This is a genomic window from Enterobacter asburiae, from assembly GCF_024599655.1.
Lineage (GTDB): Bacteria > Pseudomonadota > Gammaproteobacteria > Enterobacterales > Enterobacteriaceae > Enterobacter > Enterobacter asburiae_D.
On record NZ_CP102247.1, the window covers coordinates 2,235,110 to 2,691,456 of the forward strand.

Here is a 456,347-nt window from a genome sequence, read left to right on the forward strand (position 1 = left end):
CTTCAACGATATGCGCCTTGCGCTGACGCAGCTGATGCAAAGTTTTCACTACGGGCAGCGGACGCTGTTTCGCCGTTTATTCTCTCCGGTGATCGACAAACTGCTCTTTGCGGCCACGAAGGCCGATCACGTCACGGTCGACCAGCATGCCAATATGGTATCGCTGCTGCAGCAGCTGGTGCAGGACGCCTGGCAAAACGCCGCCTTCGAAGGGATCGGCATGGATTGCCTTGGCCTCGCGTCCGTGCAGGCGACGCAAAGCGGGCTGATTGACGTTAACGGCGAGAAAATACCGGCATTACGCGGGAACCGGCTCAGCGACGGTGAACCGCTTACCGTGTATCCGGGCGAAGTGCCCGCGCGGCTGCCGGGTCAGGCCTTCTGGCAGAACCAGGGCTTCCAGTTTGAAGCCTTCCGCCCGCAGGCAATGAGCGTCGATCGGCCATTACCGCACATCCGTCTGGATGCGGCGCTGGAGTTTTTGATTGGAGATAAATTGCGATGACGGAACCGTTAAAACCGCGCATAGACTTTACCGGAACGCTTGAGCAGGACCCTCAGGAGGCGTTCAAAACCGCGCAGACGTTCAGCGGCACGCAGGCTGATAACTTTGCCCCGGCCCTGACTGAGGAGCCGGGCGTCGAGGACGGTCCGGCGGAGGCGGTTGTGGAAGCCGCTCTGCGTCCAAAACGCAGCCTGTGGCGCAAGATGGTCACCGCCGGTCTGGCGCTGTTTGGCGTAAGCGTGGTTGGGCAGGGCGTGCAGTGGACGATGAATGCCTGGCATACTCAGGACTGGGTCGCGCTGGGCGGATGTGCCGCGGGCGCGCTGATTGTTGGGGCGGGTGTCGGGTCGGTTGCCACCGAGTGGCGGCGGCTCTGGCGATTGCGCCAGCGCGCGCACGAGCGTGATGAAGCGCGGGATCTGCTCCACAGCCACGGTACCGGGAAAGGTCGCGCATTCTGTGAAAAGCTGGCCAGCCAGGCCGGAATCGATCAGTCGCATCCGGCGCTTCAGCGCTGGTATGCCGCTATCCATGAAACCCAGAATGACCGGGAAGTGGTGACGCTCTACTCCCATATGGTTCAGCCGGTGCTGGATGCCCAGGCGCGACGGGAGATCGGCCGTTCTGCGGCGGAATCGACCCTGATGATTGCCGTCAGCCCACTGGCGCTGGTCGATATGGCCTTTATCGCCTGGCGCAACCTGCGCCTGATCAACCGTATTGCGAACCTTTACGGCATAGAGCTGGGTTATTACAGTCGGCTCAGATTGTTCAAACTGGTTCTGCTCAATATCGCGTTTGCCGGGGCGAGTGAACTGGTGCGCGAAGTGGGCATGGACTGGATGTCACAGGATCTGGCGGCGCGTCTTTCTGCTCGTGCCGCCCAGGGTATCGGCGCAGGATTATTGACGGCGCGTTTGGGGATTAAAGCGATGGAGGTCTGCCGTCCGCTGCCGTGGATTGATGGCGATAAGCCCCGTCTGGGGGATTTCAGGCGTGAACTGATCGGCCAGCTCAAAGAGACGCTCAATAAAAAACCTGCTCCGTGAGGTTTTGTTCACTAATCGTGCTGGCTGTCAATATTTGTTGACAGCCATCTTCCGGATCACCGTGTTCTGACATATCATTTTACTGTTATTGGCTTAAAACGGTGAATTTCCCATGCGTCTTGAAGTCTTCTGTGAAGACCGTCTCGGTCTGACCCGCGAATTACTCGATCTTCTTGTTTTACGTAGCATTGATTTACGTGGCATTGAGATCGATCCTGTCGGGCGAATTTACCTCAATTTTGCCGAAATTGAATTTAATACCTTCAGCAGCCTGATGGCGGAAATCCGCCGTATCGCTGGCGTTACGGATGTACGCACCATTCCCTGGATGCCCTCTGAGCGTGAGCATCTGGCGCTGAGCGCGCTGCTGGAAGCCATGCCGGAGCCGTTCCTCTCCCTGGATTTGAAAAGCAAAGTTGAGCGCGTTAACCACGCGAGCTGCCAGCTGTTCGCGCAGAGCCAGGAGAAGCTCAGCAATCATAACGCTGCGCAGCTGATCCCCGGCTTTAACTTCCAGCGCTGGCTGGACAGCAATCCGCAGAACACGCTTAGCGAGCATGTGGTGATCAACGGGCAGAATTTCCTGATGGAGATCACGCCTGTCTATCTGAAAGGGGAAGGGAATACCCGCGTGTTGACCGGGGCGGTGATCATGCTGCGCTCGACGTTACGCATGGGCCGTCAGCTGCAAAACCTCTCCAGCCAGGATGTCGGTGCGTTCAGCCAGATTATTGCCGTCAGCCCGAAAATGCGCCACGTGGTTGATCAGGCGCGCAAGCTCGCAAGCCTGACCGCGCCGCTGCTGATTACCGGAGATACCGGCACCGGGAAAGACCTGCTGGCTCACGCCGTGCATCTGGCGAGCCCGCGAGCGGCTAAGCCTTATCTGGCACTTAACTGCGCCTCTATTCCGGAAGATGCCGTTGAAAGCGAGCTGTTTGGTCACGCGCCGGAAGGCAAGAAAGGGTTCTTCGAGCAGGCTAACGGCGGCTCCGTGCTGCTGGACGAGATCGGCGAAATGTCGCCGCGTATGCAGGCTAAGCTGCTGCGTTTCCTGAACGACGGAACGTTCCGCCGAGTCGGTGAGGATCACGAGGTGCATGTGGACGTGCGCGTCATTTGCGCCACCCAGAAAAACCTGGTTGAGCTGGTGCAAAAGGGGATCTTCCGCGAAGATCTCTATTACCGCCTTAACGTCCTGACGCTGAATATTCCCCCGCTGCGCGATTGTCCTCAGGACATCATGCCCCTTACGGAGCTGTTCGTCGCCCGCTTTGCCGACGAGCAAGGGGTGCCGCGTCCGAAGCTGTCTGCCGATCTCGGCACGGTGCTCATGCGCTACGGCTGGCCGGGCAACATTCGCCAGCTCAAAAACGCCGTTTATCGTGCGCTGACCCAGCTTGAAGGCTACGAACTGCGTCCACAGGATATTCTGTTGCCTGATTACGACGCGGGGACGGTGTCTGTCGGCGAAGAGGCGATGGAGGGTTCGCTGGATGATATCACCAGCCGTTTTGAGCGCTCGGTGCTGACGCAGCTGTACCGCAGCTATCCCAGCACCCGCAAGCTGGCAAAACGGCTTGGCGTCTCGCACACCGCGATCGCCAACAAGCTGCGTGAGTACGGTTTGAATCATAAGAAAGGCGACGAATAAAAAAAAAGCCTCTGCAAAGAGGCTTTTTACGTTACGTTTATTCCTTCGCCATCGGCGTGTTAACGATTTCTGTTTTTGTCTCTCCCTGAATCGACGCAATCCTGCTTTCCACGTCTTTCACCTGCTGCGGGCTGTGCAGCAGGGTATAGGTCAGGTCAAACTGCGCGCTGGCACCGGGCTGCAGCTGCTTAACCCGCTTCTGCTCGCGTTCAATCGTAACCGGGTAGGCGTAGCTGGTGCCTGGCTCAATGCCCGTGACGTAGCCCTGCTTCAGCGTGTCGGTGTTCTTCCATAAGGTCAGCACGGGCAGCTGGCGGGTATCAAACTGGATTGACGCGCCTTTATCTCCGGCTTTATTGACCACCGCCGCGAGCGTTTCGTGGTTATTGTCCGCGAGCGGTTTAATATTAAAGACCATCTCATCAAAGTCTTTTGTCGGCCCGGCATAGGTTTGCCAGTCGTTAACGCCCGCTTTGGCGTAGTCATTGAATGGGCTCACGCTCACCGCAGGCGCCAGGAAACGGGCGCCTTCTTCGAGGATCGGCGTGCCGAAGTTGCTGTGATAGATGATTTGGTAATCATGAGGGTAATCTGCATGGTTTGTCAGAACATCATGCAGGCTGAACTGGTTGGTTCCGGGAACGTAGCGCAGTTCGGTCATGGTTTGCAGATCCGCTTTTTTAAACGTGCTCTCTTTGATCAAACCGCGAACGCGGATCTCATGCGGGGCGGCATCGGCGATTTCAACCTCGACCTGCGAAACAGGGGTATTACCGGCCCTGCCGTGCAGGGTATAAATTTGCCCGTCCGCGGTGACCGGGTGCCCGGTCCACTCATAGCCACAGCGCACCATCATCTCGTTGAAACCATCCAGCCAGCCAAGGCCGTTACGGCTTTCAAGATTGATATAAGCCGGATTAACGACCTCTTTGACGGGTGAATTCCACCCCAGTCGGGTGCCAAAGCCTTCTACGTGCAGAAGGTTCATCCCACGGGTCGGGCTCAGGGTAATGCTCAGGCCGTCTTTGCTGCTAATAATGATGACTTTGCTGCCTTCCTGTTTACCGCCGTGCAAGACTTTTTGCTCAATGCTGAACGTTTGGTCTTTAACTTTCAGCTCATCACTGGAAATCTTCCAGTTTCCTTTCTCTACGCTGCTTTCAGCGCTTGTCAGCACCCAGGTTTTGGCCGCTGCATGGCCAGAAATCAGTACCGCAAGGAGCGTAAAAGCGAATTTAATCTTCATATATTATCCTTTTTGCTGAAACGATTATTTTCTTTCGTAAGCAAATCTAATGTTTAGACAAAAAGGGAAATGTGATGCGCTTCACTGGGGATGAAAATAGGGGATTTTAACGATTATTATGCGTTATTGATCACGCTCATGTTACATATAGTCTAAGTTATTGCATGATTAATGTGACTTGTGCGTACTTTAGCTTTATCGATTCAGCTTTGGTGCAATAAAAAACCCCGCCGCGGCGAGGTTGAGAATAAGTTGTATAGAATGCTAAGTACTTATTATGCTTTCAGCACGTCCAGCGCGGCAGTGTAGTCCGGCTCGGTGGTGATTTCGTTAACCAGTTCGCTGAAGACGACGGTGTCGTTTTCATCAAGAACCAGTACAGCACGTGCTGCCAGACCTTTCAGCGGGCCTTCCGCGATGCTGACGCCGTATTTCTCGAGGAAATCTGCGCTGCGCAGGGTGGAGAGGGTAATCACGTTGCTCAGGCCTTCGGCACCGCAGAAACGGGACTGGGCAAACGGCAGGTCAGCGGAAATGCACAGCACAACGGTGTTGTCCATTTCAGTCGCCAGCTGGTTGAATTTACGCACGGATGCGGCACAAACGCCGGTATCAATGCTTGGGAAAATGTTCAGTACTTTGCGTTTACCCGCAAACTGAGCCAGTGTGACGTCAGACAGATCTTTAGCCACCAGAGTAAAAGCCTGTGCTTTGCTGCCAGCCTGCGGAATGGAACCTGCAACAGCAACCGGGTTGCCCTGGAAATGAACGAGTTGTGACATAGATATCTTCCTGTTTACATATAGTTAACGTCGTGGCTAGTGTATGCCATCAGCGGATAACACGGCAAACCAAATTTTTCGCCTTTCCGGGCCGCAAGGAGTCAGTGATGAGAAGCGTTAAGGTCTATGAAGAAGCCTGGCCATTGCATACCCCGTTTGTGATCTCCCGCGGCAGCCGAAGTGAAGCCAGCGTGGTCGTGGTTGAGATCGAAGAAGAGGGGGTTAAAGGCGTCGGGGAATGTACGCCTTACCCGCGCTACGGAGAGAGTCCTGCGTCGGTAATGGCGCAGATCATGACCCTGGTGCCTGACCTGCAAAAAGGGCTCACGCGCGAGGCGATACAGCAGCGTTTACCCGCCGGGGCAGCGCGCAACGCCGTCGACTGTGCGCTCTGGAGCCTTGAGGCCGCTAAGCAGCAACAATCGCTGACGACCCTGCTGGGCGTGGCGCTGCCGGAGTCCGTCGTGACGGCGCAAACGGTCGTGATTGGTGAGCCGGAGCAGATGGCCGCCAGCGCAAAAGCGCTCTATGACGCCGGGGCCACGCTGTTAAAAGTGAAGCTCGACGATCGCCTGATCAGCGAGCGGATGGTCGCCATTCGCTCGGCGGTGCCCTCGGCCACGCTGATTGTTGACGCCAACGAGTCGTGGCATCCCGAGGGGCTTGCCGCACGATGCCAGCTGCTGGCCGACCTGGGCGTGGCGATGCTGGAGCAGCCTCTGCCAGCGAAGGATGATGCGGCGCTGAAGAATTTTATCCATCCGCTGCCCGTCTGCGCGGACGAGAGTTGCCATACCCGCGAGAATTTGAGCGCGCTTAAGGGGAGCTATGAGATGGTCAATATCAAGCTCGACAAGACCGGCGGGCTGACAGAAGCGCTTGCCCTGGCGGCGGAAGCGCAGGCGCAGGGCTTTTCCCTGATGCTGGGATGCATGCTCTGTACATCCCGGGCGATCGGCGCGGCGCTGCCGCTGGTCAATCAGGTCCGTTTTGCCGATCTGGACGGCCCGACGTGGCTGGCGGTTGACGTTTCACCTGCGCTTAATTTTACCAGCGGCGTGCTTCACCTTTGAGGCTGCCAGCGCAGAAGCTCCATCATCGCTTTTAGGTAAATTTCGCTGGCTTCGTCGGAGGATATCGGCGGGAATTCAGCGGTGATGCAGGGCAGGCTTAAATCGGCGCACCAGCTTCCGAAGGACCCGGGGGTTTCATAGCCCACGCTGGTGACGAGCGGCAGGGCGAAAGCCTGCGCCAGCCACGCGCCCAGTTCGGAGTGACGCGGATCTTCAATACAGGCCAGCGGATCGTGGAAGGAGACAACCCATGCAGGGTGGATCTTATGGATAAGTTGGCACAGCGCCTGCGTTTCTGGCTCGGAACCAGGCTTGTCTCCCGTCAGCAGCACCACGTCCCGCTCCTCGGCGGAGCTGTTCCAGCGATAAACCGTTTCTCCGGCGCGCCAGTTTGCCGCCGGGAAATTACGGTTCAGGTCGACCCCCCTCGCATTCGCCCGTAATCCAAGCTGACAGCCATCCGGATTGACGGCAAGAATCACATGATGGCGTCGCAATGACGGCGTCAGCGTCCGCAGCGCGCAGGAAAGGGTGACGATGGACGAGTTCTCATCTCCGTGCGTGCCGGCAATGACCAAACCGCTGTTGCGATCGGCATCGGGCGCCGGGAACCAGATCAGCGATGCGCCTAAAAATGAGCGGCCATATTGCTCAGCGCCCGGCGGAAAGGCGCCGCGTTCGGCTCGTGGTCGGGTGATTGCCATACGAAATCCTGATAAAGAAGTCTCTACTGGCAGTGTTGTGCAAAACTCGCTGTTAATCAAATAGTTTCCGTGAAGGCTGAGAATTGCCTCAAATCACTATTCCGGACGAAGGTATTTGCATTTCTCTGTTTCGAAACAAATAATTACGCATCTGCTTGTTACCTGAATTCATTAAAGGGGATCTTATGAAGCATCCTGTTTCGCGTCTCTGTGCTGCACTGTACCTGTGCGGACTCTCTACACTCTCGTACGCTGCTGATGTGCCACAGGGCACGGTACTGGCGCAAAAACAGGAGCTGGTCAGGCATATTAAAGACGAACCGGCTTCGCTCGATCCGGCAAAAGCAGTGGGATTACCCGAGATTCAGGTGATTCGCGATCTTTTCGAAGGGCTGGTAAATCAGAACGAGAAAGGGGAACTGACCCCGGGCGTGGCGACGCGCTGGCAGAGCAACGATAACCGTATCTGGACCTTCACCCTGCGTAACAACGCGAAATGGTCTGACGGTACGCCCGTCACCGCGCAGGATTTTGTCTACAGCTGGCAGCGTCTGGTTGACCCGAAAACCACGTCTCCGTTTGCCTGGTTTGCGGCGCTGGCGGGAATCAACAACGCCCAGGCCATTATTGATGGTAAAGCTGCGCCTGACACCCTGGGCGTGACGGCGGTGGATGCCAGGACGTTACGCGTCCAGCTGGACAAACCCCTACCTTGGTTTAGCAACCTGACGGCAAACTTTGCCTTCTATCCGGTGCAAAAAGCGAACGTTGAAAGCGGCAAAGAGTGGACGCGTCCGGGCGCCCTGGTGGGCAATGGCGCATACGTCCTGAACGACCGCGTGGTGAATGAAAAACTGGTTGTCGTTCCGAATACGCACTACTGGGACAATGCGAAAACTGTCCTGAAAAAAGTGACCTTCATTCCGATCAATCAGGAATCATCCGCCACCAAACGCTATCTGGCGGGGGATATTGATATCACCGAATCGTTCCCGAAAAACATGTATCAGAAGCTCCTGAAGGACATTCCGGGACAGGTGTATACGCCGCCTCAGCTCGGAACCTATTACTATGCGTTTAACACGCAAAAGGGCCCGACGGCCGATGCCCGGGTTCGTCTTGCCCTGAGCATGACTATCGATCGCCGCATTATGGCAGAAAAGGTATTAGGTACAGGCGAGAAGCCGGCCTGGCATTTCACCCCTGACGTGACGGCGGGCTTCACCCCTGAGCCTTCACCGTTCGAGCAGATGTCCCAGCAGGAGCTGAATGCGCAGGCGAAAACCTTACTTCAGGCCGCAGGCTACGGTCCTCGGCGTTTGCTGAAGTTGACCCTGCTGTACAACACCTCGGAAAACCACCAGAAAATTGCCATTGCGGTGGCCTCCATGTGGAAGAAAAATCTCGGTGTGGATGTCAAACTGCAAAACCAGGAGTGGAAAACCTATATCGACAGCCGTAATACCGGCAATTTTGATGTGATCCGCGCGTCATGGGTAGGTGATTACAACGAGCCGTCGACCTTCCTGTCTCTGCTGACCTCAACCCACAGCGGCAATATCTCGCGTTTCAATGAACCGGCCTACGATAAAATTATCCACCAGGCAACGCTGGAAACCACGGCGAAAGCGCGTAATGCGGACTACAACATGGCGGAGAAAATCCTCATGGAGAAAGCCCCCATCGCGCCAATTTACCAGTACACCAATGGTCGCCTGATTAAGCCCTGGGTAAAAGGTTACCCCATCGAAAACCCGGAAGACGTGGCGTATAGCCGGACAATGTATATTGAGAAGCACTGACGTTTAACGAGAACTGGCGCACTCGCGCGCCAGTTCTGCAGTACGCGGTATCGCTTCATCCGTTCTGCATGGCCGATGCCGGGGCTCTGTTATTCTAACAATGCACTGAACTTCGCCAGCCACTGCGGATGCGCGGGCCAGGCGGGAGCCGTGACCAGGTTGCCGTCTACATGGGCCTGATCGATGCCGATAGTGGCGTAGTGCCCACCCGCGAGGCGTACCTCAGGCGCACAGGCCGGATAGGCGCTACAGGTTCGTCCCTTCAGGATACCCGCGGCAGCAAGCAGCTGCGGGCCATGGCACACTGCAGCAATCGGCTTACGCGCGGCGTCAAATGCCTGCACCAGCTTTAACACGTCCTCATTCAGCCGCAGATACTCGGGCGCTCTCCCTCCGGGAATGAGCAGCGCGTCGTAATCCTGTTCCTTGACGGTGGAAAAATCGGCGTTGAGGGTAAACCGGTGCCCCGGTTTTTCGCTATAGGTCTGGGCGCCGTCAAAGTCATGGATTGCCGTCATGATGTAGTCACCCTTCGGTTTGTCGGGGCAGACCGCATCTACCTGATGGCCAATCATCTGCAAAGCCTGAAAAGGCACCATGGTTTCGTAATCTTCGGCGTAATCGCCAACCAGCATCAGGATCTTCTTGCTCATCATTCCTCACCTTTTTCAATAAAGATGATTAAGATATAGCCTGGCATGGCTGAATTGCCGGAAATAAAAAAGCCCGTCAGAGCACGGGCAACATAAGCAAATGAATAAGTGATTCGTTATCAACATTGTTGGAGGATAACGCCGCGTATTTTACGCGGCAGTAAGGGAAGCAGATACCCGACATATTCGGTAGGTGAAACCAGCGATTAAACGTGCGTTACGGTACGTCGAAGGTTGGGTAAAGGCTATTTTCAAGAAATTCGACGAGATACCAGATCTCTCCGCTAAAAATAAACCATAAGCCAAATATAATAAGGAGTAAAATAATTAAGGTGAGTATTATTTCGGTTTTTCCCATTGCAGCTTTAACCCACCTGAAGCTAATTGATTCGAGGTGGGCATTGTAGCGGGGCTTTCCTGGATACTCCAGTTTCATGCAGCAAGGACTTTATTGCGTCCATTATTTTTAGCGCGATATAGCGCATCGTCCACACGCTTAAACAGCTCGTCAATACTCTCCCCCTGATCGTGCCGCGCCACGCCAATGCTGACGGTAAAGCGCGGTAAGCCCGGGATCGTAATACGGGCAACGGCTGCACGGACTGACTCGGCAATCTGCATCGCGGTGTCGAGAGAGGTGCGCGGCAGCAGGATGACGAACTCTTCGCCCCCCCAGCGGAACACCATATCACCCTCCCGACTACAGGCTTCCAGCGTTCGCGAGAGGGCGATAAGCACCTCATCGCCTTTCAGATGACCGAACAGATCGTTAATGTTTTTGAAATGGTCGGTATCCACCAGCAGCAGGCTAAATTGCTGCTGCGCAGGAAGTTTATTCAGGTTGCTTTGATCGGTAATCGCGTAGAACTGCCGCCGGTTGAGTAATCCCGTCATGGAGTCACGTAACGCCGCATGTTCCAGCTCCTGCTCCAGCCTTTTTTGCTCGGTGATGTCGTGGATGATGCACAGCATCAGCTTGTCACCGTAGATCTCAATGGGCCCGGCATACGTCTGAACGTGGCGGGTGGAGCCATCGGCAAGGCGGTGAACAAAATTGAGCGGCTTATGTCCGCCGGGCAGCGCGGCAATCGCAGTCATAATGGGCATCACATCACGCCCCAGGGTATTGATTTCCCAGGTATGTTTACTGCACATGTCATCATGTGAATAACCATAAAAATTGAGCGCGGCCAGATTCGCATCGACGATTTGACCATCGCGGGCAGGATCGATTAGCAGCATCGGGGCGCTGTTGGTCAGAAAAAAGCGCGCGTAAAAACCCTGTTTTTTCCGCTGGTAGTTGGCGGAACGGCTGGCCTTCAATCCTGAGAGTATTTGTTGGGAGATCCCCTCGAAAACAATCACATCTCCCCAGGGAGCGTAGTGGGCAAGCGAAAGACGACAGGTTAACGGCGTATTCTGTCCATCCCGGCTTAGCGTCCAGATTTCGACGATCTCCTGCTCTGTTTTCAGTTCCGGTACATACATCGACAGGAGGGTTTGCGCACTGGCAGAGTAGATCCCTTTGCGCAGGTCATCGATCGTTTTATCCCCCATGACCTGCGTTGCGGCCACATTCGCAAAAATGATCTGTTCCGACACGGGTGAAATGAGCCACACGGGTGTTTTAATTACATTCAACGCATCAAAACAAGGTTGCGACATAGGCATTTCCTGTTCATCGGCACGCTGGGGCCGACAGTCATGACAGAATTGACTCGCGTGTACTCCTTTGAAACATACTCTACAAAATCCCGTCAGGCATGGTTTTTTTGTGAAGCAAATACATGTTCCGAATGAATTTTACCAATTGGTATAATTTGCTTGTCGGAGTTTATTTGCAGAAGCAGCCATGGCACCTGTTCGGCAGGCAAGGGTCGGGAAAAAAGGTATCCCTGCAGGTAATCGCAGCCGAGACGGGTGAGGACCGCCTGCTGTTCTTCCGTTTCGATCCCTTCTGCCACCACATTCATCTCCATGGTCCGGGCGATACTGATGATGGTTTCAACCAGCTTGTAGCTTTTTTCATTTTCCAGCATTGAGGTTACAAAGCTTCTGTCGATCTTAAGCTCTTTAGCCGGAAGCACGCTAAGCATCAGCAGGTTGGAATAGCCCGTACCAAAATCATCAATCGAGACAACGATCCCCGCTTGATTAAACGCATTGAGCAACTCAATGCTGCGGTCGAGATTTTTAAGCGCGGTGCTCTCCGTTACCTCAAGGATCAGCCGCGACGGAGACAGGTTATATTTTTCCAGCATCGACGAGATGATAGGGAAAATGTCCGGCTGTTCGAACTGGACGGGGGATAGGTTGAGCGACAACGTCCACTGGCTGAACCCTTGTTCCGTCCAGAAATGAAGCTGTCGGCATGCCGCTTCAATGGCCCAGTTACCTACCGGAATAATTAAGCCTGTTTGTTCCAGCGAGGGGATAAAAAGATTAGGCAGTACAACGCCTTGCTCAGGATGTCGCCAGCGCAGAAGGGCTTCAAAACCGTGAATGGTTTTCTCTCCCGCATGCCAGGTTGGCTGGTACCACAGTTCAAACTGATCGCGTTCAAGCGCCTGAGAGAGCTCCTGCAGGAAACCGGGTTTCGCCGGGATCGCCGTTGACATCTCGGCCCGGTAAATCGCCCAGCCGTTGCGGCTATCTTCTTTGACATGATGTAAGGCTGCATCCGCCTTGAGCTTCAGCTCGTGCAGCGTTTCGCCATCTTGAGGATAGAGGCTGACGCCCGCGCTGATCGTCGTGCTCAACGTATGTCCGCAGATAGACAGGGGGCGTCGTACATCCCCCAGCAACGAGCTGAGCAGGGCGTTGAGCTTTTCGTCATCACATTCAGGCACCAGCAGGATAAAGGCATCTCCTCCCAGCCTTGCCAGGGTCATCTCTCGCGTGAGTCGGGCCGTGATGCGCTGCGCGACGGTGATCAATAGCTCATCACCGACGCCGTGGCCCCAGGTGTCGTTAACGCGCTTGAAGTGATCGACGTTCAGGAAAATAACGGCAAATGGCTTCTTGCTTAGCAGCGCGCTGCGCAGACAATCCTGCATGCGGAGATCCATCTGGTGGCGGTTTGCGAGCCCGGTAAGTGCGTCAAAACGCGCCTGTAGCTCAAGCTGGCGGTTGAGCTGCTGCAGATTATCCGTCAGCCGACTGGTGCGCCGGTGAGAATCGATAAGTGAAATGATTAACATCAGGCCGAGCAGGCAGAGCGTGGTGACTGAAACCCAGATGGACAACCCCAGCTCGCCAATCCCACCGGGGAGGGTGTGCGCCATTTCCTGAAACTGCGCGGCGCTCATGCCGGTATAGTGCATCGCGCAAATCGCGGCGCCCATGACGAAGGCCGCGAGAATGCGATCGATAAAGACGCCTTTGTGTTTATCCCGCAGGCGGAAAGCCAGCCACAGCGCGGTGCCGGAGGCAACAACGGCAATAATCACGGATACCGCCACAAGGCGGCGATCCCAGATGATGCTGCCATCCAGCATCAGGGCCGCCATACCGATGTAGTGCATACACACCACGCCAGCGCTCAGGATTGCCGTGGCGAGGATCAGTCGTAAGGGAGAACGTTTTTTGCCCGTGACGGCAATATTAAGGGCCGTGGCTGAAGCAACCACCGCGACGCCCAGTGACGCAAGAGTTAACCAGAGGTCATAGCTCATCATCATGGGCATTTGCATCGACAGCATGCCGATAAAGTGCATTGACCAAATGCCAATGCCCAGCGTAACCCCACCGGCAATGCGCCAGAACAGGGCAGCCTTGCGGCTGGAAAGGGGGATCTTTCCGGCGCTGTCCAGCGCCACAAAGGAGGCGATAAACGCCACCAGATAAGAGATAGCGATTAACACAGGGTCCCACGATATATTGAGCATTATGCAATCCCACGCCTGAGAGGGTTACCGATTTCGCCTGCCGGGTACATCTTTATTGGGCAACGAACATGCGCATTCAAACCATATTAGTTATTTATCGTGAACAATGACCAGTCATATTAAAACTCTAAAACTTATTAAGAATATAAAATATATTCTATTTGTTAATGTATTAAGCATTGCTAAACAAAAACGAATAACAGTAGCAAAGCTCCTTAAATATGAGGGCGATCGTATCGTCTCACCGCGGGCGATACTATCGCTTAAGATGGCGGGAGACCAGTATCACAGCATCCTGCGCAGAACATTTTTACTAATACGCTCTTTTTATCTGACTTAAGACAAATCCCAGGATGCTAACGGCGAAACCAAAAACAAGCGTCGTTTGCGATGAAAAACTTCTGAGCCAATGCTATAAGTCTTAATGCCGACCAAAATATAAAACGTGGGTATTATCATGCTAAAAAATATTAGTGTCAGGACCTTTATTATTGGGTTCCTTTTCTCTCTTTTTTTGGTGAATGCAGGTGTCGTCGTTCTATTTTCCAGCAATCCTTCTCTCTTTATTTCGCTTAATGTCATCAACTTCGTTGCGCTATTTTTGCTCTGGGTCTATATGACGAAGTATCTTGTGACGCCGATCAATACGGTGAAGAAAAGTATTGAAGAGGTGACAGCAGGTAACCTTGGCGTCTCTATCCCTGAGTTTGGCAATAACTGTGCGGGCCGACTCATCCCGGGGATCAATAGTCTTTCCGGCAACATTGCGACGCTGGTGCGTGAGATCAGGGCGTCATCGCAAACCGCTATGACCTTATCGGATCAGCTCTCGACACGGAGCGCTCAGCTTTCGGTGAAAACCGAACAGCAGTCTGCGTCTTTAGTACAAACCGCAGCCAGCATGGAGCAAATGGCCGCGAGCACCAGGAACAATGCCGATAACACCCGCCTGGCGAGCGAGCAGGCCACTGTGGCGACGTTACAGGCGCGAAAGGGCGGCGAGCTCATGGGGCAGGTCGCCAGCAATATGCAGTCCATTACCGAATGCGCACAGCAGATGACGGAGATTATTTCGCTGATTGACGGCATTGCGTTCCAGACGAATATTCTGGCGCTGAACGCGGCCGTTGAGGCGGCGAGGGCGGGCGATCATGGAAAAGGGTTTTCTGTCGTTGCCGAAGAGGTAAGACACCTGGCTCACCGCAGCGCAGAGGCCGCGAAGAATATCAAAACGCTGATAGACGTCACCAGCAGTAACGTCACCCAGGGGGCCAGCGTTGTGTCACAGGCAGAGAAAAATATGCATGAAATCGTGACCGGCTCGGGGAATGTCAGCCGGTTGATGGACGACATTTCCGCATCGACGTCAGAGCAGGAGAAAGGAATCTCTCAGATTACGCTGGCGCTATCGGAGCTGGAGCGGGTCACGCAAAGCAACGTGGCAATGGCAGAAGAACTCAACGGTTCCTCTGATGTACTGCGCAATCAGGTGATTGAGCTACAGGCCCGAACGCGTAATTTCAGGCTCGACCCGGGTTCCTCTTCCTTATCATCTACCGGCTCGTCATCCTTCCTTCAGCGGCCAGAGCACTCGCTCTGACAAACCCGCAATCATGTCGCCGCTTTTCTTGCCGGGTGGCGCTGCGCTTACCCGGCCTACACTCTGCAACAATATCAATACATTACCCCTTTCACAGTAGGCCCACGCAAGCGTAGCGCCGCCGGGCAAAACGCACAGCATGTACATTTCCTGAACGATATCAGCGCGATGGGATACATAGTTGTTGCTTAACCCCTGATGACAGCTAGACTGACACCGAAATAGTTAAAAAGGTGGAGGCGCGGTGGAAAGCATTAAAGGATCTGAACTTAACGTTCCAGACGCAGTTTTTGCGTGGGTGCTGGACGGTCGCGGCGGTGCGCGACCGCTGGAAGATAATGATGTGATCGACAGTGCGCATCCCTGCTGGCTACATCTGAACTACACCCATACGGACAGCGCTGACTGGCTGGCCTCGACTCCGCTTCTGCCTAACAACGTGCGCGATGCGCTGGCGGGTGAAAGCCTGCGGCCCCGCGTGAGCCGAATGGGGGACGGGACGCTGATCACCCTGCGCTGTATTAACGGCAGCACGGATGAACGTCCGGATCAGCTGGTTGCGATGCGTGTCTACATGGACGATGGGCTGATTGTCTCCACCCGGCAGCGTAAAGTTCTGGCGCTGGATGACATCGTCAACGATCTGAAAGAGGGCACCGGGCCGGTCGACTGCGGCAGCTGGCTGGTGGACGTATGCGACGCGCTTACCGATCATGCGAGCGAGTTTATTGAAGAGCTTCACGACAAAATCATCGACCTGGAAGATAACCTGCTCGATCAGCAGATCCCGCCGCGCGGTTTTCTGGCCCTGTTGCGTAAGCAGTTGATTGTGATGCGCCGCTATATGACGCCGCAGCGCGACGTGTACGCGCGTCTTGCCAGCGAAAGGCTCGCCTGGATGAATGACGATCAGCGACGCAGAATGCAGGATATTGCCGACAGGCTGGGGCGCGGGCTGGACGAGATTGATTCCTGTATTGCCAGAACGGCGGTGATGGCGGACGAGATCGCGCAGGTGATGCAGGAGTCGCTGGCGAGAAGAACCTATACGATGTCCCTGATGGCGATGGTGTTTTTACCCAGCACGTTTCTTACTGGGCTGTTTGGCGTAAACCTGGGAGGAATTCCGGGGGGCGCGTATCGCTACGGCTTTACCGCGTTTTGTGTCATGTTAGTTGTTTTGATTGGTGGTGTTGCATGGTGGTTGCATCGTAGTAAATGGCTGTAAATTTACGCTTTTTTGTTCTTTTGCCGGGATCAAAACGCTCTTTTAATTGAGCGAAGTCAATAAACATCTACCCCGTAAGGTGCAATATTACTCCCGCAGGTGAATGCAACGTCAAGCGATGGGCGTTGCGCTCCATATTGTCTTACTTCCTTTTTTGAATTACTGCATAGCACAATTGATTCGTACGACGCCGACTTCATAGTCGGCTTTTTTTTGCCTCCTGATTCTCAGCGTCTACCCTAAAAGGGACGACAGCAAATTCTGGAGGGAATGATGAGCATCCTGAACGCTCTGCTAGTGCAACAATCGCGTCAATCCGATCCTATCCCCAGCGATCCGGTGCCAATGCCCGATCCCATCCCGCGCCCACAGCCGATGCCCGACCCGCCGCCAGATGAAGAACCGATTAAATTGTCGCATCGGACCGCGAGATCTGCGAGGATACGCGCCATCTGACCGCAAAGATGACCACGAGAGACTATTGTGACCGCTTTTTCTACCCTGAATGTTCTGCCCGCCGCCCAACTCGATAACCTCAACGAGTTGGGATACCTCACGATGACGCCTGTTCAGGCGGCCGCGTTGCCTGCCATCCTCGAGGGCCGTGACGTGCGCGTGCAGGCGAAAACGGGCAGCGGGAAAACGGCGGCATTTGGCCTTGGCCTGTTGCAGCACATCGATGCGGCGCTTTTTCAGACCCAGTCACTGGTGCTGTGCCCGACCCGCGAACTGGCAGACCAGGTTGCGGGCGAACTGCGTCGCCTGGCGCGTTTCCTGCCTAACACCAAGATTTTAACCCTCTGTGGCGGACAGCCGTTCGGCGCGCAGCGTGATTCACTCCAGCATGCGCCGCACATTATTGTCGCCACGCCCGGCCGTCTGCTCGATCATCTGCAGAAGGGCACCGTCTCACTGGATGCGTTACAAACGCTGGTGATGGATGAGGCAGATCGCATGCTGGATATGGGCTTCAGCGATGCGATTGACGAGGTGATTCGATTCGCACCGGCCGATCGCCAGACGCTGCTGTTCTCTGCGACCTGGCCGGACGCTATCGCCGCCATCAGCGGGCGCGTGCAAAAAAATCCACTCACCATTGAAATCGACAGCGTAGAGGCGCTGCCCGCTATCGAGCAGCAGTTCTTTGAAACCTCGCAGCAGGGGAAAATCCCGCTCCTGCAGAAATTGCTGAGCCAGCATCAGCCTGCGTCCTGCGTGGTGTTCTGTAATACCAAAAAAGACTGTCAGTCGGTCTGTGATACCCTTAATGCCGCCGGGCAGAGCGCATTGTCGCTGCATGGCGATCTGGAACAGCGCGATCGCGATCAGACGCTGGTCCGTTTCGCGAACGGCAGCGCCCGTGTTCTTGTCGCAACCGACGTCGCTGCGCGCGGTCTGGACATTAAATCCCTTGAACTGGTGGTGAACTTTGAGCTGGCGTGGGATCCTGAAGTGCATGTGCACCGTATTGGCCGTACCGCACGAGCAGGGAACAGTGGTCTGGCGATCAGCCTCTGCGCACCCGAAGAGGCGCAGCGCGCCAACATTCTCTCTGAGATGCTGCAGATTAAGCTGAACTGGATGAATGCCCCTGCTGGCGTCAGTCTGGTGCCGCTGGAAGCCGAAATGGCGACGCTGTGCATTGATGGCGGTAAAAAAGCCAAGATGCGTCCAGGGGACGTATTAGGCGCGCTGACCGGGGATGTGGGTCTGGACGGTGCGGATATCGGTAAGATTGCGGTCCATCCGGCGCATGTCTACGTAGCGGTTCGCCAGGCGGTGGCCCATAAGGCATGGAAGCAGCTGCAGAACGGGAAAATTAAGGGTAAAACCTGTCGCGTACGTCTGCTGAAATAAAGAATGAAGCGTCTCAGAAGGTGTTTCTGAGACGCTAATCGCTTACTTCACTTCAAGCACGTTCAGACGCAACTCTTCGAACTGACTATCATCTTCTTCCGGCTGCCAGCCGGCAGGCTGCATGGGAATATCTTCCCGGTCAAACGCCAGATCGCCGCCATTCACCACGTCTGAGTCATGGTTGATGCCTTTGAAGTCGAACAGTTCAACATCCGCGAGATGGGAAGGGACAACGTTCTGCATCGCGCTGAACATGGTTTCGATACGACCCGGATAACGCTTATCCCAGTCGCGCAGCATGTCGCCAATCACCTGACGCTGCAGGTTCGGCTGAGAGCCGCAAAGGTTACATGGAATGATCGGGAATCCTTTAGCCTGAGAAAAACGCTCAATGTCTTTTTCACGACAGTAGGCCAGAGGGCGGATCACAATGTGTTTGCCATCATCGCTCATCAGTTTAGGCGGCATGCCTTTCATCTTGCCGCCGTAGAACATGTTGAGGAACAGCGTTTGCAGGATATCGTCGCGGTGATGGCCCAGCGCAATTTTGGTCGCGCCCAGCTCCGTCGCGGTACGATACAGAATGCCGCGGCGCAGGCGAGAGCAGAGTGAGCAGGTGGTTTTCCCTTCCGGGATTTTCTCTTTCACAATGCCGTAGGTATTTTCTTCGACGATTTTGTACTCAACGCCGAGATTTTCCAGGTATTCCGGCAGAATGTGCTCCGGGAAACCCGGCTGTTTCTGGTCAAGGTTGACCGCCACCAGCGAAAATTTCACCGGTGCACTTTGCTGAAGATTACGCAGGATCTCCAGCATGGTATAGCTGTCTTTACCCCCTGACAGGCAAACCATGATGCGATCGCCTTCTTCAATCATGTTGAAGTCTGCAATGGCTTCGCCCACGTTACGGCGCAGTCGCTTTTGCAGTTTGTTCAGGTTGTATTGCTCTTTTTTGTTAATCTCTTGATTCTCTTGCATTGAGTACTACCTTCGGAGCCAGCAGGGGCAAAAATTGTATGCCGCGTATGGTACGGATTCCGGCGGCGAATACCAGCACGTTTTACAGCGGCGTAGAATCTGGAACTGATACTCGATAAAGCGTAGTAGGCTTTCTGTTAGCCATTACGCATCCGGGGCATGAAAACAACTCACAGCTCTGATGCTCTCCTGTGTGCCAAAGCGGGGGTAACTAACATTGTGCTACGTTATTTTATCGGGACGAGTTCAACGAAGGTATTATCTTCATGTAAGAGGAATTAAAGATGAATAGGACGGCATTACGATACGGAATGCGTAGTGTATGAGCCTAATATAGGTAAGCCTGCTGAGGTAGCAGATACAACTCTGCCACGTTATCTCAGCTTACAGCACCTCTACCAATTCAAATTCTTCTGCGATCAGTTCCATCTCTTCAGAAAAATGGCCTTCCCGAAAGAAAAACCGCTGATGCTCTTTCTGCCAGTATTCAAGGCTCAAATCACCTTCACCCTCTTTGCGAGCGAACTCCTCATTAACATCGCAAAAACGCACCAGTCGCATTGAAACCAGTCGGATCACACAGACCGGGATATTCTGGCCATCAAGAATTATGCTGTAGCCGCCTATCCCTGGAGTAGACATATCCTGCGAGAAAGACGCAAAAGATCCGCATGAGGCCGTTTTAATCCCTTGTTTAATCAATCGCGCAAGCTCGGTTGCCAGTTCCGGGCTGTCACCCATTTGGCAGGCATCTGCGCCGGGATATCTCCTTTTAATTTCCTCTACCTCAGACATCGAAACCCCTTCTTGTACATCGATGAAAAAAACGTTATACCGGATTTAATCTGAACTGTCCCGACATGAATAGTGATGCTTTTCTTAGGAAGCTATGGGCCGCTCGGTGACAGCATCGTTATGTCCGAACCAATTCACTACAGGGTGGGGCATTCATTTGTATTAGAACGCCACATTCGCAGAGGGACGGAATAATGACTGATTCACTACATGATAAACCTGCTGCGTTGTCATTAAATATTGGCAATAAGATAAGACGCCTGCGGCAGTCCCGGGGGATTTCTTTAAACGATCTGTCTAAATTGTCAGGGGTTTCAAAGGGGGCATTATCCAAACTGGAGTCAGGGGCCTCAAGCCCTCGCGTTGATACGCTGGCAGCTATCGCCACCGCATTACGCTTACCGGTTGGCGATTTGCTGAGTGGCAGCAGCAGGATGTACCCTTGTTTTGAAAAATATCATTCCTCGCAAGACGAGTATTTGCAAATGATGAAATTCCGCATCGGCCCCGGAAATACCTCTGAAATTTGGTTACTACAAATGGATCCGCGGGTAACCATTCACAGTGCCGGACATTCTGACGGGGCACATGAACATATTCTTGTTCACAGCGGGATCTTACTATTGCGCTTTAGCCAGCATGAGGTGATCAGATTAGAACCTGGGGATTTTTATGCCTTCTCCGCGGAGGTTGCGCATGCATACATCTCAACGGAAACGGCAATTAGCGCAACGGTGGTGATGTCCCACCTCGAGCCAGGCTAACTCCGCCACGCCATCCTCTTGCAAGGAAACGCAAGATAAAACGCCGGAGTTCCGAGTATTTGTTCACTTAAAGAAACAAAAGCGATGTTCTGAAACGAGGTGGAGAATTTTTTAAAATATAAAAACAATTGAATTCAATACATTGATTGCACGTAGATAAATTTCTGTTTACGTAACCAGGAAACCCGTTGTCCTGCGTGCGCGCTGACTGTATTGTTATTTCGAACAGCCTCATCGCTACATCAATCTGTATTTTTGCCAGGCATTCGACCGGGGAGTGGGCCATCAGACGACCGATTATTCTATAGTCCACTGGAGTCTCTTTCTTGGTCCTGAATATCGTCCTAAAGAATGAGCGACATGCAGTCCGTTATCGGCGCTTTTTTATGACAAAACATATCCACTCAGACTAAACATATAAGACGGAGATGAAGAATGCGTAAAGTTAATTTGAAAGAAAGTTTTAATCTTTTCAGCGAACATTGGAGTCCCAAAATTGTCGGTGATATTAATAACGAGTATGTCAAACTGGCTAAATTCTCCGGAAAGTTTGACTGGCATCATCATGAACATGAGGACGAGCTCTTTCTGGTTGTCAGCGGTCGTTTACGAATGGGATTAAGAACGGGTGATATCATTATTGATGAGGGTGAGTTTATTATTGTACCGAAAGGAGTCGAGCATTGTCCGGAAGCATTAACAGAAGAGTGCTGCGTCGTTTTATTGGAGCCCAAATCGACTCTGAATACGGGCAATATCGTTAATGAACGAACCGTATATGAGCTGGATAACCTTTAATCGTGGATCCTGACGCCATTCAGTGTAGCGCATTTCGGAATTGCCTGGTCTATTTGGACCTTCTATTGTGCTGCCTCGATTAGTTCCGGCCCCTGATTCTTCACATTACCCACGGCGCGCGTCACAGAGTGCGCTGTGGTTTCAGGACCTCCTATAGCATCTTACTCGTACTGGTTTTCCATAATTGTTATATGACGGCAGGGAACTTATGTGGCATAAGAGCGTTAAACGAACATCAAAAAGGAATGACGTTATGCCGCTTTATGACCTCAAAACTGAAGCACTTGCAATACCCGAAACCTGGCACTCTCAAGTATTAGGCCGCATTGGAACTGCAAATCTCAAAGTTTTACGAATGGATAAACGCTCAGTGATTGAAGAGGTTCATGAATATGACGAGGGGTTACTGGTCATTGATGGACGTCTGGAGCTGAGCGTGAAGGGTAAAAACATCTCTGTAACGTCTGGACAGCTTTATGTAGCCAAAGCTGGCACTCCCCATACTGTAGAAACAGGCAGTTTTGGCACACTGGTTATCATTGATTTACCCGAAGCGGAAGTAGCCTCACTTTAAGCGGCTTGCGATGAGGTCACAGATTGTCAGGGTTGTTCGACGTGCTGATCCAAACTTTAATCAAACTCAACGTTATCAACCCCATCACGACGGCAACAGTGGTTACTACAATATAAGATGTCATAAAATAATCTTTTCTGGTAAGGGTCTTCATTTGACCCATTTCTTTTGCATTAGTTCCTGCAAAGAGCAAAACTTTAATGAAAAGAAGTGTCGAGTTTTAGTCTGTGTTGTGTAAATAAAATCGAGGCAGGGTATGATTATAGTTTTTAAAAAAAACGCCTGCATTTAGCAGGCTTTAATAGTTAGACCTTTTTATTATTTTAATTCAAAAGATAAATCCTAAAGGTGCTCTCTGAAAATACTGGCGATTTTACTGAGGTTTAGCCGGAAACGCATATCACAAATGGTTTCTTGCAGCATCAAGTATCTTCTGAGAGGTGAGTTCTCTATCAGAGGCAACGTAGACAAAGCTGCGATCGCCGGTTAAAGACGGGAAACCTGCAGACATAATCTGAAGGTATATTTCTTCTCCATCCGGATACTCCTGCCTTACGGACGTAACGCCTTGTTGCACCGTGACAACTTTACCTGGTTTCCCATCGAAAAAAACGATGACATTCTTCATAAACCATCCTGTGTTTTTGGGTACATTCGAAAATTAAAGCAAGCATTTTTTAGCTTTAACGTGTATTGTGGCAATCCGTAAAATCAGGAGATGCCTATGTCTGGACGTAAAAATACACAATCCCATCGAAATCATTTAGTCAAATGTTCATGCCCAAATTGTTCTAAAGATTCAGAGCATAGTTTTAATCGCGTGCAAAAGGGCGCTCAACTTGTCTGCCCGTACTGCCACGCTTTGTTTAAATCTACTCAACGATTCTAAACCAAAGTAGTTGACAAAATGAGTTAGCGTTGAGTTTTAGACCATTCATGCAGCAGTTCTGCACTTCATCACATTGTTTAGCGCACTCGTTAAGAAAATATGCTGACTGTTGATATCAATAACAGTCATATAATCCAGGGCCCGTTTACTCAGAAAACCTCATTGGTAATCACGGGCCATTGATAATATTATCTGTCCAGAAGAATGACATTTGCAGCAGCAGGGCCTTTATCGCCGCTTAGAATCGCAAATTCGACTTTCTGACCTTCAAATAGTGTATTAAAGCTTTCTCCCTGCAGGGCAGAGAAACGAACAAGAACATCTTTACTGCCATCAAGCGGGGAGATGTAGCCAAAGCCTTTATCTTCATTAAACCACTTAACCAGACCTTGAATTCTTGAAGACATACATACTCCTTTTAAAGACTCTTTAAATGATAAGAAATGACAAAACGTATGGACTCAAAAGGAGGGGATATCAGCGATAGCGCCTGGTTATGAGGACTGCCGGATAAAAAAGGGTATTCGGTATTGCATCGAACTAAATCATTAAGGCACGGACTGAATTGATAAGCAAATATTATTTTAGCCATCCGGGTGGCTGCCTGGGCGCGTTACAGTCACGTTGAATCTGATGTCAATTCTCGATAAAAAGTCGTCGGCTTGATGTTCGTCTTTGCGAATCCGGGGCCGGAAAAAGGGTTGCGCGCATTGACCTTGTGAATATATTTTGATTAGGCTATGTATGTTCGGCACCATGCTTTTTCTTAAAATTTTATCCCATTGGAAGGGTTTTACGTGTTCAAGCTTAATTCATCTCTACTGGCCTTTTTCCTGCTGTCAGGTTGTAACTCTGATCTGGTTCTCAGTCCACCTCAACAACCCGAATACAAGGCTATGCCAGAAATAACCCAGTCTGTGACGCCATCACAGCAGCGTGCAATCATGGCTGGCGAGAGGCCTGACTGGTCAGAAAGAACGCCCGTCAACGCTACAAAGCGCTATTAATAAAACGTATCAGCAGGGCTGCCATTCGGTGGCCTTTTTGTTACCCCTCGATTATGTCGTTTATTGCGCCATGGGCGCGGACCCAATACTCTGGTCTGAACGAAAATTTTCGACGCCTGACATGGTAATTATGAGGTTATCTACCATGATTAAGAAGATGACAAATCAATCACTTCAGCATCGTTGAAGCGGTTACTACACGCTAATCGAGAACCCTAAATGCGCCATGCATCTATCCCCGTAGCTGCAGCCACGGCAATATTTTTGCTGGGCGTTTTTATCATCAATTTACAGGTTTGGTATTCTGCACGGGCTGACAGCCTTGCAGGGGCGCACTATGTCGTGCGGAACATGAATGTCATTCTTAAAGAAGCCCGTCATGCAACTCAGTTGGCGAAGCAACTTGCTGATAATGAGTGTGATGCGGAAGGACAATATCGGCTAGGCACCGAGGCTGCATTACAGCCTCACCTCAGAACGATCGTTATTCTGAAAAATGAAGCGGTCTGGTGCTCTTCTTTACCAGGCAACCGCGTGTTGTTGGTCAACAGTTCAATACTGCCAGAATCATCATTGCTACTCGTCCCTGCGGGAAGTACCGTCAACGGCCTTCCTGTGCTTCTATACCAGACCAATCACGCCGGAAGCCGAATCATCGTTAGCATCAGCGACAGCCATATCCGGGATGCACTGGATATGCCATTAAATGGCGTTGAATATTCACTTCGAGTAGGCAATACCCTTTTGGGCATGACAGGCGATGTGGCGACGGCAGACCATTCGAAGAAAGAGGTATTGACGGTAAAAGCCTCTGGTTATCCTTTCGAGATACAGGTTAACTCTCCAGTCCTTTTCAGCCTTAAGAGATTGCTCAATCGAGCTGGCGGCGTGGTGCTATTCCTGCTGATAATATCGACTCTATCTGCTTATATACTTCAGCGATATCTCTCTAAAGATGTTTCACCAGAAGAATCACTGCGCACCGCCATTTACAGAAATGAAATAACCCCGTATTACCAACCGGTTGTTAGCGGCAGGGAGGGAACCTTGCGAGGTGTGGAAGTGCTGGCCAGATGGAAGCATCCGCAATCCGGGTTTATTTCTCCCGCTTCATTTATTCCCCTCGCGGAGAAATCTGGCTTAATTATTCCTTTAACCCAGAGCTTAATGCGTCAGGTTGCTGCGCATATGAATTCAATTTCAACCTTGTTGCCAGAAGGGTTTCATGTAGGGATTAACTTCAGCGCTTCTCATATCGTTTCGTCCACCTTTGTAGAAGAGTGTCTCCACTACAAACACAGTTTTATTCGACAGGATCTTAACCTTGTCATTGAGGTAACCGAGCGCGAACCGCTCCACATCGATGAACATCTCGTCAGGACGCTGAATGAGCTGCATAACAACGGATTTGCCATTGCGCTGGATGATTTTGGCACGGGATATTCCGGTCTATCCTACCTGCAAGAACTGCATATTGATTATATTAAAATCGACCAAAGTTTTGTTGCCAGGGTTAACGCCAATGAGGATTCAACCCTGATCCTGGATTCGGTACTGGAACTGGCAAAAAAACTTTCAATTAGTATTGTGGCGGAAGGGGTTGAGACACAAGATCAACTTGATTACCTGATCCGCAATAACATCCGTTTTTTACAGGGGTTCTTCTTCTACAAACCTCTACCTTACAAGGAGCTGGTCAAAGTCCTCTTATCGAAGCCTAAAGTTAAAGTGAGGGTGGAATGAGGTTTATCCAGCACCTGACGAAGATAGGGTATAATGCGTATCCCAAAACCGCTCAACAACCCAGTGACGCATTCAATGACCCTCAATCGCTTTTGTTACTTACTCCTGATATTCGCTGCGCTCGGCAGCCTTTTATCATCGAATCCTGTGGTCGTCTGGTTTCTGCTGATCAATGTGCTGACAATGGTCATATATGGTGCCGATAAAATGGCGGCGCGTAAGGGGATGCGCAGGGTTCCGGAAGCGACGTTGCTGGTATTTGGCCTGACCGGAGGCTGGCCTGGCGCCATTGTGGGGCAACAGCTCTTTCGCCATAAAACCCAAAAGCAGCCCTTTAAAACCTACTTTTTCTTAAGCATTGTCGTCAGCATCGCCGTGATGGCGGCGGTTTACCATTTCTCTCCTGTTTCTTCGTTATGAGCGTATTGACATCAAGTTAACTTGAGCTTTTAAGATGTCAGCACCACGTTGATAAAGGAGTAACATCTTAAAATGAAAGACATTGATGTAGGTTTCACTCATGTCGCGTTTATGGTCAGGGACCTGGAAAAGAGTATTGCCTTCTATCGTCGCTATGCCGGTATGGAGGTCATTCATTGGCGTGAACCCGACATGCCTGATGCAAGAAAAGTAGCATGGCTTAGCGACTATACCCGTCCTTTTGCACTGGTTCTGGTACAAGCCGATACCGTGACCGACACGCCGCTGGGTAACTTCGGGCATCTGGGTATTGCCTGCGCGACCCGCGAAGAAATTGACAGAAAAACCGAGATGGCCACCGCTGAAGGTGTGCTAAGGAAGGCGCCTGAGAATGTAGGCGATCCCGTCGGCTACTATGTCTTTTTTGCCGATCCCGATGGAAATACGTTAGAGCTGTCATTCGGACAGCGCGTCGGCCTGGAAGCGATCCGAATGGCCAGTCGGAATAAATAAAGTGAACATACGTTAGCAACAGGAGACAGACCGCATCGCGTATCGTTAATTAACCCTCCATCACTGCCAATAGTAGTAGGACTATTCTTAAGTTGTTGCTGTTTTTTGCACAATCTGAATAATACGTGCAACACCACGGACGATGACATCCCATGAAAATAGTATCTATTATGCTGGTAGTGCTGGCGCTTTTTTCTGCGCCTGCCTGGTCCGCTTTTCAGGAGCGGGAATATAATACCTGGTATATGAAAAATGCGGTGCTTTACGATATGACGCAGACCTCGGCAGGTTATCCCGTCATGGTGAGTGTATCCCAGCCCGGAAGGAAATCCGCTAATTTACTGGTGTCTTATATTACGGAAGGGCGCTGTGGTGAGAATAATCTGCCGCTAAATGTGAATGGTAAAGTGCTGCCCGCCAAATATAATTGTGTCCAGATAGGACAGAACAGAATTGAGCATTTTTCAGTGGTGGATGCGGAAAGCGTCAATAGCATGGTGACGCATTTAAAATCTGATTTCACTATTCTGTTGCAAAACGACATCAAGATTTGGGCTGCAAACATCAAAACCCCAAAATACGGTTTGACGCCGCGTTTTTAAAAATCCTGCTAAGCTTGTTGGTTGGACCAGGAGCATGAGCATGATGAACAAAGATGAACAAACCGGATTAGTGGGGCTGGCGATTGGGGCCGCCGTTATTGGGCTGGTTTCAGCGCAAAAGCCGATCCATCGCAACAGCATTGTCGATGAGCTGGTCAGGCTCGGCAGGCAAAAAGGCGATGGTGTAGAAGACGAGGTTTTCGTGAAAGCCGCCGAGCTGGTGAGAAAAGGGGTATAGCCCATGGCTGAAAGACGTAATGCGAAGTGCCATTGCGGCGCGGTGGCATTCACCGTTGAGCTTACCGATGGCCTGAACACCGCGCGGCGCTGCAGCTGTTCTTTTTGTCGAATGCGAGGCGCGGTGGTCGTCTCTGCGCCGCTGTCGGGGATTACGGTGACCAAAGGTGAGGATAAGCTCACCGAGTACCGCTTTAACACGGGAACGGCACGGCATTTCTTTTGCTCGGTGTGCGGAATTTACACGTTCCATCAGAGGCGTTCTAATCCTAATGAATACGGCGTGAACGTCGCCTGTTTTGAAAGCGTTTCTCCGTTTGATTTCCCTCAGGTAACCGTGATGGACGGTGTCAACCATCCCACGGATGGGGAAAGTGGAGTATTTGGCTATCTTACTTTTCGCGAGAAAGGGGAAGAGCAGGCATGATTGCCGCCTGGCCACTCTTTAATCAGCCTGGCTATAGTGGAGGGTGGTTATCTGAAACAGGAGAAACTATGCTCTGTGTTGAAAAAGACGATCCGCGTGAGGCCCCTGAGTCAGGGGATAAAAAGCCTCAGCCTGTGAAAAAATAACGCGACATGTGCGTTTACCCGCCACTGGCACTGCTGGTGGCTTTTTGTTTACAGGGAACGCGGTTAACTGCCATCCAGATGGTTTAACAGCGTGCCGAGATGCCCGACAATATCACCAAAATCAAAAATTAACGCCATCCACAGCATGGCTAAAAGGGTAAGTACGGCAAGGGATACACGACCAAACAACGCTGTTATCCTTAGTGACGAAAGGGCTATCACCTGAGTTTAACCAGCTTTCTTTCAACTTACCCTCAACCAATCCCTTTCTGAAACTGCCTTTTGTGACGGACTTCAAAAAACAAGCGAGCCCGCATGATTATGCGGGCTCTGACAATCAGAACTGGTAAACCAGACCTAACGCTACGACGTCATCGGTGCCGATGCCGTTGTTTTTGTAGAAGCTGTCATCTTCATCCAGCAGGTTGATTTTGTAATCAACGTAGGTGGACATGTTTTTGTTGAAGTAGTAGGTCGCGCCTACGTCAGCGTATTTAACCAGATCCTGATCGCCCTGACCGTTGCCCAGGTCCTTACCTTTAGACTGCAGGTAGGAAAGGGTTGGACGCAGGCCGAAGTCGAACTGGTACTGCGCGGTCACTTCGAAGTTCTGGGTTTTGTTCGCCACGGCGTCGGTATTATCACCATACGGGGTCATATTGCGGGTTTCAGAATACATTGCCGCCAGGTAGATGTTATTGGCGTCATACTTCAGACCCGCCGTCCATGCATCCGCTTTGTCACCACCCGCTGTGGTATTCATCACCTGCTCGTTGGTTCGGTCAGAAGAGGTATAGGCTGCACCCGCAGTAATTCCCATGCCGAAGTCATAGGTGGTAGAAATACCGAAGCCATCACCATTCTCGTGACGCGTGTCGCGACCGTTGTTGGTGCCTTCCTGATTGTTGCTGGCATCTTCATTCTTGCCCTGATACTGCAGCGCAAAGTTCAGACCCTGCACCAGACCATAGAAGTCGGTGTTGCGGTAGGTTGCCACGCCGTTGGCGCGGCCCGTCATGAAGTTGTCGGCTTTGGTGTAGGAGTCGCCGCCGAACTCTGGCAGCATATCAGTCCAGCCTTCCACGTCGTACAGCACGCCATAGTTACGACCGTAATCGAAGGAACCGTAGTCGCCCACCTTCACACCGGCGAAGGCCAGACGCGTCCAGGACTGGTTATCAGACCCTTCGGTGTTGTTGGCCTGAATGTTGTATTCCCACTGCGCGTAGCCGGTCATCATGTTGTTGATCTGGGTTTCACCTTTGAAGCCCAGACGCATATAGGTTTGATCCCCGTCAGCGCCTTTATCGTCGGAGAAATAGTGCAGGCCATCTACTTTTCCGTACAGATCTAATTTGTTACCGTCTTTATTATAAATTTCTGCTGCATGTGCAGAGCCAGCCATTAACAGAGCCGGAATCATCAGAGCCAGTACTTTTCTTTGCATTGTGATATTCCTTTGCAGTTGTTTTTATTTAATTACCTGTTGAACTTTCAGAATGAGAAAGTTGTCTCATGCTAAATCACTCCAGTGTAAGAGTAATAAAATATAATTGTTACGAACTAAGTAAAATCTAAACCGGATAAATCGGCGGAAATGATCATTGATTTGATGAATGGTTTAAAACCAAGCATATTAAATTGAAATTATTAATCAGGCGTTAATTAAGGTAATCTTGCTGGTGTTATATGCCTTTAAGATGATTCATCCATAATTAACATGAATGCTATTAAGGAAACTCAATAGATATTCATTGATTATCTGGATTCGCCCGGTGTGAATACGCCGGGCTTTTTTTATGGCAAAAAAATGCCCGGACAAGCCGGGCAGAGGAACTAGTCGCTGGTCGGTTTTTCGGCTTTACCCGCCATTTGCGCGAGGAAGTCATAACGTTTTTGCAGGTCAGCAGCAGCGTCTTTCCAGAGCTGTTCGGCCACTTCCGGCTGCTGCGCGTTAAGGCGACGGAAGCGCTGTTCCTGCATTAACGTCTCGGCCAGAGCATCTGACGGTGGACGCGAATCCAGCGCCAGCGGCAATTTACCCTCGTCAGCACGACGCGGGTCGAACCGGTACAGCGGCCAGAAGCCGGTCGCGGTCAGCTGACGCATCTGGTCGTGGCTGAGCGCCAGGTCGTAGCCATGCTCTTCGCAAGGGCTATAGGCAATGATCAGCGACGGGCCTGGATACGCTTCCGCTTCCTGGATGGCTTTTACCGTCTGGTTAAGCTGGGCACCCAGCGAGATTTGCGCGACGTAAACGTGGCCGTACATCATCATGCTCACACCGAGATCTTTGCGCGCCTTGCGTTTACCGTGCTCACCGAATTTCGTCACGGCGCCTAACGGCGTGGCTTTCGATGCCTGACCACCGGTATTGGAATAACACTGCGTATCCAGAACCAGGATGTTGACGTTTTCGGTCAGGCTCAACACGTGATCCAGTCCGCCAAAGCCGATATCGTAAGCCCAGCCGTCGCCGCCAATCAGCCAAATCGATTTTTCGACCAGGGCGTCAGCGTCGGTCAGCAGCTGTTCAGCTCCCTCCACACCCTGAAGCACGCGACGCAGCTCGGCAACCTGCTCACGACGTTCTTCTGGCGTCGCGTCCGCATGAAGCGCGTCATTGAGCTCAGCAGGGATCTCCCCGGCAAACTGCTCCAGCAGGCGCATCACGCGCGCGCGATGCTGGTCGACGGTCAGGCGGAAGCCCAGTCCGAATTCGGCGTTATCCTCGAATAACGAGTTTGCCCACGCCGGACCGCGACCATTCGCGTCGGTGGTGTACGGAGTGGAAGGCAGATTACCGCCATAAATTGAGGAACAGCCGGTTGCGTTGGCAATCAGCATCCGGTCACCGTACAGCTGGGTAAGCAGCTTGATATACGGTGTCTCACCGCAGCCGGAGCAGGCCCCGGAGTACTCAAACAGCGGCGTAATCAGCTGTGACGTACGAATATCAATACGTTCCAGTTTGCTGCGATCGATTTCCGGCAGATTCAGGAAGAAGTCATAGTTGACCTTCTCCTCTTCAACGTGCTCCAGACGCGACATCATATTGATGGCTTTGATCTTCGGATCCTGCCTGTCTTTCGCCGGACAGACCTCGACGCACAGGTTACAGCCGGTGCAATCTTCCGGCGCGACCTGCAGAACGTATTTCTGTCCGCGCATATCACGGGATTTCACATCCAGGGAATGCAGGCTGGCCGGCGCGGCTTCCATCTCTTCAGGTGACACCACTTTGGCGCGAATAGCAGAGTGCGGGCAGGCCGCCACGCAGTGGTTGCACTGGGTACACAACTCTTCTTTCCAGATGGGGATCGCTTCGGCAATGTTACGTTTTTCCCAGCGCGTGGTGCCCATCGGCCAGGTGCCATCCGGCGGTAGCGCAGAGACGGGCAGGGCATCGCCCAGACCGGCTAGCATCGCCGCCGTCACGGTCTTAACGAAATCAGGCGCCGCATCGGACACCACCGGAGGGCGATTCGGACTTGCGGCATTCACCGGCTGCAGCGGTACCTCAAACAGCGACTCGCGTGCCAGCGCCAGCGCCTGCCAGTTTCGTTCGACCAGCTCCTGGCCCTTGCTGCTGTAGCTTTTAGCAATCGCACCCTGCAGTTCCACCAGCGCGCTGTCGCCCGGCAGGATATTGGTCAGGTGAAAGAAGGCCATCTGCATTACGGTATTAATACGCGCAGCAAGGCCACATTCGCGGGCAATTTTAGCGGCGTTGACCACGTATAAACGGGCTTTTTTCTGGTTCAGCACCGCCTGAACTTCCTGCGGCAGACGCGCCCAGACTTCGTCCGCGCTGTAAGGCGTATTGAGGAGGAAAATACCGCCGGGCTTCAGGCGCTCGGCCATCTGGTATTTATCGATAAACTGCAGCTGGTGGCAGCCAACAAAGTCCGCCTGAGAAATAAGATACGCGGAGCGGATGGGCTGTTCGCTCACGCGCAGGTGGGAAACGGTCAGGCCGCCTGCTTTTTTGGAGTCGTAAACGAAGTAACCCTGGGCGTACCACGGCGTTGAGTTGCCGATGATTTTGATGTTGTTTTTAGTCGCGGAGACGCTGCCGTCGCTGCCCAGACCATAGAACAGCGCCTCAAGTTTGGCGGTCGAGGGCAGGGTATTTTCCGGCAACGACAGGGACAGGTTTGTCACATCATCATAAATGCCGACGGTAAAGCGCGGCTTGGGCTTCGCTTCGCTTAACTCGTTGAATACCGCCAGCACGCAGTCCGGCCCAAACTCCTTGGAGGACAAACCATAGCGACCCCCGATCACGCGCGGCAGCGTTTCACGTTCGCCCTGATTAAAGGCTTCTGCCAGGGCCGTCATCACATCCAGATACAGCGGTTCTGCCTGTGCGCCGGGCTCTTTGGTACGGTCGAGCACCGCCACAGAGCGGGCGCTTTCAGGCAGAGCCGAAAGCAGATGTTTAGCCGAGAACGGACGATAGAGACGCACTTTAAGCACGCCAACTTTTTCGCTGCGCGTCAGCAGCTCGTCAACCACTTCTTCACAGGTCCCAATGGCTGACCCCATCAGCACAATGACCCGTTCCGCCTGCGGATGGCCGTAGTATTCAAACGGCTTATATTCACGGCCGGTTGCGACAGCAAAATCATTCATTGCCTGTTCAACATGGTCGTAGACCGCGTTGTACCAGGGGTTCGTGGCCTCACGGGACTGGAAATAGGTATCCGGGTTCGCCGATGTCCCGCGAATAACCGGGTGTTCAGGATTCAGAGCCCGGGCGCGATGCGCGTCGATTTCCGCCTGCGGCAGCAGATTCAGGATTGTATCGTCAGCCAGCGGGACGATTTTGTTGATTTCGTGAGAGGTGCGGAAACCATCAAAAAAGTGAATAAACGGCACGCGGCTTTTGAGCGTGGCGATATGCGAAATTAAGGCAAAGTCCTGCGCTTCCTGAACGCTGCTGGCGCATAGCATCGCGCAGCCGGTCTGGCGCACGGCCATCACGTCAGAGTGATCGCCAAAGATAGAGAGCGCGTGGGTGGCAACGGTACGCGCGGCAACGTGCAAAACAAAGGGCGTCAGCTGACCGGCGAGTTTGTAAAGCGTAGGGATCATTAACAACAATCCCTGAGAAGAGGTAAACGACGTGGAAAGCGCGCCGGTCTGAAGCGCACCGTGTACCGTGGCAATCGCCCCGGCTTCAGACTGCATTTCAACCACTCTCGGGACATCGCCCCAGACGTTTTTTAACCCGTTTCCCGCCCAGGCATCCGCCTGCTCGGCCATGGTCGAACTTGGCGTAATCGGGTAGATGGCGATAACTTCACTGGTGCGAAACGCGACTGAGGCAACTGCACCATTACCGTCAATAGTTTGCATAGGACAACACCCTTACATTGCGCAAAAAATAGGGGTCTGTATAACGGTAACAAACCCTGAATATTATCAGTGTATTCTAGCAAATGCGGGATTTTACGATTTTCGCTTTTGTGTCCTTGGTATTCTCTCCATCAATGAGTAGATCAAACTTTTGGCGAAAAAATTGCGAGAAATTGTTTCTGGAGCGCATAAATACGCACTTCCGCTCTCGACGACACGGGATGTGATGCCTATTATGCATAGGTTTCGCATTATTCATGGGGGAGAGAGCATGCGCTCAGCATTTTGGGTAGGGTGTGCCGCATTATTGTTGTCGGCATGTAGCAGTGAACCAGTCCAGCAGGCAACGGCAGCCCACGTGGCACCGGGAATGAAAGCGGCGATGTCCAGTTCAGGCCAGGCCAACTGCGCAATGATTGGCGGTTCGCTGTCTGTCGCCCGCCAGCTTGATGGTTCTGCTATTGGGATGTGCGCCTTGCCAAACGGCAAACGCTGTAGTGAACAGTCGCTTGCCGTTGGAAGCTGCGGTAACTACTGATTATTCTGCACGCTTAAACATCAGCGTTTTATCGGCTGTCGCCAGGGTTAACTGGTCCTCAGTCAGGTCGACCTGCGCCCCTTTGCGCAGCATGTCGCCGATGGCCTGATCCAGCTCATTCAGCTGCGGTTCAGTACAGAGCTTGCGCGTCATGGCCAGCGTTTTAACCTTAAGCTCGCCTTCGGACAATTTCCCCTGTCCGTTGAAGCGGTTACACATCTGGCCAGAAACGCTGATGTTATTAACCAGGCTGATATCTGGCAGCGCGCTAAAACCAATCTCAGGTTGCGTTGTCGAGGTCTTCACGGCCTTACCGTTTACATTTTCCAGCACAAAGCGGTGGTTTTTAAGTTGCTCCGGCTGTACGGAGGCTTTACCCGGATTAACGCACCCGGTAAGGACAAGACTAATAACACTTAACGCAATGAGCTTTTTCATTTTTCTTCTCAAACTATAAATACCGTGAATCTTTTTCCAGTCTAACGATACTCTGCCGTGCGTTAATGGGGTTTATCTGAAAGTGCGGGGGGAAGTACCGGGCAACGCAGCGGTTGCCCGGAATGGCGTTAATGCGATTTAAACCCTGCCGCCGTCATCAGCATACGGAAGAGCATACTGACAGCAGCCAGCGCCAGTACGCTGCCGCCCCAGATAATGGCCAGCCACAGTAATCTTTTCCAGACCGGTTGTTGCATCAGTGATAACCCTCCCCATGCTGAACTTTGCCGCGAAACACGTAGTAGCTCCAGAAGGTGTAGACCAGAATAACGGGAATGATCAACAGCGCGCCCACCAGCATAAAGCCCTGGCTTTGCGTCGGGGCGGCGGCCTGCCACAGGGTGATCGACGGTGGAATAATATGCGGCCAAATGCTGATCCCAAGCCCGCTAAAACCGAGGAATATCAGCCCCAGTGTCAGGATAAACGGACGGCTATGGCTGTCGGGATTATTCAGGCAGCGCCACTGATACAGGCTAAAAATCACCACCAGGGCGGGGACAGGCAGCAGATAAAACAGATTCGGCAGCGTAAACCAGCGCGCAGCGATGGCCGGTTGCGCCAGCGGCGTCCAGAGGCTGATCGCCGCAATAAACGCCAGCAGCACGATTAACAGCGTTTTCGACACCTCACGCATCCGCTGCTGAAGCGCGTTTTCGCTTTTCATCACCAGCCAGGTAGAGCCTAACAGCGCATAAGCTACCACCAGCCCGGCCCCGCAAAACAGGTTAAACGCGGTAAACCAGTCAAAGGGGCCGCCGGCATAGGCCCGACCGGTGACGGTAAAGCCGTTAATGACGGCGCCTACCGTCACGCCCTGGGTAAACGTTGCCAGAATTGAACCGCCTATAAACGCCTTATCCCAGAAGGGGCGGTGGGCCGGCGTGGCTTTAAAGCGAAACTCAAATGCCACCCCGCGGAAAATAAGACCGATCAGCATTAACGTCAGCGGAATGGTGAGAGCATCAACGATAACCGCATACGCCAGCGGGAATGCGCCGAACAGTGCGGCACCGCCAAGCACCAGCCAGGTTTCATTTCCGTCCCAGACCGGCGCGACGCTGTTGACCATCACGTCGCGATCGTCGGCGTTCTGCGTTGCCGGGAAGAGAATACCGATCCCCAGATCAAAACCGTCCATCACGATATACATCAGCGTGGCAAAGACGATAATGACAAACCAGATAATGGAAAGATCGATACCCATTATGGCTGCTCCTTATGTTCAGTTGTGACGGCAGAAAGCGGGCGCGCCGGACGTCCGTCGGACTCGGTGGCGAATGATTCATGCGGCTGCGGGCCTTTTCGGATGAGGCGCACCATATAGCTGTAACCCACGCCGAATACCGAGGTATAGACGACGAAGAAGGCCAGCAGGCTCACGCTCATGTGCAGGTCACCATGGGCAGACACTGCATCCTTCGTTCGCTGGAGTCCGTAGACCACCCACGGCTGGCGGCCCACTTCGGTGGTGATCCACCCGGCCAGGATGGCAATCAGCCCGGTTGGCCCCATCAGCAGCGCAAACCACAGGAAAGGGCGTGACGAATACACGCGTTTTTTGTAGCGCAGCCAGAGTGCCGTTACCCCAAGCAGCAGCATCAGCATGCCCAGGCCTGCCATAATGCGGAATGACCAGAAGACGATGGTGGAATTCGGACGGTCTTCCTTCGGGAACTCTTTGAGGGCCGGAACCTGTTTATCCAGGCTGTGCGTCAGGATAAGACTCCCCAGCGCCGGGATCTCCAGCCCAAAGCGGGTCCGCTCCTGTTCCATATCCGGCCAGCCAAACAGCAGCAGCGGGGTAGGCTCACCCGGCGGATTTTCCCAGTGGCCTTCAATGGCGGCAATCTTGGCGGGCTGGTGCTTTAAGGTGTTCAACCCGTGCATATCGCCAACCATGGCCTGGATGGGGGCGACAATCAGCGTCATCCACAGCGCCATCGAAAACATCGCGCGGATAGCAGGGGTATTATTCCCGCGCAGCAGATGCCATGCCGCCGATGCGCCCACAAACAGGGCGCTGCTCAGGAATGCGGCTATCGACATATGCAGCAGGCGGTAAGGGAAGGAGGGGTTAAACACCACGGCGAACCAGTCCACCGGTACCACCTGTCCGTTGACGATCTCGTAGCCCTGCGGGGTTTGCATCCAGCTGTTCGACGAGAGGATCCAGAAGGTGGAGATAATGGTGCCCAGCGCCACCATACAGGTGGCGAAGAAGTGCAGACCCGGCCCGACCTTGTTCCAGCCAAACAGCATCACGCCGAGGAACCCGGCTTCGAGGAAGAAGGCGGTGAGCACTTCATAGGTCAGCAGCGGGCCGGTAATGCTGCCCGCAAACTGTGAAAATCCGCTCCAGTTGGTGCCAAACTGGTAGGCCATCACCAGCCCGGAGACCACGCCCATGCCAAAGTTGACGGCAAAAATCTTCGACCAGAAATGGTACAGCGAGCGCCAGACCGGATTTTTTGTTTTCAGCCACAGCCCTTCGAGTACGGCAAGGTAGCTTGCCAGGCCGATAGTGATGGCCGGGAAAATAATGTGAAAGGATACGGTAAACGCAAACTGTATCCGTGCAAGGTGAAAAGCATCTAAACCAAACATGCACAGCCTCAATGTCAAACGGTGTGCTGTTATGGTATAGGGGCGAAGTTCGGACTATCAGACGCAGAAAAGTGATTTTTAACCATAACAGTTGGCATAAATTTCATGCTTTAACCATCTGATATACTTCGCACTGAGGAATAAAAACTGTATTTTTATGATTTTTACGCATAAAACCGCTTGCCTTGTCGTCTGCGCCGTGCGTTAATGGTCTTCTGGTTTTGAGTCCAAATAAATATCTGACGTAGTTTTATAAAGCAGTTCTCATCACGTTGTGCCTCTCCGCAGCCTCTCTTGGGTCTTTATCTACTTTCCGATTCGTTTTGTTTAAAACCATTATTGCCCAATCGGCCCATTAGTAATTTACGTTTTACGTTTCAGGAGAATCCTATGACTTCTTATATCCATTTTCGCTGCCCATGCTGTCATGGCTCGCAGTACCGTACCTCAGTCTTTGATATGTCTGAGAAAAACCCACTCGGCGCGAAATGCATCTTTTGCAAATCGTCGATGATTACGCTCGATCACCTGGCCGCTGCGCGTCAGGCGCAAAGCCACGTTACCGAGTACCGTAAGTAATTCATTTCGCAAACTATAACAGTTAGCTAAATCTTCTCTTTTTCTCCTGCTGATATACACTGTCGGTCATAAGGAGAATCTGATGAAAAAATACCAGCGTCTGGCGCAACAAATTATCTCGCAGATTGAGCTTGGCGTATGGCTGCCGGGCGATAAGCTGCCTTCGCTGCGAGAGCAGGTGGCGAGCAGCGGTATGAGTTTTATGACCGTTGGCCACGCGTATCAGATGCTGGAAAGTCAGGGGCGCATTGTCGCCAGACCGCAGTCGGGCTATTACGTTGCCTCGCGCCCGACCGCACAACAGCCTGCTCCACCTGCCCAGGTGATGCGTGACGAAGTGGTGGATATTAACACCTACATCTTCGACGTCTTACAGGCCAGCCGCGACCCGTCCGTTGTTCCTTTTGCCTCCGCGTTTCCCGATCCCCGACTTTTTCCGCTGCAGCAGCTCAACCGCTCGCTGGCGAACGTCAGCAAAACCGCGACGGCGATGAGCGTGATTGAGAACCTGCCGCCGGGTAACGTCGATCTTCGCCACGCCATTGCCCGTCGCTACGCGCAGCAGGGAATGAACATCTCCCCGGAAGAGATCGTGATCACCGCAGGCGCACTTGAAGCGCTCAATCTCAGCCTGCAGGCGGTGACCGAGCCGGGCGATTGGGTGATAGTCGAAAACCCGTGTTTCTACGGCGCGCTGCAGGCGCTGGAGCGTCTGAAGCTCAAAGCGTTGTCAATTGCGACGGATGTCCGCGAGGGGATTGACCTGAATGCCCTTGAACAGGCGCTGAATGAGTACCCGGTTAAAGCCTGCTGGATCATGACCAACAGTCAGAACCCGCTTGGCTTCACGCTGAGCGCGGAGAAAAAAGCGCAGCTTGTGGCGCTGTTAACGCAGCACAATGTCCCCCTGATTGAAGACGATGTCTACAGCGAGCTCTATTTTGGCCGCGAAAAGCCGCTCCCGGCGAAAGCATGGGATCGTCAGGACATGACGCTGCACTGTTCGTCCTTTTCAAAATGTCTGGTGGCCGGTTTTCGCATCGGCTGGGTCGCGGCAGGAAAACACGCGCGACGCATTCAGCAGCTGCAGCTGATGAGCACGCTCTCAACCAGCTCTCCCGTGCAGCTGGCGCTGGTGGATTACCTGGCGACTAAACGTTACGACGCCCATCTTCGCCGCCTGCGGCGGACGCTCGCCGAGCGAAAGCAGCAGGCCTGGCAGTCACTTCTGCGCCATATGCCTGCCGGCGTCAAAATCCACCATAACGACAGCGGCTACTTTTTATGGCTGGAGCTTCCGGCGCAGCTCGATGCGGGGCTACTGAGTGAAAAAGCCTTAACGCACCACATCAGCATTGCCCCCGGAAAGATGTTTTCCACCTCTGACGCATGGACACCGTTCTTTCGTTTTAATACCTCCTGGGCCTGGGGAGAGCGAGAAGAACAGGCGGTCATTCAGTTAGGAAAATTAATTAGCGCGATGATGGAATAATCTTTTCTGCGTTATTTAAATAATCAATTCTTATCCTGATGACGGCACGGCGAATATTTCGCGGTGTCCTGTCATAGGAAATCTGCATACCGTCTCTCGCGGCTAACTCCTTGTCTATAATCCAGTTAACGGGGAATGCGCCCTCTGTCACACCTTGATGAAATTTCCTGAAGCCGTACGGTGCGGCGCATTTGCGCGGTCTACGTTTAATAAGGGAGATATTTTTACGGCACGGCTGCCGCTAAATTTCATTGCGACAGGAGTAACTCTTATGAGCAAAAATTTTGCCCGCAGCAGCCTGTGTGCGCTCGGCATGACTATCATGACAGCGCAAGCCGCAGAACCACCAAAGGCCATTGGCGACGGGGAAGGTCGGCTGGATATTATCGCCTGGCCGGGATACATCGAACGCGGACAGACGGATAAAAATTATGACTGGGTCACCCAGTTTGAAAAAGAGACCGGGTGTGCGGTCAACGTCAAGACGGCGGCCACGTCGGATGAAATGGTCAGCCTGATGGCGAAAGGGGGATATGACCTGGTCACCGCCTCGGGTGACGCCTCGCTGCGCCTGATCATGGGGAAACGCGTTCAGCCCATTAACCCCGACCTCATCCCCAACTGGAAAACTCTCGACGCGCGGATTGTGAAAGGGGAATGGTTTAACGTCGGCGGTAAAGTCTACGGCACGCCGTACCAGTGGGGGCCAAACCTGCTGATGTACAACACCAAAACCTTCCCGACGCCACCGGACAGCTGGAGCGTGGTCTTTACCAAACAGGATCTGCCGGACGGTAAAACCAATCAGGGACGCGTGCAGGCCTACGACGGCCCGATTTATATCGCCGATGCCGCGCTGTTCGTCAAAGCCACGCAGCCGCAGCTGGGTATCAAAGACCCGTACCAGCTCACCGAAAAACAGTATGCCGCCGTGCTCAAGGTGCTTCGCGACCAGCATGCGCTGATCCACCGCTACTGGCATGACACCACCGTCCAGATGAGCGACTTTAAAAATGAAGGCGTCGTGGCCTCCAGCGCCTGGCCGTATCAGGCGAATGCGCTCAAGGCTGAGAACCAGCCCGTTGCTACCGTCTTCCCGAAGGAGGGGGTGACCGGCTGGGCGGACACCACCATGCTGCACGCGCAGGCAAAACACCCGATGTGCGCCTACAAGTGGATGAACTGGTCGCTGACGCCGAAAGTGCAGGGCGATCTGGCGGCATGGTTTGGCTCCCTGCCCGTGGTTGCAGAAGGGTGTAAGGCCAGCACGCTGCTGGGTGATAAAGGCTGCGAAACAAACGGTTATAACGAGTTCGACAAAATCTTGTTCTGGAAAACCCCCATCGCAGAAGGCGGCAAATTTGTCCCTTACAGCCGCTGGACGCAGGATTACATCGCCATCATGGGCGGTCGTTAATTGCCCGGGAGCAGAACATGACGTACGCGGTAGAGTTTAACAACGTTTCCCGTCTGTACGGCGACGTACGGGCGGTGGATGGAGTCACCATTGCTATTCGTGACGGAGAATTTTTCTCCATGCTGGGGCCTTCGGGCTCCGGCAAAACCACCTGCCTGCGTCTGATTGCCGGCTTTGAGCAGCTGTCAGGCGGCACGATTTCTATCTTCGGCAAAGAGGCGAGCGAACTGCCTCCCTGGGAGCGGGATGTGAACACCGTCTTTCAAGACTACGCGCTGTTTCCGCATATGTCGATCCTCGACAATGTCGCCTACGGGCTGATGGTCAAAGGCATCGACAAGAAAAAACGCCATGCGCAGGCCCGTGATGCCCTGGAGAAAGTGGGCCTGAGCTTTGCCGTTACCCGCAAACCTTCGCAACTTTCCGGCGGCCAGCGGCAGCGTGTCGCCATCGCCCGCGCGCTGGTGAATGAACCGCGCGTCCTGCTGCTGGACGAACCCCTTGGTGCGCTCGATCTCAAACTGCGTGAACAGATGCAGTTCGAGCTGAAGAAGCTTCAGCAGGAACTCGGCATCACCTTTATTTTTGTCACCCACGATCAGGGCGAGGCCCTTTCCATGTCAGACCGGGTGGCGGTGTTCAATAACGGGCGCATCGAGCAGGTGGATACCCCGCGCGATCTCTACATGCGTCCGCGCACGCCGTTTGTCGCCGGTTTTGTCGGCACCTCTAACGTCTTCGATGCGAGCCTTGCGCAGAAAATATGCGGCATGGAGGGCAGCTATTCCCTGCGTCCGGAACATATTCGCCTTGATGAGGGCGGAGACGTTCAGGTTCAGGGTGTCGTGCAGGCCGTTCAGTATCAGGGGGCGGCCACGCGGCTGGAGCTGAAACTCGCCGACGGTGCCAGGCTGCTGGTGAGCCAGGCTAATCTCAGTGAAACCTCGCCGCTGAGCGGCATTGCGCCGGGGCAGGCCGTCACGGCGTCGTGGTCACGCGAGGCGATGATTCGCCTGCACGAGGAGAGGTGAAATGGATATGAGCGTTGCGCATCCTCCCGCCTCGCGCGGCCGCTTAAGCCGCATGACGGCGCTGTTCTGGCGTAAACCGTCGCTCGGCCTGTTCCTGCTTCTGCTCGCGCCGCTGATGTGGTTTGGCATCGTCTATTTAGGATCGCTTCTGACCCTGCTGTGGCAAGGGTTCTACACCTTTGACGATTTCACCATGGCCGTCACGCCGGATCTGACCCTGGCGAACATTCAGGCGCTTTTCAACCCGGCCAACTACGACATCATCCTGCGCACGCTAACGATGGCGATTGCGGTGACGATTGCCAGCGCCATCCTGGCATTCCCGATGGCGTGGTACATGGCGCGATACACCCGCGGCAAGTGGAAAGCGTTTTTCTATATCGCCGTGATGCTGCCGATGTGGGCGAGCTACATCGTCAAAGCCTACGCCTGGACGCTGCTGCTGGCGAAGGACGGGGTGGCGCAGTGGTTTCTCAACCATATGGGGCTGGAGCCGATCCTGACCTCACTCCTTACGCTCCCGGCGATTGGTGGCAACACCTTGTCCACCTCCGGGCTGGGGCGGTTTCTGGTCTTCGTCTACATCTGGCTGCCGTTTATGATCCTGCCGGTCCAGGCGGCGCTGGAACGCCTGCCTGCCTCGCTACTGCAGGCCTCAGCCGACCTTGGCGCGCTCCCTCGCCAGACCTTTCGCTACGTCGTTCTGCCGCTGGCGATCCCGGGTATTGCGGCTGGCTCAATATTCACCTTTTCCCTGACGCTGGGGGATTTCATCGTTCCGCAGCTGGTGGGGCCGCCGGGTTACTTCATCGGTAACATGGTCTACTCGCAGCAGGGTGCCATTGGCAATATGCCCATGGCCGCCGCGTTCACGCTGGTGCCCATCGTGCTGATTTCACTCTATCTGGCGTTCGTGAAACGTCTGGGAGCATTCGATGCACTCTGAACGCGCACCGCTGTTCCTGAAAGTGGCAGCCTGGGGAGGCGTTATCTTCCTGCACTTCCCGCTGCTGATTATCGCGACCTATGCCTTTAATACCGAAGACGCTGCCTTCAGCTTTCCGCCGCAGGGGCTGACGCTGAAGTGGTTTAGCGTGGCGGCGGAGCGCGGCGATATTATTGAATCCGTGACGTTGTCACTTCAGATTGCGTCGCTATCCACCGCAATTGCCCTTGTGCTTGGCACGCTTGCTGCAGCGGCGCTGTGGCGAAGCGAGTTTTTTGGCAAGAATGCGATCTCACTGTTGCTGCTGTTACCGATTGCGTTGCCGGGGATCATCACCGGCCTGGCGCTGCTGACAGCATTCAAAACGATCGACCTTGAGCCGGGGTTTTTCACCATCGTGGTCGGACACGCCACCTTTTGCGTGGTGGTGGTGTTTAACAACGTGATTGCCCGGTTCAGACGCACCTCCTGGAACCTGGTGGAAGCGTCGATGGATCTCGGGGCCGACGGATGGCAAACCTTCCGCTATGTGGTGCTGCCCAATCTGGGTTCCGCGCTGCTGGCCGGGGGAATGCTGGCGTTTGCCCTGTCGTTTGACGAGATAATCGTCACAACGTTTACGGCGGGACACGAACGCACGTTACCGCTGTGGTTGCTCAATCAGCTTGGCCGTCCGCGCGACGTGCCGGTCACCAACGTCGTAGCACTGCTGGTGATGCTGGTGACAACTATCCCCATTCTGGGAGCCTGGTGGCTAACCCGCGACGGCGAGAACATCGCCGGCAGCGGGAAATAACAGTGAATTCAACAGGAAAATGCTATGCAAACACAACTGCTGATAGAGGGAAAACTTGTAGCCGGAGAGGGAGAAAAACAGCCGGTCTATAACCCGGCCACTGGAGAACTCCTGCTGGAAATTGCCGAGGCGTCAGCGGCTCAGGTCGACGCGGCGGTTCAGGCGGCCGACCGTGCTTTTGTGGAGTGGGGACAAACCACACCGAAAACCCGCGCCGAGTGCCTGCTGAAGCTGGCGGATGCGATTGAAGCGCATGGGGAGGACTTTGCCCGGCTCGAATCCCTCAACTGCGGCAAGCCGCTGCACTGTGCTCTGGGTGATGAAATTCCGGCGGTGGTCGACGTTTTCCGTTTCTTTGCCGGGGCCGCCCGCTGTCTGAACGGGCTGGCCGCGGGCGAGTACCTTGACGGCCACACGTCGATGATCCGCCGCGATCCGGTGGGCGTGGTTGCCTCTATTGCCCCCTGGAACTATCCGCTGATGATGGCGGCATGGAAACTGGCGCCCGCGCTGGCGGCAGGGAACTGCGTGGTGATTAAGCCCTCCGAGATCACGCCGCTGACCGCGCTGAAGCTGGGAGAGCTGGCAAAAGATATCTTCCCGGCAGGCGTTCTGAACGTCCTGTTTGGCCGGGGAAAAACGGTCGGCGATCAGCTTACCGGGCATGAAAAAGTCCGCATGGTTTCGCTGACCGGTTCGATTGCTACCGGGGAACATATCATCGGCCATACGGCGTCCTCTATTAAACGCACCCACATGGAGCTGGGCGGTAAAGCGCCGGTTATCGTCTTTGATGATGCCGACCTGGATGCGGTTGTCGAAGGGGTGCGGACGTTTGGTTTCTACAATGCCGGGCAGGACTGTACGGCGGCCTGCCGTATTTATGCCCAGAAGGGCATCTATGCCGCGCTGGTGGAAAAGCTGGGCGCAGCGGTCGCCAGCCTTAAAATGGGAGCGCCGGAGGAGGGCTCAACCGAACTTGGGCCGCTCAGCTCGGCCGCCCATCTTTCACGCGTCTGTAAGGCCGTCGATGACGCGAAAGCGCTCGGCCATATCCGCGTCGTCACGGGCGGGAGCAAAAAAGAGGGGGCGGGCTACTACTTCCAGCCAACCCTGCTGGCGGGGGCAAAACAGGACGACGCCATCGTTCAGCGCGAGGTGTTTGGCCCGGTGGTGAGCGTCACCGAATTTGACGACGAGGCGCAGGTGCTGGCCTGGGCGAACGATTCGCAGTATGGACTGGCGTCATCGGTCTGGACCAAAGACGTGGGCCGCGCCCATCGCCTGAGCGCGCGCCTGCAGTACGGCTGCACCTGGGTGAATACCCATTTTATGCTGGTGAGTGAAATGCCGCACGGCGGCATGAAATTATCCGGCTATGGCAAAGATATGTCGGTCTACGGACTTGAGGATTATACGGTTGTCCGGCATGTGATGATCAAACACTAAGCCCGTCATGCCTGGTCGTATTCGCGGCCAGGCGTTCGCCACGCCCGCCATGAGTGTTATGCATGATACTCAATTGTTATTATCCATGAATTTTAAGTGGTTATTCTGTAACGAAAAAACTTGATCTGTATCAACATATGACGCATATTGCGTGCGGTTATTTTTTCGGCTCTGGTATACAGAATGACGTTGTATCAAAAGATGTTGGTTTTTTACGCAATCATGGCTTCCATCTGCGCATTAATTACCTGGTTCCTCTCCAAAGACCGCAAACGTATCCGCCTGCTCAGCGCTTTTCTGGTGGGGTCAACCTGGCCAATGAGCTTTCCCGTTGCGCTGCTGGTCTCGCTTTTCTGAAGCACGCTTCCATTTTTAAAAGATGAATATGGCATTCCAGATACGATAACTGTATAAATACACAGTGCATCGTAAAAGGAGTGCTTATGAACAGTTTTTACTCGCAGCAGGCCGGTTGTACCGTGCGCTGGCATGACCTGCCCGGCACCGGCGATCCCGTTGTGTTCATCCACGGGCTGGGCTGCGCCTCTTCCTATGAATATCCCCGTGTCGTTCATGACCCGCTGTTTGGCTCGCGCAGAGCGATTCTCATCGATTTGCCCGGCAGCGGCTACAGCGACAAGCCTGAGCACTACAGCTATAAAACTACCGACCAGGCGCACGTTGTGGCGGAGCTGATTGACCACCTTAAGCTGGATGCCTTCTGGTTATACGGCCACAGCATGGGCGGCAGCATTGCTATCGAAACGGCGGGGCTGCTGGCAACGCGCGTGAAGGGGCTGATGGTGTCAGAGCCCAATTTTCATGCGGGTGGCGGGATGTTCAGCCGGTCTATTGCAGCGCAAACCGAGCAGCAGTTTCTGAACCAGGGCTATGACGCCATGCTCAGCGCGGAAAAAACGGCGTGGGCGGGGTGTCTGCAGAGCAATGCGCCGTACGCCGTCTGGCGGGGCGCATCGAGCCTGGTGGCGGGCGTGGAGCCCGAATGGGAAGCGCAGTTCCTGTCACTCCCTTGCCCGGTAACGTTGATTTTCGGCGAGCTGTCTCTGCCGGATGACGATGTGGACAATCTGAAGCAAAAGGGCGTTGAGGTAAAAATCATCCCTGCGGCGGGGCATTCAATGTCGTGGGAAAACCCGTCTGCGCTGGCAGAGACGTTAGCCGGGTGTATGGCAGTGTGATTATCGTGCAATTTATCATCGTTGCGAAATGTAGGCCGGGTAAGCGCAGCGCCACCCGGCAAGAAATGCGGCTACATTGTTAATCAGCGTTTAGCGTAATAATGCGTGCAAGGCCTGACGAGCGTCATGCTGAACATCATGCGGGTGCTGGTAATCAATGTTCTCTATCGCGCGGCTATAGAGGGCGACCAGCCAGTCGTAAACGTACGCGGTGGCCGCATGCACAGGCTGTTCCCCCAGGCGCGTCAAGCGGGGCTCGGCGCTGCTGACCACCGGCGTAACGAAGATTGCCTGGCCCTTGCGGATGCGGCTTGCCGGACGTCCCGCCACGGGCGTCTGGTCGTAACCCAGCCAGCCAATGAAATTGCCCATCACGGCATGCAGCTGTGCAGCGCTGCTTTTATCCGCTTCGACGATACGCTGAAGCTGTTGAGGCAGTTCAAGCCGGTAGCTGGTGACCACCAGGACATCCGCGATTTGCTGTAACACCGCAGGTTCCAGCCCAAGACGGGCGGCCGCGGCCTCATTGCGGCTCCACTGGCGCAGATGATTTATCCAGACTCTATGCGCCAGCCGCGCTTTGTCTTTTGTCTGGAACAGGCCGTTGCTTTCCTGCGCATTCTCGGCAAACAGGTCAATGGTGTCCGTAAACAGCCCGTTCACCTGCTCCTCGCGAGGCTGCTGAACGGCGAGCAGTGTTTCAAAGGCTTTCAGCGGCGGCAGCAGGCCTTCAAGCAGTTCGCCGTGGCGGGCGGCGCTGTTTTGCAACGTGCGCACCATGTTTTCGGCCTGAACACGTCTTGTCCCCGGTTCCTCAACCAGCGGCGCAAGATAGCTTTGCATCAGCGATGAGAGCTCCTGTCGCAGCAGGCCTTTCAGCGTGCTGAGACGCTTGTGTCGCTGCGCGGGCAGCGTGGCCTGAGAGAGCCACTCGATGACGCGCTGCATGCTGTGGCTGTCCAGCGCCTGCAGCGTGCCCCAGCGTAAACCCGGTTTCCCGAGCAGATGCTGTACGGCTTCATCGAGATTCTGCCGGGTGGTAAAGCGAGCGTCGTGAGGGGTAATTGCCCACACCAGACCCGGAAGGGCAGACTCTTCAGCAGGCTGCGTCTCCTTCACCCAGTTCATCAACACTTTTGCTTTTTTGGCCGTCTGTTCGTGCTGCGCCGTCGCATTACAAATCACCAGCACATCAGGCTGAAGCTGCTGACGGTAATGCTCGAGCAGCCACTGGGACTTCGCCTGGCGTAGCGGGTCGGCACGGTTATCTTCAAAAACTGGAATATCAATAATATCGACGTTATCCAGCGCGCCGCTCTCAACCGGCAGCACCAGCTCGCGGGTCAGGAAGGCCAGAACATCGACGGGGATACTGATGGCGTTAAGCATTTCACCGCTATTTAGCGGATGAAGCAGCGTCTCCTGCGCGTCCTGAAGGTCTAACGTGCCGTCGTGCGTCAGGAACCCTTCACCCGGCAGCCCAAAGCTGTCCACCAGCAGGCTAAGCGGGGCAGCAAGCTCACCGGCATGGCTGGTCTGGTGCAGCACATGGGCCAGTTTTAACCACTGCTGGGTCAACTCCTGCTGCTCGCCCCACAGCAGCGACCAGACGCTGGCCCGCGTGCTGAGATCGAGCGAGGGCACCAGCTGGGCAAATTCATGCCACAGGGCATCGTCAATTTGCTGTTTCGCGGCGGGTACGGTGCTTTGCCAGAAGCGGGCAATCGCACCCACTTCCTGACCCGTGATGCCGGGCACGCCCTGCGGCTGGCGCAGCCCGCGCCATTTATCGAGACGTGTCTCAATGACCGCCTTATCCACCGCGCGCATCTGCGGATGCAGGGTCGTGCGGGCAATAAACAGCTGTACCAGCTCGGCCTCGGTGACCAGACGCAGACGCAGCGGGAACGCCTCATCGGCCAGCTCCGGGTTTTCCCGGGTGAAGCGGACGGCCATGTTGGTCAGGGCATGCCCCGGATTGATATGCGAAAAATAGTCAAAGGTGCGCTGGCCCGGCGTCACGTTCAGGCGTCCATTACCGCTGCCGCACAGAGACAACAGAAGGTGTGCTTTCGCGCTCTGCGAATGACCGTACACCCCAATGCTGCTCTGGCGGGTCATGGCGCGTTCAATGGCCTGCTCCCGCGCCTGCGCCGCGTTGATGCGAGCAAGCAGGGCGTCAGCATCGTTATCCAGCACAGGGGCGTTCAGGCGCGTCTCATTAATCCACCCGATTAAGGCCTGAGTGGTGGTCGTCGTCGCTGTCATTTCAGGTATACGCTCCCGCTGTCGATCCAGTAGTGGCTACCGCTGTGTCGGCGATCGGCCAAGGTATTCAGTTTGAAGGTTAATGCGTCAGGCGCAACCGGCGTGCCGTCCTGCAGCCAGGCATCGCTCAGCTCGAAGGCCTCCGGGCCTTCCTGCTTGCCGCCGCCGCAGAGTTTAAGCCGCACGTTCAGCACGCCGTCACCGGCAATGGCTTTCGCCAGTTCGGCCGAGTTAATGCTGAGCGTGTAGAGCGGCGTGGCGGGCCAGCGTGCGTTCGCCAGCTGGCGGAAGCCGAGGGTGACGTTACCGCGCAGCGGGAAGTGCAGACGTGCGTCGAGCTTCGCGCCGGGTTTATCAAGATCGATATCCTGATACCAGACGTTTTCCTCGCGCAGGGTATTGACGGTGTTATCCAGCACGCCGAGATACCGCACGGTTGAATACGCGCCAATGTCCGCGGCTTTAAAATTGAAGCGCGGCAGACGTAGGTCGAGCGCCAGGCTGCAGAGCATGGCTCCCACCGCGGCCGTCGATTTCGGGTTGCCAATGCGCCCCTGCTGGCTGAACGGATACCACTCGTGCACCTGGTATTTATCCAGCCAGACGATGCGATTGACCGGCACCGGCTGCAGATGACGAATGAGCGCCTGAACGCCAGGCAGGCAGCCGGGGCGTCCGGTGATCAGCAGAATATCGCAGCTGTAATGGGATATCGCCTCACACACCGCGTGGAGCGGTGAGGCCAGCGTAAACTGCCCGGCCAGCATCGCATCCTGCATTTCGCGGAAGTTCACGTGAAGCGGCACCGCGAACAGGTCAAACGCGTCTGAACCCGCCGGCAGGGCATGATCGATCGCCTGCTGCAGGTAATTCATTACGTTACGGGTCGGCTTCTGCGGCAGGAGATCGCCAAAGGTGGCATGCAGACCGGCCAGCGGATCGTCAACGTCGCTCGATTCCCACGCGGCAAGAATGGCGTGGCCAATCGGCATAAAGAGCTGAAGCGCCGTCTGCTGACGGAGTACCGCCTGGGTATCGATGCGCCCGGAGTCGCCGAATAGTGACGCCATCAGCAGCGAGGCGTCCGCGATACCGGATTTCTGCAGCTGCGTTTGCAGGGCAGGTAACACGTAGCGCTGAATCACGTCCAGAAGCGTATCGTCACCCGCGACCTTAAAGCCTTCACGGAACAGCAGCTGCGGGGTGATCTTGACGTTATTGCCGAAACCGTCATCCAGCTGATAATGGGTGATCGCCATATCCGTTGTGCCGCCGCCGATGTCGATAGACGCGACGCGCAGCGCGCGGCCCGGCTGGCTACCCGGCTCTGGCTCACGGTCCGGGCGGGCCAGGGAGGCGAAGAAGGCTTCGGTCTGACCGCCAAAGCGGGAGATCGCTTCGTTATACAGCCAGACCAGTTGACCACAGCTGGCTTCATCCCACTCCATCTGGATTTCAGGCACCGGCACCACGCTTTTATCCTGCTGCTTGCGGGTGACAAAATCCTCATCCTGCGGGTGCCATCCCATCGCTTTCCAGACGATGGCGATGGCTTCGAACATGCGGCGACGGAAAATCTCGCGCTCCTGCTTTGGCATGGCCGAGGGCAGGGTCAGGATCAGGGTGCGCAGCTGGCGCGGCGACGCCGGGAAGCCCAGACGCAGGCGCGTGGCGACGCTGTTGATCTGCCCCAGCGCCTGCGCCAGCAGCTCGCACAGCATGTGCGTCATCAGGGTGCTGCGGCTGTACTGCGGCGAGAAGACCGGCAGCCGCTCGTCCTGCGGCAGCGTGAAGAGCGGCTCTCCGTCATCGTTCATCAGGTTCATCAGCGGAAACGCGGTGGCAAGCGGTTCACGCTGGGTTTTGCTGTTCATCTGGCTAAAGCGCCAGTCCTGCACGACCGGCGTTTCATCCCACAGGTAGCGGCGCGGGCTGGAGATGCCGCTATTGCCTTCCGTTCCCAGACGCTGCATCGCCAGCTTGCGGGCTTCATCGCCGACGCGAACAATCGACGGCCAGACGAAGGCGTCTTCGCGACCGCTTTCAACCGAGAAGTGCTGCTTGCCAAAACGCGCTTCCGAAAACTCGAGACGGCTGGTGAACAGCGGCTCGTTCAGGAATTGCGGCTCGCTTAACGAGCGTACCTGCAGCTCGGCGGTCTGGCGCAGCCCATCGTTGGCGTCGCCGTGGTCTTCAATAATGACGCCGCAGGTGTGGGTATTGCCTACGTCGAGGATCAGGTCGACCGGAATGGCAGGGGTGCTGAGCGTATGGGTTACAAATTTCACTTCCGGCACGGTGAGCTGTTCACCGAGCATGGTCATCAGGTTGAGCCAGTGGGCCTGGTATTCAAAACCGCGCATCGCCTGCTGGAGATCGCGTTCTGAGCGGTTTTCAACGCCGTCGGCATACTGGGTAAATGCCTCGCGCAGCCAGCCGTCAATCCAGGTCTGGTCGAGGAAACTTTCAACCTCATTGTCTCGCCAGGCCAGCGCGAAACGGGTCCCGTTCAGAATATCGTTTTCAACCGGGGACAGGGCTGACGTGGCGTGTTCAGCAATCTGGCTGTCGAGGGCGAGGGTCACGCGGTGCGTATTGCCTGCCGTATCGGGTGTATCCAGCCTGCGCACCTGAACGCGTGCCCAGTTATCCGGCCCCTCAACAAAGGTTCGCGGTGGGTTGAAGCGCAGGAACGGAACCGGAAGCCAGACGCCGTCCAGCACCGTCAGAGACTGATGCAGCGGGATGGTGGTTTCCGGTTTGACCACTTCAGGCTGCCCGCCGTTCGTTCCCGGCACGGTATAACGTCCGTTGACCAGGTCGAAATCGAGTCGCAACAGCGGCCCGTTCGCGGTTTTACGTACGAAGCGCCCGTTGCTGGCGGTGTCCTGCGGCGTCAGACCGAAATCAAGGAACTGCACGCCGCTGTTGGCAATAAGCGTGACGCTTTGTTTATAGTCGCAAAGATTAACCAGCATAGGATCAGGCACCTGCTTTCTTGAACGTCAGTGGGACGACGGTATTGGCATCATAACGAGCGCGACATTCTGCGATATCGCTGGCGCCTGCTTTACAGGCAACCTCCGGCATCGGGTAGCGGGAGCCGTCGGTGCAGCGGGCAGTACCGCGACTTTTAATCATCAGCTCGCCGTTGCTGTGCAGCCCGGAGAAGACCTCCGCGCGGCAGACAACGTTATCGCCATGGACAACCCGGGCGAAACCTTTATTGTTCTGGATCTGATAGCGCATTGACGGCGGCTTGCCGGTGACCGGATCTTTCACGTCGAGAACCGCACGCCAGGTGCCGTTCAGGAAACGCGTCGATCCCGCTTTCACCTGATTCGCTTCCATTACCATGGCATCTTTCGGGATGGCGACAATCACCACCGGAGCGGGCTGTGGCGCAGGAACGGGAGCCGGTTCTTTTTCTTTGCTCGCCACGACTTCAGCCTGATGCAGCGGTAATTTCATTGCCAGCGGCTCAACCGCTTTGATCGGGTTAGGCGCAATCTCGACGGGCTGAGGTGCAGGCGCCGGGGCGGGCTCAGCGGAAGGGGACTGTTTTGGCCACAGCAGCGGTGCGGCAATGGCGGCAACGATTACGGCGGCAACCGGCAGCGTCCACAGGGGAACGCGGCGCTTTTTCGCGACGATCGGCACAGCCGGTTCCTGAACGGGTTGCGCAACGGCCGGGGCTGGCTCAGGCTCATACAGGTCTTCCGGCGTAATGCGCACCACCGTGGAAGGGGCGATCAGCGGCTCGTCGGCGTGTTCAAAGGCCACCAGCGGTTCTGGCTCGGGTTCTGGTTCAGGATCTTCAATGACAACGGGGGCAGGCTCAGGGACCAGCGATTCACGCAGGCAGTCGAGGACATCGTCGCGCGCATTCTCGTTCAGGTTTACAAACCCCCAGAAGCTGATGACCGGCTTTCCGTCTACCAGGAAGAGGAAGTTTTCACCCGGGAACTGAAACGCCTTCGACAGCAGAGAACCAAAAAGCTGCTGCGCGGTTTTGGGGGACTGGAGGCATTTCTTGCTTAACGACTCGATGCTGGCCAGCGTGTTTTCCAGATAGCGCAGGGCGCGATAGCGGTCATCTTCATCGGCCGCTTTCCAACTGGTTACGCTCCCTTCAACAGGGGAATACCAGTCCACGCGGTCACCGCTGTCGTTGACCTGAGGAATAGCCAGACAGTCGACGATGGCCTGTTGTTTGCGCAACCGGAGCGCTTCCCGGATTTGTAACGCTGATTCAAAAACGGCTTGTCCGCCGCCGCCAACGGCCTGAAAGTCATCCAGGTTACCGCTGCGTAAAAGAGTTTTTGCCACGATTTGATCCCATATACTTCTTCACACCGTTACTTTAACGAAACGAGGAAGCAACCAAACGGGGGAAGAGACGCTAAAAGGGCCGATTTCTTGCGGCATAGAAAGTGACGGTTGTGCTTGACGAATAATGGCCCTTAAGGCAAATCACGGTTTAGGGCGCTGGCGGTTAAAACAGCAAAAAACGCGGCTTTAGAATAACCTGATAGTGTTTCGTTATTTGCCAGGTCATACCGCCTGTGCTGTTATTACTGTCTTATATAATAAAACTGTCAGGGTTATAACCATGTCTACAGGGAAAACACTGCTCGCCCTTGCGCTGAGCGCTCTTCTACCAGCCGGTGCCGCATGGGCGGCAAATAACGACACGCTTATTTACTGTTCTGAAGCGTCCCCCGAGTCGTTCAACCCGCAAATCGCCAGCTCTGGCCCGTCATTTGTGGCCAGCTCTCAGGTGCTGTACAACCGCCTGATCAATTTCGACCCGGTGAAAAACACCCCGGTCCCGTCGCTGGCAGAGTCCTGGACGATTTCACCGGACGGCAAGACCTATACCTTTGCCCTGCGCAAAGGGGTGAAGTTCAACAGCAATAAATACTTCAAACCGACGCGCGACTTTAACGCCGATGACGTTATTTTCTCGGTCATGCGTCAGAAAGACCCTAAACACCCGTACCATAATGTGTCGCAGGGCAACTACGAATACTTTAACGATGTCGGGCTCGATAAGCTGATTCAGGACGTGAAAAAGGTCGATGATTACCACGTCCAGTTCACCCTCAGCGAACCCAACGCCGCGTTTCTGGCCGACTGGGGGATGGATTTCGCCTCCATTCTCTCCGCTGAATACGCCGACGCGATGCTGAAAAAAGGCACGCCTGAAAACGTAGACACCTGGCCGATTGGTACCGGGCCTTATGCGCTGCAGCAGTACAAGGTGGATTCGCTGATCCGCTACGTCGCGAACCCGAACTACTGGGAAGGCAACGTGCCGACGAAGCATCTCATCTTCTCCATTACGCCAAACGTGGAAACTCGCCTGGCGAAGCTGCAGACCAACGAGTGCCAGATCATTCCTGCGCCGTCCCCGGTTCAGTTTGACGCGATCAAGAACAACAAAGACCTGACGCTGCACTCGGTCGATGCGCTGAACGTCGGCTATCTGGCGTTTAACACCGAGAAAAAACCGTTTGATAACGTGCTGGTGCGTCAGGCGCTTAACTACGCGACCGACAAGAAGGCTATCGTCAATGCGGTCTTTATGGGTTCCGGTACGGTGGCAAAATCGCCGATCCCGCCAAACATGCTGGGCTTTAATAAAGACCTGAAGGACTACAGCTACGATCCTGAAAAAGCGAAAGCGCTGCTGAAGCAGGCCGGGCTGGAGAAGGGCGCGGAAGTCACGCTGTGGTCAATGCCGGTTCAGCGTCCGTACAACCCTAACTCACGCCGTATCGCGGAGATGATCCAGAGCGACTGGGCCAAAGTTGGCGTGAAGGCTAAAATCGTCTCCTACGAGTGGGGCGAATACCTCTCCGGAATGCGCAAAGGCGAACATGACTCCGCGCTGTTTGGCTGGATGTCCGATAACGGCGATCCGGACAACTTTGCCGACGTGCTGCTGGGCTGCAACAGCATTAAAACAGGCTCCAACGCCGCGCGCTGGTGCGATAAAGGTTATGATGCTCTGGTGCAAAAAGCGAAGCTGACCAGCAGCCCGGCCGAGCGTGCGAAACTCTACGGCCAGGCGCAGGAGATTTTCTATCAGCAGGCACCGTGGATCGCACTGGCAAACGGGAAAACGTTCTATGCAACCCGCAGCAACGTGACCGGCTATAGCGTGAGCCTGATGGGCAGCGATTTCTCCAAAGCGAAACTGAACTAAGCGTTTTATCGCCGGGTGGCGGCTACGCCTTACCCGGCCTACATTTGGACCCCGTAGGCCGGGTGGCGGCTACGCCTTACCCGGCCTACATTTGGACCCCGTAGGCCGGGTAAGGCGTAGCCGCCACCCGGCAATTAACAAGGAGTGACAATGTCACATTTAAACGACGTTACCGCCCGTGTGGATGCCGCCATCGAAGAGAGCGTGATTACCCACATGAATGAACTGCTGATTGAATTAAGCGATGACGCAGAGCTTAGCCGTGAAGATCGCTACACCCAGCAGCAGCGACTGCGTACCGCGATTTCACATCACGGTAAGCAGCATAAGGAAGAGATGGACGCGCGTGAGGAACAGCTGACCAAAGGCGGCACCATACTGTAACGATCAAAACTGGCGTCGCGCCACCAGCCAGGCCCCGACGACCAGCATCACCGCGCCGCACGCCGGGCCTATCAGGGCGCGCAGCGGAACGCCATTGCTTTTCAGCACGTCCATCACCAGCCCGCCAATCAGCTGGCTTGCCACCAGCACGGCGATAGTCGTCGCCGCGCCAACGTTCTGATACCCGCTAATGCTGGCAAAAACGAAAAATGACCCCAGCAGCCCCGGAATAAGCGTCCACCAGCGTACCGTTGCGGCCAGTTCGCTAAACCCGGCGAAGCCCTGTTTCAGCAGCAGAATGCTGACAAACAGCACAATGCCGACCAGGGAGTTCAGCAGCATCGCGATAAGAATGGTGGAGGAGGACTGGGTGATGCGCACCATTAAGGTGTTTTGCACCACCAGGCCGATCCCCGCCGCCACCAGAAACGCCAGCGTCAGTGACTGATTCATGGGATGGCGTCCGGATCGCTGCGCTCGTCCAGCTGAAGCTGCATAAATGTTAAGTCCAGCCAGCGGCCAAACTTGGTCCCCACCTGCGGCATCTGCCCCGTTGTCACAAAACCGAGCGTTTCATGGAGATGAATCGAGGCATGGTTTTGTGCTTCAATACCGGCCACCATCACGTGTTTACCAATGGTGCGGGCCTCGTTAATCAGCGCGTTCATCAGCGTGCGGCCAATGCCTTTGCCCTGATGAGCCGGGTGGACGTAGACAGAATGCTCAACCGTATGGCGGAAACCATCGAAGGCGCGCCAGTCGCCGAAAGAGGCGTAACCGGTGATAACGCCGTCTTCCTCACTCACCAGAACCGGGTAACCCGCGAGCGTGCGCGCCTCAAACCACGCGATTCGGTTATCGGTATCGACGGTTTTATCGTTCCAGATGGCGGCAGTATGCAGCACCGCGTGGTTGTAGATTTCTCCTATCGCGGCGCAGTCTTCTTTGCAGGCATGACGAACGATCATGATTAACCCTCTGTGTGTTGTTCACTATAGTATTACGTTATTCCTACGATATTACACAATGGCATTGCCCGAACGCTACGGCATAAGCCATATTTTTTTGTTATCAAAAGCCCATTGAAATGCCGTTCATACACTATAGTATGACGTCATGAACACCATAACAGACACGATGAATCAACGGATTAGCGCAAGAATTCGCCTTGAACGCGAGTCTCGCGGATGGTCCCTGAGCGAGCTTGCTGACCGGGCAGGGGTCTCGCGCGCGATGATCCACAAGATAGAACGCGGAGACAGCAGCCCGACGGCCACCTTGCTTGCCCGCCTGTCTGGCGCATTTGGCATCAGCATGTCCACGCTCATTGCCCGGGCCGAAATGCAGGAGGGCAAGCTGCTGCGCCTTGCAAACCAGCCCGTCTGGCGAGACCCGCAGACGCACTACCTCCGCCGCCATGTTTCTCCCCGTACCGATCTGCCCATCGACCTTGTGCAGGTTGAACTGCCTGCGGGCAGCGATGTTCCTATGCCTGCGTCTTCTTACGCGCTGGCACGTCAGCTTATCTGGCTCCAGTCCGGTGAGCTGGTGTTTCAGGAGGGCGACACGCGCCACGAAATGCACGCCGGAGACTGTCTCGAGCTGGGGCCGCCAAATGACTGCCGGTTCATCAACGAAACGAATGAAACCTGTATCTATCTGGTTGTAAGGCTTAACCAGTCTGCCTCGTAATGCTAATGCGATAACGCCGATCGTGAGCCAGGCTGTAATGACATGTGTACCAGAAGGAGATCCCGATGAATCAACCTGTTTCGCAAAATCGCCGCTGGGTACTGGCCTCTCGTCCACAGGGTGCGCCGGTCGCGGAAAATTTTCGTCTCGAAACGCAGCCTGTTCCCGCACCCGTTGAGGGGCAGCTTTTGCTGCGCACCGTCTGGCTGTCGCTGGACCCTTACATGCGGGGCCGCATGAGCGATGCGCCATCCTATTCACCGCCGGTTGAGCTGGGCGCGGTGATGGTGGGGGGAACGGTTAGCCGCGTTGAACAGTCAAATCATCCCGACTTCAAAGCCGGGGAGTGGGTGCTGGGCTACAGCGGCTGGCAGGAGTATGAACTCTCAGACGGCAGCGGCCTGGTGAAGCTGGGCGAAAATCCGTCACACCCTTCCTGGGCGCTGGGTATTCTGGGCATGCCGGGCTTTACCGCCTATATGGGGTTGCTGGATATCGGGCAGCCAAAAGCGGGTGAAACGCTGGTGGTCGCCGCGGCGACAGGCCCGGTTGGCGCGACCGTCGGGCAGATCGGCAAAATCAAAGGTTGCCGGGTGGTCGGCGTCGCCGGTGGTGCTGAAAAATGCCGCCATGCCGTTGAGGTTCTCGGGTTTGACCTGTGTCTGGATCATCACGCGGCCGATTTTGCCGAACAGCTGAAGCGCGCCTGTCCGAACGGGATTGATGTCTATTATGAAAACGTCGGCGGGAAAGTGTTTGACGCCGTGCTGCCATTACTGAATACCTCCGCGCGCGTGCCGGTGTGCGGCCTGGTGAGCGGCTACAATGCGACGGGCCTGCCCGAGGGGCCGGATCGTCTGCCGCTCCTGATGGCAACCATCCTGAAGAAACGCATTCGTATGCAGGGCTTTATCATCGGTCAGGACTACGGGCACCGCATTAAAGAGTTCCAGGAAGCGATGGGACGCTGGGTGCAGGAAGGCAAAATTCACTATCGTGAACAGGTCACGGACGGGCTGGAGAACGCGCCCGAGGCGCTGATTGGCCTGCTTGAAGGGCGTAACTTCGGCAAAGTCGTGATTCGCGTCGCGAGTGACAATAAATAAACAGCAATATGGCGGGGTTTCCCGCCATATTTATTTGTGAAGATACGATATATTGTCTTTAATTAATGGACATGGCATTTCGCGCCCGCATCCCGGATGGGCCCGAAACCAATAAAAAAACAAACTTTGCTTTTTTTGATGTTTTTACGTACTTCCCACCACCAGGCATGACGATACAGGATATATCGGACCAGCGTCGTTTTATTAAAACTGGCGTTTAAAAATAGCATTAAGTTTTAGCTACAGGAATTGAACATGCTTGATTTGGATCACTTAGAAAAAGCCCAAAGGATCAGTCTTACCATGCAAGTTGAACTCAGTTTGAAAGGCGCGTTAATTACGGGCTCCCTCAAACCTGGGGCACGACTGATTACGAAAGAGATTGCCGATAAATTAGGAACCAGTATTACCCCGGTTCGCGAGGCGCTTTTGCGTCTGGTGTCATCAGGGGCGTTACACGCCACGCCCGCGCAGGCATTTCTGGTTCCGGAGGTGACGCTGGAGCGTTATAACGAGATTAACGCCATCAGAAAACAGCTTGAGCCGATGGCGGTTGCCGCAGCCTGCCAGAATATGTCTGAACAAAAGCTGGAGACGTTGCGCAAAATGTCAGAAGCATTCCATGAGGCCATGCGCAACGGAAACGTTCAGCAGGCGCTTCATGCAAATCGCGTCTTCCGCTTTACGCTTTATCAGTATGCGGAAATGCCGACGCTTAATGCCTTAATTGAACAGCTCTGGGTGCGCATCGGGCCGTGCATTAACTATCTGCACCAGGAGCTTAATGACATTAAAGAAGCGACGTATCACTATGACGAGCTGCTTTCAGCCCTGGAACGCCGGGATGCCCACGCCAGCCAGAAGGCGATAGAAAAGTTGATTGATGAAGCGAATACGCTTTTACAGCGACAATACTTTAACTGAGAGATTATTTAACAGAGCGACTATATACCGCGATTAATTATTTATCTGGTGAATAACTCCTGATGGCATATTGCCATCAGGAGCGTTATTTTCTTTATAAAATAAACTTTACTTATTTTTTACTCGAATCGATAAGAGACCGACAGCCCGACCCCGTAGTTACGGCCTGGTGCTGGTTCGTAATAACGCCCGTTGGACTCGTTGACAATAACCGATCCCGCGTACTCTTTATCGAACAGGTTATCGACGCGGCCAAAGACGTCCATGCCCCAGTTGCCGTAGTTGAATTTATACCCGGTGTTCAGCCCGACCACCGTATACGATGGCGCTTTCGCCGTGTTCTCGTCGTCGGCCATGATATCGCTCATATAGCGGACGTCAGAGCCTGCGTACCAGCCTTCCTCCGGCTGCCAGCCAAACGAAGCGTAGCCCATGTTGCGGGCGATGCCCGGCATACGATTACCGTTACAGTCTGCGTCGCTGCAGACGTTGGTGCGGTAGGTCGCGTCCAGGTAGGTCCACGCCAGCTTCAGCTTCCAGTTCTCAGCAAACTGCTGGTCGAGGGAAACTTCCACACCCTGACGACGGGTTTTACCGGCATTTTTATAGCTGGTACGTCCGCCAGAGCTGGCATCCACCACGATCTCATCATCCGTATCGGTGCGGAACAGGGCGGCGGTCACCAGGCCATTGCCAATGCGGGTTTTGCTGCCCACTTCGTACGTGTTGTTGGTGGACGGCTTCAGGCCAATGTTCAGACCGCCCTGGTTATCGGCGCGGTAGGAGAGTTCGTTGATGGTTGGCGTCTCGAATCCACGCCCTGCGGCAGCGTAAAGGTTCCATGCGTCCGTTACCGCGTACTTCACGGAGCCCGCCGGGAGCCACTTGTGGTAGCTCGCGTCACCGCTGTCATCGCCGTTGCCCGGCGTAACGTAATGGTCGTTGGAATCAAACCAGACCGAGCTGTAGCGCACCCCCGCATCCACCGACAGTTTTTGCGTCAGCTGCCAGCTGCTTTGCAGGTAAGGATCGACGTTCCACATCAGGTTACGTTCGTTTCGACGCTTGTCACCCTTCACGCCATAGTCCGGCACGCCGTTGTTCATCACGAAGTTCTCGTATCCGCGACGATCTTCGCTCAGGTTTTCGTAGTTCAGGCCGGTAGTAAACGTCACCGGCACCAGCAGCTCGCCGCGGTGTGTCCAGCGGGTATCGATGCCCTGATAATGACGCTGCATATCAATCACCCCGCCGGAGTGGGAGGCTTTTAGCTGCGGCTGATAGGGAATCGACTGGTACTGCGTCATTTCACGCTCACCGGCGTACATCATCACGCTGAGGTCGTCCTGCGCGCTGAGCTGGCGATCGTAGCGCAGACCGGCCTGGGTCTGCTTGATGGTCTTGCGGGTGTTGTACTGATCGCCGCGCGGAGACTGACGCGGATTATTCTGCCACTCCTGATAGCTCAGCCCGCCCGGATCGTTGGCCTTCATGTCCACGCTGTTGAAAATCAGCGTCAGCTTGCTGACGTCATCAATCCGCACACCCAATTTGGCGTTGGCCAGGTTCTTCCGCGCGCCGCTGTGGTCACGGTAGCCTTTGGTGGTGAAGCGGGTGGTGGAAACGGTGTAATCCACATCGCCCGCGTGGGTGCCGTCACCCATCGCACCGGTGGCCTTCATGCCGTAGCGCCAGGTACCGTAGCTGCCGTAATAGCTGCTGGCTTCAATGGTCGGCGGCTGCTGCCCGGTCTGGGTGTTGATGTTAATCACCCCGCCAGAGGCGTTGCCGTACAGGGCAGAGAAGGGGCCGCGCAGCACTTCAACGCTCTCCACGCTGGAGAGATCGATATTGGAGGTCTGGCCCTGACCGTCCGGCATGGTGGCAGGGATACCGTCGACGTACATACGGATACCGCGCACGCCAAACGTTGAGCGTGCGCCGAATCCACGCATTGAAAGCTGGAGATCCTGAGCATAGTTCTGGCGGTTCTGAATTTGCAGTCCCGGGACGCTGCCGAGGGATTCAGACAGGTTGATGCGAGGCGCGGCGTGGCGCATGTCATCGCCGTTGACGACGCTGACCGCGGCCGGGGTATCCAGCTCCGATACGGTTTGCGGCGTGGCGCTGACGATCATGGTCTGTTCCTCCGCGCTCATTGCGGTTAGCGGCGCGAAAGTAACGGGAACCAGCAGCAGCGGGAGAGAAGCCTTACGGGCAGAAATGATTTTCATGAATAAAACCGGTTGTGGTGTATAAACGAACCAAATGGAACATGTCCATACATGTTAAAGGTTTTGTAAATGTTTTGAAAACTATAACCGCACATTGCGTTAATGAAAGGCGAGACGCGAAAGAAAAACTCCACATTCCTCTCATTAATGATTACTATTCTCATTATCAAAAGGCAATGCCATGACGTTGCCTGCCGGAAGTAATGTCAGCGGAAACCCCTCTTTTCAGAAAAGGAATTGTTATGTCTTTACGTCATCTGTGCTCGCCGCGTCTGAGCCTGTCACTGCTGTCTGCCACTTTACTGCTTGCCGGGACGTTCCAGGTGCATGCCGCCGAAGAGGTGCTGCGTAAAGCGGTGGGCAAAGGGGCGTATGAAATGGCCGTCAGCCAGCAGGAAAATGCGCTGTGGGTGGCGACGTCACAAAGCCGCAAAACCGATAAGGGCGGGGTTATCTATCGCCTTGATCCGGTCACGCTGGACGTGACGCAGGCGATTCATAGCGATCTCAAACCCTTTGGTGCCACTCTCGACGGCGCGACGCAAACCCTGTGGTTTGGCAATACCATCAACGGCGCGGTGACGGCCATCGATGCGAAAACGGGCGACGTGAAAGGGCGTCTTGTGCTCGATAATCGCCAGCGCAGTGAAACCGTCAAACCGCTGCAGCCGCGCCAGCTGGTGGCGGATGACGCGAGCAACACGATTTACATCACCGGTGTTGGCAAAGAGAGCGTGATTTGGGTAGTGGATGGCGCAACGCTGAAGCTGAAAGAGACCATTGCCAATACCGGGACCTACAGCACAGGCCTGGCGCTGGATGCGCAGGCGAAACGCCTCTATACCACGAATGCGGACGGCGAGCTGGTAACCATTGATACGGCCACGAACAAAATCCTGAGCCGTAAAAAAGTACAGGATGACGGTAAAGAGCACTTCTATCTGAACCTGAGCCTCGACACTGCCGGTCAGCGTGCCTTCCTGACCGATTCAAAACAGCCGGAAGTGCTGGTGGTGAGCCTGAAAGACGGCAGCGTGATCGAGAAAATCGCCGCGCCGGAGTCCCTGGCCGTCCTGTTTAACCCGGTCCGCAATGAAGCCTATGTGACGCACCGTGAAGCCGGTAAGGTGAGCGTGATTGACGCGAAAACCTACAAGGTGACCAAAACGTTCGATACGCCGGTTTACCCGAACAGCCTGGCACTCTCTGCCGATGGTAAAACGCTGTATGTGACGGTGAAACAGAAGTCGACTCGCCAGCAGGAAGCCACTCAGCCTGACGACGTCATTCGTATCGCGCTGTAAGATAAAAAAAGGGAAGGCATTTGCCTTCCCTTTTTAATGCTTTCCGGATGCTTAACGCGAGGTTTCTTCTACCAGCGGCGCGTCGTGTTTTTCATCATCGTGATGAACCGGCGCGGTGCTGTGGATCTCGTGAACGCGCTTACGCACGCCGAACCAGCCAGCAATCAGCAGTACCGCCAGCAGCGGAATGGTCGCGATGGTGTAGGTACCGTTCGGGTAGTCGAACGCCATCAGCACTAGCACGCTGAACAGGAACAGCAGGGTGAGCCAGGAGGTCACCGGTGCGCCCGGCATTTTGAAGCTCACATCAGCCGCTTTGCCTTCTTTGATCGCTTTGCGCAGACGCATCTGGCAGACCACAATAAAGGCCCAGGAGGCGATAATCCCCAGTGCAGCCACGTTCAGAACGATCTCAAAGACGCGGGACGGCACCAGATAGTTCAGGAACACGCCAAAGACGTAAACCACCAGCGTTGCCAGAATCCCCGCATAGGGAACCTGCTGCTTGCTCATCTTCGACATGAACTTCGGAGCGGAACCGCCCATCGACATTGAGCGCAGGATACGACCGGTAGAGTAAAGGCCGGAGTTCAGGCTGGAGAGCGCTGCCGTCAGAACCACGATGTTCATGATGCTGCCAACGTAAGGTACGCCCAGCTTAGAGAAGAAGGTCACAAATGGACTCTGACCCGCCTGATAGGCAGTCCATGGCAGCAGCAGAACCAGCAGCACCACGGAACCGACGTAGAACAGACCGATACGCCAGATCACGCTGTTGATGGCTTTTGGCACCATCGTCTGCGGATCTTTACATTCACCTGCTGCGGTGCCCACCAGTTCGATGGAGGCGAAGGCGAACACCACGCCCTGAACCAGCACCAGCGCAGGCAGCAGACCGTGCGGGAAGAAACCGCCGTTATCGGTTATCAGGTGGAAGCCGGTGGCATTGCCGTCCAGCGGCTTGCCGCTGCCGAGGAAGACGGTACCCACGACCAGGAAAATCACAATGGCCAGCACTTTAACCAGCGCAAACCAGAACTCCATCTCCGCGAACCACTTCACGCCGATCATGTTCATGGTGCCGACAATCGCCAGCGCGCCGAGCGCAAAGACCCACTGCGGCACATCGCCAAACGCGCCCCAGTAGTGCATGTACAGCGCAACGGCGGTGATGTCGACGATACCGGTCATCGCCCAGTTGACGAAGTACATCCAGCCCGCAACGTAGGCCGCTTTTTCACCGAGGAATTCACGGGCGTAAGAGACGAAGCTTCCGCTGGAAGGGCGATGCAGTACCAGTTCGCCCAGCGCGCGTAGAATGAAGAAAGAGAAGATCCCGCACACCAGATAGACCAGGGCGAGAGCCGGGCCAGCCATTTGCAGACGCGCACCCGCACCTAAAAACAGACCCGTTCCGATAGCGCCGCCGATGGCGATCATTTGAACCTGACGGTTGCCCATCGCTTTGTGGTAGCCCTCTTCGTGGGAGTTCAACCAGCGACGTTTAGCAGCATGATGATCGGCTGCGCTTTTATTGCTTGTTTTCATTGAGTTACCTGTTTGCCTGTCTGAACCATTATCGTGATAGTCCTGCCTGGCAGAGCGCAATACAAACGATTGCTTCTGCGCAAACACATGTCGCCTTCCCAGTCATTCTGCGTATGGATAAGGCGAAACATGGCGAGGCATCCTACCTGCAATTCATAAGCGACGCAAAATATAACCGTGCCGAAAGTGATGCACGTCGAAGGAAATCGTGTGGTCAGAGCAGACGGCGATCACAACACGCTGAATCGTGGTGAGTTTTTAGACAAAACAGTTGGCGGGTTGATTATTTAATCATCAGATTTTCTTAATTATTACCAGGTGGTCAAGATTTTGATTGCTGCAGAGCATCTAGCAGTAACCTGAAAGCGGTAGTGTGCTGGCGACGGCTCGGATAATAAAGGTGATACCCCTCGAAAGTAGGGCACCACGATTCAAGGACCCTGACCAGCCGTCCGTCACTCAGCGCCTCCAGAACCGACGCCTCCGGTACGTAGGCGAGTCCGAGTCCATTCTCAGCGGCGTCGATGCGCTGCGACAGGTTGCTCAGCGTAAGCTGCCCCTCAACCCGCACGCGAAGCTCGCGCCCGTCGCGTTCAAATTCCCAGTGATACAAGCCCCCGCGCGTGGGCAGGCGCATATTGATACAGCGGTGGTCAGCGAGCTGCTCCGGCGTCTGCGGAACGCCAAAGCGTGCCAGATAATTCGCGGAACCGACCACGGCCATGCACATATCCGGCGCGATCCGTACCGCAATCATATCTTTTGCCACCTGTTCACCCAGGCGAACTCCCGCGTCGAAACGGCCATCCACGATATCCGTCAAGCCGTTATCTACCGTCACTTCGACGTTAATCTCAGGATACTGCACCATAAACGCCTTCAGTACCGGCCAGAGCACGACGTCCATCGCATGCTCGCCAGCGACGATGCGAATAGAACCTGCGGGTTTGTTGCCCGCGCTACGAAGCGCCGTGAGCTCCTGCTCAATCTCCAGCAAATGCGGGCTTAGGCGCGCAAAGAGCTGCTCACCTGCCTGGGTGGGAACAACGCTGCGGGTTGTGCGGGTTAAAAGACGAACGTCGAGCCGCGCTTCAAGCTTGCGCATGGCATGACTCAGCGCCGATTGCGAGACGCCCAGTTGCGCCGCTGCGCGTGTAAAGCTGCGCTCGCGGGCGACTACCATAAAAGAGAGCAGGTCGTTGAAATTATCTTTTAGCATCGTGATTGCCTCTATTTATGAATTTCAATCATATTTCCTATCTGATTATGCACGCTAATGCTCCGGAGTGCTTTGCGCTACTGTTAACGCAACAGTAAACGAGGAGCAAAAGATGAAAATTATCCGCAGCGGGTCATTACCTTCAGCAAAGGGACCGGAAGCCTGGTTCACCGGCACCGTCCGCATTGACGCGCCATTTCAGGCGAGCGAACCTGCCAGCGTCGGCGGGGCAACCGTGACCTTTGAGCCGGGCGCGCGCACCGCGTGGCATACGCATCCCCTTGGGCAAACGCTGATTGTGACGCAGGGGCGCGGCTGGTTACAGGAGTGGGGCAAAGCGGCGGAAGTATTGAATCAGGGGGATATTGCCTGGATCCCACCCGGCGTAAAGCACTGGCACGGCGCAAGTGCGCAAACGGCGATGACGCATATTGCCATCGCCGAATCCGTTAACGGCAGCCCGGTAGCCTGGCTGGAAAAAGTCACCGACGAGCAGTACCCGAACGGCTAACCGCCAAAAACGGCAATCGCCTGCTGCAGGCGCGTCGTGCGCTGCGTCAGGTGATTCGCGGCGTGAGCGACGTTATCCACCATCCCCGTATTGTTGTGGGTCATTGCACCGATACGGGAGATGGATGCGTTGATGAGCGTCAGCGCCTGGGTTTGCTCCTGCGTGGCGTGGCCGATCTCCTTAATCAGGGAGGAGACCCGTAGCACGTTGTCGATCATAACCGTCAGCTGCGTTTCGGTCTGTTCCACTTTTTCCACGCCAGCGTTGACGCTGGCAACGTTTTTCTCAATCAGCGCTTTGATCTCTTTCGCCGCCGTCGCGGAGTGCTGCGCAAGATTGCGCACCTCAGCCGCCACCACGGCAAAGCCGCGCCCGGCTTCACCTGCGCGCGCCGCTTCCACGGCAGCATTCAGCGCAAGAATATTGGTCTGGAAGGCGATACGATCGATAACGCTGATAATATCGACGATCTGGCTGTTATCCTGCGACACGGATTGCATCATACCGATGGTCTCTTTCATCATCGCTTCGCCGCAGTGGGCGCTGTCGCGGGTGCGATCCGCCATCTCCGTGGCTTCTTTCGCGGTTTCTGCCGTCTGCTTCACCGCGCTGGCGATCTCTTCCACCGCCGACGCGGTTTGCTGCAGAAAGTCTGCGGTCTCCTCTGAACGCGTCTGCAGCGCCGCGCCTTCTTTCGCGACCTGCTGGCTGATGGTGCCAATCCCGCTGATTTGCGCCCCGACATCGTCAACCAGCGAATTCAGGTTCAAACCAGATTGATTGACCAGACGCATCATCAGCCCGATATCGTCGATCCTGTCAAAATGGTAATAGTCCGTTTTACGTCCTGAAACCACGCGCTGCATCTGCTGCACAATGGATTTTACCGGGCGGGCGATCTGCGCATGAAGATAATAGGCCAGGGCAATAAACAGCAGCGCCAGACTTCCCGACTGCACAAGTTTATCAGGGAATAAATACATCGCCAGGAAGGAGAGTAACGCCGTCGTCGCAATACCCAGATGGATGCGTTTACTGGTGCTGAGACATTTAAAAAGCGACATAAAGGAAAATAAACCGCGCCGAACCAGTAAGCCTTTATAAAAGCGATAATGTCTTAATTCGTTATTACGCACTTTTGCGTATAGTTTTTCACTGGCCGCGATCTCTTCCCGCGCGGGTATATTTCGCACGGAAATATAGCCCGTCAGGGATCCACCCTGCCAGACCGGCGTCACGTTAGCCCGCACCCAGTAATGATCGCCATTATGGCGACGGTTCTTCACCAGCCCCGTCCAGGTCTCACCTTGCTGCAGGGTATACCACATGTCGCCAAAGGCTTCGGCAGGCATATCGGGATGGCGGATGAGATTATGCGGCTCACCCAGAAGATGTTCTTCTTTATATCCGCTGGCTTCAATAAAAGCGGAATTAGCATAGGTAATATGACTTTTTGTATCGGTGGTCGACATTAACGTCGAACCATCGTTAAGCAAATACTCGTTTTGTGTAACGGGAGTGTTACGCCTCATGAGTAACTCCATGATGATGTGCAAGAATAAAAAAACTCCGGAAAATGCTCCAGAAAGATGAATGTGATTATTTTTTTATAACTGTCCGTTGCTTATTCTCTCTGAAATTCTGACTGCCTGAAATACCCGTTGTTCATTATTTTTAATCTGTTAACGCTAGCGAATGTAATAAAAATGAAAATATTTTCAGAGGTGTTTTTGGTGGGCGCTGCAAATAAACGACATAAGCCAAATTAAAAGGGGGAGATCGCCACTCCGATAAAATTGCCCGGCTGAAATAGCGTTTCGTTAACAGGATGAAAACGCTATCATTTGGTCAATTTTCGTTAACACAGTGAGGCTGAGGTGAAAATTAACGTCATCGGAACCAGCGGGAGCGGAAAAAGCACGCTGGCGAAGCAGATTGCGACCGAACTGGCTATTCCCTATATCGAGATGGACGGACTCTACTGGCGGCCCGACTGGCAGGGAACGCCGGACGATGTGTTTCAGGAAAAGCTGGAGCAGGCGCTACAGGCGTCGCCAGACTGGGTGCTTGACGGCAACTATAACCGCACGCGGCCCGTGAAATGGCGTAATGTCGACGTAGTGGTGTGGGTCGATTATGGCTTTACCCGCACCCTCTGGCAGGCCGTCAACAGGGCAATCAAACGGGCCTGGCATAAACACGAGCTTTGGCCCGAAACCGGGAACAAAGAGAGTTTCCGGCGCGCGTTCTTTAGTAAAGAGTCGATTCTCATCTGGACGATGAAAACCTGGCGTAACAACCGCACGCGTTATGAAGCCGATCTGCAAAACCCGCAATACGGGCATATTCGTTTTGTCCGTATTACCCGCCGCGGGCAGGCGGAAACGCTGATTGCCGCCTTAAAGTCTTACTCTTAGCATGGTTTTATATATCTGATTTCCGGCAAACTAAATGTAAATTAATTGTTTCTCAGTGGTGAAATGCGCCTTTAATAATGTCGACATGTTAAGTCAAACGAGAACGCAACATGTCATGGCGAATCAGCATTCTGGATAAAAGCCCCATCGCTGAAAACGAAACGGCTGCCGATGCACTGGCGCGTACGCTGGCGCTGGCGCAGCAGGCAGAAAATCTGGGTTATCACCGCTTCTGGATTGCCGAACACCACAACACTCCCCATCTTGCCAGCCCCTCACCGGAGCTGCTGATTGCCTGGATCCTCGGGCAGACAACGCGCATCCGCGTAGGATCCGGCGGCGTGATGCTCCAGCACTACAGCCCTTATAAAGTCGCCGAGAATTTCAACGTGCTGGCCGCGCTGGCGCCCGGTCGCGTGGATCTCGGCGTCGGGAAAGCCCCCGGCGGTTTACCGCTCTCAACGCGTGCGCTGCAGCAGGGCCTGAATCAAGAGGAAAAGGGCAGCTTCGCCGAACAACTGGCCCAGCTCGATCGCTGGATCCGTCCTGAACATCCGTCAACGGAGGATGCCGTCCGCGCCACGCCTCTGCCGCCGTCGCCTGCAGAACGTTTTCTGCTGGGCGCGAGTACCGATAGCGCGCTGCTGGCCGCCAGGCTCGGCTGGCACTTTGTTTTTGCCGCGCATCTGAACGGTGACCCGGAACTGCTGCGCGAGGTGGTATCGACCTGGCGTAAGAACAGCTCGCGGGACGTGATTGTGGCGGTACAGGCGATTGTCGCGCCGACGCAGGCCGAGGCAGAAACCCTGGCGCAAAAGGTCGAAGTGTGGGGCGTTGAGCTGGCAAACGGCCAGCGTGTCACCGTGGCCAGCGAAGAGCAGGCCTACGCCTTTGCGCGTCAGGCGGGCAGCGAGCCGGTGCGCATTGCACGCCGGGCGCAGTCGCTGCTGGCGGGTACGGCTGAGTCGGTCCTGGAACAGCTCAACGCGCTGCACCAGCAGTGGGGCATTGACGAATTTATCATCGACACGCCGGTAGCGGAGGGAGCAACACGCGTCGCGTCGCTGCGCCTGCTCGCCGAGGCGCGTCTTAACAAGGAGGTCACCGTATGAGCTTTGGCGAACAGCTGATTGCCTGGCGTCGCGAGCTGCACCAGAACCCGGAGCTTTCCGGCCAGGAAGTCGAGACCACGACGCGCCTGCGCCAGTGGCTGACGAATGCCGGGATTACCCCGCAGCCTTACGACCTGTCGACCGGACTGGTGGCGGAAATCGGCTCGGGCAACAAACTGATTGCGCTGCGGGCGGATATCGACGCTCTGCCGATTGAAGAGCGCAGCGGCGTGCCGTTTAGCTCCCAGCGTGCAGGCGTAATGCATGCCTGCGGGCACGATATCCACACCAGCGTGATCCTCGGCGCCGCGTTGAAGCTGAAAGAGCGGGAAGCGTCGCTTAACGGCCGGGTGCGGATCCTGTTTCAGCCTGCCGAAGAGAACTTTGGCGGTGCGAAGAGCATGGTGCGGGCCGGTGCCCTGCGCGACGTCAGCGCCATCTTCGGCATGCATAACGAGCCCGGCCTGCCGGTCGGTGAGTTCGCTACCCGCGGCGGGCCGTTTTATGCCAACGTCGATCGCTTCGTGATCCGCATTACCGGTAAGGGCGCGCACGCCGCACGTCCGCACGAAGGCAACGACGCGATTGTGCTGGCGAGCCAGCTGGTGACGGCGCTGCAAAGCGTCGCCAGCCGCAACGTCAATACGCTGGATTCGGTGGTGCTGAGCGTGACGCGCATTGCAGGCGGTAACACCTGGAACGTGCTGCCGGAAAGCGTCGAGCTGGAAGGCACGCTGCGCACCCATCGCACGGAAGTGCAGCAGAACGTGAAAGCCCGCGTGGGCGAAATCGCCGCCGGGTTTGCCAGCGCCTTTAGCGCGCAGATTGATATCACCTGGTATGCCGGGCCCACCGCGCTGGTGAATGACGAACGCTGGGCCGATTTCGCCACCTCGGTCGCCCGGGACGCCGGATACGAAACCCGACACGCCGAGCTGCATATGGGCGGGGAAGATTTCGCGGTCTATCTGCAGCAGATCCCGGGGGCGTTTGTCAGCATCGGCAGCAATAGCCCGTATGGTTTACATCATCCGGCCTTCAATCCGGATGAAGCCTTAATTGAGCCCGCTGCCCGCTATTTTGCAGAGCTTGCGGAAAAAGCCCTGCAACACGTTTAATTCTTAAGAGGTGAATATGTCTGCACATCGTCAACTGCGGCTGGGGACCATTTTGCATGGTGCATCCGGAAATATGTCCGCCTGGCGTCACCCTGAGGCCGTCGCCGATGCCAGTATCAATTTTGATTTCGTCAAAGCGACGGCGATAAAGGCGGAAGAGGGCAAACTCGATTTTTTATTCGTTGCCGACGGTCTTTATATCAACGAGAAATCGATCCCGCATTTTTTAAACCGCTTTGAACCGCTGACGGTGTTATCCGCTCTCGCCAGCATCACCTCGCGCCTGGGGCTGGTGGGAACCTTATCCACCTCCTACAGCGAGCCTTTCACCACGGCGCGCCAGTTCGCCAGCCTCGACCACCTCAGCAACGGACGCGCGGGCTGGAACGTGGTGACTTCGCCGCTGGAAGGGTCAGCAAAGAACTTTTCCCGTGAAAAACACCCCGAGCATGCGCTGCGCTATCGCATTGCGGATGAGTATCTCGACGTGGTGAAAGGGCTGTGGGATTCCTGGGAGGGCGACGCCTTTGTGCGTAATAAGGAGAGCGGTCAATTCTTTGATTCGGTCAAACTGCATACCCTCGACCACCACGGTGATTTTTTCCAGGTCGCCGGTCCGCTGAATATTGGTCGTACGCCACAAGGACGACCGATTGTCTTTCAGGCGGGCGCGTCGGACGACGGGAAAAAGCTGGCGGCGAAACATGCCGACGCCATTTTTACCCATCACGAAACGCTCGATGAGGCAAAAGCCTTTTACCGCGACGTGAAGCAGCAGTTGGAAACGAACGGACGCCGCGCGTCAGATTTACATATTTTCCAGGGCGTCAGCGTGATTGTGGGTAAAGACGCCGACGACGTGGAAAAGCAGTATCAAACCACGGCGGCGCTGGTGTCGATTAACGATGCCCTCAACTACCTCGGACGCTATTTTGAACATCACGATTTCAGCCGGTATCCGCTCGACGAGCCGTTCCCGGATATCGGCGACTTAGGCAAAAACAGCTTCCGCAGCACCACCGATGAAATCAAGCGCAATGCCCGCGAGCGCAGCTTAACCCTGCGTCAGGTTGCGCTGGAAGCCGCCTCGCCGCGCCCGCGCTTTTCCGGTACGCCGGAAGAGGTGGCAGACGGTCTGCAGGCCTGGTTTGAAGGTTATGCCGCAGACGGCTTCATCATCCAGGGCGGTACGCCGGACACCTTCCCGCGCTTTGTTGACCAGGTGGTGCCCGTTTTACAGGCCCGCGGTCTGTTCCGCACCGACTACCCGGGCACCACGCTGCGCGAAAGCCTCGGTTTAGACGAACCCAAAAACCAGTTCACACAACAATAAAAGAGAACACCGCTATGCAGAAAACATCGCTTATTCTGGCGCTCGCGCTGGCCTTTACTCCTGCCGTCTGGGCAGAGAATGTGAATATTAACGGCACCGGCGTGAGCATCGAGGCCAATAAAACGCCTGTTAATACCGCTAAAAACAACGATGCGGTGGCACAGCTGCCGAAAGACTATCGCTTTGCCGTCCCGGGGAAATTTACCGTGGCGGTGGCGGGCCTCAATCAACCGCCGCTGACGGTGTTTTCCGATGACAACAAAACGCTGCTGGGAAGTGAGGTGGACGTCGCCCGTCTGGTCGCTGACAGCCTGGGGCTGGAGCTGAACGTGGTGCCAACCTCCTGGGAAGACTGGCCGCTGGGCGTGGCATCCGGGAAATATGATGCCGCCATCAGCAACATCACCGTCACCAAAGAGCGTAAAGAGAAGTTTGACTTTGCCACCTACCGTAAAGATTCCCTCGGGTTCTACGTGAAATCAAGCAGCCCGATCAAGTCGCTTGAGAAGGCTGAGGACATCGCCGGGCTGCGGATTATCGTCGGCTCCGGCACCAACCAGGAGGCCATCCTGCTCGCATGGAACGCCGAAAACCTGAAGAAGGGGCTGAAGCCCTTTACCCCGATCTATACCAAAGACGATGCGGCACAAACGCTGGCGCTGCAGTCCGGACGCGCGGATGCGTACTTTGGTCCGAACGTGATCGGCGCGTGGAAAGCGGCGCTGAACGGGAAAACCAAACTAGTGGGTAGCGTCGACGGCGGCTGGCCGAAGGCGGCGCACATTGCCGTGACGCTGAAAAAAGGCAGCGGGCTGGTTGAGCCGGTGCAAACTGCGCTGAACGGCGTCATCAAAAACGGCGATTACGACAAAGTGCTGAACCGCTGGGGGGAAGGGGTTGAGCGCATTCCTCAGTCAGAAGTGAACCCGGCTGGCCTGGGTGATTAAGGAGGCGTGATGAGCGAACGATTTCGTGATGTTTCCCCGGAAGATGCCGAGCTTCAGCCCATTATCGAGGGGCTGTTCGGTGAATATGCGGCCCGCTACGGGGACTACTTCTCTAAAGACGCGGAAGTGGAGCTCACCGAGTGGTATCTGGCGCCGCAGGGGCTGTTTATCGTCCTGGAGCGAGACGGGAAGATTATTGCCACCGGCGCGTACAAACCGTTCGACGAACGCACCGCGGAAATCAAACGCATCTGGACGGACAAAACCCTGCGTCAGCAGGGGCTTGCCGGGCGCGTGGTGCAGGAGCTTGAGCGCAGGGCGGTGCTGGCAGGCTATAGCCAAATCTACCTGACAACCGGTTTTCGCCAGCCGGAAGCGGTCAGGCTCTATCTCAGCCAGGGCTATCAGCCGCAGTTCGATCTGAACCGGGATCCGGAAGAGTACAGCCAGCCGCCGTTTGACGGTCGGCTGCGCTTCACTAAAACGCTGGTACGCGAAGCGTTCAGTAAAACCGCATGAGGAACGACGATGAGCAACGTTGAAACCATTAAGGTGGTCCCGGCGCGTTATCCGCTGCGGACCGTCGGCGCCGCGGTGGCGCTGTTTGTCCTGGCGGTCGTGATTCAGTCCGTGGCCTTTAACCCGCGCTGGGAGTGGGCGGTGTTCGCCCGCTGGTTCTTTGACCCGGTGATCCTCGAAGGTGTAGGGCAGACCCTGCTGCTGACGTTGATCGGCACCGCGCTGAGCGTGGTGTTGGGCGGCATGCTGGCGCTGGCGAGACTGTCCTCGTCGTGGCTTCTGAGCAGCCTGGCGTGGGCCTACATCTGGCTGTTTCGATCGCTGCCGCTGATTGTGGTGCTGATCGTTCTGTACAACTTTTCCTATCTCTACGACACGCTCTCTCTCGGCGTGCCGTTCACCGGCATCACCTGGGGCAGCTTTGAAACCATCAACGTGCTGGGGCAGTTTTCTACCGCCGTAGTGGGGCTGACGCTGGTGCAGAGCGCCTATACCGCTGAGATCATTCGCGGCGGATTCCTCGGGGTCGATCACGGGCAGTACGAGGCCGCCGCCGCGCTCGGCCTGCCGGCCTGGCGCCGCACGGTGCGGATCATTTTGCCTCAGGCGCTGCGCACCATTCTGCCGTCGGGGTTCAATGAAATCATCAGCCTCGCCAAGGGCACGGCGATGGTGTACGTCCTGGCGATGCCGGAGCTGTTCTATACCATCCAGATGATCTACAACCGCACGCAGGAGGTGATCCCGCTGCTGATGGTCGGTGCCGCCTGGTACCTGGCGATCACCACCGTCCTGTCCGCTATCCAGTATGGCGTCGAGCGCGCGCTTGCCCGCAGCGAACGCCGCTCCGCCGTTAACCAGAACCGTGCCGCCCGTCGTACTCGTTCTGTTACTACCACGTCAGCACAGGAGCCCGTCCATGCAAGCCTCTCCTGAAGGACATATTTCGATTACCGGCGTCAGCAAGTTTTTTGGCCGCCATAAGGCGCTCGACAACGTTTCGCTTGAGATCCCGCCCGGGTCCGTGACGGTCATCCTCGGGCCGTCCGGCTCGGGTAAATCGACGCTGCTGCGCACCATTAATCACCTGGAGCGCGTCGACGAAGGCTTTATCCAGATCGACGGGGATTACATTGGCTATCGTCGTCAGGGCGATAAGCTCTATGAGCTAAAGGAGAAGGAGATCCTCAAACAGCGCGTCAACGTGGGCTATGTGTTCCAGAACTTCAATTTGTTTCCGCATCTCACGGTGCTGGAAAACCTGATAGAGGCGCCCATCGCGCATAAAAAGCTCAGCAAAAAAGAGGCGGTGGAAAGGGCGTATAGCCTGCTGGACGTGGTTGGGCTGCGGGATAAAGCCGATGCCTGGTCACGCCATCTTTCCGGCGGTCAGCAGCAGCGTATTGCCATTGCCCGCGCGCTGGCGCTGCGTCCCCGCGTGATGCTGTTTGATGAGCCCACCTCGGCGCTGGATCCGGAGCTGGTAGGGGAAGTGCTGGACGTGATCAAAAAGCTGGCCCGGTCTGGCACCACGCTGGTGGTGGTGACCCACGAGATCGGCTTTGCCCGGGAAGTGGCGGATCAGGTGGTGTTTATGGTCGACGGAAAAATCGTCGAGCAGGGAAGCAGTGACGAGGTATTAAACCGTCCGTCACATGCGCGAACGCGCCAGTTCCTCTCCAAAGTCTTGTAAGGAGTGCCAATGAAATATGGACTTCTGGCGGGGCTGGTCTTCACGACGGCGAGCCACGCCAGCATCGATCTGAAAGCCAACGAACAGCCGCTGCCGGTGACGGTGGATCGGCAGGCCGTGGCGAAAATCCCCGCCAATTACAAATTCGTGGAGCCGGGTACGCTAACGGTCGCCGTTTCGGCGCTGAATTCTCCGCCGCTGGCGCTGCTGGCCAGCGATAACCGTACGCGCATTGGCAGCGATCCGGATATCGCCCGCCTGCTGGCGGGCAGTCTGGGGCTAAAGCTGAAGCTGGTGCCGACGGCGTGGGAAGACTGGCCGCTGGGGATCGCCTCCGGGCGCTACGACGTGGCGCTGGTGAACATTGCGGTGACCGAACAGCGTAAAGAGAAGTTTGATTTTGCGACCTACCGCGTCGATTCGCTGGCGTTTTCGGTGAAATCCACCAGCGAGATCCAGTCAATCAAAAGCGCGGAAGATCTGGCAGGGAAAAAGGTGATTGTCGGCTCGGGTACCAATCAGGAGCGTATTCTGCTGGGCTGGAACGAAGAGAACAAAAAGGCGGGGCGGACGCCTGCGCTGCCGGTCTATCTCCACGACGATGCCTCGGGCAATCTCTATATTCAGTCCGGCAGGGCGGACGTGTTCTTTGGCCCTCAGTCGGTTTCAGCCTACAAAGCGGCGCTCACCGGCAAAACCCGCGTTGTCGGTTTAGGGCCGAAAAAAGCCTATGTCGCGACCACCACCAAAAAAGGCAATGAGCTGGTGTACGCGCTGCAGGCCGCGCTGGACGGCGCGATTAAGCGCGGAGATTACCAGAAGGTACTGGCGCGCTGGGGCGAGCAGGGCGAAGCGGTGACGCAATCGGAGGTCAACCCGCCTGGGATAACCTACTAATGGTGCTCTACACTTAGGATTTTCACTCCTGAGGGGGCAACATGATTAAACTCTATGGCGTACCCGGCTGGGGCTCGGCGATCGGTGAAGTGATGCTAACCCTGGCTGATATCCCTTATCAATTTATCAACGTGGACGGGTTTGACCAGCCCGGTCCGCAGCGTGAGCTGCTGCAAAAGCTCAACCCGCTGTGCCAGGTCCCCACGCTGGAGCTGGAAAATGGCGCCATCATGACCGAAACGGCGGCGATTGCCCTGATGGTGCTCGACAGATGTCCCGATCTCGCTCCGCCCGTGGGGCAGGCCGAACGCCAGCAGTTTCAGCGTCTGCTGATCTGGTTTGTGGCCAACGTCTATCCCACGTTTACGTATGCGGACTATCCCGAGCGCTGGGTGCCGGACGCGCCGGAACAACTGCAGAAAAACTGCATCGAATACCGGAAGTCCCTCTATTTGTGGTTTGAAACTCAGCTCAAGGCTGCCCCGTTTGCGCTGGGGGAACGGCTGACGCTGCTGGATGTGTATATCGCGGTGGCGCGCACCTGGGGGCCACGCCATGACTGGTTTACGACCAATACGCCGAAACTGACGGCCATCGCAGATACCGTATGCCAGCAGCCGGAACTGCACAAGGTGTTAAAGGCCAACGGTATTATCTGATAACGTGGAGCCATGACTCACAACTGGAAGCCTGCATATGCCACACGTAGATATCAAATGTTTTCCCCGCGATTTAAACGACGAACAAAAAACCGCCCTGGCCGAGGATATTGCTGAGGTCATTATTCGCCATTTCAACAGCAAAGACAGCTCGGTGTCCGTTGCGTTGAATCAGGTGAACCAGGAGGACTGGAAAGCGCAGGTCTGGGATACCGAAATAGGACCGAAGCTGGACGAGTTAATCAAAAAGCCTGGCTATTCAATGTAAGCGCAACTGCCGGGGGGATCGCTCCTCCCCGGTTTTTCCCCGCCTCGTCTTCCCGCTTTTTCGCAAAAATCGATAAAAATGCGTTTTATCTTATCCGCTACACTTACCGTTTCTGGCTGACATATTAATCCTTAGGAAAGATCTCCAACAGAATCAGTTAAGGACAGACACGTTAAAGGATAATTTTCTCATGACAAAATTACCCCGTTTTTCACTCGCCTTTCTTCATCCCCGTTACTGGCTAAGCTGGGCCGGCATTGCCGCCTTGTGGCTTATCATGCTGCTCCCTTATCCAATTCTGTTCAGAATCGGTCATGGACTGGGTCGACTGGCGATGCGCCTGCTTCCGCGCCGCGTCGAGATTGCCCGCCGCAACCTTGAGCTCTGTTTTCCGGAGATGAACAAGGATGAACGCGAGTCATTGCTGCAGCGTAATTTTGAATCGGTAGGAATGGGGGTGATCGAAACCGGAATGGCATGGTTCTGGCCTGCATGGCGGGTGCGGAAATGCTTTACCGTGACGGGTTATGAGCATATGGAAAAGGCCAGGGCGCAAGGAAAGGGCGTAGTGCTGGTGGGGATGCATTTTCTGACGCTTGAGCTGGGCGCGCGGATATTTGGCATGCTTAACCCCGGTATTGGGGTGTATCGTCCCAACAATAATGCGCTGCTGGACTGGCTTCAGACGCGCGGACGCCTGCGCTCAAATAAAACCATGCTCGATCGTCATGATTTAAAGGGGATGATCCGCTCGCTGAAGCAGAATGAGATTTTGTGGTACGCCCCGGACCATGACTACGGCAAAACCAATAGCGTCTTTGTGCCGTTTTTTGCGGTTCCGGATGCCGCCACGACCGCTGGGAGCTATATGCTGGTCAAAAGCGCTAAGCCTGCCGTCATTCCCTTTGTGCCGCGCCGCAGGGCGGACGGCACCGGCTACGAACTGATTATTCTGGAGGATATCAGCGAGGCGCTGCAGGGGGGAGATAAAGAATCTGTAGCGACGCAGATGAACAGGGCGATTGAGCAGGCGGTACGGATGGCGCCAGAACAGTATATGTGGCTGCACCGGCGCTTCAAAACGCGTCCTGAAGGTCAGCCTGACCGCTATGCCCGCCGCAAGAGCGTGGCACCACGGGCTGATATCCTGTCCGCCGCCGATCTTTCCGACCGGTCAGGCGTCCAGCACTAAGACAGCAATCCTGCCCTCACCGTGCAATGAGGGCAGGCGCGAGGCTTACAGCGCAGACCTGCGGTACGGCGCGTAGTCCGCCTGCCACCAGGTCTTCTCGATACGCGCCATCAACGTCTCATCATCTATCGCCGGAGCCATGCCCTGTGCAATCGCGGCCCGGGCGACGGCGACGGCAATCTGGCGTGAGACCGTTTCAATTTGATCTACCGGCGGCAGCAGTCCGCCTTTTTCCGTGGTGACCAGCGGAGACTGCGCGGCCAGGCTGCGGCTTGCTGCCATCAGCATCTCTTCCGTCACCCGGCGCGCGTTGCAGGCCAGCACGCCCAGCCCCAGACCCGGGAAAATATAGGCGTTATTACACTGGGCAATCTCGTAGTGTTCATTCTCCCAGAATACCGGGGCGAACGGGCTGCCGGTGGCCACCAGTGCGGCACCCTGAGTCCAGGCGATAAGATCCTGCGGCTGGGCTTCCGCCCGTGAGGTCGGGTTCGAGAGCGGCATGATGATTGGGCGCGGACAGTGGCGATGCATCTCTTTGACAATCTCTTCGCTGAACAGCCCCGGCTGGCCTGAAACGCCGATCATCACCGTGGGATGCGCGTTCTTCACCACGTCCAGCAGGGAAATATTTTGCGAGTCTACCTGCCAGCTGCAAACGGCGTCGCGCGCGGTAAGCAGGTTTTTCTGGAAATCGAGAAGATTCGTCATGTCGTCGGTCAGCAGGCCGAAGCGATCGACCATAAAGATTCGCCTGCGCGCTTCCGGCTCGGTCAGGCCGTCATCTACCATCAGCGCCACAATTTTTTCTGCTATCCCGCATCCGGCAGAACCGCTGCCCAGGAAGACCACGCGCTGGTCGCGAATGCGCGTGCCCGCCGCATGCGCCGCTGCCATCAGCGTTCCGGCGGTGACCGCTGCCGTGCCCTGGATATCATCATTGAAGCAGCACAGCTGGTCGCGGTAGCGCTGGAGAAGTCGGGTGGCGTTTTTCTGCGCGAAGTCCTCAAATTGCAGGAGCACATTGGGCCAGCGCGCTTTAACGGTGCTGACAAACATATCCATAAATTCAGCATACTGATCGTCGCTGATGCGCGGATGACGCCAACCCATGTACATCGGGTCGTCGAGGTGCTGCTGATTATTGGTGCCGACATCCAGCATAATCGGCAGGGTGGAGGCCGGATGGATCCCCCCGCAGGCGGTATACAGCGACAGCTTACCAATTGGGATGCCCATTCCGCCGATACCCTGATCGCCAAGCCCCAAAATACGTTCTCCGTCCGTCACCACAATCACGCGAACGTCGTTGCGCGAAAAGCTCTGCAGCATCTCATCAATACGATGGCGGTTAGGCCATGAAATAAACAGGCCGCGCGCGCGTCGATAAATCGTAGAGAAATGCTCGCAGGCTTCACCGACCGTCGGGGTATAGATAATCGGTAACGTCTCTTTGAGATGCGAACGCAAGAGGTTATAAAAAAGAGTTTCATTGGTGTCCTGAATATTTCGCAGGTATACATGACGCGAAATATCGCTTTTAAAATGGCAGAACTGCACCCAGGCGCGCTCGGTTTGTTCTTCAATAGTTTCAACGTTGTGCGGCAATAGTCCATGCAGATTAAAATTATCACGCTCTTCTTTAATAAATGCGAGCCCTTTATTTAGCAGCGGATTTTCCAGCAATACGGCCCCGTTATAGGGGGTGTAAAGAACTTCTTTCCTGGACATGGTTAACTCCTGGGTATTTAAGTGACAAAGATAAAAGGCGAGTAAAAACAGTGGCTTTACGGGTTGTAAAGACACGGTTTCTTGTGTGTTTGATTGGGGGTAATTTAGCGCTTAGCTAACGGAACAGGAGTGATAAAGTTCACATTCTTTCTGGTTTTATTAATTTCAAAAAGGAATGCATCGATCACCATGAATAACTTTAGTTACATAATGATGAATTAAATTATTTAAAAGGAAAGAGTTGTTGCGTTCACATTTCTCTGCGGGAGCACATGCTAATTTCACCCTGAGCCTGTTTTTAGAAAAGGCCGCATAAATCATTATTTATATTTAAGAACATTTTTTCGTATCAGGAATAGTTTCAGTTATTCCTTTCTCTGTATATCCGAACACAATTTCAGGTGATTATATGAAAGATAATCCTGTACCGACTTCTGAACTGTCTACCTCGCGTTTTGCCTTTGGGCTCAACAATACTGAGGTGGGCACGGTCCCGTTGATGCTGTTCGTCGGGATTGCCGCTATTGTGGCGACGTCCGCCTGGGCAGGGCTGCTGCCGAAAAATATGATAGGTGGTCTCGCGGTCATCATGACCCTTGGTTTCGCGTTTGCCAAAGTGGGGCGTCAAATTCCGGTGCTGAAGGATATCGGCGGCCCGGCGATCCTGTGCCTGATGGTGCCCTCCGTGCTGGTCTATTTTGGCGTATTCGGGAAACAAACCCTCGATACCGTGCATCTGCTGATGAAAGAGGCGAATCTGCTCTATTTCGTCATCGCCTGCCTGGTGGTCGGCAGTATTCTGGGAATGAACCGGGTGCTGCTGATCCAGGGGATGATGCGCATGTTTGTGCCGCTGGTGGCGGGAACTTGCATGGCGGTGCTGAGCGGCCTTATTGTGGGCTCACTGTTTGGCTATACGCCTTACCACACCTTCTTCTTCATCATTGTGCCCATCATCGGCGGCGGGATTGGCGAGGGGATTTTGCCGCTGTCCCTGGCCTATTCGGCAATACTGGGGCAGACGCCTGACGTCTACGTTGCGCAGCTGGCACCCGCTGCGGTCGTCGGGAATATCTTCGCCATCATTTGTGCGGGCTCGCTGGCGCGACTCGGCGCGAAACGTCCTGCGCTTTCGGGAAATGGCATGCTCACGCGGAGTAAAGACGACGCCAGCCTGTTTGCTGGGGCGCAAAGCACGCAGCAGACGGATTTTCATCTGATGGGGGGCGGATTACTGATGGTGTGCGCGTTTTTCATCGTCGGCGGATTGTTTGAAAAACTGGTACACATTCCCGGCCCGGTGCTGATGATCCTGATTGCCGTTCTGTGTAAATACTTCAGGGTGATCCCGGCCTCAATGGAGCAGGGCGCGCACAGTTGCTATAAATTCGTCTCGGCTGCGCTGGTCTGGCCGCTAATGATCGGCCTCGGGATGTTATACGTGCCGCTTGAGAGCGTGGTGTCGGTCTTCTCGGTGGGATACGTGGTGGTATGCGGTTCGGTTGTGATTGCGATGGCGCTGAGCGGCTACGTTATCGCGTCGCGTCTGAATATGTATCCTGTGGAAGCGGCCATTGTAACCTGCTGCCACAGCGGGCTGGGCGGAACGGGGGACGTGGCCATTTTGTCCGCGTCTAACCGGATGTCGCTCATGCCGTTCGCGCAGATCGCCACCCGCATCGGCGGCGCGTCGACGGTGATTTTCGCCACGCTGCTGATGGGCTGGATTATGGCGCACTGATCCGAAACGTCAGGATACTGAATCGCAACGACATTTTCAGGATGTCGCTGCGGTTCAGTCCTTTATAAATATCACCGTACTGTATAGAATTACCGCATCCACAGCGACGGGATACCACACGATGACCGCAAGAGTTGATTATCAAATTGAAAAATATCTCCTTACCGAAGCCGCCGAGCCGGAGCGTCTGACGCGCCAGTGGGCAGAGGTGATGGAGGAGTGTCGTGAGCAAAAGTCCGGTGCAGAGGAGCGGCTGCGCCTCGCGTTGCTTAATGTGGATTACGTCACCAGCTTCGAGCTGCCCTTCAGGCTGCTTCTTACCCGTGCGCCCCAGCTGATAGACGTTGTCAGAAAAGAGCTTCAGCTCAGTCAGAAAAATGTGCTGTTTAACGGCAAGCGCTTTGGCTGCGTCTATAGCCTGAAAAGGGATCTCGACGGAATACCTGACGAGTTTACCTATCAGCTTAAAACGCGGATCCAGCGCAGTGACGCGACGGGATGTAATGAATTACCTTACAGGCAAATAGCCCAGCAGGTTAAAGCCCCCCGCGAACGACTTAAGCTGGCGCTGGAAAATGGGTTAGCGGTAACGGCACTCGACGGGCTTTTCTGGTTTGGCATTCAGCGCATCGCGGCGGATGTACAGAGGTTAAGGAAAACGGGCGTGAGAATTGTGACGTCTGAGACCGAGGTCTTCGATACGCTTACAAAGACCAGCCGACGGATCCCTGTTTATAGCCTTGCTCGCCCGGAATGAGTATTCGCCGCTGACCGGTCGACGGCATTAAACATTACGGAAAATTGCGGCCAATTTTTTTACAGCGTCTTCTATTTCCTTCTCCGTGTAAGCGGCAAATCCCATTAAAAAACCGGTGGACGCGGGGGAGCCTGCATATAAATCGGTAAGCCCAAGTATATCAACACCCGCGCGGCGGGCGGCGGTGGCTATCTCTTTCTCGGATATTCCGTGCTTCAGGTGACAAGGCATTTGCATTCCCCCCGCTGGCGTTTCACAGGCAACATACTCAGAAAGATACGCGTCTATCATGCTTGCCAGCGTGTTGCGACGAGCAACGTAAATACTCCGCATCTTTCGAACATAGGCGCCAAAATGGCCTCCCTCCAGAAATTTAGCCAGCGTCAGCTGGGTTATTGAGGCGGTGTGACCATCCATTAACGTCCTCGCCATGGTAAAGGGCTCTATCAGTTCTGAGGGAACGATGGTGTAGGCAATACGCAGCCCGGGGAAAAGAGACTTGGTGAACGTGCCGATATAAATTGTCCGGTTGTACGTATCAAGCCCCTGAAGACTGGCCATAGGCTTACCTTCGTAGTGAAACTCGCTGTCATAGTCATCCTCAATGATCCAGGCTCCGTAACGGTTTGCCCATTTAACAACGGCCAGTCGTCGGTCAAGAGAGAGCGTCACCCCGGTAGGGTACTGATGAGACGGCGTAAGGTAGATCGCCCTGGCTGGCTCGGTAAGAGAATTAAGACCGTCAACAGAGATGCCTTTTTCATCAAGAGGAACCGGAATACAGCGAAGGCCTGCAGCGTTGAACGCTTTGTGCGCCCCTTGATAGGAGGGATCTTCAATGACAATGCCATCCCCGGCGTCCATCAGCACGTGGGAACAGAGCGCAAGCGCCTGTTGAGAACTTGTCAGAACGATGACCTGTTCTGCCCTCGCACGCGTTCCGCGCTCAAGGTTGACATATTCTGCAATGGCCCGTCGCAGGCGCTCTATACCCTGTGGTGGACTTTGCTCTAACGCCTGGTGCTGAAACTCCTTCATAACCTGTCGCTGAAGACGTTCCCAGATCGGAATGGGAAACATGCGGGTTTCAGGAATGCCGGGCGCAAGGGGGCGAGGGGCGGAAAACTCGCGGATCCCGCCGCTTTCATAAACGATCTTTCCCCGGTCGCTGAGTTTTGCTTTTCGTATCTCAGCGGTTGGATGAGGCTGTCGAGGACGGGGTTTTAAAAAACGCGCGCTGGAAGAGACGAAGCTCCCTCTGCCTGTTTGTCTCTCAATAAAACCTTCGGCATGCAGGCTGGAGTAGGCCGCTTCTATGGTATCCCGGGAAACGCTGAGAGAAGCCGCCAGCGCGCGTGAAGCAGGAAGGGCCTTACCGTGAGATAGTACCCCTTCCAGTATCAGCGTCCGTATTGCTCTCTGGATCCTTTCATGAAGCGGTAGCGATCCGTTAGCGGGGTCGATAATCCATGCCTTAACCGTTTCAAGCTGTGCATGCTTAAACATTATGTTGTCCACTTTCCCTCGTATTTCTTAATTCTAAAGGAATATTGCACGCAGCAGGATGAAAAATTGGTCTGCCTTGATGGCGAGAATTGGCGGGGCAAAACGTGCCATTCAGCGAATACACTTTTCCTGAAACGAATAAACGGGTGAGAGAAGAGGCACTATGAATAATACGAGCGTGACAATTGAGGCAGTTAAAGAACGTGATTTTGAAAGCTGGATGCCACTGTGGGGGAAATATCAGGCGTTTTACAACGTCGATCTGTCCGGGGCGATTACTGAACGAACCTGGCAACGATTTTTCAGCCCCGTTGAGCCGCTATACTGCGTGGTGGCACGATGTAATGGAGATATAGTGGGTTTTGCTCATTATCTCTTTCACCGTTCGACCTGGGCTGAGAGCGATTACTGCTACCTCGAAGATTTATACGTCTGCGAAACCGTCAGGGGCAAACACATTGGCAAACAGTTAATAGAATATGTTCAGAGAGAAGCCAGAAAACACCACGCCAGTCATCTTTACTGGCATACGCATGAAGCCAACTATCGCGGGCAACGATTGTACGACTGGATTGGCAAAAAAAGTGGAATGATTGAGTATCGTATGCACGTGAGGTAAATCCCTTAGCTGACGTGATGCCCCTTAAATCTATACGGGGCATTTCCCCACATGTTCTTATGATTTCGCCTGTAAAAGTATCGCCATCAGCCCCGGAAAACGGGCATCCAGATCCTCTCTTCGCAACGAAATCATGTTTTCTCGTCCCTGTGGACGCTGCCAGATCACGCCGCTGTCGCGCAGTACGCGCCAGTGATGGGTCATCGTCGATTTCACCACATCTTCCGGGCGCAGCGCGTTACAGCTGAGTTCGCTGCCATCGGCGAGCCGGCGAATGATCGACAGCCGGAGCGGGTTGCCGAGGGCAAACAGCACATTTTCCAGCAGTATTTGTTCAGTTTCAGGGTGGTTTGGGATCATCGTTTTCCTGCGTTTGGCGTCAGATTGAGCTATATCAACAATAGGTCAACCGTTAAAAAATAGTTCGATAATACTCGTACAATAGGACTATTATAGCAAACGAACGAATGCACGACCATCCTGGTCGTCACAGACAAGTCATAAGACTTAAGGAAATATCATGCCCCGACCCATCCCTCTCGAACGTTATCGCAACATCGGTATCTCCGCGCATATCGATGCCGGTAAAACCACCACCACTGAGCGCATCCTGTTTTATACCGGGATGAGCCACAAGCTGGGTGAAGTACACGATGGCGCGGCAACCACTGACTGGATGGCGCAGGAGCAAGAGCGCGGGATCACGATTACCTCCGCGGCAGTCAGCTGCTTTTGGCCGGGTATGGACAGAGGCTATGAGCCGCACCGGATCAACATCATCGACACCCCGGGGCACGTGGATTTCACCATTGAAGTGGAACGTTCTATGCGCGTACTCGACGGTGCCGTGATGGTGTATGACTCCGTGGGCGGCGTGCAGCCGCAGTCGGAAACCGTCTGGCGTCAAGCCAATAAATATCACGTTCCGCGACTGGCCTTCGTCAACAAAATGGACCGTCCGGGCGCTGATTTCTTCCGCGTCGTACGGATGATGCAGGAACGCCTGAAGGCCAATCCGGTACCGATTGTCATCCCGGTGGGTGCCGAAGATCATTTCACCGGCGTGGTGGACCTCATCAAGATGCGCACCATTCTGTGGGACGATGCGACGCAGGGTATGGTATTTACCTATGCGCCCGTGCCGGACGATTTGGTCAGCACTGCCCGGGAATGGCGGGAGAAAATGGTCTCTGCGGCGGCGGAAGCCAGCGACGATCTGATGGATAAATACCTGGAGACGGGCGATCTCGACGAAGCGGAAATCATCAGGGGTCTGCGTATTCGCACCATCTCGGGCGAAATCCAGCCGATGCTGTGCGGCAGCGCGTTCAAGAATAAAGGCGTACAGCGCATGCTCGATGCGGTGATTGAGCTCATGCCGTCGCCGCTGGACGTGCCGGCCATTGATGGCGTGGATGAAAAAGGCCAGCACGCGGAGCGTCATCCAAGCGATGATGAGCCGTTCTCCGCCCTGGCGTTCAAGCTGATGAGCGACCCGTACGTCGGTCAACTGACCTTTATCCGCGTGTACTCTGGCGTGCTGCGCAAAGGCGACGCGGTGTACAACCCGGTGAAAGGGAAGAAAGAGCGTATCGGGCGTATCGTGCTGATGCACGCCAACGATCGCCACGAGGTGGACGAACTGCGCGCCGGGGATATCGCGGCCTGCGTGGGGCTGAAAGATGTCACGACCGGCGACACGCTGACCGACCCTAATGCCGTCATCACGCTTGAACGCATGGAGTTCCCGGATCCGGTTATCTCGCTGGCGATCGAGCCGAAAACCAAGGCCGATCAGGAGAAAATGGGGATTGCCTTGCAGCGTCTGGCGGCGGAAGATCCGTCTTTCCGCCTGCATACTGACGAAGAGTCCGGTCAGACCATTATCTCCGGAATGGGGGAGCTACACCTCGAGATTATCGTTGATCGCATGAAACGTGAGTTTGGCGTCGAGGCGAACATCGGTCGCCCGCAGGTGACCTACCGTGAAACCCTGCGTAAAACGGTGAAGGATATCGAAGGCAAATTTGTCCGTCAGTCCGGCGGTAAAGGGCAGTACGGCCATGTGGTGCTGAGCCTGGAGCCGCTGGAGCCTGGAAGTGGTTTTAAATTTGAAGATGCCACCAAGGGCGGCGTGGTACCGCGGGAGTATATCCCGTCCGTTGAGAAAGGGCTGCGGGAAGCGATGAACAGCGGCGTGCTGGCGGGTTATCCGGTCGTCGATGTCAAAGCGACGCTGACGTTTGGCTCGTATCACGACGTTGACTCCTCGGAGATGGCGTTCCGCATGGCGGCGATCCTCGGCTTCAAAGAGGGCGCCCGCAGGGCGGAGCCGGTGATTCTTGAGCCGATCATGCACGTGGAGGTGGAAACACCGGAAGAGTACGCCGGTAACATTATGGGCGATCTCTCTTCCCGCCGCGGCATGGTGCAGGGGATGGCCGAGCAGTACGGAAGCCAGATTATTCGTGCTGACGTGCCGCTCGCAGAGATGTTTGGTTATGCCACGACATTGCGCTCGATGTCGCAGGGTCGCGCGACGTATACGATGGAGTTCCATCATTTTGCGGAAGCACCGCGGAATGTTGCGGATGAGATTATTGCGCGTCGTGCGAAGTAATACGGTCACCCTCTCCCAATAGGGGGAGGGTTTTCTCAATCCAACGCCTTCACCATCTTCCCGCTCGCCACAAACGTCCCGGCCCCAAGATGATGCAGGGTATTCAGCTTATCCTCGTCAAACTGCCAGCGTCCGGCGACAAACGTGCGTTCATCGGCTGCCGCTGAAACCACTTCCCCAAACAGCGTGTCGTATTTTTCTGCCGCGGAGGTGACGGGTAATAACCGACACTCCATCCATGCCAGACATTTTTCTTCAATCACCGGCAGGCCAAGTTCAGGACCGTTCACGACCGGGATCCCGTAGCAGTTGAATTTGTCTTCATCGCGCCCGCTGACGCTACCGACCGCGTATGTCCAGTTGGCCGCCGCCACACCGGGGATGACGATGCCAAATTTCCCGCTGCGTTCAATCAGCTCACGTGACCAGGTACTTTTATCTACTACTATTGCGATACGCGGCGGCTCAAACTCAACGGGCATTGACCAAGCGGCGGCCATCACGTTGCGTCTGTCGAGGCTTTCATCCCGACTGGTGATAAGCACAGTAGGGCCGTGGTTCAGCAGACGGCTGGCGTGACGTAATTCAACAGGGCGAAAGTGGCTCATAGGATCTCCTCATCTACACCGATGAGTATGACGAAAAAGCACGGAAATCAAAGTGAGTGCGTAAAATTAGTTTATAAACAGAACATCACAATCAAAGGAAACTGATTCATGTCCCCATTCCTGACCGCCTATTTCGCCCGCATCGGCTGGACGCAACCGACACGAGTGGATATCGACACCCTGTGCACGCTGCATTTACATCACAACTGTGCGATCCCTTTTGAGAATATTGATGTCGTTCTGCCGCGCGAAATCCAGCTTGACGATCGGTGTCTGGTCGACAAGCTGGTCACCGCACGTCGCGGAGGGTACTGCTTTGAGCAAAACGGCCTGTTCGAACGCGTATTGCGCGAGGTCGGGTTTACGGTGCGTAGCGTGCTGGGACGCGTGGTATTAGCGAGTCCGCCGCAAATGCCCCCGCGCACGCATCGCCTGCTGCTGGTGGAGCTTAACGGTGAGCGCTGGATAGCCGATGTCGGGTTTGGCGGCCAGACGCTGACGGCGCCGATTCGTCTGCTCGCTAATGAAGAACAAGAGACGCCGCACGGGCTGTATCGACTGCTGAGCGAGGGGAACGACTGGGTGTTGCAGTTCCGTCACCACGAGCACTGGCAGTCGATGTATCAGTTTGACCTCACAACGCAGTATTTCAGTGATTACGTGATGGGGAATTTCTGGTCGGCGCACTGGCCGCAGTCGCATTTCCGTCATCATCTGTTGATGTGTCGCCATCTGCCTGACGGCGGCAAGCTGACGCTGACTAACTTTAACTTTACCCACTGGCAGAATGGCCATGTGGAGGAGCAGATCCACCTTCCGGATGCAAAGGCGCTTTACCAGCTGATGCAGGAACGCTTTGGACTGGGTGTTGACGATGCAAAACACGGATTTTCACTGGCGGAGCTGACAGCGGTAATGGCGGGCTTTGATACACATCCTCAGGCCGGGAAATAATGCGCAAAGGGGCACAGGCCCCTTTAACATTCGAGGGTTATAGCTGAGTAAACTTGCCGATCCAGGGGCTGTTGTTTTCGCCAGACCAAAGTTGAACAAGCATCTCTCTGAATTTTTCCGCAGCCGGGCTGAGCGGCGTTTCGCGGCGCTGCACGAGGCCCAGCGTTCGTCGTATCACGGGTTCAATCAGCGGACGGCTGACAAGGACATGATGTTCGTCGGTCGGCATCGCCAGGCTGGGAACAACAGACACGCCAAGACCCGCTTCCACCATCCCCAGCGACGTTGACAGATGGCGCACTTCATAAAACCAGTTCGGTTTCCAGGCCATTTTCTCGAACGCCTGATCGATAAGCGATCGGTTCCCGCTGGAGCGCCTCACTCCAATCAGCTTCATGCCCGCCAGATCGTCCCATGTCACCAGCGGTTTTTTCGCCAACTCGTTGTCCCGTCGGCATGCCAGAACAAAGGGTTCATTCACCAGCGGGGCAAAATCGATATTAGGATGTGTGACGTTTATCATATTTATGCCGAAATCTGCGTCGCCATTTAACACCGCTTCGAGACAATCGCTGGCACTGTGCTCAAGTATGCGGATACGGATGTTTGGGTAGTCATTGTTATAATCTCGTATCACTGAAGGCAGAAAATAGAACGCGGCGGTAGGGATACAGGAAACGGTAATCACCCCTGCCTGATGCGTCGCCATCTCTTTAATACTCAGGATCGCGCTTTCATAAAAATCGATTAAATTCTTTGCCTTAGGTAAAAATTCCCTTCCCACGGTTGTGAGCTTGACGCTGCGCGTGGACCGTTCAAACAGTGTGGTCCCCAGGCTCTCTTCGAGCTTCTGAATTCTGCGTGTTAAAGCCGGTTGTGAAATATGAAGAAATTGCGACGATTTTGTAAAACATCCGATTTCTGCAATTTTTACAAACGCTTGTATTCCCTGTAATTCATGCTGCATATCCGCACCTGATTATTGTTTTCCTATAACCACGATAACGCAAGGGCTATTAATACGTAAAGCGTATTAATCCTGCTTTTTTTGACATTAGAGTTATCAACGGGAGTGTGAAAACCTTATTGCGTTCCTGATAAACGCGAAATGAGAAAAAGACATGTTAAAGATCCCTTGCGTATTAATGCGTGGCGGTACCTCAAAAGGCCCGGTCATTCTGGCCAGCGATCTGCCTGCGGAAACCGAAGCGCGTGACGCGGTTTTACTCAGCCTGATGGGCGCAGGCCACGAACTCGAAATTGACGGCATTGGCGGTGGAAGCCCGCAAACCAGTAAGGTGGCGATCGTCAGTGCTTCCGACAGCCCGGACGCGGATGTGGATTACTTATTCGCCCAGGTGATGGTGAACGAACGTCGCGTCGATACCACGCCAAACTGCGGCAATATGCTCTGTGCCGTCGGCCCCTTTGCCATTGAAAAAGGGCTGGTGAAGGCGCAAAGCCCGGTGACGACGGTGCGTATCCGCAATCTCAACACCGGAACGCTGGTCGACGCAGAAGTGCAAACGCCTGATTATCGCGTCGTGTATGAAGGCGATACCCAGATCGACGGTGTGCCGGGTACAGCAGCACCGATTGGCTTAACCTTCCTGAATTCTGCGGGGTCGAAAACCGGGAAACTGCTGCCAACGGACAGCGTGACAAACGTGTTCGACGGTATCGAAGTTACCTGTATTGATATGGCGATGCCGATGGTCCTGATTGACGCTTCGGCGCTGGGCAAAACAGGCGGAGAGTCACCGGCAGAATTAGATGGCGACAGGGCGTTTAAGGAAAGGCTGGAGAACCTGCGCCGTCAGGCTGGCGCGGCGATGGGGTTAGGGGACGTGTCCAACAAAGTGATCCCTAAACCGGTCCTTCTTAGCCGGGCGCGTAACGGCGGAACGCTACAGGTACGTTATTTCATGCCGCATACCTGCCATAAATCACTGGCGATTACCGGCTCGATTGGTATCTCAACCGCGACGCTTATTGAAGGCTCCGTCGCCGCTAAAATTGTTGCCGACCGTCCAAAGGAGCGCTTTACCAACATTATTGATATTGAACACCCCAGTGGAAAAATATCCGTATCGTTGCTGAGGGACGGAAATAATATCGAAAATACCCGGGCAGCGGTTATTCGCACGTCACGAAAATTATTTGAAGGCGTCGTTTGCGTGCCAGTAAAAATGCTCTCTGAAGTTGATTAAGTAAAGTCTTAACTAAAAAGCTATCCATCTCACAAAAATATATTCTGTACCTTAACTATAATACTGAGGTTATTATGGCGTTAACGCATGCTAACAATACCCTGAAAGCCCCCGATCCGGTCAAAGCCAGCGCGCATATTCGCGTGATTCTGGCCCTGGCATTATCCGGGCTTGCGGAACTAGCTTCGTTGTTTTTTATTCAGCCGCTGCTCCCGACGCTCGCTGTGGAATATAATGTTCCGGTCAGTCAGGTGAGTATTATCTTATCCGCAGAAACGGCGTTGCTGGCAATTGGGCTGCTGTTTACCGGGACGTTATCCGACCACTATGGCAGAAAGCGGTTAATTATCGTCTCCCTCCTGCTGGGCGGCATTCTGACGCTGCTCTGCCCGCTGGTGGAATCCTGGGCGATGCTGGTGGCGCTGCGTGCGGTGATTGGTCTGGCGCTGAGCGGCATCGCGGCGGCGGCAACCGCCTACATCAGTGAAGAGGTCGCCCCGGTGGCGGCAGGCATCGTAACGGGATATTTTGTCTTTGGTAACTCGATGGGCGGTATGTCCGGGCGTATTGTTGCCAGCCAGCTTATCGATCACGTTTCCATCAATGTCATCTTTTACGGGTTTGCGGTCAGCCTAATTGCGGTTGCCATTCTGGTGAAGTTCCTGCTGCCGGAATCGAAGAACTTCACGCCTACGCAGAGTCTGAACGTGATGCGCATGGTAAAAGGGGCGGCATCGCATTTCAAAAACAAAAATCTGGCGCTGGCGTTTGTTATCAGCTTCATTATTTTCGGCGCATTTACTTCACTTTATAACTATCTGGCTTTCTTCCTGAAAGGCGAGCCGTTCCATATTTCACCGGCAAACGCGGGTCTGCTCTCATTTAGCTTCGCCCTGAGTTTCTTTACCGCTCCGCAGGCAGGTCGCTTATCGGCGAAATTTGGCGCCATGAAAGTCCTGCGCGTGCTGTTCCTGATAATGGCCTTAGGGATGCTGCTGACGCTGACGTCAAATGTCGTCACCTTTATTGTTGGGGCTGTGATTTTTACCGGCTGTTTCTTCGGCTGCCACTCTATCGGTTTAAGCTGGGTCAGTAAAAACGCAACGCATGCAAGAGGCCAGGCCGTCGCACTCTATTTATTCTTCTACTACATGGGCGGTTCGGTTATTGGATTTATTAACGGTTTCGTCTTCCACTCAATGGGCTGGCAGGGAATGACCGGATTTATTCTGGCATTACTGGGCGTGGGCGTTGTGGTGGCAACGTATCTGGCATCCGGCAATAAACCGGTACTGGTTCCAGCGCAGTCAGCTGAATAAATAGCATGGCAATGTGTTCACGCCTCGGGGCGTGAACACAGAATGAGCACGTCTATCAAACGGGTATTATTATGAAATTAGCAAGTTATATTCATCAGGGCCGTAAAAGCTACGGGATTTATACACAGTCCGGCATTATCGATCTGGGTAATAAAATCGGCCATCACTATGCGACTTTAAAAGACCTTCTGCAATGGGATGCAGTTGACGTCGCCAGGCAATATGACAATTGCCCTGTGGATATGATGCCTGAAGACATTACCTTCCTGCCCGTGATTGAAGAGCCGGGAAAGATTTTCTGCGTTGGGATGAATTACGCTGAAAAAAGAAAAGAATTTGCCGAGACGAATAATGCCCCCACGCTGTTTATCCGCTTTCCTGATTCCCAAACCGGACATGCGCGGCCGGTTTTAAAACCGGTTCTCTCCAGCGAGTTTGATTACGAAGGCGAGCTGGCCGTGATCATCGGTAAACCCGGCACCCGAATTGACGTCGAAAACGCACTCAGCCACGTCGCGGGCTACAGCTGCTACATGGATGGTTCCGTCCGCGACTGGCAGCACGCCTGGTTCACCGCCGGTAAAAACTGGAAGCAAACCGGTGCCTTCGGCCCGTATATGACCTCGGCGGATGAGATCCCCGATCCTCACGCGTTGACCATCCACACCTGGCTGAACGGCATGCTGGTTCAGAATGACTCCACCGGCAGCATGATCCACAAAGTGGCGGATCTCATTGCCTATATCAGTACGTTCACCTCCCTTAGCGCAGGGGACGTCATCATTACCGGCTCGCCCGGCGGCGTCGGGAAAAAACGTAATCCGCCTCTGTTTATGCGCGATGGCGATCGCGTCGAAGTTGAAATCGAAAACATTGGCCGCCTGATGAACACCATCGTGGAAACGCAACCCCAGCAGCAAGAATTAACCGTCTAGACGCTCAGGAGAGAGACGATGTACACCGCCACCACGCCAGAATTTGAGGTGATTAAAGCCGGTAACGCGCAGGCCAGAGAGGAGGTCGCCCGCTTCCTGGCCCGCAACGGTTTAGGCATTGATAACGATATTGAGCAATTTATCGTTGCGCGCTATCAGCGTCAGCTTGTCGGCTGCACCGGCATTGCGGGTAACACACTGAAATGCATTGCGGTGGATGCCGGATGGCGGGGCACGTCGCTAAGCCTGACGTTAATTCACGAGGCCGAGCTGCTGGCGGCACAAAACGGCGAACATCAGCTCTTTCTTTTTACCTGTCCGGATAACGTAAAGTCATTTCGCGGATGCGGGTTTTATCCCCTGGTGACGATCGAGAACTGTGCGGCGTTAATGGAGAATACGCCGGTCGGTATTCATCGTTACTGCAGCCAGCTGCGCCGCCATCATTTCGTGCCGGGGCAAAACACTGGTGCGATTGTGATGAACGCGAATCCGTTCACCCTGGGCCATCAATATCTTATCGAGCATGCGGCCAGCCGGTGCGACTGGCTGCATGTTTTCGTTGTGCAGGAAGATGTCTCCGCATTTTCGTTTAAAGAACGGTTTGCGATGGTCAGAGACGGAGCGCGGCATCTGCAGAATGTCACTGTGCATCCGGGGTCGGCATATATTATTTCTCGCGGCACATTCCCGGGCTATTTCTTAAAAGATAAGCAGGTCATTGATAAAGCCTATGCCGCCATTGACCTGATGCTGTTCAGAAATTACATCGCCCCTGCGCTGAATATTAATCATCGTTTTGTCGGTACCGAACCGTTCTGCCCGTTAACCGCGGAATATAACCTGGCGATGCACCGCTGGCTGGAAGACGAAACGTGTTCGGCGCCGCGTATCAGCGTGCACGAAATAGAAAGAAGAACGGATGGCAATAATGTGCCGGTGTCGGCTTCAGCCGTTCGTCGTTTATTAAATGAAAACAAACTCTCTGCCGCCAGCCGCATGGTGCCGGCCACCACGCGCGCGTTTCTGAATAAAGAGGTGCAGCATCAGCCCTGTTTATCCGAACCGATGTCGGCAGCGGTTTAACCGCATTATCACAGGAAAAATGATATGAAAATTGTGCAAGCCGCAATGGCGGGAACGCTGGAGTCCAGCGACCTGATGGTCAAGGTCAGTCCTGTCGAGAGCGGGCTGGATGTGGTCATCCAGAGCGAAGTGTATAAGCAATTCGGCGACCGAATTACTGAGGTGGTCAATGAAACCCTGGCCGCGTTCAACATCGAGCAGGGGCTTGTCGTAATTGATGATAAAGGCGCGCTGGACTGCGTGATCCGCGCCCGCGTGCAGGCCGCTCTGCTCAGAGGAATGGCCCGGGAAGACATTGCATGGGAAACGTTATAATGAAAAAGTTACGCCGCAGTATGTTATTTATTCCCGGTTCAAGTGCCGCCATGCTTTCAACGGCATTTATCTATAAACCTGATTCCATAATGTTTGATCTGGAAGATGCCGTCGCGCTAAAAGAAAAAGACAGCGCCCGCCTCCTGGTATTCCACGCCCTGCAACATCCGATGTACAGCGATATTGAAACCGTTGTCAGAATTAATCCGCTGAATACACCTTTTGGATTAAAAGATCTGGAAGCCGCCGTCAGGGCGGGTGTCGATGTCATTCGTTTACCCAAAACCGATTCCCCGGAAGATATTCATCAGCTCGAACGTGAAATCGTCCGCATTGAAGAAACCTGCGGACGTCCCGTTGGCTCAACGAAATTAATGGCGGCGATAGAATCTGCGGTTGGCGTGATTAACGCTGTCGCTATAGCGAAATCCTCCGACCGCCTGATGGGGATTGCGCTGGCCGCCTTTGACTACGTGATGGATATGCAAACCGAGCGGGGCGACGGGACAGAGCTGTTCTATGCCCGCTGCGCCGTATTACATGCCGCGCGCGGAGCCGGTATTGACGCCTTCGACGTGGTGTACGCCGATGTGAACGACGAGGCCGGTTTCCTGAAAGAAGTGGATCTCATCCGCCGGATGGGCTTCAACGGTAAATCGCTGATTAACCCGCGACAAATTGAAATTCTTCATAACGCCTACGCGCCATCGCAGGAAGAGGTGGATTACGCAGAGCGCGTGCTTGCCGCCGCAGAGGAGGGTGAACGCAACGGACTGGGGGTGATTTCGCTGAACGGCAAAATGATCGATGCGCCAATCATCAACCATGCCCGCGTCGTGATCGAACGCAAAAATGCCTCCGGCATTCGTCAGTAACCCCCTTTACCGCAAGCGACAGGATGAAAAATGAAAAACCAAACTGAAACCCTGCACCACATTCCTGGCTCTCGCCGTGAGTACGTCGCCTTCAGCGGCGCTAACGCGACGACGCCTTATCTTGCTGACAGCCAGCAAAAGACTCAGCGCAAACTGTTTGCCAGCGTGGACGATGTGCTGGCCCGCTGCGATCTTCATGACGGCATGACCGTCTCTTTTCATCACGCCTTTCGCGAAGGGGATAAGGTCATCAATTACGTGATGGACAAGCTGGCCCAGCGCGGCCTGAAAGGCATCACGCTCGCCTCCAGTTCGTTAATGTCCTGCAATACGCCGCTTATAGATCACATTCGCAACGGCGTGATCGGCAAAATCTACACCTCAGGGATGCGCGGTGAACTGGCGGATGCGATTTCGCACGGGCTGATGGACGAGCCGGTGCAGATCCACTCCCACGGCGGGCGGGTGAATTTGATTCAGCAGGGCGAAATTGCTATTGATGTCGCGTTTCTGGCGGTCTCCTGCAGCGACGAATACGGCAATGCCAGCGGCAACGGCGGCGCATCGCAGTGCGGCTCGCTCGGCTATGCGATGGTCGACGCGAAGTATGCCAGAAAGGTGGTTTTGCTCACCGAAACCCTGAAGCCGTTCCCCAACCTGCCAGCCAGTATCGTTCAGGATCAGGTTGACTATGTCGTGCAGATTGAGAGCGTCGGCGACCCGGCAAAAATCAGCGTCGGTGCCGCCAGGGTGACCAGCAATCCGCGCGAGCTGATGATTGCCCGCTCTGCCGCCGACGTTATCGAACACTCCGGCTACTTCCGCAACGGCTTTTCCATTCAGACCGGTTCAGGGGCGGCGTCAACTGCCTGCACGCGGTTTATGGAAACCCGTATGCGCAAGCACAATATTGTCGCCCGCTTCGCGCTCGGCGGGATCACCGGCAGCATTGTCGATCTGCATCAGAAAGGGTTAATTGAAAAGATCCTCGATACGCAAAGCTTTGACGGTGCGGCTGCGGCCTCCATGGCGGTCAATCCCGACCACGTGGAGATCTCCACCAACGTGTATGCGAACCCGGCCGCAAAAGCCGCCTGCTGCGACAGGGTGGACGTGGTGATCCTCAGCGCGCTGGAGGTGGATACCCAGTTCAACGTTAATGTCCTGACCGGCTCCGACGGCGTGATGCGCGGCGCGTCGGGCGGACACTGTGACGTCGCCGCGGCGGCAAATCTCACCATCGTGGTTGCCCCGCTGATCCGCAGCCGCATTCCTACCGTCGTCAGGCAGGTCACCACTCTGGTGACGCCGGGCGAAAGTATTGACGTTTTGGTTACCGATCACGGTATTGCCGTTAACCCGGCACGCCCGGAAATTCGCGAACGCCTGATTAACGCCGGGCTGGCCGTTGTCGACATCGACGCGTTGTATCAAAAGGCGCTGCTCATCTCGGGTGAACCTGAGCCTGTTGAGTTCACTGACCGTATCGTCGGCGTGGTTCGCTACCGCGACGGCAGCGTGATTGACGTGGTTCGTCAGGTGAAGGAGTAATCGTCATGACGGATAAAGCCTCGAACGCGAAAGTCTCTCTGGAACAGGTGTTGAGCGCCAGAGAGCAGCGAGCCCGTCGCCAGCAGGCGTGGCTGTTTCAGTCGGAACATACGGTTGTATCCGTCACGCTGGTCTGGCCGGGGGAGGTGAAGGATACCGACCTGGCCAGGCGGGTGATGGCCGCCGCGAATCAGGCGCTCGGCGAGGTATTCCGCACCCATCAGTGGACGGTCTGCCGACATCAGATCCTGCAGCCGGCCACCGGCCCCGAAGCGCTCTGGTCGGTGTCGGCACCCGCGTGGATGATCAAACACGTCACGGCGCATCTGGAAGATAACCATCCTCTGGGGCGCCTGTGGGACATCGACGTGTTTTGTCCGAAAACGGGGCTGCTGAAAAGAAACGCCATCCAGCAGCCGATGCGCAGATGCTTTATCTGTCATGAACCGGCCCACGTTTGCTCTCGCGCGCGGCGTCATTCGCAGGCCGAACTCGCGCGCGTAATCGAGGAGTTAACCGATGACTACTTCGCTTGCCAGATGTAATGCGCCAGACGCTCAGCGCACCTTCGCTGAGCTGGCTGCCGAGGCCATGTATCGGGAAATTCGCTTAACCCCGAAGCCGGGTCTGGTGGATCGCGTAAACAGCGGGGCGCATAGGGACATGGATTTTGCGCTGTTCATGACCAGCATCGCGGCGATTGCGCCCTGGTTCTCAACGTTCTTTAACGTTGGCAGAGAGACGGCTCGTCTTGCTGGTCCGCAAACGCTGCGGGCCATAAGACCGACCGGCCTGGCCTGCGAGCAGGCGATGTTTAACGCCACCGGCGGGGTGAATACCCATAAAGGCGGGATCTTCTCGCTGGGGCTGCTGTGCGCCGCGGCGGGACGTCTGACGCAAAGGGATGAAGCGCTCACGCAGCGCAGTTTATGCCGTGAGACCCGCATTATCTGTACCGGCATCGTTGAAAAGGAGCTGAAAACCAACGGCATCGCCAGAACGAAGGGCGAGCAGCAGTTCCAGGCATACGGCTTTACCGGGGCGAGAGGGGAAGCGGCCAGCGGTTTTATGACCGTCCGCCTGGCGGGTCTCCCGCACCTGCACAACGCGTTAGGTCAGGGCGAATCCGAAGACGTGGCGCTCTTAAGGATGCTGCTGGGTTTGATGGCGGCGAATCCGGATACCAATCTGGTTTCCCGTGGGGGAATAGAAGGGCTGAACTACGCCAGACGCTATGCGAGGCGGTTATTAAAAATAAGACGTCTCCCGGCGGATAAATTGGTTAACGCGCTGCTCAGAATGGACGCGGAATTTATCAAACGCAATTTAAGCCCCGGCGGTAGCGCCGATCTTATTTCCGTTGGCTGGCTATTGTCGCAGTTTCCACCCGAATAATCGCGAATAGCGTAACAGGAAAACGTCATGATTGAACAACGCCTGCAGCAGCTCAGTAAGGTTTACACCCTTGTTCTGGTCCCGGGGCTCAGAGACAGCGATGAACATCACTGGCAAAGCTGCTGGGGGCGGCGTTTTCCCTTCTGGAAACGGATCCAGCAGAAAAACTGGTTAGAGCCCGATATCGAAAACTGGGTCTCGGCCATTACCCGCGAGCTGGCAGTGTGCCCGCTGCCCGCCATCCTCGTCGGCCACAGTTTTGGCGCGCTGGCGTCATGTCGGCTGCTGCAAACGCGGCGGGTAAACGTAGCCGGGGTGGTAATGGTCGCACCGGCAGAGCCTGCTTTTTTCGGACTTGAAGAGGCCATTCAGCCAACGCCATTACCCGTCCCCTGCATCATATTTGCCAGCCGAAACGATCCTCTGATGCCTTTTGCGCGCGCTCACTATTGGGCTACGCGCTGGCGCGGCCATCTCATCGATATCGGTGAGGCCGGACATATTAATTCTGAGTCCGGTTTTGGCGAATGGCCATACGGACTCGAACGATTAACAGAATTTTGCGAACAACTTTAGCTTTAACAGGAGAACCTATGTTAGATGATTATCATCAGCACCAGAAAGCGCGCGCTGAATCGGGTATTCCCGCGAAACCGTTAACGGCGGAACAAACCGAAGCACTTATTCATCGTTTAATAAATGATGCGTCCACACATCATCCACAATTATTGGCTTTATTAACCCACAGCGTTCCGCCGGGGGTAGATCCTGCGGCAAAGCTAAAAGCCGATTTTTTATTTAAGGTGGCGTTGCAGGAATACCGTGTTAACGGGCTTTCTTCCGACGCGGCTACAACGCTGCTGGGGTCCATGCAGGGCGGCTATAACGTCCAGCCGCTGATTGAGCTTCTTGACCATCCGAACCTCGCGCCGCTGGCCGCCGAGCAGCTTTCTTCTACCATCCTGATCTTTGAAAAATTCAGCCAGGTGGAAGCCAAAGCGAAGAGCGGCAACGTCCGGGCAAAAGAGGTGCTTCAGTCCTGGGCAAATGCCGAATGGTTCACGCGCCGTCCGGCCATGCCTGAAAAAATTACCCTGAAGGTGTTTAAGGTTCCCGGTGAGACCAATACCGACGATTTGTCTCCGGCACCGGAGGCGTGGTCACGTCCTGATATTCCGCTGCACGCGCTCTCAATGCTCAGTAACGTCAGGGAAGGGGTAACGCCTGATGAACCCGGCGCACGCGGCCCTTTGCGCCAGCTGGCAGAACTGAAAGCGTCGGGCTGGCCGCTGGCGTACGTCGGTGATGTCGTGGGGACCGGATCCTCACGTAAATCCGCCACCAACTCCATCCTGTGGCACATCGGGAACGATATTCCGTACGTGCCGAATAAACGTAACGGCGGGTTTGTGTTTGGCGGTAAAATCGCCCCCATTTTCTTCAACACCCTGGAAGATTCCGGCGCGCTGCCGGTAGAGATGGATGTCTCCGCGCTGACGACCGGGATGCTGATCGATCTTTACCCGTACAAGGGCGAAATTCGTGAGACAGAAAGCCAGCGGCTGGTGACGACCTTTACCCTTAAAACCGAAGTGCTGCTGGACGAAGTGCGCGCCGGCGGGCGGATCCCGTTGATTATCGGACGCAGCCTGACGGCGAAAGCGCGGGAATCGCTGAAGCTTGAGCCTTCAGCGGTATTCCGCACGCCCGCATCACCTGCGCCATCCGCAACCGGCTTTACGCTGGCGCAGAAAATGGTGGGTAAAGCCTGCGGCGTGGCGGGGATCCGCCCTGGGCAGTATTGCGAGCCGAAGATCGCTACCGTCGGCTCTCAGGACACCACCGGCGGGATGACGCGCGACGAGCTGACCGACCTTGCCTGCCTCACGTTTTCAGCCGACCTGGTGATGCAGTCTTTCTGCCACACCTCTGCGTACCCTAAGCCGGTAGATGTCCAGCTGCATGAAACCCTGCCGCAGTTTATCACCCGCCGCAATGGGGTGGCGCTTAAGCCGGGCGACGGCATCATCCACTCCTGGCTTAACCGCATGCTGCTGCCGGATACGGTAGGCACGGGTGCCGACTCCCATACCCGCTTTCCGCTGGGTATCTCCTTCCCGGGCGGCTCCGGGCTGGTGGCGTTTGCCGCCGCAACCGGCATCATGCCGCTGGATATGCCTGAATCGGTGCTGGTGCGCTTTACGGGCGAGATGCAGAAAGGGATCACCCTGCGCGACCTGGTGCATGCCATTCCGCTCTACGCCAAAAAGCAGGGGCTGCTGACGGTCGAGAAAAAGAATAAGCGCAACGTTTTCTCGGGCCGGATCCTCGAAATTGAAGGCCTGGAAGCATTAAGCGCAGAGCAGGCGTTTGAGCTGGCTGACGCCTCCGCCGAACGGTCCGCCGCCGCGTGCGTTATGCGCCTGGCGGAAGAGAATGTCGCGCAATATCTGCGCTCCAATGCGGCTCTTCTGCGTTGGATGGTTAAGCAGGGGTATCAGAACGCCGCCACGCTTGAACGACGCATTGCTGAAATCGAGGCGTGGCTGGCTAACCCGTCGCTGCTCCGCGCCGATCCTGACGCGGAATATGCGGCAGTGATTGAGATCGATCTCAATGAAATCACCGAGCCGGTGGTCTGTGCCCCGAACGATCCGGACGATGCCCGGCTACTTTCGGAGGTTGCCAGCACTCCTGTTGAAGAGGTGTTCATTGGCTCCTGCATGACAAACATCGGTCACTTCCGCGCTGCGGGTGAAATCATGGCCGGTGCCAGGGAGAACCAGGCGCGCCTGTGGCTCGCACCGCCGACAAAAATGGATGCCCAACAACTCTCCCGCGAGGGCTATTTTAATCAGTTTATTAAAGCAGGGGCGAGAATCGAGCCCGCGGGCTGCTCCCTGTGCATGGGGAACCAGGCGAGGGTCCGTGAAGGGAGCAGCGTGGTATCAACGTCCACCCGAAATTTCCCGCATCGTCTGGGAACGAATGCGAAAGTATTCCTTGCCTCAGCTGAATTAAGCACCGTCGCGGCCATGCTCGGGAAAATGCCAACCGTTGAAGAATATTTTAGCTATACGGATAAACTTCACGACGCGCATGAAAATATCTATCGCTATCTCAGTTTTGATACTCTGACCGAATATCAGTCCAGGGAAGGTGATAATATCAATATTGCTAGCGTGTCACTGTAAGTTATTTATTTGATAAATGCATTTAATCGGTGGAGGCTTCTCTCAGGAGCGGTCTCCGCTATTCAGGGACCCTTTTCTCATGGGTGAGATATGCTTAATTCCAATGTTTTAAAAACAATCTTACTTGCCGTAATAATATTATTATCAATATTTATTCCTCCGCCTGATGGATTAACCAAAGAGGCGTGGATACTGGCAGGCATATATCTTTCCGCTATTGTTGGGTTGGTCATTAAACCGTATCCCGAACCCGTCATCATGCTGGTCGCGGTGGCATTAACCTGTTTTACCGTAACAAAATTCCCGGATTCTCCTGTCAAATCAATGGATGTCCTGAGCGGATACGCCTCGGGCACGACCTGGCTGGTGTTTAGCGCCTTTACGCTGAGCGCGGCGTTTGTCACTACGGGGCTTGGGAAACGGCTTGCCTACTGGTTCATCCTCAAGTTTGGCAGCACGACGCTGAGGCTGGGGTATGTGACCGCCTTGCTGGATTTGGTGCTGGCACCCGCCACGCCCTCAAATACCGCGCGGGCAGGTGGCGTGGTTTTTCCTATTATTAACAGCATCGCGACGGTATTAGGTTCAACGCCAAAAGAGACGCCGTGCAGGGCAGGTCGTTATTTAATGGTCAATGTCTATATGGTGACTAAAACGACCAGCTATATGTTTTTAACGGGTTTTGCCGGAAACGCGTTAGCGCTACAGCTAATTTCCGACATCTTCCATATTCATATTAGCTGGATCGGCTGGATGCTGGCAGGGGCCCCGCTGGGGTTATTGATGCTGTGTATCATTCCCTATATTTGCTACCGGGTTGCTTCCCCGGAAATTAAACATATTGATAATATCGCCATTGCGACCAACGGCCTGCAAAGCCTCGGGGCAATGAGCATCAAAGAGAAGGGGCTGGTGGTAATTTTTATCGCCGCGTTATTAGGCTGGATCTTCTCTCGTCACCTTGGGCTTAATGAATCCGCCGTCGCCATTATCGCGATGGGGGCAGCGCTGCTGTTTAATATTATCGGCTGGAGCGACGTACAAAAAAACAAAGGTGGCTGGAATACCCTGATGTGGTACGGGGGTATCATCGGTCTGAGTGCCACGCTGAGCAAGGAGGGATTTTTCCGCTGGCTGGCTGATTTCCTGTCAGCGCACCTCGATTTTCTCAGCGCGGGGAATATGACCATTGTTATTATCGTGTTTCTCAGCGTGCTGGTTCGCTACTTCTTTGCCTCAGGCGGGGCATACGTCGCGGCGATGGTGCCGGTCTTTGCCACCGTGGGGCTGGTCACCGGAACGGCACCCGTTCTGCTTGCCCTCGCCATTCTGTTTTCCAACTCCTATGGGGGTTGCATCACGCACTATGGCGGCGCAGCGGGGCCGATTATCTTCGCCGCTGGGTATAACGACATCAGGTCATGGTGGACCATCGGCACGCTCGTGGCGCTGTGCACGTTTTTAATCCACATGTTCCTCGGCATTCCCTGGTGGGGTTTCCTGATGCAGCACGGCATGCTGCAGTCTTAACAGACCGGGAGTAGACAAAAGGTAGGCCGGGTAAGGCGTAGCCGCCACCCGGCAACATCACTACCTGGACGGGGTATTAAACAACTCGAGCGTGATTAATGTATCAAGATGATTGTTAAACGCGGCTTCGTCCATTTCGGGCATGTTTAAGATATACATTCCGTCAAGCCCGCACACCAGACCAATCAAGCGCCAGGCAATATTTTCCGCCCGATCGCCCGGCTTCAATTCTCCGGCCTCCGTTCCCGCTTTGATAAGCGCCACCGTTTCCTGGTGCCACATCTCCATGGTCATCACATAGGCGGCCTTGATTTCAGCATCACGGCTGGCGAGGATCTGCGCTTCACGCCACAGGCGAATATAGGGCTCAAACCTGCCGTCATCGCTGCCGAGCATGCCATGAAGCTGTTCCCGCCATCCGGCCTGTTTACCCGCGACGTCCGCATCCAGCAGCTCGCGAATCAACCGTACGAAGGCCAGCGATTTTAGCTCCCCGCCAGACGTAAAGTGATGATGCACCTGGCCGGTGGCGACCCCGGCCTCGGCGGCAATACGGCGTACCGTCATGGCCGCCAGTCCTTCAGCCAGCGCCACGCGCATGGCGGCCTGTAAGATGGCTTCCCGCCGTTCATCCTTGCTCAGATATCGCATGTTTACTCACTCTCAATGGGAATGAAACGAGTGTAACAAAAAGCTGGACATATGTTCAACTTTACGTAGGATCGCATCCTGGACATGTGTCCATGTTTTAAAAGAAAAGGAAATTTATGTTTCGTCAGTGGTTAGCGTTAGTGATTATCGTGCTGGTGTATATCCCGGTGGCGATCGACGCGACGGTGCTGCACGTGGCGGCGCCGACATTGAGCATGACGCTGGGTGCCAGCGGCAATGAATTGCTGTGGATCATCGATATTTACTCGCTGGTGATGGCGGGAATGGTGCTGCCGATGGGCGCCCTGGGTGACCGCATTGGTTTTAAGCGATTGCTCATGATTGGCAGCACGCTGTTTGGCCTGTCGTCGCTGGCGGCAGCGTTTGCCCCGTCAGCAGGGTGGCTGATTGCGGCGCGCGCCTCGCTGGCAATTGGTGCGGCGATGATTATTCCGGCTACATTGGCTGGGATCCGCACGCTGTTTATCGATGCACGGGATCGAAATATTGCGCTCGGCGTCTGGGCTGCGGTGGGTTCCGGTGGGGCGGCGTTTGGTCCGCTGATTGGCGGTATGCTGCTTGAGCATTTTTACTGGGGATCGGTGTTTTTAATCAACGTGCCGATCGTGCTGGTGGTGGTTTCGCTGGCCGCGCGTTTTGTGCCTCCTCAGCAGGGCCGCCCGGAGCAGCCGCTGAATATTAGCCATGCCATCATGCTGATTGTGGCGATTTTGCTGCTGGTCTACAGTGCGAAAACCGCCCTAAAAGGCGTCCTGTCACCGTGGGTAGTCGCATCCGCGCTGGTGACCGGCTCGGTGCTGCTGTTTATCTTCGTGCGTATTCAGCTCCGCGCTCGCGTACCGATGATCGACATGCGTCTGTTCTGCCATCGCATCATTTTGAGCGGCGTGGTGATGGCGATGACCGCCATGATCGCGCTGGTCGGGTTTGAGCTGCTGATGGCCCAGGAGCTGCAGTTTGTTCATGGCTTTACGCCGTTTGAGGCGGGAATGTTCATGCTGCCGCTGATGGTGGCGAGCGGGTTTAGCGGCCCGATAGCGGGGGTCCTGGTGGGACGTCTCGGCCTGCGCCTTGTGGCGGCAGGTGGAATGGGGCTCAGCGCCGTCAGCTTTATCGGCCTGTCGATGCTCGATTTCAGCACGCAGCAGTGGCAGGCGTGGGGGCTGATGGTGCTGCTCGGCTTCAGTGCCGCCAGCGCGCTGCTGGCCTCAACCTCGGCAATAATGGCGGCCGCGCCGAAAGAGAAAGCCGCCGCCGCAGGGGCGATTGAAACCATGTCCTATGAACTGGGGGCCGGGCTGGGGATCGCCATCTTTGGTCTGCTGTTGACCCGCAGCTTCTCGGCGTCAATTGACCTGCCGCAAGGGCTGAATGCCTCGCTCGTCGATAAAGCCTCGTCATCCATTGGTGAGGCGATGAAGGTGGCGCAGGATCTGACCCCGACGCTGGCGGAGTCGGTGATTGAGGCGGCGAAAAGCGCGTTTATCACCTCGCACAGTGTGGCGCTGGGCAGCGCGGGCGGAATGCTGCTGCTGTTGGCAGTGGGGATCTGGTTCAGCCTGGCGAAGGTCAAGCCGCAGTAATACAGGGCGAGCGGTTGGCGCGGGCGGGGCAGATGGGCTATGTTTTTTATAGGATTATCTGACTCTTGCTGGAAAATATGAGCCCTCGCTACAGCAGTGAACCGTCCCAACCGCTCTCCCGGTTAACCCTGCTTGCAGGGGGGGCGCTGGGCGTCGTTTTTGGTGATATCGGTACCAGCCCGCTTTATACCTTCCGAACGGTGCTTTCGCTCTCTGAGCATGATCCAACGCCCGGCGTCATACTGGGCCTGCTCTCGCTGATTACCTGGACACTCATCCTGGTGACATCCATAAAATATGCCGCCTTCGCCATGCGAATTGATAATCATGGCGAGGGAGGCATCATGGCTTTGATGTCGCTTCTGGTAGAGAAAGGCAAAGGCGGGCGCTGGGTTATTTTTGCCGCCCTGATTGGCGCAGCGCTGATTTACGGTGACGGCGCGATAACCCCGGCAATCTCCGTGCTTTCTGCTCTTGAAGGGCTGGAGATGGTGATCCCTGAGTCCCAGCCGTACATATTACCCCTGACGGTGGCAGTATTGCTGGCGCTGTTTCTTATCCAGCCTTTTGGTACCGCCCGCATAGGGAAAATATTTGGCCCGGTGATGGCGCTGTGGTTTTTGGCGATTGCTGCGCTGGGCGTGCGGGGCATCGTCCAACACCCCTCGGTACTGCTGGCCCTCAATCCTGCGTACGGCATCGCGTTTTTGTTCTCGAACGGATATACCAGTTTCCTGGTCCTGGGGGGCGTTTTTCTCTGCGTGACGGGTGCCGAGGCCCTGTATGCAGACATGGGGCACTTTGGTAAAAAGCCGATCTGGCTTGCCTGGTACGGTATCGTCTTTCCTTCGCTGCTGCTCAACTATGCTGGCCAGTCAGCGCTGATTCTGGCCGGTGCCGACAGCAAGCAAAACCTTTTCTACACGCTCTGTCCGCCTGTGCTCCAGGTTCCGCTCATCATTCTTGCCGCGCTGGCGACGATCATCGCCAGTCAGGCGATTATTACCGGCGCGTTTTCCATGACGCGCCAGGCCATTCAGCTTGGCTGGCTACCCCGATTACGCATCAAACAGACGGCGGCAGAAAGCTACGGTCAGATTTATATCGGGATCATAAACTGGCTGCTGATGGTGGTGACCATCGGGCTGGTGGTGTTCTTCAAATCCTCCGATAAGCTCGCCGCTGCGTACGGTATCGCCGTGTCGTTAACCATGCTGATGACTACGGGACTGTTGTTTGTGGCGATGCGGGAAGTGTGGCGCTGGAGCCTGGCCAGCAGCGCGGTGATTGCCCTCTGTTTCCTGGTGATTGATGCCACCTTCTTGTTTGCCAATCTGATTAAGGTCCTGGAAGGCGGTTATATTCCGCTGCTGATGGCCGCAGCGATTTGTACGGTGATGCTGATCTGGCACCGCGGCGTTAAGGCGGTATCCGCATCGGTGGGCGAGAAGGGCGTCAGCGTGGATGCGTTCTTTGCCCAGCTTCAGCAAAAGACGGTGCCCAGGGTGGCGGGCTCCGCCGTCTTTTTGACCCGTACGCAGAACAATATCCCGCCGGTCATGCGCTGGCATGTCGCGCGAAACCGGGCGCTACAGCAAGATGTGTTGTCGCTGACCATTGATATTCTGAATGTGCCCTATGTGGGGGAAGAGCAACGTATCAGGGTAGAGCAGCGCGCGCCGGGATACTGGCACGGCGTGGCGCAGTATGGCTTTATGGAACACCCGGACATCCCGCATTTGTTGCAGGGTGTCAGCGAGATTAACGCGCTTTTTGCCACGGATGACGCCACCTGGTATGTCGGGCATGAAACCATTGTGGCAGGCGAGGGTGAGGCAGGCATGGCGGCCTGGCAACGGCACATATTTGCTTTTATGAAGCGCAACTGCACGCACGTCATCAACCATTATCACCTTCCCAGCGATCGGGTTGTCGAAATCAGCCGACGCGTTGCCGTGTAGATTCTGGCGAAAGCAGAGGAGCCCTGCTTTCGCCCCGTTCTATCTCTCAAGGGCCGCAGACAGGACGCTATGCAATAACACATTCGCCCCTTTCTCCGACCACTCCGGCAGGATCCTTTCCGCTTCGTTATGGCTGATGCCTTTCACGCAGGGGATAAAGATCATGCTGGCGGGCGCAATTTTGCTGACATAGCAGGCGTCGTGTCCCGCACCGGAAACCATCGGTTTCGACGAATAGCCCAGTTCCGCTACGGCCTTCTCCGTACGAGCCAGGCATTCGGCATCAAACGCGATAGGCGCATAGTCAAAAATGCGTTCAACGGCAGCAGCGACGCCGCGCAGTCTCAGGCTTTCAGCGACCTGGTGCAGCGCCGCCTCCATGGCTTCCAGTGCCTGCTGCGCCGGATGGCGAAACTCGACGCTGCATTCCACGCGAGACGGCACGACGTTGCGCGAGTTTGGCGTAACCTTCGCCATACCGATCGTCGCGCGTCCGTCCGGCGCATGCCGATAGCCAATCTCTTCTACTTTCAGCGCCAGCTCGGCAAAGGCGGTCAGCGCGTCGCGGCGGCTGTGCATCGGCGTCGTGCCCGCGTGGGCGGCGAATCCGTCCAGCGTCAGGGTAAACCAGCGCTGGCCCATTGCCGCGCGGACTAACCCGATATCGATGGCTTCATCTTCCAGGATCGGGCCCTGTTCGATGTGCAGTTCGTAGCAGGCGTGAACGGGAAACGCGCGGGCAGGGGCTTCACCCCGGTAGCCAATGCTCTCCAGCGCTTCGCCCACGGTAATGCCATCGTTATCCGCGCGGGCATGGGCGTACGCTTCGCTAAATTGCCCCGTCCAGACCCCTGAAGAGAGCATGGCTGGCGCAAAGCGCGCGCCTTCTTCGTTAGTCCAGTTCACCAGCACCACGTCACGCTCGGTCTTAACGTTATGATCGTTAAGTGTTCGCAGCAGCTCCAGCCCGGCCAGCACGCCGTAAACCCCGTCGTAGTTACCGCCCAGCGGCTGGGTATCCACATGTGAACCCGTCATGACCGGGGCAAGCTGCGGGTTTTTCCCCGCGCGACGGATAAACATATTGCCCATGCTGTCGACGTCGCAGGTGAAACCCGCGTCCAGCGCCCAGTCGCGCAGCAGGTTACGCGCAATACGATCTTCCTCGCTCAGTGCCAGACGGGTCACACCGCCGGCGGGCGTGCCGCCGATCTGCGCCATCATCTCAAGCGTTGACCACAGCCGTTCGGCGTTAACGCAGATCATGTCTTGTCCTTACTGCTGCGGTAGCGGAAATCACAGCACGAACCGCCCTGCATGATGGTGGTCGTGCGGGTCAGCTTCACGTCCGGCGCATAGCCAACGATGAATTTTTCATCGCGCGCGCAGGAGAGCAGATGACCAATCTCTCCCAGCCCCATTTCGTGATACATCTCCGCGTAGCGGCAGCGGGTCACGTTGTAGTTGTACTGCTGGTCGTCGGCGTCGATCACCTTCACGTCCAGGGCGTTATCTTTTTCCCACAGATACTGCAGGGCGATGAAACTCTTGACGTCCGCGCCGTTGGGTTCTTTACTGGCAAACGCTCTGCCTGCGTCAATCGCGGCCTGCTCAATGGCCTCGCCAATGACAGCCTGGGCGCGGGTTTTCCCAATCTCGCGCACCAGAATTTCATAAATTGGCTTAATAATTTCTGCTTCAATTTTGCGGCGGGCGAGAATGCCCAGCTCGTTATTATCACTCATCACATTGCCTCGCTGCGTTACTTCGCTTTTGCGCCGCCCAGCACGGTCTGCGACTGCCATTTGCCATCGACAACTTTGTAAACGGTGAAAGACGGCGATTTCAGGTTACCTTCTTTATCAAACGCGATCTGTCCGGTGACGCCGGAGTAGCTGATGGCGCGCAGGGCGGGCAGATAGTCGGACGGCTCAACGGAGTCTGCTTTTTCCATCGCCGCAACCAGCACGCGGGTGGCGTCATAGGCGAACGGAGCGTGCAGTTCGATATGGGTGTGGTAGCGTGACTGGTACGCCTGTTCGAATGCTTTACCGCCCGGCATCTGCTCAACCGGCAGGCCTGGTTCGAGGGCGACAACGCCTTCGCCTTCTTTCTGCGCCAGCTGCAGGAACGTCTGACTGACAAATCCGCCTGCGCCCATCAGGGTGGCGTTCATGCCCAGCTGTTTGATACGACGCGCCAGCGGTGCGGCCTGGCTGTCGACGCCGCCGAAGAAGATCAGATCGGCGTTTTTACTGCGAATAGCGGTCAGCACGGCGCTGAAATCGACCGTTTTGTCATCCACGTACTGACGATCGACAATTTTCACGCCCTGGGCTTCCAGTGATTTAATAAACTGGTCTGCAAGCCCCTGACCAAATGCGGTGCGGTCGTCGATCACCGCAATGCGTTTGGCTTTCAGGGTATTGACCGCATACTGACCGGCGAGCTGGCCGCCGTCATCGTCGTGTCCCATCACGCGGAAGCTGGTATCAAAACCCTGTTTGGTATAGGCGTGACCGGTCGCGACCGGTGCCACCTGTGCGATACCCGCATCGTGATAGATACGTGCCGCAGGAATGCTGGTGCCGGTGTTCCAGTGGCCGACCACGCCCGCCACATCGCTGTCCACCAGACGCTGCGCGACGGCCACGGCGGTGCGCGGGTCGGACTGATCGTCTTCGGACTGCAGTTTGAAGGTCACCGCTTTGCCGCCGATGGTCGGGTGCTGCTTGTTAATGTCGTCAATGGCCAGCTGCGCGCCGTTCTCCAGATCTTTACCGATACGGGCGGACGGGCCGGTGAGCGGGCCTGCCAGACCGATAACCACGGTTTCACCGTCGGCTGCCCACGCGGCCGTCGAGGCAAAACTGCCGAGGAGGATAGCGGCGCTGAGCGCACTGATTTTTACTGTTTTCATTGTATTTCCCTGATGTTGGCTGGTGTTGTTAAACGGGCATTTCGCCCAAATAAATCTGTGCAATCTGATCGTCATTGAGCAGCGCTTTCGATTCGCCATGATGAACAATGCTGCCGCTGTCCATCACCCACGCGCTGTCGGTGACTTCCAGCGCGAGACGGGCGTTTTGTTCGATGAGCAGCAGGGCTACGCCGCGCTCGCGCAGGCCGGCAATGACGGCAAAAATGTTTTCGACCATCTTCGGCGCAAGGCCCATAGAGGGTTCGTCGAGGATCAGCAGCCGCGGGCGGCTGAGCAGGGCGCGGTTAAGGGCCAGCAGCTGTTGTTCTCCGCCGGAAAGCAGGCCGGCGAGCTGATGCTGGCGTTCTCCCAGGCGCGGGAAGCGTTCGAAAATGGCATTCATCTCTTGCTTAACGGTGACGGTGTCACGCCTGAGCCAGGCGCCCATCTGCAGGTTTTCCAGCACCGTCATGCGGGAGAAGATCCCACGTCCTTCCGGGACCATGACCAACCCGTCGCGGAGCAGGGATTCGGGCCTGTGCTTACGTACCGCTTTACCGTTGAACTCAATACTGCCGCTAAAGCTTTCCAGCCCGGTAATGGCGCGCACGGTGGAGCTTTTCCCCGCGCCGTTAGCGCCGATCAGCGTAGCCTGTTCGCCCTCGTGCAGGGTAAAAGAGACATCGCGTACGGCCTGAATGCCGCCGTAATGCACGTCCACACGTTCCACTTTCAGTAATTCAGACATGGGCGTTGCCTCCAAGCCAGGCGGCGATCACTGCCGGGTCGCGACGCACGCTCTCCGGCGTGCCGCTGGCGAGCGTTTTACCGTAATCAAGCACCGTCAGGCGATCGCAGATGCCCATTACCAGCTTGACGTCATGTTCAATCATCAGCAGGGTTTTGCCGTCATCGCGCAGGCGGATAAGCAGCTCGCCGAGCGCCACTTTTTCCGCTGCGTTCATCCCGGCGGCGGGTTCGTCCAGCGCCAGCAGCAGCGGTTCCGTTGCCAGCGCGCGGGCAATCTCCAGACGGCGCTGATGGCCATAGGCCAGATCGCAGGCGCGGTAGTGGGCAAACTTCGCTATGCCGGTGTACTCCAGCCAGTGCCAGGCCAGCTCCCGGGTCTGCGTCTCTTCCGCGCGAGCGCGTTTGTGGCGGCTCAGCGCGGCCCACAGGCCGTTGCGGGTGCGCACGTGGCGACCCACCATCACGTTTTCCAGCACCGACATGTCGTTAAAGAGGCGCACGTTCTGGAAGGTGCGCGCAATCCCGGCGGCGGTGACTTTCTCAATGTGCTTTGGAAAATAGGGCTTGTCGGCAATTGAAAATTCACCGCTGTCCGCCGGGTAAAGCCCGGTGATCAGGTTAAAACAGGTGGTTTTTCCCGCCCCGTTAGGACCAATCAGCCCGTAGATCTCACCCTTGTTCACGGCGATCGAAACGTCATCCACGGCGGTAAGCCCGCCGAAGCGTTTGGACATGTTGCGTACGGTTAACAGACTCATGTATTCACCTCCTTGTGGCGTACCGGCCAGATCCCGGCAGGACGCACCAGCATGACCAGCACCAGCGCCAGGCCGTAGAACAGCTGACGCAGCACTTCCGGGTCAATCAGTACCGTACCGAACAGCGCCTGCTGAACCGGGGCTGCCTGACTGCGCAGCAGTTCCGGCAGGGCGGTAAGCAGTATCGCGCCGAGGATCACGCCCGGAATATGTCCCATACCGCCCAGCACCACCATCGCCAGCACGGCAATGGATTCCTGTAACGTGAAAGATTCCGGGGAGACAAAGCCCTGGAACGCGCCGAACAGGGCACCCGCCACGCCGCCAAACGAGGCACCCATCGCAAAGGCCAGCAGCTTATAGTTACGCACGTTGATGCCCATCGCGCGGGCCACATCCTCATCTTCACGGATGGCGTGCCAGGCGCGACCAATACGGGAATGCTGCAGGCGCAGGCAGACAAAAATAATCGCCACAATCACCAGCATCAGCAGGTAGTACCAGAGCCACAGGGCGGGCACTTTGAAACCAAACCAGTGGTATACGCCGCTGAACTTCAGGCCGAACAGATTCAGCGTATCCACCCCGGTAATGCCCTTTGCACCGTTGGTGATGTTTACCGGACGGTCGAGGTTGCGCATCAGGATGCGGATGATTTCGCCAAAGCCGAGGGTCACTATCGCCAGGTAGTCCCCGCGCAGCTTCAGCGTAGGAGCCCCCAGTAAAATACCGCAAACCGCAGCGACGAGCGCAGCCAGCGGAATAATCAGCAGATATGACGTGTGAAGTCCGTCCGGGAACCAGACGCCGAGCACAGGAAACACCTCCAGCAGGTGTGGCGAGGCCATCAGTGCAGCGAGGTAAGCCCCGACCGCGTAAAAGGCGATAAACCCCATATCCAGCAGGCCGGTATAGCCGACCACAATATTGAGCCCGAGCGCCAGCATGATGTAGAGCAGGGCGAAGTCGATAACGCGCACCCAGTAGTTGCCGCCAAGCTGCGTGGCCACCACGGGAGCAACCAGCAGCGCGAGGCAGAACAGGACCATGCCTGACCAGAATTTGCGCGGCACCGCCGGGGTTTGTAGTTGAAGAGTAGTCATCTTTTTCCTTACGCCCTGTGCGCCACGCGCTCGCCCAGCAGGCCTGCCGGACGGAAGACCAGCACCAGTATCAGGACCATGAAGGCAAAGACGTCCTGATAGTTGCTGCCAAAGACGCCGTGGGTCAGCTCCCCCAGATAACCTGCGCCCAGCGCTTCGATAATGCCGAGCAGGATCCCGCCAATCATGGCGCCACGAATGTTACCAATGCCCCCCAGCACGGCGGCGGTAAAGGCTTTGATCCCGGGCAAAAAGCCCATTGAGAAGCTGGCGTTGCCGTAGTTGCTGGCCATCATGACGCCTGCCAGCGCGGCAAATACGCCGCCAACGGCGAACGTCAGGGTAATAATGGCATTGGGGTTAACCCCCATCAGCGTGGCAACGCGCGGGTTTTCCGCCACGGCGCGCATGCCGCGGCCCAGGCGGGTGTATTCCACCAGCATCCATAGCCCTGTCATCACCGCAAGCGCCAGCGCCACGGTAACAATGCCGGTGACGGTCACAATGGCAGGGGGATGCAGTTCGCTTCCTGACGTCACGGCGATCGGCTCCATGGGCAGGATCTGCGGGAACATCAGCGGGTTGCGCGTCCAGATAATCATCGCCACGGTTTGCAGCAGGACCGAGACGCCGATACCCGAGATAAGCGGCGCCAGGCGCGGGGCGTTGCGCAGTCGGCGGTAGGCAAAGCGCTCCACGGCCATTGCCAGCAGGGCGCAAACGGCCATGGCAATCGCCAGGGCAGCGCCAAGCTGCAACAGCAGCGGCATGTGCGGGAAGGTGGCGTTCAGGGCGTTAATGGCGGAAAGCGTGGTGAGCGCACCGACCATCAGAATATCGCCGTGAGCAAAGTTAATAATGCGCAAGATGCCATACACCATGGTATAGCCCAGCGCGATCAGCGCGTAAATGCTTCCCAGCATCACGCCGTTGATCAGTTGTTGTATGAGTGTATCCAACGTCTGTACCCGCAAAGTGCTCTTTCTGCGGCTACCATCCGATAAATGAATTAAATTGTAAAATACACATATATTATTTCTTATGATAAACCGGTATTTCTATATCTTAATGATTTACATAAAGATAATGTAATCACGTTCCTGGCTAAAAAGCCTAAAGAAATCAACATATGAATAAAACAGAACAATCGGTGGGTTTGTCCGCGTATGCAGACAGTCGCCTGGCAAACGATCCGCCGCTTCGGGCTGTCCGTGCCTTTGAGGCCATCGCCCGGCTGGGCAGCGTCACGCTGGCCGCGCAGGAGCTGGATATCTCACCGTCGGCGGTCAGTCATCAGCTCAAGGTGCTAGAAGGGTATCTGCAAATGCCGCTGACGGAACGTCAGGGGCGCAGGCTGGTGCTGAGCCAGCACGGACGTGAATATTACCGCTCGATCCGTGCGGCGTTTAACGTCCTGCGCCAGGCTACGGAGCATCTGTCTGAGCAGGCGCAAACGCGTCAGGTCACCATCAGCCTGATCCCGCTTTTTGGCATGGGGTGGTTTATCCCGCGTCTGCCTGATTTCATGCGTGCCAACCCGCAGACCGAGATCAACGTTGTTTATGCCAACCATCGTAACTATCTGAGCGATGCCTCGGATATGTCGATTCGTTTTGGTAACGGTCAGTGGGCGGGCTACCAGAGCGAAAAGCTGATTTCCGGACAGATGGTGCCGGTGTGCAGCCGCGCGTTTTTGCGCATTCATGGCCATATCGACACGCCTGAGCAGCTGCTGCAAATGCCGCTGCTGCATGATGAGGAGCGCACCACGTGGCCGCAGTGGTTTCTGCAGCAGGGGGTCAAACGATCTCTGCGGCGCAGCGGCCCTCTGTTTGAAGACGGGCTGTTAACGCTGGCGGGCGTGCAGGCCGGGCTCGGCTGCGCGTTAATGCGCGAGCCGCTGATCGCACCTTATCTTGAGAGCGGCGAGCTGGTGAAAATATTTGATTTACCCATTGATGACGGGCGCGACTATCACCTCTGCGTTCGTTCAGATTCAGAGATGACCGAGGACGGTAAGCTGCTGCAAAACTGGCTGCGTCGGGCGGCGAGCGGTGAGTCGTCAGCAGGGTAAAAGAGACAGATAAAAAAAAGCCAGCTTATTCAGCTGGCTTTTGAACAGACAAGGTTTAGAACTGGTAGGTCAGACCCAGCGCAACGATGTTGTCGGTACCGATGCCTGCCTGGCGAGTGAACTGGTTGTCGTCGAGCAGGTTGATTTTGTAATCCACGTAGGTGGACATATTTTTGTTAAAATAGTAGGTCGTGCCAACATCGATGTATTTAACCAGATCCTGGTCGCCAAAGTTCTCGATGTCTTTACCTTTAGACTGCAGGTAAGCGATGGATGGGCGCAGGCCAAAGTCGAACTGATACTGAGCCACAACTTCGAAGTTTTGCGCCTTGTTTGCAAAACCGTAGATGTCGCTGCGGTTACCGTTAGAGGTACCGAAACGGGTTGCGTTATAGGTCTGAGAGTACTGCGCAGCAAGGTAAATGTTGTTTGCGTCGTATTTCACACCACCGCTGTACACTTCAGCGCGGTCGCCTTCACCGTATACGCCAGCAGCATTCTGGTCAGCGGTACGTCGTGAAGAGGACATTGCGCCACCTACGCTGAAGCCTTCGCCCAGGTCGTAGGTCAGGGACGCGCCGTAGCCGTCACCGTTCTGGTTCAGCAGGCTGCGACCGCTGGTGTTTTCACCGCTTACGCTGCCGTTTTTGCCCTGGTACTGCAGAGCAAAGTTCAGGCCGTCAACCAGACCAAAGAAGTCCTGGTTACGGTAGGTCGCAACGCCGTTTGCACGAGACTGCAGGAAGTTGTCGGCACCGTAGGTGTCGCCGCCGAATTCTGGCAGAACGTCTGTCCATGAGGTCACGTCGTAAATCACGCCGTAGTTACGACCGTAATCAAAGGAGCCTGCTTCAGCAAACTTCAGACCGGCAAACGCCACACGGGTCCAGGACTGGTTGTCACCTTCGTCTTTGTTACCCTGAATCTGGTATTCCCACTGGCCGTAGCCGGACAGCTGATCGTTAACCTGGGTTTCGCCCTTGAAGCCGATACGCATGTAGGTTTTATCGCCATCTGCGCCAGCGTCATCAGAGAAATAGTGCAGACCTGTTACTTTACCGTACAGATCCAGCTTGTTACCGTCTTTGTTGTAAATTTCGGCAGCGTTAACAACGCCTGCTGCCAGCATGGAAGTGACTGCCACTGCAACTAATTTAAGTTTCATCTTAAATGTTCCTTATAATTTTTTTCGGTATTTCCTGAACCACTGTGAACGATTTCTAAACGAGGCTGCTCGTCAATGGCATGCTATTTTTAAAAATCTCGTAGTCTTATTTCAATAATAAGTTTCAAATTATTAGAGATAATTTCAATTAGTGTGATCTCGATCGTGTGAAAAGTCGATTATTCAAACAAAGCGACCGAATTTTATACGATTGACAATTATGTTATCTGCGGGACTATTGCCATTGCTATAATTTCTACGAGTTTTAGTCTATTGAGTTAGATTTCGGTATTCTCGATGCATTGAGGGGGTGGGTATTAGTGTTTTGGCTTAATAACAGTGGGTTAGGGTAATGTTGTGACGTATATTGCGAACGTTTCCATGAATGGGTCAGAAGTGAATTATTTCACTTAGCGCTATCCATGGTGTTAATATTTATAGTTGACTAATTTCATTCCGTTGTCAGTTTGTGTCAATTATCCTGTTGGTCGTTTACAGAAGGCATCAAATATAAACCGAATTTAAACGGATGCCCTATTATTATGATAAATATTCTGAGGTGCGATCACATTTTAAATTTATGTTAATTATGTTGCCGGGCTGAAATTCCCCCGGCCGTTGGAGAAAATATTATTGTCTTGTTGCGTACCAACAGAGCAACGACCCGGCGCAGACCATCAGCGCGCCTTGCCAGAACGAGAAAGAGAGGGGGGAACTCAGCACTGCGGCGGCAAGCGCGGCTGAGAGGACAGGGGTAAAATACGATACGGCAGCCAGTACCGTGACGTTACCGTGAAGGATGCCAATATTCCATGCGGCGTATCCAAACCCAAGCGCGATACCGCACATGACGAGTTTCACCACCACCGGAAGCGTGAACACCATCTCGGGCTGATCGCTCAGGGCATATTTCACCCACAGGCTCAGCGCGGTCAGCAAAACAAACAGGGTGATGCCGTTTTGTCCTTTCGCAAATTTGCTGGTGACCGTGCAGTAGGCGGCCCAGATAAATGCCCCGGCAAACGCCAGCGCGTAGCTCAGCGGGCTCGAAACGATATTGCGGGTTATTTCATCAAGATGTAAACCCTGTTCACCGCCCAATACCCAGCAGACGCCCAGCAATGAGACGGCTAAGCCGGGGATCACCCACAGGGTTGATTTCTGTCCGTTGAACAAGATGGCAAACACAATGGTCAGGCTTGGCCAAAGATAATTGACCATGCCCACTTCAATAGCCTGCGAACGCGTTGCGGCATAGCCCAACGATAGCGCCAGGCATATTTCGTAGCTGACAAATAAAACGCTGCCGGCAATAAGATAGCGGGGTGAAAACCGCCTGATATCAGGAAATCCTACCGTCACCAGACACAGTAATCCGCTCAGCGTGTAGATCATCGCCGCACCGCCTACCGGGCCTAATCCCTCACTCACGCTGCGAATAAGACCGACCATGGTGCTCCATAACAGTATTGCCGCCAGCCCAATTAGCGTTGCTTTTTTTCTGTCCATTACTTCGCCATTGCAATAAAAATCAGAGGAAAAATGTATCGCATTCATCCTGACGCTGTCGCCCATTATTCTCTTAAACCGTTAATCAAAAAGGGGTATTTAAATATACCGGGGGTGACTATTAAGGGGGGGAAGACAGATGACCTTGATTTGACGCAAAAAAATCAGGGGAGTAACTGCTAGTTTGCGGCGCGAAGTCTTATTCGAAAACGAGGACAACAATGGACGTCAGCCGCAGACAATTTTTCAAAATCTGCGCGGGCGGTATGGCCGGAACAACGGCAGCCATGCTGGGATTTACTCCCAAAATGGCGCTGGCTCAGGCACGCAACTATAAGCTGCTGCGCGCGAAAGAGATCCGTAACACCTGCACATACTGCTCCGTAGGTTGTGGGCTTTTGATGTATAGCCTGGGCGATGGCGCGAAGAACGCCAGAGAAGCGATTTACCATATTGAAGGGGACCCGGATCATCCGGTGAGCCGCGGGGCGCTTTGCCCGAAAGGGGCCGGGCTGCTGGACTATGTACACAGCGAAAATCGCCTGCGCTACCCGGAATACCGCGCGCCGGGTTCAGATAAATGGCAGCGTATCTCCTGGGATGAGGCCTTCTCCCGTATTGCCAAATTAATGAAAGCCGACCGCGACGCCAACTTTATTGAAAAGAACGCGCAGGGCGTAACGGTTAACCGCTGGCTTTCCACCGGGATGCTTTGCGCGTCTGCGGCGAGTAATGAAACCGGCATGCTGACGCAAAAATTTGTGCGCTCTCTCGGCATGCTGGCGGTAGACAACCAGGCGCGCGTTTGACACGGACCAACGGTAGCAAGTCTTGCTCCAACATTTGGTCGCGGTGCGATGACCAACCACTGGGTTGATATCAAAAACGCTAACGTCGTGGTGGTGATGGGCGGTAACGCCGCAGAAGCCCATCCGGTGGGGTTCCGCTGGGCGATGGAGGCGAAAAATAACAACGATGCGACGCTCATCGTCGTCGATCCGCGCTTTACGCGCACGGCATCGGTGGCCGATATCTATGCGCCAATCCGCTCCGGCACGGACATTACGTTCCTGTCTGGGGTACTGCTGTACCTGATCGAAAACAACAAAATTAACGCGGACTACGTTAAGCACTATACCAACGCGAACCTGCTGGTGCGGGATGATTTTGCCTTTGATGACGGGCTTTTTAGCGGCTATGACGCTGAAAAACGCCAGTACGATAAAACATCCTGGAACTATCAGTTCGATGAAAACGGCTATGCGATGCGTGATGAAACGCTGACGCACCCGCGCTGCGTGTGGAACCTGCTGAAGCAGCACGTTTCCCGCTATACGCCGGACGTGGTGGAGAACATCTGCGGCACGCCGAAAGCGGACTTCCTGAAGGTCTGTGAAGTGCTGGCCTCAACCAGTGCCGCAGACAGAACTACGACGTTCCTGTACGCGCTGGGCTGGACGCAGCATACCGTCGGCGCGCAGAACATCCGCACCATGGCGATGATCCAACTGCTGCTTGGCAACATGGGTATGGCGGGGGGCGGCGTGAACGCGCTGCGCGGTCACTCCAATATTCAGGGGCTCACCGACCTTGGCCTGCTGTCGACCAGCCTGCCGGGCTACCTGACGCTGCCGTCTGAAAAGCAGGCCGATCTGCAAACGTATCTTGAGGCCAATACGCCAAAAGCGACGCTGCCGGACCAGGTGAACTACTGGAGCAACTATCCGAAGTTCTACGTCAGCCTGATGAAATCCTTCTACGGCGACGCGGCGCAGAAAGAGAACGACTGGGGCTTTGAGTGGTTGCCGAAGTGGGACCAGGCTTACGACGTTATCAAATATTTCAATATGATGGATAAGGGCAACGTCACGGGGTATATCTGCCAGGGCTTTAACCCGGTTGCCTCCTTCCCGGACAAAAACAAAGTCGTTCGCAGCCTGAGCAAGCTGAAGTACATGGTGGTTATCGATCCGCTGGTGACCGAAACCTCCACCTTCTGGCAGAACCACGGCGAATCAAACGATGTCGATCCGGCGTCGATTCAGACCGAGGTGTTCCGCCTGCCGTCCACCTGCTTTGCAGAAGAAGACGGATCTATTGCCAACTCCGGCCGCTGGCTGCAGTGGCACTGGAAAGGCCAGGACGCCCCCGGCGAAGCGCGTAACGACGGTGAGATCCTTGCCGGGATTTACCATCGCCTGCGCGAAATGTACCGCACCGAAGGCGGCAAAGTCGCTGAGCCGCTCCTGAAAATGGGCTGGAACTACAAGCAGCCCGATCGTCCTGAGTCAGAGGAAGTCGCCAAAGAGAACAACGGCGTGGCGCTGGCGGATCTCTATGACGCTAACGGCAACCTGGTGGCGAAGAAAGGCCAGCTGCTGAATAGCTTCGCGCTGCTGCGCGACGACGGCACGACGGCGTCGTCCTGCTGGATCTACACCGGCAGTTGGACGGAGCAGGGTAACCAGATGGCGAACCGCGATAACGCCGATCCGTCCGGGCTGGGCAATACGCTGGGCTGGGCATGGGCGTGGCCGCTAAACCGTCGCGTGCTGTACAACCGCGCGTCTGCAGACGTGAACGGCAAGCCGTGGGATCCGAAACGCATGCTGATCCAGTGGAACGGGGCGAAGTGGACGGGGAACGATATCCCGGACTACAACACCGCCGCGCCCGGCAGCAACACCGGGCCGTTTATCATGCAGCCGGAAGGGCTGGGACGCCTGTTTGCCCTCAACAAGCTGGCTGAAGGGCCGTTCCCGGAACACTACGAGCCGATGGAAACGCCGCTGGGCACCAACCCGCTGCATCCAAACGTGATCTCCAGCCCGGTGGTGCGCATCTACGAAGACGATGTCCTGCGCTTAGGCAAAAAGGACAAGTTCCCGTACGTAGGGACGACCTACCGCCTGACCGAACATTTCCATACCTGGACCAAGCACGCGCGGCTTAACGCTATCGCGCAGCCGGAACAGTTTGTGGAGATCAGCGAGACGCTGGCGAAGGCGAAAGGGATTGCCAACGGCGACCGCGTGAAGGTGAGCAGCAAGCGCGGCTTTATTCGCGCGGTGGCGGTGGTGACCCGTCGTTTGCAAAGTCTGAACGTGCACGGGCAGCAGGTGGAAACCGTCGGTATCCCGCTGCACTGGGGCTTTGAGGGTGTGGCGCAGAAAGGCTACATCGCCAATACCCTGACGCCAAACGTCGGCGATTCCAACTCGCAAACGCCGGAGTACAAGGCGTTTCTGGTCAACATCGAGAAAGCGTAAGGAGCGATTCAATGGCGATGGAAACACAAGACGTTATCAAACGCTCCGCGACTAACCCAATAACGCCCGCGCCCCGCGCGCGGGACTACAAGGCAGAGGTCGCCAAGCTTATCGACGTCTCCTCCTGCGTGGGCTGCAAGGCCTGCCAGGTGGCGTGCTCGGAGTGGAACGATATCCGCGACGAGGTGGGGCATTGCGTCGGGGTCTACGACAATCCGGCGGATCTGAGCGCCAAATCCTGGACGGTAATGCGCTTTAGCGAAACCGAGCAGAACGGCAGGCTGGAGTGGCTCATCCGCAAAGACGGCTGCATGCACTGTGAAGATCCGGGCTGCCTGAAGGCGTGCCCGTCTGCCGGCGCGATTATTCAGTACGCCAACGGGATCGTCGATTTCCAGCAGGACAACTGCATCGGCTGCGGCTACTGCATCGCGGGCTGTCCGTTTAAAATCCCGCGCCTCAATAAAGAGGATAACCGGGTATACAAATGCACCCTGTGCGTGGACCGCGTCAGCGTTGGGCAGGAGCCTGCCTGTGTGAAAACCTGTCCGACCGGGGCTATCCACTTCGGCACCAAGAAAGAGATGCTCGACGTGGCGCAGGCGCGTGTGGACAAGCTGAAAGCGCGCGGCTACCAGAATGCGGGCATTTACAACCCGCAGGGCGTGGGCGGTACGCACGTGATGTATGTGCTGCACCACAACGACCAGCCAGAACTGTACCACAACCTGCCGAAGGAGCCGGCGATCGATACGTCGATCAACCTGTGGAAAGGGGCGCTTAAACCGCTCTCGGCGGCGGGCTTTATCGCCACCTTTGCGGGGCTGATTTATCACTACATCGGGATCGGGCCAAACAAAGAGGTGGATGACGACGAGGAGGAGCATCATGAGTAAGTCGAAAATGATAGTGCGCACGAAGTTTGTTGACCGCGCCTGTCACTGGACGGTGGTGATCTGCTTCTTCCTGGTAGCGGTGTCGGGGATTTCGTTCTTCTTCCCGACGCTGCAGTGGCTGACCGAGACCTTCGGTACCCCGCAGATGGGGCGCATTCTGCACCCGTTCTTCGGCGTGCTGATTTTCGTGGTGCTGATGTTTATGTTCGTGCGCTTTGTCCACCATAACATCCCGGACAAGCAGGATATCCCGTGGGTGAAAGGGATCGTCGAAGTCCTGAAAGGCAACGAGCATAAGGTCGCGAAGGTGGGGAAATACAATGCCGGACAGAAGATGATGTTCTGGACCATCATGAGCATGATTTTTGTGCTGCTGGTGACCGGGGTGATTATCTGGCGTCCGTATTTTGCGCAGTATTTCCCGATTCAGGTAATTCGCTACGCGCTGTTGATCCACGCCACGTCGGCCATCATTCTGATCCACGCCATCCTCATCCATATGTATATGGCGTTCTGGGTAAAAGGATCGATTAAAGGGATGATCGAAGGGAAGGTGAGCCGCCGCTGGGCGCAGAAACACCACCCGCGCTGGTATCGCGATGTGGAACGTCTGGAAGCGAAACAGGAAAGTACGGAAGGGTTGAAGTGAGCCCTGCGCCGTCGGCTTTGCCCGGCGGCGCTGCGCTTGCGCGGGCCTACTCCTGCTATTTCAGAACCGCTCCTCCACATACCGGAACGGGTATTTTGTGGGTTTAACTTTACCAATTTTGCGTTTTGGTAAATCCACCTTTTCAACGTGTATTTCTTTATATGGAATTTGGGTTAGCAGGTGCGAAATAATATTCAGGCGCACGCGTTTTTTATCTTCTGAACGCGCCACAAACCACGGCGCCCATGCGGTATCGGTGGCTTCAAACATCGCGTCGCGGGCGAGGGTATACTCGTCCCACAGGTTAAAGGATTTAATATCCATCGGCGATAGCTTCCAGATTTTACGACCATCGTTAATACGGTCGCGCAGGCGGCGCTCCTGCTCTTTCGGCGTCACCTCCAGCCAGTACTTAAGCAGGATTATACCGGCATCCACCATCGCTTTTTCCATCACTGGCGTGCCGTCCAAAAATTTTTCCACCTGTTCCTCAGTGCAGAATCCCATCACCCGTTCGACACCCGCGCGGTTATACCAGCTGCGATCGAATATCACGATCTCGCCTGCCGACGGCAGGTGCGGCACATAGCGCTGGAAGTAGAGCTGGCTTTTTTCTTTATCAGTTGGGGCAGGCAGCGCAACAACGCGAAACACGCGGGGGCTGACGCGCTCGGTGATCGCTTTAATGGTACCGCCTTTACCGGCACCGTCGCGTCCTTCAAAGACGATGCACACCTTTAGTCCCCTGGCGACGACCCACTGCTGGAGCTTAACCAGTTCAACGTGCAGGCGACGTAGCTCTTGTTCATACTCTTTGGTCTTTAACGGAGCATTCTTTACGACATCAACAGCGACACTGGTTTTCTTTTTGCTTCCCATGATGGTCATCCTCAGGTTGTCCGGCGCGGAAAAAAGCGAGGCCGCACTATGAAGTGTAATCCACCTGATATTATGCGTAGTGTTTTTAGGTAATTAATTTCACAGCACTTTTAATCCCGCATTCTATGTGTGATTAGTAAGATAATTTCATTCTTATTTACTTAAAGGAACTAAGAATGAGTTGGAATAAAGAAGCTGCGGTTTCGTATCTCCGTTCACACGCTCTGGGGCACTCCCATAGTGAATGTGCTAAGTTTACCCGCCTGGCCATTCTGGCTGGAGGTGTTAAGGTGCCGAACACAGATTATGCAAAAGATTATGGGGCGGAATTATTACGCGCTGGATTCAGTGAGCTGCCGCCCGGTTCAACATTAATTTCTGGCGATGTGGCTGTGATACAGCCGTATCCCGGTGGAAATGGCATAGGTCACATGACTATGTATGACGGTACGCAGTGGATTTCTGACTTTGTTCAAAAAAGCATGTATCCGGGGCCTGGGTACCGCAAAATGCAACCGTCCTTTAAAATTTACAGGATGCATTGATGAAAAGGATATTTTTATCATTCGTTATGTTGCTGGTGGGATGTAGTTCTGCTGCCAATCGAGATCATAGCGCGCAAGATGCCACCGAATCATTTTATAAATCCTATCTTTCCGCATACGGCAGCGATGAAGCCAGGCCTTATCCTGCCGACGAACTGCGTAAATATGTTTCTGCAGATACTCTTGCTCGCATTAATGCCATTCAGGAAATCTCTGAACAAGAGTTAATAGAGTCTGACTATTTTACGTATACCCAGGATTACTCTCGCGAATGGATACCCGCGTTACGAGTGGAAAACGCGAGGCCTTTTTTAAACGGTGAAGTAGTCCAGGTCACTGAAGGGGCGGGTAACGGGAGAACCATACACCTTGAAGTCTTTCTTCGTCGTGAAGATGATGCATGGAAAATCTACCGCGTTCGTGACATAACGAACAATCACGAGCACCCAATTTTCAATGCTGGCGCTATTACACGCGCTAAAGCAGCGGCAGAAAGCGCACTGTAAAAGCTAGACCTTAAAACCTTTCAAGCCCTGACACCTGCCGGGGCTGCTTGTTTTCCCTTCCCGCTGTGCAGTAGTTGGAGAAAACTTCTGAATTAATGGATTAACCTGTCAGTCACCGGATTTGAACTGGCTCACCATACAAGATTATTCAATAATGCCCGTCGCGAGTGATTAACCAGTGGTTGAAGTATGAAAAAGACAATTTTTTCGTTGGCACTTGGCACATTTGGCCTCGGGATGGCTGAATTTGGCATTATGGGCGTGCTCACTGAACTGGCACATGACACCGGTATTTCGATTCCCTCCGCCGGGAATATGATCTCGTTTTATGCTTTCGGTGTGGTGATTGGCGCCCCGATTATGGCGCTGTTCTCAGGCAAGTTCTCATTAAAAACCACGCTGCTGTTTCTGGTGGCGATGTCCGCTGTCGGCAACGGTCTGTTTACGTTCTCAACGTCGTACTTCTGGCTGGCGTTGGGACGGCTGATTTCAGGTTTTCCGCACGGGGCCATTTTTGGCGTTGGGGCGATTATCCTGTCTAAAATTGCGCCACCGGGTAAGGTGACGGTCGCGGTGGCGGGTATGATCGCCGGTATGACCGTGGCGAACCTGGTGGGCGTTCCGCTGGGGACCTGGCTCGGGCACCAGTTCAGCTGGCGTTATACCTTTTTCCTGATTGCCGTGTTCGACGCGCTGGTGATCCTTTCGGTTCTGCTCTGGGTGCCGGATATCCGCGACACGTCAGAAATCAAATTGACCGAGCAGTTCCACTTTCTGAAAAAAACAGAACCCTGGCTGATTTTTGCCGCCACCATGTTTGGCAACGCCGGGGTGTTCGCGTGGTTCAGCTTCGTTAAGCCGTTTATGGTCAACGTCTCCGGTTATTCAGAAGGGATGATGACGGCCATCATGATGCTGATGGGGCTTGGTATGGTGTTGGGCAATCTGCTGAGCGGTAAGCTCTCGGGGCGTTTTAGCCCGCTGCGCATTGCGGCCACCACCGACATGGTGATTGTCGCCTCGCTGCTGCTGCTTTTCGCCTTTGGTGAAATGAAAACGGCCTCGCTGGTCATGGGCTTTATCTGCTGTGCCGGGCTGTTTGCGCTCTCTGCGCCGCTTCAAATTCTGCTTCTGCAAAATGCGAAGGGCGGTGAGATGCTGGGAGCGGCAGGGGGACAGATGGCGTTTAATCTCGGCAGTGCGATTGGCGCGTATTTTGGCGGGATGATGATTACCTTCGGCTTTAGCTGGCGTTACGTCACGCTGCCGGCGGCAATACTTTCTTTCTCGGCCATGAGCGCACTGCTGATCTACGGCCACCTGCGGGCCAGACGAGCTCAGGCTAACGCTCGCGCGCTAGCCTGACAGATTTCAGGCAAGCCAGGGCTCACCCAGGGTCAGCATCAGGCGGTTGGCCCAGGCGAAGAACGCGGCGGACTGCACCAGATCAAGCTGCGCCAGGGTATCCAGCCCCTCTTTTTCCAGCGCGGCAAGGTGCAGCGGCGTGGCGGCGGGGGGCGTGACCGACAGCGCCGCCGCAAAATCGATTTCCGCCTGCCAGCGTGCGGATTGCCCCTCGCTGAGAGATTGCCCCGGACGCACCGCCAGCAGGGCTTCTACCGCCGCGTCATCCTTTGACAGCTGGCTGGCTTTACGCGCATGGACAGATGCGCAGTAAATGCAGCCGTTGATTTTACTGGCTACCGTTGCGGCCAGCTCGCGCTCGGCGCGCGGCAATCCCCCCGATGTATAAAAAATTCCTTTATCCGTCAACGTGCGCTGTTCGAGCACCGGCAGGTTGCGCCCCAGCAGGCGGAAGTAGTCGGAATCGGTATGGCCAAATTTCGCCAGAATGGCAACCTCATCGTCACGGAAGTCCGCCAGCGGTTTGGCCGCTATCCACGGTTCCCATCCCAGCTCCTGCTGGGTAAACGCGACGGGTGCCGCCTTCCCGGTGACCGTTGTTGCGGTCGTGTGCCAGATGCCTGCCGCCACCGGCGCATCGCTTTTGGCGACGGGTTTGTCGTTCAGCAGCCGCAGTCCGGTGATGAGTCGACTCTGGAAGCTCACAAACGCGACGAGCTGTGCCAGGGTAACAATGCCTTCCTTGCTCCATCCCGCCTGGGTCAGCGCCCTTAACGCTGCGGGCGTCGCTTCGACGGGGGAGAATGTCAGCAGCCGCGCAAAATTCAGCGCCGGGGTCAGGCGTTCTGAGGTGGGGTCGGCCAGGCCAAACCCCGCATAGTGCGCGGCCAGCGCCTCCGCGCTGTGCCACCTGGCGACTTTGGCCGCCACGGCGAAGCGCTCGTCGAGTGCAAAATCATCATCCTGCTGGCTAAACAGGATTTCGTAGCTGCCCTGCGCGTGGCGCGTGGCGGCATCACGCGTGGCGCGCGCCTCTGCCAGAGGGGAACCGGGTTTGATTTCCGCCAGCTCGGCGAGAATGTCCTGACTTAATGACATAGGTGTCTCCTCAAAGTATGTGGGGGGCAATGCGTTCGGCAATCAGTTCGATGGACCGCAGCGTGTCGCGATGCGTAGGTTCGACCGAATGGACCTGGAATGAGATATCCGTGGCGCGCCTGAGAATGGAATCAGCATTCAGCGAATGCAGCACCGTATCGGGCGAACCAATATGCGCATCAAACTGACGGCGATATTCTGTGACACTGTCACCTTTAACCGTGTGCCCGGCAGCGCGATGCTGCTGGGCTTGTTTTATGAGACCCGGCGTCGCGACCTTGAGAGCATAGTCGTCGCTGTCGGCGACGAACGCCGTACGGGAGGCCAGGATACGCGGGGCGATGCCCGCAGGCAGCGCATCGAGGTAGGCATCCACAATCGGGTACTGGATCTCGTCGAGCGTTAGATCCAGCCGATCTGCCGGGCGCGGCTGCGTGCGGGAGAGCATTAAACCGTGTCCGGCCTGCGCGGCGCGAACGGCACCGTCAACGGAGAAGGTGGCAATCCAGATACGGTCAGCAAGCTGTGGCGCAGGCGGGTAAAGATGGTTATCCGGATGGGTCAGTGAATCCCCGCGCCAGGCGCTTTGAATCACATGCAAATGGTCGGCAAAGGCCGCGCCGCGCTCCTCAAACGTCAGGCCGAACGGCAGAAATGAGGTCGGTGTGCCGCCCGATCCAAAACCGACTTCAAGACGGCCATCGGCGAGTAAATCGAGCACGGCGGCATCTTCTGCGACGCGCAGCGGGTTTTCCATCGGCAGGGTAATGATGGCCGTGCCCAGGCGGATGGTTTCGGTATGCGCGGCGACGTGCGCCAGAAACAGCAGCGGCGACGGCAGGCCGCCTTCACTTTCGTGGAAGTGGTGCTGCGCGATCCAGGCGCTGTCAAAACCGTGGCGTTCGGCGTGGCGGATCTGTTCAGTTGCCAGACGATAGCGCTCCTTCGGCGTAGCGTCGTCAAGCAGGCGGGTGAAAAATCCCAGGCGTTTTCGCGTCATGCGAACTCCTCCGTAGCGGGTGAAAAATGGGGAATGGCGTCAATCAGCTCGCGGGTATAATCGTTCTGCGGCGACGCGAATAAGGTTCCGACGTCGCCCTGTTCGACCACCTGACCGCTGCGCAGCACCGTGACGCTGTGGGCGATCCGGCGCACGGTAGACAGATCGTGCGTGATGAAGAGGTAGGTCAATCCCAGCTGCTGCTGCAGCTGCTGAAGTAGAGCCAGGATCTGCGCCTGCACGGTGACGTCCAGCGCCGAGGTGGCTTCGTCCAGCACCAGAATGGTCGGCTCGAGGATCAGCGCCCGGGCGATGGCAACGCGCTGACGCTGTCCGCCTGAAAGTTCCCGGGCGGTGCGGCTCAGGAGTTCGACGGGCAGGGCAACCTTCTGCGCCACGGTCTCCACCTGGACCTTTCGCTCCGCTTTGCTCAGGCGAGAAAAATTCTTCAGTGGTTCTTCGATGATGTCAAACAGCGTCTGACGCGGGTCGAGAGAGGCAAACGGGTTCTGGTAGACAAACTGGATCTTCTGGCGCAGCTGACGGCGGGCCTCGCGGCTGAGCGCGGTGGCATCAATATCATCAATGATGACCTGCCCGCTGTCGGCCTGTTCAAAACCGAGCAAAATACGGGCGAGGGTGGTTTTCCCGGAGCCGGATTCACCCACCAGCGCATGCGTACTGCCGCGCCTGACGTCAAACGTCACCCGATCCAGCGCCTGAAGCTGATGACCTTTGCCCAGAGAGAATTGTTTGCTGATGGCGCGGGCGCGAATGGCTGGTGACGCGAGCGGGCGGCCTGCCACCGGGGCGATGGTCAGGCGCTGACCCTGGAGATCGCTCAACAGCTGGCGGGTGTAGGCGTGCTGCGGCGTGCGTACGATATCGGTAGTGTTGCCATGCTCCTGAACCTCGCCATCGCGAAAGACCAGCAGCCTGTCCGCGCGCTGTGCGGCCAGCGCCAGATCGTGGGTGACAAACAGAACGGCGGTACCCGATTCCCGGCGCAGGATATCCAGCAGATCGAGAATGCGTTTTTGCACTGTCACATCCAGCGCGCTGGTGGGCTCATCGGCAACGATCACATCCGGGCGCAGGGCAATGGCGATGGCAATCAACACGCGCTGTTTCATCCCGCCGGAGAGCTGGTGGGGGTACTGCGTCATGCGCTCTTCGGGGTGGCTCAGGCCGACCTTTGTCAGCAGGGCGAGCACCTGCTCGTCGCGCTGGGCGCGGGTCACTTTCTGGTGTAGCTGAATAATTTCTCCGACCTGCGCGCCGATGGTTTTCACCGGGTTGAGCGAATTACCCGGATCCTGCGGAACCAGGCTAATTCGCGCCCCGCGGAGGGTATCGAGACGCTTAGCGGACCATCGGCTAATCTCCTCGCCGTTGAGCGATATTTTTCCCGCATCGCGCCGGGCATTGTCAGCCAGCAGACCAATGATCGCCTGTGCCGTGGTCGTTTTGCCGGATCCTGATTCGCCGACAAACGCCAGCATTTCCCCTCGCCCGAGCGTGAAGCTGACGTTATGCACCACCTCTCGCCACTGGCGCGCGGTACGGTAGCTGATCGTCAAATTTTCCACTGAGAGAACGGTCATTAGCGACCTCCGCTGAACTGTTGGCTGATACGGTTGGTGGCCAGCACCACGGCGATGACGACGACGCCGGGGAAGGTGGTGAGCCACCAGGCGGTAGAGAGATAGTTACGGCCTTCGGCAATCAGTAAGCCCCATTCCGGCACGGGCGGCGGGGTGCCGTAGCCGAGAAAGCTCAGCGTGGAGAGCGCCAGGATGGCCTGACCAAACTGCAGCGTGGCAAAGGCCAGAACGGCGGTTAAGGCGTTGGGCAGGATGTGTCGCCACAGCACGGCGAAAAACGTCCCGCCGCTGCCAAACGCCGCCTCGACGTAATTCGTGTGCCGGATGCGCACGACTTCACCGCGCGCGAGGCGGGCGAAGCTGGCAATAGAGGCCACGCCGACGGCAATCGCGGCGTTAACGGTGCCAAACCCGAGCAGAATAATCACCGTCAGCGAGAGCAGCAGAGACGGGATGGACAGCAGCACGTCGACGAAACGCATCAGCAGAGACTCGACGCGTCCGGCGAACGCCCCGGCAACCACCCCTAAGCCGGTACCGACCACCAGACCCATCGTCACGGCGGCCAGCGCCGCGCTCAGGGAGTGTGATGCACCGTAGACAATACGCGTGTAAACATCGCGGCCAAGCTGATCGGTGCCGAGCCAGTGTCCCGCCTGCGGCGCCAGGCGTTGTGCCCCAGCGATGCCCTCAATCGGGCTGTAGTGGGTTAACAGACCTGGTGCCACGGCGGCAAAAGCGGCGAGAATAATCACCCCCCATGCCAGCCACAGTCCCGGTTGCCATTCCACGCCCTGCCAGGCTGGAACGCGTTTTCGCGCGGCGGCAGCGTAATCGACCAGACTCATGATGCACCTCCGGTAACGGTTTGCAGACGGGGATCCAGCAGCGGCATCAGCAGATCCACCAGCAGATTGATCAGGACAAAACCGAGGGCGGAAATCATCACGACCGCCTGAAGTACGGCGATATCCTGGTTATTCACCGCCTGCTGGGTCAGCTGTCCGAGCCCGCTGCGGCCAAAAACGGTTTCCGTGATCAGCGCCCCGGCAATCAGCTCGCCCAGCAGCAGCCCGGCAATGTTCAGGACCGGCAGCAGGGCGTTGCCGGTAACGTGACGCCACAGGACGGCGGTTTCACTCAGCCCTTTGGCACGGGCGACGGCGACAAACGGCTGCGTTGCCACCTGGTCCAGACTGCGCATCAGAATTTGTGCCAGCGGGGCGGAGATCGGGATCGCGACGGTCACGATCGGCAGGATCAGTCCCTGCAGCGGCGTCGGGTTAATCACCGGGATCAGCCGCAGCTGAAAAGAAAAGAGCTGGATAAATGCAATCCCCAGCCAGAACGTCGGTAAGGAGATAAACAGGACCGGCAGAGACTGGAGGGTATTACTCAGCCAGCGCAGACCCGGCAGACGCGATGCAAAGGCCAGCGCGAACGCCAGCAGGACCGCGAGTACAAACGCGGGCAGGGCGAGACTCAGGGTATCCGGCAGATTGCTGGCAATCAGCTCGCTGACCGGCACTCCGGCCTGTAGCGAATAGCCGAAATCCCCGCGCAGCATCGCCAGCAGCGTGTGGCCATATTGCTGCCACAGCGGGCTGTCCGCGCCGTAGGCCACGCGCATCTCCTCGATTTGCGCCGGGCTTAAGCCCAGGTCCGGGTTCTGAAATTTAATCAGCACCGCGTCGCCCGGCAGCACCTGGAGCAACACGAACGAGAGGGTAAAGGCGGCCCACAGTACCAGCAGCCCGTGCCCAAAGCGTTGAAGAAGTGCGTGGCGCATCGTCAGCTCCTCAGTGTTTCTCAATCCACGCGCCGTAGAACGACGGGCGGCCTACCGCTTCAAAATTGACGCCTTTCAGCCACGGCGCACCGGCAAAGACCTGCGGCTCTTCGAAAATCGGAATGACGTAGGCGTTATCCAGCAGGTAGCGCTGGGCGTCCCCCGCCAGCTGCAGGCGTTTTTGCGGATCGACCTCAGCCGAAATGTTCACCAGCAGTTCATTCAGCTTGTCGTCACGGAAGTTTTTGACCTTGTCGCTGGATCCGCCTTTTTGAAGCAGCGCGTCGCGGTTAGCCGGGTAGAACATGCTTTTCACCACGTCAGGATCGGCGCGGCCTACTTCGGAGACGGTTAACGGGGTTTTCAGCGGGTCAAGGTTATCCAGCGTGCGGCTGCCTGCGTCACCGGCTTTGACGCTCAGCGCCACGCCCACCTGGCGCCACTGCTGAGCAACCAGCTGCAGCACCTCTTTGTTTTGCGGCTGCGGCAGGGATTCATACACCGTCAGTGCCAGACGTTGGCCGTCCTTGGCGCGGATCCCGTCGCCGCCTGCTTTCCAGCCCGCGTCGTCCAGCAGCTGGTTAGCTTTTGCCGGGTCAAAGGTCAATTTGTCACTGAGGTCGACAAAGCCTGCGGCGGAATCGGCAATCACTGACTTCGCCTGCGGATAGTTGGCCGAGAAGAGGGTCTCGACCACCTGTTTTGCATTGGTCGCATGCAGCAGCGCCTGGCGTACGCGAATATCAGAGACCAGCGGGTTATCCGGGCGGAAGCTGATGCTGTCATTCACCCCGCGCGTCGGGGCGGCGTAGATCTTATAGCCCTGGTCTGTCGCCTGCTTTTCATCATACGCCTGCACCTGGCGTATAAAGTCGGCCTGACCGGCCAGCAGGGCGCCCACGCGCACGCTGTCTTCCTGGGTCACAATAAACTTGATGCCATCAAGATTGGCTGGCCCCTGTTGCGCCAGATTTTTGGGGCCCCACTGATAGTCTTTGCGCGCTTCGAGCGTCACTTCACGGCCCAGCTTCTCGTCCTTTACCACAAACGGGCCGGAGCCAATGATATGGCGGGCATCCCCCAGCTCTTCGAAATTGCGCTTCAGCGTGCTGAGCGAAACCAGACCCGAGCCAATGGTGGCGGTGCCCTGCAGGAACCCCGGCGACGGTTTTTTGAAGTAGAACTTCACGGTCAGCGGGTCGATGACTTCGCTACGATCGTAGTTATTGATCACTTCTGACACCGGCAGGCGCTGCGCCTTATTGCCTAAACCGTAGGTATCAAAATTTTTCGCCACGGCGTTCGCGTCCAGCGGCGTGCCGTCGGAGAAGGTGATGCCGGGACGAAGCTTAAAGGTGTATTCGGTTTTATCGGCGTTGGTGGTCCAGCTTTCTGCCACCCAGGGTTCCACCTGCAGCGTCTTTGGGTTCTGCCACGTCAGTTTGTCGGTGATTTGATTCAGAATGCCGCCGTTCGGGTAAAAGCCACCGGCAGGCGGATAGAGGTTGGTGTGCGCCTGTTGCTCCAGATAAATCAGCGTGCCGCCTTTGACGGGCGCATCTGCTGCCCAGGCTGCGGTTGTCGCCAGAATCAGCGCCGTCAGCAGCGGCAGACGAAATGGGGTTTGCATGGTGAATTCCTTTGTTATCTTCTTGTTAGCGTCGGATTCATCATCGGGCGCGGGGGAAAACAAGGGAACAAAGGAATTAAGATAAGGATTGCCGGAAAATGGCTATAAAAAAACCGCTCCAGTGAGGAGCGGTGATGAATGGTGGACGATTATGAACGTAAGTCGATCACCATACGGCCACGGATCTGGCCCTGTTCCATCTCTTTAAAGATGGCGTTGATGTCCTCGATTGGGCGCATCGTGACTTTCGGCACCACCTTACCTTCAGCGGCGAACTGGAAGGCTTCCTGCAGATCCTGACGGGTGCCGACCAGCGAACCCACTACCTGAATGCCGTCCAGCACCAGACGCGGAATGTCGAGGCTCATCGCTTCCGGCGGCAGGCCAACCGCGACCACGCGGCCACCGGCACGCACGGCATCAACGGCTGAGTTAAATGCGGCTTTTGCGACGGCAGTGACGACTGCGGCATGCGCGCCGCCGGTTTTTTCCTGCACGATTTTCGCGGCATCTTCGCTGCGGGAGTTGATGGTTAAATCCGCACCCATGCTGGCCGCCAGCTTCAGCTGTTCGTCGTTAACGTCAAGGGCGATGACTTTGGCGTTAAAGACGTTTTTGGCGTACTGCAGCGCGAGGTTGCCCAGCCCGCCCAGACCATAGATTGCAATCCACTGGCCCGGTTTGATGCCCGAGACCTTCACCGCTTTGTAGGTGGTCACGCCGGCGCAGGTGATGCTGCTGGCCGCCGCCGAATCCAGGCCGTCCGGCACTTTTACCGCGTAATCCGCGGTGACGATGCACTCTTCCGCCATCCCGCCGTCAACGGAGTAACCGGCATTTTTCACATCGCGGCACAGTGTTTCGTTGCCGGTATTACAGTATTCGCAGTGACCGCAGCCTTCAAAAAACCAGGCTACGCTTGTGCGGTCGCCGACTTTCAGCGACTTCACGCCAGGGCCGACTTCTTTTACGATACCAATCCCTTCGTGGCCCAGGATAACCCCGGTTTTATCGCCGAAATCACCGTTCTTCACGTGGAGATCGGTATGGCATACGCCACAGCACTCCATCTTCAGCAGGGCTTCCCCGTGCTTTAGCGGGCGTAAGGTTTTTTCGGTGACGTTGACCTGATGATCCTGAGTGACAACAGCAGCCTTCATGTGTATCTCCTTGTTCATGATAAGAATCTGCATAGCAGGGTAATACCCCTTAAGGATTAATACATTAGCCTGGTAATGCAAGGCTGCGGCAACATAATGTCATCATTTAATTCGTTTTCAGATTAAGAAAAGGGTGTTCCTCTAATAATTTAGGGGGAAACTACTGGCCCGACGAGAGAGCCTCGCCGGGCGCAGCGTTACAGCTGTGCTTCTATCTCCTCAATCTCTTTACGCCATTGTGCCTGCAGCTGCGGCTTTTGATGCTTCGGCTTACGCGCCAGATCGTCTTCCAGCAGCGTTTCCAGCGCGACCAGCCGTTCGAGCAGATCGTCATACGGCGAGGATTGAACCGTCTCCGCATCCATGACTGGCGCGGCGGTGGTCACCAGACCCGCGCTTTCACGCAGGCGCTCAAACACCGCTTCTGCATCGTGCCACTCGCTCAGCTTTCCCTCTTCAATCAGCCAGAAACGGTTGCAGCTTTGGCTAATTAACTGACGGTCATGGCTGACCAGCAGCACGCCGCCTTCGAACTGCTGAAGGGTTTGTGCCAGCGCCTCTTTGCCTTCCATGTCGAGGTGGTTGGTCGGCTCATCCAGCATCAGCAGGCTATAGCGGGCAAGCGTCAGGCCTACGAACAGCAGGCGCGAGCGTTCGCCACCGCTGAGCGTGCTGACCGTTTGCCCGTGACGCGCCCACGGGAAACCCGCGCTTATCAGCGCCATTTTGCGGTTCTGCGGATCCGGCGCGAATGGCTCCAGCGCGTCGAGCAGCGTGGCGTCATCCGAAAGCTGATGAAGCGTCTGATCGTAATAGCCTGGCGATACGCGCGGATGGATTTTCAACCCGCTGTCTGCGGGCTCATCGGCAAACTGTTGCCAGATAAGCCTCATCAGCGACGATTTGCCGCAGCCGTTACGACCGACAATCGCCACGCGATCGCCGCTTTTCAGCCGCGCCATGTCGATGTTAAACAGCGGCGGTAGCCCCGGCGCAGGCGGGACGCTGAGGTTTTCCATCTCAAGCAGACGGTCTGCCCGCAGCGCGTCTCCTCGCAGGGTTAACGTCCACGGGCTGCCTGCCGTGAGCGCCGTCTGGCTCTCCTTCAGCCGTTCGACCTGCTTTTCCATCTGTTTGGCTTTGCGGGCCAGGTCTTCGTTGTCGTAAACCTTGCCCCAGGTCGCCAGCCGCTTCGCGCTGGCGGTCACACGATCGATCTCCTTTTGCTCCGCCTTGTGGCGCTGCGCATCGCTTTCATCCTTGGCTTCAAGCGCCTTGCGGGCGGCCGTGCAGGGAAGGGCGAAGTAGTGCAGCGTTTTATCGCGCAGGATCCAGCTGCCGTTGGTGACGGCGTCCAGCAGCTGTCGGTCATGGGAGACCAGCACGAAGCTGCCTGACCAGTTCTGCAGAAAGTGTTCCAGCCAGAGCATGGTCGGCAGGTCCAGGTGGTTGCTGGGTTCATCAAGCAGGAGCAGATCCGGCTCGTGAATCAGCGCCCGCGCCAGCAGCAGGCGGGTGTGTTGCCCGCCGCTTAGCGTAGCGGATTGCAGCATCATATCCTGCGGCGTGAAGCCCATGCTCGCCAGCAGCGTTTCGGCTTTCCAGCGCAGGCTATCGCGCTCGGCTAAAGGCAGCTGTGCGAGTACGGCATCCAGCATGGTCAGCGGGAAAATGGCATCCGGGAGATGTTGCTCCACGCGCGCCATCAGGCAGTGTCCGGCCAGCGCTACCGTTCCGGAGGCGGGGGAGTCAGTGCCGTCCAGCACCTTCAGCAGCGTGCTTTTTCCGCAGCCGTTGTCGCCCAGCAGGCCAATGCGGTCGCCTTTTTTCAGCGTAAAGGAGAGTGAGTCGAAGAGCGTGCCAAACGCCGTATCAACGCGTAAAGATTGTGCAGTGAGTAAAGTGCTCATTGTTGCTTACCCAAGAGTTACAGGCATGTTTATGCCTCGTCAAACATCGCTGACGATAACTCAGTAAGCCCGAGAGAAGGGATTTCAGGGGTTGGTGTCTTCGCTCAAGCCGAAGTTATCGCAGCACGATACCGATAACGCTTGAGCTGGTGCGATCACCAAATGTATGTGAAACATTGAAAATTTCACGATACAGCATAATTGGCCTCCTTATATATTCAGTAGGTTAATGGATGAAGGGAGTGTAGCGGGGGAAAAGGGGTTTGGCTAGTGGGTATTCGATGGCGCGGTCTGTTGCCCTCACCCTAACCCTCTCCCACAGGGAGAGGGAAAACATCATGCCCGTAGGCCCGGTAAGCGAAGCGCCACCGGGCGATTGGGCCGTACCGCGTCTCCCACAGGGAGAGGAAACGGTCAAAGCGGTTTAAATCGAGGTACGGCGATAGCTGCGGTATTCAGGCTTCCAGAAGTTGTCGTCGATGGCCTGCTGCAGCGCGTCGGCAGAGGTTTTCACCGCCACGCCCTGTTGCTGCGCCATTTTACCTACCGCAAACGCGATGGCGCGCGACACCTTGTGAATGTCTTTCAGCTCCGGCAGCACCAGCCCTTCACCGTTGTTGACCAGCGGCGAGTAGCCCGCGAGGGTTTCGCTCGCCGACATCAACATCTCATCGGTAATGCGGGACGCGCCGGACGCGATCACGCCCAGACCAATGCCCGGGAAGATGTACGAGTTGTTGCACTGGGCAATCGGATAGGTTTTATCCTTCCACACCACCGGATCGAACGGACTGCCGGTCGCAACCAGCGCGTTACCTTCGGTCCAGGCGATGATGTCCTGCGGCGTCGCTTCCACGCGGGAGGTCGGGTTGGAAAGCGGCATCACGATAGGGCGCTCGCAGTGCTTGTGCATCTCGCGAATGATCTCTTCGGTAAAGAGACCGGTTTGCCCGGAAACGCCGATCAGAATATCCGGCTTCACGTTGCGCACTACGTCCAGCAGGGAAAGGACTTCGTTGTCGGTATCCCAGTTTTTCAGGTTCTCACGTTTCTGCACCAGCTTGGTCTGGAACGGCAGCAGGTTTGGCATGCCGTCGGTCAGCAGGCCGAAACGGTCAACCATAAAGACGCGGGAGCGGGCCAGCTCTTCGCTCAAGCCTTCACGCTGCGTCTGGGCGATAATCTGCTCGGCGATACCGCAGCCCGCAGAGCCTGCACCCAGGAAGACGATTTTCTGGTAGCTCAGCTGGCTGCCGGCTGCACGGCTGGCGGCGATAAGCGTACCCACGGTCACGGATGCGGTGCCCTGGATGTCGTCGTTAAAGGAGCAGATCTCATCGCGATAGCGGTTCAGCAGCGGCATCGCGTTTTTCTGCGCAAAGTCTTCAAACTGCAGCAGCACGTCCGGCCAGCGGTGCTTCACGGCCTGGATGAAATCGTCGACAAACTGATAGTACTCGTCGTCGGTAATGCGCGGATGGCGCCAGCCCATATAGAGCGGATCGTTGAGCAGCTGCTGGTTGTTGGTGCCGACGTCCAGCACCACCGGCAGGGTATACGCCGGGCTGATGCCGCCGCAGGCGGTGTAGAGCGAGAGTTTACCGATTGGGATCCCCATCCCGCCAATGCCCTGGTCGCCGAGGCCGAGAATACGTTCGCCGTCGGTCACCACAATCACTTTGATATTGTGGTTAGGCACGTTCTGCAGAATATCGTCCATGTTGTGACGATTCTGATAAGAGATGAATACCCCGCGAGAGCGACGGTAGATCTCTGAGAAACGCTCGCAGGCCGCACCCACCGTCGGGGTGTAGATCACCGGCATCATCTCTTCGAGATGGTTCTGCACCAGGCGATAGAAGAGGGTTTCATTGGTGTCCTGAATGTTACGCAGGTAGATGTGCTTGTCGATTTCAGTTTTGAAACCCTGATACTGGATCCACGCGCGCTCCGCCTGTTCTTCAATGGTCTCAACCACTTCCGGCAGCAGACCAAGCAGGTTAAAGCTGCTGCGCTCTTCCATGCTGAAGGCGCTGCCTTTGTTGAGCAGGGGGAATTCGAGTAAAACCGGTCCGGCGTATGGGATGTATAAGGAACGATGTTTTTTCAGTTTGTTGTCCATGTCACTCACTCTTTTTATGAAGATCCGTCCCTGACACTGCTGTTTGTCATCTTTCTGGCCTGTGCGCTGGGGTGCGGTCAGGCGGTATTATAAAGGAGCTAAATATTAATTACCGCAACACATAAACAAAAACACCATCGGGATTACCGATGGTGTTCTGGATCTCAGTCTGGAACTTACTTGCCCGCGTGGCGTTTTCTGCCGGTGGCGTGAGTGACCTGCGTTTCATGGTCGCCTTCAATCACCACTTTACGCTGATTGGAAAGCTTATAGTTCAGTCCCAGAATATGGCGTGCCTGACGGTTCGATTTCATGTTAACTCCTCAATCCTGTTGATAGTTTTAAGGACCAGTTTGCTTACGCAAACGAAATGTAACCCCTTAGGTTGCTGATCCAGCTTAGCAGGTTTTTACAAAGGTGCGTTTTGCCCGCTGACGACGTAGTTAATGGTCTGCTGGTAGATGTCACTGAGGATGTCATTATCCGTGGATTCCACCCACTTGGTGAGTTCCATCAAAATGTCATCTTCAGTCACAGCACCGTGCTCGGCGTGAAGACCCTGCGCAATCGCGTTAACGAGTTCAGGTTGTGCTGCTGTGGTATTAGCCGGGTAATAAGTAAACATGCTGCCTCCGTGTCGTTGTCTGTTTAATGGTACGGCTCGCAAAAAATTTAATTCACAAACAGAATGGCAAATATTTTCCCGGTTGTGGTTCAGATTCATCTTAGAAATAAAAATGACATAAGTGCATGCTTTTATGCGCTTTTAAACGGTGTGGCTATATCGACGGGTAACGGCGGGGATATTTTGGCGGTGCTCCTGCTATCACGGAAATATAGCAGGAGCTGTTTTTAAATTACCACTTCATTTCGCCGGTATTCACCTTCGCGCTTAATTCCAGCGAGCTCTCTTCCGCCAGGCCCGGATACTGTTTTTTCAGGGTGCTGATGACGCCTGCTGAATCTTTGTGCGCGGATAAGGCCTTGTCAAAGCGCTGCAGATAGTCGCGGGTAAAATCAATCGCGCCAGTCCCGGCGGGTGGCGTGCCAAGATAGTGGCCCGGGATCACGCGTTCTGGCTTGTGCGCGGCCATAGCCTGCAGAGTGTCCTGCCACTGCTTACGACTTTCCGGGGTCTGGGTGTCTGCCGTCCAGACGTGAATGCCCCAGGCTACCCCAGTGCCGCCGAGGATCGTTTTCGCGGACGGGATCCACACATAGGCCGCGTAGCTGTCCGGCTGCTCGATATCGACCTTTTCCCCGTCAACCATGAACGTGGTGGAGGCAAGCACCTGCGGGACGACCAGCTCCGTTGGCGCGCCGTCCTTCATCTGCGGGCCCCAGTAGGCGAGCTTGGCGTCTTTGGTGGCTTTGATGTGGTCAACCACATGCTGCGTGGCCACCACTTTGGCATTCGGGAAGGCTTCGACCAGCGGCTGCAGGCCAAAATAGAAATCCGGATCGCCGGAGGTGATCACAATCTTATTCAGGGTTTTACCGCTGCGGCGAATTTTCTCTACCAGCGCTTCGCCATCCTTCACGCTGAACTGCGCGTCAAACAGCACCGCCTCTTTCGGGCCGGAAACCAGCGTGGAGGAGACCGGGAAAATGCCTTTTTCCTGCGGGTTATAGGTATCAATGGTCAACGGCGCGGCAAAAACAGCCGGCGTGATAAGGGTGGAAAGCAGGGCAAGGTGAGTGAGTTTCATGCTGTTGTCTCTGTTGTTCAGTAATGTGTCTATTGTACGGATATTCGCATTTGCCAGAATTCCTGAAACAAGACATGCTTAGTTTCATAAATCGAGCAAATGGAGCTTTTATGGATCGCGTTATCGCCGCTCAGGTTTACAACCGGATATGCGAGCTGGGAAGTTTGAGCGCGGCGGCCCGCGCGTTGGGCATTTCCCGACCGATGGTGAGTCGCTACCTTGAACAAATGGAGAAGTGGGCGGGAACGCGGCTGGTAAACCGCTCCACGCGCAAGCTGACGCTGACCGCAGCAGGGGAAAAGGTGCTGCAAAAAACGCGGACGCTCTCGCAAATTTCGCAGGAAATTGAAGGTCAGTCGGAGAAAGACTTGCCGTCCGGCACGCTGCGGGTGGCCTGCGCGCACTTTACCGCCATGCACCTGATTGCGCCGGTCCTGCCCGGCCTGCTCTCGCGTTACCCGCAGCTGCGCATTGAGCTGGACGTGAATAACCACCCGGTCAGCCTGGTGGGAGAGCGCATTGACGTCGCCGTGCGCATTACCGACAACCCTGAACCCGGCATGATCGCCCGCCGGCTGGGGGAGTGTCGGTCGGTGCTCTGCGCCTCGCCGGACTATCTTGCACAGCACGGTACCCCCGTCAGCCCCGAAGAATTAGCGCAGCACAACTGCCTGCACTACAGCTTTTTCGCCGGGCAGTCCTGGCACTTCCTGACGCCGGAAGGGGAAAGCCTGAGCGTGGCCGTCAGCGGCAACCTGAGCGCCAGCATCTCTTCGCTGCTGATGGACGCGGCTATTAAGCACTGCGGTATCGCCATGCTGCCGGAGCGCGAAGCCTCTGCCGCGCTGGAACAGGGATTACTGGTGCCGGTGCTGGAGGCGCTTGAGCCGAAACCGCTTGCCATCCATGGCATTTATCAGTCCCGGGAATACCAGCCTGCCGCGCTGCGCGTGTTCCTCGACGAACTGTCGCGCTACCTGGCATAAGAAGGGATTACTTCGCCTTTAGCCAGGGAGATGCCGTGCTCCAGAAAATAATATCGGCACCGAGATAACTTTCGCCGAAGCGGACAAATTCCGCTTTGGTGAACGGTTTTCCGGTCTGTGGATCCTTATAGGTCAGGGTCGGTTCCTGAACCGCCATGGCGATGAGCGGTAGCGTCTGTTTATTTTTATGGAAGAAGGGATAGGCATTCTTCATGTGCGCCTTGCGGTTGGGAACAATGTCTGGCCCGCCCAGACCGACATTGTTGGCGCTGGCATACGCAAACAGACGCCCCATGTAGTTGTGGTCATTATCCCATTCGCACGGCCAGAAGTTCACGTATTGCACCACGTGTGATTTCTGAAAAGCCTTTCGTGCAAAGGCCAGGTTTTCCATTTCACCCGCGAAATAGCTGTCGCAGGTAAACCCGGCGGGGGGATTTTTTTCGTCGATATCAATGGCGGTTTCGGGCAGGTTTACCCCATACACCTCGCCATCAAAGCGCTTCGCGAGGGCGGCCAGCAGCGCCTGATAGCGCTCGCGCACGGCAGGATCCCACTGACGCGCCACCCATCCTGAACCGACTGGCTTGCCTTCGCCGGGGTTATCGAACTGCGGCGCAATCCCGCCGCCATATCGCTTATCGTGCATCAGATAGTCCGGCACGTAGCGGGCGTCCGGCTCAAAGAAACGATCCTGGATTTGAATAAAGAGCTTTTTTCGGGCGGACTTAACGCGCGCCAGATCCTGTTCAATCCGCGAGAAGTCATAGCTGTCCTTCTCGGGTTCCAGCAGGCGCCAGTTGTAAACGATCTGCACGCCGCCGATATCGCTTCGAGCAACAAGCGGGAACGCCGCGTCGAGATCGCCCGAGCTAGTATAGATAAAGTCCTCCGGCGTTTTCGCCAGTGAAGAGAGCGACAGAGCCAGCGTGGTTAGGGCAACGGCCATCCTGATTTTTAGCGCCATATCATTATCCTTTTTGTCGGTACAGCAGGTGAAAGTCCTGGAATTGTCTGTGTTCCAGGGTGGGCCAGATGCGTAGTCTATACTTAACCCTTTGTAAGCCAAAAGGAGAGCAAGAATGACTATTCATAAGCACGGTTCGGCACACTGGTCTGGCGACATTAAGCGCGGAAAAGGAACGGTTTCCACAGAGAGCGGCGTTCTCAATCAACAGCCTTATGGTTTCAATACCCGCTTTGAGGGTGAAAAGGGGACCAACCCCGAAGAGCTGATTGGCGCGGCACATGCGGCCTGCTTCTCAATGGCGCTGTCGCTGATGCTCGGGGAAGCGGGCTATACCGCCGACTCCATTGATACTACGGCGGACGTCTCTCTGGATAAAACCGACGGCGGCTTTGCCATCACTAAGGTTGCCCTGAAAAGCAAGGTGACCGTTCCAGGCATCGCCCCCCAGCAGTTCGATGGCATTATTCAGAAAGCAAAAGCGGGCTGTCCGGTATCACAGCTCCTGAAAGCCGAGATTACCCTGGACTATAAGCTTAACTAAGCCCCAGCCGGGTTCGCGCCCGGCTACCCCTTCAGCGCGGCGGGGAACACCCCCGCCAGCCAGGCGATAAAGACCTTCAGTCTGTGCGTCAAATGCCGGTTCTGCGGGTAAACCACATGAAACGGATAGGCGGCAGGGCGCCAGTCGCCCAGGATCGCCGTCAGCGTTCCCGCCTGCAAATATGACTTTGCGGAATACTCAAAGGTCTGAACGATCCCCAGCCCCGCCGCGGCAGCCGCCAGATGGGCATTACTTTCATTGACGCCGAAATAGTGCGGAATAGTAATCTCCAGCGCCTCGCCGTTCTGCCGGAAGCGAAACGGAAATGCCCGTCCGGTGACGGGAGAGAGATAGCTAATGAGCTTGTGGCCGTTGCACAGCTCCTGCGGATAGGCCGGGACGCCATGATTTTTCAGGTAACCGGGCGTCGCGCAGGTGACCATTTCGGCGTTACCGAGATGACGGGCGATCAGGGTCGAGTCGTCCAGCGGCCCGCCGCGGATCACACAGTCTACGTTACCGCTGATGAGATCGACCGGCCGGTCGGCCACGCCAAGGTCGATGCGGATATCCGGATAGCGCCGCATAAATTCCGGAAGTAGGGGGATGAGCACGTCCCGGGCGGTGGAGCCGCCCACGTCAACCCGCAAATGCCCTTTTGGCGTCGCGCGGGAAACGCGAAACGAGGTGTCGATGTCTTCGATATCAATCAGCACTCTGAGCGCTTTTTCATAGTATTCCATCCCTTCAGGCGTCGCGACCACCCGGCGAGTCGTCCGGTGCAGGAGACGTATCTCCAGGTGCGACTCTAGCGATTTAACCAGCTTGCTCAGCGTGGCGATCGGCATATTCAGCGAGTCCGCCGCGCGGGTAAAACTGCCTGACTCCACGACCCGCGTAAAAGCGCGCATCGCCATGAGCTGGTCCATGATGACCTCTGATTATTTCTGTAGGTGAATAGTCATTTTCTTTTTTGCCTGTTTTTCACTAATGGCGCAAGGGCTAAAGTTTGTCCAACGCAAACCCAACAAAAGGTAAATGACATGAACACGACTCTCTCAGGAAAAATCGCACTGGTCACCGGCGGCAGCACCGGTATTGGTCTTGCCACGGCGCAGGAGCTGGCGGCTCAGGGTGCGAAGGTATATATCACCGGGCGTCGCCAGGCCGAGCTGGACGCGGCGGTGGCTGAAATTGCTTCAACCGCGGTAGGCATTCGCGCGGACGTCTCTAAGCTTGCCGATCTGGATGAGGTCTATGCCCGGATAGCCAAAGAAGAAGGCCGTCTTGATATCCTGTTCGCCAACGCCGGTGGCGGCGATATGCTGCCGCTGGGCGCGATCACCGAAGAGCAGTTTGACCGTATTTTCGGCACCAACGTTCGCGGTGTGCTGTTTACGGTGCAGAAGGCGCTGCCTCTGCTCTCCGCCGGATCGTCGATTATTCTGACCGGCTCGACGGTGTCCATTAAAGGAACGGCCAACTTCAGCGTCTACAGCGCCAGTAAGGCCGCCGTGCGCAACTTTGCCCGCTCCTGGGCGCTGGATTTGCAGGGCCGCGGGATCCGCGTCAACGTGGTGAGCCCGGGCCCGATCAAAACGCCAGGCCTCGGCGATCTGGTGCCGGAAGAACACCGTCAGGGGCTGTACGACGCGCTGGCCGCGCAGGTACCGCTGGGGCGTTTAGGCGCGCCGGGTGAGGTGGGTAAAGCGGTGGCGTTTCTGGCCTCCGACGCGGCCAGCTTTATCAACGCCACCGAGCTGTTCGTGGACGGCGGGATGGCACAAATCTAATCCAGACTGCGCCAGCAGCGGACGTTACGGCCCTCGCGTGAGGGCTGTAACGGCTGGGGTCGCTCACACCCCTGCGTTGCCATCGGACAACGGTCGCGGAAAAAACAGCCTTCGGGCAGATGACGGTTGCCGGGAAGCTCCGTTTTGCGCAAGGCCAGATTTTCATCCAGCGGTTCACCTGTGCGGGGAACCGAGTCGAGCAACAGACGGGTATAGGGATGGCGCGGCTCGCCAAGCACCTGACCGGCGCTGCCCAGCTCCACAATCTGCCCGAGGTACATCACCGCCACCCGGTCGCTCATGTGTCTGACCACCGAGACGTTATGCGAAATTAACACGTAGGTCAGATTACGCTGCTGCTGCAGGTTCACCAGCAGGTTGAGGATTTGCGCCTGCACGGAGATATCCAGCGCGCTGGTGGGTTCATCAAGCACGATAATATCGGGGTCGGACGAGAGCGCCCGGGCGATGGCGATGCGCTGGCGCTGCCCGCCGGAGAAGGCGTGCGGAAGCCTGTCGAGGTATTCCGGGCGAATGCCAACCTGCAGCGCCAGTTCCTCCGCAAGTTGACGACGCACGCGCTCGCTGCTGCGTTTCTGCACCCACACCGGCTCGGTGATGATGCGCCAGACCGGCAATCGCGGGTCGAGGGAGGAGAGCGGATCCTGAAACACCATCTGCATGCCGCCCGCGTGGTGCGCCCGCTGGCATGCCCCGGTGCTGGGCTTAAGCATGCCCATCAGCAGCTGGGCCAGCGTGCTTTTCCCGCAGCCGGATTCCCCGACAATGCCCAGCGTTTCCCCCCGACGGATCTGAAGATCGAGCCCGTTGAGAGCATGGACCTGTTCCGTTACGCGCCCCAGCCAGTTTTTACGCGCCGCAAAGTTCACGTGCACGCTATCCAGTTCCAGCAGTACATCAGACATGGTGTTTCTCCCGTTGTGGATACCAGCAGGCAGCCTGTTGGCCTTCTGCCCCATTGGGCTGTAAGCGCGGCGTTTCGCTGCATTTCGCCCCGGCGGCAAAGCAGCGCTCGCGGAAGGCGCAACCCTGCGGAAGCTGGCTGAGGTTGGGCACCGTACCGGGGATGGCGGGAAGCAGGTCGCGCGGCTGGCCGTTTTCCGGGGCGCACTGCAGCAGGCCTATGGAATAGGGATGCACTGGGCGGTGGATCAGCGTTTGCGTGGCACCGCTCTCGATCACGCTGCCCGCATACATCACGTACATTCTGTCGCAAAGCTGCGACACCACGGCCATATCATGGCTGATAAACAGCACCGAGGTACCGCTGGCCCGCGCCTTATGCTTCAGCAAGCGCAGCACCTGGAGCTGGACGGTAACGTCCAGCGCGGTGGTCGGCTCGTCGGCGATGATCAGCTCCGGCTCGCAGGAGAAGGCAAGGGCGATCATCACCCGCTGGCGCATACCTCCTGACAGTTCAAACGGATAACGTTCCATGACCTGCTTCGCGTCCGGGATTTGCATCTCTTCCAGCAGGGTAATCGCCTTCTGCTGCGCCTCGCGCCGCGAAAGCGGCTGATGCTGGCGGATCACCTCCACCATCTGTTTGCCAATCCGCCGCGTCGGGTTGAGGGCGGTCATCGGCTCCTGAAAAATCATCGCCACTCGGGCTCCGCGCCACTGGCGAAGCTGCTTCTCGGACGCCGTCAGGACGTTTTCGCCGAGTAATTTCACCTGACCGTGGTGAATGCGGTAGCTCCCTTCCGGCAGCAGGCGCATGGCGAGCATGGCGGTCACGGATTTACCGGAACCGGATTCGCCCACCACGCCGACAATTTCGCCCCTGCCGATCTCCAGCGAGACGTGATTAAGCGCGTGAACCTCACCGCGAAAAATCGGGAAGCTCAGGTGCAGGTCTTCAATACGTAATACCGGTTCGGTCATCACTGTTTTCCTCCTGACTTCGGATCCAGCAGATCGCGGATACCGTCGCCAAACAGGTTAAAGCCCACGGCGGTAATTAAAATCGCCGCACCGGGAAAGGCGCAGTACCACCACTGGTCCAGGACGTAGTTACGGCCCACGGCCACCATCGCCCCCCATTCGGCGGTGGGCTGCTGCGCGCCCAGGCCAATAAACCCCAGCGTGGCGGCCATCAGAATGGCGCTACCGATATCCAGCGAAGCTTGCACAATCAGCGGAGGCAGGGCGTTGCGCAGAATATGCCAGCGGATCAAATGCCAGCGGGACGCGCCAAACGTGCGGGCGGCCTGAACGTAGGTAAACTGGCGCACCACCAGGGTTTGCCCGCGCGCCAGGCGGACGTAAAACGGGATGCGGACAATCGCAATCGCCAGCATGGCGTTAAACAGGCTCGGACCGAGCGCGGCGGCCAGCGCCATGGTCAGCACCAGGGAGGGAATCGAGAGCATAATGTCCATCACCCGCATGATGATGGCGTCGCCGCGCCCGCCCAGCACGCCGGACAAACAGCCCAGCAGTGAGCCAATGCCGCCCGCAATCACCACGACCGCCAGCCCGGCGGTAATCGACTGCTGGCTGCCCGTCAGCACGCGGCTGAACAGGTCTCGTCCTACCTCATCGGTACCAAACCAGTGTTGCGCAGACGGCGCCTGCAGGCGGGCGGTAAGATCCAGCGCGTTCGGGTCATGCGGCACAATCCACGGCGAAGCCACCATCAGAAAGAGCATCGCAATCATAATGACGCCGCCAACGATCGTGAGCGGGCTTTGACGCAGCATCCAGAACAGCTTTGCCCAGTTGATGCGTTGTCTGGCGGTTTTAACCGTGACGGGCGTTTCCTGCGTTAACATCATTCGGCACCTCCGCGCCCGATTCGCGGGTCAATCCACAGGTAAAGCAGATCGACCACCAGATTAACCAGCACGTAGGCCAGCGAAACGACGACGGCAAAGCCCATTACGGCAGGGAAATCGAGCGCCTGGATGGATGTCACCACCCAGGCGCCCATGCCCGGCCAGGCAAAGACGGTTTCGGTCAGCACGGCGCCGTAAAGCAGATCGCCCAGCGCCAGCCCGAGCACGGTAATGGACGGGATCATGGCATTGGGCAGGGCGTAGCGCAGGACGATGTACCAGCCGGGCAGGCCGCTGGCGCGCGCGGTGCGGATGTAGTCCTCGCTAAGCTGCTCCAGCATCGCCGAGCGAACCTGCCGCGCCACAATCCCCAGGTGAACAAACGCCAGCGTCAGCGAGGGTAAAATCAGGTGCTGAAGCGCATTGAAAAAGACCTCACCGTTGCCCTCCAGCAGCGCGTCCAGCAGATAAAACCCGGTGACGTGCGTCGGCGGATCGAGCCAGTCGTCCAGCCTGCCGCCGCCCGGCAGAATCTGCAGGTGCCCGTAGAACAGCACAATCACGCCCAGCCCAAGCCAGAAGGCAGGCGTGGAGATCCCGGTCATCGCCATTAAACGCACCAGGTGATCCAGCCAGCGGTTGCGGTACACTGCCGATAAAATCCCCAGCGGCACGCCGATGACCAGCGCCAGCAGCAGAGAGCAAAAGGCCAGCTCCAGCGTGGCGGGGAAAAAGGCCTTCAGATCTTCGGCGACCGGACGCCCGGTACGGATGGACGTGCCTAAATCACCGTGCGCCAGAGCGTCCACGTAGCGGCCAAACTGTATATACAGCGGCCGATCCAGCCCTAGCTGCTGGCGGATGTTCTGCACGATTTCGTCGCTGGCGCGATCGCCGGCCAGCAGACGGGCCGGGTCGCCGGGGATCAGGTGTGAAATAATAAAGGTGATAATACAGACACCGGCCACCACCAGGATTAACCCCCAGCAGCGCTGGCGCACGATGCTCCAGAACGTCATACGCTTTCCCCCGGCGAGAACCGTTATTTGCTCATGGTGGCGATGTTGAACACCTGCTCGAGCATCGGATTAAATGTGAAGCCTTTGACCTCTTTGTTCATCGCCAGCTGGTAGTTCTTCTGGAACAGATAAACGTAGGCCGCCTCGTCGATGACCACCTTTTGCGCCTGCTGGTAATCTTTGGTGCGTTCCGCCTGATCGGTCGTTTTCAGCGCGGCCTGCAGCAGGGAATCAACCTCTTTGTTCTCATAGAACGAACGGTTGCCCGGCAGCCCTTTTTTGTCCGATTCGAACCAGTAGTTCATGAACATGTACGGGTCGGCAAAGTCCGGGCTCCAGTTGCCGATGGCAATGTCGTAATCGCCTTTGCCGACACGGTCGCGCATGGTGGCATTAGCCAGTTTTTCCAGCTTGACGTTAATGCCGATCTTGCCGAGGCTGGCCTGAGTGGAAAGGGCGATCGGCTCCCAGTTCGGATCGTTATCCGAATAGAGGAAGGTCAGGCTGGCGGGTTTGTCTTTGACCTTCTCCAGCGCCGCTTTGGCTTTGGCCTCATCGAAGCTGTACTGCATTGCCGTGGCGTCAAAGCCCCACATGCCTTCCGGGATTGGGCCGCGCATCTGCTTGCCATTGCCGCTCAGAATGCCTTTCACCATCCCCTGGTAATCCGTCGCCCAGGAGATGGCCCGGCGTAAATCCACCTGATTGAGCGGCGCTTTACTGTTGTTGAGATAGAGGTAAGTCACGCGCAGGGACGGGTATTCCGCAACGGCGACTTTGCCTTCCTGCTTCAGGGCCGCAAGCTGATCGACCGGCAGGGCGTCGGCAATGTCCAGATCGCCGCGGGAAAGCTGCAATCGGCGCGAGGCGCTTTCACCGATAATTTTCACCGAGACGCGCTTAAAGTGTGGCTTCTCACCCTGCCAGTGGGGGTTAGGCACCAGGATCAGCTGCTGGCCTTTCTGCCAGCTTTTGAGCATAAACGGCCCGGAACCGGCGGTGTTTTGCGCCAGAAAACCGCGCGCATCGTCCGCCGCATTGGCCTTCAGCACCGCCGGGTTAATGATGGACGCCCCGTCGTTTGCCAGCGTATACAGGAAAGGCGCGAACGGCTGGCTGAGGGTGAACTTCACCGTATGGTCATCGACGGCATCAATTTTCAGGTCTTTCGGGAAGGCTTCAGACGGCCCCTGGCTGAGCTTCAGCAGGCGTTCAAAAGAGAGTTTTACCGCTTCAGCGGTGACCGGCGTGCCGTCGGAAAATTTCGCGTTATCCGCCAGGGTAAAGGTCCACTCTTTCTGGTCATCGGACGCCTTCCAGCCCGTCGACAGATCGCCTTCCACCTCGGTAGAGCCCGGCTTGTACTTGACCAGACGCTGGTAGGACGGATAGGTCACGGTCCAGTCGTTGTTATCAATGGTGATGGCAGGATCGAGCGTTTGCGGGTCGGCGGCTTTGCCGATCGCCAGCATGTCTTTCGGCACGGCAGCCAGCGCCAGCGGTGCGCTCAGGGCCAGCGTGGCGGCGATCAGAGTCGAGACAAGCGATGTTTTCATGGCAGTGCTCCAGGTTTAAAGAGGGGTGTGCGTCAGGGGAAAACAGGCAAAACGGTCGTCAAGCAGCGGGTAGCTGGCGGCGTTCGGCAGTTCGAAGTGCCACCATTCGCTGCTGATACCGACAAAACCGCCGCCAAACATGATGGCGTTCAACAGCAGACGGTTGCGCTGGGCGTGCGGCGGCACGGAGGGGTGATACGGATGCGATCGGTCATGCATTTCGTCAAAACCGGCACCCATATCCAGCACGGCGTTATGTTCATCCATCAGGGTGACGTCGATGGCCGTGCCGCGGCTGTGGTTGGAGCCTATTGCCACGTCAACCACGTATTCCGGGTTCGGGCAGGCATCCCACAGCTGGGCCTGTGCCTGCTGCGGGCGATAGGCGTCGTACACCACCAGCTTCAGTCCGGCCAGCGAGGCAATGCTGATGGCTTTTGCCAGCGCGGTGGCGGCATCGGTATGCAGCAGGCACAGCGCCTCCTGATAGATCGGCCGGCCGGTGATGTTGTCGGCGGTGGCGTACTTCAGATCGATATGCAGCGTGGGAAACGTCTTCGCCACATCGATCAGTTCACTCTCTTCGGGCATAGCTCCGCTCCTTTAGCGTTCGAATTGTCCAAACTCTTGTTGTAATTGTCGGTTGACCGCCAGTCGTGCCGGGAGCGCGTCACCCAGCGCTTCCACTACGCCCGACAGCAGCAGGTTGAACAGACAGCTTACGGGGGCAAGCGAATCCCAGAAATGACCGGTATCGGTTTTCACCTGCAGTAAATCAATCGGGTAATCCCGCGCCCACGGGCACCAGATGTCGGTGATTAAGGCCAGCGGAATGCCTTTCTCGCTGGCAACGCGGCAGTACTGGCGGGCCATTGAGGAGTAGGTGCGCGTGTCTGTCAGCACAACGTACGGGTGCGAAAACCCCGAGTTCAGGGATTCTACCCAGCTGCCGGACGCCCCCTCCGAATAGCTCACCCGCGGTCGGAGGTACTCAAGGTGGCTGAAGAAGGCGTTGGCAATCCCGCGCGTGGACTGGATCCCCAGCACAAACACCGCGTCCGCGTGGGCGAGGTTGTGCACCACCTGACGGAAGGCGTCCGTTTGCGCCAGCTGGTACACCTGCGTGATGGCATCCACTTCCAGCGACAGGGCGTGCTGAAGGCGGCTGGAAAGGGGGAGCTGCTGCTGCCAGGAGTCCAGCCGCTCGTTCATGCCCCAGGGCTGATACGGATCGCGCAGGCTCTTTTTGGCATCTTCCAGGTTGCGATACCCCAGCTTGCGCAGGAAGCGTCCGACGGTAATTCCGCTGGTCCCGCTCGCCTGACCGACGCTCTCAGCCGTTTCAAACGGGATTTGCGCGGCGTGCGCCAGCAGCCAGCTCCCGACCCGCTTTTCGCTGGGCGTGAGCTGGCTGAACGTCGCTTCGATACGGCTTAACATCTCAGGTTTCGTCGTCATACCGCCTCGCTGTTAACAGGCTGTCAATGGCTGAGTTTGTGTTATCTGATTAACAATGCATGACGCGTGCCATGTTCACAGGGCGGGTTAAACCCGCTGTGCAGTAAACTTCATGCAATAATTGTTTAACCAATGCTCAACATTTGTGCAGCGTAGTTCACTTTTGGTGCACTGTCTGACGCGGCAGGTATGAATTTGGTGAATCCGTCAGTCCGTTCACATTTTTGATAAGATAGATGTACTGTGAATATTAAAGGGATCCCGGCATGGCAAATCTGCCCTGGCGAGTCAGCGTGCGCCTGATGACGCTTGCAAAGAAAATAGGGATGGTCGTAGGGATCGTACTGGTCGTCCTGCTGGCGGTTAGGGTCTATTTCTCGCAGCAGGGACCGGAACTGCACCTCTGGCATACCTGGCGGGCCGACGAGATGTCCGTGCGCGAGATGGATAACGGCAATTTTGCCGGGTATATCGCTCGGGAAAACGCTATTTTCGCCGATCTTGATCGCGCGGTGACGGCGGAAACAGAGGGCGAGGAACGTACTCCGTTAAACCGCTTCTATCGCCAGAGCCTGGTGTGGCCCGGTCAGTTTGCTCCCGATGCCAATCGCTCCTTTGTGCTGATGCCTGCCGGAAAACCCCGCGGCGCGGTAGTGCTGCTGCACGGTTTGACGGACTCGCCTTACAGCGTCAGGCACCTTGCGGTGAACTATCAGCAACGCGGTTTTGTCGCGGTGGTCCCGCGCCTGCCCGGGCACGGCACCGCGCCCGGCGCGCTGACGGACGTTGACTGGGAGATGTGGCTGGCGGCGACGCGCCTTGCGGTGCGGGAAGCCACGCGTCTGGCGGGTGAGGCAGTGCCTCTGCATCTGGTGGGCTACTCTAACGGCGGGGCGCTGGCGATGAAATATACCCTCGATGCGCTGGACGCGCCTGCGCTGCGTCGACCGCAGCAGGTGATACTGCTCTCACCGATGATCGGCGTGACGGCCTTTGCGCGCTTTGCCGGTTTCGCCGGGCTACCGGCGCTGCTGCCAGCGTTTGCTAAAGCGGCGTGGCTGAATATCGCGCCGGAATATAACCCGTATAAATATAATTCGTTCCCGGTGAACGCCGCCCGGCAGTCATGGCTGCTGACGAAGGCCCTGCAGGAGCAAATTGGCCGCGCGGCGCGGGAGAACAGGCTGGCGAATTTGCCGCCGGTGCTGGCGTTCCAGTCGGTGATGGATTCCACGGTCAGCACCCGCGCGGTGGTGACCGGCCTGTTTGACCAGCTTCCGGCCAACGGCAGCGAGCTGGTGGTGTTTGACATCAACCAGGCGGCGAGCTTCCGTCCGCTGTTCAAACCGTCGTCGTGGACGGCCACCTCGGCGCTGCTGCCGGTTGTGCAGAGACGTTACGGTGTCACGATTATTACCAATGCGGACGCTCACAGCTTCTCGACGGTAGCGAAAATCACCCCGGCTGGCAGCACCCGGGAGACGGTCGTGCCGCTGGCGCAGGCCTGGCCGCAGGATGTCTATTCCCTGTCGCACGTTGCCGTGCCGTTCCCGCCGGATGACGATCTCTATGGCCGTGAGCCTGGGGTGAAAAACCGCTACGGCATCAGCCTGGGGACAATCGCGCTTTGGGGAGAAACGTCCGTGCTAAGCGTCGGGAAAGAGGCGCTGATGCGGGTCACCTCGAACCCGTTTTACGCCTATATGCAGGAGAGGATTAACAGCCGGATCGGGGATGCGGAAAAGTAACGTTCCCCTGTAGTGTGAATATGTTAGGTCGCATTGATTAAGTATGTTAAATAATAGCTTCAAGGCACCTCTCTTTCTCATTGGAACCTATTTTTGTGCTGACGACTCTGATTTACCGAAGCCAGTTGAATTTATCCTGTCAGTCCTCCGCGCTGAGGGAGCTGGTGGAGCGCGCCCGGATCCGCAATGCCAATCTGAATATCACCGGGGTTCTGCTTGCAAAAGGCAGTGACGTGCTGCAAATCCTCGAAGGGTCGGAAGAGAGCGTGCTTAAGCTGTTCCATAAAATCCGTGACGACAAGCGGCACAATGGAGTGGTAGAGCTGATGCGGGACTATGGCCCGCGCAGACGCTTCGAAAACGTCGGTATGCTGCTGTTCGATCTGCAAACGCAGTCGCCGAAAGAGGTGCTGCAGTCGGTTCTGAATTACAGCAAGCTGGAAAGCTATCTCACATCCGATGACCGGGTGTTCAAATTTATCCAGACGTTTATCACAGGCAAACGTCCGGCCCTGTCGGGCGCACGCTACGTCCCTGAAAAATGGACGCTGTCACCCGAGGCGTTGCCCTTTGGCGAACGTCTGGGGCTGATGGCCAACCAAACCTGTCAGTTTGCGCTCCAGCCCATCGTGGAGCCATCGGAAGGGAAGATCAGCTCGCTGGAAGCCCTTATTCGCGGCAACGATGGCGGCAGCCCGGAGCATTTCTTCAGCACCCTCGACCCGGACAAAATCTACGAAGTCGATCTCCAGACGAAAGCGTATGCCTTTGCGCTGGCGGAAAAGCTGGGTATTGGTAGCCATAAGATTGCGGTAAACCTGCTGCCGATGTCGCTGGTGAATGTCCCCGGCGCAGTGGAATTTCTGGTCGATCAGATTAAAAAACATGGCCTTCAGCCGGAGCAGGTGGTCATTGAAGTGACTGAAAACGAGATGATCTCCGGCTTCAACCAGTTTAATAGCGCCATCAAGCAGCTTCGCGGTGAGGGGATTGGCCTGGCAATCGATGATTTTGGTTCCGGCTATGCCGGCCTTTCGCTGCTGACCCGCTTCCAGCCGGATAAAATTAAGATTGACCGGGAGATAGTCAGCAATATCCACCTCAGCGGCCCGAAGCAGGCGATTGTGCGATCCATCATCAGCTGTTGCTCCGATCTCGAAATTACCCTGGTGGCCGAAGGGATCGAGAAGATTGAGGAGTGGTGCTGGCTCGAGTCTGCCGGGATCCGCCGTTTCCAGGGCTTTCTTTTTGCCCGTCCGCAGATTAACGGCGTCGGTGATATTCACTGGCCGCATCTGGTGCGTTAGCCAATTTTCCTCCCGCGTTATTTCCCCTTCGTCCTGCCTGTGCTTAAATAGCTAAAACGGTTTAATATGGTTTAGCTGCGAGGATCACATGAAAAAAATCTGGGTACTTGGCGATGCGGTAGTGGATTTGCTGCCCGATGGAGAAGGCAGATTGCTGCAGTGTCCCGGCGGCGCACCGGCAAACGTTGCGGTCGGTATTGCCCGGCTGGGCGGCCAGAGCGCCTTTATCGGCAGGGTTGGCGACGATCCCTTCGGGCGCTTTATGGCGAAAACTCTCGCTGACGAAAAGGTCGACGTGAAGTCTATGCGCCTTGACCCGGCGCACCGCACCTCAACGGTGGTGGTCGATCTGGACGACCACGGCGAACGCTCGTTTACCTTTATGGTGCGCCCGAGCGCCGATCTGTTTCTGGAAACCGCCGATCTGCCGACGTTCAGCGCCGGGGAGTGGCTGCACGTCTGTTCCATCGCGTTAAGCGCAGAGCCGAGCCGCTCCGCGACGTTTGAGGCGATGGCCGCCATTCGCAAGGCGGGCGGCTACGTCAGCTTCGACCCCAATATTCGCCCGGACCTCTGGCCGGATGAGAACGCGCTGCGCCGCTGCCTGGAGCAGGCCCTGCAGAGCGCAGACGTGGTGAAACTCTCTGTCGAAGAGCTGGCATTTTTAACCGGCGATGTGCCGGTAAGCGTCGGTCTGAACGCGCTGATGGCGCGCTGCCCGGCGCGTCTGGTGCTGGTCACCCAGGGAAAAGAGGGGGTGATCGCCTGGCATGACGGCACCGTGAAGCACTATCCGGCCACCCCCGTTCAGTGCGTCGATACGACCGGCGCGGGCGATGCCTTCGTCGCCGGACTGCTCTACGGCCTGGCTGCCGGGCAGGACCTGACGCCCGTCATCGCCTTAGCCCAGCGCTGCGGCGCACTAGCCACTACCGCCAAAGGAGCAATGACCGCATTACCCTGGCAGCACGATCTGTAATTCCTTCCTTCACTGGCCGCCATCCGGCGGCCTGAATTGTCGCCTCGATCACACTTACTAAAACGGTTTAGCAAAAAAGATTGCCGATCCAAAATTCAGAGGTTTAGTATCAGCAACCTAAACCGGTTTAGCAATTTAGCACGTTTAATGATTTCTTTTAGGGATGCGACAAAATGTATAAAAAACGCAGACTTGCCGTGATGATAGGCATGCTGGCCGGAAGTACCTCTGTTTTTGCCCAAACGGATATGACAAGTATCGAAGCGCGTCTTGCCGCGATGGAGCAGCGACTCCAGGCGGCGGAAACGCGTGCGCAGGTGGCTGAGAAGCGCGCCACCGATGCGGAACAAAAAACGCAGCAGCTGGTTGCCGCCCAGCAGCAGACGCAAACGACAACCCAGGCGGTAGCGCAGCGCACCACCGCGCTGGAGAAGAAGGCGGATCAAAGCAGCGGGTTTGAGTTCCACGGCTACGCCCGTTCTGGCCTGCTGATGAACGATGCGGCCTCCAGCAGCAAAAGCGGTCCTTATCTGACCCCGGCCGGTGAAACCGGCGGTGCGGTAGGGCGTCTGGGTAACGAAGCAGACACCTACGTTGAGCTGAACCTGGAGCACAAGCAAACCCTGGACAACGGGGCCACCACGCGCTTCAAAGCGATGCTGGCCGACGGGCAGAGAACCTATAACGACTGGTCAGCCGATACCAGCGATCTCAACATTCGTCAGGCCTTCGCGGAGCTGGGCAATCTGCCTGATTTTACCGGCGCGCTGAAGGGCAGCACCTTCTGGGCGGGTAAACGCTTCGACCGCGACAACTTTGATATTCACTGGCTGGACTCCGACGTGGTGTTCCTCGCCGGTACCGGCGGCGGCGTCTACGACGTGAAATGGAACGATTCGCTGCGCAGCAACTTCTCCATCTACGGCCGCAACTTCGGCAGCGTGGAGCAGACCGACAATAACGTTCAGAACTATATCCTCACCATGAACCACTTCGCCGGACCGTTCCAGCTAATGGTGAGCGGCCTGCGGGCGAAGGATAACGACGACCGTAAAGACACCAACGGCGATCTCATCAAAACCGATGCCGCCAATACCGGCGTTCATGCCCTGGTCGGCTTGCATAATGAGAGCTTCTACGGCCTGCGTGAAGGGACCGCCAAAACGGCGCTGCTGTACGGTCACGGGCTGGGTGCGGAAGTGAAAAGCATCGGCTCCGACGGCGCGCTGCTGCCTGAGGCGGATACCTGGCGCTTCGCAAGTTACGGTGTCACGCCAATCGGCGGTGGCTGGAGCGTTGCGCCCGCCGTGCTGGCGCAGAGCAGTAAAGATCGCTACGTCAAGGGCGACAGCTATGAGTGGGTAACGCTCAACACCCGTCTGATTAAAGAGGTGACGCAGAACTTCGCCCTGGCGTTTGAGGGAAGCTATCAGTACATGAATTTAAATCCGGAAGGCTATAAGGACCGCAACGCCGTTAACGGCAGTTTCTACAAGCTGACCTTTGCGCCGACGTTAAAAGCGAGCAAAATCGGCGATTTCTTCAGCCGTCCGGAGCTTCGTCTGTTTGCCACCTGGATGGACTGGAGCAGCAAACTGGATCATTACGCCAGCGATGATGCCTTTGGCAGCAGCGGTTTCAACGCCGGCGGGGAATGGAACTTTGGGGTCCAGATGGAAACCTGGTTTTAACCCATCACGCTCCCGCCTGGCGGGAGCGTTTCGCACATCATAAAAAGAAGTCAGGCAGAGGTATCTATGGATTTTAATCAAATCGCCCGCGAGCTCATTCCGCTGCTCGGTGGCAAGGAAAACATCGCCAGCGCGGCGCACTGCGCAACGCGTCTTCGTCTGGTGCTGGTCGATGACGCGCTTGCCGATCAGCAGGCTATCGGCAAGGTCGACGGCGTAAAAGGCTGTTTTCGTAACGCCGGGCAGATGCAGGTGATTTTTGGCACGGGCGTGGTCAACAAGGTTTACGCCGCGTTTATTCAGGCGGCGGGGATTAGCGAATCCAGTAAGTCTGAGGCCGCGGATCTGGCGGCGCGCAAGCTGAACCCGTTCCAGCGCATTGCCCGTCTGCTCTCCAATATCTTTGTCCCGATCATTCCCGCGATTGTGGCATCCGGCCTGCTGATGGGCCTGCTCGGCATGGTGAAAACCTACGGCTGGGTCAATGCGGATAACGCCATCTACATCATGCTGGACATGTGCAGCTCCGCGGCGTTTATCATTCTGCCTATTCTGATTGGCTTTACCGCCGCGCGGGAATTTGGCGGCAACCCGTATCTTGGCGCGACGCTGGGCGGCATTCTGACGCACCCGGCGCTGACCAACGCCTGGGGCGTGGCCTCCGGCTTCCACACCATGAACTTCTTCGGCCTTGAGATCGCGATGATTGGCTATCAGGGCACGGTATTCCCGGTGCTGCTCGCCGTCTGGTTCATGAGCATCGTAGAGAAAAACCTGCGCCGCGCGATCCCGGACGCGTTAGACCTGATCCTGACGCCGTTCCTCACCGTTGTTATCTCCGGTTTTATCGCCTTGCTGATTATCGGCCCGGCGGGGCGCGCGCTGGGCGACGGCATCTCCTTTATCCTGAGTACACTGATTGCACACGCGGGCTGGCTGGCCGGACTGCTGTTCGGCGGGCTTTACTCGGTGATTGTAATCACCGGTATTCACCACAGCTTCCACGCGATTGAAGCCGGGCTGCTGGGTAACCCGTCGATTGGCGTGAACTTCCTGCTGCCAATCTGGGCCATGGCGAACGTGGCGCAGGGGGGCGCCTGTCTGGCGGTGTGGTTCAAAACCAAAGATGCCAAAATCAAAGCCATTACCTTACCGTCGGCGTTTTCTGCGATGCTGGGCATCACCGAAGCGGCCATTTTTGGTATCAACCTGCGCTTTGTTAAGCCGTTTATCGCCGCGCTGATCGGCGGCGCGGTGGGCGGGGCCTGGGTGGTCTCAGTCCATGTCTACATGACTGCCGTTGGGTTAACCGCCATTCCGGGCATGGCCATCGTGCAGGCCAGCTCGCTGCTCAACTATATTATCGGCATGGTGATTGCCTTCGGCGTGGCGTTTACCGTCTCGCTGCTGCTGAAATATAAAACGGACTCTGAATAATGACGTTACCTTCCCGCTGGCCTGCGATCCTGCAGGCCGTTATGAAAGGCCAGCCGCGGGCGCAGGCGGATAGCCACTATCCGCAGTGGCACCCCGCGCCGGTGACGGGGCTGATGAACGATCCCAACGGGTTTATCTGGTTTGCCGGTCGCTACCACCTGTTCTATCAGTGGAACCCGCTGGACTGCGAGCATCGGTTTAAATGCTGGGGGCACTGGAGCTCTGCGGATCTGGTGCACTGGCGGCACGAGCCGCTGGCGCTGATGCCCGACGAAGAGTATGACCGTAACGGCTGCTACTCCGGTAGTGCCGTGGATAACCAGGGCGTCCTGACGCTTTGCTACACCGGCAACGTCAAGTTCGATGACGGCAGCCGCACGGCCTGGCAGTGCCTCGCCTTGGAACAGCCGGACGGGACCTTTAAGAAGCTGGGGCCGGTGCTGGCGCTGCCGGAAGGCTACACCGGACACGTGCGCGACCCGAAGGTGTGGCAGCACGACGGAGAGTGGTACATGGTGCTCGGCGCGCAGGATGTGCAAAAGCGCGGCAAGGTGCTGCTGTTTAAGTCAGCCGATCTGCACGCCTGGGCGTCCTGCGGGGAAATCGCCGGTCACGGGGTCAACGGCCTGACGGATGCGGGGTATATGTGGGAGTGTCCGGACCTGTTCGCGCTCGACGGAACGCACATCTTGATCAGCTGTCCGCAGGGGCTGGCGCGCGAGCCGCATCGCTATCTCAATACCTATCCGGCTACCTGGATGAGCGGGGCGTTTGACTATGCAAACGCCGCATTCGATCACGGCGATCTGCATGAGCTGGACGCGGGCTTTGAGTTTTACGCTCCGCAAACGACGCTGGCGGAAGACGGTCGACGCATTCTGATCGGCTGGATGGGCGTACCGGATGGGGAAGAGATGCTTCAGCCAACCCGGGCGCACGGCTGGATGCACCAGATGACCTGCCCGCGCGAATTACGCTATCGCGACGGCAGGCTCTGGCAGACCCCGGCGCGCGAGCTGGCGGCGCTGCGCGAAGATGAGCAGCGCTGGCAGGGGCGCGCCAGCGAGGCGCCGGAACTGGACGCGGCGCGCCTGGAGTTTGAGCTGAACGCATCGCAGATGAACGTCGCTTTTGGCGGCGCGCTGCGTCTCACGGTCGATGAGCAGGGCATACGTCTTGAACGCGCGAGCCTGAAAACCGGTGAAACGTTGACCCGCTACTGGCAGGGCGACGTCACTCATTTGCGCGTTCTGTGCGACCGCTCCAGCGTTGAAATTTTCATCAATCACGGTGAAGGGGTGATGAGCAGCCGCTATTTTCCTGACCATCCGGCCCAGGTGCGATTCGAAGGTGCGTCCGATATCACATTACGCTACTGGTCGCTGCGCGCCTGCATGATAGAATGAGGGTTTTGGCAGCCGGATCTAAGTCGTTGTGAGAAAAACAAAACGCGTCACCATTAAAGACATCGCGGAGCTGGCGGGTGTGTCAAAAGCCACCGCCAGCCTGGTCCTGAACGGGCGCAGCAAAGAGCTTCGCGTGGCGGAAGAGACGCGCGAGCGCGTTCTGGCGATTGCAAAAGAGCACCACTATCAGCCCAGCATTCACGCCCGGTCGCTGCGCGATAACCGCAGCCACACCGTTGGTCTGGTGGTCCCGGAGATCACCAACTACGGTTTTGCCGTGTTTTCTCACGAGCTGGAAACGCTGTGCCGCGAGGCGGGCGTTCAGCTGCTGATCTCCTGTAGCGATGAAAACCCGGGGCAGGAGACGGTGGTGGTGAACAACATGGTGGCGCGCCAGGTGGACGGTCTGATTGTGGCCTCCAGCATGCTTAACGATGCGGACTACCACAAGCTGAGCGAACAGCTGCCCGTTGTCCTTTTTGACCGCCACATCAACGACAGCGCGCTGCCGCTGGTCATCACTGATTCCATTACTCCAACGGCGGAACTGGTGGCCGAGATTGCGCGCCAGCATCCTGATGAGTTCTACTTCCTCGGCGGGCAGCCCCGTCTATCCCCGACGCGCGACCGTCTGGAAGGGTTTAAGCAAGGTCTGCGAGAGGCCGGCGTGGAGCTGCGCCCCGAGTGGATCATTCACGGCAACTATCACCCGAGCTCCGGGTACGAGATGTTTGCTGAACTCTGCGCCCGCCTGGGGCGTCCGCCGAAAGCGCTGTTCGCCGCCGCCTGCGGGCTGCTGGAAGGGGTGCTGCGCTATATGGGCCAACACAACTTGTTGCAAAGTGATATCAGGTTAGCCAGTTTTGACGATCACTATCTCTACGATTCGCTGACGATCCCCGTGGATACCATTCGCCAGGATAACCGCCAGCTGGCGTGGCACTGTTTTGATTTAATTAGCAAATTGATCGAAGGGGAGACGCCGCAGCCTCTGCAACGGAAACTGGACGCTACCCTGCAGCGACGCTATAAGTCAGCGAAATAGCCCGGCTCGATACTTCAATAACTTTAATTAATTTAAGTTTTGGAAGCGCCGATAACCATAAGGAATAATTCTCCTTGAGGTATTGGTTTATGTCGTTGAAAAAGTCGTCCCTGATCGTCCTGTTCTCGCTGCTTTTCTTCTTTGTTGTCAGCACTGTGACCAGCGTTGGCCTCATCATTAAAAGTAATAATTCCCTGGATAACGTCAACAAAGAGATCCAGGTTGTTCTGTCCATTATTGACCCTATCAACCATAGCCGTACGCTGCGCGTTCGGGTGATGGAGTATGTGAAGATGGTGGAAGCGGGCAACTCGGCGGACGGGGCTGCAAAGCTAACCGCCGTGAAAGAGGCGCTGACTAAAGCGGACCACGCTTTTGCGGCCTTTATGGCTTCGCCGCGTCTGACGGATGAAGGGCCGCTGGTGACTGCCTATCAGGATGCCTGGCAAAACTACCGCAACCAGGGACTGGCGCCGCTGATCGATGCCGCCGAGGCGCACGATGTCGCCAAATTTAACGCGCTGATCCCGGAAGTCTCCCGCCTTGACCGTCAGTACGAGATCGTTCTCGACCAGGTCCTTTCCGTCCACCAGAAATACGCCAAAAGCCTGAATGAAGATGCGAGCAGTAACTTCGTCTCTGGCCTGGCGATCATTGCCGTTATCGCCAGCCTGTTTGTGGTGGTGATTGTCGCCGTTAGCCTGCTGATGAAGCGCTTTGTCTTTGCACCGGTCAACCTGGCGCGCGAGCACTGCAGCCAGATTGCAGCAGGCAAGCTGGACGTTCCGGTGCCGGTCAAGGGGAGCGCACATAACGAAATCGATCATCTTATGAGCTCTATGGAGCAGATGCGTCAGGCGCTGCTGGCGACCATCGCCCAGGTGCGCGACGCGAGCCATACCGTAACGCACGCGGCGCAGGAGATTGCCTCCGGGAATATCGACCTCGCTTCACGTACCGAACAGCAGGCTTCCGCGTTAACCCAGACGGCGGCCAGCATGGAAGAGCTGAGCGCGACAGTGGCGAACAATACCGACAACGTTTATCAGGCCGGTAAACTGGTGCAGGACGCGGTGAAAAATGCCCACACCGGTGAAGCGGTAACCCGCGAAGTCATCGACACGATGAATACCATCGCGGCGAACTCGAAGCGTATCGAAGACATTACCAGCGTGATTAACAGCATCGCCTTCCAGACCAACATTTTGGCGCTGAACGCGGCGGTTGAAGCGGCGCGCGCCGGTACGCAAGGTCGCGGCTTTGCGGTCGTGGCCAGCGAGGTACGCACCCTGGCGCAGAAAAGCGCGGTGGCGGCCAAGGACATTGAGAGCCTGATTGCGCAGTCGGTTTCCAGCGTGAAAAACGGTGCGGAACTGGTGAGCCGCTCGGGCGAAGTGATTGACTCGATTATTTCATCGGTGAATAAAGTGAATACGCTGATGGAGCAGATCTCCGTCGCCTCTGAAGAGCAGAGCCGCGGGATTAGCCAGGTCGGGCAGGCGGTGACCGAGATGGATGGCGTGACCCAGCAGAACGCTGCGCTGGTGCAGCAGTCCGCGGCAGCAGCGGCATCGCTGGAAGAGCAGGCGCAGCAGCTATCGCGGAGTATTTCGAGTTTTAGTTTGCCGGTGCAGGCTTGATGATATGAGGGAGGCTCCGCAGGGAGCCTTTTTTGTATCTGGCATGCCCGTATCTGTATAATCCAGGACGTCTCTACATGCAGCACGAATCTAATATTAATTATCACAAGGGAAAATTATGTTAATTATTTTTAGTGGGCTACCCGGCAGCGGAAAAAGCACTGTTGCAAAAATAGTCACTCAAAGGCTGGGAGCAGTATATCTACGGGTTGATACCGTTGAGCAGGCCATTCGTTCGGTCTCTGAACCTGGGCAAAAAATTGGGCCGGAGGGATATTTTGCCCTCTATGGTTTGGCAAGCGAGAATCTTAAGCTGGGCTCCACCGTTGTGACCGATTCCGTTAATGATATTAACCTTGTGCGAGATGCTTTCCGCGATATTGCTCTGTCGTTGAATGTCCCTTTCCTGGAAGTTGAAATTGTCTGCTCAGACGAAAAAGAACATCGTTATCGCGTAGAGAACAGAGTATCTGATATCCCGGGACTCACGCCTCCTGACTGGGAAAGGGTAAAAAACCGTGAGTATGAACCCTGGGAGAGAGAACATCTCATATTGGACACCGCCCTGTTATCAGCGGCAGAGTGTGCAGATAAAATCCTGGAAATTAAGAACGCTCTAAACCGGCCTTAAACGGTGAACAAGCGCCTGCAATGGTTTTCACGGGGCGTGTGAAAATACGCTCCCCGCAAAATTATTCATTCCCCCCAGCAATATTTCCCTTCCTCATCCGTCTACCTCATCACAAGCCATAATCAGTTACTGTAAACGAGGTAAACACCATGAGAGATTTTGATATGCACGGCAGAGGTCACGGGCGCGGATTCGGCCGCCACCGTATGGGTAAGGGTTTAGTCATTGGCGCGGTGATTTTCATCGTGCTCGGCCTGGTAGTGATGACCCTGTGGAACGCTTTGCTCCCGGCCATCCTCGGCGTGAAGGCCATCGGATTCTGGCAGGCGCTGGGCATTCTGGTGCTGAGCCGCATTCTGTTTGGCGGGCTGGGTTTCCGTCCGGGTATGTTTGGCGCGCATCGCCGGATGCACGAGCGCTGGATGAACATGACGCCAGAACAGCGCGAGGCGTTTATTCAGCAGCGCCGCGAAGGGTTTGGTCGCCACGGCCGCGGCCACTGCGGCTGGCACGGTCATCGTGACGATAAGCGCGACGACGCCACGCCAAAAGCGCCGGAAGCAGAGTGAGCGAAATGAAAGCCGGGGAGGCGGGCGGATCCATGCTGATGTCGGCGCTTAATGCCTGCCGCGCCCGGCTGACAGCCTTCATTCGCGGGCGGACGTCCGTTCGCGATGATGCCGACGACATTTTGCAGGAAGTGACGTATCAGCTGATGAAAGTGGAGCAGCCGGTCGAAAACGTCGCCGCCTGGCTGTTCCGCGCAGCGCGTAACGAGATGACCGACCGGGCGCGTAAAAAGCGCGAGGTGTCACTCTCCGGCTATTTTACGGGCGTAGACGAAGAGGGGTTCCCGGAGGACGAGCTGGCCGAAACCCTGTTCGGCGTCCCGCACACGCCGGAAGAGGAGTACCTCAAAACGCTGCTGTGGGAAGAACTGGGGCAGGCGCTGTCTGAACTGCCGCCGCCGCAGCGTGAGGTGTTTGAAAAGACCGAACTGCACGGCTACAGCATTAAAATGCTGGCAGAGGAGACCGGCGCCAGCGAACAGGCGCTGTTATCCCGCAAGCACAAGGCGGTGCTGTTTCTGCGCACGCGGCTGCGGGACGTCTATGACGCGCTGACGGGCGAATAGCGGCGACAGACAAAACCTTACACTTCCGGCACTTGTAGATTCATCACTATCGTTTATGATCGGGGCGTCTTGTTACTCTGGAATGTTATGCGCAACCGTCAGCTTCTCGGAAAATGGCTTTTGATCGTCACCTGTCTCGCGATGGCGCTTTGCCTCGTGCAGCGTGCGGTGATGCTCAACCATTTTTTACAGGGACTGGATCCGCAAATTTCTCTGAGCGCAGATGCCCCGGCTCAAAGCAGCAGCACCGAACAACCCGGCCCGTCGCCTTGTCAACTTGGCGCACACTCGCTGCTTTGCGCCCAGCCGCTGTTCTTCGACGGTGCGCTACCGGCCATTATTATCTTCTTCGCGCTGCTGCAGCTGTTTACGCAAGGGCGGGCATTTGCTCCCGCAGAACAGCCCGTTCAGGCACCACCTCCCCGAATACACCTTAAAAACTGCGTTTTCCGTGAATGAAAATCATCGTCCTCACACGATAATTTTCACTGTTCACGGAGTAAAACATGCTTAACCTCTTCAGGGGATTCGTCTTCCTGTGGCTGTCCTGCATCGGCATTGTCCATGCGGCGGACACAGGCTGGCAGGTTTCCCCACAAAACGATCACGCCCGCATCCGCTTTCAGGCGGAGAGGGAACAAACGCACATTAAAGGCCTGCTCACCGTTGAGCTGAAGCCCGGCTGGAAAACCTACTGGCGATCGCCGGGCCAGGGCGGCGTAGCGCCGAAAATCAGCTGGCCGGAAGGCGTAACGGATAGCTGGTCCTGGCCGGTCCCGTCGCGCTTCGATATTTCCGGCATGACGACACAGGGCTATCACGACAAGGTCACTATCCCGATAACGCTCGACGGAGTGAAGGGCGACACGCTCGACGGGACGCTCACGCTCTCAACCTGCAGTAACGTCTGCCTGCTGACGGACTACCCGCTGCGTCTCGATTTTACCCAGCCGATGGACGAGGGCTTCAGTAGCGAGTTCGAGCAGGCGATGCGTGCCGTGCCCGGTACGTCAGGCGTATCCGCGGATCTCTCCGCCTGGCTCGCTGGCGACAAGCTGGTGATTACCGGCACGACGGACGGGAAGTGGGATAATCCGGGGATCTACTTTGACCCGCTGGAGGGTGACATTCTTCCCGGCGAGCCGGTCATTAAACACGACGGCAATACGCTTCGGGTGACGGTTCCCGTGACCGACGAATGGGGCGATAAACCCGCCTCGCTGGAGGGCAAAACGTTGTCGTTTGTGCTGACCAGTGGCGGTCACGCGCAGCAAACCACCATGACCGTTGGCGAGACGCCAGCTACGCATTCTGCGCCGGAAGGGACGGGCAAAATGGTGCTCTTTGCGCTGCTGGGCGGGCTGATCCTCAACCTGATGCCCTGCGTGCTGCCGGTCATGGGGATGAAGCTTAACAGCATCCTGCATGCGGGATCGGACAGGCGCGCGATCAGGCTGCGGTTTCTGGCCACCAGCGCCGGGATCCTCACCTCCTTTATGCTGCTGGCGGGGATGGTGACCGCGCTGAAGCTGGCCGGAGCGTCGCTGGGGTGGGGTATTCAGTTCCAGAACCCGTGGTTTATCGGCCTGATGGTCGCCGTCACCTTCCTGTTTGCGCTGAACCTGTTTGGCGCGTTTGAGATGCTGCTGCCTTCAGCCGCCACGGGACGGTTGGCTACGGCAGGGGGATCGGGGATCGGCGGCAGCTTCTGCGAAGGAATGTTCGCCACGCTGCTGGCGACGCCGTGCTCCGCGCCGTTCCTCGGTACCGCGGTCGCCTTTGCTCTTGGCGCACCGCTGCACTCCCTGTGGCTGATTTTCCTGATGCTCGGCGTGGGCATGAGCCTGCCGTGGCTGTTTGTCGCTCTGGTGCCGAAAACGGCCATGCTGCTGCCGAAACCCGGCCGCTGGATGAACACGCTAAAAGTCGTTCTGGGCCTGATGATGCTGGCCTCCAGCCTCTGGCTGGCAACGTTGTTGAGCGTGCATCTGGGAGAGTCGGTCAGCCAGATGGTGATGCTGGTGCTCATCGCCGTCGCGCTGGCGCTGTTCGCGCTGAAGGGGCAAAAATCCTCACCGCTGTTCTGGCTCGTGGTCATCGCGCTGTCGGCGTTCGGCGGGTATCAGGCGCGCGGGCTGCTTAACGCGTCGTCTGACGCCGTGGCGCAGAATGTCGCTCAGACTATCCCGTGGCAGCCGCTCAGCGAGGAAGCCATCCAGCAGGCGCTGGCGCAGGGAAAACGGGTGTTTGTGGATATCTCGGCGGACTGGTGCGTGACCTGCAAAGTCAACGAGCATCGGGTGCTGAATCAGCCGGACGTTATTGCCGCGCTGCGCCAGCCGGACGTGGTGGCCCTGCGCGGAGACTGGAGCCAGCCGTCCGCGTTTATCGCGGAGTTTCTGGCGAAGCGAAACCGTTACGCCATTCCGTTTAACGCAGCGTATGGCCCCGGTCTGCCCGATGGCGAAATCCTCTCGCCGCTGCTGGACAAGCGCACCCTGGTCACCACCCTGAACAACGCAAAAGGCTAAACGTATTATGAAAAAACTCCTTATTACGCTTCTGCTCCTGCTGGCCCCGGTTCAGGTGTTCGCTGCCCAGCCGCTGACGCCGGACCAGGAGCAGCGTGCGCAGAAGATGATCGCTGATTTCCTGTTTAACGATCCGAACTCACCGCGCATCGGCGCGAAAAACCCCAAGCTCACCCTGGTGGTGTTTACCGACTACAACTGCCCGTACTGTAAAAAATTCGATCCCTATCTGGAGAAGATTGTTGAGAAATACCCGGACGTCGCGGTGGTCTTTAAGTTCTTACCTTTCCGCTCGGAAAGCTCGCTGACCGCCGCGCGGGATGCGTTAACGCTCTGGCGTCAGGATCCCGGGCAGTTTATGAAGCTGAACCATACCCTGATGGCCAGGAAGGGGTACCACGATGACGCCAGCATTCAGGAGGCGCAGAAGCGGGCGGGCGTGAGCGTCACGACGCCGGACGAGGAGAGCCTGATGACGATCAAGCGCAGCCTGATCGTCGCGGAAAAAATGGGGATCCAGGGCACGCCCGCCACGCTAATCGGCGAGGGACTGCTGCCCGGCTGGGTGCCGTTTGAACAATTCGACGAAATGGTCAGTGACGCACTGAAAAACCGCTAACCTGAAGGGGGCGGAATGCCCCCGACAAACCGGAGAGGGAAATGAAAAAATTACTGTTACTTTCAGCGCTGGCGACGTCAGGGCTGGTACAGGCCGCTGATGCCATACCGGAGGTGGTGAAGCACTTCGGCGAGCAGCAGAACATTAAAATCATTAAGAAGCTGGATGCACCCGGCGGGGCACCGGCCTGGCTGGGGCAGTATCAGGACATGGGCGTGACGCTGTTTTTAACCCCGGACGGCAAGCACGTCATCTCAGGCTATCTGTACGATGACAAAGGGAAAAACCTCAGCGAAGGCTATTTCCAGAAAGAGATTTACGCCCCGATGGGACGCGAGATGTGGAAGAACCTCAACGCGGCGCATCCCCTGAAGGAAGGGGCGGATAACGCTCCGCGTAAGGTCTTTGTGTTTGCCGATCCGTTCTGTCCGTACTGCAAGCAGTTCTGGGCCGAAGCGCAGCCGTGGGTGAAGGCGGGCAAGGTTCAGCTCAACACGCTGCTGGTGGCGTTTCTCAACCCCAACAGCGGACGTAACGCCGCCGCGATTCTGAATGCGAAAGATCCGGTTTCGGCCTGGCGCGAATACGAGCTTTCCGGTGGGAAAAAATTGCCCAAGCCAGACGGCGAGGCTTCCCGTGAAACGGTAGCTATCCTGCAGAAGCACCAGACGCTGATGGACAGCCTGGGCGCTAACGCCACGCCGGCCATTTACTATCTGAATGCGGAAAATGAGCTGCAGCAGGTGGTCGGTATGCCGGATGCGCAGCAGCTTGAGGCGATGTTTGGGCCGAAGCCGTAAAAAACAGGCAGAAACGGGGCGTTTCTGCCTGATAGTCTCTTAGCTTCCCCAGCGTCCTTTCAGGTAGTTCACCGCCTGCTGCGTCTGCGGCTGGTTCAGGTAATCTTCCCGGAACAGGATGGTGCCATTCACGTTGGGCAGCGAATCGTTGAGATCGAGCTGCTTTTTCAGCTCCGGCACGCCGCCCTGAACCGTCCAGTCCGGCTCATTTCTCGACGGCTCGCCCACCTTGTAGAACGCAATGCCAATATACAGGCGAGTGTGGGTCGGCTTGACGACGTCGGCCCACCATCTGGTCAGCACGTCGTAGCGCGCGGCATCCCGTGAGAAGGGCCAGTAAATCTGCGGAGCGATGTAGTCCAGCAGGCCCTGCTGCACCCACTGGCGCGTATCGGCGTAGGATTCATCATAGGCCGCGGCACCGCGGGTGTCCGAACCCGCCGGGTCAAAGGAGCGGTTGCGCCACACGCCCGCCGGGCTGACGCCAAACTCAACGTCGGGCTTGGTCTGTTTAATCGCGCGGGACACCTGGACTATCAGCTGCTGCGTGTTGTGTCTTCGCCAGTCGGCCTTTGAGGCAAATCCCTGACCGTACTGCCGCCAGGTCTGTGCGTCATTGAGCGCTGAACCAGGCGTTTCGGTATAGAAATAATCGTCAAACTGCACGCCGTCTACCGCGTAGTTCGCCACCACTTCGGTCACCACGCGGGTGATCCAGTCCCGAACTTCCGGAATGCCGGGATCGAGAACAAAGCGGTAGCCCGAGATGCGCACCCACTCAGGGTGCTGAACATAGACGCTGGACGGGGTCTGATATGACGTCCGGTTCAGGGCGGCGATGGTTGCCGGTTTGGTATTGGTCGAAACGCGGTACGGGTTGAACCAGGCATGGACCTTCATGCCGCGCTTGTGCGCTTCATCCAGCATAAACTGCAGCGGGTCGTATCCCGGATACTCGCCGACGTTGCCCGTCAGCATATCCGACCACGGTAAAATTTTTGATGACCAGAGGGCCGTGCTGTCCGGCTTCACCTGGAAAAACACCGTGTTAATACCGAGGTGCTTAAGGTTGTCGAGCTTGCTGGTCAGCGCCTGCTTTTGCATCGCGATGCGCTGGTCCGCGCTGCGGCCGTTCACCGAGGCCACCGGCGGCCAGTCGAGACGAGAGACGGTTGCCAGCCAAATCCCGCGCATCGGCTCGTTTGCCTGCTGCGTCGGTTTGCTCGCGGTGGGGAGCGGGGTAACCAGTGATTTGGGTGGTTTTGAGGAGCAGCTCACAAGTAAAAGCGCGCAGCCAGCCAGCGCACCAATCCGTTTTACGTGTCGCGTCATTTGCGTATTAGCTCTTGATAATCCGACTGTTGGCCCAGGGATTAAAGGCGGGCTCCGCCTGTTCTGTGCTTACCTCATCGTGGAGGGAGTCCAGATACAGGGCTTCCACTTCCGCGCGCGCCCACGGGGTGCGGCGCAGAAATTTCAGGCTCGATTTAACGCTGGGATCTTTTCTGAAACAGTTAATTTTGATGCGGTCGCCCAGCTCGCTCCAGCCATATTTCGCCACCAGGGCGTTGACCATCATCTCCAGCGTTACGCCATGCAAAGGATCGTTAGAAATGTGTGCAGTCATAGGTGTCCGGATGTCTCAATGTTTGTGGGGGCAGGGTTACCGGTGAAAGGGTACAAGAAAGTGGAGGAAGCGGCAACAAACCTACCTTATTTGAGCGTCATGAATTTTACCCAAAACGGTATAATAGATGTGGCTCAAAACCTACAATTTGCGTTCGGGAAAAAAGAATATGAATGAAAATGGGAACGTCTTTACCTGGCTTGAGGTTTCGGAACAGTCCTTGATTACAAGGGAAAACGAAAAAAAAGAAATTGATGCGATAAAAGCAAGCAATAAGGAAAAAGGGATAACAAAAAGAATTCTGTATCCCTCCTACGAAATTGTGTGCATTGATTATGATCCACAGGGGGACATGGAGGATCCAGAGAAAAGGCTTATAGCCGAAACGTCGCTGCTTGCAACCCCTGGCGCACTGGAATGTGGGTATTCGCAGTGTATTGACTGGAAGGCTGACGGTATTTTAGATGAAGGAATTTATAAGCGGATTGGCTTCTACACACGTAACAGATTAAGACTTGCCGGGTCATGCGTTGAAATAAGCGATGGCAAGGCATTCAAAATGCGAAAGTTTTACCAGTGTATCGAGTCTTCCGAAAAATCCACCCTATCATTTATCCTCGGCGGTTTTTTCTGCTATCAGTCGGCAAATTACTGGCTTAAGTCCAGACATGAGCAGATAAAACATTTTATTCACGCGGGGCTAATTAAGAAAGCCTCTTTGCAGTTTTACCCGGATGAAGATAAACGAAAAACGCCTGATTATCTTATCGAGACCCAAGAGGGGAAATGGCATGTTTTTGAAAGTAAAGGGGGCGAACATACTTCACGATGGCAGAGAATAGAAGAGGCGGTAGCGCAATTAGACAGTGTGACTCATGTTGTCTGTAAAAATGGGCCGCCAAAAAAAATCAGGACCTTCGTCTGTACTCATACGTCGATCGATGCAGATAAGGATATTGTCATCAACGTCGTAGATCCGGTCCCGGATCTCGTGCAGCCCATTATTATCAATCCCGACGTTTGCGTCCTACTCTCAAAACTCACGTTAATCAGTCTTTTCGATACGCTATCTGCTATCAAAACAAGCCGCATACAAAAGATACCCGGAATGGATGACTGGGTATTTGTGGGTGCACCTCAATATGATGATATCCATTATGGTATTCCAGAGGTGTGCCTGGGTTTTAAGGATAAATTGAAATTAAGGCTTGGAGTATACCTTCTTATAAAGGAGGCCATTGATCTTAATCTTGCAAAAAACAAAGAGGGTGTAAACGTTGCAGAAGTTAACGAAAAACTCGCTGTATTACTTCCTTCACCAGTAAAACTGCGTAGAGTCATCGACGCATTGAGTCCCTTTATGCGCCACAAAATATCCTATAGAAATTATGGCGATTACTTTAATTTATTATCGGAATATTTAGGCCTTCCAAAACTAACGAAAAAAATTCTGGAGGAAGAGACGCGGTTAGTTAATGATTTACCGGAAATCATTAAGAAACACCGCTCGCCATGGGGTGGATTAACTCGCAAGGCTCCATTACCAGGCTATGACGATCCTTGGGAACTGGCGCAAATTAATAAACGGAAAACGCTTGGGAAGAAACCCAAAAACCGATAAGGGTATAACGATAAAGGCCACATTAACGTGGCCTTTTGTCATTATTTCTCGTTAAACAGTTCCGGCACCCACGGACGCGGATCCACCTCCATAAACGGCGCGCGCTCGAAGCGGTCCTTCAGCGCCCACGGCACCGTGCAGTCGAAGATGGTCTTGCAGGAGATGCCGTTTGCGCGAATCGAGGTGCTGTAATCCGGCGACTGGGACGGATCCAGCTGGTGGCCGCGGATCCCCGGAATATTCGTGATGCTGACATCACCCTGCATGCGGGTGGTCATCGCCCACAGGATGTCGTCGCTGTCGAAAATATCCACGTCTTCGTCGACCAGAATAATGTTCTTCAGCTCCGAATAGGTGGCTAAGGCGATAAGCGCCGCCTGGCCCTGACGTCCTTCGTCTGACGGCTGGCGTTTTTTCACCTGCAGGATACCGAGGAACTTACCGCCGCCTGCGGTATGCGCATAGACGTTTTGCAGGAAGCCCGGAATCGCCTCTTCAACGGCATTGCGGATGCTGGCCTCCGTCGGCAAACCGGCCAGCGTGGTATGTTCTTCCCCCGGTCCCACCAGCGTTTGCAGGATTGCGTGATGACGCATGGTCACCGCTTTCACTTTGATCACCGGCAGAGACGGGTTCGCCTCGCCGCAGTAGCCCGGGAACTCCGGCATCGCGTGGCCGGTATTGGTGTGCTGATCTTCTCTTACGCGCACGCCAGGGAGCAGTTCACCTTCGATGATGATTTCCGCCCGTGCGATCGCTTTCTCTTTTACTGCCACGCCCTGCACCAGCTCGACCGGCTGCTGGCGCAGCGCCCCGGCGACCCCCAGCTCGTTGTAGCCAAACGGCGTGGTGGGTGCCTCAAAGCACGCGCCGATATAGATGGCGGGATCGAGCCCCATATTGATCGTCACCGGCAGCGGTTTTCCGGCCTCTTCGGCTTTTTTGCGGAAGACTTCGATATGCCGACCGGCGGCAAGGAACATGGAAAGCTCGTCGCGCTCCTGGACGCAGAGGCGGTGAATGGTGACATCCGTCAGCGAGCTATCCTCAGGATCGCTTGCCAGCACCAGCCCCAGACAGAAGAACGGGCCAGCATCAATCGGCGTGTTTGTCGGTGCCGGAAGCAGCTTGCGCAGGTCGAAGTCAGGATCGTCCGCGTAGAAGACCTGTTCCTGACAGGGCGCCTGCGAGGCGGGGACGACAACGGGTGCCACCGGCTTTTTCACCGCCTGGCCGACGTGTTTTGCCAGTGCAGAGGGCTCGCAGCCCAGAAGGAGCGCCGCGCGCTCGCGGCTGGCGTGCATGCCCACCAGGATGCGGGAGCCCGGATAGCCCTTCACGCTATTGAACATCATGGCCGGTCCCGTACGGGTGGGACGTTTTACCGTGCCGCCCGCGCCGATATAACGGTAGACTCCCGCCAGCTCCGCGTTGGGATCGACCGGATGATCGGTTTCAAGATACTGCCCTTCGTGGCGCTCAAGCAGGGCGATGGCGCTGCGGAGATCGTTGATCGGGTTTTCCATATTTTCCTCCCTCGTTTGAATACCTCCATTTTTATGGCAATGACCAATAGCATCAATTGCATCATTACTGCTAAATTGATAAGTAAATTCATATCAAAAAGGAGGCGTTCCGTGCAGTTTCGTCAGATGCGCCATTTCATCGTCGTTGCCGAAGAGCTCCACATGCACCGGGCCGCCGAGCGTCTGAACATGGCGCAACCGGCCCTGAGCCAGCAGATAAAGGCGCTGGAAGAACGTTTAGGCGTCACGCTCTTTAGCCGGGCGAACCGCCGCTTAACCCTGACGCCCGCGGGCGAAGCGTTTCTGGTGAAAGCCAGGCTCGCCATATCCCTGACCGAACAGGCGGTTCTGGACGCCAGGCAAACGGCAAGGGGCGAGCAGGGGGTGTTAAACCTGGGGTGCGTGTCGAGCGCGATGTTCGACGGCAGGCTGCCCGCCGCGCTGCGCCAGATGCATACGCGCTGGCCGGCGATTACCATGTCGCTGGTGACGGGAAACGTGCAGACGCTCTACGCGGCCGTGCAAAGCAACCAGCTCGATGTGGCCATCATCCGGGCGCCGCTGCCGTCGCTGCCTGACGATCTGCAAAGCCGCCCGTTTACCGCCGAGAAAACGGTGCTGGCGCTGTATCGTCAGCATCCGCTAGCGGGATCGTCCGCGCTGACGCTTTCGTCGGTGAAAGACGAAAAATGGATCTCCCTGCGCGACCCGGAGGGAATGGGGCTGGAACAGTACTTTTATGACGCCTGCAGCGGGGCGGGCTTTCAGCCGGACGTGGTGCAAAACGCGACCGACGTGCCCACCGTGATAAGCCTTGTTTCGGCTGGGTTTGGGCTGGCGCTGCTGCCCGCGTCGGCAAAGGCGGTGAGCGTCGAGAATGTGGTTTACGTGGACATCCTTGACCGGCTCCGTGAAAGCGAGCTGACGCTGGTTTGCCACCGGATTATTCGCTCAGAAGTGCTTAAAAAGTTTCTGGTTACGCTCGATCACACCTGACGTCCGGCCGCCTGCAGCAGCTGCTCGCGCAGCCAGGCGTTCGCCGGATCCTGGCTGTTTTTCGGGTGCCAGTACATGTAGATGGTTATGGGCTGCAGCGGCAGCGGCGGCGGAAAAATATCCAGCGTGCTGGCAAACTGTCGCAGCATCCGTTCCGGCAGGGTGCATACCAGGTCAGTACCGGCGACAAGCGCAGGCGCCATGGCGTAGCTCTGCGTAGACATTGCGACATGCCGCTGATAGCCCAGCCCGGCCAGGGTTTGATCGACAAAGCCGGTAAACGGATCCCCCGCCGATGACACCACCAGATGAGAAAGCGCGCAGTAGCTTTGCAGATCTAACGCACCGGTCCCGCGCGGATGGCCTTTACGCTGGGCGGTGGCAAACGCGTCGTCGAGCAGTTTACGTCTGACCCAGCCGTCATGGGCACCCGCGCTCACGCCGATGTAGATATCGACATCACCGTTTTCCAGCTGCTGCGGCAGCTCGGCCATCTCCGGCAGGGCGAAGCGCAGGCGGATACCGGGAGCATCGGTGCTCACCTGGTTAAGCAGCCCTGTGCCCAGCATCAGCGCCGGATTTTCATGCAGGGCGATCGCAAAGGTCCGGCGGCTGGTGGCGGCATCAAACGCGATGGGGGCAAACATCGCGCTGATGCCGCGCAGCACGCTCTCCACCTGAGGCTTGAGCGCTTCCGCTCTCGGCGTGGGCAACACCCCTCGTCCATGTGGGGAGGGGATAAACAGCGGTTCGCCAAACAGCGTTCGCAGACGCGCGAGACGGGCGGAGAGCGCGGGCTGGCTGATGCCAAGCCGCGCGGCCGCATGGGTGATATTCCTGTCCTGAAGCAGGGCGTCCAGGGTCAGGATCAGGTCTATGTCCATGCCAGAGAGGGGCGTCATCTTATTTCGCGCTGCTGGCGTCCCGGTTGGTATAGGTGACAGGAACCCAGGCATAGCCGCCGTTTTCGCCTTTGGTGACATAGCCGATACCCGGGAACGGAAGATGGGGCGCGGCGACCAGGTCTTTATTTTTCACAAAGTCCGCAAACGCATGTTCGCGCACGCTTGCCGCTTTGCTCTGATCTTCATCGTAGGTAATGGTCACGTCGGGCTGCGGGAACTGAACAGCCGCGGCATGAATGATGTCGCCGACAAAGGTGATCTTCTCGCCTTTGCTTGTCAGCGTGTAGAAGGCCGAGCCCGGCGTATGGCCGGGATGAACCGTGCCGGTCAGCCCCGGGAGAATTTCAGATGTGCCGCTAAACGGCACCACTTTACCGGCGTCAAGATAGGGTTTTAAGGTCTTCTGCGCGACGTCAAAGTAGTTCTTGCCGTAGCCGGTTTTTTTCTGATTCTCATCGTTAAAGAAAAAGTCGACGTCCGGTTTGCCAACAAAAACGCGCGCGTTGCTGAACACCGCTTTGCCGTCTTTCACCAGACCGCCCGCATGATCGGAGTGGGCGTGGGTCAGCAGGACTTCAGTAATGTCCTCGGGTTTAATCCCCTGCGTGGCGAGGCTCTCAATCAGACGTCCGCCGTTGCCGGGGCCAAAGAGCTGGCCTGAGCCCGTATCTACCAGAATTTTATGTCCGGGCATCGCAATCAGGAACGCGTTGATGGACACCTCAGGCGGGTTGGTCTGGAAATTTTTCGCGAGCAGCGCATCAATTTTTTGCGGCGTTGTCCGGCGCAGCAGCTTGTGCAGATCCTGCGCGACGGTTCCATCCGTAAACGCGGTAACCAGAACGTCGCCGACCTGAACGCTGTATCCGCCCGCCGGTTGTTTAACGACGTGCTGAGGGGTCTCTGCCGACGCCTGAAGCGCAGGGTAGAAAAGCAATGAACTGGAAATCAGCGTGGACAGGGCAAGTTTTTTCACGGTAAGCATACGAGTCTCCTTTGAAAGCGCTCATCTTACTTCTTCGTAAAATTATAAGAACCTGCCCAGAAATGATAGGACCTATAAACGCGGTGGATAGCATAGCGAAGAGGCCGGGTGGCGGTGATGCCTTTCCCGGCCCGTAAAACGTTATTTTTTCAGCGGCGCGTTCCAGCCGTCCGGCGTGGCTTTCGACCAGGAGCCATAAGCGGCATTAGGCAGCACAATCCAGTTGTTACCGAAGTGATCCGCGCTGGCCTCAACCAGCTCGCGCTGCTGCTCGCTCGGCTTTTTGTTTTTAAACTGCACGGCGAAATCCGGCAGGCTGTCGCCAAACAGCATCACGATTTGCTGCTTTTTGAGGATGCTCTGGCGACGCTCTTCCTTGCTGACCGTGTCCAGAAGCACGCTTTCATCGGACACCTGCGGAAGTCCCAGGGCTTTTAACGTCCTGAGCGTATCGGCTTTATTTTCCTGCATGCGGTCCGAGACGTAATAGATACGGACGTTGCTTTGATTCACATGGTCAAGAAACGCCTTCGCACCCGGAATTAAGCCTGGTTTACCCTGTTTCTCCCAGTCGCTCCAGGTGTCCCATTTTGTAAAGTCGTGACACTGCTCGGTGTCGCGCACCAGCAGAGGGGTGTTATCCAGTACCGTTTCATCCAGATCCATTACCACGGCGTAATTTTCAGGCGTTTTCAGATCTTTTAACTTTTCGTTGAAACGCTCGGTGGCAAACCGATACGTCTGCAGCTGAAGAGCCATAATCTCTGCCGATTTCTGCTGATAGCGCAGCGCCATTTCGTACGCTTTGGGTTCACACAGGTCGCGCCCGGCGGCCGTCGCCGCTGCCGTTGCACTCAAAACAGGTAATGCCAGCAGTAATGCCTTAGCCATTGAATTCACACTTTTTTCCTCAACACCCTGGTTAAAATCCCGAAAGCGTAATGAAATTCAATGACAGAAATATGAAGGCTGCGTTGCTAGACCAGCATGTAATACCAGAACAGGGCGACTTCGTCTTTTTCCGGTAAGGCGTTGTAGAGAAAACGATCGTATCCGCCCAGGGTGAACCCGTAGTTACGGTAGAACAGACAGGCAGAGACGTTCACATTTTGTGTTTCAAGCCGTAATCCCGGCGCGTTTACGCTGCGGGCCCAGACGTGGGCGGCGGCCATCAATTTTTGTGCGGCGCCGGTTCTGCGTTTTGTACGCTCAACGGCGATATAATCCACTGAGATAAATTTATTCCAGCCAATTGAAGCGGTAATAAATCCGGCTATTTCACCGTCATCCGTTTCGGCGATAAGAAATATGGCGTCCGGATTAACGCAGTGGTTTTCAAGGGTTTGGATGTCGAGCTCGTAGGTTTTAATCCAGGGCTCGGTGACGGCTTCGATATGCAAATCACAGTGGATAAAGGGCTCTCGCGCAATGTGGCTAATGGTGAAAGAAAAGTCACAGCATTCAAGACGTACGAGGTCAGTATTTAATCCTTTTCGAATCTGCATAATTTTCCCGGTAGTGAGTTATTTCATAAAGAATAGACGAAGCGGTTAAATCCGCTGGGCTAACACACTTTCAATCCTGAACTAAGCTTGTACTTCGTTCCGCGTAAAATGTGGGTCATTCGAGGACAATGAATGGAATTCAGGACATTTCAAAAGCAGTGGGGTGCTGAGTTTATTTCCGATGACGTAGTACGTTTTCGCGTCTGGGCAGAAGGACAGAAAGAACTTACGCTACGTCTGGCTACCGCCGACGTGCCGATGACGGCAACCGGCGACGGCTGGTTCCAGGCAGATGTACCCGGCGTCACGCACGGTGCAGAATATCAATTTGTTCTTCAGGACGGCATGACGGTGCCCGATCCCGCCTCGCGCGCGCAGAAGGGCGACGTTAACGGCCCCTCCGTCGTTATCGATCCCCAACGCTATCAGCCGGTCAACCGGGACTGGGCGGGGCGGCCGTGGGAAGAGACGATCATTTACGAACTGCACGTCGGCACCTTTACCCCGGAGGGCACCTTCCGGGCGGCCATCGACAAGCTGCCGTATCTGGCAGAGCTCGGTATTACCCAGCTTGAAGTGATGCCCGTTTCCCAGTTTGGCGGGTCCCGCGGCTGGGGGTATGACGGCGTGCTGCTGTATGCCCCGCACGCCGCCTACGGCACGCCGGAGGATTTCCACGCGTTTATCGACGCCGCGCACGGGCTGGGGCTTTCCGTGGTGCTGGATATCGTGCTTAACCACTTCGGGCCCGAGGGGAACTATCTGCCCCTGCTGTCGCCCGCGTTTTTCGATGCGGATCGGATGACGCCCTGGGGTAACGGCATCGCCTATGAGCGGGAGCCGGTGAGGCGGTATATCACCGATGCGCCGCTCTACTGGCTGACGGAGTATCGTCTGGACGGTCTACGTTTTGATGCCATCGACCAGATTAAAGACGCCTCAGAGACGCACATTCTGGAAGAGATAGCAGAGAAGATCCGCGAGGCAATTCCGCACCGTCACGTGCACCTGACCACGGAAGACAGCCGCAACGTGATTTTTCTGCATCCGCGCGATGAGCAGGGCAACACGCCGCTGTTCACCGCCGAGTGGAATGATGACTTCCACAATGCCGCCCACGTCTTTGCCACCGGCGAAACGCACGCCTACTACCAGGATTTTGCCTTTGAGCCGGAGAATAAGTTTGCCCGGGCGCTGGCGGAAGGCTTTGTCTACCAGGGCGAGATTTCGCTGCAAACCGGTGAATCCCGCGGGGTGGAGTGTCAGACGCAGCCGCCGCAGTTTTTCGTCGATTTTATTCAGAACCACGATCAGACCGGGAATCGCGCCCAGGGCGAGCGGCTTATCACCCTGGCCGGTGCCGATAAGACGCGGGTGCTGCTTGCCGCGCTGCTGCTTTCCCCCCATATCCCGCTGCTGTTTATGGGCGAGGAGTTTGGGGAAACGCATCCGTTCCTGTTCTTTACCGATTTTCACGGCGATCTGGCAAAGGCGGTGCGGGAAGGGCGCGCAAAAGAGTTTACCGGTCACGCCGGGCACGATGAGGCCGTCCCGGATCCGAATGACGTGAACACCTTTGTTCGCTCAAAGCTCGACTGGAATAAGATTGCCACCGACGAAGGCAAAACGTGGCTGCGCTTCACGCGCCACCTGCTGACGCTGCGTCATCGCCATATCGTTCCGCTTCTGCGTCATGGCGGCACCGTTCAGGGCAAGGTGATCAAGACCGCGCCCGGCATGGTGGCGGTGAGCTGGTGCTTCCCGTTAGGAACGCTCTCTCTGGCGCTGAATATCAGCAATAAGCCCGTCGCGCTGCCCGATCTCGCGGGTGAGACGCGCTTTGCCTGGCCGGAAGTCACAAACGTTTTACCGCCGAACGGTATTGTCGTTCGCTTTGCTGATGGAGAAGCATCGTTATGATCCCTTCCGCCACGTACCGTATTCAGTTCCGCAATGGCATGACGTTTGACCGCGTTGCGGCGCTGGTGCCGTATCTGAAAGATCTCGGCATCAGCCACCTCTACGCGTCGCCCGTGTTTACCGCCACAGCGGGCTCCACCCACGGCTATGACGTCACGAACCCGAATGAAATTGACCCCGCGATCGGCGGACGAGAGGGTTTCGACCGCATGGCCGCGGCGCTTAAGCAGGCCGGTACGGGACTGATTCTGGACATTGTTCCTAACCATATGTCGACCTCGCTGGAAAACGCCTGGTGGCGCGACGTGATCGAGCACGGCAGGCAAAGTCGCTACGCCCGCTATTTCGATATCGACTGGTCACGGCCGCTAACGCTACCGTTCCTCGGCGACACCTTTGAAGCGGAGCTGGAGAAGGGGGCCATCACCTTAAAACGTGACCCTGTCACTAAAAAAGTCGCGCTGGTTTACTATGACGCCGAGTATCCGCTCAACCCGGGTACGTACAGCGAGGATAAGAGCATCGCTGAACTGCATGAAGCGCAAAGCTGGCGGCTGATGTCCTGGCGGGAGGCTCCGAAGCAGCTCTCGTGGCGGCGCTTCTTTGAGATCACCGGGCTGGTCGGCGTTCGGGTTGAAGATGACGCGGTCTTCGACGATTCGCACCGGCTGATCCTTGAGCTGGTTCACGCGGGCGTGGTGGACGGCCTGCGCATTGACCATGTCGACGGCCTGGCCGATCCGCTGGGCTATCTGCAGCGCCTGCGGCAGGAGGCCGGATCCGACTGCTACATCACGGTTGAAAAAATTCTCGCCCGGGGAGAACAGCTTCCCGCCGACTGGCCGATATCCGGCACCACCGGCTACGAGTTTATCGCCTCGCTGGCGGAAGTGCTGGTCGACGACGCTAACCTGCCGCGCCTGGAGACCATCCACGACGAGGCGCTGGGAATAACGGTCGATCGCCACGCTGAGCTGCGTGATGCCAAAGGCCTGATGACCGACCGCAATTTTGAGGGTGAATTCACCACGCTTCTTAACCTTGCTGACGATCTGGCCCGCCGCAATGAGGTTGCGCTGCCGCGCGAGGAGATCCGCCACGCGCTGCGCGAGCTGCTTATCGCCTTTCCGGTCTACCGCACCTACGGCACCCGGGAGGGATTAACCCCGCCGGACGTGGCGCTGCTCAATCGCGTGGTCGCCAGCGTGGAGACGTCTGAAGCGGCGCTGAGCCTGATTGTGCGTATTCTTACAGGCGACCTGCCGGAAGATTGCCGCGAGTCCGCCGCGCTTTTCAGAACCCGCTTCCAGCAGCTTACCGGGCCGCTGATGGCGAAGTCGGTGGAAGACACGCTGTTCTTCCGCCACAACCTGGAGCTGGCGCTCAATGAAGTGGGCGCCGACCCGACGCCGCGCGCGTTTTCCTTATCCCGCTTCCACCAGGAGATGCGCATTCGCCTCGCCCGTCAGCCCGACGCGCTGCTGGGCACCTCTACGCACGATACCAAGCGCGGGGAAGATGCCCGGGCGCGCCTCTACACCCTGACGGAGGCGCCGGAACAGTGGGGCGATAACCTGGCCCGCTGGCGACAGAAGAACCAGACCCAGGTGCGTTTTCTCAATGACGGTACCGCGCCGAACGCCGCCGATACCTGGATGATCTATCAGGCGCTGGCGGGCGTCTGGCCCGCCACGCTGTCTCCGGACGACGCTGAAGGGCTTGCATCACTGGAAGCGCGTTTTATCGGCTTCCTTGAGAAAGCGCTGCGCGAGGCAAAACAGCGCACCGACTGGATCGACAGCAACGAGAGCTATGAGAGCGTGGTGTTGAGCTACGCGCGGCACCTGCTTTCCCCGGACAACACTCTGTTCCTGCATGATTTTAGCGAGGCGATGCAGCCCTTTATCCAGGCCGGGCTGATGAACAGCCTCAGCCAGACGGTGATCAAGCTGACGGCTCCCGGCGTGCCGGATATCTATCAGGGCAGCGAGGCGCTCAACTTTAGCCTCGTCGACCCGGATAACCGACGGGAGCCGGATTTCCCGACCCTGGTGCACAACCTCTGCGCGGCGGATGCCACGGTGTTTGACAACCCGGCCTGCTGGCGAGACGGGCGCGTTAAACAGTTCGTCACCGCCACGCTGTTACGGCTGCGTCCGCATTACGCCGCGCTTTTCCGCTATGGCGACTGGCTGCCGCTTAAGGTTTCCGGCGAGCGCGAGGAGAACCTGATTGCCTATGCGCGCGTTAAGGACGACGAGGCGCTGATTGTTGCCGTGCCGCGTCTGGTTTTTGGTGTCAACGGCAACGAAACGCTGTGGGTTAATACCACGGTAGCGATACCCGACGAACTGGCCGGGAAGCGCTATCGGGATCTGTTCAGCGGTGAAAGCCGCCTTCTGCAAGAGAAGCTGGATTTAACGTCAGAAAAGGGATGTGTACTGGTTCTGCTTACCTGCGAATAATCGTGGAGAACGAAAATGGCAAAGGATACTACGTTTGAAATTCGGGCCGGTCATGGCCAGCAGTTGGGTGCTAATTATGACGGGAAAGGGGTTAACTTCGCGCTGTTCTCCGCTCACGCCGAGCGGGTAGAGCTCTGTCTTTTTGACCCGTCCGGGAAAAACGAAATCGCCCGGCTGGAGCTGCCGGAATATACCCATGAGGTCTGGCACGGCTATGTGCCCGATCTGAAGCCCGGCGCGCTGTACGGCTATCGCGTCTATGGGCCCTACGATCCGGAAAACGGTCACCGTTTCAACCCGCACAAGCTGCTTATCGACCCCTACGCCCGCGAACTGGTGGGCGATATCGACTGGAACGACGCCCATTTCGGCTATGAGCTGGGGCATGACGAACTGGACCTCAGTTTTGATACGCGCGACAGCGCGCCGTTTACGCCAAAATGCAAGGTCATCGACCCGGACGCCTTTGACTGGCAGGACAACAGCCGGCCAAACGTGCCCTGGCCGCATACCGTTGTCTATGAGAGCCACGTGAAGGGCTTTACCCAGATGAACCCGGCCATCCCGCCCGAGCTGCGCGGAACGTTTGAGGGGATGGGACACAAAGCCTCGGTCGACTACATCAAGAGTCTTGGCATCACCTCGGTGGAGCTGCTGCCGGTTCACTGGTTCCCGGACGATCAGCATCTGCTCGATCGTGGCCTGAAGAACTTCTGGGGCTATAACACGCTCGGCTTTTTTGCTCCGGCGTCGCGCTATTACGGCCCGGCGGGGATCCAGGGCTTTCGCGACATGGTGCGCGCATATCACGATGCGGGCATCGAGGTGATTCTGGACGTGGTCTATAACCACACGGCAGAAGGTAACGAGCTTGGCCCCACGCTCTCGTTCAAGGGGATTGATAACTACAGCTATTACCGCACCCTGCCGGACCAGCACCGGTACTACATCAACGACACCGGGACGGGAAACACGGTTAACACCTCGCACCCGCGCGTGCTGCAGATGGTGATGGACTCCCTGCGCTACTGGGCGGAGTCGATGCATATTGACGGTTTTCGTTTCGACCTGGGGACGATACTGGGGCGCGAGCCGGAAGGGTTTGACCCGCGAGGCGGTTTCTTCGACGCCATATCGCAGGATCCGGTGTTATCGAGACTGAAGCTGATTGGCGAACCCTGGGATATTGGCCCCGGCGGGTATCAGGTCGGCGGTTTCCCGCCGGGTTGGGGGGAGTGGAACGACAAATACCGCGATACCGTCCGCGAGTACTGGAAGGGCGATAACGTCTCTACCGATTTTGCCGCGCGTCTGCTCGGCTCCGGCGATCTGTACGACCTGCGCGGGCGTCGTCCGTGGGCCAGCGTCAACTTCATCACCGCTCACGACGGCTTTACGCTGAATGACCTGGTGTCGTACAACGAAAAGCATAACGCCGACAACGGTGAGGACAATAACGACGGGCATAACGATAATCGCTCGTACAACTATGGCGAAGAAGGGCCGACGGAGAACCCGGATATTATTGCTACCCGCGAACGGCAGAAGCGTAATTTCCTGACCACGCTGCTGTTTTCCCACGGCACGCCGATGCTGCTTGCCGGGGACGAGTTTGGCCGCACGCAGAAGGGCAACAATAACGGCTACTGTCAGGACAGCGAGATCTCCTGGATCGACTGGAAGGGGCTTTCCGAAAACGACGCCGCGCTGCGCGAGTTCACCCGACGGCTCATTGCCCTACGCGCATCGCAGCCGTTATTGCGTCGTGAAAGCTGGCGCGACGGGCTGGAGATCCGCTGGTTTAATGCCGGGGGCGGTCCGCAGCAGGCCGAGCAGTGGGATGAAGGCTCGACGCTCGGCGTCTCCATCAGCAGGCCGGATCTCAGGCAGGAGGACGGCATCTGGCACGACGTGCTGATGCTGTTCAACCCGTTTGAAGGCACCGTGCCGTTCCAGATCCCGCAGTTTGGCGAAGGGGGATGGGTGCTGGAACTGTCTACGGCAGATGACGCTGCCGCCGGGACAGCGATCACCGACACCGTAGAGTACGAACTGGCCGGACGCAGTATTACCCTCTTCAGACGTCCTTAGCGTTAGAGTGATGCCGCCGCGCGGGCGGCGGTGTCATACAGGGAGGAGATCGTGCGTAACAGCTGCGCAGTTTCGCCAATCGACTTCCCGGCAATGCCGCTCTCCGCGTGGATTGCGATCAGACACGCCTCCCGCACGTCCCGGTACTTCATGCACAGTGCTTTCCCTTCCTCGGTGGTGGAGAAAAAGAGTTCTTTGCCCGCTTTCTCGCTCGTCACATAGCCCGCTTTGACCAGCTTTTTAAGGGCGTAGGTCACCACGTGGGTATCTTCCACATTGAGTACGAAACAGATATCGGCCAGCTTTTTCTTGCGGTCGCGGTGGTTCACATGATGCAGCAGCGAGACGTCAAATGCGCCCATATCCGGTTCACCGGCTGCGGCCATGCAGCGCACCATCCATTTATTGAACGCGTTGCTGGTCATGATCAGCGCGTACTCCAGCTCTGACAGTTCCGCGCAGCGCTCGGATACCAGATGGCGGGAAGAGACGATCCGGCCATCGTTGATATCGTCACGATCGGGTGAAGCACTCTTTTTCGAGGTCATAACGTTCCTTAGCCAGAAATGTAAACTCATCGATAAAATAAGAACATTTTATTGATAATTTGTTTACATGTTTTTGAGGTTCAGATATAGCTTTTTAGCGCAGGTTTTCCGAAACCTGACGAAAAACACAACATCGCTCGCCGCAAATTAAAAAAATAGCCGTCGGCGCGCAACGCTCACTTTGGATAGGGTAAACGTTATGGACGGTACTACGCTGTTGCCGCTGATCGGGATACCGATCGTGGTTATTGGTTTTGCACTGCGCTTCAACCCGCTGCTGGTGGTCGTGGTGGCGGGGCTGGCGACGGGTCTGCTGGTCGGGATGGATTTCGGGATGCTGCTGGAGACCTTTGGCGAAAAGTTCGTGAATAGCCGATCGCTGGCGACCTTCATTCTGATCCTGCCCGTGATTGGTCTGCTGGAATATTACGGGCTTAAGGAGCGTGCCCAGGCCTGGGTGGCGAAGATCGCCAGCGCCACCTCGGCGCGTATTCTGATGCTCTACTTTGTCGCCCGTGAAGGCACCGCCGCGCTGGGGCTGATGTCGCTGGGCGGTCATGCCCAGACGGTGCGCCCGCTGCTGGCGCCGATGGCCGAAGGGGCGGCGTTGAACGAATATGGGGAACTGCCGCAGCACATCCGCGACAAAATCAAAGCCCATGCCGCCGCGTGCGACAACATCGCGGTCTTCTTTGGGGAAGATATCTTTATTGCCTTTGGCGCGGTGCTGCTGATCGATGCGTTCCTGAAGGAGAACGGTATTCCGGGCATTGAACCGCTGCATATCGGCCTGTGGGCTATCCCAACCGCCATTGCGGCATTAGTTATTCATATGACGCGCCTGCTGCGTCTGGATGCCAGCATCCGTCGCGACGTTATGGCCTGGCGTGCAGAGCAGGGTACGCAGGGGGCCGCGCAATGATGACGCTTATCACCATTAACCGCGTGTATTACCTGATCGGCTTCGTCGTGATGCTGCTGGTTGTGATGACCCTGCGCGATCGCGCCAATCCGAAGCGTTTTACCACGGCGCTGTTCTGGTTTTTATTCGGTGGGATCTTCCTGTTCGGTGACCTGATGGTGCAGGAGCTGGGTAAATCGCTGGCGTACCGGATAATCGGCGGCGGCGTTATCGCTATCGCGCTGCTGGCGGGCTTTGGTCTTGTCGGGAAAGGGCACTATAAAATGTCCACCGAAGACGAACGTCTCGCCTCGTCAAACCGCCTTAAAAACTGGCTGTTCCTGCCCGCGCTGATGATCCCGGTGGTGACGGTTATCGGCACCCTGTTCCTGAAAGGGGTTTCGGTTGGCGGCGTGTTCCTGCTGGATCAGAAACAGCTCACCCTCGCGGCGCTGTGCGTGGCCTGCGTCGCGGCGATCCTCACCGGCTGGTGGCTGACCAAGGGCACGCCGCTGCATGCCATTCGTCAGTCTCGTCGTCTTGTCGATACTATCGGCTGGGCGGTGATCCTGCCGCAGATGCTGGCCATGCTCGGCGGCGTATTCGTGGCGGCCAATACCGGTGATTCGGTGCAGAAGGTGGTGAGCCTGTTCGTTAACCCGGATAACCGCTTTATGCTGGTGGTGATTTACTGCGTGGGGATGGCGCTGTTTACCATGATCATGGGGAATGCGTTTGCGGCCTTCCCGGTGCTGAGCGCGGGGATCGCCTTGCCGTTTTTGATCAACGTGCATCACGGCAACCCGGCGCCGCTGCTGGCGATTGGCATGTACGCGGGCTACTGCGGCACGCTGATGACGCCGATGGCCGCAAACTTCAATATCGTTCCCGCCGCGCTGCTGGAGCTGAAAGATAAGTATCAGGTGATCAAGATCCAGATCCCAACCGCGTTAACCCTGCTGGTGGTGAACGTGTTCCTCATGTATTTCCTCGTGTTTCGCTAAGGAGCTGTTATGGAATTAACGCAACATCAGGCTGACGCGTTTGCCCGCATGCCTTTGACCTATTTGCGCCAGGAATACCCGAACCACATCATGCACCTGCTGAATGATGATGGCGACGTGCTGCCGCCTCGCGAACTTCACCCGATTTTCTACGGCTGTTTTGACTGGCATTCGGCGGTGCACGGCTACTGGCTGCTGCTGCGCTGCGTGCGACTCTATCCGGAACTGCCGAGCCGGGACGCGACCGTCGCGCTTGTCGACGAGCACCTGACGGAAGTGAACGTGGCGAAGGAGCTGGCCTATTTCACTGCCCCGTTCCGCGCCTCGTTTGAGCGCCCGTATGGCTACGGCTGGCTGCTGGCGCTGGCCCAGGAGCTAAAACAGTCGTCGCTGCCGCAGGCCGCAGGCTGGTACCGGACGCTGGAGCCGTTAACCCAGGATATTCGTAACCGGCTGGTGGATTATCTCGGCAAGCTCACCTATCCGATCCGCGTCGGGACGCACTACAACACGGCGTTTGCCCTCGCGCTGGGGCTGGACTACGCCCGCGCCGTAGAAGATAGCGCGCTTGAGCAGGCGATTGTGACGGCGGCGGAGCGGTTTTATCTCGCCGACACGCGCTATCCGGCCCACTACGAACCCGGCGGGGATGAGTACATTTCCGGCGCGCTGACGGAAGCGCTGCTGATGAGCAAGGTGTCGGAGGGTTTCCCGGCCTGGTTTGACGCGTTTCTGCCGGATGTCGGCTCCGTTGCGGCGCTGATGAACCCGGCGGAAGTGAGCGATCGTACCGACCCGAAAATCGCCCATCTCGACGGATTAAACCTCAGCCGCGCGTGGTGTATGAAGCATATTGCCAAAGCGCTTCCCGCTAACCATCAGGCGCAGCAGCCGCTGCGCGAGGCGGTGGTGAAACACCTGACGGCAAGCGTTGAGCATGTGGTCGGCAGCCACTACAGCGGCGGGCACTGGCTGGCGAGCTTTGCGCTGCTGGCGCTGGAGTAAACAAACGAGTCGTCCTTTTGCCGGGTGACGCTGCGCTTACCCGGCCTACAAATCCGTAGGCCCGTGCAAGCGAAGCGCCGCCGGGCGCAGCCTGCTCACGCTAAACAATACCGACCCCGTCGAGGCGATGACGGCTATCCACAGTGCAACCTGGATGGCATGCTGATGGTCCCATCCCGTCGTCGCGGCCAGCAGCACCCCCACCGCGGCGGCGCCGAGACACTGCCCAAATGTCCTGACGATAGACAACACCCCGGAGGCATAGCTGGCATATTCACGCGCCACGTTAGAGAGCATTTCCCGGTTATTGGGGCTCTGGAAGCAGCCAAACCCAATCCCGCACACCAGACTGCGCAGGCAGATATTCCATGCGGAAGGATTGTCCGGCAACGTCGCCAGCAGGACCAGTCCACCAACAAAAATCATCAGCCCGACTGTAGAGATCAGCGGCGCGGAAATCGTATCTGCCCAGCGTCCCGCATGCGGCGCGATCAGCACGATGCCGATCGGCCACGGGGTGAACAGCAGCGCGGAGACCACCGGGCTGTAGCCATACACGCTCTGAAACAGGAACGGCAGCGCAACAAAGGTGATGCCCTGGCTGACAAACGAGGCCAGCGAGGTCAGCGCAGCAAGGGTGAAGCGTCCGTTTTTGAACATGACGGGCGGCAGGATGGGACTTCGCGCACGCCGAATCCGCCAGATAAAGGCGAGGGCGCTGGTCAGCGTAAGAATCCCCCAGCCGAGGGCCTCCTGGCTAATGTGTTGCTCCACGCGCTGAAGGCTGTCGGCCAGCATAATCGCTGAGCCTAACAGCGCGGCGGAAAGCACGGCGCCAGGCGCGTCAAAGGATGAGCGGTCAACGGCCGACTCCCGCGGCAAAGCCCGCCACGCCAGCAGCAGGGCGACGCTGCCCGGAATAATGTTAATGGCGAACAGCCACTGCCAGCTCAGCGCGTCCAGTATGGTTCCGCCCAGCACGGGGGCAACTGCCGTGCTGGAGGCGATAAGCAGGGCGTGCAGCCCCAGAATGCGGCCAAGCAGTCGACCCGGAAAAACGGATCGCAGGATCGCCGGGGCGATACTCAGCGTGGCCGCACCGCCGATGCCTTGCAAAATACGCATGCCGATCAGCATTTCTGGCGTGGTCGCCAGCGCGCAGCCGATCGAGGTGAGCGTAAAGGTGGCAAGCCCGGCAAGAAACACCGGGCGATAGCCCACGCGCGCCGCCAGCGCCGCGAAGAGGGCTAACGTCATTGCCGCTGCCAGCAGGTAACCGTTGGCGAACCAGACCGCCACGTTCGCGGGGACCTGCATCGCCGTTGCCATGGAGGGCAGCGCGATGTTGATCATGGTGCCGTCAAAGACGCCCATCAGCGTGGTGGTCATGACGGCGGCCATCACCCTGGCGCGTTCATGCCCGGGCAAACCTTCATCGCCGGGCTGGTTTGAAAATAGCGTCATCGTCGTTACTCCGGATAAGAATAGTGATGACGAAACTATAATCATGCGGTATACAGGGCGGAAGACGCATCAGCTGCACTTAATCGTTGCATATAACGCCTTATCTGAGGAGCCATCGTGTCCGATCCTGACTTTAACCTTCTGGTTGCACTCGACGTTCTGCTCGCAGAAGCCAGCGTGGCGGGCGCGGCGCGACGTTTGAACCTCAGCACCTCCGCCATGAGCCGCACCCTGAGCAGGCTGCGGGAGGTGACCGGCGATCCTATTCTGGTGAGGGCCGGGCGTCATATGGTGCTGACGCCCTGGGCCGAAGCCACGCGGGACCGAGCCAGAAGCGCCGTGCATGAGGCGAGGGCGGTGCTACAGCCCTCCACCGAGGCGCTGAAGGTGGAAAATCTCGAGCGGCTGTTCACCATCAGAGCTAACGACGGTTTTGTGGTGGCGTTTGGGCCGCTGCTTATTGCGGCGGTGGCGAGCGTTGCGCCCGAGGTGTGCATCCGCTTCTCTCCGAAACCTGAAAAAACGTCGCGCTATTTGCGCGAGGGGCTGGTCGACCTGGAGATCGGCGTGCAGAGCAATATGGGGCCTGAAATACGGCTGCAAAGGCTCTTTCAGGATCGGTTTGTTGGCGCGGTGCGCAAGGGGCATCCGCTGTCATTACAGCCTGACGTCAGCCTTACCGATTATGTCGCATGGGGCCACGTGGTGGCCTCACCGGACGGATCGTTACACGGGTTTGTCGATGACGCGCTGGCGGAACGGGGGATGAAGCGCAAGGTTGCCAGCGTGGTGCCCGGATTTCCGACGGCGTTATCCGTGGCGCTGGCGTCCGATCTGATTGCCATGGTGCCGGCGCTGTACCTGCTCAATCAGCCGATGAACGAGCGCGTACACGTCTTTGAGCTGCCGTTTAAAACCCGGACCATTACGGTGTCGCAGATGTGGCATCCGCGCATGGAGCGGGACCCGGGGCATCGATGGCTCAGGGAAAAGGTACTGGAAGTGTGTCGACCCGTGCGCTGACGCTCAGGCCGCTTTTCCCGGCACGGAGAGGATGAAGCGCGTCGATACCGCATCCGATTCCACGCGGACTTTCCCGTGGTGCGCGGTGACGATGGACTTCACGATGGCAAGCCCGATCCCGCTGCCTTCGCCTTTGCGCTGTCTGGACGGGTCGACGCGATAGAAACGGTCAAACAGCTTTGGCAGATGTTCCTGAGGGATCGGCTTACCGGGGTTTTCTATCATCAGTTCAACATCGTTATCCTGATTTCTGATGGAAACCGTCACCGCTTTTCCTGGTGGCGTATAGCGCAGGGCATTGGAGAGCAGATTATTCATTGCTCTTCTGAACATCTGAGGATCGCCTTCTATCAGGCAGGGCATCCCGTTAAATTTCAGCGTGATGTTGCGTTCTTCTGCCCAGGCTTCGAAGAATTCGAAGACTTTCATAACCTCCGCACTTAAATCAAACATCACACGGTCAGGGATCAGCTGGTTATTATCCGCCTGCGCCAGGAAAAGCATGTCGCTGACCATCCGGGTCATCCGGTTGTACTCTTCCAGACTGGAGTACAGAACATCTTCCAGCTCTTTCTGCGAGCGGTTCTGGCTCAGCGCGATTTCCGTTTGCGTCACCAGGTTGGTGATGGGGGTTCTGATTTCATGCGCGATATCGGCGGAGAAATTCGCCTGACGGGTAAAGACGTCTTCAATCTTTTCGATCATATGGTTGAAGGAGATGACCAGCTGTTCCAGCTCAACGGGCACGCGGGACGGCTCCAGCCGCGCATCCAGGTTTTCTGAGGTGATATTTTTAATGGCGTTGCTGACGTTACGCAGGGGCAAATGTCCCTGACGAACCGCGATGCGGATGACAAGAATAATCAGCAGGCTGATCGCCGCGGCAATCATCAGGAGATTCTTTTTCAGCGCCTCCAGGTAGTGCAGATGAAAATTAATGGAGAGCCCGATCAGCATGACGTAGCCCTGCGTTTTGCCCTGCAGCGTTGCCGTGCCTGTAGAGGCGATAATCCGGTACGTTTCCATGTTCATGTCGGACCCGGCGTGCACAGGCATGGCATGGCCTTCAACCGTCCAGTGAAACACATCCTGTGTGCGGCAGTGTTCGCTAAAGTCCGCCGTATTCATTGCAGGGCGCAGTGCCGCCCCTTGCGCCGAGCTAAACAGCGTATTTCCCTGCGGATCCAGGAGCAGGACGGCTACGTTGCGGTAGCTGGCGATCGACTCTTTGATCTTGCTGATTTTCTTTTGGTCAGGATCGACCGGCGATTGCAGTATGCGGTGCATCGCGGTGCTGATTTGCTGCAGATCGTTGATATCCTGCTCGGCGAAATGCTTTTCAACGGAATGGAGCATAAACCAGGTAAAGGCGAAAAAGGCCAGTATCGTGGAGAGACTGATAAAAAAGGTCAGCCGCAGGGCAAGCGAAAAAGGGCGCCTGGGAAGCTTAACGTGCATCCGGCACCTCCAGCATATAGCCCACGCCGCGCACCGTCTGGATCAGCTTCGGTTCATAATCGTTATCGATTTTCGCGCGAAGCCGCTTTACCGCCACATCTATTGCGTTTGTGTCGCTGTCAAAATTCATGTCCCACACCTGGGAGGCAATCAGGGAGCGGGGAAGCACCTCTCCCTGATGACGCATGAAAAACTCCAGCAGGCTGAACTCTTTGCTGGTTAACAGGATGCGACTTCCGGCCCGGCTTACCTTTCTCGACACGAGGTCAACCGTCAGGTCTGCCACCTGAAGCTGGCTTTCCGCGATCACCGTATTTCCGCGTCTTAACAGCGTCCTTACCCGGGCGAGCAACTCTGCAAAGGCGAAAGGCTTAATCAGATAATCATCCGCGCCAAGCTCAAGCCCTTTAACCCGGTGTTCAATCGTGCCGAGAGCCGTGAGTAACAGGATGGGCATCCCTTTGCCTCCAGAGCGGAGCATGCGGACAATGTCCCAGCCGTTCACATCGGGCAGCATGATATCCAGAATCAGCAGATCGTATTCAGCGGTCATGGCGAGATGGTAGCCGTTCAGGCCGTTATCCGCGTGGTCCACAACAAACCCCGCTTCAGTCAGCCCCTTACTCAGGTACTCACCGGTTTTAATTTCGTCTTCGACGATCAGTATTTTCATCATGCTCCCCTGACTGGCTGCTGATGACATTCTAGTGAGCCTGCGACCGTTAACAATGACTTACGCTAAAAATGACAACATTGTCATTATCCTGTCACCCGTCAAACAGGATGCGTTTCGTAGAGTAGCCCTAAATTACTCTGGACTTCATTTGAACCGTTATGTTCCTGTTAAAACGACTAAGCATCAGCACGGTATTTATTCTGGCAGGCTGCGTCTCGCTGGCCCCAGAGTACCAGCGGCCGGAAGCACCTGTACCGCAGCAGTTTTCGCTCTCCCGTAACGGCCTGACGCCCGCGGCCGCGGGGTATCAGGACACCGGCTGGCGACGCTTTTTTGTCGATCCTCAGGTTGCCGGGCTGATTACGGAAGCCCTGAAGAACAATCGCGATATCAAAATGGCCGCCCTGAAGGTTGAGGAAGCCCGGGCGCAGTTCAACGTGACGGATGCGGATCGTTATCCTCAGCTGAATGCCTCCTCGGGTATCACGTACAGCGGTGGGCTAAAAAGTGACAAACCTACTTCACAGCAGTACGACGCGGGTCTTACGCTGAGCTACGAGCTCGACTTTTTCGGCAAGCTGAAAAACATGAGCGATGCTGACCGACAAAACTATTTCGCCAGCGAAGAGGCCCGTCGCGCGGTGCATATCCTGCTCGTCTCTAACGTGTCGCAGAGCTATTTCAACCAGCAGCTGGCGTATAAACAGCTGCGTGTCGCGCGGGAAACGCTGAAAAATTACCAGCAGTCTTATGCGTTCGTTGAGCAGCAGCTGGTGACGGGCAGCACGAACGTCCTGGCGCTGGAACAGGCGCGGGGACAGATCGAAAGCACGCGGGCAGATATTGCCAAAAGAGAGGGAGAGCTGGCGCAGGCCAATAATGCCCTGCAGCTGGTCCTCGGCACGTATCGCGCACTGCCGGGCGATAGCGGCATGAATGCCACCGACGTTGCGCCGGTAAAACTGCCACCCCATCTTTCCTCAGCGATACTGCTGCAGCGCCCGGATATTATGGAGGCGGAGTATCAGCTTAAAGCGGCCGATGCGAATATCGGCGCGGTACGTGCTGCCTTTTTCCCGTCCATATCACTCACCAGCGGGCTTTCAACCGGCAGCACGGAGTTGTCCAGCCTGTTCACGTCAGGTAGCGGGATGTGGAATTTTATTCCTAAAATCGACATTCCCATTTTTAATGCGGGCAGAAATAAGGCCAACCTGAAGCTGGCCGAAATTCGCCAGCAGCAGTCGGTTGTTAATTACGAACAAAAAATTCAGTCCGCCTTTAAACAGGTTGCCGACGCGCTCGCGCTGCGTGACAGCATTAACCAGCAGCTTGCTGCGCAGCAGCGGTATCTTGATTCGCTACGCATCACCCTGCAGCGGGCCAGAGGGTTATATTCCAGCGGCGCGGTCAGCTATATCGAAGTGCTTGACGCGGAACGTTCTCTTTTCTCCACGCAGCAAAATATTCTCGATCTTATTTATGCCCGGCAGGTTAATGAAATTAATCTCTTCACCGCGCTCGGCGGCGGTTGGGTCGAATAACGTTATTTAATTAAACAGGAAAATAAATATGCGCAATTCAATTAAGGCTGTTGTATTCGGTGCGATCTCCATTATGTTTTCTGCCGGTATCCAGGCTGAGGCTCATCAGCACAAGGGAATGAGTTCTACCAACGAAGGGACCTCAGAGCAACTCATCACCGGGACCGGCATCGTGAAGGACATTGATCTCACAAATAAAAAAGTCACGATTTCTCATGAGGCTATCCCGGCGATTGGCTGGCCCGCGATGACCATGCGTTTCACCTTTATTCAGGCTGACGAGAGTATCAATGCCTTAAAAGTCGGCAGTCACGTTGATTTTTCGTTTGTTCAGCAGGGCAATATCTCTTTACTGAAGAGCATTAAATAGCGAGAAACGGCATGGACTCATTAAAAATAAAATATTCTGCCATGATAGTCAGCAGCCTAATTGCGGGAGGGCTAATATCGGTGACGGCCTGGCAGGCTCTTCATTCATCTGTAAAAACGGAAAATAGCGCACCAGAAAGAAAGGTACTTTTCTGGTATGACCCGATGAAGCCAGACGTTAAATTCGATAAGCCCGGTAAATCGCCGTTTATGGATATGGATCTGGTACCGAAATATGCGGATGAAAACGACAATAAAAGTAGTGCCGGTATCCGTATTGACCCGACACAGGTTCAGAACCTGGGATTAAAAACGCAAAAGGTGACGCGCGGAACGCTGAATTATGCCCAGACCATCCCGGCTAACGTCAGCTATAACGACTATCAGTTTGTCATTGTGCAGGCGCGCGCGGAAGGCTTTGTGGAGAAAGTGTACCCGCTGACGACGGGCGATAAGGTGAAGAAAGGCACGCCGCTTATTGATATTACCATTCCTGACTGGGTAGAGGCGCAGAGCGAGTTTCTGCTGTTATCCGGCACCGGCGGAACGCCAACGCAAATAAAAGGGGTTCTGGAACGGCTTCGCCTGGCGGGTATGCCGGATGAGGATATTCAGAGGCTGCGTGCGACCCGCACTATCCAGACCCGGTTTACCATCAAGGCGCCGATCGACGGGGTGATCACGGCCTTTGACCTGCGTACCGGCATGAATATTTCCAAAGATAAGGTGGTAGCGCAAATTCAGGGGATGGATCCGGTCTGGATCGGCGCGGCAGTGCCTGAATCCATTGCTTATCTGCTGAAAGATACCTCGCAGTTTACCGTTTCGATACCGGCTTATCCGGATAAATCCTTCCCGGTTGAAAAATGGAGCCTTCTGCCGAGCGTGGATCCGACCACCCGTACGCTGCAGGTGCGCCTGCAGGTCGCTAACAAGGATGAGCTGCTGAAACCGGGCATGAACGCGTACCTGAAGCTGAATACCCAAAGCCAGGAAATGCTGCTGATCCCCTCCCAGGCCGTTATCGATACCGGCAAAGAACAGCGCGTGATTACGGTTGATGCGGACGGGAATTTTGTCCCGAAAAGGATCCACGTTCTGCATGAGTCTCAGCAGCAGTCCGGCATTGGTAGCGGACTGGAAGAGGGGGAGTCGGTGGTGGTCAGCGGTCTGTTCCTGATTGACTCGGAGGCCAATATTACCGGCGCGCTGGAGCGCATGCGCCACGCTGAAACTGCTGACGACGCGCATTCTGGTCATTAAGGAGACGATGATGATTGAATGGATTATCCGGCGGTCAGTCGCCAACCGTTTCCTGGTCATGATGGGGGCGCTGTTCCTCAGCGTCTGGGGGACATGGACCATTATCAACACCCCGGTCGATGCCTTGCCCGATCTCTCTGACGTTCAGGTGATTATCAAAACCAGCTATCCCGGCCAGGCCCCTCAGATTGTTGAAAACCAGGTGACCTATCCACTGACTACCACCATGCTCTCGGTTCCCGGCGCAAAGACCGTGCGCGGTTTTTCGCAGTTTGGCGATTCGTACGTGTACGTCATTTTTGAAGATGGCACCGATTTGTACTGGGCCCGTTCGCGCGTTCTGGAATATCTGAACCAGGTTCAGGGCAAACTGCCTGCCGGCGTGAGCTCAGAAATCGGTCCTGATGCCACCGGCGTGGGCTGGATATTTGAGTATGCGCTGGTGGATCGCAGCGGAAAACACGATCTCGCAGAGTTGCGTTCGTTACAGGACTGGTTCCTGAAATTTGAGCTGAAAACTATCCCGAACGTGGCCGAAGTGGCCTCCGTCGGCGGCGTGGTGAAGCAGTATCAGATCCAGGTCAATCCGTTAAAACTGGCTCAGTACGGCATTAGTCTGCCGGAGGTTAAGCAGGCCCTCGAGTCGTCTAACCAGGAGGCAGGAGGATCGTCAGTTGAAATGGCGGAAGCGGAGTATATGGTCCGGGCCAGCGGCTATCTGCAGACGATGGACGATTTCAATAACATCGTCCTGAAAACCGGAGAGAGCGGGGTACCGATTTACCTTCGTGATGTTGCCCGCGTACAAACGGGGCCGGAAATGCGGCGCGGTATTGCCGAGCTGAACGGGCAGGGGGAAGTTGCGGGTGGCGTGGTGATCCTGCGTTCGGGCAAAAATGCGCGCGAGGTCATTACGGCGGTGAAAGATAAGCTGGAGACGCTGAAGGCCAGCCTGCCGGAAGGCGTTGAGATTGTGACGACCTACGATCGCAGCCAGCTCATCGATCGGGCAATCGACAACCTGAGTTCCAAGCTGCTTGAAGAGTTTATCGTGGTGGCCATCGTCTGCGCGCTGTTCCTGTGGCACGTTCGCTCTGCGCTGGTGGCGATTATCTCTCTGCCGCTTGGCCTGTGTATGGCCTTTATCGTCATGCACTTCCAGGGACTGAACGCCAATATTATGTCCCTGGGAGGCATTGCCATTGCGGTCGGTGCGATGGTGGATGCCGCCATCGTCATGATTGAAAACGCGCACAAGCGGCTGGAGGAGTGGGATCACCAGCATCCGGGAGAGCAGATTGATAACGCCACGCGCTGGAAGGTGATCACCAACGCCTCTGTCGAGGTTGGCCCCGCGCTGTTTATCAGCCTGCTGATCATCACCTTATCCTTCATTCCTGTCTTTACCCTAGAGGGCCAGGAAGGGCGGCTGTTTGGTCCGCTGGCCTTCACCAAAACGTACTCCATGGCGGGCGCGGCCGCGCTGGCTATCATCGTTATCCCCATCCTGATGGGATTCTGGATCCGGGGTAAGATTCCCGCTGAGACCAGTAACCCATTGAACAGGCTGCTGATTAAAGCCTACCACCCGCTACTGATTAAGGTGCTCCACTGGCCAAAAACAACCCTGCTGGTTGCGGCCTTGTCCATCTTCACGGTGATCTGGCCTCTCAGCCAGGTGGGCGGCGAGTTCCTTCCGAAGATTAATGAAGGCGATCTGCTGTATATGCCGTCAACATTGCCGGGCGTTTCTCCGGCAGAAGCAGCGGCGCTCCTGCAGACCACGGACAAACTGATCAAAACCGTGCCTGAGGTGGCCTCAGTTTTCGGCAAGACGGGTAAGGCCGAAACGGCTACGGATTCCGCGCCGCTCGAAATGGTGGAAACCACCATTCAGCTCAAACCTGAGAATGAGTGGCGGCCCGGCATGACGATTGACAAGATTATTGACGAGCTCGACAAGACCGTTCGTTTACCCGGCCTGGCGAACCTCTGGGTTCCGCCTATTCGTAACCGGATAGACATGCTTTCCACCGGGATCAAAAGCCCGATTGGTATCAAGGTGTCAGGTACCGTTCTGTCGGATATTGATGCCACGGCGCAGAGCATCGAGGCGGTAGCCAAAACGGTGCCGGGCGTGGTGTCTGCCCTGGCTGAACGACTGGAGGGCGGGCGCTACATTGATGTCGATATCAACCGGGAAAAAGCCTCCCGCTACGGGATGACCGTGGGCGATGTGCAGCTCTTTGTCTCCTCGGCCATCGGCGGGGCGACGGTGGGTGAAACGGTGGAAGGCGTCGCCCGATACCCGATTAATATTCGCTATCCTCAGGACTACCGGAACAGCCCGAGCGCGTTGAAGCAGATGCCGATCCTCACGCCGATGAAACAGCAGATCACGCTGGGGGATGTGGCGGATATCAACGTGGTTTCCGGCCCCACGATGCTGAAAACGGAGAATGCCCGACCTGCGAGCTGGATTTATATCGATGCCCGCGGCAGGGATATGGTGTCGGTGGTGAACGACATTAAGACCGCTATCAGCCAGAACGTAAAGCTGAGACCGGGTACCAGCGTCTCATTCTCCGGACAGTTTGAGCTGCTCGAGCACGCCAACAAGAAACTGAAGCTGATGGTGCCGATGACGGTGATGATCATCTTCATTCTGCTGTATCTGGCGTTCCGCCGGGTTGATGAAGCTCTGTTGATTCTGATGAGCCTGCCGTTCGCCCTGGTGGGAGGGATATGGTTCCTGTACTGGCAGGGCTTCCATATGTCTGTGGCAACCGGTACCGGGTTTATCGCTCTGGCCGGGGTGGCGGCAGAATTTGGGGTGGTCATGCTGATGTATTTGCGTCATGCCGTTGAAGCACAGCCGGCGTTATCCCATCGGGAAACGTTCACCGAGCAGGGACTTGATGACGCTCTTTATCATGGCGCCGTGCTGCGCGTGCGGCCAAAGGCAATGACCGTTGCGGTGATTATTGCCGGTCTGCTGCCCATTCTGTGGGGGACCGGTGCCGGGTCAGAGGTCATGAGCCGGATAGCGGCACCGATGATTGGCGGGATGATCACGGCTCCGCTGCTATCGCTGTTTATTATTCCTGCGGCGTATAAGTTAATTTGGTTGCGCAGGCATAAAAAGCCATAAAAAAACCCGCCAGCGATGGCGGGTTTTTTACGGAATGAACGCTTAGCGCGCTGTTTTAGCACGCGTCTGGCTGAGAAGCTTGCGCCAGGCACGATTATGCAGAGTAAACAGCAGCATCTTATAGAAGGCGGAGGAAAGGATACAGCTGCCGCTAAGCAGTAGCATGACGATACTCACTAGCGCCGCGGTCAGACTGACGCCCGGAGCAGTGCTACCGCTCAGCGCGACTAGCAGATAGGCTGCTGGCGGTTTCTGCATCCAGCTGGGCTGCAGAGACAAACAACCACGAACAGGCAGCAATGTCCCATGACATGATGCAAAGCAACTCATCAAATTCGAGCCAGAGCATGGCGGAAATGCATAAGGAGATGATCAAAACCCGTCCATGCGGTACTAACGAAACAGCGGCGTCTTTTTCCGCGATGAATGAACACGAGAAAGCGGCGATTGCACACGAGACGGCGAATAACGGCCAGTCTTCGTTCAGCCATCAGCAGCAGGCGCAACAACATCGTCGCCAGATGACAGAGAATTAATCCGCTGCGAAGTCTCTCATTGATTATTGACGTTACTGATACGCTCCTTAAAAAAGGGGCGTATGTCTATGGGGAAGGCCGCATTATCACGTAGGGAATTGAGGACTGGGGTATTGGCATATTGCATTTAACATAATATACATTATGCGCACTAATATGAAGTAAGGCGGAATCTGGTGTTTTGTGGACATCCTTGCCTGAATGATAATGGCCTCTGAGCGTGTCTTCTCAAGTGCTGTTATCGTCACGCTGATCATCTCACAGTGCATGGCTTACCGTTTTGCCCTGTTGATATAATCCTGTAAACCCTCAGCAAGAAAATCAAACACCGTTTTACAGGCCTGGCTATGGCGTAAATCCTCATGCATCACCAGCCAGGTGTCGAGATGAAATGCAAAGAAATCAGGCATTATCCTCTGTAACGGCGGAGAAAAATCGGCGAGCTGCACCTGACACATACCGATACCTGCCCCGGCGCGTATGAGGTTTAATTGCGCAACATCACTGTCGGTTCGCACGGTAAACAGTTCGCGGTTTAGCTGTGGGTACTGTTTAAGCGCCTGTAAAATAAAGGGCGTTAAATTATCGAAACCCACGAGCGTATGGGTAAATAACTCATCAATATTTTCCGGTACACCGTGTCGTGACAGATAGGCTGTCGCGGCATGCAGACCTATTTCTATCCTGCCCATCCGACGTGCAATCAATTGCTCCTGCACCGGTGTGGTCATGCGTACAGCAATGTCCGCTTCCCGGTTCAGTAAATCCTGAACGCGATTAGACAGAACCAGCTCAACGGTTATTTGCGGGTATTCTTCCTTTATATGTGCGATCACCGGAGGCAGAACCTCGGTGCCGATGATTTCACTGGCGGCGACGCGCACCACGCCTCGTAATCCGGTTGCGCCGGAGCTGAAACTGGCAGCCGACCGCTCAATCATCATGGCCGTATTTTCCATCGCTTGCGCATGGCCCTTCAGCTCGACGGCTGCATCCGTTGCCTGCAATCCCGTCTGCGAACGGGTGAATAAAACAAGACCGAGGGCTGTTTCCAGTGCCGCAATATGACGTCCGGCGGTTGGCTGGGTGATGGCAAGCCTGCGGGCGGCCCCTGACAGAGACCCTTCTTTCATCACGGCCAAAAAGGTGCGATACCATTCCCACGGAATATTTAGCTTCATACAAATATGCATACCTGCTGGCTTATATTATGCAATTACATTTAGCCCGTGTGCTCATTAAGATGTCAAGCAGATAACCAACAAGGGTAAGACGATGAAAAGCACAAATAAGGTACTGATACTGGGCGCAACGGGTGGGAGCGGTGGCGAAATTGCCCGTAAATTGATCCGTGACGAATGGGATGTACGTGCCTTGCGTCGCAGCGTTCCGGAAAATGACGCACACAGCAAAAGCATTACGTGGATAAGCGGCGATGCGCAGAATGCTGAGCAGGTTGAGGCCGCGGCGTCAGAATGCAGCGTGATTGTCCATGCCGTTAACCCGCCGGGTTATCGAAACTGGGAACAGCTGGTTTTGCCCATGCTGCATAATACCATCAGCGCAGCAGAGCGAAACGGCGCATTAATCGTTCTGCCGGGGACGATTTATAACTACGGTCCGGATGCTTTTCCCCTGTTACGCGAGGATTCCCCTCAGAATCCGGTTACCCGAAAAGGAGCCATACGCGTGCAAATGGAGAAAAAGCTCGCAGCCTATGCACAGCGTGGCGGAAAGGTGCTGATTTTGCGGGCTGGCGACTTTTTTGGTCCCCATGCTGGTAACAACTGGTTTTCACAGGGATTAGTCAAACCGGGGCATCCACCGAAGGTAATTAAAAACCCCGGGAAAATCGGCGCAGGCCATCAGTGGGCTTATCTGCCGGATGTCGCCGAAACGCTCGCAGCACTGCTGGCGCGTCGGGATGAGCTCGAGCCGTTTGCCAGTTTCCATATGCGCGGGCATTGGGATCCTGATGGGACAGAGATGACCGCAGCCATAAAGCACGTCGCGATGCGTGCCGGTATTAAGGCGAAGGTGAAGTCATTTCCCTGGTGGCTTATCTCCACGATGAGTCCCTTTAACGCTACGCTGCATGAAATGCGGGAGATGCGCTATCTTTGGGAGCAGACAATAGAGATGGATAATTCAAAACTGATTGCCTTTTTAGGCCATGAACCGCAGACCCCTCTTATTGAGGCCGTGCATTCCACATTAGCGGGTCTGGGCTGTATTTAACATAATCCTAACCTGCACGTTTAGAAAGAGTTGAACGATATCTGATATACTTCAGCTTTTGAAAAACGCAGCCCTAAGCAAATGGAAATTGAATTAAATAAAAGTATTAAAGAGAGAATCTTCCATGCTGTCATTTTTGAAGTGATAGCTAACGTTATCATCGCGCTGTCGCTTGCCTGGCTGATGAACGTGTCGATACTCCAGTCAGGCTCCCTGTCCGTTATATCTGCACTTACCGCAACGGCCTGGAATTTTGTATTTAATAAACTCTTTGACTCCCTGCAAAAAAAACATCAGTTTCAACGAACATTTCTCGTTCGTGCTATCCATGCGGTGGGTTTTGAAACAGGACTGATCGTCACCCTAATCCCCGTCGCGATGGTTATGCTGGATTTATCCATGACTGAGGCATTTTTCGTTGAGATTGGTCTGGTACTGTTTTTCCTGCCATACACAATGCTGTTTAACTGGCTATACGACTACCTGCGGTGGATATTTGTTGGACGGAAACGGGTTGCTATGTAGCGGTTGTGCGTTATAGCGCACAGTGGTAAACTGGCCTTCTTGATTGACAATCAGCAGTGAGGCGCCGCTTTATGAATAAACTTCTTATACTCTTCCCCGCTCTATGTTTAAGTGGTTGCGTGGATCTGGGTAAAGTTGGAACGCATCCGGAAGTGGCATCCTTCTATATCAATCATCCCAAAGGCCAGGTTGCAGATTGCCTCATGTACGCATCATCCAGAGAACATTTATCGCTGGAATTTGATGATACCCTTCCTGATGGTAGCGAAAGATATAATCTCAAGGATAGCGATTATACCGATGTTGCCTGGGTCGAAGTCAGTACATTCAGCGGAAAACAGACTTCCGTTGAATTTTATTATGCACCTCACGATCCTGGGTTGCTTAACTCAATTCTTTCTATAGTGGATCAGTGTAAAAAATGAAGAGGAAAATAAAATGCAAAGTCTCCTGATTAAAGGAGTTTGTCTTGCGTTAGCGTTGTCCGCCGCCGGAACGGCTCAGGCCGTTGAGAAAGAGAGCCATGGCGACAAGTTTACCGGGATCACTATTTTTGCTCAAAAAGAGTCTCAGGGAAGCCAATGGAACAGTGCAACGGGCGAAGCGAAATACATGGTCAGCTATAAGGTGACACTGGATAACGCGTCGGGTAAAAGTATTGAGCCGGGCAAAGATAATAAAATATGTTTCTTCCTGTTTGATAAAACCGGAAAAACATTTATGAGCACCGGTATTGAGCTGGATATGTTGAAAAAATATGAACCGCGGGACAACAGAACAGGAGTGGTTTATTTTTCCAGTTCAAACCCTGACGTTTTAAATATGCCATTTGTCCGTTTCGGCATCGGAAAAGACTGCATAAATTGATGCCTGTCACATTGACGCCTTCTTTAGCATGTTCGCCCCCACTCTCCTTCTATACTCGTTATTTCTCTATCTCGTAAAGGAAGGAACCATGTTCGATCATGTGAAATTTGGCGTCAGTGATTATGAAAAAAGCAAAACCTTCTTTCTCCAGGCACTTCAACCGCTTGGTGTCGAACTTATCGATGAAGGCACGCCAGAATACGGTGTCGAAATGAGCTCAGGCGACGTTTCGCTCTGTCTTTTTCAGTCAAATGATAAACCTACTCCTCTGCATCTGGCGTTTGTGGCCAACACGCGCCAGCAGGTCGATGCGTTTTACCATGCCGCCCTGCGCGCCGGAGGACGTGATAACGGCGGGCCGGGGTTGAGGTCATACGGTGAAAATTACTATGCCGCATTTGTCATCTCGCCTGATGGCCACAATATCGAGGCGGTGTGCCATGCGCCGGAGCGCGTGTAGCTCAAGGCTTCTTCATTCACTCTCTGAGGTCAACACGACGGAAACCCCCTTTTCCGATACCGCGCGGATCCACTCCTTATCGGTATTGTCTTCAACGACGATGGTGTTCACCGATGACACATCGCCAATCACAAACGAAGACGCTGTGTTGATCTTTTCCGGAGAAGCCAGCACAACCGTCTCCGCGGCTCTGCCGGAAAATGCACGTTTGATGCACGCTTCTTCGAAATCACCGGTGGTCAGCCCCGCGTCGGGGTGAATACCGGTCACGCCCATAAAGAACAGGTCTGCATGAATATTTTCGATACCTTCGATGGCCGCAACGCCGACCGCAACGATAGAGTGCTTATACAAACGACCGCCGATCAGAATCACCTCAATGAACGGATGATCGACAAGCCCCAGGGCAATGCTCGGGCTGTGCGTTACCACCGTGATGCGTAGGTCTGCCGGTAAAAACGTAATCAGCTCCGATGTCGTCGTGCCACCGTCGACGATCACCACCTGGCCTGATGAAATCAGCTGCGCGCCTTTGCGGGCGACCCGTTTTTTCGCATCCATTTTCACGGATTGTCGTTCAGCAAAGGGCGCAATCGCGGAAGATGCCGGAAGCGCGCCGCCGTGAACGCGCTGCAAACGCCCTTCTGCCGCCAGCTCGCGTAAATCACGCCTGATGGTGTCTTCAGAGACGTCAAAGAACATGCTGAGCGCTTTTGACTGGACCTGACCTTCGGCGCCGAGCTTTTCGAGGATCAATTGTTTTCGCTGACTGGTGAGCATCATGAATTCCTGATGTTGCATGTTTTATCTTGAATGTGCACGATAATGCTGTTTATGATAATTACTCTACGTAAGGAGGAACAAACGTGCAATCAAAACGTGCAGATGTGCGCATCATTGACAGTGAAACGCTGTCAGATAACTGGTACGTTCTTAAAAAATACACCTTCGACCTGCAGCGGCGTGACGGCGAGTGGCAGCGTCAGCATCGGGAAGTCTACGACCGTGGGAACGGCGCGACGATTCTGCTCTACAACCGTGATAAAAAGACGGTGATCCTGACCCGCCAGTTCCGCTTCCCCGTCTTTATCAACGGCCATGAGGGCGATTTAATCGAAGCCGCTGCGGGGTTGCTGGACAATATGGATCCCGAAAGCCGCATAAAAGCAGAGGCGGAAGAAGAGACCGGATTCCACGTTTCACGCGTGCAGAAAATCTTTGAAGCCTATATGAGCCCGGGCTCCGTCACGGAAAAGCTCTATTTTTATCTTGCCGAGTACCAGCCGAAAGACAGAACCGGCGCAGGCGGTGGGATCAAGGCGGAAGGAGAAGATATCGACGTGCTGGAAATGACGCTTGAAGAGGCATTACGCGGCATTGAAACGGGCAAGATTGTCGACGGGAAGACTATCATGCTGCTTTATCATGTTGCGCTGAAAGGCATTCTCTAGCGTGCCGTTCTTCGGACACCTGCCGCCGTGCAGGTGTCTGCCTGTGCTATTCTTGCAGAAGCCTGCAAAACGGAGAACCGAAAATGGCCGACTGGAACCCTTCTCTTTACCTGCAATACGGCGCGGAAAGAACGCGTCCTGCCGCTGAACTGCTCGCCAGAATTCCGCTGGATGAGGTCTCCACCATCGCTGATTTAGGCTGCGGGCCAGGAAACAGCACCGCGTTGTTGAAGCATCGCTGGCCATCGGCACACATCACCGGGGTCGATAACTCCCCTGCAATGCTGGAGGAAGCACGCGGCGCGTTACCCGACTGCCATTTTGTTGAGGCCGATATCCGCCAGTACAAGCCTGGCCAGCCGCTGAACCTGATTTACGCTAACGCATCGCTACAGTGGATCCCAGACCATTACGATCTCCTGCCGCACCTTGTTTCCCTGCTCACGCTTAACGGCGTATTAGCGATCCAGATGCCTGACAACTGGCTTGAGCCCACTCACGTAGCGATGCGCGAAGTGGCGCTGGAGCAAGACTACCCTGACCGCGGCCGCGAACCTCTGCCGGGAGTGCATGCCTATTACGACATCTTGTCGGAGGCCGGCTGTGACGTGGATATCTGGCGGACAACCTATTTCCATAAAATGAACTCCCACCAGGCCATTATTGACTGGGTAAGCGCCACCGGTTTGCGCCCGTGGCTCCAGGAACTGAATGAGAGCGAGCAGAAACGGTTCCTGAAACGCTACCATGAACTGCTGGAAGAGCAGTATCCACTCCAGGAAAACGGGCAGATACTGCTGGCCTTTCCGCGGCTGTTTATTGTGGCTCAGCGTCAGCCCTGAACGGGGCTATGAACGAGCCTCTTTGAGCAGCTGCTGAATAACTTTTTCCTGCTGCTCATAATCACCTTCACCAAAGGCGGTATAGCGCAGCTGGCCTTTTGCATCGAAATAGTAATGCGCTGGCCAGTACTGGTTCCCGAACGCGTTCCAGATTTGGTAGTTGTTATCCGTCACCACCCGGTACGGCAGCTGCCATTTATTTACCGCATTTTTCACCGAGGCGAGCGGTTTTTCCCAGGGATATTCAGGGGTGTGAACCCCTATCACGACCAGACCCTGCGACTGATACTTTGTGGCCCAGTCTCGCACGTGCGGGAGCGTATGCTGGCAGTTGATGCAATCCCACGTCCAGAAATCAATCAACACCACCTTCCCTCGCAAGGATTCAGACGTGACAGGGTCACCGTTAACCCACCCTGTCCCGCCGCTTAACGAAGGCAGCTGGCTGCTGGGTTCTGCCATCACGACCGGCTGGAGTTTCACCGGCGCGGTTGCGGGTTTCGCCAGCGTCAGGAGTGTTGTCTCCAGACGGTCCGCAACGCCGTTTGCTCCTTTAAGAAGCGGAGTCATTCCTGTCGCGTTAAATACGACAGCCGCCAGCATCGCCACGCCCGCCCCCTGCCGCAGCTTTTCCATCAGCGCCGATTTTGCTCTTAGCGGCGCCATCAGAGTGCGGCCTCCTAAAACGAGCAGGCTTAACATCAGCGCGCATCCGCTGCCATAGGCCGCTAGCAGCGCGCCCGTCGCAATGGCCGAGTGGCCGGCGATATTAATGCTGAAAATGGCGCCCAGTATGGGCCCGGCGCAGGGAGACCAGAGCAGCCCAACCGCCAGCCCGGCCAGAAAAGCCGATGCCATACCGCGCGTTTTCCCGCTTCTGGCGTTGAGGACGTTTCCCGCGCTGACGGCCGGACCCGCAATACGCTGGGCGACGGACGGAAAGATTAAGGCCAGCGCGGCCGCGGCGAGAATGACGAGGGCGATCCAGCGCCCGACGATGGTTGCCTCGGCGATCCACTCGCTGGCGACGGTGACGACCATCGCCACCAGGGTGAACATCACGATCATCCCCGCGAGCAGGGCCAGAATATGGCGTCGCTGCCCCTGAAAACCAGCGAACATGAGCGGGATAACCGGGAGCGTACATGGACTGAGCAGGCTTATCATCCCGCCCAGAAAAGCGATTAACAGAAACATAGACACCTCACAATACAAGTCCTGCGACGCTGCAGTGAGACTATTTCATCGTGCGGATGTGTTCAGGATATGTGTAAAAACGCGGGTTTTGTCTGGCTCTGTATCGCCCTGACCGTGAGATACAAAGCCGTACAATTATCTAACGGCGCGGTAGCGTAATCGAGACGTCCAGCCCGCCTTCGGTCTGGTTCGTCAGGTTGAGCTTTCCTTCCAGCTGAGCGGTGAGCTGCGCGGCAATCGCCAGCCCGAGTCCCGTTCCGCCGGTATCGCGGTTGCGTGATGTTTCAACCCGATAAAACGGCTGTAATACCGCGTCAAGCTCGGCTTCGGGGATCCCCGGTCCGTCGTCCACAATGTGAATAACCACCTCGCTGTCGGACGAATCATCTATGGCAATCGCGGCATGCTCGCCGAACTTGAGGGCGTTATCCAGCAGGTTGGTCATCACCCGACGAAGCGCCTGCGGGCGCGTGACGATCGGTAAACGGACTTCACCTGCCTGAAACTGCACGTTTTTACCGATGTCCTGATAATCACAGGCGATGCTGTTGACCCATGCGTTCAGCTCCAGCTTCAGCGAGGTCTCTTCCAGAGATTCTGATGACCGGGCATATGCAATACCCTCCCGCACCAGACGCGACATGTTATCAAGATCGTTTAAGAGCTTGTCCCGCAGTTCAGGCTGCTCCGCCATTTCTACACGAAGCTTCATGCGGGTAATGGGCGTCTGGAGATCGTGAGAAATAGAGGCCAGGATCTGCGCGCGCTCCCGGAGATAAGCCTGAATGCGCGCCTGCATTGCGTTAAAGGCATGGGCTGCGCGCTGCACCTCCAGCGGACCTTTCTCCGTCATTGGCGTGCTGGCCGCCGGATCCAGCGAATCCACCGCGCGGGTAAATTGTGATAAAGGCCGTACCACCTGCCGCACGGCGATCCAGGAGCAGGCCGCCAGGAGCAGCAGCTGCAGGATGAGCACTACGGGCAGCCAGCTGGCGACCGGCGGCATGCGCGGGATGAGGTCAATGGTCAGCGGCGAGCCATCGCGTAACGTAAGATGCGCCTGGATGTGCGAAATGGCGCCGGGAACGGCGGTGAAGCTGAGCGGATACTCTGCCGCGAGCGTCGCTTTTAAGGTACGGATGGCATCCTGCGAACGCTTATCCGTCGGCGCTGCGCCGGGCTCCCCTGTGCCCAGAATATAGCGATAGTTACCCCGTTCAAGCCTCGGCAGCCAGGCCGCGCGCTCGCTGGCCGGTAACCGGTCTAAAATGGCGACGCTGGTTGCGACGTCGTTTTCCAGATTACCGAGCATCACCGTGCGGGCGCTGTGCATTCGTTCAATCATGACCAGCGTCAGGCTCAGCGCGTTAGCCAGCAGCAGACCGGGCAGCACGACGATCAGCAAACGGGCCAGCAGCGAGCGTGGCCAGAACCTCATTCGTTAACCTCTTTGATGGTCACCGGCATCGTAAAGACGTAGCCTTCGCTGCGCACGGTTTTGATATAGGCGGGCGTACGGGCATCTTCGTTCAGGCGCTGACGAACCCGGCTAACCAGCAGGTCTATAGAACGTTCAAACAGCTCGGCGTCGCGCCCCTGCGTCAGGTTGAGCAGCTGATCGCGGGTCAGCACCCGCTGAGGATGGTCAAGGAAAACGCGCAGCAGGCGATACTCCGCCCCGCTGAGCGCCACAATCACCCCTTCCGGATCGATTAAGTGGCGGGCGACGGTATCGAGCTGCCATTCACCAAACATCACCAGCCGCCCTGCTTCTGTCACCTGTAGATTGGGTGGCATCGTGCGGAAACGCCGTAAAATCGCTTTGATACGTGCCAGCAGTTCGCGGGCGACAAACGGCTTCACCACGTAGTCATCCGCGCCCATCTCCAGACCCAGGATCCTGTCCGTCTCCTCGTTGCGGGCCGTCAGCATCAGAATAGGCAGATCTTTGTGTTTGCCGCTGCGCAGCTGCCGACATAGCGTAAGCCCGTCGTCGCCGGGCATCATGACATCCAGCACCACCAGGTCGATATGCTGTTTATCCAGCACGGCGCGCATCTCTTTGCCGTTGGCCGCGCCCGTCGCGCGATAACCTGACTTAACGAGATAATCGACAATCAGTTCACGAATATCCCTGTCGTCATCGACGACAAGGATATGATCAATATGCTCCACCGAAATCTCCAGACCGAAGGGTAACGTACTGAAAATAGCACATTTCAGAGCTTGTCAGCGTCAACAACGGCCTTGACGAAATCCTGCGGATCTTCCTGAGGGGGATTGTGCCCCACGGTTGCCCCGAAGGTGCGATGCTCATATTTTCCGGTAAATTTACCCGCATAGGCCTGCGGAGCCGGATGCGGCGCACCGTTGTTCCCGCCTTCGATGGTGATCGTTGGAACAGTGATATTCGGCAGCGCGGCCAGTTTTTGCTCGTAGCCGTCGTATTTGCGTTCGCCTTTTTCCAGCCCTAAACGCCAGCGATAGTTGCTGAGCGTCACCGCGACGTGATCCGGGTTATCGAGCGATTTGGCGCTGGCGTTAAAAACAGCATCGCTAAATTTCCAGTCAGGCGAGGCCTGAGACCAGATCAAACGGGCGAAGTCATGCGTGTTTTTAGCATAGCCCTCAGCACCGCGCGCGGTGGCGAAATAGAACTGATACCACCACTGCTGCTCCGCTTTTGGCGGCAGCGGCTGTTTGCCAATCTGCTGGCTGCTGATCAGATACCCACTCACCGACACCAGTGATTTAACGCGCTCTGGCCACAGCGCCGCAACGATATCCGCCGTACGGGCACCCCAGTCATATCCAGCAAATACCGCCTGCTTTATATTCAGGGCATCCATCAGGTTGACAATATCTTTCGCCATGGCTGAAGGCTGGCCGTTGCGCGGTGTTTTGGCTGACAGGAAGCGCGTGGTGCCGTAGCCGCGCAGAGAAGGCACAATCACCCGATAGCCTTTTGCCGCCAGCGCGGGGGCGACCTCGGCATAGCTGTGAATATCGTACGGCCAGCCGTGCAGTAAAATAACCGGCTGGCCATTTTTCGGGCCGATGTCGACATAGCCGACATTCAGATCGCCGGCGTTAATTTGCTGCGGATGATCAAAGGCTGCCGCGACGTTTGTGCCGGTGACTTCGGCCTGACAGGCCATCACGGTGCCAAGAGAAACGGTCAGTGCGAGAGTTGAGTACGCGATTTTGCTAAACATGTTGGTATCTCCGGTTGAGTACAGTTCACGGGGATATAACAACACTGCAATGTATAGCGGATATGTGCGAAAGCGGGTTTATTGCAAGCCTGTGTATGTATCCGGTACGCAGATACAGTGTGATACAAACACAGGCGTTGACGCCTTACAGGGAGAGGCGGTAGCGGACGTAATCGTCAGCTTCACCATATTTGTCATAGAGTTTACGCGCCGGGTTGTTCTCCCGTGTGACCCAATACAGTTTTGACCACCCTTCGCGCTTGCCTTCCGCAATCAGAGCATCAATGAGCGCCTTACCTGCGCCCGCCCCGCGTTCGTCGGCATCAACAAACAGATCTTCCAGGTAGCAGACGGGGGCCGTTGACCAGGTGCCTTCATGGAGAATGCACATCGCGAAACCGATGACCTTTTGGTCTTTCTCGACCACCCGGCAGAACATCGGTGAATGTGCTGAAAGCGCCCTTTCCCATGTCGATGCGGTGACGGACTCCTCGAGGTAGCAATCATAAAAATGGGTATAGCCATCCCACAGCGGTCGCCACCGGGAATAATCGTCATCGCATAGAGGTCTTACTGTGACAGCCATGAGTTCCTCACATTACAAATCGATCGCCATTTCGAAACAGCGTAAATCAACACCTGCCATACGCGAGTGATGATAGGTTTCGCTTAGCGTCACAAACCCCAGCTTCTGATAAAACGACTGGGCGTTAGGCGTTGCATCCAGCCTCAGGTGGGTTATCCCCCGACTGCGGGCCTCATTTTTTAGCGCCTCGATTATTCGGGTCGCCATGCCTTTACCGAATGCCGCGGGCAAGGTGAATATCGCCTCCAGACAGTGGGTATCCAGATCCAGATAGCCGGTTGCCGCAATATCACCCTTTTCATCTTCCACTACATAAAAAGGGTATTCAACGATCGTCTGCCGAAAGCGTTCGGGCATGAGATCTGGCGTCCAGCGCGCAATGACGTCGGCGTCGTAGCTGGTTTTACAGCCGTGACGAATCGCCTGATTGCGAATATTCCAGAGTATTTCGGCTTCCTGGGGGTTGGCCCGTCTTAATACCATGATGACCTCTGCAATTCTTAGTAGTATGGGAAAAGAGCTCACTGGGATAGAGTGCCGTAAAGATGAAAATACCAGAACGCAAACAAAAGCATAACGCTTAAATATGGAGATCCGCGGATGACGATACCGACGCTCACGACAGCACGCCTGCTGCTAAAACCGCTGGTTGCCGAAGATGCGGCCCAGATTCAAAAGCTTTATCCGCGCTGGGAGATTGTCCGCTATATGGTCTCTTCCGTGCCCTGGCCCTACCCGGATAACGGCGCAGAAAACTATGTCAACAACGTGGCGCTGCCGGATATGGCGAAAGGGATTGCCTGGTTCTGGAGCATTCGTCGTCGCGAGGTGCCGGACGCGCTGATGGGCATTATCTGCCTGTACGATGTGGAAGATAACAACCGAGGATTCTGGTTGGCCCCGGAGTTTCAGGGCCAGGGATACATGCGTGAGGCCAGCATTGCCGCGACGGATTACTGGTTCAATACGCTAAACAAATCCGTATTACGCGCCCCGAAAGCCGCCGCCAACAGCCGATCCCGGCGTATTTCAGACAGTAGCGGCATGCGGCTTATCCGATCGGAACAAAAAGCCTACGTCAGCGGTATGCTGGATTCTGAACTGTGGGAGATCACCCGCGACGAGTGGAACGCCCGTCAGGTCAGCTGATAATGCTTATCCGGCATCAGCCTTTCCGGAATGTTCTCTTCATCGTTCATCTGCAGCAGATCGCGTTCCATCATGTTGCAGATGGCGTCCAGCGGCAGATCGTTATTCTCAGTGCCGAACGGGTCTTCCAGCTCTTCCGCCAGGGTGTCCAGCGAGATAAAGGTGTAGGAGATCAGCGCCGAGACAAAGGGCGTCATGTAGTGCAGATCCACAACCAGCGCGAACGGCAGCATGATGCAGAACAGATACACCGTGCGGTGCAAAATCAGCGTATAGGCAAACGGTACCGGCGTTGTCGCAATGCGTTCGCACCCGGAAAGGACGATGGACATATCGTTCAGGCGGTTGTTCAGGCTGTGGAACAGGATGTCTGAGAGTTGCCCGTTACGCCGCCGCACGGCCAGCCACTCCCCCATGATCAGTAAAATACGGTTTGCCGGCGAGTTGGCGCTCATCACGTGACGTAAATCATCCGGAGCAAGATAACGAGAGAGCTGCTCGGCGTTCAGCTCCCGCCGAAGGGTCATGCGCAGGCAGTTGGCAAAAGCAATCTGCAGGCGGACAAATTCACCCAGGTGCTTATCGTCAGGTAACGTGTTTTTTACCTCGCGAAACAGCGAGCGTGCCGCTATCATCAGCTGTCCCCAGAGCAGGCGAGCCTCAACGTAGCGTGAATAACATGCGTTGTTTCTGAAACCCAGAAAGATAGCGATCGCCACGCCGAGAATGCTAAATGGCGCCACGGTAAATTTGATGCCCAGCGAGGTGTACCACGGCAGCATCAGGATAACGGCGATAGAAAGCAGGAAGTTGAGCAGCAATCGGGTGTAGATTTTGGGAAGTACCGAACCGTGCCAGACAAAAATCAGTTGTAGCCAGTGCTGTTTAGGACGAACAATCATAGTGAGTTTCAGGAAAGAAAAGAGCGAAGCTATTAAACGTGATCCCCCTCACAGTTGCAAGCATGTTAACGAAACATTGAATTTTCTCGCCTGCGTAGCAATAACCGCACGGTGCTGCATCTGGTTTTAAAAAAAAGTGGCAAATAGTATGTTGTAACTAAATAAAGGTGTTGTTAAACCCGGCCGAAGCCGGGTCACGTGGTTAGCAAAGGGATTTAACCGCTGCGCGCATTCCTTTCAGCAGAATCGCATCCAGGTCCAGGGTGACCTGGTCAACAAGACCGGCGACCTGCGTCAGATCCTGTTCCCAGTGCTCGCTCACGCTCAGCACAGACTGCACCAGGTCACGGGTACTCAGCTGCAGGTCGCGGTGCTGCGCCCAGAGCTGCTGATAACGTTGCAGCCAGAATGCGTCATCCTGCACCGGATAGTTTTCCCCGTTACGCTCCGCGCGATAAAACGCTATCAATGCAGCCAGAGCGAACGTCAGACGTGCAGGCAATTGTCCGCCTGCCTTCTGCCCTGCCAGCAGCTGCGGTAGGATGCGGGTGCGGTATTTGGTCATGCCGTTAAGCGCAATGGAAAGCAGCTGGTGTCGGATGTAGGGATTACGAAAACGCCCTGTTACCGCACTGGCGAATGATTCCAGCTCGTGACGCGGCAGATCGAGAACAGGAATGATCTCCTGATAAATCGCTTTTTCGACGAATGCGCAGATCTCTGCATCATTCATCGCCTCACCCACCGTATCCAGCCCGGCCTGGAATGCCACCGGCACCAGCGCTGTGTGTGCGCCGTTCAGGATGGCGACTTTGCGCTCTTTGTAGGGCCTGATGTCGTCGACAATCAGCACATTTAACGGGTACTTATCCAGACGGAGTTCCTGAGCAAGGGATGCCGGTCCCTGGATAACGAACAGATAGAAATGTTCAGCCGTGTCCAGGAACCCATCGTGATAGCCCAGCTCAGCTTCCAGCGTTGCCACTTCATCGCGCGGGTAACCGGTCACGATACGGTCAACCAGCGTCGAGCAGAAGCTGTTGGCGTCTTTTAGCCACTGGATAAAGGCGGCAGGCAGCGCCCACTCCCTGGCATAGCGCAGGACGAGTTCACGCAGCGCATCACCGTTATAGTCAATCAGCTCGCACGGAATGATGATCCAGCCTTTATCCGCTGCACCGTTGAAGTGGCTGAAGCGCTCAAACAGCAGTCGCGTCAGCTTCGCCGGGTAGCTGGCCGCAGGGGCATCGTCGAATCGGTCGCCCGCGTGGTAGCTAATACCCGCTTCGGTAGTGTTCGAGAAAACAAAGCGCATATCCGGGTTGTGTGCCAGTTTCAGAAACGCCTCATAGTCGTCGTAGACGCTGATTTCACGGTTAACCGAGCGAATAAGACGGCTCTCACTCACCGCTTCACCCTGCCCGTTCAGGCCGCGAATGATAGTGGTATACAAACCGTCCTGAGTGCTTAGCGACGGCGGGAAGTTGCTCTGAATAGGACGGACGATAACCACACCGGCGTTAAGATCGGTATGTTCATTTAACAGGTCAATTTGCCAGTCGACAAAAGCACGCAGGAAGTTGCCTTCGCCAAACTGAATGATGCGTTCTGGGTATTGAGCACCGGGAAAATCACGACGGTTGAGCGTGTTCACAAGGAGGTTCCTTTTATGATTAGTCATACAGCCTGATAAGATTGGTACGATAACTTATCAAAACTTAACGACCGGGAACCCTGTTTTGATCAATCCACGGCGTAGTTGTACAAAATAATCATAAGATCTTATAGAACACGGACGTGGCCGTCATGGCGCCGTCCGGCATCAGCGCATAGCGTGGGATCTCGCCCACCTTTTGCCATCCGGCGCGCTGGTAAAAGGTCTCGGCCCCGCTGCCGGTGGAGGTATCGAGTACCAGAACCGAAATGTTCCTGGCCCGGGCCTCAGCTTCAAGCGCTTCCATCAATGCCATCGCGGCCCCTTTCCGGCGCGCTTTCTCATGAACCAGCAGCTTCGCCACATCGGCTCGATGCGGCTGGTTTTCCGGCTGGTCAACAATCAGCTGCACCGTTCCGATGACGCCGTCCTGCGGGTCGACACAGGCCAGCACGAGGCGTTCGTTGCGCCCTACGCTTTCAGCAATGCCGCGCCAGAAAGAACGGCCCTTCTCCAGGCTAAAGGGAAGCATAAAGCTGACGGATGCCCCGCCGTTCACACAGTTTTCGAGGATCCCGGCCAGCGCATCAAGATGGGTGAGAATTTCGTCTCGGTTGAGATTTTTGATTTGCAGTGAGGTATTCATTGTTTTTCCTTACGTTGAATACCGTCACTGTGCATTTAACATCTTCTTAACGCAAACGGATCGGACATAGGCTTTTGTTATGTCACCGGGCGCGCTGGCGCTGCTGCTTCATGGCATACATCTTTTCATCGGCATCTTTTAACCACTGCTGCAGGTCGTTGCCGTTATGATCGAATTCACTTAGCCCCCACGAGAAGTGGAGCGACCAGGGGTGAAGCTTCCGGGCGTTATAGCTTTCGACCTGCTCGGCGAGATACTGCATGGCAATCCAGGCGCCCTGCTCATCCGTATCCGCGAACAGCACGGCGAACTCGTCCCCGCCAAAACGAACCAGCAGATCCGCTTCACGGAAAGAGGCGCGCATCAGTTGCGCCATGGCTTTCAGCGCCTTATCCCCCTCTTCATGCCCGAAGCGATCGTTAATTTCCTTAAAGCGATCCAAATCCAGCCAGCCGAGCGTGAGCGGCTCAGCGCGACGCCGGGCAACGGAAAGCGTGAAGCGCACGAGTTGATTAAAGCCCCGACGGTTGAATAGCCCGGTTAATTCATCCGTGGTCGCCGCGCTGATGGCAGCAAATTCATCTTCCGCCAGCGCGCCAAGATCTCCCAGCACGGCGAGGTCGGCGGCAGAAAACTCCCGGGGAGCGTAATCAATCAGGCACAGCGAGCCAACGCTAGCGCCGTCACGCAGGCGCAGCGGGAAGCCCGCGTAAAACCGCACGCGTGGTTCACCGGCCACCAGCGGGTTATCCGCAAAACGATCGTCCTGAAGCATATCCCCCACCACCAGCGGCGCTTCGGCGAGGATCGTATGCCCACAAAATGAGATGTTACGCGGAACGGTGCCGGGCGCCTGGCCGTCGGCCGACTTCACGATTAGCGAATGCTCATCAATGAGATTGACCATCGCCAGCGGCACCTGGAAGAAGCGTTTTGCCAGACGCGTTAGCCGGTCAAACGCCGGGGAACTGTCGATCTCAAGCAGACCTGATTCTCGTAGCGAGTTGAGTCTGTCTGTTTCATTTTCAGGGGTTGCAGGTGCTTTCATAATGTCTCCTGACGTAAAGCGTTACTAAAAGCGTAGCTTAAACAGAGACATTGTCAGTGTTCTGACAGCCTGTTAAGCCGCTTACTATTCACGTCAATGCCTTATGACGATTAACGCAGCTATGTTTCACTCCCGGAGGGCGCGGCAATTTGCTCGTCGGCCACCCGGGCGCTGGTGCGGTTTCGACCCGCTTTTTTTGAACGATAGAGATGATCGTCCGCTTCGGCCATGAGCTTGTTGAAGACCTCGGTCAACTGCCACGACTCAGCCTTTCCACTTCCGAGGCCAATGCTGACCGTCAGAAAGAGCGTCTGTTGACGCCATGTAAAAGGATGGCTGGCAACGGTGGACCGGATACGTTCAGCCAGTTCAAAACCGTGCTGCGCGTCGCCTGAATTGACCACCACAGCGAACTCTTCCCCGCCCATGCGCGCCACCATGCCGTCTTCGCCAACCACCTGCTGAACCTGTCGGGCAAACGAGGCCAGCACGCGGTCTCCGCACTCGTGGCCGTAGTTATCATTAATGCTTTTAAAGTAATCAATATCCAGCAGCATGACGGTCAGAAAACGTGTATGCCGGTACGTCTCTTCATGCTTTAACGCCTCGTAAAGCCCGGAACGCGAGTAGACGTGCGTTAAAAAGTCATAATCCGCCCTCAGCGAAACCTGACGGATCAGGGAATTAATCGCCGCCATGCTGACGGAGACCATCACCGGGCAGATCGCCATCGTGGCGATGCCCAGCCGGGCTGAAAACATCATTGGCGTCGTAAACGGCGTCGCCACGGCAATATTAATGATCGAGTTGGCAACCAAAATGATCTCAGTGGCACCCGTGATAAACGTCAGCAGACAGGTCGCAGGCAATGAGTAACGAACCGCACACCAGATAAGCGCGGGCAGAGGAAACGAGAGGCTCCCCGCGCCGCCAATCACCAACGACGCGACCACCGAGACGATCAGCGCAATTACCGGCAGCAGCTGCTCCAGACGTAACCTGAGTTCACGCCCGGGCATACGCAACGTGAGCATACAGGGCACAACAAGCACGCCGGTTGAGAACTGCTCGCTAAACCAGTCGGCAAACAGCGGCCAGAAGGTGTGACTGTCAATCCCGACCGACCCCACCGCGCCCAGCAAGGCACAAAGCAGCGCGGCAATCAGACAGTAGTTAAACAGGCGTAATGCGTTAAGCGGATCGGGGGTTTTCTTCATCAGCCGCTTGTCGCGCTGAACCAGCACGGCGACGACAACGATAAAGATCATGTTAGACAGGTTAATCACCACTGAGGCTATCCCCCAGTTGGTCGTCACCGCGTCGTACAACAGCATCGCGACATAACATACCGCATAGTAGTGCAGGCGATTCAGGTAAACATAGCGGGCGAAAATTCCTGCCATGACGCCGTTCAGCGGCCAGAACAGCGACAGAGCCTCAACGAGCCGTAATTCCGCGCCCACAAAATAGAATAAGGTGGTGAGGATGAAGATCGTCGATGCATTTCGCAGCGGCGTGTCAACCTGGAACGGCCTGAAAGCGGTAAGAGCAGAACGCATTAAATATCATTCCATATGAAAGCTTATGGCAATTATTGCGGTCGTCAGCATGATCGGGACTAACTTGGGATGCATCTATAACACAAATACCACGGGAGCATAACTCGTCAAATTTAGGCGTTCATCTGCAGCACCAGCCAGTGGTGGATAACGCTGACGATATAATTTTGTTGCGGCGCGGTGAGCGTTACGCCCTGTGGAATGTTATGCCATTTCGCCAGACAGCCCCGACAACAGGTCGCGGTGGCATGCTGGGCGATAAACACCGGGTGGCCTCGCATAGGCGTCTGTTTACCGTCGTTTGCAGGGTGCGCGGGCGCAAGGCGCTTTTCGACAAAATCCGCGGCATGCTGGTCAATGGTTTCGGGGCCTTTATCCCAGCAGTACTGTCGTTCCTTATCGCCTAAGCGAAAGCGCGAGCGAAATGTCGAACGCGCCAGGCGGGAAAAGAGAGGATCCAGATCGGACATCAGTATACGGAACGTCCCAGACGCTGGGTCAGTTTCTCCAGAACCGCCACGCCGGCAAGCGAATTTCCCGTTTCATCCAGCTCCGGGCTCCAGACGGCTATCGCCATTTCATGCGGCACAATCGCCACGACCCCGCCGCCGACGCCAGATTTAGCCGGAAGCCCAACGCGCCAGGCAAACTCACCGGCGTTTTGATACATCCCGCTGGTGGCCATCAGCGCGTTAACCTGCCGGGCCTGCAGCGGAGAAACCACCTCCTGGTCGAGATGCGGCGCGTGCCCCTGATGCGCAAGGAACAGGAACGTCTGAGCCAGCTCAACGCAGCTCATTTTCAGGGCGCAGTAATGGAAGTAGTTTTGCAGCACGGTCGCCACGTCGTTGTGGAAATTACCGAAGGATTTCATCAGCCACGCGATAGCCGCGTTACGGGCGGAGTGTTCAAACTCCGAGCGTGCCACCACCGCATCATAGGCAATATCGTCAACGCCCGAGAGCTGGCGAACAATCTCAAGCATTCTCTGGCGCGGTGCGCTGAGGCGGCTTTGCAGCATATCGCAGACCACCAGCGCCCCGGCATTGATAAAGGGATTTCGCGGTTTACCCTGTTCAATCTCAAGCTGAAGCAGCGAGTTAAAAGGCTGGCCGGAAGGATCTTTACCGACACGCTCCCAGATCTCGTCTTCATCATACTGGCGCATCGCCGCCACCAGACTCAGCACTTTCGAGATGGACTGAATGGAAAAACGTTCCGTTGCATCGCCTGCCTGGTATCGCTGTCCGTCGATGGTACAGATAGCAATCCCCAGCTTATTCCCGCTCACCGAGGCAAGGGCCGGTATATAATCGGCAACCTTCCCCTTTCCAATTAACGGACGAACCTGCGCCAGAATCTCGTCCAACATCTCATTATGGATGACCGCAGCCACACTTTGCTCCTTGCCCTCAGGCTAAAACGGGCTGCGAGTATAACAGAGGCTTATGTATTGCGTCAGGCGCTAAGACGAAAACGCGAAACGGCCTGCAATAAAAGATCGGATTGCTTTTGCAGCCGCTCAGAGGCATCCGAGGCGTCAGAGACCAGCAGATCCGTCTGCCGGGAGACCTGATTCAGCGCCTGAAGCTGACGCGTCATCTGGTGAATACTCTCTCCCTGACTGAGCGTGGCGGTGGAGATCTCATTCAGCAAACTGCTTAAATTGCCCACCAGACCGGTGAACTGCTGCAGATTCTCTTCCATCAGGGTAACAGCACGCGAACCGTCTTCAATGCCCTGCAGCGAGCGGTTAATAAGCTCCTGAATGGTCTGCGTCGAGTGGCTGCTTTTTCTGGCCAAAAGCCCGACTTCCCGCGCGACGACGGCAAAGCCGCGCCCCTGGTTTCCGGCATGGGCCGCCTCGATGGCCGCATTCAGCGCCAGGATGTTGGTCTGAAACGCCACGCTGTCGATCATCGCCACGATCCCGCGCATCTCAGAAGATCGGTCGACGATCGCCTGCATGGACGCATTCACGGTAGACATCATCTGGTCGCCGCCCACGGCTGCCAGGCGCGCTTCATCGGCCCGCGAGCTGGCGAGCCTGGCATAGCCGGTATTCCCTTCCACATGGCTTTCCAGCGATGCAATATGCGCCGTCACATCCTCAAGCTCTTTCGCCTGGCGCGCTGACTGCTGATACAGCTTCTGGTTACCCTCCGCCAGGGAGCCAATGTTCTCCACCATGGTGGCAGTGGCATGGCTGACCTGGGTCACCAGCTGCTGCAGACCGTGCTGCATCGTCGCAATACTGTCGCTAAGCTGCCCTATCTCCCGGTTGAAGCGCATGACGTCCGGCGGCGTGCCGGAGAGATCCCCTGCCGCCAGCCGGTTAATATGCGCAATCAACCGACGCAGCGGCGAAATCACCCATCTGGACATGCCGAACCAGACGGCAACCGCGATGGCGAGCAGCAGTACCGGCGCAAACAGGAACAACGTTTGCAGGCCGGAGAGCTGTGCCATTAAGCTCTGGCGCCCCTGCATGGCCTGCTTCTCGCTTGCCTGCTGATAGCGCGCATAGTTGTCGTTAAAATCAGACTGAAACGCCTGGGCCGGTACGGCAAAAAAAGCGTCGATGGTATTGGTCTTGAGAAGCCCGTCTGCCTGCTCTTTGATCGCGCCGTAGAAAAGCTGATAGCTGTTCACCAGGGCATCGTCTTTCGGCGGATTGAGCGCCAGCCAGGCCTTCCACGCCTGCTGAGAAACCGTCAGCGCCTTTTGCGCATCGTCCATCAGGCTATGCCAGCTTCCGTCTGAACCGGTCTCTTTATCCTGCATAAACCAGACGCCGGACCGGTTAAGCAGGTCGCTTGCCGCCAGCAGGGAAACGCGGGCCAGATCCAGCTTGCTCTGCTGCTGCCAGGCCAGCAGGTTTTGCTGCTCGTTACGCTGGGCGTCGTTCAGGGAGGCGTTAAGCAGAAATGATGAGGAGAGCTGCAGCGCGGAGAAAAGGCCTATAATGCAAAAGATACCCGTCAGCAGGCCAAAGTGACGAGGGGTGAGACGCTGCGCAATACGGCGAAAAATTTGCGTTAGGTTCATAATTATCTTCATTATCAATGCGTTAGACGCGTGCGAGTCTACGAAATGAAAATGACAGAACCATTGCAGATAAATGACAACGGCCCTCGTGATGAGGGCCGAAATCACAGGCGGGCGATAAATTACACGCGATCCTTCCAGACCGTCTGCACGTTGCAGAACTCGTGCAGCCCAAAGTGGGAAAGCTCGCGGCCGAAGCCGCTTTTCTTAACGCCGCCGAAGGCCACGCGCGCATCGCTGGCGCTAAAGCCGTTGATAAACACGCCGCCGCACTCCAGTTGGCGGGAGAATTTATCCGCCAGCGCTGCGTCAGCGGTGAAGACGGTGGCAGACAGGCCAAAGTCGCTGTCGTTGGCAAGCGTCAGGGCGTGCTCCGCGTCTTTCGCAACAGTAACGGCCGCGACCGGACCAAACAGTTCCTGACGGAACGCCGTCATCGACGGGGTGACGTTCGACAGCACGGTTGGCGCGTAGTAATTGCCCTCTCCGACGATCTTCTCTCCGCCCAGCAGCAGCGTTGCCCCTTCGGCCAGAGTGGCCTGCACCTGCTGATGCAGTTCGTCGCGCAGGTCAAAACGCGCCATCGGGCCAATAAAGTTCTCTTCCCGATCCGGTGCGCCCAGCTTAAGCGCAGAAACGGCCTCGACAAAACGCCGGGTAAAGGTCTCTGCGATACCCTCCTCGACGATAAAACGTTTCGCAGCCGCGCACACCTGCCCGGTATTCTGGTAGCGACCCGCCACCGCCGCCTTCACGGCAAGGTCCAGGTCGGCATCGTTGAGGACGATAAACGGGTCGGAGCCACCCAGCTCAAGAACGCATTTTTTCAGCGCGGCTCCCGCCTGCGCACCGATGGCCGCACCGGCACGCACGCTGCCGGTGACGGTCACGGCCGCAATACGGCGATCGTTAATCGCCTGGCTTACGCCGTCATTGGTGGCGTTCACCCAGCCGAATACACCTTCAGGGAAACCGGCATCCGCAAAGATCTGCCCAATAAGATCCGCAGAGCCGAGCACGTTTGGCGCATGCTTAAGCAGATAGCTGTTACCTGCCAGCAGGATCGGCACCGCGCCGCGCAGCACCTGCCAGAGCGGGAAGTTCCACGGCATCACCGCGAGAATCGGCCCCAGCGGACGGTATTCAATGACCGCGTTGTGGTTTTCCACCAGCGTAGGCTCCGCACGCAGCATCGCCGGGCCGTGCTCGGCATACCAGTCGCACAGACCGGCGGATTTTGCCACTTCCGCCCGCGCCTGCAGGATGGGTTTCCCCATTTCACGGGAGATAATCTGCGCCATCTCTTCCGCGCGGTTTCGCAGCGCGGCGCCGAGATCCCGGAGCTTCTGCGCCCGGTGGGACACGCTTTCTCGTCGCCACTGGCGATACCCCGCGTCAGACTGAGCAATCGCGCGTTCAACCTCTTCCGGCGTCGCCCAGGGATACGCAGCGAGGGTTTCTCCCGTTGCCGGGTTAACAGAGAGGGCATGTGTAGCAGATGAATATTTCATGATGTTCTCCACGCATTTCGGTTGATTCATTGTGGCTCACTCTGCTATTTCTTAAAAATGAATAATACTAACCACCTTATTCACGAAACGAGAATGCTATGGACTTAACCCAGCTTGAAATGTTTAACGCCGTCGCGCTGACGGGCAGCATTACCCAGGCGGCGCAGAAGGTGCATCGCGTGCCATCCAACCTGACGACCCGCATCCGCCAGCTGGAAGCCGATCTTGGCGTTGAGCTGTTTATTCGTGAGAACCAGCGTTTGCGCTTATCCCCCGCCGGGCATAACTTCCTGCGCTACAGCAGGCAGATCCTCGCCCTGGTGGATGAAGCGCGCATGGTCGTCGCGGGTGATGAGCCGCAGGGGTTATTTGCCCTCGGCGCGCTGGAAAGCACCGCCGCGGTGCGCATTCCTGAAACGCTGGCGCAGTTTAACCAGCGCTATCCGCGCATCCAGTTTGCCCTTTCTACCGGGCCGTCCGGGACAATGATTGATGGGGTACAGGAGGGAACGCTAAGCGCCGCCTTTGTCGACGGCCCCCTGTCACACCCGGAGCTGGAGGGCATGCCGGTCTACAGGGAAGAGATGATGCTGGTCACGCCTGCCGGGCATGCGGAGGTGACGCGCGCCACGCAGGTCAGCGGCAGCGACGTTTATGCCTTTCGCGCGAACTGCTCGTACCGCCGACACCTTGAAAGCTGGTTTCATGCGGACAGAGCCACGCCCGGCCGCATTCATGAGATGGAGTCCTATCACGGCATGCTGGCCTGCGTCATTGCGGGCGCGGGCATCGCGCTGATGCCGCGCTCGATGCTGGAGAGTATGCCGGGACATCATCAGGTTGAAGCCTGGCCGCTGGCGGAAAACTGGCGCTGGCTCACTACCTGGCTGGTGTGGCGACGCGGGGCGATGACCCGCCAGCTGGAAGCCTTTATAGCGCTGCTAAACGAACGTCTTCAACCAGCGCCTTCTCCATAAACAGGCTGAGCGGGTCCTCAGCGTACGGGGCAAACGCCGGACGCAAATCGTACCCGCACTGCTCATACAGACGAACCGCTGCGCGCTGTTTGATTCCCGTCTCCAGCCTTACGGTATGGCAATGACGGCTCAGGGCTTCATCTTCCAGGGCGGCCAGCAGCGTCTCGCCGAGATGCTGCCCGCGATGGGCCGGATCGATATAGACCCGTTTCATCTCCCCCGTTCCGTCACCGTTGAGCACGATGGCTCCGCAGCCCACGGCGTGCAGCTGCTGGTCGCGAATGACCATCAGGATAAGCGATGTTTCAGGCAGCGCAGCGAGGTCGAGCAGATGATTGCTTTCGGCGGGATAGAGCTCGCTCTGATAGCGGTCAAGCGCCGCGATCAGGTTGAGAATGTCCGGATGACGTGCAGATTCAGAGGTAATGGAATACATGGCAGGCTCCTTGCTTTTTATGTGAGGCTAAATTTCAACATAGCTCAGGCCTGCCGGGGTGCTACATAGTATTAACTTATGTCATGACGCGAGCGTCAGCTGGACATCTAACGCCCTCAGCTCGGCCTGTGTCGTCTCATCGAGCCTGCTGTCGGTCACGATATCCGTCAGGGTATGAAGATGTGCTACGTTAAACAGTGACCAGGCGCCATATTTGGAGCTGTCCGCCAGCAGCACGCGGCGTTTAGCGTTGGCAATTAAATCGCGCTTCAGCGCGGCCTTCTCTTCCGTCGGCGAGGTTATGCCGCGGGTGATATCCCATCCGTTACAGCTGACAAAAGCCACGTCCGGCCAGACGTTTTGCAGCAGGCGACGGCCGTGTTCACCGATGCAGGACTGGCTCGAATCATCGATACGCCCGCCGATAATGGTTACTTCAATCTGTCGGAATTCCGAGAGAAACAGCGCAATGTGCAAATCGCTGGTGATCACGCGAAGCGGAAGATGCGTCAGCTGACGAGCGAGTTCAATCATCGTGGTACCGGCATCCAGCACAATGGCGTCCCCTGCTTTAACAAAGCTCGCTGCCGCGCTGGCGATAGCGTGTTTTTCCGCCAGACTGCGCTGCATTTTTTCATGCGTCGTGGGCTGGGAAGGAATAAACCGGTTAAGGGTGACGCCGCCATGGGTACGGCTAATCACACCTTCCTGATCGAGCTTAATCAAATCCCTGCGGATCGTTGCCGGAGAGGCATCGGTAATTGCCACCAGCTGATCCACCGTCACCAGATTATGCCCCTTCAGGTAATCCATTATCTGCTCTAACCGGTTATATCCCTTCATATCATTCCCGTGTAATTTGCATAGCCAACTGGATAGACACCGTCATGCTCTCAGACTTCGCTTTACCGGTCCAGGCAATATCGAACGCGGTTCCGTGGTCTGCAGAGGTACGGATAAACGGCAACCCGGCGGTGATATTCACCCCGTCATAAAAGCCGAGCAATTTTAGCGGAATATGCCCCTGATCGTGATACATCGCAACGACCATGTCATACATTCCTTCGTGGCATTGCATAAACACCGTATCCGGTGGACACGGTCCGGTGACGTTTAACCCTTGCGCTTTCATTGCCTCAACGGCCGGGCCGACAATTTTGATCTCTTCGTCACCAAACAGGCCATTCTCACCCGCATGCGGGTTTACACCGGCAACGGCAATGCGAGGATGCGCGAACCCGACGCGTTTCAGGAAGCTATCTGCAATACCAATCACGGTTTTTACCCGATCCTGATTGAGCGTATCAAGGAATTTGCGCAGCGCAATGTGGGTGGTGATGTGGATCACCTTCAGCTTATCCGTATACAGCACCATGGCGTAATCTTTGCTGTCGGTCAGATGCGCCAGCAGCTCTGTGTGGCCCGGATAGAGATGACCGGCGAGATGCAGAGCCTCTTTATTCAGTGGAGCCGTCGCGATAGCCTTCACCTTGCCCGCCATCGCCAGCTCGGTGGCTCGCCTCACGCAGCGATAGGCCAGATCCCCTGCAGCCGCCTGAACGACACCCGGCTTTAACGCATCAGGATCGGCCAGCGGTTCGTCCAGCACGTTAATCACGCCAGGGGCAAATTTCGCGTCGCTCACCGCATCGATAAGACGTATATCCGCCCGCCCGGCGATCCCTTTATCCAGCACCCGCTGCAGCGTTCTGGCGCAGCCCACGACAACAACAGGCGCCCCTGAAAGCTCGCCTTCGGTGAGGGATTTGATAATGATTTCCGGGCCAATGCCAGCCGGGTCACCCATGGTTACAGCAATGATTTTAGTCACTCAGTCTCTCCTCGATAAAATGCAGAACCTCAAGCAGCGTCTCTTCCTTTCCGAAGCCCCCTGCTTTGGTCATTACCGGCTGCTGCCAGCCGCAACCCAGAAATTTTCCGACCGGCACGCACTGTGCGACGCATCCGGTAATTTCAAACCCCCGAGCATCCAGTGCCTTCGCAACGGCCATCGCCACATCGCCACCGGAGACGTACAGCGCTTCCGGCTCGTGCACCGCAAGCACCTGTCGGGTCAGTTCGCCCAAAAACGTACAGATTTTTTCGCCCAGGCCAGCCCGGGTGACGTGATGCTGCCGACAGAGTTGTTCGACCTGATGTCGAGCATCGTTGCCCGCGCAGGTATGAACAATGCAGTGATGCCCAGCCTGTAGCACCTGCGCGATCCGGGCGAGATACCCGGCCGTAACGCCGCGCAAAACGTCATTCACATCAATGAATACCGACGAGACGCCGGAAGCATTTGTGGCCAGTGCGACCTGGCGTTGAGCGATCTCACTCATCGACCCCACCACGGCCAATAGTTGCTTGCGTCGCGCCGGGGCCAGATGACGGGCCAGCGCATCGCATAGCCCGGCAGAGCCCACCAGCAGCGGCATCTGTGCGCAGGTCATTGCTGCTGCGATAATGGCGTCCAGCTCCTCGTCGGTCTGCGCATCAACGAAGATCCACTCCGTTCCCTGCGCCAGTTCGGCTGCCAGCGTCTCCGCGGTCACGTTTTTACCGCTCACGTCGCGAAAAAGGTCAGCAATCGCGGCAGACGGAACGGGCGTTTTGGGATCGCTGGCAAATTCGGTTTCGTCCACCGGAATGCCGTTTACCAGACACCTGCCTTGCCGCGTGATCCGCCCTGCCGCGGGGTATGCCGGGGCAACAATCACCTGGCGTTTGCCGCTTAATGTCTTCAGGGCCTGTGACTCAGCCCCCGCGTTGCCGCGCAGCGTCGAATCCATTTTTTTGATGAGCCAGCGGGCATTCGCGACATCGGCCCCGAGTGCGGCCACCTTTTCGGCCGCCTCCCATGCCGACAGCGCCCGGGAATCGGTATTGACGATCAGCGCATCGGTCGTCTGGGTAAAAGGTGTATGAAACGCCACGCTGACTTTTTTGCCGCACAGCGCCAGGCTGACGCCGGCATCGTTAGCACCGGTAAAGTCATCTGCGACGACCACGACCTCTCTGTACAGATTGTTCACTTTCATCCCCACTCCGGGTTCGCCTTTCCTGTTAATGATTATATTCAATCACGATTGATTATATGTGAGCAAGATCAAGTTAATCAGTTTGCGAATAAATTATAAATTTAGCCACACGATGACCATGAAGCGTCTTATTTGAGCGAAATCAATCATGGGCACAGAGACAGGAGAAAAGCGTGGTTACGATCAACAGCACCATTATTAGCGGCGCGAATGCCATCGCCGCCATCAGGCCGTTACTCACTGATAAAACGCAGCTGCTGCTGGTGACGGACGGCAACATTGCGCGTCTGGAGGCAGCAAAGCAGATCCGCGCGCTCCTCGAAGAGGACGATCGTCGCGTCACGATTATTGACAGCGTGCCGCCTGAACCCTCCCACCACGATGTCAGCCAGCTGCTCGCGGGGTTAAACAGGACGTTTGGGCTTGTCGTGGGGATCGGTGGCGGTAGCGTACTGGATGTGGCCAAACTGCTCTCAGTGCTGTGTCATCCGCTGTCGCCGGGGCTGGATAACCTTCTGGCGGGCATAAAACCTGAGGCACGCATCCCCTCTCTGCTGCTCCCGGCCACTGCCGGAACCGGCTCGGAAGCGACGCCGAATGCCATTCTGGCGATTCCGGAGCAAAACACGAAAGTGGGCATTATCTCCCCCGTGCTGCTGCCCGATTACGTCGCCCTGCTGCCGGAGCTGACCACCAGCATGCCCGCGCATATTGCCTCATCTACCGGGATTGATGCGTTGTGTCATCTGATTGAGTGTTTCACCTCAACGGTCGCCAACCCGGTCAGCGATAACGCCGCGCTAACGGGACTGGCTAAGCTGCTGAACAACATTGAAACGGCCTGCGCCGAACCGGGAAATCTGCTGGCGAAGCTGGAGATGCTGTGGGCCTCTTACTACGGCGGGGTTGCCATTGCGCATGCAGGCACGCACCTGGTTCACGCCCTTTCCTATCCGCTTGGCGGTAAATATCACCTGCCGCACGGCGTCGCTAACGCCATTCTGCTGGCCCCCTGCATGCGAGCGGTTCGGCCCCACTGCCTGAAGAAATTTGCACAGGTATGGGATTTGGTGCCCGGTGCGGATACGGCGCTGTCAGACGAAGAAAAATCCCACGCGCTGGTGGACTACTTTGCCGCGCTGGTTCGAAGGCTCAACCTGCCGGACAACCTGGAGGCGCTGGGCGTACCGCGCGACGACGTCCCCTCCCTGAGCGATGCGGCCCTTAACGTTAAGCGGCTAATGAACAACGCCCCTTGTCAGGTCAACCACGACGAGGTGCAGGCGATTTACCGGACACTGTTTCCCAACATGAATAGCCAGGGAGTGAATCATGCATAACAACATCAGGGGCGTACTGACGGCCATCGTGACCCCCTTTGATACGGAAGGCGCGCTGAACCTACCGGGCCTTAAACTACAGATCGATCGTCAACTTAATGCTGGTAACGGCATCTTCTGCGGCGGCACAAACGGCGAGTTCTTCGTGCTGAACGAAGAAGAAAAAATCGCCGTTACCCGTACCTGTGTGGAAACGGTTGCCGGGCGAGCCCCGGTAGTGGCGCACATTGGGGAAATCTCGACCCGTGAAACCATCCGCCTCGGAAAACAGATCGCCTCGCTGGGCGTCGACGCCGTTTCCGTCATTACCCCTTACTTCGTTCCGCTGAAGCAGGCTGAACTCGTCTCACATTACACCGCTATCGCCGACGCGCTAGCCGTCCCGGTATTTCTGTACAACATTCCGGCGCGTACCGGCAACACCATTGAGCCCGCTACCGCACGCGCGCTGGCTGAACATCCTAACATTATCGGAATTAAAGACAGTGCCGGAAGTTACGAGAGCCTGAGCGGATTCCTCAATGCGGTGAGCGACATTGGCGGATTCGACGTGCTGAACGGCCCGGATTCGCTTATCCATCAGGGCTTCGTCGACGGATGTTCGGCCTGTATTTCCGGGCTGGCGAACGTGGCGCCGGAGGCCATCAACGCCATCTGGTCACGCTTTAACGCGGGTGATATTGACGGTTCTCGTCTGGCGCAGGAGCGCGTCACCCAGCTTCGTACCGTGCTTTACAACGTGGCGTTTTCGCCTGCCGCAGTCAAAAAAGCGCTGCAGATCATGGGGGAAGACGTCGGAGAAAGTCGCTATGCCGTGGCGTTTAGCGAGCAGCAGTGCCAACAGATACGCCGAATAGTGACGACGTCACTTAACTAAACGGCGTTTGTTTCGTCAATAAGAATACCGGGTGCCCGAGGTGCCCAGGATTCACTCGCCCTGAAGAGAGGCAAAGATGAATAATTTTACCGCTGAAGATACCCTGATCATTGTGGGCATAGTCATTGTCTACATCCTGTTCACGACCTGGCTAACCTTCCGGATCCGCAGTAAAAACTCCGGGGACTTTATGGAAGGCTCCCGCGCGATGCCGGCGTTTATTGTCGGGATCCTGCTGATGTCCGAGTATATCGGCGCCAAATCCACTATCGGCACCGCGCAGGCGGCGTTTGAAGACGGTTTTGCTGCGTCCTGGTCCGTCATCGGGGCCGCAATTGGCTTCCCGCTCTTTGGCCTGCTGCTGGTAAAACGCATCTATAGCACCGGAAAAATCACCATCTCTGGTGCGATTGCTGAAAAATACGGTAACAGCACCAAAAACATAATCTCCATCATCATGATCTATGCCCTGCTGCTGGTTAACGTGGGGAATTACGTCAGCGGCGCGGCGGCTATTTCCACGGTACTGAAAGTAAATCTCCCCGTTGCCGCCTTTATTACGGCCATCGTCAGTACCTTCTATTTCGCCTTTGGCGGCATGAAGGGTGTGGCCTGGGTGACGGTGCTGCACAGCGCGCTGAAATACTTCGGCATTCTGGCCATCATGGGCTTTGCGCTGTCTAAGACGGGCGGCTTCGCGCCAATGATTGAAAACATGCCGGACTTCTACTGGACCTGGGATGGCAATATCGGCGCGTCGACCATTTTCGCCTGGCTCATCGGCACCATTGGTTCCATCTTCTGTACCCAGTTTGTGATTCAGGCAATCTCCTCTACCAAAGACGTGAAATCGGCCAAACGCTCTACCTGGGTTGCGTTCTTCTTCTGCCTGCCGATTGCGCTGGCCATCGCGGTAATCGGCGTGGCGGCTAAATACCTGCACCCGGAGATTAACAGCCTGTATGCGATGCCGATTTTCCTGCAGGATATGAACCCGTGGCTGGCCGGTCTGGTCACCACCTCTCTGGTGGCATCTATTTTCGTCAGCGTCAGTACCGTTGCGCTGGCTATCGCCTCCCTGGTGGTAAAAGACTTTTACGTGCCGATGCGCAACCCGACGCCTGAGCAGGAATTTAAGGCCACCCGCTGGATCTCCCTGCTGATTGGTTTCCTGCCGCTGATTTTTGTTCTGCTGGTGCCTGAAGTCCTGAAGCTCTCCTTCTTTACCCGCGCTATTCGTCTGTCGATTTCAGTGGTGGCCGTTATCGCCTTCTACGCCCCGTTCTTCCGCAGCACCCGTGGTGCCAATGCGGGCCTGATTGGCGCCTGCGTCGTGACATCCGTCTGGTATCTGCTGGGCGATCCTTTTGGCATCAACAATATGTACATCGCCCTGCTGACCCCTGCCGTCATCATGGTGATTGACCGTCTCATTCCGGGAAAAGCGCAGGGTAAAGCGCCAACCCCCGTTGAAAATAATGGAGTCTGATATGTCTGTAACCGTAACCCGCGACGGGATAGTTCGCCCGCAACAGGATGCCCGCACGGAGGCCGCCATGCTGCCTTCCTCTTGCCCACAAAACCACGCGGCGAATCTGCTGCCGCTCCCGGATGGCTCGCTGATGTGCGTCTGGTTCGGTGGAACCCAGGAAGGTATCGCGGATATCTCCGTATGGGGTTCACGCCTTGCGCCTGGCAGCCAGCAGTGGAGTGATGCGGTAAAACTGTCGGACGATGCCACGCGTTCCGAACAAAACCCGGTTCTGTTCCTGGCCCCGGACAACGTGCTGTGGCTGCTGTGGACCGCACAGATTTCCGGTAATCAGGACACGGCTATTGTTCGCTATCGCCAGTCTCGCGATCTGGGGAAAACCTGGGGGGACATCGCAACCCTGCTCGATAAACCGGGCACGTTTATTCGCCAGCCCATTGTCGTGCTGGACAATGGCAGCTGGCTGCTGCCGGTATTTTACTGCCGCACCCGGCCGGGAGAGAAATGGGTCGGAAACGACGATATCAGCGCGGTAAAAATCTCCGCAGATGGTGGCAAAACGTGGCGCGATGTCGAGGTGCCGGAAAGCCTGGGCTGTGTACATATGAATATTACCCCGCTTCACAACGGCACCCTGGTGGCGCTGTTCCGCAGCCGCTGGGCGGACAATATTTATTACAGCCAGTCGACGGATAACGGCGAAAGCTGGTCCGTACCGGAGCCGACGGAGCTACCCAATAACAACTCCTCTATTCAGGTAACAACCCTTGCCAGCGGTGAACTCGCGCTGGTCTTTAACGCCATGAGCGCCGCTGGCGCGCGTGAACGTCGCGCATCGCTATACGATGAAATTGACGATGGTGACGGTCGTAAAGAGCCGGTGGTCACCAGCGGTCGGACAGCCTTCTGGGGCGCGCCGCGCGCGCCGATGACCGTCGCCATTTCGCCGGACGGCGGGAAAAGCTGGCCGTGGCAGCGTCATCTGGATGAAGGGGATGGTTACTGCATGACCAACAACTCCATGGAAAAACTCAATCGCGAATTCTCCTATCCCAGCATCAAGCAGGGAGCTGAGGGCAATCTTCATATCGCTTACACCTACTTCCGCCAGGCCATCAAATACGTGCGGGTGACGCCAGAATGGGTCAAGGGGGTAATATGATTATCGGGCATCTCAACGCCCTGCCGCTGGCAGGGCTACCGGCGGCGCTATACGCCCTGCTTTCCCGCCCGGACTGTACGCTGAAAGCCCTCTGCGAACGCGATGACGGACGCTGGCAGCCTGAGAATGCGCCGTGGTTTTGCCACATTGGGCCGGCGCAGACGCAGCCGCGCGCCGACCGGCATACGGAATACCATCATCAGTGGGCGGACATCCAGATTGTGTTGGCGGGTGAAGAGCATATTTATGCCGGAGCGCTTCCCGCAGGCAGGCCGGAAGATGAAGAGCGTAAACCGGATCTCTTTATTGCTCCATCAGCCGAACATAGCGTCAGGATCCGGCTTGCCGATGGTGACTTTGTGGTCTTTTATCCCGGAGAACCTCACCAGGCGCTATGCGCTGTAGAGGCCCCGATGATGGTCCGCAAAGCGGTGTTTAAGGTTCCCCGCGCGATGCTGGAGGTCTGACATGCGTCACGCCGTCGTCACCGGGGCCAGCTCCGGAATTGGTGAGGCCATCGTTAAGCGATTACTGGCGGAGGGCTGGCAGGTCACCGGGCTCAGCCGCCGAGCCGTGAAGCTGGATACGCCTGGCTTCACAAGCCTTCGCGTTGATATCACCGATCCTGATGCGTTGTGCAACGCCCTGCACACCATCGCCGCGCCCCAGGCAGCGATCCATGCCGCCGGGATGATGGCCGCCGCGCCGTTGGGCCAGCTGGAAAGCCGCGTTAGCGCCTCACTGTGGCAGCTCCACGTCCGGGCCTGTGAGGCATTGTTTAACCATTTTGCGCCCTCTATGACTGCCGGCGGACGCTTTGTGGCGATAGGCAGCAGAACCTCTCGTGGTGCAGCAGGACGATCGCAGTATGTTGCCACAAAAGCAGCGATGGTAGGAATGGTCAGGAGCTGGGCGGCGGAACTGGCCCCGCGCGGGATCACGGCTAACGTGGTCTCGCCTGGGGCCACCCAAACGCCGATGCTCAGCGCCCCAGGGCGGGAAACCTCGCCCCCGAAATGTCCGCCAATCGGACGTTTAATCGCGCCAGAAGAGGTGGCCGCACTGGTGAGTTTCTTGCTTAGCGAAGACGCCGCCGCCATCACCGGCCAGGAGATGGTGATATGCGGCGGTGCCTCCCTCAGCTAGCGCAGGAAGATACGCCCTTTCAGATACAGAGTCGCCTGGCCGCCAATCAGCACGCGATCGCCCTTCAGCTCGCAGCGCAGATCCCCGCCACGGTACGACACCTGGCGGGCATTGAGTGACGTTTTGCCCAGCTTTTCGCTCCAGTACGGGATCAGCATGCTGTGGGCAGATCCTGTGACCGGATCTTCCGGCACCCCTTCGCCCGGGCAGAAGAAGCGGCTGACGAAGTCATATTCCTCTCCCGGCGCCGTCACGCAGACCATTTTATCCAGCGGAAGCATGGCCCCAATATCTGGCGTTAACGCTTCCACCTGCTGCTGGCTCTCCAGCACTACCATGTAATCCCGCCCCACGCGCACCTCTTTTGCCGCCGGGATGCCCAGGGCGCTAAACAGCACCTCGGGGGGATTCTCCACAACTTCCGTCGACCACGCGGGGAAGTTCAGCGTCAGCCAGTCGCCGCTGCGTTTGACGGTCAACTCACCCACGAAGCGGGTGGTGAAGGTGATTTCGGTATGCGGGTAATCAAGGTATTCGAAAATGACGTGCGATGCGGCAAGCGTAGCGTGACCGCAGAGGTTAATTTCATCCAGCGTGGTGAACCAGCGCAGCTCAAACCCGCCGTCAGTGCGCACGAAAAAGGCGGTCTCAGACTGGTTATGCTGCTGCGCCATTTTGAGCAGCATTTCGTCCGGCAGCCACTCTTCCAGAGGACATACCGCTGCGGCGTTGCCGCCAAAGGTTTTATCGCTGAAGGCATCCACCAGATAAAAATCAATTTCCTGCATTGTCTCTTCCTCTCTTGTTATGGCTATTTAGCGCAGAAAAACTGTGCCTTTCAGATAAAGTGTGGCCTGCCCGCTCATCAGCACGCGCGAACCTTTCAGCTCACAGCGCACATCGCCACCGCGCGCTGAAACCTGACGGGCAAACATCGTGGTTTTGCCCAGCTTTTCGCTCCAGTAGGGGATCAGCATCGTGTGCGCGGAGCCGGTGACCGGGTCCTCCGGGACGGAGACGCCCGGGGAGAAAAAGCGGCTGACAAAATCATATTCCCCCTCACCGCGCGCCGTAACGCTCACCTTATGCTCGCCCGGCGTCATCGCCGAGAAGCGTGGCGCAAGCGCTTCAACCTGCTGACGATTTTCCAGAACGATCAGCCAGGCGCGCCCTTTACGGGCTTCAACGTAGCGGCTGATACCCAGCGCCGAAAGCATCTCCGGCGGGGGCGTCTCTTCATGGGTTGGACATGCCGGGAAGTCCAGCGTCATCCACTCCCCCTCCCGGCTGACCGTCAGGCGGCCAGAGGCGGTATCAAAGTGGATCCGCGAATCCGGGTAATCCAGCTCGGTAAACAGCACGTGCGCAGCCGCCAGCGTAGCGTGGCCGCAGAGATTGACTTCGGTGAGCGTGGTAAACCAGCGTAGCTCAATGCCCCCTTTACTGCAGACGAAAAAAGCCGTTTCCGACTGATTATGCTGTTGCGCCATTTTCAGTAAGGTCGCATCGGGCAACCACGCTTTCAGCGGGCAAACGGCTGCCGGGTTGCCGCCGAACGAGGTATCGCTGAACGCATCTACCAGATAAAAATCAATCTCCTGCATTGTCTTACCGCCTGTTTTTATTGTGTTGTTCTTTTATATTCAATGAAAACAGCGTTCCCGGCTACCGCTTTCATAAGGTAAATATTGAGATCTGCGTCACATAATGGTTGAGTTTTCGCCGTTCGACGTTTTAAGATCGTCACCTCTTCTTTTCAGCAACGAATCTCCGACTTCCCTATGACAACGAACACAGTTTCCCGCAGGGTTGCGTGGCTACGCGTGGTCACGCTGGCCATTGCCGCGTTTATTTTTAACACCACAGAATTTGTTCCGGTTGGGCTGTTGTCTGACATCGCTGAAAGTTTCCAGATGGAAACGGCTCAGGTGGGCATTATGTTGACCATCTACGCCTGGGTAGTGGCGCTGATGTCCTTGCCGTTTATGCTGCTGACCAGCCAGATGGAGCGGCGCAGGCTGCTGATTGGCCTGTTTGTGCTGTTCATCGCCAGCCATGTTCTGTCATTTATGGCGTGGAGTTTTACGGTGCTGGTCATTAGCCGCATCGGCATTGCCTTTGCCCATGCGGTGTTCTGGTCGATCACCGCGTCGCTGGCGATACGCCTGGCACCGGCGGGGAAACGCGCGCAGGCGCTGAGCCTGATTGCCACCGGTACCGCACTGGCGATGGTGCTGGGTCTGCCGATTGGCCGCATCGTAGGGCAATACTTCGGCTGGCGTACGACGTTCTTCGCCATTGGTATGGGGGCGCTGGTTACGCTGGTGTGCCTGATTAAGCTGCTGCCCGCGCTGCCGAGCGAACATTCCGGCTCGCTGAAAAGCCTGCCGCTGCTGATGCGTCGCCCGGCGCTGCTGAGTATCTACCTGCTGACCGTCATTGTGGTGACGGCCCATTACACGGCGTATAGCTACATTGAACCCTTTGTGCAGGTGGTGGCGGGCTTTAGCGCCAACTTTGCCACCGTCCTACTGCTGATCCTCGGCGGAGCGGGCATTATTGGCAGCGTGCTGTTCGGTAAGCTGGGTAACCGGCACGCCTCGACGCTGGTAAGCAGCGCTATCGGTCTGCTGCTGGCCTGCCTGCTGCTGCTGATGCCTGCCGCAGGCAGTGAGAGCCACCTGGCGATCCTCAGCCTGTTCTGGGGCGTGGCGATCATGATTATTGGTCTGGGCATGCAGGTGAAAGTTCTGGCCCTGGCACCGGATGCAACGGACGTCGCCATGTCGCTGTTCTCCGGGATTTTCAATCTTGGGATTGGCGCGGGCGCGCTGGTGGGAAATCAGGTAATACTGCACGTATCGATGTCGGCGATCGGCTATCTGGGTGCCATTCCGGCACTGGTGGCGCTTGTCTGGTCGGTGCTCATTTTCCGTAAATGGCCGGTGGCGCTGGAGGAACAGGGGCAGCACGGGTGAGGTTTGTTTGTGCCGGGTGGCGCTGCGCTTACCCGGCCTACAAGCCCATAATAACGTAGGCCGGGTAAGGCGTAGCCGCCACCCGGCAATCGCATCAATGATAGGTCTTAATAATTTCCAGCACGCCGTTAATAATAAACTGCACGCCCATACAGACCAGCAAGAAGCCCATCAGACGGGAAATCGCCTCGATACCGCCCTTGCCTACCCAGCGCATAATGGCACCAGAACTGCGCAGCGACGCCCACACGATAATCCCGATAATCGCAAAAATCAGCGGTGGCGCAACCGTCAGCACCCAGTCCGGGAAGGTTGCGCTGTCGCGCACCGTTGACGCGGAGCTGATGATCATCGCGATGGTACCCGGCCCCGCCGTGCTCGGCATGGCGATCGGCACAAAGGCGATATTCGCACTCGGTTCGGTTTCCAGCTCTTCCGATTTGCTGGCCGCTTCCGGCGACTCATGCGCTTTTTGCGCCGGGAACAGCATGCGGAAACCGATAAAGGCCACAATCAGCCCCCCGGCGATACGCAGGCCAGGGATGGAAATCCCGAAGGTATTCATCACCACCTGTCCGGCATAGTAAGCCACCATCATGATGGCAAACACATACACCGAGGCCATCATCGACTGATGGTTGCGCTCGGCGCTGTTCATATTCCCTGCCAGCCCGAGGAACAGCGCCACCGTCGTTAACGGGTTAGCCAACGGCAGCAAGACCACCAGCCCAAGGCTGATTGCTTTTATTAAATCCAACATAGTGCGTTGTCGTCCTTATCCATATTTAACACAGCAATTATAGGGTGAAAGTGTGACATTGAGCCATGGGCGCAACGTAACGATTATTTCCGGCCTGGAAAGATAACTCACAGTTATCTATATGATTTGAAAGACCTCAAAAAAAGTTCACGAAACGTTTTAGCAATTCGTGGCATCGGCTGACTCATTCAGTTGACTTATACTTGCCTGAGCAATAATATCTGCCGTGACTAACTACTTGCCAGGGCAACCATTGTGAAAAGCACCAGTGATATCTTTAACGACGTTGTTCCGCTGGGTCGTCTTATTCATATGGTAAATCAGAAAAAAGATCGCCTGCTCAATGACTATCTGTCACCGCTGGATATCACCGCAACACAGTTCAAAGTGCTGTGTTCCATTCGCTGCGAAGTGTGTATTACACCGGTTGAGCTTAAAAAGGTGCTCTCTGTCGATCTGGGCGCGTTAACCCGCATGCTCGATCGTCTCGTCTGCAAAGGATGGATAGAACGAAGCCCTAACCCGAATGACAAACGCGGCGTACTGGTGAAGCTGACCAGCGATGGCGCGGCCATGTGCGAGCAATGTCATCAATTAGTAGGACAAACACTGCATCAGGAACTAACAAAAAACTTAACGGCAGATGAAGTGGCAACCCTTGAGCTTTTGCTTAAGAAAATACTGCCGTAAACAGAAAAAGAGGTATGACGATGTCCAGACGCAATACTGACGCTATCACCATTCATAGCATTTTGGACTGGATCGAAGATAACCTGGAATCGCCGCTCTCCCTTGAAAAAGTGTCAGAGCGTTCAGGTTACTCCAAATGGCACCTGCAACGGATGTTCAAAAAAGAGACCGGTCATTCATTAGGTCAATATATTCGCAGCCGCAAGCTGACGGAAATTGCCCAGAAACTGAAAGAAAGCAATGAACCGATCCTTTATCTGGCGGAGCGTTACGGATTTGAATCGCAACAAACCCTGACGCGTACGTTCAAGAACTATTTTGACGTGCCGCCTCATAAGTACCGAATCACCAGCGTGCCGGGCGAATCCCGATACCTGTATCCGTTAAAACACTGTAGTTAACCATCGCCTGTAACAGACGTAACCGAGGAAATCATGAAAGTTACCGCCTCCGCCGCCCTCGCCTTGCTGGTGCTGTTCTCCAGCCAGACCTTCGCGGAGCAAACCCCTCGTGCAACGCAGCAAAATAATCCTGATACGATGATTTTGCCGTCAGCACATGACCAGTCGCCTTATGATTTCAACCATATGGGTGCTGGTAGCGACAAATCCGACGAATTAGGCGTGCCTTATTATAATCAGCACGGCCTCTGATTCGTTTTTGCCCCGCAGACGCGGGGCTTTTTTTATGCCTTTCTTACCCGCGTCGCCCAACGCACGCGCAGGCCAAAGACGTTAATGTAGAGCCCGGCCATGATCAGCACGGCACCCAACAGCTGCAGCGCGCTCAGCGTTTCATCCAGCAATATCGCCGCACTGGCAAGTCCTACCACCGGCACCAGCAGGGATAACGGCGCGACGCGCCAGGTTTCATAGCGCCCCAGCAGCGATCCCCAGATCCCGTAGCCCACAATGGTGGCGACAAAGGCCAGATAGACAAGAGAAAGGATGGTGGTCAGGTCGATCTCGACCAGGCTGTTGAGCATGACGGCCGGACCATCCAGAATCAACGCCGCGACCATAAACGGTATAACAGGGATCAGCGCGCTCCAGACCACCAGGGACATCACCTGCGGGCGCGCCTCGTGCTGCATAATCAGCTTGTTAAAGATATTCCCGCAGGCCCAGCTCAGCCCCGCTGCCAGCGTCAGCATAAAGCCGAGCAGCGCCACATGCTGGCCATTCAGGCTGGCCTCTATCAGCACCAGTACGCCAAACACCGCCAGCGTGATCCCCGCCAGCTGTTTGCCCTGCAGGCGTTCGCCAAACACAAACGCGCCGAGAATAATGGTAAAGAACGCCTGTGCCTGTAAGACCAGCGAGGCCAGACCGGCTGGCATACCGAACTTGATGGCGCAGAAGAGAAACGCGAACTGGCCGAAGCTAATGGTCAGACCGTAGCCCAGCAGCAGCTTTAACGGGATCTTCGGACGAGCGACAAAGAAGATGGCCGGGAACGCAACCAGCAGAAAACGCAAACCGGCCAGCATCAGCGGCGGCATATTGTGTAACCCCAGCTTGATGACCACAAAATTGAGCCCCCATACTACGACCACCAGCAACGCCAGCAGCCCGTCTTTACGCGTCATACCCTGCCCCTGAATTATTAATTATTTGTTAACACTTCAAGGTAACAGAAAAAAGCGGGCGGCGAGAAGATCATTAATTCTGGCAGTCAGGCGAAGCACTTAGGGATAAATTAGGCGCTATACAAGCCCCTTATGTCGTGATAATCCTTTTAGGACACAACATAAAAAGCATAAGCATTTGTCGGGCAGGAATATGAAACCATCTCTCAGGCGCTCAACCGCAGCGCTGCTGGCATCGTCATTGTTATTAACCATTGGTCGAGGGGCAACGCTGCCGTTTATGACCATTTATCTCACGCGCGTCTACAGCATGAGCGTCGAGAATATTGGTTATGCCCTGACGATTGCGCTGACTATCGGCGTGGTGTTCAGCCTGGGATTTGGCATTCTTGCCGATAAGTTTGATAAAAAACGCTACATGCTGATCGCGATCGTGGCCTTTATCGCCGGGTTTGTCGCGATCCCGCTGGTTGATAACGTCACGCTGGTGGTGCTGTTCTTTGCGCTGATCAACTGCGCCTATTCCGTCTTTTCGACGGTGCTGAAGGCCTGGTTCTCCGACGTGCTCACCACGAGCCAGAAAGCGCGCGTCTTCTCGCTGAACTACAGCTTCCTGAACATTGGCTGGACGATCGGACCGCCGATTGGCACCCTTCTGGTAATGTACAGCCTGCAGCTGCCGTTCTGGCTGGCGGCCTTCTGCGCCGCGCTGCCGCTTGGATTTATCCATTTCTTTGTGCAGAAAAGCGTTGCGCTGGATACCGCCGAGGAGAAGATGCCCTGGCAGCCGTCGGTATTGCTGAAAGACCGCGCGCTGTTCTGGTACACGCTGTCCGGCCTGCTCGCGTCGTACGTCGGCGGATCGTTTGCGACCTGCATTTCACAATATGTTCTGGCCGCGCATGCAGACAGTGATTTCGCCGAAAAGGTGGTCGCCGTGGTATTGCCCGTCAACGCCGCCGTCGTGGTAACGCTGCAATATGCGCTGGGTCGTAAGATCTCTGCCAGCAATATTCGCCCCCTGATGACCCTCGCCACCCTGTTTTTTATCGTGGGGCTGGGGGGCTTTATGCTCTCCGGGGAAAACCTGGTTTACTGGGGCATCGCTGCCGCGATTTTTACCCTGGGTGAGATTATCTATGCGCCGGGCGAATACATGCTGATCGACAACATTGCCCCGCCGGGGATGAAGGCAAGCTATTTCTCCGCGCAGGCGCTGGGCTGGCTGGGCGCGGCGGCAAACCCGATGATCACCGGCATTATCCTGACCAACCTGCCGCACTGGTCGCTGTTTGTCATCATGATGGTCGCCATCGTCATTGCGTGGCTGATGATTTTGCGTGGCATGAGCGTGAAGGCGTGGTGCGAGTCGCCCAAAGCGGCGTAGCAAATGTAGGCCGGGTAAGGCGCAGCCGCCACCCGGCAATAAAGCATCAGTGGTGCAACATCTCCTCCACCACCTGCTTTTTGTACATCTCATTCGGATAATAGGTCGGCCAGTTATCCATCTCTTTCAGCAGCGCCTCGTGGGAGGTGTTGCCCATGAAAATATGGAAGTGGGAAGAGGCCTTCGGCGCGATGGTATGGTCGCTGAACTGCACGAACTTCGGTGCCTTGCTGCTGGCGTCCTTACACTCAAACAGGTAGCGAACGCCTTTTTTGCCCGATGCGTAGGTCAATATTTTGTAGCCGCTGTAATCATAATGACAGCGGCTGACCGCTTTGCCCTTATGAAATTCCATCACGTTATTTTCGATGCCGATGGCATCCACGTCCGTCGCATAACCTGTCCGGTAATACGCTTTAACCTCGTCAAAGGTTTTGCTTTTGTCTTTCTGCGCTTTCTGCTTAAAGACCGGATCCAGCGAGCCGTCCAGCAGGAACGGATAGACCGACTGCCAGGTCCCGTCCCAGTCAGACAGCGATCTGTCCTTCACGTCCTTATCCTCAAACACGCCGCTCGCCGCTTTTTGTTCCGCTTCGGTCATCTGGTGGCCGTGCGAGTGTGCAAACAGCTGGCCGCTGACCAGCAGCGCCCCCAGAGTCATGGCAAATTTTCCAATATGTGCAGTCAACATAACATCCTCATTCCGCTTGATAAGAATGCGGATGTTATATTATAACATTTTAGATCGCAACCAGCCCGCGAACGCCCTCCTGCTCCATGTTCTCACCCCGTCCGCGCTGAATAATCGTGCCGCGCGACATTAGCAGGTAGCTGTCGGCCAGCTCGGCGGCAAAGTCGTAAAATTGCTCAACCAGTAGGATCGCCATATCCCCCCGGTCCGCCAGGGTGCGGATCACCTGGCCAATCTCTTTAATCACCGACGGCTGTATGCCTTCGGTTGGCTCATCCAGAATCAGCAGCTGCGGACGGCTCGCAAGGGCGCGACCAATCGCCAGCTGCTGCTGCTGTCCACCGGAGAGGTCGCCCCCGCGGCGGTGCTTCATCTCTTTAAGCACCGGAAACAGCTGCCAGATCTCTTCCGGCACCTGCTTCGCCTCGCGGGAGGAAAATCGCGACATCCCCAGCAGAAGGTTCTCCTCCACGGTCAGGCGCGGGAAAATCTCACGGCCCTGCGGAACGCACGCCACGCCAGACTGCACCCGCTGGTGCGGCCTGCTGTGGGTGATCGTTTTACCCTGCCAGACAATCTCCCCGGTCTTCGCCGGGATCAGCCCCATCAGACATTTCAGCAGCGTGGTTTTCCCGACACCGTTGCGCCCCAGCAGACAGGTGACCTCTCCGGTGACGGCCTCAAAGCTCACGCCGCGCAGGATATGGCTTCCGCCGTAGTACTGATTCAGTTCGTTGACCTGTAGCATCACCCCTCCTTAACGTCCCAGATAGACCTCAATCACCTGCTCGTTAGCCTGCACCTCGCGAAGCGAACCTTCCGCCAGCACGCGGCCCTGGTGCAGCACCGTGACGTGGTCGGCGATAGTCTCAACAAAGCCCATATCGTGCTCTACAACCATCAGGGAGTGCTTACCCGCCAGCGTTTTGAACAGCTCGGCGGTGTATTCCGTTTCCGCGTCGGTCATCCCGGCGGCCGGTTCATCCAGCAGCAGCAGGTGCGGGTCCTGTACCAGAAGCATACCGATTTCCAGAAACTGTTTTTGCCCGTGCGAAAGCAGCCCCGCGCGGCGGTCGCGCTCGCCGCTAAGGCGCAGCAAAACCAGCATCTCATCAATGCGGTCGCGCTGTTCACCGTTGAGCGTTGCCCGCAGGCTCGCCCAGACGGATTTATCGGTTTTCATGGCGATCTCCAGGTTTTCCCACACCGCCAGCGCTTCAAAAACGGTGGGTTTCTGGAATTTACACCCGATCCCCTGGCGGGCAATGGCCGCAGGCTCCAGCGCGGTCAGGTCGATGGACTGATCGTAAATCGCTCTGCCGCTCTTTGGCCGCGTTTTGCCAGTGATAACGTCCATTAGCGTGGTTTTACCGGCTCCGTTAGGGCCAATCACGCAGCGCAGCTCGCCCACGCCGATATTCAGCGAGAGATCGGTCAGGGCCTGAAACCCATCAAAATTGACGTTAATGGCCTCAAGCTGAAGCACCGGGTCGGTCTGTTCACGGTAACGATCGCCGGGCAACTGGCGGGTAAATAACCCTTCGGCTGGCTGCATTATTTATCTCCCTTTCGAAACAGACCATAGACGCCGCGCGGTAAAAAAAGCGTGACGGCGATAAAAATCAGCCCCAGAAACAGCTGCCAGTATTCCGGCATCGCGACGGTGAAGAAGCTCTTTGCACCGTTCACCAGCGCCGCGCCAATCACCGGACCGACCAGCGTGCCGCGCCCGCCCAGCGCAACCCAGATCGCGGCTTCAATCGAGTTCGTTGGTGACATTTCACCGGGGTTGATAATGCCCACCTGCGGGACGTAAAGCGCCCCCGCCAGGCCGCACAGCACGGCAGAGAGCGTCCATACCAGCAGCTTGAAGCCGCGCGGATCGTAGCCGCAAAACGTCAGGCGGTTTTCGGCGTCGCGAACGGCGGTCAGGATGCGGCCAAACTTGCTCTTCGCCAGCGCAAATCCGGTGCCTAACGCCAGGATCAGCAACAGCACGGTTGCCAGAAACAGCGCGATACGGGTGGTCGTTTCGGTCACCGAAAAACCGAGCAGCGTGGTGAAGCCGGTAAAACCGTTATTACCGCCAAAACCGGTTTCGTTGCGAAAGAACAGCAGCATCCCGGCATAGGTCAGCGCCTGGGTCATAATCGAGAAATAGACCCCTTTGATCCTGGAGCGGAAGGCAAACCAGCCAAACACCAGAGCCAGCAGGCCCGGCACCATCACAATCAGCACCAGCGCCCAGGCAAAATGCTGGGTTCCCCACCAGAACCACGGCAGTTCGCTCCAGGAAAGAAACGACATAAACGCGGGCAGACCGTCACCCGAGGCCTGGCGCATCAGGTACATCCCCATCGCATAGCCGCCCAGGGCGAAGAAGATGCCGTGCCCGAGAGAGAGCATCCCGGCATAGCCCCACACCAGATCCAGCGCCACCGCCACGATGGCATAGCAGAGGATCTTGCCAGTCAGCGTCAGCATCCAGGTCGACAGCGCCAGCGGATGCGTCGCAGGCAGTAAGGCGAAAAACGGTAATATCAGCAGACACACCACCAGCAGGCTGCCTGCCAGTTGCGTTGTGCGCGGCGCTTTGCGCGCCAGCGTTAAGGTCAGCGGCTGGCTCATCAGTCAATCACCCTCCCTTTCAGCGCAAACAGCCCCTGAGGGCGTTTCTGAATAAACAGCACGATCGCCACCAGAATCACGATCTTGCCCAGCACCGCTCCCATCTGCGGTTCAAGAATTTTATTGAAGATGCCCAGACCAAAAGCCGCGGCTACGCTGCCTGCCAGCTGTCCTACGCCACCAAGAACGACCACGAGGAAAGAGTCGATGATATAGCCCTGGCCCAGCTCCGGCCCGACGTTACCGAGCTGCGATAATGCCACGCCGCCTAACCCGGCAATCCCTGAGCCAAGCCCAAACGCCAACATATCGACGCGACCTGTCGGTACCCCGCAGCAGGCGGCCATGCTGCGGTTCTGCGTCACCGCCCGCACGTTGAGCCCCAGACGGGTTTTATTCAGAATGAGCCAGGTAAAGAACAGCACCAGCAGCACGAAGCCCAGCACCACGATGCGGTTCCACGGCAGCGTCAGGTTGGCAAAAACCTGCACCCCGCCGGAGAGCCATGCCGGGTTGGCCACCTCCAGATTCTGGGCGCCAAACGTCATGCGCACCAGCTGGATAATCATCAGGCTGATCCCCCACGTCGCCAGCAGCGTTTCCAGCGGACGACCGTACAAATGGCGGATCACGGTGCGCTCCAGCACCATCCCGATGCCCGCCGTCAGGCAGAACGCGACCGGCAGCGCGATAACGGGATAGAGCGCCAGCCACTGGGGCGCAATCCCTGCCATCGCCTGCTGCACCATCCACGTGGCATACGCGCCCAGCATCAGCATCTCACCGTGCGCCATATTAATGACGCCCAGCAGGCCGTAGGTGATGGCAAGCCCCAGCGCCGCCAGCAGCAGCACCGACCCCAGAGACAGCCCCATAAACGCCTGGCCCAGCAGGTCACCCCACATCAGACGATGCTGGATCTGGCTAAGGCTCTCCTGCGCGGCGTCGCGAACCCCGGCATCCGGCTCTGTCTGTGCCTGGGTAAACGGGGTAAGTCTGGACTCCACGTCCGGATCGTCAGACTGCCCTAATAATTCGACAGCCTTGCGGCGCACCTCTGCCTGCGGGCTGGCTAGCTGGAGATTCGCCACCGCCAGTAAAAGCGCATGACGAGCCACCGCGTCCGTTTCATCGTTTACCCGCTTTTTCAGAAAGGCGAGCATTCCGGGCTGGGCATCCCGCTGAAGCTGACGAGCCGCCGCCCGCCTTTCTGTGACACTGTCACTCACCAGCTGATGCGTAGCGATAGCCGTGGCGGCCAGAACCCGCAGCCGGTTGGTCAGTCGAACGGCTTTGGCTGGCCCTTCTGCCGCCTTAGCGTCACCGAGCGAGACCATTTGACCGTTGCGCTGCGCAAAGGCGTGCTTTTGACTGTCGGCATAGAGGTTTTCTTTTTGCAGTGCCTGCAGCAGCGGGAGCCTCGAGGCGTCCGGCGCGGCGGCCCACTGCGTCAACAGCTCCGCCTGCTGGCTGCGGCTGGCGGCAACAAAACGATCGGCATCCGATGCCTGCGCCATCCCTGGCAGCAGTCCGGAAAGCCATACAAGAGCGATGAACATGCGCATGGCGTTCATGACGTTTCTCCCTGCGGTGATGGCTTAGTTGCTGGCGGTTTTCATCGGCTGATCGGGCTTTTTATCGTTTCCGGCGATGAACGGGCTCCACGGCTGGGCGCGTACCGGCTGCTCCGTCTGCCACACCACGTTAAACTGGCCGTTGCCTTCGATTTCGCCGATCATGACCGGTTTATGAAGATGGTGGTTGGTGGCATCCATGGTGAGCGTAAAGCCAGACGGTGCCTTAAAGGACTGGCCAGCCATCGCCGCGCGCACTTTATCCACGTCGGTGGTCCCCGCTTTTTCCACCGCCTGCGCCCACATATGAATACCTACGTAAGTGGCCTCCATCGGGTCGTTGGTCACCACGGTATCGGCGTTCGGCAGCTTATGCGCTTTGGCATAGGCTTTATAGTCCGCCACAAAGGCCTGGTTGGTCGGGTTATCGACGGACTCAAAGTAGTTCCACGCGGCCAGGTTGCCGACCAGCGGTTTGGTGTCGATCCCGCGCAGCTCTTCTTCACCCACGGAGAACGCCACCACCGGTACGTCGGTTGCCTTCAGCCCCTGGTTAGCCAGCTCTTTGTAGAACGGAACGTTGGAATCGCCGTTGATGGTCGACACCACGGCGGTTTTGCCGCCTGCGGAGAATTTCTTGATGTTGGCGACGATGGTCTGGTAGTCGCTATGGCCAAACGGGGTATAAACCTCTTCAATATCCTTATCTTCCACCCCTTTCGAATGCAGGAACGCACGCAGGATCTTGTTGGTGGTGCGCGGGTAAACATAGTCCGTGCCCAGCAGGAAGAAGCGTTTCGCCGCGCCGCCGTCTTCGCTCATCAGGTATTCCACCGCCGGGATGGCCTGCTGGTTCGGCGCCGCACCGGTATAGAAGACGTTTGGCGACATCTCTTCGCCTTCATACTGCACCGGATAGAACAGCAGACCGTTCAGCTCCTCGAAGACCGGCAGCACGGATTTGCGCGATACCGACGTCCAGCAGCCGAACACTACCGCCACTTTATCCTGACTCAACAGCTGGCGCGCCTTCTCAGCAAACAGCGGCCAGTTTGAGGCCGGGTCTACCACCACCGGCTCCAGTTTTTTACCCAGCACGCCGCCTTTCGCGTTGATCTCGTCGATGGTCATCAGGGCGACGTCCTTCAGCGGGGTTTCGGAGATGGCCATGGTGCCGGAAAGAGAATGCATGATCCCCACTTTGATGGTATCGGCCGCCTGCACGCCAAAACTCATTCCCATTGCCACAACGGACGCGGATAACGCAAAGGCTTTTAATAAAGTACGACGCTGCATATTTTCACTCCTGAAAAAGAACGCTGTGCGAAAACGTCCGTTACGGCATGGACGCGGAAATAAAAGTGTCAGCGAAGCAGGAGCAAAAAGGATGCCAGAATGGAGGAAGCGCTATTGCAGGCGGTGGAACGCAGGATGTAAAGAGAACGTCTCAGAATGGCACAGCGCTGCACTTTTATAATGCAGCGCTGAGGAGGAGGTTTTACCAGACTTCGCTGGCGATCTGCGTGACCAGACGGATTTTGTCCCACTGCTGGGTTTCGCTCAAGCTGTTGCCCTCTTCGGTAGAGGCAAAGCCGCACTGCGGGCTGAGGCAAATTTGCTCTTTTGCCACGTATTTAGCCGCCTCTTCCAGGCGGGCTTTAACACCCTCAGGGTTCTCCAGCTCGCCGTTTTTGGTGGTAATAAGACCCAGCACCACCTGCTGCTTGCCCGGGCGAACAAAGCGCAATGGCGCGAAATCACCGCTGCGGTCGTTATCATATTCAAGGAAGAAGGCGTCAACGTTGACCGTGCCGAACAGCACTTCCGCCACCGGCTCGTAGCCGCCTTCGGAAATCCAGGTTGAACGGAAGTTACCGCGACAGACGTGCAGCCCGATGGTCAGATCGTCCGGCTTGCCTTCCAGCGCCTTGTTCAGGACGCGGGCATAGATGCGTGCCAGCTCATCGGCATCATCGCCGCGATCGCGGATCTGACGGCGCTGATCGTCCGAACAGAGGTAGGCCCAGACGGTGTCGTCCAGCTGCAGGTAACGGCAACCCGCATCGTAGAATGCGCGGATGGCGTCGCGCCAGGTGATCGCCAGATCGTCGAAATAGTCATTCAGGTCCGGATACACTGTGGCATCAATATCTTTACGGCCTCCGCGGAAATGCAGCACGCTCGGGCTGGGAATGGTCATTTTCGGCTGAGCATTGCCGCTGATGCTTTTCAGATAACGAAAGTCTTCCAGCATCGGATGGTCACCAAAGCCCAGCTTGCCGGTCACGCGCACGCCGTGGGCTTTGGTTTGTACTCCGTTGAACTGTATGCCCTGCTGTGAATCGTAACGCTCAACGCCCTGCAGACCGTCGAAGAAGTCGAAGTGCCACCAGGCACGACGAAACTCGCCGTCGGTGACCACATGCAGACCGCACGCGCACTGCTGCTCAACAACGTGGCGGATGGCGTCATCCTCTACCGCGCGAAGCTGTCCGGCGTCAATTTCGCCGCTAGCGAACTTCAGGCGAGCCTGCTTGATGGCATCCGGGCGTAAAAAACTGCCGACTACATCGGCGCGGTACGGGGCATGGTGTCGTTGCATGGAAATCTCCTCGGTCTGCCGGTATTAATTACCTGCAGTGATAATTCACTATTTGAATTTTTAGACTTCTGGATGTCTAAATGTCCAAAAAAGATGTCATACCTGTCCTGTTCCGGCAAACGAGAAAATTTCACGAATGTTGAAAAAAATTCATGTTCACAGCGCGGCGGCGGTTTCGCTGCTGGCAAAGGCGAACTTTTCATCTTCCCAGCCAGTGATGCCCCCGAGCATGATTTTGACGGGCAGCCCGAGGCGCGCCAGCTTGAGCGCGGCTCTGTCTGCGCCGTTGCAGTGCGGCCCTGCACAGTAGACAACGAACAGCGTGCCTTCAGGCCATTGGGCCATGCGCTCGGCGGTAATCTGGCTCCGCGGCAGGTGCAGTGCGCCAGGCACGTGACGCCGGGCAAACTGCTCCGGGCTTCCCACCACGTGCAGCAGCACGAAGTCCTGCTCATGGTTGACGATGGCGTGATGCACATCGGCACAGTCGGTTTCGACGCTCAGGCGACGCAGAAAATGGGTAACAGCTTCCTGCGGCTCGGCAGCCGGAAATTCAGTAACATAGCTCATGATCCTTCCTCATCTTTGGCGTTTGTGTTAACACTACTCTATCCACAAATTCAGCCCGTGAATGCGCTCGCTTATGCCAGAAAACAGCAAAAAGATGACAAACTTAAGACAAATTGCCCGCCCGAAAGTGGTGGTGCTGGCGTATGACGGTCTGTGTACCTTTGAGTTTGGCGTAGCGGTGGAAATCTTCGGCCTGCCGCGTCCCGAGCTGGGCGACGAATGGTATCGTTTTGCGGTAGCGAGCGTTGACAGCGGTGAACTTCGGGCGACAGGCGGGATCCGCATCATTACCGACGGGGATATCACCCTGCTTGAGTCTGCCGATCTGATCGTGGTGCCGGGCTGGCGGGGACTGGACTCACCGGTTCCGGATGCACTCTGCGGGGCATTGCGTCAGGCCAGCGCGCGCGGGTGTCAGCTGCTCTCTATCTGCTCGGGCGTATTTGTGCTGGCCGCTACGGGGCTGCTCAACGGGCGCAAAGCCACGACGCACTGGCGCTATATTGACGCGCTTAAAGCCAGCTACCCTGACATCGACGTGGTTGAGGATGTGATCTACCAGGACGAAGGCAATATACTGACCTCCGCGGGCAGCGCGGCGGGGATCGATCTCTGTCTGCACGTTGTGCGGAGGGATTTTGGCATGGAAACCGCCAACAGCGTGGCGCGTCGGCTGGTCATTCCCCCTCACAGGGATGGCTCTCAGCCGCAGCAGCTTAGCCGCCCGGTGGCGCAGCTGCGGGAGAGCCAGCGTCTCGGCCAGCTGTTTGATTTTCTGCACACGCATCTTATCGAGGCGCACAGCGTCGACTCGCTGGCGCGTCGGGTTGGAATGAGCCAGCGCACTTTCCTTCGTCGCTTCGAAGCGGCGACGGGGACAACGCCCGCACGCTGGTTGATCAATGAGCGCCTGCTGAGAGCGAAAGATTATCTGGAAAGCAGCCGGTTAAGCATCGACAGCATTGCTGAACAGACCGGGTTTGGTCAGGCATCGACATTGCGTCATCATTTTCGCCAGCAGTTTGCGCTTTCCCCGGCCCAGTATCGCAAAAAATTTTCACGTCCAGGTACTGCCCGCTAACGGTTGAGGGTTCCCCACAAAATAATGCCTGCACGGACGACCCCCTCTCCCTTGAGGGAGAGGGCTGGGGTGAGGGGGAACATACGGCTCTGGTGGTCATTCCGTTCACTTTATGTTCCTTGCTATTCTTTAACGACATAACCTGTGAACGTGCCAGGGTGGCTCAATCGCCACCACCCTGGCGACCCGGGCTCCCGGCGGTAAATCGCCGCTTCGCGGTGCCCTCAGCTTATTCCTTCAGGCTATCGGGTCGGGCATGAGCCTGCATCCCTGCAGGCCACGCCCTCTCGGCGCATCCTTGCGCCTCGCCCCGGCCTTACGGAAACGCTTCGGCGATTTACAGCCGGACCAGGGCATCGCTGTAAGTCAGTCATTATTCTGAAGACAGTCTTATTGCTTCAGAATACACGTTTACAAAGGAGCCCCTCTCCGCTAAGAGGAAGATTCATTTTTTAATTTTCGTAATACGGAGCACCTGATGGTTACCACACACGTTTTTATCGCGGTCAGTCTTGATGGCTACATCGCCCGACAGAATGACGATATCGACTGGCTGCTGCAGCGCGACGATCCGTCGGAAGATCATGGCTACGAGGCGTTCATCGCGGACAAAGACTACATCGTGATGGGACGAGGGAGTTATGAGAAGGTACTGACCTTTGACGCATGGCCTTACGATCGTCCCGTGCTGGTACTTTCCCGACATCTGGCCGATACGCCCGTGCCGGAGGCGCTGAGGGGCAAAGTGCAGTTCTCATCCCGCCCGCCAAAGGAGGTGCTTGAGGATCTCGCCGCGCAGGACGTTCATCGCGTCTATCTTGATGGCGGACAGGTGATCCAGTCGTTCCTGCGCGAGGGACTGGTAGCCGATATGGTGATCACGACCGTTCCTGTCCTGCTCGGGTCGGGAAAACCGCTGTTCGGAACGTTGTCCCAGGATATTGATTTGACCCTGGTATCAAGCCGCAGCTTCCCTTCGGGCCTGGTGCAGTCGCACTATCGGTTGACGCCATAAACCCACCGCGACGGCCTGCACGCAAAAAAAAACCGCCAAAAATGGCGGTAAATGCTTGCATGGATAGATTTGTATTTTGGTCTCTACGTCCCGACACTCCATGGCCGGGCTGCGGATCCCTTACAACCTAACACCTGTTGCCTTAACGAACGCTAAACAACCTTATTAACCTGCATGGGTATTAATCTGCAAATAACGCATAAGGCCCTGCTCAGCGCTCTGTTTTGCGTCGTCATTAATGGCTTCAAGATAAAAGGAGCGTGCGACACCATAAGGTGCTTTTTCAGAGGGATACACCGCGAACTGGAAGGTTTTTCCTCTTGCCTGATGAGTGCAATCTAATTCCCAACGCTGATCATTCACTTTTTTGCTGGCACAGGAAACGCCACCATAATCGCTGGTTAAATAGGAACCCACGCGAATTTCTGCAGACTGAATATATTCTGGTTCGTCATTACCTGCATAACGAACCCCTGCAACGGCTACAACAGCCACCGCCAGAAGCGCAAGCGCGACTATTTTTTTCATTTATAAATGACCTGTTCCTTAGCTCAAGATAACTATTATATAAGATTAATCCTTAATGCAAACATCCAATTGTGGACCAGAAATGGGAGTTTACAAAGATTCAGATGAATTTTAGGAAATATCCTAATCGTCATTCCGAATCCACATTATTTGACATTTTCTTTGCGCTAATTTTAATTTTTGAATAATAACCCTAAAAAATAATCAACATGATAATCCAGCATTATTTTTCAGCGGAGAATCCATGATTAAAAAAGGGTTATCTTTCGTGATGCTTATCTGTGCGCTGTTTTCTGGCCAGCTTATGGCCGGGCGCAAAGGACATGAATATTTATGGGTAAAGAATGTGGGGCATCAGCTTCGTCATGAAGCCGACAGCGATGAGTTGCGAAGCGCTGCGGAAGAGTCGGCGGAGGGTTTGCGCGAACACCACCTGTGGCAGAAATCGCGCAAACCGGACACGCACGTTCGGTGATTAGCTGCCTTTGCGTTTTGGCAGGGTTTTCATCAGGTCGTCTGGACTGACGGACGCCACGATACTGCCGGGCTGTGGCATTTTGAAGATGTGGTTTTTCATCTTGCCGATCACGTGCATTTCGCAAGGACGGCAGTCGAACTTAAGGGTCAGAACTTCGTCACCGTTTACCAGCTGCATGGGGGTGGCTTTCCAGCTCTTAATGTTCCCTTTCGCCTGCTTAGGACACAGGTTAAACGCAAAGCGGAGGCAGTGCTTGGTGATCATCACCGGCACATCGCCCTTCTCTTCATGCGCTTCATAGGCGGCGTCGATCAGCTGCACGCCGTGGCGATGATAGAATTCACGGGCTTTATGGTTGTAGACGTTGGCGAGGAAGGACAAATGGGTGTCCGGGTATACTGGCGCAGGGACGGCTTCCGCTTTACGGCTGCCGCGCGGATACTGCGCCAGGCGCGCGGCATCCAGCATCTCTGCCGTTTCACGGCGGAACGCGTTAAGCAGGCTGTTCGGCACGAACAGCGCGTCCGGCAGATTCACGTTGATAGTGCGCGCGTAGTAAATCGTCTGGCCCAGCTTCGCCACGCCATCCTTCAGGCTGTTAAGCGCTTTTTCCGCGTTGTTTGCCACCTCGAAGAGGCCATCGAGCGTATGCGTCACGCTGATGCCGTCTTCACAGGTCATGGTCAGAATCAGCTGCTCTTCCCAGCCGCCCAGCGCAATATCCACGGCGATACGACGTTCGCTTGAGGTTTTCAGCAGCGCCTGCTGCCAGTTATGATCGAGGTTACGGTTAAGCGCCGCGTTCGGCCGTGCCTTGTAGAGATCGGCGGGCATTTCATTCGGCCATACGCGGTAGCGGTTCTCGCCGGTTTTCTCGACCGTATTGGCGCGGAAGCCCACGACTTCACGCTTAATCATCACGTTAAGGCCATCGCCGTTCGCCAGCGGTTCCGTCACTTCGACATCAAGGTGATCTTTCGCCACTTTCAGCACTTCACCGACCGGTAAACCGATAAACTTCGGTGAGTCAAACGCGCCGATATCCCCTTTACGGGCATTCACAAAATAGTCCGTGCTGCCGCGGTGGAACGTTTTGTCCGTCGACGGAATAAAGAAATGCTCGGTACGGCCGGCCGACGCGCGCGCCAGGTCGCCGCGATCTTCGATGATGGCGTCGAGCATCTGGCGATAGTGCGCGGTGATGTTCTTCACATAGCTCATATCTTTGTAGCGCCCTTCAATCTTGAAGGAACGCACGCCCGCGTCGATCAGCGCGCCCAGGTTGGCCGTCTGATCGTTATCCTTCATGGAGAGCAGGTGTTTTTCGAACGCCACGACGCGGCCCTGATCGTCTTTCAGGGTATACGGCAGACGGCAGGCCTGAGAGCAGTCGCCGCGGTTGGCGCTGCGGCCGGTCTGCGCGTGGGAAATATTGCACTGGCCGGAATAGGCAACGCACAGCGCGCCGTGGATAAAGAATTCAATCGTCGCGTCTGTCGCCTGGTGAATATCGCGGATCTGATTCAGGTTCAGCTCGCGCGCCAGAACGATTTGCGAAAAGCCGACGTCGGAAAGAAACTTCGCCTTCTCGACCGTACGGATATCGCACTGGGTACTGGCATGCAGTTCAATGGGCGGAATATCCAGCTCAAGCACGCCCATGTCCTGAACGATCAGGGCATCAACGCCGGTCTGGTAGAGATCGGTAATCAGACGTTGCGCAGGCTCCAGCTCATCATCATGAAGAATGGTGTTCAGGGTCACGAACACTTTCGCCCCGAAACGGTGGGCGAACGGCACCAGTTCAGCAATATCGCTCAGGCTATTGCTGGCGTTATGGCGGGCACCGAAGCCAGGGCCACCAATGTAGACGGCGTCAGCGCCGTGAAGGATCGCTTCACGGGCAATGGCGGCGTCGCGGGCCGGGCTTAAAAGTTCAAGATGATGGGATTGCAGGCGCATACTTCGTCGTTATCCGTTATGGTCAAAATGGCGGCTATTGTAGTCAGAAGTATGCGTCAGCGAAACAGTTTTGCGTAGCGTCAGCGGGGATAATGAATCAGGGAGTGAAAATGCACCGTTCGCTCGCTGCTGTTGCGGTAAGCGTGCGGTTTATCGCCGGCAAAACGGACGCCCGAATCGGCAGAAATTGTCTGCCATTTGCCGTCAAGCTTCATCTCCAGCTCGCCGCTGACCACTACCACATGTTCAATCACCCCAGCCTCATGCGGCGTGGATTCACTCAGTGCGCCGGGTGCCAGCGTAATGGAGAAATAATCAAACCCGAGCGTCTCGTCCCACGGAAAAAGCGGTTTGACCACCATCGCCTGCTGCTGCGGGTCAAACACCGCCTGCCGGTCCGCCTCCGGCGTGATGAACGCGGAAAACGGGACGTTCAGCCCGGTAGCTATTTTCCACAGCGTCGACACCGTCGGGCTGGATTCATTGCGCTCGATTTGCCCGAGCATCGCTTTTGACACGCCGGTCTCGTCCGCGAGCTTCGACAAACTCCAGCCGCGCGCCTGGCGCAGCGTTTTCAACGTTGTTGCTAGATGTAGTGTGATGTCCATGTTCCCTCCTGATGGCGCTCAGCATACCACTTGTACGCTATAGCGCACAGTGTTACCTTATGCCGGACGCTATAACGCACAACGGAGTTTTCATGCGCCCTTCCTCTCACCTTGTTCCAGTCGCACTGGCTGGATTTGTCGCCGTGTTGGTCGGTTACGCCAGCTCGGCCGCCATCATCTGGCAGGCCGCCGCTGCGGCAGGCGCCAGCGCACAGCAGATTGCGGGCTGGATGACCGCGCTGGGGATTGGGATGGGTGTCAGCACGCTGGCCCTTTCCTGGTGGTACAAAGCGCCGGTCCTGACCGCCTGGTCGACGCCCGGCGCGGCGCTGCTCGCCACCAGCCTGCACGGCGTGACGCTGGCTGAGACGATCGGCGTGTTTATCTTTGCTAACGCGCTCATTTTACTTTGCGGCATCACCGGGCTCTTCGCCCGTCTGATGAGGCTGATCCCCCATTCGCTTGCTGCCGCCATGCTGGCTGGGGTGTTGCTGCAGTTTGGCCTGCATGCATTTGCGCATCTTGAGGGCCACTTTCTGCTGTGCGGCAGCATGATTGCGGCGTGGCTGCTGGCTAAAGCGCTGGCGCCGCGCTATGCCATCGTGGTCACGCTGCTGGTCGGCGGTATCGTGGCATGGGTGGGAGGTGACGTTGTCACCGATAAGCTCGCGTTCTCCCTTGTGATGCCTGAGTTTATTGCGCCCACGTTCACCTTCACCAGCCTGGTGAGTATCGGCGTGCCCTTCTTCCTGGTCACCATGGCCTCACAAAACGCACCGGGTTTCGCCACGATGAAGGCCTCCGGTTACCCGCTGGCTGTCTCGCCGCTCATCATCGTTACGGGTGCGCTGGCGCTGCTGCTTTCCCCTTTTGGCGTTTTTTCTATCTGTATCGCTGCCATTACTGCCGCCATTTGTCAAAGCCCGGATGCACACCCGGATGCCGATAAACGCTGGCTGGCGGCCATCGCTGCCGGAGGGTTTTATCTGCTGGCGGGGATTTTCGGCGGTTCGATTACCGGGCTAATGGCCGCTCTGCCGCTCAGCTGGATCCAGACGCTGGCCGGTCTGGCGCTGCTGGGCACCATCAGCGGGAGTTTATATCAGGCATTAAGCCACGAAGCAGAGCGCGACGCGGCCATCGTCACGTTCCTGATGACCGCAAGCGGCGTCACGATCCTCGGCATCGGTTCGGCATTCTGGGGGCTGGTGCTGGGCGGCGTATGCTATGCCCTGTTTTCACGCGCTCGCCGCGCGTAGCTGCGAAGGCGTCATGCCCGTCGCGCTGCGAAAGCGGTTGCTGAAGTGGCTGGCGGAGTTAAACCCGCAGGCAAGGGCGATGTCCGTCAGCGGCGTCGAGGTGTGCTGCACCAGGGCCTTCGCTTTTTCCATTCGCCTCTGCATCACGTACTGATGCGGCGCCAGCCCCGTCGACTGGCGGAACATGCGGGCAAAATGGTATTCGCTGAGGGCGGCCTGCGCCGCCAGTTCAGCCAGCGTCAGGGGCTGGCCCAGGTTCTCTTCGATAAAGGCCAGCACGTTGCGCAGCACGAATGGCGATAGCCCGCCGGTGACGACCGGCAGCTTCCACTGAACGTTAGAGTAATTTTGCAGCAGATGGGTCAGGAGCAGCGTAGAGGCCGTGCTCAGGGTGAGCTGGTTGGCGTGCTGCTGCCAGTCGCAGCCGAGCAAAAACTGACGATACAGCGCGGTGATCTTCGGATCGCTACCAAAAATGCGCTCGTCCAGCGTCAGCGAAAGCGGCCGCTTGTCCCAGATCTTTTCCCCCACATCGCGCAGATGTTCATCGGTGCAGTAGAGATGCACAAACGACAGGTCGTCACGGATATCCCATGTCGATTCGCTCTCTTTTGGCATCAAGCAGAAACGGTCCGGTCCCCCGCCGTTCTTCCAGCCGCCCGGCGTTTTTTGATAGCTTTCGTAGCCGTCCGCCACGTACAGGCTGAGGGTATGATGGTTGCTTTTTACCGTGATCGTATCGTGCTTGTTGTACCACGCTGCCAGCTGAATGCCCGAATTCAGCGAGACGGTTTCCCGCAGGACCGCATTCTGTTGGCAAAGCGTTTCAAAGGTATCGTAAGCGTGAGACATAACCGTTAGCGCGTGATTAACTGGAATATCAGTCTAAGAAGAGTTGTCTCCCGTTGCCAGTCCCCGCGTAAGAAAAAAGCGCAAGATTTTGCAAGTCACCCGCAAGCCGATGAAAGCCCGTCGCGGATCTCAGCGTCATACTGCGGGCTTCCGTGGTTTGAGAAGAGAAAAAGTATGAACGCATTATTATACGGACTGGTGGTGGTTATCTGGGGAACCACCTGGATTGCGATTTTCCTCCAACAGGGTCCCGTAGCCGCGCCCGTCTCTATTTTCTGGCGTTTCGCCGTCGCCAGCCTCACGATGATGGTGGTGTTAGTCGCCCTGCGCCGCCTGCGCAAGCTGGCGCTGCGGGATCACCTCTATTGCATGCTCCAGGGATGCTGCGTTTTCTGCTTTAACTTCTGGTGCTTTTACGCCGCAGCCTCGCACATCAACACCGGGCTGGAATCGGTGATCTTCTCCATGGCCGTGCTCTATAACGCCATTAACAGCTTTATTTTCTTCGGGCAGCGCCCGCCCGCGCGGTTCTGGACGGCGGCGGCACTGGGGCTGGTCGGGATAATTACCCTCTTCTGGGACGATCTGCTGGCCAGCGGCTGGAGCGCGTCGCTCCTGACCGGGATTGGTCTTTCCGCGCTGGGCACCTACGGCTTCTCGCTGGGCAATATGATCAGCATGCGTCATCAGCGCAGAGGCCTCGAAACCATGACCACCAACGCCTGGGCGATGCTTTACGGCACGCTGGTGATGGGCTGCATTGCCCTGTTCAGAGGCGACAGCTTCACGCCGGAGTGGACTACCAGCTACATTGGCGCGCTGCTCTATCTGGCCCTGTTTGGTTCGGTGATTGCCTTTGGTGCTTACTTCACGCTAGTGGGACGCATTGGCCCGGGCAAAGCGGCCTACAGTACGCTGCTCTTCCCGCTGGTGGCGCTCTCCATCTCCACGGTGTATGAAGGCTACGTCTGGCATTTCAACGGAATTATTGGACTCTTGCTGATTCTGGGGGGAAATATGGTGATGTTTACCAAACCCGAAACCTGGTTCAGGCGCCTGCGCACGGCGTAAATAAAACGGCCTGCATTACGCAGGCCGTTTTAGGTTATTTCGCGGTCTTTTTCACATCAAACATGGTGGCGTCCGTCGCCATATCATCAACAACCTGCTTCAGCGTCGCAAAGGTCATTGGCGTACTTTCGTTATTCAAATCTTTACCTTCGCCTTTACGCACCACCTTCATGACCGGTTTGTTGGTAGCCGCATCGATCAGCTCGCCTTCAAAGAAGAGATGCGTGTCCATGGTGCGATGCCCGGTTGCCATCTGCGTACCCGCCACCACCAGCGCGACCGGCACCACTTCATAGAACTGCAGACCCTCTTTCTGCGAACTCACCCCGGTAATTGCACCGCGGAAAATCAGGCTGTGTTTACCCGGCGTGGTCACCACTGGCTTACGCGTACCAATAGCCGTTTTCATTTTGTTATTGGTGTAATTCAGCAGCTCATCAAGCGTTTTTTGCCCAATTTGTGTCGTTGGTTTAGGCGCAGGATAATAAGTAATCGGCGTCCAGAGAATACTGTCGTAATTAGCTTCGTTATAGGAAGGATCAACCCAACGCAGCGTTGGTTTGCCCGTCGCCGAGGTCGTTTGCTGCAAGCCTGAATAATCTTTTAAAAAGCCGGAGTATTGTTCTGGCGCGGCGACTTTTGAAGAACAGCCCGCCAACGCCAACAGACCAGTAAGCACTGCAACTTTAAAAAAAGTTTGAGTACGCATGATAGTTTTCCATGTTATCTGCAAGTATGCATTTGAAGTTATAGCAAAAGACGGGCGGGTTTGTTGTGACAAAAAATGATGCGGGGAGCACAAATTGCGAAAAGACTGCCCGGCAGCGTGCCGGGCAGTGAAAAATTACTGATTTATATCCAGTTGCCAGAAAAGATGTTTGCCAAACGGGTCGATTTCATAGCCCGTCACCTCCTTGCGCACCGGTTCGAAAATGGTTGAATGCGCAATCATCACCGCGGGCATCTGGTCATGCATCATCTGCTGAGCCTCTTTATACAGCGCCACGCGTTTATCGCGATCGGTCGTTGATTTTGCTTCCGCAATAATTTTATCGAAGGGCTTATAGCACCATTTCGCCGAATTTGAACCGCCGTTTGCCGAGGTACAGGTAAATAGCGGACCAAAGAAGTTATCGGGATCGCCCGTTGCGGTCGTCCATCCCATCAGCGCGGCCTGATGTTCGCCGCCCTTCACGCGCTTGAGGTATTCGCCCCATTCGTAGGTGACGATTTTGGTCTGTACGCCGATTTTCGCCCAGTCGGCCTGAATCATCTCCGCCATGCGTTTCGCGTTCGGATTGTACGGACGCTGCACCGGCATCGCCCACAGGTCGACGCTCACGCCGTTGGCAAAACCGGCCTCTTTCAGCAGCGCTTTCGCCTTTTCGGGATCGTAATCGTAATCTTTAAGCTCGCTGTCTGCGCTCCAGACGCCCGGCGGCAGCAGGTTCTTCGCCGCGGTGCCGGTGCCGTGGAACACCGCGTCAATAATGGCCGGTTTATTGATGGCCATCGCCAGCGCCTGACGGACTTTTACGTTATCCAGCGGCGGCTTTTGGGTATTGAAAGCCAGAAAACCGGTATTCAGCCCGGCTTTGCTCATCAGGTTGATGTCTTTGTTCGCCTTCATGCGCGGCAGGTCCGCCGGGTTCGGGAACGGCATCACCTGACATTCGTTCTTCTCAATTTTGGCAAAACGCACGGAGGCATCGGGTGTGATGCTAAACACCAGCCGATCCAGCTTCGATTTCCCCTGCCAGTAGTCGGCGAACGCCGTAAACAGGATCCGCGAATCCTTCTGATACTGCGCCAGCTTAAACGGCCCAGTGCCGATGGGCTCCATATCCACCTTCTCCGGCGTGCCCGCTTTTAGCATCGCGTCGGCATACTCCGCGGAAAGGATCGAGGCAAAATACCATGCCAGATCGGCGACAAACGGCGCTTCCGGGTGCGCCAGGGTAAAGCGCACGGTGTGATCATCAACTTTATCAATGCTGGTTATCAGGCTGCCAAACTCCAGGCTTTCGAAGTTGGAGTAGCTGCCGTTAGAGACGTTGTGGTAGGGATGGTTCACGTCTTTCTGCCGCATAAACGAGAAGATCACGTCGTCGGCGTTAAAGTCGCGGGTCGGCGTGAAGGATTTATTGCTCTGGAATTTGACGCCCTTACGCAGATGGAAGGTGTAAACCTTGCCGTCGTCGCTGACTTCCCAGCGCTCCGCCAGGCTCGGCACCAGCTCCGTGGTGCCGGGTTTGAAATCGACCAGCCGGTTATAGACCGGCACGGCGCTGGCGTCCACGCTGGTTCCCGAGGTGTATAACTGAGGATTAAAGTTTTCCGGCGATCCTTCGGAGCAATACACCAGCGTTTTCGCGGCAACGGTGGAACTGACCGTGAGTGCAGCGAGTGCCAGCGCTAAAGTTGTGAGTTTGCTTTTCATCATTTATTCCTGTCTTTTTAATTCGACGGCTAATTAATTCTTTTGCCATTTCATAAATAACATTAAAGTGAGATGGCAAACACCTGAAAAATAAATAAGGAACAAATCACTATGGGCTCGCCGCTTTCCAGACAATTAACGCACCGTTTTTTCCGCTATCTCGCTATCACCAGCCAGAGCGATCCCAAAGTCAAAACCCTGCCCTCAACGCCGGGCCAGCACGACATGGCGCGCGAGCTGGCGCAGGAGCTGGCACAGCTGGGGTTAGACGACATTGTGATTGATGAATTCGCCACGGTGACGGCGGTAAAAAAAGGCAACGTGCCCGGCGCGCCGCGCATCGGCTTTATTACCCATATTGATACCGTGGACGTAGGATTATCACCGGATATTCATCCACAAATATTAAACTTTACCGGTGAAGATCTCTGTCTGAATAAAGAGAAAGACATCTGGCTGCGGGTGAAAGAGCATCCTGAAATTCTGGCTTATTCGAATGAGGAGATTATTTTCAGCGACGGAACCAGCGTATTGGGCGCGGATAATAAATCGGCGGTCACGGTCGTTATGACGGTGCTGGAAAACCTGACGGCGGAACATCAGCACGGGGATATCGTCGTGGCATTTGTGCCTGATGAAGAGATCGGCCTGAACGGTGCAAAAGCGCTGGATCTTAAGCGCTTCGACGTCGACTTTGCCTGGACCATCGACTGCTGCGAGCTGGGGGAAATTGTCTACGAGAACTTTAATGCGGCAGCCGCTGAGATCCGCTTTACCGGCGTGACGGCGCACCCGATGTCCGCCAAAGGCGTGCTGGTGAACCCCCTGCTGATGGCGACTGACTACATCAACCATTTTGACCGCCAGCAAACGCCAGAGTGCACCGAGGGACGTGAAGGCTATATCTGGTTTAACGGCATTCAGGCCAGCCAGAACGAGGCCATTCTTAAAGCCAATATCCGGGACTTTGACAAGGACAGCTTTGCCGCCCGCAAGCAGCAGATTGCCGACGTTGCCGCGCTGATTGCCGCCCAACATCCAACGGCCACGGTCGATTATCGCATTGAAGATACCTACAGCAATATTAGCAATGCGATTGGCGAAGACCGACGCGCTATCGATCTGATGTTTGCGGCGATGGAATCACTCGGCATCACGCCGAAACCGACGCCCATGCGCGGCGGGACCGACGGCGCGGCGCTCTCGGCAAAAGGGCTGCTCACGCCGAACTTCTTCACCGGCGCGCATAACTTCCACTCGAAGTTTGAATTCCTGCCGCTGTCGTCGTTCGAGGCGTCTTACAATACTGCGCTGCAGATCTGCCTGCTGGCCGCGCGTTAAGCGGGCTTGCGTGCCAGCATAGTGGCAAAGCGCAGCTTGATGCGGTTGCCGTTTTCATCGGTGCGGTGCAGTTCGCCAACGTCTTCGTTGTATTTGAGCAACTCCCAGCCTTCGTAGTAGTTGCTCAGCTCACCGCTTTTAAACGCAAACGGGAAGCCGACGGTGCACGGATAATCCGCCGTGTCCATCGCGGCAACGATCAGGTTGTAGCCGCCCGGCTTTGTGCAGCGCTGCATGTTGGCGATAAGTCCCGGGATGGTTTTTGACTCCAGGAACATCAGCACCACGGTGGAGAGAATGAAATCGTATTCGCCGTCAAAACTCAGGTTGTTGAGATCTTTAACTGCCGTGTGGAGGTTATCGATCCCTTCTTCCGCCTTGATGCGCTCGATATTATCGATGCTCAGCGGGTTCTTATCCCACGCGGTCACCTCGTAACCGTTGGCCGCCAGAAAAAGGCTGTTACGGCCATTGCCGCAGCCCAGATCCAGCGTTTTACCCGGTTTAATCTTTTGCGCACTGAACAGCACCTCTGAATGGGTGCGGGTTAAGCCATATTTCTCTGTGAAGTAATTCTCATCGACGGTCATTATTTTTTCCTGAGCCTGCATACGTTTAAAGTGCATCCTGAATGCCATTTTAAGGCGTTTACCGTCTGGTTGCCAGTCGTTCGAAAACCGAAAAATTTGCTACGTTTAGTTATGACGCTTATCAGAGACATAAAGATGAACAAATATCGCCTTAGCGACGAGACACGCCTCTGGCAATGGAAAAATGGCGACACTACCCACTCCGTCACGCTGCGGCAGATTATCGCGACAGTGGATTTTAGCGATGTGACGGCCGGTACCAAAGGCGGCTGGATTGACGACGGGCGCGCCCTCGCGCAGGACGGCGACTGTTGGATCTACGACGAAAACAGTGTGGTATTCGCCGGTGCCGTCGTGTCCGGCAACGCGCGTCTTACCCTGCCGTGCATCGTCAGCCATGATGCCCGTATCGGCGACAGCTGCTGGCTGGACGGCGCGGAGGTCAGCCACGGGGCGCGCATAAGTGACCACGTCACCATTCAGCAATCCTGCGTGCGCGGCGAGTGCCATATTTTCGGCGAGGCTCGCGTACTGCATCACAGCGTGGTGATCGCTGCCAAAGGGCTAACGCCGGACCATGAACAGATCCTGCAAATCTACGATAAGGCAACGGTGAGCCAGTCGCGCATTGTGCACCAGGCGCAAATCTACGGCGAGGCGATGGTCAACTTTGCCTTTGTTGAGCACCGCGCCGAAATATTCGACAGCGCCATCCTCGAAGGTAACGACGTGAACAACGTCTGGGTGTGCGACTGTGCAAAGGTCTATGGCAACGCCCGCGTGATTGCCGGTTTTGACGACGATGCCATCCCGACGGTGCGCTACAGCTCGCAGATTGCGGAGAACGCCGTGGTGGAAGGAAACTGCGTCATCAAGCACCACGTCCTGATTGGCGGTCAGGCCTGGCTGCGCGGCGGGCCGATCATGCTGGATGACAAAGTGGTGATTCAGGGACGCGCGCGGATAAGCGGGGATGTGCTCATCGAGCACCGGGTTGAAATCACCGATGATGCGGTCATCGAAGCCTTTGCCGGGGAGAGCATTCACCTGCGCGGCGAAAAGGTGATTAACGGCGACCAGCGCATCACCCGCACCCCGCTGCTGGGGGCGTTATAGGGTAGCGATCTTCCCGTAGATATTCACATCGTCAAAGCGACCGTTCAGGTATTCGGCTTCCCGCAGGCACCCTTCCAGCGTAAAACCGTTGCGCACGGCAACGCTGTTGCTGTGCTGATTCGCCACCCGACACTTGATCACAAAACGGCGGATCTCCCCGCGTTCGACGTAGTAGCGCATAAACGCCTGCAGTGACCGGGAGAGAATGCCCTGCCCCTGATGGCCTTCATCCAGCCAGTAGCCGATGTACCCGGCCTTGTTGGCAGGCTCAATCGTATTGAACGACAGCACGCCAACCAGTTCATCACCAGCGAAGATCAAAAACATTTTGGCGTAGCCGCGCTGGTGCAGCATCTGGTTACTCTGCACGTTGCGGCGGGTATCTTCTTCGCTGCCCACGTGCTGCGCCCAGTCAAAGGCGGTTTGCAGAAAGGTTTTGTTTTTGACGACGAGATTGTGCAGGTCGGTGGTGTAGCGCTCTTCGACAGCGCGAAGCTCGATATCCTGGGTAACGGGGATGATTTCTGAAGACATATAGTGCCTCGTCATTGCCGGGTGGCGGCTTACTCTGGATGCATTTGTAGGCCGGGTAAGCGCTAGCGCCACCCGGCACAATCCCACAAGGGTTAACGCATTACCCTGTCGTCAACGTAATGACGTTTATCCGGCGCCGGTGGGAAATACTGATACAGCCAGGTTTCGCTGATGGCATCGCCCTGGCAGCGCAGGAAAAGGCGCATATCCACCGGCTCCGTCGAATCCGAGGTTGGATACCAGTCAAACAAAATGCGATAGCCGTCAAACGGCTCTACGTAGAGGATCTCAACCTGCTTCGCTTCACCGCTGGAGAGCGTGATCACCGGCTCAATGCCTTTTGGCGCAGCGGCCTTCAGGTCGCCGCCGACGAAGTCGATGGCAAAGCGACGGGCCCACACTTTCGGATAATTTTCGCCCGGAGCCCAGCCTTCCGGGAACCCGCCCATACCGGTACGGGTAGCGAAGACGTTGGCCAGCGGAGAACGCACCGGCGGCATTGCGCTCCAGTACAGACGATATTTAAAGTCCAGCTCGTCGCCCGCTTTCACCGCTTTTTCCGGCTGCCAGAAGCAGACCACGTTATCCAGCGTTTCACCCGTGGTCGGGATCTCCATCAGGCCAACCGCGCCTTTACCCCAGTCGTTACGCGGTTCAACCCACAGGCTTGGGCGTTTGTTATACCAGCCCATCACGTCCTGATAGTGCGAGAAATCGCGATCGAGCTGCAGCAGGCCGAACCCTTTCGGGTTTTTGTCCATGTAGGCGTTGAACTGCAGCTTCTGCGGGTTGTTCAGCGGACGACAGATCCACTCCCCGTTGCCGCGCCACATTGCCAGGCGATCGGAGTCATGAATTTGCGGGTGAATGGTGTCACACATGCGGCGTTCGTTATTGCCGCAGCTGAACATGCTGGTCATCGGCGCGATGCCGAGCTGCTTGATGTCCTTACGCGCATAGAGATGGTTTTCCACCTCCATGATCACCTGGCTCTTCTCGCAGTGGATCACGAATTTATAGGCACCGGTAACGCTCGGGCTGTCCAGCAGCGTATAGACGGTAAAGGTCGTGTCGCCGGGTTTGACGGTTTCAAACCAGAAGGAGGTAAAGTCCGGGAACTCTTCCGGCGTGTCGGTAAAGGTATCTACCGCCAGACCGCGGGCAGACAGGCCGTACTGGTAGGTGTCATCCACTGCGCGGAAGTAGCTCGCGCCCAGGAAAGAGACGATATCGCGACGCGCCAGTTCAGGAGCCTTAAAGGCGCGGAAGCCCGCAAAGCCGAGATCGCTTTGCCCTTCCAACTGCCTGGTATCCACACCCGTTTCGCCGTAGCTGAACAGCTCCGGACGGAAGTGGATCTCGCGCGCCATAGAGGTAGACTGGTCCAGCGAGAACATCCGCACGCGGCGGCGGAACCCCATCCCCATGTGGAAGAACTGCACGTCCAGCTGACGCCCTTCAATGTTGTTCCACAGTGACTGTTTTTCATCGTAGCGGATGGCGTTGTACGCCTGCGGCGTCATGGTTGCCAGCGTGTCCGGTAGCGGACGCGGCGCGCCACCCCACGGGGTTTTCGCCAGGTCATGCGCCATGGATTGCAGTACGGAGAAGTCAAAACGACGGCTCTGGCCGTCAGCAATGTCAGAGTCGGCAGCGTACGCCGCTTTGGAAAACAGGGAAGCAAGGCCAGATGTGCCGCTCAGGGCTGCCACTGCCAGCGAGCCTTTTAGAAAACGTCTGCGATTCATGCCTGGAAAAACGTCCTTATGGTCGTGTGAATGTGTTTCGCGCTCGGCGAAATGACGGCAAGAAAGAACGCACAGCCTAAACAAAAATGGTTAAGAATCCAATTGTTGGCCGGTGATTATCTGAACAAAGTGAGAAATATTTTCTGTCGACCAGAACGGCCCGAAAGTGGTGTAAAGAAAGCCTGGAAAATGTGTAGAAAAATGCCCCGTCAGGACATCAGCTGACGGGGCTAATGAGGCGGTTATTTTACGCTGACATCGATACCTGGGAAGTACTTATCAGCGAGTTTAGCGATCGTGCCGTCGGCACGTACTTTATCAATCGCGGCATCAAGCTGCTTTTTGGTAGCCTCGTCACCTTTACGCAACCCAAAACCGATCCCACTGCCGAGGATAGTGTCGTCAGACACCGGTTTGCCGATGAAGCCAAATCCTTTCCCCTGCGGCTTGCTGAGGAAACCTGCCTGCCCGGCCGCGGACATGACCAGCGAGGCGTCGATACGGCCATTCAGCAGATCGCCCCAGGCCATATTCTGATCTTTATAAGATACCACGGTGACACCCTGCTTTTCCCAGTGCTCTTTCGCATAGGTTTCCTGAATGGATCCCTGCAGCACGCCGATGGTTTTACCCTTCAGCCCTTCTGGGGTTGCCTCAACCGCCGTACCGGCCTTGCCGACCAGCTGCGACGGAATACGGTAGATCGGCTGGGTAAAATCAATGCTCTTGCGGCGCTGCTCGGTAATGTTCATCGCCGAGTTGATGGCGTCAAATTTCTTCGCCACCAGGCCCGGGATAAGCGCATCAAACGAGGTTTCAACCCAGCTGCACTTCAGCGCAGCCGCTTTGCAGATGGCATTCCCCAGCTCAACGTCAAACCCTTCCAGTTCTCCCGCCGCATTGCGGCTCTCAAACGGCGGGTATTCCGCTTCCAGACCGTAACGCAGCTCGGTAGCCGCGAAGGAAGAAAAAGTACACAGCAATCCCATGCCGACAACTAACGCGCGTAATTTCATCTAATACTCCTCAGCGTGGTTTAACCCGACACAGGGCCTGGGCACCTGCCCGTAACGTCGCCTCATCTTTGGCAAAAGAAAGACGAATCAATTTATTATCCGTACCGTCCGCATAAAACGCCGACAGCGGAATGGTGGCAACGCCGTACTCAACGATCAGCCTCTTCACCAGCTCGCTGTCGCGCTCGTCGCTGAACTGGCTGTAGTCGGCCAGCATGAAGAACGATCCGGCGCTCGGCAGCAGCGTAAACGGCGAATCGGCCAGCAGGCTGTGCAGCAAATCGCGCTTGCGCTGATAAAACGCCGACAGCGACAGCCAGGTTTGCGGATCGACCATATGTTCAGCAAACGCGTGCTGCATTGGCGTATCGGCAGAAAACATTAAAAATTGATGGACTTTACAAATCTCGTCCATCAGTACCGCCGGTGCAACACAGTAACCCACGCGCCACCCGGTGACGTGATAGGTTTTTCCGAAAGAGGAAATTATCACGCTGCGCTCCGCCAGCTGCGGGTGCGTGGCCATTCCGTGGTGCGGCTCACCGTCAAAAACGACGTGTTCGTACACTTCGTCAGACAAAATAATGATGTCGGTATTGCGCGTCAGCGCCGCCAGCTGTTCCAGGTCATTGGCGGAGAAGACCTGGCCGCTCGGGTTATGCGGCGTATTGATGATGATCATGCGCGTGCGCGGGGTGATCGCGGCGCGAACCTCATCCCAGTTGACGGTAAAATCCGGCACGGTGAGCTTGATGGCTATCGGGGTTGCCCCCTGCAGACGGACAATCGGCGCGTAGCTGTCAAAGGACGGTTCAAAGTAGATCACCTCATCCCCCGGATGCACCAGCCCGCTTATTGCCGAATAGAGCCCTTCGCTGGCGCTGGCGGTCACCAGCACCTCGCTGGCAGGGTCATACTGCGTGCCGTAGAGCGTGGCAATTTTATCGGCAATACGTTCCTTAAGCGGCTGCAGGCCGGTCATTGACGCATACTGGTTATGCCCCGCCTCCATTGCGCGCGTGACGCCCGCAATCAGCTTCGGGTCGCAGGAAAAATTCGGTGCGCCCTGAGAAAGGTTAATCGCGTTATGCTGCGCCGAGAGCTGGCCGATAACGGTAAAAATGGTGGTTCCCACATCCGGCAGTTTGGAGCGCGTTTGCACAGGCGTTCGTAAAGTCATCCTCTTTCCCTTCTCATGGACATTGCATAACTATTCAAACAACATCTGTACTGTCGGGACAATCGAATTGTTGTCATAATAGCCATGATAAAAATGCATAGCTGAGGTGTTTTCTATGTCACGCCGTTCGCTCCCCCTTAATGCCATCGACGCATTTTTAGTCACCGCGCGTCACCTCAATCTGACCCATGCCGCCGCGGAACTGTGTCTGACGCAGGGGGCCGTGAGCCGTAAGATTGCCTCCCTTGAGGCGTGGTTTGGCTTTCCGCTTTTTGAACGCCACGCGCGCGGGCTACGCCTCTCGCCGCAGGGCAGCGCCCTGCTTCCGGAGCTGCAGTCCGCTTTCGAGCAGCTGCTGTCCGTGGCCGACCAGGCCCGCAGCCAGCACACGGTGATCCGGCTGAAGGCTCCCACCTGCGCCATGCGCTGGCTAGTGCCGCGCCTGCTGGAGGTGGAGCGCGAGCATCCGGATCTGCAAATTGCGCTGACCACCACCACCGATCACAACGTCAATTTCAAAACCGAATCTTACGACGCGGCCATTGTGTTCGGCACGCACATGAGCGCTGGCGATCTACTGTTCGAAGAGGCGCTCACCCCGGTGATAAGCCCGGTGCGGGCAGGCGCAGCGCTGGGCTCGTTAACGTTCCTTCACCCCACAAGGGATAAGACAGACTGGTCGCTGTGGCTGACGAAACAGGAAGGCCCTGGCTTTGTCATGCACAAAAATCAACACTTCGATACGATGGATCTCGCCATTACGGCCGCCATTCAGGGGCTGGGCGTCGCCATCGCCGACGAAACGCTGGTGGCAGAAGATGTTCACGCGGGCAGGCTGATGCGGCCCTATCAGACAAGCATAAAAACCGGCGCAAGCTACCGGCTGGTGCTGCGCGAAACGCCTGGCGAGGAAAATGGTCTCGCGGCGTTTCGCGCCTGTTTGCTTAATCGAGGCTGACGTGGTGCTTCATCACCCGTTTGAAGAGGCTCATGCGGGCACGCATAAAGCGGTTTTCAAGCCTGAAAGCTGCATGTTTATTCACACCAATGCGTAACAGAACGTCCCGCCCTTTACGACACGCGGGCCAGTGCGTCGGACCGGGCAGGCTGTCGCGACGACCCGCGTCACGCGCAAAGCTCACCCAGTAATCCGCCACCTGAGCAGCAAACTGCAGGTCCCGCTCATTGACGTACTGACGCGAAGGCTCTACCTGACCGAGCGTATCAAAGACGTAGGGAACTTCGTTGCCGTGCCAGGCGCCGTTGATATACGTGCCATGTTCCGCTTCGGCGACATAGTCAAACCAGTAACGCCAGCACAATCCACCGACGCGCTGCTGGGCCTGCATCACCACGTAGCCCATGGTGGTAAAGGCCATGTCGCGGCACACCTGCCTGCCCAGCTCTTCATCGCCCTTCACGCCCGGATAGAGCAGCTTAATCAGCCCCAGTCCGAAGCGACGCTCCCGACGAAGCTTCTGAATTTGTCCTGCGAGATCGATGCCAAACACCGCCATCACGCTGGCTTCATCGCTGTTGGAACCAATCATCACCGGCACCGGATGCTGACGGGCGGCAAAAAAGACGTCCAGCATGGCTTCCGGTAGAACACAGTCTCCAGCGATGGGCGCCGGGGCGACGTTCAGCGGCGCGGTGAGCGGCCAGAACGCGTCTGGCGGAATGGCGCGTAGCTGCCCGGCGGTCGCATTTTCCAGACCGAAATGGGCGGCCAGCGCTTCTCCTTTTTGCAGCGCCTGCTCGCGCGGCGTGTCCGGCAGGGTGTATCCGCTTTGTACTATCGCCTTATGAAACAATCCTGCCGCCAGCGGCGAGGCCAGCAGAGAGAGCACGCTGCGCGCACCGGCGGATTCGCCAAACAGGGTGATATTGGCAGGATCGCCACCAAACCCGGCGATATTATCCCGCACCCATTCGAGGGCGGCTATCTGATCCAGCAGGGCAAAATTATGCACTACGCGCCCTTCCTCGCCTTCCAGCGCGGGATGGGCGAAAAAGCCGAGATGACCGAGACGGTAGTTGATCGTCACGACAACCACGCCGCGCGTGGCCAGCGCTTTGCCGTTATACGGCGGTAAGCCACCAGCACCAATCGTAAACCCGCCCCCGTGCAGCCAGACCATAACAGGAAGCGGCCCGGCGCGCTCTGTGGGGGACCAGACGTTAAGGTAGAGACAATCTTCGGAAAACTGGCCCGGATCGCCGCCACCTAGCTCCTGACAATACTCGCTGCTTTGCCAGCTTGAGGGCGAGAAAGCCGTGGCCTCGCGCAGGCCATCCCAGCGTTCAGGGGGCCGGGGCGAGCGCCAGCGCCACTCCCCCACGGGCGGTGCGGCGTACGGAATACCGCACCAGAGGTGAACGTTTTCATCGGTTAAACCAGTCAGTGCGCCCTGGCGCGTTTCAACCACAGGGGCGGAAGGATTTTGCATAACAACCTTATTTTTTCCATCACACCCCAGCAGAGTAACGATTTCAGAGCAAACCGCAACGCTGTTTGCTGCGCGTTTCAGCCTCCTGGTAGAGCGTAAACTCGTCATACACCTGGCAGCCCAGCGCGTCTTCAAACGCATCGCGGCTCGCGTTACCGTGGCTGCGGGCCTGGGTTTCGTTCCCGAGATTGGACTGGAAAATCCCCGCGGCGCTGACCGGGAGGAAATCTTCGTAGGTGATCGGCTGGGCAACCACCCATCCGCGCTCAATCAGCGGCTGCGGATCGTCACCCGGACGGAACGCATGACGATGGGCTTCCCCGGCTGGCGTCAGGCGGTAGCGGAAATAGGCCAGCTCCTGACGGCGCATGAGCATTTCGCTGTCAGGGAAGGCGCTAAAAATCTCCCGCAGATGCAGCTGGTGTGTGAGGTTATCTTTACCGGTTCCTGCCTGAGCGAGGAGGCTGTCGTACAGTTCCCGGCCTTTCGGGGTCAGCGCCACGCCGCGCTGTTCAATCTCACCGAAGCGCGCGGTGTGGGTGCCTTTATGTTCACCGGCAAACAGCACCGGCTCTTCCAGCGCCTTGAAGCTGGTTTGACGCAATAAGACGGGCACGTCGCGACGTGGCGGTCCTTCGATCAGAATTTTTGGCTCGATACCGTACTTCGGCATCAGTTCCTGCACCCGGTCAATATCCAGCGTGCGCGGCGTGAGGTGGTTAATATGGCAGCCCGGGAAGCAGACCACGTCGGCAATCAGGCGATGTTCGTTGCTCAGTGCCAGATAGGTTTCCTGATCAACCGTCGCATGGCGGTGCCAGCGGAAGGTTTCTAACGCTTCGTGCACAAACTCGTGAGCCTGTGCGTCAGTAAAGTGCCCTTCCGACTCATGGAGGTCGATCAGTTCCAGACAGCGGGGGGTAAAGATGTTCCGGTGAGACAGGATCTCTGCGGCACGCTCGCGCAGCGCGACGTTTTCAATCAGCTCAAGACGCAGCAGCGAGGTAAAGATACGAAACGGATTTCGACACAGGGCCGCATCATCAACCGGGCGAAACGCCGTTGAGTGGACCGGCACCCCCGCCTGCGAGAGATCGTAATAGCTGACCGGGTACATGCCCATAATCGCAAACATACGGCGCAGGGTTGAAAGTTCCTGTGACGTGCCGACGCGGATCGCCCCGTGACGCTCAACGTTCAGGCGCGCAAGCTCATCGGCGTTCGCCAGTTGTTCATGTAGTAGTGGATTATTTTCCAGAACCGCCAGGTTTACGTCCGCAACCAGTTCAAGCAAGGTGCCGTACTGCGGAACTTCCTGCTGGTACATCGCCGACATAGCCTGCGAAAAGTGTTCCCGAATGTCATCAGCCGTGATGGTGTTCGCCATGATGTCATGCCTCCAGTGAATATTACCTGGAGTGTAGAGAAACCCGTTCCTTCCGGGGGGAAGAATTTCTGAATTGTGATCTTAAGACGACAGTGGTCAAACCGTGTGCTATCAGGCCCCTGAACAGCGCCGAACGGAACCGCCCTTACAACCTGAACGCTTTTATCCAGGATTTTCCTTATAATTATTTAGGGTTCCGCTTTCTATCTATAAAGGAGTATTTTTTGGCTCTCTCCTGAATGCAAATCAACCAATTCGAGTACGCCATTATTTTTATCCTCTCCTTTCAAATTTTTAGCTCGAAGTTAGGATTAATCTGAATGGTTGTTTACAAGTCCTTCCTGTCTATCCATATTTCCTTTTTAAGCGAAGCGCAAATTTACAAATATTTAAAAATAACGCAACCGCAAATAGCAAAACGCATTTGACGGATGACGCACAGCGACTAGAGTTATTACTCGAACGACGAGTGATACGGAATATTTTCGTATCGTACTGACATAACCAATATATGACTATGAGGTTTAATATGGCAGAGCATCGTGGTGGTTCCGGTAATTTCGCTGAAGATCGTGAAAAAGCATCAGAAGCTGGACGTAAAGGTGGCCAGCATAGCGGTGGGAACTTTAAAAACGATCCGCAACGCGCTTCTGAAGCGGGTAAGAAAGGAGGACAGAACAGTCACGGCGGAGGCCGTAAATCTGACAACTCCTGATCTTATTTAAAACTTTTTTAATAATACCAGAGAGCATGCTGCGGGCTGAAAAGCTCGCAGTACCCTTTCTTTATTTTACCGGAGCGTAATTATTATGAATATGAAAAGCGTCGAGGATGTCTTTATTCATCTTCTGTCGGATACCTACAGCGCAGAAAAGCAGCTTACCCGAGCGTTAAGCAAACTTGCCCGCGCCGCCTCCAGCGAGAAGCTGAGCGCCGCTTTTACCGCACACCTGGAAGAGACGCAGGGTCAGATCGAACGTATCGACCAGATCGTCGAGCAGGAAGACGGCATTAAGCTTAAGCGCATGAAGTGCGTGGCGATGGAAGGCTTAATTGAAGAAGCCAACGAAGTCATCGAAAGCACGGAAAAAAACGAAGTACGTGATGCCGCACTTATTGCCGCCGCGCAAAAAGTCGAACATTACGAAATTGCCAGCTACGGTACCCTTGCAACACTAGCTGAACAACTGGGCTATAAAAAAGCCGTTAAGCTTCTTGCCGAAACGCTGGAAGAAGAAAAAGAAACCGATCTTAAACTCACCGACCTGGCCGTTGGAAATATTAACCAAAAAGCGCAGAAATGACGCAATAACACAGGTTAAATAAAATGAGCATCAGTCCCAGGACAATTAAACGGTGCCATTTAACGGCAGCCATAATATGGTTCATTCTCGCTATCCCTTCCGTAATATGGTGGAAGAATAGCGTGCTGTGGGTCATTATCATCAGTATTTACGCCAATATTGTCGGCCATTTATCTGGCTACAGTGCCGCGCGTGCCGATCAGGCTGCTGAAAGTGAGACCAAATAAGCGAACCCCTAATGAGGATACAATGATGAATCACGTAGAACACTACCATGACTGGCTACGCGATGCCCATGCGATGGAAAAGCAAGCCGAATCTATGCTGGAATCCATGGCCAGCCGTATCGATAATTATCCTGATGTTCGCGCAAGAATTGAGCAGCATATTAATGAGACAAAACGGCAAATTACATTGCTGGAAGAAATCCTCGACCGTAATGATATTTCTCGTTCGGTTTTAAAAGATTCGATGAGCAAAATGGCGGCGCTGGGGCAGTCCATCGGCGGCATGTTCCCGTCTGATGAAATCGTTAAGGGTTCGATCAGCGGCTATGTTTTCGAACAGTTTGAAATAGCCTGTTATACCTCCCTGCTCGCGGCGGCTAAGAAAGCAGGCGACGTCGCCTCTGTACCCGCCATCGAGACGATTCTGGCGGAAGAACGCGAAATGGCCGACTGGCTGATCCGTCATATTCCGCAGACTACGGAACAGTTCCTGCTGCGTTCAGACGCATCGGGCGTCGAAGCAAAAAAATAATCCGGGAGAATCGCCATGTTCCGACACGTCAAACAGCTGCAATACACGGTTCGCGTTTCTGAACCCAACCCTGGCCTCGCCAACCTTTTACTGGAACAGTTCGGTGGGCCGCAGGGCGAACTGGCTGCCGCCTGCCGGTACTTTACGCAAGGATTGAGCGATGACGATCCGGGCCGTAAAGATATGCTGATGGATATCGCCACCGAGGAGCTGAGCCACCTCGAAATCATCGGTACCCTGGTCGGCATGCTGAATAAAGGCGCTAAAGGCGCGCTGGCGGAAGGGGTGGAAAACGAGGCTGAACTGTATCGGTCCATGACCGAAAACGGCAATGACAGCCATATTACCTCCCTGCTCTACGGTGGCGGCACCCCGCTCACCAACTCTGCGGGCGTGCCCTGGACGGCGGCCTACGTCGACACCATCGGCGAGCCGACGGCGGACCTGCGCTCGAACGTGGCAGCGGAAGCCCGAGCGAAAATCATCTATGAACGGCTGATCAACGTGACCGACGATCCCGGCGTAAAGGATGCGCTGGCGTTTCTGATGACGCGCGAGGCGGCGCATCAGCTCTCCTTTGAGAAGGCGCTGCAGTCCATCCGTAACAATTTCCCGCCGGGAAAATTGCCGCCAATCGAGGAATTCACCAACAAGTACTACAATATGTCTGAAGGTGGAGAGGTTCGCGGAAGCTGGAACAGCGATAAACATTTCGATTACGTTGAGTCCCCCCAGCCTGCGGTTGATGGCGGCGATGGCAGCGCAAGCGTCACGCTCACGACCGAACAGGCAACCCTGGTCAAGGCGATGTCCGCCCGCACGAAGTCCGATCCACATTCCGACCCGCTGACCGGTGCCGAGCTGGGTGCCGGTAAGACTAAACCGTAATCGGTTTTGCCGGGCAGCCATAAACTGCCCGGCAATTCTCGTGCCCCATCGTTTCAGAGGTACGGACCATGTTCGAACTCGACGCGTTCCATCTGGCCAGAATTCAGTTCGCTTTTACCGTCTCGTTTCATATCCTTTTTCCTGCGATCACCATCGGCCTCGCCAGCTATCTGGTGGTGCTGGAGGGTATGTGGCTGCGCACCAAAAACGACGTCTGGCGTTCGCTTTACCATTTCTGGCTCAAGATATTTGCCGTTAACTTCGGGATGGGTGTCGTTTCCGGGCTGGTCATGGCGTACCAGTTTGGCACCAACTGGAGCGGGTTCTCACAGTTCGCGGGCAGTATTACCGGCCCACTCCTGACCTATGAGGTGTTAACCGCCTTCTTCCTCGAGGCCGGTTTCCTTGGCGTCATGATGTTCGGCTGGAATAAGGTCGGTCCCGGCCTGCACTTCTTTTCAACCTGCATGGTGGCGCTCGGCACGCTGATGTCGACCTTCTGGATCCTCGCGTCCAACAGCTGGATGCATACGCCGCAGGGTTTCACTATCGAGAACGGACAGGTTATCCCGCAGGACTGGCTGGCGATCGTCTTTAACCCCTCCTTCCCTTACCGCCTTATTCATATGGCTATCGCCGCGTTTCTGAGCAGCGCGCTGTTTGTCGGCGCGTCGGGCGCATGGCACCTGCTGCGCGGTAACGATACGCCCGCCGTGCGCACCATGTTTTCCATGGCGATGTGGATGGCGCTGCTGGTCGCCCCCATCCAGGCGGTCGTGGGCGATATGCACGGCCTGAACACGCTTGAGCATCAGCCGGCCAAAATTGCCGCCATCGAGGGGCACTGGGAAAACCCGCCCGGCGAGGCCACCCCGCTGCTGCTGTTTGGCCTGCCGGATATGGACGAAGAGCGCACCAAATACGGTCTTGAGATCCCCGCGCTCGGCAGCCTTATCCTGACACACAGCCTGGACAAGCAGGTCCCGGCGCTGAAAGACTTCCCGAAAGAAGATCGCCCAAACTCGACCATCGTTTTCTGGTCGTTTCGCGTCATGGTTGGGATGGGGCTGCTGATGATTACTCTCGGTCTGATTGGCGTCTGGCTGCGCTATCGTCATCGGTTTTACCACTCTCGCCCGTTCCACTGGTTTGCCCTCTGCATGGGGCCTGCCGGGCTGCTGGCGCTACTCGCCGGCTGGGTGACCACCGAAGTGGGCCGCCAGCCGTGGGTGGTCTATGGCTATCTGCGCACCATCGACGCGGTATCGCTGCACAGCACCCTGCAGATGAGCATCAGCCTGCTGGCGTTCTTCGTCGTCTACTCATCGGTGTTTGGCGTGGGCTATGTTTACCTCATTCGGCTGATTAAGAAAGGGCCGCAGCCTGTCGATACGCTGACGTCAAATACCTCGGGCACGCCCGCCCGTCCGCTGTCTGCCGCTGAGTCTGTTCCTGAAGAGGAGAGAACCTGATGGGCGTCGATATCTCAGTTATCTGGTTTGCCATCATCGTCTTTGCCACGCTGATGTACATCATTATGGATGGCTTTGATTTGGGCATCGGCCTGCTGTTTAACTTCGTGGGGGATGCGAAGGAGCGGGATGTGATGGTCAACAGCGTGGCGCCGGTCTGGGACGGTAACGAAACCTGGCTGGTACTCGGCGGCGCGGGCCTGTTCGGCGCATTTCCGCTGGCCTATGCAGTGATCGTGGATGCATTGACCATTCCCCTTACCGCCATGCTAATTGGCCTGATCTTTCGCGGCGTGGCGTTCGAGTTTCGCTTTAAAGCCACACCGTCACACCGAAAGTTCTGGGACTACTCCTTTGCGGGCGGCTCCCTGCTCGCGACCTTCAGCCAGGGCATCGTCGTGGGCGCAATGATCAACGGCTTTGACGTTGAGGGCCGACGTTTTGTCGGCTCCGCGCTTGACTGGCTCACCCCCTTCAATCTCTTCTGCGGCATCGGTCTGGTCGTCGCCTACATGCTGCTGGGCACCACCTGGCTCATCATGAAAAGTGAAGGCGCGCTGCAAATCCGCATGCGCGAGCTGACACGCCACGTGCTGCTGGCGCTTATGGTCGTCATTGCCGTGGTGAGCATTTGGACGCCGCTCGGCTGGCAGTACGTGGCCGACCGCTGGTTCACGCTGCCCAACTTCTTCTGGTTCCTGCCGGTGCCCCTGCTGGTCGGGCTTTTCAGCGTGCTGATCTGGCGCCTGACCAGCAACCCGAACAGCCACTCCCGCCCCTTCCTGCTGACGCTGGGGCTTATTTTCCTCGGGTTTAGCGGGCTCGGTATTAGCCTCTGGCCGAACATTATTCCGCCGCGCATCACCCTGTGGGAAGCCGCGGCCCCGCCTGCCAGCCAGCTGTTTATGCTGGTAGGCACGTTACTGATTATTCCGGTGATCCTGGTGTACACCGCCTGGAGCTACTACGTCTTCCGGGGCAAAGTGTCGGATACTGAAGGCTATCACTGAGGAACGCTATGACCGACTGGCATACACGAGCCATTATTTATCAGATTGATACCGCGCTATTTTATGATTTGAACGGCGATGGCTGCGGGGACATCGCCGGGATCGCGGCCAAGCTGCGCTATATTCGCCGCATGGGGGCGACGGTTATCTGGATCACGCCGTTTTACCTCACGCCCTTTCTCGATGAAGGCTACGACGTCAGCGACCACCTCCAGGTGGATCCCCGCTTCGGAAAACTGGCCGATATAATCGCCTTTGTCGAACAGGCCCGCGAGCTGGGCATGCAGGTCATTATCGAGCTGCTGATCCAGCACACCTCGGACGCGCATCCCTGGTTCCAGCAGGCCCGCCGCAACCCGGCGTCACCCTATCGTGATTACTACCTCTGGTCGGATAACGACGAGGACGATACGCCGCCCATGTTCCCCGGCGTCGAGAAGAGCATCTGGACCTGGGACGACGAGGCGGGACAGTACTACCGGCACATGTTCTATCGCCACGAGCCGGATCTGAATCTCACCTCGCCCGCGGTGCTAAAAGAGATTGAGAACATTATCCTCTTCTGGCTCAAGCTGGGCGTGTCAGGATTTCGCCTCGACGCCGCGTCCCACCTCACCACGCAGGCGGGCAACGGTGATGAAAAAAAGGGCCTGTGGATCCTCGAACATATGCGGCGTCTTATCGAAGAGCGCAATCCGGACGCGATCCTGCTGGGTGAAGTTGACGTAGACGTTGAGACCTATAAAGACTACTTCGGCAATAATGACCGCCTGAATCTGGTGCTGAATTTCTGGCTCAACAAGTATTTCTACGTCAGCCTGGCCAGAAAAAGCGCCCGCCCGCTGCGCAATGCGGTGAAGAAGATGATCGTCCCGCCTGATGCCTGCTGTTTCGCTAACTGGCTGCGCAACCACGACGAGCTGGATCTGGAAGGCATCAGTCAGAAAGACAAACAGTTTGTCCTCGACACATTTGCCCCTGACGAAGAGATGAACGTCTATCAGCGCGGGATCCGCCGCCGCCTGGCGCCGATGCTCAACGGCGATCGGAAGCGGCTGGCGTTCTGCCACGCGGTGCTGTTTTCCCTGCCGGGTGTCCCGGTGATGCGCTACGGCGATGAGATCGGCATGGGTGACGACCTGGAGCTGGAGGAGCGCTACGCCGTTCGCACCCCGATGCAGTGGGCAGGATCGCAAGGGGGCGGTTTCTCCGCAGCCGCCCCTGAAAAATTTATCGCACCGATTATCGACCACGGCCCTTACCGCTATCAGAAAGTGAACGTCGCCGATTCGCTGCTTCACAACAACTCGCTCCTGCACCGGATAATCGATATTGCCAATACCCGCTCGGAGTTCCCCGAAATTGCCGTTGCGCCCTTTCGGCTTATCACAATCGATGATGACGCGGTGCTGGGGCTCTATTACGAGACCGACGAGCGCAGCATCCTGACCTTCGTCAACTTCAGCGACCAGCCGGTCCAGTTCACCGCAAAGGGGATCCGCAACGCCACCTGGACCGCCTGTCTCGAGGACAAGCGCTACGATGACGCGCTGGTTTGCGGCAAAACCGTTCAGCTCAGTCTGGGCGGGTACGGCTACCGCTGGTTCTGGATGCACCGTAGCGCGCTGCGCTGACTACGGTTTCCGGCGGGTTATCAGACGCGTCAGCACTATCCCCGCCACCGCGAGGGCGCCCAGCGCCACCTTACCCGGCATGCCGGAGGTGACGGACGGCGCGCGGGTTTTCGCCTCGTCAGTAAAACGGCCGTGGATTTTGTGCAGGTCGTTAACCGGTTGATCGAGGTAGTCCCGGCGATCCGGCGCGTTCAGCTCGTCGGTCATTTGACCTTCCCAGGCCTTTTTTACCATCAGCCGGTCAAGAAAACTGGGGAAGAAAAATTGCCCCACGATGGACTGGATGGTGCTGCCGCCTACCCACAGCTCGCGCACCGGTTTTTGCGCCACCCTGAAGATGGCGCTGGCGGCCACCTCAGGCTCAAAGACCGGCGGTACCGGGCGCATCGCCCAGGCGAACTTATTCCTCGCCCATTCAAACTGCGGGGTATTGAGCCCCGGCATCTGCACCATCGAAAGCTGAACCCGGCTGTTCTCATGCATCAGCTCGGTACGCACCGCATCGGTGAACCCGCGGATCGCCGCTTTGGCCCCGCAGTAGGCTGACTGTAATGGAATAGAACGGTAGGCCAGCGCGGAGCCCACCTGGATTATTACGCCCCTGTCGCGCGGGACCATAAGTTCGAGCGCAGCGCGGGTGCCGTTCACGTAGCCGAGGTACGTCACCTCAGTCACGCGCCGAAATTCGTCCGGCGTAAGGGTTCGGAACGGCGCCAGCACGGCCCCCATGGCGTTGTTCACCCAGACATCAATCGCGCCGAGGCGATACTCAATTTCATTAGCGGCATCCAACACCGCCTGGCTGTCGGCGACGTCCGCCTGCACGGCGTGGGCATTAACGCCATAGCGCCGCAGCTCCTCCTGGGTAGAGTGCAGGCTGGCTTCATCGCGCGCGATGAGCCCCACGTCGAAACCTGCCTTTGCAAAGTGCAGCGCCGTGGCTTTTCCCACGCCCGCCGTTCCGCCGGTAATCACTATGACAGCCATAGAACCTCCCCGTGAGTTTAACCGTTATCCTCGTCCGACAATGCTGTCAGCAGTTCGGCCAGCGAGAAGTGCACCGCTTTTTCCACCACATCCTGACAGTCACCGGAGAAAAGCACGGTGCGGGTTTGCGTCTCGCCGCGTATATTCCACGCAAAGCAGACCGTCCCCGCCGCCGTGCCGTCATCGCCCCCTTCCGGGCCTGCGTAGCCGCTGATGGCGATGCTGATATCCGCCTGGGCGATATCGCGGATACTGGCGGCCATCTCGGTAACGGTCTGTTCGCTCACGGCCGTAAACCGCTCAAGCGTCTCAGGACGCACGCCGAGGATCCGCATTTTGGCTTCGTCGCTGAACACGACCAGGCCGACATCATAAAATTCGGCGGTATTTTCCTCAGCGCAAAGCGCCACCGAGAGCTTGCCGCCCGTGCAGGATTCCGCGGTGGTTAAGCGAAGCCCGAGATCGGTTAATTTGCTCGCTAGCTTTTTTGTCAGTTCACCCACGGTATTATTACTGTCGTGAAAAAGATTGCTCATCTTGCCGCCTCTTATTTCTCGAAAGGAATGATTGAAATATGACCATTGCGCTCAAGTATGGCATATTTAATGTCGCTTATTTCCGTAATTCCATTATTCTGCCGTGCAGACACCAGAATATCATCACAGGAGACATCGACTTTTTTCAGCTTATCGGCTAACGGGACGCCGTTCTCGACCAGAATCACGGGCGTGCCATCCAGAATATTCTCCACCGGGGAAAAATATTTCTTCATCAGCCCAAATATAATGTCCACCACCACCAGCGTGGTAATGGTAATCATCGCGCCGGTGACGGAAAAATCCTGTCCAAGAAGCGCCTGCTGTGTGGCTTCACTAATTATCAAAAGCAGGATGAGATCGAAGCTGGTCATCTGCAGCAGCGCGCGACGTCCGGCCACCTTAAATACCACCACGAGGAACAGATAAATAGCCAGCGCGCGAAAGACCATATCCATATCAGCCTCCTAGGGGTAGATAAATTGCCAGATGTTAATCTCCGGCTCGCTGTTGACGCGGATCACAGTGTTCCATTTACCGGCTCTGGACGGTGTCGTGAAGAGTAACACTGAGAAGCTGTCTGACTTTTTCAGATTGTTATAGACAAAAAAGAGAGTCTTCCCCCGGCTGAACATGGTGTCCGGCTGGGGCCAGACGCTGCCGGGCTCATACACATCGCTGCTCTCGCTGGTCATGCTGAGGGTATACTTCCCCTCGGCCTGCACCGGAAACGCGAGCTCCATCCGCGTCTCTGTCTCCCGCCGTCCAAAGCGTTCATAGTTTATGGTTAGCGATTTAGCGGAATTCGTTTTGACCGTGTCGCTGACCATTCCGCTGGAAAACAGACCGGCAATCGCCGCGACGATAATAACTAACAGAACAATAAAACCCACCTGACGAAACGCGTATTCAAACGTCAGCAAGCGATAACTCTCATCTATCCCGGGTAACCTTTCTTTTTCACGCTTCATGGCCGTCGTCACCGTTTCGCTTATTATCCGATAATTTTGATTTCTAACGCGAATGTTTTTAGGACTTATCACATTTGCCACATAAAGGAATAGCAACAATACTTAATAAGTCAAGACACCCAAAATGAAGGATATCGGATGAAATTATCACTTATTTCCGCTTTATTGATATTTCTGGTTCCGGCCGCATGGGCAGATAATAACGGGGGTTTACAAAAAGGTGAAGCGCCACCGCCACCGCACGCGCTTGATAGCGGATATCGCGGAACCGACGACGCGCGTATTATGACCATCGATCAGGCAAAACAAATGCACGATGGCGCGACAATTTCATTACGCGGTAATCTTATTGACGGTAGCGGCGATAAGTTTGTATTTCAGGATAAAACCGGAAAAATCGACGTTATTATTCCCCAGGCAGTATTCGACGGCAGAACGGTAAAACCCGACCAGATGATCAGCATCAACGGTTCGCTTGATAAAAAATCATCTCCTGCCGTCGTCCGTGTTGATCGTTTGCAGAAATAATTCAGCGAAGCGTTAACGCTGCAGTTATCCATCAAATCTCACCCCTTGGCTTAAGGAGTCAGCTATGAGTGATACAAAACAACGTACGAACGCTTATCCGCAGCCCCCGTTCCCGGAACAGCCGCAAACACCGCCGGGACTGGCATCAGAAATGCAGCCTGTACCCGACCACGGGGAAACAAGCTACAAAGGACATGGCCGCCTCGCCGGCAAAAAAGCGCTGATCACCGGTGGTGACTCCGGTATTGGTCGCGCGGTCGCTATCGCCTATGCTCGTGAAGGCGCTGACGTTGCCATCAACTATCTTCCTGAAGAAGAGAAAGATGCCTCCGAGGTCATCGAGCTGATCGAAGCCGAAGGCCGCAAGGCTATCGCGCTGCCGGGGGACGTCCGGGACGAAACGTTTTGTCAGAATCTGGTCGAAGAAGCCGTCTCGAAGCTGGGCGGGCTGGATATTCTGGTCAACAACGCGGGGCGTCAGCAGTTCCGTGAATCGCTTGAAGAACTGACCACCGAGGATTTTGACGCGACGTTTAAAACCAACGTCTACGCCCCTTTCTGGATCACCAAAGCGGCCCTGCGTCACCTGAAAGCCTCGTCGGTTATCATTAATACCTCCTCCGTTCAGGCGGTGAAGCCCAGCCCCGTTTTGCTGGACTATGCCCAGACGAAAGCCTGTCTGGCGGTGTTTACCAAATCCTTAGCCAAACAGCTGGGTCCGAAAGGGATCCGCGTCAACGCGGTTGCCCCTGGCCCTTACTGGACGGTACTGCAGTCCAGCGGCGGGCAGCCGATGGAAAAAGTGAAGGAGTTCGGTGGCGACACGCCGCTGGGACGTCCTGGCCAGCCCGTCGAGATAGCCCCGCTGTACGTCACGCTGGCCTCGGATGAATGTTCCTTTACGTCCGGCCAGGTGTGGTGCTCTGACGGCGGTGACGGCGTGATCTAATCCGGTTAGCGATCCCCCTTCCGCAGTGAGCAATAAATGAACAAGGACGTTCGCTTATCGCCCCTCCCGAAAAACATGTTGTAACTCAAACAGATCAAATGTTAAAAATATTTTGCTATCAGGTTATCAAAATTAAACAACTTAACTTGTCACCCGCATCGCTCTGTTTTTAACATCGCCTATGGAAAAAAATGGTCTGTTCAGTCAGCGCATACGCTTGCGCCATTTGCATACATTTGTGGCCGTCGCTCAACAGGGAACGCTGGGGCGTGCGGCTGAAACCCTTAACCTGAGCCAGCCTGCGCTCTCGAAAACCCTCAACGAGCTGGAACAGCTGACCGGTGCCCGTCTTTTTGACCGCGGGCGGCTGGGGGCGCAGCTTACCATCGTGGGCGAACAGTTCCTCACGCACGCCGTTAAAGTGCTGGATGCGCTCAATACCGCAGGCCAGTCCCTGCATCGCAAAGAAGAACAATCCAGTGAGGTGGTGCGCGTGGGGGCCTTGCCTACTGCGGCGCTGGGCATTCTTCCGCCGGTTATCGGCCAGTTCCACAAGCAGCAGCGGCATACCACTATTCAGGTTGCCACCATGAATAACACCATGCTGCTCGCGGGGTTGAAATCAGGCGAACTGGATATCGGTATCGGTCGAATGTCCGACCCTGAACTGATGGGCGGTCTTAATTACGAACTGTTGTTCCTGGAATCCCTGAAGCTGGTGGTTCGTCCTAATCACCCCCTGCTGCAGGACACGGTGACGCTTAGCCGCGTGATGGAGTGGCCGGTGGTGGTGTGCCCGAAAGGGACCGTTCCACGCCAGACCGCCGAAACGTTGCTGCAAATGCAGGGGTGTACGCTGCCTTCAGGGTGTATCGAAACGCTGTCGGCCTCGCTTTCGCGCCAGCTCACCCTGGATTATGACTACGTCTGGTTCGTCCCTTCCGGCGCGGTAAAAGATGATTTACGCCAGGGGACGCTGATCGCCCTGCCGATTACCTCCCCAGGAGCCGGGGAACCCATCGGCATTTTGACCCGCGTAGACACGCCACTCTCAACGGGCGCACAGACGCTGCTGAGCGCTATCCGTAAATCAATGCCGGTATAAAACCTTTTTCACCCCTCACCCTAACCCTCTCCCCTTAAGGGCGAGGGGACTAGCCCGTGCGTTAATCAAATAATGCGGAATAATCCATTAACAATTGCGTAAAACAATTTAACAGTTTTATCATAATGGTGAATTCACCAAATGGTTCGCAAATCATTTTATAAAACCGAATTCATCCGTATTAATCATTATTCTTCCCGCAATTATTACCCAACTGGTACACACCCGGCACGGCGGGGGGATCGAAAGGAGAAAGACATGGCATTTGGCAGCGCGCCGCGCGGGATACCTCGTATTCTGCAGTGGCTTCTTGCCGGACTGATGATGCTCATCGGTCTGGCGGTCGGCGGGTTGGGCTTTAAGCTCGCCACCGTAGGCGGAAGTGGATACTTCCTGATAATGGGCGTGGTCATGGTGATTGCCGCGATCCTGATTTTCCTCAATCGCACCAGCGGGATCGTGCTTTACAGCATCGCGTTTATTGCCTCGCTGTTCTGGGCGGTAAGCGATGCGGGCTGGGATTTCTGGCCGCTCTTCTCTCGCCTGTTTACCTTTGCCGTACTGGCCTTCCTCTGCGCCATCGTCTGGCCTTTCCTGCGTGCTGCTAACCACAGCGCCGCGAACAAGGCGCCCGCTTTTGGCGTCGCGGCCGTGCTCGCGGTGGCCATGCTGGTCAGCCTGGGCTGGATGTTTAAGCCACAAACCCTCGTGGCCGCGAACGAGCCCGTTCCGGTTAAACCCGTCGCACCCGGCGAGCAGCAAAAGAACTGGGAGCACTGGGGCAATACCACTCACGGCGACCGTTTCGCCGCGCTGGACCAGATTAACAAGCAAAACGTCAGCGATCTGAAGGTCGCCTGGGTTGCGCACACTGGCGATATTCCGCAGAGCAACGGATCCGGCGCGGAAGATCAAAACACGCCTTTACAGGTTGGCGACACGCTGTATGTCTGTACCCCATACAGTAAGGTGCTGGCGCTGGACGTGGATTCCGGTAAAGAAAAATGGCGCTACGATTCAAAAGCCACGGCCCCTAACTGGCAGCGCTGCCGCGGTCTGGGCTATTTTGAAGATCATTCCAGCGTGACAACGTCACAGGCGGAGACACCACCTGCGGCATGCCCTCGCCGTCTGTTTCTGCCGACCACCGACGCCCGCCTGATTGCCATCAACGCGGATAACGGCAAGGTCTGCGATGACTTTGGCGACCATGGCACCGTTGATCTGAGCGTCGGCATGGGCGAGATCAAGCCCGGCTATTATCAGCAGACCTCCACGCCGCTGGTTGCCGGCAATGTCGTTGTCGTCGGCGGTCGCGTCGCGGATAACTTCTCCACCGGCGAACCGCCGGGCGTGGTGCGCGCCTACGACGTTCACACCGGTAAGCTGGCGTGGGCGTGGGATCCGGGTAATCCGAACCTGACCGGCCTGCCGCCGGAAGGCCAGACCTACACGCGCGGCACGCCGAACGTCTGGTCAGCGATGTCTTACGACGCTAAGCTGAACCTGATCTACCTGCCAACCGGCAACGCCACCCCGGATTTCTGGGCGGGCGAACGTACCGCGCTCGACGATAAATACAGCTCCTCCATCGTCGCCGTGGACGCGACCACCGGTCAGGTGCGCTGGCATTTTCAGACAACCCACCACGACCTGTGGGATTTTGACCTGCCTTCCCAGCCGCTGCTGTACGATCTGCCAGACGGTAAAGGCGGCACCACGCCTGTGCTGGTGCAGACCAGCAAGCAGGGCATGATCTTCATGCTTAACCGCGAAACCGGCAAGCCGGTGGCGAAGGTAGAAGAGCGTCCCGTTCCGGCGGGGAACGTTGAAGGTGAACGCTACTCTCCGACCCAGCCGTATTCCGTAGGCATGCCGATGATTGGCAACCAGACGCTGACTGAATCCGACATGTGGGGGGCGACGCCTGTCGACCTGCTGCTGTGCCGTATTCAGTTTAAAGAGATGCGTCATCAGGGCGTCTTCACCCCGCCGGGTCTCGACCGTTCCCTGCAGTTCCCTGGCTCTCTCGGCGGGATGAACTGGGGCAGCGTCTCCGTTGACCCGAACAACAGCCTGATGTTCGTCAACGATATGCGCCTGGGCCTGGCAAACTACATGGTGCCGCGCGCTAACGTGGCGAAAAACGCCAGCGGCATCGAGATGGGTATCGTACCGATGGACGGCACGCCGTTCGGCGCGATGCGCGAACGCTTCCTGTCGCCGCTGGGCATTCCTTGCCAGAAGCCGCCGTTCGGCACCATGTCGGCCGTTGACCTGAAAACCGGCAAGCTGGTGTGGCAGGTCCCTGTTGGCACGGTGGAAGATACCGGCCCGCTGGGCATTCGTATGCACATGCCAATCCCAATCGGTATGCCGACGCTGGGCGCATCGCTCTCTACCCAGTCCGGCCTGCTGTTCTTCGCCGGCACGCAGGATTTCTATCTGCGCGCGTTTGATACCGCCACCGGGAAAGAGATCTGGAAAGACCGTCTGCCGGTCGGCAGCCAGTCCGGCCCGATGACCTACATGTCGCCGAAAACCGGTAAACAGTACATCATCATCAACGCCGGGGGGGCTCGCCAGTCGCCGGATCGCGGTGATTACGTTATCGCGTACGCGTTACCCGATAAAAAGTAGATGTGAAAAAGGGACCGCAAGGTCCCTTTTTTGTAGGTCAGATTTTGTAGGTCGGGTAAGGCGAAGCCGCCACCCGACACAACACGCCACTCAGAACGTCTCCCAGTTATCCCCGGAAACCGTTGCCGCCGGGCGCAACGGCGCGTTCTTCACCGCTGGTGCCGACACCACCGCGCGGCCCGACTTTGCACCGCTCAGACGAAACGCCCCGACCGCCTCGGTCAGACGCGCGCCCTGTTCTTCCAGAGACGCTGCCGCTGCGGAGGCCTCTTCCACCAGCGAGGCGTTCTGCTGGGTCACTTTATCCATCTCAGAAATCGCCTGGCTCACCTGGACAATACCGCGGCTCTGTTCGTCGGACGCGGCGGCAATCTCCAGCATGATGTCGGTCACGCGCTTAACCGCCTCGACGATTTCATTCATGGTATTACCGGCGGCGACAACTTCACCGGAGCCCTGGTCAATCAGCGAAACCGATTCGTTGATCAGGCTTTCAATCTCTTTTGCGGCATTCGCACTGCGGCTTGCCAGGGTTCGGACTTCGCTTGCCACCACGGCAAACCCCCGTCCTTGTTCACCCGCACGCGCCGCTTCTACCGCCGCGTTAAGCGCCAGGATATTGGTCTGGAACGCAATGCTGTTAATCACGGCGGTAATCTCAGAGATCTTCTTCGAACTGGTGGAGATATTGCCCATGGTTTTGACCACGCCGGAGACCATCTGCCCCCCGCGGCTGGCTTTACCGGAGGCATCTTCCGCCAGCTTGCTGGCATGATGGGCGTTATCGGCGTTCTGTTTCACCGTCGCGGTGAGCTGTTCCATGCTCGCGGCGGTCTGCTCGATGGCCGCAGCCTGCTGCTCGGTGCGCGAAGAGAGATCGGTGTTACCGGCGGAAATCTCGCTGGTGCCGCGGTAGATCTCCTCCGCCCCCTGACGTACGGTGCCCACAGTGTTTTCAAGCGAGTGCTGCATGGTTTGCAGATCGCGCGTCAGGCGGCCAATTTCGCTGCGCCCGGCCACATCGTCCGGCATCGTCAGGTCGCCTTTGGCGATATTCTCGATACGTTTCGCTGCACGCTGCAGCGGATTGATTACCGTACGGCGCAGCACAACAAAGGTCATCGCCGTCAGCACCAGCGCCAGGGCAAACGCGCCCACCATAAACATCAGGCCCAGCTGCGTGCGGCTGTGCGCCTGGGCCGTCAGCGCATTGGCACGCTCGGTACGGATCTTGATCGCCTTCAGCAGCACGGCGTTGTATGCGTCATCCAGCGGGCGCGCCGTTTCGTTTTCGTGGTTGATAATCGCTTCGAACATACCGTTTTTGGCGAATTTCACCATCGGCTGCATGCCCGCGATATAGGCGTCGTACCGCGCCTTGAGATCCTCATCCAGCGCTGCGCCCTCAGCGGTACGCACGGCACGATTCATGTAGGCGGTAAAGCTCTCCTGGGACTGCTTAATACGCTTTTCAGCCTCGCTGATGTTCTGCTTCATCGCATCCATCTCCGCGATACGGCTTGCCGCACCGGCGTGGATCAGGTTGATACGCGCGGTTCGCAGATGGTTTGAGCTATTCGACAGCCCCATACGCACCTGAATTTCGGATGTGACATCCTGCTGATCGCGATCGGCCTGCAGCAGGAAATAACCCGCCAGACCCGAGCTCAAGGCAAACAGAAGAATAATGCCACCGAGAATGGAGGAAAACAGCGGAACCAGCCTGATGTGATGCAAGAAGCTCAGCTTACGCTGCGCCAGCATCGAAGTAGTGTTGTCCATGACCGTCGACTCTCTTATAGGTAAGATGCGTAAAAACACGCGTGTTAAATAGTCATCGGCACGGTGGGGATTTAGATTACGGCTAAAAACGCCGCACTGGTCACACTTTAGAGAAGATTATTAAAGAAACGCCAGCGGTGAAAAACCGCTGGCAGAAGAGTTACTTGTCGCCGAAATGAATGACGGTGCGGATGGATTTGCCTTCGTGCATCAGATCGAACGCCTCGTTGATCTGCTCCAGCGGTAAACGGTGGGTAATAAACGGATCGAGCTGAATCTTGCCGACCATGGCATCTTCAACCATACCTGGAAGCTGGGTACGCCCCTTCACGCCGCCAAACGCGGAGCCGCGCCATACGCGCCCGGTGACCAGCTGGAATGGACGGGTTTTAATCTCCTGACCCGCACCGGCCACGCCAATGATGATGCTCTCGCCCCAGCCTTTGTGGCAGCACTCCAGCGCGGAACGCATCACGTTCACGTTGCCGATACATTCGAAGCTGAAGTCAACGCCGCCGTCGGTCATCTCAACAATGACATCCTGAATCGGTTTTTCGTGATCTTTCGGGTTCACGAAATCGGTCGCGCCCATTTCACCCGCCAGCTTGAATTTCTCCGGGTTGGTGTCGACCGCGATGATACGCCCGGCCTTCGCCTGCACCGCGCCCTGAATCACCGCCAGACCAATGCCGCCGAGACCGAACACCGCAACGGTATCGCCCTCTTTAACTTTTGCTGTGTTATGCACCGCGCCAATACCGGTGGTCACGCCGCAGCCCAGTAGGCAGACTTTATCCAGCGGTGCCTGCGGGTTTACCTTCGCCAGCGAAATCTCCGCGCAAACGGTGTATTCGCTGAAGGTGCTGGTGCCCATGTAGTGATAAACAGGCTCGCCGTTATAAGAGAAACGGGTAGTGCCGTCCGGCATCAGCCCTTTCCCCTGAGTCGCGCGAACCGCCTGGCAGAGGTTGGTTTTACCGGATTTACAGAACTTACACTCGCCGCATTCCGCCGTGTACAGCGGGATCACGTGATCCCCCGGCTTCAGGCTGGTCACGCCCTCGCCCACTTCCACGACAATCCCGCCCCCTTCATGACCGAGCACCGCCGGGAAGACGCCTTCCGGATCGTCACCGGAGAGCGTAAACGCATCGGTATGGCACACGCCGGTATGGGTGATTTTGATCAGCACTTCGCCTTTCTTCGGCGGTGCTACGTCGATTTCAACGATCTTGAGCGGCTGGCCGGGACCAAATGCAACTGCAGCGCGAGATTTCATCATGTCTTCCCTTTTTGTCAGGTGTGTGGGTTTATTTTAGATAAGAGCGCAGCAAATGGCCGACTTCTGCCATGCGTACGGCTCGCTGATCCGGCGTGGTTTCCCCCGTTACCAGCTCATCTTTGAGGTGAATTTCAACCATTTCGCCCATCAGGCCATTGGCAGCCCCGCGCACGGCGGCGATTTGCTGCAGGATGGCCAGACAGGGATCGCCCGACTCCAGCGCGCGTTCAAGGGCATCAACCTGGCCCCGAATGCGACGGACGCGAGTAAGAATACGTTTTTTATCTTCGGGTGAATGCGGCATACGCCCTCCTGATACTATAGGGGGGTATGGTACCTATTTTATCCTTGAGATGTAAACACTCTGTTTTTTATGGTTAATGCGCATTTCGTTAACGTTACGTATTACTCCGGCAGCGTTATCCCTGAAATCTCAGTACAAATATTAATGAGACGATCCTGCAATGCGACGTCGTGCGCCTGCAGATTAGCCGTCATGCGCTTCATGTGGTAGAAATATTTCCCCGTTACGTCAGCCTCAGAATCACGGCTGGCGGCAAGCCAGGCCTGGGTCAGGTGCGCCTGGTCCATATCGTCCGGGGCATTCGGCCCCCCCATCTTTGTCGGCACCCAACCAGGCTCGAGGCTGTTACTACGCACATCACGCCAGCGACGCGCCAGAGCAAAAGCCAGCATAGCGTCGTGCAGTTTGCTCTCTGCATAGGCGTCAGACCCATTCCAGCGACGTTTGCTCCAGAGAATATCATCCAGGTTTGCCCGGGCATGATGATGCATTCCAGAACTCAGGTAGACGAGGCGATGCGGACGTTCAATCAACGCGGTGAGGATGTAAGCCGAGAGCGTGTTGATCGCGAAAACATGCGGCAGCCCGTCGCGGGTCGCGCGATACGCTTCATTGTAACCAACGGCAGCATTGTGGATGACGGCATCGAAGCGTCCCAGGGCGTTGACACGTAATGCCGTTTGTCTGGCACCTTCAATTGTCTCCAGGTCACCGACAACGACGGCTTCAGCCTGGGGTAAGGCGCGTTGGGCATCTTCTGCGCGGTTCGCATTACGCGCGTGCAACACAACCTGATGTCCTTGTTGAACCAGCAGTTCGGCCGCCATCAGACCAAGGCCCGTTGACGAACCGGAGATGAAAATGCGTGACATATAATTTCTCCAGATTATTAAACCGACAGCAAGCGCTGCCGGCTCGAATGTTTATTCAGGATTGATGCATCCGAGACGCGCTCGCAATCAGCGCCCCCAGCAGCGCACAGACCGTACCAGACAGATATACAGCGGCATAACTAAACTGACCGGCGATCAGGCCAGCTACCGGCCCGGCGATTCCATAAGCGACATCCAGAAATGCAACGAATGCGCCCATTGCACTGCCGCGGTTGGCTTGTGGAACACGTCTTATAGCTTCGACGCCCAATGCGGGGAAAACCAGTGCACAGCCCAGTCCGGTAACCAGAGCACCTGCAAGTGCCATCCATTCATTTGAACCCAACCACAACATTGCCTGGCCAAGAGCTTCAACCACCAATGACCAAACTGCAACGCGATAGCCGCCTATTTGGTCTGGTAGATGCCCCAGGGCGAGCCGAACGAAAATAAAACCCAGACCAAACGCAGTCATCACCAAGCCGGCGTTCTGCCAGTGATGTGCTGCAAAGTACAATGAGGCAAAAGCGGTAAGCCCGGAAAGTCCGACCCCCTGCAGCATCAATCCCAGCCCTTCGCGCCAGATGCGCCCTACTACGCGATGGAACGGCAGCCGCGGACCTCCCGGCGATATATATGATGCAGTGAACATTGCAATCAGAGCGGCCAAAACCGGTGTTGCAATACAGGCAATCATCGCCATTGCGAGGCTGTAATGCTGATACAACGCCATTCCAACCGGAGCACCAATCGACAGCGCTGCAAACATGGCGATGCCGGTCCACGACATTGACATACCGGCGCGCTGAGGGCCGACGGAGGCAATTGCCCATGACACGCATCCCGTCACGAACTGACTTTCGCCAAAACCGGCCATCAGACGGCCTGCGATAACAATGCAAAGGGTGGCCGTAGGTGATAGCTCCGTTACCGAAGCCACCAGATACAATGCCCCTGCTATCGCTGAAAGGATTGCTCCCTGAAGAGCAGAGCGTTTACCTCCCTGTTGGTCTGTAACCCGTCCGGCATAGCCGCGGGTGAGCACGGTTGCCAGAAACTGGATGCCGATCACCAGTCCCACCACGAGGTTGCTGAAACCGAGATGTCCATGGATGAACAATGGAATCACCGGCAATGGCAGTCCGACTGCCAGATAACCAAAGAAAAGTGCGGCAATAACACCCGTTGCCGGGCGGGGAAGCAGGACGCGCGGGGAGTTATCCTCCGCGAGCCGCTTTATGGCGAGGGCTCCCATGTAAATATCCTTTATGAAATATGATTAAGAGGGTTGAACGGCCCGGTGTATCAGGCCGTTCTGTCATCAGGATGCTTTAAAAAGATCGATGTGATAGCCGCTGGCGTTGAGCAGGTAATCACGTGAAACGGTTATCTCTGTACTGAGCGCCGCCAGATCAATATCCACCAACTTGCCCGCACGTTTACGAAGCTGACCGGCCACCATCACGGTATCCACATCAGACCGCTCTATCGCCTGCACGACGGTACCAATTACGTTGGTTACCGGGAAAACAGCGGCTCCGCTGGTGCGAACCATGATAATGTCGGCCTGCTTACCTGGAGTAAGGGTGCCAATCTGGTCCTCCAAACCGGCCGCACGCGCGCCATTAACAGTGGCCGCTTTCAGGACGTCCTCGGCCGTGATGGGTGACGGCACATTGTCCTCACCACGGAAGCGACGGTAGCGCATAGCCGATCGCTGTTGCCCGAACAGAGCGTGCATTTCCCCGAACATATCGCTGCCAAAGGCAGTATCAAGGTCAATGCCCAATGCCGGGGTCAAGCCGCGATCAACAGCCTGCTGATAGGCAAAACTTTCATCGTCGAAGCCAAATAGCGCATCCGATCGTGGATTGACCGTGATGTTTACTCCTGAATCGGCCAGGAGCTTCCAGGTATCCTGAGGAACCCTTGAACAGTGGTTGAAAATGTTATGTGTGCCCAGTACGCCCGGAATAGCAAACTCAGGGCCGAGATTGGCGAGATCGCCGATGAATTCGGTCAGAATACGCATGTCGAGTTTGCGAGCGACCTTCCACCAGTCAAGATTGAGCTGACCAAACAGACCAACGTGCACCAGGCTGTCATTTGTGTTCCAGCTTCGCGAGAGTCGCTCCAAATCGGCAGGCAAATGCGCCGATGAAGCTTCTTTATCCATTGCTACACCGACCATATGTAACGCACGGATACCGCTCTCCTTTAGTGCATCTAGTGCTGCATCAGTGTGCTCGGGGCTGCGCGAGTTGTGGCAGGCATCAATGATGGTAGTAATACCGGCATCCAGTGAGGCAAGTGCCGTAAGCTTAGTACTCAGATACATATCCAATGGACGATAATGTTTGCCCAGTTTCTCTGCGACCACATCGATGTAAGCAAAAAGATCGTCGACATTTGGCATCATACGGCGCATTACGCCAAGCCACATGTGGTGGTGAGCATCGACCAGGCCGGGCATAACGATATGGTCAGTTGCGTCGATTACCTGGGCATCATCCGCCTGCAGTTCCGGACCCACAGCTGCGATACGGTCGCCATGGACGAGAACATCGCCCACGGAGAGGTTGGGTATATCGGCATCCAAAGTAAGGATGATGCCGCCTTTAAAAAGAGTGCGCGTCGTAGTCATTTCGTATTCCTCAGGGTTAAGAGATGCCGTTCGTTGCAAGGTTCGTCCAGCCGGAAACAGGGAGAATTGCTCCTGGCAACGAATTGGTTGACACAATAGGTTGCGCACCATTTTTGATAAAGGTAGTTTTATGCAAATTATATTTGATTAAATTCAAAGGTGGGGATCGATGAGTTTTGACGGACGGCTACTTTCAGGATTAAGCGTGTTGGCCGCAGTTGTCGAGGCGGGTAGTTTCAGTCGCGCTGGCGAGGTACTAGGACTGTCCGCCTCAGGCGTAAGCAGATCGATAGACAGACTTGAAGAGAGGCTCGGAGTGCGCTTGCTAAACCGTACGACGCGTACGATGAACCTGACGAACGAAGGCCGGGCTTTGTACGAGCGCGCCTCGCCACACCTTGAAGGTATTGAGGTTGCGGCAAGCTACGTATCCGGTGCCGCCATGGCTGTACGAGGATCATTACGGGTCAGCGTTAATCCAATTTTTGCCCGTTATATTTTGGCCCCGAAACTGCCTCTTTTGCGCGAACTGCATCCGGAACTAGAACTTACAGTAGTGCAGCAACCTGACGTAGGGGATCTTGTGACAGAGGGTATAGATGTTGCGGTGCGTTTCGGGCCGCAATTACCCTCAACTATTTCTTCGAAACTGCTATTACAAACACGCGTGCTCACTGTGGCATCACCGGAATATCTGAAACGGCATGGCCGACCGGAGCATCCGGAAGAACTTGTCACGCATGAGTGCATCCAGTATATCGATCCTCGCCGCGGAAAACCGTTTGAGTGGGAATTTCGTCGTGGTCGCGAAGTACTGGCAATTGATACTCACGGTCATTTGACGACAACCGATGTAGATCTGATGGTGCAGTCCTGCGTAAGTGGTGTTGGCATTGCCCAGGTACTTTCACTCAGCGTCACACAATTGATTGCTGACGGAGTGCTTGTCGAACTTTTTCCGGAATGGCCAGGCGAAACCTATCCGCTGTATATCACGCGGCCATCTCGTCGACTGCCCCCCGCTGCTGTCGAAGCTTTTATGGAATTTTGCGCTGAAATTTGCGCAAACCATGAAGCGAACTGAAAAAAAACTTTCAGCTGCTCGCCGCACTTTAGCGGCGAGCAGCTGATAGCGTCATCGATAATCACGAAATTTATCTGTTCACAAACATGACCCCATTCATTTATTCCTTATTCGATATTATTTAATCTGCTCAACATGTATGCTGACGTTCAGCCGCTTTGCTTCCATGGTTATTATCTTTTGGGCCAGACCCATATCGCCGCCATGCACTTGATCTATGAAGTGTTGAACAAGAGTCATCATCAAAAAATCCTTATTAGCCGGATAAAACTCCGTCATATCAATCCCACTATCCTGCAACTGTTGATGTGCGGTTCTCTCCGTTTCAGCAAGAATTTCGTCTACTCTGACCTGCATCTTGTCGATCTGCTCAAAGACAATACGGTTTATGATTTCGATTTGTTCAGGCTTTAAGTCCTTTTCCATCATTACCCCTCATAAAATTTTGTAGCTTAGAAAATTTGAATTATGACAAACATACTATAAGGCAAGATCGGTCAGGATTCTGGCCGTTAGGTGAGGCAAAGTGGGTCATCAGGAGGATGCAATGAACGATGCAATCAAAACGGCCTACCGCGAGCGCTTCACAATGGTGTGCGACTATATCGCCAACCATCTCGATGAACCGCTTACGCTGGAGAAGCTCAGCGCGTTAGCCTGCTGTTCGCCTTATCATTTTCACCGGCAGTTTCTGGCGTTTAGCGGCCAGCCTTTATATCGCTATATCCAGTGGCTGCGTCTGCGTCATGCTTCCTGGCGACTGGTGTTTAATCCTCAGGATAAGGTGATTGATATTGCGCTCGATGCCGGTTTCCAGAGCCCTGAATCGTTCAGTCGCGCCTTCAGAAACGCGTTTGGAAAAAGCCCGCGTCAGTTTCGGCAGCAGCCGGACTGGCTGAACTGGCACCAGCGCGTACCGAAAATGACCTTTCAGGAGCAAAAAACAATGGAAATTAAGATTGTCGATTTCCCACAGACCCAGGTGGCAATGCTGCAGCACCGTGGCAACCCGGATCGGGTTAATGACAGCGCGGCGAAATTTATTGCCTGGCGTAAAAGCACGGGCCTATCGCCAGTACACGAAAGCAGCACGTTTGGCATTGCCTGGGATGACCCGGCAACCACGCCCGCAGACGCCTTTCGTTTCGATATCTGCGGCAGTATCGCTGAAGCGATACCAGAAAATGAATTTGGGGTTTCGAGTGGCGAAATCGACGGCGGACGTTACGCCGTATGCCGTCACACGGGTTCTCTGGATACTATTTCCGCCACGGTGTGGGCGATGTTTCGCGACTGGCTACCGGCCAGCGGCGAAACGCTGCGCGATGCCCCGGTATTTTTCCACTACCTCAACTTCATTCACGAGGTGCCGGAACATGCGCTGCAAACGGATATCTACCTGCCGTTAAAGTGACTCTCCCTTATTGACCGCCATTTCTGCCGGGTGGCACTGCGCTTGCCCGGCCTACAGTCTCCTGCCAGCCTGCGCGATCGGTGCGAAAAATCAAACACACCTTTAGATAAAGGCCACTTACTCTGAGGTACGTTCCCAGATAGTATTCAGAAACATGACGAGTAAAGTCGTGACTTAATAGTACAGCTTCTCTAATGCAGATAAGCCAACCCACGGAGATAAAATGCTGTTCCTTTTCACAATGTTTATATTTTCACTGACGCTTTCATTTTCACCTGGCCCCGTTAATATGGTGATTATCTCGTCAGGGGCCGTTCACGGTTTTAGAAAGACCTTCTCATTTGTCTCCGGTGCAACGATAGGGTTTACGTTATTACTCATCTTTATTTGTTTCGGTTTTTACGCTGCAATCGAAAAATACCCTGTGTTTTTCCGGTATCTTAATATTGCAGGTTCTTTATTTATAATGTATCTGGGCTATAAGATAGCGTCGTCCCGGCCCGATATGTCATTAACAAAAACGGATGCACCCGGTTTTGTTCAGGGTTTTGTCATGCAATGGATCAACCCAAAAGCATGGACCGCGTGCGCCTCAGGGGCAGCGATGTTTTCCGAACCCTCAAACCCTGCGGCAGCATTCATCTTTATAGCGGTCTATTTTTTAGTCTGTTACCTGTCGCTTTCTGCATGGGCATTGATGGGAGAAAAGGTGTCGACGCTGCTCAGGAGCACACAGCAGATCCGTACGTTTAACGTGTTGATGGGCGGACTGCTGCTTATTACGGCGTGTTACATGCTCTCTTTAGCATTTTAAAACCTTTATAACGTGTGAAACTCAATCGCGTTATAAATATCATTAATCAATTTGTAGGCAATACTGCTGGTCGACATATTAGCAGGCCATACGGCATAGACTTTCAGCGGTTCTAATGACCAGTCGGGAAGTATTTCCTGCATTTCTCCACGCTTAACGTCCTCTTCGCTTAAATAGCGAGGAGGTGCGGCGACTCCAATTTGTTGCCTGGCAAGGGCATAAGCGGCTTCGACGTTATCTACATACACCTCAGGCGTATACGTTACGACAGCCACCTCCCCAGATTTATGCCGGAATTCCCGGTTATTCTGCCTCATACTGAGTCCAATCCACGGCAGTTTCGCCAGGTCATCAGGATGCGTAATCGTCGGGTAATGGCTGAGTAAATCACGGGAAGCGACTACCTGGCGCGGCAGCACAAAAAGATGGCGCGCTTTAAGTGAACTGTCCGGAAGTTCGCCGATTCGAAATGCAACATCAATACCGTCGGCAATAATATCTCTGCGCGTATCACTGTAAGAGATATTCAGTAAAATGCCCGGATGACGTTTTATAAAATCGGCCAGATGGCGGGTAAACGCACTCTTCAAAAAAACGGCAGGAAGAGAAACAGTAAGCTTATTCGCCGTTGATATTGAACGCTGCTTAAATTCAATGACCCCCTGCTCATACAGCGCCAGCATCGATTTGGCCGTTTCCAGCAAATTTGCGCCATCGTGAGTCAGAGAGAGTTTACGCGTGTTTCTGTAGAGCAACGCGCAGCCAAGATTTTTTTCCAGCTTTGATAAATGCGTGCTTGCCGTAGCGGTTGTAAGCCCTAACGCTTCTGCCCCACCTGAAATGGATCCTGCCTCAGCAATCTTTGCAAACACTATCAGATAACGGATGTCATCAATCATTTATCGTCCTGTTGCGACGGCGTTCCTGCGAACTTCTCATTCAATCATAGAGTTACGATATCGTACTTTCCTCCCCGGCCGCATCTCTTTTTATCGTGAGCGCGTGAGCACACCTACCAATTTTAGTGTAAAACAATAAATGTTTATTGTTTTACGATAAACACCAGGCTAGCCTGCACGCACTTCCCCTTACCCTTTGCCAGGAGAGGCATTGAATGAAAAGAAGTCTGCTGTATGGCGTGTCGCTCGCGGGGATCATGCTTTGCGCCCCCTTACACGGTGCGGAGCTGTCCGGCTACGCGGGTCTTGGCGTCGCGGTCAGTCCCGTTTATTCGGGATCGCGGCATTACGCCCCCGGACCGCTGCTGAAGGGCGGCCTGAGTCTGAAGAGTAAAGACTGGGGGCAATGGGATCTCTCCACGGAGGGGCTGGCATGGTCATTTCACCCCGATACCCCGTTTGCCGTCAGTCTGCTGCTGGCCTCTGATGAGGGTCGAAAAGAGACAGTTAACTATCCCTTCTCCGCTCGAAAAAACCGTGACCTCCAGGGAATGGGCGATATGTCCGACATGCTGATGGCGGGCGCGGAAATGCGTTATCAACGCGAGGACTGGACGATATGGCTGCGCGCGTTAAGCGCAACGCAAAAACACCGGTACGGTGGCGAGACGCAGCAGCTGGCGAGGACCGTGAACAGCGGCGTAAAGTCCACCCTCTGGCGCGGGCAGGACGTCGAATTTTCGGTCGCAGGTGACATCACCTGGGCGAACAGCGGCTATCAGCAGCGCCATTATGGCGTCACCGCGAGCCAGTCTCAGCGCACCGGGCTTGATGCCTATTCCCCATCATCGGGTTTACAGGAAGCTGGTGTTGATAGCGAACTGGTCTGGCACATCAGTGAAAATCTGGCGGCTGGAGTGACCGGTCGCGCAGCCTGCCTGCTTGATGAAGCGGGTAAGAGCCCGCTGGTTAACAGCCGCATGCAGTACACCCTGTCATCAATGATCCAGTACGAGTTCTGAGGCGCAGACCATGAATAAACAGTATGTATACAGCCGCAGGCGATTGTTAGCCGCAGGGGTGGTTTTTGTGTCGCTGATTGCCGCAGGTATCTACCTGCAGCCGGGCGTCAGCACGCCGTCCCCGCGCCAGACGGGTGATGCAACCATCGTCTCGTTCCTGACGCCACACCTCAGCGGTGCGCGTGGCAGCGTTGCCGTCGCACTTATCACGCCAAAGGGCGTGCAGTACGCCCTGTGGGACAGCGATTTTACAAAACAGTATGAAATCGCCAGCCTGACCAAAACCATGACCAGCAGCCTGCTGATTGAGGCGCAGCGACGCGGCGAAGCGGCGCCGCAAACCCGCGTCGGTGAACTTATTCCGGAGATCGCAGGCCCGGCGAGCGATATTACCCTGGCGCAGCTGGCTTCGCATCGCTCCGGCCTTCCGCAGCTGGCGACGTCGTTACCCGAGAAAGTTCAGGTGATTAAGACCATCATCCTGCGTGACAATTTCTGGAAATTCGATGAGGGGACATTAATAGACATGGTGAATAAAGCCAGCGTCGAACGCCCGGCCGGATTTGACTATTCCAACACCGGCTACGCGCTGCTGGGCCTGGCGCTGGCGCGTGCATCGCATCAATCTTTTGCTGACCTCCTGCAAACGCGAATATTCACTCAGGCACACATGACAGACTCCGTCGTTGCCAGTGATACAGCGCCCGCCTCTTCCACGTTCAGCCAGGGGCGGTCCGCTTCCGGCCTGAGCGAAGCGCCGTGGATCATGCACGCATTTGCCCCTGCCGGAGGCGTGCGTTCAACCATTGTCGATATGGCCCATTACGCTCAGTCGCTGCTGGCAGGCCAGCTCGCATGGAGCGACGCAATGACGCCGCAGTTTGCGACTGACGACCCCGATTCACGCGTGGGCTATGGCTGGTTCACCACGCGCATTCAGGGGCGCGATATCACCTGGCATGATGGTGAATCGTCAGGGTTCGCTTCCGCTATTGCCTTCGACCGAAAGCGTAAAAGCGCCGTGGTGATCCTGTCCGACACCGCGTGGCCGGTGGTTGTCCCGGCCATACGGCTGCTATTAACCCAGCCACCTTATACAGCAGAGGCGCATCATGAACTGGATTGATATTCTCTGGGCGATACTGACCTTCGTCTCGGCCCTGCTGTTTGCGTGCGGAACCTGGGCCGCGCGGTATAAACTTCGGCTGGTGAACACAATGCTGACCGTGGGAATAATTCTGTATAGCATGGAGATGTTGCAAACCATCACCCATCTGAATACTCCAGGTTACTTTTTCAGAATGCTCACCTGGGTGATTCAGGCGTCATATCTTGCCTTTAGCGTGTATCACGTGTGGCCAAAACCCTGGATGAAACACGGAGCTAACTGTCTGAACAGCGGCAAGATTGCCATCGCGCTGATGCTTATGTCATGCTTGAGCATGCTGCTCTTAAAATAATATGAAATATTCAGGAAGGTTCGACGTGAATAGTGCGAGAGATAAACTCAGTCTGGTGCTCATTGCAGGGGTGCTGCCGCTCTTTCTCATCCTGGTATTAATCACCCCTCTGTGGATCTATTTCACCGGCGAGTCGTTTTTTATTTCCACTCTGCTAAAGCTCGCTGAGGTTCAGAATGACTTTCTGGCGGTTTCGACGGTTTCACCGCTACGCCAGATCCTCCTGCTGGCGATCCTTTATCTCCCCGCGGGGCTGTTTGCCTTTGCTGTCTGGCAGGGAATGAGCGTCACGCGACAGGTTCGTCAAAAACAGATCCTCTCCCGGGCTCTGGCAAACAGCGTTCGCAAGATTGCCATCGCGATGCTAACCCTTGGGATCGCACTGCCGGTCTGTCGCTTTTTGATCCCGCTGACCATCGCGTGGCCGGGACATTACTACCAGGTCACCCTTTTGCTTGGGGATTTTGTTCTGTTATTAACAGGCGGTTTGCTGCTGGTAACGTTTCACTCCCTGGTCGAAGGGATCAAAGCGGAAGAAGAAAATAAGGAGTTCATCTAATTATGGCTGTCGTGGTTCATCTGGACAAAATGCTGGTAGAGAAGAAAATGACGTCCAGAGCACTGGCAGCCTTTGTGGGGATCACTGAGCAAAATCTGTCGCTGCTCAAGTCCGGCAAGGTGAAAGGGATACGTTTTGATACGCTGGCGAAAATTTGCGAGGCGCTGCAGTGTCAACCCGGCGATATCCTTTCCTGGGAGCCGGACAGCCCGGAATGACGCGCCTGCGCCAGCGTTTGCAGCTCCTCCTTAAGCCAGCGGGTTGCGCCCCGCTGTCCGCTGCGTTTATGTGAATATATTTTCACTTCGAACGTGCGTATCGAAAACGGTAAAGGAAAAATCCTCAGGTCCGCCGCCGCCGTCAGCTTCTCTGTGGCAAAACGGGGGATCGCCATCAGCAGGTCGCTTTCCGCAACGATAAACGGCGCGCTGAGCATCGACGGCGTTTTGATCGCGATTTGTCGGGTATAGCCCAACTGTTCGAGCCGCACGTCCAGAACGCCCTGCTTTTCATTCCATGGCGTCACCACCAGGTGTCGGGCTGCGAGATAATCCTCCAGCGTCAGACGCGTCCGCCGCGCGTTGCTGATAACCACATACTCATCTTCAAACCAGTCGATCTCTTCCAGTTCCGGGTGCCGGATATCATCCTGAGTGCTGAACCCCAGCGCGAGATCCACTTCGCCCGCCAGCAGTTCCGTCAGCGCCGGGCTGTGCGGCAGATAGCGCAATTCGAAACGCAAACCCGGGGCAGCAAGCTGCAGTTTATGCATCAGCGCGGGGAAAATGCACAGCGCGGTAAAGTCCGTAATCCCAATTTGTAAGCTTTCGGTACTGCTGGCCGGGTCAAACTCCGGCTGCGGGGTCAGCTCATGATTCAGGAACGACAGTGCGGAAGCAATGGAAGGCGCAAGCTGAGCGGCATACACGCTGGGGGACATGCGATGCCCTTCCCGAAAAAATAGCGGGTCATTAAGGGTGATGCGCAAACGCGACAGCGCATGGCTCAATGCCGATGTGCTCATCGACAGCTCATCAGCGGCAAGCCGAACGGAACGGTGGCGGTAAATCGCGTCGAAAACGGGCAGCAGGTTTAAATCAAGGCGCCTCAGCACCGGATGCATAATATTCATCATTTGTTGATTTCATTGCACTTAATTCTACGGACAATACTCCGTATGCTTAACGCCATCAATCGAAACACAGGCTAAAAAACAGGAAAAACAATGAGCATAACCATTCGTCAGGCCCGTCCCGAAGATGCGGCGGCAATTTACGCCATGATCTATGAGCTCGCGGTATATGAAAAAGCGCCGGAAGAAGTGGTGACCACGCCAGAGGAGATCCGGGAAACGCTCTTTGGCGCAGGCACTAAAACCGAGGCGTTGATCGCGGAATGTGAAGGTAAGATCGCTGGCTATGTCGTGTTCTTCACCAGCTATTCTACCTGGCTAGGACGCAACGGTATTTACATGGAAGACCTGTACGTTTCCCCGGACTATCGCGGTAAAGGCGCGGGAAGAGCGCTGCTGAAACATATCGCGCAGCTCGCGGTAAAACGGCAGTGCGGCCGCCTTGAATGGAGCGTGCTGGACTGGAACCAACCCGCCATTGATTTTTACCTGAGCATCGGCGCGCTGCCGCAGTCCGAATGGGTTCGCTATCGTCTTGATGGCGACGCGCTGCTGAGTTTTGCCGAATAACAGTGTCTCTCTGTGCGAGCCCCCCGCACAGAGATATATCCGAAAACAGCCCTGCCAGGTGCCGAAATTAACCTTTCGTCTCCCACATCCGCAAAGAGCGGCTATCCTTTAAATATCAACAAAAGGAGGCGAAAATGTCCGATCTCGGTACTGATAAAAACACCCAGTTTGCAGAAGACAAAGCAAAAAATAAATTTGATGAACTTGCAGGTTCTGCGCAGCAGCAGTTTGGTGAATTCGTAGATTCACCAAAGCATCAGGTCAAAGGTGCGGCTAAAAAATATGCCGCGCAGGCCAGCGATGCGGTTTCCGACGTCACTGAAGCTGTCAGAAATAACCCCCTCACCGGCCTCGTCGCAGCGGGTGCGGTCGGTATTGTTCTCGGCCTGTTGCTGGGTCGAAAATAATAAAAGGCCCTTCGGGGCTTTATTTTTCTTAACTGAACAACCTCACCATGCGGTCTAACTCTTCCTCTTTCACGGCGCGCGATAAATAATACCCCTGAAAGTTTTTCACGCCCAGCGCGACTAATTTCTCAAACTTTTCTTCACTATCCACCCCCTCCGCAATACAGTCCGTTCCGGTCATGTCGCTATAAAACTGTATCGCTTTAATCAGGTTATAGTCATTGTCGTTTGCCACAAAATGCTCAACGATGTCCCGATCCAGCTTGAGTCCATCAAAATGCACCTGCCGCACCGGGAACATGGTTTGATGATTAGAGAAACAGTCATCCAAAAACAATCGACACCCCGTATTACGTAAATGCCGCATGGTTTCAGGGATCCTTTTGTCCTTCGTCACGTCAATATCTTCTGCAAATTCAAAGACCAGCTTTTCAGCCCATTGCGGTTTGAGCAGCATGTCGATAGCCTTCCTTGCCATATCAGGCAATGCATTCCCTGACGCCAGGCGAGGCGGAATATTTACTGAAAAATAGTATTTGCCATTATACTTATTGATCCCCGACACGGCAGCATGGATAACTAACGCTGTTATTTTTAACCATATCTCATGATTTGAGATATCCGTGAGAAAGCTGGCTGGCTTGACGATTTTACCGTTTTTATTCCAGCGGATCAGTATCTCAAAACCTACGCCCTTTTTGTCACGATCGGTAATAATCTGATAGGCAGGGAAGATCTCTCTCCTAAGTAGCGCATTAAATATTTCCGTTTCCTTATCCGTGAATTCTCTTTTTTGACGCTGATGTTTAACTCCCCCTTTCGCTTTAAAATTGTGCGGCTCGTGTAACCATCGCTTAATTAAGCGTAATTTCAGCACACCTTCCTTACGGTGGGTATAAACCGTCTTATTAGAAAGCCCCATTTCGTCGCACATTTCTTTTACGGACATGCCGCGGTAGAAATTTAATAAAACGTCAATCTCTCTTTTTGTTAGCCACTTAAGATTTTCTTGCGAAGAATTATCCCTGCAGCGATCGCGTAATAAATACGAACGATCCTTAAAAACGTGATGTTGCGTATAAGAACAGGTAATAGCATCTGAAATACGGGCTATACGAATCAATGACAATTGATAACTGTTATTTAAAAGACTGCCCAGAGTGCGGTAAAGCCAGCCATCCGGTATGTCACCATACAGGGTGACGCGTCGAATAACGGGAAGCGTATTGAGCACGGAAGCCAGCCGCTTCAGGCTCTCCAGGAGATTGACGATACCTTTCCCGAGAAACGCTACAATATGAGCATTCTGATTTATAAGGATATTTTCCATATCCTGTTGGGATACCTCATCACCGTCAAAGTGAATATGCGAAGCCTGTATACCGTACTGGTTAAGGATTAGACGATATCCCTGGAACGTAAAACCGCAGGCTGAGATGACATATTTTTGTTCATCGCACGCCCCATTTCTCATAGAAATTTTGTGGGTCATAACCTGCTCCTGGGCACTGAAGCGCCATTTCCATTTGTGAATGCATAAAATTTAACGCACCTGTTATAAGCATTAATTTTACAGTACAGCCTCAGGCTAAGAAACAGTTATCAGCCGAACTCACAGGAACATCTTTGCGTTAATCACCGTCGTTTAAATATACTTTTCTTTGCAAATAACAACGGCAAATATCTCATTCACAGGGTATAATGACAATTCCGAAAAAGAAGACTGGACACTTCATCTATCGGCTCATCCAAATACGAGAAAAATGCTATGGATAATCACATCTCATCCAGGGCCTTGCTACATCGAAGGGATGTTATAAAGAACAATCCCCGATTCGGTGAGGCAATATTAGAGCACTACACAATTAATGACACCATCTACAAAAAACAGCCTCTTTTCTACAAGACCATGCTGCAGGAATCACGGTTTAACATTATTCTCTCTATGTGTTGTTTTATTTTTGGAAATCAGGCGGAATCCGTTTCAGAGATAAAAGAGTTATGTTCTCGCTATAAGATAGCCAGCCCCAACAGCGTTATTGCGATCATTACGATACTGAGAACCACCGGGCGCATCAAGACCTGGCGCTGCACGGAAGACCGACGCAAAACGAGAATCGCGCCAACCGAAAAAGGTTTGAATGAACTTAAACGCTATATGTCCGGCGCATTTTTGCCAGTCAGCATTCTGTATCCGGCATTTAATATTAATGTTAACCTGCTGGATAATGATATTTTGAGAAATAACTTCTTCCGCCGTGCGGCAGAATATCTTTTTCGGGGATTAACGTTCAGAAAGGTTTTGCCAGAAGTGGGGTTATTTATCGATAAGGATGGTGGCCGCATGATTATGCTTTATATTTATCTGCAGGCCATGAAAAATAAATCCGCTCACGGCGCGGTTATTGATTATTCGGCCAGCACGCTCGCAAAAGAATTTTTCGTTTCACGCATCCACGTCAACCGAATTATCAAATCGGCACAAGAGGCGGGTTATGTTAAAGATCGTGGTGATGGTCGGATGTCGATATACCCGGCGTTTATCGAACTTGTCGAAAACTATGCCGGTTTATATTTTGCGTATGTTACGCATTACATCAACGTTGTCCCTAAAGAGCGACGCCACGCTCACAGCGTGACGTCAACCGTATAATCCAGCAGGCGTTCGGTGTTCCGAACGCCATTCCCCTATCGTTCCCGCAGCGCCTCCTTTGCCTTGTTCAGCGGTTTTAACAGATAATCCAGAATGGTTTTGCTGCCGGTTTTAATATCAACAGTGGCAATCATGCCCGGAAAGACCGGAAATTCCTGACCTTGCTTATTGGTCAGATGGTTACTGTCGGTACGAATATAGACGCGATAGTAGTAGACATCCCTTTTGACCTCATCTTGCAGGGTGTCCGGCGAAATCATGGTCACTTCCCCTTCCAGTCCGCCGTAAATGGAGTAGTCATAGGCCGTAATTTTCACCAGCGCTTTCTGGCCAGGATGAATAAACGCCACATCGCGCGGCGAGATTTTCGCTTCGACCACCATCTGATCGTCAAGCGGGACCAGGCTCATCAGCTTGCCGTTCGGTGGGATAACGCCTCCCACGGTCGTGACGTCAATATCCTTCACGATCCCGCGAACCGGGGCGTTGAAGGTCAGCCGGGTCAGGGAGTCCTCACGCCCTTTCATCACCGAACGCTGGGCCTCAATCTCCGCATTGGCTTTCGCCAGCTCTTCACGGGCGCGAACGTAGTACTGGTTTTTCATCTCGGTGATTTTATTCTCAAGCTCATTTTTTTGACGCTCAAGACGTAACACCTCAACCTTGCTGGCCGCCCCCTGGGTCACCAGCGGACGGGTCAACGACAGCTCGCGCTGCACCAGTTCGGCCCCCTGACGCAACCCGGCCAGCCCTTTTTCGAGGCTCTCACGACGGGACTGGTAGAGCGCCGTTTCCTGTTTAACCAGCTCAACGTCGTCATCCAGCTCTTCCGGGAACGCAAGTTCCGTGTCGTTCACCTCGGCCTTCAGGCGCGCCGCCGTTGCCAGCGCCGCATTCAGACGAGACTCGCTCTCCAGCACGCTCGACTCGGTTTTTGTTCGGTCTAGCTGCGCGAGCTGCTGGCCGCGTTCCACAATGTCACCTTCACGCACCATCAGGCTGTGGATAATGCCGCCTTCCAGGGACTGAATGACCTGCTCATGAGAAGACGGTATGACCTTGCCGCTGCCGGTCGTCACTTCATCCAGATGGAACAGGCTTGCCCAGGCGATAAACACCGCCAGCAGGGCGAACAGCGACCATGCCACCAGTGACGAGCGCGGCAGGCGTGGCTCCTTCAGTCGGCTATTGAATCGAGAGAAATCATTCATGCCGCGCCCTCCTCGGCAACTGCCGCCGGCTTCATGGTCACGGTGCGCTGCGCGGCTTTCTGCGGCGCCATACCGTGCTGATGCAGGATCGCATCGCGCGGGCCGTCCATCACCACCTTGCCGTTTTCCAGCACAATGATGCGGTCGACCAAATCCAGAATCGGCAGGCGATGCGTCGCCACCACCAGCGTCCGGCGCTTACCCAGCCATTTGTGGAGATGCTGTATAAACTGCTTCTCGCTCATTTCGTCCAGCCAGGCGGTAGGCTCGTCCAGCAGCAGGATATTAGGGGAAGTGATCAGCGCACGCGCCAGCAGCAGCGCCTGACGCTGGCCGCCCGACAGGCCAGCCCCGCCTTCGTTGATGATATAGTTCAGCCCCATTTTCTGCTTGCGCACAAACTCCAGCGCGCCGCTGTTAACCAGCGCCTGATGAATCTCATCGTCGGTGGCTAACGGGTTCCCCATCAGGATGTTGTCCCTCACGGAGCCAAAGAACAGCCGGGCCTGCTGGCTAAGCAGCTGCATGTCGCGGCGCACGTCGGCCGGGTCCAGATGATTGAGGGCAATATCGTCGAGCAGGATGCTGCCCTGCTGCGGCTCCTGCATGCCCGCCAGAAGCTGTAGCAGCGTGCTTTTACCGGAACCATTACGCCCGAGCACCGCCACGCGCTCTCCGGCGCGGATCTGCAGCTTGCTGATGTTGAGCACGGTGAGTTTCTCTTCCTCGTCGTAATAAAACCCGACGTCCTCAAGTGCATAGTCGCCGCGCAGGTGGGCTTTGTGCACCTTTTTGCCGTGCTGCGGATCGTCAATCGGGCGCTGCATCAGGTCGTCAAGCCCCTTGCGGGCCACTTTTGCCGACTGCCAGCGCGAGAGCACGCCTGAGATCTGCGACAGCGGCGCGATAGTGCGCGATGCCAGAATCGAGGTTCCCACCAGCGCACCGGTGGTCATGTCGCCGCTGATGACCAGATAACAGCCCACCAGCAGTACCACCGCATAGACGATGGACTGCACCTCCTGCGTCCAGGTGAGCAGCAGGCCCGTCAGCCAGCGCTGCTTCATGCCGACGCTGGCGGCAACGTCGTTGGTGTTATTCCACTGGTTCAGGAAACGCTGCTCGGCGCGCATCAGCTTGATGTCTTCAATGCCCTGCACCGCTTCCACCAGCGTGGCGTTACGGATGGCGGATTCACGCATCCCTTCGCTGGATAGTTTCCCCAGCGGGCGCTGCACCAGCAGGCCGGGGATGAGCAGCAGCGGCACGGCGAGCAGGACCACCAGTACCAGCGGGCCGCCAATCATCCACAGAATAAAGACGAATAGCAGGAAGAACGGCAGATCGGAAATCGCCGCAATGGTGGTCGAGGTAATGAGCTCGCGCACCGACTCCAGCTCGCGGATCTGCGCGATAAAGGATCCGGTTGATTTGGATCGCGCGCCGTTTTTAATCCGCAGCGCGTGGGCAAACACGCGTTCAGAGATACGCAGGTCGGCGCGCTTCCCCACCACGTCAGAAATATGCACGCGCAGCATGCGCATGATGAATTCGAACACGATGGCGATCATCACGCCGCCAAACAGCACCCACAGCGTGGCTTCCGACTGCGACGGTACCACCCTGTCATAGACCTGCATGGAGAAGACCATGCCGGAAAGCGCCAGCACGTTGGCCACCAGCGCCACCAGCATAATGTCGCTGTAGCGTCGCCAGTCTTTCAGCGCCAGCTGCCAGAACCAGTTTTTCTCATAGGGTTTGATGTAATCGTCCACGCGGGCATCCGGCGTGGATTCAAGCGGGCGCAACACCATCAGCCCTTTTAACCGCATCCCAATTTCGTCACGCGTCAGGGTCGTCTCCAGCCCCGCGTCGCCGCTAAACTGCAGGCTGACGTTGCCTTCGCTGTCCATGCGGTTAATGACCGCGATTTGCCCGCCGGTGAATTCCGCCAGCAGCGGCAGGCGCCACGGATCGAGGGATACCGCTTCAGCCGCCACCATACGCATCCCCAGCCCAAGCTGACGCGCCATCTCCTCCAGCACCAGCTGGCGCGGAGACTGGCTTTCATGGTTAATCGTGACCCGAACATGCTCCGCCGAGAAATCCAGGCGATAGTGTTTTGCGATAATGAGCATGCCCTGCAGCCAGGGTTCGTACTGTGGATGTGTCTTCATATTGCTACGTCCTGTCCAGGGCGATAATTTCGCACTGAAATGATACCTTTACGGGATGATTAAAAATCGAACGCTTTCTAAACGAGCCCGCAAAATAATCTTGTGAAATATAGGGTTATGACTATTCGTGTAAACAAACGCCAAAAGGCCGCGGGGATCGCTCCCCGCGGCGTTGGTTTACGCAATTAACAGCTGATGGTTCGCCAGCAGCGTCGCCAGATCCGTCTGCACGCCGTTCAGGGTCACCAGCGTGGTCGGTGAGAACTGACCGCCTGTACCGTCCAGGTCAACCTGGATCTCGGTATTGCTGCCGTTCTGCACCACGCGGATGTAATCGCTGATATTGCCCGCGCTGCTGTCCAGCGTGGCCACGCCGTTCACATAGCTCGCCGAGCCCGTGCCGGTATAGCCGCTGCCGGAGAGCAGATCGCGCAGGTCAATACGATCCGTGTCCGCGGTCCCTTCCCAGGTGCCGACCGTAAAGCCGTTCACCACGTCGTGACCGTTACCGCCCGTTGCGTCAGACGCGTTGATCAGCTTGTAGAGCAACGTATCGTGACCGCCGCTGCCGATGTTGAAGGTGTCGTTCCCGCCGCGGCCTTCGAACTGGTTATCACCGCTGTTGCCGGTAATGACGTCGTCGAAGTTCGAGCCGTTGATCCCCTCAATGTTGAGCAGTCGTGACGTACCGAACCCGGTGTCCTGCGCGGTAGAGAGGCGCAAATCAACGGTTACGCCGGAGGTCGCATTACGGTAATCCACCACGTCCATCCCACCGGTGTTGCTCCAGGTGTCGTAGTCGGAATGGGTATTCCAGCCGCCGGAGCCGTTGTAGGTATAGGTGCCATCCTCTGCGATAAAGGTGTCGTTATACCCGGTCCCGGTAATGGTCCCACTGTGGCCGCCAGTGGCCGCTTCGGCCGTCAGGACGTAGCCCTCTTTGCCGTTGCCCGCTTCCAGACCGCTCCAGGTGACGTTATCCGACACGCCGTTGGTGATCTTCAGGATCTCAGCCGAATAGGTTTCATTCGGATCCAGACCGTAGAAGCTCACCAGCGCAGAGGTATCGTTCGACCCGATTCCGGACTGGGCGTTGATGATCTGCGAAGCCACCAGCACGCCCGCGGCGTTGTACAGGTTGACCGTGTTGCCGTAGTAGGCGTTGATGCCCTCGCTGTCAACAATGTGCAGGTGCATCGCGGTGCCGTCAGCGATGGTTTTGCTGTTTTGCACCAGCACTACCTTGCCGTTCTGCTGAGAGACCAGCAGATCCTGCGCGCCGTCCCAGTTGTAGTCCACTGCCGCCACGCCGGTCGCGTAGGCAATACCTGACGCCAGCTGGCTTGAGGTCCAGGTGGAACCGTAACCGTTGTTGGTGAACAGGGTCGCCGTCTGCGAACCGCCGTAGGTGCTGAGCTTGATGATGTCCATCTGCCCGTCGCCGTTCCAGTCCACCGCCACTGACAGATAGCCCGCCGTGGCGTTAGAGGCTTCCACCGCGCTCTTGGTGGCAGAGAGCTTCCCGGTACCGTCGTTGTAGTAAATCACCCCGCCGTTGTTGTTGTAGCTGCTGCCCAGGTACAGATCCATGTAGCCATCGCCGTTGAAGTCCGCCCACGTCATGGACGCCGCCGTGGTGGTATTCGAGGCGTTTGCCACAAACACGTTGGTCAGGTTCTGACCGATAGAGAGCGTGCCGTTGCCGTTGTTGTTGATCACGGTTAACGAGTACGCGCCGCTACGGTTGGTGTGCTGGACAATATCTACCGTGCCGTCATTGTTCAGGTCGACGCCGGAAATTTCGCGCCCGGAATCGAACTGACCGTAGAAACCGCCTTCGCCACCGGTGCCATCAGGCGACAGAACGCCGTTGTTGTTCACCAGGTAGGTCAGTGAGTCCATGCCGGCATCACCGTACGCCAGATCCAGATAGCCATCGCCGGTTTTATCGTACGCAATCACGCCGCCGTACCAGATGGTGGTCCCCATCGCCAGCTGGCTGGCGTTATAGGTGCTGCCATCGTAGGTCCACATCACCTGCGTAGAGCCCGAGTAGGTGGTCTCCGTCGCGAAGATATCCTGCGTGCCGTTACGGTCAAAGTCGGCGGCGGTCTGGCTCACCACGTAGTAGCTGCGGGTGTTGGTCAGCGTATTTCCGGCATAGGTCGAGCTATCGCTGCTGGAGTAGGACTGGCCGTTAGCAATGATATTCCACAGACCGCTGCTGTTCATGCCGAGGGTCATGGTGGAGTTGTTGCTGTTCCCCGCCGTGGTTGCCCAGTCGGTATTCACCGAGGTGGTGTCAATTACCAGGCTGCCGGTCGCCGTACCGGTGGTATTGCCGTTACCCGCGCTGCTCTTCACCTGCGCCGTCACGCTGTAGCTCGACACGCTCAGCGCATCGCCGTCAGGGATCTGCAGATACCAGGTGTTGTGATCCGGGTCGACCACCACCGCGCCGCCGGTCTGGGAGGTGTAGGTTTTTCCGTTCACCGTGACTACCAGGTATTCACCGTTCACCAGATCGGCGGAGACGGTCCCGCTGACGATCGGCGTGGTGTCCGACGTGGTCTGCGCGGTAATCGCCGCCGTGGTGGTCGGGATGCTGGTATCAACGTTCAGCACAAAGCCGTCGGATTCCGTGTAGTTACCGGCCCTGTCGGTGACGCGCACAATGTAGGTGTGGTTGCCGTCGCTCAGGCCGTTGTCCTGGAAGGACCAGCTTGCGCTGCCGTTCATGGTCACCTGGCCGAGCAGGACCCCGTCACGATAGAGCTGCACGATTTCACCATCGTCCGGGGCGCGGTTAAGCGTACCGTTGATCAGCGGCGAGTTATCGTCCGTTGCCACCGCACTGCCAAAGGTTCCCTGACGCTCGCCTTCGCCGTCGGTATAGCTCACTACCGTGCCCACCGTGGTTGGCGGCGTGGTGTCCACCGTCACCACCTGAGAGGCGGTGGAGCCGACGTTGCCCGCCTGGTCGATAATCCGCACCTGGTAGGTGTAGTCTCCGTCAGGCAGATCGCGGGTATCGGTGTAGCTCCAGCGCTGGTTGGTGACCGTGGTATCGAGCCAGGTATTTCCTCCGTCCAGGCTTATCTGTACGCGCTCGTCGCTTGCCAGCGCGCTGCCCAGCGAACCGTTGATGGTCAGCGTGGTGTCCATGGTGATGAAATCACTGCCGGACTGGCCGGTATCTTCGCTGATGCTGTCGATGGTGACGCCATACTGCGGCGCCTGCGTATCCACCGTCACCGCCTGCGAGGTGGTGGCCCCGACGTTCCCTGCCTGGTCAACGACCCGCACCTGGTAGTTATGGCTGCCGTCTGTCAGGGTACGCGTGTCGCTGTAGCTCCATTGCGTACCGCTGACGGTGGCGTACACCCAGGTGCTGCCACCGTCCATGCTCACCTGCACGAATTCACCCGCGCCGAGTTCTGCGCCGAGCGTTCCGTGCAGCGTGTACGAAGTCGAACTGGTCAGGAAGTCGTTATTGTCGAAGCCGGTATCCACGGTGATGTTATCCACGGTCACCGTAATCGCCGCATCCGGGGCGACCGTATCGACGGTCACCTGCTGATGGGCGCTGGCCCCCACGTTGCCCGCCGCGTCTACCACGCGAACGTAGTAGTCATAGGTCTGGTTACCCAGCGCGCGGCTATCGACGTAGTACCAGCTGTTGCCGGTGACGATGACGTTCTGCCAGGTGACGCCGCCGTCGATGCTGATCTGGGCATACTCGCCGTCGGCCAGCGTCGCGCCGAGCGAGCCGTGCAGCGTCAGGGACGTATCGTTGGTGATAAAGTCGCTGCTGCTCAGGCCGGTATCGTCGCTGATGCTGTCGATGGCGATAGTTTTGCTCGCGTCCGGCGCAACCGTATCAATGGTCACCACCTGGCTGGCGGTGGTGCTGATATTGCCCGCGTCGTCAATCACGCGCAGCTGGTAGTTGTAATCCCCGTCGGCCAGCGTGCGGCCATCGACGTACGTCCAGCTCAGGCCGCTGACGCTGACGTCTGTCCAGGTCACGCCGCCGTCGAGGCTGATCTGCGCGTGGTCACCGCTGCCCAGCGCCGCGCCGAGCGTCCCTTTCAGGCTGATCTGGTTGTCGCTGGTGATAAAGTCGCTGCCGGACAGGCCGGTATCCTGGGTGATGGAATCGACCGTAATCGTCGTGGCCACAGGTTTCGTCAGGTCAATCACCACGTCCTGGCTGTCCGTCGCCCCCACGTTGCCCGCGTTATCGATAACGCGCACCTGGTACTGATACGTACCGTCCGTCAGGGTGCGGCCATCGGCGTAGCGCCATGTGGTGCCGGTCACGGTCAGGTCAATCCAGGTGTTACCGCCGTCGAGGCTGATCTGCGCCTTCTCGTTATTGCCGAGCTGCGCGGTCAGCGAGCCGTTGACCACCACCTGAGCGTCGTTGGTGATGAAATCACTCGCGCTGAGGCCGGTGTCGTTTTGCAGCGAATCAATGCTAATACCCATCGACGGCGCGGTGAGATCCACGGTGACGCTGTGGTTATCGCTGCCGCTGTTGCCGATGGTGTTGCTGACCTGCGCGTTAATCACGTACGAACCGCCGTCCGCCAGCGCGGTGACGTCTGCGCTTCCGACCGTATAGCTCCAGGTGCCGTCATTCTGAACGGTCGCCGTGTAGGTTTTACCGTTCAGCGTAATGGTCACCGTCTGGCCCGCCGGGGCGTCGGTGGTTCCGCTGACGACCAGCGGCGTGCCGTGCTCGGCGGCGTTGACGATATCGTCCTGCGCAAAGGTGTTGATGGTGATGGTCGGGACGTCGCCGTTCAGCGTCACGTCGTGCGTTGCGCTGCCCGGGTTGCCCGCCCTGTCGCTTACCGACGCGGTGATGGTGTAATCCCCGTCGCTCAGGCCGAGGAAATCACGGCCCGGCACGAAGACCGACCAGGATCCGTCCGCCCCGACGGTCGCCTGATAGCTGTGCCCGTTGAAGGAGACGGTCACCGTCTGGCCCTGTTCCGCCGTGGTGGTACCACGGATCGTCTGGCCCGCCAGCTGCTCCGCGTTGTTGACGATATCGTCATCGGCCACGGTGCTGATGGTTACGGTTGGCGCGACGGTATCGACCGTTAAGGTGTGCGTGGTCTGGCCGTTATTACCCGCTTTGTCGTTGACCGAGGCGGTCACCGTCAGCGCGCCCTGGCTCAGGGCGGCCAGATCGACTGCCGGAATATCCAGCGTCCACGTCCCGTCGTTCGCGACGGTTGCGGTGTAGGATTTGCCGCCCAGCGTCACGGTGACGGTCTGGCCCACCTCCGCGCTGGAAGAGCCGTGCACGGTCAGCGGCTGCTGCGCTTCTGCCGCGTTCAGCATGTCGTCAACCGACAGCGTCGCAATGCTCACGACCGGCGCAGTGGTATCCACGCTGATGCCGTGCGTCGCCGACGCGCTGTTGCCCGCGCTGTCCTGCGCCGACACGGACACCTGATAGCTCGCGCCATCTGCCAGGGCGCCCACGTCGGCGGCCGGAACGGTGGTCGTCCAGCTGCCGTCGCTCTGGATAGTGGCCGTATAGGTCTTGCCGTTCAGCGTCACGGTAACCTGAGTCCCGCTGGCGAGCTGGGCGCTGGAGCCGCTAATCACCAGAGACGAACCGGCTTCCGCCGCGTTGATGACGTCGTCACCGCTAACGGTGTTCACCGTCAGCGCCACGGAGGCGGTGTTCACCACCACATCGTGGGTCTGGGTGCTGCTGTTGCCCGCGCTGTCGGTAATCGTCGCGCTGAGGGTCACGGTCCCGTCGTTCAGCGCGGAAATCACGCTGGCCGGAACGCCCACGCTCCAGTTACCGCTGGCGTCAACGGTCGTTGTGTACTGGTTCGAACCGATGGTGATGACCAGCTTATCGCCGACGCTCGCGCCGGTTGCCGTACCGCTGACAATCTGCGCCTGCCCATGCTCCACGCTGTTAATGACGTTATCGCCCGCGACAGCGTTAAAGCTGACGGTCGGCGGCGTGGTATCAAGCGTAATCGCTTTGCCCGCGCTGCCCGGGTTACCCGCGGCGTCGCTCACGCTGACCTGCACGGTGTAGCCGTTGTCCGCCAGCGCGGACAGGTCGGTGCCCGGCACGTTCACGCTCCAGATGCCGCCCTGCTGCACCTGCGCGGTATAGCTCTTGCCGCCCAGCGTCACGGTGACCGTCTGCCCGATTTCCGCCGTGGTGGTGCCGGAGATGGCCACGCCCGCAGCCGCTTCGCTGGCGTTAATCACGTTATCGCCAGCGACCGTATCAATGCTCACGGTTGGCGCGGTCGCATCCACGCTGTACTCGCGGCCCGCCGAGGCGCTGTTGCCGTGCGCGTTGGTGACGCTCACCTGCACGCTGGCATCGCCGTCCTTCAGGCCCGCGAGATCGGCGGAAGGCACGGTGGCCGTCCAGTTACCGTCGGCGTCCACTTTCGCGGTGTACGTCTTGCCGCCGAAGGTGATGGTGACGGTCTGGTTTTCCTCCACGTTCGAGGTGCTGCCGGACAGCACCAGATCCGCGCCTTTCTCCGCCGCGTTAATCACGTCGTCGGTGGCAATCGCATCGATGCTGACGGCAACGGCAGACAGATCGACGGTGACATCGTGGCTGATGGTCACCGGGTTGCCCGCCGCGCTCTGACCTGCAACGGTCACGGTGACCGTGCCCGCAGCCAGGGCCCCGACGTCTGCCGCCGGGATCGCCGCGCTCCAGGTGCCGTCTGCCAGCACGGAGGCCGCATAGGTTTTGCCATTGACGGTCACGGTGAGCGTGGTGCCAGCCGCCAGCCCGTCGCTGGAGCCGGTGACGATCAGGTTTTGAGTATGTTCGATGCTGTTGATCACATCGTCGCCCGCCACGGTATCAATGCGCAGACCCGGCAGGCTGGCGTCTATAACGATTTCGCGTTCGCCCGCGCCGGTGTTGCCGTGACCGTTGGTGACGGATGCTGACACGGTCAAATCGCCGTTGCCCAGCGCGGTCAGGACGGATTCCGGCACGTTAACGGACCAGGTCAGATCGCTCTGCACCGTTGCGGTGTAGCTGTTGCCGCCGATAGTCACGGTAACCGTGTTGCCCGCTTCCGCGTTCGCCACTTTGCCGCTGATGGTCTGGCCTGCGGCCACTTCCGCCGCGTTGATGACGTTATCGCCCGCCACGGTATTGATGGTGACGGTCGGCAGCGCGGTGTCCACCAGCAGGTTCGCGGAGTTATTCACGGTGTTGCCCACGCCGTTGGTTGCGGCGACGTTCAGGGTGTAGTTGGCTTCGCCGAGACCCGCCAGATCCGCCGCCGGAACCGTCAGGCTCCAGGTGCCGTCTGCCGCCGTCGTGGCCGCGTAGTTTTTACCGTTGAGGGTCACGGTCACCACGGTGCCTTCCGCGAGGTTAGCGCTGGTGCCGCTGACGCTCAGATCCTGACCTTTCTCCACAGCGTTCAGCACGTTATCGCCGCTGATAGCGTTGAAGGCCACGGACGGCAGGCCGGTATCGACGGTCACGTTATGGCTGCCGGTACCGGTGTTGCCCGCCGCGTCGGTGACTGACGCCGTGACGGTCACGGTGCCGTCCTGCAGAGCAGAAATCACGCTCGCCGGGACGCCCACGCTCCAGTTACCCGCCGCGTCCAGCACGGTGGTGTAAGTCTGGCCGCCAATCGTGACGGTGACCTTATCGCCCGCTGCCGCGCCGGTGGCGGTGCCGCTGATGATTTGCGCCTGGCCGTGCTCAGCGATGTTAATCACGTCGTCACCCGCTACGGTGTTGATGGTCACCGCAGGCACGGTCACGTCGACCGTCAGAGTGTGATCAACCGTCGCCGGGTTGCCCGCCTTGTCGCTGACGCTCGCCGTCACGGTGACACTGCCGTCGCCGAGTGCCGCCAGATCCGCCGCCGGAACGTTCAGCGTCCAGCTGCCGTCCGCGCCTGCGGTTGTGGTGTAGTCTTTGCCGTTCAGCGTCACGGTCACGGTCTGGCCCGCTTCGGCGGTGGTGGTGCCGGATACGGTCAGATCGGACTGTGCTTCAGTGGCATTCAGAATGTCGTCGGTCGCCAGGGTATTGATGGTCACGGACGGCGCGGTCGCATCCACGCTGTACTCGCGGCCCGCCGAGGCGCTGTTGCCGTTCACGTTGGTGACGCTCACCTGCACGCTGGCGTCGCCATCCTTAAGGTGTGCCAGATCCGCAGACGGTACGGTGTAGGTCCAGTTACCGCTGTCGTCTACTGTCGCGCTATAGATTTTGCCGTTCAGGCTGATGGTCACGGTCTGCCCGGCTTCCACGTTGGTGGTCGCACCGGACAGCACCAGATCCGCGCCCTTCTCCGCCGCATTAATCACGTCGTCGGTAGCGATGGAATTGATGCTGACGGCAACGGTCGCCAGATCTACCGTCACGTCGTGGCTGATGGTAATCGGGTTGCCCGCAGAGCTGTCGCCGGTAACGCTGATTTTGACGGTGCCTTCCGGCCACGCGCTCACGTCGGTGGACGGGATCGCCGCGCTCCAGGTGCCGTCCGCCAGCACCGTCGCCGCATAGTCTTTGCCGTTGACGGTGACGGTCAGCGCCGTGCCCGGCGCCAGCCCGTCGCTGGAACCGGTGACAATCAGGTTCTGCGCGTGCTCGATGCTGTTGACGACATTGTCGCCCGCCACGGTATCCACGCGCAGGCCCGGCAGGTTAGCGTCGATAGCGATCTCGCGCTCGCCGGTGCCGGTATTGCCGTGGCCGTTGGTGACGGTCGCCGTCACGCTCAGGCTGCCGTTACCCAGCGCGGTCAGCACGTCAGACGGCACGTTCACGGACCAGGTCAGATCGTTCTGCACCGTTGCGGTGTAGCTGTTGCCGCCAAGGGTGACGGTAACGGTATTGCCCGCTTCGGCATTCGCCACGGTACCGCTCAGGGTCTGGCCTGCCGCTACTTCCGCCGCGTTGATGACGTTGTCGCCCGCCACGGTATTGATGGTGACGGTCGGCAGCGCGGTGTCCACCAGCAGGTTCGCGGTGTTGCTCACGCTGTTGCCCACGCCGTTGGTGGCGGTCGCATTCAGGGTGTAATTGGCCTGGCCGAGACCGGCCAGATCCGCTGCCGGAACGGTCAGGCTCCAGGTGCCGTCTGCCGCAGTTGTGGCCGTGTAGTTTTTACCGTTGAGGGTCACGGTCACCACGGTGCCTTCCGCGAGGTTAGCGCTGGTGCCGCTGACGCTCAGATCCTGACCTTTTTCAACGGCGTTCAGGACGTTGTCATCGCTGATGGCGTTGAAGGCCACCGATGGCAGACCGGTATCGACGGTCACGTTATGCGTACCGGTGCCGGTGTTGCCCGCCGCGTCGGTGACTGACGCCGTGACGGTTACGGTGCCGTCGCTGAGGCCCGAAATCACGCTCGCCGGGACGCCCACGCTCCAGTTCCCCGCCGCGTCCAGCACGGTGGTGTAGGTCTGCCCGCCAATCGTGACGGTGACCTTATCGCCCGCCGCCGCGCCGGTGGCGGTGCCGCTGATGATTTGCGCCTGGCCGTGTTCTGCGATGTTAATGACGTCGTCGCCCGCCACGGTATTAATGGTCACCGCAGGCGCGGTGATATCTACCGCCAGGTTATGGTCCACCGACGCCGGGTTACCCGCCTTGTCGCTAACCGATGCGGTAACGGTGACGCTGCCGTCGGTTAATCCAGCCAGATCCGCCGCCGGAACGTTCAGCGTCCAGCTGCCGTCTGCGCTGACGGTTGTGGTGTAGTCTTTGCCGTTCAGCGATACGGTGACGGTCTGGCCCGCTTCGGCGGTGGTGGTGCCGGATACGGTCAGATCGGACTGCGCTTCAGCGGCGTTCAGAATGTCGTCGTTCGCCAGGGTATTGATGGTCACGGACGGTGCGGTCGCATCCACGCTGTACTCGCGTCCCGCCGAGGCGCTGTTGCCGTTCACGTTAGTGACGCTCACCTGCACGCTGGCGTCGCCGTCTTTCAGACCGGTTAGATCCGCAGACGGCACGGTAGCTGTCCATTTTCCGTCTGCATCCACGGTCGCGGTGTAGCTCTTACCGCCGAAGGTGATGGTGACGGTCTGGTTTTCCTCAACGTTCGAGGTAGTGCCGGAGAGCACCAGATCCGCGCCCTTCTCGGCCGCGTTAATCACGTCATCGGTGGCGATGGCGTCAATGCTGATGGCAACGCTCGCCAGATCCACCGTCACATCGTGGCTGATGGAGACCGGGTTACCGGCGCTGCTCTGGCCAGCAACGGTTACGGTAACCGTCCCTGCTGCCAGCGCACCCACGTCCGCCGCAGGGATCGCCGCGCTCCAGGTGCCGTCCGCCAGCACGGTCGCCGGATAGGTTTTGCCGTTGACGGTCACGGTCAGCGCCGCGCCCGCCGCCAGCCCGTCGCTGGTGCCGGTGATAATCAGGTTTTGAGTATGTTCGATGCTGTTGATCACGTCGTCACCCGCCACGGTATCCACGCGCAGGCCCGGCAGGTTAGCGTCTATGGTGATTTCGCGCTCGCCCGTTCCGCTATTGCCCACGCCGTTAGTGACGCTGGCCGACACGGTCAAATCGCCGTTGCCCAGCGCGGTCAGCACGGATTCCGGCACGTTAACGGACCAGGTGAGATCGCTCTGCACCGTTGCGGTGTAGCTGTTACCGCCAATGGTGACGGTCACTGTGTTGCCCGCTTCGGCATTCACCACCTTACCGCTGATGGTCTGCCCGGCCGCCAGCTCCGCCGCGTTAATGACGTCGTCACCTGCAATGGTGTTGATAATCACGCCCGGCAGAACGGATTCCACGTTCAGGGTGTGTGACGTGCTGGTATTGTTGCCGACGCTGTCCGTTGCCGATGCGGTAACGGTGTACAACGCTTCACCCAGCGCGCCGACCCGATCAGCCGGAACGGTAGTCGTCCATTTCCCGTTATCGTCCACCTGCGCGCTGTACGCTTTGCCGTTCAGCATCACGGTTACCACCGCGCCTGCCGCCAGGCCGGAAGCCGTACCGGAGATCGTCAGATCCTGGGTTTTCTCGGCGTTGTTGATCACATCGTCACCGGAAACGGTGTCAATGGTCAGCACCGGCGCGGTCAGGTTCACCTCCACGCCGTGCATGGTGCTGTTGCTGTTGCCCGCTTTATCGGTCAGCGCCGCGGTAATGGTGTAATCCCCGGCGGCCAGGGCGGTGACGTCCGCCGCAGGCACGCCCACGCTCCAGTTGCCTGAGGCGTCCAGGGTGGCGGTGTACGATTTGCCGTTGAGCGTGACGGTGACCACGTCGCCCGCCGCCGCGCCGGTCACGGAGCCCGTGACAATCAGAGCCTGCGCATGCTCGGCGCTGTTGATCACGTCGTCCTCGGAAATGGTGTTAATGGTCAGCTGCGGAACGGTGGTATCCACCAGCACGTCGCGATCCGCAGAGGCCGGGTTGCCCGCCTTATCAGACACGGCGGCGCTGATGGTGTAGTTGCCGTCGGTAATACCGCTCAGATCCGCGGACGGCACGGTCACGCTCCAGCTGCCGTTTGCCTGCACGGTGGTGGTGTAGTCCACGCCGTTCAGCGTCACGGTGACCGTCTGGCCCGCTTCGGCGTTGGTCACGCCGTTAACAACCAGATCCTGCTGCGCTTCGGCCGCATTGATGATGTTGTTGTCGCTGACAATGTCAATAGACACCGTCGGCGCGGTCGCGTCCACGCTGTACTCGCGGCCTGCCGACGCGCTGTTGCCGTTCACGTTGGTGACGCTCACCTGCACGCTGGCATCGCCGTCCTTCAGGCTGCCCAAATCGGCGGACGGTACGGTCGCCGTCCAGTTGCCGCTGGCATCCACCGTCGCGGTGTACGACTTGCCGCCGAAGGTGATGGTAACGGTCTGGTTTTCTTCCACGTTGGTGGTCGAGCCGGACAGCACCAGATCCGCGCCTTTCTCCGCCGCGTTGATCACGTCGTCCGACGCAATCGGGTTAATGTTGATGGCGACTGCCGCCAGATCCACCTTCACGTCATGGCTGATGGAAACCGGATTGCCCGCCGCGCTCTGGCCGTCCACGGTCACGGTGACCGTGCCCGCATTCAGCGCGCTGACGTCTGCCGCCGGAATGGCCGCCGTCCAGGTGCCGTCCGCCAGCACGGTTGCGGCGTAGGTTTTGCCGTTGACGGTCACCGTTAACGCCGCGCCCGTTGCCAGGCCTTCGCTGGAGCCGGTGATAATCAGGTTCTGTGCGTGCTCAATGCTGTTGATCACATCGTCACCCGCCACGGTATCGACGCGCAGGCCCGGCAGGTTGGCATCAATGGTGATGTCGCGCTCGCCGGTTCCGGTGTTGCCGTGGCCGTTGGTGACGCTGGCTGACACCGTCAGATCGCCGTTGCCGATGGCGGTTAAGACCGTGGACGGCACGTTGACCGACCAGCTCAGATCGTCCTGAACCGTCGCGGTCCAGGTATTGCCGCCAACTGAAATAGTGACAGTGTCACCGCTCGCCGCGCCGCTCACTTTGCCGCTCAGGGTCTGCCCGCTAGCCACTTCCGCCGCGTTAATGACATCGTCCGTGGCGACAGGGTTGATGGTGACCTGCGGCAGCGCGCTGTCGACCAGCACGCTGTGGCCGGTGCTCGCGCTGTTGCCTGCGGCGTCGGTTACGCTCGCCGTCACGACGTAGCTTGCTTCTCCGAGCGCAGAAACGTTTGCCGCCGGAACGGTGACGCTCCAGCTACCGCTGGCGTCAGTGGTGGCCGTATAGCCGATACCGTTCAGGGTCACCGTAATGGTGGTTCCTTCCGGCTGGTTGCTGGTGCCGGACACCAGCAGATCCTGGCCTTTCTCGGTCGCGTTGATCACGTCGTCAACCGCCAGGGTATTGATGGCAACCACCGGCGCGGTCAGGGAGACGTCAAACTCGTGCGTCGCGCTGGTGCTGTTACCGGCTTTATCGGTGAGGGTCGCGGAGATCGTCTGGTCGCCGTTTGCCAGCGCGCCCACGTCCGTCGCCGGAACGCCCACGCTCCAGCTGCCGGACGCGTCCAGCATGGCGGTGTAGTCTTTACCGTTCAGGGTCACGGTAATCACGTCGCCCGCCTGCGCGCCCGTGACCTTACCGGAGACGATCAGCGCCTGGCCGTGCTCGGCAATATTCACGACGTTGTCGGCCGCAACGATGTTAAATGAAATCTGCGGTACGGTGGTGTCGACCAGCACCGAGGAGCCCGCGCTGGCCGGGTTGCCTGCCTTATCGGACACGGTCGCCGTTACCGCCGCGCTGCCGTCGGTGATGCCTGCCATGTCCGCCGCCGGAACGTCGAGCGTCCAACTGCCGTCCGCCTGCACCTGCGCGGTGTACTGATTGCCGTTGAAGGTCACGGTGACCGTCTGGCCCGCTTCGGCAGTTGAGGTGCCGCTCAGGGTCAGATCCTGCGCTGCCTCTGCCGCGTTCAGCATATTGTCATGGCTGATGGTGTTGATGGTCACCGTCGGCGCGGTGGTATCGACGCTGAATTCCTGCGCCGAAGACGCCGCGTTGCCGTTCACGTTGGTGACGTTTACCTGCACGCTGGCGTCGCCGTCTTTCAGGCCGCTCAGATCGGCTGCCGGAACGGTCCAGGTCCAGTCGCCGTTGGCATCCACCGTGGTGGTATAGGTTTTACCTGCGACGGTGATGGTCACGGTCTGACCCGCTTCAACGTTGGAGGTGGTGCCGGAAAGCACCAGGTCCTGGCCTTTTTCCGCCGCGTTGAGCACGTTATCGTCGGTCACGCTGCTGATGGTGATGGCGACAGGCGCGAGATCGACGTCCACGACGGTGCCGATGGTCACCGGGTTGCCGGAAGCATCCTGCGCGCTGGCGCTGATGGTGAGCGAACCGTCCGCCCACAGGGACACATCCGCCGCCGGTACCGCCGCCTGCCAGGTGCCGTCCGCCAGTACCGTTGCCGAATAGGCTTTGCCGTTGATGGTCACGGTCACGGTGCTGCCCGCCGCCAGATCGGTGCTGGTGCCGGACACAATCAGGTTCTGATTGTGTTCAATCACGTTGATCACGTCGTCACCTGCGACGGTATCAATACGCAGTCCCGGGAGCTGGGCGTCGATGCTGAAGTCGAGAGAAGAAGAGCCGGTATTGCCGTGCGCGTTGGTGACGCTGGCGGATACGGTGAGGTCGCCGTTGCCGAGCGCGGTAAGCTGGCTCTCGCTTAACGGCAGGCTCCAGGTGAGATCGTCCTGCACGGTAGCGGTGTATGTCTGGCCGCCAAGGATAATAGTGACAGTGTCACCTAACGCCGCGTTCGTCACCTTACCGGTCAGGGTTTGCCCTGCCGCCACTTCCGCTGCGTTAACGATATTGTCGCCTGCCAGCGTATTAATCGTCACCACCGGCAGCGAGCTATCCACCAGCACATCGTGTGAGGTTGAGGCGCTGTTGCCTACGCTATCCGTGACGCTCGCCGTCACGGTGTAATGGGCTTCTCCCAGCGCGCTGACGGCCGAGGCCGGTACGGTCACGCTCCAGTTACCGCTGGCGCCGGTGGTGGCGGTGTAGTTGATGCCGTTCAGGTTAACGGTGATGCTGGTCCCTTCCGGCTGGTTGCTGATGCCGGAAAGCAGCAGATCTTCGCCCTTCTCGGTCGCGTTGATTACGTCGTCCGCCGCCAGCGTGTTGATACCGATGACAGGCGTCACGGTATTCACCACCACATCCAGCGAACTGCTTCCGGTGTTGCCGGATCGGTCGGTCACTGAGACGTCGATGGTCCATGTACCGTCCGCCAGACCCTGCACGACGGATGCGGGCAGGCCGAGGCTCCAGTTGCCCGATGCATCCACCACCGTGGTGTAATCGACGCTATTAATGGTAATGGTGACCAGGTCGCCCGCCGCCGCACCGGTGACGGAGCCGCTCAGGATCTGCGCCTGTGAATGGGCGAGCTGGTTAACGGTGTTGGTGTCGGTGACAAAGTCGTTAATGGTCACCTGCGGTACGGTCGCGTCCACCAGACCCACGCGATCGGCGCTGCTGGTGTTGCCCGCCACGTCGCTGACGGTTGCGGTCACGGTCACGATGCCATCCGTCAGGGCACCGACGTCTGCCGCCGGGACGCTCAGCTGCCAGGTACCGTCCGTCTGGACCGTGGTCTGATACGTTTTGCCGTTCAGCGTCACGGTGACCGTCTGGCCGGGTTCCGCACTGCTGCTGCCGCTTAACAGTAAATCCTGCTGCGCTTCAGCCGCGTTTATGATGTTGTCGGCGGTCAGGTTATCGAGCGTAATCGCCGGTGGCTGCGTATCCACCGTGACCACGCGCGCGGCGTCCGCGCTGTTGCCGCTGACGTTAGTGACGCTGACGCTCACCTGCGCGCGTCCGTCGATCAGGGTTTCCATCGCGCTGGCCGGTACGGTCAGGCTCCAGGAGCCGTCCTGCTGCACCTGCGCGGTGAAGGTCTGGTCAGCGAATTTCACCACCACGGTCTGCCCCGCCTCCACGCCCTGCGTCTGGCCGGAAAGGGTTAAATCACCGCCTTTTTCTGCCGCATTCAGCAGGTCGTCGCCGGAGACGGTATCAATGGTGACCGCCACGGCGTTCAGATCGAGCTCAATCGGGTGTTCAGCCGAAACGGTATTGCCCCAGGCATCTACCGCGCTGACGCTAACCGTCATGCCGCCCGCCGTCCAGGCCTGCAGATCCGCCGCCGGAACGCCGATCTGCCAGCTGCCGCTGGCGTTAACCGCAGTGACGTACTCAACGTTGTTGATGGTGACGACAATCTGCGTGCCCGCGGCCAAATGGCTGCTGGAGCCGGTAACGCTCAAATCCTGCTGCTGTTCGATGGCGTTGATCACGTCATCGCCGGAAATGGTGTTCACGCGCAGACCCGGCAGCTCCGCGTTGATATTGATATCACGCTCGCCGGTGCCGGTATTGCCGTGCGCGTTGGTGACGGAGGCGGTAAAGGTTAAATCCCCGTCTCCGAACGCCTGAAGATCCGCTGACGGGATTTTCACGCTCCAGGTCAGGTCGCTGCCAACCGTTGCGGTGTAGCTCTTGCCGCCTGCGGCGATGGTGACGGTATCGCCCGCCGCCGCGCCGGTAACGCGACCGCTGAGGGTTTGATCGACGCCCGCTTCGGCGTTATTGACCAGGTTGTCGCCCGCAAACGTATTGATAATGACCTGCGGAAGAACGGTATCCACCAGCAGATTCGCTTCGGCAGAACCGCTGTTACCCACGCCGTCGGTACCGCTGACGCTGACGGTGTAAAGCGTGTTCGCCAGATTCAGGACGTCGGACACCGGCACCTGGACCGCCCAGATACCGTTTTCGACGGTGGCCTGATAGCTGACGTTGTTCAGCGTCACGGTGACGGCGGTACCGTCCGGCAGGTTGCTGGTGCCGGTCAGGCTCAGCGGCTGCATCGTCTCCTGGGCATTCAGGACGTTATCCTGGCTGATGGCATCAATCGTAAATTCTGGCGGGTGCCCGCTCAGCGTAATGCCGTGCGTGGCGCTGCCGGTATTGCCTGCCGCGTCAGTGACGGAGACAGAAATCGTGTGGCTGCCTTCACCCAGCGCGCCCAGCACGGACGCGGGAACGCCGACGCTCCAGCTGCCGTCCGCCAGCACCACGCCGGTGAAGGTCTGGCCGCCAAGGGTTAGGGTGACCACATCGCCCGCGGCGGCACCGCTCGCCTGGCCGGAAATAATGTGCGCCTGGCCCTGCTCGCTGATATTGAGGATATCGTCGCCCGCCACGGTATGGATGGTGACGACCGGCGCGGCGGTATCCACCGTGAAATCTGCCGTCACGGACGAGCCGTTGCCCGCTTTGTCGCTCACGTTAACCGTCAGGGTGTGGTTACCCTCGTTGAGCGCCTGCACGTCGCTCGCGGCAAGCGTGACGGACCAGGTGCCGTCGCTGCCCACCGTGGCGTTATAGTTTTTACCGTTCAGGGTGACCGTGACGATCTGACCGGCTTCCGCATTCGTTTTACCGGTCAGGGTCAGCGGCTGATTGTGCTCAGCCGCATTAATGATGTTGTCCTGTGCGAGAGTATCGACAGAGACGATTGGCGCGGTGGTATCCACGCCAATCGTCTGGCTTCCGCTGACGGTGTTACCCGCCGCGTCTTTACCGCTCACGTTAACCGTCCAGGTACCGTCGCCCAGCGCCTGCGCGTCTGCCGCAGGTACGTTAACGCTCCACGCGCCGTCTGCCCCGACTTCAGCCGCGTAGGTTTTGCCGTTCAGCGTCACGGTGAGTGCGGTACCCTGCGCCAGGTTTTTGCTGGCACCGGAAAGCGTAAAGCCCGCGGATTGCTCGCTGGCGTTCAGCACGTTATCGCCAGCCGTGGTGGCAAGCGTAATGGCGGCATCGGCGGTAGAGACCGTCACGGTGATACTGCCCGCAGAGGTGGTTTTACTGCCGTCGATCTGCACGACCGACCAGGTGTGCTCCCCGTCCGTCTGGGTCGGTAATATTACCGTCCACGTGCCGTCTTTACCGACCATGGTGCTGGCAATGGTGCTGCCGCTGCTGTCTTTGATCTGAATGGTCGCGCCCGGCTGACCGGTACCGCTAAAGGTTGGGTTGCTGTCGTCCGTGATCTCGTTTGCACCCAGCACGCCCTGCTTGTCACCCGCTTTATCCGACAGCAGGAAGGTCGGCGTGGCGCTTTCAACCTCTTTGGTATTATCAATGACTTTTGTTTTAGTTTCGCCGTCACCGCCGTTTGCCAGCAGTGCCCCGATGGCACCGCCGCCTAACGCAGCTCCCGCAATCCAGCCCCACGGCGCGTCGCTTAAAACACTTTCCTGCTCGAGGAAAGGTTGAATGCTGCTAATCGGTGTGGCCTGCGCGGTTAACTCGGTCACCGCAACGCCTGACGCTTCCCCGGCATCGGCAAAAGAAATATGTGTCAGTTCCTGACGATCGTTGAACACCAGCTCTGACTGATTATGCGTCTCTGGATCTTCGACAAAATAGTTATTGCAGCGAATAACGCTGCCATCTTTCATATAAATGAGGAGGTCTTTCCCCTGGCGGACATAACGCGCCACATCCTGAGCGGAACCCTGGATTTCAATCACGCTCGGGGATGAAATAGAGACCGACAGATTTCCTTCGCCGGTTAATTTCGTTTTCTCCGCCGTTTTGCGAATGATGACATCAACAACCTTTACGTTACTCATATTTCTCTCCTTGCAGGTGTGCGGATTCCTGTGGATATGTCCACCAGACGGATGTAGCTATCCCTGGGAAAAAACACCCATTATTTTCAGTCTTACTTTGCGCAACACTGCGCGTCTTTTATTAACTCAAATCGGGTAATTTTGCGGCAGCGTTTTTCTCTATTCCAATAAGCGGCATTAAATTATCAACCGCGGAAGCATAATTAATTGCCGAACTCCAGCCGTCATACTCAGCGATTATTTTCGCTGAGGTGGCCTGCCAGACATCCTGCTCAACGCTGAGCAGATCGTTAATGCTCCGCTTGCTTAGGGTGTATTCATTTTTATAAACATCCCGGGCGCGCAGTGCATTTTCCAGCTGCTGCTTTCCGGCCTCCATTCTTCCCCGTGCGCCGGTCCAGTCAGCCTGCGCGACGGAAGCTTTTTGCAGGACATCGAAACGTGCCTGATCGACCTGAGAGGAGGCCATGGCCCGTGCGCCTTCCGCCTGACGAACGCGAGCGGAAACCGCGCCCCCCTGATACAGCGGAGCATCGATATTGAGCTGTATCTGGTCGTCCCAGTAGGAGCGGTTGTCCGATTCGTAACGGGTGCGCCCCCCTTTCAGGCTTAACGTCGGCCAGTGCTGAGACTTCGCCGTTTCAACACCATACTGGGCCGAACGTTCCATATTCTGCGCGGCCATCACCGCCGGTATCAGGGAATAATCGATGCGGTTGAGCGAGTCCGGCTCCACGGCAAGATTCACGGGCACCGGCGAATAAGCCTCTGCCTGCATTCCGGTTAATACCGCAAGCCTTGCGCGCGCGCTGTTTAGGGCGGCGTGATACTGCGCGACCGTCGCCTGCATGCCGGCAATACGCGTGCGGGTCTGGAGCTCATCGGAGGTGGAACTCACGCCCGCGTCTGCGCGCAGCTTTGCCAGCTGCTCGACGTTCCTGAGCGCCTGCACGTTTTCGATTGCCGCCTGCAGCAGATCGGAATAGCGTTTGACCTCCACATAGCTCAGCGCCGTTTTTTCCGCCACGTCCGAAAGCGTGCCCATCAGCTGGTAGCGGTAGCTGTCACGCTGGGCGGAAGACTGGCTGATGCTGTTATTGGTCTTGCCAAAATCGTACAGCAACTGCGTCAGGCTCAGCCCCCAGGCGGCTGAATTCTTCAGCGACCCGCTGGAATCGGTGGTCTGGCTGTGCCCTGTACTCCCGTTCAACGATATTTGCGGCATCCAGCCGCTGCGCGCTTCATCTATTTGTGCCTGGCCAATACCTAATTGCGCGGCCTGCTGACTAATTGACGGATCGCGATCGATAGCAAAAAGAATACTTTCTTTTAAGGTTGTGGTTGCCACCGGGGCAATACCTACCTGATTACTACTGGCGTACGCCGTATTTATGGCTAATGAAATGAATGCCAGTGCTGCTGTAAATCGGCGTAACATAGGCTTTCGTAATATCGTCATGTTATCTCCCTGACTCTGAGTGATACTCAAGCAAATACCCAAAAAGAGGTACAGATAATTAGACAAATATCTTATTTAGCTACCGTGCTGAATTTTAGGTAATAATCCCCATACCCATTTCCATTGGAGATGAGATCTGCCTGCGTCTTATTTCAATTAAGAATTTACTTATTTCTTAAACTGGTTAGCAGCATAACAAAATGTGGTATAGCCCACTACAGCCACAATGTTAATGCGGTGTTACAAGCAAGAAAAAATATGGGGTTTCTGGACAAAACTCTTAAAGTGTCCTTTCAGATGAAACATATAAACCCTCTGTTATCTAAGGAAAATTCTTAATTCTTTCTATGCACATTTTTGCGTTAATTTCAGAGCGGGTCAGACACAAAGATTTTCAAAGAAGTGTCAATTTACGTAGCCTAATGGGTATATATAAAATTAAACGCTTTTAAAAAACTAATTAAAGCAATTAAATCCCGCATAATTTCTATTAAGCAGCACTTAAAACCACACAATAGCAATGCGCTGGTTACATAACCCAAATCGTTAAATAAAACATAACAATAACATTGTGATTAACATTCAAAACGGCTTCCTTATACCTGCTTAATAAAATTTTAATAATCACCCATCTGAATCATCACGCCGATGCACATTGTCATGACCACAATCCCCTTCTCTCTGCGTCAAAATGCTGTATTATGCAATACTATTGCGACATTTTGCAGGAATGTACTCCCATGCACAAAACCGCTCGTCAACGCTACGTCCTGGATATCCTCAGCGAGCAAGGCCAGGCCAGCATCACCGACCTGGCCGAAAAGCTGCAGGTTTCAGCGGATACCATCCGTCGGGATCTGACCGACCTGGAAAACCAGGGCCTTGCGCAGAAGAACCACGGCGGAGCCATCGCACTCAACCTCTCCGCCATGAACCGTCAGGGCCGCAATACGCTGCTGCCGGAGACCAAACAGCGCCTGGGTAAACAGGTCGCACAGCAGGTTCCGCCAGGCTCCACCCTGTTTCTGGATGCCGGAAGCACGGTGATGGCCGTCGCCACCTTTCTTCAGGGGCCGCTCACCGTCATTACCCCCTCGCTGGATATCGCCCAGCATTTTAGCGACCGGGAAGACGTTGAGCTGATCCTGCTCGGCGGGAAATGGGACCACAAGCAGCGACTGTTTGCCGGAAGCGCCACGCTGTCTTTACTGTCCCGTTATCGGGCAGATATCGCCATTCTTGGGGCGTGCGCCATTCATGCCGAACTCGGTTTGAGCGCCGGTAAAGAAGCGGATGCCGAGGTAAAACGCGCGATGCTCGACGCAAGCCACGCGCACTGGATTGTCGCCGACCACCTGAAAATTAACCGCTGCGAGCCGTATCTGGTTTCCGGGTTATCCAGCATTCAACAACTCTTTTTAGATCGTCCCTGGCCTGAGCTTGGGGACCATAGCGCACTGCAGGTTACGGTGTGCGCGAATTAACGTGGAGAAGGTCATGAGTAAAGTTCAAACAATCAACATTGCGCTGATCGGGTATGGATTTGTCGGTAAAACCTTCCATGCCCCGCTGATCCAGTCTGTGGACGGGATTAAGCTGGCAGTGGTCTCTTCTCGTGATGAAGAGAAGGTTAAACGCGATCTGCCGGACGTACAGGTGGTGGCGACACCGGAAGAAGCCATTCAGCATCCTGATATCGATCTGGTGGTGATTGCCTCCCCGAACGTCACGCACGCCCCGCTGGCGACGCTGGCCCTGAACTCGGGTAAACACGTGGTCGTGGATAAGCCTTTTACCCTCGACATGCAGGAAGCCCGCGACCTGATTGCGCTGGCGGATGAAAAGCAGCTGCTGCTCTCCGTCTTCCACAACCGCCGCTGGGACAGTGATTTCCTCGGCATTAAGCAGATTATCGAGCAAGGCACGCTCGGCAAGGTTAAACACCTGGAATCGCACATCGACCGCTTCCGCCCGGAAGTGCGCGTTCGCTGGCGCGAGCAGAACGTCCCCGGGAGCGGTCTGTGGTTTGATCTGGGTCCTCACCTGATTGACCAGACGCTACAGCTCTTTGGCCTGCCGGAGTCGGTTCAGGGGAATATCGCGACGCTGCGCGACGGTGCAGAAATTAACGACTGGGCGCACGTGGTCTTAAACTACCCGGAGCATAAGGTCATTCTGCACGCCAGCATGCTGGTTGCTGGCGGTACGGCACGCTTTACCGTCCACGGGGACAAGGGCAGCGTGGTGAAAGCCAGAATCGATCAGCAGGAAGCGCAGCTGCTCGCAGGGGTGATTCCCGGCAGTGAAACCTGGGGCGAAGACGGCGACAGTATGGTGTTCTTTGGGGCTGACGGCGCACCGCAAACGATCCCTACCCCGAAAGGCGATCAGCGCCAGTATTACATCAACGTACGTGATGCGTTACTCGGGAAAATCACCAACCCTGTCCACCCTGTTGAGGCACTGGCGGTCATGGCCGTGCTGGAAGCGGCGGTGAAGTCGTCGGAGACGGGGTCAACGCAGCCGCTGGCGTTAACTGCTGAAGAGCGTGCTCTGCTGGGTTAAAAAATAAGCCGGGTGGCGCTACCGCTTACCCGGCCTACAATTCAGAGCCGTTTGTAGGCCCGTGCAAGCGAAGCGCCGCCGGGCAAGAGGGCTACTGACGCTTTTTCGGCATCATGCGCAGAAGAGTATTATCCTTCCAGAAATAGTGATGCATCAGCGCCGCCGCCGCGTGCAGGCCAATCACAAAATAGCCCAGGTTCGCCAGCGTCTCGTGCCATTCTTTCAGCACATCAACCAGGTCAAAATTTGACTCCGCCGCATGCGGCATCACCATGCCAAACGCAAACCAGTCGCTGCCCCGGTTATACATCATCACAATGCCAATCAGCGGCAGCGCAATAAACAGCAGATACACCACCAGGTGCCCCAGATGGGACATCCCCGTCACCATCGCTTTTGGCTTCGGCTGAATCGGTGGCGCACGGAATTTCAGGCGAACCAGCAGACGCGTCACCATCAGCACCAGGATACTGATACCGCACGAAACGTGGATCATATTGATTACTGGACGCGCGCTGCGCGGGAAGAAACCTTTGAATTCCATGGCGCAGTAGGCGACGATGATTAACAGAAACACCAGCCAGTGGATGCCGATTTGCAGGCTTGTATATTTAGTGCGCATGTCATTTCCCGATTAAAAACAGTTATCGCGCCAACATAATCTCCTTTCCTTAAAAATTCATTAACTTTTCTGTATGGTTTTTCAAATACTTCCTCCCGCATGAAGCATCTTCAATTGCCGCCCAGCCCGTGATGGTCTAAGCCTGGATGAGTTCAAACTGTCGCATCGACACGTTTACAGGAGAACACCATGAGTAAAATTGGCATTAACGGCTTTGGACGCATTGGACGCCTTGTTCTGCGTCGCCTTCTTGAAACCCAGGACAGTAATACCGTCGTCGCCATCAACGACCTCACCTCACCGAAAGTGCTGGCCTACCTGCTCAGGCATGATTCCAACTACGGTGGCTTCCCGTGGAGCGTAGATTTCACCGAGGATGCGCTGATTGTGGATGGTAAAACCATTGCGGTGTACGCCGAAAAAGAGGCGAAGCACATTCCGTGGAAAGCCGCAGGCGTGGATATTGTCGTGGAGTGCACCGGTTTTTATACCTCCGAAGAGAAATCACGGGCGCACCTGGATGCTGGCGCGAAGAAAGTGCTGATCTCCGCGCCAGCGGGTGAGATGAAAACCATCGTCTACAGCGTGAATGACGACACTATTGACGCCAGTGACACCATTATTTCCGTCGCATCCTGCACCACCAACTGCCTCGCCCCGCTGGCGAAAGCCCTGAACGATGCGTTTGAAATAAAAGTGGGCACCATGACCACCATTCACGCCTATACCGGTACGCAGGCGCTGGTGGATGGCCCGCGCGGGAAAGACCTTCGCGCCTCGCGGGCGGCGGCTGAGAATATCATTCCCCACACCACCGGTGCCGCAAAGGCCATCGGTCTGGTGATCCCGGCGCTGAGCGGCAAACTGAAGGGCCACGCGCAGCGCGTGCCGGTAAAAACGGGCTCGGTCACCGAGCTGGTGGCGATTCTGGGCAAGAAAGTCACCGTTGAGGAGATCAACGCCGCGCTGAAAAAGGCGACGCAGGGCAATAAATCGTTCGGGTATACCGACGAAGAGATTGTGTCGTCCGATGTGATTGGCTCGCATTATGGTTCGGTGTTTGACGCCACGCAGACGGAGGTGTCAGAAGCGGGAGAGCTGCAGCTGGTGAAAGCGGTAGCTTGGTATGACAACGAATATGGTTTTGTGACGCAGCTGGTGCGGACGCTGGATAAGTTTGCGGCGCTGTGATTTTCCCCTCACCCTAACCCTCTCCCCAATGGGGCGAGGGAAGGGTTCCGTGCTTAGATTATCTTACGCGCCCCCGTCAGGACCGGATCGCGCTGCAGCTGTTTCCACGCGGCAATCACAGCTTCAGGAAAGTCAACGTGCGCGATAAAATCCCGCCCGGCCGGGCCATAGCCGTTAACGTCATCATACAAACGGGGCAGTTCCCCCAAAATCAGTGACAGGTAGCGGTCTACGGGCCACAGTCCTGCGCTGTCCGCGCTAAACTCCACGCCATCTTTACCGTTATGCAGTGTCGGTGTACACCCGGGATGGCTTATCCACTCCGGTGACACGGGCTCATCCCGACAAACGCGGGCAAACGTCGCCATCGTACGGCGCTGCATCGTCGGATCCTGCACCACCAGCACCCGCCCGGTTGCGCGCTGATGCTGTTTCAGCATGTTCCAGCTAAAATGCGCGTTCTCACCGCAGTTGGTGGAGCGATCTTCAATCCACAGGCGCGCCTCGGGGATCTTCCAGAACTCCCGCGCAATGTCGGCAAGAATGCTCGCTTCCGCCCGTCCTTCGACTTGTAAGGTGTGATAACGCGGATGACTGCGGATAGCGGCATATAAAAACGCGGTCGAGTGACCAATGCCTCCGCTAATCAGGAGCGGGATTTCTCGCTGCGCGGCAATTCGACAGGCCGCCTCAATGGTCGGGATCACCGCGTTCCCTGCCAGGATTACCGCATCGACGTCCGGGGGCTGGAGACCGCCGCTCAGGTCATCCTGCGCCAGCCATTCACCGACATTATTAATGGCCGCCAGCGTGGCATCCGGCAGGATGGGAAAATGGGTCTGTTCCATGATGAACTCCTTCTCTCTATCCCTTCAGGGTAGCGACTTCAGGTTCTCAACACAACGGCGACATCGGGCCGCTCTTTTTCCTTAAACTTCCCTTCTACATTTGATTAACATGCGTAAATCATATTCACTTGAATTATCATTTGCGGCAGACGTAGAATCGCTAGCCCGCTAATTATTCAACTCTTTCTAAGGTAAACGACGTTATGCGCCTGCCCGAACGCGACCCTTATGCTCCTCGCGAGTGGCAGCCACATGAGAAACCCGCTCTGCTGGGTTCGCCTTCCACACCCGAGCACACTACGCCAAAACGTATTGCCTACGGCGTCGTTGGCCTGCTGGTGTGCCTGACGGGGGCGCTGGGTAATGCGGTGGTGACCGCCAATCTGCAAAACCTGCAGGGGACCTTCGGGGCCTGGTCGACCGAAATCGCCTGGCTGCCCGCGGTCTACGTCATGACCAACATCTCTATCAACCTGCTGCTGGTTAAGTTCCGCCAGCAGTACGGTCTGCGCGCCTTCACGGAAGGTTTTCTGGTGCTGTACGTGCTGGTGACCTTTTTCCACCTGTTCGTTAACGATCTCAGCTCGGCGCTGATGGTTCGCGCCGCGCACGGGATGGTGGCCGCCGCGCTCAGCTCACTGGGGATTTACTATCAGATCCAGGCCTGGCCTGCGAAGCACCGCCTGAAGGCGCTCACCATCGGGATTACCGGGTCCTCGCTCGCTATCCCTCTGGCCCGCCTGTTTTCAACCGAACTGCTGCAGCTGGACGAGTGGCGCGGGCTCTATTTCTTCGAGCTCGGGCTGGCGCTGATCTCCCTGGCCTGCGTAATAGCCTTAAAACTGCCGCCGGGCGACAGGCGCAAGGTCTTTGAGAAGAAAGACTTCATCACCTTCTTTTTAATGGCCCCGGGAATGGCCCTGCTCTGCGCCGTACTCTCTTTAGGCCGTCTTGACTGGTGGTTCGAGGCGCCGTGGATCGGCTGGTCTCTGGCGCTGTCGCTGGTGCTGATTGTGGCCGCCATCGTCTTTGAACATAACCGCAGCAACCCGCTGCTGAACACCCGCTGGCTGTCGAGCGGCAGCATCGTCCGTCTGGGGCTCATCATGCTGTTGATTCGCATCGTGCTGGCAGAGCAAAACACCGGCGTCATCGGCTGGCTGCAGTACGTGGGGCTACAGAACGAGCAGATGACCCACCTCGCGTGGTCCATTTTCGCCGGGATCGTCTGCGGGATCGTCACCAGCTGTCTTACCATCAAGCCGACAAAACTTGCGTGGCCAATCATCACCTCTCTGGCGCTGATGATTGTTGCCTCGCTGCTGGACAGCCAGTCCAACAACCTGACCCGGCCGGATCAGCTGATGCTAAGCCAGTTTCTGCTGGGCTTTGGCAGCGCCTTCTTCCTGGCACCCGCCATGCTGGCCGCCATTGGCGGCGTGATCGCCGATCCGCGCAACCTGGTCAGCTTCTCGGTGATGTTCGGCATGAGTCAGAACCTCGGCGGCCTGCTGGGCTCCGCGATCCTCGGGACCTTCCAGACCTGGCGCGAGAAGTACCACTCCAGCCTGCTGGCGGACCAGCTCACCACGCTCAATCCGCTGGTCAACGAGCGTATCCAGATTTATACCCAGATGTACCGAAGCCTGATTGGCGACAGTTCGCTGCTGGGGACGCAGGCGATAACGCAGCTGCAAACGGTCACCACGCTGGAGGCGAATATTCTGGCCTACAACGATACTTATCTGCTGACGGCGAGCATCGCTGCCGCCACGCTGGTCTGGATTTTATGGCGCTTGCTACGCCTGCGCATCACTGCCCGTATGGCGCTGAAGAACGCCACCGGCAACAAATAATTGAAATAGTTCTGGAGAGTTTATGAGTCAGCAGGATGCCGCCAAAGAGCAGGCCAACACCCGCAAAAATGTGCGCATTGTTTCCATTTTCACTGCCGCTGCCATCGGTATTGTCGGCGTGCTGGTGATCCTTTATGCGTGGCAGCTGCCGCCGTTCACCCGCCACGCGCAGTTTACCGACAACGCCTACGTGCGCGGTCAGACGACGTTTATCAGCCCTCAGGTGAATGGCTATATCACCGAGGTGAAGGTTCAGGACTTTGTGCAGGTTAAAAAAGGCGACCTGCTGCTGCAGATTGATGACCGCATCTATCGTCAGCGCGTGCATCAGGCCGAGGCACAGCTGGCGATGAAAATTGCCGCGCTCAATAACAACCTGCAGCAGCGTAAAAGCGCCGAAGCGACGATTGCCAAAAACGACGCGGCGCTGAAAAATGCCCGCGCCCAGAGCCTCAAAACGCAGGCGGATTTAAAGCGCGTGAAGGATCTGACGGCGGACGGATCCCTTTCTATTCGCGAGCGCGACGCGGCGCTGGCCAGTGCCGCCCAGGGCAGCGCCGATATCGATCAGGCCAAAGCCACGCTTGAGATGTCGCGTCAGGATCTGCAGACGGTGATTGTCAATCGCGGCGCGCTGGAGGCAGATGTTGAGAACGCGAAAGCGGCGCTGGAGCTGGCGCAGATTGACCTGCAAAACACCCGCATTATCGCCCCGCGCGACGGTCAGCTCGGCCAGATTGCCGTGCGTCTCGGGGCGTATGTCACCGCCGGGACCCATCTCACCACCCTTGTGCCGCCTCAGCACTGGGTGATCGCTAATATCAAAGAGACGCAGCTTGCGGAGCTGCGCGTTGGTCAGCCTGTCAAATTCACCGTCGATGCCCTGAACGACAAAGCGTATCAGGGCCGCGTGGAGAGTATCTCTCCGGCGACGGGCGTGGAGTTCAGCGCCATCACGCCGGACAACGCCACCGGCAACTTTGTTAAAATCGCCCAGCGTATTCCGGTGCGCATCGAAGTGCTCGGTAAGCCTGAGGAGTCCGCCCTGCTGCGTCCAGGCATGTCGGTGCAGGTGACCATTGATACGCGGGAGGGAAAACAATGACCCTTCGCCCGATAGCCGGTCTGGTGCTGGCGGTGATGCTCGCCGGATGCCAGTCCGTCGACGTAAAACCGGCGCAGCCGACGCTGCAAATCCCCACCCAGTGGCGCGCCGATTCCGGCCCTGCCAGCCCGGCGGAGCGGCTCTGGTGGCGCAATTTCCACGACAATAACCTCAACCACTACGTGGACCAGGCGCTTAAAAACAACAGCGACGTGCTGATCGCCCGCGAGCGGATTAACGAGTATCAGGCTCGGGTCTTTGCTGCTGACGGCAGCCTGTTTCCGTCGCTTGACGCGGGCGTAACGGGGACGCGCGCCCGCTCGCAATCCGCCGCGACCGGGCTGCCGATCTACGGCACGCTGTACAGAGGAAGCCTGACGGCGAGCTATGACGTTGATATCTGGGGCGTCAACCGCAGCACGGCCAATGCCGCCGAAGCCTCGCTTGAGGCGCAAAAAGCCGCCGCTGCCGCCGCGGATTTGACCGTTGCGTCTTCCGTTGCCTCCGGGTATGTCACCCTGCTCTCGCTTGACGAACAGCTGCGCGTGACCGAATCCACGCTGAAATCACGCGAAGAGGCATTTAACCTCGCGAAACGTCAGTTTGAGACGGGCTACAGCTCGCGTCTGGAGCTGATGCAGTCGGATTCCGAGCTACGCTCAACGCGGGCGCAGGTTCCCGTGCTGCAGCATCAGATTGCGCAGCAGGAGAACGCCCTGAGCCTGCTGCTGGGAAGCAATCCCGGCGCGGTAGCGCGCAGCGAAAGCTTTGAGACGCTGACGCCGCTGAAGCTGCCGTCACAGCTGCCGTCTACGCTCCTGAACCGTCGACCGGATATCGTTCAGGCCGAACGACAGCTGGTTGCGGCGGACGCCTCGCTTGCCGCCTCACGCGCCAGCCTGCTACCGTCGATCAACCTGACCGCGACCGGATCGGTCCAGGATCGTACCCTTTCAGGCCTGCTGGACAACCCGCTTCAGCTCTGGAGCGTCGGGGGCAGTATTCTTGCCCCGCTGCTGAACCGCCAGGCGCTGAATGCGCAGGTTGATATTTCCCAGTCCCAGCGGAATCAGGCGCTGTACGCCTATGAAAAAACCGTGCGTAACGCGTTTGCCGAAGTGAACAACAGCCTTGATGCTATTACGCGCTATCAGGAGCAGCTAACGGAGCTGCTTGCCCAGCAGGATGTGGCGCAGGAGACGCTGCGCATTGCGCAGAATCGTAATCGCAACGGCTACTCCTCTTATCTGGACGTGCTGGATGCGCAGCGCACGCTGTACTCGGTTCAGACCAGCGTCGTGCAGGCGAAAAATAACCTGCTGCTGGCGCAGATCGATTTGTACAGGGCGCTGGGCGGCGGCTGGGTCAGTGCCTGAAGACAAGCCGGGTGGCGGCTACGCCTTACCCGGCCTACATTTCGCCCCGTAGGCCGGGTAAGGCGTAGCCGCCACCCGGCAATCCCTACCAAGGAGTCAATCTATGCAACAAAAATGGTCTGCAGTAGATAATTACATGATTTCTTCGCTTATTCCTGAAGATGACGTGCTGAGTCAGGTACTGGAAAACAACAAGCGCGCCGGGCTACCTGAACACGATGTTGCGGCCAATCAGGGTCAACTGCTGGCGCTGTTCGTGCGCATGACGCAGGCAAGACGCATTCTTGAGATCGGGACGCTGGGTGCCTATAGCTCAATCTGGATGGCGCGCGCCCTGCCGCCGGACGGAAAGCTGATTACGCTCGAGGCTGATCCGACGCATGCCGACGTTGCCCGTCAGAATATTCGCCTCGCGGGGCTGAACGATCGTATTGAATTAATTGAAGGCCCGGCGCTTAACTCGCTGGAGAATTTCGGTGACGTTCCGCCGTTCGACCTGATCTTTATCGATGCGGATAAGCCAAACAATCCCGGCTATCTGGAGTGGGCGCTGCACTATTCCCGTCCCGGCACGGTGATTATCGGCGATAACGTAGTGCGCGACGGCGAGGTCATTAACGGGCAAAGCGACGACGCGCGCGTGCTGGGCGTGCGGCGTTTTATCGAGATGATTGGGGATAACCCGCGCTTAACCGCCACCGCGCTGCAAACGGTGGGGGTTAAGGGATGGGATGGGTTTACGCTGGCAATTGTAGAACGATAACCAGCCGGGTGGCGGCTACGCCTTACCCGGCCTACATATTCTCCCGTAGGCCCGGTAAGCGCAGCGCCACCGGGCAAGGTTTTAAGCGGAAATCTGCTCCATCGCCTGCAGGATACGCTTATCCGAAATCGGATAAGGCGTACCGAGCTGCTGGGCAAAGAAGCTGACGCGCAGCTCCTCGATCATCCAGCGGATCGCCTGCACGTCTTCATCATCGCGGCGCGCCGGCGGCAGCTTGTTGAGCCACTGCTGCCACGCCTGCTGCACGCTTTCCACTTTCAGCATCTGCGCGCGATCGCGGTGCGGGTCGATAGCCATTTTTTCCAGACGTTTTTCAATCGCCTGCAGGTAGCGCAGCGTATCGCCCAGACGCTTAAAGCCGTTGCCGGTGACAAAGCCGCGATAGACCAGCCCCGCCATCTGCGCCTTCACGTCCGAGAGCCCCAGCGCCATGGTCATATCCACGCGCCCCTTCAGGCGCTTGTTGATATTGAACACGGCGGTGAGGATCTGCTCGACCTGTTTGGCAATCTCCACGACGGTGTCGTTCAGCTCCGCGCGCACCTTTTCATGAAGCTTCGCAAAGCCCTCTTCCGTCCAGACCGGACCGCCCGCCTCGTGGATCAGCTTGTCCACGCCGCAGGAGATGCAGTCGTCAATCAGATCCAGCACCTTGCCGTACGGGTTAAAGTACAGCCCCAGCTTGGCTTTGTTCGGCAACTTCTCGTGCAGATACTTAATCGGCGACGGGATGTTCAGCAGCAGCAGGCGACGCAGCCCGCGCCACATCATCTGCTGCTGTTCCAGCGGGTTATCAAACAGTTTGATCGCCACGCTGTCGCGCTCGTCCACCAGCGCAGGCCAGGCTTTGACCTTATAGTTACCGCGCTTCTGTTCGTAGCTTTCCGGAAGCTGACCAAAGCTCCAGATATGCAGCCCGCTCTGCTCGATACCGTCGTCCGCCACCGCAGAAAGCGTCTCCTGAACTTTTCCCTTCAGCGACTCTTTCAGCTCGCTCAGGGAACGTCCTTCCAGCAGCTTTTTGTTTTTATCATCCACCACACGGAAGCTGATTTTCAGGTGATCGGGCACCTGATCCCAGTTCCAGTCGTCGCGGTCGATGGTCGTCCCGGTCATGCGGCGGAATTCACGCTCCAGCGCGTCCAGCAGCGGCAGCTCCAGCGGCATGACGCGGCCTAAAAAGGCTTCCGCATAGTTTGGCGCAGGCACAAAGTTACGGCGCACCGGTTTCGGCAGGGATTTGATCAGCGCAATCACCAGCTCGCGGCGCAGGCCGGGGATTTGCCACTCAAACCCGCCCTCATCGACCTGGTTTAACAGCGGCAGCGGAATATGAACGGTCACGCCGTCCGCGTCTGCACCCGGTTCAAACTGATACGTCAGACGCAGCTTGAGGTTGCCCTGATGCCAGAAGTTCGGGTAGTCGAGCTTGCTGACCGACTCCGCCCCCTCTTTAATCAGCATGCTCTTTTCGAAGTTGAGCAGGTCCGGCGTCTCTTTGCTGGCCTTCTTCCACCAGCTGTCAAAGTGGCGGGCGGAGATCGCTTCGTGGCTGATGCGCTGGTCGTAAAACTCAAACAGCGCCTCGTCGTCCACCAGAATGTCGCGGCGGCGGGACTTGTGCTCAAGCTCCTCCACCTCGGCGCGCAGCTTCAGGTTTTCGCGGAAGAAGGCGTGACGCGTCTGCCAGTCACCCTCCACCAGCGCGTGGCGGATAAACAACTCGCGGCTGAGCGTCGGGTCAATCTGGCTGTAGTTGACCTTACGCGCGGCGACCACCGGCAGGCCGTAAACGGTCACTTTCTCGGTCGCCATTACCGCGCCCTGCGCGCGCTCCCAGTGCGGTTCACTGTACGAGCGTTTCAGCAGGTGCTGAGCCACCGGCTCGACCCACTCCGGATCGATACGCGCGGCAATGCGCCCCCACAGGCGGCTGGTTTCCACCAGCTCCGCGACCATGGTCCACTTCGGCGGCTTTTTGAACAGGCCGGAACCGGGGAAGATGGAGAAACGGGCATTACGCGCGCCGGTATACTCCTGCTTTTCGGCATCCTTCATCCCAATGTGGGACAGCAGGCCGGTCAGCAGCGCGATATGAATTTCGCGGTACTCCGCCGGTTCGCTGTTGACCGGAATGCCCAGCTCTTTCACCACCTGGCGCAGCTGGGTGTAGATATCCTGCCACTCGCGCACGCGCAGGTAGTTGAGGAAATCCACGCGGCACTGGCGGCGGAACTGGTTTGAGGAGAGCGCTTTCTGCTGCTCGCCGAGATAGTTCCACAGGTTTACGAAGGCGAGGAAATCGGATTCTTTGTCGTGGAAGCGACGGTGCTTTTCGTCAGACGCCTGCTGTTTGTCCATCGGACGCTCGCGCGGATCCTGAATGGAGAGCGCCGAGGTAATGATCATCGCCTCGCGCACGCAGCCGTGCTTTTGCGCTTCCAGCACCATACGGGCCAGGCGCGGATCCACCGGCAGCTGGCTGAGCTGGCGGCCCAGCGGCGTCAGCTTGTAGACCGTGGCCTGCTCGTCGGTGGTAATGGCGCCGAGCTCTTCCAGCAGACGTACGCCGTCCTGAATGTTGCGTTTGTCCGGCGCTTCAACGAACGGGAACGCCGCGATGTCGCCCAGCCCCAGCGCGGTCATCTGCAGGATAACGGACGCCAGGTTGGTACGCAGAATTTCCGGGTCGGTAAATTCCGGACGCGACAGGAAATCATCTTCGGAATAGAGACGAATACAGATCCCTTCCGACACGCGCCCGCAGCGGCCTTTACGCTGATTGGCGGACGCCTGAGAGACCGGCTCAATCGGCAGCCGCTGGACCTTGGTGCGGTAGCTGTAGCGGCTGATGCGCGCCGTGCCCGGGTCGATAACGTATTTGATCCCCGGCACGGTCAGCGAGGTTTCCGCCACGTTGGTCGCCAGCACAATGCGTCGCCCGCCGTGCGGCTGGAACACGCGGTTCTGCTCGCTGTTTGACAGGCGTGCGTAAAGCGGCAGAATCTCGGTGTGGCGCAGGTCGCGCTTGCTGAGCGCGTCGGCGGTGTCGCGAATTTCGCGCTCGCCGCTCATAAAGATCAGGATGTCTCCCGCGCTTTCGTTGCCCAGCTCGTCAACGGCGTCGAAGATGGCCTGCAGCTGATCGCGCTCGGTATCATCCGCCTCTTCCACAATCGGGCGATAGCGCACCTCAACCGGATAGGTACGGCCAGAGACTTCGATAATCGGCGCATTGTTGAAATGCTTCGAGAAGCGCTCCGGGTCGATGGTTGCGGAGGTAATGATGATTTTCAGATCCGGGCGACGCGGCAGCAGCTCTTTCAGGTAGCCGAGCAGGAAGTCGATGTTCAGGCTGCGTTCGTGCGCTTCGTCAATGATGATGGTGTCGTACTGCATGAGCAGGCGATCCTGCTGGATTTCCGCCAGCAGAATACCGTCGGTCATCAGCTTGACCATGGTGTTATCGCTAACGTGGTCGCTGAATCGCACCTTGTAACCAATGCAGCCGCCCGGCTCCGTCTGCAGCTCTTCGGCAATACGGTTCGCCACGGTACGTGCCGCCAGCCGACGCGGCTGGGTGTGGCCAATCAGCCCTTTTAGCCCGCGCCCCAGCTCCATACAGATTTTCGGCAGCTGGGTGGTTTTCCCCGAACCGGTTTCACCCGCGACAATCACCACCTGGTGGTCGCGAACGGCCTCAAGGATGTCCTGTTTTTTCTGGCTGACGGGCAGGTTTTCCGGGTAGGTAATCGCCGGGCGTGCGGCTTCGCGCAGCACAACTTTCCCTGCCGCCTGTTCAATCTCTTTCGCCATCTCCTGGTAAATGGCCTGTTGTGCATCAGGATTTTTAACCTTCTTCACCCCGTGCAGACGGCGGGCAAAGCGCTGTTTGTCGCGCAGCATCAGAGAATCAAGCTGTTGCAGGAGCATCGGGAAGGTTAATTTTTGTTGTTCTGTCATAGCGTTAAAGGGCAGTACACGCCCTGATAAACTCTCTTTTTAATGATTGCTATAGAGTACCACATCGACGCCTTTCGCGCCTTATTCAAAAAATTCGAACATAGGCTTCGATATATTGCGCTATCTCTGTGGCAGGATTGTGAATAGAGTGTCAACAAGCAACGGGGCAACCCCCTTCAATCAAATGCAACAACAGGAATCACCCATGAGCAAAGTATTAGTTTTAAAATCCAGTATTCTGGCAGGGTACTCTCAGTCTGGTCAGCTGTCTGATTACTTCGTTGAACAGTGGCGTGAACAGCATTCTGCTGACGAAATCACCGTGCGTGACCTGGCTGCAAACCCAATTCCTGTGCTTGACGGCGAGCTGGTTGGCGCGCTGCGCCCAAGCGATGCACCACTGTCTCCACGTCAGCAGGAAGCGCTGGCCCTGTCCGACGAGCTGATTGCTGAGCTGCAGGCGCACGACGTTATCGTCATCAACGCCCCAATGTACAACTTCAACATCCCTACCCAGCTGAAGAATTACTTCGACCTGGTGGCGCGCGCTGGCGTAACCTTCCGTTACACCGAGAACGGCCCTGAAGGTCTGGTGAAAGGCAAGCGTGCGGTTGTACTGACCAGCCGCGGCGGCATCCATAAAGACACCCCGACCGACCTGGTTGCGCCGTACCTGAGCCTGTTCCTGGGCTTCATCGGCATCACTGACGTGAACTTCGTGTTCGCAGAAGGCATCGCTTACGGTCCGGAAGTGGCGACCAAAGCGCAGACCGATGCGAAAGCCGCCATCGACAGCCTGGTTGCAGCGTAAGATTTTGCCCTCTCACCGCCAGGTGGGAGGGTTTTTCTTTTCTCCCGCATTTCGTTATCATCCGCTCCCACTCTCCAGCCGGGCGGCCTGATGTCTGCGATTATTGATTCTTTTATAGCCCCACCTTGTCACGACGACATTGAGATCCTCTGGCAGGATGAACATCTGCTGCTGATCGATAAGCCTTCCGGTCTGCTGAGCCTCTCGGGCAAAAATCCGCAAAACCTTGATTCTGTCCATTATCGTCTGGTCCAGACGTTCCCCGGCTGCACGCTGGTACACCGTCTGGATTTTGGTACGTCCGGGCTGATGGTGGTTGCGCGCAATAAGGCCATCAACGCGGCGCTGTGCCAGCAGTTCAGCCAGCGCAGCGTGGAGAAAGCCTACAGCGCCCTGCTTTGCGGACATCTGGAAAACGATGAGGGAGTGATAGACGCGCCGATTGCCAAAGACCCGGCGCTGTTCCCGCTAATGTCGATCTGCGCCATCAACGGTAAACCCGCCCGCTCCCGCTATCGGGTGGTGGAACGGTTTTATCAGGATACAGGGCTGCCGTTAACGCGGGTGAAACTGACACCGGAGACCGGGCGAACCCATCAGTTGCGTATTCACTGCCAGCAGCTGGGGCACCCGATTCTGGGCTGCGACCTGTATGGCGGTCTTGACGCGCCGGGGACTGAGGAAACGCCCCGGCTGATGCTGCATGCCAGCGAGTTGAATTTTATTCATCCCGTGAGCGGAGAGCCGGTTAACGCCCGTCACGCCGCCCCGTTCTGAATGCGGTTTACCACATCAAATCGTCAGGGATTTTGAAGTCCGCGTACGGATCGTCTTCGTCCTGTTCTTCCTGGCTGAGCGCGCTGTTTAACACGATGCTGTCGGCATCGCGCTGGGCAATTTTATCGGCCACCACCGCCGGAATAATCGCGTATTCACAGTCGCCGCTGGCGTTGATGACCAGGCGGGCAATCGCCAGACGGCCGTTGATCAGCTGAGCCTGAGTTTGCTTGTCCACGTCGATTTTTTTGATGAGATTGCCGTCGGTGAAGTTAAAGGTGATGTTGCCTCTCGCCACGGTGATGCGGTTCATCTCAATCAGCTGCTTCACCTGTGCTTTAAACTCTTTCGCCAGCACGGCCTGCTTCTGCTGCTCGCTCAGCTGCTTGTCACGCTCGATCTGCGCCTTTTTGTTCTCTTCTACCGCTTCCCGAGCTTCACGTGCCTGAACGCGTGATTTCTTTGCCGTGCGCTGCACTTTCGCCACTTTCTTGCTGCTGACTAAGCCCGCTTTCAGCATCTGCTCTTGTAAGGTGAGTTTTGTCATGATCGTTTCTAAACCGGTTGGAAATTTTGGGGATTATAGCGGGAATTGCGGAGCGTGTGCCAGAGAAGTAGGTATAGCGTTTTGTTGCCTGAGTCGGGTTCATTATTCATTCTGCATTTACTAACGTTGAAGCCTGAATAGTGGTTAAAAATTGTCAGGTCATTTTCTTAAAAAAAATGAGGAACTCATAAATATGATGTGAGTTGAATATCTGTACCCGCTTCAGGCGTAGGCTGCCTTTATCTTATTAAAAGGGTGCGGAAAAATATGGCCTTAAAAGGAACAATGCTGCTTAACGGTGCTGACTATGCGCCTTTTAACCTGCACGGCGTTGGCGTGTTTATGGCGCATTCCGGGCAGGGAATTTATAGAAACAATGGATTTTGTGGTGCAGTTAAAGGATCGGGTCCAATTCCCCCGGGTAAATACTGGATTGTTGACAGAGGGACTGGAGGTTTCTTTTCAGGGTTAAAAGCGAAGGTTCAGGATCGGTGGAACAAGGTTAGATCCGGCGCAGAATTTGGCCGCGATGAGTGGTTTGCTTTATACAAGGATGACTGGGGAATCGATGATGGTACCTGGATTGATAACGTTTATCGGGGTTTGTTTCGGCTGCATCCGGGTACGGTATCTGAAGGATGTATCACGATTGCCCATAATTCTGATTACGCATTAATCCGGAATGCTCTCATGAGTACAGAGCTTATTGAAGTTCCCTGTATGCGTTCGCTGATGGCACGCGGCTGGGTTGAGGTGGGTGAAAGTGGCTATAGCAGCACTTGCCCGTAAATGGGCCATCAGGCTATTGAAAACGGCCTGGTTTATATGCATCAGTATTATCGTAGGCCGCACATTGGGGCCCGCAGAACGCTATCTTGATCATGACGTGGCCTCGTCTATATGTAATTTTATTTATGGCGACGTGAATGCTGAAACAATATATGACACATATACCAATATCGATATTTTAATCGTACTGACCCTCACCGCGATTATTTACTGCTACTCAATAAAATAAGGAAATAAAGAATGCCAATCCCTCCCTACATGTGGCTAAAAGACGACGGTGGTGCACATATTAATGGTTCCGTTGATGTTCAGGACCGTGAAGGCAGCATTGAGATCATAGGGCTGAGCCATGGCATCAACCTCCCGGTAGACAGCGCTAATGGCAAGATCACCGGCACACGTCAACACTCATCCATGCGGATTGAAAAGGAAGTTGATAGCTCCACGCCCTATCTCTACAAAGCAGCATCTACCGGTCAGGCGCTTAAAAGCGCTGAAATCAAGTTCTATCATATTAATGATGCCGGACAGGAAGTCTGTTATTACACCGTACTCATGGAGAACGTAAAGGTTACTGGTGTTAACTGCAGCGTGCCAAACGTGAAGATCGCTGCCAACGATAAAATGAACCACGTTGAAAGCGTAAGCCTGCAGTACGAAAAAATTACCTGGCGGATCGTCGACGGGAACATCATGCACAGCGACGACTGGAACGAACGGCCTACAGCATAACGCTAAGGGGCGCGATGCCCCTTCCTCTTTCACTTCACTCCCCGGCCTGTGCGTAATCCTGTTCATGAAGTTCGCTCATGTTGCATTGAAATTAAGTCACTTCCCCTGCGCCGCGGGCTCAGGCATAAATTATGCATCGGCAACTTCTTAGCAACATGAACTTAGGATGCATAACCACAATGAGCAAAGCTTTCACATATACCCTTAAGCGCAGTTGCTTCGATGAGAATTACAACCCGTCAGAAAATACGCGTACGACCACCAACTTTGCCAACCTGGCGCGCGGTGAAAAACGTCAGGAAAACCTGCGCAATACGCTGGTGATGATCAACAACCGCTTTAACGCCTTAGCGCGCTGGGATAATCCAAACGCCGATCGCTACGCGGTTGAGCTGGAAATCATCTCTGTCGATTTGAACATTGGCGCGGAAAAACCGTTCCCGGCCATTGAGATATTGCAAACCACTGTTGTCGACAAAAAAAATAACCTGCGTATTCCTGGCATCGTCGGGAATAACTTCTCTTCTTACGTGCGGGATTATGATTTCAGCGTGCGGCTGCTGGAACACAACAAGAACCAGCAGCACTTCAGCATTCCGGAAAAGTTTGGCGAACTGCACGGCAATATTTTCCGCCACTTTGTGAATTCGCCGGAGTACAAAGAGAACTTCAGCAAGGGACCGGTGATCTGCCTGAGCGTCTCCAGCAAAGACACCTACCGCCGCACCGGTAACCAGCACCCCGTGCTGGGCATTGAGTATCAGCCGGATGGCGAGTCGCTAACGGAACAGTACTTCGCGAAGATGGGCCTGCAGGTTCGCTATTTCATGCCGGAAAACAGCGTGGCGCCTTTCGCGTTCTTCTTTACCGGGGATTTGCTGAGTGATTACACCGATCTGGAACTGATTGCCACCATCAGCACGATGGAGACGTTCCAGAAAATCTATCGCCCGGAAATTTATAACGCAAACTCGGCGGCGGGACTGTACTACCGACCGGATCTGAACCAGCAGGATCATTCATTAACCAAGATTGTTTATGACCGGGAAGAGCGAAGCCAGCTGGCGATTGAACAGGGCCGCTTTACCGAAGCGTACTTCATTAAGCCTTACCAACATATTCTTGAGCAGTGGTCTGATAACTACACGCTTTAATTCATTCAAAAAGGTCTTTTATTATGAAAACATTGCTCCCGACGTCTACGGCTGGCAGCCTGCCTAAGCCAACCTGGCTTGCACAACCTGAAACGCTGTGGTCACCCTGGAAATTGCAGGATCAGGAACTGCTGGCGGGTAAACAGGATGCGCTGCGCCTGTCTCTGGATGAGCAGATCCGTGCGGGAATCGATATTGTCAGCGACGGGGAACAGACCCGTCAGCACTTCGTCACCACCTTTATTGAACACCTGAGCGGCGTGGATTTCGAAAATCGCCAGACGGTACGCATTCGTAACCGCTATGACGCCAGCGTGCCGACCGTGGTTTCAGCCGTTGCGCGTCAGAAGCCGGTATTCGTGGACGATGCGAAATACCTGCGTCAACTCACGGACAAGCCGATCAAATGGGCCCTGCCCGGGCCGATGACCATGATCGACACCCTTTACGACGCGCACTATAAAAGCCGTGAAAAGCTGGCCTGGGAATTCGCCAAAATCCTTAATCAGGAAGCGCGTGAGCTAGAGGCCGCAGGCGTCGATATTATCCAATTTGATGAACCAGCATTTAACGTCTTTTTTGACGAGGTGAACGACTGGGGTATCGCCGCGCTGGAGCGCGCCGTTGAAGGGCTGAAGTGCGAAACCGCCGTACACATCTGCTACGGCTACGGCATCAAGGCCAATACGGACTGGAAAAAGACGCTCGGCTCAGAATGGCGCCAGTATGAAGAGGCCTTCCCCAAGCTGCAGACGTCTAGCATCGACATCATCTCCCTGGAATGCCACAACTCACGCGTGCCTATGGATCTGCTGGAGCTGATCCGCGGTAAGAAAGTGATGGTCGGCGCGATCGACGTGGCAACCAACGCGGTTGAAACGCAGGAGGAAGTCGCCGATACGCTGCGTAAAGCGCTGCAGTTCGTCGATGCGGACAAGCTTTACCCGTCCACCAACTGCGGCATGGCTCCTCTTTCCCGCGAGGTTGCTAACGGCAAGCTGAGAGCGCTCAGCGCTGGCGCAGAAATTATCCGCAAAGAGCTCGGCGCGTAATCCCTTACGTTTGCCAGTACGGCGGCGTACCAAAGTGCTCGACGTAATAATCAATCACCGCCCTGACGTTCAGGGGCGGATGTCGGGCATCAGGATAGATCGCCGCAATGGCCTGCGGTTCCGTATTGATGGCACACTCCAGCGAAGGAAGAAGCGGAATCAGCTCGCCGCGCTGGAGCTGCTCGCTCACCAGCCAGTCCGGGAACAGCACGATCCCCATTCCACCCAACGCCGCAGCCAGTAACGCTTCCGCATTATTGGAGATCATCAATGGCGTAACGGGATAGTGTATCCACGCCTCGCCCTTCCTGCGAAACAGCCAGCGGTTTGGCCCTGACGATCCGCGATAGACCAGCGTGTGATGACGGTTCAGATCGTCCGGCCCTTCAGGCGCACCCTGTTTTCGCACATAGTCTGGCGACGCGGCCAGATGATAAACCTGCTGCCCGAACACCCGCGCATGAAACGAGGAGTCCGTCAGCACGCCAATCCGGAAGATCACGTCGGCGGCATCCCGATGAGGATCGATAAAATCATCGGTCAGCGTCAGCTCTATGCTAAGGCGGGGATAGCGTTCCGACAGGCCGGGAAGGCCGGGCGCAATATGCTTCTGACCAAAGAACACCGGTCCGTTAATGCGGATCGCGCCGGAAGGCTCCACCGCACGCGCGTCCAGCTCCCGTCGCGCCTCTTCCAGATTTTCCGCCATCGACCGGGCATAGCGAATAAACAGATGACCGCTTTCCGTCGGGATGACGGCCCGCGTGTTGCGGTAGAAAAGCTGTTGACCGAGCGCATCCTCAAGCTGGTGGATCACACGCGATATCTGCGAGGCCGATATCCCCTGCCGCCGCGCCACGACGGAGAAATTTTGCGCTTCATACACGTCAATAAAGATCAGCAGCGCGCGGACGTTGATGTTGCTGGCGTCGACCATTAATGCATATCCTGCAAAGGTGTTTCCAGCATTATGGCATTTTTCTCACGAGACTGAAGACGTAATCTTCTTCGCCTGAAAACGGAGGAAGTGTAATGCAGTTTGTGTTGATTTTACTGGTGATTGCCGGCGGGATGGGGCTGTCCGTCGAGGCGGGACTGCTGGGTCCGCTGGGCGGCGAAGTGGGTGACTTATGGGCCACGTTCAGCATCTTCGGCGTAGGCGCCGCGCTGACGTTTCTGCTGATGCTGTTTTTCAGCCCCCGTAACAGCCCGTCGTTTTTCGCACAGCCCGGCTGGCAGCTGCTCGGCGGCGTGCTTGGCCCTGTCTACGTGGTCATTCTGACCGTTGCGACCCCCGCTATCGGCATCGCAATGACCATGATTGGCATTCTGGCCGGTCAGGTCTTTAAAAGCCTGATCATCGATCACTTTGGTTTGCTGGGTACGCCGCACAGAAAGATAAACGCGAAACGCATCGTGGCGCTGGTTTTTATTATTGCCGCACTGGTTCTGGTGGCACAGGGGTAAACGTATGACACTGATAATGATTATTCTGGCCGTGTGTGGCGGCGCAACGCTGAGCGTACAGGCAGCAATTAACGGGCAGCTCGGCAGCAGCGTGGGCGTTTTCAAGAGCGCGTTTCTGACGTTTTCCGTCGGCGCGCTGGTGACCGCCCTGCTCATTTTCTTCTTTGAGCCTAAGCAGGCGGTCACGCTGCTGGACGTGCCGAAATGGCAGCTCCTCGGGGCGATGTTTGGCGTGCCCTATATCGTGATAATGGTGCTTGCCGTACAGCGGATCGGCACCGCCGTCGCCACGGTGGCGGTGATATTCGGCCAGCTCGCCATGAGTATGCTGATTGATAACTTTGGCTGGCTGGGCAATGCGGCCATTCCGTTTTCGCCGAGCCGTCTGAGCGCGGTGGTGTGCCTGGGGATTGCCCTGTACTTCATCTACTCCAGCAGCAAAACCGGCAGCGTTCGCGACTAAGCTGAGGTCTTACGGGTAAAGAACAGCGTCACCGTGGCGACGGTGACGCCCAGCTTCTTCATTTCGGTTTTGTTAAACAGATGGATCTCATCCTGCAAATACATCCAGTCGTCGAAGTTCAGCAGCCAGGTGCTGCCGTTGGCCGTCACGTTCATGCTGTAATGCCAGTTAAAGGCGTTGCCTGCGGCCTGCCCCGTGGCAACCCCTTCTATATCCCCTGCCGTTCCCTCGTAGCGATCGTTCCCCACGCGGCGAATATGCCAGACCCGCTGCTGCTTCTCGCCATCGTCGTAGACAAAGTGCTCATTGAGCGTCAGCGTATCGCCGATAACGTCCCCGGCAATCTCAACGTGGAAACGGCGGATCTGCTTGCCGCTGCGATCCTGCACCATCCCCCACGCTTCGGTTTTGCCCTGGAAGTAGTGGAAGATATCAAGCCGCGGCTGCTGCTGGCGATACTCGGCCACCTCCGTGCTACAGCCCGCCAGCAGCATCGTGAATGCCAGCGCCATCATCAGGATACGTTTCATTTTTGGCCTCCGATTAACTGCTGACGCAGCTCAGGATATTGCGTGCGGGGATCGAGCCAGATGGCCAGAAAACGGGTGCTGAACGCTTCCGACTGGCGTGGTCCGAGTGGAATAAAGGAGGTTTGCGCCGCTGACGCGCGGTACCAGAACTGCCCCTGCTTATCGTTGAGAACAAACGCCAGCTGTGAACCCGGTCGGACATCCGGCCACAGGGACTGGAGCATCCGCAGCCAGGCTTCGCTTTGCGGTTCCTGTGCCAGGATCCCCTGCGCCTGCCACTGGTCGCGGGTCGCCTCAACCAGTTCATCGCGATCGATGTCCCGCGCATAGGTAATAATCAGCGCCTGATCCTGGTCCCGGCTGTAACGGCCATCCGGAGTGCGCAGCTGGGAGGTATAGACGGTGAAAGGTCCCCAGGTGAGCGTGGCGTCCCCCACCTTACGCCAGGCAAGCCAGTCGGCGGCCTGGGCAGCAGGCACAACCAGCGTCAGCCAAAGCAGCAAAACCGCAGCTCTCATTTTTGTCTCCCCATCAGCAGGTGGAAAAACAGCATCAACACCAGCCAGCCCGGCGCCATCCAGCTCACGACGATAAAGGTCGGCTCCAGAAACGTAATTCCCCCCAGCCGCTCGCCAAACAGATAGGCCACAGGTCCACCCGCGGCGGCCAGCAGGGTCAGCAGCCAGCCGGGCAACGTGGTGGTGCGCGTCAGCTGCGTCCAGACCGTGGCGAACATCAGCCACAGTGCCACCATCCATAACGGCATCAGGGACTCGCCCGTAAAGGCAATCAGCCCGGTCAGGGCCCAGAGGGCGTCGAGCAGGCTGCCCGCCGCCGCCAGCCCAATGGCGTAAAAACGGTATGCAGGCGGCAAGAGCAGGCACGCCAGGATCGCCAGAGCGATCCAGATAATCAGGCCCTGTTCGCGAAAGAGCACCACCAGCGCCCAGTAGAGATCGAACGCAATGGCCAGCAGGAAGACCTGAAGGTAACGTCTCATACGCGCTCGGCGGTCAGCTGCACCACGCTGATGGTGCGAGCGTTAAACCCGGCTTCGCAGTAGCCGAAGTAGTACAGCCACATGCGGCGGAACCGTTCATCGAAGCCGAGTTTTTCAATCTCCTGCCAGGCGTGGACAAAGCGCTGCCGCCAGTGGGCCAGCGTGCGGGCATAGTCGGGGCCCATGTCGAAGAGATTGCGCACCACGAAATCGGTGTGGCGCGTCATCAGCTCGTTCATCGCCGTAATGCTCGGCAAGAAGCCGCCGGGAAAAATGTAGCGCTGGATAAAATCAACGCTTTTGCTGTAGTCGCGATAGCGCTGGTCCTGAATAGTGATGGCCTGAATCGCCATCCGTCCTCCGGGGCGCAGCCGCGCCTGGCAGGTACGGAAGAACGTCGGCAGATAGCGTTGCCCGACGGCCTCAATCATCTCTATCGAGACCAGCTTGTCGTACTGCCCGGTGAGGTCACGATAGTCGCAGAGCAGTACCTCAACGCGATCCTGCAACCCGGCGCGGGCGATCCGCTCGGTCGCCCAGATATACTGCTCCTGCGATAGCGTGGTAGTCGTTACCCGACAGCCATAATGGCGGGCGGCGTATTCCGCCATCGCGCCCCAGCCGGTGCCAATTTCCAGCAGGTGGTCACCCGGGCTTAGCGCGAGCTGGTCACACAGGCGCGCCATTTTGGCCTGCTGGGCCGCCGTCAGATCCTGCTCGTCAGCGGTAAACAGCGCGCTGGAATAGAGCAGCTCCTTATCCAGAAAGTGGCTATAAAAGGTATTGCCCAGATCGTAGTGAGCGGCAATATTTTCGCGCGCCTGAATGCGGGAGTTACGCCGCGTCCAGTGGCGTATCCGCTCCAGCGGCCTGCCGAGCAGGCGGAAGCCGTTTTCCAGACGACCGAGCACCTCGCCGTTGATCGCCAGCAGCTCCAGAAGCGGCGTGAGATGTGCGGTTTCCCACTCGCCGTCCATCCAGGCTTCTGCCGCAGCAAGGCTCCCGCCCGTTAAGACGCGCCAGTAGACGCCGGGCGTGAGGATCTGCACGTCGGCATGCAGCGCGGAGGATGCTTCGCCAAAATGAAAGGTCTGTGCCCCTTCACGCAGGGTGAGCGAGCCGCCACGAATGCCGCTTAACAGACGAAACAGCAGCCATCGCGCGAGGCGGACGTTGCGCGGGATATCGGGTTCTAACGCAAAGACGGGATCGGTCATGAGCGTTCACTCCTGCTGACGGGGTGGTTATACAGCGGCACGCGCTTGAGCCACAGGCGCAGCGCCTGCCAGTAAATGGCAAAAACGGTTTTCAGGGTCATGAGCGGGATGCGCAGCAACAGCGAGCGCAGCGCGGGGCGCGTCAAAGGCTCCCGGCGCAGCGCGAGCGTGGCATCAAAGACCTTCGCTTCCTGATGATTTTCAATGTGCATATGCAGCGTGTTATCCGGGTCGTTAAAGCGCCAGTGGTAGATCATGTCCATCGGGTTGAAGGGGGAAACGTGAAACGCTTTTTCCGTGGGCTGCGCATCCTGTCCGTTGACGGCATAGTAATGACGTTCATTCCACGGCGTGTTGCGGACCTCCGCCAGCACCCAGCGCAGCGTTCCCTTCCCGTCGTAGCAGTAGTAAAAGTTGACCGGATTGAAATGAAAGCCGAAATAGCGCAGCTGCGTCAGGAGCATCACCCGCCCGTCCGGACGTTCCCCGGTCAGGCTCTCCAGCCTGCTGAGCACGTTCTCTTTAAGCGGCGCGCCGAGAGGATAGTCCGCGTCGTGGAACGAGGCGGCGGCAAAGCGATTGCGCCGCACGCCGACGGACGGCAGCAGCGGTAGTTCATCGAGATCCAGCCAGGCCATAAAGACGCTGTAGCTGAATTCATGGGTTTTCGGCTGAAGGCGGCGATGGCGTAACACGCCGTGGTAGAGGCAGCTGTTCATCTCAGTTCCCCTCTCCGGCAGCTATCGCGTTGACCACGTCCAGCGCGCTGCGCACGCCATCTTCATGAAAACCGTTGTACCAGTAGGCCCCGCAGTACCAGCTCCGGTTATGACCGTTGATCTCGCCGCGCCGCGCCTGCGCCCGCCAGCTTTGCGGGTTAAACAGCGGATGTTCATAGACAAAACGTTGCAGAACGAAGCGCTCATCTACCGGCGCGTCTGGATTCAGGGTGACGCAGAACAGCGGACTGCCCGCAGGCAGTCCCTGCAGGATGTTCATGTTGTAGGTGACGCAGGCGCTGGCCTGCTCCTCCGCGCTCAGGCGGTAGTTCCAGCTGGCCCACGCGCGCTGCCGCACCGGCAGCCAGCGCGGATCGCTGTGTAAAACGACCTCGTTGCGCTGCCAGCCGATATCGCCCAGCACCTCGCGCTCTGCGGGCGTCGGATCATCAAGCATCGCCAGGGCGCTGGCGGAGTGGCAGGCAAAAATCACCCGATCGAAGGTATGGCTGCCGTTTTCAAGCTGGAGCGTAACCCCGTGCTCGTGGCGGCTCACCCGCTGCACCGGAGAATTGAGATGCAGATTCAGACGGTCGCCCAGCTTGTCGAGCATGGCGCGGATATACTCCCGCGACCCGCCCGGCACCACGTACCACTGCGGGCGCTGGGTGATATCCAGCAGCCCGTGGTTCTGGAAGAAACGTAAGAAAAGCGGCAGCGGGAAACGCTTCATCTCCTGCAGCGACGAGGACCAGATGGCGGCCCCCATCGGCAGAATGTAGTGGCGCGCAAAAAACGGCGTGAAGCCGTGCTGTTCCAGAAACGTCTGCAGCGTGGCGTTCGGGTCCACCTCCCCGTCCAGCGCCTGTTTTGCCAGACGATTGAAGCGGACGATCTCCCCGAGCAGCCGCCAGAATGTCGGATTCACCAGGTTTCGGCGCTGGGCAAACAGCGACGTCAGGGTGTGTCCGTTGTATTCAAGCCCCGTCGCCGGGTTGTGCACCGAAAAGCTCATCTGCGTTTTTTGCCCGCTGATGCCCAGCTCGCTGAGGAGGCCCATAAAGCGCGGATAGGTGCGATCGTTGTAAACGATAAACCCGGTATCGATCGCGTATGTGCCCTGCGGCGTTGAGACGTCAACCGTTGCGGTATGGCCGCCGGGCGTGGCGCCCGCTTCAAACAGGGTCACCTGATGGTGCCCAGCCAGGCGCCAGGCGCAGGTCAGCCCGGCGATGCCGCTGCCGATAATCGCAATGTTCATGAACGCACCATCCTGCGCAGCAGCGCGCGCTGAAGAAACGCAGGCAGCCCGGAGAGCAACCGCAAAATAAAGCCGAACCCGTCAGGAAACGCGATATGCATTTTTCCTGCCGCCAGCCCGGTACGGATCGCCTTGACCGCCTCGTCGACGCTCACCCTGCCCGGCATGGCAAAATCGTTTTTGCGCGTCAGCGGCGTGTCAACAAAGCCCGGGGAGACAACCGTCACGGCTATCCCTTTTGGCTCCCAGTCCAGCCGCAGACTTTCGGCAAACCAGCTCAGGGCCGCTTTGGACGCGCCGTAGGCCTCTGCCCGTGGGAAAGGCAGCCAGTGGGCCATCGAGCTCACCAGCACCACGCGGTTGCCGGCAGCCAGCTGCGGCTGCAACGCGTCAAGGCAGTTCACCGGGCCGAGGAAATTTGTCGCCATCACCCGCTCTACCAGCGCCGCATCCACCACGCCCTGCTCGAGGTATTCGCAGGTACCGGCGCAGAGGATAATCAGATCGGCGTAGCTGCCGGTCAGCGCCTGGCGACAGGCGTCCCTGTCTGTCATATCGAACAGGCGAACGGTGAGATTGGGGCAGGTCTGATGCAGCGCTTCGAGACGCGCCGGATCGCGTCCGCAGGCAATCACGTGGTAGCCCTCTGCGGCAAAGGATTTCGCCAGCCCGGCACCGATGCCCGAGCTTGCCCCGGTAATCAGCACCGTCTTCATGATTTGACCCTCCGCTTCACGCCGCGCACCGCCCAGCCAAGCAGAGGAAGATGTTCGTAGATCATCTCTCCCGCATCGTAGTAGTCGCGCTGGTGCGTGATGAGATCGTTTTCCGTCTGCACTACCGAACATCCCGGCAGTTCGAGCGGCTCTCCCCCGGCAATGCGCGGGTGCGACCAGTGCATCACCCAGGTGACAACAAACCGGCTTCCGCTGCACAGCGGCGAATCGATGGTAAAACGGCAATGCTCAACGTTGGCCAGCAGATGGGTGAAATAGCGCTGAAGCGCAAAAATCCCGTCATGCTCGCCAAACGGATCGATAAGCGTGGCATTCGAATGGTAAAGCCCCACCAGCGCGGACGGCGGCTGGCTATCCAGTGCGGCGTAGTACTCAACAAACCGACTCACGACAGAGGGCAAAGTGCTCATGGGTCACATCCTGGCTGTAAACAACGTGGCGTAATCGCATAATTAAAACTTACACAATTAACGTTATTTGTCCAAGTTTGTGATGATCTATTTTTTATTTTGACTATATATCAATAAGTTATAGTCGTGCAAAAGAGTGGGTTTTGTAGGCCGGGTAAGGCGCAGCCGCCACCCTGCTTTAACTTTCAGGATATCCTTAAGGCAAACTCGCCGCTCTTCTTCCAGGCTTATCCTTTTTATTCATAAGGATGCCCTCGTGAAACGTTTCTTTCTCTCCCTTTTCTCCAGCCCGGAATCCTTACTGCAGGTGATGAGCCAGCAGGAAATCATTGAAGCCGTCGAAGATGGCGATCGCATCATTATCGACCAGGACGGAAACGCCTCGGTGAACTACAAAAGCAACGAGGTGCGGCAGGACTTTCTGCGTCACGTCAACACGCTGAAGAGGGCCTGATATGGGAACGGCGATATTTATGGTGCTGATGGTATGCGGGTACTGGTACACCAGCCGCGACCTGTCGACCCGCTTTAAAATCAAGCGCTCATTTGGCTGGGACGTCTATTTCCTTGTGGCGCTGTACGGCTGTATTTTCGTTCTGCAGGGCGTGATTGCCACCGGTCTGCTCTGGCTGCTCCTGCTCGCCCTCTCTGCCGCCAACAACGCTTTTCACTTTGCCTCACCGAAATATACCGACTGGCAAATCGACTTTATGAACTGGAGCTTTTTAGGCATTCAGGCGCCGGTGGTCGTGATGCTGGCGTTTGCCATCCTGTTTTGCCTCTACCGCTCTAACTGGGCAGGCAGCGCCAGGCTGGACGGCGAAAGCCGGAAGAAGCTCTACAAACGTCTGGCGCAGTCGAGCGGTATCGAACAACTGCTGTACCAGTGTATGGAGCAAGGCGAACTGGCGCAGGTCACGCTCCGTTCCAGGCGGATTTACGTCGGTATGATCCACACCGCAACGCTGGAATATGAAAAAACGGCCAATATCGTGCTGATCCCGATGTTAAGCGGGTACAGAGACGCGGAGACGATGAACTTTCGTATCGAGAATAATTACAGCAAGTGGTATGCGGAGCATGACATCACGCTCGACTCCGAACCCCGCAGCGCCATGTCATTCCGGAAGGTGATTTTACTCAATCAGATTGAGAGCCTCTCGCTGTTCGACCCCGCCAGCGCCAGCGCGCTATCGCTGGCACAGCGCGACGAGAGCTCTCGCCCTAAAGAGACATCCCCATAATTCTGAGAATGCTCTGCTGTGAAGCGGTTTCGAAAAGGACGTTCTTAATGCAGAGCATGCCCTGCTTCAGGTAGAACCGGTACGCTCCCGCGTTCTGCTCCAGCACTTCCAGCCAGAGATAGTCTTTTCCCCTGCTCCGGGCCATGTCGGTGATGCTGTTGAACATCACCTGACCATGGTTCTTGCCGGTCTCGGCAGGATCGAGGTAGAGCTTGTTGAGGAGAACGCCCTTCTTGTCCGTTTCCGGAATCCTGGCTTCCCATGTCACTTTCATGAATCCCACTGGCCGATCGGTCTCGGCAACATACCAGGAAACAGCGTTATCTTTCAGGCTCTGTTCAAGTACGGAAGGCGCGTACTCGCCGTGCAGAAAATCCTTCATCTCTGCCTCTGACACCCACAGATGCTGAAAATGGGCGGGGTAAATGCGATATCCAAGTTCGCTTAAGAGCGTTGAATCGGCCCCGGTGGCCTGTCGAATTCGAAGAGTCATGGAAGGTATCCTTACTAACCCGCTTTACGTGTGATGCCGCGCGAAACGAGAAAGACAAAAACAGTTAAATTCTTGCGACATATATTATTGTGGTGAACAACGTTAAGTACAGCCCGCGGGTGATGGATCTCGCCCTGACACACCAAAACGGGTGGGTGAAAACTCTCACCCGTTCGCGCTAGTCTGGCTGTGAAGAATGGAAGGTCAGGACTCGCGATTAGAACGTATGGAAATTATTTTGATGCGGCATGGGATCATCAATCGGTTTATTGCAAAAGAACCGATCGCATCAGGCTGGAAAGAACAGACTCTTCCGGGTAAGGGGTACTGGGGTGCGGGTGTTTACAGCGTTGTGTAGCGACACATGCGGAGCCGAGGGTTTTTAATCCTCGGCGCTCGGGTCATCGGGTCTGGCTAAGAATAATGCGATCGAACAGACGGTCACCCAACCAGACGCGCATGCCGATGAGCATCCTGGCATACTTGCCGGCTGCATAGCGCGTACGCGGGTGAGGACTTTTAACGGCGCGGGCAACCACGTCCGCAATCACCTTCGGGTCGCTGCCCCTGCCATTCCCATAAGCATTTTTGACCGAGTTCGCCACGTTCCCCACCAGATGACCATACGGGCCACTTGCTGAACGTTTGACAAAATTGCCGCTGACCACATCGCCAAAGCCTGTCTCGATTAAACCCGGTTCAACAATCACAACCTTAATGCCAAATTCAGCCACTTCAAGACGCAGACAGTCAGACCATCCCTCGAGCGCATGTTTCGTTGCGTGATACCAGGCTCCCAGAGGGGTGTAAATTTTTCCTCCTATCGAAGTGATGTTGATAATGTAGCCACTGCGTCTGGCGCGCATGGTCGGGAGCAGCAGCTGGGTAAGGCGGGCCGCACCAAACACGTTAACTTCAAACTGATAGCGAGCTTCATCAATACCGATCTCTTCTACCGGTCCGTAGAGCCCAAAACCCGCATTGTTGACCAGTACGTCAACCCCACCCGTTTGCGACGCGATGGTTTCCACCGCAGCCAAAATGTCTTCATCACGTGAGATATCCATCCGCAGAGGGCGCGCGCCAAGCTGGGCGAGATCGTTCATTTTTTCAACGCTACGGGCAGCAGCGTAAACCTGATAGCCATCCTGAATAAGACGACGGGCGATGACTTTGCCCATACCTGACGATGCACCGGTGACCAGCGCGGTTTTCTTGTCCTGAGTAAACATAAATACCTCGGTGAGTAGACTGTCGTTAGTTTGCCCTCACTCGGCCCCGCGTTAACTAGCGTATCGCGCCATATGACTCGCAAACTGCGCCATCATAGCGATAGATATGCCCGGATTTACTCAAGACGCATGGCTGTCCTGGCCGCTTCAGGAGTCTGGCCCGTCCAGGTCATAAATGCGCGATAGAATGAGTTAGGATCTTCGAAACCCAGTAAAAATGCGATCTCATACCCGGAAAGACGCGTATTGCGAAGATAATGACGGGCCAGGTGTTCACGACACGCGTTGACAAGGTTGCGGAAATTATCCCCTTCCTGCTCAAGCCTGCGCTGCAGCGTGCGTTTGCTCATTCCCAGGCGCTCCGCCGCTTTTTCAATTGTCGCTTCGTTACCGGGAATAAGTTCCAGGAGTACCGCACGAACGCGCTCGGCGGTTGAAGCCTGTTCATTTAACTGACCGAGACGACGCTGCAGTTCCGGTTCAAATACCTGCCACATCCCCTCATTTACCGTTAAAAAGGGCCGAAGCGCATCGGCTGCGGAAAAGCTGATGGCAGGCTGTTCTCCGTATTGCACGTCAGTACCAAAGAAACGCGAAAAGTGGCTGTTCTGAACCGCTGACGGTAGCGCAGAAACGGAGATCCGTAAGGGGTTAACCGGTTCGCGGGTCCCCAGCCGCAAAAGCCTGAGCAGGAAACCCAGCTCTGCCACCTGCAGAAACGGCGGGAGTTCTGTCGCAAAAAGCCAGCGTGGTGAAACGGTAAGGTTGCCGTTTTGGTCGACCGTTGTCTCCAGAACCATGGGAGCAATAAGCTGTTTATATCTGGCCAGTCGCTGGACAGCCTGCATCATATTGCTACTGCACAGTGCGGCAAAAAGTGGCGGATCAAACACATCCGCAGAGATCAACTCAATGAGCGGGACGGGAAAGGCAGGATCGTTCGTTTCGGCCTCTAGCGCGTTCCAGAAGCGGATGTATTCATCCGTATCGAGTCCACGCGCTTTTTGCAAAAAGAGATCGTCAGGTAATCCTGCCCTGCGGAGAATGCGTTCTGGCTCAAGCCCCGCGTCTTTCAGCAGCGTTTTCCAGCTTATATCGAGGGCGAAAGTACGGTTATAGGCCATTTGCTCATTCCCGGTGTGAAGGTTATTCAACGCTAAGTGTTGTTGTGTTGCGAGAGTTTGTCAGTCGTCGCAGGTATAAACATTATTTGCCCACTAATAACGCTGCGGCTAATCCCCTCTTCAACGAATTGATGACATCATCCGTATCCATGCCCATTTGCGCATGAATAATTGCACCGTCAATGAGCAGCATAATCTCATTGACGACGCGCTCATCCGCGATCTTCGTCAGCGATACAATAATTTTCTTTGTTTCACATTTATGATTGCGGCAAATCTCTTTTATTTCGCTTTCAATATCTTCCGATTTTGCCTCTGCGCTGGCGTTAATAAACGCGCAGCCGTGGAACTCGGGCGAAACAAACCATTCATAAAGCGTTGAAGATATCGCATCAGCAGGTATTTCGCCTTTATCGAGATGTCGACGCAGCGTGGCCTCAAACCAGTTAATCCATATTTCATGCCGATAATGCAAATAGGCGAGAATAAGCAAGCTCTTACTCGGGAAATGGCGATAGAAAGTCACCTTGGTCACTTTAGACGCTTTAATCAGCGTATCCACCCCCGTCGCCCTGAAGCCCGTGGAATAAAACAGATCGTGCGCCGTAAGTAATATCTTATCTCTGACGCTGATTTTTGTATCGTTCACTGCGGGTTCTGTTTTCACTTTTGGGTAGCCTCAAAAAGAATGTTGACAGCGTTATTTTACAGGCATAGATTACCGCAAGTAGACAGACCTGTCTACATCATATAACGCTGAGGTAATTGCAATGAACACACGTCCTCCTTTACCGCCCTTCACGCGTGAAAGCGCCATCGAAAAAGTCAGACTGGCAGAAGATGGCTGGAACAGCCGCGACCCGGCGAAAGTCGCGCTTGCCTATACGCTGGATACCCAGTGGCGCAACCGCGCTGAGTTCGCCACCAACCGTGAAGAGGCCCAGGCGTTCCTGGAGCGGAAATGGAAAAAAGAGCTGGACTATCGTCTGATTAAAGAGCTCTGGGCATTTACGGATAACCGGATCGCGGTGCGCTATGCCTATGAATGGCATGATGATTCCGGCAACTGGTTCCGCTCGTATGGCAATGAAAACTGGGAGTTTGAGCCTGACGGACTGATGAAGCACCGCTTTGCCTGCGTAAATGATATGCCGATAAAAGAATCCGAGCGCCTGTTCCACTGGCCGCTGGGCAGACGCCCGGACGATCACCCCTCACTGAGCGATCTTGGCTTATAGGATTTTCGCATCACTCCGGGCCGCCCCGGAGTGGTGAATTTACAGTGCGCCCAGCTGTTTCATCAGCGTCAGGTTGTCCTCAATATGCCAGTTAGCCACAATCTTACCGTCAGCGATCTCATAAATATCCGTGGCGATAAAATCTATTTTTTGCCCCTTTCCTTTCAGCTTGCCAAATGTCCCGGTGAAGGTACCGTGAAAATGTAAATGCGAAACCACGCGATTGCCTGAAATAATCATTTGTTCAACGTCACAGCGCAAATCAGGCACGGCGGCACGAAACGCCCGGGAGGCTAAAATAGCGCCTTCAGGACCTTGCTTACGACCTTCTGGGGGCGTCTTATCGATGAAATTCACCGCCAGCGCATCACGCGCCAGGGACTCTTCTCCCGTATTCCAGAAGGTTGCATATTCTCTGGCAGCATTTTCATTCACCTTTAATTGCGCCTGTGAAAGGCTCTTATCAATAATAAGCTGTTTCGGCTGCAGAAACTCCAATTGCGCCGAAAATACGGTGCCGGATAGACCTGCAAGAATAAGCATCGCGACAGCTGAACGAATACACGTCGTATATTTCATGATATCTCTCAATAATTTATCAGGATAACTGCAAATCGTTATTTTGAACGTTATATGATGGGTAATCGGTATATCCCGTGGCGGTGCCGCCAAACAGCGTGGCGGGGTCGCGTACCTGGGCAAGAGGCAGCTGGTGCGCCAGCCGGTGGGGTAAATCCGGGTTGGCAATAAACGGCCGTCCGAAGGCAATCAAATCGGCATAGCCGGCGGCAAGGATCTTTTCCGCTTTTTCACGGCCATAGTTCCCCGCGACGATAAGGGTTCCTCGAAACGTCTCGCGAAGCGATTGACGGAACTGTTCAGGTATCTGCGGCGCATCGTCCCAGTCGGCTTCCGCCAGGTGGATGAACGCAATGCCTTGTTGTTCACACCAGGCCGCGAGAGCGAGTATGGCTTCCGACACCTGCGGATCGTTCATCCCGCGCTGGGTGATAAACGGGGAAAGGCGGATGCCCGTACGCTCGGGGCCAATGGCCTCCGCAATCGCAGTTAACACCTCCTGAGCAAAGCGGATCCGGTTCGCCAGCGTGCCGCCGTACTCGTCCGTGCGTTTGTTGGAGGTTTGACGCAGGAACTGGTCGATCAGATAGCCGTTTCCACCGTGAACCTCCACGCCGTCAAAACCGGCCTGAACGGCATTTAGTGCCGCCTGACGATAGTCTGCGATGATGCTGTAAATATCCTTGCGCGAGAGCGTTCTCGGCTGCGGGCAGTCAACCATTTGGCCTTCTCCCTGATCATTCACCACCCACACCTGCGCGTCCGGCGCCAGCGCTGACGGCGCAACGGGCTGACCATCCTGATGAAAACTGGGGTGCGACATTCGGCCGACGTGCCAGAGCTGCGAAAAAATCACCCCGCCCGCCTGATGCACGGCGCCCGTGGTGAGCTGCCATCCTGAAACCTGCTCAGGCGAATGGATGCCCGGCGTCCATGAGTATCCTTGCCCTTGAGGCGAAATCTGCGTGGCTTCCGTGATGATTAATCCAGCGCTGGCCCGCTGCCGGTAATACTCCGCCATCAGCGCGGAGGGAATATTTCCCGGTTGCAGGGAGCGCGCGCGGGTCATCGGCGCCATGACGATACGATTTTTCAGGTCCTGCTGACCCAGCCTGTAGCGTTCAAAAAGTGAGGTACGTTGCATGTTTTCACCCCTTATGGTTTGGATGAAATCACTTTACAGGCGGCATCTGGTTTTGATAATTACGCTAAAGGCAGATGCACTTTTCGGAAAATATGAATAATGGGCAAACTCGAAGACATGGCGTTACTGGTGGAAGTGGCCGAGGCCGGCGGTCTTTCTGCCGCCGGACGACGCCTGTCCCTTTCCCCCGCCACCATGACGGCCAGGCTGAAGGCGATTGAGGAGCGTTACCAGACGCGTCTGTTTCACCGCTCAACGCGGTCCATCACGCTGACCCGCGCCGGAGAAGAGTTTTACCATGCCGCACTGCGCGTGCTGGAGGAGGTGCATCACGCCGAGTCGCTATTAACGCAAAAAGAAGGCGTGCTCAGCGGCAACATTCGCCTTTCTGCACCCTCGGACTTTGGTCAACAGTATCTTAGCCCCGCCGTTGTGGAATTCTCCCGACGCCATCCTGAGGTTAAATTTTTCATCTCGCTAAGAGAACACGTTGAGGATCTGGTCGCTAACCGGCTGGATATGAGCGTGCGTTTCGGCAATCTGCCGGACAGCAGTCTTGTCGTCAGAAACATCCGTCCGAACCATCGGGTGCTGGTCGCCTCCGGGGAGTATCTTAACGAGCGCGGAATCCCCTCCACGTTTGCAGATTTAACCCGTCACCGGTGCCTGGCGCTTGAGTCTCAAGGCGTGGTGATGAACGAATGGCGCTTTGAAACCAGTGGCGAGGAAAGCATTGTTCGCGTAGAGCCTGCCATGGTGTGCGACGACGGGGCATTGCTTCGCCAGTGGGCTCTCAGCGGGGCTGGCATCGCGGGGAAATCGTGGTGGGACGTCAAAGACGATGTTGAAACCGGAAGGCTCATGGTGCTGTTTGCCGACAGCTTCACCGGCTTCAGCCGATACGATCGCAAAGATGTCGGGCTGCAGTTTGTTTACCCGCAGCGCAAACTGCAGCCGCTTCAGGTCACGGCGTTTAGCCAGTTTTTTCTCGACTGGTTAAAAAAACATTAAATTAAATCGCGTCAGGCAGCTGCGGTTAATTTCTCGCCAAAATAAGAGATAGCGCGCATTTCGATGACAACCGCGGGACTACCCTAGGAGCGGTTTTCAGGAGGTACAAAATATGAAAAAGCTTCTGATATGCTGTTTGTTTGGTAATACCGCAAACGCTCTCGCCAAAAAGATGCAGTCTCTGGCAGAACGCGAAGGCTATCCGCTGATGATTAGCGCCGTTGGGCTGGATAACTTCGCCAGTGTCGCTCCCGCTTTCGATGGTTTCCTCGTCGCGCCGCACATTCAGTACAAACTCGATGAGATAAAAGAAACGGTGGGTAATACGCGTTCAATCGCCATTATTGAGAGCCTGCCCTATGCGTCCCTGGACGCGAAGAAAGTGTTAAATTTCGTGAAGGAAAAGATGCCTGAACTGGCTGCCTGACAGATAAGGCCGCATCGGTTTTGCGGCCTCCACTCACCCGCCGATCAAAACACGGTTTCCCCAGACATTCTAATCATATTGTGTCCACGCTCGGCTTAAGCAAAAACGGCTCCGTTCAGCGCAAGGGAGTTGAGCTGAAACCCTCGCTTATCGCAGACAGATAGATGCCATAGTGCACGAAAAACAGTGATACACTTACCCCACCTGGTTGATCGTCCCGTCTGAACGGCGCATGATGAATGACGGTAACCAAAGCACGAAATGGTCACTCGTTGTTAATCGTAGCCTGTCACGCTAAGCTTAAATAATGACTAAAAATATGAACCCCCCATCAGCACGTGGTCCACTTGACCACGCGGTCAGAGAGCAAATCGTCGAAGCCGCTTTTGAGCACTTCGGTCACTACGGCTATGAAAAAACCACCGTCGCCGAACTGGCTAAATCCATCGGTTTTTCAAAGTCCTACATTTATAAGTTTTTCGATTCCAAACAGGCCATCGGCGAGGTGATCTGCGCTAACCGCCTGGAGCTGATCATGGCGGCGGTGCTTTCAGCCATCGAAGATGCGCCTTCAGCAAGCGAAAGATTACGCCGCCTTTTCAAAGCGCTCACCGAGGCGGGAAGCGAGCTGTTTTTCCACGACCGTAAGCTATACGACATTGCCGCCGTCGCCGCGCAGGAGCAGTGGCCGTCAACCCAAAAGTATAGTGAAAGCCTGATGAAGCTGATTGAGAGCATCATTATCGAAGGCAGGCAGGCCGGCGAGTTTGAAAGAAAAACGCCGCTGGATGAGATTACCGGTGCCGTCTACATGGTGATGTGCCCTTACATTAATCCCGTTCAGCTGCAGTACAACCTCGAAATGGCCCCCACGGCGGCAGTGCTGCTCTCTTCACTGATTTTAAGAAGCCTGGCCCCCTAATTTGTGACCATTGACAATTTTGGTCACTAGTCAGAGAATGCGGATACCGTCCTGCTACGTCAAAAAGGTTTCCCATGCTCAGGCTCACTTCAGCCCGCATTGCCGTTTGTCTCCTGCCGTTTGCCCTGGTGGCGTGCGGCGATATTTCCGCGAGTGACGATCCGCGCACAAAGCCACCCCTCGTCAGATCCGCATCCGTCGAGCTTGCGAACAATACCTCCCGCGCCTTCACGGGCGTGGTGGTCGCAAGAACGCAAAGCGATTTGGGTTTCAGAGTTCAGGGAAAAATCCTTGAGCGACTGGTTGATACGGGTCAGACCGTCAAACAGGGTCAGCCCTTGCTGCGCCTGGATCCGGTTGACCTGAAATTACAGGCCCAGGCGCAGCAGCGCGCGGTGGATGCAGCCCAGGCGCGCGCGCGAAAAGCCTCCAGCGATGAGGCGCGCTATCGCGGTCTCGTGGCTTCCGGTGCCGTGTCGGCCTCGGAGTATGACCAGATCAAAGCGGCGGCCGATACGGCCAGGGCCGATCTCAGCGCCGCCCGGGCGCAGGCCAGCGTGGCGCAAAACGCCACGGGCTATGCCGTACTGCTGGCGGATTCCGACGGCGTGGTCATGGAGACGCTCGCCGAGCCGGGTCAGGTCGTCAGTGCCGGACAGGTGACGATCAGGCTCGCCAGAGCGGGACAGCGTGAAGCGCTCGTGCAGCTTCCGGAAACCCTGCGCCCTGCCGTCGGCAGCGAAGCGCAGGCCACACTTTATGGCAATGAAGAACACCCGGTCACCGCAACGCTGCGCCTGCTGTCTGACTCGGCCGATGCCACGACCCGCACGTATGAAGCCCGTTACGTGCTGGATGGCATGCTGGCGAACGCGCCGCTGGGGGCGACCGTCACGCTGAACATTCAGGATAATAAAGCGGAAGGTCAGATCATGCAGGTCCCGCTGGCCTCACTCTATGATGCAGGAAAAGGTCCCGGCGTCTGGCGCATTTCCGCCCAGCCGGCAAAGGTCGCATGGACGCCCGTCAAGGTGCTGAGCGTGGGTGAAGATGCGGTGCAGATCACGGGCGGGGTGAAGCCCGGTGAGAAGATTGTTGCGTTAGGCGCACATCTTCTGCACGAAGGTGAGGTCGTCAGGCTTGCTAAACAACGCACTGCCGCCCTGGCGGAGAACACACCATGAGCGGAAGCCGCTTCAACCTGTCAGCGCTGGCCGTCCGCGAACGTTCCATCACGCTGTTTCTTATCGTTCTGGTCACGATTGCCGGAATTTACGCCTTCTTTGGGCTCGGGCGCGCGGAAGATCCGCCCTTCACGGTAAAGCAAATGACGGTGATAACCGTCTGGCCGGGCGCCACCGCGCAGGAGATCCAGGATCAGGTCGCCGAACCGCTGGAAAAGCGCCTGCAGGAACTCAAATGGTATGACCGTACCGAAACCTATACCCGTCCCGGCATGGCGTTTATTACATTGTCATTGCAGGACAAGACCCCGCCTGCCGAAGTGCAGGAGGAGTTCTATCAGGCGCGTAAGAAGCTTGGAGATGAATCGCAGCGTCTTCCGGCGGGCGTCATCGGCCCGATGATCAATGACGAATTCTCGGATGTCACCTTTGCCCTCTTTGCCCTGAAAGCGAAAGGCGAGCCGCAGCGGCAGCTGGTACGTGATGCCGAAGGTCTGCGCCAGCAGCTTCTGCACGTTCCCGGCGTGAAGAAAGTGAACATTATCGGCGAACAGGCCGAGCGGATTTATATCTCCTTCTCCCATGACCGCCTGGCGACGATAGGACTCTCACCCCAGGATATTTTCAATGCCCTCAACAGCCAGAACGCGCTAGCCGCGGCGGGTTCCATTGAGACCCGAGGCGCGCAAATTTTTATCCGCCTGGACGGCGCGTTCGATGAACTGCAGAAAATCCGCGATACGCCATTTGTTGCTCAGGGCAAAACGCTCAAGCTGTCCGATGTGGCGACGGTTGAACGGGGCTACGAAGATCCCCCGACGATGCTCATACGTAATCAGCATGAACCCGCCCTTCTGCTGGGCATCGTGATGCGCGAAGGCTGGAACGGTCTGGCGCTGGGTAAAGCGCTGGATGCGGCAACGGCAAAAATAAATGATAGCCTGCCGCTTGGTATGTCCCTGACCAAGGTCACCGACCAGTCCGTGAATATTCGCTCGTCGGTCGATGAGTTCATGATTAAGTTCTTCGTCGCCCTGCTTGTGGTCATGGTGGTGTGTTTTGTCAGCATGGGCTGGCGCGTGGGGGTGGTGGTTGCGGCGGCGGTCCCGCTGACGCTGGCGGTCGTTTTCGTGGTGATGGAAGCCGCGGGAATAAACTTCGACCGCGTCACGCTGGGCTCCCTGATCCTCGCCCTCGGGCTGCTGGTTGACGATGCCATTATCGCCATCGAAATGATGGTGGTGAAAATGGAGGAAGGTTACGACAGAATCAAAGCTTCGGCCTTCGCCTGGAGCCATACCGCCGCGCCCATGCTGGCCGGAACCCTGGTGACGGCCATTGGCTTTATGCCGAATGGTTTTGCCCAGTCGACCGCCGGGGAATACACCAGCAATATGTTCTGGATTGTCGGCCTCGCCCTGATTGCATCGTGGTTTGTCGCGGTGGTGTTCACGCCCTATCTTGGGGTGAAGATCCTGCCGGCGATCCCCAAAGTAGAAGGGGGTCATGCCGCCATCTATAACACGCCTCGCTATAACCGTTTTCGCCAGCTGCTTGCCCGCGTTATCGCCAGAAAATGGCGGGTGGCCGGGTCGGTGGTCGCCATTTTCATCGTGGCCGTGCTCGGCATGGGTCTGGTAAAAAAACAATTTTTCCCGACCTCCGACCGCCCGGAAGTACTGGTTGAGGTCCAGATGCCCTACGGTACCTCGATTGAGCAAACCAGCGCCGCAGCGGCAAAAATAGAAGCGTGGCTGGGCCAGCAGCCTGAAGCCAAAATTGTCACTGCTTATATTGGTCAGGGTTCGCCCCGCTTTTATCTGGCGATGGCCCCTGAACTGCCCGACCCGTCTTTTGCGAAAATCGTGATCCTGACGGACAGCGAGACGTCACGCGAGGCGCTGAAGCTCCGGCTGAGAGGCGCTGTCGCCAACGGCCTTGCGCCCGAGGCGCGCGTGCGGGTGACGCAGCTGGTGTTTGGCCCTTACTCGCCCTTCCCGGTTGCCTGGCGCGTGACGGGTCCGGATGTCGAACAGGTGCACGACATCGCTGATAAGGTGAAAGCCGTGCTCCAGGCAAGCCCGTTGATGAGAACCGTCAACACCGACTGGGGGTTACGCGTTCCCGTATTGCATTTCACCCTCGATCAAAACCGCCTGCAGGCGACCGGATTAACCTCCAGTGCCGTTGCCGAGCAGCTTCAGTTCCTGCTGTCTGGCGTGCCCGTCACCTCCGTGCGGGAAGATATTCGCTCGGTAGAGGTGATTGGCCGCGCGGCGGGAGATATCCGTCTTGATCCGGCAAAAATAGAGGGCTTTACCCTTGTCGGCAATGCGGGACAGCGCGTTCCGCTGTCTCAAATCGGCAAGATTGAGATCGGTATGGAAGATCCAATCCTGCGTCGTCGCGATCGCACGCCGACGATAACCGTTCGGGGCGATATCGCTAACAATCTTCAGCCACCGGATGTGTCGGTCGCCATCATGAAGCAGCTCCAGCCGATTGTTGATGCGCTGCCGGCCGGGTACCGAATCGACATGGCGGGTTCGATTGAGGAATCGGGTAAAGCCACGCAGGCAATGCTTCCGCTGTTCCCGATCATGATTGCCCTGACGCTGCTGATCATCATTTTGCAGGTGCGCTCAATCTCGGCGATGGTGATGGTCTTCCTAACCGCGCCGCTGGGGCTGATTGGCGTGGTGCCCGTGCTGTTGATTTTCAACCAGCCGTTTGGCATCAACGCGCTGGTCGGTTTGATCGCCCTTTCCGGCATTCTTATGCGCAATACGCTGATCCTGATCGGTCAAATCAATCATAACCAGAAGGAGGGTCTAGAGCCGTTCCAGGCGGTGGTTGAAGCGACGGTCCAGCGCGCACGCCCGGTCCTTCTGACCGCCATGGCTGCCGTGCTGGCGTTCATTCCCCTGACGCATTCGGTGTTCTGGGGCACGCTTGCCTGGACGCTGATAGGCGGAACGCTGGGCGGGACGATCATCACCCTCGTCTTCCTGCCCGCGATGTATGCGATCTGGTTCCGGATCCGCCCAGCGGAACAACGCGTGCTGCACCCCACAGAAAACGTGTAAACTACCATGAGTAGATAACACATCTGAGGAAAGCATGGTTGTTAAGCGCTTAAGAAAAGAGGACCGCCGCGTGCAGCTGCTGGAGGTTGCACGCGGAATCGTTCGTCAGCAAGGCACGGAGGCGTTGACGCTTGGCTACCTGGCCGAGCGGGCCAACGTGACCAAGCCTATCCCCTACGACCACTTTGGCGATCGAGAAGGATTGCTGATGGCGCTGTACCAGGACTATAGCGATCGGCAGCTGGCGAAATTCCGCGAGACGCTGGCGGTCGACAGCAAAACGCTGGAAAAGACGATCCGCTTTTTCAGCGCCGCCTATATCGACTGCGCCATTACCGCCGGGCCTGAAACCGGGCCAATCGCCGCGGCGCTGTCCGGTTCCCACGCGTTGCAGACGTTTCGTGAGGCATGCGTGGCCGAATGTGCCGACTGCCTGCGTACCGCGCTTTCCCCTTTTGTCACGCTGAAAGGCGTTCAGGGGGAAGCGGCACTGACGGCCATCATTGGCGCAGCGGACGCGCTCAGCACCGCCGCAGGCAACGGCGTGCTCGCCCGGAATGTTGCGGAAGATACGCTCAGCGGCGCCATGACCGGCGTGCTGGAGACCTACGTGAATAGCACAAAATGATCGCTTTGGACGGATTGACACCTAAGTTACCAATAGTAATATAGGCATCAGTTCTCACCCATTCGAGGTCGCTATGTCTGCTACAAATGCTATTAATAACGCACTGATCGTGACGGCTCACCCTGTCAACAATTCGTTATCCCATTCGCTGGCTGACCGCATTGCCGGGAAATTGCGCGAGCAAGGTACGCAGGTTGAGATTGCCGATCTGCATGCTGAAGGGTTTAATCCGGCGATGACCCGCGCCGATCTTGATTTGTATCACGGCGATCCGAGCGCCCTTCCCAACGATATTTTGCGCGAGCAGCAGCGCGTCGAGCGAGCGGATATGCTGGTGTTTGTCTTCCCGGTGTACTGGTGGTCGGTCCCCGCGCTGTTGAAGGGCTGGTTCGATCGCGTATTAACCCTGAACTGGGCGTATAAGGTGGCCGAGGACGGCCGGATTGTGGGCAGCTTACGTGATGTTCCCGTCCGCCTGATTGCCACCGGCGGCAGCGATCTCAGCGGATTCGACAAACACGGCTATTCGACGGCGATTCAGACGCAGATTATCGAAGGTGTATTTGGTTTCTGCGGGTTGAAGAACGTTAAGCTCGATATCCTTTACCAGGCAGACACGGCGACACCTGAGCAGGTTGAGGTGTTCCTGCAGGAGCTCGAGAGCCTTAGCTAATCCCGGAAATCCAGCCAGCAAAGGCGTATCTCCTTCACCAGAAGGAGGTACGTGTTCTCGATGTTACTCACCGTCAGGTGATCCTGCTGGCAAACCCAACTCTCTTGCTAGTGATTATTCAGAAAATAACGAGAAAAGGCCAACCGTCATCACTACACTCATAATCACCTGAATCAAAATAATAAAAAAAGCGATCCCACCCAATACTGTGATTTTTCGGCGCAGAATGAAAGTAATGCCGGAAAGTACAACACTGAACAGAACAGCTTTAAGTATATAGGAAAGCGGCACCATTGCCGGGTGACCGGTTTGCACTCCAGCAAGCCCAATGAGACCCAGTAGAAAATTACCGCAGATTCCCCATCCCCAGAAAGTCGTCGATAAGCTCATCTGCCCCGCGACTAATCTTTTCAACATACACACATCCTTTTTGTGATTACTTGTATCAAAACTCACCGGTTTTTACAGGGTAAAACCACCGTCACCCACCTGCGCCTGGGCGTACCATTTCATCAGCTCCGCGCTGCCGGGCGCGTTCTCAGCCGGTGACCATGGGGCGGTATCGTGCTCCGGAACAGGCTGGTAGCCGCCGTGTTTTACCTCAAAAATGACGCCGCCTTTATCCAGCGACAGCACGGCATGCCAGGTACCGGCATCCATCTCCAGCACTTTGCAGTCTTCACCTAACACCACGCGCTGGGTCACGTTACCGCTGTCATCGAAATTCAGCACCAGAAAGCGACCGCTCAGAGCGGTTAGCAGTTCAAACGTGTGCGGGTGGCGATGGGGGCGAACATAGGTGCCAGGTTCCATCGCGATGGCCAGGCGCTGCACCGGGTCGCTCAGCTCGGGATGTAAATTGCGATGCGCGCGTAAGCGAGGAGAATTGGCAGCCTGCTCGCTTTGTTGCTGCAGGTCACTGAACGTAATTTGTTTCATATACACCTTTGTTAATGGGGTCAGCGGGCGGCCACCCTTTAGCCGCAAGACGTTATACCATTCGGAACGGTCGATGAGCGATGGCGTTTGTGAAACAAATCGCTGCCGGGTAAGCGGTCATATCCCCCGGCAGGAGGCTCATCAATAAAACTGACATGAAAATCGCCATTCCCCTTCTGATGACCGGTGAAAATAACCGATACCATTATCCGCCCACATCCAATTCACTTTTTCTTCCGACCCAACCTGAAAAACAAAATCGTCGATTCCCACACCGTGTTGTATCTCTGCCGGAAATCCCCCGACCTTGGTTCCCCTGTAGCGGTTAAAGTCCTCAAAAAAACTATCGCTGGCCTGCTCATCATCATTTACGCAAGAGAGATCAATAATGTCCCAGGCATCTTCCCATCCAGGAGCATCGTCATTGACACTGAGCCATTGAACAGGAAACGCGCGATACGGCGTGTCCAATTCAGGCAAAAACTGTAGCCCTTCAAGGGTGGCATACTCGCGGATTAACCATCCTTCACCGTGAGGTTCGTCAAAGGGATGTTGTTCCAAATTGTGGAACAACACCAGAAGGGCTATCCCCTTCAACTGGTCGGGAATAACAGGAAGCTCGTCGATCCGAATCTGAAGAAGCGGAAACATTGGCTTGTCCTTCCAGGTGGGTAATCCTTCGTCTGCACGAGAAACGCCCTTTAGAAACCAGGATGTTATGGGATCTTCAGGCGGCCGGAACCCGCCGACCTGCGCGACCGATGCGGGTCTTAGTTTGGTCCGGAGTTCTTCTAAAACTGACGCACTCTCTAATTTCATGTTTGCTCGCTTTGCAGACTCTGTCTGCGTAGATGTTTTAGCGTTCATTGTAAGGTAATCATCAGGCTCTAAGAAACGCATAAGATATTAAGCCCTATGTTGAGTAAAACTCACATTGATTCCCACTATTTATCGTTTTTCAAACGTAATCGCGATGAAATACCATCCATTCACCCCTGGTATACTGCTGTCGACAATAGATAGCGAAGTTAAAACAATAAAAAATAATGTACGTATATGGAGCACCTATGACACTCGATGTTTTATTCCATTTAATGAAAACCTTATCGCCAGCGAAAAACACCGCTGAGGAAAATATACCTGCGCTAATAAACTTACTTTCCTCAGAAAGCGATCGCTCAGAGGCGCTGTCACCTCTAATCCATCGACTGCACCTCCTCTCTTTCGCCCAAAGCAATTCGGGTAACGCCGAAGAGTTGCTCTCAGCGCATTTACCAAAAGAGGATGGGATCCTTCCGCTGCTTGACTTTGCGGAGTGGCCAAAGGTGCGTTACGCCGCCTCAGGCGAAGATCAAACGCGTGAATCTGAGGAGTATTTCCGTGACATGACCTCGGCTGCCAATCTGTTACGCACTGCGCTGATCGATGCTGAACGTGCAAAAGGGACGCCTGCGCTTTATATTCTGGATAAATTGCTCAACCTGAACAGCGCCCTGCCGGAAAGATATAAAAAGATGGCGAATATTCCCTACGCATAAATACGTTCAGGATGCGGAATATTCCAAAATTAATATTCCGCTATTTATTAAACCCGATTTTCATTGTATTCAAGACAGACGATATTCAAAGAAGGTACCACCGGCGCGTTAAGATTAAGCCACGCCAGCAACCGTTCAATACTCTGTCTTCTGAGCGAATGTTTCGGCCAGACAAGGTAATAGCCGTCCCCTGTTGCTATCGCTTCCCTGAAGGGCAGCGCGAGCAGACCGCTTTTCAGCGCGTCGAGCGTGAGGCGGAGATCGGCCATCGCCACCCCGTGACCGTGCATGGCGGCCAGGCTTCCCTGCTCCAGGGTGTCGAACACTATCCCTCGACTCACGTCGAGACCGGGGAATGACCCCGTTCTTTTCAGCCAGCGCTTCCAGTCCCGTCTGTCCGGAGAGGGATGGATAAGATCGCACTCTGGGAGCCGATGCCGGGCAGATTCAAGCAACGACGGGGTACAAACCGGAATGAGCCATTCACTGAAGAGCAGCCTGCTTTCCGTTGACTCGCCGAAATAGCCATTACCGAGGAGGATCGCACAATCGTATGGCTCACGACTAAAGTCAACGGTGTCGAAGTCCATCCAGACGCTGGCAATTTCAATTTGTGGCTTCGCGTGGTTCTCGCGAAAGGATTTAAGCACATTCAGAAGCCATCGCATTGTCAGGGTGCTGGGAGCTTTGAGGCGCAGAAGATGATTTTCGCTTCTGAATGCGCGACACGCCCACTCAATATTCGAGAAACTTTCGCTAAGCTGTCCGGCCAGAACGCGCCCGGCATCACTGACCTCCACTCTTGGCCCTTGACGTTTAAAGAGCTCACAGTCGAACCACATTTCAAGCGTCCGGACATGTCTGCTGACCGCTCCTGGCGTGATATTCAGTGCTTCAGCCGCTTTGCTGAAGGAGTTAAGCCGCGCGGCAACTTCAAAAGCGCGCAGGGCATACAGTGGCGGTAAAGACATACGTTCCCTTTTGTGAGGTTTAGCTATGCAGTGTTTGTATTATCGGCACTCGGTGACTTGTCGCCCAGGCCCTCTGGCGGAAATGTCAGCAGCAGCTCCCTGAGCAGGGACTCAAGCTGCGCGCGCTGCGCGTCAGATAAGCTACTCAGCAGCGCATTTTGGGTTTGTGTATGCACGATCAGCGCCTGTTCGATACGCTCCTGCCCTTGCGGTGTCAGGCTTACGAGGGTGCTGCGCTTATCATCCGGATCGGCAATTCGCCTGATAAGCCCTTGCTGTTCGAGATGGCTGAGCCGGTTCGTCATTGCCCCTGAGGTGATCAGCAGCGATTTATACAGCTGCGTAGGGGAAAGGCAGTACGGCTCACCGGCACGGCGCAGCGTGGCGAGCACGTCAAACTCGCCTTCGCGAAAGCCAAACTGCGCCATGGCCTGCGCCCGTTTTTTTCCCAGATGCTTCATCAGCCGGAGGATTCGGCCAAAAATTTTCATCGACGAGGCGTCCAGCTCCGGCATGGCACGGCTCCACTGGCCGACAACGAAGTCTACATGGTCTTTCATTTTCACCCCTGATGGCGTGGGCATTTATCCTGTTGTGCGGTACATCTTACGCAAAAACGGATTTTATCTTAACGTTAAGATAAATGCTCGCAGCAATTTGCCGGGCCATTCACAACCGAAAAGGACTCCATGTTGAAACGCACGTCGCCTTTACTCTTCGCGGTTATCGCTTTTATCGTCGGGCTGAACCTGCGCCCTATTCTGGCTTCTGTAGGACCGTTGTTTTCCGTGCTGCAGCGTGAAGCGGGACTGACCGCTACGCAATTCAGCCTGCTGACCACCCTGCCGGTCGCGATGATGGGTCTGGCCGCCTTATGTGGACCCTGGCTTTTAGCCAGAGTCGGCGCCGTACGGGGAATTATGTTCGGGCTCTTCATCCTGCTTGTAGCCTGCTTATTACGCGGCTTTAGCGCCTCACCGGAGAGTCTTATGGGCACCGCGTTACTTGGCGGGGCCAGCATAGGCACGATCCAGGCGTTAATGCCCGCCCTGATAAAAAAGGAATATACGCAAACGGCCAGCACGGTAATGTCGCTATTCAGCACGGGCATTATGGCCGGTGCGGCAGTCGCCGCCGCCAGCGCCGAGCCGTTGTTTTCATGGCTCACGCTGAAGCCCGCGCTGGCAATGGCCGGGCTGTTAGCGCTGCTGGCGCTGATACTGTGGTTAACCCTGGTTAAGCATCCTCGCGAGGAAAAAACAGCACACGAAACCGTTACGCTCTCGTCCTCCCGTACCGCACTACTGTTGCTCTTTTTCGGCGTGGGAACGGGAGCCTATACGCTGGTATTGGCCTGGCTGCCCCCGCTCTATATTCAGGCGGGATGGTCCGCACGCAGCAGCGGCTACATGCTGGCCTGGCTGACGTTAACCGAGGTTGTCGCAGGGTTTGCCGTCTCTGCGCTGATCGGTAAATTCCCTGACCGTCGCGTGCCGCTGATCGCCGTATTGCTGCTTCTGCTGGCGGGATTACTGTGTCTGGTCTTTTCGCCGGGTACAACGCCGGTGTTATCCACGTTGCTGCTAGGCACCGGGATCGGCGCCCTCTTCCCGCTGTCGCTCATCGTCACGTTCGATCATGCGCGAACGCCCGCGCAGGCCGGGAAGTTACTGTCTAAAGTTCAGGGCGGCGGATACATGCTCGCCGCGCTTATGCCGTTAATTGCGGGGATCGTTCGCGACAGTTCGGTATCGCTGACCAGCGCATGGCTGATCATGAGTGCGGGAGTCGTACTGCTAATCGTCATCGCGCTGAATTTTAAACCGATCGTGGACGTGCAGGCACGGTGAATGCGATACCAGAATTGAGAGTCGTATTTCAGTCGGTCGTAAGATAAATTCAGGGTGAATTTCACCTCATTCAGGAGTGGATATGTCGCAAGCGCTACCAGAAATTGATGTCTTATTTGTCGCCGGGTTCGGGCCCATTTCGCGGGATACGGAGTCCAGTACCGCGTTTTATGTCCAGACACTCGGCCTTCCGCTTAAGCCGATGGAGGGGAACAGCGATTATCTACTCACTGAAGAGGGCCAACTGGAAGGCGTGAAGCATTTCGCCGTCTGGCCGCTCGCACAGGCGGCAGCGTCCTGTTTTGGAGAAGAACAGTGGCCAGTTGAGCACCCGATACCGCAGGGCTGGGTTGAGTATGAGGTGCAGGATCTGGACTCGGCTACCCGCGTTCTGAGTGATAAAGGCTATCGGCTGCTGGTGGCTAATCGTATTGAACCGTGGGGACAAACCGTCACTCGCCTGCTCAGCCCGGAAGGCTTGCTTACCGGACTGACGATTACGCCGTGGCTGCGGGGGTAATGGGGTTTTGCTTTAGGCGAATTTATTAAGGGGAATGTCTGCTTTGAGCTATGAGCTATGAGCTATGAGCTATGAGCAGACATTATTAACTGCGATATGTATGAATTAACAGGAACAACTCAGCAGACACATCATTGTGACTAGAATGACAAGGTCAGGTTTTCATTTTTCACGATAATTTTTTTGTTGTTGATAACCAGCAGAGAAGATGTTCCTACACCAGTAAATAGCGCGTCCCCCTTAAAGAAGGTCTGATCGTGATTGCCAGTTAAATGTCTTGCCATTTCCAGTTCGCTTCCATTCAGAAGAATTGTCACATTGGTTTTGCGCACGCCAATGTACTTCATGCCTGCATCGCTAAGCACAGGTGCCATATTTGAAAGCATAAAAAAGAGAACGAAAATCAAAACCAAAATTGATATGGCGGTACTTTTTTTATCTTCTTCTTTTATCTTTTTATCAATATATGTATAGGGGATCAGTGTGATCAAAAATGCCGTAAATAGTAATGACAATATAACAGATTTCCCATCCAACATTTCATTTGCGCTACCAAAAATAAGAAAAAGCCCCCCCATAAATGCAATAATTAAATGGGCAAATAAAGCAACATAAATCCTCATACTCCTCCCTACTTTAAGTGTTATTTTCAGTCTTCCGCGCCACTCTTCACGTTTTATTTTTTTATTGGGCGTGAGGAATAAAATAAATTTCGTGCAGTAATAGGAGGTTACAACCGACATGGAATACCATATTGCAAGAGAGAATGTAAGAAAAATTGAAAAAGATATAATGACAAGAAGAAAAAATATGACATCAGAAAGTGATAAGCCTGTAGGTAAGAATCCAATTCTCATCGAGTAAATCATAAATACCGCCACACCGCCCCCTATCAGGGAAAGGTAGATATTTTTTGCCATATTCATATTTAAAATGTTGTTTATAGAAATCACTTCCTGACTCCATTTATATGCTAAAGGTGATATAAAAATGAAAACTGTCGTCCATCATATTGAGGCATCAGACGCAATGAGGATAGAGGATGTAGTTATGGAAGTGCTATTATCTACTTATGATATTCACTCATCCTTCATCTTTTTTTATCTATAGCAGTAAATATTCTTGTAAACCATTTGCTGCGGATGAATACTTACAACTTACGTTCCTGTCACCAGACTGCTGAAGAAATGGTCCGTGAGTCTGCTTCGAGCGAAAAGCATAACTGACTGGCTAATCTAATGGTGATAGTCTACATTCAAGCGAAACAAACTTGTACAATGTTTGAACACCACCACTAATCTTTATCTGGAATATCTCTCGCATCGTAATAATCAATCCCAAGTCTAAAGCTTAACTCAAGACCCTCAGGGCCTCCGTTTATATCACCTACGCCAAATGTATTAGGAGCATTTTTGCTTCTGAATTCTTCAAGATCTTTTTTATTTGGAGGAAATTCATTGTTATTATAAAAATCAGGGAGCGAATGCAACTCAACGTAATCAACGCCAGCAGGATTATAAGCAAGGTAAAAATTTCTATAGTTACCCGGATTTCCTAAGTAGTGCCCTTCTTCATATTGATAGAATTTTGAAGAATGATCAAAATGCAAATAGTTAATATCATTTCCAAAGTCTTTGAACTTATGCCCAAGGGTTTTACCCAGATAAGGCACTTCAGGATGAAAGTCCTTATCTTTGCTGGTTACGGAATAGAGTATCACTGTGTTCTTATTATCATAAACCACCTGTAGATAGAACTTCCTGAATGAGTAAATATACTCATTCACCTTACCATCCTCAGAATGTTCTTCTTTCACAGGTGCGCCAAAAATTGATTCGATATACTTTATCGATGCCCCGGTATAAATTACGTGAAGATTATCTTCCGCTTTTTTTTGAAAAAATTTATCTGCGATATTCTGATACAAGTCAAATACTGCATTTAGCGCTCCAAAGTATCCAGAAACGGCAAGCACACCACTCAAAATAATAGCAATAAATGATTTTTCAAGTACTTTTTTTGTAGCCATCAATTTTACTCGTCATTACATTTTCTAGTATTGTACGTATTACTGACTATAAAGTAAAACAATGCCACGTGAAAACAGGCATCATCAATGATGATTAAATCGAAATTTATCTTAAGCATGATTTCAATTTATGATATTAGAGCACCTTCTGCTGCTGGCACTGATCCGCTATAAAAATCCATACATCTCAAAGGATATTTCCGCCTTGCAATGAATGTGCCTTTTCTGCTTTGCGTTTACAGATTAGCCAGTGCCTGGTTTATTAATACCAGGCATCCAGGCTTTGCATTTATTCAATGAGATCGTATTCTTAACCCGCTTTTAGCATTCGTCGAAGTTCATGGTCCATATATTCATCTACAGCGCTGGCATCAATTCCACCGGCTTTGTACCAGACATGGAGCTCTTTAATTGCCAGCGTTCCAAATCTTGCCCAGCCGATGAGGTTCGTTCTCAAGAGGAACTGAATCATTTCTCCTCCTGAACGAAGTGCCGCATCGCCTGCATCCATCAAGCACAAGGTTCCATGCGCAACCAGCAACATTCGCCTGAGTTCTGGGTTTTTCGCAGAAGGGATACATTCACCCCAGGCCTTCTTATGGTAGCAACGTTGTTTAACTGTCCAGGTGATCCGCACAAGCAGTTCAGTAATCAGAACAGGGATCGCCATCGCTAATCCATGCCGTAAGTCGTATCCTTTCTCAAAAACCTGGACGGCGACAGTCGCGAAAGACTGGCGATGCTGACCAAATTCACCCACGTCAATAAACTGAAGTAATGAAAAGAAAGGAATTGGGATACCAGAGCCTCTTCCTTGCGCACCGGAAGAGCCCGCCATATCAGAAAAAAGATGGCCCATCCAGTTTACGAAACCACTAAATACTTTAGAGACAAAGTTATTCCCTTTAAGCTCAAAAGTTTCGGTATCTACGGAAACCAGTTTTCCGTCTGCCACAAAATGTGCCGTGCTGGTAAATTGATCAAGGATCGAGAAAAATAAACCGACTAAGTCCGGGGAGTGGGCAAGACTTTTAATATGGTGATTCTTCGTGTTCATCCTGAACAGACCGTCAACATCGCCGCCATGCCGATGGTCATAGTTGACCTTGAATTTTCTCTCCAGAAAACCGATAGCGCTTTTTGTAGGATCACTCCCTTCTGCACCGCCTTTCCAGCCAAAGGCTGAGGCGAATTTCTCGACTGCACCGTCCACTGCATTATCTGCAAGCTGGGTCAGCTTTCCTTCACCAGGTGCGCCTACCAGAAAAATATCGATAAGCCCGCCAATAACGCCACAGGTGCCGGCGATCATGTAATCATATTTGTCGCAGCGGGCAGTCTTAAAAGTAAAGTCTTCCTGAATGCGTTTCTCCAGAGCAATTCTCTGAGTCGGGGACATCAGGGCGCTAAACGGATCGACAGTTAAATCGACATTATGCTTATGGGCATAGTGCGATACGGACTGGGAATAGGTTTCCCAGTCCGTATCGCTGGTGAACGCTATTGTTTCTATCATCGACAGTTTACTGATACTGGACGATGACGGGGTCAAACCGGATTCAAGGTAATCGCTGAATTCACTGGAAACCGTTGTGTGGAAATTCTCATCAAACGTGATACCTGCGTGTTCCAGAACACCATCCATAGCGAGAATCATTTCATCTAAAGCAGCATCGGTATCAGTTTGCAAAGCGTTAAGTGCATCCAGAGCGGCATCAAGGTCACTTAATTGACTCTCGCTTTGTTCAAGCTGGTGCTTCTGCACCAGCAAGGCCGATACCTGAGTATCCGGTTTTTTCATTATGAGAATAATCCAGTCAATTTGCCTTTAATAACGTCCCCCGCTCTGAAATATCCGATGCCTTCAAAGATGGCGGCAAGTTTTTCTAATTGCTGAGTAGCTGTGTCTTCTTTAATTTTACGTTTTTTCACTTCAACAGTCTTACCATCGTGTTGCTCTTCGACAATACATTCTTCATAGAATGAAAGAACAATATCATAGAATTGTTTTTTGATGGGTTCTCGGGTCAGAGAACTGAGTTTAGCCTCATCAAGGTAGACAGGGCACTTAAGTTTGAGTGCACTGTTTTGCATCTTATTCGATTTCTTATTCAATTCATCCGCCGCGCCGGTCAATGCATTCATCATCTTCTGGAGCTTTTGAATTTTTTCACCTTGCCGATTGTGCGCATCCAGAGCGTCGTTAAACTTGCCAGAAATATAATTGAGATCATTAATTAACGCGGACAATGTGGATTGTGTCTGCTTGATGACTTCATTCAGCATCAGCTCCCGGCGCTTGGATTTATCCAGTTCATTAGCACCCGTAAGATGACGAATCCCTTTATAGGCCCCTACACCTAATAACACCGCAACACCAATACCCGTTGCCATACTTGAAAATCCCAGCACGCCGCCAAGTCCAAGCGTTGCGAGGCCAGAAGTGATGCCCGCAGCGGACATACCGATAACAGAGCCAGAAAGATAGACAGCAGCAAGCGGCACACCTACCGCACCGGCTTTTGCCGTAAGTTCTTTCATGCTGCGTTTCAGCGCATCGTCGGAAAAATCTTCTCGTAACATCTTAAAGTCTTGCTGAATAGCCATCACTGCAAGCTCTATTTCTTCGTCAGTTACGCTCAGCAAGGGTTGCACTTGCTGAAGAAATGGAAAGTTTTTATATTCACCGTTATTAACACTCATGAAAATGCTAATTAGGTCTTTAACAAGAGAGATTTTTATGGACTTGTTATGGCTAGGTACGCATTCCTGGTCAATAATCGCTATTAACTCTTCAACCGGCATTAGACTGGATTCTGCACCGATGTAACTACGCAGTATAAATCGGGATTCGGTCGTTAACTCAAGTCGGGTCATCAACAAGAGTATTTCGGCAAACTCTTTTTTATCAACCTGACCGTCATCTGAGAACGCCATGTTCACCATGATTTTGACGTAAGCAACTTTGAGAGTTTCTGACATTTCGGCAAGAGTGATGAGCTGATCTTCTTCTGTGAACTCATCAAAGTCACTGATAGTATGCTCAAGAACATCGCTCAGCTTCTTATAGTTGCACTCCATCAAACTTTTGAGTGGTTTTATCTCGCCATTTTTTAGTTTAAGGGAGACAAATTCTGTTCGCTTTTCCTTTCCTTTATCATTTACGGTGACATCTTCTATATATTCTACGGCATCAATATTGTTGTAGTAGACGTCATAAGGACTTTCAAATGCTTCTTTTATAACCAGTTTTTCACCGGTAAAAACGATGCCATCTTTTGCACTACCAAATACAGTATTATCATAAATGGCAAGCACAGCATTCAGGTTATCAGCGACATTGAATGCTTTAGCGACGTTATTCAGTTTTTTTTCAGGAATGCCTGGAGCAACAAAAACATTCTTACTTACTGAAGGTAAATTTTCCTTAAGGAAGGTATTGACGTTATTCACAACTTTCTCCTTATTCGTTGCAGTGGATCGACGAATAATCGACCCCGGATTTTTGCAAAGTGTGATTATCTCCTCCTGGAGTGTCACATTTTGTCATTAGCTCATCGGTATATAAGTAAAAATATAAAGAGGAGTATGCCATCCGGGCAAGTAAATCATTCACGAAATACTCAAAAGTAAATGGTTTTGTTCTGCCGTTTGCGTGGCATAAACTGATAACATGCTATTAACTAAATAACTTAAGTGAAACCTGCTGTCATCATCACGAGATGCAGCGTGCTGCATTTGCGCATTCTACAGGCGTTTTTAAGTGACATGTTGTTCATGGAGGAAACAGAGATGCTGGATAATTCCATTCACCAAAACACTCACCTCCCCAAAGCCTCCACAATCGCCCTCTCCATTTTCTCTGGCGTCGTCATCGGCGCAAAACGCTTGAGTGGTTTACCGTCACGTCCGATCAGGAACTTGGTAAAGTTCCACTTGATCCGCCCCCCAAGCACGCCGGGCAATTCGTTTTTCAGATAACGAAACAGCGGGTGCGCTGCGCTACCGTTAACCTCGATCTTCTCGAACATCGGGAAGCTCACGCCGTAGTTGATGTAACAGGTTTTCGAGATTTCGTCAGCGCCGCCGGGTTCCTGTTTACCGAACTGGTTGCAGGGGAAACCCAGCACCACTAACCCTTGATCGGCGTATTTCTTGTATAGCGCTTCAAGGCCACGGTACTGTGGCGTGAAGCCGCACTGGCTGGCGGTATTAACGACCAAAACCACCCTTCCCGCATAGTCGGCCATAGAGATAAGCTGCCCATCCAGACGGGTGGCGCTAAGTTGATGAAAGTAGCTCATATTAGTGATTATGATCTCTTAGAAAAACGGTTAGCACATCCTTTGGAGGAATTACACCCGTTTCAGAAAGCATCCATCCCACAGCGCCGCGATGATAGGTACCGTGAAACAGTACATGGTTGAGCATATCCGCCGCTTTCATTTCGCCATATCCGCCATCGACAAAACGGAATTTGATGATTTCAGAAAGTCCGGGCACGTCCATTGAACCTGCGTGCGTAATATACCAGTCAGTGCATTCAGTCATCTTTTTCAGAAGCTCGTCTGCAGACGGCGTTTCCGGCGTATTCAACGCGGTGTATTGATGCGTTTGACCAGTAATATTTGCCCTGAAAATCATATCCACGACATAAACATGGTTCATAAGTCTGAGCATCAGATGGTGCTTTTCAGCATTTGCGGAAGTATCGATCCTCTGTATTGCTTGTAAGGTTTCCGTATCTACCCAGCGTTTGAATTTGAATAACGTGACAATCGTGCCTGTATCCATTGCCCCTCCGGATTAACAAAAAATTATCATATCAGCAACTTTGTCAGGCCGGTATCACTTCCACTCCCGGCACCAAACAGACGGTAATTCTGCCACCCGAAAAAATCCCTCATGGCAGGCTATTTGTGATACATTCCTGGCGCGTCAATGACCACCACACTCGCTATCAGGTATGCAGAACATAACAAAAAAAATTCACTGGCTTCTGCTTACTCTCCCACTCCTCAGCGGTTGTGGCACGCTCTCGCAAATGTCTTCACCGGAAGGTACTCAGGAACTTCTCACTCATGACTCGCTGGATGGCGACGTTGACAGCGTGGTGCGTCACTACATGGCGCAAAAATCCGTTCCCGGGATGACGGTCGCGGTGATCCATAATCACGGCTCACCGCAGTTTTACACCTGGGGCGTAACCGATGCGGTCAATCGCTATCCGGTGAGGCCCGATACCCTGTTTGCGCTCGGCTCGCTCAGCAAAGGGATCACGGCGGAAGTGGTGGCTTGTCTGGTGAATGAAGGGCAACTGAACTGGAACGATAACCTGGCGACATTGCTTCCGCCGGGGACGCCGCTTAGCGCGGATGCACAAAAAATCACCCTTCTTGAACTGGTAACCCACACCTCCGGCCTGCCGCGTCAGAATATGGATGTTCCGATGCTTGGAAAATTCATCAGCTACTTAAGCACGGGTGATAATTTCTACGGTGAGCTGGATAGCGATAACGTGCTGCGCTACCTCGCCGACTGGCGAGCGCCAAAGAATAAAGTGCCGCAATATTCCAATACCGGCTACGCGCTGATCGGCTATATCCTGAAACACAAGACTGGCGAGGATATCCAGAGTTTAGCCTCGCGCTATATTTTCCATCCGCTGCAAATGGCTAACAGCAGCTTTACGCCCCGGCAGCTAAAAGGGTACCCCCAGCGTGCGCTTGGCCACGCGGGCGATCAGCCGAAATTTATCCCGCGCGGGCAGCTCACCCCGGACTGGCATTTTTCCAATAACATGGTGGCGGCGGCGAGCCTATACAGTAACGCCGAAGATCTGGCGACCTATGCCCGCTATCACGTCTCAACGACCCACAATCCCCTGCTGGACAGCGTCTTTGCCGAAGTGAGAAATACCGATATTCAACGTCCCGACGGGGTACAGGGTATTGCCTGGACCACCGATTTTATCGGTCTGGAAAAAATCACCTACCAGGTCGGCTATATCGGCGGCTACTCCAGCTTTATCGGCTATGACAAAGAAAAAGGCAATGCAGTGGTGGTGCTGCAAAATACCTTTAACTGGAGTAATTACATTGGCATCGCGTTATTAATGGATATGGCGAAAAAAGACAGCCAGAGCCCTGGCAGCCGCTTTGCGATTAATGAGACTCCAAAACGCTTTTATCAGCAATAGTAGTGAACGCCCGCCGTCAGATTCAGGCCTGATGCGCCAGATCTTCGCGAGTCGGCCCCTGAAAGTAGATCGTGCTGATATGGCAACTTCGAGGCTGAGTCAGTACAAAACGAATTGTTTCCCAGATTGACCATCCATTCACCAGACGTTCCCCCATTCTTGATTGATTATCGACATGCGCCTCTAAGCCGGTCAGTTCAAAATCAGGTGGATATAATCCGGTTACCCGAATGTTTTCTTTGGATAAGTGTTCTGACAGTTTCGTTGTAAAGCCGCTGAGCCCGTGTTTGCTGGCAAAAAAAGCGGGATGGGCAATCGAATCTGTAAAGTTCGGAATACCGCACGCAGATATAATCGCAATAATGTCTGCACTGTCTGAGCGTCTTAAACCCGGAAGCATTGCCTGGGTGAGCAAGATTGAACCTGTCAGGCCTGAACTGACGGTATTGAAGATTTCTGTGCTCGCATGTTCGTCTATTGTCCCAGACAACCACTGAGCAGCATTCAGAATTAAAATATCGATTGGCCTGTCTGAATGTAAGACCTGCGAAGAAAACTGAGAAATGGATTCCGGCAGGGCTAAATCACAGAGATACCCTTTCGCCTCACCACCTTCAGCCGCGATGAGGCTGCAGGTTTTTTGAATATCCACCGCCCGACGGGCGCTAAAATCCACTTCAACGCCCTCTCGGGCAAGCCAGACGCACAGCGCCTGACCAAATCCCCCGCCGCCACCCGTGATAACAGCTCTTTTACCCCTGAGCATAACTCTGCGTCCTCTGTCGTGATGAGTCTGTATCGAGGATTAATAGCATGTTGAGGCGGGTAACATCTTCCCGTTAGTGCCGTGGCGCAAACTTCCCCTCCTACACCGCCGATTTCGGCCTTAAATTCTCATCAAACGTCAGCCGTTTCCGGTCAGGCTCAGCCTCGCGCAGCGGCTCTACCTGGTGCATAGTGAGCTTGCAGCGCTCCACCAGCACCTGATACTCCCGCGTGCCCTGCTGCTTCCATGCCAGCTCCTGCTCGCTGAGTTCGCGAATCGCTTTAGCCGGGCTGCCGATAATTAAATGGTTGGCTGGCATCTCCGCTTTCGCCTTCACGAACGCCGCCGCGCCGACGATGCTGTTTTCACCGATAATCGCGCCGTCCATCACCACCGCGTTCATGCCCACCAGCGCATTGCGGCGGATCACGCAGCCGTGGAGAATGGCGCTGTGGCCGATATGCCCGTCCTCTTCCACCACAGTGTCCTGTTCCGGGAAGCCGTGCATCACGCAGTTATCTTGAATGTTGGCCCCGTCCTTCACCACGATACGGCCAAAATCACCGCGCAGGCTGGCGTTAGGACCAACATAAACGCCTTTGCCCAGAATCACGTCGCCAATCAGCACCGCCGTTGGGTGAACATAGCTCTCGTCCGGCACCACCGGCGTCAGACCGTCAATTTGATAAACTGGCATCTTCACTCCTTATGCGCTTGTAAGACCACCAAAGCGTTGATAGTAGAGCGTGCCGGGCACGGGCAGTTCGCCCACGGATGTTTCGCCCTTCTCGCTGACAAACGCCAGCGCCCCCGGCGCGACACGCTGATAGATGTTAATGCAAAGCTGACGGGCGCTTTGCCCCGCCCAGTGCGCAGGCAGCAACTCCTCCGGCAGCAGCGGGTCTTTCAGCACCACGCGACGATAAAAGTGAATCAGCAGCAGCTGGATCTGGAAGCAGCGTTCCGGCGTCAGCTCCTCCGGCGCGGCCTCTTTCAGCAGCGGCAGCAGCGGGCGGAACGAATTGATAAACGACTCGTACATCGCGTTTTGCTCGGTTAACTGCCAGCACTCTTCCACCCGCGAACGCAGCGCGGCGCGGGAGAGCGCCAGCGGCGAGTGGGCTTCAAAGAAAATCACGTTTTCCGCCACCCCGGCATCGTGAAGCAGGGACTGCACGTCCGCCAGATGCTGCGACGGCGAGGCCATCAGGCTCGGTGCCAGCGTGCCAAACCCCTGCCAGATAAGCTGTTTTTTGACGTCGGCAAGGGTGGTTTTATCCAGCCCTTCTGAGAGCAGCAATAACCATTTGCCGTCCCAGGCGGGCAGCTCCGCGCGGTAGATCTTATTCTCCGCGCGACGCGTCAGACGCAGCCCTTTGTCGCTCAGGCGGTAAAAGCTGCGACGCCCGATGCGGGAAACGTCCAGCCAGCCCTCTTTGTTGAGGCGAAATAGCGCGGTGCGCACGAAGCGCTCGCCAAACCCCATGCCTTCCAGCAGGGCCGCCAGGCTGCCGAGCCAAATCTCACCGCCGCGATGGGAAAGCGCGTCACCGTATAACGAGGAGATAAGCGAGGTCCCGCTGACGGGAACGGAGCTGACCGCGTGCTGGATGAAGGCGTCGAGTTTATTCATGTGATTCATTCTGTTGTTATTTTTGTCCTGGATGAATCATAGCATAGGACCCTCACCCTGACCCTCTCCCCAGAGGGGAGAGCGGAAAAGACCGCACCGTACAGTCCCTTCTCCCCTTTGGGGAGAAGGTTAGGATGAGGGGTAAGGTGTTTTAACCGTTGGCCGCCGCTTTACGCAAATCAAACACCCGGCAGGCTTTCCCCTCGGAGCGCGGAATGCTGCCGCAGTTCACGATCGTCACGTCGGTGGAAATCCCCACCATCGACTTAATGCGGTGGCGCAGCTGGTGGCACACCTGACAGCGCTGCTCGTGCGTCAGCGTGAGGCTACTCTCTTTCAGCTCCACCTTCACGGAAAGTGAATCAAGATGCCCGCGACGGTTTACCTCCAGCTGGTAGTGCGGAGAAAGGTGTTCGAACTTCACAATCTCCTCTTCCAGCTGCGACGGGAAGACGTTGACGCCGCGGATGATCAGCATATCGTCACTGCGGCCGCTGATCCGGTCCATACGACGCATGCTGCGCGCGGTTGCCGGTAGCAGGCGCGTCAGGTCGCGGGTGCGGTAGCGGATCACCGGCAGCGCCTCTTTGGTCAGCGTGGTGAACAGCAGTTCGCCCTGCTGACCGTCATCCAGCGGCGTGCCGTCGTTCGGGTTGACGATCTCCGGGTAGAAGTGATCTTCCCAGATGGTTGGGCCGTCGACGGTTTCGATACACTCCATCGCCACGCCCGGCCCCATCACCTCGGAGAGGCCATAAATATCCAGCGCCGTAATGCCTAAGCGTTTTTCAATTTCGCGACGCATGGCCTGCGTCCACGGCTCGGCGCCGAAGACGCCCACGCGCAGGGAACAGCCGCTGGCATCGCCGCCCATCTGGCGCTCCAGCTCTTCAATCAGGTTGAGGCAGTAGGACGGCGTTACCATGATCATATCTGGCTGGAAATCACGGATCAGCTGCGCCTGTTTCTCCGTCTGGCCGCCGGACATCGGGATCACCGTCGCGCCTAAACGCTCGGCCCCGTAGTGCGCCCCCAGCCCACCGGTAAACAGGCCATAGCCATACGCCACGTGAATTTTGTCCTTCGCGCTGCCGCCCGCCGCGCGCAGGGAGCGGGCCACCAGATTGGCCCAGTTGTCGATGTCGCCCTGCGTGTAGCCGACAACGGTCGGTTTGCCGGTGGTGCCGGATGACGCGTGAATGCGCACCACCTGCTCCATCGGCACGGCAAAGGTATCGAAAGGATAGTTATCCCGCAGGTCCTGCTTGGTGGTACACGGGAATTTGCGGATATCCGCCAGCTCTTTGAAATCGTCAGGGTGAACGCCCGCGGCGTCAAACTTGCGTTTGTACATCGGCACGTTGCTGTAGGCGTGATGCAGCGTCCATTTCAGACGCTCGGTCTGCAGCGCCTGTAACTCGTCAAGGGAGGCCGTTTCAATCGGATCAAGCTTTGTTGTATTTGTCATTGTAGGGTACTCACATTGTTTTTATGCTCAAACACGCTCAAGGATCATGGCAATGCCCTGACCCACACCGATGCACATCGTACACAGCGCGTAGCGCCCGCCGCGTCGGTGCAGTTCGTTGCTCGCGGCCAGCGCCAGTCTGGCACCGCTCATGCCCAGCGGGTGGCCCAGCGCAATCGCGCCACCGTTCGGGTTGACGTGCGCGGCATCATCCGGCAGGCCCAGCTGACGCAGCACGCCCAGCGCCTGCGAGGCGAAAGCTTCGTTAAGCTCGACAACGTCCATATCGTTAATACTGAGTCCGGCCCGCTCCAGCACCTTACGGGTGGCGGGTACCGGGCCGAGCCCCATCAGACGTGGCTCCACGCCTGCCGTCGCCATCGCCACGATCCGCGTGCGCGGGACTAACCCCTGCGCCAGCGCCATCTTCTCGCTGGCGACGATCAGCGCCGCAGCGCCGTCGTTGACGCCGGAGGCATTTCCCGCCGTAACCACCCCGTTCTTACGAAACGGCGTTTTCAGACCGGCGAGCTGCTCGAGCGTGGTGTCCGCGCGCGGATGTTCATCCACGCTGAACTCAGTGACCGCCCCTTTTTTTCCCGGCACCAGCACCGGCACAATCTCCTGCGCCAGAATGCCGTTCTGCTGCGCCTGCGCGGTACGCTGCTGGCTGCGCAGCGCGAACGCGTCCTGATCGGCACGGCTGATATTTAACAATTCAGCTACATTCTCTGCCGTTTCCGGCATACTGTCAGTTCCGAATTGCTGATGCATGAGCGGATTCACAAATCGCCAGCCGATGGTGGTATCAAAGATCTCCGCCTGACGCTGAAACGCGGCGGTGGCTTTGCCCATCACAAACGGCGCGCGGGACATGGACTCCACGCCGCCCGCGATCAGCAGGTCGCCATCGCCCGCCTTAATGGCGCGCGCCGCAAAACCAATCGCGTCCAGCCCCGACCCGCACAGGCGGTTAATGGTGGTTCCGGACACCGTCTGCGGCAGCCCGGCGAGCAGGGACGACATGCGCGCGACGTTGCGGTTATCTTCCCCCGCCTGGTTGGCGCAGCCGAAGATCACATCATCGATCCGCTCGAGGTCAAGCTGCGGATAGCGGGCCAGCAGCGCGCGCAGCGGCACGGCACCAAGATCGTCGGCTCGGACTGCGGCAAGCGCGCCGCCGTAGCGCCCCACCGGGGTTCGAACGCCATCACAAATAAATGCGTCACGCATCATGCTCTCCTGTCACGCTGCCGCCGATGCGGTGAGATTTTCCGCGAAAAAGGGCGACGGTTTTCTGTTGTTGGTTCTGGATTTCAATGTCGTACACGCCGGTCAGCTTGCCCTGATGCATCACCCGCGCGGTGGCGGTGAGCGTGTCCCCGGCAAAGCCCGGACGCAGAAAATCAATCGAGCAGCCGGAAGCGACCGCCGCCAGCCCCTGGCTGTTGCAGGCGTAGGCAAAGGCGGTGTCCGCCAGCGAAAAAAGCTGCCCGCCGTGACAGGTTTGGTGGCCGTTAAGCATCTGCGGGGTGATGGTCATGGTCACCACCGCGTAGCCTTCATCCATGTCGACAATGTCCATCCCCATCGCCTGCGCGCAGGCGTCCCGTTCGTACATCGCGCGGGCGTTATGCCAGGCGTTATGACTCATAGCTACTCTCCAGAAGCGCGCGCTGGCGCAGCAGTGAACAGGGGCGATAGCGCTCTTCGCCGTAATGACGCTGCAGGTTCTCCAGCAGCGTCAGCAGCCGCTGCCAGCCCAGCCGCTCGCCCCAGGCGATCGGCCCGCTCGGATAATTCACGCCCAGGCGCATGGCGGTATCGATGTCCTTCTCGCTGGCGACCCCTTTTTGCAGGGCATCCAGCGCTTCGTTGGCAATCATCGCCAGCGTGCGCCAGACCAGCAGGCCGGGATAATCGGCAATTTGCACCACCCGGTTACCCTGCTGCTGCAGGTAGCGGATGACCTTTTGCGTCGCGGTGTGCGGGTTGCTGGCGGCCGCTGCAATCACCGCTACATCGCGCTCAATGCGGTCCAGCACCACCACCGCGCCGTTGAGCCGCAGCGCCAGCGCCTGTGCGGTTTCCCCCTGCGTTTCAATCAGATATACATCATCAATTTCGGTGACACCGTCACGTCTCTTTTCCACGCGCATCGGGCTGTAGCTGTCGTTAACGGCTGGTACCCACCGCACCTCGGGTTTGTCACCCTGCCAGTCGTAGACGCCCTTCCCGCTCTTTTTGCCCAGCCTTCCTGCCAGTACCAGCTCCTGCTGCACCAGAGAAGGCAGAAAACGACGCTCCTGCCAGAAGGCGTTAAATACCGAGCAGGTCACCGCGAAATTCACGTCCTGACCAATCATGTCGGTCAGCTCCAGCGGCCCCATCGGGAAACCGCCGCCTTCGCGCAGGGCGGCATCAATCACCTCCGGCGGCGCGACCTGCTCTTCCAGCGCGCGCCAGGCTTCGGAATAGAACGGACGGGCTACGCGGTTGACGATGAACCCCGGCGTTGACTGGCAGCGAACGGGCTGTTTGCCCCAGTTCAGCGCCAGCCCGCACAGCGCGTCTGCCACTTCCGGAGAGGTCGCCAGCCCGCTGACCACCTCTACCAGCTTCATCACCGGTGCCGGGTTAAAGAAATGCAGCCCTGCGACCCGCTCCGGGTGGTGGATGTCCGCCGCAATCGCCGTGACGGAGATGGAAGAGGTATTGCTGGTCAGCACCGTCTGCGGCGGGCAGACTTCCGCCAGTTTTGCAAACAGCGTTTTTTTAACGTCAAGGCGTTCGGAAGCCGCCTCAATAACCAAATCTGCCGAGGCTAGCGCATCGATATCCGTCACTGGAACCAGTCGGGCGAGGATCTGTCCGCTCGCATCCGCAGAAAGCTTGCCGCGCGTTACCCGAGACGCGAGGCGTTGACGGATGCCGTCAATCGCGCGGGAAATGGCGTCGGCAGAAATGTCGTAAATCAGCACCTGATGACCGTGGCTGGCCACCACTTCGGCAATGCCTGCGCCCATCGTGCCGCTGCCAATCACGGCGACAGTCCGTATGTTCAGCATCTTATTTCCCCGTAAAGTTTGGCGCGCGCTTCGCCAGGAAGGCGCTGACGCCCTCGCGGTAGTCGTCGCTGCGCCCGGCCAGGCGCTGATAGTCGCGCTCCAGATCGAGCTGGGCGTCCAGGGTGTTGGTTTCCGCGGCGTTGATAGCCTGCTTGATCAGCCCCAGCCCGAAGGTCGGTTGAGACGCAAAATGCAGCGCCATCTGCTGCGCCGTAGTGGAGAGCTGTTCGTCATCCACCACCTGCCAGATCATTCCCCACGCCTGCGCCTGTTCGGCGCTGAGTTTGTCGCCGAGCAGCGCCAGCCCCATGGCGCGGGCGCGTCCGGCCACGCGCGGCAGCAGCCAGGTGCCGCCGCAGTCCGGCACCAGGCCGAGCTTGCTGAAGGCCATCACGAAGTTGGCGGAACGGGCGGCAATGACCATGTCACACCCCAGCGCCAGCGTGGCCCCTGCGCCGGCCGCCACGCCGTTAACGGCACAAATGACCGGTTTCGGCAGCTTTGCCAGGCGGCGCACCAGCGGGTTATAGAAAGTTTCAACGGACATCCCCAGATCCGGCGCCGGGCCGTTGGGATCGACGTTGCGGTCGTTCAGATCCTGACCGGCACAGAAACCACGTCCTGCCCCGGTGATCAGCAGACAGCGGATAGCGTCATCACGCTCGGCCTGTTTCAGGCACTCGGCAAGCTGCTGGTGCATCACGTCGTTAAAGCTGTTCAGACGCTCCGGACGGTTCAGCGTAATGGTCATTACGCCCTGCTCAACATGACTGAGAATAAATTCCACAATTAGCGTCCTTTAAAGTCGGGGGTGCGTTTTTGTAAGAAGGCGTCGATGCCTTCCCGGCGGTCTTCGGTGGCAGAAAGCAGCGTAAACAGCTGGCGCTCCTGGGCCAGACCGGCCTGGAGCGGCACCTCCTGTGACTGGCGCAGCGCCTGTTTCGCCGCCTGCAGCGCCAGCGGAGAGTGGCGCGCCATCAGCGCCGCCTGCTTCAGGGCATACTCCAGCGTCAGCGCTGCCGGGAAAACGTCGCTGACCAGCCCGGCGCTCAGCGCCTGCTGCGCGGAGATGCTCTCGCCCGTCAGCACCATTTTGCTGGCAAGGGATTTACCGACGCTGCGGATAAGACGCTGGGTGCCGCCCGCGCCGGGCATAATGCCCAGCGTGATTTCCGGCAAACCAAAGCGGGCGTTGTCACCGGCAATGACCACGTCGCACAGCAGCGCCAGCTCGCAGCCTGCGCCGAGCGCGAAGCCGTTCACGGCGGCGATCAGCGGTTTGCTGAACGCGTTAATGCGCGCCCACAGCTGCGGGCGGATATCGTTCAGGGTGGCAGGCAGGTCTTTCTCCGCCATTTCGTTGAGATCGGCCCCTGCGGCAAAGCAGCGCTCGCTGCCGTAAATCACGCAGACGGCAATGTCAGCATCCACGGCGGCGGCCTCAAGCTGTTCCGCAAGCTGCGTCAACAGCGCATTGTTGAGGGCGTTGCGCGCCGCCGGACGGTTGAGCGTCAGCTGCAGCACGCGGCCATGACGGGTAACAATCAGTTCGCTCATGCCATCCCCTTCGCGTCGAAGTCGACAATCACGTCGGCGGTTAACGGCAGCGACTGGCAGCTCAGCACATACCCGGCAGCCAGCTCGTCCGGCTCCAGGCTGTAGTTGGTCGCCATGTCCACCTTCCCGCGCAGCACTTTGCATTTACAGGTGGCGCACACGCCCCCCTTGCAGGCATACGGGAGATCCGCCCCCTGGCGCAGGGCGGCATCCAGGATGCTTTCGTCGTCCGCCGTCAGGGTGATTTCCCGGTCGCGCCCGTCCTGGCGCACGGTCACTTTCTGCCCTTCCGCCTGGACGTGCACGGCGCGTTTAACGGAGATCCCCGGGGTGTTAAAGCGCTCAAGATGAATCGCTTTGTCCGGCATCCCAAGCGCTTTCAGCGCGGCCTCGGCATCGTCCATCATCGCCGACGGGCCGCAGATAAACGCCTCGTCGTACTGGCGGAAGTTGATCAGGGTTTTCGCCAGCGCCTGCAGCTTTTCCCCGTCGATGCGGCCAAAGAGCAGATCGCTGTCCAGCCGCTCCTGGCTGAAGATGGAGACCAGCTGCAGCCGCTGCGGGTATTTGTCCTTCAGGTCCGCCAGCGCCTGGCGGAACATCATGCTCTGGCTGCTGCGGTTGCCGTAGATCAGGGTGAAATGGCTGTTGGGTTCGGTCGCAAGCGTTGCGGAGATAATCGCCAGCATCGGGGTGATCCCGGAGCCTGCCGCAATCGCCAGGTAGTGGCCTTCGCGGTCAGCCTGCGGCTGGTAGCCAAACTGCCCCTGGGGAACCATGACCTCAAGCGCCATGCCCGCCTTGATCTCATCCCGGGCGTAGCGGGAAAAGCGCCCGCCGTCGATGGCTTTGACCGCCACGCTGATCTCGCCCGGGGCGGTACTCCGGCAGATGGAGTAGCAGCGGCGCAGCTCGTCCCCCTCAAGCTTCGTTTTTAACGTCAGGTGCTGGCCGGGGCGGAAGCGGTAGGCGTCCTGCAGCGCCTGCGGCACCGCGAAGGTGATGGTCACCGCGTCGCGGGTTTCGGGTTCCACTTTTGCCACTGTTAATGAATGAAACGTTGTCATGGCAGCCTCAAATACATTTGAAATAGTCGAAGGGCTCGCGGCAGGTATTGCAGCGGTAGAGCGCTTTGCAGGCCGTCGAACCAAATTCACTGATGAGCGCGGTGTCGGTGCTGGCGCAGCGCGGGCAGCTCACATGCAAAGGCGCGTGCGCGTGACAGCTATGCCCCACGGGTGGACTGATGCCGTACGCCCGCAGGCGCTCGCGCGCGTCGGCGGTCATCCAGTCGGTGGTCCAGGCGGGGTCAAGCTGGAGCACAATGTGCACCGGGGTAAAGCCGTGAGCGGTCATCGCATCGCGGATCGCCCCCAGCAGGTGTTCCGTTGCCGGACAGCCCGAGTAGGTTGGCGTGAAGCCAATGACCCAGCCTTCCCCCTGCGCCTTCACGCTGCGCACCATGCCTAAATCGGTGATGGTTAATACCGGCACTTCCGGATCGGGGATCTGGCTTAACAGCGACCAGATCTGCGGGATTTGCGCGGGCGCGATGTCGCCGAGGCGTTGCATAGCGTTCTCCTTTACCACTGCTGACCGGGATAGGCGCGCTGGAGATACTGCATTTCCGCCAGCATCGGGCCCAGATGTTCGGTATGCAGCCCCCTCTTGCCACCGGTGCGGTACGCCACCTCTGCGGGCACCTGCAGGCAGGCTTCATTCAGACCGTCAAACACTTCGCTTTCCCACGGCTGGCGCAGGAGTCGCGGGTCAACCGCCACGCCGGCGTCAATCAGCGCCAGCTCGACCTCATCGGCTTCAAACAGCTCCGCCGTAAAACGCCACAGATTGTCGATAGCCTGCTGCATTTTTTGCGCGGATGTTTCGGTCCCGTCGCCCAGCCTCACCAGCCAGCCGCGGCTGAAGCGCAGGTGGTAGCGCGCCTCTTTAATCGCTTTGGCGGCGATGGCGGCAAGCTGGCCGTCGCTGCTTTGGGTCAGCCGCTCGTACAGCGCCACGTTCCAGGCATCCATCAGGTACTGGCGGGCAATGGTGTCGGCGAAGCTGCCGTTTGGCTGCTCCACCAGCAGGACATTGCGGAACTGGCGTTCGTCGCGGCCAAACGCCAGCGTGTCTTCATCGCCCTGGCCTTCCCGTTCCGCGGCATAGGTCAGGAAATTGCGCGCCTGGCCCAGCAGGTCGAGACCGATATTGGCGAGCGCGAGGTCAATTTCCAGCTCCGGCGCATGGCCGCACCAGGCGCCGAGACGCTGGGAAAGCACCAGACCGTTATCGCCCAGACGCAGGGCATAGGCAGTCACTGAATTCATTCTTTGCCTCACATATGCTCGATGCCGTCAGGGATGGTGTAGAACGTCGGATGGCGGTAAACCTTGCTTTCCGCCGGGTCGAAGAACTCACCGCTCTCTTCCGGCTGGGAGGCGACAATCTCGCTCGCCTTAACCACCCAGATAGAACACCCTTCGCTGCGGCGGGTGTAGGCATCACGCGCATTTTCCAGCGCCATGCGATCGTCGGCAGCATGCAGACTGCCCACGTGACGGTGGGATAACCCTTGTTTGCTGCGTACGAACACTTCGTACAGCGGCCAGTAGACATTGCTCATGGTTATTTCCTCTTATGCGGCCTGACGGGCGCGCTGTTTTTCCGCGTGCGCCAGTGCGGCTTCCCGCACCCACGCCCCCTCTTCCCAGGCTTTACGCTTGGCGGCCAGGCGCTCGTGGTTGCAGATGCCGCGTCCGTTAATCACCTCTTCAAACTCCTGCCAGTCGATCTCGCCGAAGCGGTAGTGACCGCTCTCTTCATCCAAACGCAGGTCGGGATCCGGCACCGTCATGCCCAGCATCTCCACCTGCGGTACCGTGTTGTCGACAAAGCGCTGGCGAAGTTCGTCATTGCCGAAGCGTTTGATTTTCCAGGCCAGACTGCGGGCGCTGTTCGGCGAGTTGTCGTCGTTCGGCCCGAACATCATCAGCGCGGGCCACCAGAAGCGGTTGATGGCGTCCTGCAGCATCTGCCGCTGGGCCTCGCTGCCCTGCGCCAGCGCCATGCAGGCCTCAAAGCCCTGACGCTGGTGGAAGCTCTCTTCTTTACAGATTTTCACCATCGCGCGGGCATACGGACCGTAGGAGGTCCGGCACAGCGCCACCTGGTTGACGATAGCGGCGCCGTCTACCAGCCAGCCGATCACGCCGATATCGGCCCAACTCAGGGTCGGATAGTTGAAGATGGAGGAGTATTTCATCTTGCCGTCGAGCATCTTCTGGTAGATGTCTTCCCGCGCGCAGCCCAGCGTTTCCGCCGCGCTGTAGAGGTAGAGCCCGTGCCCGGCTTCGTCCTGCACTTTCGCCAGCAGGATCGCTTTTCGGCGCAGCGTCGGCGCGCGGGCGATCCAGTTTCCTTCCGGCAGCATGCCGACAATTTCGGAGTGCGCATGCTGACCAATCTGACGGATCAACGTCTTACGGTAGGCGTCAGGCATCCAGTCCTGAGGCTCAATCGCCGTCTCCTGCGCTATGCGCTGCTCAAACCGTTGTTCTTGCGTCACGTCATCACCTTTATGATTCGTTAGTTTGCAAATTAAAGCGTAATGTTGAATCACTTCGTTTTTTAAAAGTTACACAAAGGTTAAATATAACCCCAAGAATTGTTTCCTGGTTTTGTGATGTTGCTCGCAAGGCTTTTACAGCACGCCCTGTACACAGCCGCTTTGCGCGCGGCAATTCATCAGACCGGATCACAATGTTAACAATTCATTAAAACTGAGCTTGATTTTTATGATTCATGATTAAACTATTAATGAGTAAATTACGTAACATTTGGAGATAAGCGATGCAGCAGTTAGCCAGCTTCTTATCCGGTACCTGGCAGTCTGGCCGGGGCCGCGAACGCACTATTCATCACGCCATTAGTGGCGAAGCGCTGTGGAGCGTGACCAGCGAAGGGCTGGACATGACGGCCGCCCGTCGCTATGCGATTGAGCGCGGTGGTGAAGCGCTTCACGAGATGTCCTTTATCGAACGTGCGGCCATGCTGAAGGCGGTGGCAAAGCACCTGCTTAGCGAGAAAGAGACGTTTTATGCCCTGTCGGCCCAGACGGGCGCGACGAAGGCGGACAGCTGGGTAGATATTGAAGGCGGCATCGGCACCCTCTTCACTTACGCCAGCCTGGGCAGCCGCGAGCTGCCGGATGACACGCTCTGGCCGGAAGACGAGTTAATCCCGCTGTCAAAAGAAGGCGGCTTTGCGGCGCGCCACGTCCTGACCTCAAAATCCGGGGTGGCGGTGCACATCAACGCCTTTAACTTCCCCTGCTGGGGGATGCTGGAAAAGCTGGCGCCGACCTGGCTTGCCGGGATGCCCGCCATCATTAAACCCGCTACCGCTACCGCGCAGGTGACGCAGGCGATGGTGAAATCCATCGTGGACAGCGGACTGGTGCCGGACGGCGCCATCAGCCTGATCTGCGGCGGCGCGGGGGATCTCCTCGACCAGCTCGACAGCCAGGACGTCGTGACCTTTACCGGCTCCGCCAGTACAGGGCAAAGCCTGCGCGTGCACCCAAATATTGTGGCGAATTCGATTCCGTTCACCATGGAAGCCGACTCCCTGAACTGCTGCGTGCTGGGGGAAGACGTTACGCCAGACCAGTCGGAATTTGCCCTGTTCATCCGAGAAGTGGTCCGTGAGATGACCGCTAAGGCCGGGCAGAAATGTACGGCCATTCGCCGGATTATCGTCCCGCAAAACCAGATTGACGCCGTGAGCCAGGCGCTGATTGCCCGGCTGGAAAAGGTGGTGGTGGGCGACCCGGCGCAGGAAGGAGTGAAGATGGGGGCGCTGGTCAACGCCGAACAGCGCGCGGACGTGCAGGAGAAGGTGGAGCAACTGATCGCCGCTGGCTGCCAGATCCGTCTGGGTGGCAAAGCGGATCTGCAGGCCGCGGGCGCATTCTTCCCGCCGACCCTGCTGTTCTGCCCGCAGCCGGATGAAACCCCGGCCGTCCACGCGACCGAAGCCTTCGGCCCGGTTGCAACGCTGATGCCGTATCGCAACGCACGCCACGCGATGCAGCTTGCCCGCGCGGGCGGCGGCAGCCTGGCGGGTACGCTGGTCACCGCAGACTTGGCCATTGCCCGCCAGTTTATTGCCGGTGCGGCGCGCGCCCACGGGCGTATTCAGATCCTTAACGAGGAATCAGCAAAAGAGTCTACCGGCCACGGCTCCCCGCTGCCTCAGCTGGTGCACGGCGGCCCGGGCCGCGCGGGCGGCGGAGAAGAGCTTGGCGGCCTGCGCGCGGTGAAGCACTACCTGCAGCGCACCGCGATTCAGGGCAGTCCGACGATGCTGGCCGCCATTGGCAAACAGTGGGTGCGTGGCGCAACGGTGCAGGAAGATCGCGTTCATCCGTTCCGCAAATACTTTGAGGAGCTACAGCCGGGCGACAGCCTGCTGACGCCGCGCCGCACCCTCACGGAAGCAGACATTGTGAACTTTGCCTGCCTGAGCGGCGACCACTTCTATGCCCATATGGACAAAATCGGCGCGGCAGAGTCGATCTTTGGCGAGCGCGTGGTGCACGGCTACTTCCTGATCTCCGCCGCCGCGGGGCTGTTTGTTGATGCGGGCGTTGGGCCAGTTATTGCCAACTACGGCATGGAAAACCTGCGCTTTATCGAGCCGGTTAAACCGGGCGATACCATACAGGTGCGTCTGACCTGCAAACGTAAAACGCTGAAGAAACAGCGTACCGCGGAGGAAAAACCGACCGGCGTGGTGGAATGGGCGGTTGAGATCTTCAACCAGCACCAGCAGGCCGTGGCGCTCTACTCCATTTTGACGCTGGTGGCGCGCCAGCAGGGCGAATTCTGACACCTTCCCTTCACCGCCTTTTCTGCCGGGTGGCGCGATGCTTACCCGGCCTACGGCGACCTGCCGGGGTGTGACGCCGCCCCGCTCTTTTTTTAACCTGGCAAGACTGACAAATAACCTGGCAGATGCAGGCAAACGCTTTTCTCATGGGCCTGTCAGGATAAGGCTGTCACAACACAATAAACACAACAAGATGAGGTCTACGATGGGAAGCAATTCTTCTTTTTCTGCCCGTAGAACGGCGCTGGCCATGGCCGTTGCGCTGTGTTGCGCCTGGCAATCCCCTGTTTTCGCCCACGGCAGCGAGGCGCATATGGTCCCGATGGACAAAACGCTGCAGGACTTTGGCGCGGACGTTCAGTGGGATGATTACGCACAGATGTTCACCATTGCGAAAGACGGTGCCTTTGTGAAGGTTAAACCGGGCGCAAAAAACGCCATCGTCAACGGTAAAACCCTCAGGCTTGAGGTGCCGGTGGTGATGAAAGGCAAGAAAGCCTTTATTTCCGATACCTTCATCAATGATGTTTTCCAGTCAGGACTCGATCAGACCTTCCAGGTTGAAAAACGCCCTCACCCGCTAAACGCGCTAACGGCGGACGAAATTAAGCAGGCCGTTGAGATTGTGAAAGCCTCGGCGGATTTTAAACCGAATACCCGCTTTACCCAGATTGCCCTTGCAGAGCCTGAGAAAGCTAAAGTGTGGGACTTTGTGCTTAACGGTACGGCCGTGGATGCCCCCCGCCAGGCGAAGATCGTCATGCTTGATGGAAAACACGTTATCGAAAGCGTGGTGGACCTGAAGGATAAAAAAATCCTGCGCTGGGAACCGGTGAAAGACGCGCACGGCATGGTGCTGCTGGATGATTTCACCGCGGTTCAGCAGATTATCAACGAGAGCACAGAGTTTGCCGAGGTGCTTAAAAAGCACGGTATCACCGACCCGAAAAAAGTGATTACCACGCCGCTGACCGTCGGCTATTTCGACGGTAAAGACGGCCTGAAGCAGGAAGATCGCCTGCTGAAGGTGGTGAGCTATCTGGATGTCGGCGACGGCAACTACTGGGCGCACCCGATTGAGAACCTGGTGGCCGTGGTCGATCTTGAACAGAAAAAGATCCAGAAGATTGAAGAAGGCGCCGTTGTTCCGGTTCCCATGACCCCGCGTCCCTATGATGGCCGCGATCGCGTTGAGACGCCGAAAAAACCGCTCAACATCACTGAGCCGGAAGGCAAGAACTACACCATCACCGGGGATATGGTGCACTGGCAGAACTGGGATTTCCACCTGAGCCTGGACTCCCGCGTCGGCCCGATGATTTCAACCGTCACCTATAACGACAACGGCAAAAAGCGCCAGATTATGTATCAGGGGTCGCTTGGCGGCATGATCGTCCCTTACGGCGATCCGGACGTGGGCTGGTACTTTAAAGCCTATCTCGACTCCGGAGACTACGGTATGGGCACCCTGACCTCACCGCTGGTGCGCGGTAAAGACGTGCCGTCCAACGCCGTGATGCTCAATGAAACCATCCCGGATTACACCGGCGCGCCGATGGAGATCCCGCGCGCGATCGCCATTTTCGAACGCTACGCGGGGCCGGAATACAAACATCAGGAGATGGGCCAGCCAAACGTCAGCACCGAGCGCCGCGAGCTGGTGGTACGCTGGGTGAGTACCGTAGGCAACTACGATTACATCTTCGACTGGGTGTTTCATGAAAATGGCACCATCGGCATTGATGCTGGCGCGACGGGTATCGAGGCGGTGAAAGGCGTTCAGGCGAAAACCATGCACGACGCCACCGCCAAAGACGACACGAAATACGGCACGCTGATCGACCATAACATCGTGGGCACCACCCACCAGCACATCTATAACTTCCGTCTCGATATGGACGTGGACGGCGTCAACAACAAGCTGGTGGCGATGGATCCAGAAGTGAAGCCGAATACCGCCGGTGGCCCGCGCACCAGTACCATGCAGGTGAATCAGTACGATATCGACACCGAACAGCAGGCGGCGCAGAAGTTCGACCCGGGCACCATTCGGCTGCTGAGCAACACCAGTAAAGAGAACCGCATGGGCAACCCGGTTTCGTATCAGATTATCCCTTACGCGGGCGGCACGCACCCGGTGGCAAGCGGTGCGAAATTTGCCCCGGACGAGTGGATCTATCATCGCCTGAGCTTTATGGACAAACAGCTTTGGGTGACGCGCTACCATCCGGATGAGCTGTACCCGGAAGGCAAATTCCCGAACCGCTCCATCCACGATACGGGGCTGGGGCAGTACAGCAAGGATAACGAGTCGCTGAACGACCAGGATGACGTGGTCTGGATGACCACCGGCACCACCCACGTCGCCCGCGCGGAGGAGTGGCCGATTATGCCGACGGAATGGGTGCATACCCTGCTTAAACCGTGGAACTTCTTCGACGAGACGCCAACGCTCGGGAAAAAGAAAGACGAACAGAAATAAATAACGCACCGGGCGCAATGCCCGGTTTATTTTTCCCTGAAATATTGAGAAATCATCGGCTCTGCTTATAGTAATTGGAATAACATCCACTTGATCTATCCCCTGGAAGGGAAAACGCGCCTTATGGAAAAAAGACACAACACCACGCCAGAGCTGGCTACGTGGCCCTCCCGCAAATCGATGGTGCTTCACGGGCTGGAAACGAACCTGTCGTGGCTGGCGTTTGTTAATTTTAGCTTTGCGCTGATGGTCCTGCTGCGCAATGTCCTTTTCGGCAACATTGATAACCTTTTACACGTCGAACCGCATCTCCGGTTTATGGTTGACGCCTCGATGCTGGGCGTGATCATTCTGTCCGCTGCGCTAACGCTGATGGCCTGGCGCCATATAGCGGGTATCAGCGTGGTTCTGTTTATTTGCAGCGTGCTCTGGTCGCTATGTTGTTACTGGTTCATCCACGACGTACACCTTCCTCATCCATGGCCGATTTTTGTCACCCTGCTGATGGCCGGGATGACGGCGCTCTATTTTCATCCTGTTGGTCTGATATCCTTTGTTCTGCCGCTCTGGCTTACCATGCCCGTTGCCAGTATGGCGCAGAATACGGGGATCAACATTCGCTTCGCTGGATTGTGGGTCGTTTTTACGCTCATTCTCATTTTCGGGCGTTTTATCTTGCTGAGCTGGTTTGAAGAGGCCTGGCGTCGCAACCAGCAGAACCAACTCTTGATTTCGCGTCTGGATGCGCTGGCGCATCAGGATCCTCTGACAAAAACGGCCAATCGCCGGGCTATGGAGCTGGTGCTGGAAAATGCGGTTGAGCAGGGAAAAACCTTTACTCTGATTATGCTGGATGTCGATTACTTCAAGCGTTACAACGATACCTACGGACATCAGGCCGGTGACGAGTGCCTGACTCGCGTGGCTGAAGTGCTTAAAACATCGGTGCGGACGCCTGACGATGTAGTGTCACGCTACGGCGGCGAGGAGTTCGTGGTGATCCTGTTTAACTGCCCGGAAAACATTGCTGAAAAGGTGGCCTTACGCATACAGGACGGCCTGCGCGCGGAGTCCATACCGCACAGCGCGTCAACCGTTAGCGACCATGTCACCGTGAGCATGGGGATTGCGAGCATGGCGGAAGGGTTAGCGGGCACCGAGATCATCGCTCGCGCCGATGCGGCGCTGTATCGGGCGAAGGAGGCCGGGCGGGATCGGTGGGCGCTGTAAATAAAAGCCGGGTGGCGCTGCGCTTACCCGGCCTACAACGACTCGCACCGTAGGCCGGGTAAGCGCAGCGCCACCCGGCTTGTTTTTTAATACCGCACGCAAACCGACTTGGTTTCACACCAGCCGTCCAGCCAGTCCGGGCCAAAGTCACGCCCGGTGCCGGACTGCTTCATGCCGCCGAAAGGCAGGTTGGCGTCGATCAGCGTATGGCTGTTCACCCAGACGGTGCCCGCCTGCAGCCTGTCGGTATACTCCAGCGCCTTGCTGATATTCTGCGTCCAGACGCTGGCCGTCAGACCATATTCGCTGTCGTTTGCCAGCTGGAGTGCCTCTTCCCCGTCGGCGACGCGCACCACGTTGACCACCGGGCCAAACACCTCTTCACGCGTCAGGCGCAGCGAGGCATCCGGGTTCACCACCAGCGTCGGCGAAACGTAATAGCCTTTGCCTTCCGGCCCCCGGTTACCGACGATCAGCTCCGCGCTGCGCGACTTCGCTTCATCAAGGAAGGTCTGCACCTTGTCACAGTGCGCGCGCGACACCAGCGGGTTGATAAACGCTTCCGGCGACATGCCCGGCCCGACGCTCAGGGATTTCACCGCCTGCTCAAACCCGCTGACCAGCGTGTCAAACAGCGGCGCTTCAATGTAGATGCGCGAGCTCGCCGCGCACACCTGCCCCTGGTTCAGGAAGCTGCCGGTCATCAGGCCTTCGATCACCCACGCCGGATCCGCGTCTTTCAGTACGATAGCCGGGTTTTTCCCACCCAGCTCCAGGGTCACCCCGGTTAGCGTATCCGCCGCCACGCGGGCGATTTGCTTGCCCGTCGCCGTTGAGCCGGTAAAGCTCACCTTTGCAATATACGGATGCGAGGTCAGCGCTGCGCCGCACACCGCGCCGCTCCCGGTTACCACGTTGAACACCCCGTCCGGAATGCCCGCTTCGCTTGCCAGTTCCGCCACCCGCAGCATGGTTAGCGGCGTGGTTTCTGACGGCTTGATGACAATAGAGCAGCCCGCGGCCAGCGCAGGCATCACTTTCCACATCCCGATCATCAGCGGGAAGTTCCAGGGCACAATCCCGGCCACCACGCCAACCGGCTCTTTACGCGTCCACGCCTGATAGCGGGCGCCCTGCGGCAGCGGGATGGAAAGGTCGAGGGTCTTACCCGAAATTTTGGTGGTCAGCCCGGCGGTATAGCGCATCCAGTTCAGGGTGCAGCTGACTTCAAACATGCGGGAAATGTTAATGGATTTGCCCTGCTCCAGCGTTTCAAGCTGGGCCAGCTCCTCGCTGTGCTGTTCGACCAGATCGGCAAAATGAAGCAGGATCCGCTCGCGCTCTGCCGGCAGTTTTCCGGCCCAGCTGCGGGCGACAAACGCGCGCCAGCCGGACATGACGGCACGGTCAACGTCATCGACGCTGGCATCGGCAGTTGAGGCAATGACCTCGCCCGTGGCCGGGTTGAAGACGTTCAGCCGTTTTTCACTGTCCGACGCGGCCTGACGCCCTTCAATCCACAGGCCATGCTGTCGGTCTAAAAATTGTTGTACGGCAGGCTGAATGGCCACCTGTGATTCAGACATAGGATACTCCTTCGTTATTCTTCGCAGGGTGTCCATCCAGTCTAAGTGGGGTTTTGCATTCTCGCTTTTGTCTCTGTGACATTCGCTTTGCCACCTGTGACAGGCTCCGCAAATCGCGATAATTGCCGCTTATATCGCTGTTACCGGTGAGTGTTCTTTCCTATAGTCAGCCTCATAGCTCTGACAAAATGCAACACAAATGCAACAATGCGAAAACGTTGACGGTGCAGTGAGAGAAACGATGGCGTGTGCAAGCGAGCAGGAACAGTATCAGCAGTGGCTGGCGCAAATTAACCAGGTTTGCGGGCGTTTTAACGCGCAGCCCACCGAGGGGAAGTTCTTCGGCGAGCTGGAGACCAGCTATGCGCGCAGCCTGAAGCTCAGCACCGTGACCGCAGGCGGCGTTAACCTGTTCCGCTCCCGTCAGGAGATTACGCAGAGTAACGATGCCTGGTTTTATACCGTGTTCCAGCTTGAAGGCAGCGCAGAAATTGAACAGGATGAGCGTCGGGCAGTACTCAGAACCGGTGATATCACGCTGATTGACGCGTCGCGTCCCTGCTCGATCAACTGGCGGGAAAAATCCCGCCAGATTTCGCTGCTGGTTCCCCGTCAGATTATTGAGCAGCAGTGTCGTTTCCAGGAGATAAGCTGCGCGACGGCCCTTTCCCGCACCTTGCCCACGGTACAGCTGAGCCACCGCCTGCTGATGGAGAGCATGAGCAATGCCGACCTGAGTGACCGGGAGAGCGAAGCGGCGCTCGAAGCGATGATCTGCCTGCTGCGCCCCGCTTTCCAGCAGCGTGAAATCATTCAGCCGCGCAAGGAACGTCAGTTCCAGCATGTGGTGGCGCTGATTGACGACCATATTCAGTCTGAATCACTGCGCCCGGAATGGATTGCCGCCGAGAGCGGTATGTCCGTGCGCAGCCTCTATCGCATGTTTGCCGAAAAGGGGCTGGTGGTGGCGCAGTACATCAAAAACCGTCGTCTGGATCTGTGTGCGCAGGTACTGCGCGCTGCCGGTGATGATGAAAAGCTGGCGGGCATTGGCTACAGCTGGGGGTTCACCGACCATAGCCATTTTTCAACGGCGTTTAAGCAGCGTTTTGGCGTCTCGCCGGGTGAATACCGCAGGCGCTACCGCTAACTACTTTTTGAGCCATTTTCCGTTAATACCCTTCACGTATTCGCCCGGCTGCGCGCGGGCAACCAGCTTTTGACCTGCCATTTTGGCCACTTCATCGACTGGCAAATTATTGCTGTCAGCCAGCTTCTGGTAGTTTTCCGTGCGTGCCGCATTGATACGATTGACCAGCGCCAGCGTTTCCGCATCCTGTTGAATCGGGGCAATATAACCGCTAAGGGTTTCCCCCACGCGCCCCTGCGCCCGGGCATCGTTTAAGGTCAGCGCAGCCGCCTGCACGTTCATCCCCAGCGCCAGTAAAATCAGAGCTAATCGTTTCATGGCATCCTCAGAACAGATCGCTGCGCGATTTCAGCAGGGTTTCAACATCTTTATCGACCTTAATATGGATCTCATGTTCGATTTTGACATTCATATTGATGGTAATCGGCTCCTTTGGCGCAGCGACTTCAATGCGCGGCGTACAGCCGGTCAGTAGCGCGGCAACGGCAACGGTGAGCACACCAGCCATCTTTTTCATTGTTGTTCCTCACTTTCCTTGCCAGTCGAACTGCGGGGAGCAGGTATCGCCGCATGTTGCTCAAACCAGGTTTGCAGGTTGTCCCCAAAACGCAGGCTGCGCCAGAGGGTAAAGACATTCTCGTCATGGGTATAGTTCAGGTTGACGGAGCTGCTTTTGCCATCCACCCGGCTGGTCCCCTTGATGGTCGCCTGCATGGTTAATTCGCCCAGGTTATCTAAATTGATTCTCGTCCACGAACGCGAAATTTCCATATAGCGGAGCCAGTTAATCGCCGCGCCCGCCACCATATTATCTTTCACGATGGCGTCTGCCGTATCTTTGTCGATGCGTAGCGTCATTGGCCCCGGGTTGGTCAGCCAGCCATCCTTAATAATCCATTTTTCATTGTCCAGCCAGAACGGCAGCGCCCCGCTCACCGGCCCTGACATGGCAAACTGTTTCGGATTAACGGCGCTAATCAGCTCGCTGGAGGAGATGTTGTCCACGCGCAGCAGGGCCGGATCGTGCTGTGGCATCCGCAGCTGCTGCATAGTGATCTTCCCGCCGAGGGTTTCCACCTTCACGTTGGTGAGCAGCAGCGGATTGTCCTCCGTCCAGGGATAATCCCCCTGTAGATCGGCGGTAATGTTGCGTGCGGTCACCAGGTTTTCCACTTCGCCGATGCGCAACGTGACCGGCCCGCGCGTGCCGAGAGACCAGGTTCCCTCGCTGAAGCGGAACGGCAGCACAAAATCGACGCCGTTAATCTGGTTATCCGGCATCCAGGCGCTGCCGGATTTCAGCACGCCGTGCCCGCCCGCTTCAAAGCCCTGATCGGCCGCTGCCGAGAAGGCGACCTGCGCGTAAAGTTCCCCGTCGCGCAGCGTCATTTTCCAGTCAGGCGGGATCAGCGGCTGGAAGACGGTGAGGGACTGTTTCGGCCACCAGGCCTGCCCGCGAAGACGTACGCCGTCCCAGCGACCGTTCACCTGTACCGGGCCGATTTTGTCCGCATGGAGGTCGCCCTTAAACTGAAAAATGGTCGGGTCGGTGCCGTCGACGCTGAAGGTCAGAACCGATGGCGGCAACGCGCTGCCGCCGGAGAAACGGGTTTGCCCGGCATTGAGCGACAGCGCGCCGCTGAAGGTCGGCTTTTCGGGGTCACGCAACCAGCGCACCGGTTTTTCCAGCACCAGACGCGGCTTGCTGACCTCCATCGTGCCGTACTGGAGCTTGTCAAAACCGGTGGAGAGCGCCGTCAGCTCTATAAGGTTGTCGCGCCACTCGCCTTTCCCGGCAACATCCCAGCGGGCATGCATCGGCGTAAAACCGCCTTTGCCCCAGTAGCGCCATTGCCACAGGCCGTTATCAGGTAAAAAGTCGTTGGCCTGGCCGTCCAGGTGGAGTTCAAAATCGCCCATCTGGTTTTCATGGGCGCGCAGAATAGCCTGTAAGCGGCCGTCCACGCCCTTCTGCGTCAGCTTCACGCCCGCCAGCGGCCAGCGAATTTCATCGATATCGAGTGAGTCAATGATGCGCCCGCGCGAGCGGAGCAGCGCGCCCGGCTCAAAGGCCAGCTGCGGTTCATACAGGCTGCCGGTCAGCGTGGCGGGCAATTTGGCGTAAAGGATGAGATCGTTTTGCTTCGCCTCGCCGCTGAGATGCAGCGGCATGTCGCTGTTTTCCATGCTGAGCCTGCCGGGCCCAATGTTCAGTACCGCGTTGCCTTTCCCCGCGTCACCCTGGGTAAGCACATTCAGTCGTCCTGTCAGGGTGGTTTTATCCAGCCCCTGCTGCCAGTTGTCCGCGCGAAGCGACACGCGCCCGCTCAGCGGCATACCGGAAAGATCCCAGTTCCAGCGCCCGTCGCTGATGTTCAGCTGCTCCGCCGTGATCTGCCACGGCAGGTCGAGCAGCGGATCGGGGTTGTCCCGCGCCATCACCACCAGCTGTCCCTGATTGTCTTCCCAGTCCAGATCGGCATCGACCAGAGACGTTAACTGTGGCACGTTAAAGGTTGCGACCGCGTGGCCTTTCACCGGCACGCCATCCGGTACCAGCGGCAGGGTAAACTCGCCCACCAGCTTAATCGGCTGCGGCTGGTCCGGGAGCTGTACATCGAACTGGCTGACCGAGAGCGTCTGACCGCGAAGCGTGCCTTTAATGCTGACCTGCTCGCCTTTATAGGCGATCTCCTGACGGGACGGGGTCAGCGATGCCTGAAGTTCGCCCTGCCACTGCTGCCAGGGCGAAAGCGTCAGACGGTGAATCGTGAGCCAGGTATTGGGTAACACGGCCTGCCACTGTGCCAGCGTTTTGGGGGCGACCGTTGAGGGCGCAGACTGGGGAATTTTGCTCAGACAGACGGAGTTAAGATCCAGCGCGCCGATATCCAGTTTCCAGCGGCTCGGATGTGACAGCGTCACGTTATCGATACGGGCAATTTCGCAGTCTTCAACCAGATAGCGAATATCGGGGATCACCAGCGCGTGACGGGTCAGTTTCGGGCTTTCTTCGAATGCGATGCGCGTCCCGACGGGCAGCCAGATCCCGGCGAGCGTCGGTACCCACTGGGCGAGCGTCATCAGCAGCGTCAGCGGCAACAATATGAACAGCAGTAAAAGCGCAAGAGCGGCTTTGTATTTACCCTTCATGGGCAGTTAATATCCTGATTTAGCGAAAGAATTAAGCCGGCAGTACCGATCATTGTCGCATGTTTAGCGATTGAGTTGAAGTTAACGCTAAGTTAAGAATAGATGCTGTAATAGTAAGCGGTGATTTTTTTGCCATGCGTAACCTAAAGAATATATTTTAGGTTCAATTGGTTACGCATAAATTCAATAACAATCGCAGAGCAGAGTTGTGAAATTAATACTTGTTCCTTGGCATTGCCAGCAGGTAAAGCATGGCGAATATCAATGACCCCCAATACACCGAGTCGTACCGCCAGGGATCAAAATCAATATGCAAAAAACCGCTAACAAACTCATAGCCGTTGGCAAAAACGTTAATTTGAATGGCTGCAATAGCAATCACAAACAGCGTATAGGCGATGAACAGAGGATATTTACGAAGCCTGTTGACCTTGAGTTTACCGAGGTACAACAAGCAAAAAATGGCAATAGATACAATAAAATAGAACACGGCAGGTAGAATCGGTGGGGTTAATGACAACTCGAACTGTTCCGACATAATTAATTCTCTTTAGCTATCTGGTACATCTGCCAACCTGTGACGCTTCCACTGGTCAAATCCAAAGCCATCGCTGTTTTAGAAGCCTCTTGCCATCCTCTGATATAATCAGATTCGATGTTGCGAAACAGACTCCAGGATTTTTCTCTGGGAGCCAGAACTCTCCTGCCCGCGCCATAGGCTGATAAAGAAATATCAACGACACCATAGACAATATCAGCTTCATTATTCCCATAGCCGAGCTTCGCTGCTGCGTAACGATAAGCATCTCTTAGCGTGCCAGACCGATCTTCACGATAGAGAAGATAGTATCCATTTTCATACATGTTGTTTAGCCCATGAGTAATCATAGGTGCACCATACGCAGCACAGGCAAGACCAAGCGAACCGACGCATAAACTAGCGCCCCCATACACTTGCGCCCCACCGGCAACGAAACCGATCTGTTTAAGCGCTAAAGTCGTCGTTGTTGTCCGATTTTTTTCAACAACAATGAATAATTTAGCCTTATTGAAGGTAAGTAAGTCATCTTGTTCCTTAAGATGATGTATCTGTTCATCAAGAACTTGAATCCCCCCTGACCAGGTCAAGCAATGCGATTCAATCTCCCTTCTCAAACGAGCAACAAGTTGTTGAGTTTCAAAAAACATGCCAGAGGTACCATAAAGCAAATGCTTTGTGGCAATTCGCTGCGCAAGATTTTCACTCTCTAAGACTTTCTCCTCGAAATGACTTTTTTCCCGATTATGGTTGTACATTCGGTCTCCCTGTCATTTTAAAACGATAGCAATAATACTACCTTCGATGTTAAGACATTCAAAGAGCTACGTTATTTCAACAGCTAAAGGTAGTCACATTTTCAGGTATTGGTAAACCATTTACCCAAACATAAGCACTTGCTGTGACTTAAGCTTCCCCCATAGCACCCCTGGAATAAAATAAGTAGACATCTCTCTGGTGCCCCCCTTAAGAAGCCGGTGGATATGAATATCATGGAGTTAGGGTGTACATATGCTCTAGAATAATTGATAGAACTTATTGAATTCAATAATATTTTAGAAATTGTAAGATAATTTTAATCATGCTAACGTGAATGAAAAATCACTGGAGAAAGTCTTATGAAACTCGCGGTATATAGCACAAAGCAGTACGACAAAAAGTATCTGCAACATGTTAACGAGGCTTACGGGTTTGAGCTTGAATTTTTCGACTTTCTGCTGTCCGAAAAAACCGCCAAAACGGCGCACGGCTGTGAAGGCGTCTGCATTTTTGTTAACGACGACGGCAGTCGTCCGGTGCTGGAAGAGTTGAAAAAACAGGGGGTGAAGTACATCGCCCTGCGCTGCGCGGGCTTTAATAACGTGGACCTTGATGCGGCGAAAGAGCTGGGTCTGAAGGTGGTGCGCGTCCCGGCGTACTCCCCGGAAGCGGTGGCGGAACATGCGATTGGCATGATGATGTCGCTCAACCGTCGTATTCACCGCGCTTATCAGCGCACCCGTGACGCCAACTTCTCGCTGGAAGGGCTGACCGGCTTCACCATGTACGGCAAAACCGCGGGCGTGATCGGCACCGGTAAAATTGGCGTGGCCGCCCTGCGCATTCTGAAAGGCTTCGGCATGCGTCTGCTGGCGTTCGATCCGTACCCGAGCGCCGCTGCGCTGGACCTGGGCGTGGAATACGTCGACCTGCCGACCCTGTTCTCGCAGTCTGACGTGATCTCCCTGCACTGCCCGCTGACGCCGGAGAACTACCACCTGCTCAACCAGGCGGCGTTCGACCAGATGAAAGATGGCGTGATGATCATCAACACCAGCCGCGGCGGGCTGGTTGACTCTCAGGCCGCTATCGAAGCGCTGAAAACCCAGAAAATTGGCGCGCTGGGGATGGACGTGTACGAGAACGAACGCGATCTGTTCTTTGAAGACAAGTCTAATGATGTGATTCAGGACGACGTGTTCCGCCGCCTGTCTGCCTGCCATAACGTGCTGTTTACCGGACACCAGGCGTTTCTGACTGCCGAAGCGCTGATCAGCATTTCAGAAACCACGCTGGGTAACCTGCAGCAGCTGGAAAAAGGCGAGGCGTGCCCTAACGAACTGGCATAAGCGTGACGCCGGGTGGCGGCTATGCCCCACCCGGCGTACTGTCTGTTTCCCAGGACCGATGCGCAAAGCACCACCAGAGCAGGACGGCCACCAGCGCAATCGCGCTCAGGACGCTGAATGCCGTCGCAAAGGAGTAATGACCCGCAATCGTGCCGGTTAGCGCCGGGCTCATGGATGCCCCAACCCCCTGCATCAGCATTACCACGCTCTGCCCGGCATTGACGTGCCCGCTCCCGCGCAGCAGCACCACGATAAACGACGGAACCACAACCCCCAGGATCCCTGCGGCCAGCCCGTCGAGGATTTGTACCGGGATCATCATTAACGGCGCGTCCGTAGACGCCGCCAGCGCCGCGCGCACCGGCATCACCAGCAGTGCCAGCATAATTAAGCGCCAGTAGCCGTAGCGGTCTATTCGGTGGGCGACCCAGATGGCAACGGGGATCATCACCGCCTGAGAGATGATAACGGTGCCCGCCGCGTACAAACCGGGGTTGATCGAGGCGGGTGCCGCGGCCACCCTCATGCTCAGCATCGGCAGCAGCGCGGCGTTCGCCAGGTGAAACAGCAGCAGCGTCAGCCCGGTGACAAACAGCGCCCGGTTTTTAATCAGCACGGCAAAGCCGGGGACCGGCAGGCTCGCGGAAGAGGACAGCCCGCGCGCCGCGTCGTTATCAATATCCGTGTTGCGAATGGCAAGCAGCGCGCACAGCGTGAGCAGCGTGGTACAGGTCATCAGCAGAAAAATCCCGCCGACGCCCCAGTACCAGGCAATGCCGCCCGCAATCAGCGCGGTGACAAAATTGCCGCCGTGATTGAACGCCTCATTTTTGCCCATCTGCGCGCTGAACCCGCTCTGGCCGGTCAGCCCCAGCGTAATCCCGGCGATCAGCGGCCCCACAAATGCCGCACAGATGCCGGTGACGATTTGCGAAACTGCGACAACGCCGCTTTGCTGGCTAAACCACAGCAGGAGCGTGCTAAGGGTGATGAGCAGGCACACCAGCGCCAGCACGGTCCGCTTGCTGCGTGAGGTGTCGGTGATGAATCCCGCCGGCAGCGTAGCGAGTAGTCCCGCCAGCCCACCTGCCATCATCAGGATGCCGATATCATCAGGGGTCCAGTGGCGTTCGGTTAGAAAAATACCGAGAAAAGGACCGAGGCCATCGCGGACATCTGCAATGAAAAAACTTGTCAGGCATAATGCCCGCAGCGAACGAAGAGACATACTGCCTGCCTTTGTCTGTTATCGCCTGTAAAAAAGGAAATGTAGTATACCGGGTATTTTTGAAAATCAGATGACGCATTAAAAAAAATGTCCTCCGAACTTAAACAATTCATAACGGAGGCCATTTTTTCGCTTTACTCATTATCTTGCCTGCCTATACTGGCAATAAATTTTCACAGGAGTCCTTCGTTGGAAAGTTATTTTAGAATCGATACGAAGGTAAGCTAGCGCAATTTTCTCGCTGCTTACCTTAAACGGTGGGCAGCAATCCTCTTAAAGCGATTGTATCCCGAAATAGTAAAACCGCTCAATTTGTGGGGCATCGCGATGTTCATGTTTACACATTCACTTTTTCCACCACCGTCGTCCTGACACGCTTAGCATTTAAACGGCGTTATGCTGTGCTTAGCAAAGCACTGACGCTTATTATTTAATAACGTTAACAGGCGACAGGCTGATGTTCCCTTATATCTCTCATCTGCTCGCAGCGATGCTGCTGGGCGCAATTATTGGCGCGGAAAGACAGTGGCGCCAGCGTATGGCCGGGCTTCGTACCAATGCACTGGTTGCCACGGGTGCGGCGGTGTTCATTTTGAGTTCGGTATCCACCTCTCCTGATAGCCCGGGGCGTATCGCAGCGCAGATCGTCTCCGGAATTGGTTTTCTTGGCGCTGGCGTCATTATGCGTGAAGGAATGAATATTCGTGGTCTGAATACCGCCGCAACGCTGTGGTGCTCGGCCGGAATTGGCGTGCTGTGCGGATTAGGCCAGTTCTGGAATGCCGCCATGGCCAGCCTAATTATTCTCTGTGCCAACATATTGCTACGCGAAGCCGCACAGCGAATTAATCAACTGCCCGTGCTCCATGAAGGCGAAAAATGCTATGTCCTGAAAATCACCTGTAATGATGAGCATGAAGATGCGGTGCGGCAGAGCGTCGTAAACATGGCGAAAGAGTTGACGTTAAGTCTGAAAGCGATTTATTCCGCAACGGCGCAGGCAGAAGGTAAAACTGAAATTCGGGCGGAGGTGATGACCCGGGAGGAATACCGAAAATTACTCGATCTGATTATGGGTAATATGGGCGGGAATAAAATTATCGCCTCCGTCAGCTGTCACGCAATATAAATATATTACCGGGCATGACGCCCGGTATAGCCTTTGCCGTTTTGCACGGTCACTGACAATAACGCGGAAAGCCTCATAAGGCAGCACTGGTTTTAGCCAGGCGTTTCATCATCTCCGTCGTCAGGCTGAGCTGTTCGCTGCCCATCAGATGGGACAATTTCTCCTTAGCTGCCTGCCATAACGGGATGACCTCTTCAAGCAGACGCCAGCCTTCACCTGTTAGCGTGAGTCGTTTTCCGGCACGTCCACGGCCTCCAGCCGAGTCAATAATGCCCCGGGATTCCAGACTACGGATATTTCGACTCAGCGTTGTCGCATCCACCCCTGCTCTGGCGGCGAGTTCCGCAACGGTTTCATTCGGGGAACCTCCAATGCCGACCAACAGACTGAACTGCTCTGCGGTCAGATCAAAAGGTCTGAAGCAGGCGTTGTAATAGCGTGTAATAGCCCGAGCGGTAGCGCGCGCCTGAAACCCCGGGCAGACTTCCGGAATGGTCTTCAACAGCGCCACATCAATGTTGTTCATCATTTCATCTCGACAAGCAATGCTAAAATTAATAATGTATATACACTATTAATCATGTTTAAGGAACGGCTATGCCAGCCTTTGTTCATATCAACTTACGCATTATTGACCCTGCCAGACAGGCCAGCCTGGCCCCACGCTTCACGTCAGCATTAGAGGAAGCAGGAGGTAAAATTGTTCATTTTGGAGCTGTTACACAGGTACTGGAAGGCGAAGTTGAGCCGTTACCCTATGCAGGCATTTTTGAATTCCCGACGCTAGATCAGGCTCTTGCCTTCTATCATTCGGAAAAATATGCGCCGATTAAGGCTGAACGGCAGCTCGCCCAGGAAGCGAGAATGTTCATCGTCACGACGGAATAACAGGCAAGTTCGACTGTACCTAAATCACAGAACCGAGATTTGTACCCGTTATGACAGCTTGCTCTCTTTTTTGCTGGAATTAACGGTTTAACCTGAGTTGTGCAAAAAACACTCAGGAGGGACACATGTACAACACAGTTTTGGTTCCAATTGATATTTCCGAGGATAGCCTGACACATATGGTTATCCCGTTCGTTCAGGCACATACCGCCCTTAACACCGCCAAAGTTCACTTTCTTACCGTTATTCCATCGCTTCCGTATTATTCATCATTAGGTTTGGCCTACTCCGTGGAAATGCCGAAGATGAAAGAGTTCCAGCACGCGGCCTTAGTAAAACTGGATGAAATTGTTAAGCAATTCAAAATACCTGCAGATAAGATTCAGACTCACGCCGTGACGGGATCCCCTAAGGATCAAATCCTTAAGCTCGCTGACACGATCGGCGCCGACCTGATTATCATCGCCTCCCACAAGCCTGACATATCAACATATCTGTTGGGTTCAAACGCTGCGGCAGTGGTGCGGCATGCGAAATGCCCTGTGCTGGTCGTAAGATAGAACGCTGCGTTTACGCTCATGGATATGATCAGACAGCAGAAAAAAACCGGGCGCAAAGCCCGGTTCTTTTGTCTGTCGGGACTGACTCTATTCGCTCAACCCGCGATTCTCCAGCATCGGTTCAATCTTCGGATCGTGCCCGCGCCAGCTGCGATAAAGTTCAGCCAGATCCGTGCTGTTACCACGGGACAAAATCGCCTCGCGGAATTTTTGCCCGTTTTCACGGGTCAGGCCGCCCTGTTCGACAAACCACTGATAGCCATCGTCCGCCAGCATTTGCGTCCACAGGTAGGCGTAATATCCCGCCGCGTAGCCCCCGCCAAAGATATGGGCAAAATAGCTGCTGCGATAGCGCGGCGGTACGGCGGGCAGATCCAGCCCCTCTTTTTTCAGCGCTGCTGCTTCAAAATCCTCTACGCTCGAAACGGCCTCACCGATGCCGTGCCAGTTCATGTCCAGCAGCGCGGCAGCCAGCAGTTCCGTCATGTCATAACCCTTGTTGAAATGGGTCGCGTTGAGCATGCTTTCCCGCAGCGCGTCCGGCATCGGTTCACCGGTTTCGTAATGGCGGGCGTAGTGGGTAAACACCTGTGGGTGGCTGGCCCAGTGCTCGTTAATTTGTGACGGGAATTCAACGAAATCACGCGGCGTATTGGTGCCGGAAAGCGTAGCGAAACGCTGGCTGGCAAACAGGCCGTGCAGCGTATGGCCAAACTCGTGGAACAGGGTGATCACGTCATCCCAGGAGAGAAGCGCGACGCCGCCGTTAGCCGGTTTTTGGTAGTTACAGACGTTGTAGATCACCGGGCGGGCAGCAAACTCGAAGGATTGCTCGACAAAATTCCCCATCCAGGCCCCGCCCTGCTTGGAATCGCGGGCAAAGAAGTCGCCGTAAAACAGCGCCATGCCCTCACCGGTGTGGTCGAAAATTTCCCAGACGCGAACGTCCGGGTGATACACCGGAATATCGAAGCGCTCCACAAAGCGAATGCCAAACAGCTGGCTGGCTGCCCAGAATACGCCATCCTGCAATACGGTATTGAGAGCAAAATAGGGTTTGATTTGCGATTCATCGAGGGCATATTTCGCCTGACGCACGCGCTCGGCGTAATAAGCCCAGTCCCAGGCCTGCACGGTGAAACCGCCCTGCTCGTCATCAATGACTTTCTGAATATCGGCCTGCTCGCGCTCTGCACGGGCGCGGGCGGCAGGCACAATGCCGCGCATAAAGGCCAGCGCGGCGTCCGGGGTTTTCGCCATCTGGTCGGCGATACTCCAGCTGGCGTAATCCTCGAAGCCCAGCAGGCCGGCCTGCCGCGCACGTAGCGCCGTAAGGCGGAGGATCAGCTCGCGAGTGTCGTTTTCATCCCCTTTCTGGGTGCGCGTCCAGCCCGCGTTGAACAGGTTTTCGCGGGTCTGACGATTGCGCAGCGCGGAAAGCGCGGGCTGCTGGGTCGTGTTCAGAAGCGGGATCAGCCAGCGATCGTTTAGCCCTCGCTCCGCGGCAGCCTGCGCCGCGTCAGCGATCTCAGCGGCGCTCAGCCCATCAAGCTGGTGCGCGAAATCCACTACCAGCCCGCTTGTCTTATCGGCAGCCAGCAGACGCTGGTTGAACTGGCTGGTCAGGGTGGCCGCCTCGGTATTCAGCGCCTTCAGCTCGGCTTTTTCTGCTTCATTGAGACGCGCGCCCGCCAGAATAAAGCGCTGCCAGGTCTCCTCGACCAGCCGACGGGATTCGGCGTCCAGCGCGGCACGGTCCTGCCAGACGCTCTCCACGCGGGCGAAAAGCACGTCATTCAGCCAGATATCGTTCGCCAGCGCGGCAAGCTCGGTGGAGAACTGCTCCTCAAGCTCCTGCAGGTACGCATTGGTGTGCGCGGAGGTCATGGCGAAGAACACGCTGCTGACCCGCGAGAGCATGGCGCCGCTTTTCTCCAGCGCCAGCACGGTGTTGGTGAAGTCCGGCGCAGCGGTTTGAGACACAATGGCGTCAATGTCCGCCCGCTTCTGGCGAAGCGCTTCATCGAAGGCCGGGCGATAGTGGCCGTCGTTGATTTCATCAAAATGGGGGGCCTGATAGGGCAACAGGCTGATGTCAAAAAAGGGATTCGTGGCCGTCATCTTTCGCTCCTGAGTACGGGTATCCTCCCAGAGTAGGCCAGGCCGCCATCCCCTGCAACGCCGTCATACAAATGTTGCCTTAACGCACCCTCTGCGGCCGTGCTATGTTAGTACAACACAAAAAGCGTTGAGGAACAGTGAGATGATTATTTTAGTTACCGGGGCAACGGCAGGTTTTGGTGAAAGCATCACGCGTCGCTTCGTCGCCAACGGGCACAAGGTTATTGCCACGGGCCGTCGTCAGGAGCGCCTGCAGGAACTGAAAGACGAATTAGGCGACAGCATCCTGACCGCGCAGCTGGACGTGCGTAACCGCGCGGCCATTGATGAGATGATTGCCAACCTGCCCGCCGAGTGGCGCGCCATCGACGTGCTGGTCAACAATGCCGGTCTGGCGCTGGGCATGGAGCCCGCGCATAAAGCCAGCGTAGAAGACTGGGAAAACATGATCGACACCAACAACAAAGGGCTGGTCTATATGACCCGCGCGGTGCTGCCGGGCATGGTCGAGCGCAACCGCGGCCACATTATCAATATTGGTTCCACCGCCGGGAGCTGGCCTTACGCGGGCGGCAACGTCTATGGCGCGACGAAGGCGTTTGTGCGCCAGTTCAGCCTTAACCTGCGTACCGATCTGCACGGCACCGCTATTCGCGTCACCGATATCGAGCCGGGCCTGGTGGGCGGCACCGAGTTTTCCAACGTGCGTTTCAAAGGCGATGACGCGAAAGCGGGCAAAACCTACGAAAATGCTAACGCGCTGACGCCGGAAGATGTGACCGAAACGGTCTGGTGGGTGGCGACGCTGCCAAAACACGTCAACATCAATACCGTAGAAATGATGCCAGTCAGCCAGAGTTTTGCCGGACTTAGCGTCCATCGTGGCTAAATTAGCCCTTCCCGGCCTGTGGGCCGGGTCTATTTCATACCCTAAAAGAATGGTAGTATGTTCAGGCTAACTCTCTGAGAAATGACAACTCATGGCCGCTGAATCGCAACTCAATCCCACCCAGCCCGTTAACCAGCAAATCTATCGCATTTTGCGACGTGATATTGTCCATTGCCTGATCCCACCGGGAACGCCGCTTTCTGAAAAAGAGGTCTCCGTGCGATTTGACGTTTCCCGTCAGCCGGTGCGTGAAGCGTTTATTAAGCTTGCCGAGAACGGGCTGATTCAGATCCGCCCGCAGCGCGGCAGCTACGTGAACAAAATTTCACTCTCTCAGGTACGCAACGGCTGTTTCGTTCGCCAGGCCATTGAATGCGCGGTGGCGCGCCGAGCCGCAACGCTTATCAACGACAACCAGTGTTACCTGCTTGAGCAGAACCTGCACCAGCAGCGCATTGCCATTGACCGCAAGCAGCTGAATGACTTCTTCCAGCTTGATGATGAATTCCACCAGAAACTGGCGCAGATTGCCGATTGTCAGCTGGCCTGGGATACCATCGAGAACATCAAGGCCACCATTGACCGCGTGCGCTACATGAGCCTCGATCACGTCTCCCCGCCGGAAATGTTGCTTCGACAGCATCATGATATTTTCAGCGCGCTTGAAAAACGCGATGCGGACGGTGTGGAAAAGGCGATGACGCTGCATCTGCAGGAAATCAGCGAATCCGTGCAGCTTATTCGTCAGGAAAATAGCGAGTGGTTTAGCGAAGAGTAATATTCGCCGCCCCCTTTCGGGTGCGGCGGCGTGATTAGCGAACGACTAACACCGGGATCGTGGCGTAGCGCAGAATAGATTCCGCGTTTGAACCCAGCAGATGGGTGGAGATGCTCGGATTTTTCGACCCGATGACAATCGCATCATATTCCCCCTCCTTGCTCAGCTTGATAATTTCATCGCGGACGTTGCCAAAACGCACCATGCTGTGAATATTCTCAGGGGCGATATCGAACAGTCTTTTTAACTCGTTCATTTTCTTGTTGGATTCTGCGGTCATATACTCTTCAAACTTTTTAATATCGGCGTTGAACCCGCGCAGCAGAGACCGGCTGCTGGCTGGGAGAATATTGACCAGGGTAATCGACGCGCCCTCTGCCTTCGCCAGGTTTGCCGCGTGGCGAACCGCTTTGTCGCTCAAATCCATTTCAAACACGTCTACAGGCATCAAAATGCTCTTATACATAAGCCTGACTCCTTATTCCGATGAAGGGTTATTTCCTGCACCCAGAATGACATCCGGAATATAAACCAACCCTCAACGCTTCCCTGTCGAAACTATCAGTTAATGAAAATAACGGTCTGCTTTGTAAATTACTGTCCTGAACCGTCAGCGCCCGACGAAATAAAGAAAAAAGTGTGAGTTTGATCAAAAACAAAAACATCAAGCGCGGACAGGCGTATTTATATGCCCCGTGAACGGCAAACCTGAAATAGCGCCGTAACGAACAGGTTAGAGAGGAGAATATACCATGATGACATACGACCGTAACCGCAATGCAATCACCACCGGCAGCCGCGTCATGATTAGCGGCACGGGCAAAACTGGCGTGATTAAAGCGATCCATAGCGACGGGCTGGATGCCGCGCAGGTGCGTCGCAGCAAAACGGTTGAAGTGGAAGGATGCGAAGGTAAGTTCGAGCCGATTGAGCTGATTCGCCTGGGGATGCACTAAGCTGTGCGCAGACATGCCGCCGCGCACGGCGGCATGTGCTGAATTACCGTTGGGACGCGTACTGCGCCACGGTCGCTTTCGCCCCCTGTTGCAGCAGCGACCGGTACGCGGTCATCACCGCAGCAACGAAGAGCGGCTCCTGCGGTAACTCTTTACCAAAGATGGCCTCAATGCCGAGCAGCGCGTTAACCCGACTTTCCCCTTCCGAACTTCCCTTCACCGCCGCCTGAATCATTGCCAGCTGCGGATCGCTCACATCAATGGCGTTACCCTGCTCATCCACGCCGCCGACATAACGCATCCACCCAGCCACACCCAGCGCCAGCAGTGGGAAAGGTTTCTGGTGCACCAGGTGCCAGCGCACGGAGTCCAGCATACGCTGCGGAAGCTTCTGGCTGCCGTCCATCGCGATTTGCCATGTCCGATGGCGCAGGGCCGTGTTGCTGTAGCGGGCAATCAGGAGATCGGCATAGCGGCCTAAATCAACGCCCTTCACTTTCAGCGTGGGTGCCTGCTCGTTAAGCATCAGCGCGTGCGCGGCGAGGCGGTAGTTCTCATCTTCCATACAGTCGTTGATATGCTGGTATCCGGCCAGATAGCCCAGGTACGCCAGGAACGAGTGGCTGCCGTTGAGCATGCGCAGCTTCATCTCTTCAAACGGGATCACGTCTGACACCAACTCGGCACCGGCTTTTTCCCACTCGGGACGTCCTGCCACAAAGTTGTCTTCGATCACCCACTGGCGGAACGGTTCACAGGCTACTGCCGCCGGGTCACGCACGCCCGTCAGCTGCTCAATTTTATCCAGCGTATCAGGCGTGACCGCCGGCACGATGCGGTCCACCATGGTTGACGGGAAGGTGACGTTAGCCTCGATCCAGTCCGCCAGCTCACCGTCTACCGCACGGGCGTACGCGCAGGTCACATTGCGCATCACGTGGCCGTTCTCCGGCATGTTGTCGCAGGACATCACGCTAAACGCAGGCAGCCCCGCCGCTTTGCGACGCGCCAGCGCTTCCACCACCACGCCCGGCGCGGATTTCGGCTGGTGCGGGTTTTGCAGGTCGGCGACGATTAACGGGTGATCGAGCATCAGTTGCCCCGTCGCCGGTGAGTGGCAGTACCCTTTCTCGGTGATGGTCAGCGAGACAATTGCCACCTGCGGTTCACACATCGCTGCCAGCACGGTCTCCAGCCCGTCAACATGCGCATGGAGGGCCTTTTTGACCACGCCAACCACGCGGGATGTCCATGCATCGGCAGACATCTCCGCCACGGTGTAAAGATTATCCTGCGCGTTCAGATCGGCAATCTGCTGCTCGCCGCCAATCAGGTTAACCTCACCGTAGCCCCAGTCGCTGCCGTGCTCTGCCGCGAGAATGTCGGCGTACACCGCCTGATGCGCGCGGTGAAATGCGCCGAAGCCTAAATGTACAATGCGTGCTTTAAGGCTGTCGCGATCGTAATGAGGCAGCGTCGCGTTGGCCTGTAATAAGGTGTTTTCCATGATTAAGACTCGTTAATTAGAAAGCTGTGGATCGCTGCCGCTCCTTCTGAAGCGGCAGCGCCTGCTGACTACACCAACTAGAATGGCAGTTGGGGTAAAAAAATAACTGCCATCAACCATACTGATACTGCCGTTTGATATTTTGATTTATATTAACTTTTGCTCATGTGGTGTGACATAAACATAAAGTTGTGTGATAAGTCACGAAAGCTATAAACCATTAGCGTCGCGAGGAGATCGCCCCGTAACCCACACGCTCTTCGGGCGCGGATTCCGCTGCGTCTTGCGCGGCGCTCAAATCACGGTCGCGCACTTCCGGCATCAGGATCGCCGAGACCAGCCCAATCACGGAATAGGCCACCAGCATGGCGACAATCGGCCACCAGGAGCCGGTCATATTGCAGAAGATCCCCGCCAGTACCGGACCAAAGCCCACCGCCACCAGACCGCCCGCCTCTTTCGAGATAGCCATACGGGTAAAGCGATTTCTCGAGCCAAACATCTCCGCCATGGTGATATTTTCCAGCGCAAACAGCCCCAGCACGGCGAAGTTATGGATAACGATGATAGAGAGCATGATTGTCCCCGGCGCATAGCTCTTATCGACGATGATCGACAGCATCGGATACGCGAGAAGAATGGCGGAGATATTGAGGATAATGTACGGCAGACGGCGTCCCACTTTATCGGAAAGCCAGCCCAGCAGCGGAATGGAGATAAACCCGAGAATGGAGCTGATCATCAGCGCATCGGTAGGGATGGCTTTATCGAACAGCAGCGTCTGGACCAGATACCCGGCAAGGAACGTCTGGATCAGACCCGAGTTGCCCGCCTGACCAAACCGCAGGCCGGTCGCCAGCCAGAAGGATTTACTTTTCACCATTGAACCCAGCGATGTGTCCGGCTGCACGGTTTGTGCATCGTTCACTTTCTCAAACACCGGGCTCTCTTTCAGGTTCATACGCAGCCAGATGGCGAAGATCATCACCACGACGCTGGCGAGGAACGGCACGCGCCAGCCCCAGGCAATCAGCTCTTCACGATCGAGGGCAAAGAACATCACCGCCCAGATCGCCGTGGCGCTCAGCGTTCCGCAGTTAGTGCCCATCGCCACCAGCGAGGAGATGATGCCGCGTTTGCCTTTCGGCGCGTACTCCGCCAGCATGGTCCCAGCACCGGAAATCTCCGCCCCGGCCCCGAGTCCCTGAATAATGCGCAGCGTCACCAGCAGAACCGGGGCAAAAATTCCGATCTGGGCATAGGTTGGCAGGACGCCAATTAGCGTGGTGCAGATCCCCATCATGGTAATGGTGATAAACAGCACCTTCTTACGACCAATGCTGTCGCCCATTCTGCCGAAGATAAAGGCGCCGACAATACGTGCTATGTAGCCTGCGCCGTAGGTCCCCATCGCGAGGATCAGCGCCATCGCGGCTGACTGTTCCGGGAAGAAGATCTCATGGAAGACCAGGGCGGCCCCCAGCGAGTAAAGCTGAAAGTCCATAAACTCCAGGGCGGTGCCCAGCCAGCCGGAAACGGCGGCTTTCACCAGATCGGAGGTGGTTCTTTGAGGTTGTGCTTGCGTCATAATGGCTATCTCTAAAAGGTAAGATGCGTACCACCAGAGCCTGTCTGCGCAGGCTCTTAACCGCGTAAATGATTATTGGCCGAACGTGAGCAAGACTTTGCAGCACTGCCGCTGGTCTTTCTCAAACAGTTCAATGGCGTCTGTTACATGGTGATAGTCAAAGGTATGGGTGATCAGTTTTTCCGGGTCGATCAGCCCCTTTTTCAGCCAGTCGATGACGACCGGGAATTTATTGGCATTGAGGCGCGATGAGAAGATCGCCAGCTCTTTGCCGGTGATGCCCTGCTGAACAATCTGGCTCGGCTCGCTGGAGAAGCCCATCAGCACGATGCGCGCCGCCGGCGAGGCCAGGGTTATCGCTTCCTGCAGAATCGCCGGATGACAGGCGGCATCGATGATTAACGTCGGTTTGATGCCCTTTTCGTCCAGCGCGGCCTGCAACGACTGCTCGCCGTTGTTCAACACCCAGTCCGCGCCGCTGCGCTGGGCCATTTTCAGGCGTTCATCGATGCGGTCAACCACAATAACCTGCTTCACCTTATAGACGCCTTTCAGCGCCTGCACGGTGACCAGCCCCATCGGGCCAGCGCCATAAATCAGCGCAACGTCCTGCTCGGTAGGGTTGGCCTGCCCCGTCACGTTGGCGGCGATGGTGAAGGGCTCAACCATGACGGCGTGTTTATCCGGAATATCATCCGGGATAGGCCAGGCATTTTTAGCGGGCACTGCCGCATATTCGCTGAAGCCCCCGTCGCGGTGTACGCCCAGCACCACCAGCGAGGTGCAGACGTTCGGTTTTCCGACGGAACACGGGTAACAGTGTCCGCAGCTGATCACCGGATCAACCGAGACGCGCTGGCCCAGACGGGCGCTGTCTACGCCCTCGCCCACGGCGTCAATCACGCCAAAGAACTCGTGGCCGATCGTGCGTGGATACTTCGCAAACGGATTATGGCCGCGATAGATGTGGCTGTCCGAACCGCAGATCCCCGCCAGCGTGATTTTGACGCGGACTTCGCCTGCGCCTGGTTCCGGGCGTGGCCGCTCTTCAATCACCAGTTCGTTCGGCTGTTGAATCACTACGCTTTTCATCGTTCGCTCCTCGTTTACCAGTTCCACAGCGTGCCATCTTCAAGACGGGCCACCGGCAGATAGGCCGGATCGTAGGGGTATTTCGCCGCCAGTTTTTCATCAAACTCGATGCCCAGCCCCGGCTTGTCGCCCGGATGCATATAGCCGTTATCAAAGCGCCAGCTGTGCGGGAAGACTTCCAGCATCTGTTCGGAATAGCCCATATATTCCTGGACGCCAAAGTTTGGCACCCACAGGTCGAAATGCAGCGCGGCGGCGTGGCAGACGGGCGAGAGATCCGACGGGCCGTGCGAGCCGGTGCGCACCTGGTAGAGCGAGGCAAAGTCCGCGATGCGACGCATTCCGGTAATCCCGCCCGCGTGGGTAATGGTGGTGCGAATGTAGTCGATGAGCTGCTCTTCGATGAGCTGCTTGCAGTCCCAGATGCTGTTAAACACTTCCCCCACCGCAATCGGCGTGACGGTATGCTGGCGGATCAGGCGGAAGCAGGCTTGGTTTTCTGCAGGCGTTGGGTCTTCCATCCAGAACATGCGGAATTCTTCGATGCTCTTGCCGAAACGCGCCGCTTCGATTGGCGTCAGGCGGTGGTGCATGTCGTGCAGGAGATGTTCATTAAAGCCGAATTTACTGCGCACCGCGTCGAACAGCTTCGGGGTGAAATCGAGGTATTTTTCGGTGGACCACAGTTGCTCTTCCGGCCAGTCGCCTTTGGTTGCAGGCTCGTAGGCCAGCCCCTTCCCTTTGGCCATGCCGTAGGTGGTTTTCATGCCCGGCACGCCGCACTGGACGCGGATCGCCTTAAAGCCCATCTCTTTATGACGGGCGTAGTCTTCCAGCACGTCGTCAATCGTGTGTCCGGTGGTGTGGCAGTAGACCATCACCCCTTCACGGGATGCGCCGCCCAGCAGCTGGTAGAGCGGCATGTTGGCCGCTTTGGCTTTGATGTCCCACAGCGCCATGTCCACGGCGGAGATGGCCGACATGGTGACCGGGCCTCGACGCCAGTAGGCGCCCTTATAGAAAAATTGCCAGATGTCTTCGATGCGGTGCGCATCGCGGCCAATCAGCTGGGGGCAAAGGTGATCCTTGAGATACGAGGCCACGGAGAGCTCGCGTCCGTTCAGCGTAGCGTCACCGAGGCCGACAATCCCCTCATCGGTGGTGATTTTAAGGGTGACAAAGTTCCGTCCCGGGCAAGTAACAAACACGTCAGCCGCGACAATCTTCATAATTCCTTTCCTTACATCGTTCGTTGTGATGCTGGAAATTTACCCACCAACCCTACTACCATACAAGTATAATGATCGTGAAATCAGCTAGCGATCACAAAACCCGGGGGCTCAGGCGCGCCCCCATCCCGCCACAATGATCAGCATACCGCACAGGGCAACCAGCGCGCCGGCCCAGTCGTACGCGCTGAGCTTGACGCCATCCACCACGCGTAGCCACAGCAGCGCGGTACAGACATAGACACCACCGTAAGCGGCATAGACGCGGCCGCTGGCAGCCGGATGCAGCGTTAGCAGCCAGACAAAGAGAGCCAGCGCGACGCTTGCCGGGATGAGCAGCAATACGGATCCCCCCTTCTTCAGCCAGAGCCAGGGCAGGAAGCAGCCGATGATTTCGCATAGCGCGGTAGCAAAAAAAAGCAGCGTCGTTTTGAGCATAGTTAACGTCAGGTGAGGATCTATTTAGACATCATACCCGATAATGTCCTTTACTTTTCCATGCCCGCTCCGCGGGTATGCCGTCATTTCTCTTTGGTGTAGAATCTGTTCGGGGTAACTTGATTATCTGCACCCATTTAAAAGGAAACGCTATGACCACATTAAGCAAACGCCTTTGTCTGACAGCCCTGCTGGCGCTGTCATCGTTCGCCTTTGCCGCCTCTGCGACAGCGGAAACCAGCAAGCTCATTATTGAGTCTGGTGACAGCGCGCAAAGCCGTCAGAACGCCGCCATGGACAAAGAACAATGGAATGACACCCGTAACCTTCGTCAGAAGGTCAACAAACGTGCTGAAAAAGAGTGGGACAAAGAAGATGTCGCTTTTGACGCGCGCGATAAGTGTCAGCAAAGTGCAAACGTCAATGCCTACTGGGAGCCAAACACCCTGCGCTGCCTGGATCGCCGCACTGGCCGCACGGTAGCCCCGTAATGTCGGCGCCCTGCGACATTAAACTCCGTCCGCTGGAGCGTGAAGACCTGCGCTTCGTCCACCAGCTCGACAACAATGCCAGCGTGATGCGCTACTGGTTCGAAGAGCCTTACGAGGCCTTTGTTGAGCTGTCCGATCTCTACGATAAGCACATTCACGATCAGAGCGAACGTCGTTTTGTGGTGGAGTGTGAAGGCGAAAAAGCCGGACTTGTGGAGCTGGTTGAAATCAACCATGTTCACCGTCGTGCGGAGTTTCAGATCATTATTTCCCCTGAGCATCAGGGAAAAGGCCTTGCCTCACGGGCAGCGAAGCTGGCAATGGATTATGGGTTCAACGTTCTGAATCTCTACAAGCTCTATCTGATTGTGGACAAAGAGAACGAGAAAGCGATCCATATCTATCGCAAGCTGGGCTTTATGGTGGAAGGCGAGCTGGTTCACGAGTTCTTTATCAACGGTGAATACCGCAATACCATTCGCATGTGCATCTTCCAGCATCAGCATCTGGCCGGGCACAAGCCGTCAGGCGCCAGCCTGCTGAAACCTACCGCGCAGTGAGAGTGATGCCCCCCATTGCGCTGTTCTTGCCGGGTGGCGCTGCGCTTACCCGGCCTACATGGTGCAAGAATATCAATATGTTGCACGCTTCATTGTAGGCCCGTGCAAGCGTAGCGCCGCCGGGCGAAACGCACAAAATGCACTTTCCTCTCAATAATATTCAATCGTGTTTTTAATGGTGTACTTGCGCTCAACGGCAGGTTTAACGCTGTCGTCGGTGATCGTCAGATCGCAGCTCACCGGATTATTGTGTCGATCGTAATCGCAGCTCTGCTTGACGTTGCCCATCGGCTTGTCATTCAGCATGCTCACCGCCGAGTAATCCATCCTTTTGCGAACATCTTTAGACGGCGTCGACTGGACGGACAGGTGCTGATCGCCGGAGACGGTGGTTTTGCCCAGCGGGTAGCCATCCGCATCGTAGCGATACTTCACTTCCATCTCTTTGCCGTGCGCCGCCACCACAAAACCGTTGTCGTCGGTATCCCACGTCACCCCGGCTGACGGCAGTTCGGCCAGCTGGCATTTCCCCTGGAGCTTCACTTTGCGCTGCTGGGTTTCCGCATCAAGGTAGTAATTGGCATCCAGCACCAGCGCCACGCCGGTGTTGGCCTCCAGGTCGTGCAGCTCCAGCGTATCGAAACACCCTTCCGTCGACACGGTGCCGGTAACCCGTTTGGACACTTCGCCCTTATCGTTGAACAGCGTCTGGGTAAAGTCTTTAACCGGGCCGCGCAGAGGATCGAAATCAAATTCGTTTGAAAAACTCGCCATCTCGGGCGTAAACGACAGCGGCGCGGAGCTGTTGTCGCACCCCACCAGTGTTGCTGCCAGTAGCGTTATCGCTGCGTATTTCTTCACATTTATTACCGTAAAGGGAGATTATTCCCAATCATATTAGCAAATACAGTTGTTTACACGAAGCCTGCTAAAATTAATCTCTACACAGAGAAAAGGAGCAAGAGATGAAACGGTTACCCTGGATTACCGCCCTGCTGTTAATGACTGCCTCAACGGCCGCGCTGGCGGCACCGGATTCCTGCGAACGCGTGAAAAGCGACATTCAGCAGAAGATTATCAACAACGGCGTACCTGAGTCAGGTTTTACGCTGAGCATTGTGCCGAACGACCAGGCCGACCAGGCGGGCACGCAGGTAGTGGGCCACTGCGCCAACGACACGTTTAAAATTTTGTACACCCGTACAGGCAGCGGGGCTGCTGAAGCTCAGTAATTTACCCTCAATCCCCTTTGATTTGATGAGGATTAAGATCTAATACCTCCAAATAAGTAACACTCACCCCATCATTAGCCCGGTTATCATTTCGGGAAAAATAATACGCAATTATAATGATGGGGTGAGCCATGTCCGATACTGAACATCACGGCGGAATTAGCCGTCGAACTCTCGTGAAATCAACGGCTATAGGTTCTCTGGCGCTTGCCGCTGGCGGGATCTCGCTTCCTTTTGGTTTAAAAAGCGCCGCCGCGGCGGTGAAGAACGCCGTCCAGCCTGCTGAAGATAAAGTGGTGTGGGGCGCCTGCTCGGTCAACTGCGGCAGCCGCTGCGCGCTGCGTCTGCACGTCCGCGACGACGAAGTGTACTGGGTCGAAACGGACAACACGGGCGAGGATATTTACGGTAACCATCAGGTGCGCGCCTGCCTGCGCGGACGTTCAATTCGCCGTCGGATCAATCACCCTGACCGCCTGAACTACCCGATGAAACGCGTGGGCAAACGCGGTGAGGGCAAGTTTGAGCGCATCACATGGGATGAGGCGCTGAACACCCTCACCGCCAGCCTGAAAGACGTGGTCGACAAATACGGCAACGAAGCGGTGTATATTAACTACTCCTCCGGCATTGTCGGCGGCAATATCACCCGCTCCTCCCCTTACGCTTCGCTGGTGGCGCGCCTGATGAACTGCTACGGCGGTTTCCTGAGCCACTACGGCACCTACAGCACGGCGCAAATCGCCTGCGCCATGCCCTACACCTACGGCAGCAACGACGGGAACAGCACCTCGGATATTGAAAACACCAAACTGGTGGTGATGTTCGGCAATAATCCGGCGGAAACGCGCATGAGCGGCGGCGGGATTACCTATTACCTGGAGCAGGCTCGCGAGCGGTCCAACGCGCGAATGATCGTTATCGACCCGCGCTATACCGATACGGCAGCCGGACGTGAAGATGAGTGGATCCCGATCCGTCCGGGTACCGATGCCGCACTGGTGGCGGGTATTGCCTGGGTATTAATCGACGAAAACCTGGTCGACCAGCCGTTTCTGGATAAATACTGCGTTGGCTATGACGAAAAAACGCTTCCGGAAGGCGCGCCCGCTAACGGCCACTACAAAGCCTATATTCTCGGCCAGGGGGATGACCACACGGCGAAAACGCCGGAGTGGGCCTCACGCATCACCGGCATTCCGGCGGATCGCATCGTCAAGCTGGCCCGCGAAATCGGCTCCGCGAAGCCGGCCTACATCTGCCAGGGCTGGGGACCACAGCGCCAGGCAAACGGCGAGCTGACGTCCCGCGCCATCGCCATGCTGCCTATCCTCACCGGAAACGTAGGCATCAACGGCGGTAACAGCGGCGCGCGTGAGTCAACGTATACCATCACCATCGAGCGTATGCCCCTGCCGGATAACCCGGTCAAAACGCAAATCTCCTGCTTCAGCTGGACGGACGCCATTGCCCGCGGGCCGGAGATGACCGCTCTGCGCGACGGCGTGCGTGGGAAAGATAAGCTGGACGTGCCGATTAAGTTCATCTGGAACTATGCGGGCAATACCATCATCAACCAGCACTCCGATATCAATAAAACCCACGATATCCTGCAGGATGAGAGCAAGTGCGAAATGATTGTCGTCATCGACAACTTCATGACCTCGTCAGCGAAGTACGCCGATATCGTGCTGCCGGACCTGATGACAGTCGAGCAGGAAGACATCATTCCGAACGATTATGCGGGCAACATGGGCTACCTGATTTTCCTTCAGCCCGTGACCGCACCGAAGTTCGAGCGTAAGCCTATCTACTGGATCATGAGCGAAGTGGCGAAACGCCTCGGGCCGGATATCCATCAGAAATTCACCGAAGGACGCACGCAGGAACAGTGGCTCCAGTTCCTGTATGCCAAAATGCTCGCAAAAGATCCTCAGCTTCCATCCTATGACGAGCTGAAAAAAATGGGCATTTATAAGCGCAAAGATCCGAACGGACACTTCGTGGCCTATAAAAAATTCCGCGAGAACCCGGAAGCCAATCCGCTGAAAACGCCATCGGGCAAGATTGAAATTTATTCCAGCAAGCTGGCGGAGATTGCGTCCACCTGGGAGCTGGCAAAAGATGAGACCATCAGCCCTCTGCCCGTCTACGCATCGACCTTTGACGGCTGGGACGCGCCCGAGCGCGCGCAGTTCCCGCTGCAACTGTTCGGTTTCCACTTCAAAGCCCGGACCCACTCGAGCTACGGTAACGTCGACGTGCTGAAAGCGGCCTGCCGCCAGGAAGTCTGGCTTAATCCTGTCGATGCCGAAAAACGCGGCATTAAGAACGGCGATACGGTGCGCGTCTTTAATAGCCGCGGCGAGGTGCGAATTGAAGCGAAGGTCACGCCACGCATCATGCCCGGCGTGAGCGCCATGGGCCAGGGTGCCTGGCACGATGCCAATATGAGTGGCGATCGTATCGACCACGGCTCATGCATCAACACGCTGACGACCCATCGTCCTTCTCCGCTGGCAAAAGGCAACCCGCAGCACACCAATCTGGTGCAGATTGAGAAGGTATAGAGGGTGAAACGCGAGACCCTGGTTTATTCTATGGTAAGTATTATCGGTTAACACAGTCGCGCGGACGTCATCCGCGCGAGCAAGGAAAGTTTAATGAAAGATGTCTCACATCGTGAATCGTTCGCGTTCAGCGCCCGCGTACTGGGCGCGCTGTTTTACTTCGCTCCCGACAGCGAGCAGGCCGCGCCGCTGGTGAAAGCGCTCACCGCGGGCGAATGGGTTCAGGACTGGCCCCTGCCATCGGAAACGCTGCTGCCCGTTGCCGATACGTTTGCCTCATCATCCGATGAACCGCTGACGGACGCCTGGCAACGGCTGTTTATTGGCCCTTACGCCCTGCCCGCCCCGCCGTGGGGCTCCGTCTGGCTTGACCGCGAATCCGTGCTGTTTGGCGACTCGACCCTCGCGCTGCGCCAGTGGATGCGGGAGAACAGTATCGCTTTTGAGATGCAGCAGAACGAGCCGGAAGATCACTTTGGTACGCTGCTAATGCTCGCGGCGTGGCTGGCCGAAAATGGCCGCGAAGCGGAGTGCGATCAGCTTCTGGCGTGGCACCTGCTGCCGTGGAGCACCCGCTTCCTGTCGGTGTTTGTCGACAACGCCGGGCATCCGTTTTATACCGCGCTGGGCAGGCTTGCACAGCTAACGCTCGCGGACTGGCGATCCGGGCTGCTTATTCCGGTTGCGGAAAAGACGCTGTATCGCTAAGGCGGGAGGCTTGCTCGCGAGTGGCGGGCAAGCTGCAGTCAGAAGATGACGTTTAAAAATTCATATCGAAACATGAGTCATATTAAGATAAATAATATATAATGGCCTTACGTAAAAAATTACGCTATTTTTTGATACATACAAAATAAAAAATGACTGAAAACCATCATTCCGAAAATAAATTTAAAAGGCTATTCATAACGGCTATAACATTTGTCATTTTAGGCGCATGGTTCTGGTATATGGCATGGGCATCAAACATCTCCGACAATACCATTTTGCAAAAATCGATTCCTGAATGGATAACGTATATTTCTATTGGAGCATTGATTGGAGCGCTTTTTGTTATACGTGCTTTTTTTTGTGCACGCTTTTAACCAAACCTTAAAATATTTTTCCAATACTTTCTTATGTGGTTTTTGGCTTGGGTTTGTATTGAGCTTAAATTGCTATGATATTTATGTCTATCTCTTCCCGGACAAAATAATTGGCTATGAATCTGAATATGAGGTTGTCTTTCCGGGGCCTTCGAGAGGTAAGTATAGCCATTGTGAAGCGGGTCTCTGGTTAAAAGATCAGAACACTCACAGATGGATACAGCTTTGTACCAACAAAGAATATCTGCACAGCCACCGTAAACAGGGAATGACAGGGGTATGGGTAACGGCTCGTGTTAATAAAATTGGGACTTACATCGTGAAGTATGAATTTATTTATTTGTAGTCGCCATTTTTATTGCGCCGGTGAAAATGAATGGTACTCAAGTTTAGCTCATAGCTGTCAGCCATACAGATTGTGCATTCACAGCGGAGCAACATGCTATGGGCAGGATCCTCTTAGAATCCAGTCAGGACAAAATCGTCCTCATCCCCCTACATTTAGTGGTAGATACGTGACGGTTATTACCCTATTCTGCTTTTACCAGCGAGCAAACCGGAGTCATTTTAGTGGATACTCCCATACTTCAGAAAACCATCATTATCTTTGTTCTCATCCTGTGGGTAATAAATGAGGTCAGGGGAAAGAAAAAAAAGCGTTATGACTCCGCTATTGCAGAGGCTAATGCCAGAGAACGCCATGAATGGCGCTATCTCAGATGGGGCTGGCAGGCAATACAAGTGGCAGCGGCAGTGTATATCTTTGTTCAGCTGATTCAGTTTTTACTGAGATAGATGCCACAAGCATGAACGACAGGAAAGGAACATCTCACTGTTCAGGCCGTCAGTAGTTGAGCCTCGGTGTTAGGTGTTGTGAATGTTTTCTGCGTGCAATAAGCGGCTGTTGCCAAGCCCACGCCAGATAGGTTTAACTATTGCATTCCCAATTGAAATGAACTCCACACATGAAAATACGATTGTTACTGATTATATTGCTCATCACTTCCCAGTCATGGGCAAGTGAACTTTCCCCAAGAGAGCAAGCTAAACAAATGGCTGAAGCAGCATGCTTATACCAATACAATGTCATCTACTCTCGCTTTACTTTAGGTTTTTCTGAGGAAAAAGCAGTTCAGGCGTCGTCTAAAATACTCACTAATTATATAGAGAGTCATAAAGAGAACGCAGGTGATTTTTTTCTATCATCGATTCGTAAAAGTACAATTGCACAGTTACGGGAGTTAGAAGTAAATAAAGAGACAGTGCGGCAACTAAGAACGCCTCCACCAGACTTTAAAAATAAATTTTTATCCTCTTGCAATCAAATGAAAACAGAGCAGTTGGAAGCCATGCATGTTTTTGATTAAGTTAAGCATACATACTTATATGCTTTTTTAGGGGCATCACATTTGTTATTTTTTCCCGACATTCGTACCAGACTTATTTCTCCAAAACCTGTTTTTTTTCGCTTATGAGGGGAAAGTACAGTCCATTATCAGGGTATTGAAGTCGACGATGCGTTAGAGATCACTGAATCGATTGATGTCTAAGGCGGTCAGGACTGCAACCGCAGTCCTGTTCCGGAAGCAGGAATTTTTAGCCTTTAACCAGGGTTTGGTTGTGCATTACCATCTGATTCCCCCTCACTCGCACTCTCTTTGCTCTGAATGAACCGAAGTGCGAGATAGAGGTCTGGTGCCAGGATCATGTCATCATCATTCATCGTTGGCCGACTCTCTTTAAACCAGCGTGTTAATTCCGTTTTCCTGCCCGCAAGGATTAATTTAATCTGTCGCCCCTTCAGGTCACGCTTTAACTCATTAATGGTTGCCAGAACGCTGATGTCTGAATAGGTGAAGCAAGCAACGGCATCAATGACCACCCATTTGGGTTGTAATGCCGCGCCATCAACCAGGTTCAATACCCGGCGTTTAAAATAAGCCACATTAAAATAGGTCAACGGTGAGTTAAATCGATACATCAGCACGCCCGGGACCATTTTAATATCGGTTGTATTGCCTAATGAGTGAATCATTCCATCTTCGTCAGTGCCCAACAAGTGCTCAGAGGGACGAAACACTGTACGAAGGAACTGTAGCAGCCCAAGCAGCACCGCAAGACCGATCCCCTGGATAACGCCGATAATTAACACACAGCCAAAGGTGAAAAAGGCCAGGCGAAATGCCTGTTTATTTCTGCGCCTCAGGTTCCATAGCCCACGTAAATCAATCAATGACCACGAAGCATACATTAGAACAATACCTAATGCAGATACCGGAATAAACTGTAACGGCTGAGTGAAAAATACCACTACGATACCGATGAGTAAGGCTGCGACTATGGAAACCAGCTGGCTTTTCCCACCCACTGAATCATTAACCGCGGTCCGGGAGTCGGCTCCACTGATAGCGAATCCCTGAGATAACCCAGACATAATATTCGCGATACCCAGCGCTCTGAACTCTGCATCAGCATTGATTTCATAGCCATTTTTAGCGGCAAAACTGCGGGCGGTCAGCATCAGGCTGACAAAACTGACTAAGGCCAGGTTCAGCGCCGGGATCACTAAATCACGCATCGGACCGGGCTGGAACGCTCCCCAGTTAACGACGGGTAAACCAGGCTCGAAGCCATCTCCCCCAATCGTGGCGATACCATACTGTTGCGCAGATGTTCCCCACACCAGAACCGTTGTCAGCACAATGGCAATCAACGGTGCCGGCCAGTGGCTGCGATACGTTTTGATAACCATTAAAATAATTAACGTTAAAAGTGATATCCCTATAGTTAATAAATGGCTGTCGGAAAGTCGGCCTGGCAAGGCCATTATTTTCTCAATAACCTCCGCTTCATCCAGCTTAACGCCCAAAACCTTGCCTAATTGCCCGACAATGATCGTCACGGCTACGCCATTAAGTAAACCCGTAAGAATGGGATGAGAAAGCAGATCGGCAAGTGCGCCCAGGCGAAATTTACTGGCAAGCAGGCACCACCCGCCCATCATCAACGTCATGATGATTGTTAGTTGCCAGTGCAGTTCGGGATTACCTGCAGAAAGAGGAAACACGACGGCCGCAATCACCGCGCAGGTCGTGGCATCAGGGCCAACAATAAGCTGACGTGAAGAACCAAACAGCGCATACGCTATCATCGGTAAAACGCAGGAATACAGCCCCACTATTGCACCTACACCTGCCAGTTCAGCATACGCAATAGCGACGGGTAGCGCGACCGCCGCAACGGATAACCCTGCTTTAACATCCTGTTTTAGCCAGCTTTTATCGTAGGCTAACAAATTTTGTAAACCTGGCATGTAGTTTAATAAAACTTTTCCGAACACGTTATTCTCCGGATATAAATATTACCCGCGTTATGTTGGCACACTTCTCAGTGAGGTTCTGGCTTTCAAATGCTCCGGATTAAGACTGCCACTGTTCAGAATTTAATAACAGTTCAACTATTTTTTATTCTGACTGCTGTTAAACATAGTTCAAAAACTACCGCTTGTGACTATTCCTCGTCCGTGAACGTATCGGCTTCAGGATAATAATGCTGACAAACGCATGCCAGTTTATGGCCGTCAGGATCGCGCAGATAGGCAACATAAAAATCGGGGCCGTACGCGGTTCGTGTCCCTGGCTCGCCTTCACTCTTCCCTCCCGCAAGGAGGCCTGCGGCATGGAACCGTCTGACAAGGTCCGCGTTATATGCACGGAATGCGAACATGGTTCCGTTTCCCGCCGTTGCAGGATGCCCGTCAAAAGGAGGGCAGATACAGAAGCTGAAGCCTTCATCGGGATTATTTTCATCTCCCCACATTGCCCAGTCCTCTGTCCAGGCAGGCAAACGTGAATAGCCAAGCACGTTAAAAATAGCGTCATAAAACGCCACGGCGCGCTGAAGGTCATTTGTACCTATAGTGATATAAGTCAGCATCTTGTTTCATCCTCTTTGCCGTTTATCTGAACAGCGATTATACCTCAGAGGCTATGATTCAAGGGGCCATAAAAAGGCTGTTTTTGACCATTGCAGAACCTATTCTGTAAGGTCATCTCAGCCCTCCACCTCGTGACGTGAATATCTCGAGTTTTCGTATGTATGCTAAAATTTATCCAGCTGAAGACCGAAGAACAGTCCTTAAAATTTCAGTACGTTAGGCAAAGCGAGCGAATATGGATAATATTCCACATAAGCAGACAGTTCGGAAAAGATGCCCCAGATGGCTGTGGTGCGGAAGTTTTTATCTGGTTACATTGCATTGCTCTGCAGATGAAATAAATCTGTATTCAATAAACACTGGCTCATACGTTTATCATCTGACGCATAATCACGGACAATACACGGAGAACTTTGAAAATAAGTTTGTTTCCGTGGAGAGAAAATTCTCGGACACGTCGAAATACAGTCTTGTGCTAGGCACAATGAAAAATAGTTTTAATGACAGATGCCTGGCTGCCGGGGTTAGAAGAGACTGGGCTGGATGGGATAACGGTTGGGTTTTTAAAGGAATCTATGGATATGTAGGTGAATTTTTCTTTGATACTTTCGATGATTGTGGTGACCATGGTTCATACCATGATTTTAAAAAAGTAACTGGGATAGGGTTCTCTCCTTACATATATCATGGATTCCAGTATAATTTTACGTCTTATTTTGGAATGGATGTGGGTATTATCATACCTTCCGTGTTTGTCATTACGGCACAATGGAGCTTTAGATAAATCCGTCAACCGTGTGTGCAGTGCTGTAAATGTCTGCAAAGGGAACCGCCCCGCCATCTCAACCGGAGCGGCTTTAATTACCGCAAGTGCGTGCTCAAAATATTAAGCCACCGCAGCCCACAATCAAAAACTGTACGTCACCTTTAAACTCCCCGTGGGCGACGTTTTACGCTGCACAATGGGGCTATCACCCGCATCCCCCGTGAGCTGCGTAACGCCTGCTGAGGCAAGCACGCTCCAGCGCGAGGTGAGCTTGTGGGTCCAGTCCAGATTCATCGACCAGGCATAAATCCCCGCCCCGGCGTCATGTCGGGCAAATCCCGATGAGCTCGACTGCGCGGCGCTGACCCCGTAGTAGGTCTGCATATACTTGTCAGATCCCCAACTGCCGGTCAGCGCCAGCGTCACCTCATTTTTTGGTGAGGTATAGAACGGGCTGGAAATGCCGAAATGCACCGCTTCACCGTTATCCCTCTCAGAAACCGGTACCTCAGCCTGCAGCTGTAGATGAAGCCAGTCTGTCACCTTGTATTCCAGCCCGGGCACAACGATTGCCGAGCCTTTTATCTCGCCCATCCCGCGCAGCTCGTCGCTGCCGGAGCTGATGGAATCGCTGCTCACGTCTTTATCTTTCCGGCCAATTCGATAGCTCAGCGCGGCGCTGTAATCCAGGTTGCCGATGTTGTTGCCGTAACCGATCCCTCGCGTGGTGCCGATAAAAAAGCCGTTTGCCATGGCGTAATCCACCACCTGAGCCGCGCTGACGCGGGTTTTATCTGAACCCGAGTAGCGCGGCGCGACGTCCACGCCGCCCCCCAGGGTTATGACGTTACCCTGGCTCTGTTCTGCCGCCAGTACGGGCGTGGCCAGTAACGCCATAACGACGCCCGGCACGATGTTTTTCAGGCTGCGGCCCGAGAGTAAATGGGGGAACGTATGACGCAGTTCGATGTTTCTCATTACAGAAGCCCTTTTGGATTCAAATGATGACGATGCATGCGGTTAACCGCCAGAACGCCCATTCTGAATACCGACCCTAAGGTTCTGATGAGCCGAATATGAAGAAATACTGAAGCGCGAGCAGGTGCTGTAAACCGGACAGGTTTCCTGATACCGTTTTTTTCTTAAGATGTTCTTCATTCACGGTTGATACAGTTACCAGTGTGAAAATTCTACTAATCGAAGACGACCTGGATCTCGGCAATGGCGTACGTATCGCCCTCTCAGATCAAGGTTTTGACGTCATATGGGTTCGCCGTAAAGAGGATGCGCTGCATCAGCTGGACGTCTGCGTGCCGGAACTTATTTTGCTCGACCTGGGGCTGCCCGACGGCGATGGCATGAGCCTGATGACGCGTTTGCGTCAGCAGCTCAAGGGGATCCCGGTCATCATCCTGACGGCGCGAGGCACGCTGCAGGATCGGCTTTGCGGGCTGGATGCGGGTGCGGACGACTATCTCGTCAAACCTTTTATTCTCGCCGAGCTGCTGGCGCGAGTCAGAGCCCTGGCGCGGCGCAGCTACGGTTTCGAGAATGAGGCGATAGAGATTCGAGGCCTATCGCTTCATGTCCCGACGCGTCGCGTGACGGTGAGCGCGCGCCACATAGACCTGACGGCGAGTGAATACGCGTTGCTAGAAACGCTGATGCTGCGCGCGGACCGCGTAATTACGCGACGGTTTCTGGAAGAACGGATATTCGGCAACAAAGAGAACCTCAGCAACGCGCTCGACGTGCATATGGGGAATTTGCGGCGAAAGATCGGCGACGGCTATGTGCGAACGGTGCGGGGCGTCGGGTATGTCATTGATACCGTCTCAGTCCAGAAGGTGACCGGTTAATGCAAAACGTCTGGTACCACCTGAGACGCCCAACGCTGGTACGGCGAATTATTATCGCCCAGCTGCTGCTGCTTACCCTGCTGTGGTGTCTGTTTTTAACCTTCATTCTGTGGGAGGATCTGCGCAGTCCTCCCATCCTTACGGGCAGTCATACCTACGACACCCTTTTTACCCTGGTCGAGCGGATGGACGAACACCCGCAGGATCGCACCGCCGTGCTGGAAGCCTTCAGCAAGGCGCTGCGTGAGGGCTATGGCGGCGGCGAGGATCCCGCGCTGTCAATCAACTTCATCGTGCGCAAAAATAACGCGATTATTTTTTCATCGCCTGGCGCACCAACGGGGGTAACCAACACCCGGTTTGGTGAAATGCAGCGTGTTCAGAGCGACGGTCGTACCTGGACCAGCCGAACCCTTAAATCCGCGCATTCCGACGTGGAGGTCACCCTTTTCACCCCGGCCGGCGGCTGGAACTTCTTTATCTACCTGAACTCGCGCGGCTACTACATCATGCCGCTGTTGGTCTGCTTCCCTTTTCTGCTGTTTCCCGCGTGGCTGTCAATCCGCATTGCGATGCGCCCCTGGAACAAGGTGGTCAATGAAATTACGTTGCGCACGCCTGACGATCTCTCTCCCTTAAAAGCCGTTCCCAGGCACAGGGAGCTTCGCCAGATGGTGGATGCGATCAACGACTTCCTTGCCAGGGTGCGTGAAAGCGCGGAAAGGGAACGGGTTTTCATTGCGGATGCCGCACACGAGCTGCGCACTCCCCTCGCGGCGATGCGCATCAACGTGGAAGCGCTGCAGTCCTGGGTCATCAGCGAGAGCCAGCAGGAGCTGCTTGCGGGGGTGATTCGCAGCAACAGCCGGGCTGCGCGCCTCGTCAACCAGCTGCTGCTGATGATGCACAGTGAAGCGCGCATAGATACGGACCTGGAGCCCGTGGCGCTAACGACGCTCATTCAGGAGCGAATGGCCGAGCTGGAACCGCTGGCGTCTGCGCGCAGGATTGAGCTGGAATTCTTCGCCGAGGATGAAATCTGGATCTCAGGCGTCAGGGAACGCCTGGTGTCGCTCGTTGACAACCTCATTGAGAACGCCGTGAAGTACAGTCCCGAGGGCGGGCGGATTCAGGTCGATGTTCGTCCATTAGGTGGCTTCGCGCGCCTTCGCGTTTCCGATGCAGGGCCCGGTATTCCGGCTGAGCTGCGGGAGCGCGTGTTCGACCGCTTTTTCCGCGACCCCAATCAGGTGCAAAGCGGGAGCGGACTGGGGCTTGCCATCGTCAAAGCGGTGGCGCAGCAGCACAGCAGCAGCGTAAACCTGAGCACTTCCACAGAAGGTGGTCTCATGGTGACGGTTGACTTCCCGGACCGCACGTTTAGCTAAACCAGAACAGGGTGTTTGATCGCAAATGCCGCAGATTGCTTCAAAATAATTACCGTATTTGTTATATTGTTGTTTATTGCTTATTCACCTCTGCGGTGCCAAAAAGAACAAGATTCACCGCAACCCAGGATACAAAAATGTTAGATTACCGCTTCCCGACAGCTTTGCAGATGGTTCTCAGCGTAGCGATGGCGGAGCAGTTGGGCGAACGTTCGACGAGTGCGATCCTGGCCTACGGCCTGGAAGCAAACCCGAGCTTCATCCGCAAATTGATGGTTCCGCTGACGCGTGACGGCATTATCGTCTCAACGCTTGGCCGTAACGGCTCAATTCATCTTGGTCGCCCGCCGGAAGAGATCACCCTGCGCGACATCTACCTTTCGGTTATCGAAGATAAAAAGCTGTGGGCGTCGCGCCCGGACGTACCGGCCCGCTGTGTGGTCAGCGCTAACGCCTGCTGGTACTTCAAGTCTATCTCCGAAGAAGCTGAACAGGCATCGTTAGCGGTATTAGCCCGCCATACCGTGGCAAGCGCCCTGGAGGCGGTTAAAAACGCCGACAGCAGCGGATGGGATCCGCTCCCCGACCTTATTGCCCAGTATCAAAAAACGTCGTAACGTTTTTCCTGATGCGAAAAAAAACCGCCTTCACAGTGAAGGCGGTTTTTTATTATCGGCAACGTCCCTACGCAGGCAGAACGTCCCTTTCCTCTTTTTTCCCGCGCGTCACGAACTTACGCAGCGTCACGTAAAACACCGGCGTCAGGAACAAACCAAAGAGCGTTACGCCCAGCATCCCGGAGAAGACCGTGATCCCGGTAACGCCGCGCACTTCTGCGCCCGCGCCGTGACCGAGGATCAGCGGAATTGTCCCGGCAATAAAGGCGATGGAGGTCATCACAATCGGGCGTAAACGCAGGCGGCACGCCTCCAGCGCGGCTTCCATGATGCCTTTGCCCTGAATTTCCAGCTCGCGGGCAAACTCCACGATAAGAATCGCGTTTTTACACGCCAGCCCCATCAGTACCACCAGCCCTACCTGCACGAACACGTTGTTATCGCCACCGGTCAGCCAGACGCCAAACAGCGCTGAGAGCATGGTCATCGGCACGATGAGGATCACCGCCAGCGGCAGCGTCCAGCTTTCATACAGCGCCGCCAGTACCAGGAACGCCAGCAGCACCGCGACCGGGAAGACGATCAGCGCCGTATTGCCCTGGGTGGCCTGCTGGAAGCTCAGATCCGTCCATTCAATGTTCATCCCGTTCGGCAGGATCTGCTTAGACATGGCGTCCAGCTGCGTCATCGCCTGCGCAGAAGAAAGCACGCGCGGGTCGGCATCGCCAATCAGATCCGCCGCCGGGTAGCCGTTGTAGCGAATCACCGGATCCGGCCCGTAGGTGGTCGTGATTTTCACCATGCTGCCAATCGGCACCATTTCGCCCTGGCTATTGCGGGTGCGTAAATTCGCAATGTCTTCCACGCTGTCGCGGAACTGCCCGTCGGCCTGCGCCATTACGCGCCAGGTACGCCCGAACTGGTTGAAGTCGTTCACGTACGACGAGCCCAGATAGGTTTGCAGCGTACCGAAAAGATCGGTCAGCAACACGCCCTGCGCTTTCGCCTTATCACGGTCTACCTGCACGTCCAGCTGCGGAACGTTAGCCTGGTAGGTTGAGATCGGGAAGTGCATTCCCGGCGTCTGCATAATCGCACCGGACATGGTGTTTACCGCATTTTGCAGTGCGCCATACCCCAGACCGCCGCGATCCTGGATGTACAGGGAATAGCCCGACCCCTGACCCAGCCCTAAAATCGGCGGCGGCAGGATGGAGAAGCCAAAGCCTTCCTGAATTTGCGCGATTTTCGCGTTGATCTCCGCGTTAATTTCCGCCGCAGTATGTTTACGCTGGTCGAACGGCTTCAGGCCGAAGAACACCGTCCCGGTATTCGGCGTGTTGGTGAACTGCAGCGCGTTCAGCCCCGGGAACGCAACCGCGTAGTCCACGCCTTCGGTATTCATCCCGATTTCGCTCATTTTGCGGATCACCGCATCGGTGCGCGCCAGCGATGAACCTTCCGGCATTTTCACGCCGCCAATCAGGTAAAGCTTGTCCTGCGTCGGAATAAACCCGCCGGGCACCGCTTTAAACATGACGCCTGCGGCACAGAGCAGCAGCAGATACACCACAAATACCGAGCCGCGTCGTCCCAGCGTTTTGCCCACCAGCCCCTGATAGCCGTTCGAGCTGCGGTGGAAAAAGCGGTTAAACGGACGGAAAATCCAGCCGAACAGACGATCGATAAGCCGGGTCGGGAAATCTTTCGGCGCGCCGTGCGGTTTTAACAGCAGCGCCGCCAGTGCCGGAGAGAGCGTCAGCGAGTTAATGGCGGAGATGACCGTGGAAATCGCGATCGTCACCGCAAACTGCTTGTAGAACTGCCCGGTAACGCCCGAGAGAAACGCCATCGGCACAAACACCGCGCACAGCACCAGCGCAATCGCGATGATCGGCCCGGACACTTCGCGCATCGCCTGATGCGCCGCCGCAAGCGGAGCGAGCCCCTCTTCAATGTTTCGCTCGACGTTTTCCACCACCACGATGGCGTCATCCACCACGATACCGATGGCCAGCACCAGCCCGAACAAGCTCAGGGTATTCAGCGAGAAGCCCAGCAGGTAGAGAATGCTGAAGGTACCCACCACCGACACCGGCACCGCGATCAGGGGAATGATCGACGCGCGCCAGGTTTGCAGGAACAGGATCACCACCAGCACCACCAGCACGACCGCTTCCAGCAGCGTTTGCACCACCGCGCGGATGGAGTCGCGCACGAAAACGGTCGGATCGTAAGGTGCCGCCCACTTCATGTCCGCCGGGAAGCGCGTGGACAGTTCGTCCATTTTCGCACGCACCGCGTTAGACAGATCGATGGCGTTCGCCCCCGGCGACTGGAAAATACCAATCCCGACCGCGTCTTTATTGTTCAGCTGGGAACGCAGCGCATAGCTGCCGGACCCCATTTCGATACGCGCCACGTCGCGCAGGCGGACGACCGTACCGTCCTGCGTCGTTTTCAGGACAATATTGCCAAACTCTTCTTCGGTATGCAGACGCCCCTGGGCGTTAATGGAGATCAGGAAATCGCTCTCTTTCGGCAGCGGCTCGGCGCCAAGCTGCCCGGCGGACACCTGCACGTTCTGCTCCTGCATCGCCGTGACCACATCCGAAGCGGTCAGCCCGCGGGCCGCTACCTTGTTCGGATCCAGCCAGACGCGCATTGCGTATTCACCCGAGCCGAAAATCTGGATCTGGCCGACGCCGGGCAGGCGCGCCAGCTCGTCCTTCACCTTCAGCGTGGCGTAGTTACGCATGTACAGGGAGTCATACTTGCCGTTAGGCGAAAACAGATGCACCACCAGCGTCAGCGTCGGGGACTGTTTCTGGGTGGTAATACCCAGGCGCCGCACGTCTTCCGGCAGACGCGCTTCGGCCTGCGCGACGCGGTTTTGCACCTGAACCTGCGCCTGATCCGGGTCGGTTCCCGGACGGAAGGTGACGGTGGTTACCAGCACGCCATCGGAACCCGCGACGGACTTCATGTACATCATGTTCTCAACGCCGTTGATCGCCTCTTCCAGCGGCGTCGCCACGGTCTCGGCAATCACTTTCGGGTTGGCGCCCGGGTACTCCGCGCGCACCTGCACGCTAGGCGGCACGACGTCAGGGTATTCGCTCACCGGCAGCAGCGGGATGGCGATTAACCCTGTGATAAAAATCAGAATCGACAGGACCGCGGCAAAAATCGGCCTGTCGATGAAAAAGCGGGAAAAGTCCATGGGTTGGATTCTCAGGTCAAGGGATCAGTTGAGGGCGCTGGCGGCGGTCATGGCAACGGTTTTCGCGTTAACCGGCATACCCGGCATAAACACTTTTTGTAACCCCTCGACGATGACTTTATCGCCAGGGTTCAGCCCCTGCCGCACGATGCGTAAACCGTCTGCCAGACGGCCCGGCGTGATGTCACGACGCTGCGCTTTCCCCTCTTTATCCACGATATAAACGTATTTACGATCCTGATCGGTCAGCACCGCTTTGTCGTCGATAAGCGTGGCTTTGAACTCCGCGCTGCCCGGCAGGCGCACGCGGGCAAAAAGTCCCGGCGTGAACTGACGCTGCGCGTTATCCAGCAGCGCGCGCATACGGATGGTACCGGTGCTCGGCGTTAGCTGGTTATCCAGGAAGTCCACTTTGCCCTGATGGGGATAGCCCTCCTCGCCCGTCAGGCCAATCTCAACCGGAAGCGCCGTGTGATTGCTGGACGCCCCCTGCCCGCTGCGGGCCAGATTTTGGTAGTGAAGGTAGGTCGACTCGTCCACGTCAAAGTAGACGTAAACCGTTTTCTGCGAGACCAGCGTGGTGAGGACACTGGCGGTGTCGCCCGCAGTCACCAGGTTCCCGCTGGTGATCAGCGCCCGGCTGGCGCGACCGTCGATAGGCGCGGTGACTTTGGTGAAGTCCAGGTTGAGCTGCGCGGCGTCCACTGCCGCCTGCGCGGCGCGAATATCGGCCTGCGCCTGAGTGGCGGCCGAACGACGCTGCTCCCACTCTTCGCGGGAAACAACGTTGGTATTGACCAGCTTATCGGTACGGTTAGCCTCGCTTTGTGCCAGGCTGGCCTGCGTTTTGGCTCTCGCCAGGTTCGCCTGCGCCTGTTCCAGTGCCGCGCGATAGGTTCGGTCATCAATCGTGAACAGCACCTCGCCCTTCTTCACTTCCTGGCCGTCGGTGTAATTCACTTTATCAATGTAGCCGGAAACGCGCGGACGGAGCTGAACACTCTCCACCGCTTCAATCCGGCCGTTAAAGCTATCCCACTGGCTAATGGATTTCACCACCACGTCAGCAGCGCTGACGGCAGGCGCGGGCGGCGCGGCATTTTGCGCGACGCTGTTATCGCATCCGACGAGCAGCACGGAGAGCAACATGACCCCCAGCGCGTTCAGATGATAGTTACCCCAGGTTTTTTGCAGGCTCATTATTTTTATTCCGGTAATTGTCGCCGCCGGGCAAGACGCAGCAGGAGGCACCGCGCCACTTCCTTTGTCCGGTGGCTGTCTTAAGGCCATTTGTGTCGTTCATCGCCACAAAACTGTAACAGTTGCGAATACACTATCGCGGCGATTGTAGGAAGGCGCTTAACTAAGTGCAAGAATAATTGTTGCACTTTATGTGCTATTTGAGCGGATGTGAAAAGACCCGTTTCGGTCAAGGTTTTAAATGCAACAATAAAACTTGCAATTAATACAAAAACGCGCCACCTTTTAATGCAACAGACAAAGATACTTTTATATTGGCAGCGTGGGGGTAACCAGATGAACACTGGCGCATTTATGCATGATTTACTCGACTGGATTGACAACAACCTGGATAGCCGTCTGGACATTGAGTCCGTCGCCAGGCGATCCGGCTACTCAAAATGGCACCTCCAGCGCCTGTTTAAAGAGCATACGGGCTACCCCCTCGCCGGGTATATTCGCGCGCAAAAGCTGCAAAAATCGGTTGAGCGCTTAACCCGCAGCGATGAACCGATTCTGAACGTGGCGATCGCGCTGGGCTTTGACTCCCAGCAGTCCTTCAACCGCAGCTTTAAGCGTCAGTATGGTCAGGCGCCTGGGGCATGGCGGCGGAGCATGGCTGGCCCGGAAACGCAGCAGCTACGCTAGCAATATATATTTTGCTGCAACGTCGATCTGTTGCTGATATACTGTACATAAATACAGTATAGCGAGGTGCACGATGGCTGTTGAGACAAAATTTGTTGTCGTAAGAAAAGGTGAAGAGAAAATGACATTTGCCAGTAAGAAAGAGGCTGACGCTCACGACAAGCTGCTCGATATGGCAGACGCGTTCACCGACTGGCTGTTGCAAAGCGGAATGCAGATGGATGAAACGCAGGCTGAAAATCTTGGCCTGTATCTCGCCGAGCAGAAAGAGACCGTGCAGCATATTCTGCGTACCAGCAAGCTTCCCGATCTCCATGCCCCAACTGCAGCGGATAAAACTGAATCAGATGCGGCTGACATGAAAAAAATCAGGGCTGTGAAAGCGGCCTGATTGTCAGAAAAATCATCACCGACCCTGGAGCCGTAAGCAGCCATCTGCTTGCGGCTTTTTTTAGCCAGAATATGTAAAGAGTAAAGGAGATGACGTGCGGCAAGGAATGAAGGAAAAAATCATCCGGATCTGTGATGCGAAAATTGCCTCTAAGGGAAGCGATGTTGGGCTTTCGTTTTATGCTTTTTTTGCTAATAAAAATGACGATCCTGAACTGCTTATGGAAGTAGCGCACTGGTGGATTATGGAGATGAAACTGGACCATTTTGAAAAGGCTGAAAAGATCAGAAACCTCGTCTCAGCCCTTTAATACGCTAAAGCGGGATGGCCGGTAACATTGCGGGATTTCATCGCTCTGACCGTCGCATAATTCTTCACAGACCAGTCTGCCAATCGTCGCTGCGCACGTCACGGCTGGGTGCATAGAGGCGACGTATACCGTTCTGCTCTCATCAGCAAAACCAAGAACGGGATACCCATCCTGAATAACAGGACGCTCTCCTGTTGAGTACTGGATGAGAGCAGCCGACTCTGCGCCCGTGATCCTGCCTCTTACCGCGCGTTGTGCAGCCTCCGCCGTTTCTCTGACGTTGCCGTTTGCCGGGTAATCTTCTGCGGCTAACAAATCCCCGTTGTGCACTTGCCGAACCTCAATATCATCACCGGAGAGGATCGTGTTGACCACGTTCCAGGAGGCCGCAAAGCGCAGCAATATGGCCGGTGATGACAGAACCGGAACATGAAAATCCATCTTCTCAGTCAGCGCTGGAATACCTGTACCGCATGCCAGCACGACGCAATCTGCATCCAGTTTCCCCCGAGAGGTCAGGACGCCTGTCACCTTCCCCTTCGTTATGCAAAGACCCGTAACGGTTGTTTGGGTATTTAGGACGACGCCCTTCTCACAGGCTTTGTCGAGCAATAGTCGCGTTGCGCTGACGGCATCAATAGCACCATCTTTTGCAGCATAGCGGGCCTCTGAGGGAGGATTGTTCAAAGCCGGTTCAAGGCGGGCAATCTCCGCCTTGTGGAGGAGACGTTCGTCCTGCAGGCAGGACCCGGATGCCGCGCCGTAGGTTAACGAACCGCTCCATTTAATGTGAAGTTCCGGTATGCGTTCTTCCAGCCTGTGCCAGTCCGCAAGTGCAGCTCGCCGGATAAGCACGTCAGCCGCCTCATCCTTCACCACACCGGTCAGCCAGCCAAACGCGCAGCCGGTTGCACCTGACGCAGGCATATTCTGTTCAACGAGGGTGACGTCAAATTCACTGTGGGCGAGATGCCATGCGATGGATACGCCAGTGATCCCAGCACCTACGACGACAATCCTTTTTTTATGGATCACAGTGCCCTTCTCCTGTGTGGGGAACATGTTTATGCGATGATGAGAAAGTAACCTCTTACAGGTTATTTTGTAGAATTGCAAAATTCGTGGGTGCAGTGGTTTAGGACGACAGATTCAGAGATTTGTTTCTCACTCATGAGCGACCTTATGGCCTCGTTTTATGTCCGCTTGGTGCCAGAAGCGGAAGTTAGAGTGTCGGAGACTATCTAATAGCGGAACGGTTGTTTTGCAAAGATGTTAACGCTGATATTAAGATAGTAATGGGGGACGCTCAATTTGCACCGGATCGTCTCAACGAAGCCATCCACTTGCGCCTCTTAACAACAAGGATTGAAAGACTCTATGGAAAATAAATACAAACATGACCTTCACGAAATTCTTTGTTTGAAAACGTTTGGTGAATCTTTCGAGGCTTATCGCGTTGATGATTATGACAAGATGATCATTGAGTGGGCAGAAAGAGAGCTACTCTGCGGCAATAGTTCTGAATCATTGTTAATTTTAGCCTCCCTCAATTTAGATAAACGTCCTGATTCAGGTGAAATTGAGCGCTACCTTTATGCATATATGCTTGAACAAAACATCGTTATGCCCAGCATTAACGCTAGCGCAATGACGTGGCTAAGGATCAAAGCTTGGTTTCTGATGCATGCCGAGACTTCCAAAGAATTAGAGTTACGGCTGCATCAAATCCCTGCGTTTCACCCATCTCCGGGTTCTCGTATCCTCAGCAACATCGGCTGGCAGTTTTACCGCATATACAATGATCTCTATGATGATTGGGGGCCTGGCTACCCCTCTAAGGCCTCAGCGATGAGCGAAGCAGATATTCTTGATTTTGTGAAATGCCGCGTGAAACCTTTCTATCGTGTTCTCTGTAACTCCGATTGGGCCTGGGTTATGGCCCGAGCAGTATAAGCAAACTCATGACTGCAAAGTGCCAGTAACGGAAGTTGAACAACCATCTGTGCGATCAAAATATAACAATAGTTTGATGGAGGAGCGGGTATCACTACCTTAAAACATGATATCTAAGAGGGATTGATTGTTACCAGGAACCCAGACGAGATTTATCGTTGATGGAGCTAAGTTGAGATATCCGTTATGAAGAGATCAATAACATACAAAAATGATCGTATGCCAGCACCAAGAACAAATCACTTTACGCCTGAAGCGAAGCAGCGTGTTATCAATGGACTCGTTGCGACGGCTAAAGCTGACTTCGTATCTTTAGTTCACTGGCTGAAAACAGGTAAACAGAATGGTGAACCTATTCCGTTTGATAAATGCGAAAGTCTTCGAACCGCTATTCTTAATCTTGATACCCTTAAAGCTGGTGTACAAACCGACTGGAAGCAGGCGATCCAGTTGATGGAAAAAGAAATCAAAAAAAGCCATCAATTGGATACCTCAGTTCCTGTATCCTCGCAGCTTGTTATTGTTGTTCTGCGAAATCTTAATGATATCAGCGAGAAGATTGCTGCGGGTAAAGCTGTTCCCGAGATGCTTGGCAGGCTCGAAAATATGCAGCAAATGATTACCAACCTCAAGGGTAATGAGGGTCTGGTTAAAAGTATCAGCATTCTAACCCGAAGTGCACAGGATGCTTTGCGTGGTTATAGCAAGAATCAGTCAAAATCAAAAATCAGGAAACCTGAAAAAATAAATCCTCTCCTTCGTGATGAGCAATCCTTTCGGAGCGAGTGTGCCCCTCTGATCGGGGAAAGCGATATTTTCATAATCGCTAGTTGCCTTATTTCAATGTCGGCTCGATTGGGGCAGTCCCCTGTTAGCCTGGCTAAAAGAGCAGCCGCTTTAAAAGGTGTCATCAAAACTGAGCTTTTGCCCGAACTGCTGGATTTACTTCAGCAGGATGTAGAGTTGAATGCTTTAGTACCGCTCCACAGAGACAAAGATGACAATACTCGTAGTGATGGTGGTAAGCTTGTTGGATTGACAGGGGTCGTTGAGGGGGGCTCTTCTATCGGTGTGGAAGCGCAGCGCATTATTACCGCAGAACTTAAAAAGCTTGCGCATATCTCCGGAGTTCATCGCGTTTATCTGGATACAGCTCGTTTAGGACTGGCTTTGGAAGATGATACGTTTAGGGTTATTGAAGAGGTAAAACGTATCGCAGGGAAGCATAATTTGAGTCCATTATCGGTTGCGGTGTATTCGACTTACAAAACGCCAGGCATAAGACCGGAGATCGCCGGAGATGTTATTACTTTACTGGCACAGGATGAGGTTCTTTCAGCGACCGTCAGACGGTAACTTTATTTTTATTAGCTCCGATTTGTCCTGACATAGGTGTGGCGCAGGGTCGGACTCAATCTGACAGTCCGCTTCGTGCCAGGATCGGACCTTCTCTGCGAATGAACATATGCACTGATAGCTGACTACCCAAGTATTTTAGGGCACTCATTCAGCTTTAGCTGGAGCGCCCCCACAACCATCTGGTTGCTGGAAGCATTTAATGGGAGATGATGACTAAGCAAGGCACTGGCAATGCTTCTTTAGCGATCGCAATTATGTCGGTCACTCACCAATGGTTTACTGCATTCAAAGATTCGCGTCGAAAATAGGTTAAAAGTGAACCACTGTTCTCAAAGGCTTTTAACCGAAATGGCAAATTATTTTTTTAAGTAAAGACTCTCCCACCATTTATTCAGAATCGAATGAGTCATATGGAAAAATACATTGAGATTTATAGGGGCTTCCTTATGAGACCATGAGGCGCCCAAGGTTGATTTCAATGGAATAAAATTGGAGGTAGGTGGGCATACTGCTTGTTCAGCTAATCCAGAATAGTTGTCCGGTGGAGAACACATAGGTTGGGGGAAAGGTTTCCCAGCATGAAGCGCTAATGATCGTAATCCATATATGGATTTGAATATTTTGAGTAAATTTTTCTCCTCCCATTCTATTTTTCCACTCTCCGGTCTTATTGGTGGGGCATCAGGAAGGAAATTGACGCAAAAGTCACAAAATTTCTTGGTTGCTCCAAATGTTCCTTCAAATTGTTTAGCGATATCTTCAATCAGCCCGTCAACATTATGGCCCAATAATCTATCAAACAACTCTGGTTTGGAGGCTTTGAATCTTTCAACCTTATCGCCCTTGTTAGAGTCCCAGTTTCCAGCAGCCACTTCTAACGCTGAAACCATTAATAACCAAGCTAGATTTGGTGACGATTCACAAATCCAAAGGCTATCTTGGAAATTTCGCGCTGCCTTAATTAGTGAGTTAAAATCCTTTTCTGAAAGCTTGTAAATATCGTTTAATAATTTCAATTGTGAAATTTCAATATGTTTTTTTGCTGAAGGAACTACAAATGATCCTTTTGACATTAAAGGTGGTGGAGGGTTTTGCTCTGCTCTTGGGTGACCATATTCAGGTGTATAACTACTATATTCTCTGACAGTTGAGCCTGCGTGTGCTCTTACGCCTAATTTCAAGCTAACCAAAGCTGCAATCTCATCACTAAGCCAACCGCCATGAAAGTCATCAGTATGTGGCTTTTCATCCATAAAAGACAACCTTGCTGGGTCTAAAGCAGACAAGGCTCTCACCGTTAAGGTTGGTTTTACACCAACATCTTCTAAAGGGATCATATTTAGGAAGGAATAAACAAAATCCCCTTTAGCTTCATCTGTGAATCTACTATCGGAATAAATTATGAATTCAGATATTCCGAACACATCACTCGTAGATTGAAATAGCTTACAGTTTTTATAAGAGAGTAAACTAGCTCTCATAACTTCATCTTTTTGAGTCATAAACTCATCCATTTTAAGTTTCCCTTGTATAATTCAAATCTAATCAATTTCATTAAAAAAGTCACTACCCCCACCTTTGCATTCCCTCATAACTCACTTTCGATATGATGACCTGCTCCCCGTTGATCTAAACAGAATGCAGTTTGCAATGTCTGTTAATCGCTCTTAGCAGACGTAACGTTCCCCCCGCCATAAAACCTGGTAGCTATACAAACACAACAGACTGTTACGTTAATACGCGTTCCCCCCTTAACGAGGAATCGCGCATGACCCCACATCCGCTACGCCAGATCATCGAATCCTGCGACCACGCCATCACCACCAAAAACTATGACGCGCTGATGGATTACTACGCCGAAGACGCGGCTCTGGTGGTCAAGCCCGGCATGACGGTTAAAGGCAAAGAAAACATCCGCAGCGCGTTTATTGCCATCTCTGATTATTTTCAGAACCAGCTGAGCGTCGAACAAGGAGAGATGCAGGTGATCGAAGGTGGTGGTAATGCCCTCGTTATCATGGAAACCGTTCTGCATTTTCCTGATGGTCAGGGTGGGATAACGGAATTGTCGCGCCGCGCGACCTATGTTTTTCGGCAGGAAAGCGACGGTCACTGGCTTTGTACTATCGACAACTCCTACGGTACGTCGCTGCTGGATACGGGGAACTGAACTCGTTAATCACGGTTTCAAAGGGGCGCTGCCGCCCCTGCACACCAGCGCCCTTAGTGTGTAGTGATGCGCGGCTCCCTCACAAACTCAGCCAGCAGCCACACCATATCGTGCAGCAGGCCCGTCAGCTCTTTCGCGACGTGAGCGGGCAGCCTTCCACCCATAACCGCTTGCGTCAGCGCCAGAACATAGTCCACCTGGGTCAGGGTGTCCTGCCAGCAGTCCGGCACGCAGGAGTTCAGTTTCTCACCCATGATCAATTGCGCGATCAGGTCTGGCGGCAGATCGACATCGCAGAGTTCTCTCAGCTTACGCAGGGCGTGCAGCAGCCGCTCGCAGAGCGCAGTAAACATCTTCGCATCCTCGATTTCGACCAGCACGCTCACCAGCGCGGCGCAGTTGTCGGCGACGACAAACAGATCGGCATCAGCCGGAAGCGGGCGGGAGATCAGTTGCAGAATGACGTTTTCGTCAGACGGGAGATAAGTCAGGGTTGGGATAGTAGCCATTGTAAGGCATCCTCAGTGTGTAAATTGGGTGAACCACCCGATGAGTTCCTACGCTCGAGGGGGTAGCGCTGACAGAGGTAGGAATGCCGCCCACAGAGAAAACGGCCAGCCTTGCGGCTGCTCCGCCAGCGCCACCGCAATTTTAACGAGTTCGGCGCTGCCGCGACATATAAATATCGCTCTGTAGATGCGGGTTCCTACGCCCGATTGCGGATGTGCCGCAACGCAGGCACTTTACGACCCCGATCGGTTGAAGAAAAGACATAACCCTGAATTTCACACGGTTAATTTGCGGTTTGCGAGGCGCCTTCCAGAATGCCAACGCTGCCCTAAATTTTAAGCGTATAAATCACCGCTCTAAGCGCAGGCGACACGTTGCCGTGCGGATAATAAAGATACAACCCGTCCATGCGCAGTCTCGGCAGCACGAAAGCAGGCAAAACAACGACCCGCATGGCTACTCATTTAAGAACAATGCTCCTGAAACTGCCTGAGTCGTCATAGGGTGGAAGCTTGCAAAACTGTGCGGATATTGGGTTATTGCCAGACCGCGGCAGCTAATAGGGTATTCAGGATATTATCAGCCGTTCAGCCATCCGGGTGTTTAAATGGTTAAAATAAAATAACATTTACATTGCGGTAATAAATATTCTATGTCTTAATAGCGTCATCGGTTTGGAAAACAGACCTTATGAAAGCAGTTTTAGTAAAGCAGTCCTCAGTTCAGGTGTTATCCTTAGATATCCCTTCTTCATGAGCCTTCTCCTAAGTGCCAAATAAGTAACTCTCTCAATACAGGCCATCATCGCCGCACTATGTGGCTCATAAATTAAGGAATTATCGATGTCTAATAAAATGACTGGTTTAGTAAAATGGTTCAACGCAGATAAAGGTTTTGGCTTTATCACTCCTGACGACGGCAGCAAAGATGTATTCGTGCATTTCTCTGCAATCCAGGGCGATAACTTCAAAACTCTGGATGAAGGTCAGAAAGTGTCCTTCACCATTGAAAATGGCGCTAAAGGCCCTGCGGCCGGTAACGTCACTGCACTGTAATAGGTGCTCATTATCAGTGGCGCTTACGATAGCGATGAAGGCGTTGGCCTGAGCAGTTATGTGCTACTGATAATAAAATGAACCCGCCCCGAGCGGGTTTTTTATTTATACTTCCTGACGTCTTAATCTCTTCAAATATTGTTAAAAAATAAGTAATCATCATTTTAAACGTGTATTGTTTTGCCCCCTTATAGCAGGAACTCCCTATGTCAGTACGTAAAAAAACACAAACTCATCGTAATTATTTAGTGAAATGCACATGTCCAGGCTGTGCAAAAGATTCAGAACACAGCTTTAGCCGCGTTCAGAAAGGCTCTCAACTTGTCTGTCCGTCTTGCAATACCCTCTTTAAATCTTCCAAATGAATGAAGGCGTGTTCCTGCCATTCTCTTTATCCCTGAAATAAAGCTATATTTTAAGCGTATCAATCACCGCTCTAAGCGCGGGCGACACGTTACGGTGCGGATAATAGAGGTACAACCCGTCCATGCGCAGGCTATAGCGCTGCAACACCCGGATAAGCGTTCCGCGCTCCAGATCGTCAGCCACCAGCTCCACCGGGACATAGGCAAGCCCCAGCCCCAGCCGGGCGGCTTCGGCCTCCATGTAGCTGTCAGACAGCGCCCATTGCCCCTCTGGCCGATGGGTGATTATTTTCCCGTCCTGCACCAGCTCCCACTGATAGTCACTACCGTCGGCAAGCTGGTAGGCAATGCACGGATGCGCCACTAAATCCGCAGGCGTCTGGGGAAAACCGTAGCGTCTGAAGTGTTCCGGGGCAGCCACTGCGGCCATTTCCATATCAGGCGTGATGCGTACTGCAATCATTCCCTGCCCCACTTCCGGCCCCAGTCTGACACCCGCATCGAACCGCTCGGCGATAATGTCGACGAAGCGGCTTTCATTCATCAGTTCCAGCCTGATATCCGGGTAACGCTGTTTAAAAATGGCGAGCTTTGGCAGCAGACATTTGTCGATAGCGTGCTGGCTGGCATTAATGCGTACCGTGCCGGACGGCGTCTGACGATAGTGTGCCAGGGTCGCCAGGCCCGTATCGAGCGTATCGAACGCGGACTCGGCGGTCCGGTAAAGCTGTTCCCCCGCGTGGGTTAGCGACAGCTTGCGCGTGGTGCGGACCAGAAGCTGAACGCCCAACCGATCCTCTAGCTCGCGAACCGAGCGGCTGATCCCGGATTGCGCCAGCCCAAGCCTTTGCGCAGCCGCCGTGAAGCTCCCCTCCCGCACCACCTGCATAAACAGGTACAGCTCATTATAGTTTTCCCGCTTCGCCATCACGCCCCCGATTTATAACAATATGATATGAATCCTAGCAGCTTTCGGCCTCTAATCAGCACTATTTCTGCTAACTATAATGTCCGCAACACAACACCACAGGGTCCATTTTCATGAAAACATTCACCCAAAAACTGTCCGTTGCGATGCTGCTATGCGCATCATTAAATGGAGTGACAACAATGAGTTATGCAGAAACCACCAACCCAAACGCACCGATTTCGATGGTGGCCACATGGGATAAAACCTTCGCCGAAAGTGACAAAGTCGATCACCGCAAGGTGTCCTTCCAGAACCGGTACGGGATCACCCTGGTGGGCGATCTGTATCTTCCCAAAAGCCGCGGTGACCGCAAGCTGGCGGCGATTGCGGTCAGCGGGCCGTTTGGCGCAGTCAAAGAGCAGTCCAGCGGCCTGTATGCGCAGACCCTGGCGGAAAATGGGTTTGTGACCCTGGCGTTCGATCCGTCCTATACGGGCGAAAGCGGTGGCCACCCGCGCAACGTTGCGTCTCCGGATATCAACACCGAAGACTTTAGCGCGGCGGTGGATTTTCTGGGATTGCAGAAAGAGGTTGATCGTAACCGCATCGGTATTCTCGGCATCTGCGGCTGGGGCGGTATGGCGCTGAATGCGGCCTCCATGGACACCCGCGTGAAAGCGGTTGCCACCAGCGTGATGTACGACATGAGCCGGGCGATGGGCCACGGCGTGGGCGACGGGAAAGATCGCTATTCAACGTCTGACCGCCGTGCCGTTCTGCAGTATCTCAACGCACAGCGCTGGAAAGATGCTGAGAACGGTACCTTCGCGCACGGCGGCCATGACATTTATGTCGATGAGAACGGCAAGGTGACGGCGGCTGAACGTATTCTGCCAGAGAGGCTGCCAGCAGACCCGCATCCGGTACTGAAGGAGTTCTATGACTACTACCGCATGCCGCGCGGCTTCCACGCGCGTTCCGTCAACTCCACCGGCGCGTGGACCGCGACCACGCCATTATCCTTTATGAATATGCCGCTGCTGAGCTACGCCGGGGAAATTACTATCCCGACGCTTATCGTAACCGGTGAAAAGGCGCACTCCCGCTACTTTGCAGAAGATGCGTTTAAAGCGGTCGGCAGCAAGCAGAAGGAACTGGTGATTGTTCCAGGCGCAAACCATGTCGATCTCTACGACAACGTTGCCGGGAAGATCCCGTTCGGCCAGTTTGAACAGTTCTTCAGAACCAGCCTTAAATAAACCTCTCCGCCGCCCGTGTTTAGCGGGCGGCCCTTCGTGAAAGATGACTATGTCCACTCTGAACCCTACCACCTCACAGAATGAGGAACGCGCGCACTGGGGCGGTATTTTTGCCATGACCCTGTGCGTATTCGTCCTGATTGCCTCGGAATTTATGCCCGTCAGCCTGCTTACCCCCCTTGCCAGAGATTTGGGCGTTACGGAGGGGCTCGCTGGCCAGGGGATCGCAATTTCCGGCGCGCTGGCGGTTCTGACCAGCCTCTTCCTTTCCCGGCTTGCCGGGAATATGAACCGCAAACACCTTCTGCTGGGCATGACGCTCCTGATGGCGCTCTCGGGGATGATTATCGCTTTCGCCCCAAACTATCTGGTTTACATGACCGGCCGCGCGCTGATCGGTATCGCTATAGGCGGGTTCTGGTCCATGTCTGCCGCAACGGCCATTCGCCTCGTTCCGCAGCATCAGGTCTCGCGCGCGCTGGCGATATTCAACGGGGGAAACGCGCTGGCGACGGTAGTCGCCGCCCCGCTCGGGAGCTATCTCGGCGCCACCATTGGCTGGCGCGGCGCCTTCCTGTGCCTGGTTCCCGTGGCGACAGTGGCGTTCCTCTGGCAATGCTTTAGCCTGCCCGATATGAACGGCAATAAAAATACGGCGTCACGCGCATCCGTCTTTGGGTTATTCCGCCAGCCGGTGGTTTCCATTGGTCTGCTGGCCTGCGGCCTGTTCTTTATGGGACAGTTTGCGCTGTTTACCTATGTGCGTCCGTTTCTCGAAACCGTCACGCAGGTCACCCCCTCCGGCTTATCGCTGATTTTACTCACCATCGGCGTCGCGGGTTTTGTTGGCACACTGCTTGTTGCCATGGTTCTGAACGCCGCGTTTTACCTGACGTTAATCGCCATACCCCTGCTGATGGCCGTCATAGCAGGCGTGTTGATACTGACCGGTCACAGCGTGTGGATCGTTGCCCTGCTGTTAGGCTTCTGGGGGATGCTGGCGACGGCGGCGCCAACGGGATGGTGGACATGGATTGCGCGAACGCTGCCGCAAGAAGCCGAAGCCGGTGGCGGGTTAATGGTCGCCGTGATCCAGCTTTCTATTGCGCTGGGTTCAACGGCCGGTGGCCTGGTATTTGACCATCTCGGCTGGCAGAGCACGTTTGCATTGAGCGGCATGTTGCTGCTGTGTGCGGTTGTATTGACGCTTCTGCTTTCGCGTCGTCACAAATCACTCGCCGGATGATTTGTTGACGCTTTTCTTCACCGCTGGTGTATTGTTTTTAAACGATTCATCACTCTGAAGAGAAGCGGCGACATGATTAACATCCTAGGCAAAACCACCTCCATCAACGTGCGTAAAGTGCTCTGGACCTGCGAAGAAGCGGGCCTCGCATATCAACAGGAAGATTACGGCAGCGGTTTTGCCTCAACGGAAACGGATGCCTTCCGCGCCCTGAACCCCAACGCCATGGTGCCGGTGCTGATGGATGACGATTTCGTACTGTGGGAGTCCAACGCCATCTGTCGTTACCTGGCGCGCAAGGCCGGACGTCACGATCTGTTGCCCGCAGAACCGCAGGCCTGCGCCAACGTTGAGCGCTGGATGGACTGGCAGGCAACCGAATTCAATAACGCCTGGCGCTATGTCTTCCCGGCGCTGGGGCGTAAAAACCCGGACTTTAACGACCCTGAGCGCATTGCGGCGGGAATAAAAGAGTGGAACCACTGCATCACCATTCTGGAAAACCAGCTGCAGCGCACCGGCGCCTTTGCGGCAGGCGAGACGTTTACCCTTGCGGACGTGGTGCTTGGGCTGTCGGTGAATCGCTGGAAGATGACGCCGTTTGATAAGCCCGACGTGCCGGCAATTGAGGACTGGTTTGAACGTATTAACCAGCGCCCGGCGTTTTTGCGTCACGGCAATAACGGCATGATATAAAGTATTTACGCCCCATCTTGAGCAAGGATATTTTATTTAATTACTAAACCCTTAAACACGTCAGAGGAAATAATAATTAAGCCATATCCTGGACAGCCCGTTGCACCGCTTTGCTAGCCTGACTATTCAGGCAAAGCTCAACCCGGAGGTATTCTTGCTGATTAGACTCAAGAAAGAACGAACGCATAAGGAGGATCGCCGGCTTGCTCTCTGGCTGGCGACCTCGGCAGGTCTGCTGAATGCCATCGCCCTTGGTGCATTTGGTTTTTTCCCCTCACACATGACCGGCAACACCTCACAGTTATCCAGCGAAGTCTCTTCCACCGACCTGAGCGATATTATTTTCTTCGGCTCGATTATTCTCTCCTTTGTCGCAGGCGCTATTCTTGCCCGCATGATTGTAATATGGGGCATTATCCATAACGTCAGGCTGGTTTTTTGCCAGATCCTGTTTGTCGAGGGGATATTGCTGACCGGCGTCTCCTTCTACGAGATGTATTTTCATGCCCTCACCAGCAACCGCGAGATTATTCTTTTTCTGTGCGGCCTGATGGGCATTCATAATTCCACCTCCACGCAACTTTCCGGCGGACGGGTGAGATCGACGCACATTACC

At 56.0% G+C, this 456,347-nt stretch carries 430 protein-coding genes and 4 pseudogenes (2 of these 434 running past the window's edge); 222 read left to right on the top strand and 212 right to left on the bottom strand.

Annotated elements, in window-relative coordinates; translation table 11 throughout:
* The 3 genes from NQ230_RS10535 to tyrR all read left to right on the top strand — a co-directional run.
* Positions 1–505, top strand: partial view of a YcjX family GTP-binding protein gene (locus NQ230_RS10535; RefSeq protein ID WP_257261087.1) — the 3' portion only. Its footprint begins 893 nt before the window's first position; 505 of the gene's 1,398 nt are visible here — the last part of the coding sequence; its start codon lies beyond the left edge, outside the window; the stop codon is at positions 503–505.
* Complete coding sequence (locus NQ230_RS10540; protein ID WP_257261088.1) at positions 502–1,554, top strand: YcjF family protein; 1,053 nt, start codon at positions 502–504, stop codon at positions 1,552–1,554. Before NQ230_RS10535 ends, NQ230_RS10540 begins: the two co-directional genes overlap by 4 nt.
* A 112-nt stretch (positions 1,555–1,666) precedes the next feature.
* Positions 1,667–3,208 carry a transcriptional regulator TyrR gene (gene tyrR / locus NQ230_RS10545; RefSeq protein WP_023312028.1) on the top strand — a complete coding sequence of 514 codons (1,542 nt, stop codon included), beginning with the start codon at positions 1,667–1,669 and terminating at the stop codon, positions 3,206–3,208.
* A 37-nt stretch (positions 3,209–3,245) separates the two neighbouring features.
* Here tyrR and NQ230_RS10550 read toward each other — a convergent pair whose 3' ends face one another.
* Together NQ230_RS10550 and tpx are read right to left on the bottom strand one after the other, a co-directional pair.
* The gene (locus NQ230_RS10550) at positions 3,246–4,454 is read right to left on the bottom strand and encodes an aldose 1-epimerase family protein (RefSeq protein WP_121423924.1); all 1,209 of its coding nucleotides are present in this window, start codon (positions 4,452–4,454) and stop codon (positions 3,246–3,248) included.
* A gap of 275 nt (positions 4,455–4,729) precedes the next feature.
* A complete protein-coding gene (gene tpx, locus NQ230_RS10555; protein WP_023335907.1) occupies positions 4,730–5,236 on the bottom strand; it encodes a thiol peroxidase in 507 nt (168 codons plus the stop codon).
* Between the two features lie 107 nt (positions 5,237–5,343).
* Here tpx and ycjG point away from each other — a divergent pair, with 107 nt between their 5' ends.
* Entirely contained in the window at positions 5,344–6,309 is a 966-nt protein-coding gene (gene ycjG, locus NQ230_RS10560) for an L-Ala-D/L-Glu epimerase (RefSeq protein WP_257261092.1), read from the top strand.
* Here the strand turns inward: ycjG and mpaA are convergent.
* A complete protein-coding gene (gene mpaA, locus NQ230_RS10565; protein WP_159514320.1) occupies positions 6,300–7,013 on the bottom strand; it encodes a murein tripeptide amidase MpaA in 714 nt (237 codons plus the stop codon). The two genes, ycjG and mpaA, sit on opposite strands and share 10 nt — an antisense overlap.
* 185 nt (positions 7,014–7,198) lie before the next feature.
* Between mpaA and NQ230_RS10570 the strand changes: the two genes are divergently transcribed.
* Entirely contained in the window at positions 7,199–8,815 is a 1,617-nt protein-coding gene (locus tag NQ230_RS10570; RefSeq protein ID WP_257261094.1) for a peptide ABC transporter substrate-binding protein, read from the top strand.
* Positions 8,816–8,904: 89 nt separating this feature from the next.
* Here NQ230_RS10570 and NQ230_RS10575 read toward each other — a convergent pair whose 3' ends face one another.
* The 4 genes from NQ230_RS10575 to NQ230_RS10590 form a co-directional block, all read right to left on the bottom strand.
* On the bottom strand, positions 8,905–9,468 hold the full coding sequence (locus tag NQ230_RS10575; RefSeq protein WP_193940729.1) for a DJ-1/PfpI family protein: 564 nt from the start codon (positions 9,466–9,468) through the stop codon (positions 8,905–8,907).
* A gap of 217 nt (positions 9,469–9,685) precedes the next feature.
* Positions 9,686–9,904, bottom strand: coding sequence for an Ecr family regulatory small membrane protein (locus NQ230_RS22960; protein ID WP_371745448.1), 219 nt, complete (start codon positions 9,902–9,904; stop codon positions 9,686–9,688).
* Positions 9,901–11,133: a sensor domain-containing diguanylate cyclase gene (locus NQ230_RS10585; protein WP_257261095.1), complete on the bottom strand. Its 1,233-nt coding sequence runs from the start codon at positions 11,131–11,133 to the stop codon at positions 9,901–9,903. The genes NQ230_RS22960 and NQ230_RS10585 overlap by 4 nt, the downstream gene beginning before the upstream one ends.
* Before the next feature lie 92 nt (positions 11,134–11,225).
* Entirely contained in the window at positions 11,226–13,355 is a 2,130-nt protein-coding gene (locus NQ230_RS10590; RefSeq protein ID WP_257261096.1) for a putative bifunctional diguanylate cyclase/phosphodiesterase, read from the bottom strand.
* Between the two features lie 457 nt (positions 13,356–13,812).
* Here NQ230_RS10590 and NQ230_RS10595 point away from each other — a divergent pair, with 457 nt between their 5' ends.
* The 4 genes from NQ230_RS10595 to dbpA all read left to right on the top strand — a co-directional run bounded on the left by NQ230_RS10595 (position 13,813) and on the right by dbpA (position 18,040).
* Entirely contained in the window at positions 13,813–14,955 is a 1,143-nt protein-coding gene (locus NQ230_RS10595; RefSeq protein WP_159514317.1) for a methyl-accepting chemotaxis protein, read from the top strand.
* Positions 14,956–15,199: 244 nt separating this feature from the next.
* Entirely contained in the window at positions 15,200–16,183 is a 984-nt protein-coding gene (gene zntB / locus NQ230_RS10600) for a zinc transporter ZntB (RefSeq protein WP_257261097.1), read from the top strand.
* Between the two features lie 273 nt (positions 16,184–16,456).
* The gene (ynaL, locus tag NQ230_RS10605; protein ID WP_121423907.1) at positions 16,457–16,639 is read left to right on the top strand and encodes a proline-rich small protein YnaL; all 183 of its coding nucleotides are present in this window, start codon (positions 16,457–16,459) and stop codon (positions 16,637–16,639) included.
* 27 nt (positions 16,640–16,666) lie between these two features.
* Positions 16,667–18,040, top strand: a complete 1,374-nt coding sequence (gene dbpA / locus NQ230_RS10610) for an ATP-dependent RNA helicase DbpA (RefSeq protein ID WP_257261099.1) — start codon at positions 16,667–16,669, stop codon at positions 18,038–18,040.
* A gap of 42 nt (positions 18,041–18,082) precedes the next feature.
* Here dbpA and ttcA read toward each other — a convergent pair whose 3' ends face one another.
* The 3 genes and pseudogenes from ttcA to NQ230_RS10625 all read right to left on the bottom strand — a co-directional run bounded on the left by ttcA (position 18,083) and on the right by NQ230_RS10625 (position 19,813).
* The gene (gene ttcA / locus NQ230_RS10615) at positions 18,083–19,018 is read right to left on the bottom strand and encodes a tRNA 2-thiocytidine(32) synthetase TtcA (protein WP_257261100.1); all 936 of its coding nucleotides are present in this window, start codon (positions 19,016–19,018) and stop codon (positions 18,083–18,085) included.
* 35 nt (positions 19,019–19,053) lie between these two features.
* A pseudogene (locus NQ230_RS10620) lies at positions 19,054–19,185 on the bottom strand (site-specific integrase); the annotation flags it as partial.
* Positions 19,186–19,402: 217 nt separating this feature from the next.
* Positions 19,403–19,813, bottom strand: coding sequence for an ASCH domain-containing protein (locus NQ230_RS10625; RefSeq protein WP_121423902.1), 411 nt, complete (start codon positions 19,811–19,813; stop codon positions 19,403–19,405).
* 194 nt (positions 19,814–20,007) lie between these two features.
* Here NQ230_RS10625 and NQ230_RS10630 point away from each other — a divergent pair, with 194 nt between their 5' ends.
* From NQ230_RS10630 to NQ230_RS10640, 3 genes are all read left to right on the top strand, one after another.
* Positions 20,008–20,577 carry an XRE family transcriptional regulator gene (locus tag NQ230_RS10630; RefSeq protein WP_257261103.1) on the top strand — a complete coding sequence of 190 codons (570 nt, stop codon included), beginning with the start codon at positions 20,008–20,010 and terminating at the stop codon, positions 20,575–20,577.
* Positions 20,578–21,012: 435 nt separating this feature from the next.
* A complete protein-coding gene (locus NQ230_RS10635; RefSeq protein ID WP_159514315.1) occupies positions 21,013–21,375 on the top strand; it encodes a cupin domain-containing protein in 363 nt (120 codons plus the stop codon).
* 253 nt (positions 21,376–21,628) lie between these two features.
* Complete coding sequence (locus tag NQ230_RS10640; protein ID WP_257261105.1) at positions 21,629–21,949, top strand: cupin domain-containing protein; 321 nt, start codon at positions 21,629–21,631, stop codon at positions 21,947–21,949.
* A 16-nt stretch (positions 21,950–21,965) separates the two neighbouring features.
* Here the strand turns inward: NQ230_RS10640 and NQ230_RS22965 are convergent, their stop codons facing one another.
* Together NQ230_RS22965 and NQ230_RS10645 are read right to left on the bottom strand one after the other, a co-directional pair.
* A complete protein-coding gene (locus NQ230_RS22965; protein ID WP_371745449.1) occupies positions 21,966–22,112 on the bottom strand; it encodes a YnaM/YnfT family protein in 147 nt (48 codons plus the stop codon).
* A 237-nt stretch (positions 22,113–22,349) separates the two neighbouring features.
* Positions 22,350–22,577: a hypothetical protein gene (locus NQ230_RS10645; protein ID WP_121423894.1), complete on the bottom strand. Its 228-nt coding sequence runs from the start codon at positions 22,575–22,577 to the stop codon at positions 22,350–22,352.
* 96 nt (positions 22,578–22,673) lie between these two features.
* Between NQ230_RS10645 and NQ230_RS10650 the strand changes: the two genes are divergently transcribed.
* Positions 22,674–22,838 carry a YnfU family zinc-binding protein gene (locus NQ230_RS10650; RefSeq protein WP_213327664.1) on the top strand — a complete coding sequence of 55 codons (165 nt, stop codon included), beginning with the start codon at positions 22,674–22,676 and terminating at the stop codon, positions 22,836–22,838.
* A gap of 188 nt (positions 22,839–23,026) precedes the next feature.
* Here the strand turns inward: NQ230_RS10650 and NQ230_RS10655 are convergent, their stop codons facing one another.
* On the bottom strand, positions 23,027–23,245 hold the full coding sequence (locus tag NQ230_RS10655) for a cold shock domain-containing protein (protein ID WP_257261110.1): 219 nt from the start codon (positions 23,243–23,245) through the stop codon (positions 23,027–23,029).
* Positions 23,246–24,064: 819 nt separating this feature from the next.
* On the opposite strand from NQ230_RS10655, the gene pdeG reads away from it, so the two are divergent.
* The 7 genes from pdeG (at position 24,065) to NQ230_RS10690 (ending at position 27,933) form a co-directional block, all read left to right on the top strand.
* Positions 24,065–25,588, top strand: a complete 1,524-nt coding sequence (gene pdeG / locus NQ230_RS10660; RefSeq protein ID WP_257261112.1) for a cyclic di-3',5'-guanosine monophosphate phosphodiesterase PdeG — start codon at positions 24,065–24,067, stop codon at positions 25,586–25,588.
* A 75-nt stretch (positions 25,589–25,663) separates the two neighbouring features.
* The gene (locus NQ230_RS10665; protein WP_121424392.1) at positions 25,664–26,008 is read left to right on the top strand and encodes a DUF1294 domain-containing protein; all 345 of its coding nucleotides are present in this window, start codon (positions 25,664–25,666) and stop codon (positions 26,006–26,008) included.
* A 72-nt stretch (positions 26,009–26,080) separates the two neighbouring features.
* Positions 26,081–26,521, top strand: coding sequence for a VOC family protein (locus tag NQ230_RS10670; protein WP_193940618.1), 441 nt, complete (start codon positions 26,081–26,083; stop codon positions 26,519–26,521).
* Positions 26,522–26,673: 152 nt separating this feature from the next.
* Positions 26,674–27,123, top strand: a complete 450-nt coding sequence (locus NQ230_RS10675; RefSeq protein WP_257261115.1) for a hypothetical protein — start codon at positions 26,674–26,676, stop codon at positions 27,121–27,123.
* A gap of 40 nt (positions 27,124–27,163) precedes the next feature.
* Positions 27,164–27,361: a hypothetical protein gene (locus NQ230_RS10680; protein WP_023616678.1), complete on the top strand. Its 198-nt coding sequence runs from the start codon at positions 27,164–27,166 to the stop codon at positions 27,359–27,361.
* A 3-nt stretch (positions 27,362–27,364) separates the two neighbouring features.
* Positions 27,365–27,787 carry a GFA family protein gene (locus NQ230_RS10685; RefSeq protein ID WP_029741515.1) on the top strand — a complete coding sequence of 141 codons (423 nt, stop codon included), beginning with the start codon at positions 27,365–27,367 and terminating at the stop codon, positions 27,785–27,787.
* A 68-nt stretch (positions 27,788–27,855) separates the two neighbouring features.
* The gene (locus NQ230_RS10690) at positions 27,856–27,933 is read left to right on the top strand and encodes a hypothetical protein (protein ID WP_223239581.1); all 78 of its coding nucleotides are present in this window, start codon (positions 27,856–27,858) and stop codon (positions 27,931–27,933) included.
* Positions 27,934–27,996: 63 nt separating this feature from the next.
* Here the strand turns inward: NQ230_RS10690 and NQ230_RS10695 are convergent, their stop codons facing one another.
* The 3 genes from NQ230_RS10695 to nifJ form a co-directional block, all read right to left on the bottom strand.
* Entirely contained in the window at positions 27,997–28,122 is a 126-nt protein-coding gene (locus NQ230_RS10695) for a hypothetical protein (protein ID WP_257261118.1), read from the bottom strand.
* Between the two features lie 148 nt (positions 28,123–28,270).
* Positions 28,271–29,380: a porin OmpC gene (ompC, locus tag NQ230_RS10700; RefSeq protein WP_121423884.1), complete on the bottom strand. Its 1,110-nt coding sequence runs from the start codon at positions 29,378–29,380 to the stop codon at positions 28,271–28,273.
* Positions 29,381–29,769: 389 nt separating this feature from the next.
* Positions 29,770–33,294 carry a pyruvate:ferredoxin (flavodoxin) oxidoreductase gene (gene nifJ / locus NQ230_RS10705; RefSeq protein WP_257261121.1) on the bottom strand — a complete coding sequence of 1,175 codons (3,525 nt, stop codon included), beginning with the start codon at positions 33,292–33,294 and terminating at the stop codon, positions 29,770–29,772.
* 271 nt (positions 33,295–33,565) lie between these two features.
* Here nifJ and NQ230_RS10710 point away from each other — a divergent pair, with 271 nt between their 5' ends.
* On the top strand, positions 33,566–33,832 hold the full coding sequence (locus tag NQ230_RS10710; protein WP_023312003.1) for a putative hemolysin: 267 nt from the start codon (positions 33,566–33,568) through the stop codon (positions 33,830–33,832).
* Here the strand turns inward: NQ230_RS10710 and hslJ are convergent, their stop codons facing one another.
* The 4 genes from hslJ to NQ230_RS10730 all read right to left on the bottom strand — a co-directional run bounded on the left by hslJ (position 33,833) and on the right by NQ230_RS10730 (position 36,937).
* Positions 33,833–34,270: a heat shock protein HslJ gene (hslJ, locus tag NQ230_RS10715; RefSeq protein WP_121423880.1), complete on the bottom strand. Its 438-nt coding sequence runs from the start codon at positions 34,268–34,270 to the stop codon at positions 33,833–33,835.
* A 128-nt stretch (positions 34,271–34,398) separates the two neighbouring features.
* Complete coding sequence (locus tag NQ230_RS10720; protein WP_008501283.1) at positions 34,399–34,527, bottom strand: DUF2474 domain-containing protein; 129 nt, start codon at positions 34,525–34,527, stop codon at positions 34,399–34,401.
* On the bottom strand, positions 34,527–35,537 hold the full coding sequence (gene cydB, locus NQ230_RS10725) for a cytochrome d ubiquinol oxidase subunit II (RefSeq protein WP_193940612.1): 1,011 nt from the start codon (positions 35,535–35,537) through the stop codon (positions 34,527–34,529). Before cydB (NQ230_RS10725) ends, NQ230_RS10720 begins: the two co-directional genes overlap by 1 nt.
* On the bottom strand, positions 35,537–36,937 hold the full coding sequence (locus NQ230_RS10730; protein ID WP_032647488.1) for a cytochrome ubiquinol oxidase subunit I: 1,401 nt from the start codon (positions 36,935–36,937) through the stop codon (positions 35,537–35,539). Before NQ230_RS10730 ends, cydB (NQ230_RS10725) begins: the two co-directional genes overlap by 1 nt.
* Positions 36,938–37,327: 390 nt before the next feature.
* Here NQ230_RS10730 and ymcF point away from each other — a divergent pair, with 390 nt between their 5' ends.
* The 9 genes from ymcF (at position 37,328) to NQ230_RS10775 (ending at position 45,846) form a co-directional block, all read left to right on the top strand.
* Positions 37,328–37,516, top strand: coding sequence for a cold shock small protein YmcF (ymcF, locus tag NQ230_RS10735; RefSeq protein ID WP_023335881.1), 189 nt, complete (start codon positions 37,328–37,330; stop codon positions 37,514–37,516).
* A gap of 82 nt (positions 37,517–37,598) precedes the next feature.
* On the top strand, positions 37,599–39,008 hold the full coding sequence (locus NQ230_RS10740) for an aminotransferase-like domain-containing protein (RefSeq protein ID WP_121423877.1): 1,410 nt from the start codon (positions 37,599–37,601) through the stop codon (positions 39,006–39,008).
* 271 nt (positions 39,009–39,279) lie between these two features.
* Positions 39,280–40,425, top strand: a complete 1,146-nt coding sequence (gene ydcS / locus NQ230_RS10745) for a putative ABC transporter substrate-binding protein YdcS (protein WP_257261127.1) — start codon at positions 39,280–39,282, stop codon at positions 40,423–40,425.
* A gap of 17 nt (positions 40,426–40,442) precedes the next feature.
* Positions 40,443–41,456 carry an ABC transporter ATP-binding protein gene (locus NQ230_RS10750; protein ID WP_213820909.1) on the top strand — a complete coding sequence of 338 codons (1,014 nt, stop codon included), beginning with the start codon at positions 40,443–40,445 and terminating at the stop codon, positions 41,454–41,456.
* A 7-nt stretch (positions 41,457–41,463) separates the two neighbouring features.
* Entirely contained in the window at positions 41,464–42,402 is a 939-nt protein-coding gene (locus tag NQ230_RS10755; protein ID WP_370686477.1) for an ABC transporter permease, read from the top strand.
* Positions 42,392–43,198, top strand: a complete 807-nt coding sequence (locus NQ230_RS10760; protein ID WP_257261131.1) for an ABC transporter permease — start codon at positions 42,392–42,394, stop codon at positions 43,196–43,198. Before NQ230_RS10755 ends, NQ230_RS10760 begins: the two co-directional genes overlap by 11 nt.
* A gap of 24 nt (positions 43,199–43,222) precedes the next feature.
* Positions 43,223–44,647: an aminobutyraldehyde dehydrogenase gene (patD, locus tag NQ230_RS10765; protein WP_219322844.1), complete on the top strand. Its 1,425-nt coding sequence runs from the start codon at positions 43,223–43,225 to the stop codon at positions 44,645–44,647.
* A gap of 183 nt (positions 44,648–44,830) precedes the next feature.
* Positions 44,831–45,004 (top strand): GhoT/OrtT family toxin, encoded by a 174-nt coding sequence (locus tag NQ230_RS10770; protein WP_013096478.1) that lies wholly within the window; start codon positions 44,831–44,833, stop codon positions 45,002–45,004.
* A gap of 86 nt (positions 45,005–45,090) precedes the next feature.
* Complete coding sequence (locus NQ230_RS10775; protein WP_257261134.1) at positions 45,091–45,846, top strand: alpha/beta fold hydrolase; 756 nt, start codon at positions 45,091–45,093, stop codon at positions 45,844–45,846.
* Positions 45,847–45,936: 90 nt separating this feature from the next.
* Here NQ230_RS10775 and NQ230_RS10780 read toward each other — a convergent pair whose 3' ends face one another.
* From NQ230_RS10780 to NQ230_RS10790, 3 genes are read right to left on the bottom strand one after another with little or no spacing between them, the layout of a single operon-like run.
* Positions 45,937–48,114, bottom strand: coding sequence for a virulence factor SrfC family protein (locus tag NQ230_RS10780; protein ID WP_257261136.1), 2,178 nt, complete (start codon positions 48,112–48,114; stop codon positions 45,937–45,939).
* Positions 48,111–51,092, bottom strand: coding sequence for a virulence factor SrfB (locus NQ230_RS10785; protein WP_257261137.1), 2,982 nt, complete (start codon positions 51,090–51,092; stop codon positions 48,111–48,113). The genes NQ230_RS10780 and NQ230_RS10785 overlap by 4 nt, the downstream gene beginning before the upstream one ends.
* Before the next feature lie 4 nt (positions 51,093–51,096).
* Entirely contained in the window at positions 51,097–52,443 is a 1,347-nt protein-coding gene (locus NQ230_RS10790; RefSeq protein WP_257261138.1) for an SrfA family protein, read from the bottom strand.
* Positions 52,444–52,726: 283 nt separating this feature from the next.
* On the opposite strand from NQ230_RS10790, the gene NQ230_RS10795 reads away from it, so the two are divergent.
* Together NQ230_RS10795 and NQ230_RS10800 are read left to right on the top strand one after the other, a co-directional pair.
* On the top strand, positions 52,727–54,325 hold the full coding sequence (locus NQ230_RS10795; RefSeq protein WP_193940594.1) for an ABC transporter substrate-binding protein: 1,599 nt from the start codon (positions 52,727–52,729) through the stop codon (positions 54,323–54,325).
* 150 nt (positions 54,326–54,475) lie between these two features.
* Positions 54,476–54,709, top strand: a complete 234-nt coding sequence (locus NQ230_RS10800; protein ID WP_182400666.1) for a YdcY family protein — start codon at positions 54,476–54,478, stop codon at positions 54,707–54,709.
* A 3-nt stretch (positions 54,710–54,712) separates the two neighbouring features.
* On the opposite strand, the gene NQ230_RS10805 is transcribed toward NQ230_RS10800, so the two are convergent.
* Positions 54,713–55,162, bottom strand: coding sequence for a DMT family transporter (locus tag NQ230_RS10805; RefSeq protein ID WP_257261142.1), 450 nt, complete (start codon positions 55,160–55,162; stop codon positions 54,713–54,715).
* Entirely contained in the window at positions 55,159–55,677 is a 519-nt protein-coding gene (locus NQ230_RS10810) for a GNAT family N-acetyltransferase (protein ID WP_213820921.1), read from the bottom strand. Before NQ230_RS10810 ends, NQ230_RS10805 begins: the two co-directional genes overlap by 4 nt.
* A 148-nt stretch (positions 55,678–55,825) precedes the next feature.
* Between NQ230_RS10810 and NQ230_RS10815 the strand changes: the two genes are divergently transcribed.
* The 3 genes from NQ230_RS10815 to NQ230_RS10825 all read left to right on the top strand — a co-directional run bounded on the left by NQ230_RS10815 (position 55,826) and on the right by NQ230_RS10825 (position 58,431).
* A complete protein-coding gene (locus NQ230_RS10815) occupies positions 55,826–56,401 on the top strand; it encodes a helix-turn-helix domain-containing protein (RefSeq protein ID WP_023311983.1) in 576 nt (191 codons plus the stop codon).
* A gap of 65 nt (positions 56,402–56,466) precedes the next feature.
* Positions 56,467–57,507, top strand: a complete 1,041-nt coding sequence (curA, locus tag NQ230_RS10820) for an NADPH-dependent curcumin/dihydrocurcumin reductase (protein ID WP_257261145.1) — start codon at positions 56,467–56,469, stop codon at positions 57,505–57,507.
* Between the two features lie 255 nt (positions 57,508–57,762).
* Positions 57,763–58,431 carry a GntR family transcriptional regulator gene (locus tag NQ230_RS10825; protein ID WP_121423864.1) on the top strand — a complete coding sequence of 223 codons (669 nt, stop codon included), beginning with the start codon at positions 57,763–57,765 and terminating at the stop codon, positions 58,429–58,431.
* A 119-nt stretch (positions 58,432–58,550) separates the two neighbouring features.
* Here the strand turns inward: NQ230_RS10825 and pqqU are convergent, their stop codons facing one another.
* Positions 58,551–60,665 (bottom strand): TonB-dependent receptor PqqU, encoded by a 2,115-nt coding sequence (pqqU, locus tag NQ230_RS10830; RefSeq protein ID WP_257261146.1) that lies wholly within the window; start codon positions 60,663–60,665, stop codon positions 58,551–58,553.
* A gap of 242 nt (positions 60,666–60,907) precedes the next feature.
* On the opposite strand from pqqU, the gene yncE reads away from it, so the two are divergent.
* A complete protein-coding gene (gene yncE, locus NQ230_RS10835) occupies positions 60,908–61,969 on the top strand; it encodes a 7-bladed beta-propeller protein YncE (protein ID WP_257261147.1) in 1,062 nt (353 codons plus the stop codon).
* 51 nt (positions 61,970–62,020) lie between these two features.
* Here the strand turns inward: yncE and ansP are convergent, their stop codons facing one another.
* Together ansP and NQ230_RS10845 are read right to left on the bottom strand one after the other, a co-directional pair.
* Complete coding sequence (ansP, locus tag NQ230_RS10840) at positions 62,021–63,517, bottom strand: L-asparagine permease (protein WP_047651051.1); 1,497 nt, start codon at positions 63,515–63,517, stop codon at positions 62,021–62,023.
* Positions 63,518–63,839: 322 nt separating this feature from the next.
* Complete coding sequence (locus NQ230_RS10845) at positions 63,840–64,736, bottom strand: LysR family transcriptional regulator (protein ID WP_257261151.1); 897 nt, start codon at positions 64,734–64,736, stop codon at positions 63,840–63,842.
* Positions 64,737–64,848: 112 nt separating this feature from the next.
* Between NQ230_RS10845 and NQ230_RS10850 the strand changes: the two genes are divergently transcribed.
* Positions 64,849–65,247, top strand: coding sequence for a (R)-mandelonitrile lyase (locus NQ230_RS10850; protein ID WP_032656857.1), 399 nt, complete (start codon positions 64,849–64,851; stop codon positions 65,245–65,247).
* Here NQ230_RS10850 and NQ230_RS10855 read toward each other — a convergent pair.
* Positions 65,244–66,779 (bottom strand): methyl-accepting chemotaxis protein, encoded by a 1,536-nt coding sequence (locus tag NQ230_RS10855; protein ID WP_257261154.1) that lies wholly within the window; start codon positions 66,777–66,779, stop codon positions 65,244–65,246. The two genes, NQ230_RS10850 and NQ230_RS10855, sit on opposite strands and share 4 nt — an antisense overlap.
* Positions 66,780–67,124: 345 nt before the next feature.
* Between NQ230_RS10855 and NQ230_RS10860 the strand changes: the two genes are divergently transcribed.
* The 12 genes from NQ230_RS10860 (at position 67,125) to NQ230_RS10910 (ending at position 77,402) form a co-directional block, all read left to right on the top strand.
* Positions 67,125–67,664, top strand: a complete 540-nt coding sequence (locus tag NQ230_RS10860; protein ID WP_257261155.1) for an AAA family ATPase — start codon at positions 67,125–67,127, stop codon at positions 67,662–67,664.
* A gap of 110 nt (positions 67,665–67,774) precedes the next feature.
* Positions 67,775–68,776: an LLM class flavin-dependent oxidoreductase gene (locus tag NQ230_RS10865; protein WP_257261157.1), complete on the top strand. Its 1,002-nt coding sequence runs from the start codon at positions 67,775–67,777 to the stop codon at positions 68,774–68,776.
* Positions 68,773–69,894: a M20 peptidase aminoacylase family protein gene (locus tag NQ230_RS10870; protein ID WP_032656863.1), complete on the top strand. Its 1,122-nt coding sequence runs from the start codon at positions 68,773–68,775 to the stop codon at positions 69,892–69,894. The genes NQ230_RS10865 and NQ230_RS10870 overlap by 4 nt, the downstream gene beginning before the upstream one ends.
* A 16-nt stretch (positions 69,895–69,910) precedes the next feature.
* Complete coding sequence (locus NQ230_RS23060) at positions 69,911–71,227, top strand: LLM class flavin-dependent oxidoreductase (protein ID WP_503467209.1); 1,317 nt, start codon at positions 69,911–69,913, stop codon at positions 71,225–71,227.
* A gap of 14 nt (positions 71,228–71,241) precedes the next feature.
* On the top strand, positions 71,242–72,174 hold the full coding sequence (locus NQ230_RS23065) for an ABC transporter substrate-binding protein (RefSeq protein WP_503467210.1): 933 nt from the start codon (positions 71,242–71,244) through the stop codon (positions 72,172–72,174).
* Between the two features lie 9 nt (positions 72,175–72,183).
* Positions 72,184–72,693, top strand: coding sequence for a GNAT family N-acetyltransferase (locus NQ230_RS10880; RefSeq protein WP_008501765.1), 510 nt, complete (start codon positions 72,184–72,186; stop codon positions 72,691–72,693).
* Positions 72,694–72,702: 9 nt separating this feature from the next.
* Positions 72,703–73,629, top strand: a complete 927-nt coding sequence (locus tag NQ230_RS10885) for an amino acid ABC transporter permease (RefSeq protein WP_213327634.1) — start codon at positions 72,703–72,705, stop codon at positions 73,627–73,629.
* The gene (locus NQ230_RS10890; RefSeq protein ID WP_023335851.1) at positions 73,613–74,386 is read left to right on the top strand and encodes an amino acid ABC transporter ATP-binding protein; all 774 of its coding nucleotides are present in this window, start codon (positions 73,613–73,615) and stop codon (positions 74,384–74,386) included. Before NQ230_RS10885 ends, NQ230_RS10890 begins: the two co-directional genes overlap by 17 nt.
* A 9-nt stretch (positions 74,387–74,395) precedes the next feature.
* Positions 74,396–75,283, top strand: coding sequence for an ABC transporter substrate-binding protein (locus NQ230_RS10895; RefSeq protein ID WP_257261161.1), 888 nt, complete (start codon positions 74,396–74,398; stop codon positions 75,281–75,283).
* A 41-nt stretch (positions 75,284–75,324) separates the two neighbouring features.
* Positions 75,325–75,942 (top strand): glutathione S-transferase family protein, encoded by a 618-nt coding sequence (locus tag NQ230_RS10900; RefSeq protein ID WP_257261162.1) that lies wholly within the window; start codon positions 75,325–75,327, stop codon positions 75,940–75,942.
* A 37-nt stretch (positions 75,943–75,979) separates the two neighbouring features.
* Positions 75,980–76,210, top strand: a complete 231-nt coding sequence (gene pptA / locus NQ230_RS10905) for a tautomerase PptA (RefSeq protein ID WP_023335848.1) — start codon at positions 75,980–75,982, stop codon at positions 76,208–76,210.
* Positions 76,211–76,400: 190 nt separating this feature from the next.
* Positions 76,401–77,402: a Kdo(2)-lipid IV(A) acyltransferase gene (locus NQ230_RS10910; protein ID WP_121423850.1), complete on the top strand. Its 1,002-nt coding sequence runs from the start codon at positions 76,401–76,403 to the stop codon at positions 77,400–77,402.
* A gap of 45 nt (positions 77,403–77,447) precedes the next feature.
* Here the strand turns inward: NQ230_RS10910 and NQ230_RS10915 are convergent, their stop codons facing one another.
* Entirely contained in the window at positions 77,448–79,133 is a 1,686-nt protein-coding gene (locus NQ230_RS10915; RefSeq protein WP_257261165.1) for an NAD-dependent malic enzyme, read from the bottom strand.
* 409 nt (positions 79,134–79,542) lie between these two features.
* Between NQ230_RS10915 and NQ230_RS10920 the strand changes: the two genes are divergently transcribed.
* Complete coding sequence (locus NQ230_RS10920) at positions 79,543–80,874, top strand: 2-hydroxycarboxylate transporter family protein (protein ID WP_257261167.1); 1,332 nt, start codon at positions 79,543–79,545, stop codon at positions 80,872–80,874.
* A gap of 121 nt (positions 80,875–80,995) precedes the next feature.
* Entirely contained in the window at positions 80,996–81,631 is a 636-nt protein-coding gene (locus NQ230_RS10925) for an ECs1377 family protein (protein ID WP_159514276.1), read from the top strand.
* A gap of 27 nt (positions 81,632–81,658) precedes the next feature.
* Here NQ230_RS10925 and pdxR read toward each other — a convergent pair whose 3' ends face one another.
* Positions 81,659–83,137 carry a MocR-like pyridoxine biosynthesis transcription factor PdxR gene (gene pdxR, locus NQ230_RS10930; protein WP_257261169.1) on the bottom strand — a complete coding sequence of 493 codons (1,479 nt, stop codon included), beginning with the start codon at positions 83,135–83,137 and terminating at the stop codon, positions 81,659–81,661.
* A 163-nt stretch (positions 83,138–83,300) separates the two neighbouring features.
* Between pdxR and NQ230_RS10935 the strand changes: the two genes are divergently transcribed.
* Positions 83,301–83,756: a GNAT family N-acetyltransferase gene (locus NQ230_RS10935; protein ID WP_121423845.1), complete on the top strand. Its 456-nt coding sequence runs from the start codon at positions 83,301–83,303 to the stop codon at positions 83,754–83,756.
* Positions 83,757–83,813: 57 nt separating this feature from the next.
* Here NQ230_RS10935 and NQ230_RS10940 read toward each other — a convergent pair whose 3' ends face one another.
* Positions 83,814–84,116 (bottom strand): ArsR/SmtB family transcription factor, encoded by a 303-nt coding sequence (locus NQ230_RS10940; protein ID WP_024909591.1) that lies wholly within the window; start codon positions 84,114–84,116, stop codon positions 83,814–83,816.
* A gap of 160 nt (positions 84,117–84,276) precedes the next feature.
* Between NQ230_RS10940 and fusA the strand changes: the two genes are divergently transcribed.
* Positions 84,277–86,376: an elongation factor G gene (gene fusA, locus NQ230_RS10945; RefSeq protein ID WP_159514273.1), complete on the top strand. Its 2,100-nt coding sequence runs from the start codon at positions 84,277–84,279 to the stop codon at positions 86,374–86,376.
* Between the two features lie 35 nt (positions 86,377–86,411).
* Here the strand turns inward: fusA and NQ230_RS10950 are convergent, their stop codons facing one another.
* On the bottom strand, positions 86,412–86,984 hold the full coding sequence (locus NQ230_RS10950; RefSeq protein WP_121423843.1) for a flavin reductase family protein: 573 nt from the start codon (positions 86,982–86,984) through the stop codon (positions 86,412–86,414).
* A 108-nt stretch (positions 86,985–87,092) separates the two neighbouring features.
* On the opposite strand from NQ230_RS10950, the gene nhoA reads away from it, so the two are divergent.
* Positions 87,093–87,938, top strand: a complete 846-nt coding sequence (gene nhoA, locus NQ230_RS10955; protein ID WP_257261174.1) for an N-hydroxyarylamine O-acetyltransferase — start codon at positions 87,093–87,095, stop codon at positions 87,936–87,938.
* 37 nt (positions 87,939–87,975) lie between these two features.
* Here nhoA and NQ230_RS10960 read toward each other — a convergent pair whose 3' ends face one another.
* Complete coding sequence (locus NQ230_RS10960) at positions 87,976–88,905, bottom strand: LysR family transcriptional regulator (RefSeq protein ID WP_121423841.1); 930 nt, start codon at positions 88,903–88,905, stop codon at positions 87,976–87,978.
* A gap of 154 nt (positions 88,906–89,059) precedes the next feature.
* Here NQ230_RS10960 and NQ230_RS10965 point away from each other — a divergent pair, with 154 nt between their 5' ends.
* The 12 genes from NQ230_RS10965 to NQ230_RS11020 all read left to right on the top strand — a co-directional run bounded on the left by NQ230_RS10965 (position 89,060) and on the right by NQ230_RS11020 (position 102,348).
* A complete protein-coding gene (locus tag NQ230_RS10965; protein ID WP_257261175.1) occupies positions 89,060–90,148 on the top strand; it encodes a 4-oxalomesaconate tautomerase in 1,089 nt (362 codons plus the stop codon).
* A 74-nt stretch (positions 90,149–90,222) separates the two neighbouring features.
* Positions 90,223–91,467 carry an MFS transporter gene (locus NQ230_RS10970; protein ID WP_257261177.1) on the top strand — a complete coding sequence of 415 codons (1,245 nt, stop codon included), beginning with the start codon at positions 90,223–90,225 and terminating at the stop codon, positions 91,465–91,467.
* Between the two features lie 71 nt (positions 91,468–91,538).
* A complete protein-coding gene (locus NQ230_RS10975) occupies positions 91,539–92,402 on the top strand; it encodes a fumarylacetoacetate hydrolase family protein (protein ID WP_257261180.1) in 864 nt (287 codons plus the stop codon).
* Positions 92,403–92,420: 18 nt separating this feature from the next.
* Entirely contained in the window at positions 92,421–93,488 is a 1,068-nt protein-coding gene (gene citC, locus NQ230_RS10980; protein ID WP_257261182.1) for a [citrate (pro-3S)-lyase] ligase, read from the top strand.
* Between the two features lie 24 nt (positions 93,489–93,512).
* Entirely contained in the window at positions 93,513–93,803 is a 291-nt protein-coding gene (gene citD / locus NQ230_RS10985; protein ID WP_023335831.1) for a citrate lyase acyl carrier protein, read from the top strand.
* Positions 93,803–94,678: a citrate (pro-3S)-lyase subunit beta gene (citE, locus tag NQ230_RS10990; protein ID WP_257261185.1), complete on the top strand. Its 876-nt coding sequence runs from the start codon at positions 93,803–93,805 to the stop codon at positions 94,676–94,678. Before citD ends, citE begins: the two co-directional genes overlap by 1 nt.
* 30 nt (positions 94,679–94,708) lie before the next feature.
* A complete protein-coding gene (gene citF / locus NQ230_RS10995) occupies positions 94,709–96,229 on the top strand; it encodes a citrate lyase subunit alpha (protein WP_257261187.1) in 1,521 nt (506 codons plus the stop codon).
* Positions 96,230–96,234: 5 nt separating this feature from the next.
* Positions 96,235–96,774 (top strand): citrate lyase holo-[acyl-carrier protein] synthase, encoded by a 540-nt coding sequence (gene citX, locus NQ230_RS11000; protein WP_121423835.1) that lies wholly within the window; start codon positions 96,235–96,237, stop codon positions 96,772–96,774.
* The gene (gene citG / locus NQ230_RS11005; RefSeq protein ID WP_121423834.1) at positions 96,749–97,624 is read left to right on the top strand and encodes a triphosphoribosyl-dephospho-CoA synthase CitG; all 876 of its coding nucleotides are present in this window, start codon (positions 96,749–96,751) and stop codon (positions 97,622–97,624) included. Before citX ends, citG begins: the two co-directional genes overlap by 26 nt.
* A gap of 27 nt (positions 97,625–97,651) precedes the next feature.
* A complete protein-coding gene (locus tag NQ230_RS11010; protein ID WP_121423833.1) occupies positions 97,652–98,200 on the top strand; it encodes an RBBP9/YdeN family alpha/beta hydrolase in 549 nt (182 codons plus the stop codon).
* Between the two features lie 17 nt (positions 98,201–98,217).
* Entirely contained in the window at positions 98,218–100,818 is a 2,601-nt protein-coding gene (acnB, locus tag NQ230_RS11015) for a bifunctional aconitate hydratase 2/2-methylisocitrate dehydratase (protein WP_257261190.1), read from the top strand.
* A gap of 90 nt (positions 100,819–100,908) precedes the next feature.
* On the top strand, positions 100,909–102,348 hold the full coding sequence (locus tag NQ230_RS11020) for an anion permease (protein ID WP_159514262.1): 1,440 nt from the start codon (positions 100,909–100,911) through the stop codon (positions 102,346–102,348).
* Between the two features lie 60 nt (positions 102,349–102,408).
* Here the strand turns inward: NQ230_RS11020 and NQ230_RS11025 are convergent, their stop codons facing one another.
* Positions 102,409–102,999 carry a TetR family transcriptional regulator gene (locus NQ230_RS11025; protein ID WP_121423830.1) on the bottom strand — a complete coding sequence of 197 codons (591 nt, stop codon included), beginning with the start codon at positions 102,997–102,999 and terminating at the stop codon, positions 102,409–102,411.
* 116 nt (positions 103,000–103,115) lie between these two features.
* On the opposite strand from NQ230_RS11025, the gene NQ230_RS11030 reads away from it, so the two are divergent.
* Together NQ230_RS11030 and NQ230_RS11035 are read left to right on the top strand one after the other, a co-directional pair.
* The gene (locus NQ230_RS11030; RefSeq protein ID WP_257261193.1) at positions 103,116–104,603 is read left to right on the top strand and encodes an MFS transporter; all 1,488 of its coding nucleotides are present in this window, start codon (positions 103,116–103,118) and stop codon (positions 104,601–104,603) included.
* A 77-nt stretch (positions 104,604–104,680) separates the two neighbouring features.
* Positions 104,681–106,564 carry a potassium transporter Kup gene (locus NQ230_RS11035; RefSeq protein ID WP_257261195.1) on the top strand — a complete coding sequence of 628 codons (1,884 nt, stop codon included), beginning with the start codon at positions 104,681–104,683 and terminating at the stop codon, positions 106,562–106,564.
* A gap of 39 nt (positions 106,565–106,603) precedes the next feature.
* On the opposite strand, the gene NQ230_RS11040 is transcribed toward NQ230_RS11035, so the two are convergent.
* From NQ230_RS11040 to NQ230_RS11070, 7 genes are read right to left on the bottom strand one after another with little or no spacing between them, the layout of a single operon-like run.
* Positions 106,604–107,830: a Zn-dependent hydrolase gene (locus tag NQ230_RS11040; protein WP_257261197.1), complete on the bottom strand. Its 1,227-nt coding sequence runs from the start codon at positions 107,828–107,830 to the stop codon at positions 106,604–106,606.
* Positions 107,827–108,309: an L-2-amino-thiazoline-4-carboxylic acid hydrolase gene (locus tag NQ230_RS11045; RefSeq protein WP_193940534.1), complete on the bottom strand. Its 483-nt coding sequence runs from the start codon at positions 108,307–108,309 to the stop codon at positions 107,827–107,829. Before NQ230_RS11045 ends, NQ230_RS11040 begins: the two co-directional genes overlap by 4 nt.
* A gap of 17 nt (positions 108,310–108,326) precedes the next feature.
* Positions 108,327–109,484 carry a branched-chain amino acid ABC transporter substrate-binding protein gene (locus NQ230_RS11050; protein ID WP_257261200.1) on the bottom strand — a complete coding sequence of 386 codons (1,158 nt, stop codon included), beginning with the start codon at positions 109,482–109,484 and terminating at the stop codon, positions 108,327–108,329.
* A gap of 28 nt (positions 109,485–109,512) precedes the next feature.
* Complete coding sequence (locus tag NQ230_RS11055; protein ID WP_257261202.1) at positions 109,513–110,232, bottom strand: ABC transporter ATP-binding protein; 720 nt, start codon at positions 110,230–110,232, stop codon at positions 109,513–109,515.
* Positions 110,225–110,992 (bottom strand): ABC transporter ATP-binding protein, encoded by a 768-nt coding sequence (locus NQ230_RS11060; RefSeq protein ID WP_121423824.1) that lies wholly within the window; start codon positions 110,990–110,992, stop codon positions 110,225–110,227. Before NQ230_RS11060 ends, NQ230_RS11055 begins: the two co-directional genes overlap by 8 nt.
* Positions 110,989–112,095 carry a branched-chain amino acid ABC transporter permease gene (locus tag NQ230_RS11065; RefSeq protein WP_121423823.1) on the bottom strand — a complete coding sequence of 369 codons (1,107 nt, stop codon included), beginning with the start codon at positions 112,093–112,095 and terminating at the stop codon, positions 110,989–110,991. The genes NQ230_RS11060 and NQ230_RS11065 overlap by 4 nt, the downstream gene beginning before the upstream one ends.
* Positions 112,096–112,103: 8 nt before the next feature.
* The gene (locus tag NQ230_RS11070) at positions 112,104–113,054 is read right to left on the bottom strand and encodes a branched-chain amino acid ABC transporter permease (RefSeq protein ID WP_257261205.1); all 951 of its coding nucleotides are present in this window, start codon (positions 113,052–113,054) and stop codon (positions 112,104–112,106) included.
* A gap of 170 nt (positions 113,055–113,224) precedes the next feature.
* Between NQ230_RS11070 and NQ230_RS11075 the strand changes: the two genes are divergently transcribed.
* Positions 113,225–114,169: a LysR substrate-binding domain-containing protein gene (locus NQ230_RS11075; RefSeq protein ID WP_257261208.1), complete on the top strand. Its 945-nt coding sequence runs from the start codon at positions 113,225–113,227 to the stop codon at positions 114,167–114,169.
* 55 nt (positions 114,170–114,224) lie between these two features.
* Here the strand turns inward: NQ230_RS11075 and NQ230_RS11080 are convergent, their stop codons facing one another.
* Together NQ230_RS11080 and yddG are read right to left on the bottom strand one after the other, a co-directional pair.
* The gene (locus NQ230_RS11080; RefSeq protein WP_033145646.1) at positions 114,225–115,334 is read right to left on the bottom strand and encodes a porin OmpC; all 1,110 of its coding nucleotides are present in this window, start codon (positions 115,332–115,334) and stop codon (positions 114,225–114,227) included.
* A 630-nt stretch (positions 115,335–115,964) separates the two neighbouring features.
* On the bottom strand, positions 115,965–116,843 hold the full coding sequence (gene yddG / locus NQ230_RS11085) for an aromatic amino acid DMT transporter YddG (RefSeq protein WP_121423820.1): 879 nt from the start codon (positions 116,841–116,843) through the stop codon (positions 115,965–115,967).
* Between the two features lie 221 nt (positions 116,844–117,064).
* Between yddG and fdnG the strand changes: the two genes are divergently transcribed.
* Genes fdnG through fdnI form a run of 3 tightly spaced genes read left to right on the top strand, consistent with a single transcriptional unit; the run spans position 117,065 to position 121,657 of the window.
* On the top strand, positions 117,065–120,112 hold the full coding sequence (gene fdnG / locus NQ230_RS11090) for a formate dehydrogenase-N subunit alpha (protein ID WP_257261211.1): 3,048 nt from the start codon (positions 117,065–117,067) through the stop codon (positions 120,110–120,112).
* Positions 120,113–120,123: 11 nt separating this feature from the next.
* Positions 120,124–121,008 carry a formate dehydrogenase subunit beta gene (gene fdxH / locus NQ230_RS11095; RefSeq protein ID WP_257261212.1) on the top strand — a complete coding sequence of 295 codons (885 nt, stop codon included), beginning with the start codon at positions 120,124–120,126 and terminating at the stop codon, positions 121,006–121,008.
* The gene (fdnI, locus tag NQ230_RS11100; protein ID WP_257261214.1) at positions 121,001–121,657 is read left to right on the top strand and encodes a formate dehydrogenase-N subunit gamma; all 657 of its coding nucleotides are present in this window, start codon (positions 121,001–121,003) and stop codon (positions 121,655–121,657) included. The genes fdxH and fdnI overlap by 8 nt, the downstream gene beginning before the upstream one ends.
* A gap of 60 nt (positions 121,658–121,717) precedes the next feature.
* Here the strand turns inward: fdnI and ppk2 are convergent, their stop codons facing one another.
* Positions 121,718–122,536 (bottom strand): polyphosphate kinase 2, encoded by an 819-nt coding sequence (ppk2, locus tag NQ230_RS11105; protein WP_257261216.1) that lies wholly within the window; start codon positions 122,534–122,536, stop codon positions 121,718–121,720.
* 176 nt (positions 122,537–122,712) lie between these two features.
* On the opposite strand from ppk2, the gene NQ230_RS11110 reads away from it, so the two are divergent.
* The 3 genes from NQ230_RS11110 (at position 122,713) to araJ (ending at position 124,952) form a co-directional block, all read left to right on the top strand.
* A complete protein-coding gene (locus tag NQ230_RS11110) occupies positions 122,713–123,081 on the top strand; it encodes a hypothetical protein (RefSeq protein ID WP_032656922.1) in 369 nt (122 codons plus the stop codon).
* The gene (locus NQ230_RS11115; RefSeq protein ID WP_257261217.1) at positions 123,081–123,587 is read left to right on the top strand and encodes a YqhG/Tai3 family protein; all 507 of its coding nucleotides are present in this window, start codon (positions 123,081–123,083) and stop codon (positions 123,585–123,587) included. Before NQ230_RS11110 ends, NQ230_RS11115 begins: the two co-directional genes overlap by 1 nt.
* Before the next feature lie 189 nt (positions 123,588–123,776).
* Entirely contained in the window at positions 123,777–124,952 is a 1,176-nt protein-coding gene (gene araJ, locus NQ230_RS11120; protein ID WP_257261219.1) for an MFS transporter AraJ, read from the top strand.
* A gap of 6 nt (positions 124,953–124,958) precedes the next feature.
* Here the strand turns inward: araJ and NQ230_RS11125 are convergent, their stop codons facing one another.
* The 12 genes from NQ230_RS11125 to NQ230_RS11180 all read right to left on the bottom strand — a co-directional run bounded on the left by NQ230_RS11125 (position 124,959) and on the right by NQ230_RS11180 (position 138,974).
* Entirely contained in the window at positions 124,959–126,050 is a 1,092-nt protein-coding gene (locus NQ230_RS11125; RefSeq protein ID WP_121423815.1) for an alkylhydroperoxidase domain protein, read from the bottom strand.
* Between the two features lie 10 nt (positions 126,051–126,060).
* Positions 126,061–127,050, bottom strand: coding sequence for a putative FMN-dependent luciferase-like monooxygenase (locus NQ230_RS11130; protein WP_257261220.1), 990 nt, complete (start codon positions 127,048–127,050; stop codon positions 126,061–126,063).
* Complete coding sequence (locus NQ230_RS11135; RefSeq protein ID WP_257261221.1) at positions 127,047–128,654, bottom strand: dipeptide ABC transporter ATP-binding protein; 1,608 nt, start codon at positions 128,652–128,654, stop codon at positions 127,047–127,049. Before NQ230_RS11135 ends, NQ230_RS11130 begins: the two co-directional genes overlap by 4 nt.
* Positions 128,654–129,502, bottom strand: coding sequence for an ABC transporter permease (locus tag NQ230_RS11140; protein ID WP_257261223.1), 849 nt, complete (start codon positions 129,500–129,502; stop codon positions 128,654–128,656). The genes NQ230_RS11135 and NQ230_RS11140 overlap by 1 nt, the downstream gene beginning before the upstream one ends.
* Positions 129,499–130,443, bottom strand: a complete 945-nt coding sequence (locus NQ230_RS11145) for an ABC transporter permease (RefSeq protein ID WP_257261226.1) — start codon at positions 130,441–130,443, stop codon at positions 129,499–129,501. Before NQ230_RS11145 ends, NQ230_RS11140 begins: the two co-directional genes overlap by 4 nt.
* 10 nt (positions 130,444–130,453) lie before the next feature.
* Positions 130,454–132,073, bottom strand: a complete 1,620-nt coding sequence (locus NQ230_RS11150; RefSeq protein WP_257261229.1) for a TIGR04028 family ABC transporter substrate-binding protein — start codon at positions 132,071–132,073, stop codon at positions 130,454–130,456.
* Positions 132,074–132,222: 149 nt separating this feature from the next.
* Positions 132,223–133,233 carry an alcohol dehydrogenase AdhP gene (adhP, locus tag NQ230_RS11155; RefSeq protein ID WP_213820989.1) on the bottom strand — a complete coding sequence of 337 codons (1,011 nt, stop codon included), beginning with the start codon at positions 133,231–133,233 and terminating at the stop codon, positions 132,223–132,225.
* 197 nt (positions 133,234–133,430) lie between these two features.
* Positions 133,431–135,143 (bottom strand): ABC-F family ATP-binding cassette domain-containing protein, encoded by a 1,713-nt coding sequence (locus NQ230_RS11160; protein ID WP_257261231.1) that lies wholly within the window; start codon positions 135,141–135,143, stop codon positions 133,431–133,433.
* Positions 135,144–135,567: 424 nt separating this feature from the next.
* Positions 135,568–137,265 (bottom strand): NAD-dependent malic enzyme, encoded by a 1,698-nt coding sequence (locus NQ230_RS11165; protein ID WP_159514237.1) that lies wholly within the window; start codon positions 137,263–137,265, stop codon positions 135,568–135,570.
* A 176-nt stretch (positions 137,266–137,441) separates the two neighbouring features.
* Complete coding sequence (sra, locus tag NQ230_RS11170; RefSeq protein WP_008501714.1) at positions 137,442–137,579, bottom strand: stationary-phase-induced ribosome-associated protein; 138 nt, start codon at positions 137,577–137,579, stop codon at positions 137,442–137,444.
* A gap of 95 nt (positions 137,580–137,674) precedes the next feature.
* Positions 137,675–137,890: a biofilm-dependent modulation protein gene (gene bdm / locus NQ230_RS11175; protein WP_023335793.1), complete on the bottom strand. Its 216-nt coding sequence runs from the start codon at positions 137,888–137,890 to the stop codon at positions 137,675–137,677.
* 232 nt (positions 137,891–138,122) lie between these two features.
* Positions 138,123–138,974 (bottom strand): Vmh family MBL fold metallo-hydrolase, encoded by an 852-nt coding sequence (locus tag NQ230_RS11180; RefSeq protein ID WP_257261233.1) that lies wholly within the window; start codon positions 138,972–138,974, stop codon positions 138,123–138,125.
* A gap of 110 nt (positions 138,975–139,084) precedes the next feature.
* Here NQ230_RS11180 and NQ230_RS11185 point away from each other — a divergent pair, with 110 nt between their 5' ends.
* The gene (locus NQ230_RS11185; protein WP_063142709.1) at positions 139,085–139,960 is read left to right on the top strand and encodes a LysR family transcriptional regulator; all 876 of its coding nucleotides are present in this window, start codon (positions 139,085–139,087) and stop codon (positions 139,958–139,960) included.
* Between the two features lie 7 nt (positions 139,961–139,967).
* On the opposite strand, the gene NQ230_RS11190 is transcribed toward NQ230_RS11185, so the two are convergent.
* Positions 139,968–140,927, bottom strand: coding sequence for a hypothetical protein (locus NQ230_RS11190; RefSeq protein ID WP_257261236.1), 960 nt, complete (start codon positions 140,925–140,927; stop codon positions 139,968–139,970).
* 115 nt (positions 140,928–141,042) lie between these two features.
* Between NQ230_RS11190 and NQ230_RS11195 the strand changes: the two genes are divergently transcribed.
* The gene (locus NQ230_RS11195) at positions 141,043–141,471 is read left to right on the top strand and encodes an OsmC family protein (RefSeq protein ID WP_023311893.1); all 429 of its coding nucleotides are present in this window, start codon (positions 141,043–141,045) and stop codon (positions 141,469–141,471) included.
* Between the two features lie 23 nt (positions 141,472–141,494).
* On the opposite strand, the gene NQ230_RS11200 is transcribed toward NQ230_RS11195, so the two are convergent.
* On the bottom strand, positions 141,495–142,400 hold the full coding sequence (locus tag NQ230_RS11200; RefSeq protein WP_121423805.1) for a LysR family transcriptional regulator: 906 nt from the start codon (positions 142,398–142,400) through the stop codon (positions 141,495–141,497).
* A 114-nt stretch (positions 142,401–142,514) separates the two neighbouring features.
* On the opposite strand from NQ230_RS11200, the gene NQ230_RS11205 reads away from it, so the two are divergent.
* On the top strand, positions 142,515–143,264 hold the full coding sequence (locus tag NQ230_RS11205; protein WP_008501706.1) for an SDR family NAD(P)-dependent oxidoreductase: 750 nt from the start codon (positions 142,515–142,517) through the stop codon (positions 143,262–143,264).
* Here the strand turns inward: NQ230_RS11205 and NQ230_RS11210 are convergent.
* The 7 genes from NQ230_RS11210 to NQ230_RS11240 are packed head-to-tail and all read right to left on the bottom strand — an operon-like array spanning position 143,261 to position 150,095.
* Positions 143,261–144,190, bottom strand: coding sequence for an oligopeptide/dipeptide ABC transporter ATP-binding protein (locus NQ230_RS11210; RefSeq protein WP_257261241.1), 930 nt, complete (start codon positions 144,188–144,190; stop codon positions 143,261–143,263). The genes NQ230_RS11205 and NQ230_RS11210 overlap by 4 nt on opposite strands.
* Positions 144,183–145,169: an ABC transporter ATP-binding protein gene (locus NQ230_RS11215; protein WP_121423802.1), complete on the bottom strand. Its 987-nt coding sequence runs from the start codon at positions 145,167–145,169 to the stop codon at positions 144,183–144,185. The genes NQ230_RS11210 and NQ230_RS11215 overlap by 8 nt, the downstream gene beginning before the upstream one ends.
* Entirely contained in the window at positions 145,169–146,062 is an 894-nt protein-coding gene (gene ddpC / locus NQ230_RS11220; RefSeq protein WP_257261242.1) for a D,D-dipeptide ABC transporter permease, read from the bottom strand. Before ddpC ends, NQ230_RS11215 begins: the two co-directional genes overlap by 1 nt.
* Positions 146,059–147,081, bottom strand: a complete 1,023-nt coding sequence (locus NQ230_RS11225) for an ABC transporter permease (protein ID WP_032656950.1) — start codon at positions 147,079–147,081, stop codon at positions 146,059–146,061. The genes ddpC and NQ230_RS11225 overlap by 4 nt, the downstream gene beginning before the upstream one ends.
* A 23-nt stretch (positions 147,082–147,104) precedes the next feature.
* Positions 147,105–148,637 carry an ABC transporter substrate-binding protein gene (locus NQ230_RS11230; RefSeq protein WP_257261246.1) on the bottom strand — a complete coding sequence of 511 codons (1,533 nt, stop codon included), beginning with the start codon at positions 148,635–148,637 and terminating at the stop codon, positions 147,105–147,107.
* A 15-nt stretch (positions 148,638–148,652) separates the two neighbouring features.
* Positions 148,653–149,228 (bottom strand): D-alanyl-D-alanine dipeptidase, encoded by a 576-nt coding sequence (gene ddpX, locus NQ230_RS11235; RefSeq protein WP_024909540.1) that lies wholly within the window; start codon positions 149,226–149,228, stop codon positions 148,653–148,655.
* A gap of 12 nt (positions 149,229–149,240) precedes the next feature.
* Positions 149,241–150,095 carry a MurR/RpiR family transcriptional regulator gene (locus NQ230_RS11240; protein WP_159514228.1) on the bottom strand — a complete coding sequence of 285 codons (855 nt, stop codon included), beginning with the start codon at positions 150,093–150,095 and terminating at the stop codon, positions 149,241–149,243.
* Positions 150,096–150,361: 266 nt separating this feature from the next.
* Between NQ230_RS11240 and NQ230_RS11245 the strand changes: the two genes are divergently transcribed.
* The 15 genes from NQ230_RS11245 (at position 150,362) to dsbG (ending at position 167,064) form a co-directional block, all read left to right on the top strand.
* Positions 150,362–151,843, top strand: a complete 1,482-nt coding sequence (locus NQ230_RS11245; RefSeq protein ID WP_257261250.1) for an alpha/beta hydrolase — start codon at positions 150,362–150,364, stop codon at positions 151,841–151,843.
* A 95-nt stretch (positions 151,844–151,938) separates the two neighbouring features.
* A complete protein-coding gene (locus NQ230_RS11250) occupies positions 151,939–153,150 on the top strand; it encodes a diguanylate phosphodiesterase (RefSeq protein WP_257261252.1) in 1,212 nt (403 codons plus the stop codon).
* A gap of 88 nt (positions 153,151–153,238) precedes the next feature.
* Positions 153,239–154,129, top strand: a complete 891-nt coding sequence (cscK, locus tag NQ230_RS11255; protein ID WP_257261254.1) for a fructokinase — start codon at positions 153,239–153,241, stop codon at positions 154,127–154,129.
* A 173-nt stretch (positions 154,130–154,302) separates the two neighbouring features.
* A complete protein-coding gene (locus NQ230_RS11260) occupies positions 154,303–155,820 on the top strand; it encodes a carbohydrate porin (RefSeq protein ID WP_257261256.1) in 1,518 nt (505 codons plus the stop codon).
* Positions 155,821–155,886: 66 nt separating this feature from the next.
* A complete protein-coding gene (locus NQ230_RS11265) occupies positions 155,887–157,257 on the top strand; it encodes a sucrose-specific PTS transporter subunit IIBC (RefSeq protein ID WP_023619263.1) in 1,371 nt (456 codons plus the stop codon).
* A complete protein-coding gene (locus NQ230_RS11270; protein ID WP_257261260.1) occupies positions 157,257–158,663 on the top strand; it encodes a sucrose-6-phosphate hydrolase in 1,407 nt (468 codons plus the stop codon). The genes NQ230_RS11265 and NQ230_RS11270 overlap by 1 nt, the downstream gene beginning before the upstream one ends.
* A 28-nt stretch (positions 158,664–158,691) precedes the next feature.
* Positions 158,692–159,708, top strand: a complete 1,017-nt coding sequence (locus NQ230_RS11275) for a LacI family DNA-binding transcriptional regulator (protein ID WP_257261262.1) — start codon at positions 158,692–158,694, stop codon at positions 159,706–159,708.
* Between the two features lie 89 nt (positions 159,709–159,797).
* On the top strand, positions 159,798–161,348 hold the full coding sequence (locus NQ230_RS11280) for a methyl-accepting chemotaxis protein (protein WP_257261264.1): 1,551 nt from the start codon (positions 159,798–159,800) through the stop codon (positions 161,346–161,348).
* 118 nt (positions 161,349–161,466) lie between these two features.
* The gene (locus tag NQ230_RS11285; protein WP_257261265.1) at positions 161,467–161,979 is read left to right on the top strand and encodes a P-loop nucleotide/nucleoside kinase family protein; all 513 of its coding nucleotides are present in this window, start codon (positions 161,467–161,469) and stop codon (positions 161,977–161,979) included.
* A 149-nt stretch (positions 161,980–162,128) separates the two neighbouring features.
* Entirely contained in the window at positions 162,129–162,548 is a 420-nt protein-coding gene (locus NQ230_RS11290; RefSeq protein WP_126795444.1) for a hypothetical protein, read from the top strand.
* A 5-nt stretch (positions 162,549–162,553) separates the two neighbouring features.
* A complete protein-coding gene (locus NQ230_RS11295; protein ID WP_109844134.1) occupies positions 162,554–163,114 on the top strand; it encodes an RNA polymerase sigma factor in 561 nt (186 codons plus the stop codon).
* An 87-nt stretch (positions 163,115–163,201) separates the two neighbouring features.
* Positions 163,202–163,573: a hypothetical protein gene (locus NQ230_RS11300; RefSeq protein ID WP_121931594.1), complete on the top strand. Its 372-nt coding sequence runs from the start codon at positions 163,202–163,204 to the stop codon at positions 163,571–163,573.
* Positions 163,574–163,620: 47 nt separating this feature from the next.
* Entirely contained in the window at positions 163,621–165,645 is a 2,025-nt protein-coding gene (locus NQ230_RS11305) for a protein-disulfide reductase DsbD family protein (protein ID WP_257261266.1), read from the top strand.
* A 7-nt stretch (positions 165,646–165,652) separates the two neighbouring features.
* The gene (locus NQ230_RS11310; protein ID WP_159514215.1) at positions 165,653–166,264 is read left to right on the top strand and encodes a DsbA family protein; all 612 of its coding nucleotides are present in this window, start codon (positions 165,653–165,655) and stop codon (positions 166,262–166,264) included.
* 41 nt (positions 166,265–166,305) lie between these two features.
* Positions 166,306–167,064 carry a thiol:disulfide interchange protein DsbG gene (gene dsbG / locus NQ230_RS11315; RefSeq protein WP_121423786.1) on the top strand — a complete coding sequence of 253 codons (759 nt, stop codon included), beginning with the start codon at positions 166,306–166,308 and terminating at the stop codon, positions 167,062–167,064.
* Positions 167,065–167,103: 39 nt separating this feature from the next.
* On the opposite strand, the gene NQ230_RS11320 is transcribed toward dsbG, so the two are convergent.
* Together NQ230_RS11320 and NQ230_RS11325 are read right to left on the bottom strand one after the other, a co-directional pair.
* A complete protein-coding gene (locus NQ230_RS11320) occupies positions 167,104–168,396 on the bottom strand; it encodes a glycoside hydrolase family 10-like protein (protein ID WP_257261268.1) in 1,293 nt (430 codons plus the stop codon).
* Between the two features lie 7 nt (positions 168,397–168,403).
* On the bottom strand, positions 168,404–168,691 hold the full coding sequence (locus tag NQ230_RS11325; protein WP_121423784.1) for a VF530 family protein: 288 nt from the start codon (positions 168,689–168,691) through the stop codon (positions 168,404–168,406).
* A 127-nt stretch (positions 168,692–168,818) separates the two neighbouring features.
* Between NQ230_RS11325 and NQ230_RS11330 the strand changes: the two genes are divergently transcribed.
* The gene (locus NQ230_RS11330) at positions 168,819–170,312 is read left to right on the top strand and encodes a hypothetical protein (RefSeq protein WP_257261269.1); all 1,494 of its coding nucleotides are present in this window, start codon (positions 168,819–168,821) and stop codon (positions 170,310–170,312) included.
* Between the two features lie 41 nt (positions 170,313–170,353).
* Here the strand turns inward: NQ230_RS11330 and NQ230_RS11335 are convergent, their stop codons facing one another.
* On the bottom strand, positions 170,354–171,838 hold the full coding sequence (locus NQ230_RS11335) for a UbiD family decarboxylase (protein WP_257261270.1): 1,485 nt from the start codon (positions 171,836–171,838) through the stop codon (positions 170,354–170,356).
* A 111-nt stretch (positions 171,839–171,949) separates the two neighbouring features.
* Here NQ230_RS11335 and NQ230_RS11340 point away from each other — a divergent pair, with 111 nt between their 5' ends.
* Entirely contained in the window at positions 171,950–172,834 is an 885-nt protein-coding gene (locus NQ230_RS11340) for a LysR substrate-binding domain-containing protein (RefSeq protein ID WP_159514212.1), read from the top strand.
* Here the strand turns inward: NQ230_RS11340 and NQ230_RS11345 are convergent.
* The 4 genes from NQ230_RS11345 to NQ230_RS11360 form a co-directional block, all read right to left on the bottom strand.
* Positions 172,825–173,736, bottom strand: a complete 912-nt coding sequence (locus tag NQ230_RS11345; RefSeq protein WP_257261272.1) for a LysR family transcriptional regulator — start codon at positions 173,734–173,736, stop codon at positions 172,825–172,827. The two genes, NQ230_RS11340 and NQ230_RS11345, sit on opposite strands and share 10 nt — an antisense overlap.
* 1 nt (position 173,737) lies before the next feature.
* Complete coding sequence (locus tag NQ230_RS11350; RefSeq protein ID WP_257261274.1) at positions 173,738–174,724, bottom strand: MBL fold metallo-hydrolase; 987 nt, start codon at positions 174,722–174,724, stop codon at positions 173,738–173,740.
* Positions 174,725–174,865: 141 nt separating this feature from the next.
* A complete protein-coding gene (locus tag NQ230_RS11355) occupies positions 174,866–175,615 on the bottom strand; it encodes a 5'-nucleotidase, lipoprotein e(P4) family (protein WP_371745454.1) in 750 nt (249 codons plus the stop codon).
* Between the two features lie 86 nt (positions 175,616–175,701).
* Positions 175,702–176,229: a GNAT family N-acetyltransferase gene (locus NQ230_RS11360; protein WP_063142750.1), complete on the bottom strand. Its 528-nt coding sequence runs from the start codon at positions 176,227–176,229 to the stop codon at positions 175,702–175,704.
* Between the two features lie 132 nt (positions 176,230–176,361).
* Here NQ230_RS11360 and treZ point away from each other — a divergent pair, with 132 nt between their 5' ends.
* Genes treZ through glgX form a run of 3 tightly spaced genes read left to right on the top strand, consistent with a single transcriptional unit; the run spans position 176,362 to position 182,705 of the window.
* Positions 176,362–178,149, top strand: a complete 1,788-nt coding sequence (gene treZ, locus NQ230_RS11365; RefSeq protein WP_257261278.1) for a malto-oligosyltrehalose trehalohydrolase — start codon at positions 176,362–176,364, stop codon at positions 178,147–178,149.
* On the top strand, positions 178,146–180,614 hold the full coding sequence (gene treY, locus NQ230_RS11370) for a malto-oligosyltrehalose synthase (RefSeq protein WP_257261281.1): 2,469 nt from the start codon (positions 178,146–178,148) through the stop codon (positions 180,612–180,614). Before treZ ends, treY begins: the two co-directional genes overlap by 4 nt.
* Positions 180,615–180,629: 15 nt before the next feature.
* Positions 180,630–182,705, top strand: coding sequence for a glycogen debranching protein GlgX (glgX, locus tag NQ230_RS11375; protein WP_257261283.1), 2,076 nt, complete (start codon positions 180,630–180,632; stop codon positions 182,703–182,705).
* A 2-nt stretch (positions 182,706–182,707) separates the two neighbouring features.
* Here glgX and NQ230_RS11380 read toward each other — a convergent pair whose 3' ends face one another.
* The gene (locus tag NQ230_RS11380; protein WP_023335754.1) at positions 182,708–183,253 is read right to left on the bottom strand and encodes a winged helix DNA-binding protein; all 546 of its coding nucleotides are present in this window, start codon (positions 183,251–183,253) and stop codon (positions 182,708–182,710) included.
* A 199-nt stretch (positions 183,254–183,452) separates the two neighbouring features.
* On the opposite strand from NQ230_RS11380, the gene NQ230_RS11385 reads away from it, so the two are divergent.
* From NQ230_RS11385 to NQ230_RS11395, 3 genes are read left to right on the top strand one after another with little or no spacing between them, the layout of a single operon-like run.
* Entirely contained in the window at positions 183,453–184,175 is a 723-nt protein-coding gene (locus NQ230_RS11385) for a DUF969 domain-containing protein (protein WP_121423773.1), read from the top strand.
* Entirely contained in the window at positions 184,172–185,158 is a 987-nt protein-coding gene (locus NQ230_RS11390) for a DUF979 domain-containing protein (protein WP_033145579.1), read from the top strand. Before NQ230_RS11385 ends, NQ230_RS11390 begins: the two co-directional genes overlap by 4 nt.
* 9 nt (positions 185,159–185,167) lie before the next feature.
* Positions 185,168–186,163, top strand: coding sequence for a DUF2891 domain-containing protein (locus tag NQ230_RS11395; protein ID WP_257257760.1), 996 nt, complete (start codon positions 185,168–185,170; stop codon positions 186,161–186,163).
* Between the two features lie 45 nt (positions 186,164–186,208).
* Here the strand turns inward: NQ230_RS11395 and NQ230_RS11400 are convergent, their stop codons facing one another.
* On the bottom strand, positions 186,209–187,627 hold the full coding sequence (locus tag NQ230_RS11400; protein WP_257257761.1) for an MFS transporter: 1,419 nt from the start codon (positions 187,625–187,627) through the stop codon (positions 186,209–186,211).
* 117 nt (positions 187,628–187,744) lie between these two features.
* Between NQ230_RS11400 and NQ230_RS11405 the strand changes: the two genes are divergently transcribed.
* Positions 187,745–188,650 carry a LysR family transcriptional regulator gene (locus NQ230_RS11405; RefSeq protein WP_257257762.1) on the top strand — a complete coding sequence of 302 codons (906 nt, stop codon included), beginning with the start codon at positions 187,745–187,747 and terminating at the stop codon, positions 188,648–188,650.
* Positions 188,651–188,653: 3 nt separating this feature from the next.
* Here NQ230_RS11405 and NQ230_RS11410 read toward each other — a convergent pair whose 3' ends face one another.
* Positions 188,654–190,108 carry a Cu(+)/Ag(+) sensor histidine kinase gene (locus NQ230_RS11410; RefSeq protein ID WP_257257763.1) on the bottom strand — a complete coding sequence of 485 codons (1,455 nt, stop codon included), beginning with the start codon at positions 190,106–190,108 and terminating at the stop codon, positions 188,654–188,656.
* Positions 190,098–190,781, bottom strand: coding sequence for a copper/silver response regulator transcription factor (locus tag NQ230_RS11415; protein WP_121423768.1), 684 nt, complete (start codon positions 190,779–190,781; stop codon positions 190,098–190,100). The genes NQ230_RS11410 and NQ230_RS11415 overlap by 11 nt, the downstream gene beginning before the upstream one ends.
* Before the next feature lie 161 nt (positions 190,782–190,942).
* Between NQ230_RS11415 and NQ230_RS11420 the strand changes: the two genes are divergently transcribed.
* From NQ230_RS11420 to silA, 4 genes are read left to right on the top strand one after another with little or no spacing between them, the layout of a single operon-like run.
* Complete coding sequence (locus NQ230_RS11420; protein ID WP_257257764.1) at positions 190,943–192,328, top strand: efflux transporter outer membrane subunit; 1,386 nt, start codon at positions 190,943–190,945, stop codon at positions 192,326–192,328.
* Positions 192,329–192,356: 28 nt separating this feature from the next.
* The gene (gene cusF / locus NQ230_RS11425; protein WP_257257765.1) at positions 192,357–192,698 is read left to right on the top strand and encodes a cation efflux system protein CusF; all 342 of its coding nucleotides are present in this window, start codon (positions 192,357–192,359) and stop codon (positions 192,696–192,698) included.
* Positions 192,699–192,709: 11 nt separating this feature from the next.
* Positions 192,710–193,960 (top strand): efflux RND transporter periplasmic adaptor subunit, encoded by a 1,251-nt coding sequence (locus tag NQ230_RS11430; RefSeq protein ID WP_257257766.1) that lies wholly within the window; start codon positions 192,710–192,712, stop codon positions 193,958–193,960.
* Positions 193,961–193,970: 10 nt separating this feature from the next.
* Positions 193,971–197,111: a Cu(+)/Ag(+) efflux RND transporter permease subunit SilA gene (gene silA / locus NQ230_RS11435; RefSeq protein ID WP_257261336.1), complete on the top strand. Its 3,141-nt coding sequence runs from the start codon at positions 193,971–193,973 to the stop codon at positions 197,109–197,111.
* 42 nt (positions 197,112–197,153) lie between these two features.
* On the opposite strand, the gene NQ230_RS11440 is transcribed toward silA, so the two are convergent.
* A complete protein-coding gene (locus tag NQ230_RS11440; RefSeq protein WP_257257767.1) occupies positions 197,154–197,369 on the bottom strand; it encodes a hypothetical protein in 216 nt (71 codons plus the stop codon).
* A 26-nt stretch (positions 197,370–197,395) separates the two neighbouring features.
* Between NQ230_RS11440 and NQ230_RS11445 the strand changes: the two are divergent.
* Positions 197,396–197,647 (top strand): annotated as a pseudogene (locus tag NQ230_RS11445) (PcoE/SilE family metal-binding protein); the annotation flags it as partial.
* Positions 197,648–197,919: 272 nt separating this feature from the next.
* Here NQ230_RS11445 and NQ230_RS11450 read toward each other — a convergent pair.
* On the bottom strand, positions 197,920–198,828 hold the full coding sequence (locus NQ230_RS11450; protein ID WP_257257768.1) for a LysR family transcriptional regulator: 909 nt from the start codon (positions 198,826–198,828) through the stop codon (positions 197,920–197,922).
* 94 nt (positions 198,829–198,922) lie between these two features.
* Here NQ230_RS11450 and NQ230_RS11455 point away from each other — a divergent pair, with 94 nt between their 5' ends.
* From NQ230_RS11455 to NQ230_RS11475, 5 genes are all read left to right on the top strand, one after another.
* Positions 198,923–199,885: an NAD-dependent epimerase/dehydratase family protein gene (locus tag NQ230_RS11455; RefSeq protein WP_257257769.1), complete on the top strand. Its 963-nt coding sequence runs from the start codon at positions 198,923–198,925 to the stop codon at positions 199,883–199,885.
* Between the two features lie 81 nt (positions 199,886–199,966).
* Positions 199,967–200,410, top strand: coding sequence for a PACE efflux transporter (locus NQ230_RS11460; protein ID WP_257257770.1), 444 nt, complete (start codon positions 199,967–199,969; stop codon positions 200,408–200,410).
* Between the two features lie 71 nt (positions 200,411–200,481).
* Positions 200,482–200,835, top strand: a complete 354-nt coding sequence (locus NQ230_RS11465; RefSeq protein WP_257257771.1) for a hypothetical protein — start codon at positions 200,482–200,484, stop codon at positions 200,833–200,835.
* A gap of 13 nt (positions 200,836–200,848) precedes the next feature.
* On the top strand, positions 200,849–201,277 hold the full coding sequence (locus tag NQ230_RS11470; protein WP_257257772.1) for a DUF4354 family protein: 429 nt from the start codon (positions 200,849–200,851) through the stop codon (positions 201,275–201,277).
* Between the two features lie 88 nt (positions 201,278–201,365).
* A complete protein-coding gene (locus tag NQ230_RS11475) occupies positions 201,366–201,737 on the top strand; it encodes a VOC family protein (RefSeq protein WP_257257773.1) in 372 nt (123 codons plus the stop codon).
* A gap of 12 nt (positions 201,738–201,749) precedes the next feature.
* On the opposite strand, the gene NQ230_RS11480 is transcribed toward NQ230_RS11475, so the two are convergent.
* Positions 201,750–202,517: a DeoR/GlpR family DNA-binding transcription regulator gene (locus NQ230_RS11480; RefSeq protein ID WP_257261337.1), complete on the bottom strand. Its 768-nt coding sequence runs from the start codon at positions 202,515–202,517 to the stop codon at positions 201,750–201,752.
* Between the two features lie 86 nt (positions 202,518–202,603).
* On the opposite strand from NQ230_RS11480, the gene NQ230_RS11485 reads away from it, so the two are divergent.
* Positions 202,604–203,188 (top strand): NUDIX hydrolase, encoded by a 585-nt coding sequence (locus NQ230_RS11485; RefSeq protein WP_121423740.1) that lies wholly within the window; start codon positions 202,604–202,606, stop codon positions 203,186–203,188.
* Between the two features lie 83 nt (positions 203,189–203,271).
* The gene (gene tam / locus NQ230_RS11490; protein ID WP_257257774.1) at positions 203,272–204,030 is read left to right on the top strand and encodes a trans-aconitate 2-methyltransferase; all 759 of its coding nucleotides are present in this window, start codon (positions 203,272–203,274) and stop codon (positions 204,028–204,030) included.
* A gap of 6 nt (positions 204,031–204,036) precedes the next feature.
* On the opposite strand, the gene NQ230_RS11495 is transcribed toward tam, so the two are convergent.
* The 6 genes from NQ230_RS11495 to NQ230_RS11520 all read right to left on the bottom strand — a co-directional run bounded on the left by NQ230_RS11495 (position 204,037) and on the right by NQ230_RS11520 (position 209,511).
* Complete coding sequence (locus NQ230_RS11495; protein ID WP_257257775.1) at positions 204,037–205,227, bottom strand: cytochrome c biogenesis protein/redoxin; 1,191 nt, start codon at positions 205,225–205,227, stop codon at positions 204,037–204,039.
* 139 nt (positions 205,228–205,366) lie between these two features.
* On the bottom strand, positions 205,367–206,665 hold the full coding sequence (locus tag NQ230_RS11500; protein WP_121423737.1) for an ATP-binding protein: 1,299 nt from the start codon (positions 206,663–206,665) through the stop codon (positions 205,367–205,369).
* Positions 206,662–207,402 (bottom strand): response regulator, encoded by a 741-nt coding sequence (locus NQ230_RS11505; RefSeq protein WP_121423736.1) that lies wholly within the window; start codon positions 207,400–207,402, stop codon positions 206,662–206,664. The genes NQ230_RS11500 and NQ230_RS11505 overlap by 4 nt, the downstream gene beginning before the upstream one ends.
* A gap of 44 nt (positions 207,403–207,446) precedes the next feature.
* Positions 207,447–208,442, bottom strand: a complete 996-nt coding sequence (locus tag NQ230_RS11510) for an alpha/beta fold hydrolase (RefSeq protein ID WP_257257776.1) — start codon at positions 208,440–208,442, stop codon at positions 207,447–207,449.
* 145 nt (positions 208,443–208,587) lie between these two features.
* The gene (locus tag NQ230_RS11515; RefSeq protein ID WP_257257777.1) at positions 208,588–209,028 is read right to left on the bottom strand and encodes a GNAT family N-acetyltransferase; all 441 of its coding nucleotides are present in this window, start codon (positions 209,026–209,028) and stop codon (positions 208,588–208,590) included.
* A gap of 12 nt (positions 209,029–209,040) precedes the next feature.
* Positions 209,041–209,511: a GNAT family N-acetyltransferase gene (locus NQ230_RS11520; RefSeq protein ID WP_257257778.1), complete on the bottom strand. Its 471-nt coding sequence runs from the start codon at positions 209,509–209,511 to the stop codon at positions 209,041–209,043.
* A gap of 117 nt (positions 209,512–209,628) precedes the next feature.
* On the opposite strand from NQ230_RS11520, the gene NQ230_RS11525 reads away from it, so the two are divergent.
* A complete protein-coding gene (locus NQ230_RS11525; protein WP_257257779.1) occupies positions 209,629–210,177 on the top strand; it encodes a GNAT family N-acetyltransferase in 549 nt (182 codons plus the stop codon).
* Here the strand turns inward: NQ230_RS11525 and NQ230_RS11530 are convergent.
* The 9 genes from NQ230_RS11530 to sad all read right to left on the bottom strand — a co-directional run bounded on the left by NQ230_RS11530 (position 210,165) and on the right by sad (position 220,545).
* Complete coding sequence (locus tag NQ230_RS11530; RefSeq protein WP_063142779.1) at positions 210,165–211,079, bottom strand: bestrophin family protein; 915 nt, start codon at positions 211,077–211,079, stop codon at positions 210,165–210,167. The genes NQ230_RS11525 and NQ230_RS11530 overlap by 13 nt on opposite strands.
* Positions 211,080–211,281: 202 nt before the next feature.
* Positions 211,282–212,733, bottom strand: a complete 1,452-nt coding sequence (locus NQ230_RS11535; RefSeq protein ID WP_257257780.1) for a tagaturonate reductase — start codon at positions 212,731–212,733, stop codon at positions 211,282–211,284.
* A 118-nt stretch (positions 212,734–212,851) separates the two neighbouring features.
* Positions 212,852–213,379: a GNAT family N-acetyltransferase gene (locus NQ230_RS11540; protein WP_257257781.1), complete on the bottom strand. Its 528-nt coding sequence runs from the start codon at positions 213,377–213,379 to the stop codon at positions 212,852–212,854.
* A gap of 82 nt (positions 213,380–213,461) precedes the next feature.
* Positions 213,462–214,427: a sensor domain-containing diguanylate cyclase gene (locus NQ230_RS11545; RefSeq protein ID WP_159514171.1), complete on the bottom strand. Its 966-nt coding sequence runs from the start codon at positions 214,425–214,427 to the stop codon at positions 213,462–213,464.
* Between the two features lie 119 nt (positions 214,428–214,546).
* Positions 214,547–215,986: a GGDEF domain-containing protein gene (locus tag NQ230_RS11550; RefSeq protein WP_257257782.1), complete on the bottom strand. Its 1,440-nt coding sequence runs from the start codon at positions 215,984–215,986 to the stop codon at positions 214,547–214,549.
* A gap of 113 nt (positions 215,987–216,099) precedes the next feature.
* Entirely contained in the window at positions 216,100–216,456 is a 357-nt protein-coding gene (locus tag NQ230_RS11555) for a DUF4186 domain-containing protein (RefSeq protein WP_063142784.1), read from the bottom strand.
* Complete coding sequence (gene glsB / locus NQ230_RS11560) at positions 216,456–217,358, bottom strand: glutaminase B (RefSeq protein ID WP_228057741.1); 903 nt, start codon at positions 217,356–217,358, stop codon at positions 216,456–216,458. The genes NQ230_RS11555 and glsB overlap by 1 nt, the downstream gene beginning before the upstream one ends.
* 86 nt (positions 217,359–217,444) lie before the next feature.
* Positions 217,445–219,034, bottom strand: coding sequence for a methyl-accepting chemotaxis protein (locus NQ230_RS11565; protein ID WP_257257783.1), 1,590 nt, complete (start codon positions 219,032–219,034; stop codon positions 217,445–217,447).
* Positions 219,035–219,156: 122 nt separating this feature from the next.
* Positions 219,157–220,545: a succinate-semialdehyde dehydrogenase gene (gene sad / locus NQ230_RS11570; protein WP_257257784.1), complete on the bottom strand. Its 1,389-nt coding sequence runs from the start codon at positions 220,543–220,545 to the stop codon at positions 219,157–219,159.
* A 98-nt stretch (positions 220,546–220,643) separates the two neighbouring features.
* Here sad and ptrR point away from each other — a divergent pair, with 98 nt between their 5' ends.
* Entirely contained in the window at positions 220,644–221,522 is an 879-nt protein-coding gene (ptrR, locus tag NQ230_RS11575; protein ID WP_029741251.1) for a putrescine utilization regulator PtrR, read from the top strand.
* Here the strand turns inward: ptrR and NQ230_RS11580 are convergent.
* The 4 genes from NQ230_RS11580 to dtnK form a co-directional block, all read right to left on the bottom strand.
* The gene (locus NQ230_RS11580) at positions 221,476–221,958 is read right to left on the bottom strand and encodes a GNAT family N-acetyltransferase (RefSeq protein WP_257257785.1); all 483 of its coding nucleotides are present in this window, start codon (positions 221,956–221,958) and stop codon (positions 221,476–221,478) included. The genes ptrR and NQ230_RS11580 overlap by 47 nt on opposite strands.
* 81 nt (positions 221,959–222,039) lie before the next feature.
* Entirely contained in the window at positions 222,040–222,801 is a 762-nt protein-coding gene (locus NQ230_RS11585) for a DeoR/GlpR family DNA-binding transcription regulator (RefSeq protein WP_193939623.1), read from the bottom strand.
* A 1-nt stretch (position 222,802) separates the two neighbouring features.
* Positions 222,803–223,789 (bottom strand): D-threonate 4-phosphate dehydrogenase, encoded by a 987-nt coding sequence (locus NQ230_RS11590; RefSeq protein WP_193939624.1) that lies wholly within the window; start codon positions 223,787–223,789, stop codon positions 222,803–222,805.
* Positions 223,782–224,999 (bottom strand): D-threonate kinase, encoded by a 1,218-nt coding sequence (gene dtnK, locus NQ230_RS11595; RefSeq protein WP_257257786.1) that lies wholly within the window; start codon positions 224,997–224,999, stop codon positions 223,782–223,784. Before dtnK ends, NQ230_RS11590 begins: the two co-directional genes overlap by 8 nt.
* A 173-nt stretch (positions 225,000–225,172) precedes the next feature.
* Between dtnK and NQ230_RS11600 the strand changes: the two genes are divergently transcribed.
* From NQ230_RS11600 to NQ230_RS11625, 6 genes are all read left to right on the top strand, one after another.
* Positions 225,173–226,339 carry an iron-containing alcohol dehydrogenase gene (locus NQ230_RS11600; RefSeq protein ID WP_257257787.1) on the top strand — a complete coding sequence of 389 codons (1,167 nt, stop codon included), beginning with the start codon at positions 225,173–225,175 and terminating at the stop codon, positions 226,337–226,339.
* Entirely contained in the window at positions 226,332–227,216 is an 885-nt protein-coding gene (locus NQ230_RS11605; RefSeq protein WP_257257788.1) for a dihydrodipicolinate synthase family protein, read from the top strand. Before NQ230_RS11600 ends, NQ230_RS11605 begins: the two co-directional genes overlap by 8 nt.
* 76 nt (positions 227,217–227,292) lie before the next feature.
* Complete coding sequence (locus NQ230_RS11610) at positions 227,293–228,705, top strand: sodium:solute symporter family protein (protein ID WP_023335706.1); 1,413 nt, start codon at positions 227,293–227,295, stop codon at positions 228,703–228,705.
* Position 228,706: 1 nt separating this feature from the next.
* Positions 228,707–229,870 carry a sialidase family protein gene (locus NQ230_RS11615; protein ID WP_257257789.1) on the top strand — a complete coding sequence of 388 codons (1,164 nt, stop codon included), beginning with the start codon at positions 228,707–228,709 and terminating at the stop codon, positions 229,868–229,870.
* Entirely contained in the window at positions 229,867–230,337 is a 471-nt protein-coding gene (locus tag NQ230_RS11620) for a NanQ anomerase/TabA/YiaL family protein (RefSeq protein ID WP_023335704.1), read from the top strand. Before NQ230_RS11615 ends, NQ230_RS11620 begins: the two co-directional genes overlap by 4 nt.
* Before the next feature lies 1 nt (position 230,338).
* Positions 230,339–231,016 carry an SDR family NAD(P)-dependent oxidoreductase gene (locus NQ230_RS11625; RefSeq protein ID WP_257257790.1) on the top strand — a complete coding sequence of 226 codons (678 nt, stop codon included), beginning with the start codon at positions 230,339–230,341 and terminating at the stop codon, positions 231,014–231,016.
* Here the strand turns inward: NQ230_RS11625 and NQ230_RS11630 are convergent.
* Together NQ230_RS11630 and NQ230_RS11635 are read right to left on the bottom strand one after the other, a co-directional pair.
* On the bottom strand, positions 231,013–231,804 hold the full coding sequence (locus NQ230_RS11630; protein WP_257257791.1) for a PhzF family phenazine biosynthesis protein: 792 nt from the start codon (positions 231,802–231,804) through the stop codon (positions 231,013–231,015). The two genes, NQ230_RS11625 and NQ230_RS11630, sit on opposite strands and share 4 nt — an antisense overlap.
* Positions 231,805–231,831: 27 nt before the next feature.
* On the bottom strand, positions 231,832–232,620 hold the full coding sequence (locus NQ230_RS11635) for a PhzF family phenazine biosynthesis protein (RefSeq protein WP_121423714.1): 789 nt from the start codon (positions 232,618–232,620) through the stop codon (positions 231,832–231,834).
* Between the two features lie 177 nt (positions 232,621–232,797).
* Here NQ230_RS11635 and NQ230_RS11640 point away from each other — a divergent pair, with 177 nt between their 5' ends.
* Positions 232,798–233,994 (top strand): sugar transporter, encoded by a 1,197-nt coding sequence (locus tag NQ230_RS11640; RefSeq protein ID WP_121423713.1) that lies wholly within the window; start codon positions 232,798–232,800, stop codon positions 233,992–233,994.
* A 94-nt stretch (positions 233,995–234,088) separates the two neighbouring features.
* On the opposite strand, the gene NQ230_RS11645 is transcribed toward NQ230_RS11640, so the two are convergent.
* Positions 234,089–234,754 carry a MarC family NAAT transporter gene (locus NQ230_RS11645; RefSeq protein WP_047647729.1) on the bottom strand — a complete coding sequence of 222 codons (666 nt, stop codon included), beginning with the start codon at positions 234,752–234,754 and terminating at the stop codon, positions 234,089–234,091.
* A gap of 255 nt (positions 234,755–235,009) precedes the next feature.
* Here NQ230_RS11645 and marR point away from each other — a divergent pair, with 255 nt between their 5' ends.
* From marR to marB, 3 genes are read left to right on the top strand one after another with little or no spacing between them, the layout of a single operon-like run.
* Complete coding sequence (gene marR / locus NQ230_RS11650) at positions 235,010–235,444, top strand: multiple antibiotic resistance transcriptional regulator MarR (RefSeq protein ID WP_008502236.1); 435 nt, start codon at positions 235,010–235,012, stop codon at positions 235,442–235,444.
* Positions 235,445–235,464: 20 nt separating this feature from the next.
* Positions 235,465–235,845, top strand: a complete 381-nt coding sequence (gene marA / locus NQ230_RS11655; RefSeq protein ID WP_008502237.1) for an MDR efflux pump AcrAB transcriptional activator MarA — start codon at positions 235,465–235,467, stop codon at positions 235,843–235,845.
* A 33-nt stretch (positions 235,846–235,878) separates the two neighbouring features.
* Complete coding sequence (gene marB / locus NQ230_RS11660) at positions 235,879–236,097, top strand: multiple antibiotic resistance protein MarB (protein WP_029741246.1); 219 nt, start codon at positions 235,879–235,881, stop codon at positions 236,095–236,097.
* Between the two features lie 32 nt (positions 236,098–236,129).
* On the opposite strand, the gene eamA is transcribed toward marB, so the two are convergent.
* Positions 236,130–237,032: an O-acetylserine/cysteine exporter gene (gene eamA, locus NQ230_RS11665; protein ID WP_159514158.1), complete on the bottom strand. Its 903-nt coding sequence runs from the start codon at positions 237,030–237,032 to the stop codon at positions 236,130–236,132.
* Positions 237,033–237,225: 193 nt separating this feature from the next.
* On the opposite strand from eamA, the gene ydeE reads away from it, so the two are divergent.
* The gene (gene ydeE / locus NQ230_RS11670) at positions 237,226–238,419 is read left to right on the top strand and encodes an efflux MFS transporter YdeE (RefSeq protein ID WP_121423711.1); all 1,194 of its coding nucleotides are present in this window, start codon (positions 237,226–237,228) and stop codon (positions 238,417–238,419) included.
* Positions 238,420–238,465: 46 nt separating this feature from the next.
* Here ydeE and zinT read toward each other — a convergent pair whose 3' ends face one another.
* The 8 genes from zinT to NQ230_RS11710 form a co-directional block, all read right to left on the bottom strand.
* Complete coding sequence (gene zinT / locus NQ230_RS11675) at positions 238,466–239,107, bottom strand: metal-binding protein ZinT (protein WP_121424387.1); 642 nt, start codon at positions 239,105–239,107, stop codon at positions 238,466–238,468.
* A 52-nt stretch (positions 239,108–239,159) separates the two neighbouring features.
* Positions 239,160–239,858 (bottom strand): urea ABC transporter ATP-binding subunit UrtE, encoded by a 699-nt coding sequence (gene urtE, locus NQ230_RS11680; protein ID WP_257257792.1) that lies wholly within the window; start codon positions 239,856–239,858, stop codon positions 239,160–239,162.
* 9 nt (positions 239,859–239,867) lie between these two features.
* Positions 239,868–240,665 carry an urea ABC transporter ATP-binding protein UrtD gene (gene urtD, locus NQ230_RS11685; protein ID WP_257257793.1) on the bottom strand — a complete coding sequence of 266 codons (798 nt, stop codon included), beginning with the start codon at positions 240,663–240,665 and terminating at the stop codon, positions 239,868–239,870.
* The gene (gene urtC / locus NQ230_RS11690; protein ID WP_252029846.1) at positions 240,665–241,738 is read right to left on the bottom strand and encodes an urea ABC transporter permease subunit UrtC; all 1,074 of its coding nucleotides are present in this window, start codon (positions 241,736–241,738) and stop codon (positions 240,665–240,667) included. The genes urtD and urtC overlap by 1 nt, the downstream gene beginning before the upstream one ends.
* Entirely contained in the window at positions 241,738–243,312 is a 1,575-nt protein-coding gene (gene urtB, locus NQ230_RS11695; protein WP_257257794.1) for an urea ABC transporter permease subunit UrtB, read from the bottom strand. The genes urtC and urtB overlap by 1 nt, the downstream gene beginning before the upstream one ends.
* Before the next feature lie 24 nt (positions 243,313–243,336).
* Positions 243,337–244,608 (bottom strand): urea ABC transporter substrate-binding protein, encoded by a 1,272-nt coding sequence (gene urtA, locus NQ230_RS11700; RefSeq protein WP_014883816.1) that lies wholly within the window; start codon positions 244,606–244,608, stop codon positions 243,337–243,339.
* 202 nt (positions 244,609–244,810) lie between these two features.
* Positions 244,811–245,914 (bottom strand): cobalamin-independent methionine synthase II family protein, encoded by a 1,104-nt coding sequence (locus NQ230_RS11705; RefSeq protein ID WP_121423708.1) that lies wholly within the window; start codon positions 245,912–245,914, stop codon positions 244,811–244,813.
* A 156-nt stretch (positions 245,915–246,070) separates the two neighbouring features.
* Positions 246,071–246,484, bottom strand: coding sequence for a rhodanese-like domain-containing protein (locus tag NQ230_RS11710; RefSeq protein WP_023335689.1), 414 nt, complete (start codon positions 246,482–246,484; stop codon positions 246,071–246,073).
* A 73-nt stretch (positions 246,485–246,557) separates the two neighbouring features.
* Here NQ230_RS11710 and ftrA point away from each other — a divergent pair, with 73 nt between their 5' ends.
* Positions 246,558–247,565 carry a transcriptional regulator FtrA gene (gene ftrA, locus NQ230_RS11715; RefSeq protein ID WP_257257795.1) on the top strand — a complete coding sequence of 336 codons (1,008 nt, stop codon included), beginning with the start codon at positions 246,558–246,560 and terminating at the stop codon, positions 247,563–247,565.
* A 478-nt stretch (positions 247,566–248,043) separates the two neighbouring features.
* Complete coding sequence (locus tag NQ230_RS11720) at positions 248,044–248,580, top strand: dihydrofolate reductase family protein (protein ID WP_257257796.1); 537 nt, start codon at positions 248,044–248,046, stop codon at positions 248,578–248,580.
* A gap of 165 nt (positions 248,581–248,745) precedes the next feature.
* Here the strand turns inward: NQ230_RS11720 and NQ230_RS11725 are convergent, their stop codons facing one another.
* Positions 248,746–249,108: a hypothetical protein gene (locus NQ230_RS11725; RefSeq protein ID WP_121423705.1), complete on the bottom strand. Its 363-nt coding sequence runs from the start codon at positions 249,106–249,108 to the stop codon at positions 248,746–248,748.
* Positions 249,109–249,352: 244 nt separating this feature from the next.
* Between NQ230_RS11725 and NQ230_RS11730 the strand changes: the two genes are divergently transcribed.
* The gene (locus NQ230_RS11730) at positions 249,353–249,583 is read left to right on the top strand and encodes a DUF2554 family protein (protein WP_257257797.1); all 231 of its coding nucleotides are present in this window, start codon (positions 249,353–249,355) and stop codon (positions 249,581–249,583) included.
* On the opposite strand, the gene NQ230_RS11735 is transcribed toward NQ230_RS11730, so the two are convergent.
* Together NQ230_RS11735 and NQ230_RS11740 are read right to left on the bottom strand one after the other, a co-directional pair.
* On the bottom strand, positions 249,584–251,548 hold the full coding sequence (locus tag NQ230_RS11735) for a peptidase U32 family protein (protein WP_257257798.1): 1,965 nt from the start codon (positions 251,546–251,548) through the stop codon (positions 249,584–249,586). It abuts the gene before it with no gap.
* A gap of 80 nt (positions 251,549–251,628) precedes the next feature.
* Positions 251,629–252,156, bottom strand: coding sequence for a helix-turn-helix domain-containing protein (locus NQ230_RS11740; protein ID WP_148244559.1), 528 nt, complete (start codon positions 252,154–252,156; stop codon positions 251,629–251,631).
* 59 nt (positions 252,157–252,215) lie between these two features.
* Here NQ230_RS11740 and NQ230_RS11745 point away from each other — a divergent pair, with 59 nt between their 5' ends.
* Entirely contained in the window at positions 252,216–253,415 is a 1,200-nt protein-coding gene (locus NQ230_RS11745) for a benzoate/H(+) symporter BenE family transporter (RefSeq protein WP_257257799.1), read from the top strand.
* Here the strand turns inward: NQ230_RS11745 and NQ230_RS11750 are convergent.
* Positions 253,395–254,267, bottom strand: a complete 873-nt coding sequence (locus tag NQ230_RS11750; protein ID WP_121423701.1) for a helix-turn-helix transcriptional regulator — start codon at positions 254,265–254,267, stop codon at positions 253,395–253,397. The genes NQ230_RS11745 and NQ230_RS11750 overlap by 21 nt on opposite strands.
* Positions 254,268–254,441: 174 nt before the next feature.
* Here NQ230_RS11750 and NQ230_RS11755 point away from each other — a divergent pair, with 174 nt between their 5' ends.
* Positions 254,442–255,338 (top strand): DMT family transporter, encoded by an 897-nt coding sequence (locus tag NQ230_RS11755; RefSeq protein ID WP_257257800.1) that lies wholly within the window; start codon positions 254,442–254,444, stop codon positions 255,336–255,338.
* 34 nt (positions 255,339–255,372) lie between these two features.
* On the opposite strand, the gene NQ230_RS11760 is transcribed toward NQ230_RS11755, so the two are convergent.
* Positions 255,373–256,047, bottom strand: a complete 675-nt coding sequence (locus NQ230_RS11760; protein ID WP_033145514.1) for a DUF3313 domain-containing protein — start codon at positions 256,045–256,047, stop codon at positions 255,373–255,375.
* 135 nt (positions 256,048–256,182) lie between these two features.
* Positions 256,183–257,778, bottom strand: coding sequence for an ABC transporter substrate-binding protein (locus tag NQ230_RS11765; protein WP_121423699.1), 1,596 nt, complete (start codon positions 257,776–257,778; stop codon positions 256,183–256,185).
* Between the two features lie 111 nt (positions 257,779–257,889).
* Between NQ230_RS11765 and pepT the strand changes: the two genes are divergently transcribed.
* Positions 257,890–259,119, top strand: a complete 1,230-nt coding sequence (gene pepT / locus NQ230_RS11770) for a peptidase T (protein ID WP_257257801.1) — start codon at positions 257,890–257,892, stop codon at positions 259,117–259,119.
* Here the strand turns inward: pepT and tehB are convergent.
* A complete protein-coding gene (tehB, locus tag NQ230_RS11775) occupies positions 259,116–259,709 on the bottom strand; it encodes a tellurite resistance methyltransferase TehB (RefSeq protein ID WP_257261338.1) in 594 nt (197 codons plus the stop codon). The two genes, pepT and tehB, sit on opposite strands and share 4 nt — an antisense overlap.
* A gap of 135 nt (positions 259,710–259,844) precedes the next feature.
* Here tehB and ydcK point away from each other — a divergent pair, with 135 nt between their 5' ends.
* The gene (gene ydcK / locus NQ230_RS11780) at positions 259,845–260,825 is read left to right on the top strand and encodes a YdcK family protein (RefSeq protein ID WP_257257802.1); all 981 of its coding nucleotides are present in this window, start codon (positions 259,845–259,847) and stop codon (positions 260,823–260,825) included.
* On the opposite strand, the gene rimL is transcribed toward ydcK, so the two are convergent.
* From rimL to NQ230_RS11800, 4 genes are all read right to left on the bottom strand, one after another.
* Positions 260,820–261,359 (bottom strand): 50S ribosomal protein L7/L12-serine acetyltransferase, encoded by a 540-nt coding sequence (gene rimL / locus NQ230_RS11785; RefSeq protein ID WP_159514146.1) that lies wholly within the window; start codon positions 261,357–261,359, stop codon positions 260,820–260,822. The two genes, ydcK and rimL, sit on opposite strands and share 6 nt — an antisense overlap.
* Before the next feature lie 92 nt (positions 261,360–261,451).
* On the bottom strand, positions 261,452–263,107 hold the full coding sequence (locus tag NQ230_RS11790) for a glucan biosynthesis protein D (protein ID WP_213820498.1): 1,656 nt from the start codon (positions 263,105–263,107) through the stop codon (positions 261,452–261,454).
* Positions 263,108–263,349: 242 nt separating this feature from the next.
* Entirely contained in the window at positions 263,350–264,123 is a 774-nt protein-coding gene (locus NQ230_RS11795) for a transporter substrate-binding domain-containing protein (RefSeq protein WP_025756391.1), read from the bottom strand.
* Between the two features lie 10 nt (positions 264,124–264,133).
* Positions 264,134–265,303 (bottom strand): pyridoxal phosphate-dependent aminotransferase, encoded by a 1,170-nt coding sequence (locus tag NQ230_RS11800; protein ID WP_193939649.1) that lies wholly within the window; start codon positions 265,301–265,303, stop codon positions 264,134–264,136.
* Positions 265,304–265,418: 115 nt separating this feature from the next.
* On the opposite strand from NQ230_RS11800, the gene NQ230_RS11805 reads away from it, so the two are divergent.
* Complete coding sequence (locus tag NQ230_RS11805; RefSeq protein WP_121423692.1) at positions 265,419–266,261, top strand: LysR family transcriptional regulator; 843 nt, start codon at positions 265,419–265,421, stop codon at positions 266,259–266,261.
* Here the strand turns inward: NQ230_RS11805 and NQ230_RS11810 are convergent.
* Both NQ230_RS11810 and hglS read right to left on the bottom strand, forming a co-directional pair.
* Positions 266,248–267,753: a carboxylesterase/lipase family protein gene (locus tag NQ230_RS11810; RefSeq protein ID WP_257257803.1), complete on the bottom strand. Its 1,506-nt coding sequence runs from the start codon at positions 267,751–267,753 to the stop codon at positions 266,248–266,250. The two genes, NQ230_RS11805 and NQ230_RS11810, sit on opposite strands and share 14 nt — an antisense overlap.
* Positions 267,754–267,796: 43 nt before the next feature.
* Positions 267,797–269,140, bottom strand: a complete 1,344-nt coding sequence (gene hglS / locus NQ230_RS11815) for a 2-oxoadipate dioxygenase/decarboxylase HglS (RefSeq protein ID WP_257257804.1) — start codon at positions 269,138–269,140, stop codon at positions 267,797–267,799.
* A gap of 529 nt (positions 269,141–269,669) precedes the next feature.
* On the opposite strand from hglS, the gene NQ230_RS11820 reads away from it, so the two are divergent.
* The 8 genes from NQ230_RS11820 (at position 269,670) to NQ230_RS11855 (ending at position 276,207) form a co-directional block, all read left to right on the top strand.
* On the top strand, positions 269,670–269,855 hold the full coding sequence (locus tag NQ230_RS11820; protein ID WP_004150795.1) for a con-10 family general stress protein: 186 nt from the start codon (positions 269,670–269,672) through the stop codon (positions 269,853–269,855).
* Positions 269,856–269,949: 94 nt separating this feature from the next.
* Entirely contained in the window at positions 269,950–270,444 is a 495-nt protein-coding gene (locus NQ230_RS11825) for a YciE/YciF ferroxidase family protein (protein ID WP_008502272.1), read from the top strand.
* A 23-nt stretch (positions 270,445–270,467) separates the two neighbouring features.
* Entirely contained in the window at positions 270,468–270,671 is a 204-nt protein-coding gene (locus NQ230_RS11830) for a hypothetical protein (protein WP_013096662.1), read from the top strand.
* Between the two features lie 25 nt (positions 270,672–270,696).
* Entirely contained in the window at positions 270,697–271,203 is a 507-nt protein-coding gene (locus NQ230_RS11835) for a ferritin-like domain-containing protein (protein WP_024908416.1), read from the top strand.
* A gap of 15 nt (positions 271,204–271,218) precedes the next feature.
* Positions 271,219–272,091: a manganese catalase family protein gene (locus NQ230_RS11840; RefSeq protein ID WP_159514141.1), complete on the top strand. Its 873-nt coding sequence runs from the start codon at positions 271,219–271,221 to the stop codon at positions 272,089–272,091.
* A 68-nt stretch (positions 272,092–272,159) separates the two neighbouring features.
* Complete coding sequence (locus tag NQ230_RS11845) at positions 272,160–273,563, top strand: cytochrome ubiquinol oxidase subunit I (protein ID WP_121423688.1); 1,404 nt, start codon at positions 272,160–272,162, stop codon at positions 273,561–273,563.
* Complete coding sequence (gene cydB, locus NQ230_RS11850; protein ID WP_257257805.1) at positions 273,563–274,573, top strand: cytochrome d ubiquinol oxidase subunit II; 1,011 nt, start codon at positions 273,563–273,565, stop codon at positions 274,571–274,573. Before NQ230_RS11845 ends, cydB (NQ230_RS11850) begins: the two co-directional genes overlap by 1 nt.
* 8 nt (positions 274,574–274,581) lie before the next feature.
* Positions 274,582–276,207, top strand: a complete 1,626-nt coding sequence (locus tag NQ230_RS11855; protein WP_257257806.1) for an alpha-amylase family protein — start codon at positions 274,582–274,584, stop codon at positions 276,205–276,207.
* Here the strand turns inward: NQ230_RS11855 and NQ230_RS11860 are convergent, their stop codons facing one another.
* The 4 genes from NQ230_RS11860 to NQ230_RS11875 are packed head-to-tail and all read right to left on the bottom strand — an operon-like array spanning position 276,208 to position 278,701.
* On the bottom strand, positions 276,208–277,194 hold the full coding sequence (locus NQ230_RS11860) for an SDR family oxidoreductase (protein ID WP_257257807.1): 987 nt from the start codon (positions 277,192–277,194) through the stop codon (positions 276,208–276,210).
* Positions 277,195–277,211: 17 nt separating this feature from the next.
* The gene (locus NQ230_RS11865; protein ID WP_257257808.1) at positions 277,212–277,730 is read right to left on the bottom strand and encodes a 2-oxo-tetronate isomerase; all 519 of its coding nucleotides are present in this window, start codon (positions 277,728–277,730) and stop codon (positions 277,212–277,214) included.
* Between the two features lie 11 nt (positions 277,731–277,741).
* Entirely contained in the window at positions 277,742–278,188 is a 447-nt protein-coding gene (locus tag NQ230_RS11870; RefSeq protein WP_023311671.1) for a DUF421 domain-containing protein, read from the bottom strand.
* A 9-nt stretch (positions 278,189–278,197) separates the two neighbouring features.
* Positions 278,198–278,701, bottom strand: a complete 504-nt coding sequence (locus NQ230_RS11875) for a hypothetical protein (RefSeq protein ID WP_159514137.1) — start codon at positions 278,699–278,701, stop codon at positions 278,198–278,200.
* A gap of 138 nt (positions 278,702–278,839) precedes the next feature.
* Between NQ230_RS11875 and NQ230_RS11880 the strand changes: the two genes are divergently transcribed.
* The 4 genes from NQ230_RS11880 to NQ230_RS11895 all read left to right on the top strand — a co-directional run bounded on the left by NQ230_RS11880 (position 278,840) and on the right by NQ230_RS11895 (position 283,923).
* Positions 278,840–279,229 carry a YdeI family stress tolerance OB fold protein gene (locus NQ230_RS11880; protein WP_063142825.1) on the top strand — a complete coding sequence of 130 codons (390 nt, stop codon included), beginning with the start codon at positions 278,840–278,842 and terminating at the stop codon, positions 279,227–279,229.
* A 64-nt stretch (positions 279,230–279,293) separates the two neighbouring features.
* The gene (locus tag NQ230_RS11885) at positions 279,294–280,178 is read left to right on the top strand and encodes an SDR family oxidoreductase (protein WP_193939659.1); all 885 of its coding nucleotides are present in this window, start codon (positions 279,294–279,296) and stop codon (positions 280,176–280,178) included.
* Positions 280,179–280,359: 181 nt separating this feature from the next.
* On the top strand, positions 280,360–281,283 hold the full coding sequence (locus NQ230_RS11890) for a LysR substrate-binding domain-containing protein (protein ID WP_023335657.1): 924 nt from the start codon (positions 280,360–280,362) through the stop codon (positions 281,281–281,283).
* Positions 281,284–281,541: 258 nt separating this feature from the next.
* Complete coding sequence (locus NQ230_RS11895; protein ID WP_257257809.1) at positions 281,542–283,923, top strand: glucose/quinate/shikimate family membrane-bound PQQ-dependent dehydrogenase; 2,382 nt, start codon at positions 281,542–281,544, stop codon at positions 283,921–283,923.
* A 90-nt stretch (positions 283,924–284,013) separates the two neighbouring features.
* On the opposite strand, the gene NQ230_RS11900 is transcribed toward NQ230_RS11895, so the two are convergent.
* The 6 genes from NQ230_RS11900 to NQ230_RS11925 form a co-directional block, all read right to left on the bottom strand.
* A complete protein-coding gene (locus tag NQ230_RS11900) occupies positions 284,014–285,705 on the bottom strand; it encodes a methyl-accepting chemotaxis protein (RefSeq protein ID WP_257257810.1) in 1,692 nt (563 codons plus the stop codon).
* Positions 285,706–285,865: 160 nt separating this feature from the next.
* On the bottom strand, positions 285,866–286,984 hold the full coding sequence (locus NQ230_RS11905; RefSeq protein ID WP_047958543.1) for an S-(hydroxymethyl)glutathione dehydrogenase/class III alcohol dehydrogenase: 1,119 nt from the start codon (positions 286,982–286,984) through the stop codon (positions 285,866–285,868).
* Between the two features lie 31 nt (positions 286,985–287,015).
* Complete coding sequence (locus tag NQ230_RS11910; RefSeq protein ID WP_003857256.1) at positions 287,016–287,291, bottom strand: metal/formaldehyde-sensitive transcriptional repressor; 276 nt, start codon at positions 287,289–287,291, stop codon at positions 287,016–287,018.
* Between the two features lie 101 nt (positions 287,292–287,392).
* Positions 287,393–288,163 carry an SDR family oxidoreductase gene (locus tag NQ230_RS11915; protein ID WP_159514125.1) on the bottom strand — a complete coding sequence of 257 codons (771 nt, stop codon included), beginning with the start codon at positions 288,161–288,163 and terminating at the stop codon, positions 287,393–287,395.
* Between the two features lie 55 nt (positions 288,164–288,218).
* Entirely contained in the window at positions 288,219–289,418 is a 1,200-nt protein-coding gene (locus tag NQ230_RS11920; RefSeq protein ID WP_121423677.1) for an arabinose transporter, read from the bottom strand.
* Positions 289,419–289,484: 66 nt separating this feature from the next.
* Entirely contained in the window at positions 289,485–290,807 is a 1,323-nt protein-coding gene (locus NQ230_RS11925; RefSeq protein WP_121423676.1) for an amidohydrolase family protein, read from the bottom strand.
* Between the two features lie 169 nt (positions 290,808–290,976).
* On the opposite strand from NQ230_RS11925, the gene NQ230_RS11930 reads away from it, so the two are divergent.
* On the top strand, positions 290,977–291,891 hold the full coding sequence (locus NQ230_RS11930; protein ID WP_121423675.1) for a LysR family transcriptional regulator: 915 nt from the start codon (positions 290,977–290,979) through the stop codon (positions 291,889–291,891).
* A 117-nt stretch (positions 291,892–292,008) separates the two neighbouring features.
* Here NQ230_RS11930 and NQ230_RS11935 read toward each other — a convergent pair whose 3' ends face one another.
* Positions 292,009–292,317, bottom strand: coding sequence for a nitroreductase (locus tag NQ230_RS11935; RefSeq protein WP_259385590.1), 309 nt, complete (start codon positions 292,315–292,317; stop codon positions 292,009–292,011).
* A 121-nt stretch (positions 292,318–292,438) separates the two neighbouring features.
* On the opposite strand from NQ230_RS11935, the gene NQ230_RS11940 reads away from it, so the two are divergent.
* Together NQ230_RS11940 and NQ230_RS11945 are read left to right on the top strand one after the other, a co-directional pair.
* Complete coding sequence (locus tag NQ230_RS11940) at positions 292,439–293,305, top strand: AraC family transcriptional regulator (protein WP_257257812.1); 867 nt, start codon at positions 292,439–292,441, stop codon at positions 293,303–293,305.
* Positions 293,306–293,528: 223 nt separating this feature from the next.
* Positions 293,529–294,119, top strand: coding sequence for a LysE family translocator (locus NQ230_RS11945; RefSeq protein ID WP_257257813.1), 591 nt, complete (start codon positions 293,529–293,531; stop codon positions 294,117–294,119).
* A gap of 5 nt (positions 294,120–294,124) precedes the next feature.
* Here NQ230_RS11945 and NQ230_RS11950 read toward each other — a convergent pair whose 3' ends face one another.
* Positions 294,125–295,018: a LysR family transcriptional regulator gene (locus NQ230_RS11950; RefSeq protein WP_193939668.1), complete on the bottom strand. Its 894-nt coding sequence runs from the start codon at positions 295,016–295,018 to the stop codon at positions 294,125–294,127.
* A 215-nt stretch (positions 295,019–295,233) separates the two neighbouring features.
* Here NQ230_RS11950 and NQ230_RS11955 point away from each other — a divergent pair, with 215 nt between their 5' ends.
* Genes NQ230_RS11955 through NQ230_RS11975 form a run of 5 tightly spaced genes read left to right on the top strand, consistent with a single transcriptional unit; the run spans position 295,234 to position 298,277 of the window.
* On the top strand, positions 295,234–296,040 hold the full coding sequence (locus tag NQ230_RS11955) for a MipA/OmpV family protein (protein ID WP_257257814.1): 807 nt from the start codon (positions 295,234–295,236) through the stop codon (positions 296,038–296,040).
* Between the two features lie 10 nt (positions 296,041–296,050).
* Positions 296,051–297,166, top strand: a complete 1,116-nt coding sequence (locus tag NQ230_RS11960; RefSeq protein WP_257257815.1) for a serine hydrolase domain-containing protein — start codon at positions 296,051–296,053, stop codon at positions 297,164–297,166.
* Entirely contained in the window at positions 297,153–297,500 is a 348-nt protein-coding gene (locus tag NQ230_RS11965) for a hypothetical protein (protein ID WP_257257816.1), read from the top strand. Before NQ230_RS11960 ends, NQ230_RS11965 begins: the two co-directional genes overlap by 14 nt.
* A 25-nt stretch (positions 297,501–297,525) precedes the next feature.
* Positions 297,526–298,059, top strand: a complete 534-nt coding sequence (locus NQ230_RS11970; RefSeq protein WP_121423667.1) for a DUF2975 domain-containing protein — start codon at positions 297,526–297,528, stop codon at positions 298,057–298,059.
* A gap of 2 nt (positions 298,060–298,061) precedes the next feature.
* Positions 298,062–298,277: a helix-turn-helix domain-containing protein gene (locus tag NQ230_RS11975; protein WP_024908393.1), complete on the top strand. Its 216-nt coding sequence runs from the start codon at positions 298,062–298,064 to the stop codon at positions 298,275–298,277.
* Here the strand turns inward: NQ230_RS11975 and NQ230_RS11980 are convergent.
* Complete coding sequence (locus NQ230_RS11980) at positions 298,232–299,194, bottom strand: LysR family transcriptional regulator (RefSeq protein ID WP_257257817.1); 963 nt, start codon at positions 299,192–299,194, stop codon at positions 298,232–298,234. The genes NQ230_RS11975 and NQ230_RS11980 overlap by 46 nt on opposite strands.
* Positions 299,195–299,284: 90 nt before the next feature.
* On the opposite strand from NQ230_RS11980, the gene NQ230_RS11985 reads away from it, so the two are divergent.
* Together NQ230_RS11985 and NQ230_RS11990 are read left to right on the top strand one after the other, a co-directional pair.
* A complete protein-coding gene (locus NQ230_RS11985; protein ID WP_257257818.1) occupies positions 299,285–299,761 on the top strand; it encodes a GNAT family N-acetyltransferase in 477 nt (158 codons plus the stop codon).
* 134 nt (positions 299,762–299,895) lie between these two features.
* Positions 299,896–300,168 carry an ElaB/YgaM/YqjD family protein gene (locus tag NQ230_RS11990; RefSeq protein WP_032657256.1) on the top strand — a complete coding sequence of 91 codons (273 nt, stop codon included), beginning with the start codon at positions 299,896–299,898 and terminating at the stop codon, positions 300,166–300,168.
* Positions 300,169–300,196: 28 nt separating this feature from the next.
* Here the strand turns inward: NQ230_RS11990 and NQ230_RS11995 are convergent, their stop codons facing one another.
* Positions 300,197–301,660 carry an EAL domain-containing protein gene (locus NQ230_RS11995; RefSeq protein ID WP_257257819.1) on the bottom strand — a complete coding sequence of 488 codons (1,464 nt, stop codon included), beginning with the start codon at positions 301,658–301,660 and terminating at the stop codon, positions 300,197–300,199.
* A 276-nt stretch (positions 301,661–301,936) separates the two neighbouring features.
* Here NQ230_RS11995 and NQ230_RS12000 point away from each other — a divergent pair, with 276 nt between their 5' ends.
* The gene (locus NQ230_RS12000) at positions 301,937–302,821 is read left to right on the top strand and encodes a helix-turn-helix domain-containing protein (protein ID WP_121423663.1); all 885 of its coding nucleotides are present in this window, start codon (positions 301,937–301,939) and stop codon (positions 302,819–302,821) included.
* A gap of 35 nt (positions 302,822–302,856) precedes the next feature.
* On the opposite strand, the gene NQ230_RS12005 is transcribed toward NQ230_RS12000, so the two are convergent.
* The 4 genes from NQ230_RS12005 to NQ230_RS12020 all read right to left on the bottom strand — a co-directional run bounded on the left by NQ230_RS12005 (position 302,857) and on the right by NQ230_RS12020 (position 325,851).
* Positions 302,857–304,032 (bottom strand): HlyD family type I secretion periplasmic adaptor subunit, encoded by a 1,176-nt coding sequence (locus NQ230_RS12005; RefSeq protein WP_029740549.1) that lies wholly within the window; start codon positions 304,030–304,032, stop codon positions 302,857–302,859.
* Positions 304,029–306,209 carry a type I secretion system permease/ATPase gene (locus NQ230_RS12010; protein WP_257257820.1) on the bottom strand — a complete coding sequence of 727 codons (2,181 nt, stop codon included), beginning with the start codon at positions 306,207–306,209 and terminating at the stop codon, positions 304,029–304,031. Before NQ230_RS12010 ends, NQ230_RS12005 begins: the two co-directional genes overlap by 4 nt.
* Positions 306,210–306,386: 177 nt before the next feature.
* Entirely contained in the window at positions 306,387–324,392 is an 18,006-nt protein-coding gene (locus NQ230_RS12015; RefSeq protein ID WP_257257821.1) for an Ig-like domain-containing protein, read from the bottom strand.
* Positions 324,393–324,513: 121 nt separating this feature from the next.
* Positions 324,514–325,851 carry a TolC family outer membrane protein gene (locus NQ230_RS12020; RefSeq protein ID WP_121423659.1) on the bottom strand — a complete coding sequence of 446 codons (1,338 nt, stop codon included), beginning with the start codon at positions 325,849–325,851 and terminating at the stop codon, positions 324,514–324,516.
* A 740-nt stretch (positions 325,852–326,591) separates the two neighbouring features.
* Here NQ230_RS12020 and NQ230_RS12025 point away from each other — a divergent pair.
* Together NQ230_RS12025 and NQ230_RS12030 are read left to right on the top strand one after the other, a co-directional pair.
* Positions 326,592–327,335: a DeoR/GlpR family DNA-binding transcription regulator gene (locus NQ230_RS12025; RefSeq protein ID WP_047061832.1), complete on the top strand. Its 744-nt coding sequence runs from the start codon at positions 326,592–326,594 to the stop codon at positions 327,333–327,335.
* Positions 327,336–327,348: 13 nt separating this feature from the next.
* Positions 327,349–328,416: an oxidoreductase gene (locus NQ230_RS12030; protein ID WP_257257822.1), complete on the top strand. Its 1,068-nt coding sequence runs from the start codon at positions 327,349–327,351 to the stop codon at positions 328,414–328,416.
* Positions 328,417–328,507: 91 nt separating this feature from the next.
* Here the strand turns inward: NQ230_RS12030 and cybB are convergent, their stop codons facing one another.
* Complete coding sequence (cybB, locus tag NQ230_RS12035; RefSeq protein ID WP_121423657.1) at positions 328,508–329,038, bottom strand: cytochrome b561; 531 nt, start codon at positions 329,036–329,038, stop codon at positions 328,508–328,510.
* 189 nt (positions 329,039–329,227) lie between these two features.
* Between cybB and gap the strand changes: the two genes are divergently transcribed.
* Positions 329,228–330,229, top strand: a complete 1,002-nt coding sequence (gene gap, locus NQ230_RS12040) for a type I glyceraldehyde-3-phosphate dehydrogenase (protein WP_029740556.1) — start codon at positions 329,228–329,230, stop codon at positions 330,227–330,229.
* A 53-nt stretch (positions 330,230–330,282) separates the two neighbouring features.
* On the opposite strand, the gene NQ230_RS12045 is transcribed toward gap, so the two are convergent.
* Entirely contained in the window at positions 330,283–331,077 is a 795-nt protein-coding gene (locus NQ230_RS12045) for a YdcF family protein (protein ID WP_257257823.1), read from the bottom strand.
* Between the two features lie 203 nt (positions 331,078–331,280).
* Here NQ230_RS12045 and NQ230_RS12050 point away from each other — a divergent pair, with 203 nt between their 5' ends.
* The 4 genes from NQ230_RS12050 (at position 331,281) to NQ230_RS12065 (ending at position 336,177) form a co-directional block, all read left to right on the top strand.
* Entirely contained in the window at positions 331,281–332,933 is a 1,653-nt protein-coding gene (locus tag NQ230_RS12050) for an MFS transporter (RefSeq protein WP_159514108.1), read from the top strand.
* 22 nt (positions 332,934–332,955) lie between these two features.
* On the top strand, positions 332,956–334,038 hold the full coding sequence (locus NQ230_RS12055; RefSeq protein ID WP_080327157.1) for an HlyD family secretion protein: 1,083 nt from the start codon (positions 332,956–332,958) through the stop codon (positions 334,036–334,038).
* Complete coding sequence (locus NQ230_RS12060) at positions 334,035–335,414, top strand: efflux transporter outer membrane subunit (protein ID WP_257257824.1); 1,380 nt, start codon at positions 334,035–334,037, stop codon at positions 335,412–335,414. The genes NQ230_RS12055 and NQ230_RS12060 overlap by 4 nt, the downstream gene beginning before the upstream one ends.
* Positions 335,415–335,517: 103 nt before the next feature.
* Positions 335,518–336,177 carry an O-methyltransferase gene (locus tag NQ230_RS12065; protein WP_257257826.1) on the top strand — a complete coding sequence of 220 codons (660 nt, stop codon included), beginning with the start codon at positions 335,518–335,520 and terminating at the stop codon, positions 336,175–336,177.
* A gap of 81 nt (positions 336,178–336,258) precedes the next feature.
* Here the strand turns inward: NQ230_RS12065 and hrpA are convergent, their stop codons facing one another.
* A complete protein-coding gene (gene hrpA, locus NQ230_RS12070) occupies positions 336,259–340,161 on the bottom strand; it encodes an ATP-dependent RNA helicase HrpA (protein WP_257257827.1) in 3,903 nt (1,300 codons plus the stop codon).
* 205 nt (positions 340,162–340,366) lie between these two features.
* Here hrpA and azoR point away from each other — a divergent pair, with 205 nt between their 5' ends.
* Together azoR and NQ230_RS12080 are read left to right on the top strand one after the other, a co-directional pair.
* The gene (gene azoR, locus NQ230_RS12075; RefSeq protein WP_080327161.1) at positions 340,367–340,972 is read left to right on the top strand and encodes an FMN-dependent NADH-azoreductase; all 606 of its coding nucleotides are present in this window, start codon (positions 340,367–340,369) and stop codon (positions 340,970–340,972) included.
* Between the two features lie 90 nt (positions 340,973–341,062).
* On the top strand, positions 341,063–341,749 hold the full coding sequence (locus tag NQ230_RS12080; protein ID WP_257257829.1) for an RluA family pseudouridine synthase: 687 nt from the start codon (positions 341,063–341,065) through the stop codon (positions 341,747–341,749).
* Between the two features lie 7 nt (positions 341,750–341,756).
* On the opposite strand, the gene NQ230_RS12085 is transcribed toward NQ230_RS12080, so the two are convergent.
* A complete protein-coding gene (locus tag NQ230_RS12085) occupies positions 341,757–342,296 on the bottom strand; it encodes a DUF2058 domain-containing protein (RefSeq protein WP_257257830.1) in 540 nt (179 codons plus the stop codon).
* Between the two features lie 267 nt (positions 342,297–342,563).
* Between NQ230_RS12085 and NQ230_RS12090 the strand changes: the two genes are divergently transcribed.
* From NQ230_RS12090 to NQ230_RS12105, 4 genes are all read left to right on the top strand, one after another.
* Positions 342,564–343,085, top strand: a complete 522-nt coding sequence (locus NQ230_RS12090) for a DUF2778 domain-containing protein (RefSeq protein WP_257257831.1) — start codon at positions 342,564–342,566, stop codon at positions 343,083–343,085.
* A gap of 240 nt (positions 343,086–343,325) precedes the next feature.
* Positions 343,326–343,817: an Hcp family type VI secretion system effector gene (locus NQ230_RS12095; RefSeq protein WP_257257832.1), complete on the top strand. Its 492-nt coding sequence runs from the start codon at positions 343,326–343,328 to the stop codon at positions 343,815–343,817.
* A 179-nt stretch (positions 343,818–343,996) separates the two neighbouring features.
* A complete protein-coding gene (locus NQ230_RS12100) occupies positions 343,997–344,971 on the top strand; it encodes a DUF1852 domain-containing protein (protein ID WP_257257833.1) in 975 nt (324 codons plus the stop codon).
* 23 nt (positions 344,972–344,994) lie between these two features.
* Positions 344,995–346,023, top strand: coding sequence for a methionine synthase (locus tag NQ230_RS12105; RefSeq protein WP_121423647.1), 1,029 nt, complete (start codon positions 344,995–344,997; stop codon positions 346,021–346,023).
* A 4-nt stretch (positions 346,024–346,027) separates the two neighbouring features.
* Here NQ230_RS12105 and NQ230_RS12110 read toward each other — a convergent pair whose 3' ends face one another.
* Positions 346,028–346,960 carry a LysR family transcriptional regulator gene (locus NQ230_RS12110; protein WP_257257834.1) on the bottom strand — a complete coding sequence of 311 codons (933 nt, stop codon included), beginning with the start codon at positions 346,958–346,960 and terminating at the stop codon, positions 346,028–346,030.
* 95 nt (positions 346,961–347,055) lie between these two features.
* On the opposite strand from NQ230_RS12110, the gene NQ230_RS12115 reads away from it, so the two are divergent.
* Together NQ230_RS12115 and NQ230_RS12120 are read left to right on the top strand one after the other, a co-directional pair.
* Positions 347,056–347,490, top strand: a complete 435-nt coding sequence (locus NQ230_RS12115) for a DMT family transporter (RefSeq protein ID WP_023335619.1) — start codon at positions 347,056–347,058, stop codon at positions 347,488–347,490.
* Between the two features lie 4 nt (positions 347,491–347,494).
* Positions 347,495–347,953 (top strand): DMT family transporter, encoded by a 459-nt coding sequence (locus NQ230_RS12120; RefSeq protein ID WP_257257835.1) that lies wholly within the window; start codon positions 347,495–347,497, stop codon positions 347,951–347,953.
* Here the strand turns inward: NQ230_RS12120 and NQ230_RS12125 are convergent.
* Genes NQ230_RS12125 through NQ230_RS12160 form a run of 8 tightly spaced genes read right to left on the bottom strand, consistent with a single transcriptional unit; the run spans position 347,950 to position 353,827 of the window.
* Complete coding sequence (locus tag NQ230_RS12125) at positions 347,950–348,483, bottom strand: DUF3833 domain-containing protein (protein ID WP_257257836.1); 534 nt, start codon at positions 348,481–348,483, stop codon at positions 347,950–347,952. The genes NQ230_RS12120 and NQ230_RS12125 overlap by 4 nt on opposite strands.
* Positions 348,480–349,001, bottom strand: coding sequence for a hypothetical protein (locus tag NQ230_RS12130; RefSeq protein ID WP_257257837.1), 522 nt, complete (start codon positions 348,999–349,001; stop codon positions 348,480–348,482). Before NQ230_RS12130 ends, NQ230_RS12125 begins: the two co-directional genes overlap by 4 nt.
* Complete coding sequence (locus NQ230_RS12135; protein WP_257257838.1) at positions 348,998–349,483, bottom strand: DUF2878 domain-containing protein; 486 nt, start codon at positions 349,481–349,483, stop codon at positions 348,998–349,000. The genes NQ230_RS12130 and NQ230_RS12135 overlap by 4 nt, the downstream gene beginning before the upstream one ends.
* Positions 349,480–350,700: an SAM-dependent methyltransferase gene (locus tag NQ230_RS12140; RefSeq protein ID WP_257257839.1), complete on the bottom strand. Its 1,221-nt coding sequence runs from the start codon at positions 350,698–350,700 to the stop codon at positions 349,480–349,482. The genes NQ230_RS12135 and NQ230_RS12140 overlap by 4 nt, the downstream gene beginning before the upstream one ends.
* Positions 350,697–351,419: a DUF1365 domain-containing protein gene (locus NQ230_RS12145; protein WP_047061800.1), complete on the bottom strand. Its 723-nt coding sequence runs from the start codon at positions 351,417–351,419 to the stop codon at positions 350,697–350,699. Before NQ230_RS12145 ends, NQ230_RS12140 begins: the two co-directional genes overlap by 4 nt.
* Before the next feature lies 1 nt (position 351,420).
* Positions 351,421–352,680, bottom strand: a complete 1,260-nt coding sequence (locus NQ230_RS12150; RefSeq protein ID WP_257257840.1) for an NAD(P)/FAD-dependent oxidoreductase — start codon at positions 352,678–352,680, stop codon at positions 351,421–351,423.
* Positions 352,677–353,396 (bottom strand): SDR family NAD(P)-dependent oxidoreductase, encoded by a 720-nt coding sequence (locus NQ230_RS12155; protein WP_257257841.1) that lies wholly within the window; start codon positions 353,394–353,396, stop codon positions 352,677–352,679. Before NQ230_RS12155 ends, NQ230_RS12150 begins: the two co-directional genes overlap by 4 nt.
* Positions 353,393–353,827: a nuclear transport factor 2 family protein gene (locus tag NQ230_RS12160; RefSeq protein ID WP_023335610.1), complete on the bottom strand. Its 435-nt coding sequence runs from the start codon at positions 353,825–353,827 to the stop codon at positions 353,393–353,395. The genes NQ230_RS12155 and NQ230_RS12160 overlap by 4 nt, the downstream gene beginning before the upstream one ends.
* Positions 353,828–354,083: 256 nt before the next feature.
* Between NQ230_RS12160 and NQ230_RS12165 the strand changes: the two genes are divergently transcribed.
* Together NQ230_RS12165 and NQ230_RS12170 are read left to right on the top strand one after the other, a co-directional pair.
* Entirely contained in the window at positions 354,084–354,281 is a 198-nt protein-coding gene (locus NQ230_RS12165; RefSeq protein ID WP_024908361.1) for a hypothetical protein, read from the top strand.
* Position 354,282: 1 nt separating this feature from the next.
* A complete protein-coding gene (locus NQ230_RS12170) occupies positions 354,283–355,071 on the top strand; it encodes a hypothetical protein (RefSeq protein WP_257257842.1) in 789 nt (262 codons plus the stop codon).
* On the opposite strand, the gene NQ230_RS12175 is transcribed toward NQ230_RS12170, so the two are convergent.
* The 4 genes from NQ230_RS12175 to NQ230_RS12190 form a co-directional block, all read right to left on the bottom strand.
* Positions 355,052–355,564, bottom strand: a complete 513-nt coding sequence (locus NQ230_RS12175) for a GNAT family N-acetyltransferase (protein WP_257257843.1) — start codon at positions 355,562–355,564, stop codon at positions 355,052–355,054. The genes NQ230_RS12170 and NQ230_RS12175 overlap by 20 nt on opposite strands.
* 401 nt (positions 355,565–355,965) lie before the next feature.
* A complete protein-coding gene (locus tag NQ230_RS12180) occupies positions 355,966–356,796 on the bottom strand; it encodes an oxidoreductase (RefSeq protein WP_121423635.1) in 831 nt (276 codons plus the stop codon).
* Positions 356,797–356,912: 116 nt separating this feature from the next.
* Positions 356,913–357,920: an AraC family transcriptional regulator gene (locus NQ230_RS12185; RefSeq protein ID WP_159514091.1), complete on the bottom strand. Its 1,008-nt coding sequence runs from the start codon at positions 357,918–357,920 to the stop codon at positions 356,913–356,915.
* Positions 357,921–358,002: 82 nt separating this feature from the next.
* Positions 358,003–358,587, bottom strand: coding sequence for a TetR/AcrR family transcriptional regulator (locus NQ230_RS12190; RefSeq protein WP_257257844.1), 585 nt, complete (start codon positions 358,585–358,587; stop codon positions 358,003–358,005).
* Positions 358,588–358,690: 103 nt separating this feature from the next.
* Here NQ230_RS12190 and NQ230_RS12195 point away from each other — a divergent pair, with 103 nt between their 5' ends.
* Positions 358,691–359,158, top strand: a complete 468-nt coding sequence (locus tag NQ230_RS12195) for a nuclear transport factor 2 family protein (RefSeq protein WP_159514089.1) — start codon at positions 358,691–358,693, stop codon at positions 359,156–359,158.
* Between the two features lie 39 nt (positions 359,159–359,197).
* Here the strand turns inward: NQ230_RS12195 and NQ230_RS12200 are convergent, their stop codons facing one another.
* On the bottom strand, positions 359,198–359,737 hold the full coding sequence (locus tag NQ230_RS12200) for an ester cyclase (protein WP_257257845.1): 540 nt from the start codon (positions 359,735–359,737) through the stop codon (positions 359,198–359,200).
* 19 nt (positions 359,738–359,756) lie between these two features.
* Positions 359,757–360,881 (bottom strand): alkene reductase, encoded by a 1,125-nt coding sequence (locus NQ230_RS12205; protein WP_257257846.1) that lies wholly within the window; start codon positions 360,879–360,881, stop codon positions 359,757–359,759.
* A gap of 99 nt (positions 360,882–360,980) precedes the next feature.
* On the opposite strand from NQ230_RS12205, the gene NQ230_RS12210 reads away from it, so the two are divergent.
* The 7 genes from NQ230_RS12210 to NQ230_RS12240 all read left to right on the top strand — a co-directional run bounded on the left by NQ230_RS12210 (position 360,981) and on the right by NQ230_RS12240 (position 368,812).
* Complete coding sequence (locus NQ230_RS12210) at positions 360,981–361,892, top strand: LysR family transcriptional regulator (RefSeq protein WP_257257847.1); 912 nt, start codon at positions 360,981–360,983, stop codon at positions 361,890–361,892.
* A gap of 112 nt (positions 361,893–362,004) precedes the next feature.
* Complete coding sequence (locus NQ230_RS12215; RefSeq protein ID WP_213820560.1) at positions 362,005–362,319, top strand: PTS sugar transporter subunit IIB; 315 nt, start codon at positions 362,005–362,007, stop codon at positions 362,317–362,319.
* 307 nt (positions 362,320–362,626) lie between these two features.
* A complete protein-coding gene (locus NQ230_RS12220) occupies positions 362,627–363,241 on the top strand; it encodes a TetR/AcrR family transcriptional regulator (protein WP_257257848.1) in 615 nt (204 codons plus the stop codon).
* Positions 363,242–363,315: 74 nt separating this feature from the next.
* The gene (locus NQ230_RS12225) at positions 363,316–364,425 is read left to right on the top strand and encodes an efflux RND transporter periplasmic adaptor subunit (RefSeq protein ID WP_257257849.1); all 1,110 of its coding nucleotides are present in this window, start codon (positions 363,316–363,318) and stop codon (positions 364,423–364,425) included.
* Positions 364,422–367,511, top strand: coding sequence for an efflux RND transporter permease subunit (locus NQ230_RS12230; RefSeq protein WP_257257850.1), 3,090 nt, complete (start codon positions 364,422–364,424; stop codon positions 367,509–367,511). The genes NQ230_RS12225 and NQ230_RS12230 overlap by 4 nt, the downstream gene beginning before the upstream one ends.
* A gap of 34 nt (positions 367,512–367,545) precedes the next feature.
* Positions 367,546–368,139: a TetR/AcrR family transcriptional regulator gene (locus NQ230_RS12235; RefSeq protein ID WP_213820566.1), complete on the top strand. Its 594-nt coding sequence runs from the start codon at positions 367,546–367,548 to the stop codon at positions 368,137–368,139.
* Positions 368,140–368,212: 73 nt separating this feature from the next.
* Positions 368,213–368,812 (top strand): NAD(P)H-dependent oxidoreductase, encoded by a 600-nt coding sequence (locus NQ230_RS12240; RefSeq protein WP_257257851.1) that lies wholly within the window; start codon positions 368,213–368,215, stop codon positions 368,810–368,812.
* Between the two features lie 114 nt (positions 368,813–368,926).
* Here the strand turns inward: NQ230_RS12240 and NQ230_RS12245 are convergent, their stop codons facing one another.
* The 3 genes from NQ230_RS12245 to NQ230_RS12255 all read right to left on the bottom strand — a co-directional run bounded on the left by NQ230_RS12245 (position 368,927) and on the right by NQ230_RS12255 (position 370,570).
* The gene (locus NQ230_RS12245; RefSeq protein WP_121423622.1) at positions 368,927–369,229 is read right to left on the bottom strand and encodes a hypothetical protein; all 303 of its coding nucleotides are present in this window, start codon (positions 369,227–369,229) and stop codon (positions 368,927–368,929) included.
* Positions 369,230–369,274: 45 nt separating this feature from the next.
* Positions 369,275–369,751, bottom strand: a complete 477-nt coding sequence (locus NQ230_RS12250) for a WbuC family cupin fold metalloprotein (protein WP_014883727.1) — start codon at positions 369,749–369,751, stop codon at positions 369,275–369,277.
* 141 nt (positions 369,752–369,892) lie between these two features.
* Positions 369,893–370,570 carry a DUF1963 domain-containing protein gene (locus NQ230_RS12255; protein WP_257257852.1) on the bottom strand — a complete coding sequence of 226 codons (678 nt, stop codon included), beginning with the start codon at positions 370,568–370,570 and terminating at the stop codon, positions 369,893–369,895.
* Between the two features lie 248 nt (positions 370,571–370,818).
* Between NQ230_RS12255 and NQ230_RS12260 the strand changes: the two genes are divergently transcribed.
* Positions 370,819–371,289 (top strand): hypothetical protein, encoded by a 471-nt coding sequence (locus NQ230_RS12260; RefSeq protein ID WP_257257853.1) that lies wholly within the window; start codon positions 370,819–370,821, stop codon positions 371,287–371,289.
* A 47-nt stretch (positions 371,290–371,336) separates the two neighbouring features.
* Here the strand turns inward: NQ230_RS12260 and NQ230_RS12265 are convergent, their stop codons facing one another.
* Together NQ230_RS12265 and NQ230_RS12270 are read right to left on the bottom strand one after the other, a co-directional pair.
* On the bottom strand, positions 371,337–372,260 hold the full coding sequence (locus NQ230_RS12265; RefSeq protein WP_257257854.1) for a LysR substrate-binding domain-containing protein: 924 nt from the start codon (positions 372,258–372,260) through the stop codon (positions 371,337–371,339).
* A 23-nt stretch (positions 372,261–372,283) separates the two neighbouring features.
* Entirely contained in the window at positions 372,284–372,820 is a 537-nt protein-coding gene (locus NQ230_RS12270; protein WP_121423618.1) for a MarR family winged helix-turn-helix transcriptional regulator, read from the bottom strand.
* 129 nt (positions 372,821–372,949) lie between these two features.
* Here NQ230_RS12270 and NQ230_RS12275 point away from each other — a divergent pair, with 129 nt between their 5' ends.
* Both NQ230_RS12275 and NQ230_RS12280 read left to right on the top strand, forming a co-directional pair.
* A complete protein-coding gene (locus NQ230_RS12275) occupies positions 372,950–374,110 on the top strand; it encodes an MFS transporter (protein ID WP_121423617.1) in 1,161 nt (386 codons plus the stop codon).
* Positions 374,111–374,192: 82 nt separating this feature from the next.
* Positions 374,193–374,630: a VOC family protein gene (locus NQ230_RS12280; RefSeq protein WP_252034712.1), complete on the top strand. Its 438-nt coding sequence runs from the start codon at positions 374,193–374,195 to the stop codon at positions 374,628–374,630.
* 140 nt (positions 374,631–374,770) lie between these two features.
* On the opposite strand, the gene NQ230_RS12285 is transcribed toward NQ230_RS12280, so the two are convergent.
* The 6 genes from NQ230_RS12285 to NQ230_RS12310 all read right to left on the bottom strand — a co-directional run bounded on the left by NQ230_RS12285 (position 374,771) and on the right by NQ230_RS12310 (position 381,453).
* Positions 374,771–375,583, bottom strand: a complete 813-nt coding sequence (locus NQ230_RS12285) for a hypothetical protein (protein WP_257257855.1) — start codon at positions 375,581–375,583, stop codon at positions 374,771–374,773.
* A 341-nt stretch (positions 375,584–375,924) separates the two neighbouring features.
* A complete protein-coding gene (locus NQ230_RS12290; RefSeq protein ID WP_236545814.1) occupies positions 375,925–376,659 on the bottom strand; it encodes an ETEC_3214 domain-containing protein in 735 nt (244 codons plus the stop codon).
* Positions 376,660–376,969: 310 nt separating this feature from the next.
* Positions 376,970–378,460: a hypothetical protein gene (locus tag NQ230_RS12295; protein WP_121423614.1), complete on the bottom strand. Its 1,491-nt coding sequence runs from the start codon at positions 378,458–378,460 to the stop codon at positions 376,970–376,972.
* Complete coding sequence (locus tag NQ230_RS12300) at positions 378,460–380,112, bottom strand: hypothetical protein (protein WP_121423613.1); 1,653 nt, start codon at positions 380,110–380,112, stop codon at positions 378,460–378,462. The genes NQ230_RS12295 and NQ230_RS12300 overlap by 1 nt, the downstream gene beginning before the upstream one ends.
* Before the next feature lie 368 nt (positions 380,113–380,480).
* Positions 380,481–380,963: a glutathione peroxidase gene (locus NQ230_RS12305; RefSeq protein ID WP_257257856.1), complete on the bottom strand. Its 483-nt coding sequence runs from the start codon at positions 380,961–380,963 to the stop codon at positions 380,481–380,483.
* A 1-nt stretch (position 380,964) separates the two neighbouring features.
* A complete protein-coding gene (locus NQ230_RS12310) occupies positions 380,965–381,453 on the bottom strand; it encodes a DinB family protein (protein ID WP_257257857.1) in 489 nt (162 codons plus the stop codon).
* A 172-nt stretch (positions 381,454–381,625) separates the two neighbouring features.
* Here NQ230_RS12310 and NQ230_RS12315 point away from each other — a divergent pair, with 172 nt between their 5' ends.
* The gene (locus NQ230_RS12315) at positions 381,626–382,858 is read left to right on the top strand and encodes a serine hydrolase domain-containing protein (protein WP_159514073.1); all 1,233 of its coding nucleotides are present in this window, start codon (positions 381,626–381,628) and stop codon (positions 382,856–382,858) included.
* Positions 382,859–382,880: 22 nt separating this feature from the next.
* Here NQ230_RS12315 and NQ230_RS12320 read toward each other — a convergent pair whose 3' ends face one another.
* The 14 genes from NQ230_RS12320 to paaA form a co-directional block, all read right to left on the bottom strand.
* On the bottom strand, positions 382,881–383,624 hold the full coding sequence (locus tag NQ230_RS12320) for an SDR family oxidoreductase (protein ID WP_213820597.1): 744 nt from the start codon (positions 383,622–383,624) through the stop codon (positions 382,881–382,883).
* Positions 383,625–383,724: 100 nt separating this feature from the next.
* Positions 383,725–384,321, bottom strand: a complete 597-nt coding sequence (gene paaY, locus NQ230_RS12325; RefSeq protein WP_257257858.1) for a phenylacetic acid degradation protein PaaY — start codon at positions 384,319–384,321, stop codon at positions 383,725–383,727.
* A 9-nt stretch (positions 384,322–384,330) separates the two neighbouring features.
* Positions 384,331–385,266 (bottom strand): phenylacetic acid degradation operon negative regulatory protein PaaX, encoded by a 936-nt coding sequence (paaX, locus tag NQ230_RS12330; protein ID WP_021241337.1) that lies wholly within the window; start codon positions 385,264–385,266, stop codon positions 384,331–384,333.
* A 142-nt stretch (positions 385,267–385,408) separates the two neighbouring features.
* Positions 385,409–386,725: a phenylacetate--CoA ligase PaaK gene (paaK, locus tag NQ230_RS12335; protein WP_121423609.1), complete on the bottom strand. Its 1,317-nt coding sequence runs from the start codon at positions 386,723–386,725 to the stop codon at positions 385,409–385,411.
* Positions 386,726–386,752: 27 nt separating this feature from the next.
* On the bottom strand, positions 386,753–387,958 hold the full coding sequence (gene pcaF, locus NQ230_RS12340) for a 3-oxoadipyl-CoA thiolase (RefSeq protein WP_257261339.1): 1,206 nt from the start codon (positions 387,956–387,958) through the stop codon (positions 386,753–386,755).
* Complete coding sequence (gene paaI / locus NQ230_RS12345; protein WP_213820604.1) at positions 387,951–388,379, bottom strand: hydroxyphenylacetyl-CoA thioesterase PaaI; 429 nt, start codon at positions 388,377–388,379, stop codon at positions 387,951–387,953. The genes pcaF and paaI overlap by 8 nt, the downstream gene beginning before the upstream one ends.
* Positions 388,369–389,793: a 3-hydroxyacyl-CoA dehydrogenase PaaH gene (gene paaH / locus NQ230_RS12350; protein WP_257257859.1), complete on the bottom strand. Its 1,425-nt coding sequence runs from the start codon at positions 389,791–389,793 to the stop codon at positions 388,369–388,371. Before paaH ends, paaI begins: the two co-directional genes overlap by 11 nt.
* 1 nt (position 389,794) lies before the next feature.
* Positions 389,795–390,583 (bottom strand): 2-(1,2-epoxy-1,2-dihydrophenyl)acetyl-CoA isomerase PaaG, encoded by a 789-nt coding sequence (gene paaG, locus NQ230_RS12355; RefSeq protein WP_121423606.1) that lies wholly within the window; start codon positions 390,581–390,583, stop codon positions 389,795–389,797.
* Positions 390,583–391,350 (bottom strand): 2,3-dehydroadipyl-CoA hydratase PaaF, encoded by a 768-nt coding sequence (gene paaF, locus NQ230_RS12360; RefSeq protein WP_257257860.1) that lies wholly within the window; start codon positions 391,348–391,350, stop codon positions 390,583–390,585. The genes paaG and paaF overlap by 1 nt, the downstream gene beginning before the upstream one ends.
* A complete protein-coding gene (gene paaE, locus NQ230_RS12365) occupies positions 391,347–392,417 on the bottom strand; it encodes a 1,2-phenylacetyl-CoA epoxidase subunit PaaE (protein ID WP_121423604.1) in 1,071 nt (356 codons plus the stop codon). The genes paaF and paaE overlap by 4 nt, the downstream gene beginning before the upstream one ends.
* A 7-nt stretch (positions 392,418–392,424) precedes the next feature.
* Entirely contained in the window at positions 392,425–392,922 is a 498-nt protein-coding gene (paaD, locus tag NQ230_RS12370; protein WP_257257861.1) for a 1,2-phenylacetyl-CoA epoxidase subunit PaaD, read from the bottom strand.
* A gap of 11 nt (positions 392,923–392,933) precedes the next feature.
* Complete coding sequence (gene paaC, locus NQ230_RS12375; protein WP_257257862.1) at positions 392,934–393,680, bottom strand: 1,2-phenylacetyl-CoA epoxidase subunit PaaC; 747 nt, start codon at positions 393,678–393,680, stop codon at positions 392,934–392,936.
* Between the two features lie 8 nt (positions 393,681–393,688).
* Entirely contained in the window at positions 393,689–393,976 is a 288-nt protein-coding gene (gene paaB / locus NQ230_RS12380) for a 1,2-phenylacetyl-CoA epoxidase subunit PaaB (protein WP_003857353.1), read from the bottom strand.
* 12 nt (positions 393,977–393,988) lie between these two features.
* The gene (gene paaA / locus NQ230_RS12385; RefSeq protein WP_257257863.1) at positions 393,989–394,918 is read right to left on the bottom strand and encodes a 1,2-phenylacetyl-CoA epoxidase subunit PaaA; all 930 of its coding nucleotides are present in this window, start codon (positions 394,916–394,918) and stop codon (positions 393,989–393,991) included.
* A 284-nt stretch (positions 394,919–395,202) separates the two neighbouring features.
* Between paaA and paaZ the strand changes: the two genes are divergently transcribed.
* The 3 genes from paaZ to NQ230_RS12400 all read left to right on the top strand — a co-directional run bounded on the left by paaZ (position 395,203) and on the right by NQ230_RS12400 (position 400,954).
* A complete protein-coding gene (gene paaZ / locus NQ230_RS12390) occupies positions 395,203–397,242 on the top strand; it encodes a phenylacetic acid degradation bifunctional protein PaaZ (RefSeq protein WP_257257864.1) in 2,040 nt (679 codons plus the stop codon).
* A gap of 205 nt (positions 397,243–397,447) precedes the next feature.
* On the top strand, positions 397,448–399,724 hold the full coding sequence (tynA, locus tag NQ230_RS12395; RefSeq protein ID WP_257257865.1) for a primary-amine oxidase: 2,277 nt from the start codon (positions 397,448–397,450) through the stop codon (positions 399,722–399,724).
* 123 nt (positions 399,725–399,847) lie between these two features.
* The gene (locus NQ230_RS12400; RefSeq protein ID WP_257257866.1) at positions 399,848–400,954 is read left to right on the top strand and encodes a GGDEF domain-containing protein; all 1,107 of its coding nucleotides are present in this window, start codon (positions 399,848–399,850) and stop codon (positions 400,952–400,954) included.
* 86 nt (positions 400,955–401,040) lie between these two features.
* On the opposite strand, the gene NQ230_RS12405 is transcribed toward NQ230_RS12400, so the two are convergent.
* On the bottom strand, positions 401,041–402,540 hold the full coding sequence (locus NQ230_RS12405; protein WP_257257867.1) for an aldehyde dehydrogenase family protein: 1,500 nt from the start codon (positions 402,538–402,540) through the stop codon (positions 401,041–401,043).
* A 241-nt stretch (positions 402,541–402,781) separates the two neighbouring features.
* On the opposite strand from NQ230_RS12405, the gene feaR reads away from it, so the two are divergent.
* Positions 402,782–403,690 carry a transcriptional regulator FeaR gene (feaR, locus tag NQ230_RS12410; RefSeq protein ID WP_257261340.1) on the top strand — a complete coding sequence of 303 codons (909 nt, stop codon included), beginning with the start codon at positions 402,782–402,784 and terminating at the stop codon, positions 403,688–403,690.
* Here the strand turns inward: feaR and NQ230_RS12415 are convergent, their stop codons facing one another.
* From NQ230_RS12415 to NQ230_RS12435, 5 genes are all read right to left on the bottom strand, one after another.
* Entirely contained in the window at positions 403,691–404,008 is a 318-nt protein-coding gene (locus tag NQ230_RS12415; RefSeq protein WP_064672419.1) for a YdbL family probable chaperone protein, read from the bottom strand.
* Positions 404,009–404,015: 7 nt separating this feature from the next.
* Positions 404,016–404,207, bottom strand: coding sequence for a YnbE family lipoprotein (locus tag NQ230_RS12420; RefSeq protein ID WP_014169918.1), 192 nt, complete (start codon positions 404,205–404,207; stop codon positions 404,016–404,018).
* Complete coding sequence (locus NQ230_RS12425; protein WP_257257868.1) at positions 404,204–406,843, bottom strand: YdbH family protein; 2,640 nt, start codon at positions 406,841–406,843, stop codon at positions 404,204–404,206. The genes NQ230_RS12420 and NQ230_RS12425 overlap by 4 nt, the downstream gene beginning before the upstream one ends.
* Positions 406,844–407,057: 214 nt before the next feature.
* Complete coding sequence (locus NQ230_RS12430; protein WP_121423593.1) at positions 407,058–407,381, bottom strand: hypothetical protein; 324 nt, start codon at positions 407,379–407,381, stop codon at positions 407,058–407,060.
* A gap of 2 nt (positions 407,382–407,383) precedes the next feature.
* Complete coding sequence (locus NQ230_RS12435) at positions 407,384–408,139, bottom strand: DUF4225 domain-containing protein (protein WP_213820625.1); 756 nt, start codon at positions 408,137–408,139, stop codon at positions 407,384–407,386.
* Between the two features lie 360 nt (positions 408,140–408,499).
* On the opposite strand from NQ230_RS12435, the gene NQ230_RS12440 reads away from it, so the two are divergent.
* On the top strand, positions 408,500–409,489 hold the full coding sequence (locus NQ230_RS12440; RefSeq protein ID WP_008502392.1) for a 2-hydroxyacid dehydrogenase: 990 nt from the start codon (positions 408,500–408,502) through the stop codon (positions 409,487–409,489).
* Positions 409,490–409,508: 19 nt separating this feature from the next.
* Here the strand turns inward: NQ230_RS12440 and NQ230_RS12445 are convergent, their stop codons facing one another.
* A complete protein-coding gene (locus NQ230_RS12445; protein WP_257257869.1) occupies positions 409,509–410,717 on the bottom strand; it encodes an MFS transporter in 1,209 nt (402 codons plus the stop codon).
* Positions 410,718–411,174: 457 nt separating this feature from the next.
* Here NQ230_RS12445 and NQ230_RS12450 point away from each other — a divergent pair, with 457 nt between their 5' ends.
* Positions 411,175–411,846, top strand: coding sequence for an MgtC family protein (locus NQ230_RS12450; RefSeq protein WP_033145409.1), 672 nt, complete (start codon positions 411,175–411,177; stop codon positions 411,844–411,846).
* A gap of 73 nt (positions 411,847–411,919) precedes the next feature.
* On the opposite strand, the gene NQ230_RS12455 is transcribed toward NQ230_RS12450, so the two are convergent.
* Positions 411,920–412,375 carry a MarR family winged helix-turn-helix transcriptional regulator gene (locus NQ230_RS12455; protein ID WP_236545809.1) on the bottom strand — a complete coding sequence of 152 codons (456 nt, stop codon included), beginning with the start codon at positions 412,373–412,375 and terminating at the stop codon, positions 411,920–411,922.
* Between the two features lie 68 nt (positions 412,376–412,443).
* Here NQ230_RS12455 and NQ230_RS12460 point away from each other — a divergent pair, with 68 nt between their 5' ends.
* Entirely contained in the window at positions 412,444–412,734 is a 291-nt protein-coding gene (locus NQ230_RS12460; RefSeq protein ID WP_121423590.1) for a DUF1330 domain-containing protein, read from the top strand.
* Positions 412,735–412,859: 125 nt separating this feature from the next.
* Positions 412,860–413,294 (top strand): universal stress protein UspF, encoded by a 435-nt coding sequence (gene uspF / locus NQ230_RS12465; RefSeq protein WP_257257870.1) that lies wholly within the window; start codon positions 412,860–412,862, stop codon positions 413,292–413,294.
* Positions 413,295–413,381: 87 nt separating this feature from the next.
* Here the strand turns inward: uspF and dcp are convergent, their stop codons facing one another.
* The gene (gene dcp / locus NQ230_RS12470) at positions 413,382–415,415 is read right to left on the bottom strand and encodes a peptidyl-dipeptidase Dcp (protein WP_257257871.1); all 2,034 of its coding nucleotides are present in this window, start codon (positions 415,413–415,415) and stop codon (positions 413,382–413,384) included.
* Positions 415,416–415,557: 142 nt separating this feature from the next.
* On the opposite strand from dcp, the gene ydfG reads away from it, so the two are divergent.
* Positions 415,558–416,304 carry a bifunctional NADP-dependent 3-hydroxy acid dehydrogenase/3-hydroxypropionate dehydrogenase YdfG gene (ydfG, locus tag NQ230_RS12475; protein ID WP_257257872.1) on the top strand — a complete coding sequence of 249 codons (747 nt, stop codon included), beginning with the start codon at positions 415,558–415,560 and terminating at the stop codon, positions 416,302–416,304.
* A gap of 91 nt (positions 416,305–416,395) precedes the next feature.
* Positions 416,396–417,082: a GntR family transcriptional regulator gene (locus NQ230_RS12480; RefSeq protein ID WP_063145668.1), complete on the top strand. Its 687-nt coding sequence runs from the start codon at positions 416,396–416,398 to the stop codon at positions 417,080–417,082.
* A 34-nt stretch (positions 417,083–417,116) separates the two neighbouring features.
* Here NQ230_RS12480 and NQ230_RS12485 read toward each other — a convergent pair whose 3' ends face one another.
* Positions 417,117–417,548, bottom strand: coding sequence for a universal stress protein (locus NQ230_RS12485; protein WP_159514056.1), 432 nt, complete (start codon positions 417,546–417,548; stop codon positions 417,117–417,119).
* Between the two features lie 286 nt (positions 417,549–417,834).
* Here NQ230_RS12485 and ydfZ point away from each other — a divergent pair, with 286 nt between their 5' ends.
* A complete protein-coding gene (ydfZ, locus tag NQ230_RS12490) occupies positions 417,835–418,038 on the top strand; it encodes a putative selenium delivery protein YdfZ (RefSeq protein WP_014883679.1) in 204 nt (67 codons plus the stop codon).
* Between the two features lie 43 nt (positions 418,039–418,081).
* Here the strand turns inward: ydfZ and NQ230_RS12495 are convergent, their stop codons facing one another.
* The 5 genes from NQ230_RS12495 to NQ230_RS12515 form a co-directional block, all read right to left on the bottom strand.
* On the bottom strand, positions 418,082–419,545 hold the full coding sequence (locus tag NQ230_RS12495) for a mannitol dehydrogenase family protein (protein ID WP_257257873.1): 1,464 nt from the start codon (positions 419,543–419,545) through the stop codon (positions 418,082–418,084).
* A gap of 220 nt (positions 419,546–419,765) precedes the next feature.
* A complete protein-coding gene (locus NQ230_RS12500; protein WP_219322473.1) occupies positions 419,766–421,133 on the bottom strand; it encodes an MFS transporter in 1,368 nt (455 codons plus the stop codon).
* A 72-nt stretch (positions 421,134–421,205) separates the two neighbouring features.
* On the bottom strand, positions 421,206–422,225 hold the full coding sequence (locus tag NQ230_RS12505; RefSeq protein ID WP_198885344.1) for a Zn-dependent oxidoreductase: 1,020 nt from the start codon (positions 422,223–422,225) through the stop codon (positions 421,206–421,208).
* 14 nt (positions 422,226–422,239) lie between these two features.
* Positions 422,240–423,454: a D-mannonate dehydratase ManD gene (gene manD / locus NQ230_RS12510; protein WP_063145672.1), complete on the bottom strand. Its 1,215-nt coding sequence runs from the start codon at positions 423,452–423,454 to the stop codon at positions 422,240–422,242.
* Between the two features lie 111 nt (positions 423,455–423,565).
* Positions 423,566–423,892, bottom strand: coding sequence for a YnfA family protein (locus NQ230_RS12515; protein ID WP_032657499.1), 327 nt, complete (start codon positions 423,890–423,892; stop codon positions 423,566–423,568).
* A 152-nt stretch (positions 423,893–424,044) separates the two neighbouring features.
* Between NQ230_RS12515 and NQ230_RS12520 the strand changes: the two genes are divergently transcribed.
* Both NQ230_RS12520 and speG read left to right on the top strand, forming a co-directional pair.
* Complete coding sequence (locus tag NQ230_RS12520) at positions 424,045–424,383, top strand: DUF1283 family protein (protein ID WP_023335541.1); 339 nt, start codon at positions 424,045–424,047, stop codon at positions 424,381–424,383.
* On the top strand, positions 424,383–424,943 hold the full coding sequence (speG, locus tag NQ230_RS12525) for a spermidine N1-acetyltransferase (protein ID WP_029739396.1): 561 nt from the start codon (positions 424,383–424,385) through the stop codon (positions 424,941–424,943). Before NQ230_RS12520 ends, speG begins: the two co-directional genes overlap by 1 nt.
* Before the next feature lie 150 nt (positions 424,944–425,093).
* Here the strand turns inward: speG and NQ230_RS12530 are convergent, their stop codons facing one another.
* Positions 425,094–425,804: a YnfC family lipoprotein gene (locus NQ230_RS12530; protein WP_121423578.1), complete on the bottom strand. Its 711-nt coding sequence runs from the start codon at positions 425,802–425,804 to the stop codon at positions 425,094–425,096.
* 104 nt (positions 425,805–425,908) lie between these two features.
* Between NQ230_RS12530 and NQ230_RS12535 the strand changes: the two genes are divergently transcribed.
* The 6 genes and pseudogenes from NQ230_RS12535 (at position 425,909) to NQ230_RS12555 (ending at position 431,197) form a co-directional block, all read left to right on the top strand.
* Positions 425,909–426,175 (top strand): DUF1161 domain-containing protein, encoded by a 267-nt coding sequence (locus NQ230_RS12535; RefSeq protein ID WP_193939747.1) that lies wholly within the window; start codon positions 425,909–425,911, stop codon positions 426,173–426,175.
* A gap of 131 nt (positions 426,176–426,306) precedes the next feature.
* A complete protein-coding gene (ynfE, locus tag NQ230_RS12540) occupies positions 426,307–428,745 on the top strand; it encodes a selenate/tellurate reductase subunit YnfE (protein ID WP_257257874.1) in 2,439 nt (812 codons plus the stop codon).
* A 93-nt stretch (positions 428,746–428,838) separates the two neighbouring features.
* A complete protein-coding gene (dmsD, locus tag NQ230_RS12545) occupies positions 428,839–429,453 on the top strand; it encodes a Tat proofreading chaperone DmsD (protein WP_159514049.1) in 615 nt (204 codons plus the stop codon).
* A gap of 152 nt (positions 429,454–429,605) precedes the next feature.
* A pseudogene (locus NQ230_RS22970) lies at positions 429,606–430,176 on the top strand (hypothetical protein).
* Positions 430,177–430,400: 224 nt separating this feature from the next.
* Positions 430,401–430,625 carry a hypothetical protein gene (locus NQ230_RS12550; protein ID WP_121423573.1) on the top strand — a complete coding sequence of 75 codons (225 nt, stop codon included), beginning with the start codon at positions 430,401–430,403 and terminating at the stop codon, positions 430,623–430,625.
* Between the two features lie 170 nt (positions 430,626–430,795).
* Entirely contained in the window at positions 430,796–431,197 is a 402-nt protein-coding gene (locus tag NQ230_RS12555) for a hypothetical protein (protein WP_121423572.1), read from the top strand.
* A 236-nt stretch (positions 431,198–431,433) separates the two neighbouring features.
* Here the strand turns inward: NQ230_RS12555 and NQ230_RS12560 are convergent, their stop codons facing one another.
* Together NQ230_RS12560 and NQ230_RS12565 are read right to left on the bottom strand one after the other, a co-directional pair.
* A complete protein-coding gene (locus NQ230_RS12560) occupies positions 431,434–433,170 on the bottom strand; it encodes a SulP family inorganic anion transporter (RefSeq protein WP_257257875.1) in 1,737 nt (578 codons plus the stop codon).
* Positions 433,171–433,340: 170 nt separating this feature from the next.
* Positions 433,341–433,766, bottom strand: coding sequence for a VOC family protein (locus NQ230_RS12565; RefSeq protein WP_257257876.1), 426 nt, complete (start codon positions 433,764–433,766; stop codon positions 433,341–433,343).
* Positions 433,767–434,002: 236 nt separating this feature from the next.
* Here NQ230_RS12565 and NQ230_RS12570 point away from each other — a divergent pair, with 236 nt between their 5' ends.
* Positions 434,003–434,551 carry a hypothetical protein gene (locus tag NQ230_RS12570; RefSeq protein WP_233469899.1) on the top strand — a complete coding sequence of 183 codons (549 nt, stop codon included), beginning with the start codon at positions 434,003–434,005 and terminating at the stop codon, positions 434,549–434,551.
* A 123-nt stretch (positions 434,552–434,674) separates the two neighbouring features.
* Here NQ230_RS12570 and NQ230_RS12575 read toward each other — a convergent pair whose 3' ends face one another.
* Complete coding sequence (locus NQ230_RS12575) at positions 434,675–435,511, bottom strand: MipA/OmpV family protein (RefSeq protein ID WP_159514045.1); 837 nt, start codon at positions 435,509–435,511, stop codon at positions 434,675–434,677.
* 203 nt (positions 435,512–435,714) lie between these two features.
* On the opposite strand from NQ230_RS12575, the gene NQ230_RS12580 reads away from it, so the two are divergent.
* The 3 genes from NQ230_RS12580 (at position 435,715) to oqxR (ending at position 438,397) form a co-directional block, all read left to right on the top strand.
* Positions 435,715–436,392, top strand: a complete 678-nt coding sequence (locus NQ230_RS12580; RefSeq protein ID WP_121423568.1) for a response regulator — start codon at positions 435,715–435,717, stop codon at positions 436,390–436,392.
* Entirely contained in the window at positions 436,392–437,780 is a 1,389-nt protein-coding gene (locus NQ230_RS12585) for a sensor histidine kinase (protein WP_213820656.1), read from the top strand. Before NQ230_RS12580 ends, NQ230_RS12585 begins: the two co-directional genes overlap by 1 nt.
* A gap of 137 nt (positions 437,781–437,917) precedes the next feature.
* Entirely contained in the window at positions 437,918–438,397 is a 480-nt protein-coding gene (oqxR, locus tag NQ230_RS12590; protein WP_025760257.1) for an efflux pump transcriptional repressor OqxR, read from the top strand.
* Positions 438,398–438,464: 67 nt separating this feature from the next.
* Here the strand turns inward: oqxR and oqxB are convergent, their stop codons facing one another.
* Positions 438,465–441,620, bottom strand: coding sequence for a multidrug efflux RND transporter permease subunit OqxB (oqxB, locus tag NQ230_RS12595; protein ID WP_023311530.1), 3,156 nt, complete (start codon positions 441,618–441,620; stop codon positions 438,465–438,467).
* Positions 441,621–441,644: 24 nt separating this feature from the next.
* The gene (oqxA, locus tag NQ230_RS12600) at positions 441,645–442,820 is read right to left on the bottom strand and encodes a multidrug efflux RND transporter periplasmic adaptor subunit OqxA (protein WP_032657523.1); all 1,176 of its coding nucleotides are present in this window, start codon (positions 442,818–442,820) and stop codon (positions 441,645–441,647) included.
* A 336-nt stretch (positions 442,821–443,156) separates the two neighbouring features.
* On the opposite strand from oqxA, the gene NQ230_RS12605 reads away from it, so the two are divergent.
* The 3 genes from NQ230_RS12605 to NQ230_RS12615 all read left to right on the top strand — a co-directional run bounded on the left by NQ230_RS12605 (position 443,157) and on the right by NQ230_RS12615 (position 444,208).
* Positions 443,157–443,507 carry a helix-turn-helix domain-containing protein gene (locus NQ230_RS12605; RefSeq protein ID WP_029739383.1) on the top strand — a complete coding sequence of 117 codons (351 nt, stop codon included), beginning with the start codon at positions 443,157–443,159 and terminating at the stop codon, positions 443,505–443,507.
* 73 nt (positions 443,508–443,580) lie between these two features.
* Positions 443,581–443,898 carry a YebG family protein gene (locus NQ230_RS12610; RefSeq protein ID WP_257257877.1) on the top strand — a complete coding sequence of 106 codons (318 nt, stop codon included), beginning with the start codon at positions 443,581–443,583 and terminating at the stop codon, positions 443,896–443,898.
* A 94-nt stretch (positions 443,899–443,992) separates the two neighbouring features.
* A complete protein-coding gene (locus NQ230_RS12615; RefSeq protein WP_159514042.1) occupies positions 443,993–444,208 on the top strand; it encodes a DUF6500 family protein in 216 nt (71 codons plus the stop codon).
* Here the strand turns inward: NQ230_RS12615 and NQ230_RS12620 are convergent.
* Positions 444,197–445,243, bottom strand: coding sequence for an NAD(P)/FAD-dependent oxidoreductase (locus tag NQ230_RS12620; RefSeq protein ID WP_257257878.1), 1,047 nt, complete (start codon positions 445,241–445,243; stop codon positions 444,197–444,199). The genes NQ230_RS12615 and NQ230_RS12620 overlap by 12 nt on opposite strands.
* Before the next feature lie 342 nt (positions 445,244–445,585).
* Here NQ230_RS12620 and NQ230_RS12625 point away from each other — a divergent pair, with 342 nt between their 5' ends.
* Complete coding sequence (locus NQ230_RS12625) at positions 445,586–446,161, top strand: hypothetical protein (protein WP_213329499.1); 576 nt, start codon at positions 445,586–445,588, stop codon at positions 446,159–446,161.
* Between the two features lie 186 nt (positions 446,162–446,347).
* Positions 446,348–447,517, top strand: a complete 1,170-nt coding sequence (locus NQ230_RS12630; RefSeq protein ID WP_257257879.1) for a hypothetical protein — start codon at positions 446,348–446,350, stop codon at positions 447,515–447,517.
* A 359-nt stretch (positions 447,518–447,876) separates the two neighbouring features.
* On the opposite strand, the gene NQ230_RS12635 is transcribed toward NQ230_RS12630, so the two are convergent.
* The gene (locus NQ230_RS12635) at positions 447,877–449,034 is read right to left on the bottom strand and encodes a hypothetical protein (protein ID WP_213329504.1); all 1,158 of its coding nucleotides are present in this window, start codon (positions 449,032–449,034) and stop codon (positions 447,877–447,879) included.
* Between the two features lie 254 nt (positions 449,035–449,288).
* Here NQ230_RS12635 and NQ230_RS12640 point away from each other — a divergent pair, with 254 nt between their 5' ends.
* Positions 449,289–449,690, top strand: a complete 402-nt coding sequence (locus NQ230_RS12640) for a YybH family protein (protein ID WP_257257880.1) — start codon at positions 449,289–449,291, stop codon at positions 449,688–449,690.
* Positions 449,691–449,743: 53 nt separating this feature from the next.
* Here the strand turns inward: NQ230_RS12640 and NQ230_RS12645 are convergent, their stop codons facing one another.
* The gene (locus tag NQ230_RS12645) at positions 449,744–450,199 is read right to left on the bottom strand and encodes a hypothetical protein (protein ID WP_257257881.1); all 456 of its coding nucleotides are present in this window, start codon (positions 450,197–450,199) and stop codon (positions 449,744–449,746) included.
* 329 nt (positions 450,200–450,528) lie between these two features.
* Positions 450,529–450,615 (bottom strand): annotated as a pseudogene (locus NQ230_RS22975) (LysR substrate-binding domain-containing protein); the annotation flags it as partial.
* A 427-nt stretch (positions 450,616–451,042) separates the two neighbouring features.
* Here NQ230_RS22975 and cspE point away from each other — a divergent pair.
* Positions 451,043–451,255, top strand: a complete 213-nt coding sequence (gene cspE, locus NQ230_RS12650; RefSeq protein WP_010430585.1) for a transcription antiterminator/RNA stability regulator CspE — start codon at positions 451,043–451,045, stop codon at positions 451,253–451,255.
* A gap of 206 nt (positions 451,256–451,461) precedes the next feature.
* Complete coding sequence (locus tag NQ230_RS12655; RefSeq protein WP_213329513.1) at positions 451,462–451,620, top strand: YnfU family zinc-binding protein; 159 nt, start codon at positions 451,462–451,464, stop codon at positions 451,618–451,620.
* 43 nt (positions 451,621–451,663) lie between these two features.
* Here NQ230_RS12655 and NQ230_RS12660 read toward each other — a convergent pair whose 3' ends face one another.
* Positions 451,664–452,548, bottom strand: a complete 885-nt coding sequence (locus tag NQ230_RS12660) for a LysR family transcriptional regulator (protein ID WP_257257882.1) — start codon at positions 452,546–452,548, stop codon at positions 451,664–451,666.
* Between the two features lie 113 nt (positions 452,549–452,661).
* Here NQ230_RS12660 and NQ230_RS12665 point away from each other — a divergent pair, with 113 nt between their 5' ends.
* From NQ230_RS12665 to NQ230_RS12680, 4 genes are all read left to right on the top strand, one after another.
* Complete coding sequence (locus NQ230_RS12665) at positions 452,662–453,789, top strand: alpha/beta hydrolase (RefSeq protein ID WP_257257883.1); 1,128 nt, start codon at positions 452,662–452,664, stop codon at positions 453,787–453,789.
* A 49-nt stretch (positions 453,790–453,838) separates the two neighbouring features.
* Entirely contained in the window at positions 453,839–455,035 is a 1,197-nt protein-coding gene (locus NQ230_RS12670) for an MFS transporter (RefSeq protein WP_257257884.1), read from the top strand.
* A 72-nt stretch (positions 455,036–455,107) separates the two neighbouring features.
* Complete coding sequence (locus tag NQ230_RS12675) at positions 455,108–455,731, top strand: glutathione S-transferase family protein (protein ID WP_257257885.1); 624 nt, start codon at positions 455,108–455,110, stop codon at positions 455,729–455,731.
* A gap of 154 nt (positions 455,732–455,885) precedes the next feature.
* Positions 455,886–456,347, top strand: the 5' portion of a protein-coding gene (locus NQ230_RS12680) for a YoaK family protein (RefSeq protein WP_257257886.1). Its footprint extends 276 nt past the window's final position; only the first 462 of its 738 coding nucleotides appear in the window; it begins with the start codon at positions 455,886–455,888; its stop codon lies off the right edge, out of view.

What these genes read in the sequence shown, in the direction of transcription:
- NQ230_RS10825 (WP_121423864.1), top strand. Translation starts at nt 57,763, where the DNA reads ATGCTTGATTTGGATCACTTAGAAAAAGCCCAAAGGATCAGTCTTACC.
- yncE (WP_257261147.1), top strand. Translation starts at nt 60,908, where the DNA reads ATGTCTTTACGTCATCTGTGCTCGCCGCGTCTGAGCCTGTCACTGCTG.
- NQ230_RS11305 (WP_257261266.1), top strand. Translation starts at nt 163,621, where the DNA reads ATGCTTAACCTCTTCAGGGGATTCGTCTTCCTGTGGCTGTCCTGCATC.
- NQ230_RS10910 (WP_121423850.1), top strand. Translation starts at nt 76,401, where the DNA reads ATGACAAAATTACCCCGTTTTTCACTCGCCTTTCTTCATCCCCGTTAC.
- NQ230_RS11920 (WP_121423677.1), bottom strand. Translation starts at nt 289,418, where the DNA reads ATGGGAGCCCTCGCCATAAAGCGGCTCGCGGAGGATAACTCCCCGCGC.
- cscK (WP_257261254.1), top strand. Translation starts at nt 153,239, where the DNA reads ATGAAAAAAATCTGGGTACTTGGCGATGCGGTAGTGGATTTGCTGCCC.
- NQ230_RS11025 (WP_121423830.1), bottom strand. Translation starts at nt 102,999, where the DNA reads ATGCGATATCTGAGCAAGGATGAACGGCGGGAAGCCATCTTACAGGCC.
- adhP (WP_213820989.1), bottom strand. Translation starts at nt 133,233, where the DNA reads ATGAAGGCTGCTGTTGTCACTCAGGATCATCAGGTCAACGTCACCGAA.
- NQ230_RS10740 (WP_121423877.1), top strand. Translation starts at nt 37,599, where the DNA reads ATGAAAAAATACCAGCGTCTGGCGCAACAAATTATCTCGCAGATTGAG.
- NQ230_RS10540 (WP_257261088.1), top strand. Translation starts at nt 502, where the DNA reads ATGACGGAACCGTTAAAACCGCGCATAGACTTTACCGGAACGCTTGAG.
- NQ230_RS12045 (WP_257257823.1), bottom strand. Translation starts at nt 331,077, where the DNA reads ATGGAACAGACCCATTTTCCCATCCTGCCGGATGCCACGCTGGCGGCC.
- NQ230_RS12275 (WP_121423617.1), top strand. Translation starts at nt 372,950, where the DNA reads ATGTTGAAACGCACGTCGCCTTTACTCTTCGCGGTTATCGCTTTTATC.
- paaF (WP_257257860.1), bottom strand. Translation starts at nt 391,350, where the DNA reads ATGAGCGAACTGATTGTTACCCGTCATGGCCGCGTGCTGCAGCTGACG.
- NQ230_RS11585 (WP_193939623.1), bottom strand. Translation starts at nt 222,801, where the DNA reads ATGAAGGGATATAACCGGTTAGAGCAGATAATGGATTACCTGAAGGGG.
- NQ230_RS12270 (WP_121423618.1), bottom strand. Translation starts at nt 372,820, where the DNA reads ATGAAAGACCATGTAGACTTCGTTGTCGGCCAGTGGAGCCGTGCCATG.
- NQ230_RS11045 (WP_193940534.1), bottom strand. Translation starts at nt 108,309, where the DNA reads ATGAGTGATAATAACGAGCTGGGCATTCTCGCCCGCCGCAAAATTGAA.
- paaH (WP_257257859.1), bottom strand. Translation starts at nt 389,793, where the DNA reads ATGCTGAACATACGGACTGTCGCCGTGATTGGCAGCGGCACGATGGGC.
- NQ230_RS11245 (WP_257261250.1), top strand. Translation starts at nt 150,362, where the DNA reads ATGGCAAATCTGCCCTGGCGAGTCAGCGTGCGCCTGATGACGCTTGCA.
- ddpX (WP_024909540.1), bottom strand. Translation starts at nt 149,228, where the DNA reads ATGCCCGAAGAGAGTGAACTGATCGATGTGGCGAAGACGTTTCCCACG.
- pcaF (WP_257261339.1), bottom strand. Translation starts at nt 387,958, where the DNA reads ATGCGTGACGCATTTATTTGTGATGGCGTTCGAACCCCGGTGGGGCGC.
- NQ230_RS11960 (WP_257257815.1), top strand. Translation starts at nt 296,051, where the DNA reads ATGAATAAACAGTATGTATACAGCCGCAGGCGATTGTTAGCCGCAGGG.
- urtE (WP_257257792.1), bottom strand. Translation starts at nt 239,858, where the DNA reads ATGCTACAGGTCAACGAACTGAATCAGTACTACGGCGGAAGCCATATC.
- NQ230_RS11545 (WP_159514171.1), bottom strand. Translation starts at nt 214,427, where the DNA reads ATGAAAGCACCTGCAACCCCTGAAAATGAAACAGACAGACTCAACTCG.
- NQ230_RS10550 (WP_121423924.1), bottom strand. Translation starts at nt 4,454, where the DNA reads ATGAAGATTAAATTCGCTTTTACGCTCCTTGCGGTACTGATTTCTGGC.
- NQ230_RS11140 (WP_257261223.1), bottom strand. Translation starts at nt 129,502, where the DNA reads ATGAGTCTGGTCGATTACGCTGCCGCCGCGCGAAAACGCGTTCCAGCC.
- NQ230_RS12180 (WP_121423635.1), bottom strand. Translation starts at nt 356,796, where the DNA reads ATGTTTACTCAGGACAAGAAAACCGCGCTGGTCACCGGTGCATCGTCA.
- NQ230_RS11350 (WP_257261274.1), bottom strand. Translation starts at nt 174,724, where the DNA reads ATGCTTACCGTGAAAAAACTTGCCCTGTCCACGCTGATTTCCAGTTCA.
- NQ230_RS11145 (WP_257261226.1), bottom strand. Translation starts at nt 130,443, where the DNA reads ATGCGCCACGCACTTCTTCAACGCTTTGGGCACGGGCTGCTGGTACTG.
- marA (WP_008502237.1), top strand. Translation starts at nt 235,465, where the DNA reads ATGTCCAGACGCAATACTGACGCTATCACCATTCATAGCATTTTGGAC.
- ddpC (WP_257261242.1), bottom strand. Translation starts at nt 146,062, where the DNA reads ATGATGTTAACGCAGGAAACGCCCGTCACGGTTAAAACCGCCAGACAA.
- NQ230_RS10785 (WP_257261137.1), bottom strand. Translation starts at nt 51,092, where the DNA reads ATGCTGGTTAATCTTTGCGACTATAAACAAAGCGTCACGCTTATTGCC.
- NQ230_RS10970 (WP_257261177.1), top strand. Translation starts at nt 90,223, where the DNA reads ATGGCGTTAACGCATGCTAACAATACCCTGAAAGCCCCCGATCCGGTC.
- NQ230_RS12095 (WP_257257832.1), top strand. Translation starts at nt 343,326, where the DNA reads ATGCCAATCCCTCCCTACATGTGGCTAAAAGACGACGGTGGTGCACAT.
- tehB (WP_257261338.1), bottom strand. Translation starts at nt 259,709, where the DNA reads ATGACCGTCGATGAGAATTACTTCACAGAGAAATATGGCTTAACCCGC.
- sra (WP_008501714.1), bottom strand. Translation starts at nt 137,579, where the DNA reads ATGAAATCGAACCGTCAGGCACGCCATATTCTGGGACTGAACTATAAG.
- NQ230_RS12570 (WP_233469899.1), top strand. Translation starts at nt 434,003, where the DNA reads ATGGATAATATTCCACATAAGCAGACAGTTCGGAAAAGATGCCCCAGA.
- oqxR (WP_025760257.1), top strand. Translation starts at nt 437,918, where the DNA reads ATGTTAGATTACCGCTTCCCGACAGCTTTGCAGATGGTTCTCAGCGTA.
- treZ (WP_257261278.1), top strand. Translation starts at nt 176,362, where the DNA reads ATGGAATTCAGGACATTTCAAAAGCAGTGGGGTGCTGAGTTTATTTCC.
- NQ230_RS11460 (WP_257257770.1), top strand. Translation starts at nt 199,967, where the DNA reads ATGGAAATTGAATTAAATAAAAGTATTAAAGAGAGAATCTTCCATGCT.
- NQ230_RS10770 (WP_013096478.1), top strand. Translation starts at nt 44,831, where the DNA reads ATGACGTTGTATCAAAAGATGTTGGTTTTTTACGCAATCATGGCTTCC.
- urtB (WP_257257794.1), bottom strand. Translation starts at nt 243,312, where the DNA reads ATGAACGCCATGCGCATGTTCATCGCTCTTGTATGGCTTTCCGGACTG.
- NQ230_RS12115 (WP_023335619.1), top strand. Translation starts at nt 347,056, where the DNA reads ATGCAGTTTGTGTTGATTTTACTGGTGATTGCCGGCGGGATGGGGCTG.
- ppk2 (WP_257261216.1), bottom strand. Translation starts at nt 122,536, where the DNA reads ATGGGAAGCAAAAAGAAAACCAGTGTCGCTGTTGATGTCGTAAAGAAT.
- NQ230_RS12455 (WP_236545809.1), bottom strand. Translation starts at nt 412,375, where the DNA reads ATGATGAACAACATTGATGTGGCGCTGTTGAAGACCATTCCGGAAGTC.
- NQ230_RS12150 (WP_257257840.1), bottom strand. Translation starts at nt 352,680, where the DNA reads ATGAACATTGCGATTATCGGCAGCGGCATCGCCGGGCTGACCTGCGCC.
- NQ230_RS12265 (WP_257257854.1), bottom strand. Translation starts at nt 372,260, where the DNA reads ATGTCTTTACCGCCACTGTATGCCCTGCGCGCTTTTGAAGTTGCCGCG.
- NQ230_RS12020 (WP_121423659.1), bottom strand. Translation starts at nt 325,851, where the DNA reads ATGACGATATTACGAAAGCCTATGTTACGCCGATTTACAGCAGCACTG.
- dtnK (WP_257257786.1), bottom strand. Translation starts at nt 224,999, where the DNA reads ATGAAAGTGAACAATCTGTACAGAGAGGTCGTGGTCGTCGCAGATGAC.
- NQ230_RS12255 (WP_257257852.1), bottom strand. Translation starts at nt 370,570, where the DNA reads ATGAAATTAGAGAGTGCGTCAGTTTTAGAAGAACTCCGGACCAAACTA.
- paaD (WP_257257861.1), bottom strand. Translation starts at nt 392,922, where the DNA reads ATGCAACGCCTCGGCGACATCGCGCCCGCGCAAATCCCGCAGATCTGG.
- NQ230_RS11395 (WP_257257760.1), top strand. Translation starts at nt 185,168, where the DNA reads ATGGAATTAACGCAACATCAGGCTGACGCGTTTGCCCGCATGCCTTTG.
- NQ230_RS10885 (WP_213327634.1), top strand. Translation starts at nt 72,703, where the DNA reads ATGAGCAACGTTGAAACCATTAAGGTGGTCCCGGCGCGTTATCCGCTG.
- NQ230_RS11075 (WP_257261208.1), top strand. Translation starts at nt 113,225, where the DNA reads ATGAATAAAACAGAACAATCGGTGGGTTTGTCCGCGTATGCAGACAGT.
- NQ230_RS12460 (WP_121423590.1), top strand. Translation starts at nt 412,444, where the DNA reads ATGCCAGCCTTTGTTCATATCAACTTACGCATTATTGACCCTGCCAGA.
- acnB (WP_257261190.1), top strand. Translation starts at nt 98,218, where the DNA reads ATGTTAGATGATTATCATCAGCACCAGAAAGCGCGCGCTGAATCGGGT.
- NQ230_RS11950 (WP_193939668.1), bottom strand. Translation starts at nt 295,018, where the DNA reads ATGATTGATGACATCCGTTATCTGATAGTGTTTGCAAAGATTGCTGAG.
- NQ230_RS11050 (WP_257261200.1), bottom strand. Translation starts at nt 109,484, where the DNA reads ATGAAAACAGTAAAAATCAGTGCGCTCAGCGCCGCTATCCTCCTCGGC.
- NQ230_RS11865 (WP_257257808.1), bottom strand. Translation starts at nt 277,730, where the DNA reads ATGAGCAATCTTTTTCACGACAGTAATAATACCGTGGGTGAACTGACA.
- NQ230_RS10755 (WP_370686477.1), top strand. Translation starts at nt 41,464, where the DNA reads ATGAGCGTTGCGCATCCTCCCGCCTCGCGCGGCCGCTTAAGCCGCATG.
- NQ230_RS11860 (WP_257257807.1), bottom strand. Translation starts at nt 277,194, where the DNA reads ATGGCTGTCATAGTGATTACCGGCGGAACGGCGGGCGTGGGAAAAGCC.
- gap (WP_029740556.1), top strand. Translation starts at nt 329,228, where the DNA reads ATGAGTAAAATTGGCATTAACGGCTTTGGACGCATTGGACGCCTTGTT.
- NQ230_RS10915 (WP_257261165.1), bottom strand. Translation starts at nt 79,133, where the DNA reads ATGTCCAGGAAAGAAGTTCTTTACACCCCCTATAACGGGGCCGTATTG.
- NQ230_RS11840 (WP_159514141.1), top strand. Translation starts at nt 271,219, where the DNA reads ATGTTCCGACACGTCAAACAGCTGCAATACACGGTTCGCGTTTCTGAA.
- urtC (WP_252029846.1), bottom strand. Translation starts at nt 241,738, where the DNA reads ATGAGCCAGCCGCTGACCTTAACGCTGGCGCGCAAAGCGCCGCGCACA.
- NQ230_RS23060 (WP_503467209.1), top strand. Translation starts at nt 69,911, where the DNA reads ATGTCTGCACATCGTCAACTGCGGCTGGGGACCATTTTGCATGGTGCA.
- NQ230_RS11475 (WP_257257773.1), top strand. Translation starts at nt 201,366, where the DNA reads ATGTTCGATCATGTGAAATTTGGCGTCAGTGATTATGAAAAAAGCAAA.
- NQ230_RS11195 (WP_023311893.1), top strand. Translation starts at nt 141,043, where the DNA reads ATGACTATTCATAAGCACGGTTCGGCACACTGGTCTGGCGACATTAAG.
- NQ230_RS10815 (WP_023311983.1), top strand. Translation starts at nt 55,826, where the DNA reads ATGAACACCATAACAGACACGATGAATCAACGGATTAGCGCAAGAATT.
- NQ230_RS11910 (WP_003857256.1), bottom strand. Translation starts at nt 287,291, where the DNA reads ATGCCGCATTCACCCGAAGATAAAAAACGTATTCTTACTCGCGTCCGT.
- NQ230_RS10635 (WP_159514315.1), top strand. Translation starts at nt 21,013, where the DNA reads ATGCGTAAAGTTAATTTGAAAGAAAGTTTTAATCTTTTCAGCGAACAT.
- dcp (WP_257257871.1), bottom strand. Translation starts at nt 415,415, where the DNA reads ATGACGGCCACGAATCCCTTTTTTGACATCAGCCTGTTGCCCTATCAG.
- cspE (WP_010430585.1), top strand. Translation starts at nt 451,043, where the DNA reads ATGTCTAATAAAATGACTGGTTTAGTAAAATGGTTCAACGCAGATAAA.
- NQ230_RS12245 (WP_121423622.1), bottom strand. Translation starts at nt 369,229, where the DNA reads ATGTTGAAAAGATTAGTCGCGGGGCAGATGAGCTTATCGACGACTTTC.
- NQ230_RS12630 (WP_257257879.1), top strand. Translation starts at nt 446,348, where the DNA reads ATGAAGAGATCAATAACATACAAAAATGATCGTATGCCAGCACCAAGA.
- ycjG (WP_257261092.1), top strand. Translation starts at nt 5,344, where the DNA reads ATGAGAAGCGTTAAGGTCTATGAAGAAGCCTGGCCATTGCATACCCCG.
- NQ230_RS11030 (WP_257261193.1), top strand. Translation starts at nt 103,116, where the DNA reads ATGTTTCGTCAGTGGTTAGCGTTAGTGATTATCGTGCTGGTGTATATC.
- pepT (WP_257257801.1), top strand. Translation starts at nt 257,890, where the DNA reads ATGGGCTCGCCGCTTTCCAGACAATTAACGCACCGTTTTTTCCGCTAT.
- NQ230_RS10570 (WP_257261094.1), top strand. Translation starts at nt 7,199, where the DNA reads ATGAAGCATCCTGTTTCGCGTCTCTGTGCTGCACTGTACCTGTGCGGA.
- NQ230_RS12520 (WP_023335541.1), top strand. Translation starts at nt 424,045, where the DNA reads ATGACCACATTAAGCAAACGCCTTTGTCTGACAGCCCTGCTGGCGCTG.
- NQ230_RS11110 (WP_032656922.1), top strand. Translation starts at nt 122,713, where the DNA reads ATGAGTTGGAATAAAGAAGCTGCGGTTTCGTATCTCCGTTCACACGCT.
- NQ230_RS10900 (WP_257261162.1), top strand. Translation starts at nt 75,325, where the DNA reads ATGATTAAACTCTATGGCGTACCCGGCTGGGGCTCGGCGATCGGTGAA.
- nhoA (WP_257261174.1), top strand. Translation starts at nt 87,093, where the DNA reads ATGTCCCCATTCCTGACCGCCTATTTCGCCCGCATCGGCTGGACGCAA.
- pqqU (WP_257261146.1), bottom strand. Translation starts at nt 60,665, where the DNA reads ATGAAAATCATTTCTGCCCGTAAGGCTTCTCTCCCGCTGCTGCTGGTT.
- NQ230_RS12215 (WP_213820560.1), top strand. Translation starts at nt 362,005, where the DNA reads ATGAAAAAGCTTCTGATATGCTGTTTGTTTGGTAATACCGCAAACGCT.
- NQ230_RS11935 (WP_259385590.1), bottom strand. Translation starts at nt 292,317, where the DNA reads ATGGAAAAGGACTTAAAGCCTGAACAAATCGAAATCATAAACCGTATT.
- NQ230_RS11225 (WP_032656950.1), bottom strand. Translation starts at nt 147,081, where the DNA reads ATGACGTTCTGGAGCATCGTGCGCCAGCGCTGCTGGGGGTTAATCCTG.
- NQ230_RS11230 (WP_257261246.1), bottom strand. Translation starts at nt 148,637, where the DNA reads ATGAAAACATCGCTTGTCTCGACTCTGATCGCCGCCACGCTGGCCCTG.
- NQ230_RS10685 (WP_029741515.1), top strand. Translation starts at nt 27,365, where the DNA reads ATGGCTGAAAGACGTAATGCGAAGTGCCATTGCGGCGCGGTGGCATTC.
- NQ230_RS12160 (WP_023335610.1), bottom strand. Translation starts at nt 353,827, where the DNA reads ATGAGCACTTTGCCCTCTGTCGTGAGTCGGTTTGTTGAGTACTACGCC.
- glsB (WP_228057741.1), bottom strand. Translation starts at nt 217,358, where the DNA reads ATGTTGGACGAGATTCTGGCGCAGGTTCGTCCGTTAATTGGAAAGGGG.
- NQ230_RS10795 (WP_193940594.1), top strand. Translation starts at nt 52,727, where the DNA reads ATGTCTACAGGGAAAACACTGCTCGCCCTTGCGCTGAGCGCTCTTCTA.
- azoR (WP_080327161.1), top strand. Translation starts at nt 340,367, where the DNA reads ATGAGCAAAGTATTAGTTTTAAAATCCAGTATTCTGGCAGGGTACTCT.
- NQ230_RS12030 (WP_257257822.1), top strand. Translation starts at nt 327,349, where the DNA reads ATGAGTAAAGTTCAAACAATCAACATTGCGCTGATCGGGTATGGATTT.
- NQ230_RS10935 (WP_121423845.1), top strand. Translation starts at nt 83,301, where the DNA reads ATGAATAATACGAGCGTGACAATTGAGGCAGTTAAAGAACGTGATTTT.
- NQ230_RS11415 (WP_121423768.1), bottom strand. Translation starts at nt 190,781, where the DNA reads ATGAAAATACTGATCGTCGAAGACGAAATTAAAACCGGTGAGTACCTG.
- NQ230_RS11640 (WP_121423713.1), top strand. Translation starts at nt 232,798, where the DNA reads ATGACAACGAACACAGTTTCCCGCAGGGTTGCGTGGCTACGCGTGGTC.
- NQ230_RS11200 (WP_121423805.1), bottom strand. Translation starts at nt 142,400, where the DNA reads ATGGACCAGCTCATGGCGATGCGCGCTTTTACGCGGGTCGTGGAGTCA.
- NQ230_RS12175 (WP_257257843.1), bottom strand. Translation starts at nt 355,564, where the DNA reads ATGACTCTTCGAATTCGACAGGCCACCGGGGCCGATTCAACGCTCTTA.
- NQ230_RS11565 (WP_257257783.1), bottom strand. Translation starts at nt 219,034, where the DNA reads ATGAACCTAACGCAAATTTTTCGCCGTATTGCGCAGCGTCTCACCCCT.
- NQ230_RS12135 (WP_257257838.1), bottom strand. Translation starts at nt 349,483, where the DNA reads ATGAGACGTTACCTTCAGGTCTTCCTGCTGGCCATTGCGTTCGATCTC.
- ynaL (WP_121423907.1), top strand. Translation starts at nt 16,457, where the DNA reads ATGAGCATCCTGAACGCTCTGCTAGTGCAACAATCGCGTCAATCCGAT.
- NQ230_RS12640 (WP_257257880.1), top strand. Translation starts at nt 449,289, where the DNA reads ATGACCCCACATCCGCTACGCCAGATCATCGAATCCTGCGACCACGCC.
- NQ230_RS11205 (WP_008501706.1), top strand. Translation starts at nt 142,515, where the DNA reads ATGAACACGACTCTCTCAGGAAAAATCGCACTGGTCACCGGCGGCAGC.
- patD (WP_219322844.1), top strand. Translation starts at nt 43,223, where the DNA reads ATGCAAACACAACTGCTGATAGAGGGAAAACTTGTAGCCGGAGAGGGA.
- NQ230_RS10880 (WP_008501765.1), top strand. Translation starts at nt 72,184, where the DNA reads ATGAGCGAACGATTTCGTGATGTTTCCCCGGAAGATGCCGAGCTTCAG.
- NQ230_RS12055 (WP_080327157.1), top strand. Translation starts at nt 332,956, where the DNA reads ATGAGTCAGCAGGATGCCGCCAAAGAGCAGGCCAACACCCGCAAAAAT.
- NQ230_RS12405 (WP_257257867.1), bottom strand. Translation starts at nt 402,540, where the DNA reads ATGTCTGAATCACAGGTGGCCATTCAGCCTGCCGTACAACAATTTTTA.
- NQ230_RS11360 (WP_063142750.1), bottom strand. Translation starts at nt 176,229, where the DNA reads ATGCAGATTCGAAAAGGATTAAATACTGACCTCGTACGTCTTGAATGC.
- NQ230_RS11610 (WP_023335706.1), top strand. Translation starts at nt 227,293, where the DNA reads ATGAATAATTTTACCGCTGAAGATACCCTGATCATTGTGGGCATAGTC.
- NQ230_RS10590 (WP_257261096.1), bottom strand. Translation starts at nt 13,355, where the DNA reads ATGCTCAATATATCGTGGGACCCTGTGTTAATCGCTATCTCTTATCTG.
- NQ230_RS12025 (WP_047061832.1), top strand. Translation starts at nt 326,592, where the DNA reads ATGCACAAAACCGCTCGTCAACGCTACGTCCTGGATATCCTCAGCGAG.
- NQ230_RS11635 (WP_121423714.1), bottom strand. Translation starts at nt 232,620, where the DNA reads ATGCAGGAGATTGATTTTTATCTGGTAGATGCGTTCAGCGATACCTCG.
- yddG (WP_121423820.1), bottom strand. Translation starts at nt 116,843, where the DNA reads ATGGACAGAAAAAAAGCAACGCTAATTGGGCTGGCGGCAATACTGTTA.
- NQ230_RS11495 (WP_257257775.1), bottom strand. Translation starts at nt 205,227, where the DNA reads ATGTTTCTGTTAATCGCTTTTCTGGGCGGGATGATAAGCCTGCTCAGT.
- NQ230_RS11065 (WP_121423823.1), bottom strand. Translation starts at nt 112,095, where the DNA reads ATGACTACTCTTCAACTACAAACCCCGGCGGTGCCGCGCAAATTCTGG.
- NQ230_RS10810 (WP_213820921.1), bottom strand. Translation starts at nt 55,677, where the DNA reads ATGATCGTTCGTCATGCCTGCAAAGAAGACTGCGCCGCGATAGGAGAA.
- NQ230_RS11925 (WP_121423676.1), bottom strand. Translation starts at nt 290,807, where the DNA reads ATGACTACGACGCGCACTCTTTTTAAAGGCGGCATCATCCTTACTTTG.
- NQ230_RS11125 (WP_121423815.1), bottom strand. Translation starts at nt 126,050, where the DNA reads ATGTCATTAAGTCAGGACATTCTCGCCGAGCTGGCGGAAATCAAACCC.
- pptA (WP_023335848.1), top strand. Translation starts at nt 75,980, where the DNA reads ATGCCACACGTAGATATCAAATGTTTTCCCCGCGATTTAAACGACGAA.
- NQ230_RS10800 (WP_182400666.1), top strand. Translation starts at nt 54,476, where the DNA reads ATGTCACATTTAAACGACGTTACCGCCCGTGTGGATGCCGCCATCGAA.
- NQ230_RS10925 (WP_159514276.1), top strand. Translation starts at nt 80,996, where the DNA reads ATGACCGCAAGAGTTGATTATCAAATTGAAAAATATCTCCTTACCGAA.
- NQ230_RS12450 (WP_033145409.1), top strand. Translation starts at nt 411,175, where the DNA reads ATGTTCCCTTATATCTCTCATCTGCTCGCAGCGATGCTGCTGGGCGCA.
- NQ230_RS10920 (WP_257261167.1), top strand. Translation starts at nt 79,543, where the DNA reads ATGAAAGATAATCCTGTACCGACTTCTGAACTGTCTACCTCGCGTTTT.
- NQ230_RS10975 (WP_257261180.1), top strand. Translation starts at nt 91,539, where the DNA reads ATGAAATTAGCAAGTTATATTCATCAGGGCCGTAAAAGCTACGGGATT.
- NQ230_RS10895 (WP_257261161.1), top strand. Translation starts at nt 74,396, where the DNA reads ATGAAATATGGACTTCTGGCGGGGCTGGTCTTCACGACGGCGAGCCAC.
- NQ230_RS11755 (WP_257257800.1), top strand. Translation starts at nt 254,442, where the DNA reads ATGAACGCATTATTATACGGACTGGTGGTGGTTATCTGGGGAACCACC.
- NQ230_RS11550 (WP_257257782.1), bottom strand. Translation starts at nt 215,986, where the DNA reads ATGCGTTCTGCTCTTACCGCTTTCAGGCCGTTCCAGGTTGACACGCCG.
- NQ230_RS11400 (WP_257257761.1), bottom strand. Translation starts at nt 187,627, where the DNA reads ATGACGCTATTTTCAAACCAGCCCGGCGATGAAGGTTTGCCCGGGCAT.
- NQ230_RS11480 (WP_257261337.1), bottom strand. Translation starts at nt 202,517, where the DNA reads ATGCTCACCAGTCAGCGAAAACAATTGATCCTCGAAAAGCTCGGCGCC.
- paaX (WP_021241337.1), bottom strand. Translation starts at nt 385,266, where the DNA reads ATGAATCACATGAATAAACTCGACGCCTTCATCCAGCACGCGGTCAGC.
- ydfZ (WP_014883679.1), top strand. Translation starts at nt 417,835, where the DNA reads ATGATGACATACGACCGTAACCGCAATGCAATCACCACCGGCAGCCGC.
- NQ230_RS22965 (WP_371745449.1), bottom strand. Translation starts at nt 22,112, where the DNA reads ATGGGTCAAATGAAGACCCTTACCAGAAAAGATTATTTTATGACATCT.
- NQ230_RS10890 (WP_023335851.1), top strand. Translation starts at nt 73,613, where the DNA reads ATGCAAGCCTCTCCTGAAGGACATATTTCGATTACCGGCGTCAGCAAG.
- hrpA (WP_257257827.1), bottom strand. Translation starts at nt 340,161, where the DNA reads ATGACAGAACAACAAAAATTAACCTTCCCGATGCTCCTGCAACAGCTT.
- NQ230_RS12420 (WP_014169918.1), bottom strand. Translation starts at nt 404,207, where the DNA reads ATGAAAAAGATGGCTGGTGTGCTCACCGTTGCCGTTGCCGCGCTACTG.
- pdxR (WP_257261169.1), bottom strand. Translation starts at nt 83,137, where the DNA reads ATGTTTAAGCATGCACAGCTTGAAACGGTTAAGGCATGGATTATCGAC.
- NQ230_RS10585 (WP_257261095.1), bottom strand. Translation starts at nt 11,133, where the DNA reads ATGTCGCAACCTTGTTTTGATGCGTTGAATGTAATTAAAACACCCGTG.
- NQ230_RS11525 (WP_257257779.1), top strand. Translation starts at nt 209,629, where the DNA reads ATGACGATACCGACGCTCACGACAGCACGCCTGCTGCTAAAACCGCTG.
- NQ230_RS11820 (WP_004150795.1), top strand. Translation starts at nt 269,670, where the DNA reads ATGGCAGAGCATCGTGGTGGTTCCGGTAATTTCGCTGAAGATCGTGAA.
- NQ230_RS10855 (WP_257261154.1), bottom strand. Translation starts at nt 66,779, where the DNA reads ATGAGGCGTAACACTCCCGTTACACAAAACGAGTATTTGCTTAACGAT.
- NQ230_RS12200 (WP_257257845.1), bottom strand. Translation starts at nt 359,737, where the DNA reads ATGAAATATACGACGTGTATTCGTTCAGCTGTCGCGATGCTTATTCTT.
- NQ230_RS11955 (WP_257257814.1), top strand. Translation starts at nt 295,234, where the DNA reads ATGAAAAGAAGTCTGCTGTATGGCGTGTCGCTCGCGGGGATCATGCTT.
- NQ230_RS12635 (WP_213329504.1), bottom strand. Translation starts at nt 449,034, where the DNA reads ATGGATGAGTTTATGACTCAAAAAGATGAAGTTATGAGAGCTAGTTTA.
- NQ230_RS11975 (WP_024908393.1), top strand. Translation starts at nt 298,062, where the DNA reads ATGGCTGTCGTGGTTCATCTGGACAAAATGCTGGTAGAGAAGAAAATG.
- NQ230_RS11790 (WP_213820498.1), bottom strand. Translation starts at nt 263,107, where the DNA reads ATGAATCGCAGACGTTTTCTAAAAGGCTCGCTGGCAGTGGCAGCCCTG.
- NQ230_RS11330 (WP_257261269.1), top strand. Translation starts at nt 168,819, where the DNA reads ATGTGGCTCAAAACCTACAATTTGCGTTCGGGAAAAAAGAATATGAAT.
- NQ230_RS12205 (WP_257257846.1), bottom strand. Translation starts at nt 360,881, where the DNA reads ATGCAACGTACCTCACTTTTTGAACGCTACAGGCTGGGTCAGCAGGAC.
- NQ230_RS11130 (WP_257261220.1), bottom strand. Translation starts at nt 127,050, where the DNA reads ATGACGCGAAAACGCCTGGGATTTTTCACCCGCCTGCTTGACGACGCT.
- NQ230_RS11215 (WP_121423802.1), bottom strand. Translation starts at nt 145,169, where the DNA reads ATGACCGAACCGGTATTACGTATTGAAGACCTGCACCTGAGCTTCCCG.
- NQ230_RS12315 (WP_159514073.1), top strand. Translation starts at nt 381,626, where the DNA reads ATGCAGAACATAACAAAAAAAATTCACTGGCTTCTGCTTACTCTCCCA.
- NQ230_RS11745 (WP_257257799.1), top strand. Translation starts at nt 252,216, where the DNA reads ATGCCGGACGCTATAACGCACAACGGAGTTTTCATGCGCCCTTCCTCT.
- paaC (WP_257257862.1), bottom strand. Translation starts at nt 393,680, where the DNA reads ATGAATTCAGTGACTGCCTATGCCCTGCGTCTGGGCGATAACGGTCTG.
- NQ230_RS10940 (WP_024909591.1), bottom strand. Translation starts at nt 84,116, where the DNA reads ATGATCCCAAACCACCCTGAAACTGAACAAATACTGCTGGAAAATGTG.
- NQ230_RS12170 (WP_257257842.1), top strand. Translation starts at nt 354,283, where the DNA reads ATGGGAACGGCGATATTTATGGTGCTGATGGTATGCGGGTACTGGTAC.
- NQ230_RS11055 (WP_257261202.1), bottom strand. Translation starts at nt 110,232, where the DNA reads ATGTCTGAATTACTGAAAGTGGAACGTGTGGACGTGCATTACGGCGGC.
- tam (WP_257257774.1), top strand. Translation starts at nt 203,272, where the DNA reads ATGGCCGACTGGAACCCTTCTCTTTACCTGCAATACGGCGCGGAAAGA.
- NQ230_RS11980 (WP_257257817.1), bottom strand. Translation starts at nt 299,194, where the DNA reads ATGATGAATATTATGCATCCGGTGCTGAGGCGCCTTGATTTAAACCTG.
- NQ230_RS12295 (WP_121423614.1), bottom strand. Translation starts at nt 378,460, where the DNA reads ATGAAAAAACCGGATACTCAGGTATCGGCCTTGCTGGTGCAGAAGCAC.
- NQ230_RS12585 (WP_213820656.1), top strand. Translation starts at nt 436,392, where the DNA reads ATGCAAAACGTCTGGTACCACCTGAGACGCCCAACGCTGGTACGGCGA.
- NQ230_RS12500 (WP_219322473.1), bottom strand. Translation starts at nt 421,133, where the DNA reads ATGACGCAAGCACAACCTCAAAGAACCACCTCCGATCTGGTGAAAGCC.
- NQ230_RS12230 (WP_257257850.1), top strand. Translation starts at nt 364,422, where the DNA reads ATGAGCGGAAGCCGCTTCAACCTGTCAGCGCTGGCCGTCCGCGAACGT.
- NQ230_RS12535 (WP_193939747.1), top strand. Translation starts at nt 425,909, where the DNA reads ATGAAACGGTTACCCTGGATTACCGCCCTGCTGTTAATGACTGCCTCA.
- NQ230_RS10645 (WP_121423894.1), bottom strand. Translation starts at nt 22,577, where the DNA reads ATGAAGAATGTCATCGTTTTTTTCGATGGGAAACCAGGTAAAGTTGTC.
- NQ230_RS12065 (WP_257257826.1), top strand. Translation starts at nt 335,518, where the DNA reads ATGCAACAAAAATGGTCTGCAGTAGATAATTACATGATTTCTTCGCTT.
- tpx (WP_023335907.1), bottom strand. Translation starts at nt 5,236, where the DNA reads ATGTCACAACTCGTTCATTTCCAGGGCAACCCGGTTGCTGTTGCAGGT.
- NQ230_RS10680 (WP_023616678.1), top strand. Translation starts at nt 27,164, where the DNA reads ATGATGAACAAAGATGAACAAACCGGATTAGTGGGGCTGGCGATTGGG.
- NQ230_RS11515 (WP_257257777.1), bottom strand. Translation starts at nt 209,028, where the DNA reads ATGGCTGTCACAGTAAGACCTCTATGCGATGACGATTATTCCCGGTGG.
- NQ230_RS11895 (WP_257257809.1), top strand. Translation starts at nt 281,542, where the DNA reads ATGGCATTTGGCAGCGCGCCGCGCGGGATACCTCGTATTCTGCAGTGG.
- NQ230_RS11355 (WP_371745454.1), bottom strand. Translation starts at nt 175,615, where the DNA reads ATGGCTAAGGCATTACTGCTGGCATTACCTGTTTTGAGTGCAACGGCA.
- NQ230_RS12505 (WP_198885344.1), bottom strand. Translation starts at nt 422,225, where the DNA reads ATGAAAAGCGTAGTGATTCAACAGCCGAACGAACTGGTGATTGAAGAG.
- NQ230_RS11410 (WP_257257763.1), bottom strand. Translation starts at nt 190,108, where the DNA reads ATGCACGTTAAGCTTCCCAGGCGCCCTTTTTCGCTTGCCCTGCGGCTG.
- urtD (WP_257257793.1), bottom strand. Translation starts at nt 240,665, where the DNA reads ATGCAGCCAGCCGAAGGGTTATTTACCCGCCAGTTGCCCGGCGATCGT.
- ttcA (WP_257261100.1), bottom strand. Translation starts at nt 19,018, where the DNA reads ATGCAAGAGAATCAAGAGATTAACAAAAAAGAGCAATACAACCTGAAC.
- NQ230_RS11805 (WP_121423692.1), top strand. Translation starts at nt 265,419, where the DNA reads ATGTCACGCCGTTCGCTCCCCCTTAATGCCATCGACGCATTTTTAGTC.
- NQ230_RS12660 (WP_257257882.1), bottom strand. Translation starts at nt 452,548, where the DNA reads ATGGCGAAGCGGGAAAACTATAATGAGCTGTACCTGTTTATGCAGGTG.
- bdm (WP_023335793.1), bottom strand. Translation starts at nt 137,890, where the DNA reads ATGTTTACTTATTACCCGGCTAATACCACAGCAGCACAACCTGAACTC.
- NQ230_RS11310 (WP_159514215.1), top strand. Translation starts at nt 165,653, where the DNA reads ATGAAAAAACTCCTTATTACGCTTCTGCTCCTGCTGGCCCCGGTTCAG.
- NQ230_RS11710 (WP_023335689.1), bottom strand. Translation starts at nt 246,484, where the DNA reads ATGAGCTATGTTACTGAATTTCCGGCTGCCGAGCCGCAGGAAGCTGTT.
- ansP (WP_047651051.1), bottom strand. Translation starts at nt 63,517, where the DNA reads ATGAAAACAAGCAATAAAAGCGCAGCCGATCATCATGCTGCTAAACGT.
- NQ230_RS12220 (WP_257257848.1), top strand. Translation starts at nt 362,627, where the DNA reads ATGACTAAAAATATGAACCCCCCATCAGCACGTGGTCCACTTGACCAC.
- NQ230_RS12090 (WP_257257831.1), top strand. Translation starts at nt 342,564, where the DNA reads ATGGCCTTAAAAGGAACAATGCTGCTTAACGGTGCTGACTATGCGCCT.
- NQ230_RS12400 (WP_257257866.1), top strand. Translation starts at nt 399,848, where the DNA reads ATGGAAAAAAGACACAACACCACGCCAGAGCTGGCTACGTGGCCCTCC.
- NQ230_RS11150 (WP_257261229.1), bottom strand. Translation starts at nt 132,073, where the DNA reads ATGCAAACCCCATTTCGTCTGCCGCTGCTGACGGCGCTGATTCTGGCG.
- NQ230_RS12080 (WP_257257829.1), top strand. Translation starts at nt 341,063, where the DNA reads ATGTCTGCGATTATTGATTCTTTTATAGCCCCACCTTGTCACGACGAC.
- NQ230_RS12185 (WP_159514091.1), bottom strand. Translation starts at nt 357,920, where the DNA reads ATGGCCTATAACCGTACTTTCGCCCTCGATATAAGCTGGAAAACGCTG.
- uspF (WP_257257870.1), top strand. Translation starts at nt 412,860, where the DNA reads ATGTACAACACAGTTTTGGTTCCAATTGATATTTCCGAGGATAGCCTG.
- NQ230_RS11875 (WP_159514137.1), bottom strand. Translation starts at nt 278,701, where the DNA reads ATGAAGCGTGAAAAAGAAAGGTTACCCGGGATAGATGAGAGTTATCGC.
- NQ230_RS12235 (WP_213820566.1), top strand. Translation starts at nt 367,546, where the DNA reads ATGGTTGTTAAGCGCTTAAGAAAAGAGGACCGCCGCGTGCAGCTGCTG.
- fdxH (WP_257261212.1), top strand. Translation starts at nt 120,124, where the DNA reads ATGGCGATGGAAACACAAGACGTTATCAAACGCTCCGCGACTAACCCA.
- ompC (WP_121423884.1), bottom strand. Translation starts at nt 29,380, where the DNA reads ATGCAAAGAAAAGTACTGGCTCTGATGATTCCGGCTCTGTTAATGGCT.
- cybB (WP_121423657.1), bottom strand. Translation starts at nt 329,038, where the DNA reads ATGCGCACTAAATATACAAGCCTGCAAATCGGCATCCACTGGCTGGTG.
- NQ230_RS11345 (WP_257261272.1), bottom strand. Translation starts at nt 173,736, where the DNA reads ATGACGCCCCTCTCTGGCATGGACATAGACCTGATCCTGACCCTGGAC.
- NQ230_RS11420 (WP_257257764.1), top strand. Translation starts at nt 190,943, where the DNA reads ATGTTCCTGTTAAAACGACTAAGCATCAGCACGGTATTTATTCTGGCA.
- NQ230_RS12440 (WP_008502392.1), top strand. Translation starts at nt 408,500, where the DNA reads ATGAAACTCGCGGTATATAGCACAAAGCAGTACGACAAAAAGTATCTG.
- NQ230_RS11260 (WP_257261256.1), top strand. Translation starts at nt 154,303, where the DNA reads ATGTATAAAAAACGCAGACTTGCCGTGATGATAGGCATGCTGGCCGGA.
- NQ230_RS12415 (WP_064672419.1), bottom strand. Translation starts at nt 404,008, where the DNA reads ATGAAACGATTAGCTCTGATTTTACTGGCGCTGGGGATGAACGTGCAG.
- NQ230_RS11810 (WP_257257803.1), bottom strand. Translation starts at nt 267,753, where the DNA reads ATGCAAAATCCTTCCGCCCCTGTGGTTGAAACGCGCCAGGGCGCACTG.
- oqxB (WP_023311530.1), bottom strand. Translation starts at nt 441,620, where the DNA reads ATGGACTTTTCCCGCTTTTTCATCGACAGGCCGATTTTTGCCGCGGTC.
- NQ230_RS10760 (WP_257261131.1), top strand. Translation starts at nt 42,392, where the DNA reads ATGCACTCTGAACGCGCACCGCTGTTCCTGAAAGTGGCAGCCTGGGGA.
- NQ230_RS12060 (WP_257257824.1), top strand. Translation starts at nt 334,035, where the DNA reads ATGACCCTTCGCCCGATAGCCGGTCTGGTGCTGGCGGTGATGCTCGCC.
- NQ230_RS10775 (WP_257261134.1), top strand. Translation starts at nt 45,091, where the DNA reads ATGAACAGTTTTTACTCGCAGCAGGCCGGTTGTACCGTGCGCTGGCAT.
- NQ230_RS11845 (WP_121423688.1), top strand. Translation starts at nt 272,160, where the DNA reads ATGTTCGAACTCGACGCGTTCCATCTGGCCAGAATTCAGTTCGCTTTT.
- NQ230_RS12290 (WP_236545814.1), bottom strand. Translation starts at nt 376,659, where the DNA reads ATGGCTACAAAAAAAGTACTTGAAAAATCATTTATTGCTATTATTTTG.
- nifJ (WP_257261121.1), bottom strand. Translation starts at nt 33,294, where the DNA reads ATGCAAACTATTGACGGTAATGGTGCAGTTGCCTCAGTCGCGTTTCGC.
- dmsD (WP_159514049.1), top strand. Translation starts at nt 428,839, where the DNA reads ATGAAAGATGTCTCACATCGTGAATCGTTCGCGTTCAGCGCCCGCGTA.
- NQ230_RS11765 (WP_121423699.1), bottom strand. Translation starts at nt 257,778, where the DNA reads ATGAAAAGCAAACTCACAACTTTAGCGCTGGCACTCGCTGCACTCACG.
- NQ230_RS23065 (WP_503467210.1), top strand. Translation starts at nt 71,242, where the DNA reads ATGCAGAAAACATCGCTTATTCTGGCGCTCGCGCTGGCCTTTACTCCT.
- NQ230_RS11995 (WP_257257819.1), bottom strand. Translation starts at nt 301,660, where the DNA reads ATGACCCACAAAATTTCTATGAGAAATGGGGCGTGCGATGAACAAAAA.
- NQ230_RS11035 (WP_257261195.1), top strand. Translation starts at nt 104,681, where the DNA reads ATGAGCCCTCGCTACAGCAGTGAACCGTCCCAACCGCTCTCCCGGTTA.
- tynA (WP_257257865.1), top strand. Translation starts at nt 397,448, where the DNA reads ATGGGAAGCAATTCTTCTTTTTCTGCCCGTAGAACGGCGCTGGCCATG.
- NQ230_RS12085 (WP_257257830.1), bottom strand. Translation starts at nt 342,296, where the DNA reads ATGACAAAACTCACCTTACAAGAGCAGATGCTGAAAGCGGGCTTAGTC.
- NQ230_RS12005 (WP_029740549.1), bottom strand. Translation starts at nt 304,032, where the DNA reads ATGAATGATTTCTCTCGATTCAATAGCCGACTGAAGGAGCCACGCCTG.
- NQ230_RS11335 (WP_257261270.1), bottom strand. Translation starts at nt 171,838, where the DNA reads ATGGAAAACCCGATCAACGATCTCCGCAGCGCCATCGCCCTGCTTGAG.
- ydeE (WP_121423711.1), top strand. Translation starts at nt 237,226, where the DNA reads ATGAAACCATCTCTCAGGCGCTCAACCGCAGCGCTGCTGGCATCGTCA.
- NQ230_RS10655 (WP_257261110.1), bottom strand. Translation starts at nt 23,245, where the DNA reads ATGTCTTCAAGAATTCAAGGTCTGGTTAAGTGGTTTAATGAAGATAAA.
- cydB (WP_193940612.1), bottom strand. Translation starts at nt 35,537, where the DNA reads ATGGGTATCGATCTTTCCATTATCTGGTTTGTCATTATCGTCTTTGCC.
- NQ230_RS11705 (WP_121423708.1), bottom strand. Translation starts at nt 245,914, where the DNA reads ATGCAACGACACCATGCCCCGTACCGCGCCGATGTAGTCGGCAGTTTT.
- NQ230_RS12195 (WP_159514089.1), top strand. Translation starts at nt 358,691, where the DNA reads ATGAACACACGTCCTCCTTTACCGCCCTTCACGCGTGAAAGCGCCATC.
- citD (WP_023335831.1), top strand. Translation starts at nt 93,513, where the DNA reads ATGAAAATTGTGCAAGCCGCAATGGCGGGAACGCTGGAGTCCAGCGAC.
- NQ230_RS12010 (WP_257257820.1), bottom strand. Translation starts at nt 306,209, where the DNA reads ATGAAGACACATCCACAGTACGAACCCTGGCTGCAGGGCATGCTCATT.
- ptrR (WP_029741251.1), top strand. Translation starts at nt 220,644, where the DNA reads ATGGACTTAACCCAGCTTGAAATGTTTAACGCCGTCGCGCTGACGGGC.
- rimL (WP_159514146.1), bottom strand. Translation starts at nt 261,359, where the DNA reads ATGTCTTCAGAAATCATCCCCGTTACCCAGGATATCGAGCTTCGCGCT.
- NQ230_RS11985 (WP_257257818.1), top strand. Translation starts at nt 299,285, where the DNA reads ATGAGCATAACCATTCGTCAGGCCCGTCCCGAAGATGCGGCGGCAATT.
- NQ230_RS10595 (WP_159514317.1), top strand. Translation starts at nt 13,813, where the DNA reads ATGCTAAAAAATATTAGTGTCAGGACCTTTATTATTGGGTTCCTTTTC.
- NQ230_RS11430 (WP_257257766.1), top strand. Translation starts at nt 192,710, where the DNA reads ATGGACTCATTAAAAATAAAATATTCTGCCATGATAGTCAGCAGCCTA.
- NQ230_RS12050 (WP_159514108.1), top strand. Translation starts at nt 331,281, where the DNA reads ATGCGCCTGCCCGAACGCGACCCTTATGCTCCTCGCGAGTGGCAGCCA.
- citX (WP_121423835.1), top strand. Translation starts at nt 96,235, where the DNA reads ATGACGGATAAAGCCTCGAACGCGAAAGTCTCTCTGGAACAGGTGTTG.
- NQ230_RS10780 (WP_257261136.1), bottom strand. Translation starts at nt 48,114, where the DNA reads ATGACAGCGACGACGACCACCACTCAGGCCTTAATCGGGTGGATTAAT.
- NQ230_RS11555 (WP_063142784.1), bottom strand. Translation starts at nt 216,456, where the DNA reads ATGTCCGATCTGGATCCTCTCTTTTCCCGCCTGGCGCGTTCGACATTT.
- NQ230_RS11080 (WP_033145646.1), bottom strand. Translation starts at nt 115,334, where the DNA reads ATGAAACTTAAATTAGTTGCAGTGGCAGTCACTTCCATGCTGGCAGCA.
- marB (WP_029741246.1), top strand. Translation starts at nt 235,879, where the DNA reads ATGAAAGTTACCGCCTCCGCCGCCCTCGCCTTGCTGGTGCTGTTCTCC.
- NQ230_RS12445 (WP_257257869.1), bottom strand. Translation starts at nt 410,717, where the DNA reads ATGTCTCTTCGTTCGCTGCGGGCATTATGCCTGACAAGTTTTTTCATT.
- NQ230_RS12130 (WP_257257837.1), bottom strand. Translation starts at nt 349,001, where the DNA reads ATGAGAGCTGCGGTTTTGCTGCTTTGGCTGACGCTGGTTGTGCCTGCT.
- glgX (WP_257261283.1), top strand. Translation starts at nt 180,630, where the DNA reads ATGGCAAAGGATACTACGTTTGAAATTCGGGCCGGTCATGGCCAGCAG.
- NQ230_RS11520 (WP_257257778.1), bottom strand. Translation starts at nt 209,511, where the DNA reads ATGGTATTAAGACGGGCCAACCCCCAGGAAGCCGAAATACTCTGGAAT.
- NQ230_RS11265 (WP_023619263.1), top strand. Translation starts at nt 155,887, where the DNA reads ATGGATTTTAATCAAATCGCCCGCGAGCTCATTCCGCTGCTCGGTGGC.
- NQ230_RS11020 (WP_159514262.1), top strand. Translation starts at nt 100,909, where the DNA reads ATGCTTAATTCCAATGTTTTAAAAACAATCTTACTTGCCGTAATAATA.
- ydcS (WP_257261127.1), top strand. Translation starts at nt 39,280, where the DNA reads ATGAGCAAAAATTTTGCCCGCAGCAGCCTGTGTGCGCTCGGCATGACT.
- paaE (WP_121423604.1), bottom strand. Translation starts at nt 392,417, where the DNA reads ATGACAACGTTTCATTCATTAACAGTGGCAAAAGTGGAACCCGAAACC.
- dsbG (WP_121423786.1), top strand. Translation starts at nt 166,306, where the DNA reads ATGAAAAAATTACTGTTACTTTCAGCGCTGGCGACGTCAGGGCTGGTA.
- NQ230_RS10845 (WP_257261151.1), bottom strand. Translation starts at nt 64,736, where the DNA reads ATGCTAAAAGATAATTTCAACGACCTGCTCTCTTTTATGGTAGTCGCC.
- NQ230_RS11760 (WP_033145514.1), bottom strand. Translation starts at nt 256,047, where the DNA reads ATGCGTACTCAAACTTTTTTTAAAGTTGCAGTGCTTACTGGTCTGTTG.
- ydcK (WP_257257802.1), top strand. Translation starts at nt 259,845, where the DNA reads ATGAACAAATATCGCCTTAGCGACGAGACACGCCTCTGGCAATGGAAA.
- paaB (WP_003857353.1), bottom strand. Translation starts at nt 393,976, where the DNA reads ATGAGCAATGTCTACTGGCCGCTGTACGAAGTGTTCGTACGCAGCAAA.
- manD (WP_063145672.1), bottom strand. Translation starts at nt 423,454, where the DNA reads ATGAAGATTGTCGCGGCTGACGTGTTTGTTACTTGCCCGGGACGGAAC.
- NQ230_RS11580 (WP_257257785.1), bottom strand. Translation starts at nt 221,958, where the DNA reads ATGTATTCCATTACCTCTGAATCTGCACGTCATCCGGACATTCTCAAC.
- NQ230_RS11725 (WP_121423705.1), bottom strand. Translation starts at nt 249,108, where the DNA reads ATGAAAAAAATAGTCGCGCTTGCGCTTCTGGCGGTGGCTGTTGTAGCC.
- NQ230_RS11240 (WP_159514228.1), bottom strand. Translation starts at nt 150,095, where the DNA reads ATGACGACGAAACCTGAGATGTTAAGCCGTATCGAAGCGACGTTCAGC.
- fdnI (WP_257261214.1), top strand. Translation starts at nt 121,001, where the DNA reads ATGAGTAAGTCGAAAATGATAGTGCGCACGAAGTTTGTTGACCGCGCC.
- NQ230_RS11625 (WP_257257790.1), top strand. Translation starts at nt 230,339, where the DNA reads ATGCGTCACGCCGTCGTCACCGGGGCCAGCTCCGGAATTGGTGAGGCC.
- paaZ (WP_257257864.1), top strand. Translation starts at nt 395,203, where the DNA reads ATGCAGCAGTTAGCCAGCTTCTTATCCGGTACCTGGCAGTCTGGCCGG.
- NQ230_RS22960 (WP_371745448.1), bottom strand. Translation starts at nt 9,904, where the DNA reads ATGAAACTGGAGTATCCAGGAAAGCCCCGCTACAATGCCCACCTCGAA.
- citF (WP_257261187.1), top strand. Translation starts at nt 94,709, where the DNA reads ATGAAAAACCAAACTGAAACCCTGCACCACATTCCTGGCTCTCGCCGT.
- NQ230_RS11905 (WP_047958543.1), bottom strand. Translation starts at nt 286,984, where the DNA reads ATGAAATCTCGCGCTGCAGTTGCATTTGGTCCCGGCCAGCCGCTCAAG.
- NQ230_RS12210 (WP_257257847.1), top strand. Translation starts at nt 360,981, where the DNA reads ATGGGCAAACTCGAAGACATGGCGTTACTGGTGGAAGTGGCCGAGGCC.
- ymcF (WP_023335881.1), top strand. Translation starts at nt 37,328, where the DNA reads ATGACTTCTTATATCCATTTTCGCTGCCCATGCTGTCATGGCTCGCAG.
- ftrA (WP_257257795.1), top strand. Translation starts at nt 246,558, where the DNA reads ATGCCAGAAAACAGCAAAAAGATGACAAACTTAAGACAAATTGCCCGC.
- NQ230_RS12575 (WP_159514045.1), bottom strand. Translation starts at nt 435,511, where the DNA reads ATGAGAAACATCGAACTGCGTCATACGTTCCCCCATTTACTCTCGGGC.
- NQ230_RS10865 (WP_257261157.1), top strand. Translation starts at nt 67,775, where the DNA reads ATGTCATGGCGAATCAGCATTCTGGATAAAAGCCCCATCGCTGAAAAC.
- NQ230_RS11645 (WP_047647729.1), bottom strand. Translation starts at nt 234,754, where the DNA reads ATGTTGGATTTAATAAAAGCAATCAGCCTTGGGCTGGTGGTCTTGCTG.
- NQ230_RS10850 (WP_032656857.1), top strand. Translation starts at nt 64,849, where the DNA reads ATGAAAATTATCCGCAGCGGGTCATTACCTTCAGCAAAGGGACCGGAA.
- NQ230_RS12015 (WP_257257821.1), bottom strand. Translation starts at nt 324,392, where the DNA reads ATGAGTAACGTAAAGGTTGTTGATGTCATCATTCGCAAAACGGCGGAG.
- NQ230_RS12105 (WP_121423647.1), top strand. Translation starts at nt 344,995, where the DNA reads ATGAAAACATTGCTCCCGACGTCTACGGCTGGCAGCCTGCCTAAGCCA.
- NQ230_RS11885 (WP_193939659.1), top strand. Translation starts at nt 279,294, where the DNA reads ATGAGTGATACAAAACAACGTACGAACGCTTATCCGCAGCCCCCGTTC.
- NQ230_RS11380 (WP_023335754.1), bottom strand. Translation starts at nt 183,253, where the DNA reads ATGACCTCGAAAAAGAGTGCTTCACCCGATCGTGACGATATCAACGAT.
- mpaA (WP_159514320.1), bottom strand. Translation starts at nt 7,013, where the DNA reads ATGGCAATCACCCGACCACGAGCCGAACGCGGCGCCTTTCCGCCGGGC.
- NQ230_RS12000 (WP_121423663.1), top strand. Translation starts at nt 301,937, where the DNA reads ATGGATAATCACATCTCATCCAGGGCCTTGCTACATCGAAGGGATGTT.
- NQ230_RS10710 (WP_023312003.1), top strand. Translation starts at nt 33,566, where the DNA reads ATGCGCTCAGCATTTTGGGTAGGGTGTGCCGCATTATTGTTGTCGGCA.
- NQ230_RS11390 (WP_033145579.1), top strand. Translation starts at nt 184,172, where the DNA reads ATGATGACGCTTATCACCATTAACCGCGTGTATTACCTGATCGGCTTC.
- NQ230_RS12140 (WP_257257839.1), bottom strand. Translation starts at nt 350,700, where the DNA reads ATGACCGATCCCGTCTTTGCGTTAGAACCCGATATCCCGCGCAACGTC.
- NQ230_RS12565 (WP_257257876.1), bottom strand. Translation starts at nt 433,766, where the DNA reads ATGCTGACTTATATCACTATAGGTACAAATGACCTTCAGCGCGCCGTG.
- NQ230_RS12665 (WP_257257883.1), top strand. Translation starts at nt 452,662, where the DNA reads ATGAAAACATTCACCCAAAAACTGTCCGTTGCGATGCTGCTATGCGCA.
- NQ230_RS11880 (WP_063142825.1), top strand. Translation starts at nt 278,840, where the DNA reads ATGAAATTATCACTTATTTCCGCTTTATTGATATTTCTGGTTCCGGCC.
- paaY (WP_257257858.1), bottom strand. Translation starts at nt 384,321, where the DNA reads ATGCCAGTTTATCAAATTGACGGTCTGACGCCGGTGGTGCCGGACGAG.
- NQ230_RS11290 (WP_126795444.1), top strand. Translation starts at nt 162,129, where the DNA reads ATGAGAGATTTTGATATGCACGGCAGAGGTCACGGGCGCGGATTCGGC.
- araJ (WP_257261219.1), top strand. Translation starts at nt 123,777, where the DNA reads ATGAAAAAGACAATTTTTTCGTTGGCACTTGGCACATTTGGCCTCGGG.
- NQ230_RS10690 (WP_223239581.1), top strand. Translation starts at nt 27,856, where the DNA reads ATGCTCTGTGTTGAAAAAGACGATCCGCGTGAGGCCCCTGAGTCAGGG.
- ydfG (WP_257257872.1), top strand. Translation starts at nt 415,558, where the DNA reads ATGATTATTTTAGTTACCGGGGCAACGGCAGGTTTTGGTGAAAGCATC.
- NQ230_RS12100 (WP_257257833.1), top strand. Translation starts at nt 343,997, where the DNA reads ATGAGCAAAGCTTTCACATATACCCTTAAGCGCAGTTGCTTCGATGAG.
- NQ230_RS11890 (WP_023335657.1), top strand. Translation starts at nt 280,360, where the DNA reads ATGGAAAAAAATGGTCTGTTCAGTCAGCGCATACGCTTGCGCCATTTG.
- NQ230_RS11160 (WP_257261231.1), bottom strand. Translation starts at nt 135,143, where the DNA reads ATGAGCACTTTACTCACTGCACAATCTTTACGCGTTGATACGGCGTTT.
- NQ230_RS12480 (WP_063145668.1), top strand. Translation starts at nt 416,396, where the DNA reads ATGGCCGCTGAATCGCAACTCAATCCCACCCAGCCCGTTAACCAGCAA.
- NQ230_RS11630 (WP_257257791.1), bottom strand. Translation starts at nt 231,804, where the DNA reads ATGCAGGAAATTGATTTTTATCTGGTGGATGCCTTCAGCGATAAAACC.
- cydB (WP_257257805.1), top strand. Translation starts at nt 273,563, where the DNA reads ATGGGCGTCGATATCTCAGTTATCTGGTTTGCCATCATCGTCTTTGCC.
- NQ230_RS11295 (WP_109844134.1), top strand. Translation starts at nt 162,554, where the DNA reads ATGAAAGCCGGGGAGGCGGGCGGATCCATGCTGATGTCGGCGCTTAAT.
- NQ230_RS12515 (WP_032657499.1), bottom strand. Translation starts at nt 423,892, where the DNA reads ATGCTCAAAACGACGCTGCTTTTTTTTGCTACCGCGCTATGCGAAATC.
- NQ230_RS11440 (WP_257257767.1), bottom strand. Translation starts at nt 197,369, where the DNA reads ATGCAGAAACCGCCAGCAGCCTATCTGCTAGTCGCGCTGAGCGGTAGC.
- NQ230_RS11830 (WP_013096662.1), top strand. Translation starts at nt 270,468, where the DNA reads ATGAGCATCAGTCCCAGGACAATTAAACGGTGCCATTTAACGGCAGCC.
- NQ230_RS11825 (WP_008502272.1), top strand. Translation starts at nt 269,950, where the DNA reads ATGAATATGAAAAGCGTCGAGGATGTCTTTATTCATCTTCTGTCGGAT.
- NQ230_RS11510 (WP_257257776.1), bottom strand. Translation starts at nt 208,442, where the DNA reads ATGTTTAGCAAAATCGCGTACTCAACTCTCGCACTGACCGTTTCTCTT.
- NQ230_RS12435 (WP_213820625.1), bottom strand. Translation starts at nt 408,139, where the DNA reads ATGTACAACCATAATCGGGAAAAAAGTCATTTCGAGGAGAAAGTCTTA.
- NQ230_RS12125 (WP_257257836.1), bottom strand. Translation starts at nt 348,483, where the DNA reads ATGAAACGTATCCTGATGATGGCGCTGGCATTCACGATGCTGCTGGCG.
- NQ230_RS10950 (WP_121423843.1), bottom strand. Translation starts at nt 86,984, where the DNA reads ATGAGCCACTTTCGCCCTGTTGAATTACGTCACGCCAGCCGTCTGCTG.
- NQ230_RS12430 (WP_121423593.1), bottom strand. Translation starts at nt 407,381, where the DNA reads ATGTCGGAACAGTTCGAGTTGTCATTAACCCCACCGATTCTACCTGCC.
- NQ230_RS11010 (WP_121423833.1), top strand. Translation starts at nt 97,652, where the DNA reads ATGATTGAACAACGCCTGCAGCAGCTCAGTAAGGTTTACACCCTTGTT.
- NQ230_RS12625 (WP_213329499.1), top strand. Translation starts at nt 445,586, where the DNA reads ATGGAAAATAAATACAAACATGACCTTCACGAAATTCTTTGTTTGAAA.
- NQ230_RS11730 (WP_257257797.1), top strand. Translation starts at nt 249,353, where the DNA reads ATGATTAAAAAAGGGTTATCTTTCGTGATGCTTATCTGTGCGCTGTTT.
- NQ230_RS11465 (WP_257257771.1), top strand. Translation starts at nt 200,482, where the DNA reads ATGAATAAACTTCTTATACTCTTCCCCGCTCTATGTTTAAGTGGTTGC.
- NQ230_RS12250 (WP_014883727.1), bottom strand. Translation starts at nt 369,751, where the DNA reads ATGAAACAAATTACGTTCAGTGACCTGCAGCAACAAAGCGAGCAGGCT.
- NQ230_RS10960 (WP_121423841.1), bottom strand. Translation starts at nt 88,905, where the DNA reads ATGCAGCATGAATTACAGGGAATACAAGCGTTTGTAAAAATTGCAGAA.
- NQ230_RS11165 (WP_159514237.1), bottom strand. Translation starts at nt 137,265, where the DNA reads ATGGACAACAAACTGAAAAAACATCGTTCCTTATACATCCCATACGCC.
- NQ230_RS12495 (WP_257257873.1), bottom strand. Translation starts at nt 419,545, where the DNA reads ATGGAAAACACCTTATTACAGGCCAACGCGACGCTGCCTCATTACGAT.
- NQ230_RS11915 (WP_159514125.1), bottom strand. Translation starts at nt 288,163, where the DNA reads ATGTCACGCATTTTCATCTCCGGTTCGTCAACGGGCCTTGGTCTGATG.
- oqxA (WP_032657523.1), bottom strand. Translation starts at nt 442,820, where the DNA reads ATGAGCCTGCAAAAAACCTGGGGTAACTATCATCTGAACGCGCTGGGG.
- NQ230_RS11990 (WP_032657256.1), top strand. Translation starts at nt 299,896, where the DNA reads ATGTCCGATCTCGGTACTGATAAAAACACCCAGTTTGCAGAAGACAAA.
- NQ230_RS10640 (WP_257261105.1), top strand. Translation starts at nt 21,629, where the DNA reads ATGCCGCTTTATGACCTCAAAACTGAAGCACTTGCAATACCCGAAACC.
- NQ230_RS11280 (WP_257261264.1), top strand. Translation starts at nt 159,798, where the DNA reads ATGTCGTTGAAAAAGTCGTCCCTGATCGTCCTGTTCTCGCTGCTTTTC.
- NQ230_RS11135 (WP_257261221.1), bottom strand. Translation starts at nt 128,654, where the DNA reads ATGACCGTTCTCTCAGTGGAAAATTTGACGATCAGCTACCGTACCGCG.
- urtA (WP_014883816.1), bottom strand. Translation starts at nt 244,608, where the DNA reads ATGCAGCGTCGTACTTTATTAAAAGCCTTTGCGTTATCCGCGTCCGTT.
- NQ230_RS11500 (WP_121423737.1), bottom strand. Translation starts at nt 206,665, where the DNA reads ATGAGGTTCTGGCCACGCTCGCTGCTGGCCCGTTTGCTGATCGTCGTG.
- NQ230_RS12260 (WP_257257853.1), top strand. Translation starts at nt 370,819, where the DNA reads ATGACACTCGATGTTTTATTCCATTTAATGAAAACCTTATCGCCAGCG.
- NQ230_RS12670 (WP_257257884.1), top strand. Translation starts at nt 453,839, where the DNA reads ATGTCCACTCTGAACCCTACCACCTCACAGAATGAGGAACGCGCGCAC.
- NQ230_RS12155 (WP_257257841.1), bottom strand. Translation starts at nt 353,396, where the DNA reads ATGAAGACGGTGCTGATTACCGGGGCAAGCTCGGGCATCGGTGCCGGG.
- NQ230_RS10630 (WP_257261103.1), top strand. Translation starts at nt 20,008, where the DNA reads ATGACTGATTCACTACATGATAAACCTGCTGCGTTGTCATTAAATATT.
- NQ230_RS11060 (WP_121423824.1), bottom strand. Translation starts at nt 110,992, where the DNA reads ATGAGTCTGTTAACCGTACGCAACATGTCCAAACGCTTCGGCGGGCTT.
- ynfE (WP_257257874.1), top strand. Translation starts at nt 426,307, where the DNA reads ATGTCCGATACTGAACATCACGGCGGAATTAGCCGTCGAACTCTCGTG.
- NQ230_RS11530 (WP_063142779.1), bottom strand. Translation starts at nt 211,079, where the DNA reads ATGATTGTTCGTCCTAAACAGCACTGGCTACAACTGATTTTTGTCTGG.
- treY (WP_257261281.1), top strand. Translation starts at nt 178,146, where the DNA reads ATGATCCCTTCCGCCACGTACCGTATTCAGTTCCGCAATGGCATGACG.
- NQ230_RS12605 (WP_029739383.1), top strand. Translation starts at nt 443,157, where the DNA reads ATGAACACTGGCGCATTTATGCATGATTTACTCGACTGGATTGACAAC.
- citC (WP_257261182.1), top strand. Translation starts at nt 92,421, where the DNA reads ATGTACACCGCCACCACGCCAGAATTTGAGGTGATTAAAGCCGGTAAC.
- NQ230_RS11835 (WP_024908416.1), top strand. Translation starts at nt 270,697, where the DNA reads ATGAATCACGTAGAACACTACCATGACTGGCTACGCGATGCCCATGCG.
- NQ230_RS12240 (WP_257257851.1), top strand. Translation starts at nt 368,213, where the DNA reads ATGTCTGCTACAAATGCTATTAATAACGCACTGATCGTGACGGCTCAC.
- NQ230_RS12555 (WP_121423572.1), top strand. Translation starts at nt 430,796, where the DNA reads ATGAAAATACGATTGTTACTGATTATATTGCTCATCACTTCCCAGTCA.
- NQ230_RS11720 (WP_257257796.1), top strand. Translation starts at nt 248,044, where the DNA reads ATGGTTACCACACACGTTTTTATCGCGGTCAGTCTTGATGGCTACATC.
- paaK (WP_121423609.1), bottom strand. Translation starts at nt 386,725, where the DNA reads ATGACAAATACAACAAAGCTTGATCCGATTGAAACGGCCTCCCTTGAC.
- NQ230_RS12305 (WP_257257856.1), bottom strand. Translation starts at nt 380,963, where the DNA reads ATGAGCTACTTTCATCAACTTAGCGCCACCCGTCTGGATGGGCAGCTT.
- citG (WP_121423834.1), top strand. Translation starts at nt 96,749, where the DNA reads ATGACTACTTCGCTTGCCAGATGTAATGCGCCAGACGCTCAGCGCACC.
- NQ230_RS11385 (WP_121423773.1), top strand. Translation starts at nt 183,453, where the DNA reads ATGGACGGTACTACGCTGTTGCCGCTGATCGGGATACCGATCGTGGTT.
- NQ230_RS10675 (WP_257261115.1), top strand. Translation starts at nt 26,674, where the DNA reads ATGAAAATAGTATCTATTATGCTGGTAGTGCTGGCGCTTTTTTCTGCG.
- NQ230_RS11940 (WP_257257812.1), top strand. Translation starts at nt 292,439, where the DNA reads ATGAACGATGCAATCAAAACGGCCTACCGCGAGCGCTTCACAATGGTG.
- NQ230_RS11930 (WP_121423675.1), top strand. Translation starts at nt 290,977, where the DNA reads ATGAGTTTTGACGGACGGCTACTTTCAGGATTAAGCGTGTTGGCCGCA.
- curA (WP_257261145.1), top strand. Translation starts at nt 56,467, where the DNA reads ATGAATCAACCTGTTTCGCAAAATCGCCGCTGGGTACTGGCCTCTCGT.
- NQ230_RS11210 (WP_257261241.1), bottom strand. Translation starts at nt 144,190, where the DNA reads ATGTCTGATGTACTGCTGGAACTGGATAGCGTGCACGTGAACTTTGCG.
- NQ230_RS11735 (WP_257257798.1), bottom strand. Translation starts at nt 251,548, where the DNA reads ATGCGCCTGCAATCCCATCATCTTGAACTTTTAAGCCCGGCCCGCGAC.
- NQ230_RS12310 (WP_257257857.1), bottom strand. Translation starts at nt 381,453, where the DNA reads ATGGATACAGGCACGATTGTCACGTTATTCAAATTCAAACGCTGGGTA.
- NQ230_RS10575 (WP_193940729.1), bottom strand. Translation starts at nt 9,468, where the DNA reads ATGAGCAAGAAGATCCTGATGCTGGTTGGCGATTACGCCGAAGATTAC.
- NQ230_RS11945 (WP_257257813.1), top strand. Translation starts at nt 293,529, where the DNA reads ATGCTGTTCCTTTTCACAATGTTTATATTTTCACTGACGCTTTCATTT.
- NQ230_RS11285 (WP_257261265.1), top strand. Translation starts at nt 161,467, where the DNA reads ATGTTAATTATTTTTAGTGGGCTACCCGGCAGCGGAAAAAGCACTGTT.
- NQ230_RS11270 (WP_257261260.1), top strand. Translation starts at nt 157,257, where the DNA reads ATGACGTTACCTTCCCGCTGGCCTGCGATCCTGCAGGCCGTTATGAAA.
- NQ230_RS10870 (WP_032656863.1), top strand. Translation starts at nt 68,773, where the DNA reads ATGAGCTTTGGCGAACAGCTGATTGCCTGGCGTCGCGAGCTGCACCAG.
- NQ230_RS11320 (WP_257261268.1), bottom strand. Translation starts at nt 168,396, where the DNA reads ATGACGCGACACGTAAAACGGATTGGTGCGCTGGCTGGCTGCGCGCTT.
- NQ230_RS12145 (WP_047061800.1), bottom strand. Translation starts at nt 351,419, where the DNA reads ATGAACAGCTGCCTCTACCACGGCGTGTTACGCCATCGCCGCCTTCAG.
- NQ230_RS10670 (WP_193940618.1), top strand. Translation starts at nt 26,081, where the DNA reads ATGAAAGACATTGATGTAGGTTTCACTCATGTCGCGTTTATGGTCAGG.
- NQ230_RS12645 (WP_257257881.1), bottom strand. Translation starts at nt 450,199, where the DNA reads ATGGCTACTATCCCAACCCTGACTTATCTCCCGTCTGACGAAAACGTC.
- paaI (WP_213820604.1), bottom strand. Translation starts at nt 388,379, where the DNA reads ATGAGTCATAACGCCTGGCATAACGCCCGCGCGATGTACGAACGGGAC.
- NQ230_RS10665 (WP_121424392.1), top strand. Translation starts at nt 25,664, where the DNA reads ATGACCCTCAATCGCTTTTGTTACTTACTCCTGATATTCGCTGCGCTC.
- NQ230_RS11040 (WP_257261197.1), bottom strand. Translation starts at nt 107,830, where the DNA reads ATGATCTGCGTTAACGCCGAACGGCTGTGGTCAACGCTTGAGATGATG.
- NQ230_RS11180 (WP_257261233.1), bottom strand. Translation starts at nt 138,974, where the DNA reads ATGAAACTCACTCACCTTGCCCTGCTTTCCACCCTTATCACGCCGGCT.
- hslJ (WP_121423880.1), bottom strand. Translation starts at nt 34,270, where the DNA reads ATGAAAAAGCTCATTGCGTTAAGTGTTATTAGTCTTGTCCTTACCGGG.
- NQ230_RS11795 (WP_025756391.1), bottom strand. Translation starts at nt 264,123, where the DNA reads ATGAAATTACGCGCGTTAGTTGTCGGCATGGGATTGCTGTGTACTTTT.
- NQ230_RS12320 (WP_213820597.1), bottom strand. Translation starts at nt 383,624, where the DNA reads ATGCTCAGGGGTAAAAGAGCTGTTATCACGGGTGGCGGCGGGGGATTT.
- NQ230_RS11470 (WP_257257772.1), top strand. Translation starts at nt 200,849, where the DNA reads ATGCAAAGTCTCCTGATTAAAGGAGTTTGTCTTGCGTTAGCGTTGTCC.
- NQ230_RS10625 (WP_121423902.1), bottom strand. Translation starts at nt 19,813, where the DNA reads ATGTCTGAGGTAGAGGAAATTAAAAGGAGATATCCCGGCGCAGATGCC.
- NQ230_RS11325 (WP_121423784.1), bottom strand. Translation starts at nt 168,691, where the DNA reads ATGACTGCACACATTTCTAACGATCCTTTGCATGGCGTAACGCTGGAG.
- tyrR (WP_023312028.1), top strand. Translation starts at nt 1,667, where the DNA reads ATGCGTCTTGAAGTCTTCTGTGAAGACCGTCTCGGTCTGACCCGCGAA.
- sad (WP_257257784.1), bottom strand. Translation starts at nt 220,545, where the DNA reads ATGAAATATTCATCTGCTACACATGCCCTCTCTGTTAACCCGGCAACG.
- eamA (WP_159514158.1), bottom strand. Translation starts at nt 237,032, where the DNA reads ATGACGCGTAAAGACGGGCTGCTGGCGTTGCTGGTGGTCGTAGTATGG.
- NQ230_RS12120 (WP_257257835.1), top strand. Translation starts at nt 347,495, where the DNA reads ATGACACTGATAATGATTATTCTGGCCGTGTGTGGCGGCGCAACGCTG.
- feaR (WP_257261340.1), top strand. Translation starts at nt 402,782, where the DNA reads ATGGCGTGTGCAAGCGAGCAGGAACAGTATCAGCAGTGGCTGGCGCAA.
- NQ230_RS12610 (WP_257257877.1), top strand. Translation starts at nt 443,581, where the DNA reads ATGGCTGTTGAGACAAAATTTGTTGTCGTAAGAAAAGGTGAAGAGAAA.
- NQ230_RS11450 (WP_257257768.1), bottom strand. Translation starts at nt 198,828, where the DNA reads ATGAAGCTAAATATTCCGTGGGAATGGTATCGCACCTTTTTGGCCGTG.
- NQ230_RS11190 (WP_257261236.1), bottom strand. Translation starts at nt 140,927, where the DNA reads ATGGCGCTAAAAATCAGGATGGCCGTTGCCCTAACCACGCTGGCTCTG.
- NQ230_RS11615 (WP_257257789.1), top strand. Translation starts at nt 228,707, where the DNA reads ATGTCTGTAACCGTAACCCGCGACGGGATAGTTCGCCCGCAACAGGAT.
- NQ230_RS11800 (WP_193939649.1), bottom strand. Translation starts at nt 265,303, where the DNA reads ATGACTTTACGAACGCCTGTGCAAACGCGCTCCAAACTGCCGGATGTG.
- NQ230_RS12655 (WP_213329513.1), top strand. Translation starts at nt 451,462, where the DNA reads ATGTCAGTACGTAAAAAAACACAAACTCATCGTAATTATTTAGTGAAA.
- citE (WP_257261185.1), top strand. Translation starts at nt 93,803, where the DNA reads ATGAAAAAGTTACGCCGCAGTATGTTATTTATTCCCGGTTCAAGTGCC.
- NQ230_RS12485 (WP_159514056.1), bottom strand. Translation starts at nt 417,548, where the DNA reads ATGTATAAGAGCATTTTGATGCCTGTAGACGTGTTTGAAATGGATTTG.
- NQ230_RS11540 (WP_257257781.1), bottom strand. Translation starts at nt 213,379, where the DNA reads ATGAATACCTCACTGCAAATCAAAAATCTCAACCGAGACGAAATTCTC.
- NQ230_RS10650 (WP_213327664.1), top strand. Translation starts at nt 22,674, where the DNA reads ATGTCTGGACGTAAAAATACACAATCCCATCGAAATCATTTAGTCAAA.
- pdeG (WP_257261112.1), top strand. Translation starts at nt 24,065, where the DNA reads ATGCGCCATGCATCTATCCCCGTAGCTGCAGCCACGGCAATATTTTTG.
- NQ230_RS10750 (WP_213820909.1), top strand. Translation starts at nt 40,443, where the DNA reads ATGACGTACGCGGTAGAGTTTAACAACGTTTCCCGTCTGTACGGCGAC.
- NQ230_RS11740 (WP_148244559.1), bottom strand. Translation starts at nt 252,156, where the DNA reads ATGGACATCACACTACATCTAGCAACAACGTTGAAAACGCTGCGCCAG.
- hglS (WP_257257804.1), bottom strand. Translation starts at nt 269,140, where the DNA reads ATGGCGAACACCATCACGGCTGATGACATTCGGGAACACTTTTCGCAG.
- NQ230_RS11870 (WP_023311671.1), bottom strand. Translation starts at nt 278,188, where the DNA reads ATGGATATGGTCTTTCGCGCGCTGGCTATTTATCTGTTCCTCGTGGTG.
- NQ230_RS12675 (WP_257257885.1), top strand. Translation starts at nt 455,108, where the DNA reads ATGATTAACATCCTAGGCAAAACCACCTCCATCAACGTGCGTAAAGTG.
- NQ230_RS12110 (WP_257257834.1), bottom strand. Translation starts at nt 346,960, where the DNA reads ATGGTCGACGCCAGCAACATCAACGTCCGCGCGCTGCTGATCTTTATT.
- NQ230_RS11855 (WP_257257806.1), top strand. Translation starts at nt 274,582, where the DNA reads ATGACCGACTGGCATACACGAGCCATTATTTATCAGATTGATACCGCG.
- NQ230_RS11185 (WP_063142709.1), top strand. Translation starts at nt 139,085, where the DNA reads ATGGATCGCGTTATCGCCGCTCAGGTTTACAACCGGATATGCGAGCTG.
- speG (WP_029739396.1), top strand. Translation starts at nt 424,383, where the DNA reads ATGTCGGCGCCCTGCGACATTAAACTCCGTCCGCTGGAGCGTGAAGAC.
- NQ230_RS10720 (WP_008501283.1), bottom strand. Translation starts at nt 34,527, where the DNA reads ATGCAACAACCGGTCTGGAAAAGATTACTGTGGCTGGCCATTATCTGG.
- cusF (WP_257257765.1), top strand. Translation starts at nt 192,357, where the DNA reads ATGCGCAATTCAATTAAGGCTGTTGTATTCGGTGCGATCTCCATTATG.
- NQ230_RS11605 (WP_257257788.1), top strand. Translation starts at nt 226,332, where the DNA reads ATGCATAACAACATCAGGGGCGTACTGACGGCCATCGTGACCCCCTTT.
- silA (WP_257261336.1), top strand. Translation starts at nt 193,971, where the DNA reads ATGATTGAATGGATTATCCGGCGGTCAGTCGCCAACCGTTTCCTGGTC.
- NQ230_RS11620 (WP_023335704.1), top strand. Translation starts at nt 229,867, where the DNA reads ATGATTATCGGGCATCTCAACGCCCTGCCGCTGGCAGGGCTACCGGCG.
- NQ230_RS10730 (WP_032647488.1), bottom strand. Translation starts at nt 36,937, where the DNA reads ATGTTTGGTTTAGATGCTTTTCACCTTGCACGGATACAGTTTGCGTTT.
- NQ230_RS11900 (WP_257257810.1), bottom strand. Translation starts at nt 285,705, where the DNA reads ATGGACAACACTACTTCGATGCTGGCGCAGCGTAAGCTGAGCTTCTTG.
- NQ230_RS12280 (WP_252034712.1), top strand. Translation starts at nt 374,193, where the DNA reads ATGTCGCAAGCGCTACCAGAAATTGATGTCTTATTTGTCGCCGGGTTC.
- NQ230_RS10805 (WP_257261142.1), bottom strand. Translation starts at nt 55,162, where the DNA reads ATGAATCAGTCACTGACGCTGGCGTTTCTGGTGGCGGCGGGGATCGGC.
- NQ230_RS11115 (WP_257261217.1), top strand. Translation starts at nt 123,081, where the DNA reads ATGAAAAGGATATTTTTATCATTCGTTATGTTGCTGGTGGGATGTAGT.
- NQ230_RS12425 (WP_257257868.1), bottom strand. Translation starts at nt 406,843, where the DNA reads ATGAAGGGTAAATACAAAGCCGCTCTTGCGCTTTTACTGCTGTTCATA.
- fusA (WP_159514273.1), top strand. Translation starts at nt 84,277, where the DNA reads ATGCCCCGACCCATCCCTCTCGAACGTTATCGCAACATCGGTATCTCC.
- NQ230_RS10965 (WP_257261175.1), top strand. Translation starts at nt 89,060, where the DNA reads ATGTTAAAGATCCCTTGCGTATTAATGCGTGGCGGTACCTCAAAAGGC.
- NQ230_RS11455 (WP_257257769.1), top strand. Translation starts at nt 198,923, where the DNA reads ATGAAAAGCACAAATAAGGTACTGATACTGGGCGCAACGGGTGGGAGC.
- NQ230_RS11965 (WP_257257816.1), top strand. Translation starts at nt 297,153, where the DNA reads ATGAACTGGATTGATATTCTCTGGGCGATACTGACCTTCGTCTCGGCC.
- NQ230_RS12225 (WP_257257849.1), top strand. Translation starts at nt 363,316, where the DNA reads ATGCTCAGGCTCACTTCAGCCCGCATTGCCGTTTGTCTCCTGCCGTTT.
- NQ230_RS11750 (WP_121423701.1), bottom strand. Translation starts at nt 254,267, where the DNA reads ATGTCTCACGCTTACGATACCTTTGAAACGCTTTGCCAACAGAATGCG.
- NQ230_RS11300 (WP_121931594.1), top strand. Translation starts at nt 163,202, where the DNA reads ATGCGCAACCGTCAGCTTCTCGGAAAATGGCTTTTGATCGTCACCTGT.